The following is a 461,373-nucleotide window of genomic DNA, read 5'->3' on the forward strand; positions in this document are numbered from 1 at the left end:
TGAGTATAAATATATTGAGAAATCTCTTTTTCTGTCTGGACAATTTGTTTTTCTAAAGAATGAATATCATTGATATATTCTAGTATCTCTGAGTGTTCTTTTGAACTGTACATTTTAGTTAAACTCCCTAACTGTTCAGTTAAGTCTAATAATGTATACATTTTTCCTTTAACTGTTTGATAATATGCATCTTCACCAACAGCAGACGAAGTTGATTTTAAAGGGATCTTTATATGAATGTTAGAAATTAAATTATTTAATTCATTTTTTAATAGTTTTTTTTCTACTGCTAGCATATATATGTTATTTTTTTTATCACCAAAGTTATTAGTATAAGAGACTATTTTACTTGGAGGATTAAATTGGTGAAGGTGATTGTTTAATTCTAAATTAACAAACTTTTGGAGTGTTTTTGCTCTAAGGAATTCATCATGAAACTGAGTTGTTAATTCTTCAATGTTATCATGAGTTTTTTTCTCTTGAGCTAATGTCCTATTTTCAATAATATAATTGGCTAAATCTTCTTTTACACTCAATATGTCTTTTTCTAACTGGGAACGATTAATTAAATATGTAGACTGGTCGTAATATAAACCCGCTTCTTTTTTTATTTCTACATTGATACGCGCTTCAAGTTTATTGAATAATTTTTCTAATTCATTATCAATGCCTTTTTGGTATTTATGTTGTCTATCAGGAGTAAGTTCTAATAATTTATCAATCGGGAGTATGTGATTATCCAATGTTTTTTGAGCATTAATTTTTATTTTTTGTAAGTTACTAATTGACTGGTTTAATTCAGTTAATAATTTAAATTCTTTATTGTTTTGGTAGTCGCTCTCCTGATAGTTAAGGTAAAAGTCTTTATCTTGTTCAAAGTGGTTATGAATATCATCTAAGTATTCAAAGTTTTTGATTTTATCAAAACTATCATGTGAATATTGAATTTCTGTATATTGGGTGTTTAATTTTGTTGTGCATTTTATTAACTTATCGACTGTATGATTACTTGTTGAATGCATTATGCTATTGTTATTAAGTGCTTTTAGCAGCTGTTCTATGTTGCTTTTACTTTTCTTGGCATCGGTATATAAATCATTCATATGACCTTCTGCATAGAATGTTTTTTCCATGAGTAAAAACCTATTTTGCACATTTTCAGTCATTTTCTGTGTGTATTGCTGAGACAATTGATGGCTATCGTTTAGATTAGAATTAAACTGATCAAGTTCTGTGCCTATAGCATTTTGAATAATCGGATTCTTGTGATAAGAAATGTTATCAGGTAAGATAAATTTCTCTCTCATATTACTCAGCAGATTTAATAAGTCTGCTTTATATTGCTCAATTAAGTCGAAGGTATTAAGTTTAATAGATGACGAGGTTATAGGTAATGTATAATAATTTTCCATTTTTGTGTGTTTACTATGTAACTTTTGTAATACTTCAAAATTTTTTGTCTGCTTGTCAGCTTGTTCGATAAGATTAAGTTCTAACTCTTGTAATTTGTACCATTCATCAGATTTACCCATCTTAAATATATCTTTTAAATTATCAATTTTAGCTAACAAATTATTAAATATTTTTTTGTTGTGTTCTGATTTTTTGCTTATGTGCTTATATACCCCTTCTAGGTAAACGACATTTATTGATGGTTTCTTTCTAATTGACAAGGTTGCTGAATAGTCTATTTCTTTAAATATGTTTTGGTTTTTTATACTTCCTAATGATGCCCGATTTTTATTAAATGTAGAACTCATAGTAAACACTCCGTGTTAATGGTTATTGAAATTTGCATATATACAGATGCCAATAAAATATAATCTAACAATAAGAAGTAGACTAATTTTTATTTTATATAAAAATGCGATTAGTATAATTTAAATTATTAGCAATGAAATTTTTAGCAATCTCATAAGTGGAGGGAATGATATTGTTTTATTTAGATATAAAAATGATAATTGTAGATAGGTTAAGGCGCTAAAGAAAGTTAGCGCCTTTATAATTCAATTATTGGTTAATTAGACTAAAATCCCACTCTTTTAGTGCGTTGATTGAGTCTTTGTCTTGGTATTTTGCGCCAAGTTCAAGGTAATCATGGGCTTTTTGGATATCGTCTTTACTTTTGGTACCGACCCAGCCGTTATAATACATATAAGCAAGTTTGTATTTTGCCATCGCATGGTGAGTACCTTGTTCGAGGTCTGTCATATCGTAATATTTTGCTGCGCGGACATAATCTTTTGGCACACCTTGGCCAAAATAGAGCATATCCCCGGCTAAATGAGCGGTGTTACTGTCATTCTGTTGTGCGCCTAAATCAAAATAATAAAGCGCTTTCGGAAAGTCTTTTTCTATACCGCGCTCATTATCTTTACGATAAAGATTACCTAAAATATTATAAGCGCGAGGATAGCCATTTTTCCCTGCTAACTCATAATAATAGATCATCTTTTGGGTATCTTCAGGCACTCGTTCACCGCGTGCATAAGCGATACCTAATGAGAAGGCTGACATTTTGTCGCCTGCCTCAGCTTCGATGCGCTGCTTTTCAATTTGCTCGGCGAAACGACCATATTTCTCATAGGCTTTTTCATCGGCAACTTGTTTTTCAATTGCTTGTTTATCTTGGGCTGAAAGTGTATCCATTAGCTCAATAGAACTTGGTTTTTTATCAAGTTGTAATGCATAGTAATAGGCTTGCTTGGCATCGCCTTTTTCTACATAAGCCTGATAAATTGCATCAAGTGCGTGAGTTGGGTGGTAATTTAACGAAATTTGATACCATTCGATGGCTTTGTTAATATTTTTATCAATATCACAATCGCCTTTTAAATAGAGGGTTCCCATCTCTTTGGAAAGACTTTCTGGATAATGAATATAGTGTTTGTCGGTATTTTTCTGGAAATTGCTTTTTTCAATCCATTCCTTCAAATACCGGCTTGCTTTATCCATATCCACATTATCGCTGTTTCCACAATATTGGCCAGGATAGTAGATTTGATAGAGTTTCTCCGTTGCGGCTAAATCACCTTTATCGTAAGCTTGTTGTAAATAAGTTAAGGCTTTAGCGTTATCACTATTTACGTAATAGTAATACAGATTAATTAAAGCTTTGGTACGAGTGTTTTCTTCACTTAGCAGCAGCGCTAAATATTTTTGTTCGTCTTTAGGGCGATTAAGCTCTCTTTTTTTATCTTTAATTCCATCTCGATACAAATCCACCAATGCATCGAAGGCATTATTAGAAACCTTATCATCAGCTGATTTCATACCCTCTTGTAGATATTGAATGGCTAAATCATATTCAGGAGAGCCAGAGAGAATTTTGTTATCATATAAATACGTTCTGGCTAGTTGAACTTTAGAGAACAAATCACCTTTTGCTGCACCTTCAACGTAATTCTGGCGTTTTTCTTGGTTATCCTTAGTAACCGAATCAAGCGGCTGATATGCGGCTAAGTTGCCCGCTTCAATACTTTTCTTATACCAATCTTGCGCCGCGAGATCTCTACCGCGTGAACTATACCAATCCCCGAGTTTAATATAAGCAGAGGTATCGCCTTTTTTGGCAGGAACAACGAGAGTTTCATAGACTTCAATATAATCATCAACCCGTTTTGGATTCGAATGTTTACGTAAATAAACGATGGCCTCATCCCAGTCAGGTTCCATTACCCAAGCGTTTTTTTCTTCATTTAGCACGCCCATATATCGCATCTCACTATAGAGAGCGATTGCTTGGTCATTGCCTTCATCACTCGCTTGTTTCAGGTATTCAACCGCTTTCAGGCGATCTTCTTTGACACCTTGGCCATAGAAATAAGCTCGACCCACTTTGTATTTTGCTGAAGGACTTTCATTGAGCATTTTCATGCCAATGTCATAATCATCCATATATTTGATGAATTCATTGCCCCAGCTTCCTGCTTTAAGGTAATACTCACGTGCTTTTTGTCGATTAGGCTCAACAAGCTGGCTGCCATTTAAATACTGATGTGCCAGTTTACGGGTATAGTCTTTACTGCCAATCGCTGCTAATTGGTCGTAATAACCTAAGATTTTTGCTTTATTTGCATTGAGATATTGATCCTGTTGGTAATAATCAATGAGTTCTTCAAGTGCACTTTCTTGATTGAATTTTGCACTTTTCTCTAAATATTCAAGCCATTTTTTCTGGTCGACTTTTTGCCCATAGTTACCATATTTATATGCATTGGCGAGTGTACGTAACGCATCTGGGTCATTCTGTTTCACTTTTTCTTGAATATTGGCAAACGAAGCTTTGGATTTTTCAATTTCTCTTTTACGTGATTTTAAGAAGCTAAAATCAGGATCAGAAATCTGATTGTAATAGGAGAGGGCGGTGTCATAATTGGTATCTTCGCCGTAGTTACCTTCCTGGTATATTTCCCCTAATTCATATAAGCAGCGGTTATTTTTGAGTGCCGCACATTTTTTATATTGAGGGACTAAATCTTTTGCGGTAAGCCCAGTAATTTGCTGGAAGCGAGATTTGTAATACGCCTTATCATTGTGATAAGTAACGCCATCAAGGTTTTGCGCAATATATAAATAAGCAGATGCACTACCCAATTCTGCAGCTTTTAAAATATAATCGTACAATGGTTTTATTTCAGCATCACTTAAGGTATCAATATTAGTTAATTGAGTGAGCTTGTTTATCCCATATAAATAGGTGATATCAGCATCTTTATTAATCAGTAGTTCAATTAATTTCTGAGCCTCAGTATGGTTTTCATATAAAGCCATTTTGACTAATAACGCTTTTGTGTCAGCGCGATTTAAACCTGTTTTTAATAAAATATCTTTAGCGATTTGTAACTGACTTGGAAGTAATTCGGCTTGTGCTTGAGGTGAATGGAGCACATTGACTATCAGGTTAGCTATTTTATTGGTTTCTGTTGGCCGGTATTTTAATAATGCAGCAGCATAATAAACCTGGCTATTATAATTTTGTTTGATTGATTTTTCATATAAATCAAAGGCCTGATCACTATTTTTCTCTGCATCTTCTTTTAGTAAATAGTCAGCATACAAATAAGCTAAGGCGTAATTTTCGCGTTTAATGACATCGTTTTTGAGGATATCGACAATCGTTTTCTCATCGATAAGTGCTTTAATATCATAGCGATAATATACTTGAACTAATAAGCGATCGGCCGTTGATGGGTAACCGTTTTCATTAAGGTTGTCTATGAGTAATTTAGCGGCTTTCTGCACATCCTGCTTAGTACCAAAAGCATTAATATAATAACGCGCTAATTGCATCTGAGCATCATAAGTGGGGTCTATGCGATTTGCTTTTTCTAAAGCAGCGAAGGCTTTTTCTGGCGAAAATAATGGGCTACCTTTAGCACTATAAACTTCACTTGCTACCACTAAAGCATCTGCGGAGTTCGGGTATTTTTCCATTAAAATAGGAGTGTATTTGGCGACAATACCACTCAGTTTTTTGTTTGGAAAATCGTAACTGGAGATTGCTCTCTGGTTGATGGTAACAAGTGCGTTTAAGTCGCCAAGATCTGCGGCAGCGGTGAGATATTTTTCAGCTAAAGCGTCATTTCGCTTAACATCGCTAAATGTACGGCCAGAATACACGTTATAGGCTTGATACATCGCGGGAGGGTATTGGCCATCAGCGGCATCAGTTAAATCCTGAATGCGGTCGGTGTCAGCTTTGTAATTTAAATATAATGCCTTAGGGTGTTTAGCTTCCACAAGCGGTCGCAGGTAAACCATCGCACGGTTTTTATTTCTCCGCACGCCATCGCCGGTCATATATTTTTGGTACAAAGCATAGATGGCGTTCTCATCACCACGGCTCGCACATTCTTCTAAATTAGTGATGACTTTTTGTTTTTCTTCTTCTGTTTGTGAACCATACAATGATAAAGCCCCTGGCTCTAATTCACTCGCGTCAGAAATGTATTCTAATGCAGAGGAAAAAGAGAGGCGTTCATATTTTTTGGCTAACAGCGGATTTGGTGGTACGCCGTTACCACCTTCTTCATATATCGACGCGAGTAACATCGCGGGTAAGGGAAAGTCGTTGCTGACAAGCGGTGTTAATATTTCAACGGCTTTCTTACTGTCATTTTCAAAGTCATGAGCGATATAGCCCAAAGCAAATTTTGCCAGTTTTGAACCTTGTTCAGAAGCCAACGTAAAATATTGGCGAGAAAGTTCGATATTTTGTGGAACTTGTTCGTATTTATCAGCTAAATAAATACCCCCAACCATTTCTTGTGCTTCTTTAACACCGAGGTCAGCCGCTTTAGTTAAAGAAGTTAAACCGTTTTCATCAGTAGAAGTGTCTTCTATTAGGTGTTTATAACGGAAAAAGCCAAGGTTATATAACGCATTTTTATTGTTAGCTTCCGCCGCTTTAATTAGCCAGTTTTGGGCTGCCACATCATCAGTTTTTGTGCCAATACCCTCTTTATACATCATGGCTAAGGCAAAAGCGGATTGTGAGTCTTTATCTGCGTTTTTTTGGAATTGTTCAAATGCAGCTTGAGATTCACCTTGTTGATATAAGTCGTAGCCTAATTGTGAGGGAGAGGATGAGTTGGTGGTATTGACGAAATAAATGCCAATGGCTACAGCAATTATTATCAATATGAACAACCCAACTTTGAACGGCTTAGTCATTGTCATTCCTTATTATGGTGGTTACTTGCCACGATCCATTTAGGTTTATCGCATTATCACGGCTTATTGAGTGGAGTTAATACTCCTAAAGGGGTATTTGATTTTGCTTAAGTCTAATTGGAATTCCAGAAGATTCAATCGGATTATCCTCTATCTGAAAAACGGTAATTCGATAAATCATATCAATGGTGGGCGAATTAAAGGTGATTTGAGAGGGATTTAAAATGTCACAAAGTATTAATGGTAAGGAATATGAAGGGAAATAAACGAAGGGACGGCGAGGATTTCAAACATAGCCCCACAAAGTGGGGCATATGAGTGACGACATTGCATTTATTGCTTTTGTAATTCTATTCTACTGGCAAGAATCTTCTTGAACCACCTTTTTTTCACGGCGGAATAATTCTGTCAGTGGTGTACGTAATTGTTGCGCTAACATTACCCCGAGTAATACCACACCACCACCGATTAAATGGTAGCTTTCAAGTTCTTCACCCAAGGCGAAAATAGCGATAATGGCAGTGAAAACGGGAGCTAGGTTCATAAAAATAGAGGTTGTATTCGCACCAAGGCGCATAACACCTTGGATCCACAATGCAGGAGCAACAATGGAGGCGGCAATCCCCGCAAATACCACTAAACCGATATTTTGGCTGTTCAGAGAGACATCTTCAGCTAGCAAGAAATTAGGGAGTAGCATGATAACGCCAAAGAAAACCTGAACGTATAGCGAGTCCCAGCTAGATAATTGGATTGACCAACGCTTAGTCAGAACACCGTACAGGGCGTATGCAGCGGACGCAACCAACATCATGGCTTCCCCTTGACCTAAGCCTTGAGAAAATAACGCACTTGGGCTTCCTTGGCTCACTAACCATACTAATCCACATAATGAAAGAATTGAGCCTAATATAATCCCCACAGTAGGAATAACGCGTAGCACAAAGATACTAATAATTACTGTTAGTAATGGGATCATTGAATTCATAATTCCCATAAAGGTCGCACTTACACTGTGAGCCGCATAATAAGCTAAACTTTGGTATAGCATCATCCCTAGCGCGCCTAAAATGGCGAGTTGCCACCAATGTTTCATAACCGTTTTAAAGTTTCGGAGCACCGAACGTAATACGAAAGGAGTCATGACAAGAAATGCCAACGCCCAACGGTAAAATGAGATTGCCGCAGGGTCAATGGCAGTGGATGCCGCTTTGTTAACAATGGCATTAATTGACCATAATAAAACCGCAATCAGCGGAAAAAGAAGATTCTTCATTAAAACATTCTCCCATATTGAATGGGCGCTAGTATACATCTGTCCGATTTTTTATATATACTGATAACCAGACAACCGATAACGCTTTTCAGACAGGAACCATGGAAAACTTAAAATCAGACATTTGGCAAATCAGTGAATGTAATATCGCAGAGCCTGAATTGGTGGCTTTTCGGCACGAGCAAACCGCTGCCCTCACTGAGTATAAATCCCATTCACACCCTTTTGGGCAAATGCTGTATGTGGTCTGTGGCATTATGGAAATGGAGGTGGCTGGTCAACATTATCTAGCGCCGCCAGAGTTTTGCATTTGGATCCCAGCGAACATTCCCCATGCTAGCTTTAATAAAGAAAGTGTCAAATTTCGGATCATCGATTTTTCTCATGAATATAACCAAGTGCTTGCCCAGCGGCCTTGTGTGATTAAGCTTAGCCCTATATTTCAATCAATTATGACGGATATGTACCAACGCGGTATTGTTCAGCCTGAAACAGAGCAAGACTTACGTTTGGCTCATGTGCTGATTGACCAATTTCCATTGTCCCCTTGCCAAGATACTTATTTGCCTATTTCAAAAGACAAATTTCTTGCCCCAATCTTATTAGAGTTACAAAGCGACCCAGCCGATAACACGACGTTAGCACAATGGGCAAAACGCTATTATACATCGGAACGCACGTTATCAAGACGCTGCCAGCAAGAATTAGGTATGTCGTTTAGTGAATGGCGTCAACGCTTGCGATACTTACATGCCGTTGCCGGGTTAGAAAAGGGGAAAAGTGTCCATGAAGTCGCATTGGATGTTGGGTATAGCTCGGCATCCGCCTTTATTGCGATGTTCCAGCAGATATCAGGTGTCACACCAGACCGTTTTCGAGCGAAAGAATTTGACGTAGAAGGCAACCTCTCATAGGCATCTGTCTTAAACCGTGGCAAAATATTGTTCCACTTATCTATATAACGACACAATACAAAAAAGTTATTGATTGGGACAACAGCGTGAAAATTTTAGTCGATGAGAATATGCCATATGCTCAAACTTTATTTAGCGAGCTTGGTGAAGTGAAAGCAGTACCGGGACGTCCTATACCAGAACAAGAATTAATTGATGCAGATGCATTAATGGTGCGTTCTATCACTAAGGTTAATGAATCACTGCTTGGTAATACGCCAGTTAAATTCGTTGGAACCGCGACAGCCGGTTTTGACCATATTGATACCGAGTGGTTATCGGCGGTAAATATTGGTTTTTCATCAGCGCCGGGTTGTAATGCGATAGCGGTTGTTGAATATGTTATTTCTTCACTATTATTACTAGCGGAACGTGATAACTTTGATTTGCGTGATAAAACAGTAGGGATCATAGGTGTCGGTAATGTCGGAGGGCGTTTAGCTGCAAGGTTATCGGCTTGGGGAGTCAAAACATTACTCTGCGATCCGCCACGTGCAGCCAAGGGGGATGACGAGTCATTCGTTTCTTTTGATGATATCCTTGAACACGCTGATGTCATTACCTTTCATACTCCGCTGAATATGTCAGGGGAATATAAAACTTTCCATTTAATGGATGAAACGCATTTAGAAAAATTGCGCGATGGTACCATTTTAATTAACGCAAGTCGGGGTGAGGTGGTTGATAATAAAGCCTTATTATCCGTGCTTAACCGCGGAAAAAAACTGAGCGTTATCTTAGATGTGTGGGAGCCAGAGCCTGATTTAGATACGGCACTTTTAGCATTAGTGGATATTGGCACGCCGCATATTGCAGGCTATACGCTAGAAGGTAAAGCCCGAGGAACGACGCAAGTTTATGAAGCTTACTGCCAGTTTCTCGGCAAATCGTCACAAGTTTCTCTTTCATCATTACTGCCTAAGCCAGATATCAATCAATTGACTTTCAATGGTAAATTAACGCAAAACCAGCTCAAAAGGTTAGTACATCTCGTGTATGATGTGCGCCGAGATGATGCAATGTTAAGAGCCGTTGCAGGGGTAAAAGGTGAATTTGATAAGCTGCGCAAAAATTATCAAGAGCGTCGTGAATGGTCATCCCTTGAAATTATTTGTGATGATGAACAAACGGCATCAAAACTCAATGAGCTTGGTTTTACAGCAAGTTTAGTTTGCACAAAATAGATTAGTTAAAATGAACACCTGATTAAATAACACCGATTGGTGTTATTTAATTTTTTTATTTTTTAGAGGAATAGCCATGACTGAAGGTTGGAATATTGCAGTATTAGGCGCAACCGGTGCTGTAGGTGAAGCTATTATTTCACTGTTACAAGAAAGAGAATTCCCAGTCGGCGAATTATATTTACTTGCCAGTGAGCGTAGTGCAGGGGAGAGCGTACGCTTTAATGGTAAAAGTATTCAAGTTGAAAATGTGACCGACTTTGATTGGTCACAGGCACAAATTGCCTTTTTTGCAGCCAATGAAGGTGTCAGCCTACAATATGCCGAATTAGCGGCACAAGAAGGGTGCATTGTCATCGATACGAGTGGCGTATTTGCTCAAGAACCGGATGTGCCACTGGTTGTTCCGAATGTGAATCCGCAAGTCTTAGCCGATTACCGCAACCGTAATATTATTTCATTGGCGGACAGCTCTGTGAGTCAATTATTAACGGCAATTAAACCGCTGGTGGATGCGGCAGGGGTGGGGCGTATTACTTTAACAAATATGTTGTCGGTTTCTAGTTATGGTAAAGCCGCCGTAGACGAGTTGGCAGGGCAAAGTGCGCGTTTATTAAATGGTATCCCTGCGGAAGAAGGCCGTTTTAGTAAGCAATTAGCGTTCAATATGTTGCCATTACTGGCGGATACGGAAGGCAGTGTCGTTCACGAACGTCGTTTGGTTGAGCAAGTGCGTAAGGTGCTGCAAGATGATGGCTTGCCAGTGGCGGTGAGTTTTATTCAATCTCCTGTTTTTTATGGGAATGCGCAAGTCGTTCATTTAGAAACTTTGCGCCCAATGAGTGCAGAAGAAGCGAACGAAGAACTTGAACGTTTTGAAGATATTCAGGTCTCAGAAGAGGGTGATTATCCTACACAGGTGACTGAAGCGTCAGGTAATGACCAATTAAGCATTGGTTGTGTACGTAATGACTATGGCATACCTGAAGTTTTACAATTTTGGTCAGTGGCTGATAACGTGCGTTTCGGTGGGGCACTGATGGCGGTAGAAACAGCAGAAAAACTGGCTCAGGAGCTGTTTTACTAATGTCTGAGCCTACACAGTTGTATCGAATCGCATTAGGTATTGAATACAACGGCAGTCGTTATTTTGGTTGGCAGCGTCAGCAAGAAGTGAAAAGTGTTCAAGGTTGTTTAGAAGAAGCCTTGTCAAAAATTGCAGCGGAGCCAATTAGCGTGTTTTGCGCAGGGCGCACAGATGCAGGCGTTCATGCTACAGGGCAAGTGGTGCATTTCGAAACCTCTGCCATCCGCAAAGAAGCGGCTTGGACTATGGGGGCGAATACGCATTTGCCCCCTGATATTGCTGTCCGCTGGTGTAAACCGGTGGCCGAGGAGTTTCATGCACGCTTTAGTGCAACTGCGCGTCGATATCGCTACGTGATTTTTAATCACCGTTATCGGCCAGCAATTTTATCGAGTGGCGTAACGCACTTTCATTATCCACTCGATGAAAAAAGAATGCATGAAGCGGCACAGGCGCTATTGGGTGAACGTGATTTTACCTCATTCAGAGCAGTCCAGTGTCAGTCAAAGTCGCCATGGCGTAATGTGATGCATGTGAATGTCAGTCGCCACGGTCATTATGTGGTGGTAGACATCAAAGCCAATGCGTTTGTTCACCATATGGTGAGAAATATAGTCGGAAGTCTGTTGGAGATTGGTTGTGGCAATCAAAACATTGATTGGATGGCGCATCTTCTTGAGTTAAAAGACCGTACCAAGGCAGCTGCAACCGCAAAAGCGGAAGGGTTGTATTTAGTGAGTGTCGATTACCCAGAGAAATTTGAGTTACCTCAGAATGTGATGGGGCCGCTTTTTCTGGCAGATGAACTGATGTAAAGCGAATTTTTATTTATCTCATAATTTTTGTAAATAGCATGGATGCTATTATCAATGAGGATTTTATGGAATTTATCACTTTTATTATCGACTTTATTTTACACATCGATGTCCATCTTGCTGAACTGGTCAGAGATTATGGTACATGGGTCTATGGTATCCTATTTCTGATCCTATTTTGTGAAACAGGGTTAGTGGTCACACCATTTTTACCTGGAGATTCGTTATTATTCGTTGCGGGTGCGATTTCGTCATTAGACAGTAATGACCTGAATGTCCATTTAATGGTCGCTTTAATGATTACGGCAGCGATTATTGGTGATGCTGTAAACTACGCAATTGGGCGTATTTTTGGTGAGAAATTATTCAGAAATCCAGACTCGAAGATTTTTCGTCGTGTTTATTTAGATAAAACTCATGCTTTTTATGAAAAACATGGCGGTAAAGCGATTATACTGGCACGCTTTGTGCCGATAGTCAGAACTTTTGCACCATTCGTTGCAGGAATGGGGAAAATGTCTTATCGTCACTTTGCTTTTTATAATGTGACGGGCGCGTTTATTTGGGTATTATTATTCACTTATGCGGGTTATTTCTTTGGTGAATTACCGTTCGTACAAAAGAATTTGAAATTACTGATAGTCGCGATTATCTTTGTTTCAATTCTTCCGGGTGTTGTTGAAATTATTCGTCATCGTCGAATAGCTGCGAAAGAAAAGCGTGCGGCAGCGCAAAAAATCGATAACCACTAAGCGGTTTAGTAAGGTGGTTTAACAAGTTTTTATCTACAGTGAGATATCATTGTGGTTTAATGGCAAAAAATTACATACTGGTGATAACCAGAGTGAATCAGACAAAAAGGTCCATTAATGAGCTGGATTGAAAAAATTTTAAAGAAAGGTAACTTGACCCAATCACACAAAGCCAATATCCCTGAAGGGGTTTGGACCAAATGCGATAGCTGCGGGCAAGTATTATATGGTGCTGAATTAGAGCGTAATTTATCCGTGTGTCCAAAATGTGACCACCATATGCGAATTCACGCACGTCAGCGCTTAGAAACCTTCCTTGATGAAAACTCAACAACGGAATTGGGCAGTGAACTTGAGCCAAAAGATATTCTTAAGTTCAAAGATTCAAAAAAATATAAAGACCGTATTGCTGCTGCGCAAAAAGAAACAGGTGAAAAAGACGCGATCATCGTGATGAAAGGCACGTTGAAAGGTATGCCTGTGGTGGCTGCGGCGTTTGAGTTCGCTTTTATGGGCGGTTCAATGGCCTCTGTTGTTGGCGCGCGTTTCGTGCGTGCAGTGGAGCAAGCTCTGGAAGATAACTGCCCGTTGGTTTGTTTCTCTTCAAGTGGCGGTGCGCGTATGCAAGAAGCGCTGTTATCATTGATGCAGATGGCAAAAACCAGTGCAGCTTTGGCAAAATTGCAAGAACGTGGTTTACCTTACATCTCTGTATTGACCGACCCAACCATGGGTGGGGTGTCTGCAAGTTTAGCGATGTTAGGGGATATTAATGTGGCAGAGCCGAAAGCATTAATTGGTTTCGCAGGGCCACGCGTTATCGAACAAACTGTTCGCGAAAAGTTACCGCAAGGTTTCCAACGCAGTGAATTCTTACTTGAGAAAGGCGCGATTGATATGATAGTTCGCCGCCCTGAGATGCGTGATCGCTTAGCTGAAGTGTTAGCGATGTTAACCAATAAACCAAGCTTTAATGACACGCCTATCATCGTAGCGGAAACGGTTGAAATCGACATTAACGCCGTTGATGAACTTGATGCCCAAGAGCCAAAAAAGGATTCTGAAAAGCATAAAAAAGATGATGAGTAATCTAATCATTCCTAATGCCAAGTCTCCATTGGAGGCTTGGCTTTCTTATCTCACCGACTTACATAGTCAAAATATTGATATGGGGTTGGAGCGAGTCGGTCAAGTTGCTAGGAAGATGAACCTAACGCAACCTGCACCTAAAGTTATCACTGTCACTGGGACCAACGGAAAAGGGACAACTTGCCATACGCTAGAGTCTATTTTTATGGCATCTGGGTTAAAAGTTGGGGTTTACAGTTCACCGCACCTTATTCGTTATACCGAACGCGTTCGTATTCAAGGCCAAGAGCTCCCTGAGTCTGATTTCTGTGAAGTATTTGCCACAATTGAAGCACAACGTGCAGATATTTCGCTCACCTATTTTGAATACGGCACCTTGGCGGCGTTACAATTATTTAAGCAAGCTAAACTCGATATTGTGATTTTAGAAGTCGGTTTAGGCGGTCGGTTAGATGCGACCAATGTCGTTGATGCGGATATTGCGGCGATCACCAGTATTGCCTTAGACCATACAGATTGGTTAGGTGCAGACCGTGAACATATTGGTTATGAAAAAGCCGGTATTTTCCGCAAAGGTCACTATGGAGTGGTCGGTGAACCGGACATGCCAGCTTCAATTGCCCAAGTGGCTGAGCAGCTAGGTACACAGCTATTTCGCCGTGGTACGGATTGGCAATACAGTGAGCAAGCAAATAGCTGGTCATGGAAAAGTTCACAGCGTGAATGGCATGATTTACCGTTACCCAATGTACCTTTAGCGAACGCAGCAACAGCGCTGGGTGTGGTGAGTTGCCTATTGGAAATTGATGCTGATATTGCCCAAAAAGTGACTGAGTCCGCTATTCATCAAGGTTTGAAATCTGCTCAATTACCGGGGCGCTTCCAAATTATTGGTGAAAAACCGTTAATGATATTGGATGTAGCGCATAACCCCCATGCCGCAGGGTACTTAGTCAGTAAATTAGCGGCCTTACCGGAAACTAAAAACCGTCGCATTCTCGCGGTGGTAGGGATGCTAGGCGATAAAGATATCAAAGGGACGCTTGAGTGCTTATCACAACAAGTCACCGACTGGTACCTTGCGCCATTAACTGAGTTTAGGGGAGCAGATGTGGCCCAACTTAGTCAATATTTACCCACAGCTAACCAGTTTGAAAGCGTAGAAAAAGCGTGGCAGCAAGCTTGCGTCGATGCTAATGAGCAAGATGTGATTGTGGTGTGCGGGTCATTTCATACCGTCGCTCACGTTATGATGTTATTGGAAAATCAAGAAGGATAGTGCCGGTGGCTAGTAAATTTCAGAATCGACTTGCTGGCGCCATTGTGCTTGTTGCAGTGGGGGTCATTGTGCTTCCTGCTCTGCTTGATGGCGATAAGAAATACAATGAAAATGAATTTGCGGCCATTCCTATTATCCCTAAACCAGGTGATGAAGAAGACATTGAGGCAATAGCGCCTATTGTAAGTACGACAACAACAGCTTCTTCAGAAGGGGCTTCTGAAGCCATGTTATCAGAAGCGATTACGCAGCAGCAAAACGAACAGGTTGAAACACGGCCATCGACGACAACTCCCGCACCAAGCGTAGTTGAACCCACAAAGCCAGAACCGAAGCCTGAGCCTAAAGTTGAGCCGAAGCCACAACCGAAACCTGAACCTAAGCCCGAGCCGAAATCTCAGCCACAAGGCAAAGCATTTGTGGTGCAAGTCATCGCATTGAACAATGCGAGTAAAGTTGAGGAGATAGTCGCACAGCTCAGGTTGTCTGGTTACCAAGTTTATACTGTTCCTGCAAAACCAGTGAATAATAAACTCACGCGGATTTACGTAGGGCCTGAGGCCTCAAGGCAAAGGCTAGAAGCGGCTTTACCAGAACTGAATAGGATTACGGGAACAAAAGGGATAATTCAAAGCTATAAACCTTAAAATAGAATTTAAATAATCCCTAAAAGGTAAGGGGATTTAGTAACTTACTGCGGCGATTATGATTTTTTCTTTTCGCCGCTATTTTTTTTAATTTGATAGAAAAATGGTTACGCAAACGTTTTCGTTTTCTGTTAGAATGCACTTCGCTGATGTCGCGAGTGCGAATTTTGGAATGGAATATGGTCTGGATAGATTACACAATTATCGCCATTATTGGCTTCTCGGCATTAGTTAGCTTGATCCGTGGGTTTGTACGAGAGGCGCTCTCACTGGTTACATGGGGCTGTGCTTTTTTTGTTGCAAGTACGTTTTATCCTTATTTAGCTGACTATTTTACTCGCTTTGAGGATGTGCTGGTTAGAAATGGCATTGCTATCGCCGCACTGTTTATTGCCACTTTGATTGTTGGCGCAGTCGTAAACTATGTGATTAGCTCATTAGTACAAAAAACGGGGTTGTCAGGCACAGATCGTGTTCTGGGGATCTGCTTCGGTGCGTTGCGTGGTGTATTGATTGTTTCGGCATTGCTGTTTTTTCTCGATACCTTTACACCATTACCTCAAAGTGAGGACTGGCAGCGTTCGGAACTTATTCCGCAGTTCAGTCATATAATCAGGTGGTTTTTTGACTACCTGCAAAATGCGTCAAGTTTCCTACCGGAGAACATTTCTCCGTCTGGCTGATGAGGAAAGACTAAATGTGCGGTATTGTCGGTATCGCCGGTGTTACACCGGTAAACCAATCAATTTATGATGCTCTCACGGTGCTTCAGCATCGTGGGCAAGATGCAGCAGGTATTGCCACTATTGATGGCAAAAACAACATTCGTTTACGCAAAGCAAATGGCCTTGTTAAAGATGTGTTTGAAACACGTCATATGCTGAGATTACAGGGCTGCATGGGGTTAGGGCACGTCCGTTACCCAACGGCAGGTAGCTCAAGTGCTTCCGAGGCGCAACCTTTCTACGTAAACTCACCTTTTGGTATTACACTTGCGCATAATGGTAATCTGACAAACGCTCATGAACTCACTCGGAGTTTATTTGAAACAGCGCGCCGCCATGTTAACACCACTTCTGATTCTGAAATATTACTGAACGTATTAGCCCATGAGCTGGATAGGTTTGATCATTTCCCTCTCGAGCCAGACAATGTTTTCAGTGCTGTGTCCGCGATGCACAAAAAATTACGCGGTGCGTATGCTTGTGTGGCATTAATTATTGGCCATGGCATGTTAGCCTTCCGTGATCCTCACGGTATTCGTCCGTTAGTATTAGGGCGCCGCATTACTGAAAGTGGTGAACATGAATATATGGTCGCTTCTGAAAGTGTTGCGCTTGATACTTTAGGTTTCGAGTTTTTACGCGATGTGGCGCCTGGCGAAGCGGTATATGTGACAGAAAAAGGCCAATTATTTACACGCCAATGTTCTGATAACCCACAATTAACCCCATGTATTTTTGAGTATGTCTATTTTGCTCGCCAAGACTCTTTTATTGATAAAGTGTCTGTGTATAACGCAAGGTTACGTATGGGGCAAAAACTGGGCGCTAAAATTGCTCGCGAATGGGAAGACTTAAACATCGATGTGGTAATTCCTATTCCAGAAACATCGTGTGATATCGCCTTAGAAATCGCGCATATTCTTGATAAACCGTACCGCCAAGGTTTCGTGAAAAACCGCTATGTAGGCCGTACATTTATCATGCCGGGTCAGCAAGAACGTCGTAAATCGGTGCGCCGTAAGCTTAATGCGAACCGTGCGGAGTTTCGTGATAAAAACGTCTTACTTATTGACGACTCCATTGTACGCGGAACAACATCGGAGCAAATTGTTGAGCTTGCGCGTGAAGCCGGAGCAAAAAATGTTTACTTTGCCTCAGCGGCACCCGAAGTGCGTTTCCCAAACGTATATGGCATTGATATGCCAAATGCAAATGAATTGATTGCACACGGGCGCGAAGTGGATGAAATTCGCAAACTTATCGGCGCAGATGGGCTAATTTTCCAAGATTTAACGGATTTAGTCGACGCGGTGCGTGAAGAAAACCCTGAAATTACAGAATTTGAGTGTTCCGTGTTTGATGGCATTTATGTGACCAAAGATATCGACCAAAGTTATTTAGACTACCTAGAAAACTTACGAAAAGACGATGAGTTAAAGTTGAAGGATCAGAGTGAGGTTGAAGACCTAGAGATTTATAACGAAGGCTAAATTTTCGTCAATTTTCGTCATAGTTTGGGCTACAGCGTTGTTGGCTTCACAAATTCGCCCTAGTCACGTAGTTTTCTATGCTCCTAGGGTCTCTTTGCTAGCCGCCTAGCTGTAACCCTAACTATATAGAAAATCCACAGTGATTCTGATTTTTCCCATCTTTAATCTGTAGCCTAAAATATCAAGAAAACTATGACGTCAAATGAAGGCCTAAGTTACAGTTATATCTGATTTAAAATACATAAAAATCGAGTAAGCTAGAGGGACATTAACTGCCTATTTGGAGCGATATATGGCTGATTTCAACTCCCTCTCTGACGTGATTAAACCTTTCGCAGATAAAATCAAAGCCACGAAAAAACCGCTTGTTGAAATGACGTTAACCCCTATTGAAGACTATGTTTTATGGGATAGTCGTGTTGGGGGAATGCCGTATTTGCCACTAAATGAAAAATACCCGACGAATAGCGAAGGGATGCCACTCAAGTTGCTTGCTCAAATTAATTTTGCACAAATGCCTAAATTAGAAAATTACCCTGAAAAGGGGATTTTACAGTTTTTTATTGGTGGTGATGATTTATATGGGGCTGATTTTGAGCAGCGACAAAAACAAGAAGATTTCCGTATTATTTATTGGGAAGAGGTTATTGAAGATACTCAGCAATTAACCCAAGATTTTTCTGCGGTGATTGCTGCCCATTCTGATGACTACTATACCCCCATAGACCATCAATACAGTATTGAATATACGCCTGCGGAGCAGTACATCAGCATCGATGATTTCCAATTTGGCCAGAAAATATTAGGGGTCGACAACCTCTATGATTATGAAGAGCAATTTGAAGGGGAAGATTTTTACGATGAATGGGTTGAGCCCTACAGTGATACGTTTGAATCAGGGGCACACTGCATCGGCGGCTATCCGTTTTTCACTCAAACCGACCCAAGAGAATACGAAGAAGATATTCAACAATATGAATTGCTTCTACAAATAAATACCGATTATGAAATAGGGATCATGTGGGGAGATATGGGAGTCGGTAATTTCTTTATTCACCCAGATGACCTGAAAAAACGTGATTTTAGTCGTGTGGTGTATAATTGGGATTGCGGCTGACCCAGAAATCCTTTTTGCCTTTTAACCTGTAGCGTTGTTGGCTACAGGCTAAAATAATGAGTGAGTTATTAGTCGCCTATTTAATTAATTTTAATGCTTTCTTTGCATCTGCAACCGTGGCGTATTTCGTATATAATGCTCAATTATCGTTTGCTAGGGTGGTTAGGTAGGGAAATGAAGAAACTTATCATTGGGTTAACTGGCGCGAGTGGGGCTATTTATGGTGTCCGCTTGCTTGAAGTGTTGAAACCGCTCAAAGTTGTAGAAACCCATTTGGTGATGAGTGCGGCCGCCCGTCAAACATTAGCACTTGAAACAACTTACACGGTGAAAGACGTTCAACAGTTAGCCGACCATAACTATGACAGTCGTGATATTGCTGCAGCGATTTCTTCCGGTTCGTTCCGTACTGCTGGGATGGTGATCATGCCCTGCACCATGAAAACGTTATCAGGTATTGTTCACAGTTATACTGATACGTTGGTCACTAGGGCGGCGGACGTAGTGCTTAAAGAAGGTAAAAAATTGGTGTTAGGTGTACGCGAAACGCCATTGCACGTCGGCCATTTACGTTTGATGGTGCAAGCGGCGGAGATGGGAGCCGTGATTATGCCTCCCATGCCTGCGTTTTATCACCAGCCTGAAACTATTCAAGATATTATTGACCAAACAGTTAATCGTATTCTTGATCAGTTTGATATCGAACTGGAACAAGACCTATTTCATCGTTGGCAGGGGGCGAAATAACCCTTACTCATCAGTATGTGGAGTAAGTAAGTCAGTTAGCGCTTCTTTTAACTCGATATGTTCAAATTGAAAGCCTGCCTCTTCTAACCGTTTGGGGATCGCCTGTTGGCCACCCAATACCAGCGCTGCGGATTCCCCCATGATGGCCTTAATCACAAAAGCGGGCGTTCGTACAAATGAAGGGCGATTAATAACTTCACCTAACGTGGCGGAAAATAGGTCATTATGGACTGGATAAGGTGAGGTCATATTAAAGGGGCCAGAAAGCGTTGGGTTATCTAATAAAAAACAAATTGCACGAACCATATCGTTGATATGTATCCACGGCATGTATTGTTTCCCGTCACCAATTGGCCCACCTGCACCCATTTTAAAAATGGGGAGAATTTTGGCAAGTAAACCGCCATTCGCTGATAACACAAGGCCAGTGCGTAATAAACAAACGCGAGTTTTTTCTGACTGAGCATTAGCGGCTAAAGCTTCCCAATGCTGTGTGAGTTGGTGAGTAAATTCATCATGGGGCTGTTCGTCTTCGGTAACGACCGATTGGCCCTGATTGCCATAATAGCCGACAGCAGAGCCCGATAAAAATACCCGGGGAGGGGTTTCACTGGCTGTGATTAACTCACTAAGCTGCTGAGTTAACTTCCAACGGCTATCACACAGTAACTTTTTTTGTTCCTCTGTCCAGCGCTTATCAGCAATAGGTTCGCCTGCTAGGTTAATGACAGCATCGAAGTCATTTAAGTGGGTTTTACCATTGAGAGACGTCCAGCACTCAACAGCCTTGCAAAACTGGCTATAAACTTTTTGTGGAGAGCGGCTTAATACAGTAACCTGATGCTCAAGAGAAATCAGTTTTTGGATTAGTGGTGTTCCGATTAGCCCGGTGCCGCCTGTTATGAGTATTTTCATCGCCATCCCCGTCATATTTCAAACCGCAGCGTTGTTGCCTACGTTCTGTCACCTTAGTCTTAAGGCTGCCATCTCTTGGCGCCTAGCTGCAATTTGAACTATTTAGGGGATATCCCTGAGATCAGTAACAAACTACAGCGTTATGATTTAACTATAGCATTTGTGAACACAATTTGTATGATTTGCTTAGCCTGCCTTTAAAAAATTCGGTTTCATTATCACTGTAATAAGAAGTGCTTTTTATGATGGCAACCAATCACAAATTCAGCTAGGATCATTTTCATAGGTGCGGATCAATGCAGATTGGTATTGTCAGGCATACAATAAGAATCAGTCTAATGATATAAGCCGTTTTAGCTTAAAAATAAAAGGTTTACAGGATGGAACAACAAACCGAAGTTGTTGAATGGGTCGATATTGTTGATGAAGACAATACTGTGATTGCTCAGGCAACACGTAGCCAAATGCGAGCAGAAAACCTACGTCATCGTGCAACTTACATTGTTGTTCATGATGGAATGGGCAAAATATTGGTTCAACGACGCACAGACATTAAAGATTTTCACCCCGGTTTCCTCGATGCAACAGTTGGAGGAGTGGTTACGCAAGGTGAAAACATTCTTGATTCTGCAAAGCGTGAAGCTGAAGAAGAGCTAGGTATTGCTGGCGTTCCTTTTGCTGAACATGGCCATTTTTACTTTGAAGATGCGCATTGTCGTGTATGGGGTGGTTTGTTTAGCTGTGTGAGCCATGGTCCATTTGCTTTACAAGAATCTGAAGTTGTTGAGGTCAGTTGGTTGACCCCTAAAGAGATCAGCGCACGCTGTGACGAATTTACGCCGGATTCACTTAAAGCGCTTTCTTTATGGTTGACTCGGAATAATGAGTTAGAAAAAACCATCACTTGTGCTGAAAACTCATAGTTGATCAGATTAAAATTGTTAAAGGGCTATTTTATTTAGTCCTTTACTTTATTTCTCCCAAAATCAAATCTCTAGCAAAGTTAATTTCAAGCTAATATATAACGATTAGTTATAACAAACTTGCAAGCTAAACGATGTATTCATTTCTACACTAGATATAATGTGACAGATCTTAACATTTATCGTTTGCGATATGATGCACTGCTTGGTGTATACATGACGCTTCGAGAGAATAAAAATGACAATTGATAAACAAGATGCTTTTTTGAAACAACAACACCTTGATAACGTAACCAATAAAGCCCGTGAGATTATGGAGCGTGAAGGAATTGAAGCGTTAATCGCAACCGTGGGTGATAACTTTTATCACTTAACCGGTTTTGCGAGCTTCTTTATGTACACTTTCAGGCAAACAGGTTCGGCGATTGCGGTTATTTTTCGTGATCCTTCTATTCAATCATTGGTTATTATGAATGAATTTGAAGCGGCAAATTTGTCACTTCAAATGCCTAACGCAAGGATTAAAACATTTCCAATTTGGGTGGATGTTGATGACCCTTACAATCCTGAAAATGGCAAAGTGATGAAGGCAAGGCCAATTAATAGCCCAATAGAAACCATTTTCAATTTACTCAAAGAGGCGTTGTCAGAAGCGGGAGTTTATTGTAAACCGGTTGCAATTGAATTAAACCAAATTACACATACAGGTAAAGTATGGTTGGATAAGGTTATTCCTGAATTAAATTTGGTTGATTCTTCGCCGCTATTTAATGAATTACGCATGATTAAAAGCCCGTGGGAAATTGCTCATCTCAGAAAATCAGCACAAATTACAGAGGCTGGTATTGCTGCTGCGAGTAAATTGATCAAAGTCGGCTGTACTTCAGCGGAATTAACCGCCGCTTTTAAAGCGAAAGTGATGGAATACCCAGAGACAAATTATAGCCGCTTCAATTTAATTTCAGTGGGCAGTGATTTTTCACCGAAAATGATCCCTGATGACCAACCTGCAAAAGAAGGGGATTTAATTAAATTTGACTGTGGCGTTGATGTGGCAGGTTATGGTGCTGATATTGCACGGACATTTGTGGTTGGTAAACCGAATGAAAAAGTCGCTGCTATTTATCAAACTATCTTAAAAGGCCATCAATATATGTTAAGTCGAGTTGCGCCCGGCGTGGCATTAAGTGATGTTTTCAATGAAACAATGGCACTCATTCGTTCTTCGGGTTTGCCCCATTATAACCGTGGGCACTTAGGCCATGGGGACGGGGTGTTCGTTGGGCTGGAAGAAGCCCCTTTTGTGAGCGCTGCGACCACAGAAATATTTCGAGCTGGGATGGTAATGAGCTTAGAAACACCTTATTACGGGATTGGTGTTGGCGGTATTATGATTGAAGATATGCTGCTGATTACTGAAGACGGTGTGGAAATGTTAAGTCATTTGCCTCGTGAATTGATTTCTTTCGGGCAAGTGGAATAAGGGGCGGAATATGAAGTGGTATCATTATTTAGTTATTTTCCCAATCCTAGCGTTAACCGTGGGTATCTATTATGCCAACCAAGTAGAGCCTTTTGTTATGGGCTTGCCATTTTTAATGTTCTGGATTGTCTCATGGGTGATTGTTACAGCCTTAGTTATGTTACTAATCAATATATTAGATAATAAAAATACTAAGGAAACATCATGAGCTCCGCGCTAATTATTATTACTGTTTTCTTCCTGTTTAGTATTTATCTTGCTATTCGTGCGAAGAAAGGAAAAACGATGGACCATGAAGGGTGGTCTGTCGGTGGTCGTAGTTATGGCGCACTGTTAGTTTTCTTGCTGAGTGCGGGGGAAATATATACCACGTTTACCTTCCTTGGCGGGAGTGGCTGGGCTTATGGTAAAGGCCCTGCAATTCTATATACCTTGGCAGTCAATGCTTTTATGGGGATCTTTTTATACTGGGTGCACCCAAGGATATGGCGATTTGCAAAAGATAATGATGTCAGAACGATTTCTGAGTTATTTACCAAAAAGTATCAAAGCCCGGGGTTAGGGTTATTAATTAGCTTAATATCTATTGCTGCAATGGTGCCTTTATTTGTTTTACAGCTTAAAGGATTAGGCATTATTGTTTCTCAAGCGTCTTATGGCGCAATTCCAGCAGATATTGCCATTTGGATTGGAATTATCGCAGTGACGTTATTTGTGATGATTTCAGGTATTCATGGCTCAGCTTGGACATCAGCACTAAAAGATTTAATGATTTTAATTGTGGTGGTTTTTATCGGTATTTATATTCCACTTCATTATTACGGTAGTTTTGGGGACATGTTTAAAGCGATAGATACCGCGATGCCAAGCTTTTTAACATTCTCCGAAACGGGGCTAAATATCCCTTGGTATATTTCCACAATATTCTTATCTGTGGTTGCCTATTTCTGTTGGCCGCATTATATGGCCGCAGTGTTTACCGCAAAAGATGAAAAATCACTGAAACGTAATAGTATTCTGATTCCAGCGTACAGTTTGATTATGCTATTCGCATTTTTCGTTGGTTATGCATCCATATTGCAAATTCCACATCTTGAAGGGGCGGCAGTGGATTTATCGCTGTTTGAGATATCTAAGAGCACCTTCTCACCGATTGTGGTTGGTTTTATTGGTGCGGCAGGGATGTTAACCGCATTAGTACCTGGTTCGATGTTGTTGCTAACCACTTCTAATATGTTAGCGGGAGTTGTGCAAAAAGCGATGGGAGTAAGTGAAGAAAAACGCCAGTCTGGTGTGTATGCTCGCTTTATGGTACCTGTCGTTGCGTTGGTCAGCTTGTATTTTATTTTCCACAGTAATGATACCTTAGTGGCTATTATGTTACTCGGGGTCAATATTGTCGCGCAGTTTTTCCCTGCTTTACTGATGAGCTTTAAACAGCAAAACCCAATGACACCTGCGGGTGCTATTTGTGGAATTTCTGCGGGGGTTTTATTCCTTGCGGTAACCTATATAGAGAAAATTTCTTTAGCACAATTGTTCCCTTGGTTAGGAGAAAGTTTGAGCTTTATGAATATCGGTATTGCTGCATTTATTCTGAATATTATTGTTGCGGTAGTGGTTTCATTATTTACGCGTAAAAGATAGTTAAAAATAATCAGGCAATAAAAAAGCGCTCAGTTGAGCGCTTTTTAGCAGAAAGAGATGAATTAAGCGTTTTCGTTTTGTACTGCTTGGATAGCAGTTAACGCAACGGTATACACGATGTCATCAACTAATGCACCGCGTGACAAGTCATTGACTGGTTTACGCATACCTTGCAGCATTGGACCAATAGAGACTAAGTCAGCAGAACGTTGTACGGCTTTATACGTGGTATTACCGGTATTTAAGTCAGGGAAGATAAATACGGTCGCTTTACCTGCAACTGGTGAATTAGGTGCTTTGGACTTAGCAACATCCGCCATAACAGCCGCGTCATATTGTAATGGACCATCGATAATTAAATCAGGGCGTTTTTCTTGTGCTAAACGCGTTGCTTCACGCACTTTCTCAACATCACTACCCGCACCTGAATCGCCTGTAGAGTAAGAAATCATCGCAACACGTGGGTCGATACCGAACGCTTTAGCAGAATCCGCAGATTGGATAGCGATTTCAGATAATTGCTCTGCAGTTGGGTCTGGGTTGATAGCGCAGTCACCGTACACAAATACTTGTTCTGGTAATAACATAAAGAACACAGAAGAAACTAATGAGCTACCCGGTGCTGTTTTAATTAATTGCAACGGTGGACGGATAGTATTTGCCGTCGTATGAACAGCACCAGAAACTAGGCCATCCACTTCGCCTTTCTCTAGCATTAATGTGCCTAATACAACGTTATCTTCTAATTGCTCACGAGCAACAACCTCAGTCATTCCTTTGCTCTTACGTAATTCAACGAGGCGAGCAACGTATTCTTCGCGTACTTTAACTGGGTCAACAATTTCAATACCAGTGCCGAGTTCAATACCTTGTGCGGCAGCAACACGACGAATATCTTCTGGGTTACCTAATAGAACACAAGTTGCAATGCCGCGCTCTGCACAGATAGATGCAGCTTTAACTGTACGCGGTTCGTCGCCTTCAGGAAGAACGATTCGTTTGCCAGCTTTACGTGCTAATTCAGTTAACTGATAACGGAATGCTGGTGGTGATAGGCGGTTAGGGCGTTCTGAGTCAGCAACCAGTGATTCAATCCAATCGCTACTAATATGACGAGCCACATAGTTTTGAATTTTTTCAATACGTTCATGGTCATCAGCTGGGACTTCTAAGCTAAAGCTTTGTAGATTCAGCGATGTTTGCCATGTATTGCTTTTCACCATGAAAACAGGCAGGCCAGTTTCGAAAGCTTGTTCACACAGCTGGCGAATAGGCGCATCGATGTTGTAACCACCCGTTAGTAGAACTGCACCGATTTCAACCCCGTTCATTGCCGCTAGTGAGGCAGAAACTAATACATCAGGGCGATCCGCTGAGGTCACTAATAATGATCCTGGGCGGAAGTGTTCAAGCATGTGTGGAATGCTACGAGCGCAGAAAGTCACTGATTTAACACGACGAGTTTTGATTTCGCCTTCGTTAACAATCTCTGCACCTAAGTGTTTTGCCATGTCAATTGCACGGGTGGCAATTAAATCAAAGTTCCATGGAATGGATGCCAGCACAGGCAGATTCAGCGCAGAAAGTTGCTTAGTATCGAGGTTAGCCACAGTCGCTTTGGTTGAATCATCAAAGATTTCAGATAGGTCAGGGCGAGTACGACCTTGTTCATCAACAGGTGCATTCACCTTATTGATAATAACGCCGATGATATTTTTATTACGTTGGCCGCCAAATTCGTTACGTACTAACTCTAAACGCTCTTGCATTTGTGTGATTGAACTGTTGCCTGGTGCAGTGACGAAAACAATCTCTGCGCCTAATGTTTTGGCAATTTCATAATTTAATGATTGAGCAAATGAATGTTTACGCGTTGGCACTAAACCTTCAATTAAAATCACTTCCGCATTTTTTGTGTGGTCATGATAGCGAGCGACGATTTCTTCCATTAACACATCTTTTTTGGAAGAGGTCAGTAGCGATTCAACGTATTCCATTGTTAGTGGTTCAACAATGGTAGTAATACTTGAATGAGAGCGCAGGACTTCAGTGGTTTGGTCTTTATTGCCAGAGACGCGTGGCTGTGCGATAGGTTTGAAAACGCTTAATTGAACACCTTTTTGTTCCATTGAGCGAACGACACCTAGGCTAACGCTAGTTAAGCCAACGCTGGTGCCAGTAGGTATTAACATAATTGTACGGGACACGGGAACCTCTTTATTTCGGTTACTCTAATGACAAAACGATACCGCCAGCAGGTTGCTGGCGGTAGAAGTTACTTATGCGGTTAAACGCGCAGTATCTTGGGCGATAACCAACTCTTCATTGGTTGCGATAACCAGTGCTGGGCGGCTGTTATCGGTAGTGATTAAACCTTCTTTACCGAAGCGCGCCGCTAAGTTACGTTCGTGGTCATATTCGAAACCAAGGATAGCCAGTTTCTTCAAGGTAATTTCACGAACTTGCGCTGAGTTTTCACCAATACCACCCGTGAAGATGATAGCATCAAGGCGGCCTTCCATCAGAGCACTATATGCACCAACGTATTTCGCTAAACGATGGCAGAAAACATCCATTGCGCGAGTTGCGTCTTCTTTAGTGCCGTAGTTATCTTCAACATAGCGGCAGTCACTTGTTACGCCAGTTAAACCTAATAAACCAGACTCTTTGGTCAGCATTTTGTTGATTTGTTCAACGCTCATACCTAAAGAATCATGTAAATGGAAAATAATTGCAGGGTCGATATCACCACTACGTGTTCCCATTACCAGACCTTCTAATGGCGTTAAACCCATTGAAGTGTCAACGCATTTACCGTTAACAATAGCAGTAACAGAACCACCATTGCCTAGGTGGCAAGTGATAACATTTAGCTCATCAACAGGTTTGTTGAGTTTTTTCGCAGCTTCACGGGAAACATAGTAATGGCTTGTACCGTGCGCACCATAACGGCGAATACTATGCTCTGAATATAATTCGTATGGCAATGCATACAGATAAGCTTCCTGCGGCATGGTCTGATGGAATGCGGTATCAAAGACAGCGACATTTTTGTTGACCAGATGCGGGAAGGATTTTCTTGCTTCTTCAATACCGATGAGATGAGCAGGGTTATGCAATGGCGCGAATGGAATAGCCGCTTCGATGCCTTCAATCACTTCATCTGTGATTAATACAGAAGAGGTAAATTTCTCACCACCATGAACAATACGGTGACCGATGGAGGTGATTTGCTCTGATAGCTCAGGTTTTTCAGCAAGAATAGTGTTAACAATGAAATCCAATGCTTCGCTATGCGCTGCACCAGCACCTAAAGGCGCTTCTTTCTTAGCACCATCCATTTTCCACTTAATACGGGCTTCCGGGAGGTTAAAGCACTCAGCTAATCCAGATAAAAATTCATCGCCATTAGTTGGGTCGATGATGGCGAATTTCAGTGAGGAGCTACCGCAGTTTAGAACCAGTACCAGCTTACTTGACATGGAAATACCTATCGTTAATTGTTGTTGTGAAGCCTTTTAAAAACATGAAAAGACTCAGATATAAAAATATACCGCTAGAGCCTAGCGTATTTATGACCTGAAACATCATGATTGATATCATGTTAAAGGCGAAAAAAATTAAAGATCGTGAGATCTTCAGGGGTTGATAACGCAGGCGCTATTCTTTTCTACAGAAGGTTATAAAAGTAAACCTCTGCACCTAGTGTTGAAATAACGACCAACAACCCCAATATATAACTGTTGTCTATCTTCAGTATCGAAGATGGATAAAGCTAAAAAATAACAAATGCAACAGCAATTCTAAATGTGGCAGATTCTACTAAAATTATTTTATATTTTATACGTTTTTTTTAAAAATAGGGACTTTGATTGATTAAAATCATAAGTGACGTATAAAGTAGTGTTATAGCACAGGGTTACGTTGCTATTAGAATAGCTGATATTTAGTAAATTGACTTAACTTAAGGTAAATGTAATGAAATAATTTCGTTACCTTAAATGTGCTATCATTTTACCATGCGTAATTTATAAATTATTGCCTCAGTTTTTAAGAAGTCGATAGGAAACGTTTCATGAGTACATTGCAAAGTACACCGCCCGGTTTTTTTAAGCGCTTTAGATTAGGTAACCGCTATCTGAAGGCTTTTCCTATGGAGAAAAAACTGTCGCCGATATTCCCCGAAATTCGTATTAACAAGGCGGTACGCTTTGGTATTCGCTTTATGCCGCCCATTGCAATTTTTACATTAGCATGGCAAATCGCGTTAGGTGGGCAATTGGGGCCTGCCATTGCCACGGCACTTTTTGCCTGTAGTTTGCCAATGCAAGGCTTATGGTGGTTAGGAAAACGTGCGGCGACGCCTTTGCCATCCAGCTTGCTAAGCTGGTTTTATGAGATCCGTGATAAATTTACCGAAGCGGGAATTGCGATGGCACCAGTTGAACACCAACCCGATTATATGGCGTTGGCTGACTTGCTAAAACGTGCATTTAACCAGCTAGATCGTTCCTTTATGGAAGATATCTAAGGGATAATTTCTATTAAAAGCTAGATTTAACAATAAGTAATACAAAAATAGTGTTTAGATCAATAAAAGCGATGTTTTCACTGTATATGATTGATGTTGAATGCGAAGATAAGCCATACTTTTTTGTGGGAGAACCCTGATGGAAATGACTAACGCACAACGCTTGATCTTATCTAATCAATATAAAATGATGACCATGCTTGACCCCGATAATGCAGAACGTTATCGCCGACAACAAACCATTATTGAACGTGGTTTCGGTTTACAAATGCGTGAGTTAGACAGAGACTTTGGTCATTTAAGTGAAGATACCTGCCGTACTGTTATTGATATCATGGAAATGTACCATGCGCTGCAAGTCTCTTATAGCAACATGGCTAATAAGGAAGACATTGATGGCCGCCGTGTGCAATTTTTGGGCTTTGATGCGGCAACAGAAGCACGTTATCTGAGCTATGTCCGTTTTATGGTCAACACAGAAGGGCGTTATACCCACTTTGACAGCGGGACGCATGGGTTTAACTCACAAACGCCAATGTGGGAAAAATATAATCGTATGTTAGCGATTTGGCATGCATGTCCAAGGCAGTATCATTTATCAGCAGTGGAGATCTCCCAAATTTTAAATGCCTAATGCTCGTCATTCTTCGCGCTGTAGCTCTGTTGACTGCGTTCGGTGACTCGGGTCACATACATTTGTATGCTCTCCGAGATATCTTCTCTAGTCGCCTAGCTACAGCGTGAATATTTAGAGCATGTTTGCTTGTCATTAGTAAAGCAGCAACACGTGACACTGATATGCGAGCTATATGAGCAAGTTAAAACACATTAACACTTAGCCTACAGCAACAAGCACACAGCCCCCAGAACATCCACAAGCGACTTTGTGACCTTCTAGCGCAACAGGGATACCATTAATCTTCATTAAGCTATCGCCTTCAATGATAGTGCCGGTTTTTTTACATGAAGGACAATAAACAGAGTCGCCCACACAGGCAACTCCTTGGGTTTGCTTGGCGAGAGAAGAAGCCGTCAACACCGTGCCTCCGGTATTCGTCGTATCATTTTTTAAAATGAGTTTTCTGCCGTTCACAAGACTACGCATTGCGTTTTTTCTCCTGATCAAGCTTTGCTAAAAGCTGTTCAAGCTGATACTTAAAATCACCTGTTTTACGTAAAAAATTAGGGTGCTTTTCTGAAAAAGTTAGCAAATACTAAAAATGTCAAAAAAGTGACCTATAAACCAAATGACAAGTAAAACAGCAACAATGCTAGCTACGCCAGCAGCAGCATACAATAGAAGAGAAATAGCGAGAACACTCCCATTTAGCGCTAACGCTATCCTGCCCGATTTTTTGTTTTCATGGCGAATAAATGAAATAGCAGTCAAAATAATGCCAAACACACTGAGCGTTATACTAATTTGTTTGGATAATTCAATTTTATCTAATAAAAGCTGTCGCTGTTCATTGGCAGGATCTACAGTAGGAGCTTGATACGCTTTTCCTTTAATTGCATCGATTGTCGCTTTTTTTATACTACTTACCTTTTCATGAACAATTTGCTCTAACTTAGGTTTGGATTGGACGTATTCACGCTCAAGGCTTTGATTAACAAGTATTACAAGAATGCTAAAAGCTCCAATGATGATGGCAATTAAACTGAATCGATTATAAACCATAGACATAGTCACTAATATTCCCTATTAAATTATCCCCAATATATCGATTGGTAATTGAACATCAAACAATTGCTATTATTTTTTTATTCGTCTCGATATACTTTAATGGCTCTACTATTTTTTATAAATTTCGTTAAGTGAAAGCTCAGTATAATTATCCTTCTCAGATGCCAAATAACTTTCGTTCTTATACATTAAATTCCATACATAGATATAAAAATCCCGAGCGGTTATACCGTCAGGTAAGTCTAATTGAGGTGCTCCAGTATAGTAGCAATCCTTTAGCTCTTTTTCTGAATAGTATGCTATCGCATACTTAAAACTATCCTTGAAACGAATTTGATACTTTAAAGGCAACATATCAATATACGGCTTAAGTATTTTATCAACAATTAAATCAATACTTGAATGATTATTCAAATTCAGTTTCAATAACGCTTCATCTTCATTCGGGCCACCATCAAGTGGAGCCCAAAATCCAGATATATACCATCTACTAATCTTTATCTTTTTCATTTCATTTTATTCCAAATATGCTATACATTTTTCCTGTTTTTTTATCAAAACCAGCTCTTACTGTTGATGTTTGAAAGTATTCGCCTTCTTTTGTATAGCCTTCCGCAACGATTCTTCCCATGTCAACATCGACACGCCCATTTGTATGAATGTTAGGATCATATAATTCACCCGCTTTTTCTATTGCTTCTAACTGATCTTGTGGATTGATAAAACGTGTTGAATTAGTTGGACTACCTTGTACTCCATCGGGAGTATATCCAGTTTTTGATCTGTATTTTTGTTGTTCTAATGTTGTACCGGAACCATGCCTACGTAAGCCATGTATATTGTCGCTACCATATTCTGCTTCAAAGTCTTGTATTTTCTTCTTATACTCCTTTTCTAGACTTACATAAGCAGATTTTACATCCTTTCTTTCAACCGTCAGAATATAATCCCGAAAATCCACCGGCTCTACATCGTGTCCCGTATGGCGCCAAATAATCCCATCATCCGCAATCGGCAATGTTTCAGGCCGAGTATCAGACTCATGGATAGCAAAACCTTCCGGTTTCTCGACTCTTTGAGGCTGAGGCGAGGGGCCCGCATGAATGATGGGTTCATTTGGAATATCATCAATCCGCGCAGAGATATTAATTATCTCCCCTGATGCCGCTACGCCCATGTAAAGAGTTGTGCCGCCTGCATCAAAACGGTAAATTTCAGCTTGGGTATTGGCATTTGGCAATCCATTTGGGGATTGATATATCGGTAAGCTCAACACTTCTCGCGCTTCAGCTTCGGAAGCCAATTCACCTTTAATCACCGGCACTTGGTCATAGCCACTGTCTCGCTCAGTATGGTACGCAATCAGTTGAGATGCACTTGCCATCGCTGCCGCTGTGGTTCCCGTTGAGGCAAATCCCACTCGAATACGTGTTGGTGCAGTTCCACCTATTTCCGCGATTTCCAGCAAGTCTGGGTGTGTTAAACTATCCCCATCATAGATATTCGGTATCATACCAACCAATACGCGTGCACTGTCAAACCAAGTCGACGAACCGAATCCTTTCGATACCCCTTTGGCTATTGCATAGTCATTTTCAGACTGGAAAGCAAATCGCCTTGAGTCTTGATTGATATCCGGTGGATTAATTGCTTGTTGACCCATAGCGCCACCTGCCGCTGCCCCACCGAATCCGCCTATAGGACTCGGAGGCATAGGCGCTACGAAGGCATTGGCAGTACCAATCCCTAACAAGCTCAAAAATGAGGAAGAACGTTGGCTAGGTTGTTTCGTTGCGGCATCAATACCACAGGTATACGCGTTGTAATCACATAGCCCAAAGTTCGCCAAGTCTTCGACGGTGTCCCCCGCATCCGTATTGCCCTCACCACGCAACACCGATTTGGCAAACACCGGCTCTGCAATGCGTTTAATCGCTATCACACGGCGATGGTCATAGGGGAACAATAGGGGATAGCCCTTATCGCATTGTTGATAGTGGGTAGAACGGCTAATTTGCCCCGCCGTCATGCGGTGGACGGTAGTGGGTACATTGAGGTTAAACGCCCCTGCGCGGTTATTTTCACTCAGGAGATACCCTTGCTCACGGCAATAATCACTCAGTGACTTATCGTTGCCTTGAATCGCTGCCGGAGGCGACAGCGTTGTCAGGGCATCGGCTAAGGGTTGCGGTTCAAGGCTCAGTGTATACGGACGAGCCGTTAAGCCTTCCGCTTTAATCAGGCCTTGTGGGTCACTGCTGCCTTGCATCGTACGGCCTGTGCCTCGCTCGGCGAGCGTATACGGCACGTTGGCTAAGGGTTGTCCTTTATCATCGACCAATTGCAGTTCTAACCAAAATCGGTAGTTTTCACAGATAATGCACGATTCAACCTTCTGACTCATGACGGCTCCGTTGTCGTGGTTAACCAGCCTTGTTGCTGGGCATAGTCCGTAAATTGTGTGGCGGTACGAGTATGAATATCCCCCACGAGTGAGGGATGCAGGTGTAACCAATCCACTAAACGTCGGTGAAGTTGACCTTCCGGTGTGTCGAGTGACAGCGCTATTTCCGCATGGTTTTCCCACAGTTCACACGCCAGGTTTTCCGCTAACAGCTGGATAAATTGGGCGGAGTTTTCCCACGCAGCCTGTAAGTGTTCCCCCATGATAAACGGACGGGCTTGCAGTTCAGGAATGGGTAAAGGGTTATGCCGGGTAGGCGATTCAAAAAAAGCAGGGGCACTGGGTGTCTCCAGCATCACCTCATGAACAGGGGTCATCAGCACAGACCAATCTACCTCACGCATTTTTGGAATAAGCACATTCGCAATGCGCGTATCCATTAAACGCAGCACCACGAGCTCTTCATTCAGCTCCACCCATTGGCGGTTTTGCCAATGCCGTAACTGGTATTGCCAATCCAGCGAGCTGCGATACGCCCAACCCCATGTGTTATCACTGAAGCCTTTACGGTCAAGCAGTTGCCCCAATGGGGCATACGCACTCGGTTTTAATTGCACAAGCCACGGGCTCTGACCGATTAAATGGGCCAGTGAGGTGCCATTGTAAATAGGAAATGCCTGTTCAATCCAATCGTTGGCAAACAATAAGTCTGTCGGGTTTGGGGTGGCTAACGTATTAAGCAGTAAATAGACGGGGTCCATATTGGATGCCGTTAGCCATGTTGTCCAAGGGGTGAGTCTCATTGATTTCCCCCATTCGGTTTAATCACCCAACTACCGGTCGCTTGGGCTTGCATCACACAATAGGGTTTAATCGGATAAGGCGGTGTCGCAAACGGGTCAACGCCATCCGGCAATTGAATGTCTACCGCTTGCCCTGAGCCTCCGGCACTGTCGCCAATCGCCACATTGCCTGACGTAAACACATTGCCCGGTGTCACTCGCACAAAACTGCCGCCCACTTTTAAGGTAATTTCCGTCGCCGCATCAATCACCACTTTCCCTTGGCTGGTGATGTGGGTCTCTTGACCACTTTCACTCACCAGTGCACCGTTAATTTGTTGGTGATAACTGCCAAGCACCTGTTCAGAGATATCACCTTCTATTTGAGCCTTGTGCGTCCCTTTAATGTGAAGGTGGTCATCCCCTTGAATGTCAGTAAAACGGTGTTGGTCAATGCGCTGTTTGACATCGTGTTGAACATGGGTGTGGCTATCATGTTGAATATGCACATTCATGTCACGCTGGGCATGAATATATACTTCTTCTTGTCCTGCTTGGTCTTCGAAACGTAATTCGTTAAAACCTTCCCCTTTATGAGTGCACGTTTTAAAGGTGGTGCGTGTTTTTTGGGTCGGTAAATCTAACGGAGGGGCATTGCGACCGTTGTACATGCATCCCGTAATGACGGGGCGGTCAATGTCGCCATTCAGATAACTGATTAAAACCTGCTGCCCAATATGGGGAATACTCATAAACCCATAGCCATTTCCGCTCCAGCCATGCATTACAGGTACCCAGCAAGAAGCACTGTGGTCAGGAATGCCACGCCTGTCCCAATGGAAATAGACCGTAACCGCCCCTTGTGAGTTGGTGTAAATTTCTTCACCCGGTGGCCCGACAACGGTAGCCAGCTCATCCCCATCCGCTGTAGGTTTATAACGATAGGGCGGTCGCCACTCTTGAGTGCTGGGCACAAAGGACAGTTGGTTACTCAATTGAGTGCCTTCACCGCCACTGTTATCAGCAAGAGGTTGCACACCGTGATGGGAGACACTCACCACCTGCCACGTCGTATTCATTCGAGAGCTAGGATGGTTTGATAGGCTAAAGATGCGCCCCGGTGCTAATTCAATGCAATTCGTCGTGGCTGACCCCACTTGCCGCTGGTTTTGTGATTGCTCGTAGCGAATTTGGTTGAAGGGCTGCCCCTCGGCATCTTCTTGAAAGCGACCATAACTTTCAAACACTTCATGTTGTTGATGGACTTCGCCGGTGACTTGGTGGCTCAGTGGGTAAGAAGGGCGGAGTTGGTTGTAATCTTTATCCACACGGATATCGCTGCACAACTGCTCGGCATAGCGCCATGTGGTAGCCGTACTGTCAGTAATGTCGGTCTCTGATTGCGGATTGTAGGTGAGCGATATTCCCGCTTTCATGCCTAAATGGCGGTCACTGTAAAACAGTTGCGGGCCTTCTTCGAACCAGTAATTAATTCCCTCTTCGGCAGCAAGCCGACACCAGAATTCATACAGGGTTTCACGCTTTTGAGTGATGTACTCGCGTTTCAGATGCTCTTCGGGGTGATAAAGCTGTTTATCAAATTTGATATGAGATTCGCTCAATAGCGTCTCAAGAATGTTCGGCACCGTCATATTTTGGAAAATGCGGCTGTCCTGCTTAAGCGTCATTACCCACATTTCAGGGCGTATCACAAAGTGATACCAGGTTTTCACCCCATCCGTGTTGCCTTGCTCTGCCCCGGCTAAAATGCCTTGTACCGTGCGAAGAATTTTTCCATCTCGCTTTACAGTCAACGAAGAGGCCACACCCAGTACCGTTTGAAAATCAATCTCGGGTAACGAGCTGACCGCCTGAATCGACAGTGAAAAGAGCTGGGAAAGCCCTTCTTGCAAATCAAACTGGGTCACTTGAAATGTATTATCAGGGAGTCCACCAATCGTGCAAGTGAATACCAATCCCGTCCCCATTTCGCCATTCATAATACGCTCTAGCAGTTGACCATGGGCTTCTTGCAAGGCTTGGTCTTGTGCATAGGTTCTGCCACCCGCATACCCACCACCGTGAATAAGCGGGTTATTTTCGGGGCTACCGAGTCGTCTATTTTTCTTTGGGTCAGTCCAAGACATGGGAGTTTCCTCTACGGAAGAAAAAGCTAAAAACGCAAACGAGCCTCGAAAGGCTCGCTAAATTTGAACTTACGCTTCGAGCGGCGCACGCCAGTCATCGGCACCGGATGTGCCTGCAACGGTGTGTTCCCAATCGATTTTACGGTAAGACAGAGAGACTTCGATTAACTGCGTGAAATCCGCTTTCGCGGGGTCTTGGCAATGCGGCATTTGGCAATCGATATTCACGATAGTCGCATCCGTTAATGTGGTGGTGAAGAAATGCTCTTGCTTCCCTTCAACTGAGGTGCGGTACCATTTGAGTTCCACTTTCGGCAGCATTTCGCCAGACGCTAATGCGTTATACAGCAGCGGAACCGCTTTGTTTAACGCCACGGTAAAACGGAAGGGTTTATGTGCACGCTGGCCTGAAGGCTGGCCGGATTGTGGGTCTGTCGGTACAGTCACAACGTGAGAAAACTCTTGCACTAACATTTGGTCTTCATGACCTTGTACATAGATGTTACCCACAGAATCCGCCGTAAATGCACCGGCAGTGATGTTACCTTGGGTTTTTCCTTCAATGGAAATATAACATGGAGTTGGCATAACGATATCCTTTATCCAGAATGACAAATTGGGTTAAGTCGACATAATTATCGATTAATTTCCGTCATCTCAGCCCGTGCGCACGGTAAGATTTGAGTTAAGGATAATAAAAGCTGATGAATGGACTGTAAACCTGAGGGCCTTTTTGTATCTCCCTAGGATAAGTGACTTAGCGTAAACGGGTTGAAATATCGCTATATAACTCCAGAAAAACACTAAAAATGAATCATAGCCGAATAATCATCGAACAAAAAATAGACAAAACTGCGATAAACCCAGTAAGTTCTAATGTACATAGAAATAAACTATGTAACCAAATGTTTCAGCTTAAGAAGTTATCGCAACCACATGATTTAAAATAAATAAAATAGAGAATTTAAGCTACCCTCTACTAGCAGTGAAATTATCGGCCTAATTTTATAGTGTATTTAACTACCCACCATGAAATTACAAGTGATTAATATCAATTTATTCACTAACCAACTGTAAGTTTTACATTTTTCTTGTGTGGTACAGGAGCAATATAATGATTTCGTAAAAAAGCAAATACAACAGAAATCACCATGTCGTTCAAAAAACACAAAGATCAACAGTCCTAGCGCATTCAAATTTATGTCTTAGGCTCAATTCTTAACTATTTTTAATATTGAGGTTGCGTATGAGCGCCTATTTAGCGTTAACTAGTGGGCTAGAATCGATTCAACTTTTTATGTTATGTGAATTGCAAAATTAAAGGGGTAGATGTGAAATTAAAGGCAAAAGGGTTTCTATTTGATTTAGACGGTACGTTAGCGGATTCACTCGCAGTCGTTGAACGTTGCTGGTGCAAATTTGGTGAGCGTATTGATAAAAGTGCGGACGAAGTTATTAGCTATATTCATGGTAAACCCGCAATGACCAGTTTGCGCCATTTTTTACCCGAGGCGAGTGATGAAGAAATTATGGAATACTTCCATTGGCTAGAAAAAATGGAAAGCGAAGATGTGGAGGGCGTTGTTGCTCTACCCGGCGCTATTGCTTTGCTGACGCGTTTAAATGAAATTGGCGCACCGTGGGCAATTGTCACCTCTGGTACTGTACCAATTGCTCATGGGCGTCAACAAGCGGCAGGGTTACCAGAGCCTAAACATTGGATAACATTTGAAAAAGTGTCCAAAGGTAAGCCTGACCCAGAGCCGTTTTTACTTGGTGCCCAAGCACTTTCTTTTCCTGCAAAATCCTGTATTGCCTTTGAAGATGCACAGGCAGGCATCCATTCAGCATTAACAGCCGGTTGCCAAGTGGTGGCAGTCCATGCACCAGAAGGGATGCCTCGTCGTGATGAAATTCAAGTAATTGTGAGTTCATTGGAACAAATTTCCGTTATGGGACCTGACAATAATGGTGATTATGAACTTTTCGTGTCTAATTTGACTTAATGGTGATTTAATCAAAGAAATTCTCCGTAAAACATGCTTAACTAAATAAAATTCTTAGCAATGTTTTTTTTCGTCGAAAGGGGATATTTTGAACGGAGAATTGCTGTGGGTCTTAACCCTTCTATTGATTGCGATAGTTCTATTTACCACAAATAAAATTCGCATGGATGTGGTCGCGTTACTTGTCATTGTCGCGTTTGTGCTGAGCGATACCTTAACGCTAGAACAAGCTACCGCAGGTTTTGCTGACCCCAACGTCCTGCTAATTGCAGCATTGTTTGTTATTGGTGATGGACTTGTTCGCACAGGGATAGCCTATCAAATGGGAGACTGGCTTGTTCGCGTTGCAGGAAGCAGCGAAAGCAAAATGCTGGTTTTCTTAATGCTCACCGTCGCTGGGTTAGGGGCTTTTATGAGTTCCACAGGAGTGGTGGCTATCTTTATCCCCGTCGTATTAAGCGTTGCATCACGCATGAAAACGTCCCCTAGCCGGTTGATGATGCCATTAGGCTTCGCAGGGCTTATCAGTGGAATGATGACACTGGTGGCCACGCCACCGAATATGGTAGTGAATAGTGAGTTAGTACGAGAGGGGATCAAAGGCTTTCAATTTTTCTCTATTACCCCTATAGGCATTCTCATTTTATTAGCCGGTATTGCCTACATGTGGCTAACAAGGCGTTGGCTAGGCAGTAATGAACCCGACAAACTCCCTGAGCGTTATCGACGTACTTTCCGTGATTTAATTCGTGATTACAAATTGACGGGTAGAGCTCGCCGCCTTGCTATCCGAAAAGGTTCGCCACTCATAGGCCATACGCTTGATGAACTGCATCTTCGCTCCCGTTATGAAGCTAACGTGGTTGGGATAGAGCGTTGGCGTAAATTCCGTCGCGTGATGGTGAGTGCAACGGGGGGAACCGAGCTACGCGAGCGGGATGTTTTATTAGTCGATATATCCGTGAGTGATGACGATTTGCGCCAATTTTGTAGCGAGCAACTTCTTGAACCGATGATTTTACGGGGAGATTATTTTTCAGACCAATCACGTGATGTGGGAATGGCTGAAGTGTCGATGAACCCTGATTCCGAACTATTGGGGAAATCGTTGAGGGACATTAAATTTCGTACTCGTTATGGTTTGAACGTTGTTGGTATTCGTCGAGATGGCAAGGCACTGGATGGAAAGCTAGTTGATGAACCGCTTAGGTTAGGTGATATTTTATTAGTTATTGGTGATTGGAAATTGATCCGAATTTTATCGACTAAGCCGCGTAACTTTATTGTATTGAACCTAGCTGCTGAAGTCGAGGCCGTTGCACCCGCTGCATCTCAGGCTCCTCATGCCTTGTTTTGTTTGGCGCTAATGGTCGCGATGATGGTGACCAATGAAATTCCTAATTTTATTGCAGCACTTATTGCCTGTTTGTTAATGGGGAAATTTCGCTGTATCGATATGGAAAGCGCTTATAAGTCAATTCACTGGCCTAGTATTATCTTAATTGTTGGGATGATGCCTTTTGCGCTAGCATTGCAAGAAACAGGGGGGATTGCGCTTGCTGTCGATGCGTTAATGAAAGTCGCCGGTGGGTTAGGGCCACACGTGATGTTATTGTGCCTGTTTATTTTGTGCGCCACTATTGGCTTATTTATTTCCAATACCGCAACTGCGGTGTTAATGGCGCCGATTGCCATTGCGGCGGCGCGTCAAATGGAGGTTTCACCACTTCCTTTTGCCATGATTGTTGGGATAGCCGCATCCGCTGCCTTTATGACCCCAGTTTCATCACCAGTGAATACCTTAGTTTTAGGGCCTGGTGGGTATAAATTTGCTGATTTCCTAAAAATTGGTGTGCCGTTTACTATTATCGTAATGCTAATTAGTATTTTGGTTGTACCGGTATTATTTCCCTTTAATTAATCTTTGTTATTTATAATTTCAAAATTACCATCAATAACGAATGAAAAGCAAATCGTTATTGATGGTTTTCTATTAAAAAAACGTAAGCGTTAATATTTATTCGTTTTTTCATTTGATAGATGAAATGCTAGCTTATTTCTGACAAATCAATGTGAGGAATATATAATATGAATAAAGAAACTGCTACACCGGAAAGATATTATTTGGGTTTGGCAACATTTGAAAATTTTTGGGGGGAAGACTTAAGTTCTGTTGTCATTGAGCATTATATTAATAACCTCAGTAATAGCAGAACGAAAAAATATCCCAGTTCACAAACTTTGTCTAATATTGCAAATAAAGCAGTTATGAAAGATATTTTTGCATTTAAATATGAGCTCGGTATTAATGATTCATATGATTACTGGGTAGTTGAAATAACAACTAAAAGTGGCAAAAAATATCGTACAAAATCGAGTTTTTATTGTTCTATTACCTTTGAAGATAAAGGAAAAGTGGTTTTGGGGGTTAATGGGGACTTTAAGCGGCTGTATGTGCATTTCCCGTCATCGTCTGACTGTTCTACGGCATTTAACGAAGTATAATTAATAACTGCTTATGCAGAGTAGGAATATTTATTATTCCTACTAAAAAAATTAATTACTGATTTCATCAAGGGAAAGTTTAAAACCTGGGACAAATTTTTCCATAAAATAATCCATTTCAGGGCTTTTCCTTTCTTCTAATATTTTCTCTAGGCGTTTTTTTGCAAGTTTAAATTCACTATTACCCGCGGAAAGCTCTTCTAAACATTTTAAATAAGCGCACAATGAGTCAGCTTGTTTAACCAATGAATGTTCTTCATCAGTTTGTAAATCTTCAATAATTAGTTCACGGAAGTCATCTTGCAGTTCTTCTGGTAGCATTTCGAGTAATTTTTGCTGGGCGAACTTCTCTATTTTTTTATATTCATGAGCAATTTGCTGATTATGATATTTAATCGGAGTTGGTAAATCTCCAGTGATAACTTCGCTCGCATCATGGTACATGGCTAACATGGCTATTCGTTCTGCATTAACCTGACCGCCGAATCGACGATTTTTGATGATAGCAAGAGCATGGGCAACCATAGCCACTTGTAAGCTATGTTCCGAAACGTTTTCAGTTCGTACATTGCGCATTAAAGGCCAGCGGTGAATGAGTTTCATTCTAGCAAGGTGGGCGAAAAAGTAGCTCATAAGTCCTCTTCTGTGGTGTCTGCAAACAACTAAAATTATAACGGAAATAATGTGGTAGTGATATATTTTTATTGTTTTTTAATAAGTTACTAGTTCGTAATTATTTATTAATATTTATTTTCATATTAAGATGATCATAATAATATAATCAGGATTTGACTTTAATTTAAATGTTATTTTAATTGTGTTGAATTATAGAATCAAAAAAATATAATGAATGTTCAATTCGGAAATAAAGAGGCAATATGAAATATTTTCCATTTATATTATTGGGCTTTTTCCTGGTGGCAATTTATTTTATTTCTATTATTTGATTATCAGAATAATACAGTCTATTAATGATGACTCGATTTAGAATAAAAAAGCCTCCGGAGTAGGAGGCTTTCACTTTATGTTTGATAAAATTTTTATTGGCGATAACCTTCAAGGAAACGGCCAAATTTATTAATCGCCATTTCAAGGTCATCTGCATAAGGTAATGTGACAATTCTAAAGTGATCGGGTTCAGGCCAGTTAAATGCGGTACCTTGAACTAATAACACTTTCTCTTGTAACAATAGGTCTAAAATCATTTTCTGGTCGTCATAGATATTAAATCGTTTAATATCGATTTTTGGGAACATATACAGAGCACCTTGTGGTTTGACACATGAAACGCCCGGTATTTGGTTGATCAACTCCCATGCACGATTACGTTGCTCATATAAACGACCACCTGGTTGAATAAATTCACTGATACTTTGGTAGCCCCCGAGTGCAGTTTGAATAGCATGCTGCATTGGAACGTTAGCGCACAGGCGCATCGAGGCCAGCATTTCTAAACCTTCAATATAGCTTTTTGCATGTTTTTTCGGGCCGTTTAATACCATCCAACCTTGGCGAAAACCAGCGACGCGATAAGTTTTAGATAAACCATTAAATGTGATGGTTAATAAATCTGGGGCGAGGGCGGCAATAGAGTGATGTACAGCATCATCATAAAGAATTTTATCGTAGATCTCATCAGCATAAATAATAAGATTGTGCTGGCGAGCCAATTCGACAATTTCCATTAACAGATCTTTACTGTAGACCGCACCGGTTGGGTTATTTGGGTTTATGACCACAATACCACGCGTTCTCGGGGTGATTTTTTTGCGAATGTCTTCAATATCAGGCATCCAACCTTGTTGCTCATCACACATATAATGAACGGCTTTCCCACCTGAAAGGGAAACCGCAGCGGTCCATAATGGGTAATCAGGCGCAGGCACTAACATTTCATCACCATTATTAAGCAGCGCTTGCATGGCTTGTACGATTAATTCAGAAACGCCATTACCAATGTAGACATCTTCCACGGTCATTTCATGAATACCGCGAGCTTGGTAATGCTGCACAATCGCTTTACGGGCAGAATATAAGCCTTTTGAATCACAATAACCCTGAGAACTAGGCAGATTACGCAAGACATCAACTAGGATTTCATCTGGGGCTTCAAAACCAAATGGGGCCGGGTTACCAATATTGAGCTTGAGGACTTTGTTGCCTTCTTCTTCTAGGCGTTTAGCTTCTTTTAAGACGGGCCCACGAATGTCATAGCAAACATTATCGAGCTTACTGGATTTAGTTAGATTATTCATAGTTTTCTCATTACCCTAAGGGTTACATTGGTGGAGCCGGCGTTATTCCTTTACTCTACTCCTCCCTCAGAAGCTTTTGAAGATGCAAGGTTATTTTTGGTGTAAAAGGTTGGTTTACGCTTAAATGTAATGTTTGGTATCTTATTATATGGTTTAAGTTAGCTGTATATTCCTAAAATATAGCATTGTCTGGATTATAATTTTAACATTTATTGATGTTTTGGAGTATAAAAAGTAAAAAAGCAGAAAAACAGAGGAAAAGGAAAATTTGTATCAAAATGTAATATTAAGCATTGAATCATTAAAATAGACATGATTTTTTTGCTGTAATAGCCTTTTTTTATAATAATTAGTGTGATTTTGTTAGTAATATTGATTGTTTCGAGTCATTTTTATTAACAAAAAGTGTTGCTCAAAATTGTAACTAATTGATATATATAACTATAGGTAAATAGTGAAACGAATTTTATAATGTGCTTACATTAAAATAATTGTGATTACATTAAATATGTTACTATTTAGGCGTGTTCTAGAAAGCGCTTTGTTAGTTTGTTTTTTAGGAAAACATCCCCTTTTTATTAAAATTATTTGACTTTTGGAAGTATGCTATTTGCACACGTGCTCTATCACTTATAAATAATGAGCAGGGTGGAAAAGTAAAATAATTAGAAGTTATTGCAGATCTATGGATTAGAAATGCACTCGCTTAGTAGTCGCTATAAACTCGCTGATTCTCATGGAGGAGAGCAGAAACACCAGGTAACATAAAATTATATAAGAGAATGAACGATGATAAATTCCAATCGTCCCATCATGAACCTAGATCTTGATTTGCTACGTACTTTCGTTGCTGTCGCAGATCTTAATACATTTGCAGCTGCAGCTGCAGCCGTTTGTCGAACACAATCTGCTGTGAGCCAGCAAATGCAACGTTTAGAACAATTAGTCGGTCGTGAGCTTTTTGCTCGTCATGGACGAAATAAACTGCTTACCGCACATGGATTGCAATTACTTGGCTACGCAAGGCAAATATTGCGCGCCAATGACGATGCAACGGCATCATTAACTTATAATGACGCTGATGGTGAATTGCGCATCGGTGCATCTGATGACACCGTCGATATCCTATTACCTTTCTTGCTTAATCGTATCGCGTCTGTCTATCCAAGAATTGCAATTGAAGTACGCATTAAACGAGCTCAGTTTATTGAGTCAATGCTTGATAACCATGAGATAGATCTTGCATTAACAACGGCAAGAATTAGCCACCATCCTAAAACGGCTTTAAGAACCGTGCCTGTTTTGTGGCATAGCGCACCCGATTTTCAATTGCGTCCGAATGAGCCGATCCCATTAGTTGTTATGGATGAAACTAACCCATATCGTAAACTTTGTACTAGTGCCCTTGATGATGCAGGTTTGTCATGGCATGTTGCTTATGAAGCGGCTTCTCTGCCTGCTGTTCGTGCAGCAGTTAATGCGGAAGTAGGGGTAACTGCAAGGCCAATGGAAATGCAAAATGCAGATTTACGTATTTTGAATGAAGCTGATGGGTTACCACGTTTACCTGATATTCAGTATTGGTTATATAAAAACGCAGACGAACAAAAAGATTTTGTTCTGACGGTATTCGGTGCGATTGAAAACAAAAAAATTCCTTATGTGGCAGCCTCAGCAAGTGAGTTGATGGATAGCAACGAGGAAAGTAATTAAGTTAATCGATTCATCTGGTTGCTTTAATCGCAATATCTAATCGATTTATTGTACTGGCGGTAATTCCAATTATCTTGGGATTGCCGTTTTTTTATATCATTTTTGTTAGTTTATTACTGAATCACTTGTTTGTGATCAATGTGTTATTGGCTGTGTACAAATAAAATCAATGTGTTAATCGCAATCTAAAGAAGGCTCGTGTGGCGACTGAGATAGCTATTTTTGGTTAAATGGTTAACGCACGGGTAGGTTAAGTTGTTAGATAACAGTTTAACGGATTCGTTGGTAATAACTGAAACGATTATTTCATGCAGTGGAACTCAATTTTCAATATTGGGAAATGGTATCGAGAAATTTGTTTTTATGCATGTTTAAATAATGTCCAGTGATATCCTTAGTAGGATATCGAGTTCAAATTTATCGATTTTTTATTAATTTCCGCTCATAAAAAAAACAAATAACCACTTAATAAGTATGGTTAAATAAGAAAGACCATGAAATAATTGTGATGTAGCTGGCATAACCTGAATTTCATTGTTTGGTTAACAATTTGTTATGTTATTAACAATGTTTTTTTATTGAATAGATAAAATAGCGCTGTAATGTCAGTTAGTTACTTGAAGTAATGCGTTAAAAAGAGTTACAAAGACTTAAAGTTAAATTGAATGCTATGTAAACAAATTGAGTACTTTTTCAATAAAAGTGTGCGTTAGATCAAATAAAAAGAGCAATTTTTCATCTGTTAAGACAGGTTTTTCCTGAGATAATGGTGTAGTAAAAACGAATAATCAGTTAAACTAGTTTGCGTGTTTACTTGAGTATCATTACACTGACACGTTTTAGCAGATTATGAGTACTTTTTGTTGTTCTGTTGTTTTCGAAGTGTGAAGTTTTTGTAACAAATACGGGTTATTTTACTTAGTTTAAGTGAAATAAATTGTAATGAGAGAGGACAAACCAAACGCAGTCAACAGGCTGATTTAAGTTTGGTGATATTTTAGTTTGTGATCAATTTTGGTCTTTCTTCTCGATTAACTGGGCAATTGTGGTGCAATACTGCCGTGATGTAAAAAAGAGCAGCTAACACACCATAAGTAATGAGTAAGCAACGAGTATGTCTACATCAATCCTAGCGTTAGCCCATAACTGGGCGTTTGCGATATTCCTTATCGGCACTATCGGTCTTTGTGCTTTCATGTTGGTCGCAGGTCACTTTTTAGGTAGCCGCGCCAAAGCCAGAACAAAACATGTTCCTTATGAGTCAGGTATCGACTCGGTCGGTAGTGCACGTCTCCGCATGTCTGCTAAGTTTTACTTAGTTGCCATGTTTTTCGTTATCTTCGATGTTGAAGCCATGTTCTTATTTGCATGGTCAGTCGCCATCCGCGAAGCCGGTTGGGTAGGTTTCATCGAAGCCGCGATCTTTATTTTGGTATTGTTGGCGGGACTGTTTTACCTCGTCCGCGTTGGGGCATTGGATTGGACTCCAGTCCGTTCCCGCGGAAAAGTAAAGCATCCTAGTGAAGTTATTAAAATCAGCAATCGTCATCCGCAGTAAAAAGCGAGGCATTATACAATGGATTATACGCTCACCCGCATAGATCCGAACGGTGAGAACGACCGTTACCCACTGCAAACTCAGGAAATCGTTACCGATCCACTGGAGCAGCAAGTTGAAAACAGTGTTTACATGGGAAAACTTTCTCATGCACTTCACGATGTGGTTAATTGGGGGCGCAAAAACTCTCTATGGCCATATAACTTTGGTCTTTCATGTTGCTATGTAGAAATGGTGACTTCGTTCACGGCTGTTCATGACGTTGCCCGCTTTGGTGCAGAAGTACTGCGTGCTTCACCTCGTCAAGCCGATTTCATGGTAGTAGCAGGTACTTGTTTCACAAAAATGGCACCTGTTATTCAACGTCTGTATGACCAAATGCTTGAACCAAAATGGGTTATTTCCATGGGTTCATGTGCCAACTCTGGTGGTATGTATGACATTTACTCTGTTGTACAAGGCGTCGATAAATTTATTCCTGTGGATGTGTATATCCCAGGTTGCCCACCGCGTCCAGAAGCCTATATGCAGGCTCTGCTTCTGTTGCAAGAATCTATCGGTAAAGAGCGTCGACCGCTGTCTTGGGTTGTTGGAGACCAAGGGGTTTACCGTGCCAATATGCAATCAGAAAGAGAAAGAAAGCACGGTGAACGTATTGCAGTGACAAACCTGCGTACACCAGACGAAATTTAAGGCTTAAAGCCATACAGCGTAACAGAGCAATGTTGTTGCGAAATAATAAACCTGATCAAGCGTTATGGTGAAGAATGATGACAGATCAGATAGCGCAAGCGAGTAGTAACCAGCCAGGATGGCAGACACAGGATCACTTAAACGACCCTGTGCTTCTGGAACTGCGCAATCAATTTGGGCCGGATGCCTTTTCTGTTCAAGCAACTCGCACTGGTATGCCAGTGCTTTGGGTGCGTCGTGAACAGTTACTGGAAGTGGTCGATTTCCTAAAGAAATTACCAAAACCGTATGTCATGTTATTTGACTTACATGGGGTAGATGAACGTCAACGAATTCACCGTCAAGGTCTGCCAGAAGCAGACTTTAGTGTTTTCTACCACCTCATCTCTATCGATCGTAACCGCGATATCATGTTAAAAGTCGCTCTTAATGAGAAAGACTTAAACGTGCCGTCTATTGTTTCCCTGTTCCCGAATGCGAATTGGCATGAGCGTGAAGTGTGGGATATGTTCGGTATAACGTTCCAAGGTCACCCAAATTTACGTCGCCTTTTAATGTCACCAAGCTGGGAAGGTCACCCACTGCGTAAGGATTATCCTGCGCGTGCGACTGAGTTTGACCCTTTTGTTCTGACTAAGCAGAAACAAGATCTGGAAATGGAAGCCTTGACTTTCAAACCAGAAGAGTGGGGCATGGCACGTGGAAATGAAAACGAAGATTTCATGTTCCTAAACTTGGGGCCAAACCACCCATCCTCACACGGTGCGTTTCGTATCGTATTACAACTGGATGGTGAAGAAATTATTGACTGCGTACCTGACATTGGCTACCACCACCGTGGTGCTGAAAAAATGGGTGAACGCCAGTCATGGCATAGCTACATTCCTTACACTGACCGTATCGAGTACCTCGGCGGTTGTGTGAATGAAATGCCATATGTGTTGGCCGTTGAAAAACTGGCTGGCATTGAAGTGCCGGATCGCGTGAAAACCATTCGTGTCATGCTGTCTGAGTTATTCCGCATTAACAGCCACTTACTGTACATCAGTACCTATATCCAAGACGTTGGTGCGATGACCCCTGTCTTCTTTGCGTTTACCGACCGTCAAAAAGTCTACAACGTGATTGAAGCGATTACCGGTTTCCGTATGCACCCTGCATGGTTCCGTATCGGTGGTGTTGCGCACGACTTACCGCGTGGTTGGGAAAAACTGCTGCGTGAGTTATTAGACTGGTTGCCAAAACGTTTAGAGTCTTATGTGACTTCTGCACTGAAAAACTCCATCTTAAAAGGTCGCTCTATTGGGACAGCAATGTACTCTAAAGAAGAGGCGCTGGCATGGGGTGTAACAGGGGCTGGATTACGTGCAACAGGCGTTGATTTTGACGTGCGTAAATGGCGTCCATATTCAGGTTATGAAAACTTTGAGTTCGATATTCCTATCGCTCACAACGGTGACTGTTATGACCGTGTGATGATCAAAGTAGAAGAGATGCGCCAGAGTATTCGTATTCTTGAGCAATGCTATAAGAATATGCCAGAAGGTCCTTTCAAAGCTGACCATCCATTGACAACTCCGCCACCAAAAGAGCGCACGTTGCAGCATATCGAAACCCTGATCAACCACTTCTTACAAGTGTCTTGGGGGCCGGTGATGCCAGCAAATGAGTCATTCCAGATGGTTGAAGCGACGAAAGGTATCAACAGCTACTACTTAACCAGTGATGGCAGCACAATGAGCTACCGTACGCGTATTCGTACGCCAAGCTACGCTCACTTGCAGCAAATTCCTGCCGTGATCAGAGGTAGTTTAGTTTCAGACTTAATCGTCTATCTGGGTAGTATCGATTTTGTAATGTCGGATGTGGATCGCTAACCATGCATAATGAACATAACGAAAATGAGAAGCACAACGAGCTCAATGTCGTGAATGTGTTTGAACCGCAAGTCAATCATGGCTTTGTCTTAACAGAGAAAGAGCGTGAAGAGATTGAAGGTGAGAAACACCATTACGAAGACGCACGTGCTGCCTCAATTGAAGCACTGAAAATTGTGCAAAAAAACCGCGGTTGGGTTGAAGATGGTGCGATCCATGCTATCGCTGACGTCTTAGGCATCCCAGCCAGTGATGTTGAAGGGGTGGCGACATTCTATAGCCAAATCTTCCGCCAACCAGTGGGTCGCCACATTATTCGCTATTGCGACAGTGTTGTTTGCCATATTACAGGTTATCAGGGCTTAGAAGCTGAAATCATTAAACAGCTTAATATTCGCCCTGGTCAAACAACAGCTGATGGCCGCTTTACATTGCTGCCGACCTGTTGCCTAGGTAACTGTGACAAGGGTCCAACGATGATGATCGATGATGACACTCACAGCTACGTGCAGCCTGAAAATATTCAAAAATTACTGGAGCAGTATCCATGACAAATTCTGTTAATCCAGTGATCCGTACTGCTGAAACTCATCCTCTAACATGGCGTTTGCGTGATGACAATCAGCCTGTTTGGTTAGATGAGTATCGCAGTAAAAACGGATACAAAGGTCTTGAGCGCGCGCTCAAAGGCATGGCACCGGATGAAGTTGTGAATCTCGTAAAAGACGCTGGCCTGAAAGGGCGAGGTGGAGCGGGCTTCTCAACGGGTCTGAAATGGAGCCTGATGCCAAAAGACGAAAACATGAAACTGCGTTACTTTTTATGTAATGCGGATGAAATGGAACCGGGCACCTATAAAGACCGTTTATTGATGGAGCAACTCCCTCACTTGTTAGTTGAAGGGATGATCACGGGCGCTTATGCACTTAAGGCCTACCGTGGTTATATCTTCTTACGGGGTGAGTATGTTGAAGCCGCGCAAAACCTACGCCGTGCCATCGAAGAAGCGAAAGCGGCGGGTTTATTAGGAAAAAATATCCTCGGTTCGGGTTTCGATTTTGAACTGTTTGTCCACACCGGCGCTGGGCGTTATATCTGCGGTGAAGAAACCGCACTGATTAACTCTTTAGAAGGCCGCCGTGCTAACCCACGTTCTAAACCACCATTCCCTGCAACATCAGGTGCTTGGGGTAAGCCAACTTGCGTTAATAACGTCGAAACCATTTGTAACGTGCCTGCCATTTTAGAGCACGGAGACCAATGGTATATCGATTTAAGCGCCGGTAAGAGTAAAGACGCGGGTACTAAATTAATGGGCTTCTCTGGCCGTGTGAAAAACCCGGGTCTGTGGGAATTGCCATTTGGTACAACGGCACGTGAAGTTTTGGAAGATTACGCAGGTGGTATGCGTGATGGACTGAAATTAAAAGCATGGCAGCCGGGTGGAGCAGGGACAGACTTCCTAACCAACGACCACCTCGACTTACCAATGGATTTCGAAAATATTGCCAAAGCAGGAAGCCGTCTTGGTACTGCATTGGCGATGGCGGTTGATCATGAAATCAACATGGTTTCTTTAGTGCGTAACTTAGAAACCTTCTTTGCTCGTGAATCCTGTGGTTGGTGTACGCCGTGCCGTGATGGTTTGCCATGGAGTGTGAAAATTTTACAAGCGCTGGAAAAAGGAGAAGGGCAGCCGGGGGATATTGAAACCCTAGAGCAGCTGTGCCGTTTCTTAGGACCGGGTAAAACTTTCTGCGCTCACGCACCGGGTGCGGTCGAACCGCTACAAAGTGCCATCAAATATTTCCGTGATGAATTCGAAGCGGGTATTTCGCAAAAAGATCTGCGTAACATTGTGCAGATTGCGGGTATCCAACCCAACCTGCTGAAGCAGCGTTGGTAATTATTTAGCGATTGAGCAACCGCTAAAGAGATTTTTCACGAAGAACGTATTTTTGATTAACGCCTGCTTTATGCGGGCCTTTGGGAAGCATGCTGACTATGGCTACAATATATGTAGACGGCAAAGAATATGACGTAAACGGGTCTGAAAACCTGTTACAAGCCTGTCTTTCTCTCGGGCTAGATATTCCTTATTTTTGCTGGCATCCGGCGCTGGGAAGCGTTGGCGCTTGCCGCCAGTGTGCGGTTAAGCAGTATCAGAACGCAGATGACACACGCGGTCGCCTAGTAATGTCTTGTATGACACCCGCAACGGAAGGTACCTACATCTCAATTGATGATGAAGAAGCCAAACAATTCCGTGAAAGTGTCGTGGAATGGCTGATGACCAACCACCCTCATGACTGCCCAGTCTGTGAGGAAGGGGGGAACTGTCACCTACAAGATATGACGGTAATGACCGGTCATAACATGCGTAAATATCGTTTTACGAAACGGACTCACATTAACCAAGACCTTGGTCCATTTATTAGTCATGAAATGAACCGTTGTATTGCGTGTTATCGCTGTGTTCGTTACTACAAAGATTACGCAGATGGCACGGATTTAGGGGTTTATGGGGCACATAACTATGTGTATTTCGGTCGTACTGAAGACGGTACGCTGGAAAGTGAGTTCTCCGGTAACTTAGTTGAAGTTTGTCCAACCGGGGTATTCACCGATAAAACCCACTCTGAGCGCTATAACCGTAAATGGGATATGCAGTTTGCACCCGGTATCTGCCAACAGTGCAGTATCGGTTGTAACACTAGCCCTGGTGAGCGTTATGGTGAAATCCGTCGCATCGAAAACCGTTATAACGGCTCGGTAAACCACTATTTCCTGTGTGACCGTGGTCGCTTTGGTTATGGTTACGTCAACCGTAAAGACCGTCCTCGCCAAGCCGTACTCAATAAAAATGGCGTTAAGAACGTGATTTCGGCTATCGAAGCGATGCAAAGTGGTGCGCAAATTATCAATCAAGCGAAAAAAGTGATTGGTATCGGTTCTCCACGCGCTAGCGTTGAAAGCAACTATGCATTACGCGCATTAGTTGGAGCAGAAAACTTCTATTCCGGTATTTCTGCGGGAGAGCAGCGTCGTTTAGCATTAATGCAAAATATTCTGCAAAACGGCGGTATCTATACGCCAACACTGCGTGAAGTAGAAGGCTATGATGCGGTACTGGTACTGGGTGAAGATTTAACTCAGACAGGTGCACGTATGGCGTTATCTGTACGCCAAGCGGTGAAAGGTAAAGCTCGTGAGATGGCGGCAGCGCAAAAAGTGGCTGACTGGCAAATCGCGGCAATCATGAATATTGGTCAACACGCAAAATATCCGCTGTTTATTACCAATGTTGATGACACTCGTTTAGACGATGTGGCTGCCTTCAATTACCGTGCTCCAGTGGCTGACCAAGCGCGCTTCGGTTTTGCTATCGCCAATATGATTAATGGCGAAGCCCCTGCGGTGAATGATTTACCCGCAGACTTAAAAGCCAAAGTGGAAACCATTGCTCAGGCCTTAGCGGGTGCGAAAAAACCATTAATTATCAGTGGTAGCCATAGTGCCAGCGAGGCAATGATCCAAGCGGCCGCTAACGTGGCATTTGCACTGAAAGCGAAAGGCGCGAACGTTGGGTTATCTTACTTAGCGTCTCATGCAAATAGTTTCGGTCTGGCAATGATGAATGCACAGCCATTAGACAGCGCTTTAGCTCGCATAGAAGCGAACGAAGCGGATGTGGCTATTGTTATCGAAAACGACCTGTACCGTCACAGCAGCGTGGATGCAGTCAATAGCGCATTAGCGAAATTGAGCCACTTGATTGTAGCGGATCATCAGCAAACCGACATCATGGATAAAGCAACATTAGTTCTGCCAGCAGCAAGTTTTGCTGAAGCAGACGGTACGTTGATTAACCAAGAAGGTCGTGCACAGCGTTTCTTCCAAGTCTTCGACCCAACGTATTACGATAAAGCTATCGTGATGAACGAAAGCTGGCGCTGGATGCATTCACTACAAACTGAAGCGCAAGAGCGTGATGCGGATTGGTCTCAACTTGATCACGTTATCGCTGATTGTGTTGCCGCAATGCCACAATTCTCAGGTATGGTTGATGCCGCACCAAAAGCGTCTTTCCGTATTCGTGGTCAAAAACTGGCGCGTGAACCACATCGTTACAGTGGCCGTACAGCGATGCTAGCAAATCAATCTGTCCATGAACCTCGTCAACCGCAAGATATTGACTCTCCATTTGCTTTCTCAATGGAAGGGAACAACAGCCCAACCGCACCGCGCCAGCAAATTCCATTTGCATGGGCACCAGGTTGGAACTCACCGCAAGCATGGAATAAATTCCAAGCCGAAGTGGGGGGGCACCTGTTATTTGGTGACCCGGGTATCCGTTTGTTCAATTCAACAGAGAGCAAATTGGCTTACTTCACTGAAATTCCAGCGGCTTATCAAGCTAGCGAAGCGCAGTGGGTCGTCGCACCTTATTACCACCTGTTTGGCAGTGATGAAATGTCACAGCGTTCAGAGGTGATCCAAGAGCGTATGCCTGAGCCTTATATCATGCTGAACACGCAAGATGCTGCGGCACTGGGGCTGTCAGCGGGTGCTAAAGCTGAGTTTAGCCATGCAGGTCAAGCGTTTAACTTGACTGTTCGCCTCAGTAATCACCTGTCTACCGGTCAAATTGGCTTACCGCTAGGAATGCCAGGTATCGCACCGTCAATGGCTGGCGTGTCAGTCAATAATCTGCGGAGGGGAGCATGATGGATTGGATTTCTCCTGAAGTGATGGAAGTATTAATTTCCATCCTTAAATCTGTCGTCATTTTATTGGTTGTTGTGACTTGTGGGGCATACATGAGTCTGGGAGAGCGCCGTATTCTCGGTCTGTTCCAGAACCGTTATGGTCCAAACCGCGTTGGCCCGTTTGGGATGGGCCAGTTAATCGCCGACATGTTCAAAATGCTGTTTAAAGAAGACTGGATCCCACAGTTCGCGGATAAGAAAATCTTTACGCTAGCACCAGTTATCGCATTTTGTTCATTGTTCCTTGCATTTGCTATCGTCCCTGTTAGCCCAACATGGCACGTTGCAGACCTGAATATTGGGATTTTATTCTTCCTAATGATGGCGGGTCTGGCGGTCTACGCGGTGTTATTCGCAGGTTGGTCAAGTAATAACAAATACTCATTATTAGGTGCGATGCGTGCGTCAGCACAAACCGTGAGTTACGAAGTATTCTTAGGCCTTTCTTTAATGGGTGTGGTTGCACAAGCAGGTTCATTCAACCTGATTGATATTGTGAACTCCCAAGAAGGCATGTGGAATATTATTCCTCAATTCTTTGGTTTTGTGACTTTTGCGATAGCGGGCGTTGCGGTATGTCACCGTCACCCGTTTGACCAACCAGAAGCAGAACAAGAGATTGCGGATGGTTACCACGTTGAATACTCAGGGATGAAGTTCGGTCTGTTCTTCGTTGGTGAGTATATCGGTATCGTAACGGTTTCTGCACTGATTGTGACGCTGTTCTTTGGTGGCTGGCATGGTCCATTCCTGCCGTCATTCTTGTGGTTTGCTATCAAAACTGGCTTTTTCATGATGATGTTTATCTTGATCCGTGCCTCTTTACCGCGTCCACGTTATGACCAAGTGATGTCTTTCGGTTGGAAAATTTGCCTGCCGCTGACACTGCTTAATCTGCTGGGTACTGCAGCAGTGATTTTATACAACGCTCAGTAAGGGGTGATTGAACCATGACATTGAAAGAGTTATTGGTCGGTTTCGCCACCCAAGTACGTAGTATTTGGATGGTCGGCCTACATGCGTTCGATAAACGCGAAACGCAAATGTATCCAGAAGAGCCGGTTTATCTGCCACCCCGTTACCGTGGTCGTATCGTGTTGACGCGCGATCCAGACGGTGAAGAGCGTTGTGTTGCATGTAACTTGTGTGCGGTAGCTTGCCCTGTGGGTTGTATCTCACTGCAAAAAGCTGAACACGAAGATGGCCGCTGGTACCCTGAATTTTTCCGCGTTAACTTTTCGCGCTGTATTTTCTGTGGTCTGTGTGAAGAGGCTTGCCCTACCACGGCAATCCAATTAACACCTGATTTTGAAATGGCCGATTGGAGACGTCAGGATCTGGTTTACGAGAAAAATGACCTGTTGATTTCAGGTCCGGGTAAATATCCTGATTATAACTTTTACCGTAAATCAGGTATGGCGATTGCAGGTAAAGACAAAGGTGAAGCGGATAACGAAGCGAAACCTATCAACGTCAAAGACCTGTTGCCATAAGGAGCGATATTCATGGAATTTACATTTTATATCGCCGGTCTAGTTGCCATTTTAGCAACTTTAAGGGTGATAACGAATACAAATCCGGTGCATGCACTGTTGTATCTGGTTGTTTCTCTGCTGGCTCTGTCAATGGTGTTTTTCTCCCTCGGCGCGTATTTTGCTGGAGCGTTGGAAATCATCGTTTATGCAGGTGCCATCATGGTCCTGTTCGTGTTCGTCGTGATGATGCTCAACCTAGGACGTTCTGTTCAAGAACAAGAGCGCGCTTGGTTGACGCCGAAAAACTGGATTGGTCCTGCTGTGTTATCCGCAGTTTTATTGGCTATCTTAGTTTACGGCATCACCTCATTGTCATATCAAGAAGGCATTGAGGGCACCATCATTGGGGCGAAAGAAGTGGGTATTAGCTTGTTCGGGCCTTACGTTCTGGCTGTCGAATTGGCGTCACTGTTACTACTAGCTGGTTTAGTTGTCGCATTCCACGTTGGACGTGACCGTAAAGAAAACGGTGCTGATCTTGTCAGTATCGCGAAGGCGGAGGAGCAAAAATGATACCTCTAGAACATGGTCTGATTTTAGCGGCGATTTTATTTGTGATGGGGCTTAGCTGCCTTGTTATTCGCCGCAATCTGCTTTTCATGCTGATCGGACTGGAAATCATGATTAACTCAACTGCACTGGCATTTGTGGTTGCAGGGAGTTTTTGGGGGCAGCCAGACGGCCAAATTATGTATATATTGGCAATTACATTGGCTGCAGCGGAGGCGAGTATTGGATTGGCGTTGTTACTGCAACTCCATCGTCATCGTCAGAACCTGAATATTGATAAAGTCAGTGAGATGCGCGGATGAACCTACTCTATTTAACTATTCTGTTGCCTTTACTGGGGTCGGTGTTGTTAGCCTTCTCCCGTGGACGCTGGTCAGAAAACGTTTCGGCCATTATTGGTGCGGGGTCGGTCGGCTTAGCGGCCATCGTCGCATTCTATGCTGGCAATGAATTTTTAGCTCAAGACGCTGGTAGCGTGTTCATCCAACCTCTGTGGACTTGGATGTCTGTCGGTACCTTTAATATCCCATTCACCCTAATGTTAGATGGTCTATCTCTGACCATGTTAGGTGTGGTAACGGGTGTGGGCTTCCTTATTCATGTATACGCTTCTTGGTATATGCGTGGTGAGGAAGGTTACTCACGTTTCTTCGCTTACACTAACCTGTTTATCGCGAGTATGGTGGTCTTAGTCCTCGCTGATAATATGATGCTGATGTATCTCGGTTGGGAAGGGGTAGGGCTGTGCAGTTACCTGTTGATTGGTTTCTATTATACCAATCCAGAAAACGGTAAAGCCGCAATGAAAGCGTTCTTTGTCACGCGTATCGGTGATGTATTCCTCGCCATTGGTATGTTTATCCTGTGGAATGAGCTCGGCACATTGAATTTCAGCGAAATGGCGGTGTTAGCACCTCAGAAATTTGCTGAAGGTTCGAGTGCGATCAATTGGGCAACCTTAATGTTATTAGGTGGCGCAGTCGGTAAATCAGCACAGTTACCATTGCAAACGTGGTTGGCAGATGCGATGGCGGGTCCAACGCCAGTTTCAGCATTGATCCACGCCGCAACCATGGTAACGGCCGGTGTGTACTTAGTGGCTCGTACCCACGTTCTGTTCTTATTAGCGCCAGAAGTTTTACATCTAGTTGGCGTTGTGGGCGCAGTGACATTAGTACTGGCAGGGTTTGCTGCACTGGTTCAAACCGATATCAAGCGCGTGCTTGCTTATTCCACGATGAGCCAAATCGGTTATATGTTTTTGGCTCTCGGTGTGCAAGCTTGGGATGCTGCGATTTTCCACCTGATGACGCACGCTTTCTTTAAAGCACTGTTGTTCCTGTCAGCAGGTTCGGTCATTTTGGCATGCCACCACGAGCAAAATATCTTCAAAATGGGCGGATTGCGTAAGCAAATTCCATTTATCTACGCTGTGATGTTGATTGGCGGAAGCGCACTGGCAGCATTGCCATTGTTTACTGCTGGTTTCTACAGTAAAGATGCCATTTTGTGGGGAGCGCAGCTTGATGGACAAACTGTATTGTTGTGGGCAGGTATCCTCGGTGCATTAATGACCGCAATTTATACCTTCCGTATGATTTTCATCGTGTTCCACGGTGAAGCAAAAATCAAAGCGCATAAGGTTAAAGGCATCACTCACACATTACCACTGGGCATTTTGGCTATCCTTGCAACGTTTGTTGGTGCATTAATCCACCAACCACTCGAAGGGGTATTCCCTGCAGAAGCGGCTGGCAGTGAAGACGGTAAAGTCTTACTCGAAGCGATTTCTGGCGGGTTTGCTATCGCTGGTCTATTAATTGCGGTATTCCTCTACCTGTTTAGACGTTCAATAGTCGATGCTATCGCGAAAACTGCGGTGGGTCGTTTCTTCAGCGCATGGTGGTACCAAGCGTGGGGCTTCGACTGGCTGTATGACGTAGTCTTTGTAAAACCGTTTAAAGGTATTGCATGGCTACTGGAAAGCGATCCGATTAACTCTCTGATGAATATCCCTGCACATCTTTCACGTTGGGCAAATAAAGGGCTTGCAGTGAGTGAAAACGGCCAAATCCGTTGGTATGTTGCCTCGTTGGGGCTGGGTGCAGTGCTGATTCTTGCTCTGCTGCTTTTGGTTTAATTAAGGGACACATTGCGCCATGCTATTACCCTGGCTAATACTCATTCCCTTCATCGGAGGCCTGCTAAGCTGGCAGGCTGACCGGTTCAGTCATCGCGCACCGCGCTGGATTGCACTGGCGACGATGGGAATAACATTAATACTCTCCGTGCAATTGTGGTTAGAAGGGAATTACTCTCTTGTTAATCCACAAGGGATTCCACAATGGCAATCTGTTTTCTTTATGCCGTGGATCCCGTCACTGGGAATTGACTTTCATTTAGCTATTGACGGTTTATCACTGCTGATGGTCGTATTAACGGCTATCATGGGGGCTTTCTCGATTCTGAGCTCTTGGAGTGAAAACCAGAAGAACCAAGGTGCGTATCACTTTAACCTGCTGTGGATTATCACAGGTGTGATGGGGATTTTCACCGCGGTTGACTTGTTCTTATTCTTCTTCTTCTGGGAGATGATGCTGATCCCAATGTACTTCCTGATTGCCAATTGGGGGCACAAAGGGTCAGAAAACAGACAACATATCAAAGCCGCGACTAAGTTCTTTATCTATACGCAAGCAAGTGGCTTGATCATGTTGGTTTCCATCATTGGATTGGCACTAGCGAATTACAATACTTCAGGCGTATTAACATTCGATTATAACCAACTGTTAGGCGCAGAGCTGTCTAGTAACGTTGCGTTTATGTTGATGTTAGGCTTCTTTATCGCCTTTGCCGTTAAAATGCCATTGGTTCCTTTCCATGGTTGGATGGCAGATACCCAAGAACAGTCGCCTACAGCGGGTTCCGTGGATATCTCCGGTATCATGCTAAAAACCGCAGCATACGGCCTGTTACGCTTTACTTTGCCTCTGTTCCCTGAAGCCTCTATCCAGTTCACGCCAGTGGCGATGACGCTGGGTGTGATCAGTATCTTCTACGGTGCATGGTTGGCGTTCAAACAAACGGATATCAAACGTCTTGCAGCGTACAGTAGCTTATCCCATATGGGCTTTGTGACAGTCGCTATTTACGCGGGTTCAACCTTGGCCTACCAAGGTGCTGTAGTTCAAATGATCACCAATGGTTTGTCTGGTGCGGCACTGATTATCATTAGTGGTCAACTGTATGAACGTACGCAAACGCGTGATATGCGTATGATGGGTGGATTATGGAAACGCATTAAATGGTTACCAGGAATGTCCCTGTTCTTTGCTGCGGCAACGCTAGGAATGCCAGGTACAGGTAACTTCATTGGTGAATTTATGATCCTGTTTGGCAGCTTCAGCCAATTCACGTTAGTGACTTGTATTATGGTCTTTGGTGTGGTGTTTGCGTCTATCTACTCACTGTGGATGATGCAACAGACCTACTACGGTACACCTAAGTCTGAAAAAGAAATGAAAGGGTTAACGGCACGTGAATTTGGTGTGCTGCTGGCTCTGGCTGCTTTACTGGTTATTATCGGTTTCTACCCACAACCAATTTTAGATACCTCAATTGGTTCGATGGAAACATTGCATAACCTGTATTCTGCTTCACTTACAACATTAGGGCTGTAATTCGCCATGACAATAACTCCTCAAGAACTGATCGCAATACTACCACTGATGATCGTCGGGTTGACGGCGGTGGTTGTGATGCTGTCCATTGCGTGGCGACGCGATCACCTTACCAGTGCCGCGCTGACAGTATCTGGCTTTGTTATTGCGTTGCTTTCACTGATTTGGGTAGCCGACGGCTATCTAATGGATGTGACTTCGCTTATCCGTGTTGATGGCTTTGCGCTGTTCTATAGTGCATTAGTCCTGATTGCAGGTATCGGTACCAGCATCTTTGCCTACCACTGGCTGGAAGGTTTTGGCGACAATAGAGATGAATTCCACTTGTTAGTTGCTATCGCGGTGGCAGGTGGTGTGCTGTTATCTATGTCAAACCATATGGCGTCGATGTTTATCGGTATTGAGCTGATTTCATTGCCACTGTTTGGCTTAGTTGCCTATACCTTTGAGCGCAGTCGCACATTAGAAGCTGGGATCAAGTACATGCTGTTATCTGCAGCAGCGTCTTCATTCCTGTTATTCGGAATTGCGTTACTGTATGCGGAATCGGGTAGCTTAAGCTTCGCAGCTGTTGGTCAAAGTCTTTCTGATAACCAAATTCACGCCCCATTAGTGATGATTGGTTTCGGTATGCTCATTGTTGGTTTTGGCTTTAAACTGTCACTGTTTCCATTCCAACTGTGGACACCAGACGTTTATCAAGGTGCGCCTGCACCTGTATCAGCTTTCTTAGCAACGGGTAGTAAAATCGCTATCTTTGCCGTATTAGTGCGTATCTTTTTGGAAGCACCAATTGCCAACAGCAATACGTTAGCGATTGTGATTTCAGTGATTGCCATAGCATCTATCTTGTTTGGTAACTTACTGGCTATCACACAAAAAAGCGCAAAACGCTTGCTGGGTTACTCATCTATCTCGCATATGGGTTATTTACTCGTTGCCCTTGTTGCGTTACGTATCGACCCAGTAGCGTCACAAGTGACTATCGCAATCTACTTAGTGGGTTACTTGTTTGCAAGCTTAGGCGCATTTGGTGTTGTGAGTATCGTTTCCAGTCCTTATCGTGGTGATGACCAGGATGATTTCAGTGCATTCCGTGGGCTGTTCTGGCATAAACCCGTTCTAGCAACGGTAATGACTGTGATGATGCTGTCGCTGGCAGGTATTCCAATTACATTAGGATTTATTGGTAAATTCTATGTGATTGCATCCGCGGTGAATGCAGAGTTATGGTGGTTAACAGGAACTGTAGTGGTTGGTAGTGCAATTGGTTTATATTACTACCTAAGCTTTATGGCTAGCCTATATAGCCGCGATGCAGAACATGCAGAACGTTATACAGGCCCTGAAAAAGCAACGTTAGGGACCGTTGTTGCTGTTATTTGCGCCATTGCGGTTATTGTCTTTGGTGTATGGCCACAACCTCTTATTGATATGACATCAACAGCACTTGCTGTGATTAACTAATAGGCTAAAATTTCCTATAGTTGATAAACCGGCTACTTTTGAGTAGCCGGTTTTTTTTAATCAGGTAACTGACGCTGATATTGGTATTCCATATCATCTAAAAAAGACATTAGTACTTGGCTTGCGGTATTGATCTTTTGAATATTCACTGTTTTTTCAGACGATTTTTCATTAATAAAATGGCACCATTCCCACCAATAATTCTTAATGAGGCCTATCTGAGTAATAATTGATAATTTATGTGAATCTATAGCGGTGATTTGTTCTGATAAGAGCATGAGTTGAGAAAGCTTAAATATTGTTTTATCAATGTGATTAACTTCTTCTTTTAATTCTAAAATTTGGTTTCCTAAATCTAGCCTGACCTCGACAAGTTGCGCAAATTCTAAACCATCATCAATGACTGATAATAAATTCTTAATAAAGGCAATGGCTGATTTTAATATTTGCTTTTTATTTGTTGGCATATCAATTGAGTCAATTAACTCATCATTCAACAAATGTTTTTTTAAGAAATCAGTGATTTTAGATTTTAAGATGATATCTTCTGCTGCGGTAATAACGGAGTGTTGCTGATTGATTTCGTTTATTTTTAGCATTTTGCTATTTTTGGATGTGACTAGGAGTTCTTTTTGTTCTGAGTATTGCTGTAGTTTATGTTGGTTGCTTTCTTCCACGTGAATGAGTGATAGAGAGTCGGTGGTGTAACTGAATTTGGTAATTATTCTTTCTAGCTCTAATTTAAAATCAATTAAATCCTCAATAAAGCTTGTGACTAAAATTCCGTCAGGTATATTTGTATTTTCACTATTTAATTCACTTTTTAAAATATAATTTAATTTTATTTTTAGCTTCGGTATCGAGTTTCTGATTGTTTCATTTATATTGAAAGTCTTACTTGCAATTTTTTGTATCTTTCCGTGTATGATAAAGTCATAATGTATTATATTTTTATTAAATGCGGAAATTTCATTTGACATATGCCTTAACTGATAAATATCAATGGAGGGCAATATCGGTAAATCAAGCTTATCTTGCATATGAGTACCTTTTATTGAGGGGGGGTGTTATTTGGTTGAATTTGGTCAAATAACGTTATTAAGTGTGTAGAGTATTCTTGAATGGTATACCAGGATGTAACAATTCGTTTGAAATGAGTAATGAATTTAATAAGTTTATCAGCGTTATTGATTTTTTTGAAAACCTCGATTGATTGGGTTATTTCAGTTAGGAGGACAAGCCACATATAATCTAAATGGTCAACGGCTAACCGTGCATCTTTAAAGAAACCATCGATTTTATGGAGGTTAATTTGAATATCAAAGATAACTTTTTTGATGAGTTCTTCTTTGTTAATTTGGTCGTTAATTGATTTTATTTCTGCTAATGTTTCATTTTTTCTTGCTCGAATTTTTTCAGCTTTCGAGCCAAAAATACTACCAGTAATAATGAGACCGATGACACCACCTGCTAAGCCGGTGAAGCTGAGTTTTACAAAATGTGAATACTCTTGTTCTAATTGCTGTAGTTCCTGCTTTTTCGTTTTAAGTAATTCTTGTAAGTAGCTATCTGTAATTTCATTATCAGTAGTTTCAAGTTGATTATATAACCCTTTAATATTAAACAATAATGATTCAACGTGTTGATAATTAGATAGATACCCACCTGTAATATGTACTCTAAAATCTGAAATGATATTTTTAATATTACTTGTCTTAATGGATTGCTCCTTAATATCATCTTTAATTAATTGTAAGATATTAGTTAGTTCAGTCGCTATTTGTTGGTCATCGCTTTGATAAAATATTTCATCTAACTCACTTTCATTAATATCATTCAAACTGTCTGATACCCTTTTCAATATAGGCATATGGTTTATATATTCAATAATCTGCCCTCCTGTATGTATAATGTTTCGGCTAGCTAGAGATAGGTTGACAGATTGCTCTTTAACATGTTGCTCGACATTATCCCAGGTATTGGCATGATCTCGAATATTGATAATGGTATTAATTAATTCGTCTGTATCTATTGGTAAAGTGGTTGATGAGGTAATACCAAACCATTTTAGAATATCATTTTTTTTCCAAGGCAAAGAAAGAGAGAAGTAAACATGGCGATGTATGCTAATTAAATCGTCTAATGTAAAAATACCGACTTCGCGGGTTGAAAGAGCATCTTGATTCGTTAATAAAGCTAAGGTTGTATGGCCTATATGCTCTTTTTCAATAATTCTGTCGTAATTTTCTTTTGTATTCATTTTAAAATCCATGTTGATTAAGTTAAGGATTGAACACTAATTTGTATTAGCACTATTGTATGGTTGAGTTACCTATTTATTGTAAATGAAAATATAAATTTCATATTTGTTAACCTACTAGAAATTGACTGAAAGTTTTATACTAAAAAATGAAAAACAGAGCTAAAAAATAGCACTTTGAGCAAGTCAATACATGTTTAAAATATTATTTTTTATTATATATATTTAGAAATCATCTATAGTGATAATAAATTAAATAACGCATAACAATATGATGATAATTAAAATTTACGGCGGTTTTACTTTTGAAGGCTAAATAGAATTGTAATGGAATATAGGTTTGCAGCTTAAATATAACTATGTTTCAAAATGGAATTCTTTTTGGATAAAAATGAAGCAATTTCGAGAGGGAGGAAAGAAGAAAGGGGATAAAATCACATTTTCCATTAATTAAATGAATGGAATGACGTGTAATATATATAATAAGCTATACTATCAACAACCTGAACCTCTATTCGTGTAACAAGGTTGGTTTTGATGTGATTTCTCTTGGCTATCGTCATTTGGGGCATAAGCGATAATTATAGTGATGTACTAAAAACAATTTGTTTATTGCAGATAATCTGTTTTTAGTGCTGAACCGGTGACATAGCATTTACTGTTAGTCATCAATGTATTAAAAAATGGTTTTGCGCTATATAATAACGCGTAGTGAATTTGTGTGATGTAGCAGTGGGAATCTAAAGTGAACTATAAAAAAATTGATCAACTGATAACTGAAATTTTGGATCATTTGTCTACATTGACACTAAAAAACCAAGAGTTTATTCGTTTTGTTTGGCAATTGGATGCGCAAACCGCTTTCCCTGGTCTTTCATGGCTATCAGTGCAAGAAAGCTACCCTCAATTTTACTGGTATCAACGGACGGGAGCTGAAGAATGTAGTGCTCTTGGCATGGTGAAATCTTTTGATTCGATAGATAAGGCTCAAGCTTTTTTATCGCAATACCCTGATATACCAGAAATGCGCCTATGGGGGCTTAATGGGTGGAATGCCGTCGGGGATGGGATCCCTGACGAGATAAAACGTCAAGCAACATTTTGTTTTTTACCTCGTATTGAAATTCATCGATTACGTTCAACGATTAACGTTAGTATCAATATAGAAGGTGAAGAAGATCGCTTAAATGCCATTCATCTTTTACAGCAATTAAAACCCGCTTCTCAAGTGACATTGGCACTGAATGCGGATATTACTGCGCAAGAACATATTCCTACTCATGATGAATGGTGCCGTTTATTAAATTGTGCTATTGATGATATGAAGTCAGGGAAAATGGAAAAAGTGGTTATGGCAAGGAAAACAAAACTTACCTTGTCTAAGCCTATTGCGGTTGCTGAGTTTCTCGCACAAAGCCAGCAAGTGAATCATCATTGCTACCATTTTATGATGGCCTTTAACGCACATTCTGGTTTTATTTCTTCAACCCCCGAGCGTTTATATTTACGTCAAGATGGCCAATTAAATTCTGAGGCCTTAGCGGGAACCGTCGCTAATGACCCTGATGATGCAGTCGCAGCAGAGTACGCTAAATGGTTGATGGAAGATAAAAAAAACCAACATGAAAACTTAGTGGTTGTTGATGATATTTGTCAACAATTGCAAGGGGCGGTGACTGGGGTAGATGTGTCTTCAGCAAAAGTTATTCGTTTAAGAAAAATTCAACACCTTTATCGTTCAATTGTTGCGACGCTAATCACCCCTTCTGATAGCGATTGTTTACAACGCCTCCAACCTACCGCTGCCGTGTGTGGTTTGCCACGAAAAGTCGCTCGGCAATTTTTAGCCAAAAATGAACCTTTTTCTCGCGGCTGGTATGCAGGGACGGGTGGTTTTATGAGCTTAAATAAAAGTGAATTCGCGGTATCTCTACGTTGTGCGCAAATAGAGGGTGCACAGGTCTCATTATATTCAGGCGCTGGTATTGTCAGTGGCTCAGACCCAGAGCAAGAGTGGATAGAAATTGAAAATAAAGCGGCTGGGCTAAAGTCTTTATTTGAAAATAACGAAAAACCATAAAATAAAAATGGTTATTTTCTTTTTTATTTCAATTAGTTCATCAAAAATTGTCCTGAGATCAAGAAATTTATTTCAGCCAGTCTAAACTAATTGATAACTAATAATTTGCTGAGCATATTATGTCGAATTCTGCTTTTAACCTCCGTTGGGCTGAAGTGATTATCGAAGCACTGTCTCGCCACGGAATGAAACACATCTGTATTGCGCCTGGTTCGCGCTCAACACCCTTGACCCTTGCGGCGATTAACCATGGTAAATTGCATTGCCATACGCATTTTGATGAGCGTGGTTTAGGGCACCTAGCTCTAGGTTTAGCAAAAGCCAGTCATGAGCCTGTAGGGGTTATCGTTACCTCTGGTACAGCTGTTGCAAACCTTTACCCTTCATTAATTGAAGCCGGTTTAACAGGGGAAAAGGTGATTTTTCTTACCGCTGACAGACCGCCAGAATTGATTGATTGCGGTGCTAATCAAGCTATTCGGCAAACACATATTTTTGCGTCTCACCCCTCTCAATCATTAATGTTGCCACGGCCGACGCAAGATATTTCAGCGAAATGGTTGGTCACCGCGATTGATAATGGCATGAACCAGTTACACCATGGTGGCTTTCATATTAATTGTCCATTTGCAGAGCCACTATATGGTGAAATGGATGGGGAATATGAGTGGCAGCAAACACTTGGAGAATGGTGGAATTCTTCTCACCCGTGGTTAACTGAGCCATTAACCCATTCCGTCGCATTGGTTGCGGATTGGTATTTTTGGCGTCAGAAAAAAGGCGTTGTGATTGCAGGGCGAATGACAGCGAGTGAAGGGGAGTTAGTTGCAAAATGGGCACAGGAACTTGGATGGCCAGTACTCGGTGATGTGCTGTCTCAAACCGGACAACCTTTTCCATGTGCCGACTTATGGCTACAACATCCAGAAACTCAGTCTATTTTAAAAGATGCGGAATTAGTCGTTCAGTTTGGTTCAAGCTTAACGGGAAAACGGCTCTTACAATGGCAAGCCAATTGTGAGCCGCAAGAGTATTGGATTATCGACTCAATACCTCAGCGGTTAGACCCAGCCAATCATAAGGGAAGAAAATTAACCTGTTCAATCAAGGGTTGGCTAGATAACCATCCTGCACAGCCGAGAAGCTTGTGGTGTGAGTCGCTGCCCACTTTAGTGCAAAAAACTCAACACCATGTGCGCCAACGCTTACAAGCGCAGTTTTCAGAAGCCGCAGTTGCACACCAATTACCTGAACTGCTACCTCCACGAGGCCAACTATTTGTTGGCAACAGCTTAATTGTCCGTTTGGTAGATGCACTAGCACAACTTCCATTGGGCTATCCTGTTTATAGTAACCGGGGCGCGAGTGGTATTGATGGTTTGATTTCTACCATGGCAGGTGTTCAACGGGCAACAGCACGGCCAACATTGGCTATTGTTGGGGATATTTCTGCACTATATGACTTGAATAGTTTGGCTTTGTTGCGTGAGCCTTCAGCGCCCACCGTTCTGATCGTGGTGAATAACAATGGTGGGCAAATTTTTTCTATGTTACCTACACCAGACGAAGCAAGACAAAACTATTACTGTATGCCGCAAAATGTCAGTTTCGAGCCCGCGGCGAAAATGTTTGGTTTACAATATTGTACGCCGACAGACTGGACAACACTAAAAAATACCGTTCAACAATTTTGGCGCCGTCAACAGGGCACATTGCTGGTGGAATTGCAGGTGGCAAGTGATGAAGGCGCCCGTACGTTAAAACAACTATTGAATGAAGTTGTGGAACTGTAATGTTATCTGCCCATAGACATAATTCAGTCTCATCTGCTCCTTGGGTCATCTGGCTGCATGGCTTGTTAGGTAGTGCCGATGACTGGCTACCAGTGATTGAACAAACACGTGCTTTTCCATCGTTAGCGGTGGATTTACCAGGGCATGGCGGTTCTCACTCAGAGCCATGCCAAGGTTTTTCACATTTTGATAAACAACTCAGCGCTCTTTTACAGTATCATCAAATTAATGAATACTACTTGGTTGGCTATTCACTCGGTGCTCGGTTAGCGATGCATTTTGCCTGTCACTATCAGCCTAACGGATTATTAGGTTTAGTGATTGAGGGGGGCAATGTGGGATTAGTCAATGAACAAGAACGAGTTGCTCGGGCGGCTAATGATAAGGCATGGGCACAACGTTTTCGTTCAGAACCCATAGAAGAAGTGTTAGATGATTGGTATCAACAAGCTGTATTTGCTGATTTGTCGACCACTCAGCGCCAACATTTAATTCAGTTACGTCGGCAAAATAACCCGCACAGTATTGCTGCTATGCTAGAAAATACATCATTAGCAAAGCAACCTTTCTTGGCGGACAAATTGCATCAATTGACCTGTCCCTATCGTTATTTTTGTGGCGAAAAGGATAAAAAGTTTCGAAGCGTTTCGCAACAATATGAATTGCCGTTAACGCTAATTGAAAATGCAGGGCATAATGCGCATCGGGAAAACCCAATGGGCTTTGCAGCTGCACTACACCATTTTTTATCACACTGTGGTTAAAGGAATCTGATAATGATTTATCCAAGCGAAGAAAAATTATACGCACCAATTGAATGGCAAGATTGCTCTACAGGGTTTGAAGATATTCGCTATCATAAATCTCCGGAAGGGATTGCAAAAATTACGATTAATCGCCCAGAAGTGCGTAATGCTTTTCGTCCACAAACCGTGAAAGAAATGATCCAAGCTCTATCTGATGCACGCTATGATGACCAAGTTGGAACTATCATTTTAACGGGTGAAGGTGAAAAAGCATTTTGTGCCGGTGGTGACCAAAAAATTCGTGGCGACTACGGCGGGTATCGTGACGAAAGTGGTACTCATCACTTAAATGTATTAGATTTCCAACGTCAAATTCGTACTTGTCCAAAACCTGTGGTGGCAATGGTCGCCGGTTTCTCTATCGGTGGTGGTCATGTGTTACATATGATGTGTGACCTGACTATTGCTGCAGATAACGCAATCTTTGGCCAAACCGGTCCAAAAGTTGGCTCATTTGATGGTGGCTGGGGTGCGTCTTATATGGCACGTATTGTTGGGCAGAAAAAGGCACGTGAAATCTGGTTCCTGTGCCGCCAGTATAATGCACAAGAAGCGTTGGATATGGGGCTGGTTAATACTGTCGTTCCTTATGCTGACTTAGAAAAAGAGACTGTGCGTTGGTGTCGTGAAATGCTAGAGAACAGCCCAATGGCATTACGTTGCTTGAAAGCCGCCTTGAATGCAGACTGTGATGGTCAGGCTGGCCTGCAAGAGCTCGCAGGTAATGCCACTATGTTGTTCTATATGACAGATGAAGGGCAAGAAGGCCGTAACGCCTTTAATGAAAAACGTGCTCCAGACTTCTCTAAATATAAGCGTAATCCATAATGCGTAAAGCCCGTATTTATTCGTTCAGCCTGCCGATGGAGGCAGGCGTTATCCTTCGCTATCAGCGACTAAAAACGCGTGATGGGCTTTTAGTCTGTTTACAAGATGGGGATAATGAAGGTTGGGGAGAAATTTCGCCTCTACCTGAATTCAGTCGTGAAACATTAGAAGAAGCAACCGCAGAAACTATTAAGCGACTGAATGAATGGGTGAAAGAAGGCAAAATTTCTAATAGTTTATTACCCTCTGTGGCTTTTGGGTGCAGCTGCGCTCTAGCGGAGCTGGCAGGGGAGCTTCCTGAACAAGCGGATTACCGCAAAGCGCCTTTATGTAGTGGAGATCCTGACGATTTAATCTTAAGCCTTGATGCAATGGAAGGTGAGAAAGTCGCTAAGGTTAAAGTCGGTCTATATGAAGCGGTACGTGATGGTATGGTGGTTAACCTGTTACTAGAGGCAGTTCCAGAACTGAAACTGCGTTTGGATGCGAATCGCAGTTGGACCCGAACAAAAGCCGACGGTTTTGCTAAATATGTTAACCCAGACTACCGTAGTCGTATTGCGTTTTTAGAGGAGCCGTGTAAGACCCGTGAAGAGTCACTGCAATTTGCAGCAGATACTGGCATTAGTATTGCTTGGGATGAAAGTGTACGTGAAGAAGGCTTTATGGTAGAAGCGCAGGAAGGGGTTTCTGCGATAGTCATTAAACCGACCCTGACAGGCAGCTTGTCATATTGCCGCTATTTAGTGGAAGAATCACATCGCTTAGGGTTACAAGCTGTGATTAGCTCATCCATTGAAAGTAGTTTTGGTTTAACACAACTTGCTCGTGTAGCGCATTGGCTAACGCCAAATACCATTCCAGGCTTAGACACGGTATCACTTATTCAATCTCAATTGGTACGGCCTTGGCCACAATGTGATATTCCGCTTCAGCAGTTAGATGATTTAACGCTTGTATGGCAGAGTTAGCACAATTTAAAGATTGGCCTTGGCAACACTGGGCCAATCTTCGTCCGAACTCAATCGCTCTAGTCACAGAGTCCCAAAGTATGACTTGGGAAAGTGTAAGCCAACAAATTACTGACCTTAGAACTTACTTTTTAATGCAAGGCGTAGAGCAGGGGCAGTGTATTGTTTTACATGGGAAAAATTCAGTTGAATTATTACTGAGTCAGCTGGCACTTATTGCTTGTGGGGCTCGTGTTTTACCATTAAATCCCCGCCTCCCAGAACGGTTGTTAGCAGAATTATTACCTCATCTTAATGTTAGCTCAGTTATTGATTTTACTGATGAATCAAATCTGTTAGCAAATTATCGTAATTTAGATTATCAACTTTATTACCATTTTATTAGTGATGAAGAGGTTGCTCCGGTTATTTTTCAAGAGGTTATTCAGCAGCCCGCTACGTTGATTTTAACATCGGGATCGACAGGTCTACCTAAAGCCGCTGTTCACAGTGTCGCTGCGCACTTAAATAGTGCAGCAGGTGTTGTTAATCTGATGAATTACCAGCAAGGAGATTGTTGGTTACTATCGCTGCCGTTATTCCATGTATCTGGTCAGGGGATTGTTTGGCGCTGGCTTCTTAAAGGTGGCTCACTTGCGGTCAAAAATCTTCCTTTGGCTCAAGCATTGCATGAGGTCACTCATGCCTCTTTAGTTCCGACCCAGTTATGGCGTTTATTAAATGATAAATCAGTGACTAATATCGCATTGAAAGCCGTTTTATTGGGAGGAGCGAGTATCCCTTCAACCTTGACGGATCTGGCTCAACAGCATGGTATTGCTTGTTGGAGCGGCTATGGGATGACAGAAATGGCATCTACGGTTTGTGCGAAACGGGCAGACGGTAAAAAAGGTGTCGGTTTACCCTTAAAAGGCAAGCAAGTTCGTCTTGTGGATGATGAAATTCAAATTCAATCAGATAGTCAGGCTCTGGGTTATTGGTTTGATGGGCAACTTCACCCATTAAATTGCCTAGATAACTGGTTTAAAACTAACGATAAAGGGACTTTTATCGATGGGGAATATCAGATTATTGGTCGTCTAGACAACTTATTTATCAGTGGTGGGGAGTGCGTTCAACCCGAAGATATCGAATCAGTCATAAATTCACATCCTGATGTCAGCCAAAGTTTTATTATACCTATTGATGATGTGCAATTTGGGCAACGTCCTGTCGCGGTTATTGAAGCAAATGAGTCAGTGGATTTAAATCAGCTGGCGGATTGGTTAAAAGATAAACTCGCTCCATACCAATATCCTATGGCATTTTATTATTTAGACCCTGAATTGAAAGCAGGGGGAATAAAAGTGTCTAGGCAACAAGTGAAGAAGTGGTTGTTAGCGAGAATAAAAGAATAGGGCGAAATAGTGGCGGGGTTATCCCCACCACTTAATGACTTACACTATTTTAGTGCTTTTAACGCTTTTTCGACACCCGCACCGTATTCAGGGTGAACTTGTTTAAATAACTCGATTTGGCGCACTTGTGTGGCTTCAGTCGCGTCAATCAGTTCACCGGCAATACGTTTAAACATACGTTGGTGCTCGGCATCATCTAACAACTCATATAATGCACGTGGCTGGCTGAAATAATCTTGGTCTTCGCGGTGATCCCAATGGTCAGCAGCACCTTCAATAGATAATGGCGGTTCGCTAAAGTCCGGTTGTTCTTGGAATAATCCGGCTTCATTTGGCTCATAGGTCACATGGTTGCCACTATTACCGTCAACGCGCATTGCCCCATCACGGTGGTAATTATGGAATGGGCAACGTGGGGCGTTTACTGGGATTTGGTGATGGTTGACACCAAGACGATAACGATGAGCATCGCCATAAGAGAACAGGCGGCCTTGTAACATTCTATCTGGCGAGAAACCAATACCCGGAACCACGTTAGCAGGGCTAAAAGCCGCTTGTTCTACGTCAGCAAAATAGTTGTCTGGATTACGATTAAGTTCAAAATAACCGACATCAATTAATGGATAATCTTTGTGTGGCCATACTTTGGTTAAGTCAAATGGGTTATAAGGAACTTGAGAAGCTTCTTTTTCTGGCATAATTTGCACTTGCAAATTCCAGCGTGGGAAATCCCCTTTTTCGATGGATTCAAACAGATCTCGCTGTGAACTTTCTCTATCTTTACCCACTAACTGCTCAGCTTGTTCATCAGACAGATTTTGAATACCTTGTTGGCAACGGAAATGGAATTTGACCCAGAAACGTTCATTGTTACTGTTGATGAAACTATATGTATGGCTACCAAAACCATGCATATGACGGTAACTTTGTGGGATACCACGGTCACTAGCATCAATGGTTAACTGGTGTAAAGATTCAGGTAATTGGGAGAAAAAGGCCCATTTATGTTCCATTGTACGCAGGTTAGAGCGAGGGTCACGTTTAACTACGTGGTTTAAATCAGGGAATTTTAATGGGTCACGGAAATAGAATACAGGGGTGTTGTTACCCACCATATCCCAGTTACCTTCTTCAGTATAAAACTTTAATGCGAAGCCACGAATATCACGTTCTGCGTCGGCAGCTCCACGTTCGCCTGCAACGGTAGAGAACCGAGCGAACATTTCTGTTTTTTTCCCTACTTCAGAGAAAATTTTTGCACGAGTATAGCGGCTAATATCATGGGTTACGGTAAAGGTACCGAAAGCACCAGAACCTTTTGCGTGCATACGTCTTTCAGGGATTACTTCACGGTCAAAATGGGCAAGTTTTTCTAAAAACCAAACATCCTGTAATAACATTGGGCCACGTTTACCCGCTGTCATGACATTATTATTATTGGCGACTGGGGCGCCTGAGGCGGTAGTAAGGCCTTTCTTTTTCATCACAATGCTCCTTTGTTTGGATTAAATGACTACACAAACCTAACTAATAAGTTAATATTTTGTAAAAAATAAAAAACACGACTACAATAAACTTTTAATTCAGTATAGTTATTATGGAATTGATTATCTAATTAATATAACCAATTACTGTGATTACAAGTAAAAAATACGTATTTATCGCACTTTTTTGCACTAAAATTTTTGATGCGTGAAATTTTGTAATGAATAACGAGGGCTTTTATCGAGGCTATAGCGTAAATCTAGGTAAGAATGGCTGAAAATAGGGTGAGATTCGCGTAATATCCATAGGTAATAATATCAAGAGGATAAAATAATGCGCAAATTATTATTATTGGCAGCAGCGATGTCACCATTATTCGTAGGTACTGCACATGCAGTTTCAGTTAGTGCACAAGCAGGTGAACATTTTACTGAGCTGTCTGCAGGGTTAGGTAACCAAAATGCAGGGTTGGCATTTAACGGCTCTTGGGCTCGTAGTGACCATGATGGGCAAATGGGTAGTATTGGTGCCACATTTGGCTTACCTGTTGGGCCTTTCTCTGCATTTGTAGGGGGTAAGGGGCTATATTTATCACCTGATCACAATAGTAATGGTGCTGCATTAGCTGTTGGTGGTGGGTTAAATTGGCAGGTTATGCCTTCACTCAATATTTACGGTGAAGCTTATGGTGCTCCAGAGCAACTGACTTCAGGCAGCAAATCGTACGTCGAAGCTAAAGCCGGTGCACGTTATACGGTATTTAAGCCTTTATCTATTGATGCGGGATATCGCTTAATTGAAATGAAAGGGACACATGGTCATAGTAGCGATAAAGTTGCTGATGGCTGGTATGTAGGGGCTGGCCTTTCATTCTAACAGGGTTATCTTGTTCATAATGCCCCTAGGCGTACATTATGTGTACGCCTAGGGCGAATTTGATGATGTAAACTTAGTTGAGTATTTTTTAAAATAATTGGTTAAACTTTTAGCTGCTTATCCATAGCTATTTACTTCAGTTTTTATTGCATTACTTTAATGACGTCAGCTCATCACGGCTCAATCCGGTGCTTTTCATAATAATTTCAGGGCTAACACCGTTTATCAATAAGTTGCGAGCTAAGGTGGTTTTAGTTTTTTGAACGCCTTCTTGAAGCCCTTTTTGAAGCCCTTCCTGTTTGCCTTTTTGCAGCCCCTCGAGAAGGCCCTCTTGATGACCCTTATTATGTAAGCGTTGTGCGATATTCATAATCGTCTCCTTGTGCTTTTCTGTTTGCGCTTCTAATGTGTAGATAAATTTTTCAAAATCAGTTGAGTCTAAAGCAGAAAATAGGTAATTGATGATAGTGACCACATCATTGTCGCTATTATAGTGTTGATTGAGTGCTTGCGCCAATAAAGGAAGCACATGGTGAAACTCATCTCGCAAACGTTTATGTTTCATCGCTAATTCCATAACAGCAATTTTGCGATGATTTACTAATTCATTATCGTCTATTACAGTGATATCAACCAACGGGAATGATTGTGTATATAACGTATTTGCCAGCTTGGGCTGAGGAAAACAATCTGTCCATAACTGAGTGTAAGGGTAAGGTGAACGAGTACCGTGGTAGAAAAGAATAGGAACAACTAGAGGTAATACAGTGCTTCCTTGCTGCATATGCTGATTCATTGCTAAAAACGCATAATGCATTAAGCGCCACGCCATCAGTTTATCTGGGGTTGACTGGTGCTCGACTAATAAATAAATATAGCCTGTTCCATGTGAGGTCTGTACTGAATACAGAACATCAGATAGCCGAGAGCGAAGCTGTTTATCAATAAATGATGAGTTAGTCAGCTTTAGCGTAGTGAAATCACATAATGATTTTATGTGTTTTGGTAAGTGAATTTCAAAAAAGTCACGTGCGCTGTCTATGTTTGACATAAACCTCTTAAATGCTGCATCGTGGACAGCAGAAATATTTTTCCTTTTCATTCAACCTAATTCCTTATTTACCTCTCAATAACTGTAAAGCAAGAGGGGTAGGGTTGTCTTTTCGGAATTATTTTCTGCCAAATGACGTAATTAAAGAAATATATATTAAATTATATGCAAATAATATATATGTGGAGATAGAGTAGGAATGCTAGGGGATTATTGATTGATTGCGGATATCAAACGATGGCCACCTTGATTGGGAGTGAGGATAGTTAATTTCAGATAAACAAAAGCCGTAATTTGAAGTTATCCGAATTACGGCTTAATTTATCAATTTGTTAGCCGACGTTCGGTAAGAAGCCGGCAACAATCGAAAATTGGATAGCGATTACTGCCACACCACATGCCAACACTAAGGCTAAAATAGGTGTACCACCTTTAACTTGATACCCACCTTGAGATTCTAATTTACGTACACGTAATGTTAGCAATGCAGGAATAATCAGCGCTAAGACCGAGAGTGCAACAGCTGCATAAGTTAATGCTTGTACGAAACTACTAAAGAATAGGGCAGCCAATAATGGCGGAACAAAGGTGAGTAAGCCTGTTTGCACTCGACCGATAAAATGATTACTCCGTTTGAATAAGTCGGCGAGGTAATCAAATAAGCCTAATGCGACACCTAAGAAAGATGTGGCCAACGCTAAATCCATAAACAAGCTGACGGCGATATTAACGCGAGGTGTAGCGACAACATCGCGGATCGCGGTGAGTAACCCATTTAGACCTGATTCCTGCGCTAGTATTCCGAGAAAAGTATGTGATGGAATAGACCCTAACGTCGCAATCTGCCATAGAATATAAGCAACTAAAGGAATTGCGCTTCCGGTAATGAAAATCATACGTAATTTACGTACATCCCCATTCATATAGTTAACTAAACTTGGGACGCTGCCATGGAAACCAAAAGAGGTAAAAATAACGGGTACTGCGGCAAGGATAAGGCCTTTTTCAATTGGCATGGTGCTTAAGTTTACGGCTTCCGCGTGTGGCATCATTACAACTAACATGATGACTAAAAAAATCGTTTTTGCTGTGAATAAAATTCGGTTAATAAAATCGACGGAATGCGTACCAATACAGACAACTGCACCACCAATAATAGTAAATGCAATAATGGCAGTGTCAGTTGAAATTTTAAAGCCCCACCATGAAGACAGACTATCTGAAATTAATACGCCAGCTCCACCGATATAAGCGGTTGTTAATGCGTACATTAATAGCAGCATACTTAGCCCAGTCACTATCTGGCCAATTGGGCCAAGATATTTTTTAGCAACGGAGCCTAAGCCCATATTTGCAGGGTTATGCTGATACACTTCAACTAACAGTAATGAGGTATAGCTCATTAACATCCATAATCCAACAAGCAAACAAACGATGCCTGTGAAACCGACTCCTGCAGCGGCAAGTGGCATTGCCAACATCCCTGCACCTATTGTTGTCCCTGCAACGATTAACACACTGCCAAGCGTACGATTCTTCACAAGTTCCTCTAATTGAATTTGAATAATTAATAAGTGATGCAGATTATGCGATTGCAAGTTCTCTGTCAAATGTAAATTACAGTGAGTGTAATGTTAAGTTTACAATAATAATCAAGTAGATAGAGAGACTCAAGACAATGAGCAGAGTTAATAAAGTAAAGAAAAAATGATGATTTAAAGTGACTAAAGGTAAATTTAAATGGAGTGAGTTGTTAAAATTGGTGTGGTAGTTGATTGATTTTTATCAAAATGGTAGGTAACTGAATAGTATGTCAGTTACTTAATTAAAATTATGTGATGAGGTCAAAATAAAAGCATAAAAAATAAAACTAAATTGATTTTGAAGTTATCATAAATCAAATTAATGCTTGAAAATCATCCCGATAATATATGTAAACATATATATAAAGGATGGAACTATGGACTTTATGATTCAACTCGCCATTATCCTTGTTTGCTTATTCTATGGAGCAAAAAAAGGGGGAATGGCACTCGGGCTATTAGGTGGTGTTGGTCTAGTTATCTTAGTTTTTGGCTTTGGTTTACCGCCTGGAAAACCGCCTGTTGATGTAATGCTTGTTATCATTGCTGTTGTTGCCGCATCAGCAACGTTACAAGCATCAGGCGGCTTGGATGTCATGCTGCAAATTGCAGAACGACTACTGCGGAAAAACCCTAAGTACATTTCTATTGTGGCACCTTTTGTGACATGTATCTTAACCATTTTGTGTGGTACAGGGCATGTGGTGTATACAATTTTACCTATCATTTACGATGCGGCGATTAAAAATAATATTCGCCCTGAAAGACCAATGGCTGCGAGTAGTATTGGCGCGCAAATGGGGATTATCGCTAGCCCAGTTTCAGTTGCCGTTGTTTCATTAGTCGCAATGCTAAATGGTGTGACAATCAATGGTAAGTCACTCGAATTTTTGGATTTATTAGCAATTACTATTCCATCAACATTAATTGGTATTTTAGCTATTGGTATTTTCAGTTGGTTTAGAGGTAAAGATCTCGATAAAGACCCTGTATTCCAAGAGTTTATCTCAGTCCCTGAAAACCATGATTATGTCTATGGTGACAGTGTGACACTGCTAAATACCAAATTACCGAAAATTAATTGGGTCGCGATGTGGATTTTTTTAGCTTCCATCGCAGTTGTGGCATTACTTGGCGCATTTTCTGAACTTAGGCCGCTAATTAACGGTAAGCCACTATCCATGGTTTTAGTCATCCAGATGTTTATGTTATTAGCAGGTGCGCTAATTATCATTATTTGTAAGACTAATCCAGGACAAATTTCAAAGAATGAAGTATTCCGTTCAGGGATGATTGCGATTGTTGCAGTATATGGTATCGCATGGATGGCAGAAACCATGTTCGGTGCTCATATGGATGAAATTAAAGGAACTTTAGGTTCTTTAGTGAAAGATTTCCCTTGGGCTTATGCAGTTATCTTATTATTAGTCTCTAAGTTTGTTAACTCACAAGCAGCTGCTCTGGCTGCTGTAGTACCAATTGCACTAGGGATTGGTGTTGACCCGGCTTATATTATCGCTTCTGCGCCTGCGTGTTATGGGTATTACATTTTACCAACTTACCCGAGTGACCTTGCGGCAATTCAATTTGACCGTTCTGGAACAACGCGTATTGGTAAATTTGTTATCAACCACAGCTTCATTCTACCGGGGTTAATTGGGGTGGGTGTTTCTTGTGTATTTGGTTGGATATTTGCGGGATTATATGGTTATTTATAATCAATAAAGCAAGTGAATAAAAAGTGATTGCACAGGTAACTGATAGACAGCTGTGCAATCACCTATTTTAGATTAACCAATTTCAATATCTGAAAGTGGATGACAGCAACAAGGCAGAATTTCTCCATCTTGCACAAATGCAATAGGTTTTTGCTTATAGCCCACTTTCCCATGTAATAACGTCACTCGGCATGAACCGCAGTAGCCTTCACGGCATTGATATTCTACAGGAATACGGCTGTCTTCTAAGGCTTCCAACAAACACGAATGGACTTCAGTATGGAAGGGGACTTGAACACCCTGCGTTAACCGCAGGGTGATTTTATGGCTTGCCATGCTTATAGTTCGAAGTCGCTCAAATCGTCGGTATCGACTTGAGAGTCAATTTGGCCGACTAAATAAGAACTGACTTCAACCTCTTGAGGCGCAACTTGTACGTTGTCAGACACCAACCATGCGTTGATCCATGGAATTGGGTTTGAACGCGTTTCAAATGGCAATTTCAGACCGACAGCTTGCATGCGAATATTAGTAATATATTCAACATATTGGCATAAAATATCTTTATTTAAACCAATCATAGAGCCTTCGCTGAATAGGTAGTCAGCCCACTCTTTCTCTTGCTCTGCCGCTTGAACGAATAAGTCATAACATTCTTGCTCGCACTCTGCCGCGATTTCTGCCATTTCTGGGTCATCTTGCCCCGAACGTAACAGGTTCAACATGTGTTGTGTACCAGTTAAGTGCAGTGCTTCATCACGTGCGATCAGTTTGATGATTTTAGCATTTCCTTCCATTAGCTCGCGTTCAGCAAACGCAAATGAACAAGCGAAGCTAACATAGAAACGAATTGCTTCGAGCGCATTAACGCTCATTAGGCACAGGTACAGCTGCTTCTTCAACTGACGCAGAGAAACAGTAACTTGCTTACCGTTGCAAGTATGCGTGCCTTCACCAAACATATGATAGTAATTGGTCATTTCGATCAGGTCATCGTAAAAACCAGAAATATCTTTAGCACGTTTTAAAATTTCTTCATTTTCAACGATATCGTCAAAAATAATGGCAGGGTCATTCACAATATTACGAATAATATGTGTATACGAACGTGAGTGGATAGTTTCAGAAAACGCCCACGTTTCAACCCAAGTTTCCAGTTCAGGAATCGAAATCAGTGGCAATAATGCCACATTAGGGCTGCGGCCCTGAATAGAGTCCAGCAGCGTTTGGTATTTCAGATTACTGATAAAAATATGTTTTTCATGATCTGGTAGCGCATTATAGTCAATACGGTCTCGAGAGACATCAACCTCTTCAGGGCGCCAGAAAAACGACAGTTGTTTTTCAATCAGCTTTTCAAAAATAGGGTACTTTTGCTGATCATAACGCGCCACGTTAACAGGCTGGCCGAAAAACATCGGCTCCAGCATTTGGTCATTTTTTTTCTGTGAAAACGTTGTATATGTGTGTGACATAACAATTCCTATTAAATTTTACACGCGCCGCCTTCGCAATCGGAATCCGCTGACTCAACAACTTCTTCCAGATCGCCCTGAACATCTTCCGCCCCATCGCGAGTGTTATGATAGTAAAGTGTTTTCACACCAAACTTATAGGCGAGCAATAAATCTTTTAGCAATTGGTTCATTGGCACTTTACCGCTCTCAAAACGAGTTGGGTCATAGTTTGTGTTAGCAGAAATCGACTGGTCGATAAATTTCTGCATGATACCAACGAGTTGTAAGTAGCCACTATTTGAAGGCATTTGCCACAGTAGCTCATAAGCACCTTTCAGATTTTCGTAATCAGGCACCACTTGGCGCAAGATACCATCTTTAGAGGCTTTAATACTGATATAACCACGCGGTGGTTCAATACCATTAGTTGCGTTAGAAATCTGTGATGATGTCTCTGAAGGCATCAATGCAGACAGTGTCGAGTTACGCAGACCATGTTGTTTAATTTCTTGGCGTAACGCTTCCCAATCGTAATGTAAAGGTTCATTAGTTAACTTATCGAGCTCTTTTTTATAGGTATCGATAGGCAAAACGCCTTGTGCATAGGTTGTTTCGTTGAACCATGGGCAAGCACCTTGCTCTTTTGCTAACTCATTCGAGGCTTTTAATAGATAATACTGAATGGCTTCGAATGTTTTATGCGTTAAGTTGTTTGCACTGCCATCAGAATAACGAACACCGTGCTTCGCGAGATAATAAGCGTAGTTAATCACGCCAATACCTAATGTACGACGGCCCATTGAGCCTTGTTTAGCCGCAATGATTGGGTAATCTTGGTAATCAAGTAGCGCATCGAGTGCACGAACAGCTAATATTGCTAGCTCTTCTAATTCATCTAGACTATCAATCGCCCCTAAGTTAAATGCCGATAATGTACACAGCGCAATTTCACCATTTTCGTCATTTATATTATTTAATGGCTTAGTTGGCAGCGCAATTTCTAAACATAAGTTCGATTGACGAACAGGCGCAATCTGCGGGTCAAATGGGCTATGTGTATTACAGTGGTCAACGTTTTGAATATAAATACGGCCAGTAGACGCACGCTCTTGCATCATTAATGAAAATAGCTCAACCGCTTTAACGCTCGATTTACGAATATTTTCATCTTGCTCATATTTCACATATAGACGTTCAAATTCGTCTTGATCTGCGAAAAAGGCGTCATAAAGACCCGGAACGTCCGATGGGCTGAATAATGTAATGTCTTGGTTTTTAATCAGACGCTCATACATTAACTTGTTTAATTGCACACCGTAATCCATATGGCGAACACGGTTACCTTCAACCCCACGGTTATTCTTTAGAACCAGTAAGCTTTCTACTTCAAGGTGCCAAATAGGGTAGAACAAGGTTGCAGCGCCACCACGAACACCACCTTGCGAACAAGATTTAACCGCAGTTTGGAAGTGTTTATAGAATGGAATACAACCTGTATGGAAAGCTTCTCCACCACGAATTGGGCTGCCTAATGCACGGATACGGCCTGCATTCACCCCAATCCCTGCACGTTGTGAGACATATTTCACAATTGCGCTTGAGGTTGCATTGATAGAATCCAAGCTGTCACCACACTCAATCAGTACGCAAGAGCTGAATTGACGTGTAGGCGTACGTACCCCCGCCATAATCGGCGTAGGTAATGAAATTTTGAATGTTGAAACGGCATCATAGAAACGACGGATATAATCGAGGCGTGTTTCTTTTGGATAATGTGAAAATAGGCAAGCTGCAACTAAAATATATAAAAACTGTGCGCTTTCATAGATTTCACCCGTTACACGGTTTTGAACTAAATATTTCCCTTCAAGCTGTTTTACAGCCGCATAGGAGAAGTTCATATCACGCCAATGATCAATAAAGCTATCCATTTGCTCGAACTCTGCTTCAGAGTAGTCTTCCAGCAAATGCTTGTCATATTTCCCCATTTCAACGAGGTGTTTAACATGCTTATATAATGCAGGCGGTTCAAACTGGCCATAGGCTTTCTTGCGTAAGTTAAAAATAGCAAGACGTGCAGCTAGGTATTGGTAATCAGGTGTATCACCCGTAATTAAATCTGCTGCTGCTTTGATCATCGTTTCGTGAATGTCAGAAGTTCTGATCCCATCATAAAACTGAATCTGTGAACGTAACTCCACTTGAGAAACGGATACGTTACTTAGGCCTTCAGCAGCCCAGGTGATTACCTTGTGGATTTTATCAAGATCAATGCGTTCTTTATGTCCATCACGCTTTGTGACTAACAGACTCTGGTTCATGAGCAAGTACACCTTGGTTGAACTACAAATAGTTTAAAATAAACATAAAAAAGCTCATGGTTTAATGCCATGAGACTAGTTGTATTATGTTTTGTTGTACCACTATATGTAGTAGTTTGTTTAGAATACCATAACAAGATAATGTTAATATGTGATTTTATCAAGTGAACAAATTAGAGGGATCTTGTGGATAACTGGTTGGATAAGAAAAGTGATCATGTCGGTAAGCTGCATGGTAAAAGGCATTAATAAAAAAAATGCTTCCGACATGAGGACTAAAATAAATTTTGTAAAATGCGATCGTTTGCTGCTTTCTTAAACGTAGTGCTTGTGATTTATTCTTTTCACGACTAAATGACTATTCGTTTACCGTATGCAGCATATAGTTTACATCAACATTTGGCCCAAGCCAGAACTTGTCTGTTAATGGATTATAATGCAACCCTATGATATGTTTGTCTTTTAATGGTGTGCCGTCAATCCAATGAATTAACTCAGAAGGGCGAATAAACTTGTTTGCGTCATGAGTGCCTTTTGGGACGATTTTCATTATATATTCAGCAGCAACCACAGCCATTAGCCATGCTTTTTTATTACGGTTGATGGTTGAAAAAATTACGTGTCCACCCGGTTTGACTAATTTTGCGCAAGCCCTAACGACAGACTGAGGGTCCGGAACATGTTCAAGCATCTCCATACACGTGACAACATCATAGGCTTGAGGGTGCTTGTCTGCATGTTGTTCAACGGTTTCTTGTACATATTCAACTGGAATGCCGGACTCAAGAGAATGTAAGCGAGCAACCATTAAAGGCTCGGCACCCATATCAAGACCGGTGACTTCTGCACCTTCACGCGCCATACTTTCCGATAAAATGCCACCGCCGCAGCCAACATCAAGAATTTTTTTACCGAAAATACCGTCTACACGCTGCATAATATAACCTAAGCGTAATGGATTGATGCGGTGTAGTGGGGCAAATTCCCCTTCTAAGTCCCACCAACGTGAGGCAATGGACTCGAATTTTTCGATTTCTTGCTTATCGACGTTAAGGTAGGTTGGGGTTTGGGTGTCATTCATACAAAGAAGCTCCTATTTTTAACCTATTACCCGAAAGCCTATTAACGATAGTTATATTTAAACTGTATTTAAACTATGTTTAATAGGGGGAATAGTAGCCCGACAAGCATTGATGGCTAAAATATAAACAACAATGTAATTATTGCAGTTATTAATTGATAAACCTTCAAGTTTCGGACACATAAACTTAATTTTCCGCTATTATACATAGCTTGGAAGACAAATACCCGTCTCTTATTTTTATTAAATTGGCGAATTGTGGTATAGTTCTACTCTTTGAATCCGAAGTTATGAGGGACAGTGGTTCCATGAGCGAGATTGCCAGAGAAATCACACCAGTTAATATCGAAGAAGAGCTTAAAAGTTCGTATTTGGATTATGCAATGTCCGTTATTGTCGGCCGTGCGCTTCCAGATGTTCGAGATGGACTGAAGCCAGTACACCGCAGAGTACTGTATGCGATGAATGTATTGGGAAATGATTGGAATAAACCCTATAAAAAATCTGCCCGTATTGTTGGGGACGTCATCGGTAAATACCATCCACATGGTGATATCGCTGTTTACGAGACAATTGTTCGTCTTGCACAGCCTTTCTCAATGCGTTACATGCTGGTTGATGGTCAGGGAAACTTCGGTTCAGTTGACGGAGACTCCGCTGCGGCAATGCGTTATACGGAAATCCGTATGGCGAAAATTGCCCATGAGCTACTTGCTGACCTTGAAAAAGAAACCGTTGATTTCGTTCCAAACTATGACGGAACAGAGCAAATTCCTGAAGTCATGCCAACGAAAATTCCAAACCTTTTGGTTAATGGGTCGTCTGGTATTGCGGTTGGGATGGCAACCAATATTCCTCCTCACAATTTAGGGGAAGTGATTAATGGTTGTCTTGCTTATATAGAAGATGAAGACATCAGTATTGAAGGTTTAATGGAACACATTCCAGGGCCTGATTTCCCAACAGCGGCTATTATCAACGGCCGTCGTGGGATTATTGATGCATATCGTACAGGGCGTGGCAAGGTCTATATCCGTGCAAGCGCTGAAGTGGAAGTCGATGAGAAAAATGGTCGCGAAACCATTATTGTCAGCGAAATCCCTTATCAAGTGAATAAAGCTCGCTTGATTGAAAAAATTGCAGAGTTAGTTAAAGACAAACGTGTTGAAGGAATCAGTGCACTGCGTGACGAGTCGGATAAAGACGGTATGCGCATTGTTATTGAAGTTAAACGCGATGCTGTGGGTGAAGTTGTCCTGAACAACTTATATTCCTTGACTCAATTGCAAGTTTCTTTTGGTATCAATATGGTGGCTCTACATCAAGGGCAACCGAAAATACTGAATTTAAAAGATATCATTGCTGCTTTTGTGCGCCACCGTCGTGAAGTTGTCACTCGTCGTACGATTTTCGAATTGCGTAAAGCGCGTGACCGTGCTCATATCCTTGAAGCACTGGCAATCGCACTTGCTAATATTGACCCAATTATTGAATTGATCCGTAAAGCACCAACGCCAGCTGAAGCTAAAGCAGGGTTAATTGCACGTTCTTGGGATCTGGGTAATGTAGCGGCAATGCTAGAGCGTGCAGGTGATGACGCAGCTCGTCCTGAGTGGTTAGAACCACAGTTCGGTGTTCATGAAGGGCAATATTTCCTGACTGAGCAACAAGCTCAAGCTATTTTGGATTTACGTCTCCAAAAATTAACCGGTCTTGAGCACGAAAAACTACTGGAAGAGTACCGTGATCTTCTAGTACAAATTGAAGCTTTACTGTTTATTTTACGTAGTCCTGAACGTTTGATGGAAGTGATTCGCGAAGAGTTAGAAATTATTCGTGATACTTATAATGACCCTCGTCGTACAGAAATTACAGAAAATACCGCAGACATCAATATTGAAGATTTGATCAATCAAGAAGATGTGGTAGTGACATTATCTCACCAAGGTTATGTGAAATATCAGCCTCTGTCTGATTACGAAGCACAGCGCCGTGGTGGTAAAGGTAAATCTGCTGCACGGACAAAAGACGAAGACTTCATTGAACGCTTATTGGTCGCCAATACGCACGACACCATCTTGTGTTTCTCAAGTCGTGGGCGTTTGTATTGGATGAAAGTTTATCAGTTGCCAGAAGCGAGTCGTGGTGCTCGTGGTCGTCCAATTGTTAACTTATTACCACTTGAGCAAGATGAACGCATTACTGCTATCTTACCTGTACGTGAATATGAAGAGGGCTATAACGTCTTCATGGCAACGGCGAGTGGTACTGTGAAGAAAACACCTTTACAAGAGTTTAGCCGCCCAAGAAGTGCCGGTATTATTGCAGTGAACTTGAATGAAGGTGATGAACTGATTGGGGTTGATTTAACCGATGGTTCAAATGAAGTCATGCTGTTCTCTGCACAAGGTAAAGTTGTGCGCTTCGCTGAAGATGCAGTTCGCCCAATGGGACGTACTGCAACGGGTGTTCGTGGAATTAAATTAATGGATAACGATAAAGTCGTATCCTTGATCATTCCACGTGGTGAAGGCCATATCTTAACTGTCACAGAAAATGGTTATGGTAAACGTACTGAAGAAGCAGAATACCCAACTAAATCGCGTGCAACTCAAGGGGTTATTTCTATCAAAGTGAGTGAGCGAAACGGTAATGTTGTTGGTGCTATTCAAGTTGATGAAACTGACCAAATCATGATGATTACGGATGCCGGCACATTAGTGCGTACCCGTGTATCTGAAGTGAGCGTCGTTGGCCGTAATACGCAAGGTGTGACCTTGATTAGAACAGCTGAAGATGAAAAAGTGGTTGGTTTACAACGTGTTGCTGAAACAGATGATGATGAAAATAATGATGATGAGAATGCGATTGAAAACACTGAAGAAAACGGTGTTGATGATGCAAATATCGACGATCAAGAGTAATTATCGCGTTTAATTTAATGAACGGGTAGCATATTAGCTGCCCGTTTTAGTTTCTAGTCTAAATTTCTTAGTTTTATTACTTTTCATGTCTGTCGCTTTTTTATTATGTAATCGAGTATAATTAGCGATCATCGTATCGAATATACAGGAAAACGCTTGAGATACTTACCCTCGTTTAAAACATCACTTAGACTTTCTCGGGATTTATTTCGTATCCTCGGCTTGATGTTGTGGGGCATGGGTGCTTTTATCACTTTATTTTTCCTTTATTCGCAATTTAATGAATACAAATCTGATCTTCGCCAGCAGTTCTATTCTGGGTATGAAAACCTACAAGTCTATATACAGCAAACGGCGGCGACACTGAATTCTATTCAGTCGATGACTGATCTGTACCAAATAAAGCTGCAAGAATCGACAGAGGAAAATACTTTTACGAGTAAATTTATGGAATTGCCAAATGCCTCTAATTACTCGTTCTATAAATTAACTCCGAATACGGATTGTGATCATTTTAGGGATAAAGCTGAAAACTATTTGCAGGCTTTTGAACAACTGAATTATTTTTGGAAAGAGAGTATTGCAGCGCCTCAAGCTTTAAACCATGTCTTTTTAGTGGGTTCGAAAAGTTATTGTCTGGTGGATTATCCTATTCGTTCTACAATATCGGATATAGAAATACTAAAAAAAGTTAGCTACGAAAGTGTGCGAACTTATCAAGGTTTAAGGCTACAAGGTAAAGAGCGTAAGCTATTTACCATTACGCATGGTGCTCAGCCGGATTATGGGCAGGTTTACTTAATTCAAGCAATCAAGCACGATAATCTGCTCCCCGCATTTATTGGGTTAGAACGTTCAATTAATTTAAATCAATTTAATATACGGCGAAATAAGGCTATCGAAATATTGATAATTAACGACTATAACCAGCCTGTTTTATATTCACCTACAGATATCAATCCTAAGAGCTCTGCATTGCTCAATATTTCTGAGCCTTCATTTTTCGGTTTTAACTCAGATTACTCAAAATTAATCTTCAAAAAAAGGTTAGCACCTTCTCAAATTACGGTCATTTTCTCAATTGCGACGTCGGAAATATTAGCGAGTTTAGAAAACACCATTTTTTACGGTATCCTCCTAAATATTTTTACGGGTGGGCTGATTTTCTTTTTAATTTGGTTACTTGAAAGGAAAATGCTAGAACCCGCAGAGAACACTGCGATACGGCTTGAGGAACATGAACAATTCAACCACAAAATTGTAGCATCAGCACCGGTCGGTATCATCATTTTAAGATTAACAGATGGTGGTAATATTCTCAGTAATGAATTAGCCCATGACTATTTTCGGCTGTTAAATGATGATGATAAACAGCGAATATTGACAATTATTCGCCAAAAATCGAGCAATTATATAGATGTGGTGACAACCAACGGCACACACTTACAAATTAGCTTTGTAAACTCTCGATACCAAAATGAAGATGTCGCTATTTGTGTATTAGTTGACATTAGCATTCGTGTTCAAATGGAAAAATCGCTACAAGATGTAGCCGATGCGGCGGAACAAGCAAACCATGCTAAGTCAATGTTTTTAGCGACAGTTAGTCATGAATTAAGAACGCCGTTATATGGAATTATTGGTAATATAGAATTACTACAACGTTATGAATTACCTGAGAAAGCAACACGCTTAGTCTCAACTATGGATAATTCATCTTCACTTTTATTGCAGATTATTAGTGATATTTTAGACTTTTCGAAAATTGAATCTAAGCAATTGAAAATAGAAAGCAAATTGTTTAATTGTCGAGAGGTTTTTGCGTTTGTATTAGCAAATTACCTGCCATTAGTCACGAAGAAAAAAATATCTTTATATTCTTTTATTGAGCCTAATATACCTGATCTCATTTTGAATGACCCTGTTCGTTTACAACAAGTGATTTCTAACATTGTTAATAATAGTATTAAGTTTACAGAATCAGGTTTTGTATTGCTTTATGTATGGAAAGATGAGAATTATTTAAAGATTGAAATACGTGATTCAGGGATTGGAATGACACATGCGGTGGTCATGAAGTTGTTTGATCCATTCTTTCAAGTTTATGACCAAAATAATATGGGCCATAAAGGAACTGGTTTAGGTCTAGCTATTTGCGAAAAACTGGTTAACCTCATGGATGGTGACATTGAGGTCAGTTCCCAAATTGGACTTGGTAGTTCATTTACTATTCGAATTCCTTTATATGGTCAAGAATATCTTAAGAAAAATATTCCAGAATACCGGGCTCATTATCGGATTGCTGTTTCGTGTCGAAATGAATTTTTAATGAACTTTCTTTTGCGTTTATTAAGTCAAGAACAATTTTCTGTTGTCCGCCATAATACAACGGATAAGACACAACATTATGATCTCTTAATAACTGATTATGAGCAGGCTGAAAGGGGCATTTGTGAACATCATATCCAATTATCAAGTATTTATGCTGGTGAACTCCACCAAATAAAACAAAACCAGTGGATTTATAATACATATCAATTAGATAAATTACCTATCTTAATTGATAAAGCCATCATGAAAACGGCCGAACAATCGCTGAAAAATAGTACAGTAAATCCATCATTGGTTGCTGACCATTCGTTAAGTGAACATCATGTATTAATTGTCGATGACCACCCAATTAATAGAGCATTATTGAGTGAACAATTAGCGACTATCGGTTTTACTACAGGCACAGCGATAGATGGGCTAGATGCATTAAAATATTTAGATAATCATCATGTTGATATTGTTTTAACGGATGTAAATATGCCAAATATGGATGGCTACCAGTTGGCAAAGGAACTGCGCCGTTTAGAGTTCAATTTACCCGTTATTGCATTAACTGCTAATGCAATGGCAGAAGAAAAGCAACGCTGTATTAACGCAGGAATGAATGATTGTTTATCAAAACCGACAACAATTGCAATTTTACGTGAGACTTTGACGCGCTATTGTTGAATGTGACTAAAAAAGGACGCAAAAATAAAAACCCATAATTGGGTTTTTATTGGCGTAGTCTTATAGTTAAAATGAAATTTACTCTGAAGGCGAGTTATCAATGCTGACAGAAGAAAGGTAATTCAGTAGCGCTATATCATTTTCAACACCTAATTTCAGCATAGCTGATTTTTTCTGGCTACTGATTGTTTTTATACTGCGGTTAAGTTTCTTTGCAATTTCAGTGACCAAAAAACCTTCAGCAAACAAGCGTAGCACTTCACTTTCTTTTGGTGATAAACGTTTATCGCCATAGCCGCTTGCATTGACTTTTTCTAACAGTTTGCTCACGCTTTCTGGTGTGAATTTTTTGCCTTTCTGTAAAGCCGCTAAAGCTTTAGGTAAATCAGCTGGCGCACCTTGTTTTAACACAATTCCTTCAATATCCAGCTCTAAAATAGCGCTAAGAATGGCAGGGTTATTGTTCATAGTGAGAACAATAATTGACAGGTCAGGATAATGCCGCTTGATGTATTTGATTAAAGTAATACCATCACCATATTTGTCACCTGGCATAGATAAATCAGTAACTAGCACGTCTGCATTTAAACGTGCTAAGTTATTAATCAAAGAGGTTGAGTCCTCAAATTCCCCTACGATATTCACCCATTCAATTTGTTCAAGTGATTTTCTGATGCCGAAAAGAACGATAGGGTGATCATCGGCAACAATGACATTTAGGTTATTCATATTATTGGTTACCTTCTGGCATTAGTTTTTTGACTGAATTATCCAGCACGCTAATGCAATTTTTTATTTCCAATCCGTTTTCATCTGCTATGTAACGCTCCAAATCTTCACAAAGTTCATGAAGATAAGTAAATTCGAGCATAGCAAAAACTCCTTTTAAACGATGTGCAGTGTTTTTCAATTCGGTCAAATCCTCAACACTTTCACTATTATACAGTTTATTAATATCTATCGGTACTGTTGTGATAAACAAATCTCGATATCCGCTATTTGCCAGTGCTAATTGATAACTTGTAATTGCATTTTCAATTGATTCATTCGAGTTCTGTGAAAGCGCTTGAGTACTAACATGGTCTGGAGGCAAAATATCAGCATGCTCATGCTCTGCGTTTTCGATCAATAATGAGATAGCATCAATTAATTCATCAGCAAAATTGTAGTTAGTTTCGATATAATGAGGTTGTAATTGATTAATCCCTAAAAGAGTACCATTTACTTTAACAATATTTTCAAAACATTCCTCATTATTATCAGTTATCAAAAGATCCCAGTCGGTGTGATGGGAACTTTCACTTAAGTCCAAATATTCTGCTCCATAATTTGTTAATATGTTCCTAACAATCCGTGAGATATCTGCATTATGTATATTTAAACGTATACAAACATCTTCCAATAAAGCTGGGAAGTCTTTGACGAGCATTTCTTTAGCTGCAGGAAGCGTAATTTCATAATGAGTGCCTATTGCATCACTAGAACGAATAGAAAAAGTACCATTCATTTTTTTAACCAGTAACTTACATAAATAAAATGTAATGCCTGAACGCGTAAAGTTAGAAGCATTCAAAATTTGCCCAGTAAAAGGACTGTGTAAATTACTAAGCTCAAGATTACTGACCCCAGTTCCACTGTCTTTAATACTCAATAAAATTACATTTTTATTGGCATCATAAGATAACGCGAATGAAATTTTTCCAAAAGAGGTTGTCGCAATAGAATAATCCCAAATTAGTTGTATTAACTGTTTTAAATAATCAGGGTTTGCCATGATCAGTGAATCTGGATTGAGATTATTATGAAAATAAAGTGCTAACCCCTTGTTATTGCATTGGGATAAATTTTGTTTCAAAAACTCGCTAACAAGATTACTGATAGAAACGTTTTCAGTTTTTACTGAGCTAGCTTGAGACTCAAGCTGATTTAATAAGTTAATGTTTTTAAACCAGCGATTGATATAAAAAAGCTGACTTTCAATTTCTAAAATAAATTCGCGGTTATTTACGCTGACTATTTCGGATAATTTAGTTAATTGTTCATCCACCTTAATTAGTGAGGGTAATATCTCAGTACACATATTCTCAAATACAATCTTACGCATGTGAATATTTTTTTTGTACTCACGATTCGCTAATTCTTGACGTTTTTGGGTCAATGCTTCTTTGTCTTTGTCGATAATAATAAAGAGAACGGTATTGGGTTTTGTCATGCTATTGACAAGAATAACTTCATAGATAATATTCTCGATAGAAACTTGGATAACATCATGGTTTTCTATCGCCATTTCTTTAATGTGAATAAGATCCATAGAAGGTAATAACTGGTTAGCAATATCATTGCTCAGAATCTTTTTGTTAGTATTAAAGTCATAAACCAAAATACCGTATGAAATATGGCTGATAATATCGCTTGTCAATGATTCATTAAAACTCAGCTCTTGCAACATATTTGTATTGGGCGAAATAAGGCGCTTACGAATGAATAGCATGATCAGTAAAGCGAAGAAGATCATAATAAGCATGCCAGTCATTAGCCATAAGTTATAGCCAATAACATTAAAGATAATACTTTTTAATGAGACATGGTAATAAAGTTGATAGCTGGTGCCATCAATAGGGTGGGAGAAAATGAGGTTAGTTCCGACCCAAGTTGTATGAGGTTCATTGCTTCCTGTGCTTGCAGGGCGTGTATTAATCGTAAAAAAATCCCCATTTAAATTTGGAGGGATCAGTGAATTGATAGAAATATCAAAGGATATGACACTCGTTAGCTGCCCTGGAGAATTAAACATTAGCCGGTAAGTATAGTAAAAAAGGTTATCGGGAGAGTACTTTTGAATATTTGAAATTATTTCCCGTCGGTCTAATAATGTTGATTGAGTCAACATATCAGCACGTTTTTCTTCAGCAGTTAATGTGAGATAACTTTCTTTAAAACGTAGCTCAGGTTTAAGTATTGAATGAGTGGTCACTAAGACTAGGGTATTGTCTAAGCCATTGAGATAATACATTGAGTTATATTCATTACGGGCTCCCCAGACAATCTCCATATAATTTGCAAGTTTAGATGCTAAAACATTACTACTTTGCTTATTATTGCCAAATACAATAGCATCGATGGATTGGTTGGCACTACTTAGCCAAAAAATATCATGGCGTATTCCTGTCACGGCAAGCTGATCAGCGGATGGGGTAGAGGATTTATTATTGGCAATTTTGTAGATATGGCTTGCTTGATAACGATAATCTTCGATTTGATACGCTAACCGACTAGCCATACTGTTCAAACTAGCCTGACGGCTTTGAACCAATGCTTGATAGTAGTTAAATAGTGATAAACAAAGCATCACTATCAGCAGTAAAATAAATGCTGCGAAAATACGAAAAAGAGTGTTTGGCTTTAATAATGATTGTTTGTACATACTGTAGCAAGTCGTCCCATCGGCAAAAGTATTATTAGGTTAAAAATCATACGCCTAGAGAAAGGATAGACACCGATTTTGCACAGATATTACCATTTTTCTTGGAAAAGAGAGAGCAATTGAGTGAAGATTAGCCAAACGAAGTAAAAAATCAATTTTTTTACTTTCAGGGGTAGACAAGTTGCTGGGATTCCTCCATAATCGCGCCCCATGGAGAGATGGCCGAGCGGTCGAAGGCAGCGGTCTTGAAAACCGCCGATGGGAAACCATCCTAGAGTTCGAATCTCTATCTCTCCGCCATATTCGCCGGCTTAGCTCAGTTGGTAGAGCAACTGACTTGTAATCAGTAGGTCACCAGTTCGACTCCGGTAGCCGGCACCAAATAAGAACCCGTTACATTTAATAGATGTAACGGGTTTTTTCTTGCTTGTAATCCATATTATTTAACTACCTTTAGTCGCTGATGTGACAAACTTCTGGCTCCATCACCAAAAGAACATCAATTTTTCTTTCCATCGCTGATTGTGGTGGCTTCTTGAAAGCACCAATAAAAAGTAACGATTAAATTGACAAAAATCAGCAAAAAAATTCGCAAAATGACAAAAGTGCATATTAATAGTGAGATTAATTAAGCCATATATGTGATAATTTTATCTGTTCCTTGCAGTTTAAGTGATTATGTTGTTGGCCTAACCGATGCATAGTTTTGATGAATAGAAAACGAACTTCACAGAGCTATTTATTAATTAGCCATATTAAAAATCAAATATTGCTTAATGGCTTGGAAAGATTATTCGGCTGTTATCTACTCGAAAGGGAGATGAACTGCAAGGTATTCAGATAGTTATGGGTGAAAACCCATCTTGTTGTAGTAATCATGTTGAATTTAAAAGACTAAATATTGTCTAAAATAGCGTGCATTCTGCAAAGGCGAAGTATTGGGAGATATAATGTACGCCAAAAACCCATTTTCACTGAAATTGGTCCACCCGAAGTATGTAGTAACTTGGGTGGGAGTTTTTATCTTATTTTTATTAGTTCAATTGCCGTATAAATGGCAAATGTGGCTTGGTGCTTTTTTAGGCAGTAATTCACGGTATTTTATTAAAAGAAGAGTATCAATCATTAAGCGAAATTTAGAATTGTGTTTCCCAAATAAAAACAAAAATGAAATAGATACTTTGGTGAATGATAACTTAAAATCTTTAGGTATCGCATTATTTGAAACTGGGATAGCCTGGTTTTGGAGTGATAAAAAAGTTAAAAAATTATTTCAAGTAAAAGGAATGTCCAATTACTTAGATGCTATTGCTAAAAATAAAGGTGTGATTATTGTTGGGGTCCATTTTATGTCACTTGAACTCGGTGGCCGGATTATGGGGCTTTGTTTTCCTGTTAATGCAATGTATCGTCCTCATAACAATAAAGCGATGGAATATATTCAGACAAAAGGGCGGTGTCGTTCAGGTAAAGGAATGATTGATCGTAAAAATTTAAAATTTATGGTTCAAGAGTTAAAAAGTGGTAAATCCATATGGTTTGCACCGGACCAAGATTTTGGAAGAAAAGGCACGATATTTGCGCCGTTTTTTTCTGTCAAAAATAGTTCCACGTCAAAAGGAACCTCAATACTTGCTCAATTATCTAAATCTCCAACACTCACGGTAACATTATTGAGAAATAAGAGCGGTGCTAATTATGATTTGGTACTGGGAAAAGAAATACTAGAATACCCAAGCTCTGATGCATTACAGGATGCAACAATAATTAACTCTATCTTAGAGGTTGAAATAATGAAAGCGCCCGAGCAGTACCTTTGGGCTCATCGCCGGTTTAAAACCCGGCCTGAAGGAGAAGTGTCACTTTATAGCTAGTTTTATATTTATCTATGGCACTTTAAAATTCATAATAATAGACGAGATAAACACATGTTTTATCTCGTCTATTAACAATTTATAGCCTTGTTTAGCACAAGGTTATCGTTATAACCAGCTGTGTAGCATAAAGTATGATAATGAAAATATAAAAATTACCATTAGGTGTTGGAGCACCTTTAAAAACAAAAGAAATCTTCTTACTTGATTCATTGTTTCCTGCTTTGGCGAATATAATAAACGGCTAATTAAAACTCTTTTTTAGTGTAGTTCCACTAATAATAAAATACCAATTTCCATTAAAAAAATTAAAGAAATGTGAAATAAATTACACTTAATAAGTAAAAATAACTAAGTTAATGAGTAATTAATAAATAATAAAATATCTGGTCATTTATTACGTAAAATACGTAAAAATCGAATAGCCTTCAATAACGATGTTAATCGAAGGCTATTCTAATATAGAGTTACTTTAGAATAAACTAAAAACTTTCTTCATATTCACGAGCTTTTTTATCGTCATAGTTATGTTCCCATTTGGCAATAACAAGTGCGGCTAGCGCGTTGCCTACAACGTTAAGTGCAGTACGTGCCATATCAAGAATTCTGTCAACACCCGCAATGAATGCTAACCCTTCTAGTGGGATACCGACACTTCCTAATGTGGCAAGCAGAACAACAAATGAAACTCCAGGGACACCCGCAATGCCTTTAGATGTGATCATAAGGGTAAATACTAAGATTAGTTCTTGCCCAATGGAGAGTTCGATACCATAGAGTTGGGCAATAAAAATAGCAGCAATACTTTGGTATAATGTAGAGCCATCTAAGTTAAATGAATAGCCAATTGGAATAACAAAGCTTGTTACGGATTTAGGAGCGCCATATTTTTCCATTTTATCCATAATACGAGGAAGTACGGTTTCAGAACTGGCTGTTGAGTAAGCGAGCAATAACTCATCTTTTAATATTTTCATTAAAGTGAAAATATTTATTCGACAATAACGAGCGACTAATCCTAGTACAACTACAGCAAAAAATATAATTGCACAATGGACGAGGATAACAAGTTTTAATAAAGGAACTAATGATGAAAAGCCGAAGTTAGCGACGGTAACGGATATTAATGCGAAAACCCCGATTGGGGCATACATCATAATCATATTTGTTACACGGAACATTGTTTCAGAGAAAGTCTGTAATACATTGAGTAACGGTTGTTTCTTCTCTGATGGTAAAGAAGAGAGCCCCAAGCCAAATAATACAGCAAAAAAGATGACTGGTAGCATATCACCACTTGCCATCGCTGCGAAAATATTACTCGGAACTAAAGTTAAGATCGTATTAATGATCCCCGAAGGGTGGCTTTCGACTTCTTGAGTGGTTTTTTCATATTGAGAAATATCGACCTGCGTTAATTGCGACATATCGATACCAACACCAGGCTGGAATATATTGGCAAAAGAGATACCGACGATAATGGCAATTGTAGTGATAATTTCGAAATAAAGGATAGTTTTAAAGCCGAGAGAACCTAATTGCTTAGTATTACCAACCCCGGCTATTCCAACAATTAGAGTCGATATAACAATAGGAACAACAATCATTTTGATTAACTGAATAAATATTTTACCTGCCGGGGAAAGAATATTTAGAATCAACCAATCTTTGTACTCTGTATTATCATGTAAAAGTGCACCAGCAATAACACCTAAAATAAGAGCAACCAGTATTTGCCATCCTAGGCCAAATTTAAACAGTTTCTTTTTAGTCACTTGGTTTAATGTCATAATGAAATCTCATTTTATATTAATAATTTTTATGTATGTGTTGTTATTATCATAAATTTTATATCGAATATTCGAGAAAACTACAACTATTAACTCGATAAATTTGAGTAATTTCAATATGTAATTTATATCAATATGTTTATTATGTTAAATTTAGATAGTAAAATAGCGATGCATGTTAAATGTTATGGATTTTTGTTAATAATCAGTAGATTTTAAGGTGAAGTTGTCATTTTAATTAAATGTAAGCAATTATTTTAAATTGTTAATGATATTGCTTTTTTGTTACTTATTTTTTCGCGAATAAAACTAGATAGAGTAAAAAACAACCTCTAAAAATAATCTTTTTATTGAAAAGTCAGCAGAATATAATTTTCTGTATAACTCATTCAATTTAATAAGTTAATAAAAAAAGAATTTAATTTGAGCTAATCATTATTAGAAGAATAGGAATTATTAAAATATCAAGGTATGACTATAAATGACCACCTACTAAAGTTTATGTAATGAAATTAGTAAGGGATGAGCGAGTTAAATAAGAAAACTATTAATATTAAAGCAACTCAAAGTGCAGATTGTTTCCGTTTAAATGCAGCGAGTAATGTGCGTTCAGAAAGGTCTAAGTAATCACGTAACATATTAGAGGCATCTAAATTTTGGCCAGAGTCTAATAATCTAAGAATAGAATGGTTTTTATCAATATAGGGAGCATATAAAATTTTAGGGTCATTAAGATGACCAAAGGCCAGCCGTAATTCAGCGGATACATTACGGTATAATTTAATTAAGCGTTCGCTGTCAGATAGCTCAACAATGGCAGTATGAAATTTCATATTTGCAGTTCCTACACCCACCCAATTTTCTGTCTTTTCATGTTCACGAGCTTCTTGAACAGCATCTTTCATTTTTTGAACTGATGGATGCAAGGCATATGCATGAGTTAGTGCATCACATTCAATGAGTCGGCGAACTTGATAAATATCGATAATGGCAGCCATATCAGGCACTGAGACAAATACGCCCTTATTTGGGGCATAAGTTAATAAACCTTCCTGTGTGAGTACGCGAAAAACTTCTCGCAATGTATTTCGAGAAATATCGAGTTCCTCACTTAATGCTGCTTCAGATAAGCGTTGACCTGGTGTGATCTCCCCAACTGTTATCTTATGGCGTATAACTTCTGCAATAGTGACAGATAAAGTTTGTACAACAGGTTGTTTTTTCATAATAAAGGCTAATTTTAGTCTCAGGGGTGATAAGGCGTTATATTCCCATATTCAAGTTATAGCAGCAAGTTTCCTTTCTCTATTACTTATTCCATTCCATATATTTGCACAAGAATAGTGAAATTTAAATTTATTGCATCAATTTGGTGCAAATTGCTCGATAAACAATATGGTTTGTCAGCCAAAATTGTTAAAAAAGTGATCTCGTCTTGATTTTTAAACCAGCAATTACGATTTTTATTGATTGTTTATTCATCATTTAATACTAATTGTTCAACAATCTATTAAAAATGAATTAACAATACAGCTAACAAGTAGAACAATGGCACGATAATTGCCTTAGTGATTGTGACATCAACAACTACATTAATAATTAAAACAATAACTATTAGAGGAGTATTCATATGGCAGCTCAAGAAAGTGCACCAAGTACTGCTGAATATGTGAAAAGCCGCCGTTCATCACTGATAAGCGCAATCTTTTTAATGGCAACCTCAGCCATTGGGCCTGGGTTTATCACACAAACTGCGACTTTTACCGTGACATTAGGAGCCGCTTTTGCCTTCGGGATATTAGCGTCTATTGTGATTGACTTCATTGTGCAGCAAAACATATGGCGGGTTGTTACCCTGACTAAAATGCACTCATCCGAAATTGCGAATGCCACAATTCCTGGGAGTGGCTATTTATTAGCGATATTAGTTATTTTTGGCGGGCTAATATTTAATATTGGCAATATAGCTGGTGCAGGTTTAGGGCTTAATGCGTTAGTCGGATTAGACCCGAAATGGGGCGGTTTGATTAGTGCATTATTGGCAATTTATATTTTTTCCTCCCGTAAGGCCAGCACCTTTATCGATAGGTTAATCATTGGGTTAGGTGTAGTAATGATTGGCTTAACTTTATTTGTCGCTATCGCATCAAACCCACCTGTTGGGGAAGCATTACGTCAAAGCGTATTACCTGACACAGTTGATTTTGCCATGATAACCACCATTGTTGGGGGCACTGTCGGGGGATATATCTGTTATGCAGGTGCTCACCGTTTATTAGATAAAGGCGCTGTTGGTATTGAAAACATTAAAGTTGTTTCTAGCGCAGCCACAAAAGGTATCCTAGTTGTTGGGCTGATGCGTTATATTTTGTTTTTGGCTATCTTAGGTGTAGTCGCAAGTGGTGTGACTATTGATATTTCTGGTCATGCGGCCAACCCAGCATCTCAAGCATTTCAGGCTGCCGCAGGTAACTTTGGTTTACGTATCTTTGGTTTAATTCTATGGGCTGCGGCACTCACCAGTGTAATTGGTGCGGCTTATACCTCTATGAGCTTCTTAACGGCATTTAAGTCTTCTATCACAGAAAGGCAACGTAATGTCGCAACTATCATATTTATCGCAGTTTCTCTGGTTGTCTATTTATTCATGGGAACAGCCCCTGCGGCATTATTGGTTTTTGCTGGTGGTTTCAATGGGCTAATTTTACCTATTGGTTTAACTTTATTTGTTTATATCGGTTGGAAACGCTCAGATTTAATGTCGGGCTATCATTATCCGCGTTGGCTATTATGGTCTGGTGTCGTGACGTGTGCACTCACTTGGTATATGGGCGCAATGTCTGTCGGTACAATTTTTAATTATCTGAAATAACTCAAGGAGTGATCATGAAAAAGCAGGTTGATTTAAACAGTGACCTTGGGGAAAGTTTTGGACAATGGGAAATGGGCAATGATACCGACATTCTGCCTGTTGTTAGCAGTGCGAATATTGCTTGTGGTTTCCATGCGGGTTCACCAGAAGGGATATTAAAAACCCTTAAAGCCGCAAAAGAAAATGGGGTTGCTGTTGGTGCTCATGTGGGCTATCCCGATTTAGTGGGTTTTGGTCGACGTAATATGGATATTGCATCGAATGAATTAACCGCAGACGTAATTTACCAAATTGGTGCATTACAAGGGTTAGCAACCGCAGCAGGGACACAAGTTTTATATGTTAAACCTCATGGCGCATTGTATAACACGATTGCTCATGATAAACGCCAAGCAATGGCTGTGATTGATGCGATATTAGCCATTGATAAGCGATTGATATTAGTGGCGTTAGCTGGAGCCCCGATAATTGAGTGGGCACGAGATAGTGGGCTAAATGTAGTTGCCGAGGCCTTCGCTGATCGCGCATATAACAGCGATGGCACATTGGTATCCCGAAAATTAGCCGGTTCAGTATTACATGACCCACAGATAGTTGCAGACCGCATGTTGCAGTTGGTCATGGAAGGCGGAGTGATGTCGATTGATGGAAAATTTACACCTGTTGACGCTGGGTCGATTTGTGTTCATGGGGATAGCCCTGGCGCCCTTGAAATGGCGAAACAGGTGCGAGCCGTATTAGAACAACAAGGTATTGAAATTTATGGTTTTGCCCATAAAGGAGATCATGAATGACACAGCTAATGAAAGCATCACTGCAGGCCATCGAAGCTGCTCGCCTTGCACGGCAAGCTATCCGCGAAGGATATGACAAACCAACAGCAGGCCTTGCCCCGGGTATGACTCAAGCCAACATGATTGCGTTGCCACGTGACTGGGCATTTGACTTCTTATTATATGCTCAGCGTAACCCAAAGAGCTGCCCTGTTTTAGACGTATGTGAAGCAGGGAGCTGGCAAACTGTCCTAGCTGAAGGTGCCGATTTACGCACGGATATCCCACGTTACCGTGTGTGGGAAAAAGGACAATTAATTGATGAAATTACGGATGCGACAGCAATCTATCAACAACATCCTGATTTAGTCACTTTTTTAATTGGTTGCAGTTTTACATTCGAAACGCCAATGATTGAAGCAGGTATTGATATACGGCATATCACGGATAAATCGAATGTTCCGATGTATAAGACTAATCGTCTTTGTCGCCCAGCAGGGCGTTTACAAGGCGAATTAGTGGTTTCAATGCGACCAATACCTGCAAATCGCGTGGCTGATGCAGTGAGTATTACTGGTCGGTTTCCCGCAGTGCATGGCACTCCTGTTCATATTGGTGCGCCAGAACAATTAGGTATTGCTGACATTATGCAGCCTGACTTCGGTGATGCGGTTCGTATTGAAGAGGGCGAAATTCCCGTTTTTTGGGCTTGCGGTGTAACGCCTCAAGCGGCAGTAATGAAATCTGGGGTTCCATTCGCATTAAGCCATGCACCCGGTTACATGTTTATTACGGATGTACCTGATGCCGCATATCACATATAGAGGTGCCAATTGAGATTTTTACCCGTCAATTTAAGTGCTTTTATGGTGGAGTTGGAATGTCTTGAACAAACAATGGCATTGGCTGATTCTTTAACAGAAATGCCCATTTATGGGATTGATGAAATAACACCAGCAGCAAGGACGATTTTAATTCGTTACAACCCGTTCAGGATTGATGTAAATGAGTTGGTTGAAAAGATATCGGTTAGGGATGTGTCGAGAAGAGTTGGTAAGGCCAGTAAATTGGTCACTATCCCTGTTCATTACAATGGAGAGGATCTTTCGGATGTTGCAGCGCATTTAGGGATATCCACTGCAGAAGTGATACGTCGTCACACAGAAAATGAATTTCAGGTTGCATTTAGCGGTTTTGCTCCGGGTTTTGGTTACATGGTGTCGAAAGGCGCTAATCTGAATGTTCCAAGGCGTCAATCACCAAGAGTGCGTATCCCTGCGGGATCTGTTGCCTTAGCCGGGGAGTTTAGCAGTGTTTATCCACAAGCTAGCCCAGGGGGATGGCAGTTAATCGGTGTGACTGAGCTATTAATGTGGGATATCAATCGACCAGAACCCGCACTTGTTCAGGCAGGCATGCGGGTAAACTTTGTTGATGCAACAAAAAGCCAGATTAGCTATAGCTTGCCAACTAAAGTAAGTATTGAAAAAAATGCTGAGAATGTCAGTGCTGATTTAACCGTTTTAGCGACAGGATTACAGGTTTTATTTCAAGATTTAGGGCGTATTGGCCAATCAGCATTAGGTATTTCAGAATCTGGCAGTATGGATAAATCGGCATTGCGTAGTGCAAACCGTATTGTGGGGAATAAATCAGACTCCGCCGTTTTAGAGATAACGCAAGGTGGGTTTAAGGCACAAGTGCACAAAGACCTTATTATTGCAGTGACTGGTGCGCCTTGTTCTATTGAGGTTATTACGGAAGAACACCAACAATATCAAGTTAATACTTATCAACCGATTCATTTAGCAAAAGGCGACACCATTAAATTAAGCCGTCCGAACAAAGGTGTACGTAGTTATTTCGCTGTGCGGGGTGGTTTTAATATTGAACCTATTTTATCGAGTTGCTCGTTTGATACGCTGGCGCAAGTTGGCCCAGCCCCAATCAAGGTAGGTCAAACATTAACGGTTAGCACTGATTCGTCTCCATTAGCCGTTTCATTAAATGAGACACCTGCTTTTGATTACCCAGCAGAAAATGATGTTGTGGTTTTGGATGTGATATTGGGACCTCGAACGGATTGGTTTACAAAACAAGCCGTTGGCCAACTAACAAGGCAATTATGGCAAGTCACTGCGTCATCAAATCGAATAGGCCTGCGCTTATCTAGTGAAAAACCGTTAGAGCGCGAACAACTACAGGAGCTACCGAGTGAAGGAACTTGCATTGGGGCTATTCAAGTGCCAGCAAATGGCCAGCCCGTTTTGTTTCTCAATGATCACCCTTTAACCGGCGGTTATCCCGTCATTGGCGCGGTATGTGAATACCATTTGGATTTAGCAGGGCAAATCCCTGTGAATGCCAAAATACGTTTTAATCCACTTGGTGAATTTAAAGTATTATAAGGGAGCCATTGTGCTTATGAAAATGAATAACAACAAAAAACATAAAGTATTGATTGCTAATCGAGGCGAAATTGCAGTTCGTATTATCCGTGCATGTCGTGATTATGGTTTCCAGTCTGTTGCGGTTTATGCGGACAGTGACATTGAAGCTCTCCACGTCAAAATGGCTGATGAAGCCTACGGGCTTGGGGGAAACTCGCCAGCAGAAAGTTATTTAAATATTGAAAAGTTGATTAGTATCGCTCAGCAGTCTGGTTCAACTATGGTGCATCCGGGGTATGGTTTTTTATCTGAACGCGCTGAATTTGCGCGTGCAGTTGAAGCCGCAGGGTTAATCTGGATTGGGCCTAGCGCAAACAGCATTGATATACTAGGGGATAAGGTTCAAGCTCGCCATATTGCAATGCAAGTCGGTGCACCGCTAGTGGTTGGTACAAAAGACCCTGTGAATAGTGCACAAGAAGTACTGGAATTTGCTCATCAACATGGTTTACCTATTGCCATTAAAGCGGCATTTGGTGGTGGTGGCCGAGGGCTAAAAGTAGCTTGGCAACTCCATGAAGTTGAAGAACTTTATCATTCAGCTGTGCGTGAAGCGACCGCGGCATTTGGCCGAGGTGAATGTTTTATTGAACAATTTTTGCATAACCCTCGGCACATTGAAGCCCAAGTTATTGCAGATACGCATGGCAACGTGCTGGTGGTGGGAACACGTGATTGTTCACTACAACGGCGTAATCAAAAACTGGTTGAAGAGTCGCCAGCCCCTTTTTTATCGGAGAAGCAACAACAGCAAATTATCCAAGCCTCAACGGATATTTGCCGCAAAGCGGGCTATGTGGGAGCAGGAACCGTTGAATTTTTGCTAAGCCAAGATGGAACGCTGTCATTTTTAGAAGTGAATACGCGCTTACAGGTTGAGCACCCAGTCACAGAGGAAACCGCAGGGATTGACTTAGTGATTGAGCAGTTACGTATTGCGGAAGGTTTACCTTTAAGTATTAATGAGATGCCGACTCCTCGAGGGCATGCGTTTGAATTTCGTATTAATGCCGAAGATGCTGGGAATGGTTTTTTACCGACCCCCGGCACTATTACTGTTTTTGATGCACCAACGGGGCCGGGAGTCCGTGTTGATAGTGGCGTAACGGCAGGGACAACAATACCGGGTACCTTTGATTCATTAATGGCCAAATTAATTGTCGTGGGGAGTACACGTGACCAAGCTATTTCGCGTGCACGTCGAGCACTGGCAGAATTTAATATTGAAGGTGTTGCATCCGTATTACCATTCCATCGTGCAGTAATAGAACAAGCTGATTTTTGTGATAATTTTAGTGTACATACGCGTTGGATAGAGACTGAATTTAATGTGGAAATTCCACCAGCAAAACGGCAAATTCCATTATCGGATCCTGCGATGACTCGTACTTTTATTGAAATTGATGGGAAGCGTTGTGAGCTAGGTTTGCCCACTCAACTTTTTTCTGGTTTCTCAGTCAATAATTCAGCGGCATCCCATTCGGCCCCTCAATTAGTTGATAATCCTGATGCGGTCAACGCACCTATTTCCGGGATATTATTTAACTGGCTGATCCCTCAAGGAAATAATGTTTCTGAAGGGGATGTAATTGGTGTAATGGAAGCCATGAAAATGGAAGTGCAAATTGTTGCACACCGAACAGGAACGTTGAAGTATTGCGCTACTAAAGGGGATTTTGTTGAAGCAGAAAGCCCAATAGCTGAAATTATTTAGTTTGATGCCAATTAAGTTTGAGCTAAAGGAGTTAGCTCAAACTAACGGGAAATTCGCTCTGGCAGTGTTCTTAGAGGAAGATGAGGCGCAGGAATAGCATGTTTTTCTTCAGCGGTCATTTCATTGCTATCGCGGTAAACCTCACCACAGAGAAAGTAGAGATTCGGTCGTTTTGATTCTAGGTATTTTTTTCGGCTCATGCATTGTTCTTGTGTAAAAATAGTTTCAGTCACCGGTAATGCATCGCATGAATCCGTACCACAAGGGCTAACCCATAACGCCCAACCAATGAGTACCATATGTCCTGCCATTTACATTGCCTTCCTTAATAAGAACCAATATGAACCGCTGAAAGTGATGACTGCAAGTAACTATCTAATTCACATACGCATTATAGGTTAAATTCTAACATTGAGTTAACCAAATGTATGTATTTAGGCATGATGAATTGTTTCATTCACACTAAAAAGCAAATCGTTATAAATTAAAAAGTTGGGAATTATCATAAGTAGAAAATAAATGATTTGATAATAAATAAAGTAGTATATTGTTAAAATTACACTATCAATATTGCATGTTTTTTTGGTGTCAGATCGCAAAAAAACAAAATAATTATCTACAAACAGCCGATATTAGAGCTCAAGCCTGTCAATTAAGGCTATTTTTAACTAGGATTATGACAACCTCTAATAAGAAAACAGATAGGAATAAATCATGAATGCCATGGAAGAAGTGCTTTCATTTTGGTTTGAGGAATCGACACCAAAACAATGGTTTGAAAAAAGCGCTAAGTTTGATTTGACGATAGCACAACGGTTTGCTCATATCTGTGAACGTGCAGCTAAGGGAGAATTAGCTTATTGGCGGGCATCCATTCGTGGACGTTTAGCGGAAATTATTGTTCTAGACCAGTTTTCACGTAACTTATGGCGTGATACACCACGGTCTTTTGCTCAAGATGGGATGGCTTTAGCATTAGCGCAAGAGGCGATTAAGCAACATGATTATAACCTTCTGACGCTGTCACAGCGCAAGTTTGTTTTAATGCCATTTATGCACTCTGAATCCAGTTTTATACATTTACAGGCGGTTGAGCTATTTCGCATGCTGGGTGATGACGGTACATTAGATTTTGAAATGAGACATAAAGCGATTATTGATAAATTTGGCCGTTATCCTCACCGTAATGAAATTTTAGGTCGGCCATCAACACAAGAAGAAATTGCATTTTTACAAGAGCCAAACTCTTCTTTTTAGACTAAAACCAAATGAGCCCATATTTTGTTTAACTAGCTCATTTGGTTTAGTTTTTATTTAGCGAAATAATTCAGCCCTGACTGGCGATAATTCTAATTTCAATTGTAGTGATTTGAGGTAAATTTCAGTGATCTGTGCAAGGCTAGGGTAAAAAGTGGACTCTGTTTTGCTTTGCTGCACTAGCTCTAAATAGCGATACGCCCAAGGTAACAAATGTTGCTCAAATAGAGCAATAACAGCGCTGTCGTCCTCTTGCTCTGCTAACGCAGAAACTGCCATCATCATTAAGCCAAATTGGTCTTCAGGTTCACGGATTCCAGTATCAGTGACTAAACCTTTCGTTTGCAAAAAGTCGCGATAAGCCGCAGTTGACTCACCCATAATAGTATTATCATGCTCTAAGTACACAGAGCCCCAAGGCGGAGCAGGCATACTGCCTTGTCCTTCGAATAAGATGGAATAATCATAAGAGATATCATCAGGTTGTGTTTGTGACAACGAAGTACAAATAGCCTGAATTTTCTCTGGGTTATCCCATGTACATAACTGTGGTAGTTCACCCAAGACAGAGTAAACGTTACGTAAAGTGTCCGATTGCGGAGGGTAGTAGAAAAACGCACCAAGGATGCGGATCATTGTCGTGTCAATCATATTATTTTATCCGTCTTATTTCGCGCTAAAGCATGACATCATTATTTAATTTCCTGCTACTGTATCAATGCAGGTGGTGTTGAAGATATCTAAACAAAGAACCCCAAATGGGGTTCTTTTATGAAACACTATAACATAGTAATAACAATGCCTTACATGGTTATTTGCCACAAATTATAGAATGCAATGCGGCCAGCCAGTTCAGCTAATAATACTGCGGCGGCACAAGTTGCTAATGTCGCTTTTGGTGCGCGGTGCTTTAACGCCATACCAACGAAAGCAGCTAAAGCAATAGCTAAAACAACAACTTGGAAGCCCCAGAAGCCTGTTTGTTCACCGCTAAGAGCGGGACCTGTTTCTGCTAAAAAGGCTTGATAACCCGCACGGCTTGCAAAAATAGCAAAAGTACCAATTAAGAACGAAGCAATACCTAAGCCACGAGCACCGATTGCAATGGCGAGCGCACCGCCACCGACTAACATCGTCATCCACATTTGCAGTGTGGTATAACCGGTGTCCCAGTTAGCAATAGTGGCGATGTTGTACACTTGAGGTATTGACCAAACAAATGCAAGTCCAGAAACTACCGCGGCAATATTAGCCAGCTCACGTAATAACGTATGTTTGAAAAACAAAGTAAAAAATAACGTTGCAGCAGCGCACCCAACAAATACGCCACTTAAGAACGCTTCATTACTCATTGGCGAACGGCCTACACCCAGTAGCATATTAAAGAAGCGTAGTGGCTGGCCAACGTGTAACCCACCGATACCTAAACCTATTATCATAATAATAAAGGCCACGATATTGGCAATTTTTAGCTGATTATCGTCAATAGAACCCATTCTACGGCTAATATAAGCGAGTAAGAAAAGCCCTGCAGCGGACTGTCCTAAGACGGTGAAAAAAACGAGTGGTAATTCATGCATCTTACACCTCCGCAGGGTTTTTTAATTCGCCACTTTTATCGCCAAATGGCTTCGCATCTTTATGTGGTTTGATGACAATATTCGGGTTCGTCAGGCTTGGGTCTGGCATTGGAGCAATGCCACACTCTGTGCCGTGTAACTCACGAAGAACATTAATGTCATCAAAATCTAAAGCACGCTGCGGGCAAGATTCAACACAAACAGGTTTCATCCCTTTTGCGACGCGCTCATAGCAGCCGTCGCATTTACTCATTAGTTTCTTCTTCTCATCAAATTGTGGGGCGCCATACGGGCAGCGCAACTCACAATAACGGCAACCAACACAAATAGATTGGTCAACCACGACTAAACCATCTTCTTCTCGTTTATGCATTGCACCGGTTGGGCAACCCGCGACACATGTCGGGTTTGAACAATGGTTACATGAAATAGAAAGATAGTAACTAAAGACATTTTGCTGCCAAATACCATCTTGTTTTTGCCAACTACCGCCACCGAACTCGTAGACACGACGGAATTTTGGGCCTAAATCTAAATCTTTTTCATCCTTACAACTGACTTGGCATGTTTTACAGCCAGTGCATTTTGTGGAGTCAAAGTAAAAGCCATATTGTTTCATCATTCAACTCCTTAAGCGCGTTTAACTTCAACAAGGTTAGTATGTTGTGGGGTACCTTTAGCCAATGGCGAAGGAACATGCGATGTCAGTGTATTGATACAACCACCGACATCTAGCCCATCATTATTAAGAGTACGCCATGCACCTTGTGGAACGGCGATAACACCGGGTAATACACGCTCTGTCACTTTCACTTTAATTTGAATACGACCACGATCATTAAATATTTCAGCCATATCACCATTATTCAAGCCGCGTTGCTGGGCATCGACTGGGTTGAGCCAAAACTGATGTGGAATGGCTTCACGTAGCATAGCAACATTGTAATATGATGAATGCACATGGCCTTTATCATGAAAGCCCGTCATTAATAGCGGATGCTTTTGTTGGCTTGCTTGGGCTTCAACACCTTCTTTATTGACGCAATACTCAGGAATGGCAGGAATACGTTGGCCTTCTGGTAATTCCCAATTTTTAACACGTTCAGCTAGTTGTTCTGAATAGATTTCCACTTTACCTGACGGCGTTTTCAATGGGTTATTGATTGGGTCATCACGGAATTTCTTCAATGCAATATTTTCTGAGCTGTTCAGGAACTTACGGTCGATAATGCCCGCACCGTCGGTTTCGCTGAATTCAGGTAAATGAGGCATTTTTTCACGTGTTTTGTTATAACAGAACTCAATCCATTCAGCGTAGGTACGGCCTTCGGTGAATTGTTCTTTTACACCCATTTTTTCAGCAATTTCTGCTAACACATCGTAATTAGGGCGATTTTCCCACAGTGGCTCAATGGCATTTTGTAGGCGAACTAAATAATGATACGCACCACTTGCATAGGAGTTATTGATTAAATCGTTGGTTTCTACAGTTGTGACATCCGGTAACAATAAGTCTGCATATTTTGCGGATGGGGTATCATGGTTATCCCATACTAGAATGAATTCACATTTGGATTCATCTGCAAGTATTTCATGGGTTTTATTTAAATCGCCATGTTGGTTACCAATGACATTACTGGAGTAGCACCACATAAACTTGATATCGTTGTTTAGTTTATCGACACCTTTAATGCCACCATTCTCTGCGGTCAATTCTTTCCCGCGAACAATTGCTTCTGACCACATATAAGTCGGAATCAAGGCTTTTACTGGGTTAGGTAAAGCAAAACCTGCAACAGGATAAGCGTAGCTGTTACCCCACAGCCCAGTGTTAGTTCCTGCACGACCAATGTTCCCAGACATCAACGGTAACATCATAATAGAACGACAAGCTTGCTCGCCATTCTCTGTGCGCTGTAAGCCCCAGCCTTGTGAGATCCATGCTCTATTTGCATTACCGATTTCACGTGCAAGTTGTTTAATACGTGCGACTGAGATACCCGTTAATTTGCTCGCCCACTCAGGGGTTTTTGCGATGCCATCAGGGCCATTACCTAAAATATAATCTTTATATGATGCATTGCGTGGTGCAGAAGCAGGTAAGGTAGACTCATCCCAACCAACACAATAGTTGTTTAGGAATTCTTCGTCAGTCAGGCCTTCTTCGATCATGACATAACCGAGAGCAGCAACTAATGCAGCGTCAGTACCTGGGTAAATAGGTATCCATTCTGCGCCAAGCGTTGTGACGCTATCAGTGCGACGCGGGTCAATAATGATAACTTTTGCTTTGCTTTTATCTAACGCATTGAGGGTTTCGTAAAATTGACCGCCCCCAGACATACGCGTTTCAGCAAGGTTGTGACCAAACATGACGACTAAATCTGAGTTTTGGATTTCAGATAAATAGGATTCTTCAATACTGCCATATACGTAAGGCGTGATTTCCATTAATTGCGCATATGAATATGTGCCATAATCACCCAAGAAACCACCGGTTAAGCTTAATAAACGTTTACAAGCAGCACGACCGTGTAAGTTTGCGCCTGTTGAACCCGAGCCATATTGATAGTAAATGGCATCACTTCCATATTTATCAATAGTATACTGCAGTTTTTCGGCGATAATGGTTGTTGCCTCATCCCATGAGATCTTTTTAAATTTACCTTCACCGCGTTTACCAACTCGTACCATTGGGTATTTTAAACGGTCTGGGTTATAGGTTTTCCAGCGCACTGAACGGCCACGCAAACATGGGCGGATTTGGTGTTCACCTAACGTTGAGTCGTCATACATTGTTTCATTGGAAATGCGGCTGATAACACCGTCTTTCACATGAACTTTTAATGGACAGCGGCTACCACAGTTTACTAAGCATGCGCTATAGCTGATTTTTTCGCTGACTTCGTCAGGCATGATCGCTGGTGTTTTTGCTTGAGCAGCAAAAGGAAGAGTGATTGAGCCAGCAACAGCAGCGACACCCGCAACGGTTGCAGAGGTTTGTATAAACTCCCTCCTGCTCAGTTCTCCAAATTGAGTATTTATTTTATTTTTATGCATTGACATTGCCTATATGTAAATAACAACATTACTTTCTTGTTTTATATGTTAAAAAAAGTTTCTGTTGAGTTACATGACTTACATCAATGTTATCCCTGATAAGATAAATGTATTTATTTAATTTATAAGGATTTTTTGTTCGCTATAACATAGGTTAGTTCTATTTCTATTAACTATCGAAGTGTTAATTATTATATAACGATTGGGTCAAAAGTAAGGAAAAAGAGGGATATCTCCCTCTTTGAAATACTACTTTAGGTGTGGATGGATAAGAAAAGTTAACTAATCACTTAGTATTAATTATTTTTCTGGGGAATAGCCTATCATCCTAACATCATTTCCGGTAGGTGATTGATGTACCATCAGATTAAATTGCGGAAGGATGGAAAAGATATGGTCAAAAATGTCTGACTGTATTCTTTCATACTCCACCCATACGGTTGTATTCGTAAACGCATATATTTCGATTGGGATACCATTTGAGTCAGATTCTAGCTGTCTGACCATAATCGTCATATTTTTGTGAATATTAGGGTGTGATTTTAAATAAGCTTCAATGTAAGCCCGGAAAGTCCCTATATTTGTCAGACGACGTTGATTTAAAGGGATCGCTTTATCATCAGGTAGGCTAGAATTAAAGACTTGAATCTCAGATATTTTTTGCTCGATATAGGGCTCAAGTAAATTTGCTTTAATACAGTACGCTATTTCTTCAGATGTTAAAAAATGCACACTGCTAGCATCTAAGCGGACACTACGCTTAATTCGGCGCCCACCAGACTCTGTCATTCCTTTCCAGTTTTTGAATGAATCAGAAATAAGTGCATAGGTAGGAATAGTGGTTACTGTGTTGTCCCAATTACGGACTTTTACCGTAGTTAAACCAATATCGACCACCGCGCCATCAGCACCGTATTTAGGCATTTCTAACCAATCGCCAATGTTAACCATGTTGTTGGCTGAAAGTTGTATACCAGCAACTAACCCCATGATAGGGTCTTTGAACACTAGCATCATGACCGCTGTCATTGCACCAAGACCGCTGAGAATAATCAGAGGCGATTTGCCTATTAATAGCGCAATGATCATGATGCCAATTAGAATTGTGGCAATCAGTTTAAGACTTTGAAATATTCCTCTAAGAGGTAAATGCGCGGTTTTAGCCGCACGTTGGAGTACACCCAGTATAATATCAAGAACAGAGTAAAGGGTTAGTAAGCCAAATAATAGGCACCAAGCCTGTGAGCCGACCTTTAGAACGGCTTGTGCAGTCGAGCCTGAATGTAACCATAGCGTAGCTTGGATATTGACAACAACACCTTGTATAACAAATGCAAAGCGATTAAAAAGATTATGTTGAGTTATTAAATGAATCCAAGTTCCTGCACTTTTTTGCCCGCGCTTTTCGAGTTGAGGAAGTAATATTTTATGCAGAATTAAGTGTAATACGCAGGCGACGATTAGAATTAAACCGAGCACCATAAGTAAAGAGGCGAGGTTAGCGTAATCTTGGTTGAACTGACGTACCCAGTCTAGCAGTTGCTGCTGCATGGTTTCTCCTTCTTGAGGGTGTTAGGAACAATGGTTTATAAAAATATTCGGTTTATAAAAATATTCGATAGTTTAAAGACCTTATCATATTCACAATGAAAATTCATGGCGAACAATATTAAACTCCGTCTTAATTCTTATTGTTAGTTCTAAGTATTGTGCAGTATATGAATGCAATATTAATGACAATAAAGGTCATTATAAAGGAGCGGGTTCGTTAATTTGATTAGTTATGTAACATTTACATAACATTACATGTGATAAGGATTTTCTGATTGTGAGTCTTCATAACTAAGCATAATGTTCTACAAACTTCCTAATGTTATATTAACTTTGCAGGAATTTATTATGAGCGTATTTAAAAAGCCGAATTGTTCTGTTTTTTTGCAGTATATCTTATTACCCGTTATTGCCTGCGCTCCATTTCTCGCTAATTCATCCCCTAATGGCAATCAAGGCCAAGGGAATGGTAAAGGAAATCAACAAATTCATGGAAACAAAGGAAATCAGAATAAAGATAAATCGAATAAAGGGGATGGTAATCAACAGCTAAAATATGCCAAAGCAAGCGAATATTACGATAAGAAACGAGGTTCTAATATTAGTTTTAATGTGAGTTTTGGTAATGTAAGGCCTTTGGCCATTGAATATGGTTTGACGGGTTATCAAGGGTTGCCGCCAGGCATTGCAAAGCAAGTTGGTCGGGGTAAACCGCTTCCTCCAGGTATTGCCAAAAAAGCGTTACCTTCAGCTTTTTTAGCTCAATTACCCATTTATGTTGGGTATGAATGGAAAATCAGTGGCCAAGATCTTGTCTTGGTTGCGATAGGAACAGCGATAGTCGCAGAAATTATTGAAAATGTTTTCGAATAAAAAAAACGACCTTGATTTCAAGGTCGTTGTGCAAAATAAATGCAATTAACGCTAATGATTAGGTAACTAAAAGGTCTGATTGACTAGAAAATGATTAACTTGCTTACATAAAACGTTTAGACAGTAATTCAACAACTTCTTGCACACTGCTGATAAATTCTTTGATGCTGTTCATCGATAACTCCAAATTAAAATGTGATCCAGATCACGTGAGAGCATTTTAGCCATTAACATGTTAATGTCAAGTTAATATTAAAAATAATTTTAAATATTAAATTATTTTTTAAAAAATGTCTGGCACTTGTTTTTGACTGCAAGTTGTTACCACAAGACATGCAAAAATCCATAAATGGGCACAAAAAGTGTGAAGAATTGAAAGGTAATTTTTATAATATGGTGTATGGTTAATTAGAGGTTAGGTAATGATTTGATTGATAAAGGAATATAACTCATGATTGCTTATGTGAACGGCCAGTTTTTACCTGAAGAAGACGCATCAGTATCTATTTTTGACCGTGGGTTTCTATTTGCGGATGCAGTATATGAAGTGACAGCAATAATTAACGGTAAGCTCGTTGACTTTGATCGTCATATGGCTCGTTTACAGCGTTCTTGTGCTGAATTACAGTTATCACTACCTTATGATTTAGCAGAATTAAAACAAATTCATCTTCAATTAGTTCAGAAAAATAATATCGAAGAAGGGCTTGTTTATCTTCAGTTGACTCGTGGTAATGCACACCAACGCAGCTTTTTATATCCTGATACAAAGACGAAGCCAACATTAGTCTTATTTGCACAAAAGACGCAGATTGTTGAAAATGAAAAATCAAAATATGGAATAAAAGTCGTCACTGTAGATGATATTCGTTGGCAGCGTTGTGATATTAAAACAGTTGCTTTATTAGCAGCTTCGATGGCAAAAGAATACGCTAAACAGCAAGGTGCAGACGACGCTATATTTGTTAAAAACGGCTATATTACAGAAGGAAGTTCCAGTAATTGTTTTATTATTAACCAACAAAACCAAATACAAACACGGGGGTTAAATAATGAAATATTGTCAGGTATTACTCGCCAAGCGATATTACAACTTGCTAGGGAACAACAAATAGACATTGTTGAAAAGCCATTTAGTATTGATGAAATGTTAGAAGCCAAGGAAGTCTTTATTACCTCGGCGACAACATTAGTTTGGCCAGTTATTATGGCGAATAACCAATTCATTGGGGAAGGTAAGCCGGGGAAACTAGCTATCCGGCTACGAGAGATATACTTGCAAAAATTAAAATAATCACATGAGATATCTAAATGTTATTTTAATTGAATAAATTCTTTAACTGAAGAAATGGTTACCATGCCATCCAATGCCTGAATACTTTGCTGGTGGAGTTCTGGCGTTGGAGCGGCACATAAATCCTCAAGTACTGTAACAAAATACCCTAAATCATGAGCCTGTCTCGCAGTGCTTTGAATGGCCTTTACGGTACTAACTCCGCCAATAAACAACTCGGTAATATCATTATCGGTAAGCCATTTATGGAAATGATTTCCTGCAAATGCAGAAACCCCTTTTTTAATCATTACTGGGTCACGAAATGCCACTTCAAGGTCATGAGCCCAATGACACCCAGTGCCACTTAATTTTAAGGCTCCAAGTTTTTTGGCTTGCTGAAACATAGGGGAACCAGCTGGCACATCGTGATAATTGTCTGAAAACCCAACCTTAACCCAAATCACTGGAATATGATGGTTTCTTGCATATTGTGCCGCTTGATTAGCTTTTTCAACAATTTTTCGCGAGCAAGTTTGCTGGTAACTTGAATTAGATAAGCCATTTTTACCAATTATCTCTTCAATGAGATCAATAATTACTAATGCTTTGGACATTATTGCCTCTTTTAGGTGTAAGTATATTAACGTATAACGGCGTATACTATCTGGAAAAAAGCGTGAATGCTGTTAACTCAATAACATAATTAGATTTAGGGTAAATCAATAATAAAACCAATACCTTGATTGTCTAATCCATCAGTAACTCTAATTACAGCACCGATTTTATTGGCTAAATTCTGGGCGATAGATAAACCTAAACCGCTTCCGGTTTCCATTGTTCCAGGTACTCGATAAAAGCGAGAAAATATAAGCTGGCGACTGTCTTCTGGAATTCCTCGGCCGTTATCTTGAACAGAAATAGTCCCACCAAATGGGGTAAGGTCTTTTAAAATGACCTTGATTTTCCCTTTTTCAGGGCAATATTTAATCGCATTTTCAAGCAGATTAGTAAAAATATTACTTAATGCGAGTTTATCTGTGAGGATATAAAAAGATTTTGGGCTTTGGAGTTCGACATCAATATCTTTGTTAATGGCGTAAGGTATGTGTGAAGATATTAAATGGCTGATTAATGCAGGCAGGTCAATTTGTTCTTTATTTAACAAGAAATCTTCAGTTTCTAAACGAGCTAAGTCAATTAATTGATGTGATAGAGAGGCCGCACGATTTAAAGTTTCTTGCATATCATTAATAATTTCGCCTTTTTCTTTTGGATTATCAATTTGCATTAACAAATGCAATTGAGCAATAACAGCCGCAATCGGCGTCCGTAATTCATGTGCGGCGTCTGCCATGAAGCGCTTTTCACGTTGATTCGCAGCATCAACACGAGACATAAGGTTATTTATTGCAGCAATAATAGGCCGAATTTCTTTATATTGCTCTTTTGTTTCTATAGGGGTTAAATTACCCGGCTGACGGCTGGAAATGAGTTTTGCTGATTGTCTTAAAGGCCGCAAACTAAAATAAGCGGTAATTAAAATTGCTAGCAACATAATACCTAAAATGAAAGCGAGGGGGATGGCTGTCCCTTCAGCTGGATTACCTAATAAGGATTTACGATCACTATAAGATTCAGCAATGACAACCTCAAAGGTTTTTTGATCATTCCATGCAGAAGTAAAGTGCCAGTCTTTATGTAATGCAGCGAGCTCAGAAACGGATTTAAGGGAGGGAACATGTAATTTGTCGCTGTTTCGGTAATAGACATTCCCTTGTTTATCTCTGACAACCATAAAAGGCCGATAACTAATATTATCGCCACTTTCCATTGCGCTAGAATAAAGTTCTTGTAGGTTATCGGCTATTTTATTGAAATATTGAGGTTTATCAGCAACCACATCAAGTGTTTTAGCAAACCCTTGAGTGACGATATTCTGTTGTGCATTTAACTCATCATGAATTGATGGCCAATAAAAAAACTGGAGCCAGCCAACTAATAATAACCAAAGAAAAATAACGGAACTGATTTGTAGCCCGAATGTATAAATAAAAAATGATTTAACTTTCACTTAGTGGCACTTCTTTTTTTAATAGATAACCAATGCCACGGATAGTAATTATACGGTCTTTACCTATCTTTCGGCGTAAATTATGAATATGAACCTCTAAAGAGTTACTTTCTACATCATCCAATCCGAATAGACGCTGCTCTAAATCCGTTTTTCTGACAACATTATCTGCATTTTTTATTAATTCATAGAGTAATAGGTATTCTTTCCCGGATAGCAGTAGCAATTGCTCATTAAGGGTTACTTGATGATTAAGTGGATTTAATTGCAGGTTACCCAATTGCCATATTTCAGATGAAAACCCAGCCATACGGCGACTAACGGCTTTCACTCGGGAAATAAGTTCAGGCATAGCAAATGGTTTTGTTAAAAAGTCATCAGCACCTGAATCTAAACTAGAAACTAAGTTATCCATTTGGTTTCTTGCCGTGAGAATGATTATTGGAATAGTTTCGCCCATATTACGCCAAGCTATGAGCTCGTCATGACCATCGCCATCAGGTAAGCCCAAATCTAAGAGCATTAGGTCAAAATTGCGAGATGCGAGTTGTAACTTTGCATCAGCAAGTAGCCTTACCCAACAAGGATTAAAACCTGCAAGCTCCAGCCCACGACATAGTGCTTTTCCCAATTGAAGATCATCTTCGACTAATAGGATATTCATATTATCACCTCTACTAGCCAGTATAAGCAGGCAGTGAGCGTCAGACAATATGAACAGTTCAAGTTTGAAGCGTATTTAAGCATATCTTAAGGTTGGTTTAACCCATCTTTAAGGTACAAAAAAATAGACTGTTTATTATCGTTTTATCATTCAAGCAATAAGAGCATTGATAATGAAACACGCATTTTATGAGGTGCCATTGTTTATAGTCGCAATCGCGCTTGCTTTAATCTTTATTGGAAAAGATTTTAATAATACGTCCACAGTTAGTTTATCACCCCTAAAACTAAATGAAATTTCTACTTGTGCAAATATTACTAACTGTATTTCGCAGGTTAGAACAACTAATGAAGAGAATGAAAAGTTGAATCCAGTGAAACAAATTAAAACCTTTCTTAGGCATAAAATCTATTAATTAAAAATGAGTAAAATTTAGATATAAGAAATTTAAAACAACTAGCTGCTTTAATAATCAGTGTGTTACCTTGCAGTTGTTCTCTGGTTGATGAAAGTACTTTTGTTGTTTGGAGGGGGGGAGTCAATATTGCGCCAGTTTATGAAGGTGTAAAAAGCCTCACGTATTAGTAAAAAAGGAATGTCATTGGGTAAAACATTCCTTTTAAGTATTTGGTTAATCCTCTGTTGTCTCTTCTGGGACCCAACCATCATCCATCCATATTTCTTCCAGTATTTCTTCAATACGAGTTTTATCCTCCGCTATTTTTGTTCCTGAAATATTAACGCGTTGTTGTGAGCTAAACCCAACCCGAGTTACCATATCAGGATATTGGTTCTGAAGTTTGCGTAAAATCTCAGTTTCAAGAGCTTGTAAAACCACTGAACTGGGTTTTTGCGGAGCGTTTTTATCAAATAATACTTCGATACGTAACATGATAGCCTCTAGTGAAGACTGTATTAATATACAGTATTTTTAGAGCTATTAGACAAAAAAGTCAATATAGAGCTGCAAATATTTTTATCAGTAAATTAAGTGAAAAAATAATATCAATATAAAACAAAAAGTTAATCTTATGAGCGCTTGATAAAATAATTGTCAGAAAATTAAAAATAGGTATTCTATAAAATATATTTGATTAAGGTGAGTTTCGATTAAATGTTACATGCTTTAAGAATTAAAAGTGAAGATAGCCAAGCGATAGCAATGATTAACCAGTTATATGACACCGCTTTTCCGTTATATGAACAAAGAAGCTATCAGGGAAGAAAGGCAATATTGAATCATAGCGATTATTATTTGCTCAATTTCAAAGAAAATGACATTTTCATTGGCTTTATTGGTTGTTGGAAAATCGAAGGTTATTATTATATTGAACATTTTGCCATTTCCCCCGTATTAAGAGGGCAAGGTTATGGGCAAAAGGTACTAAAACAGTTTTGTCATGATGTAGGCAAAGTGATTCTAGAAATAGATCCTATTATTGATGAAATCAGCCAAAAACGTTGGTCTTTTTATCAGCATTGTGGTTTTCAACAAAATGAATACGTCCATGCTCATCCAAGTTATTACCCAGAAAATAAGCCGCATGAGCTTAGGGTGCTAAGTTATCCAGAAGAGATTGCTCAAGAAACGTATCAGCAATTTAATCACATCTTACAAACAGTTGTGATGGATAAAACGCTATTATAATTCTTCATATCGATGGTGTTAATCAGGTATATAGCAATAGATAAGTTCGGGATCATTATCATCTAAATTTTCAATGTAGCCACTAGGAACAAAGCCAGCTTTTATTAAAAGCTGTTGAGTGGCTGTATTTGATTGATTTGTAGAAGTAAAAATCTTTTGGGGTTTACTCTGCATTTTTAGTTTATTAATTAAAATGAGGCCAAGGCCTTGTCGACGATGGTTTTTATTTACCATTAATAGCTCTATAAAGGCATGGGAATAGAAATGATAATGTAGAACGCCATAAGCCAATATTTCGTTGTTGGATTCCAGTACATAACATATTCCTTGCTCGCTCCATTGGGTAATGTCTTTATAGCGTTCTGCGGTCGCAATAGTATCTATGGAAAATATAGCATTTATATCAATTGGTGTTGCTACTCTAAAGTTAGTTTTCATTATTAATCAGTTATTTGTCAATGCTAAATGTATTAATTCAAAAATATTACAGTATAGGATGGTTTAAATAAAAGGTTAATATGAAAACTTAAAATAAGTTCATTACAATTATTGTTTTTTAACCTATTGAATTAAAGCAATTTTAATCTTATGGCAGTTAACTAAAAATCTACCATAAAGCTCGCTCTTTGCTATCATTGAGTCGTTGTTAATCTATACAGTGGTAATTCTTATCAAATTTAAGAAATATAGAATATGATTAGCCTAATTTTCTTATTATTGGGGAATAAACCATGTCTCAAAATATTTATGATGACCCTGATTTTTTTGCAGGATATGCAACATTGCCTCGCTCAGTCGAAGGGCTAAGTGGTGCACCAGAGTGGGATGCAATACAACGGTTATTACCAGATTTAAATGGGAAATCTATTATAGATTTAGGTTGTGGTTATGGCTGGTTTTGTCGGTGGGCAAGTGCTCAAGGGGCAACACAGGTAACAGGCGTTGACCTCTCAGAAAAAATGTTAACAAAGGCGATTTCAATGACAGATGATTCCGCTATAACATACTTACGTGCTGATATGGAAAAGTTGAGCTTACCTACTGAACAGTATGATTTGATCTATAGCTCGCTGGCTCTACATTATGTGGTCGATATTTATTCTCTATTAACTAAGTTATATCAAGCTCTAAATCAAGGTGGGAGGGTGATTTTTTCTGCAGAACATCCAATATACACCGCACCACTTATTCAAGAATGGTGTATAGATAAGTATGGTAATAAAGCCTGGCCGGTTAATCAGTACCAGCAAGAAGGCAATAGAATTAGCCATTGGTTTGCTGATGGTGTCGTAAAGCAACACAGAAAATTATCCACTTGGATTAACTTATTAATTTCTGCTGGGTTTGAAATAATTGAACTGGACGAGTGGGGGCCATCGTGCGAGCAAATTATAGAAAATCCGACATTAGATGAGGAAAAAGAGAGACCAATGATATTTATTATTAGTGCTCAAAAGCCATAATTAAAACCTTATGTTTTGGTAAAGTTTAATACACATCACAAGGCGATTTATTATGGTTCAATGAATCGTTAAAGACTGTTGTTGGCATAATGCACACAATGGCTTATGACTAGTTATTATGAGAAATATAGTCGTGGGTAGTAATTGACAGGTATGTGTAATGATTGTTTGTTAGTAAGAGTAGTAATAGCGGATATAAAATGAAAAGAGAAATGTTGTCACCTGCCTACACGACAAATTTTGATGAATTAGCAGTGGTTAAAGTTAGAAAATAAGTTGGATTTTTACCCGACTTTTGCCCACCTAAAATTTCATGCACAAAAAAACCAACCATAACAGGTTGGTTTTTCTATAAAAAGTTGGTCGGCATGATAGGATTTGAACCTACGACCCCCGACACCCCATGACGGTGCGCTACCAAGCTGCGCTACATGCCGAACTTTGATTAATACTACTCAATTTGCTTCTAAAAGCAATAGACTTATGATGCGACTGGTTGATATTTAAGCACTAATTTTCATTAAAACGCTTTAATTCAGTAAAGATTTTCAACAACTCAGCCAAATCAGGCTTTTCATTTCGCTCTATGGCACCTTGTTTATCATAGATATTAAACTGGCCATTTTGATCCATGTAGAGGGTGGCATTATCTGTGGTAATGACAACATCGTCGTTGTCACCCGTGATCACCCATGGGTAAGTACGTTTAACACTAAATAAATCTTCACCTTGGCTGTAATCATCAGGTGGATTACTGACATGTAATAAACGCTGCATCAGTGTTGTCATCACATCTTGATGGCTTGTTAGCTTATCTATCTGCTGTGCAGGTGTGTTTGGCCAATAAATAAACAGTGGTACCTGCATATTATCACGGTTGAAGCGTTTACCATCTAACCATTCGTTTTCTGCTTTTCCTTGGTTATTGTAATTTGCCGTCACAATAACAATGGTATTTTGCAAGCGATTATCACGCTGTAATGCGGCCATTACGCGATTGATTTGTTCATTCGTTTTTGCACTTCCAGGTGTTCCTTTAATATTCAGGAAAGAGAACCAAGGCGAGCCGTTCTTAAGGTTATCTAGCCAGTTATTCCACTGTGTAACGGTTAAGTTGTCATTATCTGCAGTTTTTGCAGGTAATGAGTAATCAGCTAAAATAGCTTGTCTGAATAATGGAGAATTAAAGCCATCTGTTGAGAATAAACCAAACTGATACCCTTGATGTTGTAAGGCTTCAATTAGCGCTGATGGATGGCGGCCATTGAGAATATTATCGAAATAAGTCGATGAAATACCATAGAATAGGCCAAATAGCGCAGTATCGTTACGTAGCCCAGCCGTGTAGTGATTCGTAAACTGCGTACTGATTTCTTTAAATTCGTTTAACGCCCCCATAGAATCTTGTTGAGATTTATTCCCTAGATCATCAATGACCAACAATAATAAGTTGTAATCAGCGCCTTGGTCATAATAACTTAAAGGTTTCAATGGGTAGTTTAATTTAAGTGCCGTTGGGCTACCTTGTTGGAATACACGATTTTGATGTTCGGTTAAGTCTAATAGGCCATACCTATCAAGTAGCTTGCGAGCTGTCATGGGTTGCGACAATGGATAATTGTAGCGTTGCATGGTGATAGGGCGATAAAAATTAGCATCGGCCCATGCATACATCAGGTGTGACATAATAAAAGTCACAATAAAAATAGCCGCCAGAGGTTTGCCGAATGTTTGGCGGTTTAAACTACGTAGTTTTTGCCAACTCCAAGTCGCAAATAACATTTCAACAAGAAAGATAATGGGAATACTGATAAACATCAGTTGCCACTCACGAGCCATTTCCCCCTTAGTTGGGTTGATGACCAAGTCCCAAACTTGCGGTGTTAAATGCAAACCGAATTGACTAAAAACACGGATATCAAAGATTAATAGTGTTATTCCTGCCGTTGCAAGGGCAACACAAAGTAGCCTCAGCAACCGCTGAGACATAACAATAAAGGTCAGTGGAAAAATAATTAGCAAGTAAGTCGCAAAGACCACAAAACTAAAGTGACCTAACCAACTGACGAAAGCATAAATTCGGCCAGTTAAGGTATCTGGCCAATCAAAAATAAACAGATAGCTGCTACTTAACACGAGGCTAAGCAGTATATTGAATAGTGCAAACCAGTGCCCCCAACCAATCATGTTAGAGACTTTGTCACGGTAGCGCAGGTGGGTGACCATACTGTTTATTTCATTAATCAATTAGTGTGATTGATCTTCTTTAACAGAAGAAAGTAATGCATTTGCGAATGATTCTGCAATCATTTTACGTTGCGCAGGCGCAACCGACGTATTCAGCAGATTCGTTACCATATTACCTAACACCATGAGGGAAAGGTCAACAGGGGTGTGATTTTTTTCTAACACACTCACGAGGTCAGAAAGTAAACCTTCAACTTTTTCATCACTATAGCGAGATGATTGTGGCATAAATTGAGACATCCTAAATTAATGAAAGCTACATATCATAGCGTATCACAGTTGGTTTTTCTTCTTTCTTCGCAACAAATTTTTGTTTAAATGGGAATAATGTTAATTCAGATTCGTAAAGTGCGTATTAGTTCAGCGCAATCAGGCTAAAAATAGAACAAATGATGGTTTCTGTTGCAGATGAATAATATCAATGTTTGAATACGCGCAACATTATTTTCGTTATAACGAAGGAGCCAACAATGAGTCTGGAAATTAACCAGATAGCTTTACACCAGCTAATTAAAAGAGATGAGCAGACACTAGAGGTGATGTTGCGGGATTCTTTATTGACAGCAGATGGTGTCGTACAAGACATGATGGCAGAATTGCACCGCGTCTATAGTGCTAAAAGTAAAGCATTTGGTGAATTTAACGAAGAAAGTGAACTTGCTGATGCGTTAAAGTTATTGCGTAAGGGCGAAGAAGAATTTTTAGGTTTCAGCCGTGCGATGACGGTTCGCTTGAAAGATGAATTAGCCAAATATCCTTTTGCGGAAGGGGGCGTGGTTCTCTTTTGTCAATACCGTTACCTCGCGGTCGAATACTTATTAATTGCGGTGCTCAATAGTTGTGACAGCATGTTTGTCACAGAATCATTGGACTTAGGCACGACACATTATTTAGATATTCCTCATGCAGATATTGTCGCACGTATTGATTTAACCGAATGGGAGACCAATCCTGAGTCAAAACGCTATTTAACTTTCTTAAAAGGTAGAGTAGGGCGGAAAGTTTCTGATTTCTTTATGGATTTTCTGGCTGCATCTGAAGGGTTAAACGCAAAAGTTCAGAATAAAGGCTTGGTTCAGGCACTTGATGATTTTTGTGACAATGCACAAATGGACAAAAATACGCGCCAAGCTTATCGCCAGCAAGTACATAGTTATTGCACAGAACAATTACAGTCTGGAGAGGAAATTGAGCTGCAGGCGTTGGCAAAAGAGCTGCCAATGGTTGAAGAACAAAGCTTTGACGATTTCGCTCGCCAAAATGATTATCAACTCGAAGAAAGTTTCCCTGCCGATAGAGGAACGTTAAAGCAATTAACGAAGTTTTCGGGGAGTGGTGGCGGGATCACGATTAGCTTTGATGCGATGCTCATGGGGGAGCGTATCTTTTGGGACCCTGTCACTGATACGTTAACCATTCGTGGCACACCACCTAATTTGCGTGATCAATTACAACGCCGTGGTACTAAATAGGTTGTGGTGTTGAAGAGGTAGAAATAAATAACGCCGCAATTGCGGCGTTATTTACTCGGCGTCCCGAAAATTTCTAAAGCTCGGCTGTGGGCTTTAATTAAGCGCGCAGGAAGTCAATGTGCGTCACTTTTGGCTTAAATGGGTGACGTTGAACAGCCTGAACTTTTACTTTTGTTTCTTTACCATCGATAACCAGATTCAGAACTTCGTAAAATTCTGCTTTGCTTTCTTGGTTGATGATTTCATCGTGGTTAAGAGTTACAGAGATAGCTTCTTGGTTGCCACCGTAAACGATAGCTGGAAGCTGGTTATCTCTGCGCAGGCGGCGGCTCGCACCCTTACCCTGCTCTTTACGTTCAATTGCATTGATAGTTAACATTACTATTTCTCTATAAAAAGAAAATATAAATTCCTGCTACAGGCGACCCAGCAGCAGGTTCGAGATTTGGCCTAGGATAATCCATTCAGAGAACAAGATATCGGAAGGCGGGCGGCATTTTAACGAAAAATCGGCCATCCAGCAATCATTATGATCATTTTCGCGTTATGACAGGGGAGCAGCAACGCGAAAACGCCCTTGATAATCGAAGATTTTCTCTCGAATTTCCCAAAAGCGTTCTTTTTTGCGCGCGACAATAAATTGGGGATATCGTAATAAAGATTGTTGCACTAATATATCATTTGCATTATTCCACTTAAACGGAACACCTGGGGCACGCTGATGCTCACGTAAAAAACGATATTCGAACACGCGTTTTTGTGCGGGTGTGGCTAGGCGAAAACGTTCTGAAACACAGGTTCCATCTTCATCATAATAATTGATTTTAATCCATTCACCTTTGTTATCACTCCCTGTAATGAATTGCATACCACCACAACGAATAATTAACGCATCTTTGAGTTTTAAGGCGGCTTTTAGCATATCGTCAGGGTCGGTAAGCACTTCTTGGCATTTTTGACAGCGACGAGCCGCTATATCATTTTCTGCACCACAGTGTGGACATTGTTTAAAGCGAAAACGAAATTCACATTGTTTTTTCTGCTTATTTTCATCTTCTTCCCAGCCTTGGCAGCGCCGGCCGTAATGTTCAATAATTTGCCCATCAGAGGTACATTTTCCCCAAAAAATATTCGCAAATTGGCATAATGGGCAAAAAACTTGCACAGGCACACTGGTTGAATTTGGTTGACTTGACCCCACTTCAGGCCGAAATAAATCGTGTGGATTACCTGCGTAATCTAAGATTAAACAGCGTGTTTTTCCCTCATAAAGGCGTAATCCTCGGCCAACAATTTGTTGGTATAAGCTGACTGACTCTGTTGGCCGCAAAATAGCAATCACGTCGACATGAGGTGCATCAAACCCTGTTGTTAATACTGAAACGTTAACGAGATAATGTAATTCTTTATTTTTAAATTGCTTAATAATTGCTTGCCTATCAATTGCTGGGGTTTCAGCCGTCACTAATGCCGCACTATTCTTCGGTAGATAACTCAGAATTTCTTTGGCATGCTCGACCGTCGCAGCAAAGATCATGCAGCCTTGTAACGGTGTTGCATATTCAATAACTTGCTCAATAATTTTAGGCGTAATGCGTTGTTGTTTTTTTAATGACAAATTAAGTTCTTGTTCGTTAAAAATACCCGATGATGTTAGTGAAACTTGGCTAAAATCATATTGTAAAACAGGCATGTCTAAGCGTTCAGGTGGAACTAAGAATTTGTTTTTAATCATATAGTGTAGGGGGAGTTCATAAATACACTCTCGGAAAAAACAATTTTCATCACCACGTACCATGCCATGGTAATGGTATTGGTAAATCCAGCCACTGTTGAGGCGGTAAGGGGTGGCTGTTAATCCTAAAATACGTAATGAAGGGTTATTAGCTTGTAAAACTTGAATAATTTGTTGGTATTGGCTCTTATCATTCAAACTTATACGGTGACACTCATCAATAATTACTAGGGAAAAATGTGCGTCAAATGCCTTAAGATTGCGAGCAACAGATTGCACACTACCGAAAACCACTTTGCTTTGAGATTCTTTGCGGTTCAGGCCAGCGGCAAATATATCGGCTTGTAGGCCATATGCGAGGTACTTAGCATGGTTCTGCTCAACTAATTCTTTCACATGGGCTAATACCAACACTCGCCCGCGAGCAAGCCGAGCCAATTCGGCAATCACTAAGCTTTTACCTGCTCCTGTTGGTAAGACAATCACGGCAGGGGCAGTCTGCTTGCGGAAATAATCAACCGTCGCATTGACAGCTTCTTGTTGGTAAGGGCGTAATACAAAAGGCATATTATTCAGTATTATGTAATTAAATCAGGTGAATGACGTTAAATTTAATTTAAAACGATGACTCTGTCTAAAGATGTAAGTTGCTGCGGTGAAACTATCACTTCACAGGGGTTATTGTTATAATGAATTATGTGATAGCAATCACAACAACCTTTCACTCTATATTCTGACAGTTGAGCGTTATTGTACGCTTCGCTGGCATTCCATCAAGTTAAGAGAATCTATGCGACTGGATAAATTTTTGTCCCAGCAATTAGGGATAAGCCGAAGTTTGGTAGCGCGAGAATTGCGCGCAGGGCTCGTAACGGTTGATGATGAAATCGTTAAGTCAGGGGCCTTTCAAGTTACGATTGATCATGAAGTCGCTTATGATGGTAATGTCCTCGTGCAAGTTACTGGGCCGCGTTATTTTATGTTACATAAGCCACAAGGCTATATTTGCTCAACAGATGACCCAACACATCCAACAATTCTTTTTTTTATTGATGAGCCTCTCGCACAAAAACTGCATTCAGCAGGGCGTTTAGATATCGACACAACGGGTCTTGTCTTATTAACTGATGATGGTCAGTGGTCACATCGCATTACTTCACCGAAGCATCATTGTGAAAAAACATACCGAGTTCAATTGAGTGACGATATCGCCAATGATGTTGCCGAGCAGTTTGCTCAGGGCGTTATGCTTAACGGGGAAAAACACCTAACTAAACCAGCAAAACTGGAAATTATCAGCCCTAGAGATGTCAGGTTGACGATTAGTGAAGGGCGTTATCATCAAGTGAAACGCATGTTTGCTGCGGTGGGGAACCATGTTTGTGGGTTACATCGTGAACGCGTTGGTGAAATTTGGCTCGATGAGACTCTTGAGCCCGGAGAATACCGTCCACTGACGGAAGAAGAGATCAACAGTATTAACGTACCACGTAAATAAATAGCAGGAGTTTAAAGAGTGCAACAGCAGCGTTCATCCTATTTGGGGCTGATACTAATTCTAGGTTTATTATCGATGTTAATGCCGTTGGCCATCGACATGTACCTGCCAAGCTTTCCGACGATGATGCATTATTTTAATGTAGATGAAGGGCGCATTCAAATGACGCTCAATAGCTACATTTTTGGTTTTGCTATAGGGCAATTATTTTATGGGCCGATGGCAGATAGCATTGGTCGTAAACCTGTTATCTTGGGTGGAGTCGTTGTTTTTGCAATTGCTTCAGCGGCTTGTGCTATCACTGAATCGATTGACTCACTGATTTGGTTGCGTTTTTTACATGGTTTTGCCGCGGCAGCTGCAAGTGTTGTGATTAATGCACTTATGCGGGATATGTTTACCCGTGATGAATTCTCAAGAAGTATGTCTTTTGTTGTCTTAGTGATGACAATCGCACCGTTATTAGCCCCTATTTTAGGGGGAGAGCTAATGCGCTGGTTCTCATGGCATGCAATTTTTTGGAGTATCGCTATTGCTGCGGTTATCGCTGTTATTTTAGTGAGCTGTTTTGTGCGGGAAACACTCCCCGTTGCCAAAAGGCAAAAATTTCATGTTGGAACAACATTAAGGCAATTTGCGACTTTATTTAGAGCAAAACAAGTATTGTTCTATATATTAGCGAGCTCATTTTCCTTTGCAGGGATGTTTTCGTTCTTAAATGCAGGCGCTTTTGTGTATATCGATTTAAATGGGGTATCTCCACAGAATTTCGGCTACTATTTTGGTATCAATATCATCTTCCTGTTTATTATGACGACCATTAATAGCCGTTATGTAAGGCATTTCGGCGCGGAGAAAATGCTTTACTTTGGTATTATTATCCAATTTGTGATGGGCGTGTGGTTGCTTGTTACAACGGCATTTGCATTAGATTTTTGGACATTGGTTATCGGTGTTGCAATCTATGTTAGTGGAATAGCGATGATCACTTCTAACGCAATGGCAGTGATCTTGGATAATTATCCACATATTGCAGGAACCGTTTCTTCATTGGCAGGAACAATAAGGTTTTCAATTGGCGCACTCGTTGGAACTTTGTTATCACTAATACCTGCTCAGAGCGCATGGCCAATGGTCGGCTCTATGGTTGCTTGCGTGGCGCTCTCGATGTTATTTGTTTTACTAGCCAAAAAAACAAAATAAATCATATGTTTTCAAGTTTCATGGATGAAACTGAGAACACTCAATTCTCTTCTTCATTATTTATAACGGACTAATCAAAGTTTGTTCTAGTTACTTTCCCATATAATTCATTTATCTATTAGAGATAAAAGTGATTGCTCGATAAAATCGAGTGATAACGCAGTGGTATTAATGATCTTTAGTGAAAAATGATCTAAATCAATTATCATTACAGCCGAATTTGTTAAATTTATGTTTTGTGATTTGATATGCATTGCAACATTATTCATTAATAAAAATTTGGATTTACTTCAAAAATAAACTGTTCTTTACTATTTTCTTTTCACAAATGTAAAAAAAAGTTAAGTGTTTTATGCAAGATGTTAGGATGTAGCGATCAAAATTAGTTTATATTTTAATATATTTGCTATTAAAATGAATATGCAATGATTTATGTCACAAAAATTTAACGACATTTTGTTTTTTTAATGTTATATTTAAGATTCGATATTTAACATTCATGTTACTTTTTGGATAACTTAAAGTTCGGTTTGAACGATGAATGAGTGGCTTAAGCCTATGTTAGGTCAAGTAAGAAATTAAATATCAATACTTGGCAAAATACTAAAATGTATCAATAGGATATCTTTGTGGAAAAATTAGGTCTTTCGGTGGTGCACAGGCTACCGCAAAGCTACCGCTGGTTATCAGGCAAAATAGGTACGGATGTTGAAGTTGTTCCTATGAATGATGCCGATAGCGATAAGCTTGTGGGGCTGAAATTACTTAGCCATGACTGTGCGACAGATTGTATTGCAATGCAACAATTGTCTGAATCATTATCAGATATGCAGATTGCCAACGCGATCTTAGAGTGGCAAAAAGAAATTTGCCTATTTATTCATGCTAATGATGAGTTGGCAGCTATGTGCCGTTTAAAAGCCTCTGGCGTTGCTATTGCAGAACTTTCTTCTGGTTTTTATAGTGCTTAGTTTTGAGTATATTTAATATTTTATTAGTTGTTATAGTGGCTTGATTATTTATTATTATTTTAGTTACAGGTTTTATTCGGTTACGTGTTTAAAGCTTGTTTTTGAATGAGTATTATCGCGAGGTGGGCTTGGTGTTTTAGTTGTTTTTTATCTAAAAATCAAATAGCTATCACTAAGTTTAGTCAAAAAATTCCCAATAAAAAAGCTTCCATCAAATGGAAGCTTTTTTATTGGGAAGGGATATAGGATATTATAAAAACTTATGAGCCATTAATAATGCGCCTGCTGGCATAATATCTTTTGCTCCAGTATGAGTTAGTCATTTCAGAAACGATAACACCACTACTGGTTGATGCATGGACAAATTTTTGGTCACCAATATAAATGCCAACATGCTTCATAGTACGGCCTGTTTTAAATAAAACAATATCACCGACTTTTAGATTATTACGTTTTACGCTTTTGCCGGAGGATTCTTGTTCAGAGGTCGTACGAGGGAGTTCAACACCAAATTGTTCAAGAAATGTTCTCTGTACGAAACTTGAGCAATCAACACCTTTCTTTGTTGTGCCACCAAGACGATAAGCTACGCCTTTCCAGCTTGCGTATTGATCCATTATTTTAGATTTGGTATCAACACTTTGTACTAACTCTTCGAATTCATCTTGAGATGCCATCGTCAGCGAGTCACCCGCAGAACCATTTAGCATACGAGTATCTGATTTAGCAGTATATTGTGTGTTTTTAGCTGACTTTGGGTTGGTACATGCTGTGAGCGTTACGGCGATTGCAATTGCCGGAACAATGCGCCAAGCATAGCGCTTAAGTTTTTCAGAGGTTAGCATTCTTATATATATCCCTTACCATTTTTCTTTTTAGTACTTTATTGTGTAAAAAGACACAAAAAAACTAAACTTATCCCTGTGAAAAACGCATTATAGATGGCAAAACTGTGTTTTTCGCAGAAAGTGTTTATCGTAGTACCACTAAACTTCGAGTGTACTAGTCATATTTAGTGACTTATTGAGTATAGGAGATATATCAATATTTACTAAATTTACTAAGACATTCTTTACATTTTTTTGTTTAGAAGATTCAGCATCGTAGTAGTACCAAATCAAACCTTTAAGAGCATACATAAACAAAAGCAAAATGGCGAGTTAATAGGGGTGAAATTTACAAAACATTAGATAAAAGTGCCTATTTGCCATTGGTTTATGTGACAATTGTCTACAATGAAGGATATTACTTATAAAGATGGTATTTTTAACTAGTAAAATATGAACTAAATCACACTTTTCTATGTGTTATTTCAGTGAATTTGCATAATTAAGGAGTTTTCAAACTAGAAGTGTAAAGAAGTTTAAGTTTTTATTTAGAGGGAGTGTGTTTGTACTCAAATAAACAGCTTAATTTTTGTTAAGAAAGTCCATTAGAATAAAAAACGCTCAGAAAATAATTTAAAAAATAAAAGCACTGTATGTATATCAGTATTTTTTGGTTGTATTTATTAGCAATTCTCCACAATATTAATATCGACTAGTGAGTAGCATTCTACCATAACCATTCATAACCAATGTATTGTTAGAGCAACTCTAATAATACGTCAATATAACTAGATATTTAATGGTGACAGCAAAATAGGGGGCGAGGAATGTGTCTATATCTTAAGATTATAGTCACGATAAAGTCGTTGTTCGAAATCAGCAAACCGGCGATTTAGGGTGGAACGAGCAATTCTAGTTGAGAAATAATCAATGGGGATTAGGTTAGATGAGCCAAGGTTATCTATAATAATAAATTGACCATAAGGTTTATAGCCTAGTTGATAAACGATGTTATAAGTTTTGAGCGCCATCGTGGTAATAGCCTCTTTGTATATGTTCTTTTTAAATTGCTCATAAGCAATTTTCATGTTTCTTTTATGTTTCAAAAAAACTTGTTTATTTTTTAGATAATAATCTAAAGTATTTGAAACATTTCCTGTCTTATCTTTGATTAATTGGAATACGTACCCTAGCCCCCGATCAGTTTGCTGGGTGCCATAGTAATGAGAAATCGTTTTTACGGTAAGATTCCTTTTATACAAGCGTTTATAATAGCGAACCTCTCTTAATGTTTCTTTATCATCTCGCCCACTTAAATGAACTTTTACGCATAGGTGATTATACTCAGGATGCTGATAACAAGCACGTTGCCTGCCTGATGCGATCAAGTTTTCAGAAGGTAATAAAATTTTTTTATCTAAGTTCATATTCATGATAATAAACACTTTTTTTAACAAGTTTAAGGTGTTTGATATATAGATATACCTAAAATGGCATAGCGACGATTTTTATAAATTAATTGACCAATGCTAATAGATTATATTTATAAAGTGTTGCATTTTGTGTGGTTAATTAAGTGTGAGGCAAGTCATATATTTTGTTTTGATAAATAATAAAACAAAAAATAAAAAACTACGGCTATAAATGAAATTATTAATATCCCTTTGGAATTAGTATGTCGTCCTCAGGCAATTCAGCCAAATAAATACTTTAACTGTAAATAAATTACAGGAAGTGACGATAACATAATTTTAAACGGGAATTTCGTTATGAATAGCTCAGTAAAAAAAATGGTAATGGCTTTTTTAGCAGTAACAGCATTGAACTCAAGCTTTTCAGTATTTGCATCTGAAAACAGTGAGGTAAAACGCAGCAATACAGGCGTTATTCGATTTACTGGAGCTATTGTAGCAGCGCCTTGTATTGTCGAAGCCAATGCGAATAAAGTAGAAACCAAATGCTGGAATGATAGTGGTAAATTGGAAACCGCATCTGCAGATATTCGTAAACTAAAGAATCAAGAAATGTTGCTTCCGAATCAAAAAGGTACTCAACAATTCAACTGGATTAATAAAGATAAAACCCTAGGTATTTACACAATAAAATACGATTAATTTTGAGACGAACACAAATTGAATATAGCAAACTAAGATGAGAAGGTATGCAATGTTTAATTTTAATGACATATGCCTATGAACAATAAATTCATAGGCATATAAAGGCTTATTTCTTTCAAATCAAAAGCAGAAATTAATCACAACGGCCCATATAACGACGCTCAGCGATATGAATACGAATTTTTTCACCGGTTGTTAAATATTCAGGAACTTGAACTGTTAACCCTGTAGCCATCGTTGCAGGCTTAGTTCGTGCGCTAGCCGAAGCCCCTTTAATTGCTGGGGTTGTCTCAATAATGACCATATCAACCGTTTGCGGTAACTCTAAAGCAAGAACTTGCCCATCCATTGTTAACACTTGCATTCCTGGTAACCCTTCTTCAGGAATGAAAAGTAATTCTTCTTCAATATCGGCTTTTTTGAAAAGGTAGGGAGTATAGTCTTCATTGTCCATAAAGACATATTCATCACCATCAATATAAGAAAAGCTCACTCCACGACGGGTTAGGGAAATTGTTTCTAAAATATCATCGCCTTTGAAACGCTCTTCAACTTTCTGGCCCGTTTTGATATCAGTAAAGCGCATTTTATATAATGTACTCGCTCCACGAGCACTAGGTGCTTGAATATCAATGTCTTTTACAAGTAATAATTTGCCATTGTAGTTAATTGCTAAACCACGTTTGATTTCGTTGGCCTTGGCCATAAATAACCTTCTTTAGGGTTGTCAAAAAGAGTGCGACAAAATTACTCGCAGATAAAGAATTAGGCAAGATGCTGAAGTCAATTTTCAGTGAAAAATTTTTAGGTGACATATCAGTGTGGATATAACCAGAGGGCGATATCCACACTGAAAGGGTTAATAAATAGGTAGTAAGCCAGATAGTGACAATAAATGAGCAACCGCATTAATTAATCCAAAGAGGATCACAAAGCCAATAATAAAGCTCCCACCTGGTGCTTTGTAGCTGTTGTTAGGGTAACGTTTACGACTTGCTTTCGCCATCAGCGCAGGGACAATGACTGCCCAAATAGTAGCTGCCAACCCTGCAAAACCAATCGCATAAATAAACCCATTAGGAAAAATCAGTGCGAGTATTGTTGGTGGTAAAAAAGTGACTAAGACAGATTTAAGGCGCCCAAATTTGCTATCTGCAAATTTGAAAAAATCAGCAATAAAATCAAATAACCCTAAAGACACGCCTAAGAAAGAACTCGCTAGAGCCATATAAGAAAACAGGTTCAAAAATTGAGATATAAAGCTGCTCTGGGTAGAAATATTCATTTGAGCCAGTAATGCATCAATATTGTTGCCATTTTCTCTGATTTCAATAAATGACGTTCTTGGAATATTTCCTTGGATCGCATACTGCCACAAAATATAGATAACAACGGTAATGGTAGCCCCATAAACTAGGCTCTTAACAACACTACGGCTATCTTTATTATAATATTTAACTAATCCAGGAACATTACCGTGATAACCAAATGAGGTTAATAAATAGGGTAATGCGGCTAAGGCATAAGGAAGATATTGGCTTTCACCATGCTCAGTTTGGTTGAATAGGATAGCTGGTGATGCGGTTGAAATCATTCCACCGATTGACATAATAAAGGTGATGACCATCCCGCCAATTAAAATGGTACTTAACCTATCGACAGCACGAGTAGAAAGCCACACAAAAAAAGCCACAATAAATGCAAAAATAAAGCCTGCACCCGCTTGTGGTATTTGTATTTTTTCTGACAAATTCGCGGTGATGATAGAGCTTCCTGCAGAAATATAGGCATAAGTAAGAATATAAAGCACAAAAGTAACGGATAAACTGTTAATAGAATTCCATGTCGTGCCTAATAAGTCTTTGACCATAGTATGGAAACTGGCGCCAGCTGGGTAATTCATATTGGCTTCTAAAATCATTAACCCAGAAAGTAACATGCAAATAAAGGTATAAATTAACAGTATGACAGAGCCTGTGAACCATACGCCGGAGGTCACCATAGGAATTGAAAACATACCCGCACCCACCGCAGTACCGGCAATGATCATCGCACCTCCTAATATAGAAGGATTTTTTTGTTGTGTTGTTCCATCAATAGCCATGGTGGCTCCTAAATATATCGTTTCACTGTACTAGCTAAATGATACGGTAAGTGCGCAGTATTGTAAATATAGTAAATAGAATAAAATAGGGAAAAATGAGTAATTAGAAAGGGATGGATGATAAACGTACAAAAAGAGGATATTTGTACGTTTACACTTGATTAGGCTTTGTGGTGATAGAAACGTTGTGTAAGCCAGAGGTCAACAGCATTGCGGCTAGCTTCAAAATGAGGCTCTGGGAGCTTATCAGGTGAAACCCACATTAAGTTTTCACATTTATCTGCTTCCATAATTCGAGGTTCAACCTCACCGTTATATTCTACATGCATACAAATAGAAACGGTATGTTTACCTTCTTGTTGATAAGTCTGTAAATTATTGCTGATACCAAAAACAGTCGGAGCTTGGATATCAATACCAATTTCTTCTTTTATTTCGCGAATGGCACAATCTTCAAAGGACTCACCAGGGTCCACATGTCCCCCGAAAATGGACCAATAGGGCGCATGTTTACTACTGCGTTTGCCCATCAAAATTTGTCCCTGTTTATTAGTGATTAGAACACCAACACCGGCGACGACATGAGTATGCTGAGACATATATTCTCCTTATTATTTTATTTTTCAGCGCGCTGATCCTGACATAATCTTGTAGAAAAACAAGCAGGAAAAAGTACAAATATCACTGAAAACAATATGCTTTAATGTTATAACTATAATTAAATTTAAAGACACGATAATCATGATAAGGGAGATTAGTGGTTATGACTCGCCGGGTTGCTACAATTACATTAAATCCTGCTTACGACCTTGTGGGCTTATGCTCTACTATCGAAGTTGGTGAAGTCAATTTAGTCAAAACCGCTAGCCTCAACGCGGGTGGTAAAGGTGTCAATGTCGCAAAAGTGCTCCGTGACTTAGGTATTGATATCACTGTTAGTGGTTTTATGGGAAAGGATAACCAAGAAGAGTTTCAACATTTTTTCAGTGAAAATGGCATGGCGAACCGTTTTAGTATGGTGCCAGGGCGTACACGGATTAACGTGAAACTCACGGAAAATAATGGGGAGTCAACGGATTTCAACTTTTCAGGCTTTGAGGTCAGTAAAGACGATTGGAACCGTTTCTCCACAGAGTCACTTAATTGGTTAGGCCATTTCGATATGGTCGTTGTCAGCGGAAGTTTACCAAGTGGTATTGACCCAGAAGAATTCACTCGTTGGATGACTCGCCTTCGCCAATTATGTCCATGTATTATTTTCGATAGTAGCCGAGAAGCCTTAAAGGCAGGTTTGAAAGCGTCACCATGGCTAGTAAAACCTAATCGTCATGAGTTAGAAAGTTGGGTTGGCCGAAAACTGCCAGATTTACAAGATGTTGTAGCCGCAGCGCATGAGTTAAGAGACAAAGGAATTTCTCATGTTGTTATTTCATTAGGAGAAGAAGGGGCTCTGTGGGTTAATGCTTCGGGTTCTTGGCTGGCGAAACCGCCACATTGTGAAGTGATAAGCACGGTTGGGGCTGGTGACTCGATGGTAGCAGGGCTAGCTTATGGGTTACTCAATGGTGAGTCCAGCGAGCATACGTTACGTATGGCGACCGCAATTTCTGCACTATCCGTTTCTCAGCCAGATGTCGGTTTAAAAAATAGAAACAAATTAGCGGATATGATGGCAAAAATTGAAATGAAATCGTTATAGTTAATGAATTTCAAACAACCCCCACATGATAATGCGGGGGTTGTTATATTAGAAAGCCAATAATTAGCTACTTTGCTGTGCTTTCAACCATGCAATTTCTTGCGGCCAAATATCGGGATTAATGGTTTCTAAAATCAAGGGGATACCATCGAAACGGCTATCTTGCATAATATACGTGAATGGAACAAAACCAATATTCCCTTCACCTAAACTATGGTGGCGGTCAACACGACTGGCAAATTCACTTTTAGCATCATTAAGGTGCATTCCCTTTAGAAACTCAAAACCAACAATATCTGCAAATTGGCTAAATGTGTTGTCACAATCTTCGGCTGTGCGTAAGTCATAACCTGCGGCAAATGCGTGGCAAGTATCAATACAAACGCCTACACGGCTTTTATCTTTCACCCGTTCAATAATTTTTGCAAGATGCGTAAAGTCAAAGCCTAAGTTAGTGCCTTGTCCCGCCGTGTTTTCAATTACAGCGGTCACGCCTTCGGTCTCAGCAAGCGCAATATTAATAGATTCAGCAATGCGAGCTAAACAATCGTCAATCTCAATTTTCTTTAAATGACTACCGGGGTGAAAGTTAAGTAAATCAATACCTAATTGTTCACAACGCTGCATTTCATCGATAAAAGCGACACGAGATTTCTCTAGAGCCTCAAATTCGGGGTGACCTAAATTGATCAAATAGCTGTCATGAGGAAGGATTTGGTGTTTACCGTACCCATATTTTTTGCAGTTATCTTTAAATTTCTTAATTACGTCTTCGCTTAGTGGCGCAGCTTTCCATTGGCGCTGATTTTTTGTGAACAACGCAAAAGCGGTTGCATTGATTTCATGTGCGCGAATAACAGCTTGGTCAACCCCACCAGAGGCGCTGACATGTGCTCCAATATATTTCATTTTTGACTCCTTTTTGTTGGAGTATGCCATTAATAAGCAAATAAATGAAATCAACAAAAAAGCCACCCATTGAGGTGGCTAAAAGTGAGGAGAATATATGCTAAAAAATGCTTTGAATCAGTATGTTAATTAAGAGCCCACCGACAATCAACCAAACAAACAGGATAAGTGCCATCAGTAATGGCTTAATACCCGCTTGGCGAATAGCACTAACATGGGTAGTTAACCCTAAAGCAACCATTGCCATAGCCAGTAAAATCGTATCCAAGGCTATGATTTGTTGTACGAATACATGGGGCAGTAAATTGAGTGAATTGAAACCTGCGACAACAATAAAAAATACGGCGAACCAAGGAATCGTAATTTTACTTTTCTGAGTGTTTGTTGTTTGGTTTGCGGCTGTTTTACGGCTTAAGAAAGCCGATAAAATAATCAAAAAAGGCGCAAGCATCATTACACGGATCATTTTGGCGATGACAGAGGCATTTTCTGCGTCAGTACCAATAGTGTGGCCTGCTGCAACAACCTGTGCAACTTCATGTACTGTTGAACCGATATAAATCCCAAAAGTTTCTTCTGTTGCAGGAAACCAGCCAAAGTGCGCATTTAACTGGTAAATCCAAGGATAAACAAAAATACAAATAGTCCCAAAGATAACAACCGTTGATACGGCAACTGCAACTTTACTTGCAGAAGCTTTCACCACGGGTTCAGTAGCCATGACTGCGGCTGCGCCACAAATGCTACTACCTGCACCAATCAATAACGTGGTTTCTTCATCAAGACCGAACACTTTTTTACCTAGCCAATATGCTAATAAAAAAGTTGAGGTTAATGTTAAGGCATCAATGATAACCCCTGTAGCACCTACATCCGTAATTTGTTGGAAAGTAAGGCGAAAACCATACAAAATTATACCCGCACGGAGAAAATAGTGCTTAGCAAATTTAATGCCGGCATCACAAGATTGACTGGCTACGGGGTAAAAAGTATTCCCTACAATAATTCCTAATAAGATTGCGAGGGTTAATGCACCTAAGCCGATATCCATAAACCAAGGTTGGTCACCTAGGTAAATTGCAATAGCAGTCAGAATACCAGCTAAAATAATACCGGGTATCAGTTTTAATATAGGATTTAGGTTATTCCGCTCAAGGGTGCTGGTGTCACTTTTATTCATGATAATGCTCTTTATTACCGCTTATAAGATTTAGTAATAAGGATATAACAAAATCAATAATAATTTAAATTGATTGTCTTCATATAATCTACCACTAAAATAGATTAGAAAGTTTCTTCTGGAATATTGCAAATAAATCGTTAATATTAACATTATTATTACAAATACTAAAAATCACGTTGGGGCTTACCTTTATGCGAATTACACTTAGGCAACTTGAGGTTTTTACGGAAGTATTAAAGAGTGGCTCCACGACGCAAGCATCTCAGTTATTAGCGCTTTCACAATCTGCAGTCAGTGCGTCGCTAACGGATTTAGAAGGTCAATTAGGCGTTCAATTATTTGACCGTGTGGGTAAACGACTTGTTACTAATGAGCACGGAAGACTTTTATATCCAAAAGCGTTAGCGTTATTAGAGCAAGGGTTAGAAGTTGAGCAACTCTTTAAAAAAGAGATGGGCGCCGTGCGTCTTGCTGCCAGTACAACGATTGGTAATTATATTTTACCCGAAGTCTTAGCGGGGTATCGTCATGACCACCCTGATATTCCTTTAGAGCTTTTTATTAGTAATACAGAAGAAATTATTAAGGCAGTCATGGAATTTAGGGCGGATGTTGGGTTAATTGAAGGTGTTTGTCATAGCCCTGAATTAATTTCTAAAGCATGGTTAAAAGATGAGCTCGTTATTTTTGTTTCCCCCCAAAACCCATTAGCGAATAAAAAAGTCTCTTTAAAAGATTTGCGTGACGCGCCTTGGATTTTGCGTGAAAGGGGGTCAGGTACACGGGATGTCCTTGACCAACTATTATTTGCACATCTTCCGGGCTTTCATATTTTGATGGAGCTAGGAAATTCAGAAGCTATCAAGCATGCAGTTCGTTACGGGATAGGTATAAGCTGTTTATCACGTCGAGTGATCGAAGAACAATTAGAAAATGGCTCTCTAGTCGAATTAAAAATAGACGACCTTCATTTAGAAAGAACGCTATATTTGATTTATCACCGTCAAAAGCATATTTCGAGTGCGATTACTAATCTTCTGTCTTACTGTAATTAAAAATCCTCGTCATCTTTTAACCTGTCGCGTTGTTGGCTGCAATCGACGACCCAAGTCACATACTAATGTATGCTCCTTGGATAGTCTCAATTGCCGCCTAGCGACACGCTAAAAGCTATAGAGGATTGCAGTGAATGTGTTGCACTTTTGGTAGGCTATCGCGTTGTTGGCTGCAATCGACGACCCAAGTCACAGACTAATGTATGCTCCTTGGATAGTCTCAATTGCCGCCTAGCGACACGCTAAAAGCTATAGAGGATTGCAGTGAATGTGTTGTACTTTTGATAGGCTATCGCGTTGTTGGCTGCAATCGACGACCCAAGTCACAGACTAATGTATGCTCCTTGGATAGTCTCAATTGCCGCCTAGCGACACGCTAAAAGCTATAGAGGATTGCAGTGAATGTGTTGCACTTTTGGTAGGCTATCGCGTTGTTGGCTGCACTTTTTATGTGCCTTGAACAGTCACATTTGCCGCTACAGACACGATAAAGAGAATAAAACGTCGTCCTCTTATTAAGAGGGTATACTGAATTTTTTGAGATAACGCGTTTTACTTATAATTTTGTATGAATTATGAAGGTATCTTATAACAGTGAAGAGTTGCTTAGTTCTCACAGTCTATTTTGCTAGAATCCATGCGATATTAGCTGAATAATAAAATACAGGGAACAAATGTCAGAACAACATACCAATACTATCTCGCAGGGCGGCCCACAAAGACTACGCCGTGAGTTAAAGGCGCGCCATCTTGCGATGATTGCTATCGGTGGATCTATCGGTACCGGTTTATTCGTTGCATCCGGTGCAACGGTTGCACAAGCAGGCCCCGGTGGAGCACTCCTTTCTTATGCTATCATTGGCTTAATGGTCTATTTTTTAATGACCAGTTTAGGTGAATTAGCCGCTTATATGCCTGTCTCAGGCTCATTTGCAACCTATGGTGCAAAATATGTCGATGAAGGTTTTGGTTTCGCACTAGGGTGGAACTACTGGTACAACTGGGCTGTAACAATTGCAGTTGACTTAGTTGCTGCTCAATTGGTGATGACCTATTGGTTCCCAGATACCCCAGGTTGGATTTGGAGCGCTATTTTCCTTGCGATTATTTTCTTACTGAATTTCATCTCTGTGAAAGGGTTTGGTGAGGCGGAATACTGGTTCTCATTAATAAAAGTCACCACAGTCGTTATTTTTATTGTTGTTGGCGTATTAATGATTTTTGGCATCATGAGCGGTGCGGAAAATGCCGGGTGGCATAACTGGGAAATTGGTGATGCACCTTTTGCGGGTGGTTTTTCAGCAATGATTGGCGTGGCAATGATAGTTGGGTTCTCATTCCAAGGAACTGAATTAATCGGTATTGCTGCGGGGGAATCGAAAGATCCTGCCAAAAATATTCCCAAAGCAGTACGCAAAGTATTTTGGCGGATATTGTTATTCTATATCTTTGCAATCTTAATTATTAGTTTGATCATTCCTTATACTGATCCAAGCTTACTGCGTAATGATGTAAAAGATATTAGTGTGAGTCCATTCACTTTAGTATTTGAAAATGCAGGTTTATTATCTGCTGCTGCGGTGATGAATGCGGTTATCTTAACGGCAGTATTATCGGCAGGTAACTCGGGTATGTACGCATCAACGCGTATGTTGTATACCTTAGCGCGTGAAGGTAAAGCACCACGTATTTTCGCTCGTTTATCTAAAGGTGGCGTACCTCGTTATGCGTTGTTAGCAACGACGGTTATTGCGGGCTTATGTTTCTTGAGTTCCATGTTTGGAAACCAGACGGTGTACTTGTGGCTATTAAATACATCGGGGATGACAGGGTTTATTGCTTGGTTAGGTATTGCAATTAGCCATTATCGTTTCCGTAGAGGCTATATTGCACAAGGGAAAGATCTTAATGACTTACCTTACCGTTCAGGTTTCTTCCCAATTGGTCCTATTTTTGCCTTTATTTTGTGTTTAACAATTACATTAGGCCAAAACTACCAAGCCTTTTTAGAAGATAAAATTGATTGGGTAGGGGTTACGGCAACTTATATTGGAATTCCGCTGTTTTTAGCAATTTGGTTTGGTTATAAGATAGTGAAGAAAACAACGTTTATTCGCTATAAAGATATGAGCTTTCCAAGTTACCGAGAAAATTTAGATAAATAATATTCTTAGAATATCTATCATAAAAAACAGCACTCTTTATAGGGTGCTGTTTTTTTATATATAGCGCAACAAACCTGCATTTTGGCGGTAAAATAGGCTGAATGTTTGGCTTTACGATAATGGTCACAGAATTCCATTGATGAAAGTCATGATTAAACTAATAATCGTATTGATAAGTATTCTTATTTGCTTTATTGTTACCGCATAAAAAAAAGGTAAGTCAATGAGGTTAATAGTGGAGCTTAATACTATGTCGTCGGTAGCCAAGAAGTCTGTAGCTAGGTCGGTAGTAAAAGGAATAGGTTTAGCGTTATTAGCAAGTGCCAGTATGAGCGCTTGGGCTGCAACAGTGACTGATATTGCAGGCCGTACTGTTGAGGTTCCTGATAATGTTAATCGCATTTTATTAGGTGAAGGGCGCCTGTTTAGTGCGATAGCTCTGCTGGAAGGTGATAAACCTATTGACCGAATTGTCGGTTGGCAAGGTGACCTTCGAAAACTAGACCCTCAAACCTACGCTGTTTATAAAGCTAAATTCCCTGAAATTGACAATATTCCACTGATTGGTAATACCAGCGCAGATAGCGTCAGTTCAGAAAAAGTATTAACCCTAAACCCTGATATTGCGATTTTTGGTTTGTCAGGCCATGGGCCGGGTAAAAACAGTGAATTAGTTAACCAGCTTGAGAAAGCCGGCGTGCCTGTTGTATTTGTGGATTTCCGTGATAAACCACTGGAAAACACATTACCAAGTATGCGTTTACTTGGTAAAGCGTTGAACCGCGAACAGGCAGCAAATAAATATGTCGATTTTTATGAAAGAAACCAAAAATTAGTCACTGATATTACTTCTAAAATACCAGAAGATAAAAAACCAAGTGTTTTTATTGAATTACGTGCTGGTGCTTTTGAAGATTGCTGTGGTACCGCTGGCGATGGAAATATGGGGAACTTTATTGATTTAGCTGGTGGTAAAAATATTGCTAAAGGCGTTTTGCCGGGCGCGCTTGGTACGATGAACTTAGAGAAAATCATTGCTGCGGACCCAAATATTTACATTGCATCTGGAGCAAAAGCACCGGGAAGTAAAGATGCAGGCGTTCAATTAGGGGCGCAAAGTTCATTAGCTGATGCGAAAGAAAGCCTGAAAAAAATAACTGAACGTAAAGGAATTAGCTCGCTATCAGCTATAAAAGATAAGCAAGATTATGCTATCTGGCACAATTACTATAACTCTCCATACAATGTGATTGCGACACAAGTTTTCGCCAAATGGTTTTACCCAGAACGATTTACCGATCTTGAACCGCAAAAAACACTGGATGAATTACATAGAGAGTTTCTCGCTATCGAACCAACAGGTGTATATTGGGTCAGCGAAAAGTAATGAAAATGGGTAAGAATTGATGAGTATCACGAGCGAGCCAATAGTTGCGGCTGAAAAAGCAGCGATTCAGGCTGACAACAATGTAAAACAACATTATCAAAATATGTTGCGTCGTCGATTGACATGGATAGCTGTTATCGTCGCTGCGATTTTATTATCACTGGTTATTGATTTCACCTTAGGTCCTTCAGGGTTATCCCTTGAACGCTTATGGCAAACCTTAATGACCCCAGAAGCAGTTGATGCAGGAACTCGAGTCATTGTTTGGGATATCCGTCTGCCATATGCATTGATGGCCGTGGTGATTGGTATGTCATTAGGACTTGCTGGTGCTGAGATGCAAACGATCCTTAATAACCCGTTAGCGAGCCCATTTACACTAGGGGTATCTAATGCGGCGGCTTTTGGTGCCGCATTGGCGATTGTTTCAGGGATTGCAATTCCAGGCGTGCCTGACCAATGGGTAATATCAGCCAATGCCTTTATTTTTGCATTATTAGCAGCCTTGATGTTAGACGCGGTAACTCGCTGGACGCGTGTAGCAACCTCAGGTGTCGTATTGTTCGGTATTGCACTTGTGTTTACCTTTAATGCATTGGTTTCCATGATGCAATTCATCGCAACAGAAGATACCTTGCAGGGTTTAGTCTTTTGGACGATGGGCAGTTTATCAAAAGCGACTTGGGTGAAACTTGGGGTGATGGCATTAGTTTTCGCACTTATTTTCCCAATTGCCATGATGAGTTCATGGAAGCTAACGGCTTTAAGGTTGGGTGAGGATAGGGCGATCAGTTTCGGTATTGATGTGCGCCGTTTAAGGCTAACAACATTATTACGTATTAGTATTTTATCGGCTTTAGCGGTGGCGTTTGTGGGGCCTATCGCCTTTATTGGTTTAGTCGCACCGCATATTGCAAGGTTGATTTTTGGTGAAGATCACCGTTTTTATCTGCCAGCAAGTGCATTAATTGGGGCGTTAATCTTATCAATGGCCTCAATAGCGTCGAAGAATATTATTCCGGGTGTGATTATTCCTGTTGGGATTGTGACATCGTTAGTGGGTGTGCCGTTCTTCTTAAGCATTATTTTACGCCATAGAGGGAACGTATCATGAGTGGCCTGATTATTAACCAATTTAATGCAGGTTACCCTAAACGCCCCGTAATTGAGAACCTATCGACGGATATCTTGCCTCGTGGCAAGATCACGGTATTGCTTGGGCCAAATGGTAGTGGCAAATCCACATTGTTGCGTTCGTTGGCAGGGTTAAATAAGGCAACAGGGCAGCTATTACTGGATGGCCAGGACTTAAGCCAACAGAGTTTTGCCCAGCGAGCACAAAATGTGGTGTATTTACCGCAAACGTTACCTGCTGGTGTGCACCTGTATGTTCTCGAGTCTGTTATTGTTGCTCAACGTGCTTCAGGCGGTTTGAGCAATGAGAATAGTAAAGACGAAGTGATGGGGTTATTACGTCAATTGGGTATTGAACATTTGGCGTTAAGTTATTTAGACCAACTTTCAGGTGGTCAAAAACAATTAGTGGGTTTGGCACAATCTTTAATTCGTCAACCCAACTTATTGTTATTAGATGAACCTTTAAGTGCACTGGATTTAAATTACCAATATCATGTGATGGATTTAGTCGCGAAAGAAACGAAACGTCGAAATATAATCACGGTTGTGGTGGTTCATGATATTAACATTGCTCTCAAACACGCAGAACATGTATTAATGCTGAAGCAAGGTAATTTAATTGCTCAAGGTGAACCTGCTGAGGTAATTACCCCTGAAAGCCTTGCTGAGGTCTATGGTGTACGCGGTCGTATCGAACGTTGTTCGCAAGGTGTTCCGCAAGTCCTAATAGATGGGCTGGTTGATAAATTAGCAAGTTAATATCGTAATAGAATAATGTGCTTGCAGCACTCGGCAAGCACATTAAATAAAATGAGAGGATGTAATATTAAAAAAAACAAATTAAATATTAATTAATAGTAATTACCCACAGGAAATTTAATTGAATTATATAATGGTTTTTTACCATGGATTTCCTATGGGTATTTAAATACCCCAATAATAAAAAATATTTTTTGATTCAATGAAATCAATGTGAGCAAATCAATTCATATATAAAACAAAATATCTCTTGGAGAGTTGGGAATGGTTGTTTTTAATAAAAGAAAAGTGGCAATTAGCATAATTGCGGCTATTGCTGCGGCACCTGCATTTGCTGATGACAGTAAAGATAAAATCTATGTAACAACAGCATCAGGTTATCAACAGAAAATTGAAGATGCACCTGCGTCTATTTCTGTAGTAACTCGCGAACAACTCGAAACTAAAGCTTATCGTGATGTGACTGACGCATTAAAAGATGTACCGGGTGTTTTAGTCACTGGAGGCGGCAGTAGCTCAGACATCAGCATCCGTGGTATGGATGCTAAATACACCATGATTTTAATCGACGGTAAACGCGTTGATACACGCAGCACTCGCCCAAATAGTGATGGTTCTGGTATTGAACAAGGTTGGTTACCACCATTACCCGCCATTGAGCGTATTGAAGTAGTACGTGGCCCAATGTCATCGCTGTACGGTTCAGATGCGATGGGAGGGGTTATCAATATTATCACTCGTCGTGTTCAACAAGAGTGGACGACCAGTTTACGTGCAGACGCAACAATTACGGAACGTAAAAATTCAGGTAATACAGGGCAAGGCAGCTTTTACACCTCAGGTCCATTAATTGATGGTCTACTGGGTGTGAAACTACAAGGACAATATTCACATCGTGGTGAAGATAAAATCATTAATGGTTTTAACCGTCAAATCATGGCGAGTGGTGGAGCAACGGTATCGTTGACTCCAGATGACAAAAATACCTTCGACGCAGAATTTAAACGTGATAACCAACATCGTGATGACCGTGAGGGTTATACCAGCAAAAGAGGCGACGGTAGCGGTTTTAGCAAATATGAGTTGACTCATATGGCATTAACCCATACGGGTATTTATGATATTGCATCAACAGATACCTATATTCAATACGATGAGACAAAAAACCCAGGCCGTAAAATGACGGCAGAAGACCTTGTTTTCCGTAATCAAAGTGTCTTTTTATTGGGGGATCATAGTTTAAGCCTTGGTGGTCAATATCGTAAAGAGAAGTTGAAAGACGAAGGTAATAAATTTAAACAGTATAATCAGCTTGAACGATATAGCTGGGCGTTATTTGCAGAAGATGAATGGTTAATGACCAATGATTTTGCGTTAACCGGTGGTATTCGTATGGATAAAGACGAAAACTACGGTTCACACTGGACTCCACGTTTATATGGTGTGTGGCATGCTGATGAACAGTGGACAATTAAAGGTGGGGTAACTACAGGTTATAAAGCACCAAGCTTGCGTGAATCGTCCGCAAACTGGGGACAAGCAACAGGCGGTAGTGCAGGAAATGCCGTTATTTATGGTAATCCTGATTTAAAACCAGAGAAAAGTATTACTGAAGAAATTGGTGTTATTTGGAACAATCAGGATAATATTACTGCTGGGATAACTATCTATCACACTGACTTTAAAGATAAAATTACTGAAGTTAGGCGTTGTGAAGAAAATAGTAGCACAGTAAGAGCATGTACAGTAGCTCAAGATGGTGAAGGTGACAAGCCTAACAAACCGTATCGTTTCATCAGCGATAAAGCGAACGTTGATAAAGCAAGAATGCGAGGTGTTGAACTAACGTTCAACTGGCGTATTGTGGATGACTTAAGCTTTGCAGCTAACTACACCTATACTGATACTGAACAAAAAAGTGGTGTAAATAAAGGTAAGCCATTAAATAAACAGCCTAAACATATGGCTAACTCCACTCTGACATGGCAAACTACTGAAGATTTAGAAACATGGACGCGTATGAATTTCCGTGGTAAAACCTCTGAATACCAAGGTCGTGGACAAAAAATGTCAAGTGGTACAGCATCTTATGCTTTATTTGATTTAGGTGCGAGTTATCAGCTTAACAAAAACGCGAACATTGTTGGTGGTGTCTATAACGTCTTAGATCGCCGAATCGATAATGCGACTTACGGTGCCGAATTAGAAGGCCGTCGCTACAATATCGGTATCAACTACAACTTCTAATCGAATAATTAATCTCGATTAATCCAAACCCTTTGGCTTCCACCAAAGGGTTTTTTGCTGATTAAAACGCGATAAAAACGCTCAGAAAAAAAAGATATAAGCAGATAGGGGAAAAAGTCAGAAATAATCAAAATTTCTCATGGAAAATAGGGTGATTTGTTAACAATTTAACTTGCTATTTGTGGTTATGGCGTGCAAAATGCGCGAACTAAAAAATAACTGATGCTTAATCAAATGAAGCATCGGTTTTTTTGTTTTTAGGAACGTTCATTCTAGCGGGGCCGGACATAGAGCCGGAGAGATAATTTTAATATTTACGTGTAGCAAACATTTTACGCTACCGATTTGAGGAATGCTTTTATGGCTTACTTTTTCGCATTCGCAGCAGGGCCAGGCGCTGGCGGCTGCCGTATCGATGACTACGGGGCTCTCGGTGGCTTCGCTCACACGCCTTTCTCCCTCTCTTCGTTTTTCTCTGCCTATAGGCAGATGCAAAGTCTTCCCAGTAACTGTCGATTAAGCCGAAGTAGTATGCAATCGAAAGTTATGGGAGGGCTTAGACGTGCAAAATAACACACCAATTCCATTAGACATCGGTCACAATCAAACGGGTGCGAATAACCGCGTACAACTTGCAAAAACCTTAACATTGGTGCAAGTGGTCATGATCGGTATTGCGTATATCCAGCCAATGACGATATTTGATACCTTCGGAATGGTGTCAGATAAAACTGGTGGACATGTTCCAACTTCATACATTATTGCACTTGCTGCGATACTGTTTACTGCTCTGAGCTATGGTAAATTGGTGAAACGTTTCCCATCAGCCGGTTCAGCGTACACTTATGCCCAAAAATCAATGAGCCCACATATTGGCTTCTTGGTGGGTTGGACATCCTTGTTGTCCTATATTTTTATGCCAATGATCAACATCTTATTGGCTAAAATTTATTTACAAGATATCTTCCCTAATGTTGAGCCAGCGATTTTTGTTGTGGGATTAGTCATATTAATGACAGCAGCAAACTTACGCGGTATCAACGTGATAGCGAATTTAAGTACTGTGATTGCGATTATCCAAATTGGGGTAATGGCGGTCTTTACGGGCTTAGTGATTCACGGCGTTTCAAATGGTGAAGGTTCAGGTGAGATTTGGACATTTAACCCATTTGCTAATGAAAAAACCGAAGTGATCCCGCTTATTGCTGGGGCAACAATCCTTTGTTTCTCATTCTTAGGTTTCGACGGATTAAGCTCACTGTCAGAAGAAACACCTAATGCAGGCAAAGTGATCCCACGTGCTATTTTCTTAACCGCGTTAATCGGTGGAATTATTTTTATTACTGTTTCTTTCTTCTTACAGCAGTATTTCCCTGATGTTTCACGTTTTAAGAATATTAATGAAACACAGCCAGATATTATGCGTTTTGTTGCTGGTGCATTCTTCCAGTCAATCATTCTGGTTTTCTCATGTGTTACGGTATTAGCGTCAGGTATGGCGGCTCACGCAGGTAGCGCACGTTTAATGTACGTTATGGGGCGTGATGGGGTATTCCCAGAAAAAGTGTTTGGTTATGTAAGCCCAACATGGCGTACTCCGGCATACAACGTATTAATGGTTGGTTTCTTGGCATTAGGCGCTATCTGGTTTGAAATGGATTTTGCAACCGCGTTAATTAACTTTGGTGCGTTAATCGCGTTTACTTTTGTTAATATTTCGGTTATCAGCCAATTCTTTATTCGTGAACGCCGTATGACAGGGTTCAAAAATATCCTGAATTACTTGATTTTGCCTGTTATTGGTACACTGACAGTGTGTGTGTTATGGCTGAATATCGAAGAAGACTCAATGGTTTACGGGTTGGTTTGGACGGCAGTTGGTTTGGTCTATATGGCTGTACTGACACGTATGTTTAAGCGGCCTATGCCGCAAATGAGCGACGTTTAACAATATTCTTCATATTTCGCGCTGTAGCTGCGTTGCGTTCTCAAAACGACATGGGTCACATACTTATGTATGCTCCCCATGATCGTTTTGCTCGGCGCCTTGCTACAACAAGAACTATTTTGAATATGTCCAGAATTAGATTCAAAAATAGCGCCTTGAGGCGCTATTTTTTTACCCGTTAAGAATTATTTAAGATAAAGCGTGTAGCCTATTAACATCATAATATTATGTGATATTGTTGTTACAACACATAATGCAGAACTATGATAATCACGAATTCGATTAATAAGGCACACAAATGAATGATGCAAAGAAACCTGAGAATCAACGGTTATTACTGACGCTTAGGAATATTGTTGGCAAAAAAAATATTTTAACAGAGCCACATAAAACAGAACGTTATCGTAAAGGCTTCCGCTCTGGTATGGGGGATGCAATCGCGGTTGTATTTCCAACAACATTGCTCGAACAGTGGTATGTTTTCAAGGCGTGTGTTGAAGCAGACAAAATTGTCCTGATGCAAGCGGCTAATACAGGGTTAACCGAAGGGTCGACACCGAGTGGCTATGACTATGATCGCGATATCGTCATTATTAGTACGTTGAAATTAAACCAAATTCAAGTTTTACCGGAATTCAACCAAGTCGTTGCGATGCCGGGGAGTACTTTGTACGACTTGGAGAAAATCTTAAAACCATTAGGGCGTGAACCGCACTCTTTGATTGGCTCTTCTTGTATTGGAGCTTCAGTTGTGGGTGGTATTTGTAATAGTTCTGGCGGTTCATTAGTGCGTAGAGGCCCCGCCTATACTGAGCTTGCTCTTTATGGCCGAGTCAGTGACGATGGAAAAGTGGAGCTTGTCAATCACCTAGGTATTGATTTAGGTAACACACCAGAAGAAATCCTGACGAATTTACAAAATCGTGGCTATAGTAGTGAAGACGTACAAGTTAGCGATAAACTCGCTTCTGACCATGAGTATGCAGAACGCGTTCGTGATGTCGATGCAGATACACCATCACGCTTTAACGCGGATGAACGTCGTCTATTTGAAGCGTCAGGGTGCGCAGGAAAATTAGCCGTGTTTGCGGTTCGTTTAGATACCTTCCCAGCCGATAAAAAAACACAGGTATTTTATATCGGTTCAAATAACCCTGACGTTTTGGAAGATATACGCCGTTATATTTTAAGTGAATTTAAAAACCTGCCAGTTGCAGGTGAATATATGCACCGTGGTTGCTTCGATATAGCAGAAGTTTATGGTAAAGATACCTTTTTAATGATTGATAAATTTGGCACTGACAAAATGCCAATGTTTTTCACTATTAAAGGGCGTATTGATGCAGTATTAAATAAAGTCCCATTCCTGCCATCAAATCTGATTGACCGTACTATGCAGGTTCTCAGTAAATTATGGCCTTCCCATTTACCACCGCGTATGAAAGAGTTTCGTGATCGTTATGAACACCATTTAATGTTAAAAATGGCCGGAGATGGCATTGATGAGGCTAAAGTTTGGCTAAAATCTTATTTTGCAAGCGCCGATGGCGGCTATTTTGAATGTACACCAGAAGAGGGGGCAAAAGCATTTTTACACCGCTTTGCCGCTGCTGGCTCCGCTGTTCGTTATCACGCTGTTCATAATAAAGATGTGGAAGATGTATTACCTCTCGACATTGCTTTACGTCGCAATGATAGAAATTGGTTTGAAACATTACCACCAGAAATTGAAAAGCTATTAGTTCATAAATTATACTGCGGTCATTTTATGTGCCATGTTATGCACCAAGACTATGTCTTGAAAAAAGGCGTTGACCCGAAAGAACTAAAAGAAAAAATGTTAGCTTTATTAGATGAAAGGGGGGCTCAATATCCTGCGGAACATAACGTAGGGCATTTATATAAAGCCCCAGAACAATTAAAATCATTTTATAAACAATCTGACCCAACAAATACAATGAACCCCGGTTTAGGTAAAACAACTAAACGCAAAAATTGGGAAGGGGATTGTGGCTGCGCTCATACTCATGATCATTAATGAACGCGTCATATAAATAACAAAAGGCAGGTATTGGGAAACGTTTCAATATCTGCCTTTTTTATTACTAAATTAACTGGCGAGATCTCTCGCATAGCTAATCAATGCTTTTAATTGTTGGCAACGCTTTTCATCATGTTGATGCTCTACAAGTAATAGCTGTATTTGTTGCATATATTCTGTTAAACGCTCTTCACTAAAGTAGTCTCTACGGTGCTGTAACCAGCGTTGCTGCTCATCATAAGACAAGGTGGCAGGGTAGTTACGTGCTTTATAGCGAAAGAAGAGCTCTTTCATGCGCTTATCTTCAAAACTGAGTTCCAATGCAGGCAAGTTCTGTGGCGATGTTTCACGAATAATATCCATGGTTGAGCGGTCAGAAGGACTAAAGAATCCATTATAAATTTGTGTATCGACATCATCCGACTCTGTAAATACTTGTGGTTCGCTAAATAACTCAATTAATTTATTACGAATTTCAGGGTTCTTGCGTAAAGTTTCCAGATTACGCATACACAAGTCACGGTCAACACCGGTTCGTTCCGCATCTTCAGGGCGCAGTGTTTTTTCTGGTGCTAAAATAGGGCACTTATTAATGTGAACGAGTTTTACAGGAACGGGAGAAGCGCCTGCCAATTCAGCTTTAGGTGTATATAATCGGGTACGCAATTGTTGAACATCTAACTCAACTAATGGTGAGATATCAGCAGATAAATCACACATAATAACGGCATTTTTGTTGTCAGGGTGCCAAGCAAGAGGAGCGACTAAGCTGACATAAGAACGTAATGCACCAAACATACCAGACACATGAACTAGTGGTGTTATTTCTACAATATCAATAAGTTGACTTATTTTGTTTTTATTTCTTAATTGATAAAAATAATCAAACATTCTGGGTTGAGCGGCTTTCAACAGTTTGGCCATGTTAATGGTGGCTAAAACGTCAGACATTGCATCGTGAGCATTTTCATGAGCAACACCATTCGCTTTAGTTAAATGTTCTAAACGCATACTCGGCAGGCCATCTTCATTCTCTGGCCATTGAAGACCTTCAGGGCGAAGCGCAAAACAGGCACGCAAAGTGTCGAGTAAATCCCAACGTGAATTTCCTTGCTGCCAACTATAGGCATACGGGTCATAAAAATTTCGATAAAAAATATTACGGGTAACTTCATCATCGAAACGAATATTGTTGTAACCCATAATGCAGGTATTGGGGACACTAAAAGCCGCATGAATTCGTTTAGCAAACTCGGCTTCATTAACGCCTTGAGATAATGCGACCTGTGGGGTGATCCCAGTGATCATGACGGCTTCAGGTTGCGGCAAATAGTCATCAGCTGGAGCGCAATAAAAAACCTCTGGCTCTTCAATGATATTAAAATGAAGGTCGGTGCGGACGCCTGCAAATTGCGCTGGCCGATCAAGAGCAGGGCGCTTACCAAAAGTTTCATAGTCATGAATAAAGAATGAGGGTTGTTGGTTATGGTTGTGCAATGTAACTTACCGTTTCTTTTTGTTAGGTAACTATTTGTTACTTATGGATTGTTGCTTGATTTTAGTGCTGTCTTTCTCTGTTGTGTCCATTTATGTACTTTACTGTTTGATATAGTCCATGCCATTATGAGTACAGATTAAGTACATAATTACACTAACATGAGTACAAAATAAAAAATGGCTCTCAGTGATACCAAGCTACGCGCTATACATAATAAACCATATGATGGCAAATCGGAAATAACAGATATCGACGGACTTAGTGTTCGGGTGTCGCCAAAGGGGGTTATTACCTTTCAATGTAGATATAGATTGAATGGCAAGCAAAATAGAATAGGGATCGGGAGATACCCAGCTATTAGCTTAAGGGATGCCAGAACAAGAGCGGCAGAAATAAAAATTGCTGTAGATGGTGGCATTGATCCGTCCAATCTTAAAGTTGAAAGTAGCAAGAAAGTAACAGTTTATGATTGTATACAGTACTGGGAAGATACTTATGTTAACAAGTCTCTACGTCAAAAAACTCAGGAACTCTACAGGTCTACTGTAATTAAGAACATGAAAAATGCTTTTTCTGGTCGTGACGTTTCTGAAATTTCATCAAGAGAGTGGATGTTATTATTTAGCAAGGAAGAGGATATAAACCCAAGAAGAGCTAGACAGCTATTTACACAATTGAAATCAGCCATTAACTGGTGTATTAGGCGTCAGTTTATTGATGATTGCAATTTAATGAAGATAAGTCCTAGAGATGTTGGTGAGAAGGCTAGAATTGGTTCAAGAGTGCTGACGTATACGGAACTCGCTGCAATTTGGAAGGCAATAGAAAGAAGTAGGGCGGCAACATCAAATAAACTATTACATCAAATGATAATGCTTTGGGGGTGTAGGATATCAGAGTTAAGGCTATCTACCATTTCAGAGTTCGATCTAAATGAAAAAGTATGGTCTGTCCCAGAGCAACACAGCAAAACAGGAAAGATTATTAGGAGGCCTATATTTCCATCTATTGAGCCACTATTAGATAAAGCACTGATCACATATGGTGAAATATTATTCCCCGGACAGAACATTAATAAACCCATGACTATCGCCGCTGCTAATAGATATGTAAAAAGGCTAAATGGTTCAATGGGGATTGATGATTGGCGCGCGCACGACTTTAGAAGAACAATCGCTACGCGCTTATCTGAAGAGGGGGTAGCCCCGCATGTAATTGAGAAAATGCTAGGGCATGAAATGGCAGGTATCATGGCTGTGTATAATAAACACGACTGGATTAGTGAACAAAAAGATGCGTACGAAATACATGCAGATAAATTATTCTGGCACATTAAGAACCCTGCTGACTAGCACCGCCATTTTGTAGCCATTTTTCATAATCACTACGCAGATAAGCCTTTGGCCTTAATTTTACCGGCTTGGGAAAATTTCTGCGTTTTTCATAATCCCACAACGTTTGCCTAGAACGAATACTTAGCTCTGTCATAACTTCTTTTGTTGTAATTAAATCTGAATTAGCCATGTTTTTCTTCCTTATGTAACTTTTCTACATAAACACTCAACCATATATTTACGGTCGTTTTCTTTAATTGGTCTGGCGATAGCCAAGTGGTAAATTTATTTAGGTACTTGCTTAGAATTGATTTTCGTTTTACATCATTAAGCGGTTTGTTCTTTTCTAATTCTTGCTTGCAATCCCTTGCTACTTTTCTGCGTCCATTCTCCATTTCCTGTGGTGTCATAGGCCACCTATGCTATTTAATTATTTCCGATAACCTTTTACTGATATATTTCCGTTTTTCTTTCTGACTATCCACGCCTGCATATTTCCAAGCATATATGCATAATCTTTTTCATTTCGCATTAAAAAATCAGATAGGCAATTGCCAGTGAATCGTATTAACTCACTATCATATTTATTTTTAACCGTTGTTGTTATTCTCATTCTCCGCATCCTTCATTAATAAATAAACTTCCATAGCAATTCGATAATAATTATCACCGTTAATTTCTATGCAATGGTTGTTAAATTGACGAGCTGACCAAGAATTATTAACTCGAACCATGCTGATACCACTCTCAATAATAATCGGCATTGCGTCGGCTGGGTCATTGCAGGGGGCGAACTCTCCTAGCCTGAAGTTGCCATGGTGATTTTTACCTTTCACAATTGCAGCGCGGCGACTCAATCCGTTTGTGTAGCTACCATCGCCGTAATAACATGCAAATCCAGTGGAAATAGCTACTAATTTATTAATTTCGAAGTCAGATAGTTCGGTGTATTTATTCATTTATTACCATCCTGTGATTTCTATTTCGTCATAATCAATAAACCATGACTCAATTTCATCGATTCGAATTCCCATATCATCTAGCGAAGGATATCCATCAATTCCCTTATCTTTAGACCAATCGAATTGTTCGGTAACCCATTCCTCATCCTTGAAGTTATTAAATGCCACCTGTTGGAAACATTCCGCGCAGAACATTGCAAATCCAGCCTTTTCATGGCTTCCGTATTTTTTAGCTCTATACTCTGCGTAACAATAGAATTTATTAATTTGTTCGCACTGAGTTTTAAATTTATCTTCATCGATAACAGTGATAACCATTTCTAAATCCTTTTGCCACGCACCAGAACTTATTTTAATTTTTCTCATCTGAATATCTCTCCGCACTTAATCTCAACATCCCGCACTTGCATTATCTGCATAGCACGGCTCTCGCATTCTTGCTGTGTGTATATTTGCTCAGATACAGGCACAGCAGAACCCTGTATTAGCATGAGTAATACATATCTGATTATTTGCATGGTTATTTATCTAAGTTATTTGAGCTTTTATTTAGCCCAATCAGGTTTTCCATTTCCAATATATGCATCATAAACAGTTCCTTTGCATTTTACGCAAGGCTTAGTTATTACATCGCCTTTACCGCTGGTAATATTTCCGCATTTACAGCATCGTTGCCAATATTGCATTTCATGCTCATGCTGACCTTGAATTTTAAATCCAGCTAATTCAAGTGCGCTTTTTATAATTTTAATTACCATTTTTTATTTTCACTCCGTTGCTGATTAATATTATTTTTATCTCTGAAATAGCATCGTTAAATCCATCGATAAATTCTTCATGGTTGCATGCTAGTAAGTTAGTGCCTATATCTGGCAATTCAACCTCCAAACTCTCGCGTGATGCTTGCCATACTTCGAATAACGCACCATATAGCAGCAATATCGTATCTTCATTATAGCTTTTTTTATTACATTCTTTTTTAAACCACACTTCAAATTGCTGCCTTGATTTATCCATGCTTACTCCTGAGTTTTAGGTATAAAAAACCCTGCTAGTGCAGGGGTAGTTTTGATAAGTTATCTTTTATTTCTTCTTGCCTTTCTAAAAATGAATCACAAGCATTATTTAAATTAATTACTGTGCTATACAAACTATCTACTTTATATTCACTTGTTATTTTTTCAATAAGAAGCGTTGAGTCGTATAGTATGTCATATGCGTCAATCATAAACTCACTAAACAAATCGATTAAGAGTTTGTTATTTGGTAATGTAGTTAAATCTTTATATATGGCTTCTAATTCTTTAGGTGATATTTCAATTATGGAAAATGGTTCATAAGGATTCTTCCATATAAGATCAAGCCTTTTGTCTCTTGTCACGACAAGTAAAAAATTATTTGTTATATGGAATTTAATATCTAAATATTCTCCGTTATTGATAATGTTTTTACATAGAGATTTCAATTGCTCCGTTATATGTGTGTTTATTTTAATTTGATGATTTAATCTAGTGCTAATCGATTTTAAGTTTATTTTATTTGAGCGTTTTTCTTTTTTGTCTAAATCTGCTTTACCTAGCCAATAAACAACAATGGTGGCTACTATACCAAAAGTAGATGTGAAACTAAAAAATGTACTCCATTTATTATTGTTATCAATATTCCAATAAAAGAAAATTGCGTAAGTTATAGCAAAAAAAATAGCAACTCCCAAAGCTATGTATAACAACCAACTTCTCTTCATAACCCCTCCTTATTTAAAGCAGGAATCATACTCACATCCATGTGACTAATCCACTGTCAAAATGCCTCCTTAATTCACACTTATTTGTTTTAATGCCTCACGAACTGCATTTAAGCGCGATTCCATTCTTAGATATTTAGGGTTGGGAATAGAAGGCCAATCGTTATACCAAGCATCATCGCCAAACAAACTAAGCAACTTACTTCCTATATAGCAATTGCAACAATCACTCTTAACATCATCGGATGATTCAATTAAATCCCAATACTCCCTTGCTTCGTATTGGTCTATTTCATCATCTTTGCGCAGTTCGATAACTTGCTTTTTAGCATATTCAGCATTTGCATCGTTATCATCATCTATCTCAGAGTTTAAATTAGAATCTAGCTTACCTATCCAGTAGTGGTTATTAATCCTATGAATAAACTCAACTAGTGAGCTGCCCATAGAGCCCCAAAAACAAGACCATGAATCGCCACTTTCGCTAATAGTAACTCTGCCATTTTTGTTATCACCGTAATCTTCAAGGTAAACATGAATGGGGTCGTGACGCTCTATGCCTGCTATCACCAGTTTAGTCACTTGAGATTGTTCAACCTTCATATTCATTCCTATTATTGCATCTATTTAATCGATATGATTAAAATAATTCATCATTGTTTTTAATTTATGACCTATAGTTAATTTGAACTTTCTAATTATTTTTGTAGTCCTCGCCGATTCTCCCTGTGTCGGCATTTTTTTATCTACTTCCTTGCTAAATTCCATGGCTTAACTATGCTTAAATTGCTTACACAGATAAATTATAAGTTTCATTCCTGCACGTCCCCTTGCCGTCAGCTCCGTGGCGGCTTTTTTATTCATTGCATCCTTGCGAGTTAAATTAGAATTGCTTTCCGCCTTCCTTTGCGCGGTTTTCACGTTGATGGTCTGCTCGATGCTTGTTGTATTCGAGCTTTTCAGTAATAGCGCTTTCAATGTCATAGCCAAATGCTTCGGCATAATCCAAAATACGAATAACAGCATCAGCAAGTTCAACTTCTGCCATTTTGCGATGCGGTAAATGGTCATCCATTAAGTCCTTGCGCTCACCTTCCATTGCTTCGCTAATTTCCGAGTGAATAAGGCAAAGTAATGTTCCTTTTTCGCGTGGATTATCCCACCATCCAGCCTTTACATTTTGCTGATGAATTTGTTGCTGTAGTTGCTTAATGTTCATATCTATCTCCTGTTTGCATCCTTGCACTGAGTCCTTAATTACTTTTTACAATTTAATTTTGATTGCTTATTTAGTTTTTGTTAGCTTTCAAGTTATTAGAATGGAATGTCATCATCAAAATCCATAGGAGGTTCAGTTTGGTTACTATATTGTTGATTTGGGGAGGATGTACTCTTATTTCCTGTTTGATTGCCGTTGTTATTGCTATTGCCATTTCCTAGCATTTGCATCGTACCGCCGATATTTACTACCACTTCCGTTGTGTATCGGTCTTGGCCGCTCTGGTCTTGCCATCTGCGAGTTTGAAGCTGGCCTTCGATATAGACTTGTGAACCTTTTTTCAGATATTCGCCTGCAACTTCAGCCAACTTGCCGAAAATTATCACTCGATGCCATTCGGTTTTTTCGCGCATCTCACCTGATTGTTTATCACGCCATGTTTCCGATGTGGCTAGTGTGAGATTTGCTACTGCGCCACCGTTAGGTATATAGCGAATTTCAGGATCATTACCTAAGTGACCAATGAGAATTACCTTGTTTACGCCTTTACTAGCCATTTACGCCGCCTTTTTAAGTTCGTTGATTCTAATGCCTGTTAATCTATGGCATTCATCCTGAAGTTGCTTATTGCCTTCCAGTGCGCCCCACGTTTCCCTATATTTAGTCATGATTTCGTCTTCATTGGTCGCCTTTAATAGATAGGCTGTAAAAACATCAAGTGGGGTCTCAGCTTCCTGCTGTTGGTTCACTTGCTGTTTATGTTCATTTCGTGGCGCATTAGATGAAGGCAGTGCCCATGCTGGTAGTGTAGGGATTTCCCACCAAAATATAGTTCCATCCTTGGTTTTGGCTCTAACCCATCCATTTTGATCTTTGGGCTTTTCAGTAACGCATTTGGTAAATGACTCTTCTAGTTGATACAGGTATCTACCAATGCCCCACTGAACTGCCGCGCGTTTCATTGAGCCAGACATACCGCCTTTTACCGCTTCCACTGCGGTATTTTCAGCGCCATCCCATTTAGTGATCCATTCGTTATCAATTTTTATTGATATTCCACACATGACGCCTTTATCTGGTGCTGGGGTGAATTCATTTTTCCAGCCTTGTTTTCCGCAAACTTCATCCAATCGCTTTTGAATAGCTCGATTTGTCACATATGCGAGAACCATTGCCCAGCAAGCACCTTTGTTTGTTTTTCCTGATTGCTGAACTCTCCATTCAATATCGTTAGGGCTGAATGGCTCATCTAGTTTGTCTAAGTCCATATTTACCTCTCAAGCCAGTAATTAATGCTAAACTCAACATCAGGGTCTAAATCAGGTTGGCCTAGCAGCCAAGTTAAATACCCTGCGTTTTCTTTCTTTACTTCGGTAAATGTCATCCCTTTGTACTTACCGAAACGCAACTTGCTTAATAGTGATGGCTGATTAGTTATTTCTAACATTTCCTTATCTGACCATCCCGAATCATCCTTGATCCGCTTAAATAATGACGCTGTAACAATGCAGTCATATAGCGCTCTGTGAGCGTGTAACCCCTCTGGCACATGAACATCCAGTTTCAGTGCGTATCGAAGATATTGATTGCTGTGACTTTCTAACTCAGGCCATAAACGCCTCGCTAGTTTTAAAGTGCAGATAAAAGGCACGCCCATTTCTGGCATCATTCGTTTATCGAACTCGGCATTATGTGCAACCAGATAATCAGCGCCTTTGTAGTTAGCGATAACTTCATCAATAATCGGAGAGTTAACTACCATCTCATCGGTGATGTGGTGAATGACCATTGCGCTTATTGAGATTGGTTTCTGAGGATTTACAAAGTGGGATTGCTGCGAGTTATAATCAATTTCTGAGTTGTTTAAATCAATGCTTGCTATTTCAACAATTCCGCTGTCAAAGTCGCAAGTTTCGGTATCTATTGTTCTGTATTTAGTCACCAACTTTTCTACCCCCCATTGGCAATTCTGGAATATTTAAATAAGGGTCAAAGTTATCTTTGAATAAATGCCTTGCGTATCGCTCCAAGTCAGCCTGTCTTCGTTGCGCTTGAATGTGTTCAGGTAGAGGGGGGTAGAATTGAGACATTTCTAAATTTTGACTTTTAACTAGTGCGGCGAGAGCTAATTCTAGTGTTGAAATCCTTTCAACTGGCTTCAAGCCTATAACCTCCAAATTAACCCCGCTTTCTGCTAATGAATCCCTTATCCTTCGCCTTTCGATATCTTCATCAATCATTGGTAAAGCATATTTCAGGGCAGCATCCTTGCTTTTATGACTAGGGAATGCAGGTATTAAATACTTACCCATATTCACCTCTCATCCACCTACTAGGAGTCGACTCTTGAGGAATACCTAGTGAGAAATTAGTCTCCCATTGCTCCTCTTCCTCGCGTTCCCTGCGTCGCCTTTCGGCATCCTGCCTTTGCTTGAGTTCATACTCTGAAATTCTCATGCTGCGTCCTTAATGAATAATATCCAGTGAGTTTTGTCGTTCTTGCCCACACGCTGAACTATCGTTGGTTTCTGGTCAGTAAGGGCTAACACTTGCTTTGTGGGAATCTGAGTTTCGTTCCACTTGAAAGCCAAAGTTCCGTTTGGCCGCAGCACTCGAAATGCTTCACTAAACCCCTTGGCTAAATCCTCTTTCCAAGATTCTTTATTTAATCGACCGTACTTTTTAAACATCCAACCGTTGTGGCCAGCGCGAATTAAGTGAGGCGGGTCGAATACAACTTGGTGAAATGAGTTATCAGAGAAGGGGAGGTTTTTAAAATCAGCGATAATATCTGGTGTTATGTTTAGCTTCCTGCCATCACATAGAATGTGTTTTTCTACCCTTATATCGCTGTAAATTGCTCTGTTGTCTTGCCTGTCAAACCAAAACATGCGACTACCGCAACACATATCTAGAATAGGGCGCATGGCTATCTCCTTACGTGAATGCGTACACTCCACGAGTATCAACCTGACGTAAAATGCGATTTGTTTTTTCGCATTGCTGTTTAAATTTCCAATCAGCAAACAATAATTCGACTTGTTGCTCAGTCATTTCAGACTCGCGAAGTAGGGTGAATACCTGCTGTTTTGCGTGTTTCTGCTTTGCGTTCATGTTGTACTCCGTATGCTGTTTTTAATGTTTCGTTTGCTTCGCTCCATCCGTTCTCATCCTTGAGATAAAGAGCACGCCATGCTTGTTGTTGAGCTATGCAAAGTTTGTGTTTATCAATATTCATGCTTACCTCTGGATGTGCGAAACTCTCACTTATAGATTGATAGCGATTGTTATTGAAAGTGTTCTGGTGTTGGTGCGGTGGGTTACTGCTTTGCTGGTTCTGGTAGGTCTTGCCAGTGAGTTGCTGCCACCTCCTGACCATATCTATTAAATCTATTTCCTTTTAATCTGCTCGCTTCAACAACATGTCCATATATTGTTGTGATAAGGACTCGCTTATTAGCTAAGGGCAATTGCTCATCACATCGAATCCAGCCGTTATTATCATTTGCCATTTCCTATGTTCCTTATGTGCGTATTCCTCACTATTAATAGCGATATGAAATGTGTTGTGGTGGGTTACTGCTGACCGAGGGCTTAAGGCTTACCTAGAGCTTTTGCGATTGCTAATTTTGCTGCTTTGTACTCTGGAAGATAGTCGTCCTTTTCCTTGCTATAAAATAACTCCACTTGTGCTACAAGAGTTATTAATGATTCAAGGAGTTCAGGTGCGGCAGATATTAAGTAAGCATTTGACATGGCTTCTAACACCTGACTTTCTTCATTTACAGTATGAGCCAGCATGGCAACCATCGTTGTTCTATCACCTACAACAGGACAGCCATTAGGACCCATCGTTGCGAGCCTCCATGGTGCTGGCGTTCCTTTAAATCCCATATCACCCCCTAGCCTTTAACATTGCATCTGCCATGCGGTAGTAGAATGCGGCAATTTTTTCTAAATGCTCATCCGTGCATTCATGAGAAAAGAATCCATTTTCTTCTTGTTGTGCAGCAAAATCACCTTGCATAGCCTTAGCAGCGAAATAGTCTCGCAATGTCGCATCACTCGCCATTTCTACGCGAATAGATGCATATTCATATTGTTCTGTCATACTCCCTCCGTTATTAACAAGTAACTAAATAACCTTGGCTTTTAAGGTATTTGATTATATTTTCTTCACTAATGGCTGTTCTGAGTATTTCATTTTGATATTCCTCTGGAATTGAAATATCAGCCACATCGGTGACCTTTACCTCCATTATTCCAACCCCTGAACTGCAATCAGCAGATGAGCACAAAATCGTAATATCCATCTCTATCTCCTATCTATTAATCACCAAGCCATTCAAGGTATTGCATCTCTTGAATAACTTGCTCGTCTGTTGGCTCTCGATTCTCTTTATTGCACTCCTTGCAATTTGTAGCTGCCACTGGTTGACCCATGCAGCCACATTCACGACCAGAGCAACAGGTAATAAACTCAATGCCATCTTGGCAATATTTATTGCTACATTTCATTGCAGCTCCTATCTATTAATCAACTCACCACAGCCCACCTTGATGGACTGTAATTAGTTAACTGTGCTCGTTTTTCTGCTGCTCAAGCTCTCTTGCTATCATTGCAGTTGTGCGTATCGCCCATTTATCGATAATTAATCCATCCTCCATCACTAGAACCATTTCCTCTGGCCTAACCATACATTCAGCATCAAGTTTGCAGCCTTTGCATTTTTTGAACTGGCTACACCATTTGCTAGTGTCAATAGTCGTATTCATACGGATAGTCCTGATATTGACTCATGTCATCGTCTGGATGCTCGTCGAATTCTTCGATATCGTATTCCATATTCACCCCCTTGCTGTGACTGAACTGTCACTCATAATCGGCTTGCGTAGCCGTGGTTGCTTGTGTTGTACATCGGGTATGTCTTTTATCCCGATAATTAAGCTTGCCAGTACATCGGTTTCATCTACTGGTTTGAATATCGAATCCCATATTTCTTCCACTGAGCGGCTTGGCGTTTTTATCTCTTCACGTTTACGAGCTAGAAATGCAGCCCTGCGCTCATATCTACGTTGAGAGTAATTACTTCTTTCAATGACTTTTATAGTTGTCATATTTGCCTCCTAAGTGATCTTTGGTGGTGATGCCGAATGCCTCCGGTAGCTGTCTTTCGCCCACAAGGCGACTGCTTGTCTTTTCGACCATCACCCCAAAAACCACTCAGTGGTGATTCAAGAATGCCTGAATCATGTTTGTCTATTTTTTAAAGAGCATGGCTTGCTAATGAATCCGGCTTGCCTTTGATGTGATTGATAATACTAAAGGTATTAATTATGGTCAATACTAATGATATTAAAATAAATACCAAAAGTATTATTTGATTGAATTTAAACGGAATTTATTTTTAAAAATTATTTATCTTGCGAGGAAAATCACGCGATGTGACGAAACCTATGCTAAATTGTCGTAAAACTCAGGAGGATTTATGAATTTAGATGACGAGAAAGTTGTAAAAGTGGTAATGGAAGTTGGCGGGGCGGTATTCAGACTGCTAGATAATACCGACACCATCACCAAAGAAATGATTATTGATGAACTTGAGCGATACCGCAAAGAGGTAACGAACACATTACACAAAGGCGCTTTACGTGATGCCGCTCAAGTGGTTAGAAGTATGGGGAAGATTGGATAGGGCACAAAAAAGCCCTCGCTGGGAGGGCTGTGGGGGTTATTTCTCTGATTTTTTTACTAATACAGCTAGAGATAGTGGCATTCTAAAGCTGCTTATACCTATATTGTTTGCATTCATTGTCATGCGGCGTCTAAAATCAAGGTAAGTTATACTTGCGCACAATTCTGTTTTTTCATCTTCATTCATTGATGAATACTGTTTCTCGTCGATAATCTCAAATTCATAATCAACAGAAAGGCTAAATTTAAATTCGTGGTCAACCGAGTCAAAATCAGGGTCATCCTCTTGATCTGTCAGTTTTCCAATGACCTTGGATGAAAATGTTAGCTTGCAATTCTTTAGCTCTTCATCTTCCTCCAATGCATTATGCAACTTAAACTTAGCCGCTATTTTTGTGACATCTATATCTGGCCTTGTGAAGTCCATGCTGTTAGATGTTACTGTTATGGATTTTAATGCGACTGCTGACACTATGCTCATTGAAATGACTCCGAATAAAAGCCAACTACTTGAATATCACTTTCTCTATCTAACATATCGCTATCTCTAGCAAAATTTGCATCTAATGACGAAACCCAAGAGTTCCCGCTTTTCGCATTAGCCTTGTCTTTATAATGGGCTGCTCTACTTTGAGCTTTGATTATTTCCTTCATCTGAGAAAATTGATTATAGATATCATTTTTTAACTCATTTTGCGCATTATAGCTTGTTATGCATGTTGCTAAATATGAATTCAAACTCACGCCTTCATTATCTGCAGCTTTAATGCATTTAGCATGAATTGATTTTGGTAGCCGTAAGGTCACTCTTCCGCTGACATTTTCAATTTTAGAGTCATCGTTTGGCTCTGGGAAAATCATCCCGTTCTCAGTAAAGGCTTCATATGCGGTTGCTATAGAGTCAATTGCTAACTCTCTTGCAAAATCAGCGGTATCTGCATACTCTCTAATGTCAGGAAGCTCTGTAACACTAGCTACATATACCACTTCGTGATCTTCAATGGTTTTTTTTACTGATATAGTATATTTTTCTGGGTCAAAGACTTTATTTGTCATTGGCTTCAATTTCCTCAAGTTCATCCTTGTACTGATTTAGTATGCGTAGCGTGTTTGTTATGTACGCATGCTTCATCTCTCTATTCGGTTTATGTCCACAATCTACCGAATGAGTTTTATAATCAGACATAGAGCTAAGTTGTGGATGGGTAAAAATTCGGTGACCTACCGTTTTCCCTTCCTTATGCTTAAACCCCAAGGATTCTAAGTACAACAACAGTCCTTTGCTGCCATTACAAGATATGGACTTTTTTCTCTTAATTAAATCATCTATTACATCTTGTGTTCTAGACATATTATATGACATCACCTGTAGTGTCATTATCAATTTTGTGTGGTTGATTACTATTATTGAATAAACCACACCCTAAAACGTGTCGTCAGACCACTAAACTAATTTCATCATCATCTGAACAGCTACGCCGATGATCTTACAGTTTCCATTGATTGGCGTTATAGGCCACGCAGGGTTTAAGCCCTTTAAGAATTTCTGACCGCCATCAATAACTAGTTTTTTGAATGTGGCTTCGTTTGAATCAGTCAGTTTCGCTATTACCAAGCTGTTGTTTATTGGCTCTCTGCCTGTGTCCACTAAGACCAGTGAACCCTCTGGCACACTTTGCCCTGATGAAGCTGTCATTGAGTCGCCTTCAACTCTCAGCCAAAATGCAGCACCTTGTACATGTACTTCTGACTCATACCACTCATCAATCTGATCTAGCGTGTAAGGCTCACACGCTTCGTTCCATGACCCAGCTTGCACCCAGCTAATTACAGGATATTTAGGTGCAGGTCTATATGGTCTAGGATTAGACACGTTGGGCGAGAGTGCATTAGTGATCATCTCAGCTTCTTTAGCCAAAGTTGGGCTAAAGTCACCAATAGGGACTTGAAGCACATTGGAAAAAACTGAAGCAATCTGAACATTAAGCGGGTTTCTACCATTCAGATAATGGCCTACACCGCCTTGGCTAATATCTAGCATGTCAGCAATCTGCTGTTGCGTTATTCCCAATGACCTTTTCTTGGACTCATACAAAGCTTTCAGTCGATTTGCATCTTCAAGCTGTTCTGTCGTCAATTTGTTCTTATTGCTCATAGCGCTAATTCTAATACCAAAGCTATTAAAAGTGTTAATACCATATGTATTGACCTTTATTAATACTTTCAGTATTATTTGTGTGTGGAATAAAAAGGAGATTTACCATGGAAAGAATTCCTTTATCTGAATTTGTAAAAGAGAACAGTCAGGAAAAGGCAGCATCACTAATTGGGGTTCACCAAACAGCAATTAGTAAAGCCCTTCGTGAGGGTAGAAATATTTTATTAACTGAAACTGAGAATGGAATTAAGGCCATAGAAATTAAACCATTCCCAAGTAGTAAAAAATAAGAATCAACCGCTCTTTAAACAACTTAAACCGCTCTAGGCACTCTTGGAGCAACCAATTAACTCACAGGATCGTGAGCAACGGACTAACTACGTCAAAAGGAATTTAACAAATGGACACAACAAAAAATATCAAAATCACATGTAAACCAGAAACACTCGAAACCTATTTCTTTCAAATGATGTTTAAAGATGGAAATGACGGGTTCGCTAAAGCAATGGGTATTCACCCGAGTTCAGCTAGTAGAGAGAAGAGTCGCATATTCAGCTTGGCTTGTAAGGCTATAGCTCGTTATGGCTTACCTACTGAAGCTGTATCAATGCCTGAGAGGTCTAGAAGCGTAGTGATTGAAGGTGACTATGCAGAACGGTTAATTCAGGCACTGGAAAGAAAAGGGAAGGTAAAAAGAAATGCCTCAAATCTGGCACAAGATGAGGCTCAAATTGAACTACTTTAAGGAATCAATAATTGCAGGAGTGATTATACATGAGAAACAAATTTAATTACAGCGCTGTGCATAAAAACGTCATGCGTGATCGGGCTAATCGCTCGGTCACTGAGCAGGGAGCTAAATTGCTCAGGTCAGCATTGGAAGATGCCCTAAAAAGACAAACTCACAAAGAAGAGGTAACTGGAGGGAAACAGCATGAGTAACGTGTCATATGCGCTGCAAAAACGCTTTGAGCAGCCTGTTAAGTCAGGCAAGGGGTTTGCCTTCATGCACAGGAAAATTCAAGACTGTGACTTTTACAGGAAGGATTCTGAGGCTGTCCATCTCTGGCTACATTTCATTATGACTGCAAGCCATCAACCAGAGGTTGTTGATACTGATGTTGGTCAAATTGCTATTGGTCGAGGTCAGATGATGAGAAGCCGACCGCAGTTAACGGAAGAAACTGGAATATCAGATAATAAAATCAGGTCTCTTTTGAGAAGTTTTACCAACAGAGGAATGATTTCGGTAGAAGTTAAAAGTAAGAAAATTAGCATCATTACAGTGCTGAAATACGACGAATATCAAGGTAAAAATTGTCCGGAAATTGTCCGAGAGTTGTCCGATGCAAATCCAGTGATGCCAACGCCTAACATCGGTACCTGTCCGGAAGATGTCCGAGAAACCACCTTATACAATAATATTAAAAACAATAATACATCTAAAGATGTATTTGGTGGACTTTCTGACGAAAGCCACGATGACCAACCAATCAAAATTAAATCTAAAAAATCTCAATCAGTACCCTATCAAGCAATGATTGATGCCTATCACGAAATACTTCCTGAAATGGCAAAAATACAAGTTGTTCGTGGTACCCGAAAGAACAAGCTCAGACTGTTCTGGCAAAAATGCAATTCAGAATACATGCAGCAGCATAACAGACCATTCACGCTGGATAACTGGCGCGGCTATCTTGGCTACATCGCTAAAAATTGCCGATGGATGATGGAGCAGAGACCAAACGGAAAGGGCGGCTTCTGGGCGGCTAAGAATTTAGATTATTTGATCACTGATGCGTGTTATGTGTCAGTCAAGGAGGACAGGGCTAATGATCGCAAGTAATTACCAAGTACCACACAGCATAGAGACCGAGCAGAGCGTTATCGGATCCCTACTGATTGACCCAAACAGTGACAATGCTCAGCGTGTATTTTCCGTGTTGAAGCCAGAGGATTTCTACGGCACCCATCACAAGATTATCTTTGAGCAAATGCGGTCAATGGCTAGCAAGCATCAACCGATTGATATCTTAACCGTGTCTGACAGCTTGAAGTCAACTGGCAGCGAAGGAGCTACTGGCGGATTAGGTTATCTGGCTGAAATTGCAAAGAACACCCCAAGCGCTGCAAACGTGATCCACTACTCGAAGAAAATCAAAGAGTATGCGAGTGAGCGTTACGCAATTGAGAAAATCAACGAAGCCACGCGATTACTGATTGAGCCAAGCACTCTAAGCTTTGGTGAAAAAATGGAGTTCGTGCAGAAGCTTGTAACTGACGCAAGCGAAAACGGTGTTACTGGTCGAAAGTCTGGCTTGAAAAATATGGCTGAGCTATTGCCTGAGTGGTTCGAAGGCGTAGAAAACATGTTTAACAATCCCGATCAGTTTGTAGGACTCAAGACAGGCATTAAGCCACTTGATGACATGCTGGCACCTAAATTTGTCGTACGTGGATCCCTGTTCGTTATCGGTGCGCGTCCAAAGATGGGTAAGACAACTGTTCTAACTGAAATGGCGAAGAACGTTTCCGATGACGGTCTAGCAGTGGCCTTGTTCAGCATGGAAATGTCCAATGAGCAATTGGTTGAGCGGATGGTAAGCCAGAAGTCAGGATTAAACTCTGACATGTTCTACGGAGGCACTGAGGATGATTTCGAATGGGCGCTACTTGGCAAGGCTATCAGTGACCTGAGCGAAAAGCCTAACATTTGGGTCGATGATACAGCAGGAATGACACTTGAACACATTCAGTCAGAGTGCCGGAAGTTGAAGCGCAAGGTTGGGAAAATCGGGTTTATCGGCGTGGATTATTTAACGCTGATGAAAGCTGGCAAAGCAGACCGTAACGATATTGCCTACGGTGAAATTACCAAAGGACTCAAGCAGCTAGCAAAAGAGCTTGATACTACTGTGGTGTTACTCACACAGCTAAACCGCAAACTGGAAGATAGAACCAATAAGCGACCTATGCCAAGTGACAGCCGTGACACTGGTCAAATCGAGCAGGACTGCGATTACTGGATGGCAATACACAAAGAGTCGGTTTACAACGACAAAGCCGACAAGACGCTTACAGAGCTTATTGTGAGACTTAACCGTCACGGAAAATCAGGCACGGCATTTGTAGACCAGAAAGGACTTTGTTTATTCGACACCGACCAAACTCACGCAATGGCTCGAGCTGATATGGCAACCGCCAACCGCAACACACCAAATCATAAGGACTTCTAGATGAAACCCATTAAAACTAACGATTCCCAAAGAGGCACTATTTCTAGACATCCAGCTTTTGGAATTTTAAAGATGTCAGTGACTCAATCTAATGGAACTACTCTTTTTGGATCAAACCTATCACACCAACACTACATGCACTTTCAGTTGGCAATTGGCGAGGAAACCAGAAGAAGTGAATCGGAGGTGTATTATTCGAAAACATACGAAAAATGCTCTCAGCCAGTTATAGCTGACTTCTCAATGACGATGAGCCAGTTTGTTAATTTAATAACTACACCAAATACTGGCACTGGCGTTCCGTGCACATTGAACTACTACAACACAGGCGACATGGTCAACGCTCCGAAAATCGACATATCCGAAGCTGAAGATATTACGTCACGCATAAAAAATGACGTCAAGCAGTCAGCGAAAAATGAAGCCAAGGTATTTAATGACGCACTAAACCAATTGGGTGAACTTGTAGCCAAAGGGAAGGCAGGGAAGAAAGAGCTAACCGAACTATATAACACCCTACAAAACAGAGTTAATAACTTGCCTGAAAATTTAGCCTTCTCTGTAACTCTGGCGGAAGAGGCCGTAGATAAAATGGTCACTCAAGGGAAAACTGAAATTGAAGCCACAATCATGAATGCAATAAAGCAATTAGGCGTTCAGTCTCTTTCTGAAGGGAAGCAAATAACCCTTAAAGCAACCGATGATTAAGCGAGGTGTTGAGTGATGAAAGGAACAACGTTAACAGAGCTGAATGAGTTCTATATTCGAAAACTGGATGTAGAGGATAAAGCCGATGACATGAAAACAGCATTTCGCATGGCTTTATTTTTGGATAAGTCAGCATGGAAGATAGAAATAGACCCACATGTTATCTGTAGGTCTGATGGCAGTGTATTCGAAGTTGAAATGGATAAGGAATCGGCAGAGCGATTAGCCAATCAGCTAAACGAGCTAACAGGAAATTCCAGCCAACGGGAGGCATCTAATGCAGGGAGCTAATCAAACTGATGGCATTAAGTTAGAAGTTATTTACATGGGTAAAGAAAATGACATTTTTGTGATTTTTCTTAAAGGGCCTGCGCCACTAAGTGCATTACAGGACATCGAAACCAACCTATTGCAAGATGCCGAAGAGTATGACCTGTTTACCGAACATGGAACATATCAAATCAGCGTAACGAGAGATAGGGGTGAATATGATAGCTGTGGTCGATGTGAAATTGCACCATATTGGGATTTCGATATTCAATCATTTGAGCCAATGCCAGAGGGTGAATGATGAATGAGCTCAATAAAGTGCCTACATGCACTGCCGTTGATAATAGAATTAAATTCTGTGACGCAAGTTACGTAGTAAATAACCATGAAAGATGTGTGAACTGTGAGATAAGAATTGAGCGAGAAAAAGGCATCAAAGAAGCAATCGCAGCATGGAACAGGAGAGCTAACAGTGACTAAATCGCAAAGAGAAAAACTAAGGATGTTATTCGGTGGAAAGTGCGCCTACTGTGGTTGTGAGCTTGGAGAAAAATGGCACGCCGACCACGTTGAGCCTGTTATTAGAGTGAATGGTTTAATGGTTCATAAAGATAGGGATACAGAAGAAAATCTAGTCCCAGCATGCCATGCTTGCAATCTACATAAACATAGCCACCCACTTGAAAACTATCGAAGAATAATTGACGACGGAAGGAATGAATTTTTACGCTCAGGAAAAGGAAAAGCATTAGTGAGAATGGGGCTAGTTGAAATGAAGCCTGACCCAATTGTTTTCTATTTTGAACGTTATCAGAAGGTTAGCTAACAGTGAGTGATAAGGTAATAGTAGATTTTTACTATCTAGCCCATCGCCAGTTGCCACGATTATTCTCGCTTAATATCTACATCGATAATCAACATGATGCGATTATTTATCCAGTTAAACCAACAAAGAAACAAATACGGCACTTTAAGAAGAAATACATCCCTAAGCTTAAATCGGCTCAAAAAAGGCAAGAGAATAGGAGGCTAATTGACGGATGACATCTGTCTCCACAAATCCAATCTCAAAGGCATTTTCAAAACCCTCTCAGAAGTAACAGAAACTGGTAAGCGATACCGAATCAAAATCACCGAATGGCGTGAACTCAGAACAATACCAATGAACAAAACATGGCGTATGTGGATAGAAACCACAGGCGATTGGCTGCGTGCGCGTGGCGTTGTCATTGATATTAAAAATGGCGCTGGTGAGGTTGTTCTATCAAAACCAATCACCAATGAAGAAACGCATGAGTATTTTGTTGGTCACTGGCTAGGTCGTGATGAAAACGGAGAGCGTGAGAAAACCCGCAAGATGGATAAAGCACGGATGCTCTACATGATGGAGAAACACGAAGCATGGTGTATTGAAAAAGGCATTTCAATCATCATCCCAAACGACAGCGAATACATGAAACTCAAGGAGCAGCAAGAGAGATGACACATGATGAACTATGCGAGATAGCCGTTAAATTTCTTCGCAGAAATGGCTTTGAAATCGTGTTCGATGACAAGCTGAAATCTGTTAACTGCTCAGGTGAACAGCCCGACGCGATTGGATTTAGGAGTAGCGTGAGTTGTTTAATTGAAGCGAAAGTGAGTCGTTCTGATTTTCTAGCTGACAAGAAGAAGCGGTTTAGGATAAACCCAGAACTCGGCATGGGCGACTGGCGTTTTTTCATATCACCACCTGACATTATCAGTATTGACGATTTACCGAAAGGATGGGGGTTGCTTCACGTAGTAGGAAAGACAGTGAAGAAGGTTCATAAATGGCCTAGCAACTGTCTGTGGATTAGTGAGAAGCCGTTTAAATCAGACAAGCAAGCCGAGTGCAATCATTTGTATAGTGCGTTACGGAGAATGAATAAATGACACCAGAAGAAAAACTAAAGCAACTAGATGAACGCTTAGATGAATTGCACAGGGTAATTGATTATCTGAACGAATCGCGCAGGGAGTTAATAAATCGTCACAATCTAAACAAGGAGAAGTTATGACTCAGCAAGGCAAGAATGCGATTGAAATAATCAAAGCGGTTAGAGAGCTTGAATATTTCACCACAAAACAAGCGCAAAACATAACAGGGATACCTTACTCAACGGCAAGTTACATTATCAGCCTAATGCGTAAATTTGCGGCCGTGTCAGTTGTAGGGAAAAGCAAAGGTACATTGAAATACAAAATATCACCTGATGCTGTGCAGATTGTTAAGCGTGAATTTACCGAAGTTTTCAAGCCAGCTCCTAAAAAAATAGACGATGAAATAGTAGGTCGTGGAATGGTCTATGTCGAAAAGGCTAATGTGCAAGGTATGGGTAGCACATTCTTAAAACGCATGGATTCTTTATTGAGTGAGGTAAGAGCATGAAGAAGCAATTATTCTTTGGTCTCATTGTTGGCCTAATAGTTACTGCTATTTGTATTTTTGTGGAGGCTGTTAAATATGGCTAACCCAAGGCGACGGCGCTGCAAAATATGCAGAGAGTGGTTTCATCCCAAGTACGAAAATATAGAGTGGTGCAGTCCGGAACATGGAGCAGAATTAGCAATCAAGCGACGAAGTAAGGAGAGAGAAAAACTAGAAGCCAAACTCAAGAAAGAACAGAAGCAAAAAGAAGTAAAAGCCCGCGATAAACTCAAAGCCCGCAAGTTAGCAGTAAAACCCCGCAGTTATTGGATTAAACAAGCACAACAAGCCGTCAACGCATATATCAGAGAAAGAGACCGTGATTTGCCATGCATATCATGCGGAACGTTTCAATCTGCTCAGTGGGATGCTGGTCATTATCGGACTACCGCTGCGGCTCCACAACTGAGATTCGATGAGCGAAACATCCATCGGCAATGCGTTGTTTGTAATCAGCATAAGTCGGGGAATCTAGTTCCATATCGCGTAGAGCTTATTAATCGAATAGGACAGAAAGCCGTTGAGTCTATCGAGTGTGACCATGAGCGCCACAAGTGGACTATTGATGAATGCAAAACCATCAAAGAGGTCTTTAGGAAGAAATTGAAGGAGCTGAAAGATGCAGGCTGAAATCACGACCATTCCAGAATTACTCATCAAAACGCATGGAAATATGGCAGAAGTTTCTAGATATCTAGGATGCTATCGAGCGACGGTAAAAAAATACTCGAAAGATGTTAACGCTGAAGGTCATGTAGTTATCAATGGTCGCCTAATGACGATATATAAAACAAGAGTGAATGGCACGTCCAGTCTCGCCAAAGAATTAGATAGTGCCGTTTCTATTGTTAAATGTATTAAACCCGAAGCTGATTGCAAAAGCTCGCAAATTAACACGAGGTGAACAATGCGCGATATTCAACTTGTGTTGGAACGATGGGGAGGGTGGGCTGCTGAGGGTAAAAGCAAGGTAGGATACTCATCAACAGCCGCTGGGTTTAGTGGTCTTTTCCCTGAAAGCGAAAGAGTTAGATTATCTTGCTGTGATGATGATGGGATAGCTATTGATGCAGCCATTGGGAAGCTAATTTCTGTAGGGAGAAAGGATGAGTTTGATTTAATAGATAAGCATTACATAAAAGATATATCTAAATCAGCCATTGCAAGAGACATGAAGTGCTCTGAGGGGAAAATCAGGCAAAAGCTAATGATAGCGGAGACCTTCATTGATGCTTGTCTAATCATGGCTAATGTCACACTAGAAATGGATGAATGGTGCAAGAAAACATCATTTGACAGCTAAACTATTTTCGTAACGAGTTTTAGCTGCTAATGTGATAAGAGTGACAACAACGTCAGCAGCTTATATAGCCTCACTTCGGTGGGGCTTTTCTATAATGAAAACTCTATTTGCTAGCTTCTACCTTGCACATAGCGGCATTAAAGCGAGTAGGGTTCTCATTGTGGAGAATGCCAAGGCTGATTGGCTACGATGAAAAAGCAGTGTAACGAGTCATTTCCGTATTTGCGGACTGCATGACACGCAGGAGTTCAGCGCCTGCATCCACAATCAATTCAAGAGGTCGCTCAGCGGCCTTTTTCGTATACGCCGCCACAGAATTCTAATCACACACACTTAATTGACGCATAGAGATTGTGCGCGGCTATTTATTAACTTTAATCAGCCCCAAGCTAAGGGGGAGGTATGAAGAAAATGCCTTATAAAGACCCCTTCAGTTATAGCTGGGCGAGAGAGTTATTAATTGTAATCATGACGCTATTAGGCTCTATTGCCAGTTATGCATACAAAATCATCAATGGTGAAAAGTTTAGCCTCTGGATGTTCATTGCTCAGGCTTTGGTATCTGTATTTGCTGGCTCATTCGTTTTTCTTGCTGCGTCATATTTTCAATGGGCTCCTGAATACGCAGGCGGTATAGCTGGCATTGCTGGCTGGTCTGGTGCGGAGTTCGTAAAAACAATTGAGCGTAAATTTAAAAGGAAACTAGGCGATGAGTAATCAGCAGCGAAAAATAGCACGCGGTGAGCGAAACAATAACCCAGGCAATATACGTCATGGTTCAAAGTGGAAAGGGCTGTCAGCAACACAAACAGATAAAGACTTCTGTCAGTTCATCTCTCCCGAATATGGCATTAGGGCAATCTTTGTTTTGATGCGAACTTATGAAAAGAAATATGGTTTATGCTCAGTCCGTCAGATTATCAATCGTTATGCACCACCAAATGAAAACAACACTGAAGGCTATATTCAACGCGCAGCAAAAGCACTCAGAGTTAGTCCTGAAGATTGTCTGACTGTGAACGATAAAAAGGTGGCTATCGAGTTATCGAAAGCAATTATCGCAATCGAGCTTGGGTATGCCGTTCCTTACTCTGATGCTACGTTCGAAAAAGCGTGGAGCTTGTTGTGAGTTGGGCTGAAAAAGCGCTAATTGTTATCTTGGCTTCAATGGTAGGCGTTATTTACTTTTTAAGCGACTCGATAAACAGTAAAAACGAGAAAATTAAACAGCTTAATAATGACCTATCAATGCAAGTGGCCATCACTATTGACTACGAAAAGCGCATTAACTCCCTACACGAACTCGACACTAAGCACACAACGGAACTTACAAATGCAAAAGCTGAAATTGACCAGTTGCGTGTTGCTGCTGAGCGTAATCCTGAGCGGGTGTACATCAGAGCCAGTTGTCCGAAAGGCGAAACCAATTTCACCTCCGGCGTGGATGATGGAGCAACCGCCAGACCTACTGACTCCGCTATCGGAAATTATTGGTTACTCAGACAACGAATCGCAGAGTCCAAACAAATGATACTTGGTTTGCAAGATTACATTAGAACGGAGTGCTCACAATGACCTACTCTGAGTTAATTGAAGGCGCTTATTTGGAGATAGCCAAGAAAGCAATACGGGAAATTGAACAACAAAGAAATGCCCCAGATATCGGGGCGAAGCGAGAATAATAGTTCATGAATGTAACGCAACTATACGTTAATCATGAATGACCACAACCTTAAAAAGGTAGTAATCTCAAACGGATATTACAAATATGAGCCTCCAATTAGGGGGCTTTTTAATGGCAAAAAAATAGCCCCTGGTGTTGAGGCTTAAAAGTGTAGGAATATATATGAAGTTAATAACTTAGCGATGTAATAACCATACCCCTCTTAATGTTACGTTACGAAAGTAAAGTTAAAAGAAAGTTACATTTATTCAAGTTTTGTAATCAGTAGTACGCATTTCACTCTGTGCATAGCACGCACATCTAAAACACCAAGAGCCTACAGAAAGTGATCCTGAGAACTGCCGTTATAGCTGGCGAGCTCTCTTGGGGCGGCTTTTCTGTGCTAACAGGTTCACTTTCTATAGGAAGAAACGTAATGATTAAAATCGTACCCATGAAGTATGACGAAACTCTGATCCCGTTTAATGGCGATTGTTGGGTTAATGCCACAGCAGCAGCTAGGCACTTTGGAAAACTAACCAAAGACTGGTTAAGGGTCTCATCAACTAAAGAGTATATCTATGAGGTTGGCAAAGAGCTTGATATTGAAGCGTATAATTCTAAAGAGGAGATTTCTCCCCTTTTAGTTCGAGTAGAAAAAGGACGACATGGCGGTACTTGGATCCATCCTGAATTAGTAATTGAGTTCGCAAGATGGTTATCACCAAAATTTGCTCGCGCTTGTGACCGGCACATTAAAAACATGTTGATGTCACAGAGTATGACATTGACCGAAGATCAGGTTATTGGGTTACTAACATATAAAGAGGCCACTGAATGGGAAAAGCGATTTCAAGAACCCTATTACAGAGCGCTATCAAAGATGTCAGGGACTCCTTATTTTGGTCATGTTGGCGGTTGTCCGTTATTGTTCGCTGGTATCACAGCTAAATGGGTTTATGGCGTTGCATTGCCTGATTATGTCTATGAATCTGTCAAAGAAAATAAAGGCGACAGAGAAAAAATCCATCAGTACCTGAAAGGTGATGCCTTGCATGCGGTAGAACAGCAAATGGTTGCAGTGACAAACATTGCTAATAGCTCTGTTGACTACAAAGACTTTGATGCTCGTTGTATGGCTGCTTTTGATGTTAAAGGGCAAATGCAATTGCTTTACCCTTCAGCGCATGGAGAGCAATATGCAGCAAGATTACAGTAAGCAAGTAGAAATCGTTTCATTAGTAGTCAGCGAGTTATTTTTGATTAGGCAGGTCGCCATGCATAAGCGGCCTGTTTTTCGTTCATCGCTAGGGGATATTAAGTTTAGCGTTGAGTCGTTGGCCAACTTCTTAACATCATACTATCGGGAAGATTATAAAAGCGACCTTGAATTAAGTATGCTGTTCTTCAATATGCTGAAAAGAGAATACCTACCAGATCCGACAGTGCTAGTTTCTTGGTGCATGAGTGAAGAGCTAACCAATGAGGCAATACATAAAATATCGGGCTTGCTTGAAGACTTCGCGGAAATGGAGTTTTCAAATCAAATTGCATAGGCCACTCAGCGGCCTTTTTTATTGGCAACAAAAAAGCCGCCAAGGAACTAGGCGGCAAAGCTTGGAGTAGTACTATGAAAGATGCCATGTAGGAGGCAGTAATGCTTGGAATTGCTTATGGCTTTACAAGAATACAAATCAAATGCGTAACAATCAAGTAACCATTTGTTTCTAAATGGTAATATCCTCTAACAGCGAGTAAATCATGACTGAATTAGAATCACATCAAAAAATCCGCTTAGGCTTACTTAAGCTAACAGGCAATAACACCGCAGCAACCGCAAAGGCAATTAAGCTCATCAAGGATGACCAGCTTGAATATGAGCTATTTGTACAATTGTGGAATAGCAATAACGGCAACTTTGATAACGGCAGCGTCGATACGCTAACGAAAGTCGATTCCGTCTATCAACGAGTGCAGGAAACAAAGAAAACGTTATTCAACGATGAAGTAGCAGAATAACCAATCACAAAGCCAGTTCATGCGGACTGGTTTTCTAATTTGTTATGAGGATATGTATATGGCTAAAAGACCAGATTGGGAGGCCATCGAGTCGGCTTACCGAGCTGGCGTGATGTCACTTCGAGAAATAGCTTCACAGCATGGAATCACGCATGGAGCTATAAATAAAAAAGCAAAAAAAGAAGGCTGGGAAAGAAACCTCAAAGAAAAAATCAACCAAAAAGCTGAAGCGTTGGTATCCAAGAGAGAGGTATCCACTAAGGTATCCACCGAAAAGGCTATTTCCGAGCGGATACTAATTGAGGCTAATGCTGAGGTTATTGCCAATGTTCGCATGGAACATAGGGGTGATATTCGCAGGGCAAGAGAGTTGACCAATAATTTATTTGATGAGCTATCGGCTGAATGTGCCGATGTGCCAGCTTTAAGAAAACTTGGCGAGTTAATGTTTAGTCCTGATGATAACGGACGCGATAAACTCAATGAAATTTATCATTCAATCATATCTCTCCCTGAGCGCGTTAAGTCAGCCAAAGCATTAAGTGAAACACTCAAAAACTTGGTTGGGCTTGAGCGTCAAGCATACGGCCTTGATGATGTTCAGCCGAATAAGACAGCTAGTCAGCTATCAGAACTAATGGACGACTTATCTAAGGAATAATCATGAAGCCAGAACATCTTGCATTATTGAGAGATAAGCTCTGGCGATTGAATCATCTTTACTGGATCACCAACAAAGAAGGTAAGCCAGTTCGATTTAAAATGACGCCTGAGCAGCTTGAATATTTTGAAGGGATGCACACGCGAAACATTATCTTAAAAGCTCGTCAGCTTGGTTTCACGACTGAGGTTTGCATTATCCAATTGGATGCGGCGTTATTTGAGGCGGCTAAATGTGCATTGATAGCCCATACGCTTAATGATGCTAAGCGGCTATTCAGGGAAAAGATAAAGTATGCCTATGAAAAGCTACCCGATGAAATTAAAGCGGCAAATCCAGCGAGTAATGATGCGGCTGGTGAACTGGTTTTTAGTAAAGGTGGGTCGCTTTATATCAGCACGTCATTTCGTGGCGGTACACTCCGATATTTACATGTATCTGAGTTCGGCAAGATATGCGCTAAGTATCCAGAGAAAGCCCGTGAGATTGTCACTGGGGCGTTTGAGGCAGTATCAAGCGATTGTTTTACGACGATTGAAAGCACAGCGGAAGGTCGAGCAGGTTATTTCTATGATTACTGCCAGTCGGCTGAGAAAGCGCAAATTCAGAGTAAGACTCTCTCTAACCTCGACTGGAAATTCTTTTTCTTCTCGTGGTGGAAGAATCCCGAATACGCCATCGACCCTGTTGAGCAATTACCACAGCGGTTAGTTGATTACTTCGATGAGATAGCCAGTAAGCACGGCGTTAAATTAAACGAGCGCCAGAAAGCATGGTACTACGCCAAAGAGAAAACACTTGGCGACGATATGAAGAGAGAGTACCCATCAATACCTTCTGAGGCATTCCAGCAATCGGTTGAAGGTGCTTATTACGCTAAGCAATTCCGATTCCTATATGAAAATAAACGCATTGGCGCACTCCCTGATAATTCACACTTACCTGTGCATACGTATTGGGATATTGGCGTGGGCGATTCAACATCAATCTGGTTTATTCGTGAGGTTGGTGAGGAATTTCACGTTATCGACCATTACTCAAACAGTGGTGAGGGTCTACGGCACTATATGAAAGTGCTGAAAGATAAAGGTTATACCTACGATAGTCATAATGGACCACATGATATTGAGAATAGGGAATTCGGCTCTGATGCTAAATCACGGAAAGAATTAGCGCGTGAAGGGTATGAAATTGACGGACAGGTTTACTCAATTCGATTTAATGTCGTGCCGAGAGTGTCTATTGATGAGGGTATTGAGGCTGTACGTGAAATTCTCACTTACTGTGCTTTTGATGAGCATAAATGCAGCGAAGGAATCGCACACCTTGAAGCCTATCGTAAAGAGTGGGACGACAAGAAAGGGTGCTGGAAAGATAAGCCACTTCATGACTATACATCACATGATGCTGATGGATTCCGTTATTTTGCTGTAAGTAGACGGAACGTTAAACGACTAACCGAGAAACTAGAATTCAACTGGAACTAATATGAATACAAACGTTGATTATAAACATCCAGCGTACAGCGAGTTTTTGCCTGAGTGGGACATGATCGGCGATTGTGTTGATGGCGAACGAGTTGTAAAAAGCAAAAAAGAAAAATACTTACCACATCCTGCGGATAAAAAGGATGCCGACGACAAAGATAACTCACGTTACAAGAGTTATCTGGCGAGAGCTTCATTCCTTAATGCTACGGGGAGAACATTAAGTGGCCTACTCGGTATAGCATTTGGCAAGCCAGTAAAGATTAGCGTAAGCGGAGGCGTTGAATATTTAGAAACCGATATTGACGGTCAAGGTCAGCCATTAACGCAAATGATAAGAGATGCTTTATCGCAAAACTTACAGCGTGGACGTGCGGGTCTATTAAGCGACTTTAGCGGTTCAGGTATTCAATCTGAAGCCAATAAAGGTCGCCCATATATTCGATTGTTTACAGCAAAAGAAATCATTAACTGGCGAGTGACTAACGGGAAAACATCACTCGTTGTTCTTCAATATCAAGAGCCTGTTGATACCGAAGATTTTGAGCTGAAAATGCAGAAGAATTGGATTGAATTACGGCTTATTGATGATGTGGCGCATTCACGCCGTTGGCATGAAGATGGCGATATAAAAGTAACAGACTGGATTGTATTGAGTGATGCTACTGGGGAGCCCTTGAGTGAATTACCATGGTCATGGATTGGCTCTATGAACAATGACCATACCCCTGACGCCCCACCGCTTGCTGATATAGCTTACTTAAATATCAAGCATTACCAAGCCGAAGCAGATATTGCAGAGTCAGCTCACACGGTTGGTCAGCCAATGATTGCTTTAACTGGTCTAGATAATACTTGGGTGCAAGATCATCTCAAAGATGGGTTTAATGTAGGTTCACGTAAAGGCGTATTACTTCCTGTCGGTGGCGATATGAAGTTCGCCCAGCCAGAAGATAGGAATATCCAAATCACACTAGCAGAGCGCAGAGAGAAGCAAATGGCAATGCTAGGGGCTAAGTTAGTTGAGCGCGGTACATCGGCTAGAACAGCCACACAGGCTCAGGATGAGGCACAAACAGATAACTCTGTGCTTTCATTGTGTGCTGGCAATGTGGAGCAGGCATTTAACCGAGCGCTTGGATTCTGCATTCAGTTTGCAGGAAGTGGGGAGGCGACTATTGAGCTAAATAAAGTTTACGACATTGCTCAATTAGATTCTCAAGCAATTACAGCCTTACTTGCTGCTTTACAGTCTGGTACTATGCGAATGATTGATTTTGTGAAGTACCTGCAAAGCATCAATATCATCCCGCAAGATGAAAAAGCTGAGGATGTTATCGAGGAAATAGAGCTATCGCGAGCTAGCTCAATGATGTAGAGGTGAATATGCAATCACAATTGATGTTAGACAACTCAATGATGATCCAAATTCTCCTAGAGCGTCTCAAGGCTGGCATCGTTGATAGTGATGAAATGCAGAGAGAGTTAAGGGCTACGGTCGCAAAGGCATTGGCTAATTTCTCAGGACAGATAACATCGAGGTCAAAACTAAATGCCATTATTGCTGAGTTAAAACGAGAGTTATCGCCAGTTCTTACCAGTTATTCTGAGTATTTATTGCAATCGGTTATAGATATTGGTGTTGAATCAAGCCAACTTGAAGTTGATAGCTTATCGCAGATAGTGACAAATGAAGTTAGCAAGCCTAGTGCGGATAAAGTTGAAAGATCTATCTTAAGTGTACCGCTAATATTAACAGCTTGGGGAGGTTCTTTATTCCTCAAAAAATTCATATCCTCTTGGGTGAATAGTTCCATCCAACAAGTAGAGAATCAAGCTGTTTTGGCTATGGCTGCACAAAGCAATATTCAAACTCTACAGGCGACTATTAACGGGGCTGCAATTGATAGGTCGCAGGTTACAACATCAACAATATCTCGCATCACTTATAACTACCGAACAATTGCAAATACTGCTATTCAGCATGCACATACTTGCGCGGCTCAGGAGTTTTATAAGGAGAATGACGATTTAATCAAAGAGGAAGAATTCAGCGCCATATTGGACAATAAAACCTCATCTACGTGCAGGGCTTTATCTGGTAATAGATATCCGGTTGGTGTTGGTCCAATGCCGCCATTGCACCCTAACTGCCGAAGTCAGCGATTACCAATTCTTAATGATAGTTTTGCGGATTTGATAATCACTAGGCCAGTTGGCAGGTCTGAATGGGGGGAAGAAAATTATTATGAGTGGTTAACTCGCCAGCCTGCAAAGCGCCAAGATTTAATACTTGGGCCAACTAGAGGAAAGCTATTTCGTGATGGTGGCCTGTCGCCTGAGCGATTTGCACAATTACAGCTACACAAAAACTTTAAACCGATGACACTCAAGGATATGCAAAAGCTTGCACCTGAAGCATTTGAGCGAGCCGGAATTGAATTGAAATAACACAGACCCGCCACTGAGCGGGTTTTTTATTATCTGCGGTCAGAGGCCGCGCCATCTAAACCAGAGGTTTGACGATGTTTAAATATTTATTATCGAAAGAAGAATTTGACGCATTAACCGATGAGCAAAAGGCTTTTTACAAAGAATCTGGCGGTAATTACCAGCTTCAAATTGAAGGCATGCCTGATATTCCAGATGTGTCAGGGCTTCAGAAGAAGGTTGATGAGTTGCTTTCTGAGAAAAAATCAGAGCAAGAGAAGCGCCGACAAGCTGAAGAGGCTGCAAAGAAGGCAGCGGAAGAACAGGCTCGCAAAAATGGTGACATCGAATCATTAGAAAAAAGTTGGGCTGAAAAGCTAAAAGCACGTGAAAGCGAGCTATTAGCACAATTACAGGAAAAAGACACAAGCCTACACACACTTTTGGTTGATAACGTTGCACAGACATTGGCCACAAAATTGGCTGGTGATGCTGCTCCGTTAATCATGCCACACATTAAATCTCGCTTATCAGTAGAAGAAGGAAAAACGCGAGTCGTTGATTCGGCTGGTCATCCGTCCGCATTCACTATTGATGATCTAGAAAAAGAGTTTCGTAGTAACCAGTTATTTGCACCAGTAATTATCGGTAGCAAAGCCACCGGAACCGGAGGTGAAGGCGGTAAAGGGAAGTCACCAGCCGGAGGCAGTGATAAACCCAAAAGCGCTAATCCATTAATTGATAGCGCACGTGAAATCATTGCTAATATCCAAGAGGATTAATTTATATGTCTTTATACATTTTTCAAAAACAAGTATCGCTGGCAGCAACCGAGCTAGTCGCTCAGGCGGTTCGTCAGTTCAATGAAGCATCTGGCGGTGCTTTAGTTCTCGGTGATGGTGACCATATTGGTGACTATATTGAACAAACATCATGGCAATTACTTGGTGGACTGGCTCAACGTCGTAACGCTTACGGCTCAGGTAATTTGACTCCACAAGAGTTAGGTCAAATTCTTGACCGTATGATTAAAGTCGATGGTCGTATTGGCCCAGTATCTGTTACTCCAACCATGATGAAGCGTTTAGGTAAAGATGTTACCGAGGCGTCTGCTGTAGTGGCTGCACAATCAGCTGAGGCAATGCTTCAAGATTACTTAAATACTGCTGGTGCGGCATTGAAAGCAGCTATCTCTGGTAATACGAATGCAATCACTGTTGGCGGTGATACACCATCATTGCGCGGCTTAAACAAGGCAACTCGCCCGTTTGGTGATGCATATTCACGAATTGTTGCTTGGCTGATGGATGGTGCGACGTTCAATGACTTTATGGACGAAACTCTCACTAATGCTAACAACCTGTTCCAGATTGGTAATGTTGCGATCAAGCAGGATAATTTAGGTCGTCGATTTGTTATCTCTGATATTCCTGCTTTATCTGATGCAGACAAACAGCATTCATTAGGTCTGGTTACTGGTGCTGCTGCTATTCAAACATCACCGCTTATCATGAAGGCTCAAGATGTATTAGGCCAAGAGAATATCAAGGCGTTAATGCAAGGCGAGTATGACTTTACGATCGGTCTCCGTGGTTACCAGTGGAGCAAGGACAGCATTAAATCACCAACAAACGCGCAAATTGAAACTGTAGCTAACTGGAAACAGATTGCGACAGATATCAAAGATACTGCGGGTGTCATGGTGTCGTTCGGTAAAGACTCAACTGGCGGTTAATTTATCATAGGGGCTTCGGTCCCTTTAATATTCAGGCGGTCTCATGGCTGTAGACATAACAATCGAACAGGTTCAGGAGTTGCTTGATTCAATGGGCTTTGAGGCTCCTGATTTTATTATTGAGTCATTTATCACTATTGCAAATGGGATAGATGACTGTCTTGACGCTTCAAACTATCCAGAAAGCACGGCTAGGCTCATCAAGCTTTATGCTGTTGTTTTGATGCTGTCATCCGCCGATGTGAGAAAAACAACATCCGAACACGCACCATCAGGCGCTTCTCGCTCATATCAATACTTTGATGATGGAAGAAAACAGCTTGCTAAACTGCTATCAAACTTAGATACAGCTGGTTGCACTGATTCATTGCCAATCAATAGGCCGCAAAATCTAGTTCAGTTTGACGTATTTAGGAGTTGATATGGCGAAAATGTCTCGCTGGTCATACAAGAGTGTTGCGACTGTTTACCCGGTAAGTTATGGCGGCAGATTTGGCGATGAAATTATTTTCGGTGTTCCATACCTCATTGACTGTAACTGGGTAGCAACGAACGAAAAGGCGATGGACGCAAACGGTGGTGAGTTTATTTCACGCTTGGTATTCAACACAGAATCATTCCACAAAGGTAAGCCTGTAAGGTTGCCTGAAGTTGGTGATTACATCGCTCAGAATGACACTCGCTCAATTCTAGACCCGAGGGAAGTTGAAGGTAATAGCTCAAAAATTAAAGCTGTTGATGGTTTTGACACTCGAATGTTTAGGCAAGACCCTGATTACAAAATAAGGACTTGATATGGCAACGAGAGTTAGAGGTATTAATGAAGCTCGGGCTGCCTTATCTAGGGTAGTTGGTGACATTACAGCCAATAAAGCGACAAGGGCTATGCACAGGGCGCTAGATATTGGAGGTAGGCAAGCAGCCATCTACACGCCAATCGATACGAAGACGTTAATCAACTCAAGCTATCGGTCGGTTAGAGTGAATGGAACGATATTAACTGGGCGCGTTGGCTATAGCGCTAGTTATGCTGTTTATGTTCATGACCCTAGAGTTGTGCAAAAGTTTAAGCGCCCAACAGCCAAGAAGCTTTTCCTTGATTCTGGTTTTGAAGAAACAAGAGAAATGATTGACGCTGCGATAATGGAGGAAATGAGATTGTGATTATTGATGATTTCCTTGACTACTTAGAGCGAGATGGCTTAACAAATGACTTTACTGTGCAGAGGTTGCAGTGGGAAGAGAAGGCTAATACCAAAACTCAACAGTATTTAGTCATTCAACCTAATGATGGCTCTGGGCGATTTGGTGAGTTAAGCGCTGATGACTATGTGGATGTAATTCTAGTATCAGAGCAAAGCAACCCAATTCCAGCATTAACTCGCGCTGATGAAATACTCAAGTATGTCGCAGCAAACCCCAGTGACTGTAATCTCAACTCAGTTTTTAACATGGGCGGGTTGCCGTCAGGAATTGTAACCACAGAAAACCGAACGATATTCAGACTCTCATTCCGCTGCTTATCATAAACAAACAAATCTCAAACTAGGTCGCCAATGTGCGGCCTTTTTTATTTATAAGAGAGGCAACATGCAAGGTTGTACTACTAGCTCAGACATCATGACTGGGCGATTGAAAACTGTCGAGTTGGCATATGGTTGCCCTGACCAATTCCCGACTGACGAAGAGTTAAAACTAAATGGCTTGCCAACATCGGTAACGTGGGATTTAGCGCCTGAAACGCTGGTTTCTGATGCTGATAATGGCGGTATTTCTTCCACTATGATTTCAAACCTTGACCCGACTTACTCGATTGAAGGTGAAGTGCGTCTTCATGACCGTTCTGATGAGTTTGGTATTCAGCAATTTATTAAATACGTTGTTGATGAGATTAAGGCACGCCGTCAGCCTACCGTGTGGATGCGTTTGCACTGGGGTGATTACTATCACATTGGCTACATGAACGTCACTGGGTTAAGCGACGGTGGCGGGGTGAAAGAAATTGTAACTTACAGCTTAGAGTTAAAACTGGCTGATGGTACGACTTTCCAAGTTATCGAAGATGACAACGCCATCCCTGTGACGAATGTTGCGGTGTCACCTAAAACTGCATCCGTTGAAGTAGGTAAGACAACGCAGCTATCGGCAACAGTGACGCCTAGCAACGCAACTAATAAAGCGATTGTGTGGAAAAGCTCTGATGCAGGTAAGGCAACTGTTACACCAAACGGCCTTGTTACTGGTATCGCTGCTGGCAAAGTTACCATCACGGCAACTACCGCTGATGGTGGCCTGACAGATACGTCAGAAGTGACCGTAACAGCTCCTTAATATTACAAAGGGTACTTACGAGTGCCCTTGATAATACTAGGAGTATCTTATGACACCGAAAATAGAATATGGCGAGTTCGCTGTTCAAACACCTAATAACGAGTACATTTTTAGCCCGTCATTTAATGCAATGACGAATATCGGTAGCCCATCAGAAATAGTTGACACCTTCACGGTTTTATCTGGCTCTGTCGTTAGTGATGCCATTTCATTGTTGGCGGCATATTCGCTTAACGGTGGTTCAAATAGCAATTGGCTGTTGAAATATTTGAAAAAAAGCACATCTCGCAAATTGTTATCATCAGCAATGATAGTGATGCAAGCCTGTTGTAATAAGGACTGCGACGAATTAATAGGTCAGTGGCGTGCGGGTAAAAACGGCACAACATACCGTATGGGTAAAATGCCAATATCTGACATTATCGTGCTAGCTAGAGAGTTGATGATCCATGGCGTAATTGGCAAGGTGAAAATCAGGAAGCTGCAACGCAATGAAAGTGATAAAGAGTTCACTGATTCATTTAATGCTGTCGAATATATCAATGCATCCCGTGTTCACTTTGAAATGAACCGTGACGAAGCTGAAAAACTCACAATGTCAGAGTTTTTGATGATGCTTAAAGCTAAGTATCCAGAGGAAAAAGGCTTCACCAAAGAAGAATATGACACCGCTGTTGATGATTATTTCGAGCGTAAAAAACGTCGAATTGCACAAGCAAAAGCGAACAAGGGGTAATTATGTATTTACAATTAATCTATAAAGATGATTCTGCTCGTGGTAAATACGGAGCAAAAGAGGAATTTATTAAAATTAATCGAGCTATACATAGCGATGGGTTTGAATATGGCTTAGAAAATGAAAAATCAATTGGCGAATGTATTTTAGTTGAGCGAATTATGGAAGATGGAAAAATCAGTGAGGTTTTCATGGCACTTGATGAGCATGTGATTTTTAGGGTTTTAACTGAGTCTGGCGCTATTTTGAAAGAATATAAAAAATAACGCCAAGAGACTCTACTTCTTAATCCCTAATTTTTCCTTAACGACTTCCATCTCTCGTTCAAGCTGGAATATGCGCTCAGCCGCATCAGAAATCGTTAAAACTTCAACATGAGAATTACGCAGTATCCAATATTCGATAGCTGCGACCATTTCCTGATTGGCTGACCGATTATTAAATTCAGCTAATTCTTGAATTCTATCTTTTAAATCAGTCGGTAATCTGAGGTTAACCTGCGGATGCTTATATTTTCTTTCCATGCCACCTATCCTCAAAAACTCTCATTCTAGATAGGTGTTTTTTAGGTATCAATGCGTACCAAGTAGGTATCATTGTATATGTATACAGTGGTTTGGCGCTATGGCTGCATTCTACGAGTTATTTTTATGTAGATGTGGATTGTGGTAATCTCGCGGGGCGCGAATTATACGAGCGTCAATGTAAAATACAAGCAAAACTGTTGACTTAATGTAACTTAACTTACATTATAACCAGAGGTAATACACACCGTATACCTATATGAAGTTGATAACTCATTGGTTTATAACGAGGTTAATATGGGTCACGCACTGCAAAAGCCTAATCGCTTGAATATACCTGCTCGTGACAAAAGTAAAATTGCAGCGCCAAAAGCTGCCATGAGCGAGCAATGTTCTCACGATAATCAAGTCAAGAATGCTTTTGATTTTGGTTTCGCTCGCTATGAAAAAGCCATGGAAAAACTAGCTAAGGTATAGTGAGTGATAAGCATCACAGGGGAGTTTGTCGAAGGGATTAACTATCTATCTATTGATGACTTAATAAACATCAATAGAACATTGATAGAGCTGCAAACTCCCAATGAGCCTATCGAAGTATTGAACTTCAATAACCTTAGCTCATCCCAATCAAGACCAAGCCAAGTGAAATATTATGAGCAGACAGATGACATGTTTGTTCTTACTGCTGTATTAATTGAAAGTCTGATACAAAACCACCCTTTTGCCAATGCGAACAAACGAACTGCCATGATGGCTGGATACGTTTTTTTATTGCTTAATGGCTATGAGCTAACAGCTCCAGAGGATGAAGTGGTAGAAATGGCTCGCGGATTAGCCACTAAAGAATATTCACTTGATGAGCTAGACAGTTGGCTGTGTAATTGGTCAAGAGATTTTGATTCAAGGCAACTTTGTAAAGAGCGAATAGGTATCGAATATTGCTCTATATTCAGATTCAAATTAGACTAACCCACTCCGGTGGGTTTTTTATTGCCTGAATCTAGCCCGTCCTTGGGCTGGGTGGTTAGGCTAACAGCTTGCCTGATTTAGTTCCTTGCAAACTCATAAGATTGGCGTAAATAACACCGTTCATTTCTGCCAGTCTGCGTGTAACTTCGTATTCTAAGTTAGGGTTAAGTTTCTCAATCGCAGGTGCTAGCGTGGTTCTCCATTCTTCTCTAATCGCTTTAAGGTGATTAAAGGCCACGTTAGTATTTGACAGTAGCGTCTTTGTATCTTTCCTACTGGCAATATCAAGCTGCATGATTGTAGCTCTCAGGTGATTGCGTAATGCTCTTAGCTGAATTTGAGCAGCCGACACATCAACACCTGCCGATTGCAATTTATTTAGCAGAACACCTACAGGGTTCGGATATTCAGGCGCAGTTTTCAACATGCAACGAGGATAAGCGTCTGCATGAGATAGCGCCTCTTTCTTGCTAATGTTTTCTTCTTCAAACAGCCAATCGAACCCATCAAAGAATGACATTGGCATTGCAAGGCTTTCAAGTCCAACCTGTGGTAACTGCTGTTTAGGTATGTACTCACCTTCAAGCGCATCAAGAAATGAAATGGCTTGCGGTATCTGCTCAGGTAGTAGCTCGTTGATATGTTCAACCCCGAACTCTTTGTGAACATGCTTCCAGATATCAGGATAAATATTACCGACACCAGTAGCAATTAAACGCTCGGCTGTTTGACGTAGCGGAGTAAGTTCTTTTGCTGTTGATTGACGGATGCTTATTTTTTGTTGAGCATCTTCTTTCTTAGCAAAATAGAAATCCTCTAAGGCTTCGAATACATCCCATGCGTTATCGGTGTCTAGCATTTTGGCATGACGTGCTGCGCCTCGTTCTGTCCAAAGGGTTAAATGCTTGGCATTTTTAGCACAAGCAACTAAGTTACTTTTAGTAACCTTGTTCTTAAAATCCTTTAGAACTGAACCAGTTAACTTAAAGTAATGCTTACCTTCGATGAACCTTTTTGCATTCCTTGAGAAGTTGGTTTTAATATTTCCAACAACGGTATCGTACAAAGAGGCAATTGTTTCTGTGGTTACAACTGGCACGCCGTTATGAGTGATAACTGGCATTGTTTTTATAGAATTGCTGATGTTGCTGACATTTGATACATTAGTCATAGTTCGTTTCCTCTCGATTCGAGCTAAATTAGAAGCCCTGACTATCGCAAGTAGTTGGGGCTTCGCTGTTTTAAGCACTCAATAAACCATCTTGTATGAGCGTTCGCTTTAATCTCTGAACCATCTCTGAATTCAGGGATCTTCCTTCTTTTTTTGCAATAAGCTTCAAAATTTCTTTGATTTCAGGGTCGATTCTTAACCCTAATGGGGAAACTTCTCTCATCCTCATTTTTTTGCTCTCCGTGTAGCTAAGGTGTAGCCATAAAGCTACCAACTTAAAAGTATTTAGTCAATAGTATTTTAGCTACACTGTGATGCTAAATGTTGCAGAGGGTAGCTATAATGAAAGGCATGAGAGGCTTAACGCCAATGGGCGTTAGAATACCTGATGATTTAAAAGAAAAAATTCAAAAGAGAGCGCTTAAGAATGGTCGCTCTATGAACTCGGAAATAATAATGATCCTACAGGAAGCTGTAGACGAAGAAAGAAAACCTAAGAACATAGACGAACTAGCCAACTTAGAATCAGATAAGTTCAAAGAGCTATTCATGGAAACCGTCAAGAAGATGTATGAGGGTAAATCATGACTACAAAAGCTTTTGATTTAAATATAGAGAAGATATTAGAGAACTGGGAGGTTAGGCATGCAGTACGAGAAATTATCGCTAATGCCTTGGATGAGCAAGCACTGACTGGAACTGAAGACGTCCAAATATTGAAATCTGACAATAGTTGGATTATCAGGGATTTTGGTAGAGGCATTACTTATACCCACTTAACCCAAAATGAGAATCAAGAGAAACTTAATGCTCAAAATGTTATTGGTCGATTCGGTATAGGCCTGAAGGATGCTTTGGCAACATTTGAGAGACATGGTGTTGAATGTTTAATAAAGTCAAAGCATGGCATCATAAAAACAACAAAAATGACCAAGCAAGGATTTGGCGATATAACCACGCTGCATGCGATCATTGAGGAGCCTCTAGATACTGATTTCGTTGGTACAGAGGTTAAGTTAAGTAACATTGATGACAATGAAGTAGAAGAAGCTAAATTGCTTTTCCTTAATTTCACTGGCGCCAAGGTCATAGACACCACTGGATATGGTCAGGTTATTGAGAATATTGATGGTGAAGGAAAAATTTATATAAATGGTGTGCTAGTTGCTAGAGAAGAAAACTTTTTGTTTTCATACAATATCACACGCCTAAATGCTCAACTAAAAAAATCAATTAACAGGGAAAGAACTAATGTTGGTCGTAGTGCTTACACAGACACAGTAAAAAGAATTCTGTTATCGTCGAAAAACGAAACCGTAATCGATAAGCTTGCTGATGATATGTCTGGCTATGAGTATGGAACAATGCATGATGAGTTATCATGGATTGACGTACAAGAGCATGCCGTATCGATTTTGAACTCATCAGGAAATGTGATGTTTGTTACGTCAGAAGAGGGGATGTTGCATGGTTCACTGATTGATGAGGCTAGAACAAATGGCGTTCGAATAGTAACTATTCCTCATAATTTAAGAGCGCGAATTGCAGACTCTCAAGATATAGATGGGAATGCAATTAACGATATCGATAATTTCAAACAAGCATATAACGATAGCTTTATATTTAAATTTATCAATGAGTCCGATCTCTCTGGAGAGGAACGAGGTATTTATCAATTTAAAGATGAAATAGTCAGAGTATTTGGTGGCCTACCTAGCTACGTTGTTGATATAAAACTATCTGATACCATGCGACTCGATGATATGACAATGAGAGAAACGTTGGGGTGCTGGGACCCTAATTCAAATTGCATTGTAATGTCACGAAAAACATTAAAATCACTTTCTATGTTTAGTGGAACTCTTGTCCATGAATTAGTGCATGCAAAAACAGGCCTACCAGATGTGAATAGAGAATTTGAAACCGAGTTAACCAATGAAATAGGTAATGCTTATTGCTTATTATTGGCAAATAGCCAAAGAAATGACATTAATAGCATTAGCATGACAAAAAGTAAAAAACCTTGGTATAAATTCTGGTGATGGTTAGGTTTTGATAAATTGCTGTAAGCATTAATTTATTAGGAGTTTTCCATGAGTAAATACAAGAGTAAAGTAGATAAAATACAAAGTCTTAGCGATGATGAGATAATAAAGCTTCACTTTGATCTTCAAGAAGAAATAAAGAAACAATATAAGAACAGAGAGAAGAAAGATTGCCTTGATAAAGCTATAGAGCTATGTGATATGGCGATTTCAATATCTGGACTAGTTATGCGTTCAATGAAAAACAAACATGAAAGAGAGTGCGACGAATATCGCACTATATTTGGAAAGCCATCGCCAGCTAGTGATTTTTACTATCCTAGCCATTATGCATTCAATCAAATGTGCGTTATTTTGAGGAAAAATGGCAACCAACAGAGGCTTGGTGAGATAACTAGAAAGATCAGCGCCGAGGGTTGGGGTTCTGGTAGTAATAAACAATAAGCATCAGAATTGCTTCAATTTGCACTGGTTAGTATTTATAGTTGCCAAAAATAGTAGAAAGGTACTAAGAATGAAAAAAGCATTGGTTGGCTTGTTTATTTTAATAGTAGGTTTTAACGCATATTCTAATCAGGTAATCGAACGAGATTTAACTGATAATGAGAAACAAGAGATAGAAAAGACAGTAAAGGAAAAACTTAAAGACCCATACACCGCAGATTTCAAACACAATAAATTAATTTATGAAGGGAAGTCTGGGGTGTATTGCGGCATGGTTAACTCAAAGAATTCCTATGGTGCATATGCTGGATTTACACCATTCAATGTTTTTATCGTTGACACATTAAATGATAAAGGTGAGCGTGTATTTGTCGTAGCTCCAATAACAGTGAGTGACGCAACGGATAGCTTAAGTGTTGAGTCGGTTAATAAATTTTGCCGACAGAAAGGTTATAAGTACTAAAAACGAACCCATTTTATGCATAGGCCCTGTCAAATTGACGGGGCTTTCTTTTTTATAGAGGAAAATAATTATGTCAGAAAGCCAATCAGCAGGTGGTATCCATTACGATGTAAGCATGGACATTAAAGAGTTGCTTGTGGGTGAGAAGCAAGTTAACAAAGTAATGGATAATGTGGAGAAAAGTACAGATAAAGCCACCGACTCTTTAAATAGACTAGATAAAACCGCATCTCAAGTGGCTACAGCCATGAAGATGCCAGAAATAAATAAGCTATCTCGTGACATGGCTCAATTATCTGGAAAGATAGGGGCCAATTCAGCGGCAACTGATAAAGCCATGCAGTCACATAATAGATTTACAGGGGTGCTGAGTACCGTATCTAGTCAATTAGGTGCTGGATATGTTGGTAATGTAGGTAGTGCCACTGCATCACTAATCAACCATACGAAAGCTGCAATAGAGGCAACTCAGGCTGAGCTAGCAAATGCTGAAGCCAATAAGAAACAAGCTGAGTCCTATCAGGCATCAGCGGCGCAAATGGTATTAAATGCCAAAGAAGAAAAGGCGGCGGCCCAATCAGCAATTGAAGCGGCTAAGGAAAAAGTAGCGGCAGCGGATAGTTTAACTGTTTCATTGGAAAAACAATATGGACAGTTACAACAACAAGTTAAAATTCAAAGAGAATTATTAAAAGACGCCGAGGCAACATACCAAATAGCACCTAAAGCAGAAAACTATCAAGCTGTAGTTACTGCAAGAAATAAAATGATGGCTACAGAAAAGAAAATGCAAGCCATCGGAAATCAAATCGATAAAGAACAAGCAGCAGCTTCATTAGCCTTACAAAAAGCTAAAGAGGCAGAAATAGCTGCAAGCGCAAAAGTTGCAGCAGCTACCGCATTAGAACAAAAAGCAAAAGCAACATTAACTGCTACCAATGAAGCTGTTGCAGCTGCCACGGCAAAGGCAACGCTCGCGACTCAAGCTCAAGCAATGGCAATGAATGGCCTTCGTGGTGTAATGGCATTATTAGGTGGGCCGGCAGGATTATTTCTTCTAGCGGCAGCAGGAGTTTATGCTTTATATGAAGCAATGACTGACGACACTGCATTAAAAGAATATAACGCTAAAATAGATGAGATGATCAAGAAAATAGACTCATTAACATCTAAACAGGCAGAGGTTGTCTCTAGGGAGCTTGGCATCAGAATCGCCAAAACAAAAGAGGAATTAGCAAAAAGTGTAGAAGAAGCTAAAAATTTAGAAAACTCCCTTGAGAGGATGAGTAAAAAAGAGCCAAACTTTAACATTAGTAAGTCAATAGAATGGGCCACTAATGAATTAGGCAAAGTCAATTTGCTAATAGAGGAAGGCACAAAAAAAATAAGAGAACAAGAAGCTCAGCAGCGAAAATCTAATCAGGTGTTTAAGGATAGAAAAGGTATTGAGTCTGAGCGTGTAGAAGCAATTAATATTTTTAATGAAGCAACAAAAAATACAATTGAATCAAATAAGTTACTCGCTAAAACTATTGCTCTAGGGTCACCAGAAGCAGCAAAAATGGAAATGGCATTAGATGCCTTGGAGAAAAGGCTAATAGATTCGGGAGTTCAAGCTAGCGAGGCTGAAATTCAGGTTTCTAACTATAGGAATGCGTTAGAGGCAGAGAGGAATAATAAGTTTGAGTTAATGCTTCAGGGGATTGAGGAAAATGTCCAAGCTTTAAAAATAGAGATGGAAGAAGGTAAGGACGCAGCAATTGAATATCTTGCGACCGTACAAATGGCTAAGGCTGGCATTAGCGACGATGGCATGCTTGACCGACTTATTTCTGGACTAAGAGAGCAAAGAGATCTCCAAAAACAGATATCGGACAGAGGTAAGAAAGGCAGCGGTGGGGGCAAGAAGGATAAAGCGGCTGAAGAAATCAAGCGCCAACAAACTGAACTAGCATCATTACAAAAACGCTTTGACCTATTAAGTTCTGGTGTTGGTGATGTAAATAAAGAAATGGCTGTATTTGAAGCCGTTCAGAAGCTTGGTGAAAAAGCGACTCAAGGTCAGAAAGATGCTGTAGCAAAGGAAGCTGCTGAAATATACGACCTGACCCAAAAGGTTAATGATTTTACTAGAGCGCAAGAAGCTACTCCAGAATTAAAGCTGGCCCGTGAATTCGGAGAAGAAGCTAAAACTATTCGCCGCATGTTTGATGAAGGATTCATCGATAAAGAAACTTTTACGCGATTAGGCCGAGAGGCAACTCAGGCATTCGAGCAAGGCATGACTGATATTAAGGTCAATGCATCAGTAAACATCACGGCAGAAAACCGCGCAAAGTTTGACCCTATCCAAGCGTTAGCCAATGAAAACGCGCGTAAGCTCACAATGATGAAAGAGTATTACGACCAAGAGCAAAAGCTTCTCAGCGATTCATACGCCAAGCAGCAAATTACCCATGAGCAATTTACAGTAGCTAAGCAAGCAACCGATATGCAATATCACATGCTACTCACAGCAATGGATAAACAATATCAGGAGCAGCAAACAGCTGCGCAATGGGAACTAATGCGTAATCAGTCACTGAGCTATGAAATGATGGCTTCAGCGGTTGATTCATTCGCTGGTAATGCTTCAAACGTTATCACAGGATTAATGACAGGCACTATGTCAGCGGCTGATGCTATGCGCTCGCTGGGTAATACGATTCTAAACAGTGTCGTTAACTCAATCGTGCAGGTTGGCGTTGAGATGCTAAAGAATTTCATTTTAGCCCAAACGGTTGGAGTAGCCTCACAGGCTGCAAATACTGCCGCTGCAACGGCTGGAGGTGCTGCCGCACTGGCAGCATGGACGCCTGCTGCTATTGCCGCATCGATTGCCACAGGTGGCGCTGCATCAGCGACAGGTCTTACGGCATTCAAAACATCGCTAGCGGTTGGACAATCAATGTCTATGGGTTCATTCGCTGGACTAGCAGGAGCTAGATATTCAGGCGGACCAGTAAATGCAGGTGAAATGTACCGAGTTGGCGAGCATGGAAAGCCTGAAATATATCGAGCAAGCTCAGGTAAGCAATACATGATACCGGGTGACAATGGGCGAGTTATATCGAATAAGGACATGCAGGGCAGTGGTAATGGAATCACCTTGAACATTGAGTTCAACGACTACTCATCTGGCAAGCATCAATTTGAGGCTCAGGCATCACAAAACGGTGATACGTTGACAGTTCAGGCATTCTTAACTGATATGCAAGAAAAGGGACCCATGCACCGCTCAATCACTCAAAACACCACAGCAACTACAAGACTATAAGTGAGGCAGCACATGAAAGTATCAATCGAAGTAAATGGGAAAACAATTTGGTATCGCGACGAAGAAAAGCTGGAAGGCATGATGTCAACAGGTTACATAAAGGACGGGACACAGGAAAAGATTATCGCCGCCCTTGAAAGTGCATTATTTCAAGCTAAAGGACAAATGCAATTAGCTGATAATGTTGATTGAATATCTTATGTTTGCGCTATGTCCAGCTGGTAAAGCAAGAACAACATTCCAGTAACCGCTATGCGGAACTCGAATATTAGCTGGAAATCTTTTATAAAACCCTCCGTGATATTTAAATTCTCTGCCATTTCTATAATTGTTTAGTTGATTATCATCCATCACTAACACATTGATTTGATGGCTACATTGAACTGATACTACATCATTTCCATTTATATAATCTCGGCTATGCACAGCCATAGTTATTTCCTTATGCTGAGGGATATCAGCCATACCCTCAGTGTAATTTCTTAGGGCTGAACATTAAACATAACCGAAATTTATATATTGTGAACGCTGATGATTGATTAGTTATTAAAATGATGACTTATCTCACAAGCTTTTTAACTGGAGAAATATGAGTGAAATAATCGACTACCCTGAATGGTTCCCGTTACCACAAAAAGCGGATAAGAACATGACGTTTGATACTGGGTTTCGAACGGACCAACCTCAAGTTGGAGCGCCGATATTCCAGAAACTAACGGATGACATTAAAACGATTTGGAATGTTAAGTGGATATTCCAGCTAGGTGAAGAAAGGGCTTTTCAGCAATGGTTGAGGAGCCCTAATTATCTGGACAACTGCACTAAGTGGTTCAGGATGCCGATTAATCTTGGTGGTTCTGGGCTGCAACCGCAGGAACTTCACTTTGTTAGTTATCCAGTGCAAACGTCGATTAATGGCAGCGTAGTAACTTGGACGGGCTCAGTTATCTGCCGCAAGCTATTTAATGAAGATGACGAATTTGGCGATTTAATCGTTGAAATACCGCCTAGAGATTGGGGCCTACTCGATATCGTTGTCACTGAGCTATTACCACGGTGTAAGGGGGGAGAATGAAGTTAAGAGAGTACCGAGCGCAACGACCGATGCGCACATTCTACGAGACCATCCAGTTCTACCATCCCTCATTCGGAAACATTCATTTAGTCAGCTTGCAGATAGAGCCTAAGGTATTTGGCGGCGTCGAGTATCAGCCGTGCAACTTTGAAATGGCAGATAGCCAGCAAAGTAAAACGCCAATTATCGATGCTTCGGTTAAGTTTAGCCGAGTCGCACAGGACTTTAAGCAGCAACTAAAGTTATGGCGGTCAAATACTAGAATGAAGCCGATTATCGCCACGTTCAGGCTATTTGACTCGGCTGATAAAGATAACCCGATAAGCGAATGGTCGCTGTACGTGAAAGACTGCTCACTTGATGCGGAGTCGGTCACTGTCACGCTGTCAATGAATAACCCGCTGAATAAGAACGTTGGGCGTATTTACACAATGGAAGAATTCACAGGCTTGGAGACGGTCTAATGACGAAATTAGAGTTTATTAATCGGATGATTGGCAAGCCGTGGAAGAATCGGGCGTGTACGTTTGAAGCATGTGATTGTTGGGCGCTGGTTGTACTTTACTATAGGTATGTACTAGGTACGGAAATTCATCATGACGCTGGCTACGAATCGGATCATGATTTTGTAACCTGCTATGAGAATGAAGTCGAATTCTGGCAACGTACCGAGCACCCAGTAGATGATGGGATATTCATTGGTTATCGCGGCTCTCAGCCAGCCCACATCGGATTAATTATCGATGGCAATGCATTTCATAGTCGCGGAGAGAATGGGGCTGTAAGAATGGATAGGCTCATTGTGCTTGAGAAGAAATTCACGAAATTGGAGTTTATGAAATATGCCGATAGTTGAGATTCAACGAATAGCGGGAACACCTAAAGAAAGAGTCGATTTAAAAGTCGGCTCTTTTTTTTATAGCGATTTTCTAGTGCATCAGCAGTTGCATACCGATGTGGTAATTATCGTTAACGGACGTGAACTGCAAGAAGATGACGAGTTAGATTTCGAGATAACACCGACTCACTTTATTCAAGTATTCGACCAGCCAAAGGGTGTTATAGGCGATATCCTGAATCCAGTGTTTAACCTTGTCACGAAAGTGTTCTCGTTTCTTGCACCAAAAACACCGTCATTTTCCGCGGCTGAGTCGAATGTCAAAGATAGCCCAAATAACCGCCTTACAGGACAAACAAACGTTGCCAGAGCATACCAAGCAAGACCAGAAATTCACGGTCAAGTAAGGGCGTTTCCTGACTTAATTCAGCAGTCTATGTTTGAGTATAACAACAACCTCAAAACGGTTACTGAATGGCTAAACATCGGCATCGGTGAGTATAAAACGGAAAGTATCCGATTTGCCGAATCTGATTTCACAGCGATGGCAGGGGCCAGCTACAAGATATACAAGCCAAAAGAAGTTATCCCACTGATTAACGAAGGTTTCGAGTTTCCTGATATCGACGGGCAAGAGTTACCAGGGCCTAACGAAAGTAAAGATATTCCGCAGCAAACAGCAACAGCAAACGAAGTAGTTTCAGGAGAGATAAAAGGCGGCGAGGCTGCGATAAAAATCGTTAAACAAGATGAGTTTGAGTACTTCTACGAACTCACAAAACCGCGCTCTATCTCAATGACTGTGAATGTGAGCTATGACACGCCGCAGGGAACAGTGAATGCGGATGTGAAAATTGATGCTCAATTAGTTGATGCAAAAGAGAGTGACGATGGCTCATTAATTAACCCTGTTGAGTATTACGAATTCTTCTTTACTAACCTAAGTGGAACTGATTTAGCGCAACTTCCACCTAATGCAGCAGTGAATACGACGAAATTCATTCTCTATGACAACCAGTTTTTAACAGTGGGCCCGTTCTTCTCTCCAGTTGATGGTGACCAAATGTGGATTCATCTACAGGCGCAACTTGGTGGCGGTGATAACTGCAATGCAACTGTCGAAATCTGGAAGATAAACACGGATAACGAGGAAATAGCTGGCACTCGTCAAAGCTTCAATACTGCGCTAAGCGCTAACAATGGCGCACGAGTTTATTACAAAACAGACAAGGTAACGCTTAACTCAGGGCGAGGACGTTACGCTGTGCAACTTACTCGTCGCAATAACAGCAGCGACCAGAGCATCATGAAAATCGAAAACGCTCACATTGTCAGAGTTCGTGAGAATGTCGTTTTTGAGAATGACACGATTGTTAATGTGTCAGTGAGGGCTACTGAAGCGCCAACGGGAGCAAGAGAGCGCAAATACAATCTGCTGGCTACTCGCATGGTTATTTCGTATGACCGAGTATCAAAGCAAGTTGATTATACGCTCAGGCCATCACGGAGTTTTGCTGATGCAGTGCTGCACACATGGTTAATTACTGCTGGCGAAAGTGAGAGGAACATCGATATTGATGGGTTATATCGAATTTACGATAGTTTGCCTGATGAACGATTGGGCTATTTCGATTACACCTTTGATGATGAAGATATCTCACTAGGCCAACGCATCGAAACTATCTGTAATGCCGCGAGAGTAACCGCTTATTTCGACAATGCCGTGCTGACATTCTCACGGGAGCAGTCCAGCGAATTCCCAATGACCACATTCAACCGTTCCAACATCACAGGCAACGATATGAAGATATCGTATGACATGTCGATGCCTAGCGGATATGACGGGATTGAGTTGGAGTATGTCGAGCCGGTTCGCAACAAGAAAGACTATATCCGCTTTCGAGTTGATGAAAACGGTATCACGGAAGGGTTATCCCGCACACCAAATAAGATAGTTTTGCAAGGCTGTAGAAATCGCTATCAGGCACTAGATAGGGCGTTGTTAGAGGCCAATCGACTTATTCATCAGCGAACAAGTATCAGCCTGACAACCCTTGCAGATGGTGGGAATGTGTACCCATCAGACATGGTACTGATAGCGGATACTTACGATTCAAACCAGCAAGCAGGTTACATCACTGAGCGAAAAGGAGAGGTATTCACAACCAGTGAGAAAATCAAATTTGATGAAGAAATGTGGGTATATCTCACCGATTCGATGGGATACACAACACAGAAGTTTAAAGCGGAGCCTAGGCCAGATACTGATTTCGGCTTTATCGCAAGCGTACCAGAAGATATCGAGCTCAATTTCTATGATGGGTACCAGAAGCAATCACCTTCTAGATATGTGATAGCAACATCAGTTGAACTCGAAAACATCAAGTGGGTGATAACTGATAAACGCCCACTCGGTGGTGAGCGCTACACCATTACCGCAACAGAATATTTCGACGCAAAGCCAGACTATAACGCATAACAGCAATCATTAACCAACAAGCCAGCCATTAGAGCTGGCTTTTTTATTGGAAAAAATAAGCATGAGACAAAATGTAAAGCCAACACAAGAGCCAGTTCCAAGTAGTGACATCAAAAACCTTTTCTTTAACTCAGGATTATTAGATATATGGGCAACGTCACTAGAGCGTAAATACATTGACCGATTTGGTGACTGCCATCTTACTGCGTCGGGAATGGAGTGGTTATTCAAGGAGCTAGTCGAGAAATTCAAAGTCGACATGAATACCGCGATTGTCGCAGCTGGTTACATTACCATCGACAGCTTTCAACAAGGTGCTGATTTACCGAATAATGAAATCACACTACGCAATCATATACTGCGCGATGAAACAACAGGTGAATACTACCGCTGGGATGGTGATTTGCCAAAAACAGTACCAGCAGGTTCAACTCCGCAATCAACTGGAGGCATTGGAAAAGGTGCTTGGGTTAGCGTTGGGGATGCTAGCTTGCGGAGTGAGCTAGGGAATGGAATAAAAACGATATCAACAATTTCAGAATTAGAAAATTATTTCCCAGAAAAATCAAATAAACTAGTTTATGTTAACGCCTATCACAGCAGAAATAGATATAAGGCTGGTGAGTTAGATGGTGGGGGTCAGTTTGTCTATGATAGAGAAATGCCTCGCTCAAAGCACGACGGAGGGAATATTATCAGTCCTACAGTGCCGTGGTCGGCTAATGTATCGTACTTAAAAGGGTTTGGTGAAAGCGCTCCGTTACTCAATGGTTGCTGGGTAAGACAGACAAGTGATGTTTATGCGGGTAATTATGGTGTTATCACTGGAAGTCGTGATGACGGTAAATACAACGCAGCAATAATCAACGAGATACAGTCAAAGTTAGACAAATCAGACAGATTAATATTGCCGAAAGGAGAGGTATATATCGGCTCACATTTAGATTTTGGAAAATCAAAAAGTATCTTTGGTTATAACCCCATTATTTCTCCAGCTTACGAACTGTCATGGACGTATACCAATTTGATCATTGATCATGCTGAAAATGCTATCAGTTATGGTACATCATGTCGATTTTATGGACTTTTAGTTACCCAAGCTGACGCAAGTACCTACTATAAAACAGCGGCATTTGTGGCTAAGTCTGATGACTATGACGGCGGTGCAAGATCACAGTTCAATTGTATTTCGACGTGGCATTTCAAAGTGGGTATTTATGCCAATCGCTGGTCATGTGTATTTAATGCAATTGCATCAACAGTAAAATATACAGACCCGACCAAATACACACCTACATGTTCTATTCTGTTAGCTGGTCCTGTTAATAACTGTGAAGTGAGAAATTGTCGGCTAGAGAACACAACAGTGGGAGGGTCAACTGGTATTGTAATAAGGGAAGAAATTACAGACAGTAATCCTGATGAATTTGGTGTAATACCGACAGATACAGCCGCCCAAAATGACGACACAGGGGGGCTTAATTCATTGCGTACAGGCGGTGCGATGCTGCGTATTGAAAATAACGATCTCACTGAGTGCTACAGCGGAATCAAAATAATTAAAACAGTTAAAACAGTCATCACTGGTAATTATTTTGAGAATAATACACGCGATATTACGATAGACGGGGGCGCTGGAAAATCCTTTGGTCGAGTTGATGTTCTTGAAAATAATGCATCAAAACGTATTGCCAGTCAGCGTTATGTCATTGTTGAATCTGGCTCTGGGATTATTAACTTATCGGGAAATAACGTTACTGGAGCAAATAATCACACGACCGACGGTGAAGTCATTATAGCTAGTGATGATGATGATGCAGTTATTATCAATAGCGAAAACAATTCATCAACAAGGGGTAGGTGGTTTGCAAGCACTACGGCAGTGAGAAGGAGTAGAATATCTTCAAGCAGAACAGGTGTTATTTCTTTTACTGTTGATTTATCAAAAGGGAATCAATGGTTTTTCTTTAGTTTGCCAAATATCGGTGAAGTTTTATTTACGCACGCAAGTCAGATAAGAGGTAACTTTATCACGCCAAATGGAGCTACATTTAGTGTAGGGTATCAAGCAGGGGGGAATAGTTTTGCTGAAGCATTCGTCAAAAAATGTCCAGTAAAAAATATTTCATATCAAGAGTCGGTGGGAAATGAGTACTGGGATCGACAGCATATTAGCAAGGAGGGAATCGCAGGAAACTACGAGCTAGTTGTAAATGCAAGTGGCGCTTCTGGTCTTTGTGTTATTGCATTGCAATATTCTGTAGTTGCTATTTAGAATTACTTGATGTGACGAGCTGTGCCGAAATTGTGACACAAAAATGAGATGGGATTTAGTATGAGTACAAAATTGAGTACATAGTTATTTTAACTATTTATTCTACCTGTTATTTATTAGTAGGTTGCATTGTAATTATCATAGTCATGAATAAAAAAAGTAGGTTGTTTTTTATTATCTTGCAACGTTTTCACCATTTCGATGGTTATATAGTAGATTGATAGTGGTTAATTTATTGGTATTCACTATACATTGTTGATTAATGATACCTTATCTACTGTGAAAGCTAAACCAAGGCTATCTGATATTGAACTGGCGCGATTGATAGTAGTTTAATTTGATAACTCGATAGAATATTTTACCCAGCAGGAGGTCGTTATCTTAAGTTATAAGTATTGTGATAAGCGTCACATATATTAATTGTTAACGTTAACATTAGTGATTAACATCACAATTAATAGGTGATTTTGTGGTTTGTAATTAATGTTAACCTTAACATTTCATCAGGATAATTTTTGTTAGGTGATGAAATATGAATCGTGGTTCAAGAAAGTATTATGCCTCTTTGAGTGCATTATTGTTTTTTTTCTTTTTCACCTGGTCATCAACATTTTCTGTCGTTGCAATCTGGCTGCGTAAATATGTTGGTTTAGATGGCGCAGATACTGGGGTTATTTTCTCTTGTATTTCGATTGTGGCGCTTTGCGCGCAACCACTTTATGGATTCATGCAGGATAAATTAGGGTTACGAAAAAATTTACTATTATTTATTGCAGTATTACTGATTGCATCAGGGCCATTTTTTATGGTTTTTGGGACGTTGCTAAAATGGAATGTATTTTTAGGCAGTGCAATTGGTGGCTTATTTATTGGTATGACCTTTCACGCAGGGATTGGGGTGCTTGAGTCTTATACAGAGAGGGTCAGCCGATTACGTAATTTTGAATATGGTAAAGCGAGGATGTGGGGCTCATTGGGTTGGGCGACAGCTACCTTTTTTGCCGGGCGTAACATTAACGTGAACCCTGATTACAATTTTATTATGGCAACTGTTTCAGGCCTATTATTTTTAGTTATTCTATTGAAATTAAAAACGGCAAATACGGATGCTTATAATAGCCTTGAACATGGTAAACCTTCTACGATAACCGTGAAAGACGCTCTACAATTGTTTGTACAACCTCAATTTTGGGCTTTAATATTATTTGTATTAGGAACCTGTATATACAGTGTATATGATCAGCAATTTATGGTGTATTTTGCTCATCAATTTCAGAATGAACAATTAGGTAATGAGATGTACGGTTATCTAAACTCATTGCAGGTTTTCTTGGAAGCAGGGGGGATGTTTTTAGCACCATTTATCGTCAATCGGATAGGTGCTAAAAATGGGTTATTATTTGCGAGTTCAGTGATGGCGTTACGCATTATTGGTTCAGGCTTAGTTGATGGTGCAATTATGATATCGATAATGAAATTACTGCATGCCGTTGAACTCCCGATTCTTTTAGTCGCGATTTTTAAATATAACAGCCTTCATTTTGATAAACGTTTGTCATCGACACTTTATTTGGTTGGCTTTAGCTGCATGAGCTCTGTAGTTGCAAGTATTTTATCGCCATTAGCTGGCTGGGGATACGATCAAATTGGTTTTGCTCATACTTATCTCGTCATGGGGGGATTTGTGATTATTACGACAATATTATCTGCATTTTGTCTCAGAGGTGACGGGACAGGTAATCAAGAAATCGGAAGTAAAGATCAGAGAAATAAGTTTGATAAAGATCACTCTGATAATTTGGTCGTTAAAGTATAAAGTGAAATCAAGTTTCAGCGGAATAATTTGATAAATATGCGAAACGGGCTTGTAACACGATAGGATTAGAATGTATTGTGTTAATAGATAATGCGTTTTGAATATTGACTAGAGGGTTTTAAACATGGACAACGCTAACAAGCCGTCTTTCCAAAATGTTCTGGAATTTGTGCGTATGTTTCGTCGCAAAAATAAAATTCGTCGTGAAATCACCGACAATGAGAAAAAAATTCGTGATAACCAGAAGCGTGTTTTGCTACTGGATAACTTGAGTGAATATATAAAACCAGGCATGTCGATTGAGGATATTCAGGCAATTATTGCGAACATGCGTAGCGATTATGATGATCGTGTTGATGATTATATTATCAAGAACGCTGAGCTTTCCAAAGAGCGCCGTGAAATATCTAAAAAACTCAAAGAAATGGGTGAATTGCCTCGCATCGATGTAAAATAATCAACTTATAAAGCCGAGATAATCTCGGCTTTATTGTTTTTGAGTTATTATCATGAAGGTTTGTTGTTATAAATTTAGTTTATTAACTTGTTTGATTAATGCAGTTGCTAATCTTTCCATTTCATTTTCTGCAATAAATCCCATCGTCACTGCGGCAGCAATAAGCTGACCTTCGCCATTAAATACAGGACAAGCAATAGATTGCGCTCCGGGAATACCTTCTGTTGGTTGGTAACGGATAGCATAACCTTGTTGGGTCACTTTATTAATTTCGTCTTGTGAATAGGAATTAGAGCCAAATTGGCCATCAAATGCTGAATAAACCAGCCCTGCCGCACTTTTTACGACAGGCAATGGCGTGTTAGGTAAAAAGTCAATTTCAATATTTTTAAAGCTACGATTATATTTAACCAAAGAAAGTGCTTTCCCTAAGCGGGTGGCAACACCTGTTGAGACATTTTGTTCATCACGAAATTGAATCAAAGCATTATTAATAGTGTCGATATAAGAGTCTTCAGGTTTAACAAAATTGGCTAAGAAGGTTAAATTTCGGCCTAAGCCATAACGGCTAGTTTGAATGTCTTGATACAGCATTTGTGTACGGCATAGTGAAACAAGATATTTATGTAGCCGACTTTTTGATATCTCACAGCCTTTTGAAATATCCGCTGCGCGCGCAATACCTCCATTCTGAGCAATATAATTTAAAATGCTTACGGCTATATCAACAGAATTAACACCTTGCAGAGTAGACATACATAAACCACCTAAATTTAACAAGTTTGGGTATTTTACCATGAGTTGCCTTGTGCTGCTAACGACCCGACGTGACAAACAAATAATCCGAAAGCGGTAGTACGTTATTACCTATAAATAGATAGAATTATTGATGCTACTCAAGTTCACTTTTGGTGAATAGAGTATATATATAGTGAACTTTAAAAAGCAATGTCGAGGTTTACTATAATGAAAACTATAAATTCACTACGTTTGAAACGCCGAACTCTGCTCAAAGGGCTTGGTGTTGTGGGGTTGGCGAGTATTGCTCCCTGTTCTTATACACAAGAAAACAGCAATCAACCCTTACCTAAGGTGCGACTAAAATTGTCGGACTACAAAACATTTCGGTCAACTTGTGCAATGGAGTGTTTACATTGCAACCTAACTGCATATACCTATCAAGGTAAGCTGATGAAAATACAGGCGACTGAAGGGTTTAATGTCAAATGTTGCTTGCGAGGTATGAGCCGGACTAAATGGGTCTATCATGAGCAACGCATCAAAACCCCATTACTGCGAGTCGGCGAAAAAGGTAAAGCGGAATTCAAACCGATAAGCTGGGATGAAGCGCTGGATCTTATCGAAAAAAATATCAGAGAAACCATTGATAAATATGGTAATGAAGGGTTATTTATTTCCACGCATGCAGGGAATATGGACTCTATCAAGAATGATATGGGAAAAGCCTTTTTTGATTATTTAGGCGGAGCAACGAAACAGGCGGGTTCATTGTGTTGTTCAGCGGTAACAGCAGCGATGATCCCAATGCTAGGTTTAAGGTATGCAGATACCCGAGATACGATAGCCGACAGCCGCTATATCTTGTGTTGGGGAAATAACCCTGCTGTTACCATGCAAGCCTATTTTAAAAATTATAACCAAGCGAGAAGAAATGGTGCTCGACTAGTGGTTATTGACCCGCGCTATAGTGAAACCGCGGCAAAAGCAGACGAGTGGGTCCCGATTATTCCAGGGACGGATACGGCTTTGGCATTGGGAATGATCAAAATCATTATTGAAGAAAACCGAATAGACGAAAACTTCCTTAGAACACATACAGGCGCTGTTTATTTAGTTGACACCAATCAGAAACAAGTTAGGCAAAATAATGACGATAAGGACAGTTATTTAGTTTTCGACATATTAAGCAAACAATTAGTTCGTCATGATTCATCGGGTATTAAACCGGCACTATTCCAACATGAACTTCCTGAAGATTTGGGGTATACCACGGTTTTTGAGCAAATTTATCAACAAGCTAAACCATGGGATGTTGCTCGAGTCAGTGAAGAAACGGATATTCCAGCGGAAACTATCGTACGTCTTGCTCGAGATTACTCATCAATAACACCTTCAATGATTGTGCAAAATATGTCAGGAGCACAGCGAACTGAGCACGGTGCTTATGTTGCAGGAAGTCAATTCTACCTTGCATTACTCACTGGTAATATCGGTAAACGAGGGGCGGGGGTTTGTGATGCCGGTGGAGCTCGGCAAATGGCTAACTTTAGTCCAATCGTTCCTCCTGCTCCGAATGTGAAAAATATTCCACCTATTCCGGTGGCGAAAGTTGGCGATTTTATCGTCAATGAAAAGCCGCATCCGATTAATTTTTGGTGGATTATGACAATGGGGGTTATGACCCAATTACCGAATACTAACAAGGTTCGGGAGGCTCTGAAGAAAGTTCCATTTGTGGTAGTGGCTGATAATCTCATGAGCTCAACAGCGTCATATGCAGATTTAGTCCTACCTGTTACAACGATTTTTGAAGATACAAGTTTGATGGCGGGGGTACGTAGCCAATATGTTCAATTAATGGAACAAGCCGTCGAACCTGTTGGTGAAGCAAAACCCGATTATTGGATTTTCGCCCGGCTAGCAGAGCGTTTCGGCTTTGGAGATGTATTCAATAAGCCAATAGAACACTACATTGATGCCTGTTTAGTCGGTTCAGGCATCACTCGTCAAATGTTAGAAAAAGGCCCAGTACGTCCCGTAGAAGGAGACTGGATTCCTTTCAAAGACGGTATTTTTAGAACATCGACTAAAAAAGCGCACTTGTTTGTTGAAGATTGGCAAAAGAAAAACTTTTCGCCTGTCGTCGCTTACTATCAAGTGACTGAATCTGTTAAAGGTTCACCTGAATTAGCCAAAAAGTATCCATTAATGGCGGTTCAGCGCAAGTTAGCGCGAAGTGTGCATTCAAGTCATGGAATGAATGAATGGATTCTGGAAGTACAACGAAACCAACCGAATGTTTTAATTCACCCCGAAGATGCTAAATCTAGAGGCATTAAAAATGGGGAATGGGCAATCACCTTTAATGACCGAGGAGAACACAGAGCCATTGCTGTTGTGACAACGCATATTAAAAAAGGCGTGATTTCACTGGATAACGGCTGGTGGGAGCAGCAGGGGGGAAGCAGCAGTCATGTCACGAATGACCAAGTTGAACATTTGGGAACAGGGCACTGCTGTAATAGTACGTTAGTTGATGTCAGAAGGGAGGCGTAATCATGGTTAAGCAATATGGTTTTTTGATAAATACAAAAGATTGCTATGGTTGCCGTACTTGTTCAATGGCCTGTAAATCCGAAAATGTCACCCCACCAGGGGTTTTGTGGCGTCGAGTTCGCGAATTTAATGATGACTCACCGAATGCCCAAGCATTTATTACGATGTCTTGTAATCATTGTGATGATCCTCAATGTTTGAAAGTCTGCCCTGCTGACACCTATACCAAACGGGCGGATGGCATAGTCGTTCAAGACCATGAAAAATGTATCGGTTGCCAGATGTGTATCATGGCTTGCCCATATCATGCTCCTGTTTTTGATCCTGCCGAAGGGAAAACGAGCAAGTGTAATATGTGCGCAGAACGGTTAGATGAAGGGCTACTACCAAGGTGTGTGGAGTCTTGCCCGACGGGCGCTATTGAGTTTGGTGATATTACCGAGCTACGTAAAAAGCACACGACAAATTGGGCGGTACTGGAGCAGCGCTATAATATGCCCGATCACACAATTAGTAATCCAAATATTGTGATTATTGGGATGGAGGACTAATCATGGATATTAAACATATGGAACTCCCTCTGGTATTTTTTACAGTGATGAGCCAGTGGGGGATCGGGGCAGTTCTCGCATTAACTATTTACCAAATGAAAGCCAGTCAAGAGTCCCTATTATCAGGGCCTGTATTGCGTCGAGCAGTGCTATTGATATGGTTGATTGAAGTTATTGGCTCATCGATGTCAATGGGGCATTTAGGTGTGCCTCTTGAAGCATACCGTTCCGTTTTGGGGTTAAGCCATTCATGGTTAAGCCGCGAGGCCGTGACATTTGTATTATTAAATGGCGTTGTCACGTTATGGGCTCTATCTTGCTGGTTGCAACCCACAGTAAACATGCGCAACACGATATTAGGCTGGGTAAGTGGGATTGGAGGATTAGCCGCTATACTTGTCACGGCACAAGTCTATTATCAAATGGTCGCTCACCCATTATGGCATACTCCGGCAACACAAATCGCATTTATAGGCAGTGCAATTGTCCTTGGTTTTAGTCTAGTGGCCTTATTTGTTATTGGGCAAGGAAAGCCATTACCATCGTCAATTAAAGTCGGTGTGCTTATAGGCGTTGCATTGGTATTAATCGCGCAAATCATTCGCCTGCAATTACCTGCAAGCCAAGGTGGAAGCTATTTGCTGTGGTGGCAAGTTGTGATGAGTATGCTATTGCCTTGCATTGTGGCGATGAAAGGATATAAGAAACCGCCATCGGCGATTTTAATTGCCTTAGTGATATTAGCCATATTTAGCGGTGAATTAGCGGGTCGTGCCTTGTTTTATGGAGCGGTTATGATCCAAGCTCCTTGGTTCTAAAAATCCTCGTCATATTTCGGCCTGTCGCGTTGTTGGCGTCGCACACTCGCCCTAGTCACATACTTATGTATGCTCCTAGGGCCTCGTTTAGCTTGCCGCCTAGCGACAGACCGAACTATTTAGAGGATTATGTAGGTTTTTTTGTCGATATCAGAATTCGGCCTGTAGTGTTGTGTATGGGTTCTAGTTATATGCTTGGGGGTACGTTTAGCTAATGTGCTTATTCAAAAGCACCATTCATCAGTTTGATAATAGGGTCCGAACGCTTATAGCTGTTGATTAGAGGAACTAGGCGTTTGAAATGTTCGCTGGCACAGTGAATATCGAGCGCTTCTTGATTCGGCCACTCCTCGATAAAAATAAAGTGCCCAGGATCTTTTTGGTCAACGTAAAGGTCATAACTGATACACAATGGTTCTTGTTTAGTTGCAGCGACCAATTCACGGTATAGCGGCATAACAATCTCAATCGCTTCGCTTTGAATAAAATCTTCCGCAATGACTTTTAACATATATTTCCCTTTTCTTTATAAAATAACTGTGTATAAACACAGCAATACAAACACAAATTCGTTGAGAGCTCAATGTAAAAAACTGGCGAGATGATGAGTTTTTTTTAATTAAAAAATTTATTATTCATGAAATGTATTGTAATAAAAAAGCCTTGATAGTTTCCTATCAAGGCTTCTGTGTTTTAAAACTATTTAGTTTTAGTGACTAGATGGTTTTGCCATTGCAGAGGTTGCTACGTTTGAAGCAACATGACCACCTGCGCCGCCTTTACCTTCAAAGGTTGAGGCTTCACGCTGATACTCAGTGATCTCAAATGGTGCAGCAGCACTTGCAGGTGCGGGCGCTTTTGTCATTGGAGAATAAGCATGACGTTTATGTAAGCTGACCGCTGGGCTGCTTGCTACCGTTGCTGGTTCAGCTACGGCAACAGGTTCGATAACTTCCTCGACACTGACTACCTCGGCTGATGCCGTGACAGAAACTTGAGGAAGTTGTATTTCTTCAACGACTTCATTGACAATAACAGGCGTTGTTTGTTCGTCCGCAATAGAAACGCTTTCAACTACTTCTGTTTGAGCTATTTCAACCTGTGGCTCAATAACTTCAGCCACTATTTCTACAGTCTCTTTTACAGCTTCGACGGTTTCAATTTCTTGCGAAACATCAGTTTTCTCTTCGACAACAACTGGAGTTGGTTCGACAATGCGTTCAACAACTGTTGCTTCGTTAACTAATGGGGTTTCTTCTACATTAACCATTTCTGTAGCGGTGTCTTGTACCTCGTGTTTAACCTCTTCAGCCACGACTGGAGAGACAATTACGTGGCTTTGTGACGCGGTAACATTTGAGGTTTCAGCTACAGAAGCTTCATTAACACTTTGTTGTTCAAGCATTTCTTCATTGGTGATGATTGCCATGCTTTCTTGTTGAGGCTGAGCAATCGGGTAATGAATAAATACTTTGCCAGACGCAAGCTCTGGTGAGGCAACGGCAGCGATTAATGGCATTGGTGATTTAGTTAAATGGCGCTCATCACGGTAGCGACGACGACGTTGACCACTGACACGCAAGTGACGAGGTGAACGACGAGAACGGCGTGGAATGATGGTGTCTTGTTTTTCTTCACCATCAACTTGAGCCACGGCTTCTTGACGCTCTTCAGTTTGTACTTCACCTTCAGTTTGGTTCACAGATACCGTTGGTGCAGGTAATGCTGCAACTGGCTCAGTGGTTACTTCAGGTGCCGTTTCAACAGGAGTAATGATTTGCTCGCTATCAGTAACACGGATTTTTTGTGCTAATTGGCGACGTTGACGACGTGGGGCAACCGGACGTTGTTCTTCTTCCTTTTCCACCGCATCTTCGACATGACTTTGCTGAGCATCTTGTTGAGTTTTGGCCACTTGCTGTTGACGTTTTTCGTCTTGGCGACGACGACGCTCAGCACGTTGTTCGCGACGTTGCTGCTGGTTGTCACGATTGTTAGACTCAGTTGCTTGCTCATCTTGCTGGCTCGTATTTTTATTATTACGGCCTTTATTACGAGTGTTCGCATCATCCGATGACGTATTACGGTTATTGCGATTATCACGGTTGTCACGATTATCGCGTGTTTCATTTTCATCGCGATCACGACGATTATTATTACGGCGATTATTATTGCGACGATCATTGTTACGGCGGCGGTCATTATTATTGCGGTTTTTCGGCGCTGGTTTCTCAACCACTTTTTCTTCTTCACCAAATAGGTTCTTGAAGAAAGCCGCAATTTTGCTGAACAAACCTGGGGATGCAGGTTCAGTTGCCACTGATTTTACTGGTGCTTTTGTTGCAGTTTCTTTTGGCTTCACTGTAGACATGTCTACAGGCTCTTGCAGTGCAAAAGCTGAAATTGCAGGTTGCTCAGGGATTTTGCGCTCAGCGGTAGTCTCGTCACTTTGTGTCAAAGTGACGGTTTCGTGATATTGAGCTAAGTTATAGCTTAAAGTATTTACCTCTTCACCTTTACGAATGCGGATCACATGGAAGTGAGGCGTTTGCATTTGGTCATTAGGGACAATCACAACGCGAACATGGCTTTGGCGTTGTTCGATATCACTAACGGCTTTACGCTTTTCATTCAATAGGTAAGATGCAATTTGTACAGGAACAATGGCATGCACTTCGTGAGTATTTTCTTTCAGTGCCTCTTCTTCGATAAGGCGAAGAACAGACAGGGAAAGTGATTCGTTATCACGAATGGTTCCCGTTCCTGAACAGCGAGGACACACGTGATGGCTGGATTCACCTAACGATGGGCTCAAGCGCTGACGTGACATTTCTAATAAACCAAAACGAGAGATGCGTGCAATTTGAATGCGAGCACGGTCTTGGCGTACAGCTTCACGTAAGCGGTTTTCTACTTCACGTTGATGCCTAACTGGCGTCATATCGATAAAATCGATAACAATCAAACCACCTAGGTCACGTAGACGTAATTGACGTGCAATTTCATCAGCCGCTTCTAAGTTAGTATTGAACGCAGTTTCTTCGATATCGCCACCACGTGTTGAACGTGAGGAGTTGATATCGATAGCGGTCAGAGCTTCAGTGGTATCAATAACTAATGCACCACCTGATGGCAAACGAACTTCGCGTTGGAACGCAGATTCGATTTGTGATTCAATTTGGTAGTGGCTAAAAAGTGGAACATCGCCACTATAGTGTTTGATTTTGCTTGCAAAATCACCACGACCGATAGCTTCGATATGGTTGCGTGCCATTTCGACAACTTTCGGGTTATCTATTAGGATCTCACCGATATCTGGGCGTAGATAATCACGGAATGCACGAACAATAACGTTACTTTCTTGGTGGATTAAGAAAGGTGCAGGGCGGTTTTCAGCGGCTTTTTGAATCGCTTCCCAGTGACGTAAACGGTAAAGCAAATCTTGTTGCAGTGATTCTGCAGATTTACCCACACCCGCGGTGCGAACGATTAAGCCCATGCCATCTGGAATTTGTAAAGAAGACAGCGCTTCTTTTAGCTCAGTGCGGTCTTCGCCTTCGATACGACGTGAAATGCCTCCCGCACGTGGGTTATTTGGCATTAAAACGAGGTAACTTCCTGCCAAGCTAATGAAGGTGGTTAATGCGGCACCTTTATTTCCACGCTCTTCTTTATCCACTTGAACGATAACTTCTTGGCCTTCTTTTAACACATCTTTAATGTTAGGACGGCCTTGGGAGTGATAGTTGCTTGGGAAGTATTCACGAGCGATTTCTTTGATAGGAAGGAAACCGTGTCTTTCAGCGCCATAGTCAACAAAAGCAGCTTCAAGACTAGGTTCGATACGAGTGATTTTACCTTTGTAAATATTGGCCTTTTTTTGCTCATGACCGGGACTTTCAATATCCAAATCATAGAGACGTTGCCCGTCAACAAGGGCAACACGCAACTCTTCCTGTTGAGTTGCGTTTATTAGCATTCTTTTCATGTTATTACTTACTCATTATTTTCTTTTAAATAAAGAGCAGCGAAAGAAAGAGCTACTGTAAACCGATGGCCTCGTGATTTTTACAAAACCGTCTGCCTCGCGGCAGTCGTTCGTATAGAGACGCGCAGTATTCGGTGAACCTGATTTTTAGATTAAAAATTCAGCGTTCTTAATCAGGATGCCGTATGTTATTAAAGAAAACGGAAGTTCCTAACCCAATAAGCCAAAATTCGTTGCTCGCTAATTTATTTGATGTTGCTAAATGTCTTACGCCATTGCTGCACTGTTACGCCATCAAATAAGAAATCCTATAAAACGTTAACTTTCGTTTTTTAAACATCTTAGCAACTTCATATTATTCCATTGCCATAGGCATTATAGCAAGTCGATACGGAAGTTATATGGAAATTTTATTTAGAAATAGGATAAATCATGCAGAAAATAACCAAATTAAAAAAAAAGATAAAAAATTTTGTGGAGTCGGTATGATAGGGAAAGCGAATAAGAGCATATTTTAATCAATTAGAGTTAACGCATTCCCGAATGAATACACAAAATCAAGTTCAATTTATTGACATCAGCGATGACGAAGCTGGGCAACGTATCGATAACTTTTTGCTCACTAAACTTAAAGGTGTACCAAAAAGTATGATTTATCGCATTATCCGCAAAGGGGAAGTGCGTGTTAACAAGGGGCGGATAAAGCCTGAGTATAAATTAGTCGAAGGGGACCAAGTCCGCGTTCCTCCCGTTAGGGTTGCTGAACGGGAAACTGCGCAGGTTTCAGCTAAACTGGATAAGGTCGCTGCATTAGCAAATTGCATTTTATTTGAAGATGACGTTCTCTTAGTTCTGAATAAACCATCTGGCACAGCCGTTCATGGTGGAAGTGGTTTAAGCTTTGGTGTTATCGAAGGCCTGAGAGCTTTGCGACCCGAAGCGCGTTTCCTTGAATTGGTTCATCGTCTTGATAGAGACACATCAGGTATTTTATTGGTGGCCAAAAAACGCTCAGCACTCCGAGCGCTACATGAACAACTGCGTTTGAAACAAATGCAAAAAGATTATTTAGCACTCGTAAGAGGTAATTGGCAGTCCCACATGAAAGTTGTTCAAGCTCCTTTACTGAAAAATATTCTACAAAGTGGTGAACGTGTCGTGAAAGTGAGCAGCGAAGGGAAGCCATCAGAGACACGCTTTAAAGTGGAAGAGCGTTTTGATAATGCAACTTTAATAAAAGCGAGCCCTGTCACAGGGCGTACGCATCAGATTCGTGTGCATACTCTCTATGCAGGGCATCCTATTGCATTTGATGACCGTTATGGTGATAAGCAATTTGATAGCCAACTGGCCGGAACAGGTTTAAACCGCTTATTTTTGCATGCGAGCGCACTGAAATTTACACACCCTAAAACGGGTGAAGAGATGCGTTTGCAAGCTCCATTAGATAACCAATTGAATCACTGCCTAAAAATATTACGTAGTCGTAAAGCAGAAAAGTAGGTCATTTAATTAACTGGCAGGTATTTCCTGCCAGTTAACTGATTAATTATCAAACAATGGGCTAACTTGGTGTTGTCGTAACATTTCAAGTAATAGAATAAGTGGAAGCCCCACTAACGTATTGGGGTCACGCCCTTCCAAACGTTCAAATAAGCTAATCCCTAATCCCTCTGATTTAAAACTTCCAGCACATTGATAAGGCTCATCTTTAAGTAAGTAATTAGTTATTTCGGCGTCAGATAGTGATCTAAAATGAACGTGAAACAATTCACACTCGACATTAAACTTACCTGTTTCAGTATCGAGTAAACATAGGCCAGTATAAAAAGTGACCTTATTGCCTGACGCAGATTTAAGCTGTTGAAAGGCATTATCAAAATTATGCGGTTTGCCCATAATTTTATTTCCAATTACACAGACTTGGTCAGAACCAATAATCAGGTGCTGAGGGTATTTAGCAAAGAGTGCGTTGGCCTTTTCATGAGATAAACGCATGACTAAAGCCTGAGCGGACTCATTCAATATGGGCGATTCATCAATATTGGGAGCCACTGCTAAAAAAGGCAATCCCAGTTTTTTTAGTAGGGCTTGCCGGTATGGTGAAGTTGACGCCAAAATAATCGATTTCATGATTTTTCTCGAAACTCGTAGCCAAAAGGGTTAACTCATTTTAAACTATAAAACGTAAAACCTACGGTTTTTTGGTGAAAAGGCGAGTTTACCCCGCCTTTTTCTTTGACTATAGCTCATTACAAAGTTAATATGCGCGCCTTATGCAAAAGGTAAAATTACCCCTGACTATCGATGCGCAGCGTGCAGCTCAGAAAAACCTCGACTATGTTGGGAGTTATACATCTGAGCAAGTTACACGAATTGCCGAATCAGTAGTCAGTGTAGATAGTGATGTAGAAACCGAATTATCATTTAAAATTGATAATCAGCGTTTGACTGTCATCGAGGGGAAATCCCAAGTGGATGTCACCTTACAATGCCAACGTTGCAGAACTGATTTCAAACATCATGTCTACGTATCGTATTGTTTTAGTCCTGTCGTCAATGACGAAAAGGCCGAAGCATTACCGGAGCTCTATGAACCGATTCAAATTGATGAATTTGGTGAAATAGATTTGCTGGGAATGATAGAAGATGAAATAATTCTATCCTTACCAGTGGTTCCGGTTCATGATTCTGAACACTGTGAAGTGTCCGAAGCGGACATGGTGTATGGTGAACTGCCTCCTGAGGCAGAAAAACCAAACCCATTTGCCGTATTAGCCAGTTTAAAGAAAAGTACTTAAGGAGTAAGGTCAATGGCCGTACAACAGAATAAACCAACTCGTTCAAAACGCGGTATGCGTCGTTCACATGATGCACTGACTGCTACCCTAGTTTCTGTAGATAAAACTTCCGGTGAAACTCACCTGCGTCACCATGTGACTGCAGATGGTTACTACCGTGGCCGTAAGGTTATCAACAAGTAATTTGTTGTTACCTTGGCTAATCTAACCATCGCGTTAGATGCTATGGGCGGGGATGTTGGTCCCCGCGTCACGGTGCCTGCTGCATTGCAGGCACTGGCATCTAATCCAGCACTCAAATTACTGCTTGTCGGTCAACCCGAAGCCATTCAACCTTTGCTTGCACAACAAAGTGCTGAGCTAATTTCGCGCGTCGAAATTATTCCTGCTGACGGCATTATCGCAAACGATGCAAAACCATCAAACGCGATAAGGCAAAGCAAAGGAACGTCGATGCGAGTGGCTTTAGAGTTAGTGAAGACAGGGCAGGCACAAGCGTGCGTGAGTGCGGGGAATACGGGTGCGCTGATGGGCTTAGCGAAATTAATGCTAAAGTCTATAGAGGGGATTGAGCGCCCAGCGCTAATGACAATCCTACCTAATCAGCAAAAAAGTCAAACAGTAGTGCTAGATTTAGGCGCTAATGTTAACTGTAGTAGTGATATGCTAGTCCAATTTGCCGTAATGGGTTCCGTGATGGCTGAAGAAGTGGTTAACATTTCTAAACCGAGAGTTGCGTTACTGAATATTGGCGAAGAAGAGAGTAAAGGGTTGGATAATATCCGCGAAGCCGCCTCAATATTAAAAGAAACGACATCAATTAACTACATTGGTTATGTAGAAGGTAACGAGTTACTGACAGGTAAAACCGATGTGTTAGTGTGTGACGGCTTCGCAGGTAATGTCTCATTGAAGACAATGGAAGGTGTAATACGCGTCATCCTTTCATTGATAAAATCGACCGGCGATCAACATAAAAAAAGCAGTTGGTTTATGCAACTGGCGAAAAAATGGTTAAAAAAACGTTTAATGAAACGTTTTGGGGACATGAACCCCGACCAGTATAATGGTGCGACTCTGTTAGGATTAAAAGGTATTGTCATCAAGAGTCACGGTGCAGCGAATGAAGGCGCTTTTAAAGCGGCTATTGACCGCGCAGTACAAGCTGTTGAAAAACAAGTCCCAGAAAGAATAACAGCGCGACTAAATATTGTTTTACCCAGGAGTGATCAATAACCTATGGCTATGTACAGTAAAATCTTAGGAACAGGCAGCTACTTACCAGCACAAGTACGTACCAATGCTGATCTGGAAAAAATGGTTGATACTTCTGATGAGTGGATTGTGACACGCACTGGCATACATGAAAGAAGAATTGCTAACGAAGAAGAAAGTGTTTCAGTGATGGGTTTTCATGCGGCCAAAAATGCGCTGGACATGGCACAAGTCGATGCAACAGACATTGGTTTAATTATCGTCGCAACCACATCAGCAACTCACGCTTTCCCTAGTGCAGCTTGCCAAATCCAACAAATGCTTGGTATTCAAGATTGTGCGGCATTTGATGTCGCAGCTGCATGTGCAGGTTTTACTTATGCGATTAGTATTGCTGATCAATTCGTTAAAACGGGCATGACTAAAAAAGCATTAGTTATTGGTGCAGATGCATTATCTAAAACATTAGATCCCGAAGACCGTGGCACAATTATTTTATTTGGCGATGCGGCAGGGGCTGTGGTTATTGGCGAATCTGAAGAGCCGGGTATCATTTCGACGCATTTACATGCAGATGGCCGTTATGGTGATTTACTCACATTACCTAATCGTAGCCGTTGCTCTGAAGACCCTGCCTATTTGACCATGACAGGTAATGAAGTCTTTAAAGTTGCAGTGCGTGAATTAGCGCATATTGTTGATGAAACATTAGCACAGAGCGGCATTGCCAAAGAAGAACTTGATTGGCTAGTTCCACATCAAGCAAATTTAAGAATTATTTCTGCGACGGCGAAAAAATTAGATATGACGATGGATAAAGTTGTTGTCACATTAGACCGTCACGGTAATACTTCTGCAGCATCAGTTCCTACAGCGTTGGATGAAGCGGTGCGTGATGGCCGTATTCAGCGTGGTCAACTTGTGCTTTTAGAAGCCTTTGGTGGTGGTTTCACTTGGGGCTCTGCATTGGTTCGTTTTTAATTAACTGAGAAAATAGACATGACACAATTTGCTATGGTATTTCCCGGACAGGGTTCTCAGTCTTTAGGTATGTTAGCGGCACTAGCTGAAGAAAATCAGCTGGTTGAGCAAACATTCGCTGAAGCATCGGAAGCATTGGGTTACGATCTCTGGGCGTTAGTACAAAATGGGCCAGAAGAAGAATTAAACAAAACATGGCAAACACAGCCTGCGTTATTGGCAGCTTCTGTGGCTATTTTCCGTGTTTGGAAAGACAAAAATGGCGCAATGCCAATGATGATGGCAGGTCACAGCCTTGGTGAGTATTCTGCTTTAGTTTGTGCGGGTGTTATCGACTTCAAACAAGCGATTAAACTGGTTGAATTGCGCGGAAAACTCATGCAAGAAGCCGTTCCTGAAGGAACTGGTGCGATGTATGCCATTATTGGTTTAGATAATGAATCAATTGAAAAAGCTTGCCAAGAAGCCGCTCAAGGCCAAGTGGTTTCACCAGTTAATTTTAATTCACCAGGCCAAGTCGTCATTGCGGGTGAAAAAGCGGCAGTCGAACGTGCGGGTATCGCATGTAAAGAAGCGGGTGCAAAACGCGCATTACCATTATCTGTTAGCGTCCCTTCTCATTGTGCATTAATGAAGCCAGCTGCTGATAAATTAGCCGAAGCGTTAGAAAAAATTGATTTTTGTGAGCCAGACTATCCAGTTATTAACAATGTTGATGTTAAAATTGAGAAATCGGCACAAAATATTCGTGATGCTTTAGTCCGTCAACTGTATAATCCAGTACGCTGGACGGAAACAGTAGAATTAATGGCAGATCAAGGTGTTGAACATCTTATTGAAGTAGGTCCAGGGAAAGTATTAACTGGTCTTACCAAGCGAATTGTCTCTAATTTAACTGCCGTCGCAGTCAATGATCCTGTATCATTAAGCACTGCTTTAGAAAATAGCTGAGGACGACATGAGCTTTGAAGGAAAAATTGCACTGGTAACAGGCGCGAGTCGTGGAATTGGTAAAGCGATTGCTTTAACATTAATTGCTCGTGGTGCTACTGTTATCGGGACAGCAACCAGCGAAAAAGGCGCAGAAGCCATTACCGCTTATCTTGATGGCAGAGGTAAAGGTTTAGCATTAAACGTGACTGATGCAGCATCAATCGAAGAAACTTTGACCAAAATCCGCGAAGAATTTGGTGAAATTGATATTTTGATTAATAATGCAGGTATCACTCGTGATAACCTATTGATGCGTATGAAAGAAGATGAATGGCAAGATATTATTGACACCAATCTTTCATCCGTTTACCGTTTGTCTAAATCCGTTTTGCGTGCCATGATGAAAAAACGTTGTGGACGTATTATTTCAATTGCATCCGTTGTCGGTGTGATGGGAAATGCGGGGCAAACTAACTATGCAGCAGCGAAAGCAGGGTTAATTGGTTTTAGCAAATCATTGGCTCGTGAAGTCGCTTCTCGTGGTATTACTGTCAACGTCGTTGCACCTGGTTTTATCGAAACTGATATGACTAAAGCATTGACAGATGAACAGCGTGCAGGCATTTTATCTCAGGTTCCTGCGGATAGACTGGGTGATGCACAAGAAATTGCCAGTGCTGTAGCGTTTTTAGCTTCTGATGAAGCTGCTTACATCACAGGTGAAACATTGCATGTCAATGGTGGCATGTACATGATCTAAAGAAATGATGGAACTATTTGCATTTTTAATGTTATCTAACGCTAAATAATGCAAAATAATAGTTCCAACAGCCGGGATTGGGTTGTATCTTTTCCTGTATTTCATAAACTACGAAAACCATCGCGAAAGCGAGTTTTGATAGGAATTTTAATAGTATGAGCACTATCGAAGAACGCGTTAAGAAAATCATCGTTGAACAACTGGGTGTTAAAGAGGAAGAAGTTGTAAATACAGCTTCATTTGTTGATGACTTGGGCGCTGATTCTCTTGACACAGTTGAGCTAGTTATGGCTCTGGAAGAAGAGTTCGATTGCGAAATCCCTGACGAAGAAGCTGAAAAGATCACAACAGTACAGGCTGCGATTGACTACGTCGAGAACGCATCTAAATAATTGTACGAAAACTTATCTAGGCGATCACTCGATCGCCTATGTTCCTTTTGTAACTTTTCCCTCCTTGGAGGAAATACGTGTCTAAGCGTCGTGTAGTCGTAACCGGACTGGGCATGTTATCTCCTGTCGGCAACACAGTTGAGTCATCATGGAAAGCTGTTTGTGACGGACAGAGTGGTATCAGCCTAATCGATCATTTTGATACTACTAACCACGCAACTAAATTTGCTGGCTTAGTAAAAGATTTCAATTACGAAGAATTTGGCATCTCTCGTAAAGATGCAAAGAAAATGGATCCATTCATCCAATATGGTATCGCTGCTGGCTTTCAAGCCTTTAAAGATGCTGGATTGGAAGTAACAGAAGCCAATGCTACTCGAATTGGTGCAGCGATTGGTTCTGGTATTGGTGGGTTAGGCTTAATTCAGGACAACTGTGAGTCATTACTGCACGGTGGGCCTCGTAAGGTAAGTCCATTCTTCGTACCATCGACCATCATTAATATGGTGGCTGGTCATTTAAGCATTATGTACGGTTTCCGTGGTCCAAGTATTTCAATTGCAACTGCCTGTACATCAGGTGTGCATAATATTGGTCATGCAGCTCGTATGATTGCTTATGGTGACGCCGATGTAATGGTTGCAGGCGGCGCTGAAAAAGCGACTACACCACTTGGTGTGGCTGGTTTCGGTGCAGCGCGTGCATTATCGACTCGCAACGATGACCCGCAAGCGGCAAGTCGCCCATGGGATAAAGACCGTGATGGTTTTGTTCTGGGAGATGGCGCAGGTATCATTATTCTTGAAGAATATGAACATGCGAAAGCACGCGGTGCAAAAATTTATGCTGAAATTGCAGGTTTTGGGATGAGCAGTGATGCTTACCATATGACATCACCACCTGAAAATGGTGCGGGTGCAGCACTTGCAATGGAAAATGCACTAAATGACGCAGGAATCAAAGCGAGTGACGTGGGGTATATCAATGCTCACGGTACTTCAACTCCTGCAGGCGATTTAGCAGAAGCGCAAGCAGTCGTTAATGTATTTGGTGAGGGCACAGATGTATTAGTCAGCTCAACTAAATCAATGACTGGGCACTTACTTGGTGCTGCAGGTGCTATTGAGTCAATCTTCACTATTTTGGCATTGTGCGATCAAATTGTTCCACCTACCATTAATTTGGATAACCCAGATGAAGCGTGCAAACTGGATTTTGTTCCAGGTGAAGCACGTAAAGTGGATAACATGGAGTATGCTCTGTGTAACTCGTTTGGTTTTGGTGGCACCAACGGTTCATTAATTTTCCGTCGTTATCACGGCGAATAATTAATCTATTACCGTTAGTCATTAGCCCTAGTCACGTATTGTGGCTGGGGCTTTATTTTGCCCAGTTCTTTGCACAGTTCTTCGCTTTAGTTTATGATAATCCCACTTGATTACTGTCTGATTTATCAGCTTTTATTATAAGTATTATCAATGTCATATTGGGTTAATGGGCAGCTTTGCCAGCAAATAAGTGTTACTGATCGCGCAGTCTCTTTTGGGGACGGCTGCTTTACGACCATACATGGCGTTAATCAGCAAGCTAAAATGTTAAATGAGCATATTGCTCGGTTAAAGCACGATAGCCAAAGATTGAAAATTGCTCAGCCAGATTGGGAATGGTTGGCAGAGCATCTAAAGCAGGTTTGTGCAGAACAGACTCAAGACGAATTTGTGGTCAAAGTGATTATTAGTCGCGGTGCTGGTGGTAGAGGATATAGCTCTAAAGGTTTTACCTCGCCGACGGTGATAGTCAGCGTTTCTCCTTTCCCGAATAATTATGTCCAATTACAGTGCAAAGGGGCTAACCTCGTTCTCAGCCAAATTCTATTGGCTCGTAACCCATTGCTAGCAGGGATGAAACACCTCAACCGCTTAGAACAAGTCCTTATTAAGCAAGAGGTTGATGAACTTAATGCAGATGAAGCTATTGTGCTAGACACCGACGGTATTATTGTTGAATGCTGTAGTGCTAATGTTTTCTGGCGAATTGGTCAAACAGTGTATACCCCAGTTTTATCTCATAGTGGTGTGAATGGATTAATGAGACAAAAGATAATATCACTGTTACAAGATAGCCAGTACCATCTTCAACAGGTGGAACGCTTTGCTAACGTCTTAACTCATTGTGATGAAGTGGTTATTTGTAATGCGCTGATGCCAGTTTTACCGGTACAAAGTATTCAAATGGATAAACAACTTCCACCATTACAATTTGCGTCTCGTGAGCTGTTTGAGTATCTATTTTTGCGTTGCAAAATTTAGTTTTTATAAATGAATTAATTGTTACCAACACACGCATTGAAATGGTCAATAAATGAAATTAGCCAAAAAAATTATTCTAATTGCCGTTACCTTGGCTGCTATTGTCGCAGTCGCGGTCTATTGGCAATATCGTCAAGTACTGGACTATGCCAAAACGCCTATCAATATCACACAAGAAAAAATCTTCACAGTACCTGCGGGAACTGGGCGTGTCGTATTTGAAGGGTTACTTATAGAAGATAACATTCTTGAAAAAGGGAATGAATTTCAATGGTTACTCAAACTACGGCCTGAACTGGCTCAGCTAAAAGCAGGAACTTACCGCCTGCAACCGGGTATGAATGTGGAACAACTACTACAATTAATTGTAAGTGGTAAAGAAGCACAATTTTCGATCCGTTTTATTGAAGGTAACCGTTTAAGTGATTGGGGTAATATTTTACGTGATGCTCCTTACTTAGAGCATAAAACTACCAACTTAACCCCGACAGAACTGCATGCCCTGATTGGGTTTAACGGAGAAGGGACTTTAGAAGGGTGGCTATATCCTGATACCTATTTATACACAGCGGGGACAACAGACGCTGAAATTTTAAAACGTGCTTATAAACGTATGCAAAACAGCCTTGATGAAGAGTGGAAAGGGCGTGATAGAGATTTACCCTATAAGAATGCCTATGAAATGCTTATTATGGCTTCGATTATTGAAAAAGAAACCGGTATTGATAGTGAAAGAGCCCAGGTTGCATCCGTATTTGTTAACCGTTTAAAGAAAAATATGCGTCTACAAACCGACCCAACCGTCATCTATGGGTTAGGTGAAAAGTATCGTGGTAAAATTTATCGTAGTGATTTAGATAATTACACACCATACAATACTTATAAGATTGATGGTTTGCCACCAACACCGATTGCAATGCCGAGCCTTGCATCGTTAAAGGCTGCCGCACATCCGGCTAAAACGGATTACATATTCTTTGTCGCAGATGGTAAAGGTGGGCATACTTTTAGTCGTAATCTAAACGACCACAATCGTGCCGTTAAAGTTTACCGCCAATTTGAACAGCAAAACTGATAAAAATGAAAAACCAATTTATTGTTATTGAAGGACTCGAAGGCGCTGGTAAAACAACTGCAATCAATACGGTTGTGGAAACGTTGAACCAAGCAGGGATCACAGATATTGTCTTTACCCGCGAGCCTGGTGGAACGCCATTGGCAGAGAAACTCCGTGAGCTGATAAAGCAAGGTATTGCAGGTGATAAAGTCACGGATAAGGCTGAATTGCTGATGTTATATGCAGCCCGTGTACAACTGGTTGATACGGTGATCCAACCTGCATTAGCGGCCGGCAAATGGGTGGTCGGTGACCGTCATGATTTATCTTCCCAAGCTTATCAGGGGGGGGGGCGTGAAATTGATCGTCATTTGATGCAATCATTACGTGACTTAGTGTTGGGCGATTTCAAACCTTCATTAACCTTATACCTTGATTTACCTCCTGAATTAGGTTTACAACGTGCAAGGTCACGGGGTGAGTTAGATAGAATTGAAAAAGAATCGTTAGCCTTTTTCGAAAGAACACGCAGCCGTTATCTTGAGCTGGCTGCGGGTGATGAAACGATACTCACTATTGATGCCAGCCAAAATATTGAGCAAGTACAGCAAGATATTCGCCAAACGTTGACGCAATGGTTAGTGCGTGCTTGATAAACCACATAAGGTATTAATCCCATGAATTGGTATCCTTGGTTAAATGAACCTTACCGACAAATCATTACTGCGTACCAAAGCGGTCGAGGCCACCACGCGTTACTGCTTCACTCAATACCGGGAAATGGGGCACAAGCACTATGCTATGGAATTAGTCGTTGGCTTATTTGCCAAGAAAGAGACGGGCTAAAAAGCTGTGGGCAATGCCACAGCTGTCGTTTGATGCTCGCGGGTAATCATCCTGACTATCATATTATTGAAGTAGAAAAAGGGAAGTCTACTGTTAGTGTTGATGCGGTTAGAAAATTGATTGAAACCTTGAGTCGCCATGCTCAACAAGGCGGCAACAAAGTGGTGTATATTCCACAGGTTGAAGCATTGACAGATGCAGCAGCTAATGCGTTATTGAAAACATTGGAAGAGCCAGCAAAGGATACTTACTTTTTACTTGGAAGTGATAAACAAGAGAATTTGCTTGCGACCATTCGCAGCCGTTGCCTAAGTCATTTCTTACCTGCTCCCGATCCACAAATAGCACTTTACTGGTTGCAAAAGCAAAAGCCGGGTATTGCTGTTGAGAATGCGATAACGGCATTAAAAATATGCCAAGGTGCGCCACTTTCTGCGCTAGCCTTATTGGATGAACAACGCTGGCAAAAACGTAATGCACTATGCCATAGTTTAGGCCATGCATTGCAAACGGGGGACATGTTGAGTTTGCTGCCTAGTTTGAATATTGATGAAGCGCCTGATGCCTTAAATTGGCTACTTAGCTTATTGGCGGATGCTATTAAAATTCAACAAGGGGCTGGGGCTTTTTGCATCAACCAAGATCAGCAATCTCAAGTTCTGCAATTAGCTGGTGCTATGAATCGAACACAGTTAATAAATATGTATGATAAGTGGTTATATTGCCGCCATCAATTACTGACAGTTCCTGCACTGAATCAGGAACTGATTCTGACAAATCAATTATTACAATGGGAAGCTTCGTTGTCTCTCCCTACATTTTAAAAAGAGTTAAATATGTTTGTTGTTGATTCACACTGTCATCTCGACTGTTTAGATTATGAAAAATTACATACGAATGTCGACGATGTTATCGCAAAGGCTTCGGCCCGTGATGTCCGCTTCATGTTAGCTGTTGCTACAACGTTGCACGGTTTTGAAAGCATGAAAAAAATGATTGGTATGCGTGACAATATTGCTTTTTCATGTGGTATTCATCCTCTCAATTTAGACGAAGGATATGATTTCGCACGACTCGCACAATTAGCAGCAGGAAATGAGGTTGTTGCGCTAGGAGAAACTGGGCTGGATTACTATTATCAGCAAGAAAATGCCGCGTTGCAGCAAGAGTCTTTTCGTCAGCACATTCGCATAGGTCGTGAAGTCAATAAACCCGTCATTGTGCATACTCGTGCGGCACGAGAAGACACCTTATCTATTCTACGCGAAGAAAATGTGATGGACTGTGGCGGGGTATTACACTGCTTTACTGAAGATAAAGATACGGCTGTTGAACTACTCGATTTAGGTATGTATATCTCATTTTCAGGGATCGTCACATTTCGTAACGCAGAGCAAATTAGAGAAGCCGCCCGTGTTGTTCCTTTAGACCGAATTTTAGTCGAAACTGACTCGCCATATTTGGCTCCTGTTCCTCATCGTGGGAGGGAAAACCAACCCGCGTACGTCCGGGATGTTATTGAGTATATGGCGGTGCTAAAGGGGGTTAGTGTTGAGCAACTCGCTGAAATCACGACACAAAACTTCAATCGTTTGTTTCATTTAAATGTTGGCACAAATAACGTATAAATTAGTTCACTAGAACGATTAAATGACTAAGGAAATTGAAATGGCAGAAGAAACGATTTTCAGTAAAATTATCCGTCGCGAGATCCCAGCAGACGTGGTTTACCAAGATGAACTTGTCACCGCATTTCGTGACATTTCGCCACAAGCACCTTCTCATATTCTTATTATTCCTAATAAATTAATTCCAACTGTCAATGATGTTACTGTGGATGACGAACTTGCATTAGGTCGTTTGTTTACTGTTGCAGCGAAAATAGCCAAAGAAGAAGGTATTGCAGAAAATGGCTACCGTTTAATCATGAACTGCAATGAACATTCAGGGCAAGAAGTGTTTCATATCCACATGCATCTAGTGGGTGGTCGCCCATTAGGGCCGCTATTGGCGAAATAATAAGGGATCGGCAATGAACCGTATTGCATTACTTGCTTTGGTAACTGTGTTGCTAAGTGGTTGCATATTTAAGAAAACACAAGGGCTGGTTTTTAATGAGCAACAGCGCATCATTATGGAGCCCGCAGTACTTGCACAAGGGGTCATTGTCGAAAACCCAGTGATAGGTAGTGAAAATCATCAAACTATCGCTACTATTAACATGAGTAATTCACAGCCTAAAGTGGTGAATATTGCTTATCGTTTATACTGGTATGATAAGCAAGGATTAAACGTAGAAACATCGAATACCTTGTATCAGCAAATCGCAGCAAATTCTGATGTGAAAGTTCGTGCTGTGACTTCTTCTCCACGTGCAACAAATGTACGTGTTCATGTATTTTTATCGCCAAAGGCCGGAGAATAATAATGAAACGCATCTTAATGGTTGCTGCCGCGACATTAATTTTGGCTGGGTGCCCTTCATATCCACCTCAACAACCAGGTACACAACCCCCAATTGTGCCAGTAGAGCCGGAAAAACAACCAGAAGTGACTCCGCCACCCGTTGATGTTGTTCCAACTCCACCAAAGCAACAAACAACAGATTGGTCCGCTTCCATTACACCTTTAGTTAACCAAATGGCCAGTGCGGATGGGGTCGAAAACGGAAAAGTACTGTTAGTTGATTCAGTGAAAAATAACACGAATGGTTCAATACCGGTGCAAACTGTAACATCAGTTATGACAACCGCGGTTGAGAACACCAATCGTTTTAAAGTGGTTCCCGCCAGTGTGGTGAGTTCCGCACGTAAAACACTCGGTTTATCACAAGAAGACAGCTTAGTCACCCGTAGCAAAGCGATAGGGTTAGGCCGCTATGTCCAAGCGGAGTATGTGATTTACAGCGTGATGTCAGGTTCAAATAAAGAAAGAAGCCTTGAAATGCAGTTGATGGATGTGCAAACGGGTGAAATTGTTTGGACTGGAAAGCACAATATTGAGTAACCAGCAGTCACTTTTTCGACTGTTAGTGACACATTTTCCTACAATCTCTGTACGTGATTGGAAAATATCCTCACTAACAGGGCTGTCGGGGGGAAGTTATTTGGTGGAATATTTTCTACCTGCTCGCGAAGTGAAGCTGATAGCGCGTGCAGATGGAAATGCACAAACTGCTTTGTATGTTGACCGAAAGAAAGAAGCGCGGATATTGCAGCAATTACGCGCTTATTCATTTACACCTCAAGTGATTGGTCGGAATTCACAATGGTTATTATTAGGGTGGTGTGAAGGGCAACACCCTGATAACAATACTTTTTTGTTGCCCAGTTACCAGTGTGAGCTTGCAAATATAGTCACACAATTACATTGTGCTCCACTGCTGGGGTATCATTTACAACTCCGCAATGAAATATCTCATTACGGCTATTTAATTGATAAAAAACGGTTATCACCTCGCTGGAAAAAACTCCATCGCCATTTTATCTCTGCCTCTTTCCCAAAAATGCTGAAACTCGCGCCTGCCCATATGGATATTCATGCAAAGAATATTATATGCACATCAACAGGGCAGCTAATGCTATTGGATTGGGAGTATGCGGCAAATACAGATATCGCATTCTCTTTAGAAACCTATTTCCAATTTAATGGTCTGACAGACATTCAGCGAGATTTTTTCTTGAGGCAATATTGTGATGTTCACGGTGCTTATCGAGACAAACAGCAATTGGCGAAAAGCTGTCAATCATGGGCACCTTGGGTAAAATATATGACATTAATGTGGTATGAAGTGCAGTGGAATGAAAGCCAGTCAATTGACTTTTTGGTACACTCACAATTATTACGGCAATATTTTGGTTTAATAGGTTGATAGCCAAAGGCTATCAGAAAACAGTATCGGATTAAGACAATTAGTTTAATAAGTGAGGCATGTTATGGGCCCTATAATGCTAGATGTTCAGGGTTATGAATTGGACAACGAAGAGCGCGAAATATTAGCTCACCCATCCGTGGGGGGGTTAATACTGTTTACCCGTAACTTTCATGACGCAGCCCAATTACGAGAGCTTGTCCGCCAAATTCGTGATGCATCAAGACACCGGTTGTTGATAGCTGTTGACCAAGAAGGTGGTCGAGTACAACGTTTCCGTGATGGTTTCACCGCATTGCCTTCTGCTCAGGCATTTGCAGCACTCAATAGTGAAATCGATGGTGCTAAACTTGCTGAAGAGGCGGGTTGGTTAATGGCATCAGAGATGATAGCTATGGATATTGATATTAGTTTTGCACCTGTTTTGGATCTTGGCCATCAAAGTATTGCGATAGGCGAACGCTCATTCCACGAAGATCCAGAAATTGCGATGGTCATGGCAGAACGTTTTATTAAAGGTATGCGCAGTGCGGGTATGAAAACGACAGGGAAACACTTTCCTGGTCATGGTGCAGTGAAAGCTGATTCACATAAAGAAACACCACGGGATGACCGCTCCTTGGAGAAAATTCGTGGTAAAGATATGTTGATTTTTAAAGACTTTATACAACGAGAGCTACTCGATGCAGTTATGCCTGCTCATGTTATTTATACCCAAGCTGATGATCGCCCTGCGAGCGGTTCACCATTTTGGTTAAAATCAGTATTGCGAGAGCAACTTGGTTTTCATGGTGTCATTTTCTCTGATGATTTATCGATGGAAGGCGCTGCGGTGATGGGAAGTTATCCTGAGAGAGCCCAAGCATCGTTGAATGCGGGATGCGACATGATTTTAGTCTGTAATAATCGTGAAGGTGCAGTCAGCGTCTTAGATAACTTACCGAAACAATATGATAGCCAAGCTTCTAAGCTATATCATAGCGGCCGACAATATAGTTTAACAGAGTTGCAAGCAGTTGAGCGTTGGAAAAATAGCCATCGTCAACTCGTTGATTTGCATGAGCGCTGGCAAGAACATCGCTAATAATTTCTAGTACATCTGAAAGGCCAGTAATTTATTACTGGCTTTTTTGCATAAGTACGCAAAAAAGACAAATTGCTTTGCATGAATAAAATAATAAAATTATGACTTGTGGTAAAAGTTACCCGTAACTTTCTTGTTTTTTACAGTTAATCCAAATGTTCTTTTCGACTATATTTGATAAAAATGAACTAATACTTATTTCACTATTAAAAATAATTAGAAGGTTTTTATTAATCTCATTAGTGTTATGTTTCATTTTTGAAAAAATAAAATAGAAATATTGATTGTTTTATTTGTTGGTAATTATATTTTGAGTTTAATTGAAACAAATAACCATATATTTGCATTATGTCTGGGTTTTTATGTGGTTAGGATGCTAGGTATAGCTATGTTAATTTTAATAATGAAAGCAATCATCTTAAAAAGTTAAGATGATTTTAACTAAATGAAAAATAGAATGATTCAATTAGTGCTTAATAACTATTGGTGCCTATCATTTGCTCAAGTGTTACTTAATTTAAATTTGCCTACAGAGAATAATACTTTCTCTTATGAGGGGGCTATAGAACGATCATGAGTAAATATACATCAACAAATACTACGCATTCATATGAAAGTTTCTATTGGGTGAAATTTTATACATATAGCCAATATGTATAAAGCTATTACAAATACCTATTTAAGTGGATGAGTTAACAAATAAATGAATTGCCGATAAAATTCTATTCAAAATAATGAGTTACATATTAAATTTACCTTAAAATAAAATGTGACATGCATCACTATTAAAAAGTAGCTTATTGCAACTGATGTGGCGTGTTGTGACAGCGATCGTTTTAATTGACATAAAATTACGATAGCATTCGTATTATGAAAGATTTATGACAATTTAGAGTGATAAGTAATCAATTAAAAAGATAGCAATTTAATGGTTGCATTTTAAGTTAAATATTCAAATTTATTTGAGATGATTATTTCTCAGGGATGTTTTTTGCTCTAAAAAATTATATAGGAAATAAAGTGAAATTTTTTTCTTAATAAATAATACAGTGTCGATAAATACAGTGCCGTAGTGTGAGGTTTAAGCTAGATAAACACCAAATATGAGTAAGTGGCGCTATCGAATCAATAATGTATTTTTGAATTCTTATAAGGAATATTTCTATTCATAGTAATAAGTAAACACAAATACAGGAAAATACTGTATTGAATTTTATATTTAAAATGACTTATGTGTTTGAAATGGATGTATCTGTTTGTCTTTAAGTTAAATTGTTTTATTAAGCTAAAAATAAAAATGGTGTTTTGTTGTTCATGGAAACATGGCACAGCATAAAATTAATTCAAATAATCATTAACTAGGTTAATTCCAATGAAAGTTAAAAATATTGCGTTATTAATGCTTTCTCCTTGCTATTTAGCGGTAGCAATGGCAAATGCCAGCAACTGGGAAGATTCTATCAAGGAAAACTCATTCATTGCGGATTCGGAGCTAGAGCTGTCAACCCGCAACATGTGGAAATACTTAAAAACAGAAAACCGTTTTGATAAAAACGAAAACCGTTATCGAAAACAAGTTGCGAATGCTTGGGGACAAAACTTTCAAGCAGATTTCAAATCAGGTTATTTTGCTGATGTAATTGGCTTTGATGCCTCTTATTACGGCGGTATCAAACTGGGGGCAAGTAAAGACTTCGCCTCCCGTGCAATTTTATATAATGATGATGGCCATGCGAAAGGGTACAACAAAATTGGTCAACGTTATGCAAAAGTAAAACTGGACCTTGAGCCAGTAAAATTTAATGCGAAAGCAGGTTGGTTTACGCTGAAAAATACGGGTATTTTCACGAATTCACAGCGTTTATCATTGAACAGTTATAGCGGTTACTACACTAATACTGCGATCAGTGATTGGAGTTTGGATTTATTATATCTCGATAAGAAAGTCATGCGTCGCGATAGCCCAAATATTGATGCGATGTATTTCACTGATGCTAATGGTGTTCGACACAATGTTAATCATGTCATTACAGGTGGTATTAACTACAATACTAAACCATTGAAAGTATACTATTTCTATGGTCAAGCAGATGATTTATTCCGTCAACAAGGTTTAGAAGCAAAATATAAACTGACTTCAGATGTGACACTCGGTACACAAATCTATAACCATGAATACGGTAGTGATGGTAAACGTACTGAAACCGATAAACAAAAAGGGAAGCGTAATTTTGACAAACGTGCATGGCACTACGCAGGAACGGCAGAATGGCGTATTCCTGAGTCACCTTGGACGTTAAGCACAGGTTTAACTCATACCCAAGCGAAAAAAGCGAATGGCGTAGGTCAGTTTGCGCGTAACCCAATTGGTAACACTCGTGGCCGTTTTAACTCCCCAGCCTATGCAGATATCGACTACGTACGCGATGGTGAAACCATGGTTGCAATGGCCGCAGAGTATCGTATTAGTAAAGAACTCTCTGTTGGTGCGCGTACTAACTATTCAGAATTTAAATATGAAGGTGAAAGATTAAAACAAGGTCAATTTGGTCTATTCAGCTATTGGAAACCAACTGAAAACCTTTCTGTTTCGTTAAGTGGCGGTCTGGGCTGGCACCACCGTCAGGAGAACGACTACACGACGCCAAAATTATATGATGGTCACTCACGTCGTGCACACTCGTTATCTGGATCAATGACAACGACTTATCGTTTTAAAATGTAGTCGATAGTTGAAAAGGATTAAAAAAGGTAAAATAAATGAAACATAAAATTGGATTACTCACACTGCTCATTTCTGGTGCACTTTTAGCGGGTTGTGCTCCCAAAAATACAGATACCGTAAAAGTACAAGTCATTGGTATTAATGATTTCCATGGGGCTTTACAAGCCCCAGGTGATGGTAAATTAGGTGGTATTGAGTCAATTGCCACGCTGGTTAATCAATTAAGAGCGCAAAATGATAAAACTATCGTTGTTGGCGCGGGTGATTTAGTCGGGGCAAGCCCATTACTGTCATCGATGTTTTATGATGAACCTACCATTGAAGCCTTAAGTGCGATTGGTATGGAAACCAGTGCAGTTGGTAACCATGAGTTTGATAAAGGTAAAGAAGAGCTGCTGAGAAAACAAAACGGCGGCTGTCACCCAACAGCAGGTTGTGTGGGTAAAGATTCCTTTGATGGTGCTAATTTTAACTACTTAGCGGCCAACGTTATTGTGAAAGAAACAGGAGAAACTCTGTTCCCATCTTACTTTATTAAAGAGTTTGATGGCATTCCAATGGCATTTATTGGTTTAACGTTAGAAGGTACGCCAGCTATCGTGACACCAAGTGGAACCGCAGGGTTAGAATTCAAAAATGAAGTCGAAACTATTAATAACCAAGTGAAATTATTAAAAGCACAAGGTATTAACAGTATCGGTGTTCTGATCCATGAAGGCGCAACACAACAAGTTGATACCAAAGTTAAAGATATTAACCGTTGTGATAATATCAAAGGCCCAATCGTTGATATCGTTAAACAATTAGATGCGAATGTAGACTTTGTTGTCAGCGGTCATACACACCAAGCTTACAATTGTGAAATCAATGGGATGACAGTAATTTCAGCCCAGTCTAACGGGACTTTATTATCTCAATTGAATATTGAGATTGATAGAAATACGAAAGATATTGTTAGTATCAATGCAAAGAATATCCCTGTTGAAACGAGCCGTTATGAGAAAAACCCTGAGTTAACCACGTTCGTACAAAAATACGAAAAAATTGCCTTGCCTATTTCGCAACAAGTGATGGGCTCTTTAACAGCAAATGTGGATAAAAAATTATTGCCTGCAGGAGATTCAACTCTAGGTAAGATTATTGCTGATGGGCAATTATATGCAGCTTCCAGCAAAGAAGCGGGCGGTGCGCAAATTGCGTTTATGAACAGTGGCGGTATTCGTGCTGATATGAAAGCAGGGGAATTAACTTACGGTGATATTTTCACTGTCCAGCCATTCTCTAACGTGGTTGTTACGCAATCGCTAACAGGTGCACAAATTAAACAAGCGCTTGAGCAGCAGTGGGACCGTGCTCGTCCACAAGTTATGCCAGTTTCTAAAGGTTTTTACTACGAGTGGGATGACAGCCGCCCAGTGGGTGATAAAGTTATTCAAAAATCAATGAAATTAAACGGTAAGCCGTTAGACATGAATAAAAGCTATCGTGTTGCTGCGAATGAATTCTTAGCAACGGGTGGTAGCCGTTTCTCTGCCTTCAACCAAGGTAAAGACCGTGTTTATAGCCTGCCAGATAACGAAGCGTTAATGCAGTACTTTAAAGATAACTCACCAGTTTCCGTTCCAACGGATGTGCGTATCAAGAAAATTAAATAATAAAATTTAATATTCCATTAAAAGCTCTGAGGGTGTTTATCATCCTCAGAGTTTTTTTTGTGCTTAATTTCCGGCATGGGGTAACGATGAGAAGGGGGGATTGATTGTGTTTACTAAATAAAAAATGATAAAGTAATAATTCTCATTATCATTATGATTTTGTGAATTTAAACAATTGATTGATATAACGGCTAAAAAGCTGACTCGATTCGTTTGGGGAAAAAAATGATTTGACGAATGTGATCGTAGTCATAATAATCAACTAAATTGATGTGAATCAATATTTGGTATTACCAATAGACCAGTCATGATATTCTAATAGGGTTAGTGTGAGTTGTGGCTAATTATTGTTATATAAGGTTTTTTTATGAGAAACCTTAAATAACATTAATATATTTTGTTTCGAGGGATTTATGACCTTATCTCAACCCAAAATCATCGTTGTCGGCGGTGGGGCTGGTGGATTAGAACTGGCAACACGTTTAGGCCGTAAGTTAGGCCGTAAAAAACGCGCACAAATTACCTTGGTTGACCGCAACCCAAGCCATTTATGGAAACCACTATTACATGAAGTGGCGACAGGTTCGTTAGATGATGGCGTCGATGCGATAAGCTATTTGGCCCATGCTCGCCATAATGCATTTAATTTCCAATTAGGTTCACTCACGAATATTGACCGTGAAAATAAAAAAGTGGTTCTCGGTGAACTTTATGACAAACATGGTGAATTATTGGTCCCTTTGCGTGAACTAGAATACGATATTTTAGTGATGGCGTTAGGAAGTACGTCGAATGATTTTGGTACACCAGGTGTTAAAGAACACTGCATTTTCTTAGATAACCCACACCAAGCGCACCGTTTTCACGACGAAATGCTAAATCTGTTTTTACGTTACTCAGTTCGTGATAACGCAGAGGAGAGCGTTAATATTGCCATTGTTGGTGGCGGTGCAACGGGCGTTGAGTTATCAGCGGAACTCTATAACGCAGTAGAGCAACTGACCAGTTATGGCTTTAAAGGGCTAGACACAGATGCATTGAATGTCACACTAGTTGAAGCGGGTGAACGTATCCTGCCGGCTTTACCGCCGAGAATTTCAAGTGCCGCACATCAAGAACTTAATAAACTCGGCGTGAATGTATTGACGAAAACTATGGTAACCAGTGCTGATGCAGATGGTTTGAATACGAAAGAAGATGGTAAAATTCATGCGGATCTCATGGTTTGGGCTGCAGGGATTAAAGCACCTGATTTCATGAAAGATATCGCTGGGTTAGAAACAAATCGTATCAACCAATTGGTGGTAAAACCAACGTTACAAACGTCTCGTGACGATATGATTTTTGCCATTGGCGATTGCGCTTCTTGCGCTAAGCCAGAAGGGGGATTTGTGCCACCAAGGGCTCAATCAGCTCACCAAATGGCCAGCCTTTGTTATGACAATATTGTCGCTTTAATGAAAGATAAACCTTTAAAAGAATATGTTTATAAAGACCATGGCTCATTAGTTTCACTGTCTCGCTTTAGTACAGTTGGCAGCTTGATGGGGAATTTAATGCGTGGGGATATGATGGTAGAAGGGCGTATCGCTCGTTTTGTGTATATTTCTTTATACCGTATGCACCAAATCGCATTACACGGTTACATTAAAACGGGGCTAATGATGCTTGTTGGCAGTATTAACAGAATTATTCGTCCAAAGTTAAAATTGCACTAGTCAACGACTAGCTACTTGTTTAATTTGGTTTTATTAGCACTATGCACCTGTATATTCGTATAACAGGTGCATTATTTTTTATTATTTATAATGATAAATAATAATGTTAAAAAATATATTAACTCAATCTGTCAAGGTTTATCTATGTTAAATATTGCGTAGAAAAACTATTTAGATCAAATTTAATAGGTTAATTATCGATTATATTGTCACTATTACTTATATAAATATATATTTTATTTTAATGAAACTTAAACCTAGAAATTAATATAAAATAAATGATCCGAATATTAACTTATCTTAAGTTTTAAATAATTAAGATGTAAATCCATTTATATAACGATAACAGCCAACCATAACAGGCTCTTCTATTATCCTATTGATTTAAAACAGTAATATTTTTGATTGTAATCAATAGGTGAAGTTGCACTAATGGTAAAGTTTATTTTTCTAAAACAGTTATAATAAACATATGTTTTCATGATAATTTAAGATAATTCTAAAAAACAACACTATTAGTAGGTAATTATCGAATTATTTTGAGTAGTGGTTACAATAGGCACGGCATATTTTAATAAGGGTTAACACGATGAAGCTAAAATTTAAGTTGTTATTAGCAACTGTAGTGATGCTCCTTATTGTATTGCTCGTGAATTCATTCAGCCAAGAGCCGGAAACTAAATTGGCTACGGTATTATCGGTTGAGCCGATCAAAGCGAATCGCCTTGTTGAGTACGAAAATTGTACAGTAACAGGGGTTTTAGGCACCTTTAATCAGCAATCTCTTTCTCGTTTTCACCCTGCACAAAGCGAATGCAAAATGATTTTTATGATTGAAGCATTACAAGGGAAAAGCTTTCCATCTCTATTTGATATGCAAAATCAAACCTGTGTTAACACACAAAAAATGGAATTAGTGATTGTTGGATATGACGTTGTGTATCAAATTGGTAAAACAGTTGGAAAAGTCAGAACATCCTATGAACCATCAATGTTTATTCCTTTAGATGATAAAGGGCGTTTGGTGCTCACTTCATCCAATTCAGTATGTGAAACCATGCGCAGTGATATAAAAGAATTATTACCCTTTTATTGTTTACAGCAAAATGAATTACCAATCACAAAAAACTCATCAGCAGTCTTAGAACTGCAACCGAATAAAAATACATTTGGCTTTATGGAATAATTTTTTCTATAAATATTATAGAGATAAAAGGCTACAAGAGTAGCCTTTTATCATTTTAGAGCATCAAACTTAGCTAATTTGATGCTCTTCAAACCCAATGAGTAATTGTTTAATAAACTCTAGTCGAGAAACTCTTTCTGTTAAATCATGGAAAAATTTTAGTCTAACAGGGCCATCTAACCGATAAGTTTGTGGCTGGTTTTGTAATAAGCTTATTAAGAAACTTGGGTCGACTTTATTTTTATCACTAAACTCAATAAAGCCACCTTTTTCATGAGCTTCAATACGTTTAATACCAAGAGCTTGAGCTTGTAATCGAATAGCTGCGTTCGCTAATAGGAATTTACCTGCGTCAGGTAAACTACCAAAGCGGTCGATCAGTTCTGTACGCAATTCGTCGAGCTCCGGACGGTTTTTTGCACTGGCTATTCGTTTATAGAAAGACAAGCGAATATTCACGTCGTGAATATAGTCGTCTGGCAACAGAACAGGCATACGCAACTCAACTTCTGTTTGTTGGCTAGTTAAATCTTCTAATGAAGGCTCACGCCCCTCTTTAAGCGCATCGACAGCACTTTCTAATAGCTCCATGTACAGGGTAAAACCAATAGTGGTCATTTGCCCACTTTGGTCTTTACCAAGTAATTCACCCGCACCACGAATTTCTAAATCGTGAGTTGCTAAAGCAAAACCAGCTCCTAAGTCTTCCAATGATGAAATGGCTTCAAGGCGTTTATGTGCATCGGTGGTCATAGCTTTGGGATGCGGGGTGAGTAAGTAAGCGTATGCTTGATGGTGAGAGCGACCAACTCGTCCACGTAGTTGATGGAGTTGAGCTAATCCGAAATGATCCGCGCGTTCAATGATAATGGTATTCGCTGTTGGTATATCAATACCAGTTTCAATAATTGTGGTGCATATCAATACATTAAAACGTTGATGATGGAAATCTGTCATTACGCGTTCTAACTCGCGCTCGCGCATTTGGCCATGCCCAACAACAAAACGTGCTTCAGGGACTAACTCTTCAAGGCGGGTCTTTGCCTTTTCAATATTTTCAACATCATTGTAAAGGTAATAAACTTGGCCGCCACGTAAGGTTTCCCGTAAAATTGCCTCACGGACAACTAAGTCATCATATTGGCGCACAAAGGTTTTTACAGCCAAACGACGTGCTGGTGGTGTGGCGATAATAGATAAGTCACGCATACCACTCATGGCCATGTTAAGAGTACGAGGAATAGGTGTGGCGGTCAGCGTTAAGATATCAACGTCTGCACGCATAGCCTTTATTCGTTCTTTATGGCGGACACCAAAGCGGTGCTCTTCATCGACGACGAGCAAACCTAAATCTTTCCATACTAAGTCACTTTGTAGCAACTTATGGGTACCAATTAGAATATCAACTTTGCCTTCCGCGGTCTGGGTAATAATTTGTTGTTGCTCTTTCGCTGTTTTAAAGCGTGATAACATTTCTATGCGGACAGGCCAGTTAGCAAACCTATCTTTAAAATTATCATAGTGCTGTTGTGCAAGTAGTGTCGTGGGGACTAAAACGGCAACTTGTTTGTTATTATTAATCGCAAGGAATGCGGCTCGCATTGCCACTTCGGTTTTACCAAAGCCCACATCACCACACACGAGTCGGTCCATTGCTAATGGTTGGCACATATCACTGAGAACAGCATTGATGGCGACTTCTTGGTCAGGCGTCGTTTCGAATGGAAAGCCTTGACAAAATTCTTGGTATTGTTGTTTATCATGCTTGAATGCAAAGCCAGCCTTAGCGGCTCGTTGTGCATAAATATCAAGAAGTTCAGCAGCAACATCGCGTACTTTTTCTGCGGCTTTCTGGCGTGCACGACCCCAGCTATCACTACCTAATTTATGCAATGGGGCGTTTTCATCAGCGCCACCTGCATAACGGCTAATTAAATGGAGTGAAGAAACAGGAACATACAGTTTATCATCACCGGCATAGGTTAAAATTAAATATTCCGCTTTAATACCGCCCGCTTCTAAGGTAATTAAACCTTGGTAACGGCCTACACCATGCTCAATATGTACCACAGGTTGCCCAGGGCGTAATTCAGCTAAGTTGCGAATGAGGGTGTCAGTATTAATGGTGCGGCGGTTATCTGCCCGGCGACGAACAACACGCTCCCCAAGCAGGTCACTTTCGCAAATTAATGCCCTATGGATATCGGATTGAATAAAGCCGTGTTCAGCGGCACCAATGGTGATGGCAAATCTGCTGTCAGTAGGGCTAGTATAGCTTTGAATAATTTCAGGGCGAATTTTTAAACGGGCTAATAGCTCGGTAACGGTTTCACGTCGGCCTTCACTTTCCACAGAAAAGACGATGGTTCCATCAAATTGTTCAGTAAACTGACGCAATTTTTCAAGCGGCGTTTTGCTTTGCCCTTGTGTGCTGATATCCGGTAATGGCAGGTAATCTAAATTAGTATTTGCCGCTTTTTTGGGTAAAGATTCGAGGGATAACTGAATACGCGGCCATTTTTTTAATGATTGATTAAGTTGTTCAACAGTTAACCATAGCTCAGAAGGGGGGAGTAATGGGCGCATTGGGTCAACACCACGGTTTTCATACCGTTGTTGAGTATCAACCTGAAAGCGTTCAGCTGCTTCTTGTAAGCTCTGCGAAACAATTAAACTTGATGGCGGTAAATATTCAAATAAAGATGGCAGTGGCTGAGCAAAAAATAAAGGCTGCCAATATTCGATACCCGTCGGTAAGGTGTTTTTACTGACTTGTTGGTAAATATGCTCTGGATCACGGCGAACTTCAAAGCGCTCGCGCCATTGGCTACGGAAACGTTCAATAGCGTCTTTATCGGTCGGGAATTCATGAGCTGGGAGTAAATTGATTTGCTCTACTTCTTCGAGTGTTCTTTGTGAGTCAACGTCAAACGTTCGTAAGCTATCAATTTCATCATCGAAGAAATCAATACGAAACGGCAACGAGCTACCCATGGGAAATAAATCGAGTAAAGCGCCCCGTGTGGCATATTCACCATGCTCTAAGACTTGCTCTACATGGCGGTAGCCAGCGTTATCGAGCTCATTACGTAAGTTATCACGGGAAAGTTTGTCACCTTTTGCCATCACTAAGGCATGACTGGTTAAAAAGTCAGCAGGACAGACTTTTTGCATCAATGTATTGACGGGAAGAATTAATGCGCCTTTTTGCAAACTGGGCAAACGGTACAGTGTCGATAAACGATGAGAAATAATTTCCTGATGGGGGGAGAAATTGTCATATGGCAATGTTTCCCAGTCAGAAAGAGTCTCTATAGGGTGTTGTGTAAACTGTTGAATTTCATCTCTTAAACGTAATGCATTTTGCATATCACGTGTCACGATGATCACAGGCCCTTGGTGACGTTGTATTATTTCTCCACATTCAAGTGCACCAGCCGCCCCGATAAGGCAACCTAAATGGCGAACATCGCCACTACGACTAGGGAGTTCATAACGAAATTTTGACAACATAGAAATCTTCGGTATCTCACAGCGATTAGTAAGCAGTTAAACAAGAGTTAGCCCAAACATAGCCAATTTTTGTACGAAAAATAGTTAAGTTAATCAACAAATAGTTAAACTACAAAATTTATAACAAAACAATCAGTTTTAACTCGTAATTCGTCTGAAAGTCAGACAAAAAGGCACTTAAAGCAGAAAAAAAACCATCGGGTGGTTCCATTCATCAATCGTACCCTTTATTATCGCTGAACACTTCGCTTTGGCAACAGGGGCATCATAGATTTCATGCACCAATCTGTCTCATTATTTATAGGCCTACGCTATTTACGTGGGCGTGCTGCGGATAAATTTGGGCGTTTCGTATCCAGTTTATCTGCTATTGGTATCACACTAGGGGTTGCGGCATTGATAACCGTCACCTCAGTGATGAATGGGTTCGAGCGATCGTTACAAGATAGCATACTTGCTTATATGCCGCAGGCAATTTTAACCTCTGCCTCTGGAAATATAGACCCAGCAAAATATCCAATATCCGATCTACAACATTTAAAGGGTGTCAGCCAGATCGCACCTATTGTGCAATCTGATGTGGTATTACAAAGCCGAACCAATGTTGGCGTGGGCGTTATGGGGGGAATCGACCCCGAAGAATCTTCGTTGTTATTGGATAAACTGGTTGTCGGGCAACGCAATGACCTCAAAGAAGGCAGTTATAATGTTTTTCTCGGGAATAAACTTGCAGAAACGCTCGGGGTAAAACGTGGTGATGAGGTTCGCTTAATTATTCCAGGCGTGAGTCAGTTAACACCGATGGGGCGCATTCCAAGTCAGCGCCTATTTACTGTGGCTGGTATTTTCCAAACAAATGGGGAAGCGGATACGAGTGAACTGGTCGTGGCACAACAAGATGCCGCACGTATGCTTCGTTATCCCGCAGGCCACATTACTGGGTGGCGCTTATATTTAGATGAGCCTTTACAAGTTGACGTTCTAAGTCAGCAAGCGTTACCAGATGGCTTAGTATGGAAAGACTGGCGGGAGCGTAAAGGGGAGTTTTTCCAAGCCGTTCGCATGGAAAAAAATATGATGGGCTTATTGCTTAGCTTAATTATCGCAGTGGCGGCATTTAATATTATTACCTCGCTATCACTGTTAGTGATGGAAAAGCAAGGTGAAGTGGCTATTTTAAAAACCCTAGGCCTCAAACGTTGGCGTATTTTAATGATATTTATGATCCAAGGCGCTGGAGCGGGGGTGATTGGCTCACTCATTGGCACGATATTAGGCACGATACTTTCTAGTCAACTGAATGTCATTATGCCGCTGATCGGTTTATTACCCAAAGGCGTCTCTTTACCTATTGTGCTTGATTACTCTGGTATTTTAATTATTGCACTAAGTGCAATGCTGATTTCTCTGCTGGCAACGCTTTATCCTTCTTGGCGTGCAGCAGCGGTTCAACCTGCTGAGGCTTTACGTTATGAATAAACAACCACTTCTGGTCTGTGAAAAATTAAGCAAAACATATCAAGAAGGGACATTGTCGACGCAAGTGTTGAAAAATGTCAGTTTTTCCATGGGGCGTGGGGAAATGATGGCCATCGTGGGAAGTTCTGGTTCAGGTAAAAGTACCTTATTGCATTTATTGGGTGGCCTAGATACCCCTTCAGAAGGGAATGTTATCTTTCGTGGACAGCATATAAATCAATTAACCTCAGATGAGCGTGCTGCTATTCGTAATAAAGATCTCGGTTTTATTTATCAATTCCATCACCTTTTACCGGATTTTACTGCCCTTGAAAATGTGGCAATGCCTTTATTAATTGGGGGGATTGCGAAAGAAACTGCGTTTTCTAAAGCAACTGAAATGTTAGAGGCAGTTGGGTTAGCACATCGGGCAGGGCATCGGCCTTCTGAATTATCAGGGGGAGAGCGCCAGCGTGTTGCTATTGCAAGGGCGTTAGTGAATGAGCCAGCACTGGTTTTGGCAGATGAGCCGACAGGTAACCTTGATTTACGTAATGCAGATGCCATTTTTGAGTTGTTGGGTGAATTAAACCGAACACAGCGAACCGCATTTTTAGTCGTCACCCATGATATGACTCTGGCTCGGCGCTTATCCCGCCAATTGGAAATGCGAGATGGGCATTTGCAACAGGAAATTACCTTGGGGGCTCGGTAATGTCTAAATTGCCTCTTTCACTAGTCACGGCGCTGCGTTTCAGCCGTGGTCGACGCCGAACAGGGATGGTTTCGTTAGTCTCGATAGTTTCAACGTTGGGGATTGTTCTTGGGGTCGCGGTGCTAATTATCGGTTTAAGCGCAATGAATGGCTTTGAACGCGAATTAAATAACCGTGTGTTATCTGTTGTTCCCCATGGGCAAATTTTTGCTGTTAAGCCACCGTATAAAAATTTGGAGTTTGCTGAGCAAGTTATCCGTAAAACGCCCGGTGTAGAAGGTGTTAGCCCTTACATCAATTTTACGGGGTTACTTGAACGTGGTGCAAATTTAAAAGCAATTCAAGTCATGGGGGTTTCACGAGAAACTCAGCCACAAGTCAGTGCGTTACCTCAGTTCATTCTCAATGATGCTTGGCAACATTTTGATGCAGGCAAACAATCAATTATTTTAGGCCAAGGTGTGGCGGATGCATTGAATGTGAAGGTTGGGGACTGGGTCACAATCATGATCCCAAATACCGATGCTAGCTTGAAAATTCAACAGCCTAAGCGTATTCGTGTACAGGTGACGGGTATTTTTAAACTTAGTGGTTTGCTCGATCACCAGTTAGCGCTCGTTCCACTCGCAGATGCACAGGAATATCTCGACTATGGGGATGGTGTGACAGGGTTTGAAATCAAAGCAACAGACCCATTTATTGCCGATCAAGTCGTTTATGATGCAGGCTTGAAAACAATGCATCATGTCGTCGTAAAAAGTTGGATAGGCGATTATGGCTATATGTATAATGATATTCAAATGGTTAGAAGTATCATGTACTTAGCTATGATATTGGTGATTGGCGTTGCGTGTTTTAATATTGTTTCTACCCTTGTTATGGCAGTTAAAGATAAAAGTAGTGATATCGCTGTATTGCGCACCTTAGGGGCAAAAGATAGGCAAATTCGTGCTATTTTCTTATGGTATGGTTTGTTGGGCGGCCTTGTTGGTTCATTGATTGGCGTTGTGCTTGGGGTCGTCATATCATTAAATCTAACACCCATGATTAAGGTGGTAGAGGCTATTGTTGGCCATCCAATTTTATCGGGTGATGTTTATTTTATTGACTTTTTACCTTCTGAATTGCATGTCATGGATGTGGTTTATGTTTTAATTACAACCATTGTATTGAGCTTACTAGCTAGTTGGTATCCTGCTCGTAGGGCAAGCAAATTAGACCCTGCACGTATTCTTAGCGGGCAGTAGCTATTAGTAGGGTTATAGGGTTAGAGAGCCAATGGTTTTTAGGAGACGATACTAAAAACTTATTGGCTCTTCCTATGATTACTGCGCAGCTAAAAACATCTGCTTATAACTACGAGTTTCCACCATTTCTTCTGTAAACCCATATTGCTTAGCGGTCGCCATCAATTCTTGATATAGAGCTTCAAGTAAATCCTGCTCATCTGTCATAATGGCAAATTCAGCAAACCAGCCGATCCCACTAAGGTGGTCAATTGTAATGTGGATGTCATTCAGGAAATAAATGCTTCTTATTTTAGTTGTGGTTAAGTAGCAATGATATCCCAGTGTCGTTAACATGTTTTGTACATGGCGGCAGTCATCAATATTAATGGCTTTGCATTCAGAAGCTCCAGGCCCTTTAACTATCCATAATTTTATGCCTGATGGCACCATTTCACGTACACACATACTGACGCCATTGTCAGCTAGTGGTAGATGCGGGTTTTCATAGAAACAATCTGTTTCTGTATTATTTTCCGTAAAGGGTTCAGCCAAGTCGGCTTTTATTTTATGCAGAAAAGTATCCGGGTCCGGTAAATGAAATTTAATTTCAGCTTCATATTTACCGACAAAGTGTTGGCTCATGTAAAGTTCCTTGGTACTAACCTTCAGGATAATGATGGTAACACAAAGCGAAAATCGACGAGGGAGATAAAGATGAGGTTAGCGAATAAGTAAGTGCCTAGGTGTTTAAATTAGGCACTTTTAGCATACATTCTACTGGTTATTTTTTTGTCATTTTATCTAGATAACCCATAACGAATGCAGATAATACAAAGGTTAAATGGATAACGACATACCACATCAACTTGTCATTTGAGACACTTTTCAAGTCCATGAAGATTTTTAATAGGTGAATGGAGGAAATAGCAACAATGGAAGCTGCGACTTTATTTTTTAATGATGAAGCATCCATTTTACCTAGCCAGCCTAGTTTTTCACTGCTGTCAGGGATATCCATTTGGGAGACAAAGTTCTCATAACCAGAAAACATCACCATCACCAATAACCCACCGACTAATGCCATATCAATCAATGATAATAGCGTTAAAATTAAGTCAGCTTCAGGAATTGAAAGGATATTTGGCAAAATATGGTATAGCTCTTGAAAGAACTTAATGGTTAAAGCCAATAGTGTCAGTGAAAGCCCAAAATAAATAGGCGCTAAAATCCAACGTGAAGCATACATCGCTCTTTCAAAAAACTTTTCCATGAAACCCCTTTTAGTGGTGAATTAGCAACACAGTAAAATCTGCGAGGCGTATTTTAACTGCACGGGGAGTGAACGAGAAAGGTTTTTTTATTGTTTTACAGTTACGAACGTTTTATGGCGAATTTATGAAATATTAGTGTCATTTTTATGAATAAAAAGTGACAAAATCGATACCTTCGATATTTTTATTTGCATTCAGCGAGATGATGCGTTTTAGTATGTTAACATTTAGATAATGTCATCAGTTGTGGTAAGGAAATAGTTAGTATGCCAATAAAGTATATACTTGGAGCTTGATTATTTTAAAAATTCCAAACAATCAGCGTTTATAAGTTTGTGTCGTAATGACATGATAAAAACAATTAATATTTAACATGATATAAGTTTATTGGTTATATGGATGAAAGGAAGCTTTGATGTTGCGATTTCGTTATAGGTTGAAAAAAGCTCGTAAGAATAAATGTATACGCCGCCAGCGACTTCGTAACCGGTCTTTTTATATAGATAATAGATTGGGTAATATGAAAAATGTCAATATTGTCGTTTTAACAGGAGCAGGTATTTCAGCCGAATCTGGGATCCAAACATTCCGTTCTGCGGATGGTTTATGGGAAGAGCATCGCGTTGAAGATGTGGCAACGCCTGAAGGTTTCGAACGTAACCCTAAATTAGTACAACGTTTTTATAATGAGCGACGTCGGCAGTTACAGCAAGAAAATATTAAACCTAATGCTGCTCACTATGCACTTGCACAGCTTGAAGAAATTTTTGGTGACCGCTTTTTGTTAATTACACAAAATATAGACAATTTACATGAAAGAGCGGGAAGCCAGCGGGTTATCCATATGCATGGTGAACTATTAAAAGTTCGCTGTAATTGGTCAAATCAAGTATTGGAGTGGAAAGGGGATTTATCGGTCGATGACCGCTGTCATTGTTGCCAATTCCCTCAGCCACTGAGGCCCCATATTGTTTGGTTTGGTGAAATGCCAATTGGAATGGATTATATTTATCAATCCCTTGAATCTGCGACCATTTTTATCTCTATTGGAACCTCTGGCCATGTGTACCCTGCTGCAGGCTTTGTTCATGAAGCTAAATTACATGGGGCACATACGGTCGAACTGAATTTAGAGCCTAGCCAAGTGGAAAGTGAGTTCGATGAAAAACACTATGGTTTAGCCAGCAAAGTCGTTGTTGAATATATCAATAAGCTTATTACTGAGTTACAGGTTAAAAATACCGCGCAATAAGCTTTCAATACATAACATTATAAGGGGAAACGTATTGTTTCCTCTTATAGGTTAGACGTTTGTATCCATCATGGCTGGCATCGTAATCTCTTTGACGCAGGTTGCATTGCTCGTATTGGCGATAAAACGCACGGCATTGACAACGTCTTGTAATGGGATCAATTGCCCATGACTTTTTTCAATGACTTCGTCAACGGGGGTAGTGAGTGGATACTCAGTCGCTAAATAACCTAAATTTATAACCGATATTGCTATTTTATCTTCCCGTAATGTTTCTCTTAACGATTGAGCTATTCCCCTGATGGCATATTTGGTAGCAGAAAAGGTGACTTCCTTGCCATTATGATTATCTAAACCCCATGTGGAACCAATCAATATAATCTTGCTATTTTTCGCTAAACGCAAATTGGGTAACAGTGCTTTTAAGTTCAATAAACAGGCGCTGATATTAGTCTGAACCATATTCAGCAGCTCTATGTCATCAGTCGATTCAAATTGATACTCTTCACTAAAAGCGAGTTTCTCCCATATACCCACATTATAAATTAAGGTATGAATAGGTTGACTCTGAATAACAGACTTAATGGAATTCGCGCTATTAATGTCATTTAAATCAGCAGGGATCCACGTAAAATTAGTTTGCTCAAAAGGAGGTTTTGAGCGAGAAACACCGTAAATATGGTCTGTATTTTCAGGGAATCCTTCGACTAATGCCTTACCTAATCCTTTGCTAACACCATAAATTAAACATGTTTTTGACATGAATTTTCCTATAAACGAGTAAAATTTTGTTTTGTTTATTATTAGCTAGTAAATAAAATAATAAGGCTTCATATATAGCATACTATTTCAATTTAATGATTGATGATTAGTGTAGTGGATGAATGATATTTAACCAAATGGTGTGCTTTTAGGTAACAAATAAATAATAATCGAATAATTAATACAATTTGATTATTACCCTTATTTATTATAGGTATTGATTGCTGCCGTAATAGCCAACCTGTAAAAGATAGGCTAAAAAATAAATTTCATTAAAGATTTATCATAAAAAATAGTGAGCATTAACAGGAAAGCTGATTTGAGACAATAATTGAATCTGTGATCTTTCCCATAATATAGGCATTGATATTTTAGGGGGAAGGGTATGGACAAACTCTTAGAGCGGTTTTTTGAATATACCGCTTTCGATACACAATCAAAGCTAAACGCAAAAACAGTACCCAGCAGTGCAGGACAGTTAAAGTTCGCTCGTGCATTAGTTAATGAACTGAATGAGTTAGGTTTTGAAAAAATAACGCTAAGCGATCAAGGTTGCGTGATGGCTTATTTACCGTCAAACGTTGATTGGGATGTTCCTACTATTGGTTTTATTTCACATTTAGACACAGCGCCTGATTTTTCAGGTAAGAATGTGAGTCCACAAGTCCTCGAAAATTATCGAGGAGGGGATATTGCGTTAGGTATTGGTGATGAAGTGCTATCCCCTGTGATGTTTCCGGTACTCCATGAAATGATTGGTAAAACGCTGATCATGACAGATGGTAAAACTTTATTGGGTGCCGATGATAAAGCGGGTATTGCAGAAATAATCACAGCCCTCGTACGCTTAAGGGAAAAAAATATTCCTCATGGTAAAATCTGTCTTGCATTTACCCCTGATGAAGAGATAGGACGCGGGGCTCGCCATATCGATTTTAAACAATTTGATGCATTGTGGGCCTATACCGTCGATGGTGGTGGAGTTGGTGAATTAGAGTATGAAAATTTTAATGCGGCCAATGTTTCCATTAAAATTGTTGGCAATAACACTCATCCCGGTACAGCCAAAGGGGTGATGGTTAATGCATTAGGGCTAGCGAACCGTATTCATTCGATGTTACCTCCTGATGAAACACCTGAAAATACAGAAGGGTATGAAGGGTTTTATCATTTAACATCGTTAAAAGGTACAGTTGAAAAGGCCGAGTTGAATTATATTATTCGTGATTTTGACTTAGCAGGCTTTGAAGCTAGGAAGAAAAATATAATTCGAATTGCTGAAAAAGTTGGCGAAGGGCTGCACCCAAGCTGTTATATCGAACTGACACTTGATGATACCTATTATAACATGCATAAAGAGGTCATGAAGTACCCACATGTTATTGAATTAGCGAAACAAGCAATGCTTGATTGTGGTATTGAGCCAGTTATTCAACCTGTCCGTGGTGGTACCGACGGTGCACAGCTTTCACATCGCGGTTTACCATGTCCAAATATTTTCACAGGTGGTTATAATTTCCATAGTAAACATGAATTTATAACACAAGAAGGTATGGAGCAGGCTGTTAGTGTGATTATGCGTATTGCGGAGCTAACGGCCATTCACGCACGGCAATCGTGATATTTTATGAGAAGTAAGAGAGGTTGTTGACAAAGTGGGATAAAAGCGTGGTTTTTCCCACTTTGTGTTATCAGCCGAAAATCAATAAATTGATTTTCCTAATTTATTTTCAAAACCTATTCGACTTGTCGCCAAACATAATATGTTTGTCAGCACTCTTACTGTTGTTATTGAAATAATACAGAAATACCACTAAGTGCCAGTAAAACTCCCATGACTAAATTAAACCGCTTTAATGTCTTAGGTTGTTTTAGCCTTTCTCTTAATTTACTACCAAACATAGCCCAGATAGCAACACATGGCCAATTGATGGCTGCAAATATGACAGCGACTTGCAACATTGATAAATAAGGTGAAATTGTATTGGTATACATCGCCATTCCAGAGACTGCCATCATCCAGGCTTTAGGATTTATCCATTGAAATAATGCTGCTTCTAAGAAAGTTAGTGGTTTAATTTCTTGGTTATTTGTCTGTGCAATTGAATGGCTAATAGTGGTTTTCCATGCAAGCCAGAACAAATAAATAATTCCAAAATATTTTAATATCGAATAAACCATAGGGGATGATTGAATCAATGCGCCCACCCCTAGCCCTACTGCCACTAACATAATAAGAAAACCAATTGATACTCCAAATGAATGAGGTAATGTTTTTCTAAATCCAAAATTAATACCTGAAGCAAGTAACATAATATTATTTGGGCCTGGAGTTATGGATGTCACAAAGGAAAACAATGATAAAGCCAAAAGAGTTTCTATGTTCATGTTGTTATCATCTTTAAAAGGGACAATTAACGCTGTGCGTGACTGGCGACGGTGAAGTCAAAACAGTTTAAAATTGAATCAAATAATGTGCTTTATCTTTGCGTGCTTACGGGCAAGAAGGGGACATATTGCGAGTAGGTGCTAGCGGGATATAATATATATTAAAATAAATAATTTAGTTATTAATAATGATGTGTTAATTGTAGTCAGCGGTTTTCAATTGATGGTCAGGAGGGCGCTGCCATATCATACTAATAATATTATTTTTAATAAAAGACCCATAATGAATGGGCCTTTTTCACAAATATAAATTTAATATTATCAGTACCGATTAATCATCAAAATACCAATAACCATTATTAACGAGCGCAGTAAGCAGTGCGATGAAATTAACATCATCAATGGCATCAGCTAAATTTTCGCTATTAACGGCATCATAGCGGCATAAACTATCAGCGGCCTCATAACACTCAGTTTCCAAGCATTCACCATTAACAAAAAATTGGTCGCCAACGCGTAATGCTCTGAGACCATTTAATTTGTATAAGGTTTCTTGCTGAGTTTTTAGCAAATCATAGATTTCTTCTTGCTCATAAGGCGGTTCAGGTGGCGCAATGTCTAACTCGTGGCGTGATTGGGAGATAAACTCACCTAACCATTTGCGAAAGAGCTCAGGGTCATTAATGAGTGATTCCATCATCTCACGCAGCTTAATTTGTTCACCTTGCAAGATCTCCGCGGGGTTATCACGGAATGATAAATCAGGGTCACTATAGCGGTAGCTGCCTAAATCGTTAGAAATTAAGTGATCGGCAAAGCTACTGATTAATTCACGAGTATTTGGTGCACGAAAGCCAACCGAGTAATTTAATGAAGGTTCAATGGCGTAGCCTTCATGTGGGAACCCAGGTGGAATGTACAAAATATCGCCGGGTTCCATTTCTTCGTCGATGATGGCATCGAAAGGTTGTACTTGCAGTAAGTCAGGGTGCGGGCAATGTTGTTTCATTGGGATTTTTTCGCCCACGCGCCAACGACGGCGGCCTTCACCTTGAATAATAAATACATCGTATTGGTCGAGGTGAGGACCTACACCACCGCCGGGGACCGAGTAGGAGATCATTAAATCGTCCATTCGCCAGTCTGAAAGTACACGGAATGGTTTCATCAACGCAGAGCTTGGGTGATGCCAATGGTCAACAGCCTGAACTAAAATAGACCAATTTTCTTCACCGAGATGGTCATAGCTTTCAAATGGGCCATGGCCAACTTGCCAAATCCCTTCTTTATGGCTAACTAAACGGCTATCAACCTCATCTTCCATCGCCAAACCTGCAAGTTCGTCAGGCGAGATAGGGTCAATAAAATTTGCAAACCCATTTTTGATAAGCAGTGGGCGCTTCTGCCAGTGACTGTCGAGGAAACTTTGCCAGTCGAGATTTAGTTTGTAATCCATCTTATTGTCCCTTGGAGCTGCTAAATATAGCTAATCAGTTTATTGCAATATACCCGGTCTCAATTCTACAAAATGACCTATATGTGTAATGGTATGATGTTAAATAAACTTTATGAGAAACATATAGTAAAGGTTTATCTTGAGAGTAAACCAATCAGTTACCCTAAATTACTTTTCATAAAACACTTCACAAATAGTATACCGGAAATGGTTTGTAAAATAGGGGGTAAACGGACACATATCACAGATTAACTATCTTCAATCATAGATTGCTGCCTAAATGTGACGGATAAACGCGCTCCGCCAAGAGGGCTGTCACTAATTATGATTTCCCCGTCATATTGGTCGATAATATCCACTGCAATAGATAAGCCTAAACCTTGACCTGGGCGAAGGGTGTCTGCGCGTTGCCCTCGAACGAAGATCAAACTACGTTTGCTTTCAGGCACCCCTGGGCCGTCATCATCGACAACTAATGTTAAGCTATCAGCACCTACAACAGCACTAACTTCAACAAATTCAAGGCAATACTTACACGCATTTTCCATGATATTACCCATCACTTCCATAAAATCATTGGGTTGACCCAGCCATGTTGTTTCAGGAGAAACATTAACCGTTATAGAAACCCCTTTGTGCTGATAAACTTTATGTAGGGCACTTGCAAGGCTATCTAGTATTGATGGGACAGATGAAATTTCACGTAGCATCATGTTTTCATCACCTTGCGTTGATGCGCGGTGTAAATAATAACCCACCTGTTGAGAAATACGGCCAATTTGTTCAAGCATGATAGGCTCTGCTTGTTCAATGTTCATTTGTTTGCCTGAACGAAGTAGCCGCAATGTTGACTGTAAAACAGCTAAAGGTGTCTTTAAACTGTGTGTTAAATCAGAAAGTGTGGTGCGATATTTACTGTAGCGTTTTCGTTCATTCGTTAACAAAATATTAAGGTTGCGTACTAGGCCGCGAAGCTCATACGGTGGGTTCTCATCCAGAGTATCCCGTTCACCTTTTTCTAGGCTACTGAGTTGTGATACTAATGATTTAATTGGCCGTAGACTCCAATAAGCAGCTAGCCATAATAACGGGATGACTAAGATTAAATTAGCCAGCAAAACATAACCAAACCACTCCCAAACTAACCCGGTATTTTGTAAGTCTTGTGGTAGAGTATCTACAACGACTATGGTGAGTGGGGGCAGGTTTTCACTTGCTGCATATTGGTTGACGGACACGGAATGAGTCAGCGGTTCGTCATCGTTATCCATGTCATCTAACTTTGTATTGAATTCGGGGTTATCGTCTAGGAGTTGGCGGGTTTCACGAATATCCGTATCAATTTCATATAAGCCCTCTTTTTTTAGCCAATCATTACGGATCAGCCGTTCAACGCTAGGCACATCACGTTGGCGCCATAGCACAAGCCCTTGTTCATCATAAATAATAACCAAAGTTGGGTTATTCAAAGTAAAATTTGGTGGGACTCGGATGTCAATTTTATTATTTTGCCATTGGGCTAGGCTATAAATTAAGTTACTTTGGCTACGTAATAAGGTGTAAGTCGTTTTATCAAAACTAATTAAATACCCCAAAATCGCAACAATACCATAGGATAAAGTGAGCGCTAAGATTACCGCTGATGTTGCACAAAGAAAACGTGCTCGTAGCGAAAGGGGTTTGAACTTAAATTTACTTAGCCACATATTAGCCATTCACATCAAAACGATAGCCTTGACCGCGTACAGTAACAATTACATCATCACTATGGAATTGTTGAATTTTTTTGCGTAATCGGCCCATTAAAACATCGATAGTATGACTTTCTCTAAGTTCGGCATCTGGATAAAGCTGGCGCATTAACGAGTCTTTGCTAACCACTTTTCCATTATTGCGGAGCAGTGTTTCAATAATGGTGTATTCAAAAGCCGTTAATTTGACGGTTTCACCATTAACTGTAAATTCTTTACGTGAGAGGTCAATAACGAAATTACCTAATTCGAGAACTTGTGAAGCGAGACCGCTATTTCTGCGCATTAAAGCTTGCATACGGGCGACCAGCTCTTCTAGCTGGAAAGGTTTCGTCACGTAGTCATCTGCACCACTGTTTAGCGCTTGTACTTTTTCTTGCCAACTCTCCCGAGCTGTCAATACTAAAAGTGGAATATTGACGTGCTCGCCACGCCAGCGTTTTATCATGGAAAGCCCGTCTTCATCAGGTAAGCCCAAATCGACAACCGCGATATCTGGACAACTTTCGTGTAAAAAATAGTCAGCTTCTTTTGCGTCTTCAGCGGAGTCAACCTGATGACCCAGATCTTTAAGCTGTACGGTTAAATGGTGGCGAAGTAACGCATTGTCTTCGACAATAAGAATACGCATCGGAAACCCTCACATTGAAAAGAGATAGCTACAACTGATTCAAATAGTAGCACTAGTAACGCTATGGTAAAAAGAGTTCTGAATAACGACAAGAGATTAAGTAAATATAAATCAAACGAACCGGAAAAATAGTTTATTTTCACTAAGGCGCTGATATGAGGTGTTGATTGTGTAAATATGTGAAGAAATATAGTTGATAAAAAAATGAATATGACCTAGTTATATTTTTGTCTGCAAATAAAATTTAGAGTTCTTAATAATCAATACATTAATTCTTTTTAGGGACACGTTGAATATAACGTAAAGAGATGAATTGAACAATTAATGCGCAGATAATTGCTATGGTATAGGCAGCGAACAAATTAAATTTAGGTAACACGAGGCTTAAACTATAGAAGAAAACCGCAAAGCTGAATAGCCCCGCGACGAGTCCTCTCATAACTCGCTGAGCTGTTTGCGCGTTTATCATAATATATGAAAATACAGCTAATATTGACGCCATAAAAGGATATGAGGCTAAAACACCACTTGCTCCTGCACCAATAAATGGCGCAATTAAAGTCACCCCCACCACCAGCACGGCAATTAATAACATTCTCGCTGGTAAATCCCATCTGGGAGGAGATAGTTTTTTAAAATTCACGGGTACATTAGGTATAAAAATCATTGCTATCATCATAATTAGGATATCAATGATGAATAACATTGATTGAGAAAGCTGACTGACTTGTAAAATATAAGCGGTCACACTAAATGTGAGTGTCGCTATAATGAGAGCTTTGCAGCAGCCATATGCAACTAAAAAATAAAACACGACCGCAAAACAAGCCTGCGCAGCCGTTGCTGATAATGAGCCTAAAGTTGCTTGCGTGGCAAATTCTGTGCCATATTCGAGAGCAAGGAAAAAAGAGATAGGGCCAGAGGTCAACGGTAAGCCGACAATAAGGCCGCCAATTGATTCACCCCATCGGCGAGCAGCAAGGCTTGCTGTTAGTAATAAAAGTGGCGTGATAACGACTTTGAAAACGAATAGTTCCATTATCTATAGCCGCCTTAGTTTATAATACATATATAGGTAATAAATAGTTCGGATAGTGCAACTAACCAATTAATAATATAACGATATGTTAAAGTAAGAACTGATTTAGCGGTGTGATATTAGTATCACTAATACGAGAAAAAATCGAAAAAATTAAGTAAAAAGGGCGACTTAGAAGCCGCCCTTTTTGAAAATATTGAGACTATTTTAGTTCGTCAATGAAAGTGACAGCGTAACCGATGTAGTTAGCCGGCGTCATTTCTTTTAAACGCGCTTTTTCGTGTTCTGGCAAATCTAAACCATCAATAAATTGTTTCATCCCTTCAGCGTTAACGCGTTTGCCACGGGTCAATTCTTTGAGTTTTTCATATGGCTTTTCAATACCATAGCGGCGCATTACAGTTTGAATAGGCTCAGCTAATACTTCCCAGTTTTGGTCTAATTCATCCAGTAAATGCTGTTCATTAACTTCTAATTTGTTTAAGCCTTTCATGGTTGACTGATAAGCAATCAATGCATAACCTAGGCCGACACCGAGATTACGTAATACAGTCGAGTCCGTTAAGTCACGCTGCCAGCGAGAAACAGGGAGCTTGCTCGCTAAATGACCTAAGACGGCATTTGCTAACCCTAAGTTACCTTCAGAGTTTTCAAAATCAATCGGGTTCACTTTGTGTGGCATGGTAGAAGAGCCAATTTCACCAGCGATTGTTTTTTGTTTGAAGTGATTTAATGCGATGTAGCCCCAAATATCACGGTCGAAATCTAACACGATAGTGTTAAAACGAGCGACACAATCAAATAACTCAGCAATATAATCATGAGGTTCAATTTGCGTGGTGAATGGGTTCCATTGGATGCCTAAAGACGTAACGAAGGTTTCGCTAAATTCGTGCCAGTTAACTTCAGGGTAAGCGACCATGTGTGCATTATAGTTACCAACTGCGCCATTGATTTTACCTAAAATTTCAACTTGTTGCAGCTGACGGAATTGGCGTTCCAAACGATAAGCAACGTTGGCAAACTCTTTACCAATGGTGGAAGGCGTTGCAGGTTGGCCGTGAGTACGCGATAGCAACGGCAAATTGCGGTACTCATGAGCCATTGTTTTGATTTTATCAATAATTTGACGCCATTGTGGCAGTAATACTTCTTCGCGAGCAGTTTTCAGCATTAATGCGTGCGAAAGGTTATTAATATCTTCTGAAGTACAAGCGAAGTGGATAAATTCAGAAACTGCATGAAGAGCAGGGATGTTGGCTACTTTTTCTTTTAGGAAATATTCTACAGCTTTCACATCATGGTTGGTTGTGCGTTCAATTTCTTTGATACGCATTGCGTCTTTTTCACAGAAGTTCGCGACAATTTCATCTAAGTAAGCGATTGCGTCAGCGTCAAATGAAGGAACTTCTTTGATTTGAGCGGTTGCAGCCAGTTTTTGTAGCCAGCGAACTTCAACTTGTACGCGAAATTTCAGTAAACCAAACTCACTAAAAATAGTGCGTAACGCGCTGACTTTATCACCGTAACGGCCGTCAATCGGGGATACAGCGGTCAGTGAGGATAATTCCATTGGTAGCAACTCCAGATTTAAAGGTGAGACAAAATATCTTTCGCCTGATTAGCCAGACGATTGCGAGAGAACATGAGTTGGATACGACTTCCACCAACTTGTTGCCAAAGCACTGCGCAGCGAATACCTGCGAGCAAAGTGGCTCTAACTTTTGCTTGAACGAGTGTATTTTTGAGAATGTCTGGGGAACCAGTGACTTGAATTCGAGGCCCAGCAGGGCTGACCACGTCGACGTAAATACCCGCAAGTGCGTTAAACACACCTTCAGAGAGCGGTTCAAAATAGTCAGCTTGGCGCTCAAATTGCTCAATACGTTGACCAAGTTGGTTCATCGCTTCTTGATTTTTATTAAGACGGCGCTCAAGTACCATAATACTTAACATATAACGTGTCATTTCAGCGGATAAACCACTGTTACCGCCTGTTAACATGCCTAACATGGCATTGAGACCAGTCTTTAAATTTTCGGCATCATTACCAAATACATCCAAAGTTGATTTTGGATTCATATTGGTGAGGCAATTGACCATGGTTTCAGTGTCTTTCTCGAGACAAACACCTTCATGTGCGAGTTTTTGAACCATCGCGCTTGCTTGGCAGATACCCGCTAAAGCAAGCGTAATGTCGTAATAGTTTTTTGCCACATTTACTCCTGAATACGGGCTTCAATAATACCGCCACCGAGACAGACTTCATCGATATAAAATACGGCGGATTGACCTGGAGTGACAGCCGCGACTGGGTAGTCAAATGCAACTTCAATGCGATCATCACTTAATGGGGTTATCGTACAAGGGATATCCGCTTGACGATAACGTGTTTTTACTACACAACGTAGTGGTTCAGTCATTGTTTTACGGTCAACCCAATGTAATTGCTGAGCAATTAACCCAACAGACATTAACCTAGGGTGTTCATGGCCTTGAGCAACGATAAGAATATTATTTTCAACGTCTTTATCGACAACATACCAAGGTTCTTCAGAGCCCTCTTTTGTACCACCGATACCTAAACCTTTACGCTGACCTAAGGTGTGGTACATCAAACCTTCATGTTGACCAATTGTTTCGCCATCGACAGTGACGATAGGGCCGGGTTGAGCAGGTAAGTAGCGGCCTAAAAAGTCGCGAAACTTACGCTCACCAATGAAACAAATCCCTGTAGAGTCCTTTTTTTTCGCAGTAACTAAGCCAATTTCTTCGGCAATACGGCGTACTTCAGGTTTTTCGAGCTCACCAACTGGAAAAAGGCTTTTAGCGACTTGCTCGTGACTCAGGGTATATAAAAAATAACTTTGGTCTTTGTTGCCATCTAAGCCACGTAATAATTGGCTTTTACCATCGATATCACGGCGACGCACATAATGACCAGTGGCAATGTAATCTGCGCCTAAATCTTCAGCTGCAAATTCTAAGAAAGCTTTAAATTTGATTTCTTTGTTGCAGAGAATATCTGGGTTCGGTGTGCGACCAGCTTTATATTCAGTTAAAAAATGTTCGAAGACATTGTCCCAATATTCAGCAGCGAAATTAATGGTATGAAGTTCAATACCCAGTTTGTCACACACGGCTTGCGCATCGGCAAGGTCAGCCGCAGCTGAGCAATATTCTGTGTCGTCATCTTCTTCCCAATTCTTCATAAACAGACCAGCAACCTGATACCCTTGTTGCTGTAACAAGTAAGCGGATACAGAGGAGTCAACACCACCGGACATACCGACGATGACTTTTTTTTGGCTGTTATCTGACATGGTACTATTATTTGACATGGAAATATCTCACTGCGGAAAAATCAAGCCCCATACTTTAGCATGTTGTTCCCGCATTACACCAGAGTTAGAGGGGAATATTATTGCTTGGTGAAATCTTCACCAAGCAGAAGTTTAGTGCTTAGCGATAATGATCGCCGTAAGCTGTTAAGATGTCGAGAGGATAATGTTTTCCTGTGAGAAAACAGCGTAAACTTTCAGCCACTAATGGTGAACGCAGGCAGTTGCTATCTAAAATTTCTTGGGCGGTCAGCCAGTGGCATTCGCTAATATCACTGTCTTGTGGCTGTGTTTCACAAATGGATTCAAGTTCTACGGCGAACAAAAAGCGGATAAACTGGGTTTTATCTGGGGCAATCCATTGGTGAATTTTAATTAATTGTGTTGGTGTGGCTTTGATTCCAGTTTCTTCTAGTAATTCACGTTCGGCGGCTTGCAAAATCGTCTCATCAGCTTCTAAGTGCCCAGCGGGTTGATTCCAAGTGGGTTTGTCATTTATCCACTCTTCCACGACTAAAAATTTGCCTTGAGCATGCACAACAGTTGCTACAGTCACATTAGGTTTAAACAACAGTTATCTCCTTCCATTCGCCAACTGAAAGATTTCCCAAATTAAATTCACCAATCTGATAGCGAATTAGCCTAAGTGTTGGAAAACCTATATTTGCCGTCATACGACGGACTTGCCGATTACGTCCTTCATATAAGGTGATTTTTAACCAACTGGTCGGGATATTTTTACGTTCCCGTATAGGCGGGTTTCTTTGCCATAGCCATTCTGGTTCATCAACTAGTTCGATCCCTGCGGGGAGCGTTGGACCATCATTTAATGTTAACCCTCGCCGAAATTTTAGCAATGCATCTTCGCTGGGAATACCCTCTACTTGAGCATAGTATATTTTCCCTGTTTTTTTCTGTGGTTGCGTTAAACGGGCCTGTAGTTTTCCATCATTAGTTAAAATTAATAGACCTTCACTATCCCTATCAAGGCGTCCTGCTGCGTATACGTCGGTGATTGGAATATATTTTTTTAATGTATCGCGGCCTTGTTCATCAGTAAATTGAGGTAAAACATCAAAGGGTTTGTTAAATAAAATGATTTTAGTTGATGTTTGCGAACTAACCGAAATCCGCTTAGTTCTATGCTTTAACGCAGTAGAGGTTGGCGAGTAACGATTTTTTTTTGGAACTGATTTTTTGTTCGGTCTGTTCATGGTCATTCAATGAGAATTTATTGGTTTTAATTTATGGCGGTTTATCCTATCTAGTGTAGGAGATTTAGCGGTTTGATCCTAGAACGTATTTTTCATGGCGATGTAATATTTAATTAACAACTTTAAAAACATTTAAATCAATAAAAACAATTTTTCATTTAAAAATAAGTACATATGAGTTTATTTGGATGACGATAGTGTGAGCGGAACGTATTTTTAATTTGAGTTAACTTGCTAGTATTATTTGTTGTTAGGAAAATATTTTAACAAAAGTTAAGTCATTCGCTCAAATGCGTCGTTGACAACTTTTCATCGTGGTTTGATTTATTTCTAATAATGGAATGCTTAAATTAATTTATTGATTTAACAGTGTTTATAAATAGTTATTTGATTAACTTACAAGATAAAACAGTACGTTAAATGCGATCGGCATTGAAGCTTAGATGAGTAATCATTGGCGTTCGACGCAGATTGAAGTAGTATTGACACGTCTCTTACAAAAAATTAACAAGCAAAATACGCAAGTGAAAGGAGAGGTTAATGGAAAGCAAAGTAGTAGTTCCGGCAGAAGGCGCTAAAATTACCATTGATGCAAAAGGCAAACTAAACGTTCCGAACAACCCAATTATCCCTTATATCGAAGGTGACGGCATTGGTATCGATGTTACACCAGCAATGTTAAAAGTGGTTGATGCGGCAGTTAAAAAAGCCTACAACGGTGAGCGCAAAATTTCTTGGATGGAAGTTTACACCGGTGAAAAATCTACACAAATTTATGGTAAAGATGTTTGGTTACCAGAAGAAACCCTCGATTTAATCCGTGATTACCGTGTTTCAATTAAAGGTCCTTTAACAACTCCTGTTGGTGGTGGTATTCGTTCCTTGAACGTTGCACTACGTCAACAACTTGACCTGTATATCTGTTTACGTCCTGTTCGCTACTACAAAGGCACGCCAAGCCCAGTTAAACAACCTGAATTGACGGATATGGTTATTTTCCGTGAAAACTCTGAAGATATCTATGCGGGTATTGAGTGGAAAGCGGGTAGTGCAGAAGCAGACAAAGTTATTAAATTCCTGAAAGATGAAATGGGTGTGACTAAAATCCGTTTCCCACAAGACTGTGGTATTGGTATTAAACCTTGTTCAGAAGAAGGCACAAAGCGTTTAGTTCGTGCAGCAATTGAATATGCTATTGATAACGGCCGTGATTCAGTGACTTTAGTTCATAAAGGTAACATTATGAAATTCACTGAAGGTGCATTTAAAGATTGGGGATACCAATTAGCACAAGAGGAATTCGGCGGTGAATTATTAGATGGCGGCCCATGGGTTAAAATTAAAAACCCTAAAACAGGCAAAGATATCATTGTTAAAGATGTTATTGCAGATGCTTTCTTACAACAAATCCTGCTGCGCCCAGCTGAATATGATGTTATCGCGTGTATGAACCTAAATGGTGACTACATTTCTGATGCATTAGCAGCACAAGTCGGTGGTATCGGTATTGCACCAGGTGCGAATATTGGTTCTGAATGCGCATTATTTGAAGCAACGCATGGTACTGCACCTAAATATGCAGGCCAAGACAAAGTTAACCCAGGCTCTATCATCCTTTCTGCTGAGATGATGCTGCGCCACATGGGTTGGACTGAAGCGGCTGACCTAATCGTTAAAGGTATGGAAGGCGCAATCGAAGCTAAGACTGTAACCTATGACTTCGAACGTCAATTAGAAGGCGCTAAATTACTGAAATGTAGCGAATTCGGTGACGCAATCATTAAACACATGTAATTTATTACTTAGTGTGATTAATAACGGGAGCCTAAAAACTCCCGTTTTATTTTGCCTAGAAAAATTCTTCTGCAAAACCCCTGCAAAACTCTTCTGCAAAACAGGCTACAAAACAATCGTTATTTTATAGCTAAAACCTGCCAATTTTTTCCTCGGTCATCATGATATTTATCAGCCATCGCTTGGCTCTTATGGCCAAGAAGTTTCTGGATATTGATACCTTGTTCTCGATAGAGTCTTTCCGATAAAGAACGTTGTTCATGAAATGAAGGTGCTGATCTTTCTGGCCATGTTAACCCGCATTTATTCTGTTGAAATTGCACCAGGTAAACCGGCATTACAGATTGAAATGACGGATAAAAAGCCGAGTGCATCGTTTAAAACACCGTCTTATGACAATGTTAAGCCAGAATCGGTTATTCCGAGTGTAACGTCTGAGACATATCAGGGGATTGTTGATTTTGGTGGCGATCATGCGCCAATTTATATTTCAATATCGAAGAATCCAACGACTGCACAAGAAAAACAACTGATTGAGGAAGCTAACCGAGATTGGCGTGCTTTATATCCAGCTGAAGCTGCAGAATTAGATTGGAAGCAAGTAGCGAGTTATCACAAGCAGATGTAGATGCTCAGACACTCAGACAGCAAAAAGAGAACTCGATAAAACTAAAAGCTCTCCGGAAGGCGGTGCTTTAACTGATGTGAGTAAAAATCCTTTACAAATTAAACAGTCAAGTCAGGTAATTTCTAGCGTATTTGGTATTGAATATATTGAAAAAATTGATAATCAAAAAGCATTGTCATATTTACTCAATCGTAATCCTGAAGATTATGTTATTAACATTTTGAGTATTGCTAGCGTATATGGATATGAGACTGATGATGGTAGCGAACCTGAAGTTCTAATTGATGATCCGGAAATTTATGAGTCTATTGTAGAGCGTTTCACATTAGCAAAAGAGCGACTTTTAGACGCTGAAAAAGCAATTAAAGAAGCAGAGAGAAAGCTGGGCATAGCTTTAGAGAAAAAGAAAAAAGCCGAAGCTAAAGAAAAGAAAGCGAAGCGTAAAAAGCCTGGCACTGCTACAGGAAAAGGCAAAAAAGTTAGCGATAAATGGCTTAATGATGCCAGTAAAGAAAATGGTGCTCCTATTCCTGAGCAAGTAGCTAATAAATTACGAGGTAAGAAATTCAACAGTTTTGATGAGTTCAGGAAGGCCATCTGGGATGAGATATCAAAATTTCTAGAATTGATTAAAAACCTTAGTAAGAATAATAAAACTCTTGTTTCTAAAGGATACTCGCCTTTTGCTAGGAAAAAAGATCAAGTTGGTGGTAGAAAGGTACATGAGTTGCACCATGACAACCCAATTAGTGAAGAGGGAGAAGTCTATAACATGGACAATTTAAGAGTTACGACCCCGAAAAGACATATTGATATCCATAGAGGTAAATAAGAATGGAACTAAAAAATAATATTACTGATTATACAGAATCTGAATTTTTAAAGTTATTAACAATTATTTGTAATGCAGATACAGCAAGTGAGGAAGAACAAATTAAGTTTGTGACTCACTTTGAAAAAGTAACAGAGCATCCAAGCGGAAGTGATCTTATTTACTACCCAGAGGATGGAGCCGATGATTCTCCAGTCGGAATTTTAAAAACAGTCAAAGAATGGCGGGCTAAAAATGGCAAGCCTAGTTTCAAAAAAGGCTAAGAACTACTGCTAATGGAATAGCTGAACATAAAGCATCAATGATTTAAGGATGAATCATTGATGCTTATCCTCTTGCCATTTCAGGTTATGGATTTGCTTAACATCAAAAATAAAGCGGCCGTATTTAATGATATTCAACTGATGGAGTCAAAAGCTTTAGAATTGATCCATAAAAAATAGAGCGAAAGCTGAACCACTATGTTCAAGACGCTTATAGACTCTTATAAACGCTTATAAATGTCTATATGATATACAACTGGGGTTGTTAAGTTAGCTTAAACACTTTAATATGATCGCAGCTATCTTAAGCATATTGCTTAATTACCCGTCAAAATGTCATTAATCTAAACTAACAAGGGGGCTATATGAGAACTGAACATACCAGATCTGTACAAACAATTAGCCATGCAACAGAACTTGTTAATACATTTTTTGATGATAATACTGAAAAGTTTTTCTCTGTTCGTCGCCTTAGTATGAGAAAGGATCCGAATAGACAGTTGTTTATTGTTACTATCGAAAATGATAACAAAAGCGATGAATATGAAATTGTTCCTTTTGCTGAGTTATCATATCGCCAAAAAAAGATTAATATAGTCGTTGACCCTAGCACGCAATATCCAGAACTAAATCAAAGCATAACTGATGTGATTGAAAAAATTAAATCTTCAATTCTTGGTTACATGTCAAATTATCAGAAGTTGTCTGTCCATTAATAAGATAGTGAGAATGGAATGGCTCCAAACTTTACCAGTAGTTACTCAAAGGATCTGAATAGAAAGCCAGAATGTGAAAGAGAAGATGAGATAGAGTCTTTCCATTATCTTACTGTTGAGGGCGATTTACTAAAAATTACGGAATACGCTCTTACTGGCAGCGAGTTTCATTATTACTCTAAAATTGTCGCATTAGGTTGTACTACTGAAGGTTTTTATGCAGACCATGCTGAGTTTTTGAGAAGTCACCGATTTTCTGATGAACATATCATTGGTGAGCTGCTTGAGTTAGGAATGCACGCGGAAGAAGATGATACTTTAATTGGGCGTGTTGCTTATAATGACTTCACTTTTTTTGATGGTTCAGCGATAAAGACAGGCAAGCAAATTAGGGGCGTGGCTATTCTTGATGATTATCAGGCTGGTGGCGTAGCTCGTAATGTTTATAAGTGCTTGTTACTGAAGCATGAATATATAGTATGTGATAACTTACAAACTATAGGTGGTGGTTCGTTGTGGGTGTCTGGCATGACCAGTATTGGTGAAGTAAGGATCTATGATACCATCCAAAAAAAATTCATTGATGTGCTATCAAAGGCTGGCTGTGGGTACAACGGTATAATCCCGTGGAGTGCAGAAGGCTTATCTCAAGCGGATATCGCTAAATGGGAGCCTAGGAAGTTATCAATGGACTCATGTCACCATATAGTAAACATTATCAGCAAAGATAGAATTTACAATATTGACTAATGTATTAACAGCTAAACCCACTTCGTTGGGTTTTTTATTGCCTAAGTAGAGGGGCCTCACCCAGAGACCTTATTTCTTCGGGCATGGCCATGCACTAATAAATGAATCCACTACTTGATGACTTGCTTGCTTGTTACGAGCTTCAGGTGAATTCTTTAGGTGTTTGGCCGCAACATCCATAGCTTGGTTCAAAGTAACACTACGTGGTGGGCAGAAAAGAATGCCTGAACCAAGGTCAAATGTTCCTGCAATATAGCCCGAGTACATACCCGATTTAACAACATCGTTAGCATCTAACAGAGTGTCATTCATTAGACGCTCCCTTGCTTGACTATATTCATGCACAGAATTCCCATCCCAAAGGTAATTTTGAGCAAAAAGTGGCATAGGGATTAGTAGGAGAAGTAAAAGTTTTTTCATTAGAAGTCTCAGAGAATAATTAATATTTTAGTGTTTTGGTAGGGCGCAAAATATCATATTTTCTTATACTTTAAAAATGACAAGTCTAGCTGCCTAATTCAGCGGTTTTTATTGCCTGAAGCTTGCATCTATCCTAGAATTTACGTACTTAACTTAAATGTGGTGATGTATGAAAAAGGGATTGGTGGTATTGCTTTTAGGTCTAGCTTCGTTTAGCTCATTTGTCAGCATTGCGAGTGTTGGCGCTAATGAACGGCCTGAAATTACAGAAGATGATGTAGTGCCAGATATGGCGGCAAGTATTAATCGACAGAAAGCACTTCTATGTGGTGCGTTTGAAAAACATGGCAACATACGTACTTGTAAGCGTTTAGTTGATAACATGGTTGCTTTGGCTTATTCCCAAGGCGAAGTTAGCATGGGCTGTAAGTTAAAAGCAGATGACCCGAAGTATAAGGAAATACCAAATATTGAAGAATACTGCGATAAAGCTAAAAGTCTAATTAGCAACCTAAGCCCTAATGATTAACCTGCTTCGGCAGTTTTTTTGTTATGAGCATCGATTAAGGATATATCCAAGACTCGGGTTTATCATAAATACCACATTCATCATCCATTACTTTAGCATGTAGTTTTTTGGCGATTTCTAGCATTTTTATATAGAGGGCAGTATCAGGCCATTTGGTATAAATCCTACCTTCGTACCAGTCAAGCCAAGGTTCTTCGTAGGTGCTATTACCGAACCATAAAGCGTTAAACTCACCGTTAATAGCATTTATTTTTAGCTCTGGGTCTTGTTCAACAAGAGCTAGCCACTCATCGCTACTGATTGGATTGCTTTCACTATCAAACCAGCATTCAGCGCGAGTAATATGAAATTCTACACCCATACAGTCATCCTTATTAAATTAGTGAAAATAAAATATCACTTAAATACATAATCTGAAAGTGTGCTTTGCTTCAATTTGCATCCTCGCTAGGCTAACATTACTGAAACTAATTGATGGGATGGTGAGATGAAAGGATACGTAGTTGCTAGTTTGCTAATGATGACGTGCTTTGGTTCTGTTGCTGAAAATAATAAAGATACCGCTCCATTCGGGTTTAAATGGCAAACATCGGTAGATGAAGTCAAAGAAAGTATTTCTGGCAATTACATCATTGTTAGTGAGGAAGTTAGTTGCCCAATAAGCAAGTTAAAGCTAATTAAGGCTAATGAAGAACACACAGGCAGTTGGGTGTATGAATTAGGGTTCTTTACTCCAAGGTCAGGCGATAATTTCATAGGATTGAACGAGGTTAGCTATAGCAAATCATCAAAAGATAAAAAAGCTATTGATGAGGATTTTAAAAATGTACGGGCTGAGCTCACAAGCCGCTATAAAGAAAAAGCCAACGAGAACAACACGCCAGATGAAATGTCATTCACCTATAATAGTCCTTATGTAACTGGTTTACTTGCATACGAGGATGGCTATGCAGGTTGGCAGGTAACCACGATTGTACTAAACACACCGACTTTAGATAGAAAAGAGTGGGCCGAGGTGTACGATAAAGCAAAATCTGAGTGCTTTAAGCAGTAAGATAAATAGTTAGTGTTAATTTCTGTCTAGCCCGTCCTTGGGCTAATTTCATTGCATTACCCAGCGATCATTGACCCAACTGGCAGGGCTGTCTTCAATATTTACAACCCAATCAGTTGAAGGTAGCAACGAAGTTAACTGTGAAAGTGCGTCAAGCCAATACTCAATTGATTCCATCAGTATACCCCAGCAGTGATACCAGGGATATTATCAATGCAGCAATGCGTGGGTTAAATACTATTTGGCGTGACGGTTACCGGTATTATAAAGCAGGCATCATACTATCTGATTTTACCGATTCAGATATTACTCAGTTTGATATGTTTTCAACACAAAAACCATTTCGTAATAATGATGAGTTAATGAAAACATTAGATGCCATTAATAAGAGCGGGCAGGGTAAAGTGTGGTTTGCTAGTAAGGGCGGCGATAGCGGATACAAAATGAAAAGAGAAATGTTATCGCCTGCTTACACAACAAACTTTGATGAATTGCCAGTGGTTAAAAGCTAAGAAATGGGCTGAGCGTTTTAAATGTATTGCTGAATAAATAAAAGAAAGCAGGGAGAAGAGCTGTGAAACACAAACAATATGGACTTTGCTTTTTGGCCTGACACAACTAGGACACAGAGCCAAATTGAATATAATTTTCTGCTCTGCCTTAACAATAGACATAGCTTGTATCCTTTGTAATCCAGTTTATAGGGAGCAGAACAATACATTTGTTCAATGCAAAGAAGAAGCCCCGGTATTTCCAAAAAATACCGGGAGTCTGTTGTTACCTGGCGATGAGTGCAAACACACCCCAGCCAAAGTATTCCCGCGTGTAAGTCACGTGACGTTTCGGCGAGACCGTTAGCTCGGCCCTGACTTCTGCGGCGAAGTCGTCGTCAGGGTTAGCTTCCAACCAGCGGCGCATGGTCAGCCATTTCGCGGCCTCATACCGGTCCCAGCCTTCTTGGTCTGCCAGTACCATTTCCACCACGTCATAGCCGAGGCCGTCGAAAGCGCGGATAAGTTCAGGTAACGTCAGGAAATCAGCTATTGCGTTAACGCCACAGGCCTGAGCTATCTCTTCCGCTGCTGGTAGCTGACGCCAGTAGGGTTCGCCGATAAGCATGAATCCGCCCGGCTTCAAGCTCTGAGCCAGCAGCCCGACGGTCCCAGCAAACCCACCAGCAATCCATGTCGCCCCGATGCAGGCGACAACGTCGAATTTCTCCTCTGCAACATGCCCAGCGGCGTCGTTATGTATGAACTGAACCCGGCTGCTGACGCCGAGTTCTTCCGCGCGGCGTTTAGCCTGTTCGCTGAACAACTGGCTCATGTCGATACCGACACCGGTAATGGCGTGATCCCGGGCCCAGGTACAAAGCATTTCCCCCGAGCCACTGCCGAGGTCAAGAATGCGAGCATCCGGCTTCATGCGTAGTACACGGCCCAGCGTGGCGTACTTCTCTTCGGTGAACGGGTTGTGGATGCGATGTTCGCTTTCACTTATGGTAAAAATACGTGGGATATCCAATGCTGAATTCCTTTTATTGTGTTGAGTATTAAGAGGAAGTTCCTCTAAGTTTTTTGGCTTTTTCAGCCAGCAGAGCAAATAGCTTCCCTTCAAATGTCTCGCTGACTGGCCAGTCGTGGCTTTCAGGAGGAGGAAGCAGGGTAAATCCGACATTATCGAGCAAGCTACGTACTCGTCATCACGCCAGGCCGTCATCTGGCTGCCGAAACGGGTGGTATGACCGTTTGCTTCAGTCATTCCCTGACGTTTAACTTCTTCGAAAGTATGGACTTCAGTGAGTAGCCGATCATCAGGCTCCAGCCGTAGTGCGCAGCGGCTGATGATGGTGCACGCATCCGTCAGTTCTCCAAACGTCATCATGATGAAATCGAGCGTCCTATCAAGGGGATTGATATCCATTATGCTCTCCTTAGCGGTTATCAAGCTGTGCACGAACAATATTCAGCCCGGTGGTGTTGATGCGGTACGGCTGACCGTTGACGGACTTGATAAGTTTTTTGGCTTTGAGTTTGTTGAAAGTGGAGAGGGTGCAGTCGGTGAGCAACAGCCCTTCACGGGTGTAGCATTCAACGGCGGTGATGCGACCAGACGCATCGCGGACGTGCGCGATACGACCACCTTTAGCGAGAACGTGTAAGATACGTTGTTCCTGACGGGATAAATTCATACTGGAAAACCTGTTTAATCATCATGTGCAAAACTCGCAAACACACTGCGGTGTTCGCATTCGATTTCAGCGCATTGATAATCAGTTCGGCCTGAAAAGGTCGATAAACTGATTATCGGATGATTACATTCTCCAGCATCAAAGCCTCGGGTTGAGTTGAAAGGTATTTACAAGGTTAATGTTAACACACAATTTAAATATGGGTATGTACAGTACAATAAAGTGTGATTTACTTCATCAAATTCCTTTTTAACTTTGGCATGCTCCCCCGTTCATTCACATAGAATGCTGTTAGCAATGTCTGTTCCTCGAACAGAGCAGCACCATGAGTTCTGTTTATGGTTAGTTTAGTGCCAGAAGATGAATCCTAAGTTTTACTCAACTTAATGGCTTAGTTTCAAGTCTAAGAATAAAGAAAATTATGGGAGGAAGGTTAAAAGGCTAGCAGGAGCAAGCCTTCTAACGCGGGAGATATTGTTTAATTTCTCAGATAAACATTTAAAAATACGTTTATATGTATATTAAATATTTTAGATATGATTATTAGATGATCTGCATAAATTGAAGCATTTCCACTTTCATATTCGTTATAATGGCTGTCTGTAATATTTAGACTATCCGCCATTTCATGAGCTGATATTTTTTTATTTACTCTAATGTTTTTAATATATTCACCAAGGTTCTTATTTCTTTGTGTGGTTTTTTTCATTATTATCTTTCTATCTATTATATTGGTGTTAGCGCAGTATTTTATTTAAATTTATTTACAGATAAAGGTATTGATTTCTACGTGGCAATGAATTTGAATATAAACGCAATCCTAAATTAATAATTTCGCCATCACTCTCTAGTTCTTTTAATAAAGAAACAAAGAAGGATTCGACACTAATATTTAATTTTATTAAAAATAGTAAAATTAGGCTGAATGATATAGTATTAATACCATTTTCGTAGCGTGAAACCTGTTGTTGGCTGACATGAAGTAATTTGCTTATGTCTTCTCCGGTTAGGTCATTTTCAATGCGTTTTTGTCGTAAATAATTTCCAATTAAGATGTTTACTTTGCTATTTAAAATAGCACGATCCATATTAACCTCTATAGTGAGTAAGAATTTTCTGAGATAAAAATTAGTCAAATAATAATATTAAGTACAATCGTTTATAACGCTTGATGGAATATTTTTCATCGGTATAAACGATTGATACGAAAAAATCAATCGTTTGATTTTATTTTTGTTTAGGCTTAATTTCATGATAAATAACAATTAATTTGATATTTCTTGTTTTTAAAATATTGCAAGACAAATGAAGCGGCAATTGCAAATACACGCAATAAGAGTATTTGTGGTTTCATTTTTTATGGTATCTTGAATATTAATTCCAATGATTAAATTATGCTTATTGTTTAGTATTTTATTTATTTTGTATTTACATTCGATTTTTCTTATTTAATTTATACATATAATAATATTATTATTTACAACGTTGTATCATTTTTGAAATAAAATATTATCAATTGAAATATTTTGTTACAAAATAACTGGTTTAATAGTGATAAAACAATCTAGAAAATTTTCTTATGTGCTGATTTTATCGTAAATAATAATGTGCTTATATTAAATCTAGCCGCAATTATTTAGAGTATCGGCAGTGATTTTATATACTTGAGGAGATTAATTATGGAGGTTAAATTTTCACTTTATGTTTCAGTATGAAACTATTTCTTGAGGGATACAATGGTGGAATTCATACAGCTATACTGCTTTTTAGTAATATATAACGTATAACTATATGCAGATACTGTGTAACCCGAAGTCACGCTTTTTGAAAAAAAAGGTAGTGAACTAGAAGAAATGCAATAGTGAGGATGGCTGATATGGCTGATATGGGTGAAGCTCATTAATGAACTGGAGTGATAACATGAACCGAAGTGAATTGGTTGATTATATTCAGCATAATTATGGCGTGGATCCTGAGACCCCTTGGGGGAAGTTCCCTGAGTATATTGTTTTTAGGAGAAGAAATAACGCAAAATGGTTTGCAGTTATTATGCGCATTTCATCAAATAAATTAGATACAAATAAAAATGAAGAGATGGTTAATATCGTCAACCTTAAAGCTGCCCCTGAACTCATTGGCTCATTGCGGTTAAAAGACGATATTTATCCTGCATATCATATGAATAAAGAGCATTGGATTACGATAAAGCTACCAGGGAGCCTTACCGATAGTGAACTCAAAGAGTTAATCGAAGATAGTTATAAGTTAACAGCATAACAGTTTATTATCTTGCTAGATTACCCCATCCTTAGGAAAAGTTTCTATACTAGCTAGTTAAGCTTTTTAGCAATGATAAATAATCGAGGAAATGGCATTAAAACATAGCCATTATCTTGTTTTGGGTAAGTTTTTGTTAATAATTCATGATAACGTGCGAGAAATTGCTCTTTTTGCTTTTCATTTAAGTTTTCAAGGTAAGGCCTTAACCCTGTTGCTCTTAACCAATCAATGATTGAACCAATAGATGGCATGACATGGTAATAAGTTGTTTGCCATATATCAACAGAGCAGGTAGTAGCTGAAAGCAAATCATAATATTCAGTTATTGATAAAAGTGCTGTTCTATATACCGCAGAAATGGATTGCTCATTGGCTACTTTGCGCATTAAAGCATGCGTGGGTTCATTCCAATTATTTGGCATCTGAATGGCTAAAATACCGCCACTTTGTAGTTGGTTAACTAGGTGAGGAAATAATACCTTGTGATCAGGTAACCATTGTAAGGATGCATTGGCAAATATAAGGTCCTGCTTGGTTTCAGGAACCCAGGTTGCGATGTTCGCTTCTGTAAACTGGCAATCAGGAAGATTCTTTCTCGCTTCAACTAACATAGCGGGAGAATTATCAACTCCCATTATTCTTGCTAATGGATACATTTCACGAAGTATCTGAGTTGAATTACCGGGCCCACAACCTAAATCAGTTAAATTACATGCGTTAGAGACATGAATATGACTGAGTAAGTCGTATGATGGACGAGTTCTTTCCCGCTTAAATTGTAGGTACAAGTCTGGGTTCCAATCTTGCATGTGTGAGCCTCATTGTATTATTAGATAATTAAATCATAACCTATGGCTGAGCATATTGTATTTCTGGCTAAATATGAATTATTTGCGTACCCATCAGAACAGCTTGACCACCAACTTCTACCTGAATAATATTTTTTGTTTGCGAGTTAATTGTTACTTGAATTAATGACGGGCATCCCATTGCACGACCTTGTTCAAACAAAAAATGAGTTTCATTTGGTAAAACATAATTGACCAAATAGCAGCCAAGGGCTCCGCTAGCACTGCCTGTTGCTGATTCTTCATTTATTCCGTAGAGCGGTGCGAAATTTCGACAATGTGCTGTGGTCGAAGAGTTATGGTTTAGCTCAAATACATGAAAACCGATAGCTTTGAATTCACGACTTAGCCTTGCTATTGCCTCATAATTAGGCTGTAGCAAATCTAAATGACCAGTTTTAACTGGAATAATAATGTCGGGTAACCCTGTTGAAACTATCATGATAGGTAAGCCTGTTTCAGCAATAACTTCGTTAGTTATGCCAAGGGCTGTTGCTACTTCATTGATACTGGGCCCATTGCGTAAGGTTGGTAGTGTTTGCTCCATAACGATGTTATTTGGGCTAACAGACACGCTCAGAATACCTGCTTTGGTTTTTTGAGTGTAAAGCCCATCAGTAAGTTGCTTAAGTGAAGCTAAAGTAGAAAACACAGCTAATGTGGCATGACCACAAAAATCAACTTCACCTTCAGCAGTATAGAAATCTACTATAAAATCAGTTTCTTCGCCGTTATAGACAAATGCAGTTTCTGAAAATCCGACCTGCCGCGCAATAGCAATTTTTTGTGAAGTGCTGAGTTTTGGCGGGTTGAGGACAACACCTGCTGGGTTACCACCAGAATTATTTTGTGTGAAAGAATTGACAAGGTATACCAGGATAGCTTGCTCAACTGAATCGGTATTTTTATTTTGCATGGGGATCTTATTGATTGGTTAAAATTTAACAAGAAGTATAGACAATATATTAGCATTAACTCATTGTATAATAGAATAAATATAAAAAATCTATTGAGATAACATGATAGCGATGCAGAACTCAATATTATAAAGAGTTAAGTTGAAGTTGATTGAATATTTGATATAAGTTGGGTGATTTATTTTGATGCAGGTGAAAATAATTGAAATATATGCTGCATAAAATTATGCGGAAGAAATATACAAAACCCTTCAATACCCAGATGAATAGTAAAAAATTTTATTTATATGGCAATAAAACTTATTATTACCTAAGCTAGGTAATAAGTCTCAACCATTAGAGCAATGTTCAAAGCTATGTTTAAGTTGTTTAATAGCATATTTTTCTATGTCTCTTAAACTCATATTCATGGTATCCAACCCTTTGATATCCATTTTAAGTGTATGAGTGGAGTTGTCGTCACCGATCAAAGTTATATGCAAGCCTGTAACTTTTGTATTTTCTTCTAATATATTTACTTGAGTTAGATTAAATCGCATAAAAGTACCTTTTATGTAAATTATAATTATTAATTAATTTACTCTAATTGCATGTTTATTTCCTTTACAAATAGTTAAAAATTGTAACTGTCATTGTTCTTAAAATTATCATAATAAATATATAAATTTCTCACGATTTATTACTTAAGTTTAAGTTATGGAGACGTCATCACCTATAGTATCCATGATAGATACCTATTCCGTTGAATAATCGTCCGATTTATTCAATAAGATCTAGTGGGTAGCAAAATGAGGAAAATATCACAGGTTATTGAAGGGCGTTGTTTCTAAGGTATGCCATCATTTAGCAAAAAAAGCCCCTGCAAGCAGGGGTATCTAATGGAAATGTATATTTATAGTTATTGTTATAAGGTGCCTGTTGTTTATATAGGCTATCAGATAATACCAGTGATTAAGGATTAATCCAAATCAGAGTAAGCATAAAATTAAAATAAATGTTTTACAGGGGGGGGTGCGTTTGAAATTACTAAGCAACTAATTGTTTTTTAATATTAATTTCTTTTTTTAGAACCTAATTCCAAGTGAGTGTAACTACATGATATCTAATGCTTATGATTAACTTATTGAGAATAATACATAAATCAAACTAAAGTTGGCGAGATGAATGTAAGGTTTTGACTGAATACAAAAACATAATAAGAGTAAAAACGAGTATTATTTTATAGATTATCTCACGGACAAATGGGAAATTATTGAAGTATAGTAAAGGAATATAATTAAAAAGATAATTAAATCGGTTTTGACTTGAAATATAAAATATTACTCCCATAACAGTTATAAATAATCTTTTTAATGTAAGGGATAAAAGATGACTAATGCACAGTGGGTAATACAAGCATTAAATGCGGTATTGGGTGAGAATATTGGTTCATTGCCTGTGGCTAAACAGTATTTTTCGGATAAATATATTCAAGTTGTTGATGGAAAACAAATTGATTTTAATGAATTTATTACACATTTGCAGGTATTGAAAGAAGCCACTGAGTCGATTGTTATTACTATTAAATCTATCGCAGAGGGGGATGGATGTGTTCATACTCAACATCTGGCAAAAGCCACTAAAAAAGATGGTTCAGTAAGTGAATTTGAGGTATTTGCTTGTTTTCAAATAGAAGATGGAAAAATTACCCGTTGCGAAGAATTAACAAGAATGGTTAAAGGTAATAATACTGATGAAGATTTAGGCTCAAGAACCTAAATCTTTATTGCTTGTACAATACTGAATACTACTATTGTAGGTAAAACCTATATTAAAACAAGGCTTTACCTTACTTCTATTCTATCTTATATTAACTTGGGTAAATTAACTGTAATCCAGTACCAACTTCTTGTACTGGTGCATATTTTGCCAAATGTATTTTTGCGTTGAGATCTGTACAGTGGAATGGGTGTATAAATTTTATATCCTGCTGGTTAAAGTAATTACCTGTTTTTTCCAAAATTTCTTTTGATGCTTGCTGTAAATGAAACCCACCTATGACAGTGACAATATTATTTATGCCAGTTACATGCTTTGCATATTCAGTAATATTACAAATTCCAGAATGAGAGCAACCCGTTATTACAATTAGGCCTTCAGACGTTTTAATTGCAAGTGCTGAGTCATCAAACACATAGTCATCAATGATATTATGATTGAAGTCGAGTGTAGTACCAATTGGCTCTTTTCCCTCAAAACTATTGAGTCTAGGAATTTGGCCTAAAAAAATTATATTTTCAGAAAGATAGTATGGTTTTGTCGCTTCTATACAATGAAAATAAGAAGCTAAAATGTCTTTAGATGTATTTGTCCCGATGACTTTAGATTGAAATTTTTTGGGAATTAGCGCATCCGGATGGTATATCAGGTGTTTAGTTTCAGGTGCTTCAATGTTACGGCGGTCAAAGTGTTGAATTAGGTGACCTAAGCCCCATGTATGATCATTGTGGCCGTGAGAAAGCACCAGGTCAGTAATATCGGCAAGATCAATATGTAAAATATTCGCATTATCAATAAATATATCTGAATAACCTGTATCGAATAATATTTTTTTATCATCAGCTTCGATATAGTAGCAAACACCGGGTTCACCACAAAAATAACTATCAATCAGGGTATTATTATCTACAAGAACAGTAATTTTTATTGTCATCATGAGCTCATGTTTAATAGAAGTAATCGTAATCTGTTGTATCAGATAAACAGTAACAAATTACTAAATGGCGATAAAATATAATTATAAAAAATGAGGAAATGAGAGGAATATGAGAAAATTATAAAAAAGGTCGGAGGCGACTATCGAGAGTCAACCTCCTAAATAAATTGCGATATAAGCTTATACATTGCTAGGCAAATTTTTTTACTTCTTTACTTCTTGTTGAATTTCATCACCTGTTTCATGGGGATTGGTTGGCTCTGTATGAAAAATAGACATAATATCTTCTAATAGATCTGATTGAGCTTCTAAAGCTTTTAAGGATGATTGCAACTCACGAGTCATAGCTGCATTCGCTTGAGTGGTGTTATCTAATTCATTGATTGCTAGATGTATTTGACTCACCCCATGGGTTTGTTCATTTGAGGCAAGCGCAACACTTTGGATCATTTCATTGATATTAGATGTGTCTTGTGCAATTGAAACGATATTGTCATTTGCATCCGCTGCTAATTGGAAACAGTGGTTAATCTTATCATTTGAATTATTAATCAATAGCTTGATTTCTTTGGATGCTTGAGTACAACTAATTGATAATTCGCGCACTTCATTTGCGACGACCGCAAACCCTTTGCCATGTTCACCCACTCTGGCAGCTTCTACAGCGGCATTCAATGCTAATAAATTAGTTTGAAAAGCAATATTATCAATGGTTGAAGTGATTTTACTGATTTCTTTTGAAAAATCGACGATATCATCCATATTTTCTACAACATCAGAAATAAGTTCATTGCTTTTTTCAATGGTTACACTTGTCTCTGACATCAATTGGCACGATTGGTTGGTGTGAGCTGTATTTAATTTAAAAGATGAATCAAGTTCTTCGACACTGGCTGCGGTTTCGACAATTGCCGCGGCTTGTTGATCTGCTCGAATAGAAAGGTCGTGATTCATCTGGGTGATATCTCCAAGCTCAACTTTTATATGATGAGTGTTGTCATAGATATTTTTAACGATATCAATCAGCTTACTTTGCATATTAGATACATGCTGTTTAAGTAATTTAATTTCATATAAACCTTTGTTATCAAAGGTATGATATAGAACGCCATGGCTAACTTTCTCAATACCATCAATAACTTGGTTTAGTGGGCGAATAAAGAAAAGCTGTAGAATAAATCGAATAAATAGAGTCACGAGGATAACGATTGAGATAGTAACGATTAAGCCAATCAAACTTTGCTTATACAATTGCTCACTTGCAAGAGCAATATCATGATAATTACTATTTAACTGTTGATGATAATTAACGTAGTTTTTCTCAAATGTATCTTGAAACCCTTGAGTAGGTTGGTTTAAAAAGTCATATGTTTTTCCTTGAACTAAAAATACAGAAAGTTCATTCAATGCAGCATATAACGCTCTATATGATTTTTCTAGTTCAGCAAATTCATCACCGTTTTTATAGATTGAGGTGGATGTGAATGCATCCCAATAGTTTCCTGTTTCTGTTATTTTTTTATGATAAAACTCGATGAGGCTATCTATGTCAGTGTTTGATGTTTTCATCTTGTTGATAACCAATAAATGACGAGAGCTAGCGCGATTCAATGTGTTTCGTGCTTGTAATAAAGATTGCCACGTATTATTCAGTTGTGTTTGTTCATTATAAATAGTGTCGAGTTTGGATAATGTCTCTTGATATTGCTTTAAAGAACTAAAGAAAAACCAACAGGTTGAAAGAAGAAGGACGATAAGCAGGCCTGAAATAAACCAGACTAGAGTTGTCGTTTTAAAACCAGAAAAAGAGAATTTAGCTGAACTAAAATTAATTTTTTTTAAATTACCAGACATCATTGATTATTTCCTTTCATACCATCGAGTAGTATGTTTGCACGCATACTAAGTACGACTTCTAAACATAACGTGATTAACCATGAGCAAATCGAAGTTGTCCAATAGCTAAAAAGTTATATGTAGTCACGCGGAAGCATCAGGCGTAGGGACTAAATGAATGTATCGGCACTAACTCTGGATACTTTATATCCAACAATTTGACTTAGCTCATAAAATTGAAAGTAATTAAGGGGTTTTACTGATCGAGAGAGAATGGGAGGAAATAATTGTTGTACATTGCTACTTAGAATACAGTTAATTTACGAATTATTTGTGATAATAATAGTCAACCTTTAAAACTTTGGCTTTGAGTGCGGTATGCTTTCTTTATTCTTTAAATGCCTTTTAGGCGCTTTAGCTGTATTGATTATTGCACTATTTTCGCGTAGTAAAATTTACTATATTGCAGGTTTAGTTCCATTATTTCCTACATTTGCATTAATTGCACATGTTATCGTTGTACAAGAACAAGGCACAGAAGCACTAAGAAAAACGGCACTGTTTGGGCTGTGGTCACTCATCCCTTATGCAATGTATTTATTAACGGTATATTTGCTAGCAACGAAAATGACGGCTTGGGGAAGTTTAAGTATTGCAACTGTTATTTGGATAATAACAGCAGCAATATTGGTTTATATATGGCAACTCACTCAATAAATAACATAGGGAGAAATAATTAACTGTAAATAATGATAAAACTAAACTATCACGATAAGCTGATAGCTTAAGCCTTATGGGCTATAGTCGCAAAAATCTAAGTATTAACTATAATGATAAGCAGTGTTTTCCATTGAGTTGTACAGTTAAAATGTTATTAAGAACCTTGGTATTATTATTAGTTGCTGGTTGCGCGTATATTGCAGGAATTATGACTGAAATTAAACTTGATCCTGAGTTAGATACTGAAGGTCGAGTGAAAAGTTCTGTCGAAGATTTTCTTGCTTACCCCTCAGCTGCAAATTATAAAAATGTTCAATACTATGTATTGACCAAAAGTGAAGAGGGGGATGAAACTGGCTATTATTGTGGCGAAGTCTTTGGTTTTGAAAATGAATTACCCCATGGCTATAAAAGGTTTATCGTTAGACTCCATAAAAATAGAGCTGGCAAGGTAATGATATCCATTCCTTTTGTAGAAAAAACAGATGATATTATTCCCGCAGAGCAATTTGAATCTGTGTGGGACAGGTATTGTAAAAGAAGCTAATTTAATATAGCTCGTTGAGTGACAAACAAAACGAGCACCAATAATATTAATTTGTTTTAACTGCCATCGTTGCTAGGAATGTGGGCAGATAATTATCAACGACAAATCGTGGATTAGGTTGCCAGTCTTCTTTAAAGCCAGTGATATAAAAGCCTACCTTTATTTGCCCCCCAATAAGATCTGTTAATGAGTGACCGAACACAAAAGCTTCTCGCCTTGCTTGCTTTTGCGCTATTTGCTCTATTGATAGGGTAGATAGCTCGGAGTACGGCATAGTATGACTTGGTTTTATTAAACCTTGCTCATCATATCGCTTATCACGTTCTCCAATGAAAACAACTGGATTAAAAAAACTGGATAACAGTCGTCCATTTGGTTTTAAAACACGGTAGCATTCTTGCCAGACTGGGTTAACATCTGGAATATACAGGTTAGAAATAGGGTGAAATATAATATCAAATGATTCATTCGCAAACATGTGTAATGAGCGCATATCACCTTGAACAATCTCTAATGTTAAATTATCCCTTTCTGCCACCATTTTGTCTTGCTCAAGCTGTTTTTGAGAAAAGTCAAAAACAGTCACATTCGCCCCTGCGGCAGCGAGTACTGGAGCTTGTTGTCCTCCAGCAGAGGCTAAGCAGAGAATTTTTTTATCTTTTACATCACCTAACCAAGCGTCATCAACAGGAGTTGGAGTTAGATGAACCTGCCACTTTCCTTTTTTAGCTTCATTGATAGTTTTGGAATCAACGGGGGTTGACCAAGCAAGTTGCGATTCTGCTTGTTTATCCCATGCTTTTTGGTTGGCACTCATGAAATCTGTCATAAAAAGACCCTCTGCATACAATAATTTGTCACAGTGTAGCAAAAAATGAGCAAATTGAAATAAAAATGTACCAGCTAGTACATAATTAATTTCCTACCATTAAATGATATGGGGTGCCATTAAATTCAAAATTAGTGACATTACTCATTCCTATCTTCTTATGTGCAAAAAGGGACCTAAGATTATCTGCATTGATAAATGCAATAGGCTTTCCTTGGTTATACGAACAAACGTTATCAAAAAGGCTCTTTAGAATATTTTTTCCTCTATAATTTCTATCAATACAAACAGGGCCATAGAACCAATTATTCTGTATAATTTCCGTATGCTGTTTAATGATCAAATGTGCTATAGCGGGTAGGGATGAAGAATGAGGATCAAAGCTAAATACGACTGCGATAATTTTATTTCCATCTCTGGCTATAACAGTAGTTAGACTCCCTGAAAACATAGCGTTGACTTTAGCTTGAGGATATTCACCGAGTAACCCACCTTGTTGGGATTCAGAATTAGATTGCAATAATTGAGCCACAGCAGGACAATCTGATTGTGTCATTAATTCATATTTAATATTCATTATTCCCTCGTAATGATTGCTAAATACGTTTAAATTTATGATATGAAGAGTAGCGGGATTTGTGGGAGCACATTGTAATGTGTTACTTCTAACCCCATAATATCGGTTATTTATTCTTTGTCTATTGAATCAGTATGTTAACTAAATTTTATCCAGTATTTTTACTTGTTATTTCAAATGTATTTATGATGTTTGCTTGGTATGGACATTTAAAATTTACAACAAAGCCACTGTATGTTGTTATTTTCTTTAGCTGGTTAATTGCATTGGTTGAATACTGTTTTGCGGTGCCAGCTAATCGGTTAGGGCATCAGTACTACAGTGCAGCTGAATTAAAAACAATGCAAGAGGTGATAACACTCTGTGTTTTTGTTCTTTTTTCGGTGTTGTATTTAGGTGAAAGTTTTACCATTAATCATTTAATAGGTTTTATTCTCATTTTTGCGGGGGCCTTTTTTATATTTAAGGGGCCATTTTAACAAAAAGAGCAGTTTGAGCTGCTCTTTTTGGATTTGACTTAGTTTATACCCATCCTTTTTCATGGAATTGTTTCAGTATTACAACAAATTGCTGCATTTCCTCGGGGGTTCCTAGCGTTAATCTATTCCAGCCAACCGCTGGTGGAAATTCACGACCTACCATGACATGAGCATCAGCCATACGTTGTTGATAGGTTTTTACGTCCCCTTTAACTTTATGGAAAATAAAATTAGCCTGTGATGGAGCATATTCCAGCCCGATTTCGTTTAATGCTTTTTCTACGATTTTTCTCGATATATCGTTGGATTTTAGGCTGTATTGAATAAATGATTTATCCTTTAGTGATGCAATCGCAGCAACCGCACCTGCTGTATTAGTATTATCAATAGATAAAAACGTATCTACAGCAGCAATAATTTCGGGAGTTGCGACCCCATAGCCGACTCTTAAGCCTGCTAAGGCAAAAATTTTAGAGAAGGTACGTGTGACAATCAGGTTGTTTTGACCTTTTTTGACTAATTCAATAGCACTTGTAAAGTTCGGGTCTTCAACAAACTCAGCGTAAGCTTCATCAACGATAAAAAATGTGTTGTCAGAGTCTTTACTCAGCCACTTATCAAGCTGGCTATAAGGCGTGATCATTGCCGTCGGATTATTTGGGTTACAAATATAGACCATTGATAAACCATCAAAGTCATTAGCGGCTTGTTCCATTTTTGCTAAGTCAAATGATAAATCGGTTTTTAAAGGAATTTTCGTTATCGTCACCCCTAATGGTAGGGAGTATAGCTCTGCATAATTGAATGTTGGGTCAGGTGTGACGAGCTGAATATTGATACCCCGTTTCTTCGCTTTATTTGCCAACATCGCGACAGTGGCTTGAATGGTTTCAGATGAACCATTGCCTATACTAATGTTCTCATCGGATAAACTGTAGAGCTCACCAATATTCTTCTGTAATTCAGCACGAGCATCATCAGGGTAGCGGAATGCATTAGGTAATGCCTTAATGATAGCTTCTTTAGCCTTTTCGGACATCCCTAATGAGTTTTCATTGAAATTCAATAGTAATGGGTGTTTTTCACTCGGTAAGACAATGTTACTATTTTGTGCAACCGCATGATTAAACAATGAATTAAGCGCAAGCCCACCAGCCACTAATGAGCTGGATTTAAGAAATGAACGACGATCCATAGTTATTCCCTGAAATTATTATTTTTGAATGTATTAGATTACTCATAATTATCTCAAAGTAAATAATTATATAGATAAAATGACTTTTTATTCACTTTATTGTTTGGGTTAACTATTTCAAATCATTGCATAGGAAATTCAACCTTATCTATTTAATTGATATTAAAAGATAAAATTTTTTAACTCGGGAGTGACTAGAATAATAAGTAATTGTGCTATGAATTAAATTCGTTATATAATAATTTATATGATGATTATTTGGCTATATAATAGGAACAATAATGAAGCTATACATGTTTTATGTGGGTGGTAACGCAGGTAAATCTAATATTGAAGTGCATGATGTTCAGTTTGTGGCAGCAGAGCAACCTACAGATGCTTGGCCGACATTAAGAGAAAATTGGTTTGGTGATAAAGACAAGATCCATATTGATGGCTATGCAGTGATTAATTGGGCAGATGGGTTTGAAATAGAATTACGAAAAGAACCCTCAACAAGTGAATATCGCCTTTATTTTGTTAATGTAGGTGGATATATTCCAAGCAACCTTGCGGAATTACACGAGTTTGATTTATTCGTTGCTAAAACTGCACATGAGGCTAAACAAAAAGCACTTCAGGCTCTATTAACAAATAGTCAGCAACAACATAAAGATAATTTGAAAGATGTGGATGATTGCTTATTACTACAACAAGTTGGTGATTTTTATATACATCTAACTGAAAATAAAAATGGAAATCACTTTATTCCTCAGTGGCAAGGTTACCAGCCAATCGGAATATAAAATAATACCAAGGGTAGTGTTATTCTACCCTTGGTAAAAATTACTGACCTTGTACAGGGGTATTAGGCGTAATTTCTACAACTGCAACTTTAACCATATATTGTTTACCATTTTCTCCTTTAGGAGCATCTGCAGCAATTTTTTTCAGTGTTTCATCTGGCTGAGCTGTTTGAATTGATGTTGAATACTGCATCATACCACTGTGACGATTTGCATAATTAGAGTGACGATAATTATCACAAGGTCTATCATTATATTGGTGTTGGTTTTGGTACCCACCACGGTGCCATGAACCATTCCCATCCCCTGGGTAAGCAAATGTTGAAAAACTGATAGCGATTAAACTTGCACTAAGAATTAATGGCTTTAATATATTCATGTGATATCTCCTTTAGAATATTTATTAATTATCATTCTGCCATTCTAATTATGTAATTCAATTACATTTACTTATCTAAATGAATAAACCATAATTCAATCACTTTATATTCATTATTTCTTCACAATGAAAATAGTTTGTTAATGAAATGAGAGTGAGGTTAAATTATAATTCTCTGTTGATTTTGTTTTATTGTTTTTCATTGAAAAACTTAGCGAGTTTACTGATTGATATAATTGATGCAACGGCAATATCTTTATTATAATCATCACATAATACTAACAGTCTATCGATGGCGGCTTCTTGTTCAATTGAACAAATATAATCACCTAATGCATTTATTGCAGCTATTTTAACATCATTGTTATTGCCATGAGTTAAGTTAACGAGATTTTTAACGATCTTTTCTTTCATAAAAATAGATTAAATTAGCCTAATAGTATAGAGGTTAGTATAAAACTAGCTAACAAAATAAAAAATGTTTTTTTTATTAATGTTAAGTTAATAGATATAAATTGAATCAATAGTGATAGGAAGGTTTTAGAATAGTTTTCAATATTAAATTTCGAGTTTTATGAGAAAATAGCAATTGGTTAGAGGGAATATCAAATAGTAGAGCCAAAAGCTCAAATTGTTTATTCAAACTGATATAATCCATTTATACTAGTTCGATTTATCATAAAGTAGAAAGGGTGATGCGTTGAAGCGTATAAAAACAAAATTACTGATTGTACTGCTATTGGCTTTAGGAGTATTTGCATACCATTCTTATACGAGTATTGGTGATTCAGATGTTAAAAATGAAGCACAAAGCTTGGTGGAAAAGAAATTCGGCAACTCATCAGCAGTTGAGTTTAGTGATGTTGAAATAGTACAAAAAAATGAGTTTAAGGAAGGGGAGAGTTATCGAGTTTGTGGCTTATACCATTTATCTTCCCAAGACGACGCTCTGCCATTTGTTGCGAATGTGATTGTTAAGGAAGGGAGTTTTTCTGAACATGGGCAGCTGATTATTAGTGAAACACCGGAGTTACAATTTTCTATTGAACAGTTGTGTGTTAAAAAACAAGCTAATTGATAAAAAAGCGCTCAAAGTAAAAGTTGAGCGCTTTTTTGTTTCCTAGAAAAATTAAATGATTAAGATTTATTCAAAAGAAGTTCAGTTTGAATTTTACAAGCTGAAACAGAATCATTTAATGATTTATTGAAGTCAGCTTCATTAGCAAATTTAGATTTATTGCTACGTACGGTATCAATCGCTGAAGTTAGATTTTTGCGGAGGTCTGACTCAACAGTGGCTAATTGCTTGAGATCGACATTTTCACTTTTCAGTTTAGCAATGGTTTCTTGGGTTAATTCACTGCTAGTTTTGTCAGTGCTGTATGCTTCACTTAGTGCTTGACCTGTGATTTCACAATAATCGTTGGCTATCTCACTAATATTTAATGGGGCATTATCAGCCATAACAAGGGCTGGGGCCAGGCAAAAAGCCAGTAATAAACGCTTCATAGTCATACCTCTATTTTGCACACAATGAATAATAACTCTATCTGGTATTAGAGAAATACTATAGCAGATTAGACCTAAAACGGGGGATGTCGAATGGGTTTTAGCATGATTTCATAAAAAAGAGCCAGTATAAATACTGGCCGCTATAATTAGCAAAAGCAATGTAAATGAAAATTACGTTATATACATTACCATATAACGGTGTGAGGTAAAGCGATTTCCACTTATTTTGGTGAAAGTTAAGATTAAGTATGATCTTGATCAGAGTTTGGATAAATATTGGAAGAGCGTTATTGAAATATAGGAGAGTTAAAACAACCAGCTAGCGATCATGCAGACCACTGCTGGTTCTATTCATAACCTCACAGAGAGCTTATTGTTTTAACCAATGACCATGTTTTAATACATCTTCGACAAGTTCATGTAAAACAATATGTGCTTCGTTATCATCATGAAAGCCTTTAGTTTGAAAGGTTGTTGGGCCATTATCATGAGTAATCAATAGATAACTACCAGGGTAGACTTCTAAAACGCGAGCTTTCAGTTCTGCAATGAAGGATTCATATGATTTTTCAGGGAGCTGAGAAAGTGGGTCATCAGATAACTTAATATTAATTTCCATGCGTTAACCTCTTGTTTATAAATTTAATTAAGCTCAGTTTATTGTTAAGTGAAAGTATAAGCAATAATCTAATTATGATGATTGCAATTTGATTTATTTTGGTGCTGTGAATTAACGTTATTCATTGAGTCAATATTCCAAATAGCAAGTGAGTTAAATATAGTTAATATGATAAATGTTTTAGTTAGAGGATAAGCTAATTAAAATTGACGATGTGAAATAAATAATAGGCTTTTATTTGTTTAAGTGACTATTTGATTAAAATAAATACTATAATTCAATCATTTGATTGGTTTTTTGTTAAATAATAAATGATTTTATCATGCTTATATTTTTCAATATGTTACATGTCTTTTTTTGTAAATGTCTAACTTGTTTTTATTAAAACGTAATGTAGTTAATGATTGTTCAAGCGAAAATCAATTTACATTAAAGATAAAAAAATATAATTTCTGATAATCATATTAAGATGATTTGGCTTTTGTAAGCTGAACTCCTTTTTCTGGAGTTATATTTTAAATGTGAGGTTTTGATTTTCGATTAATTATTTATTAATCGTTCTAATAAAAAAGGAGTGTAATTTGATAGAATTTATAAACTCATTAACTAATTTTATTTGGGGTTCTTTACTTATTTATTTATTACTGGGTGCCGGCCTGTATTTTACTCTTCGGTCAGGGTTTATTCAAATTAGGCATTTTGGCCATATGTTTAGTGTCTTAAAAAATAGTAAACAGTCCGATAGTGCGGGTATCTCATCTTTTCAGGCATTATGTACAAGTTTAGCCGCTAGGGTCGGCACAGGAAATTTAACCGGAGTTGCAATTGCGCTAACAGCAGGTGGGCCAGGTGCTATTTTTTGGATGTGGGTCGTCGCTGTACTCGGAATGGCTACGTCTTTTATTGAGTGTACTCTCGCACAGTTATACAAAACCAAAGATGATAAAGGAAACTATCGAGGTGGGCCTTCATATTATATGCAAAAAGGCTTAAACCAACGCTGGATGGGCGTATTATTTTCCATTTTCCTGATTATTGCCTTTGGTTTAGTATTTAATGCAGTACAAGCTAATTCTATTGCTCAAGCAACCGCAGTCGCCTTTGATTTCAATCCAATTTATGTTGGCATTGGCTTAGTTTTATTAAGCGGAGTTATTATTTTTGGTGGATTGAAATCCATTGCGAAAGTTGCTGAATTAGTTGTTCCAGTTATGGCGTTAGCTTATTTGCTATTAGCTTTTTGGGTTGTTGGGCACCATATTGAACGATTACCTGAAGTTTTTATGCTGATAATTCGAAATGCATTTGGCCTGCAAGAGGCTGCGGGTGGGGCTGTCGGTTATGGTGTTGCCCAGGCAATGACACAAGGAATTCAACGGGGGTTATTCTCTAACGAAGCTGGGATGGGGTCTGCACCAAATGCAGCGGCATCTGCGGCACCTTATCCACCACATCCTGCGTCACAAGGGTATGTACAGATGCTCGGTGTATTTATGGACACCATCGTTATTTGCAGTGCGACCGCCATTATTATTTTATCATCTGGCGTTCTAGAAAGTGGAATGGATAACATTAATGGGATTGAATTGACACAGCTTGCTCTTTCTTCTGCTGTCGGTAGCTGGGGAAGTACGTTCATTGCAATTGCTATCTTCTTTTTTGCATTTACATCAATCATTGCTAATTATGCTTATGCCGAAAGTAATATGATTTTTCTCGAGAATAATCATACAGCTGGGTTATTTATTTTTCGTTTAGCTGCGTTGGGTATGGTGATGTTTGGTGCGCTCGCTGAAATGCCATTTATTTGGAAACTCGCAGACTTATCGATGGGCTTAATGGCTATAACTAATCTAATTGCGATCCTTTTATTATCGGGTATCGCTTTCAAACTTGCTAAAGATTATAACCAGCAGTTAGTTGCCGGCAAAATACCGACTTTTGATATCAATCAACACCCTGAATTAAAGAAACAGTTTGAGGAAGGGATATGGGAAAAAGAAGAAGTTGATAAGTGGGTTGAGAAAGAAACATCTCGCTAATACAAAACATTTTAAGCATAAAATTCTTAGGTGATAGCCTGAGAATTTTTTTTATGAAATATTATCAATGCGTAATAAGAATAAGCGCTTGCATTATAATTATTTGAGCTATAAGGTTTTTTAAGGTGATAAAATAAATGTATTATTACAATAAATACCAATTTCGAAACTAAATAGCTGAGAAAATTATGAAATTGAATCAGTATGCCGCAACGCTGTATGGGGTTATATCAATCTTGTTGTGGAGCACAATGGTAGGGCTGATCCGTAGTGTAAGTGAAAACTTTGGGCCAGTGGGTGGTGCTGCATTAGTGTATACAGTCGGTTCGCTTGTATTAGTACTCGTTATGGGGATACCAAAAATAACGAAATATCCTAAACGCTATTTGCTTTGGGGAACGGTGTTATTTGTTAGCTATGAAATCTGTTTTGTTTTGGCGTTAGGATTAGCTAATAACCGGCAACAAGCTATTGAACTTGGTATGGTGAATTATTTGTGGCCAAGTTTTACTATCGCACTTGCTGTGTTTTTTAACCGCCAGCGTTTCACTTTATTATTAGGATTAGGGTTGGTTTTAGCTTTTATGGGGTTGATCTGGGTAATTTCAGGCAATCAGCCATTGTCGGTGCAAACTATTTTGGCAAATATACAAAGTAACCCACTTTGTTATTTTTTAGCTTTTATTGGAGCCATTGTTTGGTCATTTTATAGTAATGTTACCAAGCGTATTTCTGGTGGTCACAATGGCATGGTATTATTTTTCATCATGACTTCTATTGGGTTATGGATTTTGTATTTTTTTAGTACGCCAACAGCGTTTATTATCAATAGCGAAAGCCTGTTGTTATTACTCGTTGCCTCTATTGCGACTGGTGGGGCGAATGCATTATGGACATTTGCGGTTATCAAGGGCAATGTGGCTTTTCTAGGGACGCTTTCTTATTTCACTCCAGTTATATCGACAGCATTCGCGTCTATGTTGTTAAGTACTGCATTAACGTTAAGTTTTTGGCAAGGTGTGTTAATGGTGACAATGGGGTCGGTGATTTGCTTTTTAGCGACTAGGCAAAAACCAATATACGGTTAAAAATGGCAGCGCATACTGGTTAAGCGCTGCAACAGAAAATATATTGAAGTGAAATTTTTGCGGGCTTATACATTAATAAATTTATTAATGGCGACGGCAACACCATCTTCATCATTGGTTGTGGTGACAAATTTAACCATTTGGCGAATTGGCTCTAAAGCATTGCCCATTGCGACAGAAACACTGGCGTATTGCAGCATTTGGATATCATTGTTTTGGTCTCCAATACTCATGACTTTATCCGGTGTAATGCCTAGTTTTTCACAGATACATTGTAACGCAGCGCCTTTACTTGAGGTTTTATTTGATATCTCAAGGAAATATGGGCTTGTTCGAGTTAAAGAGTAATTATCAAAGACATTCTCTGGAATATAGCTGATACCGATATCTAATTTTTCTGGATGGTCAATTATCATAAGCTTAGTAAATTCCAGAGAAGAGTCCATTTCATTAACGGGGCAATAGATAAGCGGAGTGTGGGTTAGATAAGCATCTGCCACCGTATAGTGACTAATATGGCGGTTTGCCGTGAACATGCTGTTATCCGCAAGAGCATGCATGTGGACCCCGACATTTCTAGCCAGTTCCTCAAAATATTGGAAGTCAGCGAAATCTAACAAATTTTCTGCCAGATGACTGCCATCATTGGCTTGGTGAATGACACTACCATTATTACTAATACAGTAGTTATCCGCTGTATTTAAATCTAATTCCCGCAGGTAGGGGGATATACCCGAAAATGGCCTACCGGAGGCTAAAATAATATGGACACCTTTTTGCTTGGCTTGAGTGATGGCCTCTTTTACTACGGGAGATATTTGGTGTTGGGAGTTAAGTAATGTGCCATCTAAATCAATGGCGACCAGTTTGATTGACATCCAATGCCTCCTAAAATTCGTGCTTTCTGCCAATACCTTACTCCAATTATTCGGAATGTAAATTATACAAATAGTTATAATTTTTACGCGTACTAGAATAATGGGTATTTGATGTGAAATTGAACAGAATATAACGCAGGAACTCTGTTCAATAGTCAAAGGTTGAAATGACAATGTTTTATAGCATTAGTGTGTGAATCAATAGATTAATGCGGCTAAAATATTCTCACTCATAATTATGAATCAAATGAAGCGGTTGCTTAACATCTAATTGGATTTGGTCATTCTGTCTAAAATCAAATGGCGTAATGCCATATTCCTTACGAAACATATAGGTAAAGTGGGACTGTGACCCAAAACCAAAATCCAGTGCGATATCGAAAATAGACTGGTTGCTGTTGCGCAGTAAGTTAACCGCACCAGCAAGACGGCGTTGGCGGATGTATTTACCCAGTGAAATCCCTGTGACTTCTTTAAAGATTTTTTGCATATGCCAAAGTGAATAGCCTGAATAAGCCGCGAGCTCTTCTAAGTGGATCACGCGCCCTAAGTGTTCTTCTATCCATTTACTCAAAGCATAAACAAGTGCTAAGTGGTTATCTTGTGGCATCTCAAATGTTTTCTAGTTTTACGGTAGCAGAAGTATACACAACTTCATTTCATCATGACAAAGGCTGCTTGTGCGGTATTTCCTATTTTTAGGATAAAAAAAGCACAATCAGAATAAGTTAATGGTCAATAGCACCTAAAATGAGCGAAATTTTTGTAAAAAGAGGTCAATTGCATATTTTCCTCAAATTTAAGGCTCGAAATTAGAGTACCATTTATTTTATAAACGCATTACGTGCAATGCCATAAGTGATATCAATCATAAAATGGCAGTACCTTAGTATTGTAATCATTTGAAAAATAAAATCATCATAGAAATATGAAGGAACTATCGGTGTTTGGTCGTAAATTAATTATTGTTATAAGTGCAATCTTGGCCTGTATTTTTCTCTATCTTTTAGCGATGGATAGCCTGTGCGACCAAGGTGGAGAGGACTTTATTTTTGGTATTTGTCGTGTAACTGACTTGTTACCATTTTGAATTTGCTTTTTAATGCACAATCCATGATATTGAGTTGGGGTAACTATCCTGCGGTATCATTTTGTTATGTGATGAAAAAAAATAACTAATAGCACCAGCTTCTGGTTCGTAGAATAGGGTAAAAACAGCGCCAGAAGAATGTAGTGTTAATAAGAAAATTCAAATAAACTTGTGTCATTATCATTAGTTTGGGCGATAAAAAGCAAGTAAGAGGACGAAAGGGTAAAGTTATGGCGCAACAGCAACAGACGCTAAAGCGGGGATTAAAAAATAGGCATATCCAATTGATTGCTTTGGGAGGCGCTGTTGGTACAGGGTTATTCCTCGGAATAGCAACAACCATACAAATGGCAGGGCCATCAGTTTTACTGGGCTATGCATTGTGTGGGTTTATTGCTTTTCTTATCATGCGCCAGTTGGGAGAAATGATTGTTCAGGAACCTGTCGCGGGTTCATTTAGCCACTTTGCATTTAAGTATTGGGGTGGTTTTGCGGGCTTCCTCTCCGGGTGGAATTACTGGGTTATGTTTATCCTTGTTGGGATGACAGAACTGACGGCCGCAGGTAAATATATGCAACACTGGTGGCCTGAACTCCCGATATGGGTTTCTGCCGCGGTGTTTTTTATTGCGGTAAATGCCGTTAACTTGGTTAATGTTCGCTCTTATGGGGAAACTGAATTCTGGTTTGCATTGATTAAAGTTATTGCTGTCGTAGCTATGATTATTTTTGGTTGCTACTTACTACTTAGCGGTCATGGTGGCTCACAAGCGAAAGTGAGTAACTTATGGGAGTATGGCGGTTTCTTTGCTAATGGTTTTAATGGGCTAATAATGGCTTTGGCTATTATTATGTTTTCATTTGGGGGCTTAGAGCTAGTCGGTATTACGGCCGCAGAGGCAGAAGACCCAGATAAAAGCATTCCAAAAGCGATAAACCAAGTTGTGTACCGTATCTTGATTTTTTATATTGGTTCGTTAGCTGTATTGTTAGCGTTGTACCCTTGGGTTGACCTTGATGGCAAAACAAGCCCATTTGTATTAATTTTCCACGAATTAGGGGATTTACTGGTTGCTAATTCGTTGAACGTTGTCATTTTGATCGCTGCGTTGTCTGTTTATAACAGCGGGGCTTATGCGACAAGCCGTATGTTGTATGGTTTGGCACAACAAAGTAATGCACCTAAATTTCTTGCAAGAGTGAATAAAGGTGGCGTTCCAGTCATGGCATTATTAGTTTCAGGTATTGCGACTTCTGGCGGGATTTTAATTAACTTTGTGATGGAAGGTAAAGCTTTCGAATTATTAATGTCATTGGTTGTGACGACGTTAGTTCTGAACTGGATTATGATTTGTGTTTCAAATTTGAAGTTCAGAGCGGCAATGAACAAACAAGGTGTTGAAACGAAATTTAAAAGCATTTGGTATCCATTTGGGAACTATCTATGCTTAGCATTTTTGCTGTTAATTTTAGGGATTATCCTGACAATGGACGGCTTGCGCATCTCGGTATTAATTATGCCATTATGGATAGCGGTTCTATGGGTTGGGTACCAGTTCTCAGGGGCTAAAAAGCAAGATTTAGCTAAAAGCCAACAGCTGAGCTAAATTTGATTTTCTGATAATAAAAAGGTCGGTGGGAATATCCCACCGGCCTTTTTATACAGTAATGAAGTACTTAAATTACCATTGCCAACGTAACCAAGCGAATAATACGTTACCGTTATTATAAGTTCCCGGAATATAAGTGGCTTGTAGCGAAAGTTTGTCATATTCCACTGATACCAGAGGAAGCGGTGCTGGGATCGGAATATAGTACATATCCTTGCGGGCAGTAACACTTAGAGTGAAGCCAGCTCCCATGCGAAAACCATCAATGTCCCCGGGGATCCACATTTTTTGGAATGCATAACCACCAATTGGTTCCCAATCATTATGTGAATCTTTAAATGCCATTGCATAGATAGCATGCCAGTCATTGTCTTCATCATAACGATATTTACCAAAGCCCAGACCCCAAGGGCGCTCGTTATATTCATCTGTTTTTTTCTTGTCGTACATTGCACGGTTGTGCCAAGTCACAGCGGGAACGTATAGCTCATATTTGTCTGAGTCCCATGTGGTACTGACATTACTTTTAAATGTATCCCATAAATTTGCTGATTGCTCTTGTGCAACGGCAGGCGATGATATGTAGGTTGAGGCGCTCATGAGTAGCGATGCACCTACGGCCAACTGTATGTTTTTATAAACTCTCATTGTAAATCCAGTTCTGTATCGCAGATATAAAAATGATGATTAGCTCGCTAATGATTATCAGATTAGCATTATTATTATAATTTTGAGCGAAATTATTTTAATTAAGATGTACAGAATATAACAGTATTTATTACATAGTTAAGGATAATAATTGGCTGGTCATGGTAGAACCGTTTAATTTTGCCTGTTTTTAAGTAGGATAACCGATAGATAAATTGGATGTTAACTTATCAGATTGGTTATTGAATAGGCTAATTCTCCTAAAAATAACCAATAATAATAGATAAGGTATTTCATTTTCTTATTAATAAAGCCGTTATTTGATAAGAAAAAATGAAAGAGAATTTTTTAATCAAGAATAAGAGAAAACATTGTGTCACTCATTATTGTTGTATTTAACGTTTTGTAATAAAAAGATATTTTTAACAATTTAGGTGATTACGACTAGTAATGTTGATAGAGCAGACATTTATGAAAAATAGCGTGCAAACAAATCTAAAAAGTATGATGCACGTCAAATAATGACTTGTCTCAATGGGATGAAATGAGTGTTATAGGCGGCAGGTATAAGCTGCTGCATGTCAACACGGGTAGGAGCGAGTACTTAAAGGTTTATAGCATATACATTGCTGTGCGTAACCTTGGCTTCTAACTAACAAAGGAACATCACCATGATGAAACGCCAAGAACCACTGACTGAATATCAAGCAAAATGCTTGGCTATCGCTACAGACAAAATATTATCACCAAAACAAAAAGCCAATTTTTTAGCGATAGAGGCCGATAGCAATATTCCTTACCTTGCGATGAGCCAACCCCTAGCGGATGCGTTAAATGAACGTGTTATTTGTGATATGTATGAAGGAAATGCACCGTATAAGCCACGTTATGTATTGCCTGATTATGTAAAATACCTCAAGCAAGGTTCAAAATACTTAGAGTTAGCCCCTGCTGAGGACTTTGATGATGCCCTTAATCATCTGATGATTTTGTACCACCACGTCCCTTCGGTAACCAATTTCCCTGTGTTTTTAGGGTATTTAGATAAAGTCCTCATGCCATATGTGGGTGAGTTGACAGAAGAACAACTGTATCCAAAACTAAAAAGATTCTGGGTGCAGTTAGACCGAACTCTACCTGATGCTTTTATGCATGCCAATATTGGGCCTGATGACAACGTTATTTGCCGTTTGATTTTACGTATTGATGCAGAACTGAAACAAGTCGCACCTAACCTGACATTTGTCTATCACCCACAACGCACACCAGAGTCGCTTTTCTTACAAGCGATTGAGAATATTTGTGAATGTAGTAAGCCACATATTGCAAATGATATTGTTCATAGTGCGGCATTCGATAAACAAGGTTACGGTATTGTCAGTTGTTATAATGCATTACCTGTTGCGGGTGGCGGAAGCACTTTAGTTCGTATTAATTTGCGCGAAGTTGCGTTACGCAGTCAAAATTCAGCTGATTTTTTAAATGTGCAATTGAAAAAGTATTGTGAGTTACAAATGGAACTCATTGAAACACGTAGCGCATTTTTATATGAGGAATCTAATTTCTTCCAAACCAGTTTTCTTGTTCAAGAGGGGTTAATTGAGCCAGAACGCTTTGCACCGATGTTTGGTATTTATGGTTTAGCAGAGGCCGTGAATATCTTGATGGAAAAAGATGGCGTGAAAGGCCAGTACCAAGCGAATTCACCAGCTTTACCATTGTCTTATCAAATTAGCGAACAATTGGCAGACTTTGTTGAAACAACACCGGTTAAATATGGCTATAAAAACCGAGCTATGCTTCATGCGCAATCTGGGATTAGCTCAGACATAGGAACGACGCCGGGGGCTCGTATTCCATATGGTGAAGAACCCGATCCTGTGTCGCATATTCAAGCCGTTGCACCTCATCACAAACACTATTTATCTGGGATCAGTGACATTTTAACCATCGATGAAACGATTAAACAAAACCCGCAAGCATTAATGCAATTGTGCAAAGGGGCGTTTAGTTGTGGGATGCGCGAATTTACCGCAAACGTGGCAAGTAATGATTTAGTCCGTGTCACTGGCTATATGGTGCGTTTGTCAGATATCGAAAAATACAAAGAACAAGGTTCTAGAAGCAATACTACCTGGTTAGGTGAAGAAGCGACTAAGAACTGTAAAATTACAGCCCGTCAGCAGCGAGTCATCAGCAATGAGCAATCGATGCGCTACGCTGAATAAGGTTATTCCTTTTTCCTGCGTAGATGGGCCGGGCAATCGACATGTTATCTTTTTGCAAGGTTGCAATTTACGTTGTTTGAATTGCCATAATCCATATACCATGGCGCTCTGTGACCATTGTGGGGACTGCGTTTTAACCTGTCCTCACAATGGGTTATCATTTGTTGATGGTAAGGTTATATGGGATAGCGATGCCTGCCAGCTCTGTGACACTTGTTTACAAACGTGCACTAAGAATTCAAGCCCAATGACAGTGTCGTTAAGTGTTAATGATGCTATCAATGACTTGAAAAAAAATGTTGTCTTTCTGAATGGTATAACCATTAGTGGCGGGGAAGCAACAACACAATTACCTTTTATTATTGGATTATTTAAAGCGATTAAAGACACACCGGAACTGAAACATTTAACCTGCTTTATTGACAGTAATGGCCATCTTGCTTCTGCGGGGTGGAGTAAGGTAATTGAGTATACTGATGGCGTAATGATTGACTTAAAATCATGGAGCGATGAGTGTGCCTTAAGATTAACTGGGAAAGATAACCAACGTGTATTTCAATCAATTCAATTTCTGGCACAAGCGGGAAAATTGTATGAATTGCGTTTATTATATATTCCTCAGCAAACAGATTATCTAGAACATATTGATAAACTGGCTGATTTCTTAAATCAACTTCCTGCAAATACACGAATAAAAGTTAATGCTTTTCAGCAACATGGCGTAAAAAATGAAGCGGCTAACTGGCCTGCGGCAACCCAAACGGAAGTAGAGACATTTGTCCAGCTATTAAAACAGCGAGGTGTCGGTAATATTCATTTGCCTAATGTGTACTTATAAGTCACGTTAATTTTTCCTGTGTAATATATTTCCCCTTTTTATCTAAGTCATTAAAATTCATTCACTAACCGCTGGTATTTGTTAAATGATATGAGACAATCAAGGCGGTTTTATTGTTTGATTTAAAATGATTTCAGTAAACCTCGCTTATCAATCTATTCAAATGCTTTAGCCGAAAAGGGGAATCACTCATGAGGATCAATGCGTTAACCATAGCCGGAACAGACCCATCGGGTGGGGCGGGTATTCAGGCGGATTTAAAAACTTTCTCTGCGTTAGAGGCTTATGGTACGAGTGTGATGACGGCATTGGTGGCTCAAAATACCCGAGGCGTGCAATCCGTCCAAGACTTACCCCCTGAATTTGTGGCGGCACAATTAGACTCTGTTCTCAGTGATGTGCGAATTGATAGCGCAAAAATCGGCATGTTATTTAATCAAAGTAATATCGCAGTTGTGGCGAAGGCGCTGAAGCAATATCCAATTCCGTATGTGGTATTGGATACTGTAATGGTGGCTAAAAGTGGCGACCCGTTACTATTACCCGATGCGGTTGATGCACTGCGCCAACAATTATTGCCCCTCGTTTCTATAATTACACCGAATCTCCCTGAAGCCGCGGTATTACTAGACGAAAAAGTTGCACAAACAGAAAGCCAAATGTTGACTCAGGGGTATAAATTACTTGAAAAAGGTTGTCAAGCGGTGTTGATGAAAGGCGGGCACCTAAGTGATGCTGAAAGCCCTGATTGGTTAATCACACCTGAAGGTGAATGGCGCTTTACCTCTATTCGCGTAAATACTAAAAATACCCATGGTACTGGGTGTACTTTGTCAGCGGCTTTGGCTGCTCTGCGCCCTCGTTGCTCTGATTGGCAAGAAGCGGTTACGCAGGCTAAAGCCTATTTACAAGCTGCGTTAGAGCAAGCGGACAGTTTAGAAGTTGGCAAGGGGATTGGCCCAGTACACCACTTCCATGCATGGTGGTAGCCTGTAATGATTGAAAGCCCGAACACTAGGGCTTTCTCGTTATATTTTAAGCTAATAAGTTACATTGAGGCGGCAACCGGCACTGAATAGCATTCGGCTGCACTGCGAACGTAAAGGTATCTCCCGATAATGGCTCACCATCAAGGTTTAAGATCATATCGTGAGGAGATGAAATTTTTACCCATGATAATTGCCTTTCGACCAAGTGCTCGTTTTTATCGTCTGAAAATAGGTTTGCTAAAAATGCGGGTATGACATCCCTTGCAGGAATAATCAGTAAATTTAATGCGCCATCATTAATCAGTGCTTGCGGTGTCAGTTGTTGTCCTCCGCCCGCTTGGCGGCCGTTTCCGACAGCGATGACCAACGTTTCACCTTCCCAACTAAAGTTTTCACCCTCAATGCGGCAAATATCCGTTTTCAGCGTATCAGGGCGCAATAAGCCATTTATCACGTAAGCGGCACCGCCCAATGCTGATTTCAGTGCTTCAGGCGTTTCGGTGGTAATACGCGTCCCAAAGCCGCCAGTCGCCATATTGAGAAAATAATATTGTTTATTGACTTGCGCAATATCAATGGGAACTGCTTTACCTTTTAATGAGAGAGCAAGGGCGGCTTCAATATCCAGTGGAATATTCGCGCTGGTGGCAAAATCATTTGCCGTTCCCATCGGGAGAATTCCTAAAGTAGGGCGAGAGTCACTCGGGAACTTCATCAAGGTACTGGCAACCGCATTTACTGTGCCGTCACCTCCTGCGGCAATGATGGTATCAACGCCGTGTTTTATTGCCTGAGAAATAAAATAATAAGTATCATCCAATTCCCACGGAATACGGACTTGAATTTGATGGCCTTCATTACGTAAGTGAGTAATGGCCTTTCGCAGCTCAGCGTGATTGGCTTGTTTACCATTAAGGATAATCATGGCTGACTGATATTGATTCATATATACCCATCCATTCGGCTTAACATATGGCAAATATTCGTTAAAATGAGTATAAATGGATTTATAAGATATTGATGAGCTTATTTTAGATTTTTTACAGTAATAGCGTTAACAAGAGAAATGAAATAGAAATTGCAGATAAAAGAAATGGCTAGCTCAAGGGAGATTGAGCCAGCCAAGGAGGTGGTTCCTAGTCTTATTTTATGACTTTCTAGTTCTTCGTTTTCAAGAGTGACTATACGATATTGAATAGCCAATTGATGTGATCTGTTGCATAAAATTGGATATTCAGTGCACTTTTCAATGTAAATGTCAATAACGCGAATGATTCTCATATAAGAAAAAGCATATAAAGTGAAATAATATCATATTATAGATAAAAAAAAGCCAAAATATCAAAACGTTAAACGATGAGATTTTGGCTTTTAGCGAACAAACTATTTAAAAAACACGGAGTGGCGGTTAGCCTGCAATTTGCTTTTCTGCCTGAGTTTGGTGAGGTGCGCGGGTCGTTGTTCCTGCTAAGTTACGGATTAACAAACCAAAATTAACATCGACATCCTCAGGGATTGGCAGGTAAACCACATGGCCGTTACCGGGTGCAACATCAATCGCTTCACCTTTGCGGTTTGCTAATGAGTCCAAAGTAAAGACAATATTACCCGCCGGGGTCATCATCTCTAAGCTATCCCCAACGCTAAATTTATTTTTTACATCAACCTCAGCCATACCATTGACACGTTTACCTGTGAATTCACCCACAAATTGCTGAGTTTCAGAAACAGAATAGCCATATTCATAGGTTTGGTAGGCATCGTGAGTGTGGCGACGCAAGAAACCTTCAGTGTAACCACGGTGTGCTAACCCTTCTAAAGTAGATAACAACGTTGGGTCAAAGGGTTTTCCTGCGACAGCATCGTCAATCGCACGTCTATAGACTTGTGCAGTACGAGCACAGTAATAAAACGATTTTGTGCGGCCTTCAATTTTTAATGAGTGAACACCCATTTTTGTTAGGTTTTCAACGTGTTCGATTGCACGTAAATCTTTAGAGTTCATGATATAAGTGCCATGTTCGTCTTCAAAGGCCGTCATATATTCGCCTGGACGTTTAGCTTCTTCTATCATAAAGACTTTATCTGTTGGCGCGCCCGCACCTAGGGTTGGTGCCACATTTTGTACAGGGATAGGTTCATGCACATGGACAATATTACCCACATCATCTTCTTTACCTTCTTGTACGTTATATTCCCAGCGGCAAGCATTGGTGCAAGTCCCTTGATTTGGGTCGCGTTTATTAATATAACCGGAAAGTAAACAACGGCCGGAATAGGCCATACAAAGGGCACCATGGACAAAGACTTCAAGCTCGATTTCCGGTACTTGTTGACGAATTTCAGCAATTTCTTCGAGGGATAATTCGCGAGATAAGATCACTCGTGTTAAGCCCATTTGTTTCCAGAACTTCACCGATGCCCAGTTAACTGCATTGGCCTGCACAGATAAATGAATATCCATCTCAGGAAACGCTTCACGAACCATCATAATAAGGCCAGGGTCAGACATGATCAGAGCATCTGGGCCCATTTCAATGACGGGGGTTAAATCACGAATAAAGGTTTTTAATTTCGCATTATGAGGGGCAATATTCACCACCACATAAAACTTTTTACCCAACTCATGGGCTTCCTGAATGCCTTTAGCTAAGTTTTCGTGATTAAATTCGTTATTTCGTACGCGTAAGCTGTAACGAGGCTGTCCTGCATAAACGGCGTCTGCGCCATACGCGAAGGCGTAGCGCATATTTTTTAATGAACCGGCAGGAGACAAAAGCTCTGGTGTAAACATGGTTATTCTCTATCTGATGTCAAGTCAGCACTCACTCATACGAGAGAGTGTTTTTAAGGGATGAGAATTTTACTCCTATTTGATAAAAAAACCAAATATCCCACAAGAATAGTATGTCTATTGATTACTTAATATTCATCCCAACGGTAGCCGAGGCCATATATTGAACGAATAAAGGTTTTTTCGTTATCGAGGGACTCTAATTTACGGCGTAAATTTTTGACGTGACTATCAATTGTACGGTCCGTTACTACGCGGTGGTCGTCATATAAGATATCCAGTAACTGGTCGCGAGAAAACACCATACCTGCATTATCAGACATAAACTTGAGTAGCCGAAATTCAGCGGGCGTGAGTTCAAGTAACTGTGAGCCATAGCGTACTTGAAATGCATTTTCATCAATAATAAGCTTGGTTTGATTATTGCTATTAGTTTGGCTATTACTAGTTGTCATATTTGGCTGGCAACGGCGTAAAATCGTTTTGACTCGAGCCACGACTTCTCGCGGGCTAAAAGGCTTACAAATATAGTCGTCAGCCCCAATTTCTAACCCTAATAAACGGTCAATTTCTTCGGTTTTTGCTGTCACCATAATAATGGGAACATCACTGAATTTTCGTAGTTCACGACATACTGAAATGCCGTCCATACCGGGTAACATTAAATCTAATAAAATGAGTGCAGGTTGATGTTGTTTAACATAGTCGATTACTTGGTCACCCCGTGCAATTAATGCGGGTTGATAATTTGCAGCTTGTAAGTAATCGAACAGCAGTTGGCCTAGCTTGGGTTCATCTTCCACAACCAAAATAGGGGTATTGCTCTGTTCAGTCATGTTCATAAACCTTTGTCTTTTAATTGAATCGGTAAATTAATGGTAATTTTGACACCACCTAATGGTGACGGTGCTGCGGAAATTGTCCCATGGTGAGCCTCAACAATATTATAGCAAATGGCCAACCCTAAACCTGAACCGCCACTGGCGCGATTACGAGAACCTTCAGCACGGTAAAAACGTTCAAATAAATGTTGGCATTGCTCAGCAGACAGCCCCGGGGCGCTATCTTGCCAAATTATACTGAGCTGGTTGTGGTCTTGTGTGACTTGAATGGCAATTTTACCTTGTGGGTCCGTATAGCGTAAGCTGTTTTCCATTAAGTTATAGAATAACTGAGTGATGCGGTCAGGGTCTGCAAACACGTTGCCTTGTGCAATAAATTGCCGTTCAACTGAAAGTTGTTGGTCTTCTAACCGCCAGCGAGCTTGGCCTATCGCCATTTCAATTAAAGGAATGATATCGGTAAGTTGCATACGATAGACCAATGAGCCTCTATCCGATAACGAGAGCTGGTGGAGGTCATTAACCAGCTTAATTAAAGTTTGGGTTTCATTCAGTAGGGAATTGATTGTTTCGGGAGTGGCTTGCCGGACGCCATCTTGCACCGCTTCTAATTCGCCTCGCAGAACTGACAACGGCGTGCGGAGCTCATGGGAAATATCCGCCATATAATCACGCCGCATTTGTTCGTTTTTTTCAAGGGTAGAGGCCAGATGGTTAAAATCTTTAGCCAGTTGCCCAAGTTCATCGCGGCCAGACTCAGGAACCCGCGTGGCAAAGTCTCCATTGGCGAGCCGGTTAGTGCCTTCGAGTAACCGCTTGATGGGTTTCAAAAAACTACGGGCAAGGAACAATGTGGCAATCAGAGCCACAAATAAAGACAGCCCAGCGATGATCCAACTGGTATACATTTGTTTGGTATCAAAACGGCGGTCAAGGGCGCTGCTGATTCCCGTTTCATAGCTGGCAACGAGCCAACCGACGGTTTCACCATTGCTAGTAACAATAGGCTCACGGAGAACTTTGCTCGGTAGGGGCGTGTCTTGCCCGAAAATTAGCCGGTCTTGTGTATCATAAACCCAAAAAATGGTTCGCCAGCGCTGTCGCATCGGGCCACGATGTTGTTGATGTTCTACAGAGCGCAGAATGCGAAAGAAAATGCGATCATTACCAATCAAAAACCGCCAATTGCCCATTTCTTCATATTGTTCCGCAAGGGCGGAAGAAACCTGCTCAACGCGTTGTTGGTCATTTTCTTTAATATAGTCAATAAAGCCATGTTGAAAACTCATGCGCACGCCTTGGTGCATAATTAGCACTAGCAATAAGCATGTCGCAAAAATAGCTAAAAAAAGCCGAGTACTAACGCTATTTAACCTAAGCTTCATGGTTATTCTCCACAATCTTATGCGTTAATGACTTTTTGCGCTGCCAACGTTGCCTTAAGCTATCAAAACTTAAATACACAACAGGAGTGGTAAATAAAGTCAGCAATTGGCTCATTATTAAGCCACCGACAATGGTGATCCCGAGAGGTTGACGTAGTTCTGCTCCATCACCACTACCTAACATTAACGGTAACGCACCAAAAATGGCGGCGAGTGTCGTCATTAAAATAGGGCGAAAACGTAATAAACTGGCACGGAAAATGGCTTCTTGAGCGGTTAAACCCGCTGTTCTTTGTGCTTGAATAGCAAAATCCACCATAATAATGGCGTTCTTCTTGACGATCCCAATTAATAGCATGATGCCGATTAAAGCGATTAAACTAAATGGTGTGTCAAATAACTCAAGGGCTAATAATGCACCGACACCAGCAGAAGGCAAAGTTGATAAAATTGTCAGTGGGTGGATATAACTTTCATATAGAATCCCAAGAACTAAATAGACAGTCACAATAGCGGCTAAAATCAAAAATAATTGTGACTTCAAAGTTTCTTGGAATATTTGTGCCGTTCCTGCAAAAGACCCTCGCACTGTAGATGGCACGCCAAGCGCAGTCATGGTTTTTTCTATTTCGACGATGGCATCATTTAAGGTATAACCGTCAGCGACATTAAATGCGATAGTGGATGAAGCTGATAGCCCCTGGTGGTTCACGCTTAATGGCGCATTCGCCGGCTGCCAACGAGCAAAATAAGACAGCGGGATAGCATCGCCATCTTTATTGATAACAAACATTTTGTCGAGGGAACTGACATCTTGCGTATATTCAGGAGCAACTTCCATCACTACTTTATATTGGTTCATCGCTTCATAAATGGTGGAAACTTGGCGTTGGCCAAATGCGTTGTTAAGCAAACTGTTAGCTTCACGGACATCGATACCTAGCTGGGCCATTAAGTCCCTATCGTAGGTGATCGCCATTTCTGCACCTTTGTCTTCCTTATCTGAGTTCACATCTGTCAGCTGTGGCAATTCACCGAGTGCTTTACGAATGGCGGGTTCCCAGTCACGCAATGCAGAAAGCTCATCCGCAAGCAGCGTAAACTGATAGCTGGCATTGGCTTGTCGACCTCCCACACGAATATCTTGTACTGGCATCATGAACAGGTTAGCCCCTGGCTCATTGGCTAATTTCATGCGTAACCGATTAATGACTTCAGCTGAACTTTCAGTACGTTCACCCAGTGGTTTTAATGAGATATACATAAAACCGCTGTTTACCCGGCTACCGCCAGTAAAACCGGTGACATTATCCGTCGCTGGGTCGGCTTTAACTTGCTGCATAAAACGGGTCATTTTTTCTTTCATTGACTGGAATGAAATACTTTGGTCTGCGCGAACAAAGCCCAGCACACGGCCGGTATCTTGTTCAGGAAAGAAAGTTTTCGGAACGGTAATATACAGATAAACGTTTAAGCCGATTGTGGCAAATAGCACCGCGAGAACACTACGGCGATGTTCGAGTACCCATTTTAAAGCGATGCCATAACTTTCTTGCAAGCGCAGCAACACACGTCCAAACCCGCGATGTTTGGCTTTGACGTTGCGAGGGCGTTTCTTCAGTAAGTAAGCACACATCATAGGGGTGAGCGTTAATGAGATCACCAAAGAAATACCGATAGCGGTTGCAAGGGTAATGGCAAATTCGCGGAATAAACGGCCGACCAGTCCATCCATAAGCAGTAGCGGAATAAAAACAGCCACTAAGGAAATACTCATGGAAACGACGGTAAAGCCGACTTCATGCACGCCTTTAACCGCCGCAATAAACGGTTTTTTACCATTTTCGATATGACGCGAGATATTTTCTAATACGACAATGGCATCATCAACCACAAAGCCCGTCGCAACCGTTAATGCCATCAATGACAAGTTATTTAAACTAAAGCCACATAAATACATGGCCGTAAAAGTCCCAATCAATGAGACAGGGACAGCAACGGCAGGGATCAAAGTAGCGCGACCTGAACGTAAGAACAGCAGCACCACGAGGATCACCAAGGCAACGGCAATCAGTAGAGCACGTTCCACTTCGGCTAGAGACGCACGGATGGTCGGTGTTCTGTCTTGTGCCACTTTTAAATCAATAGCGGCAGGGATCATGTCATTGAATTCAGGCAATTCAGCACGAATACGGTTCACTGTTTCAATAATATTGGCGCCAGCTTCACGACGAATGACAATCAAAATAGCCGGTTTACCGTCTGCCATACCGGCAGCGCGTACGTTTTCAATGGAATCTTTAACATTGGCGACATCGCTGAGCTTTACAGCATTGCCTTGGCTGTAATGAACAATAATTGGTCGATAATCGGCTGCTTTTTTTAACTCATCATTAGTCTGTACTTGATAACGTTTTTCGTCATCATTGATATAGCCTTGCGGTTGGCGAACGTTAGCACTACTAATGGCTGAGCGCACGGCATCAAGGGAAACCCCTTGGTTAAATAGGGCGGTTGGGTTGAGCTCAACCCGTACGGCAGGGAGCGAGCCGCCACCAACTGAAACTTCACTAACCCCTTCAATTTGCGCAATTCGCTGGGCTAAACGGGTAGATGCAATATCATAAATTTCGCCAGTACCCATGGTCTCTGAGGTCATGGTTAAAATCATAATTGGCGCATCAGACGGATTAGACTTGTAATAACGTGGACGGCTTGGCATACCGCTGGGCAGCAGGTTTTGTGCCGCATTAATCGCAGCTTGCACTTCCCGAGCCGCGTTATTAATGTCTTTGTCGAGATTAAACTCAAGGGTAATAGTGGTTCGCCCAAGCGCACTGCTTGAGGTCATTTCGCTGATCCCAGCAATACTGCCTAAAGAGCGTTCAAGAGGTGTCGCAACGGAGGACGCCATGGTTTCGGGTGACGCCCCGGGAAGTGACGCTGTCACGTTAATCACAGGGTAATCTACTTGAGGCAACGGAGAAACCGGTAAAAATAGAAAGCTCAGGGCACCACACAAAGTAATCGCAACGCTAATCAGCGTCGTTGCTACCGGGCGGCTAATAAATAGAGCAAAGAAACGCTTCATTATGACACCTGTGCCTTCTTCGCTTGGCGACGGTCTTTAAAATAATGAGAAAGACGGTCGAACAATAAGTAAATAACCGGTGTGGTAAATAAGGTAAGGATTTGGCTCATAATTAAGCCACCAACCATACAAATTCCTAATGGTTGGCGTAATTCTGCACCGACACCTGTACTTAGCATTAATGGCAAGGCTCCTAGTAATGCCGCCATGGTGGTCATTAAAATTGGGCGAAAACGCAGTAGGCAAGCTTGGTAGATGGCATCATAAGGGGACATTCCCTGTTCACGCTCTGCAGCAAGGGCAAAGTCAATCATCATAATGGCGTTCTTTTTCACGATACCAATTAATAAGATGATGCCGATGACTGCAATAACATCAAGGTCTTTTCCTGCCATCATTAAAGCAAGTAATGCGCCAACCCCCGCAGTCGGTAAGGTGGATAAAATCGTAATCGGGTGGATAAAGCTCTCATATAAAATGCCTAATACGATATACATCGCCACAATTGCGGCTGCAATTAACCAGATAGTGCTGCTTAGTGCAGCTTCAAAGGCTAAAGTCGCCCCTTGGAATTGTGTGGTAATGGATTTTGGCATCGCAATTTGTGATTCGGCCAATTTCACGGCATTGACGGCTGACTCAAGCGAAGCGCCATCCGCCACATTAAACGAGAATGTCACCGCGGGAAATTGGTCGAGGTGATTAATTGCTAATGGCCCATTACCTTCTTGAATATTTACCAAGGTGCTTAGTGGCACAATGGCTCCATCAGTGCCTTTTAGACGAATATCATTCAGCGCATCCATACCATCACGGGTTTGTGTGTCATGTTCTAATATCACACGATATTGATTTGACTGTGTGTATATGGTTGAAACCATTCGCTGCCCAAATGCATTATATAAAGCGTTATCAATGGCTGACATTGTGATACCAAAACGGCTTGCGGTATCACGGTTAACATTCACATAAGCGACTAGCCCTTTATTTTGCCAATCACTACTGACATCCGTGAGTTCAGGTTGTTGTTCTAGGGCTTCTAACAAGCGTGGAACCCAAGTGGTTAATTCCTCTAGTGAACCTGCCTGTAACGTAAATTGATACTGTGTGCGTGCAACTTGCGTATCGATGGTGAGATCTTGCATAGGCTGCAAATATAAATTCACCCCGGCAATGTTATCCACGGATTGCTGTAGACGGTCAATAATCGCCACCACTCTATCTTCACGCTCATCAAGGGGCTTTAAGGTAATTTGGAGACGCGCGTTGTTTAATGTTGGGTTGCTACCATCAACCCCCACATAAGTGGTGACATTATCAACCGCAGGGTCTGCCAATAATTTTGACGCAACTTCCTGTTGCTTTTGCGCCATGGCCGCAAAAGAAATAGATTGACGGCTTTCAATTGACCCTTGAATAATTCCACTGTCTTGCAAAGGGAAAAAACCTTTTGGGATCCACATATACAGCAAAACAGTCAGCACCATGGTGCCTAGCGCCACAGAAAGCGTTAACCATTGGTGATTAAGAATACGTTTTAACCAAATTGCGTATCCAGCAACCATACGGTCAAAGAAACGCTCACACGCTAGTTCAAAACGGTTATGTTTATGTTGCGACTCTGGTTTTAATAAACGCGCACACATCATTGGCGTTAACGTCAAAGAGACGACAGCGGAGATCAAAATAGCCACGGCTAGGGTAATGGCAAATTCGCGGAATAACCGGCCGACAATATCCCCCATAAATAACAGCGGGATTAATACTGCAACTAAAGAAAAGGTGAGGGAGATAATGGTAAACCCGATTTCCCCCGCCCCTTTGAGTGCAGCGACCAGAGGCTTATCGCCTTTTTCTAAGTAGCGGGAAATATTTTCAATCACCACTATCGCATCATCGACCACAAAACCTGTGGCGATGGTTAATGCCATTAGGGTGAGGTTATTGACAGAAAAACCACAAAAATACATGACTGCAAAGGTACCAACGAGGGACAGCGGTACCGCAATGCCCGGTATTAAGGTGGCAATTCCATTGCGTAAAAACAAATAAATCACCATCACCACGAGGGCGATGGCTAACATTAACTCAAACTGTACATCATTAACGGACGCTCGAATAGTACTGGTTCTATCGGTTAAAATATCGACATTAACCGATTTAGGTAAGCTTTCAATTAATTCGGGTAACAGCGTACGAATGGTATCTGTGGTTTCAATGACGTTAGCACCGGGCTGCCGCTGCACATTGATCACAATCGCCTGTTCATTATTTGCCCATGCCCCTAAATAGGCATTTTCGGCACCTTGTGCAATCGTTGCAATGTCGCCTAAACGTACAGGCGCACCATTTTGGAAGGCCACAATAAGCTGACGATAGTCGTCAAGTGACTTCATTTGGTCGTTAGCAGAAAGCGTCACTGCTCGCGTTGGCCCATCGAAACTCCCTTTTGCGGAGTTGACGTTAGCATTGTTGATGGCTAGGCGGATGGTTTCGCTATCCAGCCCTTTGGCTGCCATGGCTTGTGGGTTTAAATTCACGCGAACAGCAGGGCGTTGACCACCGGCTAAGGTGACTAAACCCACTCCATTAACTTGGGATATTTTCTGGGCAATTCGCGTTTCAATAATATCCTGTACCTGCGTTAATGGCATCGCATCAGAGGTGACCGCTAAGGTGAGTACAGGCGGGTCAGCAGGGTTTACCTTATTATAAATCGGAGGATAGGGTAAATCCGAAGGCAGTAAACTACTGGCGGAATTAATCGCTGCTTGGACTTCTTGTTCGGCAACCTCTAGAGGCAACGTTAATTGGAACATCAGTGTTATAACTGATGCTCCTCCTGAACTTTGCGATGACATCTGTTTAAGACCCGACATTTGCCCAAACTGGGTTTCCAAAGGCGCAGTCACTGCAGAGGTCATCACATCGGGGCTGGCTCCCGGGTAAAGGGTAACAACTTGAATCGTCGGATAATCGACTTCGGGCAGGGCTGAAACAGGTAAGAAGCGATAGCCGATGATCCCTGCAAGTAATATAGCCACCATGAATAATGTGGTAGCCACAGGGCGCAAAATAAATAAACGAGAAGGCCCACCGCCTTTTAACATTTCAGGCTGCATTACGCTTTCTCCGCGCTATTGGCTTTACCTTTGCGGGGCTCTTTTTTGGCGATGCTTTCAGCGGTAACGACTTCGACAGTTGTGCCATCGGTGAGTTTATCAACACCATCGGTGATGACTTTGGTATTTGCTGCGAGCCCACTTTCAATAACGACTTGTTGGCTATCTTGCATCCCCACGGTCACATTGTGTTTGCTGACTTTATTATCATCACTCAATACCCAAACATAGTGACCTTCGTTGCCCATTTGCAGTGCAGCGGTTGGGATCACCACGGCATTTTGCAGCGTTTCAACTTGCATTTTTACGTTAACAAATTGATTAGGGAAAAGTTTTTCTTCTTCATTGGTAAAGCGCGCTTTTATTTTAAGAGTGCCGGTCGCAGCATCAATTTGGTTATCAGTACTGAGTAGCTCACCGCTTGCGATTAGCGCGATATTGTTTCTGTCCCAAGCTTCAATCAATACTTTTTCACCGGAAGATTGTGCTTGCTGGATCGCGGGAATATCACCTTCAGGTAAAGCAAACAAGACATCTGCGGGTTGAGTTTGTGTGATAACAACAAGAGGGGTTGAGGTTCCTGAAGAGATAAAGTTTCCGACATCAACTTGTTTTAAACCAACCCGCCCTGAGATGGGGGCAGTAATTTTACTGTAGGTTAATTGCAGTTTGGCATTATCAACAGCCGCTTGGTCGACTTTAATACTGCCTTGTGCCTGTAATACTGCCGCTTTTTGGTTATCTAGCTCTTGTTGCGAAATCACTTTAGTGCCAGCAAGCTTTTGATAACGCGCTAAATCTAATTGCGCATTAGCTAACGTTGCTTTGTCTTTAGCTAATTGCCCCTCAGCTTGTGATAGCTGAACTTCAAATGGGCGAGGGTCAATCTGTGCCAATAAATCTCCCTTATTGACATATTGCCCTTCGGTAAAATACAGCTGCATTAACTGGCCTTCAACACGGCTGGTTACAGTGACAACATTTGCCGCTTGCACTGTGCCTAAGCCTGATAAAAATCGTGGAACGACTTTTTGTTCAGCAACGGCAAACTGCACAGGGGCTAACACACGTGGTGGGCGGCCCATCGCGCTTCGCTGTGAGTTTGGTTTTGCTACGGTACCAGTAGATTGTGTATCTGATTGTTTTTCTTGATGATAAAAGTACCAAGAAACGCCAGCTACCGCAATAATGGCAATAAAAATGGCAGAGCGAATAAAAGGTTTACGTTGTTTTTGTTTATTCATTTTGGGTAATTCGCTTAACTCAAAAAAAGTGGATGAGATCCGTCAGGCTGTATACTAAAAAACTAACAAAAAAGAGTCAGTTAGACATATTAGTAGTTTAACGTGATAGGTACAAAGAAAAATGGAGGAAATATGAATAAGTGTCAATTTCTGTACTTGTATACTTCAGTGCTTGTAAAGGGGGAGAGCGGGGGAATAATTTTGTATCAATTAAGATTGCCCCCCGAGTAAATAGGGGGCAATCGATTTTATAAACTAGAAGCTTTTAAGACCGCAGATTTTTCGTTTGAAGACTCTGAATTGACAGTCCAACCTTTCCAAGATAGAGGAATGAAGGCTACAGCAACCGCTAATAATGAGACGCCAGCGACATAATAGGCAGGTGCCATGTGAGATTGCTGCAACCAAGCACCAGTTAATATTGGTGTTAAACCACCAAAAATTGCATAAGCCACATTGTAAGCGAATGACAGGCCAGAATAGCGAATTTCAGGTGGAAATGCGCGTGTACTGATAATTGGAGTGGTTGCAATCGCGCCAACAAAGAAGCCCATCAAGCCATAGTTAAAAATCAACGTACTCGCCGCAATATCACTGGATAATGATGAATAAAAGTAAATTGCCGTTACGGCTAATCCACCCCATGATAAAGTCATTGAGGTACGAGTTCCGGTTTTATCGCCTAACCAGCCCCAGAAGATACAGCCTAATGTTAAGGTCAATGTCGCCGCGCAGTTAGCTTGCAATGCCACATTCCTATCAATGTTATAGATCCCTTTTAACACCACATCTGGTGTCATCAAAATGGTGACAACGATAGCGGTTGATAATGACCACGTCAGTGCCGCAGTGATCATACAAGCTTGTTTATGAGACTTAATCACGGTTTTGACGGGTAATTCTTGTGACAAGGCCTTTTTGGCTGCCAGCTCTTTGAATATCGGGGTTTCTTGTAAAAAACGACGTAAATACACAGAGATAAACCCAAAAACACCACCAAGAATAAATGGAATACGCCAAGCAAAATCATGAATTTCAGTTGTGGTATAAGAGCGCTCAATGATAATTGCGACGATAGAGCCTAATAAAATACCACCGGTGATCCCAGAAGTCAGTGTACCGACACCTAAACCATAACGTTGTTTTGGTGTATGTTCTGCAATAAATACCCATGCACCTGGCATTTCACCACCAATCGCGGCACCTTGCATAATACGCATTAACAGCAGTAATAATGGAGCAGCAGCGCCAATGGTTTCATAAGTAGGTAAGAAACCAATAACAAACGTTGGGAATGCCATTAAGAAAATACTGAGGGTAAACATTTTCTTGCGGCCAATTTTATCCCCGAAGTGAGCCATGATAATGCCACCAAGAGGGCGAGCAAGGTAACCTGCTGCAAATAGACCCAGTGTTGCCATTAGCGCGAGAAATTCGTTATCCCCTGGGAAAAATAGTTGGGAAATAATTTTTGCGTAAAAAACAAAGATAACGAAGTCATAAAACTCAAGAGTTCCCCCTAAAGAGGATAAGCCTAATGTTTTATAGTCTTCTTTGCCCAAAGGTCTCGCAGAGGGCTGGCTGGCGGTTTGCGGTGTCATTATAGTTTCCTTCTAACTACCTGTAATACTAAATTGCATAAATTCAAAATAATAAGCATTGACTCATAATAATGAGCTAATCATTTTTATTGGTGCAGATAAGAGGTATAAAACGTTGGATGGGTATAACTTAGTTTAATACACAGTATCTTTCTTGCATGAGTATATTTATAGCAGGAAATTCTATATTCTGTAAACCTCAACCCTAAAAACAAGAATGACATTCCAATTAGTTTTGATTTGTTAGCGTATTGATTTGGTGTGATGATAAATAACCTTATATGATGTTAATAATATGAATTTTGCAGAATATCGTATATTTAAATTAGTGAGTTATAGCGTTAATTATATTTAATTTAATAAATTCTTACTGAATTATGGTAAGTAAATATTACCTAGATATTATTCGTTATAATTAACTTTATTAATCTAGATAAACTAAATAACTATAAAATCATTTAATTAATAGATAAATAAAAGGGTTGTTTGCGGGATTTTGGTTTTTTAGCTGGGCTTTGCTGTCGGAGGGAGTGTTTTGTAAATTGCACGCGCCTAATCTAAGAGTAGGACGCGTGCAAAGCGAATTTAAACGAGGAATAGAGTGGCTAAGCCAAGGAAAATAAAGAAACCGCCTGTATCTGTGATAGCGGTGATCATCACGCTAGAACCGATAGCAGGGTCCTTGCCCAGTTTTAGCATAATGAGTGGAATAACCACGCCCATAATAGCCGCCATCAGTAGGTTCAAGATCATCGCTAATGTCATGACTGCACCCATAGCGATATCGCCATAAAGGAAGTAAGTGACGACACCCATAATTCCTCCCCATACAACCCCATTAATAAAGGCGACACCAAGCTCCCTTAACATTAAGAAAGAGAAACTATTGTTTTGTATCTGGTGCAGGGCAATGGCACGAACAATCATGGTAATGGTTTGGTTTCCCGTATTACCGCCAATTCCTGCCACAATAGGCATTAATGTGGCAAGGGCGACTAATTGGGAAATCGTATCTTCAAAAACCCCAATAACACGAGAAGCCACAAAAGCGGTACATAGGTTAATGGCTAGCCATGTCCAACGGGTTTTAACGGCTTGGCCGACAGGGGCGAAAACGTCTTCTTCAGGGCTTAACCCCCCCATACGACGAATACTGTTATCGTTTTCTTCACTAATGTTATCAACGATATCTTCAACCGTCAGGCGGCCCATTAGTAGGCCGTTGTTATCAACAACAGCCGCAGAAATTAAGTCATAACGTTCGAACGCACTCGCTGCGTCTTCGCCTTTTTCATCAGGCAAGAAGGTCACTGTGTCAGTCTTCATGACATCGGCCACTATTTTTTCAGGGGATTGCGTTAAAATAGTGGTTAGAGGTAATTCACCTTGTAAATAATTACTGTTATCGACAACGAAAATTTTGTCGGTCGCTTCTGGGATCTTGCCCCGTTGGCGTAAATAACGTTGAACCGTTTTTAGCGTCACATTTGGGCGTACGGTGACGAATTCAAAATCCATCATTTGACCGACGCTATCTTTCGCATATTGTAAAACTTCGCGAATACGGCTACGCAGACTAGGTTCTAAATAGGTGAGGAGCCGACGCATGGTGTCACGAGGTAAATGCTCAGCAATATAGGCTTGTTCGTCAACATGCAAGTTGGCAACGGCGCGCAGTAGTTCTCTGTCAGACATATCCTTAATTAGGCTATCCCAAACAGAAACCGAGGCCTCAACTAACACTTCACCACGTTCGTTATTATCAACAAGACGCCATAACGCGAGACGCTCATCATAAGGGAGCATTTCTAAGATATCGGCGATATCCGCAGTGTGTAAATCAAGTAGCAATTCTTTTACAAGACTAATTTTTTCACTAATTGCTTTGTCATCAATACTGACGTGTTGATCATTTTCAACAAGCGCATGGACGAACTCTTCGTCATCTAAAAATAGCGTCAGGATTTGCTGGCGAATATGTGCCAGTTTTTGAGAGTGCGGGTTGACTGTTGGCGCCGCATCGGTTGAGAAAGCAGATTGTGACATTTTAATCCTTAAAGCAATAGCAGCGCAAAAGCGCTTTTTATGAATTCGTCTGCGAGCGGACGAAATTTATTATCATTATTGTCGCCTATTTAAATAATATATCAAATAGTTGAGTCAAATAAGCGGTGATTTTCAAGTCATCAATGATGAATAATAAGAACAAATCACTACAATAATGGCCGCAAATTACTCATTTTCTGCGCAAATAGTTAACGACCAACCGGGAACATCTTCCCAATAGCCACTTTCCTTTTCTAAATCTAATAACATCAATGCATTTTGCACGAGATATTCAGATGGTAAATAGATAGTCCAGTGCCCATCATCCGTTTCTATCCGTAACGAAGAAGGGATTGTTGTAGATTGGCGTTGATTATTTAACAAAATGGCTAGCCGCAAAATTTGGATAAGCGGCATAAATTGTTTTCTTTTAAATAAATTAAATTTAGGGATATCGTCATACTTAATAGCCCGACGATGATTACGTACTAGTGTGGCAAGCAATAACTGCTGTTCTTGGTTGAAACCCGGTAAGTTAGTGTTTTGCAAAATATAAGCAGAATGGCGGTGCATACCACTATGATTAATACTTAAGCCAACTTCATGGAGCATAACCGCCCATATTAAAATGGATTCTAACTGTGGATTGAGTTGTTTAGGGTTTTGCTGCCCCCATTGGAAATAGAGTTCTTCCATCGTTTTTAATACACGTTTCGCTTGCTCTCTATCAATATTATAATGCTCAGCAAGGCTTAATGCAGTACGTTGACGGATATCTTGGTGGCGGAAGCGGCCTTCCATTTCATATAAAACACCTTCACGTAATGCACCGTCAGATAAACGTAACTCTTTAATTTCTAATGAATCAAAGACGGCAAGCAAAATGGCTAAACCTGGGACAAATACGTGCTTACGTTCATTAGAGAGGCCGAGTATATTTAGTGCGCTAAATGACTTATATTTCAACGCCATTTGCTTGATTTCGATAAGGCGTTCACGGGTGATAACACCGTCTTTATAGCCTAATTCTTGTATTACACTATTGGCAGCTTTGATGGTGCCCGAGGCACCCATCGCGACGTCCCAAGTTTGTTTCTTAAATAAAATCGCAGTGCTTTCTAATTTTAAGCAAGCCCCTAGGTAGGCGCGATTAAAAAATTCAGGGTTGATTTCTTCATTTGGGAAGTAAGTGCGAGCAAAGCTCACACAACCCATACGGCGGCTTTCAATCAAAAGCGGTTCAAACTTCTCACCAATGACTAACTCAGTTGAACCACCACCGATATCAAGTACTAATTTGCGGCCTTTCTCGGGTTGGGTGTGTTCAACGCCCATAAAAATCAATCGAGCCTCTTCTTGGCCTGAAATGATTTCAATAGGATAGGGCATGATTTCTTTTGCGCGTTGCAAAAATAATTTCACATTCGTTGCGACACGTAATGAGTGTGTGCCAACAATACACACGTTCTCAGGGGAAAATCCTTGTAACCGTTCGGCAAACAACGCGAGGCAGGCAAGGCCCCGTTCCATGGCTTCTTCACTTAATTCATTGGTATCACTTAAGCCATCGGCAAGGTGAACACGTTTTTTCAAACGAGTGAGAACTTGCAATGCACCGTTGACAATACGAGCAATGACCATATGAAAACTATTGGAGCCTAAATCTATAGCCGCAATTTCTTGTGGTCTCGGTGTTGAGGCGTTGGTTATTGGCATATTTTTAAGCTCTTGTATCAGGTGTTTCGATTGATTTTAAATAATCATACACAGCAAGCTGGGCTTGGATTTTTCGTTTATTTCCGCGGGGAACATAATGATTACTTAAATCTTTGTCAACATAACGTGCTTTTACGGTATCGCTAAATTGCAGCTCTAAAATATCCAATACCCGTTGTTTTAAATGCGGGTCGACTAAACTAACGGCAACTTCAATGCGGTAGTCAATATTGCGCGTCATCCAGTCAGCGGAGGAAATAAAGACTTTTTCGTCACCCGCATTGGTGAAAACATAGACACGGTCATGCTCAAGAAAACGGTCAACAATGCTGGTTACTTGAATATTTTCACTATAGCCGACTTGACCCGCCACTAAAGAGCACATTCCTCTGACTAATAAACGAATTTTGACACCTGCATTGGAGGCATCATACAGTTTGTCGGTCAATTCTTTGTCGACTAGATTATTAATTTTTAATGTGATGCCACTTGGCCGTTCAGCGAGTGCATTTTCGATTTCTTGGTCAATTAAGGCCATTAAACGAATCCGTGTATTTTGTGGAGACACCATTAAATTATCGAAAGTCACTGGGCGATAGGGGTTTTCAATAAAACTAAATACCCGACGAACTTCGTTGGTGATCAGCTCATTTGCTGTGAGTAGCGAGTAATCGGTATAAAGCCGAGCGGTTTTTTCATTAAAATTACCCGTACCAATGTGAGCGTAGCGAACGATTTGCCCTTCTTCCATACGCGAGATAATAAACAATTTCGCGTGGATTTTAAGCCCTGGCGCGGAGAAAATAACATGCACGCCAGCTTCGGTTAACCGTTTTGCCCAATGAATATTGGCGGCTTCATCGAATCGAGCTTGTAACTCAACGACCACTGTGACTTTTTTTCCATTATGGGCAGCATGAATGACGGAATCGATAATGCGTGAGTCTTTCGCAACACGGTAAATATTAATTTTTATCGACAATACATTCGGGTCAAAAGACGCTTGGCGCAATAATTCTAAAGTATGTTCAAAGGTATAGTAGGGATAATATAACAGCACATCGCGTTCGCGAATGGCATCGAAACCGTTACGGAAATTATCAAACCAGCGGTGACGCAGCCTTGGTAATGGCTTGTTTAATAGGTTTTTATTTCCTTCATTAGGGAAATTAATAAAGTCTTTAAAATTGTGGTAGCGGCCACCGGCAATCACGGAGTCATCGCTGGATAGCCCCAGTTTTTCACGTAAAAGAGCAACCATTTCGTCAGGCATATCACGCTGATAGACAAAACGGACGGGTTCTGCGGTTAAACGTTGTTTTAATGTAGATGACATTATTTCGAGCAAGCTAGATTCCATCTCTGTTGCGATGTCATACTCTGCATCACGCGTCATTTTCATCGAATAAGCATTAAGCTTATCGTAATCAAAGAAGCCTTTAAAAATTTCATCCAGTGTATAGCGAAGGATATTATCAATTAGGATCATTGACTTGCGACGCTTTGGCATTTCCGGCGGTAAGTTAACAAACCGAGGCACTTTATCGGATGGAATTTCCAATAGCGCATACTGAATGTGATTGCCATTGATGATTTCAACGGCAAGGTACGTGTAGTCATCTTTTAGAAACTCAACCAGATTGGTGTCAGGATTAATTAATATTGGCGTAATATGCTGGCGCAGGTTCTGCCGGAAATATTGACGTAACCAAATCTGTTGGCGAGGCGAAATTTGACGTTCGTTAATCAAGAATATTTGATTGCGTGCCATTTCTAATAGCAAATCATTATAGAGAATATCGAACTCTTGTTCTTGTTTGGCAACTCTTGACTGAATTCTCTTTAACAAGTGGCGAGCACCGCTTGCCGAACCCCGTTCTTCATTAATTAAAATACGGCGTTTAACGTCGGCGAAGCGGACTTTATAAAACTCGTCTAAATTATTGGAATAAATACCCAAAAAACGCATTCGCTCAATAAGAGGGTTACGCTTGTCGGCTGCTTCTTGTAAAACACGCTCGTTAAAAGACAGCCAGCTTAACTCTTTTTCATGATAGAGACGTTCTTGGGACATTCTAACTCCATATTAGACTCTTGTTACTTTGTGGCTATGATACCAGCCAGTTAGCTAAATGTGTTGTTTAATTGCTTTATCTTGGGTAATAACACTTTCTGGATTAGCAGATTGCTGTTTCATCGTAAAATATTGCTGCTGAAAAATACACATACGGATAGCGGTGTGATAACGGCCATTGACAAAGAACTCGTCGATCAGTTCGCCTTCAGTATGGAAGCCTAGTTTATTATAAATATGGATAGCTTTGACATTTTCTTTATCAACAATAAGATAAAGTTTATATAAGTTTAGTACAGAAAACGCGTAGTCCATTGCTAATTGCGCAGCGCGACTCGCATAGCCATGCCCTTGATGGCTCGGTGCAATGATAATCTGAAATTCAGAGCGTCGGTGAATATAATCAATCTCTACCAATTCGACTAGGCCTACTTTCTCACTGTCATTTTCAACGATAAAGCGGCGTTCAGACTGGTCATGAATATGTTTATCGTAAAGATCGCTTAATTCAACAAAAGCTTCGTAAGGTTCTTCAAACCAATAACGCATAACACTGGCATTATTATCAAGCTGGTGAATGAATGCTAAATCTTCACGTTCAAGTGGGCGCAACCTAAACGGATGAACTTGCCCGGTTGTCATAAAAATACCTCTATTTAGTTAGGAAAAATGTGTTGTTCTTCGATTACAAGGATAACATTTATTTACGATAAAATAATGACACAGCACAGAGAGATGATCACCTTGTTGAAAAATAATTCATTTTACTTAGGGGGACGCTGTTTAACTCAATACTGTTCTATGTTATTTCCATGTGAAATACGACGAAAAAAGGGTGGATATCCACCCTTAAATCTCTATTTATCGATGTCACGAAAGTTACTCGTTAGCATAACCTTGTTGCGGTAAAATTTGGTTATCTAACACAGCGTTACCTTTTTGCATTGTTAATCGGCCACTGATAAACCATTCAACGACTAATGGGTAAATCGCATGTTCTTGAGCTTTAACCCGCTCGATAATATCTTCTTCGCTATCTTGTTCAAAGATAGGCACTTTGGCCTGTAAAATAACCGGCCCGCCATCCAGCTCTTCGGTAACGAAATGCACCGATGTGCCATGCTCTTTATCCCCATTTTCCAGCGCCTTCCGGTGTGTATGTAAACCGGGGTATTTAGGTAACAAAGAAGGGTGGATATTGAGTAATTTTCCAGCAAAGTGGTTGACGAATTGGGCTGATAAGATACGCATAAAACCCGCTAATACGACTAAATCAGGCTGGAATTGGTCAACCTGCGCGAGTAATGCAGCATCATATGCTTGGCGGTCAGTATATTGTTTCGCATCTAAATAACAGGCTGGGATCCCAGCCTGTTGTGCTCGAACAAGCCCATAAGCATTGGCTTGGTTGCTGATAACAGCAACAATTTGAGCGCCAATTGCCCCAGAGCGACAGCTATCAATTAATGATTGCAAATTACTGCCACTGCCAGAAATGAGGACAACTATTTTTTTCATTAGCGGATCACAACCTGCTCTTCACCCGCAGGTAATGCACCAATTGTACCGATTTGCCATGCGTTTTCACCAAGCTTGTTCAGCAGAGCAAGTGCATTTTCGACTTCTTGCTGTGGCAGAGCAATAATAATCCCCACACCACAATTGAAGGTACGGTACATTTCATGGGTACTAACATCACCAGCTTGCTGTAGCCAATTAAAGACTGCGGGCCATTGCCAGCTGCTGCCGTCAATAATCGCTTGTGTGTTGTCAGGTAGTACGCGAGGAATATTTTCCCAGAAACCCCCACCGGTTATGTGTGCAATGGCGTGGATATCGCTATTTGCGATCAGCTCTAATACATTTTTAACGTAAATGCGTGTTGGTTCCAATAAGTGATCAGCTAAAGGTTTTCCATCTAATAGCGTTTCTTCAGGGTTGGTTTGACTGACTTCAAGGATTTTGCGAACCAGCGAATAACCATTTGAATGAGGGCCGCTAGAGGCTAAAGCAATTAAGGCATCCCCAGCACTCACTTTGCTGCCATCGATGATTTCTGAGCGCTCAACAACACCCACACAGAAACCCGCCACATCGTAGTCTTCACCATGGTACATACCAGGCATTTCAGCGGTTTCACCGCCAACTAATGCGCAACCAGATTGTTTACAGCCTTCTGCGATACCTGTAATCACGCTAGTAGCGGTATCCACATCCAGTTTACCGGTTGCATAATAATCAAGGAAGAACAGAGGTTCTGCGCCTTGAACAATCAGGTCATTGACACACATAGCGACGAGGTCAATCCCAATGGAGTCATGACGTTTTAAATCCATTGCTAGGCGTAATTTGGTACCGACACCATCAGTGCCTGAAACTAAAACAGGTTCACGGTATTTTTGCGGTAGGGAACATAATGCACCGAATCCCCCAAGCCCACCCATAACTTCTGGGCGGCGGGTTTCTTTTACGACACCTTTAATACGTTCAACCAAGGCGTTACCCGCATCAATATCAACACCGGCATCTTTATAGCTGAGAGAGGTTTTATCAGTCACTACGGCCCCCAAGGCAATTACATTTTTGAGAAAAATAACATCATTGACATTATTCTAACAGGCTAGGCAAACGTTTGCGATAGCTTTGTGTTGGAAATTTTTTTAGTACTCGTGATCCAAAAAAGGTGATTGCTAAGAAGCCGTACAGCAAAATAATAAGTGATTTTATTTAAATCAAATTTGCGGTTTAGCCAATTTCAACTTAACTGAGATAAGGTATAATTCTAAAAAAATTGTGTTAATCGTTGTTGTTTTGACCAAAATCAAGCGTTATCTAGTGGCAACCAAAGCTAAAAGAGGTATAATCCGGCGATTTTTTTGTCCGCCGCCGTCTTAAATAGTAGGAGAAACCCATGAAGATCGTTGAGGTAAAACACCCTCTCGTTAAACATAAACTCGGCCTGATGCGAGATCATGATATAAGCACAAAACGCTTTCGTGAACTGGCCTCAGAGGTTGGTAGCCTACTGACTTATGAAGCAACTGCTGACCTTGAAACTGAAAAAGTGACTATCGATGGTTGGTGTGGTCCTGTAGAAATAGAACAAATTAAAGGTAAGAAAATCACTGTAGTACCAATCCTCCGTGCAGGTATTGGTATGATGAATGGTGTATTAGATAGTATTCCAAGTGCACGTATCAGTGTGGTAGGTGTTTATCGTGATGAAGAAACACTGCAGCCTGTCCCTTATTTCCAAAAACTCGCATCTAACATTGAAGAACGTATGGCATTAGTGGTTGACCCAATGTTAGCGACGGGTGGCTCAATGATTGCCACTATTGATTTATTAAAAAATGCGGGTTGTACCTCGATTAAAATCTTAGTCCTTGTTGCAGCGCCAGAAGGTTTAAAAGCGTTAGAAGCTGCGCATCCAGATGTTGAATTATATACCGCTTCAATTGATGAGTATTTAAATGAAGAGGGGTATATCGTTCCGGGTCTCGGTGACGCGGGCGACAAGATATTTGGTACTAAATAATGATAAGCCGACTGAGAAGTCGGCTTTTTTTTGATTAATTGTAGAGACTCACTGCTTATTCAGTGATTAGCCATTTCGCTAAAAGAGGATAAAGTCACATGACTCGTCGCACCATCAGTGTTGAAGAAAGACCACCATTATTACAAACTATCCCACTGAGCCTTCAACACCTGTTTGCTATGTTTGGCGCAACCGTTATCGTACCGATTCTGTTTGGTGTAAACCCCGCGACAATTTTGCTGTTTAATGGAATAGGAACGCTGCTGTACTTATTTATTTGTAAAGGGCAAATTCCGGCTTATTTAGGTTCAAGTTTTGCATTCATTTCCCCTGTGTTGATTTTATTACCATTAGGTTATGAATTGGCACTTGGCGGCTTTATCATTTGTGGCGTGTTGTTCTGTATAGTTGCGCTGATTGTTAAAGTTGCAGGAAGAGGGTGGATCAACGTCATGTTCCCCCCAGCGGCAATGGGGGCAATCGTAGCTGTAATTGGTTTAGAGCTTGCTCAAACCGCTGCAGGTATGGCAGGGCTATTACCTAAAGATGGCGCAGTGGTTGATTCGAACACGTTAATTATTTCCCTGACCACATTATCAGTCACTATTCTCTGCGCGGTCGTTTTCCGTGGGTTTTTATCTATAATCCCAATTTTGATTGGTTTTTTAGCGGGTTATGCATTGTCCTATTTTATGGGGATTGTAGACTTTACACCCGTTATTGAAGCGCCATGGTTTGCTATCCCAACATTTTATACACCACGCTTCGAATGGTTTGCTATTTTAACCATTTTACCTGCGGCCTTAGTGGTTATCGCTGAGCACGTAGGGCACTTAGTGGTCACGGCGAATATTGTTGAGCGTGACTTAATGAAATCGCCAGGTTTGCATCGCTCAATGTTTGCGAATGGGTTCTCGACGGTGATTTCAGGTTTCTTTGGCTCAACACCGAATACGACTTATGGTGAAAATATTGGGGTAATGGCAATTACCAAGGTATACAGCACATGGGTGATTGGCGGAGCTGCAATTATTGCTATTTTATTATCTTGTGTTGGTAAATTAGCTGCTGCTATCCAATTAGTGCCGGTTCCTGTCATGGGCGGGGTTTCACTCTTATTATACGGGGTAATTGGTGCATCAGGTATTCGTGTGTTGATTGATTCAAAAGTTGATTATAACAAGCCACAGAATTTGATTTTAACCTCAGTGATTTTAATTATTGGTGTTAGTGGTGCGGTTATCCATATCGGTCAAGCGGAACTTAAAGGTATGGCACTGGCGACGATTGTCGGGATCTTTATGGCACTATTGTTCCGTTTTATAACATTTGTTAGGCCTGAAAAGCAATTTGTAACATCTGAAGTGCAAGAGCTTGATAGCAATAAAAAATAAGCCATGTGATTTTCCCTATTGCCGTTCGGTTGATCGAGCGGCATTTGCTCACCGTTCTTATTCATCTATCCGTGTTTTTTATGGTAAACTGCTAGATGAAAATTGATTTGTACAGCCAGAGGCGCTTCTGAACACACCATCACAGCTTTCATTACCACTATATCTGCCAGATGATGAAACCTTTGCAAGCTTTTATGCAGGGGAAAATGGGGCGTTGCTGTCTGCTATTCAGTCTGCTATTAATCAACCACACGGTAGTTATATCTATTATTGGTCGCGAGAAGGTGGTGGAAAAAGCCATTTATTACATGCGGCTTGTGCTGAACTGTCTGAACAAGGCATTGCAGTAGGCTATGTCCCTTTAGATAAACGTGCATATTTTGTCCCTGAAGTACTAGACGGTATGGAACATTTATCACTCGTTTGTATTGATAATATTCAGTGCATCGCGGGTGATGAAGAGTGGGAAATGGCGATTTTCAATTTATATAATCGTATTTTGGAAATTGGCCGAACTTGTTTATTAATCACTGGGGATAGGCCACCTCGGCAAATCGAACTGAAATTACCTGATTTAGCGTCTCGCCTTGATTGGGGACAAATTTATAAACTGCATCCACTGAGTGACGAAGATAAAATTTGGGCACTGCAATTACGTGCTCGTATTCGTGGTTTCGAATTACCGGAAGATGTGTGCCGTTTCGTATTAAAACGCTTAGATAGAAAAATGGGAACCTTGTTTGATATCTTAAACAAACTTGACCACGCATCCATCGTTGCTCAGCGCAAATTAACGATCCCTTTCGTAAAAGATATTCTAAAACTCTAGTAGACTAAACGAGTTGGCAGCCGCATAGCTGCCAAAATAGTGACTATAAGATTTCACAGACTTGCTCAGGCGGACGGCCTAAGCGTGCTTTATCACCATTAACAACGATAGGGCGTTCAATCAACTTAGGGTTCTCATGCATCGCTTTAATGAGTTGGTCCTGAGTTAAGCTGTCATCGTTTAAATTCAATTCCTTATACAGCTCTTCTTTGGTGCGCATTAATTGACGAGCATCTTTAAAGCCTAACATTTTAAGGAGTTTTTTGATTTCAGCTACCGTTGGGGGTGTTTTTAAATACTCGACCACCGTGGGAGTGATACCCTTATCAGTTAAAAGGGCTAGGGTTTCACGACTTTTAGAACAACGTGGGTTGTGGTAAATCTTAATCGAATTCGTCATTATTTTAACTCCTTACGGTTTTGCATTTTTGTCACGTAATTGTAGTTTTCTAAGCGCATCAATGCGAGCGTCATAACGCTGTTGTTCATAGCTGCCTAAACGGCTTTGACGGCTAGCATCGCTGAGATAATTAATCGCAGTGTCATAATTACCCCGTAATGCCATTCCTTCTGCGTAAGCGGCGAGTTCTTCTGTACGTTTACCTTGCTTTGCAGACGCTTCAGCCAGTAAATCCCAGCCAATCGGGTCATCAGGGTAATCAAACGTATATTTATTCAACAAGGTTGTAGCTTCTTTATATTGATGATTATTAATTAATGCGTTGGCAAGGTTAACAATGAAAACAGTATTTTTCGGTGTTTTTTTCAATGCGTTTTGTAAACGCGAAACTGCTCTAGCAACTTGATTTTGTTCGATATCGACATCCGTCATACTATCAATAAACCAAGGGTTATCAGGTTGTTTCGCTAATAGCTCTGTCAGGATTTTACCTGCTTCTGCATATTTTTTGTCCTGAGAAAGAAGTAACGCTTTACCATATTGTGCCGCAATTTGCTCTTGTGCAGAACCTTTCCCGTAATTTTCAATAATTTGGTCTAAGGCATGTTTTTGCTCGGTGCTATACATGGCCAAAATACGAACGCGAGCTAACATAAAATCTAGTGATGATGGCACACTCACTTTAGGATATTGATTAGAGCGGTTTCTTGCATCCGCTAAACGGCTATCCGGTAAGGGGTGCGTTAATAGGATTTCAGGGGGCTTCGACATATAACGAGTTTGGTCTGACATCGTTTGCATAAAATCAGCCATGGCGTGTGGGTCAAAGCCAGAGCGCCTTAATGTCTGCAAGCCAATACGGTCAGCTTCTTGTTCATTGGCTTGGGTAAAGCTGATCATACCTTGTTGAACCCCAGCCATTGTTCCTGTTAAAGCGGCAAAACCGGCTTGAGGATTCGCCATCACTAACAGTAAAGAACCAATGGTCCCTGCAATCGCGAGAGGAGTGGTGCTTTTCTGGTCTTCCATCATTCGCGCAAGGTGTCTTTGCGTGACGTGAGATATTTCGTGAGCCATGACTGATGCGAGCTGGCTTTCATTTTGGCTGTACCGAAATAATGCGGAATGCAGCACGACATTACCCCCAAAATAGGCATATGCGTTAATATTGGGGTTATTGACTAAATAGAACTTAAACGGTGTTTTAACTGAGTCGGCATTTTTTACTAAGCGCATGCCAAGTTTGTTAACATACTGAGTTAACAGTGGGTCATAAATAAGAGGGGTACTGGCTCGTATTTGGCGTGTGATTGCGTCTCCCATAATAATTTCTTGGTTGATGCTAAGAGTGCCTCCCGCCGTCGTTCCTATATCGGGTAAGGTATCTTCAATTGCGCTATAAGCAGGTAAAACTGCACCGTTCATTAGCGCAGCGATCATGAAAGCCAATAATGGATATTTTAAAGTTTTCTTCATGAAACGTGAGTATCCCATACAACATTTAAATTTAGGGTAAGTACCGACTTTATTTCGGGTATGTTTAAGTAAGGCACCTAAAAACGCGAAAAGTTTAAAACACATGATAGCAAAAGCTATCGTAAAATCTGTTCTTCGGTATAATTTTCGTTACTTTAGGAACTGTCCTTTGCACTAATTCCCCCAGGAGCAATAAATGCTGGAATTGTTTTTACAGTGGTATCGTCGGCGTTTTGCTGATCCACAAGCCATAGCCCTCTTTACATTACTCGTATCGGGGTTTGTGATCATCTTCTTTTTCAGCAGTATACTGGCTCCATTGCTGGCGGCAATTGCTTTAGCTTATTTACTTGAATGGCCAACCAATTTATTACAGCGTATAGGGTTATCTCGTTCAGTTGCTGTCGGTATTATTTTGACCTTATTCGCTGGAATAAGTGCCATGGTTATTTTAATTATTGCGCCGACGGCATGGCAGCAAGGGATTAATTTGATGGCCGATCTACCAAATATGGTTAACCGTTTCAATGAATTCGCACAGAAATTACCAGAGCAATACCCCGCATTAGTGGATGTTGGCATTATTGATATGATGGCAGATAACCTTCGTAGCCGCATGTCGGGTATTGCGGACTCAGTGGTTAAAGCGTCAGTTGCATCATTAATTGGTATTTTTACTTTGGCGGTTTACTTAGTTCTAGTGCCTTTGATGACATTTTTTCTTTTAAAAGATAAAGAACGTATCAGCAAAAGCTTTCTTAAGTTATTACCCAAAAATCGTTTGTTAGTGGGCAAAGTTTGGGTCGAAATGAATGAACAAATCACCAACTACTTACGAGGGAAAGTAACAGAAATGGTGATTGTTGGGGTGGCGACCTATTTATGTTTTGCTTATTTTGACTTGCGCTATTCCGTATTGTTATCGGTTCTTGTCGGAGTAGCGGTATTAATCCCTTATATTGGTGCGGTAGCGGCCACGATCCCAGTGGTTATTGTTGCGCTCTTTCAGTTCGGTATCGGCAGTGAATTTTGGTACCTAATGTTGGTTTACTTAGTGATCCAAGGTTTGGATAGCAACGTTGTTGTGCCTTTATTGTTTTCTGAAGCGGTAAATTTGCATCCACTAGTGATTATTTTATCTGTTGTGATATTTGGTGGGTTATGGGGCTTTTGGGGCGTATTTTTTGCAATCCCATTAGCAACACTGATTAAAGCGGTCATTCACGTATGGCCGGAAGAGCCAACGGAATCACAAAACTAGGTTAGGAATAGTGCTGTATGGGGGCATACAGCACTAAGATGTGGCGATTAAGCGTGTGTATTAATGTAATCAAGCACGATTTCGTGGTGGTTACTGGTTTTAAAATTGTCAAAGACGTGTTCTATTTTCCCAGTAGGGTCAACGAGGAAGCTAATACGATGAATCCCATCATAGGTTTTCCCCATGAATTGTTTTTCACCCCAAACCCCAAATTGCTCACATACTTGGTGGTCTTCATCTGATAATAAAGTGAAGTTCAACATCTCTTTTTCAGCGAAACGAGACAGTTTCTCTGGTTTGTCTGTGCTAATACCTAATACTTCGACACCTTTCGCTTTAAGTGTATCCATTTCATCACGTAGACCACACGCTTGAACAGTACAACCAGGGGTCATCGCTTTAGGATAAAAGTAAACTAATACGCGCTGACCCTGATAATCAGAAAGATTGATGAGCTCACCATCTTGGTCAGGAAGGCTAAATTGAGGCGCCTTATCACCGGCTTTCAATGGGTTCATTACATATATCTCCGTTAACTTTGCATGTTGGGGTTGTTAACAATACTTATGTTGCCTTTAGCATTTAGCATTGTACACAGTTGTTGAAATTTATTTTTTATGATTATGCCATTATCGTCCAACGGGTCGTGTGCAGTAATCTGAATCTCCAGTTGAGCGGGCATATCATTATTGGCTGGTTGTGTTTTAGAAACAAGCTCTGCGATATTACACTGCGAGGTTGTGAATAAATTTGTGAATTGCTCGACAATACGGGGTGCATCGTCAACAACAACATTCACTGTTACTGTCGATGGGTAATAGGTTGTTTGAACACTCTGGGTTCTTTTCATTACGATGAGCAAATCAAGCTCGGCACCCTTAGGTGGCAATGTCGCCTCTAAAAGGGTGATAGCATTCCAACTGCCTGAAAGCATCATAATGAAGGTAAATTCCTTGCCAAACATCGCTAAGCGACTATCTTCAATATTACAATCACACTCGCTGACTAGCCGTGTAATAGTATTCACAATGCCCGGACGATCTGTTCCCAGCGCAGTAATGACAAGAAATTGCTGTTCAGTCTTAGGCAAAGTCTATTCCTTAGTATTTTAATTATGTCAGTTAAACATTTGATTAGAATATAGCAGTAAAATTCTAGCACTAAAAACTGACTGACTATGAAGGTAAGGAAACCATAAAAAAGACAATCTGCCAAGAGGGGAAATAGACTCTTGCGAGAAATATCAGTGAATTATTACTTCTATTTAAGTTAATGTGCTCGGCATTAACAAAATTCATTAAATTCTTGCTGTTGGGTGGTTTTCTTCTTTGAAATGAAAAAGTAACATGGTAGTTCAATTATTGAGGGGGTATCGCTATGGCTAATGGAAACGCAAACTATAAAGATTTTTTAACGGGAAGCATTGTTGCAGTTATCACACCAATGGATTCGGCGGGGCGTTTAGATAAAGCCAGCTTAAAAAAATTGGTGGATTATCATGTTGAAAGCGGAACAACTGCGATTGTTTCTGTTGGTACAACTGGCGAATCAGCAACCTTAACGCACAAAGAACATGTGGATGTCGTGAAAGCGACACTTGAATTAGCGGATGGCCGTATTCCTATTATTGCAGGAGCAGGCGCAAATGCGACAGCTGAAGCTATTTCGCTGACAAATGAGTTTGAAAACAGTGGTGTAGTTGCTTGCCTGACGGTAACACCTTATTATAATAGACCTTCTCAGGAAGGGTTATATCAACACTTTAAAGCAATTTCAGAAAACACGAGCTTGCCACAGATTCTTTATAATGTACCATCACGGACTGGCTGTGATATGTTGCCTGAAACCGTTGGGCGTTTAGCAAAACTGGCGAATATTGTTGCAATTAAAGAAGCAACAGGGAACTTAGCTAGGGTTCATCAAATCAAAGAACTGGTTGATGATAATTTTGTACTGTTAACAGGTGATGACGCAACAGCACTTGATTTCATGCAACTGGGTGGTCAAGGCGTTATTTCAGTCACATCCAACGTTGCGGCACCACAGATGGTAAAAATGTGTGACTTAGCGCTTGCAGGCAAATATACTGAGGCGCGTGAATTAAATAAAAAACTGATGGGGCTTCATCTTCAGTTATTTGTTGAACCAAATCCAATTCCAGCGAAATGGGGCTGTCATCGCTTAGGCCTGATTGCAGATGGTACATTACGGTTGCCAATGACACCGTTAACCACCTCGGGCCAGCAAAAAGTTGAGGAAGCCTTGAAACTCGCTGGGTTACTGTAAAATTTAGGGAATTTTAATGGCAACATTATTGCAAAAATCGAAGGTTATGAAGGTTGCTGGCCTGTCACTTGTCGTGTTACTGGCAGCCTGCTCCAGCGATCAGCGCTATAAACGTCAGGTCAGTGGTGATGAGGAATATCTCAATGCTGCGCCATTGAAAGTGTTGAATGTGCCACAAGGGCTGACATTACCAGAACAAAATGGTGAGTATGATATCCCTAAAGCCACATCAACAGGGGCAATAGGGAAAGCGTTAGACATTCGTCCGCCAGTACTGACAATTTCGCAATTAGCGGGTTCTCGTACAGAGGATAGCGCTCAAGCAAGTCGTTTGTTGCTAGAAAATACACCTGAAAATAGTGCACTTTGGTCACAAGTTACGATGATCTTAGAGCAAAGAGGTATTCCAGTTTCATCTAAAGATGATGGTTCTCGCTCAATTGAAACCGATTGGATCAAATGGGATCGTGCAGATGAAAACGTACCGATTGAGAGTCGCCATAAAGTAACAGTGCAACCAGAAAATGGTATGATGGCGTTAACGGTAACCAGCTTAGGCTTACGTCAAGGTGGTGAGACCATTACCGATGTTGTCGAAACTCAACGTTATAACAAACTGTTATTGAATGAATTAACCGATAACTTATATACGTTGCGTGATACTTCAAACAAAAATAGCATCCAAAATGCTTATGGTATCATTGATGTTCAAACAGGTAGTGATGATACTGGCTTACCTTTAGTTGTTGTTCGTGCGCCATTTGATGCAGTATGGGAACGCTTACCACACACCTTAGAAAGTGTTGGCATGAAAGTGGGTGACCGTACACGTTCAAGTGGTTCTGTGATGGTGACTTATAAAGGTTTAAGCAGTTCAGAATGGCAGGCGTTGGGCATTGATGACCCAACTGTGCCAGAAGCGGATTATAAAGTGCAGGTCGGTGATTTAAATAACCGTAGTACACTGCAATTTATCACCACCAAAGGTGTTCCTTTAACACAAAAACAAAATGATGAAATGGTTGCTGCACTGAAAGCGGCGTTTAGTAAAGCACCAGCCAAAAAGCAATAATTCAACATTTTTAGATGACGAATTAAACCGTAGCTTAAATACAAGCTGCGGTTTTTTTTATTTAAATTGGATGGGTTTGTATTGGGGTAAAGATATTAAGCTTCATACGCATAGGCTGGTGGTTATCAGCTCTGTATTTTGTTTATTTAATGCTTATCGTAACCTATATGCTTAGTTAATTATTAATTAGCATTCCATCAGTTTCAATTTTCCTTCTCTGGAAGGCTAATTTTATCTTTCATGTTTTCACTTAAAACAAATGGACAAAAAATCAGTATTTATGGTTAAGTAATCGTTTGCGTCCGCTCCGGAATTTTATTATCATGATTAGCAGTCAATTATAAAATATTGAATATCAGCTAGTTAGCGTTTTACATGGTGAATTTCAGTAACTGACTGAAACAGAGCAGAAAATTAACAATGAATAGGCCATTTGAATGGTTTTTGTTCTTCTGTTACTTATCTGAATCTGCTGTGCAGGTTGATTTTTGTTTAGTTTAATCACATCCCTGGAGTGTGTAAGATGCAAAAGAAAGCTGAGTTGTATCGTGGTAAGGCAAAAACAGTCTATACCACAGAGGATCCTGATCTACTGGTTCTGGAGTTCCGTAATGATACATCAGCACTCGATGGTGAGCGTATCGAGCAGTTTGACCGTAAAGGTATGGTAAATAACAAGTTTAACCATTTCATTATGAGCAAATTAGAAGCAGCCGGTATTCCAACGCAAATGGAAGCATTATTGTCTGACACAGAAGCTCTAGTGAAAAAGTTAGATATGGTGCCGGTTGAGTGTGTGATCCGCAACCGTGCAGCGGGTTCACTGGTAAAACGCTTAGGTGTTGAAGAAGGCATGGTGTTAAACCCGCCTTTATTTGACTTATTCTTAAAGGACGATGCCAAGCACGACCCGATGGTGAATGAATCGTACTGTGAGACTTTTGGTTGGGTGAGTAAAGAAAATTTGGCTAAAATGCGTGAGCTAAGCTACAAAGCCAATGAAGTGCTCAGTAAAATTTTTGCAGATGCAGGGTTAATTTTAGTCGATTTTAAACTGGAGTTCGGCTTGTATAAAGGCCAGGTTGTCTTAGGTGATGAGTTTTCCCCAGACGGTAGCCGTTTATGGGACAAAGAAACACTGAATAAAATGGATAAAGACCGTTTTCGTCAGAGCCTTGGTGGTCTAATTGAAGCTTACGAAGAGGTCGCCCGCCGTATTGGCGTGCAGTTAGATTAATTAATTTCCTATAATTTGAATGAGATTTTAGCCTGCATTGCAGGCTATTTTTTTATTTTTTAGTTATTAATCGGGCGCGACTGTTGGTTAATAAAATGTGTGATCCATGATGAAAGAGTGGTATCAGTAGTATTTATTTGTAGTTGCTGACTAAGTGATATCAATGTCGGTGCAGGAAGTGGGCTTTCAACTTGTAACTCTGGATGACCTAATACTTCCAGTGGTTGACCATCAGCGATTAGATTACCATTTGATAGATGTATTACACGTTGAAAATGGCGGGCGACAAAATCAAGATCGTGGCTAATCGAAACGACAGTTACCCCTTTTTCGCGTTGTAGTGTCAGCCAGTCTTCGAATTTTCGCATCCAAAAGGCATCAAAGTCACGGCTTGGTTCATCAAGTAGCAATAGTTTAGGTGAAACAGCCTCTAAGCAGGCAACAGCAACCATCCTGCGTTGGCCTGCATGTAAATCTAAAGGGTGTTTATCCGCCACATCGGATAAGTGACAAATTTCAAGTGCTTGCTGTACTCGCGCTTGAATATCACGTTTATGATGTTTTTGGCGTTTTAAACCAAAAGCAATTTCATCACGTACACAACTATGAAAAATTTGTTTCTCAGCTTCTTGGAATAAGATCCCAATATGGTTAGCTCTTTGTGGGGAGGAAAGAAGATTAAGCGGCAGGCTATCAAGCCGAATATCACCTTGTGTTGGGCGCAATAACCCCGCTAAAAGGCGCAATAGCGTTGATTTACCTGCACCATTATCCCCAACTACAGCGACCCATTCACCAGGGTGAATAGATAGAGATAAAGATTGTATGTTATCAATAGTTGAACTTGGCCAACGATAACTCAGGTTTTCAAGCTGTAACATATCGCTCCTTAAACATCTGTAGCAATTGTGCTTCATCGTGGGGAATATTTCCTTGCCAATACTCTAATTTGAGCAGTTCACCTACCGCGCGCCAAGCATCTGGCATATTGATTGTTTCAATGGCATCAAGAAAAACATCATTTAAACCGCCTGTTGCGACCATTTTCCCAGCCTCTAAAAAGGTTTTACCCGTATTCAGCAAAAGGAATGAGTCACAGAAACTGATGGCTGGTAATAAGTTGCGCTCAAAAAAAATAATGCTACAGCCGGTTTGTTCTGTATAGCGTTGTAATTGCGTTAAGATGCGTTGTGTTGCACTCGGTGTGAGCCGACTAAAGGCTTCATCAAGTAACAGGAGTTTGGGTTGCATCGCTAATGCGCTTGCTAACACCACTCGTTGCGCTTCACCGCCTGACAAGGTTGCAGGATGGCGCGTTCGCAGTGCCCCACAAAACGTCAGTTCAATGGCAAGCTCAACTCGCTCACTAATTTCGTCGGGTGTTAAACCGAGGTTCTCAGGCCCGAACGCAATTTCCTGTTCAACGGTAAACGCACAGCCTGAAAGTTGTAATTGGGGGGATTGCTGAACTAGTTGGCGTGATATAGACACCTGAACCACGGAGTTGTCAGCTAAGGGCGCTTGTAATACCTCTGCGGTTCCTTCGATTTTCCCCTGAATGAGGTCATTGTGCCAACCGGCGAGTATTTGCGCTAATGTGCTTTTTCCGCTGCCGTTACCGCCAAATATGCATAGCCATTGGCCTGCGTTTAGCTGAAGATCAATCGGCCCTAATAGGGACTGCTCCGCACCTTGTGGAATGAAGCGCATTTGTTGTAGATTCACCACCACAGAGAGAGACCACCTTCAATGAAAATTAACAGAACTAACCCATATCTAAGTAGGGCTTGGAGTGAGCTATCTCTAGGCGGGTTTAATGTGGTGCGTTTGGCACAATAACGAAAACCACGCATATCTAACGCGGCTCCACGAATACTTAGTTCACTTAACGTATTACTGGCAAGTGGAAATAATAGGGCAGGTAACGATATAACACGTTGCCAAAAGCGCCCATCAAGAGGAACGCCTCTCGCTAATTGGGCTTCACGGATAGTGTTCAATTGCTGGCGAAATTGTTCTGCAAGTAATAACGGGCCCGCGAGTAGGTATGCAAAACTTGCAGGTAAACGGCTTGCAAACAAAGCACGAATAAAACGTTCAGTCGGTACATATTGCAACCAAAGCTGAGAAGCGCTAATAATCGTTAATAACTTAAACCACAATGCCAACGCAAATTCAGGGCGGCTATTTTTTAATGTGGCTCCGGTTAATAGCTGAGCTAGCCAGCCACCATGAATTAACCAAAGCCCTGCCGCCATGGGAAGCATAATCCACGCAACTATTTTCCATCGGTGGCGTGCGGGCCGCCAAAATAATAAAACACCAAATGTGCTGCAACCTAGCAGAATTAATGGCCAGCTCAATGGTAAGAAAAGCGAGCTTACACTGAGCCAAAACCAAATTGTCAGCGAGGTAAATGGATGCATTTAACGGACCTTAGCCATATTTGGATAATTACGTTGGACACGTTCTGGTAATTGTCGAACCAATAACCAAGCAATAATGGCTGATGCGACTTTATCTGCAATATTGGCGCCTAATACTGTAATTGCCACCGATTCTAATAAGTTATCGCCAACAGCATGAAAATACGCGACAAAAAAGTCAGCGCCGCTACCGGTTGTTCCTGCAAACAAGTAAGTACGAATGGGAACAGCAACGATCATCAACGCAAAAGTAATGACAACACCGGATAAAATCACTCTTGGTAAGGTGCGAAAACCACCTGCGCGAGCTAATAACCCCGCACTCAGACCAATCATCATCGCGACAGGGGCGAAAGCCGCTGCAATTGGGCCGCTGAGTAAACCCCATAATAGATTTGTTAATAATCCACTCAATAGCGCAACCCAAGGGCCTGCTAATAATGCACAAATTAATGTTCCTATAGAATCTAGGAATATCGGCAGTTTTAACATTGAGCTTAATTGGCCAATAACCATATTAATAGCAATAGAAAAAACAATTAAAGTCAGTGTACGACTAGAAATAATCGACGTTTTACTCATGACAAAGTCATTCCTTACAGTAATGGAATAATAAAATTAGCGAGAAGTGATGATAAGCTCTTCATAACCAGACAAAGGGCAAGGTTCACGAGTGAAATTAACTTTTTCAAGTTCCCCAATAATCAGCTCTAATGTTGTTCTAACAGTACAACCCGGCATCATATGGCCACCGAGAACTTTCCCTTCTTCATCAGAGACAGACAAATGCAGGTGTTCGCCGTTAGCATCTAAAGTGCCAATTAATGAAACAATTTCGAATTTGCCTGTTGTGTGAAACGTGTTCTCTTGTCCTGCAAAACGCAGTGCGACATGAGTTAAGCTGCCGACGCTACTGGCAATAAATGCAGCTTGTAGGCTGTGTTGCTCAATTTTTCGTTTTAATGCTAAAAGCGCATCTTCTCCAGGCACTAAGCGGATAGCAATAAAACGAGCGTTTGAAAAGGGGGATAAAGATTGGTTCATATTGTTAATCCTAATCATTGTGCTTGCGCAGAGCGTCGCACAACCATGTAAATCATTAAAATTATAAATAATGCTAAGTTATGATTTTTCTGTATTAATTATTGGTGATTATTATACGTAATTGAGATGGATTGTCTGGTTGTAAAGGTATTTAGGACTATCTTCAGCAAAAGGCACCACAAGTTGGTTTTTATGATGATAAATATAAAAAAATGCAGAAATAAAAAAATAAACAGTGATGAATATTCCGAATATTTAGCTTAAGTTTTGGTGGCGATGGGAGTTATCTGTATTGCCATGTTAATTTTATGTACAATTCGGCTTGTCACCGTGAAATATGCTAAGAAGACCTCTTTTGAAAAGTATTAAATAGATAATAAAGAACAGCTAAAATGTCGCACTTGAGTTAATAAATTGTGCGGAAATAGTAAGGTTTTTTATTAATGAAAATATCGTTACCGTAAAAATAAAAAGAGTTGGCGTTAATATTTGCTTCTTTGATGATGAGCCAATAACATGTTTTTAAATCAGTCTATTTGCTGCTAATAAATTATAATTATGCGTTTTACAGGGATAAATCTATGAGTCATGTTGATCCAACATTAATCATTTTACTGGTATTAGCCGGGTTAGGTATCATTAGTCATAATATGACAGTCACTCTTGCGATGTTATTTTTATTGGTGGTCAGAATAACACCATTGAATAATTATTTTCCATGGGTTGAAAAATATGGCTTAACCATTGGGATACTTATCTTAACTATCGGTGTTATGGCGCCAATTGCGAGCGGTAAAATAACGGCAAATGAAGTATTGAGCTCATTTTTGAATTGGAAATCGATTCTTGCAATTGTCATCGGGATCGCCGTTTCTTGGTTAGGTAGCCGAGGTGTCACATTAATGTCCCATCAACCTTCTACTGTTGCAGGCTTACTTGTTGGAACTGTTATTGGTGTTGCTTTATTCCGTGGTGTTCCTGTAGGGCCTTTAATTGCTGCCGGGATCTTGTCACTATTAATTGGTAAATCATAGTATTACGATGGTGAAATTGCTTCCTGTTATTATCGAACAGCTACATATGGTTGGCATGCGTCGTCTTATGGTTCTTTCTGGTGACAGTGCGTGGGTGGAACAGCAACTCAACGAATTTCAGACAGCCATTGATGGCGACTGGTTAACCATTTCAGCGAATTTGCTACAAGGGGTTTCCCCAGAAAATGCACATCTATTATTGGGCCGTGAATTTTTACATGGCATCTTTGATGCGCGTAAAGGTTTTCATAGTGAAGCCCTAGCCATGCTTGCTGGCACGTTAAAAGCAGGGAGCTTGTTAGTTTTATGTACTGCACCTCAAACTGAGTGGGCGACAAATGCTGATCTAGACAGCCTACGTTGGAATGAACAATTGGGTCTAATTCCGACACCGAATTTTGTTCACCATTTGCAACGGACTTTCCAAACATCTTCCGATATTTTATTTTATAAACAAGGAGATGAGCCTGATTTTTCATTACTAAATAACAAACCATTATGGCAAGCACCGACAGGCCAGCCAACAGAACAGCAGCAACAAATAATTAGCCAATTATTAAAAGCAAAACATGGCATTTGGGGCTTGATAGCCCCGAGAGGGCGCGGAAAATCTGCAATAGCTGGGATGTTAATAAAACAATTTATGGGAGAGAGTTGGTGTTGTGCTCCCGCCAAAGTGGCGACGGAAGTTTTAAGTCGGCACGCAGGACAAAAGATTAATTTTTGGTCCCCTGATAACTTATTAGCGTACTGCCGCAGCAATGAAAAAATAACAGCAGATTGGCTAGTCATCGATGAAGCTTCTGCTATTCCTAATTATATATTACGTGAGCTGGTGGGGTATTTTCCCCGAGTTTTATTAACTACGACAGTCGATGGTTATGAAGGAACAGGGCGTGGATTTACGCTAAAGTTCTGTGCAAGTTTAGCTCATTTCACTTTACTGCAACTTGATAACCCAATGCGCTATGCGGCTAATGATCCCTTAGAATTGTGGGTCAATGAGGCTTTATTGCTGCAAGAACCCACCACTCAAACGGTTCTTGCTGGAAATACTGAATATAAAGCGTTAACTCAGGCATCATTAGCGGAAAATAATGAGCAATTAAAAGCGTTTTATGGCTTATTGATGAGTGCACATTATCGAACGTCACCATTAGATTTACGACGACTATTGGATGCCCAGCAACAACATTTTATGGTGGCAAAAGCCGAGTCTGATGATTGTACCTATTTAGGTGCATTATGGATGGTAGATGAAGGACAGTTAACCGAATCATTGAGCTGGCAAATATGGGCTGGGCTTCGTCGACCAAGAGGAAATTTAGTTGTCCAATCTTTAGCAGCTCATAGTTATTTCCCCATTGCGGCACAATGGCTATCTCGCCGAGTGATGCGTATTGCCGTTGATGCGAACCACCGTAGGCGCCAAATTGGTTTAACACTGCTAGCAAAACAAAAAGCGTTCGCCACAGAGCAAGGCTTGGACTTTATATCTGTTAGTTTTGGGCTAACACCAGACTTAGTGGCTTTTTGGCAAAAAGCAGGTTTTAGGCTGATACGAATAGGTTCGCATAAAGAAGCCAGTAGTGGCTGTTTTACCGCGATGGCTATTTTACCTATTTCAAACCGTGCATACCAACTTTGTGAACAAGGCGAATCCCGATTAAAACGTGACCTATATTGGCGCAGTGATTTACAAGAGTTTGCGTTCGAAACGGATCCACAGCAGCAACTAGTGACAGATGATTGGATAGAACTGATCGGTTTTAGTGAGTTTAAGCGCCCAATTTCGGCGAGTACAAGTGCAATTATGCGTTTATTGAGGGAAGAAACAAACGGGCTTTCGCTTCTCAGACGGCATTTGGTGTCATGTGAACCCATCGCACAGATTTGCGCAGATGTTGGTATAACAGGGCAAAAGCAATGGCTACAACGAGTAAGAGAAGAGGTTGGTATACAGGTAAAACAATACCAACCCACGCTGTTAGCGGAGATAAAGCAAAAAGTTATTTCTTCTTGTCTTTAGGCCAATCGTCTTCATCATCCCAAAGGTGGTTATTATCTTGATGTGGGGGAATTTCTGGCTTGTCATCTAAAAACTTTTTGGGGTCCAATTTCATCATTTCTTTGACTGAGTTCCAGATAAGCCCAACCAATAGGAGCAAGATTATCCACCAGTAGTCTGTCAACCATTGCATATTCACCTTCCATTCGTCATTCTTTGAGCTGTCTGTGCGTTGATATCGCTCAGTTACCCTAGTCACATACTTTTGTATGCTCCTAGGGATGCCTTCTCTCATCGCCTTCATACAACTCAAATAATTTAGAATGGAACCGAGTGAGCCATTCTTTTGAGCTGTCTGTGCGTTGATATCGTTCAGTTACCCTAGTACATACTAGTGTATGCCTCTATTGTGTTTTTTTGCATCTTTTCATCGAAACTAAATGATATAAAGAAAAATAAATATCTATCATTGAAACCTCAAAGATTCCTGAGAAAGAAAGCTATGGGAACAATAATCATTCCAATCGGCAAAAGCGACTTTTCATTAAGCGTGTTTACCATTAGAGTATACCATTGATATTATTATGAGTTACCACAGATTTTATGCGGCTTTTACCATTTGATTTATTTATTAGGGAGGGGGAGTAATTTTGAAAAAATTGTTCCTCATAGTTATTGGATGGTTAGCTGTTGCGCTGGCTTTTGCTGGCGTTATTCTTCCTGTTTTGCCGACTACGCCTTTCTTGTTATTAGCGGCATGGTGTTTTTCTCGTTCATCTCCACGCTTTCACCATTGGTTATTATATCGCTCTTGGTTTGGGGGATATATCCGTCACTGGCAAAAGCATAAAGGACTACCGAAAGGGGCAAAACCAAAAGCAATTGTATTGATAATACTCACTTTTTCACTATCAATCTGGGTTGTTAGCTATTTATGGTTAAAAATTGGTTTATTGGCACTGTTGTGTTGGCTGCTTATTTTTATGTATCGGCTTCCAGTTGTTGATGAACAAATTGCCACGAAAAAGAAAAAAGCCCCATAAATTATGTAGCGTAATCTATGAGGCGTGGTAGAAGTTGCTCTGTTAGCTTAGAAATTATTCAGGAGCTTTAATATAGCGTTCGAATACATAATCTAAGTTACTGTTTAGCCAGTTTTTTCCGCAAATATCCTCTTGTAGGAGAACTTGTTTAATGACTTCTGGCGTTAAAAGCTGTTCAGCTTCATGGGATAAAGGCCAGTAGCTAATATGCCAAGGTTCATAGGCAACCCCTGCATTTTTTGCAGTGAAAGGGCGATAAAAATCAAATGTCGCCATGTTATCCGTTAGCCAGTGGTTCAGTTCAGCAAAATAGCCGTCAGTTTCATATTCCCAAGGCTCTAACTGTAACGTTTGCCCTGAAGGAATACGTAATGGGTCATAAACATCTATTTCGGTTCCCCAATGGTGGCGGCTTGCACCGGGTAATGCTGACCAATGTAAAATAGCTTCACAAAGCTCGCCTTCAGAAAGCGTTGTAATATCTAAAGGTTGGCTTTGTGCATCAAGAACAGGGCGGAGACCGGTAAATTTTTCATTCCAAATTAACTGTTGACGTGAAAAATCACGAAATGCACTTGCCGATTGTAACTTGAACCCTGACTTTACAGCCGCTTGTTGCATGGCTAAAAATGCTTTGGTGGCATTGAACTGTAGGCGATGAGAACCGCCAAGTGTCACTAAATGGTCAGTTGAGCGGCCTGTTAACATGGCAATAGTGATCATAATAACAATAACTCCATGACCCGTTCATAAATTAAGGCCAGCTGTTGCAAGTCTTTGACGCTAACGCATTCGTCAACTTTATGTATGGTGGCATTCAGTGGGCCGAGCTCAATAACTTGAGTCCCCATTTGGGCGATAAAACGGCCATCGGAGGTTCCACCGCTTGTGGATAACTCTGCATTAAGACCAGTTAATTCATGAATTGCTTGCAAAGTTGCAGTGACAAGTTCTTGTTTTTCAGTTAAAAATGGTTGCCCAGATAATGACCACTTTATTTTATATGTTAAGCCATGGCGTTCTAGCATGCTAGTGACCCTGTCACGTATTTGTGTGTCGGTCAATTCTGTGCTAAAACGAAAATTAAATTGAATAAATAACTCACCAGGGATCACATTACTTGCCCCAGTACCTGCATGGATATTGGCAATTTGCATGGTGGTGGCAGGGAAGAACTCATTGCCGTTATCCCAGATAGTTGAAGTGAGCTCTTGTAAAAAAGCGGTTGAGCGGTGCACCGGGTTGTCCGCTAAATGGGGATAAGCAACGTGTCCTTGTGTACCCAAAATAGTTAAATTCGCTGTAATAGAGCCTCTTCGACCATTCTTTATGATGTCGCCTAATTGTGATTGGCTTGACGGCTCACCGACTAAACAGTAATCAACGCGTTCATTACGTGCCATCAATGTTTCGACCACTTTGACCGTGCCATCTAGCGCATCGGCTTCTTCATCTGATGTGATTAAAAAGGCCAAACGCCCTTGATGTTGAGGGTGCTTTTTGACAAAGCGCTCTGCGGCGACAACCATTGCTGCGACTGAGCCTTTCATATCAGCAGCACCGCGGCCATACAAATGTTGATTGATAATTGTCGGGTTAAAAGGGGGTGTTTGCCAATTTTCACTATTGCCTGCTGGTACGACATCGGTATGGCCTGCAAATGCGAGCGTTGGACCTTGAGTACCTCGATGTGCCCAAAAATTTAATGTGTTACCAAAATGCATTGGTTCAACGGTAAAACCGAGTTGGTTTAAACGCTCAGTCAGTATCGCTTGGCATCCTTGGTCATCAGGGCTGATAGAAGGGCGTGAGATCAGTTCTTTGGCAAGTTGAATAACTGGGCAATCCATCATAACCGCCTGATTATCGAATGAAGTTTTGGTAGTCATTTGCGCTAAACCCAACTAAGTAACGGTTGTCTGGAGAAACAAGTACGGGTCTTTTGACCATGGCGGGCTCTGCAATTAGCACTTTTTTCGCGCTATTTGAGTCAACCACTGCATTTTTTTCATCATCAGTCAGTTTACGCCAAGTTGTTCCTCGTTTATTTACTAACACTTCCCAATCAATATGTTCCATAAAGGTAGAAAGTAATTCATCGCTAATACCATCAACACGATAATCATGAAACTGATAGTTAACTCCATTGTCTTCTAAGTAACGGCGTGCTTTTTTAATGGTGTCACAGTTTTTAATTCCGTACATGATATAAGGAGAGTTAGATGTATTGGGCATATGATTTTCCTCAAAAAACTAGCGATAATCCATACATAATGAGGCAAAAATCGCTTAGGATCTAGCCCAAATGTGAGAAATATATAATAAACTTATAATTAAATTATTCGTAATTTAGCTTTGTTAATTAATATAATTAGAAAAAATTATCTTGAACGCATATAAATTAAGCTAGCTTCAAGACGAGAGCGAACACGTAATTTTTTAAGAATATTTCTAATGTGAACTTTAACCGTTTCTTCAGAAATAAAAAGTAAATTAGATATTTCACGGTTTTTTAAACCCACAGCCATTTCATGTAAAATTTCAGATTCTCGCCGTGTCAGTGATGAGAGTGGGTCATTATAATTATGACGAGAAATAAGATGCTGATATATTTTTTCACTGAAAACTAATTGCCCTCTAGAGGCTTTCTTCATACTATAAAATAACATGTCAAGCTCACTGCTTTTTAATAAATACCCTTGTGCTCCTGCATCAATAGCGCCATATATATCTGTTTTAATTGTTGAAGCAGATAACACTAATAAGTAGCTATTATTGCAGTGCTTACGAAGTAATCGTATCGTTTCAAATGTTTTAATACCTTGAATATTGGTATCTATAATAATTAGATTAGGCTGTAGCTGCCTTGCAATGCTTAAGGCCTCGTAACAACAAGAGGACTCTGCTGTGACAATAAAGTGCGTATCGGTATTTATGAGCTGGCGCAATCCCAAGCGTATAAGAGGGTGCTCATCAACAATCATTACGGTATATTTAGACATAGAGGGTTCCTTTTTCATGTCTTAAAATTCAAGGTCTAGTTTGATACTTTCCATAAAATAGACAGTTTAATTTTGATATATTTATTATATTTAATTGGAGTATTAATAATTGTAAAATCAGTATGGGGAATTCTTAATGTTACTTCTTTGCTTAATATATTATATCCCTCGCTAATAACAATAAGATACTTGTTGATAATACATTAAAATTAGAAAATTCATATCTAATATTTAAATCAATATTAAACGGAGAAGGTATTTAAGATAGGGTTCATAATGTGATTAATTTTTTATATATATTAACCTCATAAAACTAATAATAAATTATTTTTAGTTAATATCTTAAAAATTAGAGAAGTGTTTCGATATAGTAAAATATAATCAATGTGATTACGTTTTACTCTAACGGTGACCTAACTCTATTGTAACTGAAAGATTTTTCTGGAAATTGCCAGTATGATCATGATTTGCTAGAGAGATGTGTTTATACTGTTATCGCTCTTACCTTACTTATTTTGAAAGGACTTGACGATGGATGACAAATTAAAACAAAGTGCTCTTGATTTTCATGAGTTTCCACATCCTGGGAAAATTACGGTTACCCCAACTAAACCACTAACAACCCAGAGAGATCTCGCATTAGCATACTCACCAGGTGTTGCAGTGCCATGTCTTGAAATTGCAGATGACCCACTTAAAGCTTATCGTTACACCGCTAAAGGTAACCTTGTCGGGGTCGTGTCTAATGGTACGGCTGTCCTTGGGTTAGGTAATATCGGTGCTTTAGCTGGTAAGCCTGTCATGGAAGGAAAAGGTGTACTATTTAAAAAGTTTTCTGGTGTTGATGTCTTTGATATTGAAGTTGATGAAACAGACCCAGACAAGTTAGTTGATATCATTGCGTCTCTTGAGCCGACTTTTGGCGGTATTAATTTAGAAGATATCAAAGCACCAGAATGCTTTTATATTGAACAAAAACTTCGTGAGCGGATGAAAATCCCTGTATTCCATGATGACCAACACGGTACCGCAATCATCTGTACTGCCGCTGTTATCAATGGCTTACGTATTGTTAAAAAAGATATTGGTGATGTGCGCCTGGTGGTTTCTGGCGCAGGGGCGGCATCAATCGCTTGTATGAATTTATTAGTCGCGTTGGGGTTGAAACGCGAACATATCACCGTTTGTGATTCAAAAGGGGTGATTTACAAAGGCCGTGACGAACGCATGGATGTCACCAAAGCCGCGTATGCAATTGAAGATAACGGCCAACGTACTTTGGCTGATGCGATTCCTAATGCAGATATTTTCTTAGGCTGTTCAGGTCCACGTCTTTTAACGCCAGAAATGGTGAAAACCATGGCAAAAGATCCTCTAATCTTAGCATTGGCTAATCCTGAACCCGAAATTTTACCACCTTTGGCAAAAGAAGTTCGCCCTGATGCCATCATCTGTACTGGTCGTTCTGATTACCCAAATCAGGTTAATAACGTATTATGTTTCCCATTCATTTTCCGTGGTGCGCTAGATGTTGGCGCAACAACGATTAATGAAGAAATGAAACTGGCTTGTGTATATGCCATTGCAGATCTTGCATTGGCTGAGCAAAGTGAAGAAGTGGCTTCTGCGTATGGCAACCAAGATTTATTCTTTGGCCCTGAATATATTATTCCGAAACCATTTGACCCGCGTTTGATTGTGAAAATTGCGCCAGCAGTGGCAAAAGCAGCTATGGATTCAGGGGTAGCAACGCGTCCAATTGAAGACTTTGATGCCTATATCGAAAAATTAAATCAATTTGTTTATAAAACAAATTTATTCATGAAACCTATTTTCTCTCAAGCTAAGACGGCGAAAAAACGCATTGTATTAGCAGAAGGGGAAGAAGAGCGTGTATTGCATGCGACTCAAGAACTAGTGTCTTTAGGTTTAGCTTTCCCAATTTTAGTTGGGCGCCCAAGTGTGATTGAAATGCGTATTCAAAAACTCGGCCTACATATTGAGTTAGGTAAAGATTTTGAAGTGGTTAATAACGAAAACGACCCGCGTTATAAAGAATATTGGCAAGAATACTACCAAATCATGAAACGTCGTGGTATTTCCCAAGAAATGGCGCGCCGTGCGGTGATTAATAACCCAACCTTAATTGGTGGGATCATGGTGTTGCGTGGCGAAGCCGACGGGATGATTTGTGGAACGGTGGGCAGTTATGGCGAACACTATGAAGTTGTTAAAGATTTATTTGGTTTCCGCGAGGGTGTTCATGCAGCAGGTGCAATGAATGCATTGTTATTACCAACGGGTAATACGTTTATCGCAGACACTTATGTCAATGAAGACCCTTCACCGGAAGAGCTAACTGAAATCACGTTAATGGCAGCGGATACGGTAAGACGCTTTGGTATTGAGCCAAAAGTGGCTCTGTTATCGCGTTCTAGCTTTGGTTCTTCAGATTGCGCATCTGCACAAAAAATGCGTGATACGCTAACGATGATCAAAGCACGTGACCCACATTTGGAAATTGATGGTGAAATGCATGCGGATGCCGCATTAATTGAATCTATCCGTAAAGATGTGATGCCTGATAGTCCATTAAAAGGTTCAGCAAATTTATTAATTATGCCAAATATGGAAGCAGCACGTATTAGTTATAATTTACTGCGTGTCACAAGCTCTGATGGTGTGACTGTCGGGCCAGTGTTAATGGGGGTTGCGAAACCTGTGCATATATTAACACCAATTGCTTCGGTACGTCGTATCGTGAATATGGTGGCATTGGCAGTGGTTGAAGCACAAACAAATCCACTTTAAGGGTTAATATTAATTAATTTGTGTTAAAGGCTTCTATGGTTTCATAGGAGCCTTTTTGTTGAAAATGATTCTCATTATCTGTATCTTGTGAGCTTGACTACATAAGATGGAAAGCATAATGATTTCAATTAGATTGACCTCTCGAATAGCCACTTTAATGGTTGGGTTATTTTTTCTTATTGGTTGTACACAAAAAATTGAGCCAACAAACGTACAATTGGATAGCCAGCTAACAGCAAGCGACCAAATTATTGACTTAGCAACAGGTAAGTCTTTAACACCTCAGCAATTAGTTGAGCAGCTTGCTCAATCTCCACGTGTGATTGTTGGAGAAAAGCATGATAACCACTATCACCACCAAATTGAGCAATGGCTTGTACAGGAAATGCCAAAAATACGGCCTCAAGGTGCGGTTTTACTCGAAATGCTGACACCGTCACAGCAAAAAGGTGTGAGTCGAGTACAGGCACAGATGCAGAGTAATCCTTATATTCGTGACGAAAAGTTACAGTCCGCCATAAAATGGAACAGTGGTTGGCCTTGGGAACAGTATGGGGCTTTAATCCGTCATTTACTAAGCTCACCTTATCCATTACTTTCTGCAAACCTAAATAAAGAAGAGGTGCTTTCCGCCTACGCTAACCCATCATCAATAATGGGGCAGTATTCGACTCAGCCTATTGTTCAAGAACTCATCAGTAAAACGATTGAAAGCTCTCATGGTGGGGAACTTACAGCGGAACAAGTGGTAAAAATGACCTTTATACAGCAGTTGCGTGACCGCCGTATGGCAGAGTCGTTATTAAATGCACCTACACCCGCGCTCTTATTTGCAGGTGGCTACCATGCAACAAGAGCTATTGGGGTACCTTTACATGTGCAAGACCTCGCACCTGACGAATCAGTCAAAGTGTTAATTATTTCAGAGAGAGGGGAAGAAATAGACCATTTACATGCTGATTTTGTTTGGTATACCCCTAAATGATGACTAAATAATAGCAACCTAATGATTTCAAAAAAGTTAATTTTGTGAAGTATTCTTTATTTTCATTAAGAAATGATTTCCATTTTCATTTGTTATTAATTATCATTTGCGTTTATGTGAAGATACATAAGTACATAAGATAAAAATGAGTATAACAACATTTGAAAATGAGTATTTAAAGCGAACGACGAAGATGAGTGGGTGGTTCGCATTGGCAATTGCTCTTCATGTCGCTGTGGTTGGGGGCTATATATGGGTAACTTATAATCAACAATGGGAAGAGCTATTGCCTCTACCATCAGTGGTTATGGAAATTTCGATAGAGTCGCAAGCCGAACAATTGACAGAAGTTAACATTGGTCAATTACAAGAGTTAGCGGTGGCAAGTCAGGCACATGAGGCTCCATCAGAAGAGAAAATTATCCCACCATTAGCCATCAATGAGCAGGCAGAAGTGCAAGTGGCTAAGACGGTGAGTACAAAACGAATAGCTGAAGTAAAAAAACAAAAGCGTGAAAAGCAGGTGGTTGAACAAAAACAAGCGACTGATTCAAAAGCCAATGATGCCCCTGTCACCAGTGATGCAGCAGCGCCATTACAGACTCAGAAAATTGCCGCAGAATTTAATAGCCAGTCACAATCGATAGAGAACGCGAAAAGGCTGTGGGAAGCACAAGTATTGGGTAAATTAAATAAATACAAGCGTTTCCCTGAAGATGCCGTAAGGCGAGGGCGAGTTGGTCAATCAGCAGTAACATTTACGGTTGACCCACAAGGTTTTTTACTTGATAGCGAGCTGGTGAGTTCATCTGGAACGCGATCGTTGGATAGAGAAGCCTTGCAGGTTTTATCAAGAGCGGCACCTTTACCTGAACCACCTACTGAAATTTTAATCAATGGGCGGGTAACAGTCAGGATCCCTATTGATTTTACTCTTAATGAAAAATAGATTGGATGAATTATGCGTAATAAACTTACTGAGTTTTGTCTTATTACATTACTTGGTTTATATGCAGCAACCAGTGCTGCGGAGGATAGAATGTCAGCACCAATAGCCAAAAAACAACCACATACAATGACTACTCACGGAGATGTCCGTGTTGATAACTATTATTGGTTAAGAGATGACCAACGTGAGTCTCCAGAAATTATCGAATATCTAACGCAAGAAAATGACTATACAAAGCAACAATTAGAGAAAGGTGAGTCGTTAAAAAAAGAGATTTACGATGAACTCTTTTCGCGTATGAAGCAGGACGATGAGTCAGTTCCCTATAATTATAATGGTTATACTTACCGCTCACGAGTGGTTGCGGGAAAAAATTATTCTATCTATGAAAGACGCCCGGTAAATAGCCAGGGTGAATGGGTTGTATTAGTTGATGGTAATGAACGTGCCGAAGGCACAGAATATTATCGTATGGGCGCGTTAGCTATTTCGCCAGATAATACCACGCTTGCCATTGCCGAAGATCACCAAGGGCGTAATGAATTTGCAGTGTCATTTCGAAAAATTGATGAGAGCGAGTGGCAAGAGAATGTATTAACCAATACATCAGGGAATATTGTTTGGGCTAATGATAACCAAACGCTATTCTATGTGAATAAAGACAAGCAAACATTGCTTCCTTATCAAGTGGTTAGGCACCAATACGGTACACAGCAAACTCAAGACAAACTGGTGTATGAAGAAAAGGATGATACTTTTTACGTTAGTTTAGCGAAATCGACGTCAAAAGATTTTATTTTAATAGGTATCACGAGTACTGAAACTTCTGAATATCGGTTAATTGATGCAAATCAGCCACAAAATGACGCTAAAATCTTAAAACCACGTCAAGTTGGGGTTGAGTACTATCCTGATCATTTCAATGGTAAATTCTATATTCGTTCTAATCACCAGCACCCATTGTTTGGTTTATATATTGCAGACAATATTTCAGCGCCGTGGGTAAGCTTTATTACACCACGTGATGGGGTTGATCTTGAAGGTTTTGCGTTATTTAATAACTGGTTAGTGGTAGAAGAGCGCCAAAACGGCTTAGTAAATATTCGCCAAATCAGTTGGTTAACGCATAAAGAAAACCAAGTGAGCTTTGATGACCCAACTTACATGGCGTGGATTGGGAATAACCCTGAGCCTGATACGGACACATTACGCTACGGCTACTCATCAATGACCACACCGTCTTCAGTATATGAAATTAATATGCTGACTCAAGAAAAACAGCTTTTAAAACAAGAAGAAGTTAAAGATTTTAATAAGCAAAATTACCAAAGTGAGCGTATTTGGGTCACTGCACAAGATGGGATAAAAGTCCCTGTTTCCTTAGTTTACCGTAAAGATCTTTTCAAACATGGTCAAAATCCATTGTTAGTCTATGGTTATGGCGCTTATGGATATGGCATAGACCCTTCTTTTAGTTCATCTCGTTTGTCTTTATTGGATCGCGGTTTTGTTTACGCGATTGCACATATTCGTGGTGGTGGTGACTTAGGTAAAAATTGGTATATACAAGGCAAAACAATCCACAAAATGAATACATTTACTGACTTTATTGATGCAACCAAAGGGTTATTATCAGAAGGTTATGGTAAAGCAGGGCATGTGTATGCCATGGGGGGCAGTGCGGGTGGCTTATTAATGGGAGCGGTGGTGAATATGGCGCCTGACTTATACGAGGGTGTTGTTTCCGCTGTTCCATTTGTAGATGTGGTAACCACAATGTTAGACCCATCAATTCCTCTAACTACTGGGGAATACGACGAGTGGGGTAACCCTGAAAATGAAGAGGATTACTGGCGAATTAAAGCGTATAGCCCTTATGACAATATCAAAGCACAACATTACCCACATATTTTAGTGACGACAGGGTTACATGATTCCCAAGTTCAATACTGGGAACCTGCAAAATGGGTGGCTAAATTGCGAGATATTAAACAAGGTAATTCATTATTATTATTAGAAACGAATATGAATGCGGGCCATGGCGGTAAATCAGGGCGTTTTAATGCACTCGATGATATTGCCCAAGAATATAGCTTTATTCTTATGCTTGAAAATAAAGACAAATATTTTCCATATTTAAAATAATAATTAACCTATAAAATTTAGGTGATTTCAGGCCAGCAACAAGATTAATCACATTGTTGCTGAGCCTTTTCACAGGCACTATTTGGCCTGTGCTAGCGGTGTGAGCGTATGACACTCAGTACGTTTACAGGAATGGTTTAATGAATAATAAAACAATAATTATGGTAGCTGGTATTATTGCCACTAGCTACCAAGGGATCGCTTTGGCTGAAAATACACAGCAGCAAAATAAGCAGAAAGAAGGTGTGGTTAATTTTAGCCAATTAAAAGTTTCAGGTGCGCAGAAACAAACCCCACTAGTCAAAGCATTAGAAAAACCAGGTGCTTATAGTGCGGTTGGTACAGAAAATAAATTGCAGTCGATGGATAAAATTATTCGCACCATGCCCGGTACCTATACTCAAATGGATGCCAGCCAAGGTACGGTTAACGTCAATATTCGTGGACTGAGTGGTTTTGGTCGCGTGAATATGATGGTTGATGGTATTACGCAAAGTTATTATGGTATCTCACCGAGCAAATATACCCACGGTATGCAGCCGAGTAATGATTTTGGCTCATTAATTGATCCAAACTTTATTGTCTCAGTGGAAGTGGAGAAAGGGCAGTTGAATGGCAGTAATAGCATTAATGCTTTAGCCGGAAGTGCGAATTTCCGCACTATCGGAATTGATGACGTCATTTTTAACGACAATTTATACGGACTGCGTAGTAAAGCTAACTGGGGGGATAATGGTCTCGGTTATAACGGGATGGTTGCTGTTGCGGGTAAAACACAATTACAGGATGATGGTTACTTTGGTGGTTTAATTGCAGTTAGTGGGCATAATATCCCCGGCAGCTATAAAAACGGCGATGGTTTTAATAGTGATGAATTTGCCACAGATCCCTCATTCAAACAAAAGCCACAATCTCAATTGGCAAAGTTGAAATATAAACCTAATGATCGCCATGAATTGGAATTCAGTGGGCGTTTTTTGCAAAATAAACTTACCAGCAGAAAGATTAATAGTGAGGACTATTATCTAAAATATAAATACACTCCATTAAATGAATTAATTGACGTAGAAATACTGGCAAGCCATGGCAATAATGAACAAAAATTTCAAGGTGATCCTATTGGTGGAGCCTTTAAAAATGCCATATCTAAAAATAAATCTGATAGTATAAATTTATCCAATACTAGCCATTTTTCTTATGGAGATGTGGATTATAAATGGCAAGTAGGTTCGAAATTAATGAAAACCAAATACAGTAAGGAAGCACAATCGGTTGAAGACCCAAATACCCAGATAAACAATCCATTTTCACCAAGTGGAACACAAGATATTGCCAGCGTATATACTCAGTTTGAAGCGAAATACGATATCTATACAGCGATATTTGACCTTAATTACCTCAATTATAGCGTGAAAGGTTATAAGCCTGCGTGTGATGAAACCGAAAAATGTTTCCCCCAAGAAGCCAGTAATCTGAACATTAAAGATAGTGGGATTAACCCAGGTATATTGTTATCCGCTCAAATCATTCCTGAATTCCAGCCCTTTGTTAGTTACGCACATTCCATGCGTGCACCGAATTCACAAGAAGCTTTTTTCTCCTCAAATGGTGGCCAGACGATGAATCCATTTCTTAAGGGTGAAAAATCAAAAACTTGGCAGGTTGGGTTTAATAGCTTAAAACCTGATTTAGTGGTAGATGGTGACCAATTCAATCTGAAAGCATTGTGGTTTCATACCCAAGTTAAAGATTATATCACGAGTAAAGCTTTTGTACTTTGTCGTTCCAATCCACAGGATGAATTTGATTGGTGTTTAGTGAATGATGATGTATGGGATAAAGAGAATCCACCAATGTTTCAGCGAGCAGAAATGTATGTGAATGACCATCGAGATGTAAATTTACGAGGGTATGAATTGCAAGCCAACTACGATGCAGGTGTATTTTATTCAATGGTTTCATATACCAAAGAGTCAGGAAAACAGCCGGTTTCTATTAATAGCACCTCCTTATTTAGTGCAGGGGATTTCACTCAATTACCTGACTATTACCTAACATTAGACTCAGGCGTACGCTTCTTTGATGAAAAACTGACACTCGGTTCAACGATCACATGGACTGGCCCCTCCAAACGGATTAGCCCAGTTCCAGATAGCGACCAAAATGGTGATGCTATGACGGAGAAATATGAGAAACAACCAACTATTGTTGATGTATATGCAGATTATGAAATTAATAAAAACGTTAAGTTGATGATGACAGTTAACAATGTGACGAATAAAAACTATACCGACGCACTAAACCGAGCAAATTCGGGTGCAATTATGCAAGAGAGAGGACGGAATAATGAAACGGGTAGAGGGCGTACTTATATGATTGGTGGGCAGGTACGTTTCTAACCAGTATATAAATTTACAACCACTTATCCCGTTATTTTAATCGAGATAAGTGGTTAAAATAATCACTTCGATACTCTTTTGGTTTTAACTTTCTCAATGTGGGTAATTTGGCTTTCAACCCAGCCATCATTAAGGCGTGTTTTCAGTGGTTGCCCTAATTTTACTTGGCTGGTTTTTTTCAACACGGTGCCTTCTGCTGTCTCACTAATACTAAAGCCGCGAGCAAGTGTTGCCAATGGGCTGACAGCTTCCATTTTCGAACACGCGACAGCAAAACGTTGACGATAGCTATTGACCAAACTCGTGATCATATTTTGCAAATGATATTGTGTTTGTTGCAACTGACGTTGTTGTTTTTGCAACTGAGGGCGTAAATCATTTTGTAGCAAACGGCGATTAACTCTTTCGAATTTAGCCGTCGAATTTTGTAGTTGCCGAGTCATCGACTGTGCTAGCTTTTGTTGCAATAAATTAAGTTGATTATATTGCCGTGCCAAACGTAATTGCGGGTGCTGTTGTTGTAAACGGTGATGCAAACGAGCAAATCTTTGTTGTTGGCCTGCCACGTAATAATCCATTGCCATTTCAAGGTGTTGCTGTGCAGATTTTAACTGCCGCAGCATTTCTAGCTGGTTACGGCTAACAAGCTCGGCTGCCGCAGATGGGGTTGGTGCTCTTACGTCCGCTACATAGTCCGCAATCGTCACATCGGTTTCATGACCAACAGCACTAATTATAGGCAGTTGACTAGCAAAAATAGCTCTAGCAACGATTTCTTCATTAAATGCCCACAAATCTTCAAGGGAGCCCCCACCGCGACCGACAATTAACACATCACATTCTTGACGCAAATTTGCTAGCTCAATCATTCGAGCAATTTGTGCTGGTGCCATTTCGCCTTGAACGGCCGTTGGATAGATAATGATAGGCAGAGAAGGATCCCGGCGGCGTAAAATATTTAAAATATCATGTAGGGCTGCACCGGTTGCTGATGTAATGATACCGACAGATTTAGCAGGGCTAGGTAGCGGTTTTTTATGAATAATATCAAATAAGCCTTGTGCGCTTAGCGTTTGTTTTAATAGTTCAAAACGCTGTTGCAGTAAGCCCTCACCGGCTGGCTGCATACTTTCAAGGATTAATTGGTAGTCACCTCGAGGTTCATATAAAGTCACTGTCGCTCTAACCAAAACTTGCTGGCCATTTTGTGGGCGGAAAGTGACACGTGCATTCTGCCCACGGAACATTGCCGCACGTACCTGTGCTCGGTCATCTTTTAAGGTTAAGTACCAATGACCTGAACTTGGTTGTGAAAAATTGGAAATTTCAGCGGTTAACCAAATACGGCCCATTTGGTTATCAAGAAGTTCTCGAACAGTCTGGTTAAGCTTGCTAACCGAGTAAATTGCGTTATTTTGTGAAGTCGACATGTGAGCCAGATCAAATTTTAAAACAATGACTTAATCGATAGATACTAACGCAGTTATAGGAGTTATCAAGTTTTTTTTCAAAAAAACGCTGGAAGCAACCGTTTTCGGTGTGTATAATGCCGCGGCAATATTTTATACCTTTCCATAACGCTGCCTGGTGGGATATTGCCTATGTTACGCATTAAAAAAGAAGCACTTACTTTCGACGACGTTTTACTCGTTCCTGCACACTCAACCGTATTACCGAATACCGCAGATTTATCAACTCAACTGACTGCAAACATCCGCCTGAACATTCCTATGCTTTCTGCAGCCATGGATACTGTCACTGAATCTGACCTTGCTATTGCATTAGCACAAGAAGGTGGCATTGGTTTCATCCATAAAAACATGACTATTGAGCGCCAAGCGGAAGAAGTTCGCCGCGTGAAAAAGCATGAAAGTGGTGTCGTCACTGACCCTGTGACAGTAACGCCTGATACTACCATTCGTGAAGTGCAAGAAATGGCTGAGCGCAATGGTTTTGCAGGTTACCCAGTAGTTGCAAACGACAACTCATTAGTTGGTATTATTACGGGCCGCGATGTTCGTTTCGTGACGGATTTGGACCAGCCTGTTACTGCTGTGATGACGCCAAAAGAACGTTTAGTCACCGTGAAAGAAGGCGAAGCACGTGAAATTGTTTTACAAAAAATGCATGAAAAACGTGTAGAAAAAGCCTTAGTGATCGATGATAACTTTCATTTGTTAGGGATGATCACTGTTAAAGACTTCCAAAAAGCAGAACGTAAGCCAAACGCGTGTAAAGACGAGCAAGGCCGTTTGCGTGTTGGTGCTGCTGTTGGTGCTGGTGCAGGAAATGAAGAGCGTGTTGACGCACTGGTGGCTGCTGGCGTTGACGTTTTATTAATTGATTCATCACATGGTCATTCAGAAGGCGTATTACAACGTATTCGTGAAACCCGCCAAAAATACCCTGACTTACAAATCATTGGCGGTAACGTAGCAACCGCGGAAGGGGCGAAAGCGCTGGCTGATGCAGGTGTTAGCGCCGTTAAAGTCGGTATTGGCCCTGGTTCAATTTGTACAACTCGTATCGTAACTGGTGTGGGTGTACCACAAATTACAGCTATTGCAGAAGCGGCAGAAGCCCTTGAAGGTACGGGTATTCCTGTTATCGCGGATGGGGGTATTCGCTTCTCAGGTGATATCTCTAAAGCTATCGCGGCAGGCGCAGCCTGTGTGATGGTCGGCTCAATGTTCGCAGGAACTGAAGAGTCTCCGGGAGAAACTATTTTATTCCAAGGCCGTACTTACAAAGCATACCGTGGCATGGGTTCACTGGGTGCGATGTCTAAAGGTTCGTCAGATCGTTACTTCCAATCTGATAATGCAGCAGACAAATTAGTGCCAGAAGGCATTGAAGGCCGCGTAGCATACAAAGGTCGCCTAAAAGAAATCATTCATCAACAAATGGGTGGCTTACGCTCCTGTATGGGCCTGACGGGCTGTGGTACTATTGATGCATTAAGAACAAAAGCAGAATTTGTTCGCATCAGTGGAGCCGGTATCCAAGAAAGCCACGTTCATGATGTTACTATCACGAAAGAATCGCCAAACTACCGTTTGGGGCAATAATCGATAAAGTTTCTCAGGGTGGCGCATTCATTTGATTGCGTCACCGATTCTTATTTTTGACTTGAATTTTTGGAATTCTCCTCAAATGACAACAAATATCCATAAACATCGCATTCTTATTCTTGATTTCGGCTCGCAATATACACAGCTGATCGCCCGTCGTATTCGTGAAATTGGCGTTTACTGTGAACTCTGGGCGTGGGACGTTACAGAAGAACAAATTCGAGGATTTAATCCAAACGGTATTATTCTTTCTGGCGGGCCAGAAAGTACGACTGAGTCAGATAGCCCACGTGCTCCTGATTACGTATTTAATGCAGGTGTTCCTGTATTAGGTATTTGTTATGGCATGCAAACCATGTCAATGCAGTTGGGTGGTGCAGTTGAAGTCTCTGGTGAACGTGAGTTCGGTTATGCCAATGTCGAAATCACTGAGCAATGTGAATTATTCCGTGATATTCATGACTCTCTGAACGAAGCTGGCAAGCCAGTACTTGATGTCTGGATGAGCCATGGTGATAAAGTTACAGCTATCCCTGCAGAGTTTAAAACTATCGCCAGCACGCCAAGCTGCCCATATGCCATCATGGCAAATGAAGAGAAGAAATTCTACGGTGTTCAATTCCACCCAGAAGTGACTCACACTCACCAAGGCCTAAATATTTTAACGCGTTTTGTGAAAGATATTTGCCAATGTGAAGCCCTGTGGACACCAGCTGCAATTATCGAAGACACAGTAGCGCGTTTAAAAGAGCAAATTGGTGATGACCACGTACTGCTCGCATTATCGGGTGGTGTTGATTCATCGGTTACGGCATTGCTATTAAACCGTGCAATTGGTAAACGTTTAACCTGTGTGTTCGTTGATAACGGTTTATTGCGTTTAAACGAAGCAGACCAAGTAATGGAAATGTTCGCAGGTAAATTTGACCTGAACATCATCCATGCAAAAGCTGAAGATCGCTTCTTAAATGCATTAGCTGGGATCAGCGATCCAGAAGCTAAACGTAAGAAAATTGGCCACGTATTTATCGAAGTATTTGATGAAGAGTCATCTAAGCTGCCTAATATCAAATGGTTGGCTCAAGGAACAATTTACCCAGACGTTATCGAATCAGCAGCATCAGCAACCGGTAAAGCACACGTTATCAAGTCTCACCATAACGTAGGTGGTCTGCCGGATGACATGAAACTTGGTTTAGTTGAGCCATTAAAAGAATTGTTTAAAGATGAAGTCCGTAAAATTGGTCTCGAATTAGGCCTCCCGTACGATATGCTGTATCGCCACCCATTCCCAGGCCCAGGTTTAGGGGTTCGCGTGTTAGGTGAAGTGAAGAAAGAGTACTGTGACTTATTACGTCGTGCAGATGCTATCTTTATTGAAGAACTGCACAAAGCAGATTTATATCATAAAGTTAGCCAAGCATTTACCGTATTTTTACCTGTCCGCTCTGTCGGTGTTATGGGTGATGGCCGTAAATACGACTGGGTTGTTTCACTACGTGCAGTTGAAACCATCGACTTTATGACCGCTCATTGGGCGCATTTACCTTATGACTTCTTAGGCCGCGTTTCAAACCGCATCATTAATGAAGTCGATGGTATTTCCCGTGTTGTTTATGATATCAGCGGCAAACCACCTGCGACTATTGAGTGGGAATAATCCCCCAATAAGAATTAGCTGGCACTGGCTGGCAAAATAACAACTTAAGCCCATGTAAAAGTGGGCTTTTTTGTTTTTTAGTCTTTAATAGCATTCGATTTAATCGAGCACATTAGTGAACACTTAAATTTGAAGTGCCGAAAGGATTATTGCTTCCATTTTTTCAGGGGTAGTGAATGGTGCGAAGCGTTTGAGCGGTTTACCGTCACGCCCGATCAAGAATTTAGTAAAGTTCCACTTGATCCGCCCACCCATTAGACCTGGTAGCTCGTTTTTCAGGTAACGGAATATCGGGTGAGCTGAGCTCCCATTAACGTCGACTTTTTCGAATATTGGAAAGCTCACTTCGTAGTTAATAAAGCAGGTCTGCGCGATTTCCTCAGCGCTACCGGGTTCTTGTTTGCCAAACTGATTACAGGGGAAACCAAGCACCACAAAGCCCTGAGGAGCATATTTCTTGTAGAGTGATTCTAAGCCGTTGTATTGTGGTGTAAAACCACAATGACTGGCGGTATTAACGACGAGAACCACCTTATCAGCGTAGTCTTTCATAGAGATAAGTTGCCCGCCGAGACTTGTCGCTGCTAATTGATGAAAGGGGGCCATAGTAGGATCCTTAGAATAGAGCTAATCGACATAAGCCAATATCGCCGATGATTGTGTGGTAGGTCTGAAGTCTTTTACCTGGCTATCTTGGCAAATTCTAAAGGTAAAAACAACATACTGGCTGTTCTCCCATTGATTGAAATATTAGATATTAGCCCTTTGCTTTAATCCCGCTATAAACATTCGCTGGCTAAATAATGGTATCAGCCCGTGTCAAAGTGGAGGGAGCTTATGGCATCAGCAACCTCTCATGTTCCTTTGCAACTAACTCATTCAAAAAATCAGCGACAACCCTGATCCTTCGTGAGTGAGCGAGATCAGAGTGAATGACTAGCCAAATAGGTTGGTCACAGCCTATATTATCTTGTAGGCAAATCAGTCCCATCTTTTGGGCAATGAAATGCGGCAAAACAGCCATGCCAATACCCGCTTGGACTGCGCTAAATTGTGCTGACATCGTACTGGTAGTGAGCCGGCAAGCTCTTCCTCTTAGCGTTTTTTCTAACCATTGTGCTGATTGGAGGTGCTGCTGTGCTTCCGACCAACCGATAAAATCATCTTGTTCTAGAGAGCTCAATCTGTCTGGATTTGGTCTACGCTGTAAATAACTCTCTGAGGCGTAAAGGCCAAACCCCAATGTGCCTAATTTACGAATACGCACATTACCGCGTTCAGGCCGAACCATACGCAGTGCAATATCCGCATCACGCCTGTGTAAATTCACTGTCGACACCCCAGTTACAATTTCAATTGTGAGATTAGGGTTCACGTTGGTTAGTGAAGGCAGAGCAGGGATGATTAGATGATCGGCTAAGCCTTGAGCGGTAGCTAAACAAACATGGCCCATCACGCTTTCGCTTTTTCTCCGCGCGGCATTGCCAAATGCATAACCCGCCTGTTCTAAGGCTTCAGCCTGAGAAATTAATGCATTTCCTTCATCGGTAAGCTTGTAACCAAGCTGGTCTCGAGTGAATAGCCGAACATGTAATGCCTCTTCTAGGCGTTCTAAACGCCGAGATGTGGTTGCAATTCCAAGTTTCAATGCTTTAGATGCAGCACTTAGCGTGCCTTCTCGAGCAATCGCTAAAAATACTCTGACATCATCCCAATTTGAATGCTGTCTATCGTTTTGTTTTCCATTATTGGAGAATGGATTGCTTTCATTAGTCATATAAATCTCCATTTATGGAAAATATACTGAAAAACATAAAATAAACCAAGGGAGAGCGATAATGAAAAAACGTATTTTGGGTAATGGACTTGAAGTCTCGGCAATTGGACTCGGTTGTATGGGGATGAGCGAGTTCTATGGGCCGCAAGATGATCAGGCTGCCATGGTTGTGCTACAAAAAGCTATCGAACTAGGCTGTACGATGCTGGATACTGCGGATACTTATGGCAATTTTCATAACGAAGAGTTGATTGGGCATTTTCTTAAACAAGTAGGTTCTGATGTTAAAATCGCGACAAAGTGCGGTATTGTTCGCCGACCAGGTGAATATGAGAGAAGGATTGATAATAGTCCAGAATATATACGCAGCGCCTGTGAAAGCTCTCTTCGTCGATTAGGTGTTGAATGTATTGATTTGTATTATATCCATCGTCTAGATCCCTCTGCATCAATAGAGACGACAATGCACACGCTGGCGGGGTTAGTTGCTGAAGGGAAAATTGCTCACATTGGGTTGTCTGAGGTGAGTGCGGCAACCCTTAGAAGGGCACACGCAGTTTATCCTGTTACTGCAATCCAAACTGAGTATTCGCTTTGGACGCGTGATGTTGAAACGGAAATATTGCCAACTTGCCAAGAATTAGGGATTGGTTTTGTACCTTATTCCCCGTTAGGACGTGGATTCTTAACAGGGCGCTTTAATGCCGAAAGTAGGTTCGAGAGCGATGATGCACGTAATACGCTACCACGTTTCACATCAGAGAACCTTAGAGCTAATCGCACATTAGCTGACTTTATCGTGCAGATGGCAAGTAACAAGTCATGTTCACCTGCTCAAATTTCACTGGCCTGGTTGCTAGCTCAAGGAGATAACATTGTACCAATACCAGGAACGAATAAAGTTAAACACCTTGAAGATAACTTTGCTGCCGCTGATATTGACCTAACATCGGAGGATTTACTGCAAATAACACAAGCGCTAGAAAGCTTTCAACCTGTGGGTTCCCGTTATACTGCTGAAGGAATGAAAGGTGTTAATGTGTAAGGTAAGCATCATTTTGTAGAGTAATAGAGTTGCCCTGTGCTGTCATATTCTGTGAATGTTATTTGGCAACAATAATTGAGGTATCAGTTTTTTACTGGTGCCTTTTTTTATTAGTACCAAAGACGTTAGAAAAAATAGGTATACCATTATAGGAATTTATTTAGGAAAAGGGGCCTCTATGTATGGGGTTAGATACTTTTGTATCTTACAACTGCTTTATCGAGGGTAAAGCAACAGAGCTTCCCGTTCCTAGGGAATAGCTCATGAAGATGATGAGAGATATTTTTATTGTCAAAGCTTACCCGTAAAAAAGCGCCTGTAATTTACAGACGCTTTTGCTTTTCACTCAATTCTAAAATTAGAACTGATACACTAACCCTAAACCAAGTACGTTATCGGTATTCACTTTGTAGTGGTCAGTAAAATCATTATCGTTTAACAAGTTGATTTTATAGTCGATGACAGCACTTAGGTTTTTATTAAAGTCATAAGCTGAGCCGATGGCGATATAATTTACTAATTCTTTATCTCCAAAGCTGCCTAAGTTTTTACCTTTGGAATAGTTATAGCCAATTGATGGGGTTAAACCGAAGTCAAAAGAATATAGGGCAACCACTTCCAAGTTCTGAGTTTTATTTGCTACTGACTCCATATTATCATTACCAAAACGGCTCATATTAAGCGTTTGGCCATACATGACTGCGAAATAGAGATCTTCGTATTCAAATTTTCCCCCTACGTTCCAAGCTTCAGCGCGTTTACCAGTCGCACTGCTAGTTGTGGCATCTTTTTGCTTTGGTGTACGGGAAGATGAGGAGTAACCACCACCGAGGGAAATACCATAACCTAATTCATAAGCTGTAGATAAACCAAAACCATCGCCGTTATCGGTTAATTCATCACCGGATGACAGGTTTTGTTCACCATTTTTCCCCTGATACTGTAATGCAAAGCTTAAACCATCAATGTAACCAAAGGCATTATTATTGCGATAAGTGAGTAAATTACGGTTACGGCTTAGCATGTAGTTATCTTCTTGAACCATCGTATCCGCTCCCCAGAGAGGTAATACGTCTGTCCAAGCATTGGTATCATAAATAACACCATAATTGCGGCCATAATCAAGGGAGCCGTAATCTGCAAATTTTAAGCCTGCATAAGCTAAACGATTACTATTTTCTTCAGTTGATTCTGATTGGTTAGTTTTAGTTTCCCATTCAAAACGTCCAAAACCAATGAGTTGGTCGGTGATTTGTGTGTCACCTTTTAGCCCCAGTCTGACACGTGAGTCATCACCATCTTCGCCACTACGGCTTTTGGCAATATGATGGCGAACATCGATTTGCCCATACACATCAAGCTTATTACCATCTTTATTGTACATTTCAGCGGAGTTAGCAATATTAGCAATAAGTAGTGTTGGAATAATGAGTGCGAGTAATTTGTACTTCATAACATAGCCTTATGGATTGAGTGATATTTAGCAATAGTTCCTAATTGATAGTTATTATCATTTAAGCATTTTAATTCGCCAAATAAAAAATGTAACAAAATTAAATATTAGTGAAACAATACGGCTAACTTATTAAATAATAAAAATAATTTAATTTATGGTGATTTCAACCAAATGTTTTATTTTTAGAAAATCAAAATCAATGTGATGAAAGAGTCATGTTTATGTATAAATGATTTTTTATGCATAAATCGTGAATTATTACTTGTTTGAAATGCTAAGGTTGGTATTATTTAGAACCTATACAAATTTTGTCTATATCAACCCAGAACCCTAAAAATAATATCTTGGTAGAAATCACTAGATATAAGGAATAATACGTGGCTTTACGTTTGAAGTATCTGGCATTACTCCCTTTATTGGTTGCTGCGACAGCTTGTCAGCAACCAAATAATATCAAAACACCAGTAGAAACTTATGCGACACAAAACCAACCTGTGGTGGTTAATAACGCATGGATTGAAATATCACGTGGTGCATTAGATTTTAATATCAAAAAAGTACAAAACCTGCTGGGAGATAAGTCTTCTCTGTGCGCTGTTTTGAAAGGGGATGCCTATGGACATGACCTTTCTTTAGTTACGCCAATAATGATTGAAAATAATGTGCAATGTATTGGGGTAACAAATAACCAAGAGCTTAAAACCGTGAGAGACTTAGGTTTTAAAGGCCGCTTAATGCGAGTGAGAAGTGCGACAGAACAAGAAATGGCTCAGGCCACACAATATGAGACAGAAGAGTTAATTGGTAATTTAGCAATGGCGCAGCGCTTGAATGCGATTGCGAAAAAACAAAATAAAGTGATCCCCATCCACCTTGCGCTAAACTCGGCAGGGATGTCCCGTAATGGGCTAGACGTCAGTAGTGCATCTGGCTTAGATGAAGCAAAACAGATCGCGGAGTTATCACAATTAAAAATCGTGGGCATTATGTCTCATTATCCAGAAGAGGATGAAGCTCAGATCCGTAAAGACCTTGCGAAATTCAAGAAAGAGTCTCAACAAGTCTTGAATGTGACAGGGTTAAAACGTGAAGACATTACATTACATGTCGCGAATACTTATGCAACTATTACCGTACCAGAATCATGGTTGGATATGGTACGTGTAGGTGGTATTTTCTACGGTGATACCGTTGCGACAAATGACTATAAACGCGTGATGACGCTGAAATCGAACATTGCCTCTGTCAATCATTATCCGAAAGGTAATACAGTGGGTTATGATAGAACCTATACCTTGAAGCGTGATTCTGTATTAGCCAATATCCCTGTAGGTTATGCAGATGGCTATCGCCGTGTATTTAGCAATGCGGGACATGCATTAATTAATGGCCAGACAGTTCCTGTTTTAGGAAAAACATCAATGAATACGGTCATGGTTGATGTTACTGATTTAAAATACGTTAGCCCGGGAGATGAAGTTGTATTTTTTGGCAAACAAGGTCATGCTGAAATTACGGCCGAAGAGGTTGAAGACATCAGCGGTGCATTATTTACCGAAATGTCAATTTTGTGGGGTGCAACCAATAAACGTATCTTAGTTGATTAGGTTAATTTTTAATTCCGTATATTTTAACCCGCAATAATTGCGGGTTTTTTTATCCTAAATGTCTCTTCGGATTTTATCCAATATGTCGATAAAATGCGGTTTAGGGGAATGACTATCGAAACTTATAAGCTGATATGTTAGGTTGGTAGAGTCTTTTTTGAGCGGATTGACTCAGAAGGAAAATAAAAGAATTAGAAGGATATCATTTATGTATCAAGTTGATTTACATGCGCATACCATTGCCAGCACCCATGCATATAGCACTGTTAATGAATATTTTGCTGAAGCCGCAAGTCGAGGTGTGAAACTCTTTGCGATTACCGACCACGGCCCTGAAATGCAAGATGCTCCACATGAATGGCACTTTGGTAATATGCCTATCTTACCGAGAATTGTTGATGGCGTTGGTTTATTGTACGGTATTGAAGCGAATATAAAAAACAAGTTGGGTGAGACAGACTGCAATGAAAAGATTGCTCGTCATTTGGATATTATTTTAGCTGGTTTCCATGAACCGGTTCTTGAACCCCAAAGTTTAGCTGATAATACAGAAGCTATGATTGCCACGATCCGTAGCGGTAAAGTGCAAATAATTACCCATCCGGGAAATCCCAAATATCCCATTGATATTAAAGCGGTAGCACAAGCTGCGAAAGATTGTAATGTGGCTTTGGAAATGAATAACTCCTCATTCTTGCATTCAAGAGCGGGTAGTCAAAAGAATTGTTTAGAAATAGCAAAGGCTGTTAAAGAAACTGGCGGGTGGGTAGCATTAGGTTCGGACTCGCATTTTGCTGGGTATCTCGGCCGTTTTGACCGCGTAGTTGAAATGTTGGAATCAATTGATTTTCCGCAATCACAAATTTTAAATGTTACTCCACGCCGTGTATTGGATTTTTTAGAGTCCCATGGGCGTAAGCCTATCCCTGAATTTGCTGATTTTTAATAGTTATTCAGTTATTTAACATTGCGTTCTTAAAGACAGTCAATATTAGGTATAATAAAGCCACAAAAGGTGAAGTGGCTTTTAATTCAAGTTATATTGAAAGTTATAATTCAATTTCCATTTGAACACAATTTAACTCAACTTGAGCAAGAGAAGAGTAGTAGCTAGCATGCTTAATCGAAGTAAATCCATGTTTCTGATAAAAGCGTTCCGCATTCGGTGATGAATCTAATACCAATTTTTTAATATTTCGCTTTTTGGCTTCAGCTTTAATAGCATCTAATATTAAGCCCGCAGCTCCGCAGCCAGTGTACTGTGGTAAAGTAAATATGGCATCAACACTGTTAGCCTCTAGATTAAGATAGCCAGTTGCAACGGGTTCATCATTTTTATTTACCGCGACAAAGAATGGGTTATTCCTCACAATACGTATATAACTTACTGGCATTTCATCAGGTGTCCAGGCGCTGATCGTTTTTGCGTCAAAACTCGTTGTACAACCATGGCGAATGGCTTGGTTGCGTATAAACCAAAGATGTTCAGCTTCATCGGGGGTTGCTAACCTAATTTTCATCATGATACACCTGCTAATGTTTTTTTATTTCTTTCATAGAACAAAAAGTACAGTTAAAAAGCAATATATATAACAGAAAGAAAACTAATTTGAATATGGTATACTCACCCTTATTTTTAAATCAGTGACTTTTATGAATTATCAATGCCCCCTCTGCTTTACACCACTTAACTTTATGCATAACAGCTATCGCTGCGCAGAAAATCACCAGTTCGATTGTGCGAAAGAGGGTTACGTTAATTTGTTGCCCGTACAACATAAACGGTCTAAAGACCCCGGTGATAATGCTGAAATGATGCAAGCACGTAGACAATTTCTTGATGCAGGACATTACCACCCGATGCGTGAAAAGGTGGCAGAAAAAATTATTCAGTTTATTCCACCATCTAATACTAGTTTGTTAGATATTGGTTGTGGGGAAGGGTATTACACAGACTATTTCTCTCGGGAACTTGTAAAACATTTTGAAAAATATACGGTTCTGGGCTTAGATGTTTCGAAAGTGGCGGTTCGCTATGCGGCGAAACGGTATAAATCCGTTCGTTTTTGCGTCGGTACAAGCCATCGCTTGCCATTCTCAAATAACAGCTTAGGTGGAGTTGTCCGAATTTACGCACCCTGCAAAGCACAAGAATTAAGCCGTGTATTAGTTTCTAAAGGTATGTTAATTACTGTTACGCCTGCGGCAGAGCATCTGCAAGAATTAAAAGCGTTAATTTACGATGAGGTTAAGTTACATCCAACTAAAGATGAAGATTTACCAAATTTTTCGCTAATAGATAGTTGCCAATTAAATTATAAAATGGCACTGACAGGGCAAGAAGCTTATGAATTGTTGATGATGACCCCATTTGCTTGGCGTGCATCAGAACAGGTCAAAGAGAATCTGCAACAAGCTGAAGTGAAAGAATATACGGCTGATTTTTTAATTCGCGTTTATCAATCTGATGCAGAGTAAGGTTATTGCCCCCATATAAGGGGGCACAAAAACTAATGGGCATACATAAATAATTCGAGGTGCTCAAATAAAATATTAAAACCAATACCTATTAGAACCAACCCACCGATAATTTCTGCTTTTTTTCCGAGTAATGGGCCAACATAGCGGCCAATCATCATACCAATAGTTGCCATAATCATTGTCATTAAGCCGATAGTCATTGCAGTATGAACGATATCCACTTGCAAGAAAGCTAAACCTAGACCGATAGCCATTGCATCAAGGCTGGTGGCTATCGCAGAAAAGATAAGGCTTGTTGAGCTATGACTAGAAGGTTTAGAACAGCATTCTTCATCTTTTGTTTTAATACTCTGCCAGATCATTCTAGCACCTAAAACAAACAATAAACCAAATGCAATCCAATGATCCCAACGGATAACATATTGGCTAGCTAGGATCCCGATACCCCAACCAATAATCGGTGTAATGGCTTCAATAAAACCAAAAATAAAACCAGTACGGAGAATTTCTCTAAAGCGGGGTTTATGAAGTACGGCGCCTTTACAAATAGCAACAGCGAAGGCGTCCATTGATAGGGCAAGGGCTAAGATAAGGGTAGCATAGAAACTCATAATAGAACCTCGGTTGGGTGATTCCATATACACATAAATTACCCCCAACCAAAAGGCTTATTTATGTGTCTATGGTCTTGCCAACCGAATTTTGGTGTCCGCACCACGTTTGAAACCAAACGAGTATGTTGATACGGACTTTCTGGTCTTATATATGAAACCAGAACAGGCTACTCCCCAATGACGTGGAAAGAAAGATACCATATTTTATATTAAAGGCAACACTTAATTAATTGTGGATATTAAATGTTATTGAGAATTATTATCAATAAGGATATTGGCAAAAACAAGGTTAATTAAATTTATAATTAACCTTGTTTTTAGTGATAATATAAAACTTATTTACTTATGATTAATAAGGAATTCATAAATTCTTTGTAAATCATCAAGATGTGAAACTTGGATGTTAATTTTCTTTTTTTCCAAACCTATTATTAATACACCGTCTTCGGATAAGTTCATTGTTTTTATTCTGTCATATAATATAAATGCATTGGCAAAATAAAAACCATTCTGTTTAAAGAATAGCTTAGGTGTTCTTATAAACGCCAAATAGATTGACATAAAAATAGTAATCAATAATAAGTAAGTGGTTAATAAATTACCATGGCGTACAATATTTGTATAAATAACGATACAAATTAGAACAATAAAAATAATAGCATCGGCCCGATGTTTTCGTTTTAGATTAATTTTTAATAATGTTTTACCCTTTAGCAAATGCTGAATGAATTCATCATAAATTGCATAAACAAGCATGATCAAAATGATTATAGCAAGAATGGCATCATTGAAGGTCATTTGTGAACCCTTGGATAAGTGAACATAATGCAGAGCTTAAAATTAAAAAAGGGAGGCTGCAACCTCCCAATTCAAATAATGGTGGAAAATTATGGTGCTAAGAAGTTTAACCAAGCACCAAGGATACCCAAACCAAAGAAGCCGATAATAATCCACAATGCGTTAACTTTACGACGTAACAGCCACATACAGGCGAAGGTTAGCAATAGTGGTACTAAACCTGGCATGAGTTGATCAAGGATCATTTGGACGGTGGTAATATCTTCAGCACCTGTTGTTGGGTTTTTGATCCGCGACACTTCAAGTGGAATATTGACATGTGTCCATTTATTGACCAAGGCCCCCATAACAAATAAACCGAGAATTGATGCTCCTTCAGTTAGTTTTTGTAGGAAACCGCCACCAATGTCTTGAACAATATCAATCCCTTTTTTGTAGCCATATGAAACACCATAATAAAGGGTTAACAAACGGACAAGATTAAACAAAACAAAAAACAGAAGAGGGCCAAGTAAGCTACCCGTCATTGCGATACCTGCACCGAGAGCCGCAAATACTGGGCGAACAGTTCCCCAGAAAATTGGGTCACCAACACCGGCTAATGGCCCCATTAGACCGACTTTGATACCATTTATTGCACCGTCATCAATGTCTGCACCATTGGCACGTTGCTCTTCCATTGCCATTGTGACACCCAAAACAGGCGCTGCAACATACGGATGTGTATTAAAGAATTCAAGATGGCGCTTAATGGCTTGTTTTCTATCATCATTATTTTCAGGATAAAGACGACGAATAACGGGAACCATTGAATAGCAGAAGCCTAGGGCTTGCATACGCTCAAAGTTCCAAGAACCTTGCAATAGGTTAGACCGTAAGAATACGCCGCGAATATCGCTTTGTGTAAGCTTTTTAGCCGTTGGCTTAGTGATATCTACCATTATACGTTCCTCCTAGTCTAGCTCATTATCAAGGTTGTTATTGCTACTATTTCCTTGGGTAACAACAGTTTGCGATTTATTGTATTTTGGACTGAGTTGGATATATAAAATAGCCATAACAGTACCGATAACCCCAAGAGCAACCAGGTTGAAGTCAGTAAATGCCGCGGTAACAAAGCCTAAGTAGAAGAACGGCATTAAGTAGCCTGCACGCATCATATTGATAACCATCGCATAACCGACGACAACAATCATACCACCAGCAATATTCAGGCCGTCAGTAACAACTTGCGGGATAGAATCCAACATTTGTTGTACTTCTGATGTACCAACAGAAATGGCGACAATTAACGCAGGTATTGCGATACGCATGGCTTGCAGTAATAAAGCTGAGATATGGATAAAGCCAATTGCAGTTAGATTGCCATTGAGGGCGGCTTTATCAGCAGCATGTTGGAATGCAACCGTTACAGTACGAACAATAATGGTTAATACTTGTCCCGCTGCTGCGAGTGGGATGGCGATGGCAATACCTGCACCAATGCTTTGACCACCAGCAATAACGAGAATCGTTGAAATGATAGAAGCTAAAGCGGCATCAGGTGCAACGGCAGCACCGATATTCATCCACCCAAGTGCGATCATTTCTAATGTACCGCCGATGATGATACCCGTTTTCATATCTCCCAAAACAATACCTATAAGCGTACAGGCAATGAGAGGACGGTGAAATTGGAATTCATCAAGGATTGATCCCATCCCCGCGATACACGCGACGATGAAGACCATTACTATTTGAACAACGGTAAGTTCCATTGTTTAATCTCCTGTAACCAAAAGTTTTAAAATCTGTTTTGAGTAATGGATTAAAATTAATATAAAAAATGGCTATAAAAATTATTTTTTGAGCTTATTAATCAAGTCCATCATATAAACTTTGCTATCTGATGAGACTTTCCTAACTTCAAGTTCAATCTTTTTGTCGTTCAAATAATTAAATGCATCAATGTCTTCTTGGTTGATAGAAACGGCATTTGTGACCATTGTTTTGCCATCATGGTATGCCATTCCACCAATATTAACGGACTTGACGTCAACACCTTCTTCGACGATACGCTTAACATCAGTTGGATTAGTGAAAAGCAACATAACGCGCTCACCAGAGTATTTCGGGTTATTGTAAACGCGAATACATTTAGCAACATCGACAACATGTGCAGTGACACCTGGTGGTGCGACTTGTTTTAACAATGTAGAGCGAACTTGGTCTTTTGCTACGTCATCACTGACCACAATAATGCGCTTAACTTGGGTTTCTTTCGTCCAGCGTGTTGCGACTTGCCCGTGAATTAATCTGTCATCAATACGAGCAAGTGCGATCACCATATGTTCACCGGGGCCGGCTTTCACTGGTGCAGGGGCAGGAGTACTCGAGACTACAGGAGCAGGTTCAGCTTCAACTTCTTTGAATTTAAATGAACGAACACCACCACGACCCGTTTCTAGGGCGACAGTGATAAGTTCATTCATTGATGGGTTATCGTCACGGCACATGAATGTTTCAACTAACATTGGAACATTTACACCCGTGATAATGTCATAATTATCATGTTCATTAACAATGCGACTAGCCGCGTTAAATGGACTGCCTCCCCATGTATCAACAAGGAATAAGACACCCTTTGATGTATCTAAATCAGTTAGCTTTTGGGTGTACTTATCAAATAGGGTATCTGCGTTTTCCCCAGGGATAAAATCAATAAACGACACATTATCTTGTTCGCCTATTAACATTTCGGTTGTTCGAAGAAGCTGCTCTGCAGCGACTCCGTGTGTACCAATCATAATAGCTATACTCACTATTTTTCCCTCATAGATAGATAAAACAAAACATTATCTGTCGATAAAATGGACACTTAAGTTAGACTCCTTTTTATCAGTTTCCCCTGTATGATAATTTTAGCTGAATAATTACAAACGTTTTATAATAGCCATAAACTCATTTATGGCACTGTTAGTATCAATTACATTATTAGCATATCATCTTGCATTATCCTAAAAACTTGTTTCGCGTCAGAAAAATAAGAATACACCTAAAAATTGATATCGAATTGCATTTTTCTGCTATTAATTTTAATTAAATAAAATTAATAATCTGATTATTTTGTTTTTTCTGGTTCCTTTTTGTGTTATCGGTAACAAAAAAAGTAAATAAAATAGTGCCATATTGATTTTTAGAGTGAAAAGTAATCAATTTTTAGTGGAAATTAGTTATCTCTTGTTCAGCTCAAAACAATCTTTAGCACAAAATAGTATGAATTTCGTTTTGATGTGATGTGTTGAGTATAAGAAAACTGAGTTAATTCAATGAAAAAATTATGGGTAATTGATTAGGTGAATTGGAGCGTTTAGGAAGAGAAAGGTGACTAAAAAATAAAGAAAACTTTTTAATGCAGATTAAAAAAGCACCCTCAAAATACTGTTCAAAGACATAACAGTATAGGAAAGGGTGCTTAAGGCTTAAATTAATTGAGAATAAAATTAGTCACATTGTACTTTGATGGCTAGCCCGCCTCGGGATGTCTCACGATATTTCGCATTCATGTCTTTCCCGGTTTCGTACATAGTTTCAATGACTTTATCAAGTGAAACCCGTGGCTCACTTGTTCTGCGTAGGGCCATACGTGTGGCATTCACCGCTTTAACAGATGCGATTGCATTACGCTCAATACAAGGAACTTGCACTTGACCAGCAACCGGGTCACAAGTTAGACCTAAATTGTGTTCCATGCCGATTTCAGCAGCGATACAAACTTGCTCAGGGCTACCGCCAAATAATTCGGCCAGACCAGCTGCAGCCATAGAGCATGCCACACCGACCTCCCCTTGGCAGCCAACTTCAGCTCCTGAAATGGAAGCATTCATTTTGTATAAAATACCAATGGCGCCTGAAGCTAAGAAATAACGCATATACAGCTCTGGCGTTACCGGTTCTATGCAATGATTATAATACGCTAAAACGGCAGGTACGATACCACACGCACCGTTAGTCGGTGCTGTTACAACACGGCCGCCTGCTGCATTTTCCTCATTCACTGCTAAGGCATACATATTGATCAGGTCAACCACATTCATAGGGTCATTAGATAGCTTACTTGATGAAGTGACCATTCGGTTTAGTGCCGGTGCACGGCGAGGAACACGCAATGGGCCCGGCAATACACCTTCGGTGCTTAAACCACGCTCAATACAGGCTTGCATTGTCTGCCATACATCAGCGAAATAGGCTTCGATCTCTTCTTTAGAATGAAGATCTAACTCATTTTTCATCATTAAGCTAGAAATCGAAAGGCCTGATTTTTTACAATTTAGTAGTAGCTCTTCCGCAGAGTTAAACGGATAAGAGACCGGTTTGCTATCAAGAGTAGATTCGCCAAAATGCTCTGCATCGACAATGAAACCACCACCAATGGAATAATAAGTTTTGGTGTAAATTTCTTCATTACCTGCAAAAGCATGAATTGTCATGCCATTTTCATGCAATGGCAGGTTGTCTTGACGAAAATTCATGCCACCTTCATTAGGGAAGTCAACGACCTGAAGACCATTCGCTAATGATAACTTTTCTGTTTCTTCTACATTTTTGATAAAAGTTGGGATGGATTCAATGTCGACAGTGGCAGGTAAGTTACCTGCTAGCCCCATAATAATGGCGATATCAGTATGGTGCCCTTTTCCAGTAAGCGATAATGACCCATAAACATCCACAGAAATACGAGTGACGTTAGGTAATAAATTTTTGCTTACTAAATCATCGACAAATTCTTTCCCAGCTTTCATTGGACCAACGGTATGAGAGCTTGAAGGGCCTATGCCCACTTTAAACATGTCGAAAACGCTTATCACGCAGGACTCCTTAAAAAAAAGATGAAAATGTAGTGCATTATTTTAAAAGGCGCTACTTTACTGTTATTTAGTAGTGTTAACCAGTAAGTTTAAAGTATTTTTTGAAATAAGGTAGTTGCTGAAGGGTAATTGATTGTAAATAGCACAAAATGTCTGTGATGTGGCTAAAAAAGCGACAGGTAGTAGAGGTATATTTTGTCATATATGACGTGATATTTTGTCATCTTAAATAGATTTTACTGCAATAGTAACATTGTATGGTGAAAAGTTGTGTTAAACGTTAATCCAATTGCAAAGCAAGTTGGTGAATAATTGAAGCGGTTAACCCCCAAACTAAATGCCCCTTATACCAATAAAAAAAGATGCGGTTATGCCGCCCTGAACGGTTAATATCGACATATTTATGGCGTTGTAATGAAAGGGCATCAAATAAGGGAACTTCAAAGATAGCAGCGACTTCACTAGGGTTGGCTTGGTATTGAATGTTATTTGGTACCAAACCAACGATTGGCGTAACTTCATAGCCACCATAACTTTGCAAGGGGCTTAACTGACCCAGTACCGTGACTTTTTCAGGAGGGATGGCCACTTCTTCATATGCTTCACGCAGCGCGGTATTCACAAGCGTACCATCCTCCGGGTCACTTGCCCCTCCTGGAAATGCGACCTGACCTGCATGGGAGCGTAAAAAAGGAGAGCGTTGTGTGAGAAGTAATGTCGGATTGGGTTTATTGATAATGGGCAAAAGAACGGCTGCCGATTTACCCGCCTTAGGTCCAGACTGGCGGATAGCCGGCAAAGTAAACTGAAAACGATTGATAAAGTTATTCAGTTCAGTCATCGTTATTGAGCGCTCCTAATAAAGGTAAAATCAGGCTTAATTTATCAAAGGTTTCTTGGTACTCTTTGTCTGCTTGGCTATCTGCAACGATACCACCGCCAGCCCAACAATAAACCTGCTTTTTATATGTCAGTAAAGTACGAATAGTAATATTGCTGTCCATATTACCATTGAAACTAATATAGCCGATTGCTCCACAATAGCCATGTCGGCGATGGGGTTCTAATTCTTCAATTATCTCCATTGCACGCACTTTTGGTGCGCCGGTTATTGAACCCCCAGGAAAACACGCTCGTAATAAATCAGTTGCACGGTATTGGCTATCTAACTTTGCCGTGACGGTACTGACCAGATGATGCACTGCCGGGAAAGCTTCAACAGCAAATAATTCAGGAACACTGACCGTGCCCGGTTTGGCAACGCGACCAATATCATTGCGTAGCAAGTCAACAATCATCAAGTTTTCTGCGCGGTCTTTGACTGAATTAGCCAGTTTTTCAGCTTGTGCAAGATCATCTTGTTCATTATCTAGGCGCGGAAGCGTTCCTTTTATTGGGCGGGTTTGAATATCCCCATCTTGCAGAAAGATAAAACGTTCCGGTGAAATACTGATAACCGCATTTTCGGGGAGACGTATAAAAGAAGAGAAGGGAGCTCCATTGCGCTCAAGTAGCGCTAAAAACGCATTCCATTCATCTCCTTTATACTTAGCTTTAAATCTTTGTGCTAAATTAATTTGATAACAATCACCATTACGTAAATATTCATGGATGCGCGCAATATTATGATGATATGTCTCTTCAGACATATTAGATTGCCATGCCGAGGTTAATTGGAATTTGTTTTTACGGCCCTTTTTTTGACTATGTAGCCAAGCTAACCGAGCATCAACATCATCATAACTAATTAATGTAGTTGTTTTATTATGGTGATCAACGATAAGTGCCCACAAGTAGATGCCAACCGCCATGTCTGGAAATTGTAGTTCTGTGGTTGAAATTTCAGGTAATTTTTCAATGCGCCGGCCTAAATCATAACTCCAAAGGCCGAGGGCACCGCCGATGAAGGGACATTCGGTCTCTTCCTGGTATTTCGGTTGGTATTTATCAAGCAACCCTTGAAGAAGTTCAAAAGGATCTGATTCAGAAACGATAGGGGCCTGATTTTGCTCTGAGATAGTTGTTTCAAGCTGATAAGTCGTCAGTGTGGCAATAGGGTCAGCAACGATAATATCAAAGCGATTATGTGAGTGTTTTGCATTACCTGAATGCAGTAACATCGCCCATGGCTGGTGTGCCAGTGGAGTAAAATAATCAATGGCAGTGTTTGGGCTATAAGGTAATTGGATTTTTTTGATAACCATAATGATGAGTCTAAATTTCCGCAAGTGAATCAATACAGATTAACATATATTCTTATCTTAATAATCGAAGAGATGTTAAAATGTTAACTATTGATTTTAGTCTTTTATTCATGAGGTTTAAACCATGTTTTCTGGTATGCCAGCACTTAATCACCAAGAACAGCAAGAAGCAGTTGAAAAAATTCATCAATTGATGGCGGAAGGTATGAGTAGTGGTGAGGCAATTGCATTAGTTGCTCAAGAAATTAGGGAAAAGCACCAAGGTAAAGAGCAAATCCATGTTCGTTTTGATGATGAAAATTAATAATCTGTAAACATACTATTAACATCCATGCATAAACCTGATAGATTAATATTAGTTAAGTCATTCTATTTATCAATGAAGACTAGATAATAACCAGAAGATAACTGGTATCTGATAGGCTGAAATATGCCGCTAAACTAATCAAAAATCTTTACCTAGTAATAGGTATCGGAGGATGGTATGGAAGCGAATCAAAAAATTGCTGTAGTTTTAGGTACTTGTGCGCTGGTTTTTAGCTCTTTTGCGTTAAGCGAAAATAATGAAGAAGGTAAAGCAGCGCCTTTCGTCAGTTGTGGTACGTTAACTGAGCCACAAATTGCAGCACAAGTGAAAAGCGATTTTATGCATAATCGTTTACCTCGCTGGACAGATGAAAAAGCGGCTTTAGGCAAGAAAGCGGTTGCATGGGTCAATGATAGTGAAGTCACTAAAACCGAAACAGGCTACAGGGTACCGTTAGTTGTTCGTGGTGCAAAATCTGATTTACATTATTCAGTCGCGATAGACTGCCAAAATAATACAGTGACATATAATACGGCGAAATAAATTTTTTAATCTTCAGAATCAAGGGGTAACCATTAAGGTTATCCCTTTTTTGTATCATTTCTTTTGTGTCTTCGTGAGACTAGCGATTTCGTGGTTCATAAGGCATACGTGCAAAGTTTTGCGACAGTTGTCGGTAGTAGACTAATCGCTCCCTGAAATACTCCCTTAAGTGCTCGGGTTGTTCTCGCTCAACAGCTTCAGCAATGATGGCAATGTTATAGCGTTCTTTAAATGCAACACCGGAAGCTAAAAGGTCGACATTGACCTTATCCATTTCATCTTTAGGCAATAAAGCAAGATTATGGCTCATATTTGATCTCTACTGTTAAATTCATACGCCATTATTGTAACTGGATAATGAGAAAAAATCTCAATACCTTAATTGGAATAATGAAAAACAATAGTTAAATTTCTCTATTTATATATTAGTAATTAAGGGAAAAAGTAGGGAAAGATAATGAGATTGATTATTATTGTTTTTAACAAAAGTTATTAATTATCAGTAAATTGGATTTTTTTGTTTTAAGATTGTTTTAGGGTTTTAATTGTTTTAATACTGTGCATAATATACTCATGAATAATTAATCGATAAGGCATAAATATGTTAACTACAGATATGGTCAAAAAATTAAACGAACAATTAAACCTTGAATTTTATTCTGCAAATCTTTATTTGCAAATGAGCGCTTGGTGTAGTGACAAAGGCTATGAAGGTGCTGCAGCGTTCTTAAAAGCACACTCACAAGAAGAAATGGAACATATGCAGCGTTTATTTGATTACCTTAGTGACACTGGGGCATTACCCCTGTTAGGGCAAATTGCAGCGCCACCAGTTGATTTCAAATCAATTAGCGATGTATTTCATCAAACTTATGAGCATGAGCAATTAATTACTCGTGAAATTAATAAATTGGCTCATTTAGCAATGACAACACAAGATTATTCTACATTTAATTTCTTACAATGGTATGTTGCAGAGCAACACGAAGAAGAGAAATTATTTAAATCAGTACTGGATAAACTGGATATGGTGGGTGAGTCTGGTAAGGCACTATTCTTGTTAGATAAAGATTTGAAAAACATGTCAGCGGCAACACATGTTTAATCTACACGCCAGTGAGTAGATAGAAATATCGTTTTATCTCCATGTAAAACATAAAGACCTCTCTAGGCTTATGGGCATGAATCCTGCAATTCAATGTTCATAAGTCTTTTTCTTTTCATTTTGTGTGAAAACTCACAGGATAGGCCGATAAAACCTATTTTTAAGCAGTAAAATGGTTTGTTTTCCGTATAATGATTGGTAATTATTCTAAATTCACCTGCAAATTAAGAGGTTACTATGCCAATTAACCCTATTAAATCTTCATGGCGCAAACTTAGCGCTGTCGCCGTTCTATTTTTAGGCATGTCTTTCCAACAAGCATTTGCACATGCGCACTTAAAAGACCAACTTCCTGCTGAAGGTACGGCAGTAGAACAAGCCCCTGAGTCTATCTCATTAAGCTTTTCTGAAGGCATTGAAGTTAATTTCACTAAGGTCAGTATTATCGGTCCTGAAAATAAAATAGTGAAAACCGGTAAAGCAACGTTAGACCCAAGTAACGATACAAAAGTGATTGTCCCTGTGGAAGACAAGCTCGTTGCTGGGAAATATGACGTTAATTGGAGCGTCGTTTCTGTCGATGGACACAAAACAAAAGGAACGTATAGCTTTACAGTGAAATAATATGTCACTAGAAGCTTTTTATACCCTTATTCGCTTTATTCATTTTATCGCTGCAATATTGATGTGTGGAATGTCAATATTTGCAGTGGTACTTAGTCGTGAGCCATTTAATTATTTGCTCAGCCGCTATTTGAATAAAGGTATTTTCTTCTGCGCCATCGTTACCGTGTTAACAACTTTTGGTTGGATGCTTGCACAAGCAGGCCTGATGGGAGATGGTTGGCAAGATAGTATCGATTTGGATATATGGCAAGGGGTTTTAGGGACGTCATTCGGTCAAGTATGGCGTTGGGAACTTTTGTCATCTGTATTATTGTTATTGGTTTTATTTGTAAAACCAATCCAATTGCGATTGAAACTCATATTGGTTTTTTCAGTGATCCTACTTGGTTTGCATGCTTTTATTGGGCACGCGGCTATGCATGATGGCTTACTCGGAACCCTCCACCGCATCAATCAATTCATTCATCTTATTAGTTCAGCCTATTGGTTTGGCGGTTTGTGGCCATTTTTAATTTGCATTCAATTTTTACGCAATAAAAAAGAAATGGTCGAAGGGATGGATAAACACATTGTGAATACCATGATGCGTTTTTCGCGTTATGGTCATATCGCTGTTGCACTGGTTATTATTACTGGGGTCATTAGCGCAATAACGCTCTTACCTGGCTGGCCATTAAACTATTCAGGGTCAGAATACCAATCACTACTTTGGTTTAAGATCATTTTAGTGGGGGGAATGCTTCTATTGGCTATTATCAATCGCTATTACATCGTACCGATTATTAAACAAAAAGGGCGGGTCAACACCCTAATTATTAACAGTTGGGTTGAGTTACTGTTAGGGACTATGGCTATCCTTTCGGTGGCGATTTTTGCAAGCTACCAGCCAATCTAGCTAAACTTTTATATTTAATTGATAATAACGCGAAGATATCTTTAATGTTTGATAAGGCACTACCATGAAATTTAAACTCATTATTTGCACACTGTTATTGGCTGGTACCGTAAGTACTGCTTTTTCTGCACCGTTAACATCCGTGAGTAAGAAACAATTTGGAGATGATTGGCCATTTACTCGTGAGGAGGTCATGTTAGAGTGCCGTCATAATGGGGCTTTGGTCGTTATTAACCCTGCGACATTAATGCAATATCCATTAAATGATATTGCAACTGAATTGATGAATAAAAAAGAAATTAAAGCACAGCCTATTGATGTGCTGCTTAAGCCTATCGATAGCACCAAGACAGTTGTGGAAAGAATATTACCTATAAAAGAAGCCGCTGAAAAGTTGTGTGTTAGCAACTAAGCTGATAGCAAAGTAAAACCATTAGAGCATAAAGGAAGTGGTGAATTAATAAATTATCATTGTTATTCAATTAGTTGATTGATTGAAAGGTTTGAATGATTAGGTGAATAGGTTTAACCTATTAAACAAATAGTTCAATATTATAAAATCAAGAAATAAATTGTGTTAATAATATGTGAAAATATTGATAATAAACATGGTAAGAACGTGCATTGAAAGCTAATATTATAGTGTACTTTGTTACGTCTCAATGGCAATTTTAGCGCACGGCTCTGCCAGAGCCATTTCCCAAGGCCCGGTAATCGGAATCTACCAGGCCTCTTTTTTTGCCTATTATTTTGTTAGCTCTCATTTCATATCAGCTTCTCAGTTCCTACCTACTTATATGCTTAGTCAATAGCCTAAGTGTACTAACAAAATTCTTAAGCAAGTTTCATCACCCAATGGTGATTTTCTTTATCATAACGATCACGATAGAGCAGGACTGGTTTTTCATCTAAAGTTGCAGGAATACTTGTATGCTCGTCCCAGCCATCAAGCTGCATGCAAAAATCGGTATCAGAATCACATGGAATACTCACTGTGTCGCTTTTATGGGAAGCCATAACTGCATCATTAATTTCATAGGAAGATATTTTCAATTTTACAATACACATAACTGCACCTCATTCATTGATTTTAACTATGTATAAACAGCCCAATGAAATTAAGCATAGTATAAATGGAATTAATTTCCAAAATAATTTTTATGACGTATGAAGGGTTAGGGTGCTATATGTGGTTAATATGCACCCTAATAGTGGTTATTTTTTAGGAATAGAAGTTCCCCAGTCCATGTAATCTTTAGGGGGTTCCAACTTCAGGATGAAATGCTGTTCAGGCTTGGCTTCTGGGGCTAAAGGCACTGACGGCGGGGTTGCGAAGGAAATGCCACCGCGTACAAATTGTTTGAAAGTCCCACTCTTGGCGACACCACCAGTTAAACCAAATGAGAAATTAAAACCGGAAGATTGCCAAAATTCTGTATTATTGCGAATGAGATATTGGTATTCCTTGCCAATGCGTGTGGCAACATATACGCGATCGGAAAGCTCTCCCAAATATAGACCTGTAACAACACCGACTTCTAGGCCTCTGAATAAAATAGGCGTGCCAACTTGAACGGAGCCGACATCACTCGCATCAAGGTAAATAGTTAAACCGTCTAGATAACGCGAGTCTGTAATATTTGCAGCTTGTAATTCAAATTGATAACGGCTTTTATTATTACGTCCTGGCTCAGCACTAATATAGGGTTGTAATATGCTATCTAAATTATTTAAACCCGCAGGGGATAATTCAGGTGTTACAACTGCGAAACGGCTTCCTAACCGGGTAAAAGCACTGACATATTCAGGGTATAGAATGGCTTTTGCTTGTACTTCACGTTTATCAGATGACAATTTTAATGATTCAATTTGGCCAATATTGATGCCCAAATAACGGATAGGCATACCTTCTGAGAGTTTTGATGCATCAAATGTTGTTAATGTAATGATGCTTCCTATCGCTTTAGCTGAGGTTTCATTTGGATAAAGTGTGTGTTGGCGAGCGGTATTGGCAACACCTCCATCCAGGTTATCAAAGCTAATAGCACCGCTAATAGCTCGGCTCAGCGGTGCCGCTTGAACGGTTAAACCATTACCATTAAGTTGAACTTTTGCACCGCCTTCAGCCCAAAATACACTGTTTTCAGTGAGTAAATGAAGATATTCATTTGAGATATTTACATTGATCGCAAACCCAGCCTTGGTCGGTTTAATGGCAATTATTTTACCGACTGCAAATTGGCGATAAAGAACAACAGAGCCTGCCTGAATGTCTGGTAATGTTGTGGTATTGAGAGTGATAGTTGTGGGTGGTAAAGCCCCTAAAATACCCGCTTTTGCATTATCATCACTACGATATAAAGGAAAAGTTTCTGGGAGTTTTTCTTGGCTTTGTCCTGCTATCAGATGAATACCACCATCTAACCACTCTTGGGGAGTAGCTCCTTGGAATTGTAATCCATTAAGACCTAATTGGATATCCACTCGGCTATTGGCAACAAACTTGCTGTCTTCTCGAACAAGATGTTGGAACTCATCATATATCAGGATATTAAAATTTACTTTCTCAGTTGCTAAGTGACGCTGTAACACCTCGCCAATTTGAATGCCTTTATAAACAATAGGTTGACCTTTATCGACGCCATAAGTGTCATGTGCCCAAAGTGTTAGCAACAGGGGGTCTTTACCATCTTGTTCTGCGGTTTGGGCTATTTTTTTACTGTCTTGTAGGACAAATTTTTGCCCTTCTTCTGCTTGTGGGCTGTCTTGTGGTGAATCAAAAGCAATGGCGCCATTTATAACAGCAGAAAGGCTTTCCATTTTTACGCTAGCGCCAGATTTAAGGTCAAAGCTGCCTTGTAGCCCTGACACATTCCAAAACTGGCTCTCTTTACGGACCAAGTGAACATAAGGTTTTTTGACAACGGCAGAAATGGAAACCCCTTGGTTATCAGGCAAAATGGTGTAGTCTGAAATATAACCAACAGGGACTTTCCGGTAATAAATAGGCGAGTTTTCATTCAGTGAGCCTAAATCTGGAGCAGTCAGGTGAATAAGCAATTCACCTTTATCAATGTCTAGCTGCGGTGGTGTGTCTTGTGCAACAAAAGAGAACTGTTCTGTGCCTGTGCTTGGTAACATACCAATGTAATTTCCACCAACTAAAGCATCAAGACCAGAAACACCCGCTAACGATGCTTTGGGGGTCACTAACCAAAATTTAGTCCCTGAATTTAAGGCTGGCCGCATATCTTTATTCACACTAGCAGTGACAATGATGGTTTTCATATTTTTACTGATAGCAACGGATTGTACTAAACCTACTTCAACCCCTTGATACCGGATAGGCGTTCTATTGGCGACGACTCCAGGTGCGGATGTAAACTCAATAGTGATATCCGTTCCTCGTTCAGCCCAATGTTGAAACAAAAGCCAGCCTGCAATGAAAATAGCGACTAAAGGCAATAGCCAGAAAGGCGAAATTTGCCTGCGTTTGCGTAATATGGCTTCTGATATTTCTTCAGAGGGTTCATTTTGTAGGTTTTGATTTTCCATAAGAATCCCAAATTAAACGGCTATCTAACCACTCAACAGCCAAAATTGTTAAAATAACGGCTGAACCAAAATACAGTGCGGCTGGCCCCATAGTAAAAGACATGAGTTGATCACGGTTAACGAGTGTCATCATCAAGGCGATGACAAATAAATCTAGCATTGACCAACGACCAATCCACGAAACAAACCTAAGTAATTTCATACGTAAAATAGGGTCAGTATTGCTTTTTAAATGGATAGAAAACAGTAGCAATATCATAATAATAATCTTAATAAATGGAACCAGTATACTGGCGATGAATACAATAACTGCGATTGGCCAGTTACCTGAATCAATTAAAGAGACAACCCCAGAATAAATGGTGTCTTCTAAGCGCTGTCCATTGAGATAAAAAATAGAGATTGGCATTAAATTAGCAGGAAACAATAACACCATGGCAGCAATTAGTGCGGCCCAAGTTTTTTGTAAGCTATAAGGTTCCCGATAATGAATAGGGCGATGACATCGTTTGCATTTCCCATTCCAATTTGCGGGCCCAGTGTAATGGCAAGCCGTGCAAGTTAGCGAGTTATCTTGTACTTTTTTATTATTGATGGGATAAAATTTTTGCCATAACTCATCTAGGTTTATGTGGATGAGAATTAATAAACTGAGAATAGACATAGTAATAAAAGCCACTAAGCCATGCCCAATGAATACACTTGCGTAATCTTGCATTTTAATGGCGGCAATACCCAATGCTATTAGGTAAACATCTAACATAACCCATTCTTTGATGTGGCTTAACACTAAAAGAATAGGCCGGAGATTCAAATTGATATGCTGACCAATAGATAACAATAAAATTAAAATTGGTAATAATAAGGGGGCTGCAATAGCACAAAAAGCCACTATACTGGCAGTAAATGGATCCCCTTGTTGATTAATTAAGCGTATACCTTCAATGACATTTGCATTAATTTGGCTTCCTAATAAATGAATAGAAATAAGGGGTTGCCAAAAAGCAATGGGAGCAAGCATCAGTAATGTGATAGCCAGTATTGATAAACGGTTGAGTGACCAAGAACGTCCATCATTAAGTTGACTAGAACAGCGAGGACAAACAACGACTTGTCGTACGTTGGCTCGAGGGGTTAGTAGCTTCTGATTGCAATGATTACAACGTTGAAAAAGCAAATCAGTGTGGTTAATGTAGTTCATATTGACTCATTTTAGGTGGTTACCTAGATGTAATCTAGTGTAAAAAAATTTACCTCAAAGTGACAAATTGGTAACCTTAGGGCTACGCTTACAAACATTCGATTAATTGCTTGATTATTACAAGAAATAATTATGGATAAAAAGAAGTATTATCTTGAACTTTCGGACAATCTCTCTGCATTACTTGCAGGTGAGTATGATTTAATTGCAACTTTAGCAAATACCAGTGCATTATTATATGAATATTTAGAAGGGGTTAACTGGGCTGGTTTTTATCTCAGTAATGGGCAAGAATTAGTTCTGGGTCCTTTCCAAGGTAAAGTTGCGTGTGTTCGAATTCCTTTTGGTAAAGGCGTTTGTGGTACAGCTTTTAGTAATAACCAAGTTCAGCGTATAGAAGATGTTCATGCCTTCCCAGGTCATATTGCCTGTGATGCAGCAAGTAACGCTGAAATTGTGTTCCCTTTGGTAGTTAGTGGGCAAATTATCGGGGTTTTAGATATTGATAGCCCAAATATTAGCCAATTCGACCAAGAAGACGAAAAAGGGCTACAACACCTTGTAAACCAGTTGTGCCAACATCTGGCAATGTGTTCTATGCCTAAATATCACTAAATAATGGTCAGTTAAATTAATAGTAACGTGGCAATTGTCAGCAACACGATTATAATGTCGGCTTGTTCATGCCCGTGAGGTTGGCAAAATCGTTGTTATCAGGAAATTTCATGGAAAATCAACCTAAGTTGAATAGTAGTAAAGAAGTTATCGCATTTCTAGCAGAGCGTTTTCCTCGCTGTTTTATCGCTGAAGGCGAAGCACGTCCGTTAAAAGTCGGAATTTTTCAAGATATCGTAGGATGCTTAAAAGAAGAAGATGGTATTAGCAAAACGCAATTGCGTTCTGCGTTACGCATGTATACTTCTAGCTGGCGTTATCTCTACGGTGTTAAAGAGGGCGCTAAACGCGTTGACTTAAATGGTGAAGATTGTGGTGAATTAGATGCAGAACATATTGCTCATGCGCGCCAACAATTAGCCGAGGCTAAAGCTCGAGTTCAAGCACAACGTGCTGAACAAAAAGCACAAAAACGTCCAGCAGCGAAAAAAGCGAGTGAGAAAACCCCTCGTAATCAAGATGCAGCTAAAGAAAAAACGCCTCGTCGCCGTCCGTCAGATAATAAAGAACGCTCGCAAAATACATCTGCTAAAGCCCCTCGTCGTAATACACCTGCGCCAGAGCAAAATCTGAAATCAGTCACTGATATCAATACCCTTCAAATTGGTCAAACTTTGAAAGTGAAAGTCGGTACCAGTGTGATGGACGCCTCTGTGCTGGAAATTGCGAAAGATGGTGTTAGGGTTCAATTGCCAACAGGGCTGGCAATGATTGTACGCGCGGAACATTTAAAGTTCTGATACGGAGGTCAATCAGGTCATGAACAAACTTCTTAAAATTGCATTGGTGGTAAGTCTAGCGACTTTTGGCAGTGCAATAGCTAATACTCAAGCAGTGGCTCCGGTCACTGCGGCTCAGTTACCTGTCTTAAAACAGAGTGCACAGCACGGTACTGTGAGTGAAAGGGTCACCTCTCGGTTTACTCGCTCACATTATCGCCAATTCGATTTAGACAATGCGTTTTCTGGGAAGATATTTGATCGTTATCTCAATATGTTAGATTTCGGTCATAATGTTTTACTTCAATCCGATATTGACCAATACGCCAAAGATAAAGGCAAAGTGGGTCAGTGGCTTGAGGATGGCAAATTAGATACGTTCTATGACCTGTATAACCTGTCTCAGGAAAGACGTTTCGAGCGCTTTAAATATGCATTGGCTCGTTTAGAGCAACCCATCGATTTAAATGCGACTGATTCTATTGAAGTTGACCGTTCAAAATCACCATGGCCTAAAGATAAGCAAGAGCTTGATCGTCTATGGGACCAAAAAGTGCGTTATGATTGGTTGAATTTAAAACTATCAGGTAAAGATGATAAAGAAATCAAAGAGAAACTGACAAAACGCTATAATTTTGCGTTGCGGCGTTTAACGCAAGCGCAAAGTGAAGACGTTTTTCAATTGATAGTTAACTCTTTCGCTCGTGAAATCGATCCACACACAAGTTATCTGTCGCCTCGTAATACTGAACAATTTAATTCAGAAATGAGCTTATCATTAGAAGGAATTGGTGCGGTATTACAGCAAGATGACGAAAATACGGTTATTAACTCATTAGTTGCTGGGGGGCCAGCTGCTAAAAGTAAAGAGCTAAAAGTCGGCGATAAAATTATCGGTGTTGGCCAAACGGGTAAACCTATTGTTGATGTGGTTGGCTGGCGCCTTGATGATGTGGTTGCTTTAATTAAAGGCCCGAAAGGAAGTAAAGTTCGGTTAGAAGTCGTTTCTGATACTAAAGGGGCGAAACCTCATATTGTCACCATAGTTCGGGAGCAGATCCGACTGGAAGACCGAGCGGTCAAACTGACGATTAAACAGCAAGGTAAAGATAAAGTTGCTGTTTTAGATATTCCTGGTTTTTATGTTGGTTTAACCAATGATGTTAAAACTCAATTGCAAAACTTGGCTAAAGATAATGTTTCCGCATTGGTTATTGATTTACGCGGTAATGGTGGTGGAGCATTAACCGAAGCGGTCTCTTTATCAGGTTTGTTTATTCCGAAAGGGCCAATTGTTCAAGTTCGTGATAACAACGGTCAAGTTCGCCAAGATATTGATGATGACGATGTTATTTATTATAAGGGGCCTCTTGTTGTTTTAGTCGACCGCTTTAGTGCATCCGCATCTGAGATTTTTGCTGCAGCAATGCAAGATTATGGCAGAGCGATGATTGTTGGGGAACCGACCTTTGGTAAAGGAACTGTTCAGCAGCACCGTAGTTTGAGCCGTGTTTACGATCAAATGCTAAAACCAGAATGGCCTTCATTAGGTTCTGTCCAATATACCATTCAGAAGTTTTACCGAGTTAATGGTGGTAGCACACAACGTGAAGGTGTAACCCCTGATGTGATAATGCCTACAGGCCAAGACCCAGCTGAAACTGGAGAAAGCTTTGAGGACAATGCATTACCATGGGATAGTATTCCACCGGCAAAATATACACCTGTTGGTAATGTGTCTTCTGATTTATCACCAATAAAAACTCAGCATTTGGCACGTATTAGCAAAGACCCTGAATTCAACTATATTGATGAAGATATTGCTCGCTATAAAGTAAACAAAGAGAGTAAGAATCTTATTTCGCTCAACTATGCAGAGCGCCAAAAAGAAGATTCAGAACTTGAAGCGACAAAATTGAAACGTATAAATGAACGTAATACTCGGGAAGGTAAACCACTATTGAAATCAATTGATGATTTGCCTAAAGATTACGAAGGGCCAGACCCATACCTCGATGAAACGGTGAAAATGGCGATCGACTTAGCTAATCAACATACTAAGCTATTATCAAATAATAAATAATATTCTCTTAGTGTTTAACAGAATTAAGCCAGCGAAAGCTGGCTTAATTTTTTGAGTTTCTTTAACGCTATCTTAATCCGCTTAGAAAATAGAAAATCAAATGTTAATTTATTATTAATTTTGGTGTTTTTAGTCAGCGACTATTAAATTAGTGAAGTTTTATTCTTTATTTATTTTATTTCCCCAAATGACTGACTGAAATTGATGATTAATTATAGGTTTCTTTACCTTTACTTAATTTATCCTAAACTTTTGGTATAGCTTTCCTTAACAACGAGACAATACCATGCGTAAATTATTTGTAGGATTAATGGCAGTTAGTGTAATGATGATTGCATCTATAAATACAGCGAATGCAAGAAATTACCCATGTTCTGGAAGTAAAGGGGGAATAGATCGCTGTGAAGATGGTAAATTTATTTGTAATGATGGTTCAACAAGTCGCTCAGAGCAAGTGTGTACCATAGAATTAAAAAATGATATTAACAGCAAAGCGAAAGCGGCTGGTACTTCGATTGGTGCAGGTGTTGCTAAGCAATCAAGTAAACCATCGGTTTCTGACTCAATAAAGAGCACGAGTGATAAAGCAAGCAAAGCTAGTGATAAAGCATCAGATACAGCTAAGACAGTAAAAGAAAAAGCCGCTAAAACGACAGATAAAGAATCAGCAAAAGCGGTGAAAGAAAAAGCTAGCAAAACGACAGATAAAGAATCAGCAAAAGCGGTGAAAGAAAAAGCTAGCAAAGCGACAGATAAAGAGCCAGCAAAAGCGGTGAAAGAGAAAGCTAGCAAAGCGGCAGATAAAGAGCCAGCAAAAGCGGTGAAAGAAAAAGCTAGCAAAGCGGCAGACAAAGAATCGGCAAAAGCGGTAAAAGAAAAAGCATCTAAAGCCAAAGATAAAGAATCAGCTAAGACAATAAAAGAGAAATCAACAAAATCGACTAAAGAGAAAACTAATTAGCGCGAGAACTAAACAACAGACAGCGATAGAACAGAATAGTGCCACTTAATGTGGCATTATTTTTTAATAGAGTGGAAGTAAAAGTAAATATTCATTCATTTGGCAAACAATGTGAGTGATAATATAGATAAATACACTAAATTGTTTTTGGTGATTGGCTAACTAGCTTTATCGTTTCAATTACAAATAGCTTTGAATTTAAATGGTTACAAAATGAGCCTTTAAAAACAAATGGTTAAATTCTTACTAAAGAAGTTATCATTTATTTAGAGCATAATGATGAGTTTTGAACGCAGCTATGTAAAGTTATGTTATTTTTTAGGGTTTTCGCGTTAATGCACTTGAAAAAGTGTGAAAAAACCTTATTTATAAAGTAAATTCTACGTATATTTGTTTTTACCAAGGAATACATAAAAAATGATGAGAATTGCTTTATTCTTACTCACAAACTTAGCGGTTATGTTTGTGTTTGGGATAATCCTAAGCTTAACTGGGATCAGAGGTAGTAGTGTCCAAGGCCTCATGATCATGGCTGGCCTATTTGGTTTTGGTGGTGCTTTCATTTCACTATTGATGTCCAAATGGATGGCTTTAAAATCAGTGGGTGGTGAGGTTATTGAAACTCCACGTAACCAAACAGAACAGTGGTTAGTATCAACTGTTGAGCGCCAAGCAAAACAAGTTGGAATTCAGATGCCACAAGTGGCTATTTATCATGCTCCAGATATTAACGCGTTTGCAACAGGGGCTCGCCGTGATGCTTCGCTTGTTGCAGTAAGTACTGGGCTATTAGAGAATATGAGCCGTGATGAGGCGGAAGCTGTTATCGCTCATGAAATTAGCCATATCGCGAATGGTGACATGGTGACGATGACCTTATTACAAGGTGTGGTGAACACGTTCGTCATCTTTATTTCACGTATTATCGCACAGGTTGCGGCAGGCTTTATGTCCAACAGTGATAACGAAAGTGAAAGTAGTAATGGTAACCCAATGGTTTATTTTGCTGTTTCCATGGTACTTGAAATCGTCTTCGGTATTTTGGCAAGCATCATTACTATGTGGTTCTCTCGTTATCGTGAGTTCCATGCGGACGCAGGTTCTGCAAAATTAGTTGGCCGTGAAAAGATGATAGCTGCATTGCAACGGTTGAAAACGAGCTATGAGCCACAAGAAGAAGGCCGTTTGATGGCGTTTTGCATCAATGGTCGTGGTAAAGCATTCAGTGAATTATTTTTATCACACCCACCATTAGACAAACGTATTGAAGCATTGCGCTCAGGTGAATATTTAAAATAGCCTAAATAATAGTCTAAAGTTAGCTTTAAATAGACAACGATTTTAGTATCTGCCCAGTAATAATTTAATTACTGGGCATTTTTTATCTATACAATATGATAAATATGCTCCCTCAAAATACCCATTCATAGCTAACAAACTCAATTCTAATTCTGACTCGCAATAAATTGTATTAATAACTGTAATCGATAAATCACAAGTGAGCTTACTCACAATCTTTTATTTTAAATGATGAATTACTGAAAATTTGTTCGCTTTTATTTTACTTTTAATCTTTATTAGATTGATAAGGAATTGTTATGAATTCGATTGTTTTGTTAATTAATATGAATTAATTGGGGGTAGGATGGATTTGATAACTACGTGGTTAAGTGAACTAAATGGAGTGGTTTGGGGAGTACCAATGCTGGTTGGGATCTTAGGCGTTGGTATTTATATGCAAATCCGGCTTGCATTTTTACCGATAAGAAAAATTGGGACAGGTTTTAAGTTATTGTTTCAAAAGAATGAATCACGGGGTGAGGGACAAATATCGCCTTTTAATGCATTAATGACAGCGTTATCGGCAACGATTGGTACAGGGAATATTGCCGGAGTTGCAACCGCAGTGGTCATGGGAGGGCCGGGAGCGTTATTCTGGATGTGGATGACGGCATTGGTAGGAATGGCAACAAAATATTCTGAGGCGGTGTTAGCTGTTCGTTTTCGTGAAGTCGATAAATATGGCCAATATATTGGTGGCCCAATGTACTACATTAAAAATGGATTAGGCCCTAAATGGATTTGGCTGGGAACACTGTTTGCCTTTTTCGGTGCATGTGCCAGTTTTGGTATCGGCAATACGGTACAAGCGAACTCAGTGGCAGATGTGCTAGAAAGTAACTTTGGCGTGCATAAATGGTTGACCGCAGGGGCTTTAGTTTTATTAGTTGGTGCGGTATTGATTGGTGGGCTGCGACGTATTTCTGATGTTGCAGGAAAACTTGTCCCATTTATGACTGTTGCCTATTTTGGCGCGGGGGTCATTGTGCTTGGTATTTATTTTACTGAGATCCCTGCGGCACTTTCTCTGGTTGTTACCTCGGCTTTTAACCCTGTTGCTGCTCAAGGTGGGTTTGCGGGGGCTGCTGTATGGGCTGCAATACGCTTTGGGGTTGCACGAGGCGTATTTTCCAATGAAGCAGGTTTGGGGAGTGCGCCTATCGCTCATGCCGCTGCAAAAACACAAAACCCTATTCGCCAAGGACTCATTGCGATGTTAGGGACATTTATTGACACTATCATTGTGTGCTCTGTCACAGGGTTAACTATCATTATTACTGGTGGTTGGCTGACCAGTGAAACAGGCGCGACATTAACCGCATCATCATTCCAAACGGCAATTCCCGGTGGAAATTATATTGTTGCTATCGCATTAGCCGTGTTTGCATTTACCACTATTCTGGGTTGGAGCTTTTATGGCGAAAAATGTGTGCAATATTTATTTGGGTTGCGAGCAATAAAGCCGTACAGAGTTTTATGGCTGATTGCTTTACCTATCGGCGCAACACAATCACTTGATTTTGTTTGGTTGTTGGCGGATACACTAAATGCCATGATGGCGATCCCTAATTTGATTGCCTTGTTACTTTTAAGCCCTGTTGTTTATCGGTTAACACGTGACCATATAAAAGATGTGAACGCAGACAGCATTGATATGGCAAAACAGTTGTACGACAATAAATCATAATCTATTGATAATAAGCTTCATTTTAATAGTGAAGCTTATTATTTCATCAATATCTCTCCTCTCATTCATCAGGCCTATCGATGGGCAATATATAAATCATCTATTTTTATAGGTAAAATTACGGTATGGCGTTAAATGCGCTATGCTTAGAAGAGAAGTTGTATACCATGCGTATTTTATAAATTAAACAAGGGGATAGAATGGATATTCTGGAGAAAACGTTATTGTTTGGTAATGATTTTTTGACAACGACAAATCCCGCTAGGTTAGTTCCGTTTAAATTTGAGATCTACCGTTCTGAGCAAGGTTTTTACCATCGGATTTATAAGCAAGTTGGTATGTCTGGCGCTAACTTTGGGCAAACGTTTGAAGTGTGGGCTTTTGAAGAACAGAAAAGTTGGGATAAGCAAACTGACGATACAACAGTTGATGAATATATTCAGCATTGCCAAGATATTTATAAACGGAATAATACATAAGTTGTAGAAAAAAAAAGCCCCCTTCATAGGGTTCTGAAGGGGGAGCTAAATGAATAAAGAATGGTTTAATTCATGAACAAAGATAGATGATTTTCATGATTAAAACTTAGTTATTTGTGCAGTTTAAACCACTTTATAGCATGTATATCCTTAAAATAGCATTTATCGCTAAATAATCTATTGGCGATACGCTGTTTTTATCTGTTCTAACGTATTTTTATAGGTTTCTGCCTGTTTTTCGTCTTCCATTTGTGCAACTTCACGTTGCATCTTGACCAAAATCTTACCTGCATCAGCTTGGCCGATAGCTTTTAGCATATGCGTTAATAAGTTTTTTAGGCAAGTAACTTCATCTGCTAAGGTATTAACGTTAGGTTCAGTAGGAAAATGGTTTTTCATTAAAGCGGTCCTTTAAGCATAAAAAATAATAGTGAGATTGTAGCATAGAAAGTAATGTGATGTATTTTCAGATAACTGAATGTAATAAATATTCAGATAAATGACTTAAATTTGAACGAATAATGAAACAGAATAGTCGAGAGAATAAAAATAAGCAGACATGATATTGTTCTTGCCAATTAGGCAAAGAGGAGCCTTTATGAGTAATGAAAAAATGTGATACAATTCACATAAAAAGAGTTATTAGCAACCTAGCTTGCTTAGTGACAACTCAATCCTGTATGAAATACCAATATCCTTTCGCAGCAATTTTTACGCACAATTAAACCGTTGTGTATGTTATTTGTGGGAAAGTAAAGGCTAAGAGAAATATGACGCAAGTTTCTAGAAAAACAGCTTGGATCCGTGTAATAGCATTAGCGGTCGCTGCATTTGTTTTTAACACAACAGAGTTTGTGCCTGTAGCATTACTCAGTGATATTGCAAAAAGCTTTGATATGACGGTCGCACATACTGGATTGATGATAACAATCTACGCGTGGGTTGTGGCTTTGATGTCGTTACCTTTAATGCTATTAACCAGTAAAATAGAGCGTCGCAAATTATTAGCTTTTTTATTCGTTATTTTTGTTATTAGCCACATTATTTCAGGGTTTGCGTGGAGTTTTGATATTCTAATAGCAGGGCGTATTGGCGTTGCATTATCCCATGCGGTATTTTGGTCAATTACTGCATCTTTAGCTATTCGGGTTGCTCCTGCAGGTAAAAAAGCCCAAGCTCTTGGGTTATTAGCAACGGGGACCGCTTTAGCGACAGTATTAGGGCTTCCCCTTGGTCGAGTGGTTGGGCAGTTTTTAGGCTGGCGGGCGACGTTTTTAGGTATTGGTATCATTGCATTATTTACTATGGTTGTGTTGATCCGTTTTTTACCTCGTTTACCAAGTGAACATTCTGGTTCGTTAAAAAGTGTTCCTATGCTATTCCAACGGCCTGCACTCGTAGGAATGTTCGCATTAACTGTTTTAGCTGTTACCGCACATTTTACAGCTTACAGCTATATTGAACCTTTTGTTCGAGAGGTTGCATTGCAAAGCCAAAATTTTGCTACTTTACTACTACTGATTTTTGGTGGTGCCGGTATTTTCGGAAGCGTAATATTTAGTCGTTACAGCAGCAAGTTTTCATTATCATTTTTACCTGCAGCAATCGCATTTATGACGATTTGTTTATTATTGCTGATGCCATTAGGTAGAGATGTTTGGTCTTTGGTTATGTTATCAGTGTTCTGGGGAATGGCGATGATGTGCATTGGCTTAGGGATGCAAGTTAAGGTGATTGATTTATCTCCAGATGCTACTGACTTGGCAATGTCAATTTTCTCTGGAATTTTTAATATTGGTATTGGCGCTGGTGCGCTGTTAGGTAACCAAGTTATTGTTCATTTGGGGATGACTCAAATTGGTTATATTGGTGGTGCGATCGGTCTGATAGCCTTTGCTTTATGTGTTTATCTATTCAAGCGCTATAGAGAATCTCTTACTGATAGAATAGACGTAGCTTCAAATCATTAACTCGTCTTAGCACCATGAAGAAGATATAAAAGCTCTGGGTTATTTTCAGGATAGACAGAGCTTTTTTGTTGTATATAGGAAAATAATAAGTTTCATTATTACTAATTCTAATAATAAGGAAAGGCGATGAAGGGTTTGGGTTTTTTGTTGATGTCTATTATTGCAGAAGTCATTGCGACGACAACATTGAAAGCATCTGATGGTTTTAGTCGTTTTTGGCCGTCTTTGATTGTTATTGTTGGCTATGCTGTCTCTTTTTGGGGGCTTTCGCAGGTAGTAAAAACAATGCCATTGGGTATTGCTTATGCAATTTGGTCAGGTTTAGGGATCGTGTTGGTTTCCGTCGCTGCAATTTATATTTACAACCAAAAACTCGATTTACCTGCAATTATTGGTATGCTATTAATTATTATTGGTGTTTTAGTCATCAATTTATTTTCAAAAAGCGGCGGGCACTAAACAGTTGGTGCAAAATGTTCAGGTAGCATGATAGGAGAAGCAGGGAATGAGGCATAGGGTTAATCATTTTTTTCAGCCAATAATAGCAATGTCACTTATTGGCGTTATATCTGTCATGTTATCTGCGTGTGGTAGTTCAAATGTGGATAAATCGGTGGAACATTCTGCGAGTCAGTATGCTCAACAAGTGGTCAATTTAGGCCCCGGTGCACAAGAAGCTTGTATGTCAGCGGGTGGGTTGCCCGCACTCACATTAGAATTAAATGGGTCACAAACTGCAGTATGCCAATTTGCGAATGGTAAACGTTGTGCTGTTGACATTATACAATCTGGCTCTTGTATATAACTCTTCTTTTTATGAAGTTAATTAATTTTCTTTTAATGGAAAGTTAATTAACTTCATGCATTTATTATAACTGAATGTTAAATTAATATTCATCATTTCTTTTTTTAATTATATTCTAATTGCTCATTTATAAATCATCTAATTATGAACATCTATTTAAGTGTTTATTTTAATTATTGATATTTAACGGCGAAGTTACTAATATTAAATAATAAAGAAAAGTTTAAATAATTATAAAAGCATATATAAAGACATTTCCATTTATTAAAGAGTAATGCCTAATGAAAAAGAAAATTGAAGAGTATGATGGCCCCGCTGCGGGTTGGGGGGCTGTAAAAGCAGTTGCAGAAGCTTTACGTGGCCAAATGAAAGTAGGACACGATATCATTGCAATGTTTGAAATGAATAAGGTGGATGGCTTTGATTGCCCTGGTTGTGCGTGGCCTGACCCTGTCCATACAGCATCATTTGATATTTGTGAAAATGGCGCAAAAGCAATTGCTTGGGAAGCAACATCTAAAAAAACAACCCCGGAATTTTTTTCTAAATATACTGTAACAGAATTACTCGAATGGGATGACTTTCATTTAGAAGATGAAGGGCGTTTAACTCACCCCATGAAATATAATTCACAAACAGATAAATATGAACCTATCGAATGGGAAGAAGCCTTTCAACAAATAGGTACGCGTTTACAAAGTTATTCAGACCCAAATACCGTTGAATTTTATACCTCCGGCCGGACTTCAAATGAAGCCGCATTTTTATATCAATTACTGGCTCGTGAATATGGAACAAATAATTTTCCAGACTGTTCAAATATGTGCCATGAGCCAACGAGTGTTGGTCTTGCTAACTCTATTGGTGTCGGTAAGGCGACGGTATTATTAGACGACTTTGATAAAGCAGATTTAGTGATTTGTATAGGTCATAACCCTGGGACTAACCACCCGAGGATGTTGAGCTCATTGCGTGAAGTTTCTAAACGCGGCGCAAAGATCATTGCAATAAACCCTTTAAGAGAGCGTGGTCTTGAGCGCTTTACCTATCCGCAAGACGTGGTAGAAATGCTCACGTTAGAGTCTACTCCTTTAGCTGGACACTATTATAAAGTTCGTGTTGGTGGAGACACTGCGTTACTTAAAGGTGTGATGAAGTTATTGATTGAAAAACACCAAGCTGCAGTCGATGCAGGAAAAGAGCCTATTCTTGATACTGAATTTATATCAACTCATACACAGGGTTATGAAGCTTTAAAAAATGACTTACTGACAACGAGTTGGAAAGATATTTTAAGGGTTTCTGGCTTACCGCGTGAGTCTATCGAAGAGATTGCGGATCTTTATATTGAGGCAAAAAGTACCATTATTTGTTATGGCATGGGGATCACTCAGCACGAGCATGGTACGCAAAACGTTCAGCAACTCGTTAATTTATTACTACTGAAAGGTAATATTGGTCGGGAAGGTGCGGGAATTTGCCCTCTGCGTGGTCATTCGAATGTTCAGGGTGATAGAACCGTTGGTATTACGGAAAAACCGTCAAAAAGCTTTTTAGACAAAATTGAACAACGATTTGGTTTTAAACCACCAAGCGAATTTGGTCATGCAGCCGTCGCGAGCATGCAAGCCATTTCTGAAGGAAAAGCGAAGGCTTTAATCTGCATGGGCGGAAACTTAGCAGTTGCCATGCCAGATAAAGACGCTTGTTTTGCAGGTATGAAAAAGCTTGATTTAGCGGTGCACACAGCAACTAAACTAAATCGCTCCCATTTATTAACCGCTAAGCAGACATTTTTATTACCTGTATTAGGTCGCAGTGAAATAGACAGGCAAAGCAGTGGTGTGCAATGTGTGACCGTAGAAGACTCAATGTCGATGGTTCACGCTTCAAAAGGTTTACTTAAACCGTGTAGCCCTTATCTTAAATCTGAGTGTGCGATTATTGCAGGGATAGCTAAAGCGACAATACCGCAGAGTAAAGTTGAATGGGATGACTTTATCGGCAATTACGATTTAATTCGTGACGCAATGGAAGCGGTATTACCTGGTTTTGATGATTATAATGCACGCATTAAAATACCCGGAGGATTCCATCTGACTAATGCGGCTTCTGAGCGTCGTTGGTTAACGCAATCAGGCAAAGCTAACTTTGTACCGACAGAAGGTGTTATTGAAGACCCGAACTCAGCAGTTAACAGTGAACTCATTTTGGCAACATTACGTAGCCATGACCAATATAATACTACAATTTATGGATTAAATGACCGATATCGCGGTGTGTTTGGGCAACGAGATGTTGTTTTCATCAGTGGTGCAGAAGCCCAAAAACAGAAGTTACAAGCGGGAGATAAAGTTAATCTCATCGCATTAGACCGCGAGCAGAAACCAACAAAACGCCGTTTAGATAACCTCACTGTGGTGATCTATGATATGGCAGACCGAAGTGTTGCAACTTATTTCCCTGAAGCCAATAATTTAATTTCATTAGATAATTTCGACCCGCAATGTGGTATTCCTGCGTATAAAAATATCCCTGTGAAATTAGAGAGAGTCATTCAATAGATAGATGTTATTGTTTAGGAACCCCAAATGTTGAATTTAACATTTGGGGTTTTAAAGATTATTTTTTGGCTGGGAAGAATTGGCTGATGATAACAATGATTGCAACTAAGAGATAAGCAGCGAAGATACCAATTAACCATTGTGGCATATCAAGCCCTAAGAATGCCCATTGCCTAACGGCACAGTCACCTGTTGCTTCAAACACTGCAGGGACCCACTCTTGTAATGGTAACCAATCAGGGAAATTAACGAAAAAATCGCAAGAAGCAAATGGAGAAGGATAAAGTTGTAGCATGGTATGTTCCCATGCAAGGTCTAAGCCACGCCAAGCAGAGTAAACCCAAATAAGAATTGCTACCCAGCGTATTACCATATTCCGTGGTGCTATTGCCCCAATTAAGCCAGCAACCATAATGCCAAGTAATGCAACACGTTCATAGACACACATAACACAGGGTTGTAGCTTCATCACATGTTGAAAATATAAGGCCGCACACTCGAGCATAAAGGCAATAAAGGCCATGAGTAGCCAGGCGCCTCTCCCTTGCGAGCAGTAGTTAAAAAATCTGAACATACTTAGTATCCTAATTGAGTAATGCGCACATTTTGCCTCTATCAGCTCGATAAAAAAAGCAATTAAAGTGAAATAATGCAATTTCAGATAAGGCTTTACCTAACATTACAATTAGCCATATTGGTATATGGCTAATTGTTTTAAAGTATAGTTACTGGGCGAATGTAATCAAACCGATACTTTCCATCCAATGAGTGATTGGTACTAGCCAGAGCTCTACCCCTAATAACCCGACAATAGTCATTACGATGGTATATGGAAGAGCCATCCAAACCATACGACCGTAGGATAAACGGATTAGTGGAGATAACGCTGAGGTTAATAAGAATAAGAAAGCAGCTTGCCCATTAGGTGTTGCAACAGAAGGCAGGTTAGTACCTGTATTAATTGCTACGGCTAAGAATTGGTATTGTTCCATTGATACCAAACCTTCATTCGCTGCTTTTAAGGCTTCAGTAATGTAAACAGTCCCTACGAATACGTTATCTGATACGGCAGAGAGTAGGCCATTAAATAGATAGAATAATGATAATTGTGACGACTCAGAGGATTGCAGCACAAACTGAATAAATGGGGTGAATAGTTGTTGGTCAATGATTACGGCTACAATACTAAAGAAGACAGTTAATAATGCGGTAAAGGGTAACGCTTCCTCGAAGGCTTTCCCCAACGCATGTTCTTCTGTGATACCACAAAATGCGGTCGTTAGCACGATAACAGAAAGACCAATAAGGCCAACTTCCGCTAAATGGAAAGCAAGAGCAACGATTAACCACACGCCAATTAAGCCCTGAACGACTAACTGTGCAAGATCTCTTTTGGTACGTTTAGCCGTCAGTTTTTTATCGTGCTCAGTCAAAATTTGACGTACAGAGTCAGGAAGCTCAGCACCGTAACCAAATAGCTTGAACTTTTCAACAACAAAACAGACAACCAAGCCACAAATAAAAACAGGTATGGTCACAGGAGCCATACGAATATAAAAAGTAATGAAGTCCCAATTAACATGCTTTGCAATGATAAGGTTTTGTGGTTCACCAACCATGGTCATGACACCACCAAGCGCGGTACCAATACCGGCATGCATCATTAAGCTACGTAAAAATGCCCTAAATTGCTCAAGGGTTTGCTTTTGTTCCGCACTATTAATGAAACCATCATTTTGTAGGTCAGTGTTGCTGGGCTGGTTAGAGGCATATTGGTGATAGATAGAATAAAAGCCAATTGAGACGCTAATGACGACGGCAATAACGGTTAATGCGTCTAAAAATGCGGATAAAAATGCACTTGCCATACAAAAAGCAAGGGAAAGAATGCGTTTAGAGCGCACGTTTATCAACAGTTTGGTGAAAACAAATAACAGTAATTGCTTCATGAAGTAGATACCAGCTACCATAAAAATCAGTAACAGGATAACTTCAAGGTTATTGCTAATTTCATGTGAAATTTGGGCAGGGGTGGTCATACCAATAATAACGGCTTCTATGGCTAAAAGACCACCTGGCTGCAATGGGTAACATTTAAGAGCCATTGCTAATGTGAATATGAATTCAACAACTAATAGCCAGCCTGCGACGAAGGGGCTGATGAAGTAAAAGATAATAGGGTTAACTATTAAAAATACAATAATTGCTAATTTGTACCAATCAGGCGAATTTCCCAGGAAATTTTTCAAAAAAGCAGTTTTTAAACTAAAATCCATTATGATTCGTTATCCTCTTTTATGCGGATGTCGTGTATTGTGCTATACATACTACTCTTATCTTTTGCGGATTTTAAGCTTATTTGCTAATTGAGAGCTTATGAATTATATGGAAATTCTATGATTTGCCTCACTCTTTATTTTTAGTCTAACTATATCAGACGATGACAATCTGGTATGATTTGCCCAATATCCGTCTAAATGTTTGGAATAATAAAAATATGGTTATTAAAGCTCAAAGTCCGGCTGGTTTCGCGGAAGAGTATATTATTGAGAGCATATGGAACAACCGCTTTCCACCAGGTTCAATTTTACCCGCAGAGCGTGAGCTTTCGGAATTAATTGGTGTGACACGAACAACCTTACGTGAGGTGTTACAGCGCTTGGCTCGGGACGGTTGGCTAACCATTCAGCATGGTAAACCAACTAAAGTGAATAACTATTGGGAAACGTCTGGTCTAAATATTTTGGAGACATTGGCTAGGCTAGATCACGATAGGGTGCCCCAGCTAATCGATAATTTATTGGCAGTACGTACCAATATCGCTGCTATTTTTATCCGTACAGCCTTTCGAAATAACCCCGAGAAATCAATAGAAGTATTAGCTGAGCGGGAAAAAGTTGAAGATAATTCAGATGCATTTAGTGATTTGGATTATAACATTTTCCGTGGTCTTGCATTTGCATCCGGTAACCCGATCTATGGCTTGATTATTAACGGCTTAAAAGGGCTTTATACCCGTGTTGGTCGCTATTATTTTTCGAACCCAGAAGCTAGGCGTTTAGCGTTAAATTTCTATCAACAATTAAGCCATCTTTGTCGTGAACAAGCCTATGACCGTATTATGGATTGTGTGCGTAATTATGGAAAAGAAAGTGGAATAATTTGGCATAGTATGCAAAGCAATATGCCTTCAGATTTAGCTCAAAGTCGCTAATTAATTAGCGGTGATACACTTAAGGCCAGCATGTTGCATTGAATCTGCATGCTGGTTTTTTTATCGTTAATGATTGACAGTTTTTAGTCACATAGCCACCGAATACGAAAATGAAGCGAAAAAACCAATTTTTGTTGGTTTTTTTGAAATTTAATGCTGACAAAACCCCTCGAATTGGTTTAATAAAATAAACATATTTTATTGGGCGCATCACTTGAATCGATAGAAAACTCTGAATTAACAAAATAGATAAATTGCCATTATTTTATCCAATTGAATTATAAGAATTTAAATTTATGCTTAAATTTTAGTCTAGTATTTAATATCGACATGTAAAACAAATGTGATGAAATTTAAATTTTTTAACTTTATTGTTAAAAGTGTTAATCCACCACATTGGCAAATAATTTCTAGAATATTATCCTAAAATAAATGATGCATATTTTTATTTTGCGGGGAAGCTATGAAAATTCTAGTGTTAGGTGCGGGAGTGATCGGTGTAACAACAGCATGGTATTTAGCACAAGAAGGGCACGAAGTGCTGGTGGTGGATAGACAACATGATGTAGCAGAGGAAACAAGCGCAGCAAATGCAGGGCAAGTATCCCCTGGCTATGCAACCCCATGGGGGGCTCCTGGTATCCCCCTTAAAGCCGTGAAATGGATGTTTGAAAAACATGCGCCCTTGGCAATACGTCCAGATGGTACGTTATTTCAACTGCGTTGGATGTGGCAGATGCTAAAAAACTGCGATATCCAACATTATGCGATGAATAAAAGCCGTATGGTGCGCATTGCAGAATACAGCCGTGATTGTATTCGCCAATTAAGAGTGGATACAGGCATTGAATATGAAGCTCGTCAAGGTGGCACCTTACAGCTTTTTCGTACGGCAGAGCAGTTTGATAATGCAGCGAATGATATTGCGGTCTTACGGCAAGAAGGTGTTCCATACGAATTATTGACGTCTAATGAATTAGTTAAAGCGGAACCTGCGTTAGAGTTTGTCAAGCACAAGCTTACAGGGGGGTTGCGATTACCCAATGATGAAACAGGGGATTGCCAGCAGTTCACCAAAAAACTGGCTAAAATGGCGCAAAATGCGGGAGTCCAATTCAAATTTGGTAGCCGGATTGAACAGATTTTAACCGAAGGTAACAAAGTTAGCGGCGTTAAAATAGATGGTGAAATTTTGCAAGCGGACCGATATGTAGTAGCGATGGGCTCTTATTCCACCTCAATGCTACAACGTCTGGTTCAAATTCCGGTTTACCCACTCAAAGGCTATTCATTGACGATGCCAATTATTGATGAACAGCGTGCCCCAATGTCTACTATCTTGGATGAAACATACAAAATTGCAGTAACGCGGTTTGACAAGCGTATTCGTGTCGGTGGAATGGCTGAAGTCGTTGGGTTTAATTTGAATATCCTGAAAAAACGCTGCGAAACATTAAAAATGGTGGTACAAGATTTATATCAAGGCGGTGGTGATATTGCACAAGCGCAATTTTGGACGGGGCTGCGCCCAATGACACCGGATGGTACCCCAATAGTTGGGCCGACTGCATACAGTAATTTATATTTAAATACAGGGCATGGGACGCTGGGCTGGACAATGGCTTGTGGTGCAGGAAAACTGCTAGCAGATTTAATTTCAGGGAACACACCAGAGATAGCGTCTGATGATTTATCGGTATTTAGGTACCTTGATGGCTTTAATACCAAACTGGTTACTCATGGTGATTTAACTCCAGCACGTTAAGCGTTTGATGTTTTGGCATCATTGTAATTTTAGAATTAATTAAATGTACTAAGGAATTAAAATGCCGCGCCCTATAAGTGCTGTTATTCATCTACAAAATTTACAACATAATTTGGCTATTGTACGGCAACATGTTGGAAACTCGAAAATTTGGTCAGTCATGAAAGCAGACGGTTATGGTCACGGTATCAAGCAGATTTGGCCTGCATTAAAAGAAACGGATGGTTTTGGGGTATTGGATTTTGATGAGGCCATTTTATTGCGAAAAGAAGGGTGGAAAGGGCCAATTCTGTTGTTAGAAGGTTTCTTCCAGCCACAAGACTTACAATTGATTGACCAGTATAATTTAACAACCAGCGTTCATAGTGAGTGGCAATTGTTTGCTATTGAAAATGCACAATTATCATCACCTATTTCAGTCTATATAAAACTAAATAGCGGCATGAATCGATTAGGTTTTTCACCGAGCGAATACGAAAGTGTGGTACAACGGTTATCTAAAATGCCGAATGTACGCAGTTTAACGTTAATGAGTCACTTTGCTAATTCAGATACCAAAACGGGCATTACTGAACCTTTTCAACAAATCCAGCAATTTGAACACTTATCTTTAGAAACCTGCATCGCAAATTCAGGGGCAACACTGTGGCATAAACACACACAATATGATTGGATTCGTACAGGTATTTTACTGTATGGCGCTTCTCCAAGTGGAAAGTCTACTGATATATCTGGGTTGGGCTTGAAGGCGGCGATGACCTTACAGTCAGAAGTGATCGCTATCCATGAAATTCCAGCAGGTCAATCAATTGGTTATGGTAGCCGGTTTACATCGACTAAACCTATGTGTATTGCGACAGTAGCGTGTGGTTATGCAGATGGCTACCCTAGACATGCTGCCAATGGAACGCCTGTATGGTGCAAAGGAAAGCGTTGTGCGCTACTGGGGGCTGTTTCAATGGATATGCTGACAATTGATATCAGTGACTGTGGCGATGTTAAGCTTGGTGAGCGAGTGGAGTTATGGGGGCAAAACTTACCGGTTGATGAGGTTGCACAAGCTGCGGGGACAATTGGTTATGAGCTACTTTGTGCGCTAGCAAAAAGAGTTCCTGTTTCTTATGAAAATAAAGTAGAATAAATATTAATCAGTCACGCTAAAAACAGTTAAAATTTAGCTTTAAATGTGATTTCGATTAAGCATATTGGGATTATAGCTATATTGTTATAACATATAGCTGTGATCTATTTCTCATTATTTTTAGGTTGAATATATGTCAAAAGCAATTAAATTAACGACACTTGCGGTGGCTTTGAGTGTGTTATCTGGGGCCGCCTTTGCAGGAACTTGGTCAGTTGGTGGTTCAGTATTAGCTCAGTCAACACCTTATAAAGGGATTAAGAGCCGTGACTATGTCACGCCAGTGCCTATTGTTAATTATGATAGTGAGAATTTCTATTTTCATACATTAGCAGCTGGTTATTATTTATGGAATGATACACAAGACCAGTTATCATTGGATGCTTATTATTACCCACAATTTTTTAAACCTAAAGACAATGATGATAAAGCAATGCGTGAATTAGACCGTCGCCGTGATACGGTGATGACTGGTCTGACTTATCGTCATAAAGCTGATTGGGGTACACTAAGAACGAATATTTCTGGTGATATCTTAGGTATCAGTAATGGTATTCGTGGTGAGTTTGCCTACCTGTATGGTTTTGAAGGTGATAAATGGTCAATCACTCCAGGCCTTGGTATTAAATGGGATAGTAAGAACCAAAACCGTTATGAATATGGCGTGTCTTCAAAAGAATCACGTAATAGCGGTTTAAAACGTTATAATCCAGGTTCAAGTTGGACACCATACATTGAAGTGACAGGAAATTACCGCTTTGATGAAAATTGGACTGTATTCGCAATGGGCCGTGTTGACCGCCTACCAAGTGAAGTGAAAGATAGCCCAATGGTAAATAAAGATGTTTCCGCCATTATGTGGACAGGTGTCACTTACACATTCTAAGTTTGTGATAGAAAATTAAATTAATTAGCCCCTGATATTCTTACAATTATCAGGGGCTAATTTTATCTATCTAGTTATCTATCTAGAAAATTTATATTCTTAGAATGGATAATTAATCTTGCGGCTTATTATCGCGACTGACCATCACTAAAGAAAGACGAGCAGGGTGTTGTGCTTCACTTTTCATCGGGACGTTGATCCTTGCCGTTTCTACACAAACCATTTGTTTGTACCCATTATTTGGCATGTCATCCATGCTACATGATAATTCTGCCCAAGGGTTCCAACAGACAACATCACTATTATGGTAATGGTGAATTTCTATTGTACGTGCCCAGCCATCATCACGTAATAAGCTGTATTCTTCCGGTTCTGAATAAATACGATCGGTGTGCTTATTAAATTTGAGTGGCTCATTCACATAAGCTTCTTTATCTGCGACTTTATCGAAGTAGTGGCCGCCTAACCCATAGACGGTGGCTTTTTGGATATCACTGATATTGAAATAACTATGCAATGCGGCAGTCGTTTCGAAATCTCCATAACTTTCTAATTCAAGTTCACATGTTTCCCCAAGTTTCATACGTAAGATCAGGGTGAACTCATGGGGCCATAATTTACGGGTATAGTCGGTATCCGTTAACGTGAAGGTTAAAATAACACCATCTTCATGTTCATTATGTGCGGTGAATTGCCAAGGTAAAATTCGTGCAAAACCATGACTAGGACTGGCAACAGGACCGAACCAAGGCCAACAAATAGGAATACCACCGCGAATAGCAACGCCTTCTTTAAAGGCACTTTCTGAACTTAGCCATAAGCAAGGTTTTTGCCCCGCGGGTTGCCAATCAATAAGTTGAGCGCCTTGTAAACTGACAGCACCACGTACTTTGGGATGTGAAATAACAATAAGTGGGAGCTCATCGAGTTGGCGTTGAGTAATGTAAGCAGAGACTTGTTTAATGACTGGTAGTGCAAAAAGTTTGTCGTGCATGGTATTAGGCCTGTGTTCATTCACTTAAATTATTTAGAAGTTCCTGTGTGGCATACTTAAAGCCGCAGTGAATCGTATTCGTTCTAAAATAAGTCATGTTTATAGCGTATCCAATAGAAGATCAACCATAAGCGATATTGTAGAAAATATGAAGTGTTAATTTGTTATTGGATACGATACAAAAGAGCCGCCAAATTGGCGGCTCAGTTAGACAGATTACATTACAGCTCTTATTTAGAGATGTGAGCGATCAGGTCTAAAACTTTGTTAGAGTAACCCGTTTCGTTGTCATACCAAGAAACTAATTTAACAAAGTTGTCGTTCAGTGCGATACCTGCTTTAGCATCAAATACTGAAGTCAGTTTTTCACCGTTGAAGTCAGTTGATACAACGTCATCTTCAGTGTAACCCAGAACGCCTTTCAGTTCGCCTGCAGCTGCTTCTTTGATAGCATCACAGATTTGAGCATAAGTTGCTGGTTTTTCTAAACGAACAGTTAAATCAACAACTGATACGTTAGGAGTAGGTACACGGAAAGACATACCAGTCAGTTTACCGTTCAGCTCAGGGATAACTTTACCTACGGCTTTAGCAGCACCGGTTGATGAAGGGATGATGTTTTGAGCAGCACCACGACCACCACGCCAGTCTTTATGTGAAGGACCATCAACAGTTTTTTGTGTTGCAGTTGTTGCGTGAACTGTTGTCATCAGACCTTCAACGATACCGAACTTGTCATTGATAACTTTAGCCAGTGGAGCTAAGCAGTTAGTTGTACAAGATGCGTTAGAAACGATTTCTTGACCTGCGTAAGCTTTGTGGTTAACGCCCATAACGAACATAGGAGTATCATCTTTAGAAGGGCCAGTCAGAACAACTTTCTTAGCGCCAGCTTGGATGTGTTTACGTGCAGTTTCATCAGTTAAGAAGATACCTGTTGCTTCAGCAACGACGTCAACACCGACTTCGTTCCATTTCAGGTTTGCAGGATCTTTTTCTGCTGTTACACGGATTTTTTTGCCGTTTACAACTAGGTGACCATCTTTAACTTCAACAGTACCGTTGAAACGACCATGAGTTGAGTCGTATTTCAGCATGTATGCCATGTATTCTGCATCGAGCAGGTCGTTGATAGCAACGATTTCGATGTCAGAACGCTCTTGTGCAGCACGGAAAACGATACGGCCAATACGACCAAAACCATTAATACCTACTTTGATAGTCATAGTATTTCCACCAGCTATTTATTCGTGAATTAAGTTGTAGTTAAAGTTACCAAAACCTTGCCAGCCGTCAAGCGGAATCGTGTCAATTATTGAAAAAAATCAATTCTGATACCACCAATTGCTTATTTGTCAGCCACTTCAGCGGCAAATACAGCCGCACGTATTATCGGGATTGTACGGCATAATGAAACCATCTATCAGTGATATATGTGATACGGTTCACAAATCAAAACGGAAAGTAAGATGCTTCTTAGTTTAGAATAGTTTTACAGAAAATGTTGTTAATTTTTTGTTGATTGAAATTGATGTATGATAACCATCAACCACTTTAGTTATTTAAATATTTAGGTATGACATGTCAAGTAAAGATAAACAACCTATTGATATTTCAGAATTAAATGAGATGCAGCGTTACGTTACACAGCAAGCGGGTACCGAGCCGCCATTTAGTGGCCAATTATTGCATAACCGTAAAGAAGGTGTGTACGAGTGCTTATGCTGTGGTTCACCTTTATTTATGTCTGAGACCAAATTTGATGCAGGTTGTGGGTGGCCAAGTTTTTACCAACCCGTCAATGAAGAGGCAATCAAATACATTGAGGATTTCTCTCATGGGATGCACCGCATTGAAGTTCGCTGTCAACACTGTAATGCGCATTTAGGGCATGTGTTTCCAGATGGTCCTCAGCCTACTGGTCAGCGTTACTGCATTAATTCAGCATCATTAAGCTTTATTGATGACGATAGCGGTGAAAAGACGCGTGGATAAATAGCTGAAGCGTGCTGAAGCCATTTTTTTTAGAATGACAAAAACGATTCAGCTATTGGCTGAAATCAAGAATAATAAAATAATGAGTGAATTATGTATTTGAAGGAGCTTTACCGTGAGCGTTGAAGTCAGTCCTGAGCAACTTGAACAATTATTAGCAGTGATGACCCCTGAAATTTATGAACGCCTTGTGACCGCTGTTGAGCTCGGTAAATGGCCAGATGGTGTGATGTTAACGCCAGAACAAAAAGAACATAGCTTACAAATGGTATTATTGTGGCAGTCACGGCATAACCATGACCCTGAGCATATGACGGTAGGGACTAATGGTGAAATTACGATGAAGAGCAAGCAAGAGCTAAAAACGTTGTTTCAAGGTGAGATGTTAGCAACATTAAAACCGCAAAATAATGATGAATAGCTTGTTTATTCAATATGATGCTGCATAGTGACAGTGTCACTAAAACAAGTTTTCTCAATTACTAGATTTTCAATTATTACATGAGAAAACTTGTCCATAAAACATGTCCTAATGCAGGTCGGTTAATGTAATTAACCTCGCACCTTGATTTTGCATTTCGACTAAAGCTTCTTGGCTGTCATTGGCCCCGAGATTGACGCCTCTACACCCATCGACTAAAACATCTACGGTATAACCTAATTTTAACGCATCTAACACAGTAAATTTGACACAGTAATCCGTCGCAATTCCCATAATAATTAAATGCGAAATATGGTGTTCTTGTAGCCACGTATGTAGGCGCGTTTGGCTAATTTTATCATTATCAAAAAAGGCACTATAGCTATCAACCTGGGGGTTTTCCCCTTTGGTAAAAATTGCACTAATAAGCGATTGATTTAAATTTTTGTGTAATTCAGCGCCATGTTCACCTTGTACGCAATGAATAGGCCACCAAACTTGTGTAATACCATTTAGCTCACCGACTTCGCCAATTTGAGTATTTGAATTGGCCGCGAAACTAAGGTGTGTCGCAGGGTGCCAATCTTGGCTTGCAATGATGTCTATTTGTTTTTGTTGGCAAATATCCATCGCTTTATTAGCAACATCAATAACATGTTCGCTTTCATTTACTGCTAATGTGCCACCCGTGCAGAAATCGTTTTGTAAATCGACTAACAGTAATGCTGCTTTCATTATGTCCTCAGTATGTTATCTGTTATTCATCAGCATAGCTCAACTCGCCGCGTAAATTATTCTGCATTAACTCACGGATTAAAGCAGGGGTATAATTTTGACTCAGTAAGTAGTGCAATTTACTTAAGGCGGCTTCAAAAGTCATGTCATATCCACTTATCACACCCGCTTCTGCAAGTGCGTGTCCTGTGGCGTAGCCTTCCATATTAACACGGCCAGAAATACATTGTGTCAGGTTCACCACAATAATCCCTCGGTTCGTTGCTTCACGGAGTATGCGCAGTAATTCAGGCTGCTGAGGGGCATTACCGACACCGTAAGAGCGCAATATCAGCGCTTTAACGGGTTGTTGGAGAATGTTGCGTACAATTTCAATTGATAGCCCTGGATAAAGTGTCACAACGCCGATAGGTTGAGGTGTAATTCGGTGACTTTTAAATTCACCTATACCAATAGGCGCAGGGCACGTATTAAATGAGCGAATATGAATGCCAGCTTCCATTAATGGCGAACAGTTAGGTGAACTGAAAGCATCAAAGCCATCTGCATGGGCCTTAACAGTGCGGTTACCGCGATATAATTTATTATTGAAAAATAATCCCACTTCATTAATGGGGTAGTTTGCTGCTAAATATAATGCATTTAGTAGATTAGTTTGCCCATCAGAACGTAATGCTTCTAAAGGGATTTGTGACCCTGTCACTATTACGGGTTTTTTCAAGTTTTCAAACATGAAAGATAACGCTGAGGCAGTGAAAGCCATCGTGTCAGTGCCATGTAATATGACAAACCCATCATAAAGTGGATAGTTCTCACGTATATCATCAGCGATAAGTTGCCAGTCTTCAGGAGTGATATCAGATGAATCAATTAAAGGCTGATGTTCACGGATCGTAAACTCAGGCATTTCAGGGCGGTGAAACTCGGGCATCTGAGCTAACTGAGCTTGCAAATGACCGGAAACAGGAATATATCCCTGTGGTGAATGGCGCATGCCAATTGTTCCACCAGTGTAAACAACATAAATTGATTTCTTCTGCATCTTATTACCTAATTTATCCAACTTATCGAAGGAGATTGATTATCAGGATTTTGACGTATTTGTTAGCGTATTACTATCGTTAACTTGCGAATAGTTAGATTGATATGAGGTTATTGATGGGTTTGTGAGAGAAATCCCCTTCATTGAATCTGAAGGGGATTTAGCGATTAGTTAATTTCCGCGCAATTTAAACAAAAAGCATAGCGGTTTTGTGGGTCATTCATTTTTAAGAAAAATTGCGCTTGTTGGCGGATATCCGTCGCGACTGCTGGTGGTAAAAATACGTGTAGCACATCCGGCATGGCGGCTTGAACGTTTGTCGTTAATTCAAGTAACAATTGATCCATAAAGGTCAACTCAGGCTTCATCCAATCTAACTTAACGTCAGTGAGTTTAGCGAGCTCAGCAGCTTTATCTACGGCATTATCAAAATCACCTAGTTGGTCTACAAGACCATTTTTAAGCGCGTCTTGCCCAATCCATACACGGCCTTGAGCGATTTGGTCTATCTCTGCCGGTGTTTTATGGCGAGATTTAGCCACTAAGCCAATAAATGTCTCATAGCCATTCTCAATGGTAATTTGCATCATGTCAGCGAATTGTGGGCTGATCCCTTTAGTCAAAGAAATATCGGCTAATGGCGACGTTGATACGCCATCAGTATATACCCCTATAGAATCTAAAGATTTTTCAAAGGTATTAATTACGCCAAATATACCAATCGAACCAGTCAGCGTGTTTGGACTGGCAATGATATAGTCCGCTGGAGTTGAGACCCAATACCCCCCAGATGCAGCCATTCCCCCCATAGATACAACAACAGGTTTACCTGCAGCATGAGCAGAAGCCAGTTCACTGCGGATCAAATCAGAAGCGCTTACGCTACCACCTGGACTGTTAACGCGCAAAACTATCGCTTTAATATTATCATCAAGGCGAGCGTCACGAATTTGTGCTGCGATGGTATCGCCTCCTGCAATCCCAGCCGTTTGTGGGCCATCCATGATAGCACCTTGAACGACAATCACGGCGATATTGCCACTTTGATTAGCATTGGTATCTGCTATTTTAGTGGAATAATCATAGATACTAATATTATTGAATTGTTTATCTTCTTTATTCCAGCCAAAGTGTTTACTGAGTAAATCTTCAACTTGTTCGTTAGTATAAAGTTTATCAACCAATTTTTGTTTTAACGCGTATTGTGCGCTATCGCCTTTGACTGAGCGTAATTTCTCTAAAATAGCATCAGCCCCAGGAAAAATTTGTGTGCTGGTCGTATTACGGTTTTTGGCGATTTCTGTGAGGTAATTGTTCCAAAGAGCATCCAGCCACTGTTTATTGGCTAAACGTGCTTCAGGGGACATCTCATCACGCATTAATGGCTCAACCGCTGATTTATAGGTACCAACACGGAAAATATGGCTACTAACTTTAAGTTTTTCTAACAGTGACTTGTAGTAGAGTCCATTCGTTGCAAAACCATATACCCCAACCGCACCTTGCGGTGTGAGGTAAATTTCATCAGCGTAACTGGCGAGGTAGTATTGCGACTGATTATAACTGTTACCAATGGCGTAAACCTGTTTCCCTGAACTTTTAAATTCATTGATTGCTTTACCGATATAAGCTAGAGAGGGCTGATCGGCTCCAGCTAAATCATCTAGGCGTAACACCATCCCTGTAATGCGATCATCATTTGCAGCGGTACGGATGGTATCAACGATGTCGAATAGTGAATTTTCTTGCATTCGGCTGTTTGAGGTACCAAGTAATTCACGGCTCATACGACCAAATGGGTCCGGAGTAGAGACTTGGTCTACGATAACCCCCTGTAAATCCACATACAAAGCACCAAAATAATTTTTTTCGGGTTGAGCCTCTGTTTGATAAAGAGCAATCGACCCAATAACAACAAAAAATAATACTAAGAAAATGGCGTTGAAAACGAATTCCCTAATAAAGTTCAGTGCTCGCCAGCTAATTCTAAAAATGGTAGCGATGATGTCCCATAGTTGACGCATGTTTTCTCCTATCCTGCATATTCTGCACCACAAGGGTGTTGGCTTCATTTGTTTGCCGTTGACTTATGGCACAAACTATTTTTGGATATTACATAAATAGTTCTTTCTACAGTTGGGTTACTTCAGCCTGTAGCACGAATTAACAACAATATACTCAAAAGCAAATCTGTTACCCGATCACCACATCGAACACTTGATATCTTAGTTGTATCAATACAATTAGTTGCAATAGCGGGCTATTTTTATGCATAACAAAATTATGATACGCAAGGTACAATGCTTCAATGATATTTTTCACATGTGACAAATGATACAATTCAATGAATTTATAACGTAATTTTACCTAACGAATAACTGTTATTGTTGTATTAGTGTAAGCGATTTTCCTTTAAGCTTAAACAATAGATAGCGTGGGTATAATTATCTAATTGAATGATTATCATATCAGTTTACTCTTAAACGGAGACAAATATGGATGCTTTGACCCTTTTGTTGAACCGCCGTTCAGCTTCAAGACTTACAACACCAGCACCGCAAGGCGAAGAACTCGACAATATACTTGCTGCGGGGATGAGAGCACCTGATCACGGTGCTTTGAAGCCGTGGCATTTTGTTGTTATGCAAAATGAGGGGATTAAACGCTTCAGTGAGCTATTGGAAAAAGCGGCAATTGAAGGGCAATTAGGCGCAGAGGTACAAGAAAAAGCCCGTAATGCCCCTTTTCGTGCCCCATTAATTATTACTGTGATCGCTAAATTAAAAGATCATCCGAAAATACCACAATGGGAACAATTAGTTGCTGCGAGCTGTACGGTACAAGCAATGCAGATGGCAGCAGTAGCTCAAGGTTTTGGCGGTATATGGCGCTCAGGTTCATGGACAGAAGATGCTGTGGTTCGTGCTGGATTAGGTTGTGGAGATAATGACCGCATTGTTGGGTTCCTTTATTTAGGAACTCCAGAGCTTAAAGCGCCAGTAAAAGTACAAGCTCCTGATATGACAGGCTATGTATCTCACTTCTAAAGAGAATAATAATGACTGAAAAAATTAGATTAACTCAATATAGTCATGGTGCTGGTTGCGGTTGTAAAATTGCACCGAAAGTATTAGAGCAAATTCTGCACACAGAGCAAGCAAAATTTCATGATCCACATTTGTTAGTTGGTAATGAAACTAAAGATGATGCGGCTGTTTATGATTTAGGTAATGGAATAGGCATCATCAGCACAACAGACTTTTTCATGCCGATCGTTGACTCCCCATTTGAATTTGGTCGTATTGCAGCAACCAACGCGATTAGCGATATTTTTGCAATGGGTGGTAAGCCAATTATGGCCATTGCTATTTTAGGCTGGCCAATTGCGAAGTTACCACCGGAAGTGGCTCGTGAGGTGATTGAAGGTGGACGAGCAGCTTGTGCTGATGCTGGTATCTCGTTAGCTGGTGGCCATTCTATTGATGCACCTGAGCCTATTTTTGGTTTGGCGGTTACGGGTGTTGTGAATACGGAGTATGTGAAGAAAAATAGTGCCGCAACAGCGGGGTGCGAATTGTTCTTGACGAAACCGCTTGGAATTGGTGTTTTGACAACAGCAGAGAAAAAAGGGGTGCTTGCGCCGGAACATCAACACTTAGCGGCAGAAACCATGTGCCAAATGAATAAGCTAGGTGCGGTGGTTGCGCCTTTAGATGGTGTGACGGCAATGACTGACGTGACTGGTTTCGGTTTATTAGGTCATTTAAGTGAGATTTGCGAAGGGTCTAAAGTTCGTGCTGAAATCTCCTTTAGTAAAGTTCCTAAATTAGCCAATGTCGAAAAATATATTGAAGCAGGTTGTGTTCCTGGGGGAACCACTCGTAACTTTGACAGTTATGGGCACCTTATTGGCCCTATGAGTGATATGCAGCGTCAACTACTGTGTGATCCTCAAACTTCTGGCGGCTTACTTATTGCAGTAAAACCTTCCGAAGTCTCTAAAATTAAAGAGATTGCACAGCAGCAAGGTGTTTTGTTACAGTCTATCGGTAAATTATTACCCCATCAGGATAATGTTCCTTTAGTTGAAGTGATAGATTAATTTATGCGTTTGTTTATTGCGGAAAAACCGAGCCTTGCAAGGGCCATTGCAGATGTATTACCAAAGCCCCATAAACGAGGTGATGGTTTTATTCAATGTGGTGATGGCCAAACTGTAACATGGTGTATTGGCCATCTTTTAGAGCAGGCGGAACCCGATGCTTATGAACCTCGGTATGCACGATGGAATCTTCAGGATTTGCCAATTATCCCTGATAAGTGGCAATTGAAGCCCCGTCCCGCAGTAACTAAACAATTAAGAACTATTGAAACATTGCTGAAGCAAGCCTCAATAGTTGTCCATGCAGGAGACCCCGATAGAGAAGGTCAATTGCTGGTGGACGAAGTGCTTGACTTTTTAAAGCTCGACCCTGAAAAACGCAAAGAAGTAAAACGTTGTTTAATCAATGACCTTAACCCACAAGCCGTTGAGCGGGCAATTGAGCGTTTGAGAGAAAATCGTGAGTTTATTCCTCTTTGTGTCTCTGCTTTAGCAAGAGCACGGGCAGATTGGTTGTATGGCATCAATATGACCCGTGCTTATACGTTATTAGGGCAACGAGGAGGCTATCAGGGCGTTCTTTCTGTAGGGCGGGTTCAAACTCCGGTATTGGGGTTAGTTGTTAGGCGCGACGAAGAAATAGAAAACTTTGTACCTAAAGACTATTTTGAGGTTAAAGCTCATATTGTTACGCCAAAGGATGAGCGCTTTGTAGCGATATGGCAGCCAAGCGACTCCTGTATTGACTATCAGGATGAAGAAGGGCGTTTATTCCATCGGCCGCTTGCAGAGCATGTGGTATCGCGTATTGAGGGCAAACCTGCCATAGTGACGCAATATCAGGACAAGCGCGAATCAGAAATTGCACCGTTGCCTTTCTCTTTATCTTCTTTGCAGATTGAAGCTGCCAAAAAATATGCGTTGAGCGCTCAAGAAGTATTGGACATTTGCCAACGTTTATATGAAACACATAAGTTGATTACTTATCCACGTTCAGATAGCCGTTATTTACCGGATGAACATTTTGCAGGGAGACACAGTGTCTTGAATGCAATTGCGGTGCATCAACCAGACCTCACTGAATTTGAATTGCCTGAGCTGGATAAAAAGAACCGGTGTTGGGATGATAAAAAAGTCGATGCTCACCATGCCATTATCCCAACAGCAAAAACGGCAGCAGTAAAGTTAACTGAGAATGAAAGTAAAATTTACCAATTGATTGCGCGTCAATATATTATTCAGTTTATGCCCGATGCGGTTTACCGTAAGTGTACAATTGATCTAGAAATTGAAAAGGGTAAATTTATTGCAAAAGCTCGATTTCTTGCTGAAGCAGGTTGGCGAGTCGTATTGGGCAATAAAGAGCGCGATGCTGAAAACGATGGTATGCCACTGCCAGTTGTGAGTAAGAATGATGAGTTGTTATGTGAAAAAGGGGAAGTGGTTGAACGGCAAACGCAGCCTCCACGTCCTTTTACGGATGCAACGTTATTATCAGCAATGACTGGGATCGCTCGTTTTGTACAAGATAAAGCATTAAAAAAAGTATTGCGAGAAACGGATGGGCTTGGTACAGAAGCGACTAGAGCCGGTATCATTGACTTACTATTCAAACGCCAATTTCTCTACAAAAAAGGGCGTTATATTCATTCCTCGCCTGCGGGAAGGGCTCTAATTCATGTTTTACCCGATATGGCAACATTACCAGATATGACAGCCCATTGGGAGTCAGTATTAACCCAAATTAGTGAAAAACAATCACGTTATGATGATTTTATGCATCCACTAAGCCAAACGCTAATGCAATTAATTCACCATGCACGTCAGTTTACAAATTTGAGGGCATTTCGAGAACTCCCCGCTCCATCAGTAAAAACGGGAAAAAAACAAGTAAAAGCGGGTAAGAAAACAAAAAAGAAACAGGATTAGTTGAGTCTGGTAAATCAATAAAAGGCGCTTAAGGCGCCTTTTTGCATTATGACAAGTAAGAAAGTTTACTTTGAGAGGTCAAATTCAGACCATACAGGTGCGTGGTCTGATGGCTTTTCCATCTCGCGGATTTCGTAATCAATACCCGTTGCAATACAACGCTCAGCGAGTTTATTGGAGGCCAGTAATAAATCGATACGTAGGCCACGGTTATCATCGAAGCCTTTCGAACGGTAGTCAAACCATGAGTAGCAATCAGAAACATCGGGGTTTTTTGCACGATATGTATCGACTAAACCCCAGCCTAATAATTTAGCTAACCACTCACGCTCTTCGGGTAAAAAAGAGCATTTTCCGGTTTTTAACCAACGTTTACGGTTTGCATCACCGATACCAATATCAAGATCGGTTGGGCTGATATTCATGTCACCCATAATGAGCAACTGTGACTCTGCCGTTTGTGTTGATGTGATGTAATTTTGTAAATCTTGATAAAATTTTTCTTTTGCCGGAAATTTTGTTGGGTGGTCACGGCTTTCTCCTTGAGGAAAATAACCATTTACAACCGTCAATGGGCCGCGATCTGTTTGGATATCAGCCATGATAATGCGACGCTGTGCATCGTCATCGTCAGTTGGAAAACCTTTACGGACAGCAAGAGGCTCATTTTTAGTTAATAGAGCAACGCCATAATGCGCTTTTTGACCGTGATAAAAAACATGATAGCCGAGCTGACTAACTTCTTCATAAGGAAACATATCATCATGGACTTTGGTTTCTTGTAAGCCAATAACCTCAGGTTGATGTTTTTCGATGATTGCAGCGAGTTGGTGAGGGCGAGCTCGAAGGCCATTAATATTGAACGATATGAATTTCATGGTTTTTTATCACCTAGTTTTATGATTATTATGCTTATTCTACCAGATGGTAGCAATACTGTAACCCCGCGGAGTATGTTTCAACGGTTAGATTGTTTTAAAGACGATAATGGCTATGATAAAAATGCTCATGGCTTAACTTATTCTTGGTATAGTATCAAAATTCAGTGGTTAATATAAAAATAATAATAAATTTAATTAATCAAAAAATATTATGGCTAATTAAATTTATTATGGGTGCTAGAGTTTAGTTTTCTATTAAAGCTAAATTAATAATATCATTATTAACTAGTTTTAATTTCATTTAAAGTCAATTGGTTATTTATATTTTAATGTGATTTAATAGTGGGGGAATAAAAAATAATCAATCGAAACAATATAATATATTGCTTTGTAATGATGGAAATTATAAAAATACTTTTATGAAATATTGTTAATCATTCAATAAAAAATCAAGTTTGATTTTTTATTTTGTGAATTAATTTCTGGGTTAATCAATATAATTATTAATGAGAAAGTTAAGTATGTTGATTAATATTTTAATAAACTGAATGGGGTCATAGATATGTTCTTTTCAAGAAAATTAGAGGCGTTTATGGCGGTTGTTGAGAATGGCTCGTTAAGCAAGGCTGCAAGAGTGATGAACCGTACGACACCTCCCATCGCGAAGTCAATCAAAGACTTTGAGACAAGCCTAGGAAAACGGCTTTTTAAACGAGAAAAATTTGGAATGACATTAACTAAGGATGGCCAAGAACTTTATAACGATCTAAGAGATCTTTATTTACAGGAGAAAGAAATAACAAAAAAACATTTTTCTGGTTATATAATAAATGAGGCTAATATTTATTATGATTGGGGTAAGGAAAGCCATTTAATTAATTTATATCAATCAGCACATCAAAATAATGTGCAAGTAAATATATTAAGGTTTAATTATGATGAAGTAGATGAAATTGTCGATTATGATGGTAATACACTTATTCTTAGCTCTGAACAAGTTGTCAGTGAGCGATTTTCATTACAAAAAATAATAGAAAACTCACCATTAGGTATCTATTGTAGGAAAGAACTTTATGAAAAATTCCATTATGACCTTGTTACACTATTACAAAAAAGTACATGGCTATGTGATCCCGCATTTTATAAAAGTTCATTAATGAGCGATTTATTAGCAAAAATTGAAACGGTTGATAATAAAACGAGTGTGAGACAAATGGATAATATTGGTTGTTGCCAAAGTTTCATTCAAGATGGTGATTTTATAGGCATAATAGACCATTATCCAGAAGAAGAATTGATTGATAAATCATTGATCTATATACCATTAAATAAAATTTTGGGGAAAAGTGTGTGTTATATCTATAAATCAAAGTCACACTCAAGTGTGTTAAATCGTTTTATGGGAGTTGTAGATAAACTAGGAGGTGAAATCAATTAAATGGTGGTGGGAGAAGGATTCGAACCTTCGAAGTCTGTGACGGCAGATTTACAGTCTGCTCCCTTTGGCCGCTTGGGTATCCCACCAGATTTTGAGTTGCTGTAATCATTGACAGCGGGCGGCATCATATCAAATGACGCGCCGCTGTAAAGCATTAATTTTCAATAAAATGGTTGTTTGCTGTTTTTTTATTCTTAATGCGTGTTAAATCAACAAAGTGTTGTTAAATAAGCCGCTATATTATTGGCTTATAAAATAATGGTGCGATTACCATATACAAATACACGTTGAGCTAAGACCCAATAGAGAGCATGGCTTAGTACATTTTTTTCAACATCACGCCCTGCACGCATCATATCATCGGCTGTGAATGTATGGTCTACATTAATCACATTCTGTGTAATGATTGGTCCTTCATCAAGGTTATCATTAACAAAGTGCGCAGTAGCCCCAATAATTTTTACGCCACGCTCATAAGCTTGGTGATAAGGGCGGGCACCAATAAATGCAGGTAAAAACGAGTGGTGAATATTGATAATTTGGTTTGGATAATGCTGCACAAATGCAGGCGTTAATACACGCATATATTTAGCTAAGACAACATAATCAGGCTGATATTGGTCAATCTGCGCTGTCATTTTTTCGTCATGTTGTTCGCGTGTTAGGCCTTCATGGCTAATATGGTGGAATGGAATGCCAAATTGTTCGACTAAGTTTTTTAGCGTGTCGTGGTTTCCAATAACTGCTGCAATTTCAACATCTAAGCCATCATAAGCACTCTTCATGAGCAGGTCGCCCAAACAATGTGCTTCTTTTGTAACCATAACGACAATACGACGACGACCCGCTGTGTTTAATTCACGTTGAGACCCAACTGGTAATGCATCATCGAGGTCAGCTAATAATGTTTCATCGTTGAAAATTCCCTCTAACTCAGTTCTCATAAAGAAACGGCCAGTGTGATGATCAACAAACTCATTATTTTGTACAATGTTGAGTTGGTGCTTATAGCAAATATTGGTGATTTTCGCGATTAATCCTTTCGCGTCAGGGCAAATTGTCCTGAGAATTTTTTTCTGTACAATTTTGTGTTGCATGAAACAGCCTAATCCTTAACTAACAAAGCGATATGAAAAAATGACGGATTGAGTATCAAATGTGTCTCATTAGACAGGCATTAAATAAAGGGTAATTAGTCTGGATGACCACACTTTTTATATTTTTGACCAGAGCCGCAGGGGCATAAATCATTACGACCGACTTTGGGGGTAATGCCGTCTATATAATACCAACACGAATCCATCTTAATAAAACGCGAACGTTCATGAATAAGCTGCTTATGATCAGCTTTTTCATCAATAAAGCAAGCCGAAAATTCGACATAAGCTTCATTGGGATTTTTAGCATAAGAAGAACTAATAACACGAAGACCAAACCAGTGTGTTTTCGGAAAACTATTGACTATTTCTTGATGCCATTCTTGAGCATGGCAATCTGGGTGCCATGTTTTAATAAGATAATCGACGTCTTGGTGTACATAAGCACTATACCTTGAACGCATAAGTTGCTCTGGTGTCTGTGGAATAGCTTTCCCTTGTAAAAAAGGAGCGCAGCATTGCTCAAATTGTGCTTCGTTGCCACAGTAACACCTATCTTCTACTTGTGATTTCATAACACTCTCTATAAAAATAAGTATAAGATTGAAAAGTCACTATACTTAAATGATGGCGAATAAATGATTTTATCGTATGAATAATTGTATTGTTAATTAAACCAGGCTTTTGCAGTAGGTATCTTATGAAAAATAGAAAAATACTCATAATAGAAGACGAAATCACCTTCTGTACAATTTTAAAAAACTACCTAGAAACGCTGGGTATTGAGATCTATACCGCAGATAATGGTCAATTAGCAATAGAGATGTTAACAATAGACCGTATCAAACCTGATATCATTCTATGTGACTTAAATATGCCTGTCATGAATGGTGAAGCGTTTATGAAAGCGTTAGTTGCGCGTAATATTGATATTCCTGTCATTGTGATTACAGCAACAACAGATTTCACTCAGTTAGATAGAATGTTTCGCTTAGGTGCAAAGGATGCTTTGTTAAAGCCAATAAAAAATTTAGATGAAGTTAAAGTGACAATCCTTTCTGCGTTGTATCCTGAGCAAAATAGCCTAACAGAGCTGTTAGGAGAGGAAATCCCTCAGATTTCGACACTAATGCAAAACGATACTCAAGAACTGTTAGCGGTATTGAAACAGTTACAACCACCAGTACATCAAATTATAAATAATTACCGAATTAACTATCGCCAACTTAATGAGGCTAACCGTTTTGGATTATTATTAGACCTAGCGCCCATTTCAGACAGCCAAATAGGTTTTTACTGTATTGATACTGAGCGCTCTCCTCAAGAAGGCATTATGGCTGCTTTTTTGATTAGAGTCGTGTTCAATGATCTCTTGAAAAGTGCGGTAAGCCACCCAGAAAAAAAATTACCCAATATTGATAGAATTATTAACCAAATAAATTATTTACTGGAGGATTCGGGGTTTAGTGGCCAGTTTCCGCTATTATTGGGGTATTTTAATACACGGAATAAAGCGATTATTATGGCGAGTGCAGGTTTAGAAGCGGATATAACGACAGAAAATACGCATGTTAAGTTATCTAGAAGCCTTCCTTTAGGAGCGTTGAAATTTTACCAATCTAATCATTTAGAGGTAAAAGGAAATGCTTGGCAGTGTTTAATTCGCAATAATAGCCAGAAAATAAAACTAATGTTTAACCCCGAAACATAGTTATTACCTAAAATGTATACTCTTTTAATCTGAATAACTCTATTCGGACTCGTCGCTATTTATTCATGAACATTTCCTGATATACTTCTGCGCACTTAAAATGCCTCTTGTTACTTTAGTAAAATTCGAGAGGCTAAGATGATATCTGGAGTGATAAAAATGACACAGCGCAAGGTGCGTAAAGCGGTAATCCCAGTTGCGGGCTTAGGGACTCGTATGCTTCCTGCAACAAAGGCAATCCCAAAAGAAATGTTACCAATAGTTGATAAGCCACTTATTCAATATGTTGTTAATGAGTGTATCGCTGCTGGGATCAATGAAATTGTTTTAGTGACACATTCATCAAAAAATTCCATTGAAAACCACTTTGACACAAGCTTTGAGTTAGAGGCTATCTTGGAAGCGCGTGTTAAGCGCCAGTTATTGGATGAGGTTCAATCTATTTGCCCAAGCCACGTAACGATTATGCAAACACGACAAGGAATAGCAAAAGGATTAGGTCATGCAATTTTGTGTGCTAAACCTTTAGTCGGTGAAGAGCCTTTTGCGGTTATTTTACCCGATGTCATTTTAGACCGTTACAGTACAGATTTAACCAAATTTAACTTGCGTGAAATGCTAGAACAATATGAGTCAACAGGCGCAAGTCAAATTTTAGTTGAACCAGTCCCTGAAGAAGATGTATCTAACTATGGTATTGTGGATTGTAATGGAGAAATGTTAGAACCTGGAGATAGTAAAAGAATTATTCGTATGGTTGAAAAACCAAAACGTGAAGAAGCTCCATCTAATTTATCTATTGTTGGCCGTTATGTTTTATCTGAAAAGATTTGGGATGCATTAGCCAAAACAGCGCCAGGTGCTGGGTATGAAATACAATTAACCGATGCTATTGCATTAATGATGGAAAATAATGAGCCAGTAGAGGCCTACCACTTATGTGGTAAAAGTCATGACTGTGGAAATAAATTAGGTTATATGAAAGCGTTCGTTGAATATGGAATGCAGCATGATGCACTGGGAGATGAGTTTACCCAGTGGCTGAAGAAATTATCAGTATCATTGAATTCAGCAAAATAAAATTCCGCAATAAATTTTATTAAAGGCTAACTTAATTTGTTAGCCTTTTTTTATACGTAGATAAATAAATTATTAACAAAAATACCAAGTATAAAGAGAAACACTCTGACTTGAGCTGTTCAGTCTGTACACGTTATAAGTGGTGAGAGTACAAAAATTAGCATACAACTTCATTACATAAATAGAATCACTGAAAAATATTTAAGTTTATCTAATTAAGCTTACATATCTTTACTGCTATGCTTTTATTTATCATGATTATTTGGTAGATGGCGTAATACGTCGTAACAGCTTAAAACAGAACAGTTAATTGAAGTAGGGAGCGGCAGTTATGCGGTTTTAGTGCTAAAGACTGTAGCTATAATAGATAAGGGCTTTTTCTTAGTGCAGGTTAATATAAATAATATATAAAGGATTAAATAAAAACACCCTTATAAAAGGGTGTTTAAAATACATGTTGAGGCTATTAGATTAAGAAATCATCCAAAGATTTGCCTTGTTCTTCAATGGCAACCTTGATTACTGCTGGAGTACGGCCTTGGCCTGTCCAAGTTTTGGTTTCGCCATTTTCATCAACATATTTATATTTAGCTGGACGTGCAGCGCGTTTAGCACGAGTGCTAGTGCTTTTACCTGAATCCATTGTTTGCAGAAGGTCATTTAAATCTACGCCTTGCTCAAGGATCATTTCACGAACTTTTTCCAATTTACGGTTACGTTCTTCTAATTCCGCGCGAGCTTGGCTTTCTTCATCACGACGTTCTTCAACAACGACGGTTAATTTTTCCAGCATTTCTTCTAAAGATTCTAAAGTTACTTCGCGAGCTTGAGCACGAAGAGTACGGATGTTATTTAACGCTTTTAATGATTCGCTCATTTTCCTGGTCTCAAATTATTTGTTGGCATGTGTACAGTAATAATAGAATGCTATTTTAAATTCTGCAATAGCTAAATTACATCCTTAGTTTAAAAGTAATCTTTAACGAATGCAATTTTTTTACAAAAGAAAAATAAACTTTTCGTAGATATATATATAGCTATTATCAATAACTGAACTAAACGAAAAATAGGAATAAGCTAAAATCTTAGTGATTAAATAATTCAAAAAAGAAGAGGAGGGTCTCATTTTACTTTTACTCGGAATGAATTGAAGGGATAGACTCGCTTAAATTTTCTTTTTTTGATGATGTTTTTTAGCGGAATGTGCTTTAGTTGAAACTGTTTATAGTTAATATCAAATTGGTTTTTTTGCCCGCAAGCTAAGCAATATTTGCAATAAGGTATAAGCAATAAGGTATAAACTGAACTGGGAAAAGTTCAATTTTCAATAAGTAAACAGCATCTACACCATTATTGTTAATCCTAAAGCTAGTTTTATGGTAAAATTATTACGTATATTAATTTTGAGGGAACAGCCAAATGGCTCAGCTTTACTTTTATTATTCAGCTATGAATGCGGGAAAATCAACGTCATTATTGCAATCATCGTATAACTATAATGAAAGAGGGATGCGTACGGTTATTTTTACAGCAGAGATAGATAACCGTTTTGAACAAGGAAAAGTCTCATCGCGCATAGGCTTATCAGCGGAAGCGTTATTATACTCAACAACAACAAATATGGCTGAACTGATAAAAAAAGAAAATAGTGAACAAAAAGTCCATTGTGTTCTTATTGATGAATGCCAATTCCTAACAAAAAAACAAGTTGAAGAATTATGTGACATAGTTGATAACGAGGATATTCCAGTTTTATGCTATGGGTTGCGTACCGATTTTGCAGGGCAATTATTTGAGGGCAGCCAATACTTGCTTGCTTGGGCTGATAAATTAGTTGAGCTAAAAACAGTTTGTTATTGCGGACGTAAGGCGAGTAAGGTATTGCGTATAGGAAGTGATGGGGTGCCTGTATATGAAGGCCTACAAGTCGATATAGGCGGTAATGAAAAGTATATCTCTGTTTGTCGTAAACACTATTCAGAAGCAATAAAACAGGCTCAGTTGATGAATGAAGGTGTTATACCTAAGAAACCACTCCATTTTAGGTAAACAGAAATAATCTAGTGTAGAGAATAAAACAGGATTCAGTTATCGGATATTATGGCTATTAATGATATAACTCAGTGAGTTATATCATTTTATATGATATTGATTTCTACATTTTTATAGCAATTGATTTTAAATAACGAAACAAAAGGCACTGCAATTATTGCAGTGCCTTTATTTTTAAATTATGTGCTAAACATTATTTCTTAGTGTTTTTCTTTTCTGCTTCTTTTTTTACGGTTGATTTTTTCTGAGGGGCTTTTTTTTCCTCTTTTTCAATCACAAGCGCGTCTTGGTGCTCAACAAATTCGCGACCATAATAAGAATCCAGTAATAGCTGTTTAATTTCAGAAATTAAAGGATAACGAGGGTTAGCTCCTGTACATTGGTCATCAAACGCATCTTCAGAAAGTTTATCTACGCGAGCTAAGAAGTCAGCTTCAGTAACACCAGTCTCACGAATAGATTTAGGAATACCTAAATCGGCTTTCATTTCCTCCAACCATGTGAGTAATTTTTCAATTTTCGCAGCAGTACGATCTCCGACGTTAGTGAGTCCCAAATGATCCGCAATTTCTGCATATTGGCGGCGCGCATGAGGGCGGTCGTACTGGCTAAATGCAGTTTGTTTTGTTGGGTTATCATTAGCATTGAAACGGATAACGTTACAAATTAATAGAGCATTAGCGAGACCATGAGGAATATGGAATTCTGAGCCAAGTTTGTGTGCCATTGAATGACATACACCTAGGAATGCGTTTGCAAATGCAATACCGGCAAGTGTCGCACCGTTGTGTACGCGTTCTCTGGCTACAGGGTTTTTAGCACCTTCATGGTAACTTGCTGGTAAATAATCTTTTAATAAGCTTAGTGCTTTAAGTGCTTGACCATCAGTAAACTCGTTAGCTAAAACAGAAACATAAGCTTCTAACGCATGGGTGACAGCATCTAAACCACCGAAAGCAGTTAAAGATTTAGGCATATTCATGACTAAGTTGGCATCAACAATGGCCATATTTGGCGTTAATGCATAATCTGCTAATGGATATTTTTGGCCCGTTTTATCATCAGTCACTACAGCAAATGGGGTGACCTCAGAACCTGTACCTGAAGTTGTTGTGATAGCAACTAATTTAGCCTTAACGCCCATTTTAGGGAAGCGGTGGATACGTTTACGTATATCCATGAAACGTAATGCTAATTCCTCAAAATGAGTCTCTGGGTGTTCATACATGACCCACATGATTTTAGCCGCATCCATTGGTGAACCACCACCTAATGCAATGATCACATCAGGTTGGAATGCTTGCATTTGCGCTGCACCTTTACGGACAACAGTTAATGTTGGGTCTGCCTCAACTTCAAAGAAAACGTCAGTTTCAATGTGATGTTTTTTGAGAACGTTAACCACTTCATCAACATAACCATTATTGAACAGATAGCCATCGGTTACGATAAAGGCGCGTTTTGCACCATCAGTTGCAATCTCTTCAAGGGCGATAGGTAGACAACCACGGCGGAAGTAGATTGAGTTCGGAAGTTTATGCCACAACATATTTTCAGCTCTCTTCGCCACAGTTTTGGTATTGATTAGGTGTTTTGGACCCACGTTTTCAGAGATGGAGTTACCACCCCAAGAACCACAACCTAGAGTAAGAGAAGGGGCTAATTTAAAGTTATAAAGGTCTCCGATACCACCTTGAGATGCTGGCGTATTGATTAAAATACGCGCTGTTTTCATTTTTTGGCCAAAATAGTTAACGCGTTCGTGTTGGTTATCTTGGTCAGTGTATAAACAAGAGGTATGGCCGATCCCGCCCATTTCGACAAGTTGTTCTGCTTTGGCAACCGCGTCTTCAAAGTTTTTACCACGGTACATCGCTAATAATGGTGAAAGTTTTTCATGTGCGAACGGTTCTGACTCATCGATGCTTTTTACTTCACCAATTAATATTTTAGTGGTTTTTGGCACAGTAATACCGGCCATTTCAGCAATTTTATAAGCAGGTTGGCCAACAATAGCGGCATTTAAGTTACCATTTTTTAAAATGATATCTTGAACCGCTTTAAGCTCTTTTCCTTGTAGCAGGTAACCACCATGACTTGAAAAACGCTCGCGAACTTGATTGTAGATTTCATCAACGACTACAACGGATTGTTCAGATGCACAAATAACTCCGTTATCGAATGTTTTTGACATCAAGATAGACGCGACAGCACGCTTAATATCTGCGGTTTCATCAATAACGACAGGGGTGTTACCAGCACCAACACCAATTGCAGGTTTTCCAGAACTATAAGCAGCTTTGACCATGCCTGGTCCACCGGTCGCTAAAATCAGGTTAATATCAGGGTGGTGCATTAAAGCGTTGGATAGCTCAACAGAAGGGGAATCAATCCAACCAATAATATCTTTCGGTGCACCAGCGGCAATTGCAGCATCAAGCACAATTTGTGCCGCGCGGTTGGTAGCAATTTTAGCGCGAGGATGAGGGGAGAATATAATAGCATTGCGCGTTTTTAAGCTAATAAGTGATTTAAAAATCGCGGTTGAAGTTGGGTTAGTTGTTGGCACAATACCACAGATAATACCAATCGGCTCAGCAATGGTGATTGTCCCAAATGTTGGGTCTTCAGATAGCGTGCCGCAGGTTTTTTCATCTTTATAAGCATTGTAGATATACTCTGAAGCGAAGTGGTTTTTAATCACTTTATCTTCAACAATACCCATTCCAGATTCTTCGACAGCAAGTTTTGCTAGAGGGATACGTGCATCAGCAGCAGCGAGAGCCGCGGCTCTAAAGATTTCATCAACTTTTTCTTGGGAAAAAGTAGCGAATTCACGTTGAGCTTTTTTGACACGAGCAACGAGTTCATTGAGTTCGGTAACGTTAGTTACGGACATATAGATTACTCCTGATAAATGTTAAACTTTTTAAGCCAATGAGCAATGCATCGATAGAACAAGGAAATGCTTAAAGATAAAAGTATAGATGTTATCTATAATAACGCTGCTCATGATCGCCTATTGGCTTAAAAACCTTATTCCGTACTGAGTTAATATCCTAATTAGCTCTGTCTATCAGTTAAGAGTAGATTAACAAAACGGTAATTAAATAAAGTGATCTAGGTCACGAAAATGTCAAGCTGACTCCTTTCAGCACGTGTATTTATGCACAAGTTGAATAAATGTTGTTCATCTATTACTTAATTTAATATTATCAAAACAACTTGTGCAGATAATTTATGTATATCTAACTAAATACTAAGCAAATTTAGCAAGTTAAAGAAAATATTGTTTTGCTCAAGGAAATTAATGACATCGGTGGTAAAATTATAAAAGATATCAATAAATCTCTAAAGAGAACTGCTTAAGGAAATGAATGGGTGAGTAGCGCATTACTTGATTTATCGGGATATATTAAATTTTTTATTGGTTTGTTTGCACTCGTAAACCCAGTTGGCATATTGCCTGTGTTTATTAGTATGACAAACTATCAAAGTAATGCGGGGAGAAATAAAACCAATACTATTGCAAATACATCAGTTGCTATCATTTTATGTACATCATTATTAATTGGTGACTCAATATTGCAATTGTTTGGTATCTCAATTGATTCTTTCCGTATTGCTGGTGGGATCTTGATCGTCACAATAGCGATGTCAATGATCAGCGGTAAAATTGGGGAAGACAAACAAAATAAACAAGAAAAAACAGAAACTGCGGTTAGAGATAGCATTGGTGTTGTGCCTTTGGCTTTACCCCTAATGGCAGGGCCTGGTGCAATAAGTTCTTGTATTGTTTGGTCATCTCGCTGGCATGGGTGGCAAAACTTTTTAGGCTTAGCGTTGACGAGTATCGCATTTGCCTTTTGTTGTTGGTTATTATTCCGCTCAGCGTCTTTATTGGTTCGTTACTTAGGTCAAACAGGGATCAACGTAGTAACGCGTATCATGGGTCTATTACTGATGTCATTGGGTATAGAGTTTATTGTGACAGGTGTTAAGGCCATATTCCCGGGCTTATTGTAATCTAATCTCTTTTCTTTTAATGGCTGCAAACTATATCTATTTGCAGCCATACCTGCCGCTAATTACCTCATATTACACACATCAATTTTGCTATACAGATAGCACATTTCTCTTTCTTAAATGGCTTAATAAAACTTTAGCTATTAATAATCACACATAAAAAAAATGATACCTGTAATTATATGTGGCATTTTTTGCTAAAACAGGGATAAAAAGTAAGGAATTGTGAGCTACGTAAATTTATTCACTATTCTAATTGGTGTTTGTTAATGATATGTTTGGAAATGAGCTTGGAGGTTATTTTATGGTGGATAGCCAAATTGATTTTAGTGTATTGAAATATAAGAAAAATTAAAATTTCACGTCGATTTTTTTAAAATTTACTTAAAATTTTTAACTGATCAATGTTAATTAATTGTTTTAATTGTTTGAGTTCATGAAGTGGATTGCCCATAAGGAAATAGCGGTACCAGGGCTTAAATATCAGCGTAAAGATGGCTGCAAATGAGGTTATAGCGCTATTGATGAATCATGAGGGATAGAATGTTCAAATCAACACTTGGTTTTGGTGTACTTTCTTTATTAGTTGTTACATTACAGGCTAGCGCCACGGAAAAAGTAAAACAGGTTATTACAATTAACAATGGCTCAGAAGTGACATCACTAGACCCCCACAAAGTGGAAGGGGTTCCAGAAGGCAATGTGATATTAAATTTATTAGAAGGTTTAGTGTATACCGATATAGACGGTAAAGCAGTTCCTGGGGTTGCTAAAAGTTGGAGTAATGAAAATTTCACTACGTGGACTTTTACTTTGCGGGAAGATGCAAAGTGGAGTGATGGGACTCCTGTAACCGCTGAAGATTTTGTGTATAGCTGGCAACGTTTATCTGACCCAAATACTGGCTCCCCATACTCCAGTTATTTACAAAATGCGTATATTTTAAATGCAGATGCGATTTTAGCGGGAAAAATGCCGGCAACAGCGCTGGGTGTGAAAGCACTTGACCCGCAACATTTACAAGTTACGTTGAGCCACCCAGTGCCTTATTTCGTTGATATGCTTTCTCATACGTCTATGAAGCCCGTGAATAAGTCAGCAATTCAACGACATGGTGATAAATGGACCCAACCCAAGAATTTTATTGGAAATGGGGCATACGTATTGGATAACTGGGTAGTAAATGAACGTATTGTTATCAAACGAAATCCATTTTATTGGGATAACCAAAATAGCCGTATTGAGCAAGCGACCTTTTTAGCGATTAGCTCCGAAGTGAGTGATATTAACCGTTACCGTAGTGGTGAAATTGATATTTCTAACTCTGCAATCCCACCTGTTTTATATAAAAAAATGCAGCAAGAGAGGCCGAATGAATTGTATGTTCGGCCTTATTTGTGCACGTTCTATTATGAGATAAATAATCAAAAAGCCCCGTTTAATGATCCAAGAGTGCGTGAAGCAATAAAGTTAGGATTAGATAGAGAAACAATAACCAATAAAATTATCGCTCAAGGGCAAAAAGTCGCTTATGGCTTTACGCCAAGTTTTATTAATAATGGTAATTTTACCTTACCGGAATGGGCAAATTTATCAGCAGAACAACGTTATCAACGTGCTAAAGATTTGCTTGCTGAGGCCGGATATACTAAAGAAAACCCATTGAAATTTGCTTTACTGTACAACACATCAGATCAAAATAAGCAGCAAGCTATTGTTGCGGCGTCCATGTGGCAGAAAAATATTGGTGCGCAAGTGACGCTGCAAAACCAAGAATGGAAAACATCATTACAAAGCCGCCATGAAGGAAATTATGATGTTGCCAGAGCAACGTGGTGTGCCGATTACAACGAGCCAACCGCATTTTTGAACATGATGCTGTCTCAAAATAGTAATAATACCACTTTTTATAATAATCCAGCGTTTGATGCCTTGCTTGAGCAAGCGCTAACAGCACCGGACTCTTCATCTCGCCATACAATTTACCAGCAAGCGGAAGCCTTGCTAGACAATGATTCGGCTATTGTTCCTGTTTATTATCGCGTCAGTGCTCGAATGATAAAACCGAGTGTTCGTGGATTTAAAGGTAATGACCCTCTTGATTATACGGATATTAAACGGTTATATATAAGTGAACCTAATTAATAATATCTAAATAATTATAAAAAGTGTTCATCTACTGGGTGAACATGTATCAACACACAATCATAATAATTATGTATGGGAGTAACCGATAAGATGAGTAAGTTAATCAATAAATCGATTATTGCGCTTAGTGTAACGGCTGGGCTGGCAATGGGCTCTATAGCAACAAGTTTTGCAGCAACGGTTCCTGCGGGCGTTGAACTGGCTGAAAAGCAAGTGATGGTTCGCAACAACGGTTCTGAGCCGCAATCGTTAGACCCTCATAAAATAGAAGGGGTACCGGAATCTGCTTTAGCAAGAGACCTTTTCGAAGGGATCACAATAGTGGGGCCTGATGGCGAAATTTTACCTGGCTCGGCAACAAGCTGGAAAAATAAAGATTTTACAGAATGGACATTTAAAATTCGCGATGGCGCGAAATGGTCTAATGGTGACCCTGTCACGGCAGAAGATTTTGTGTATAGTTGGCGACGATTGGCTGACCCTGATACTGCATCGCCTTATGCAAGCTATTTACAATATGCCCATATTAGTAATATTGACGATGTTATCGCTGGGAAGAAAAAACCTGAAGAACTTGGTATTAAAGCTCTTGATGACAAAACTTTAGTTATTACACTGAGTGAAGCCGTTCCTTATATTCCTAAATTATTAGCTCACTCATCCATGTCGCCAGTCAATAAAAAAGTCATTGAGCAACATGGTGCTAAGTGGACGCAACCACAAAACTTTGTAGGTAATGGAGCATATAAATTAAAGGATTGGACGGTAAACGAACGTATTGTATTAGAGCGTAGCCCAAGCTATTGGGATAATGCGAATACCATTATTGACCAAGTGACTTTTTTACCGATTTCTTCAGAAGTCACTGATGTAAACCGCTACCGCAGTGGCGAAATTGATATGACATACAGTAACTTACCTATTGAGCAGTTCAAAAGTTTACAACAAAACATGCCAAATGAGTTACGTGTGAACCCATATCTATGTATTTATTATTATGAAATTAATAATGAAAAACCGCCATTTAATGACCCTCGTGTTCGTGAAGCATTAAAACTATCTATGGATAGAGATACGATTACGTATAAAGTCAAAGCCCAAGGGGATATTCCTGCGTATGGATTCACTCCACCATTTACCAGTGGAATGAAAACAGAAAAACCGGATTGGTATGCGAATATGACCCAAGAGCAGCGTAACGAAAAAGCGAAACAGCTGCTAGAAGAGGCGGGATATAACAAAGCCAACCCTCTAAAATTCAATTTATTGTATAATACTTCAGACTTACATAAGCGTATTGCCATCGCCGCTTCTTCTATGTGGAAGAAAAATATTGGCGCAGAAGTGAAACTAGAAAATCAAGAATGGAAAACATTCTTAGATAGCCGACATCAAGGTAACTATGATGTGGCCCGCGCAGGCTGGTGTGCGGATTATAACGAACCTTCATCTTTCCTCAATATGTTACTTTCCTACAGCAGTAATAATACTGTTCATTATAAAAATACAGATTTTGATGCAGTGATGAAAAAAACATTGCAAGTCAAAACGGATGATGAACGTGCTGAACTCTATCAACAAGCCGAAAAATTACTCGATAAAGACTCAGGTATTGTTCCTCTTTACTACTATGTTAATACGCGTTTAGTGAAACCTTATGTGGGGGGGTATAGTGGCAAAGACCCATTAGATAACCTGCATACTAAAGATCTGTACATTATTAAACACTAATATAGTTGTTCTGGCTCCATTTATTGGAGCCAGATGTTCGCCTATTTAGGCAATAGAAGTAGGAAAGAGCGATGTTGAAATTTATTATTCGTCGGTTGTTAGAAGCCATTCCGACTCTTTTGGTTCTGATTACCATTTCATTTTTTATGATGCGATTAGCCCCAGGGAGCCCGTTTACGGGTGAACGGAAATTGCCACCGGAAGTGATGGCAAATATTGAAGCTAAATATCATTTAAATGATCCCATGTATAAGCAGTATTTTAATTATTTAATTCAGCTTTCCAAAGGTGACTTTGGCCCATCATTTAAATACAAGGACTACAGTGTTAATGATTTAGTGGCTAAAGCATTTCCTGTTTCTGCAAAATTAGGGGCAACGGCATTCATTGTTGCTGTTCTATTTGGGGTCTCTGCAGGGGTGATAGCCGCACTCAACCAAAATACCAAATGGGACTTTACAGTCATGGGGTTTGCCATGACGGGGGTTGTTATCCCAAGCTTTGTTGTGGCACCTTTATTGGTGCTGATTTTTGCCATTCATTTGAAATGGTTCCCTGGTGGTGGGTGGGATGGTGGAAACCTAAAACACATGGTGCTACCAATGGTTGCACTTTCACTTGCTTATATTGCAAGTATTTCCCGTATTACACGCGGTTCGATGATCGAAATTATGCATTCTAATTTTATTCGTACTGCACGTGCTAAAGGGTTACCACTAAGAACTATCATTTTACGCCATGCGCTTAAACCAGCGTTGCTTCCTGTGCTTTCCTATATGGGTCCCGCTTTTGTGGGGATTATTACTGGCTCGATGGTAATTGAAACTATTTTTGGGTTACCGGGGATCGGTCAGCTCTTTGTTAACGGCGCACTTAATCGTGATTACTCACTGGTATTGAGTTTAACAATTTTAGTTGGGGTACTGACAATTACGTTTAATGCGATTGTCGATGTTTTGTACGCAGTTATTGACCCTAAAATTCGTTATTAAGTCGGAGAAACACGATGCTATCGAACCAAAAAAATAGTGAAGCTCTGGCAAACTTTTCAGAGCAGCTAGATATTGAAGGGCGCAGTTTATGGCAAGATGCAAGGCGCCGTTTTATGCACAACCGTGCGGCAATATTTAGCTTATGCGTATTGTTGTTAATTACTCTATTTGTGATTTTTGCTCCTATGATGTCGCCTTTTTTGTACGACGACACCGATTGGGAAATGATGTCAATGCCACCGGATATGGCAACCGGGCATTATTTTGGTACGGATGCTTCAGGCCGAGACCTATTAGTGCGTGTCGCGATAGGTGGGCGAATTTCCTTAATGGTGGGAGTTGCCGCAGCCTTAGTCGCAGTCGTGGTAGGCACTTTATACGGTTCATTAGCGGGTTATGTGGGTGGAAAAGTGGATTCCATCATGATGCGTATATTAGAAATTTTAAATTCCTTCCCATTTATGTTTTTTGTGATCCTCCTTGTCACGTTGTTTGGGACCAATATTTTACTGATATTTGTGGCGATAGGAATGGTGTCTTGGTTGGATATGGCGCGTATTGTTCGCGGACAAACACTCGGATTAAAGCGTAAGGAATTTATTGAGGCAGCGCTTGTTTGTGGTGTTAGTACGCGGCAGATTATTCTACGTCATATTGTACCTAACGTTTTAGGTGTAGTAGTCGTTTACGCGTCATTATTAGTTCCAAGTATGATTTTGTTTGAATCATTCTTAAGCTTTTTAGGTTTAGGCACACAAGAGCCGTTAAGTAGTTGGGGGGCGTTATTAAGTGATGGGGCGAACTCAATGGAAGTGACGCCGTGGTTGCTACTGATACCAGCCGGTTTCTTAGTCATTACGCTATTTTGTTTTAACTTCATCGGTGACGGGCTACGAGATGCGCTCGACCCGAAAGATCGCTAGAGGGAATAATATGTTAAATAACTCAATGAAAAGCCCTCTGTTATCCGTGAAAGATCTCAGTGTGACATTTGCAACTCAAGATGGTGAGGTTACCGCCGTAAACAAATTGAACTTTGAATTAAGTGCGGGGGAAACGCTTGGCATAGTTGGTGAATCAGGCTCAGGAAAATCACAAACTGCTTTCGCACTCATGGGCTTACTCGCCAAAAATGGCAGAATTAATGGCTCTGCCATGTTTAATGGCCGTGAGATTTTGAATTTAAGAGAAAAAGAATTAAACCGTATGCGAGCGGAAGAGATTTCAATGATTTTTCAAGACCCAATGACATCATTGAACCCTTATTTGAAAATTGGTACACAGCTGTCGGAAGTTCTCATGTTACATAAAGGCATGAGTAAAAGAGAAGCTTTCGAAGAATCAGTTCGTATGTTAGATGCCGTTAAAATGCCTGAAGCACGTAAGCGTATGAATATGTATCCACATGAGTTTTCAGGAGGAATGAGACAACGCGTCATGATTGCAATGGCCCTGTTATGCCAACCAAAGCTGTTAATTGCTGACGAACCCACGACAGCACTTGATGTGACTGTACAAGCGCAAATCATGACGTTGCTCAATGAGTTAAAACAAGAGTTTGATACTGCAATCATTTTGATCACCCACGACCTTGGGGTCGTCGCAGGGGTATGTGATAAAGTCCTAGTGATGTATGCAGGACGCACGATGGAGTACGGTACTGCGAAGGATATCTTTTATCATCCATCTCATCCATATTCACTTGGCTTGTTAGCTGCTGTTCCGCGCCTCGATGGTGATGACGAAAGTTTAGCTACCATTCCCGGCAATCCGCCTAATTTATTACGTTTACCCAAAGGCTGCCCATTTTCACCTCGTTGCCAATATGCAGTTCAGCAATGTGTTGACCAAGAACCTGCATTAACCACATTTGGTCAAACGCGGTTACGTGCCTGCTTTAAGCCACTGGAGGAATTGGTATGAGTACCCATGAAAATAGGCCAGTTTTACTCGAAGTGAATGACCTTAAAGTCCATTTTGAGATTCGAGATAAAAAACAGTGGTTTTGGCAACCAAACAAAAGTCTTAAAGCGGTAGATGGCGTAACACTTCGTTTATATGAAGGTGAAACATTAGGTGTAGTCGGGGAATCAGGGTGCGGTAAATCCACTTTTGCTCGAGCACTTATTGGGTTAGTTAAAGCAACGGATGGTACAGTAAGTTGGCTGGGGCAGAATTTATTAGGTAAAACTGATAAAGAGTGGCGCAGTGTTCGCAGTGATATTCAAATGATTTTCCAAGATCCACTGGCTTCGCTTAATCCGCGAATGACCATCGGTGACATTATCGCTGAGCCATTAAAAACCTATCATCCTAAAATGCCACCATCACAAATCACAGAAAAAGTGAAAAAAATGATGATGCGGGTTGGCTTATTACCAAATTTGATTAACCGCTACCCCCATGAGTTTTCGGGAGGGCAATGCCAGCGTATTGGTATCGCAAGAGCATTGATTTTAGAACCTAAACTCGTGATTTGCGATGAGCCAGTTTCTGCATTAGACGTGTCAATTCAAGCACAAGTTGTTAATTTATTGCAAGAATTACAACGTGAAATGAAATTATCGCTAATCTTTATCGCGCACGATTTGGCGGTTGTTAAGCATATTTCTGACCGTGTCTTAGTGATGTACTTGGGGCATGCCGTAGAGCTTGGTACCTATGATGAGGTATACAATAATCCCTTACATCCTTATACACGCGCATTGATGTCAGCAGTGCCCGTTCCTGATCCCGATAAAGAAAAAAATAAGGTAATAGAACTTTTAGAGGGTGAATTGCCATCACCCATTAACCCACCTTCAGGTTGCGTATTTAGAACCCGTTGCCCATTAGCGGATGAAGAGTGTGCAAAAACAAGGCCATTATTAGAAGGGAGTTTCAAACATGCGGTGTCTTGTTTGAAAATTGACCCATTGTGATTGTTTTCTCATGATGGGCGAAAGGGAATGGTGTCTAGGGGGCTTCTACTTTAATTAATCCAAAAGGGACGAAAAAGGGACGAAATGTCCCTTTTAATCAACTATTTCTTCCAAAAAATATGGTGAAACGGTTTAGAAGGGTGGCGGCTAATTAATACGCGAGCAAAAATATCGTCTAATTCGGCGTCAGGGCTTTGAGCTAACCCAATAACCACTTCACTTAATTGGTTTAAATTAAGCTCTTCAGTAATCATCTCTTGCCAATTAAGGGTAACAGGAACAATTTCTGCGGCACCTAACTCTTCAAACTGCAAAGCAAAAATTAATTGGTCAGCGGGCTCTAAATTATCCATTGCCCCTTCAAGAAAAAGGTCATAAGCCATTTCAATGATGTCATCTTCATCGATTAAAGGTGTATTTTGTATTTCAGTCATGACCTTTCCTAATTAACTTAATTTATAACAATGGGCTAAAGAAGTAGCAAATGCGTTCAACGACACGGTTCCAGAACGGACGTTGTTCCCATTCTTCAATTTCTAAACGAGTTGAACGCGCAATATAATCATACTGAACTAGCGTGAGATCGCTACCAAAACTTTTATCATCAATGACCACTGTTATTTCAAAATTGAGCCATAAACTGCGCATATCAAGATTTACTGAACCAACAAGGCTAAGCTCGCCATCAACCAAAACACTCTTCGTGTGTAATAAACCATCTTCAAATTGATAAATCTTAACACCAGCAGCTAATAATTCACTGTAAAATGAGCGGCTTGCCCAGCGAACAAGGAATGAGTCATTCTGCCTTGGCATAATAATACTGACGTCGACACCTCGCATTGCTGCTGTACAAATTGCATGCAAAAGGTCATCACTAGGCACAAAATAAGGGGTGGTCATGATCAGTTGTTTGCGCGCAGAGAACATCGCGGTCATCAGTGACTGTTGAATCAACTCATCAGGGAAGCCCGGTCCTGAGGCGATAATTTGTGTTGTATGCCCATTCGCTTGTTCAAAAGGCATAATATTACTGTCAGGCGGTGGTGGGAGTACGCGTTGGCCGGTTTCCATTTCCCAGTCAAAAGCATACACGATACCTAATGTGGTACTCACAGGGCCTTCCATACGTACTAAAATGTCAACCCATTCACCAACCCCTGAATCTTGTTTAAAATAACGAGGGTCAACCATATTCATACTGCCTGTATATGAAATATAGTTATCGATAACCACTATTTTACGATGTTGACGTAAATCCATTCGACGCAAGAAGAAACGCATCAAATTAACTTTTAATGATTCTACAAACTCAATACCTGCAGCACGCATTTTTTCGGGGTAATCGCTACGGAAAAAATGCCAACTTCCCGCGGAGTCCACCATAATCCGGCACTTAACACCGCGTTTAGCGGCATTAAGTAAGGCTTCGGTAACACCGTCGACTAAACCACCCGGTTGCCAAATATAGAAGACCATTTCAATCGAGTGCTGGGCATTGTTGATGTCGTTGACTATCGCTTTTAATGAGTCTTCACAGGTAGTTAAAAGTTGAATTCTATTACCTTTAACACCAGCAATACCCTGGCGCTTTTCAACTAACTGAAATAATGGTTCAGCGACGGGGCTATTATCAGTGGCGAAGATATATTTTGAAGTTCGTAAGTTTTCTAACCATGTCGCGACGGAAGGCCACATATCATGAGCTTTATCGACTCGACGTTTACCGAGGTGAAGTTCACCGAAGGCGACATAGGCAATAATCCCGACTAATGGCAGAATATAAATGATCAGGAGCCATGTCATGGCTGAGGTGACCGGCCTTCTTTTGACTAAAATGCGGACTGTAATTGCTGCAATAATTAGCCAATATAGGAAGAACAGAAGCCAACTCATAAGTGTATAGACGGTTGCCATAACGGGTCAGATGCCTCACTGATAAGAAAAAGGTTCAAAAAAAGATAGTTTAGCTAAAAAAACTGTTAGTAAAATATCAACTTAATAGAATTTAGCAAAATTCTGCAGTAAAAGCTTCGTGAAATAGAGTAATTTGTTAGGAAAAATAGTTTTGTTAATTGATTTTATCATCATGAAATTAAAAGCAGTGCACCGAAATGACATAAAAAGTTCCTCTTGGTTCTTTTTTTCAAAGGAATATAATATTTTTTTCTAATAATTTTTAGACGATAAAAGGACACAATTAAATGAGACGTAGTAGGCATGAAGTAGGGCGTTGGCGTATGTTAAGACAATCCCTACGTCGCCGTAGACGCTGGCTAGAAGGGCATTCAAGGCGAAACATGCGCATCTATGCAATGCGTAAAATTGACATTTACCATCGTCGGCATTCCCTGCTTTTTACCCAATGGATTGAGTAAGGTTATTACAGCGTACACTCACATTTTTCACTTTGTATGACAAACCTTATTGAATATGATTGCTATTTGCATTTAAACTATCAGTCATATTCTTTTTTGGTAGACAGGTGTAGGGTAGAAATTGCATATGCGTTGGATGCGTTGGACTTTAATTATCGTCGTTTCATTATCTATTCATGCGGGTCTTGCAATGGCATGGATTTTTAATCAACCTAACTTGGTCAGAGACCCTGAACCATTGACGATTTCTATGATTGCTTTTGCCGCCCCTGAACCTGCTTCTGAGCCCGTTGAGCAGGTTGAAACACCGGTAGAGCCAGAACCAGAGCCCGTTATAGAACCTGAACCCGAACCGGTAGTTGAACCTGTTATTGCATTACCTAAGAAGAAACCTGAGGTAAAGAAAAAGCCTAAGCCAAAACAGGAAGAAAAGAAAAAAATTAAAGAAGATGTTAAGCCAGTTGAAAAGCAATTGGCGATGAATAATCTTAAATCAGACGTTACTGCGCCGAAAACGAATAACAGTCCAATTAAAACTGCAAACAATACAGGGGCAAGTAATAGTCAATCGACTAAGAAAGGCGGCCCGAGGGCTCTGCATAAACAAGCTCCTTCCTATCCTGAACGCGCGCGTCGCTTAGGTAAAGAAGGATATGTGAAAGTTCGTTATGATATTGATGATGGTGGACGAGTGACAAATATTGAATTTGTCGAAGCCTCACCTAAAGGTTTATTCGAGCGGGATGTTAAACGTGCAATGAACCGTTGGACTTTTGAAAAGCAACCTGCAAAAGGCTACGTGACTGAAATTTATTTCAAATTAGATGGCACTGTTAGCCAAGTCTAATGGTTAACATTAGGTTGTATAAAAAAGCACCACAGCAATGATGGTGCTTTTTAGTTTTTACATAATGAGTGGAGCTAAAAACTTATGCTTCGTTAGTTTTTTGATCTGAACTCGCTAACTGAAAATGTTGTTTTTCTTTGGGTAATGAACGTGAGGTACTATCATCATTAACTGCGACATAAGTAAATACCGCATCAGTAGCACGGTAACGTTGCCCAACAGGCTCCGTTGCGACTTTTTTTACCCAAACTTCAATATTAATGGTAATTGAGCTTTTTCCTGTTTTTAAGCAACGTGCATAGCAGCAAACAACATCACCAACAGCAACGGGCTTTTGAAACTTAATGCCATTAACTGCCACAGTAACAACTCGTCCGAGCGCTATTTCTTTTGCTAAGATAGCCCCACCAATGTCCATTTGTGACATTAACCAGCCACCAAAAATATCACCATTCGCATTAGTATCTGCGGGCATGGCTAATGTACGTAAAACCAACTCACCGTTCGGCAATTGCATATCTGACTCTTATTAAAAGGGTTATTACTTTTGATTTTGCATTTATAACAAATTACATATGCAATAGTAAACCTGAACCATACAGTTATTGATTGATAATAGCTATTTGATTGAATTGCTGCAAAAATAAGACAAATATGGTACCCATTATTAATAAACGGCGTCTAATTCTTGGTAAAAAGATCAACTTTTGCAAAGAAAAAGCAAGAAGTGTTTTTTATATTTAGTCAATTGATTGAATTGGCTATACTCAATAATATAAATTTTATTGATTAATTTAGAGGTATGAAATGAGATTGTTACTGGCAATATTATTACCTTGGTTGCAATTTTTTACGATAGGGCGCCCCTTTGCTGGGGTCATTTGCTTAATTCTACAGATCACGTTAATTGGTTGGCTACCCGCTGCCATATGGTCGGTATACGCATTATCACAGTACAATACAGATAAAAAAATTGAAAAAGCATTTGGTGACAAGCGCTATTAATAAGAAAAAAAACCTGCTAATCGATAGACAATTAGCAGGTTTTTAACTCTAATTTTTAATTATTCTTCGTGTTTTTCTGCAGGCTCTTTAACCATATTTTTAAAAATATAGACCACACTCAGTACTGTAAATATTAATGTTCCCGCTGTCAGACCAAAGACTTTGAAATTTACCCAAATATCTTGCGCCATCCAGAAAGCAACATAAATGTTCAGTAATGCGCAGAAAATAAAGAATATTGCCCATGCACTATTGAGTTTGTTCCAATAACTATCTGCTAATTTTATTTCTTGATTACTGCCTAACATGCGCTGAATTAGGGGCTTTTCAGTAAACCATTGGCTAAAGAGTAATGCGCCAGCAAACGCAGCATAGATGATAGTGACTTTCCATTTAATAAATGCATCACTGTGGAAAATAAGGGTTAACGCAGCAAAACTCATCACAATTGCACAGGTGATTTTTGCAACTTTCTCAACTTTTTTATAAATAAGGTAGGTTGCTAATAACGCTAAAGGAGTGGTAACCATTAACGCGCCACTCGCATAGAAAATATCGTATCTTTTATAGACTATAAAAAAGATTACCAAAGGAATAAAATCAATAAGTTGTTTCATAACAGTGAATACAGCGCCTCAACGTAAAGATAATGGAGTAGTTTAACCGATTTTGGCTTTAATTGTTAAAAGTTTGCACCTTTTTACCAATAAACATGTTTTGTTACCAATCATATTTGCACTATTTTACGATTATTTGACTTACTTCTAGATAAACTTTATTAGTTCGGATATAAGTAATACATAAAATAATTTAACTTGCTAATTTATAGGTACTTTTCTCCCATGATAAAGGCAAAGCTATTTGTCTGGATGCCAGGTTTAAAAACGCTATTTAACTATCAACGTACAGACTTAGGTCCTGATATTAAAGCGGGTTTGTCTGTCGCTGCAGTTGCTTTGCCAGTGGCTATTGCCTATGCCGAATTAATGGGGGTGAATGCCATTGTCGGATTATACTCATGTATTTTACCGATGTTTTTCTATGCGTTATTTGGGACGTCGAAACAATTGATTATCGGGCCTGATGCCGCAACATGTGCTGTAATTGCAGCCGCAGTCGCACCACTCGCAATGGGGGATGAAACCGTTCGTTGGCAACTGATTATTGTCATGAGTTTTATGACTGGGGTTTGGTGTTTGATTGCAGCAAGGTTTCGTTTAGGTACCTTTGCTGATTTTTTATCGAGGCCGATATTGCAAGGTTTACTAAATGGGGTAGCTCTTACGATTATAGTCAGCCAAATCAGTAAAATATTTGGTATTACGACTTTACCTTCAGGGTTTATTGAACGCTTAATAGCGTTTCCATTAGCGCTAATGGAAACACATATTCCGACATTATTAGTGGCTATTGCAACATTGGTAATCACCTTAGTGATTAAGCGAGTAAGGAGTAAGTGGCCGTCCCTATTAATTGCAATGGTTTTGGCTACAGCAGCCAGTATTCTATTTAATCTTGAGCAATATGGCATTAGCACGGTTGGGGATTTAGGTGAAGGACTTCCTTATATACCTATGCCAGATTTTCCACCAGGGTTACTCAGAGATCTTGTCATTCCATCATTAAACTTAGCAGTGATTAGCTTTGTAAGCTTTATGATGACAGCGCGAAGTTTTGCAAGCAAAAATGGCTATACCGTGGATGCAGACCAAGAATTAAGAGCGTTAGGGATGGCAAATATTGCTTCTGCTTTTGGTCAAGGTTTTGCAGTGAGCGCTGCGAGCAGCCGTACAGCAGTTAATGATATGATGGGAGGGAAAACACAGTTGGTTTCCCTCGTTGCCGCGCTGACCATCTTAGCTGTTTTACTTTTTTCTATGAATTTATTGGAATATATCCCCATGCCTGCTTTAGGGATGGTTTTAATTATTTCAACTTATTCTTTGCTTAGTTTCCGCAGTATTTTATCAATGCGTAAACGCAATAGAGAAGCTTTTTTCTTATGTGTTTTTACTTTATGCGCAGTGTTGGTAGTTGGTTTGATTAGTGGTGTAGGCTTAGCCGTTTTATTAGGTTTATTACAGTTTATCCGAATTATATTTAGGCCAACAGATCAATTATTAGGCGTTGATGAGCATGGTATGTTGCACTCGATGACATCAGAAAATGATATTCAAGAAGTTGATGGTGTCCTAATTTATCGTTTCAATTCTCCGCTTACCTATTTTAATGTGAATTACTTTAAAGAGCGGCTAAATAAACATTTAGATAATCAACGTAAAAGACCCGCTTGGGTGATTGTTGATGCTGCTGTCAGCTTTACGCATAATGATGTGAGCGTATTTTCCACATTGAATGATATTGTGACATCTTTGAAGGCGAAAGGGGTGACTTTGGTATTAGCTGGGCGTAGAACTTCTCTTAATCGTTGGTTAGAACAAAATAAAATCAACCGTTCAGATGATGATTTATTAGTGGTACCGGATATTTATTTTGCGATCCGTTTAATTCAAAGTAAGCAGCAAATTCAAATGAAATGTGTGGAAGAAAGAAAGACACAAGAGAGCGGGAAGGACCCAGGCTCATTAGAATATGATTGCGAAAATCGAATTAGACCAACGAATATTAGCTCAGATAAAGTTTAAAAATAACGTAAATAAAAAGGTATCAAATGATACCTTTTTATCAGCGAGATCAATTTTTTGTGATTAGCATATATAAACGATAAAAGTAAATTAAAGCAAATGCGGCTACAACATTATTGAGTAAAAAGGAGATACCATTAATCGCAATATGATTCATATTAAGGTTACCCAATAGAACACTGATAAGCATTTGAACGGCCATCCAAATTAAAATCATCGGTAAAGCGACACGCCAATTTGCATAAGCCAATTTCCAGCTTTTTCCCATCGCACTAAATGGGTTGGTGTTTTCAGTCATTAAAATTGCTGGCGCTAAGGAAAAACCAATGGCTAGCACGATACCAGGTAGAACCATAATTGTGATGCCTAATTGGATAAGCAGCGAGCAAACGACCAACAGAAGAAACATAGAAGGCGCTTTGTTCAGTGATGATGTTATCGCTTGAAGCCCTGTCATATCTTCGCCACGAGACATCCCTGAGATATAGGATAATGTGCCACAAATAAGGAACAAACTGCCAAGAGTGACTGAGAGAATCAATCCAAAAGAAACGCGCAAAATACTACTTTTATCTTCTTCAGATAGATTTAGAATCCAGTCTTGTAACCCCGAATTACCAGATTCAATCATTTTACTTTGTGCTTGAGCAAGAACACCTATCATCTGTTCACTAGGGATCATCATCGCATAGATGACAAGGCTTACCACGGTGGCTAAGAGCACAATGGTGAGGAGGCCACTCAATTGGTTTTTAAAGAAATTGATACTATCACTGATGAGTGAGTTGGCCGAAATGGACATGACACTGCTCCTATCTACAAACGGGATCAAAATTTTAATCTAATTGTAACTGAGTATCACGCCTAGAGGTAGAGAAAGATAAGAAAATTCGGGAGGTTAAGAAAAATATATTGCTCATGATGATCGAATGTAATTAACCCAAGAAATGAATTTATATAAATTGTATTTTTTATGCATGTTTAAGTTTTGAAATAAATATCTATATTTAGAAATCAAATTTTTATTTTGTTAGTTACTTTATAAAAATTGATTTAAATCAAAAATAAAAAACAATAAATGAAATAATAAATCCATATTTATTGGTTTACCTATAAATTAGTAAAAGATGTGATCTTGATTTGAACATCAATTTAAATAATACGGTATATTTTCCTAAAATAAAAACATAGGAATGGGATTGATAATGAAAAAACTCACTGCGCTTGTATTAGCTGCTGCAACTTTAGCTCCAGCAGTTTCTATTGCTCATGAAGCTGGCGACTTTATTTTCCGTACAGGTACTGCAACGGTACGTCCAAATGCGGGTTCTGAAAATGTATTAGGTTTAGGTTCATTTGATGTTAATAACAATACTCAATTAGGTTTAACGTTTGGGTATATGATCACTGATAATATCGGAGTGGAATTATTAGCAGCAACTCCGTTTGAACATAAAGTTGGCGTAGGGCCTTTAGGTACAATTGCAACTGTTAAACATTTACCACCAACTTTAATGGCGCAATATTATTTTGGTAGTAAAGAAGATAAATTACGTCCTTATTTAGGTGCTGGTGTTAACTACACCTTCTTCTTTGATGAGAAATTTAACTCAACAGGGAAAACTAACGGTTTATCAGATCTTGATTTATCAAGCTCTTGGGGCTTTGCGGCGCAAGCAGGTATGGACTACATGCTGACTGATAACTGGATGTTAAACGCCTCTGTTTGGTGGATGAATATTGAAACAGATGTGAAATTTAAAGCGGGTAATGACACACACAAAATCGATACTCGTTTAGACCCATTTGTATTTATGTTCGGTGCGGGTTACCGTTTCTAAGAATTTGATAGGATGCAATACAGGTAATACCTGAATTCTGAAGGACTAGAGAGAAGTAGGAAATCCGAGAATATTCGTATTCTCGGATTTTTCAATTACCATTAAGCTTGAACATATATTTAACAAATGGTCATCATAAAGAAACAAATCATGATAATGATATTTATAATATATTAATTAGTGTTATAGAGTGATAATAAAGTAAAGGTACTTATTGATTATCTTTATTTAGGGTAATTAATAAAAAAATAAAAATATTAAGACTAATTACCTTGAAATAAAAAAGCCGAATACAGTGGCGTATTCAGCTTTAAGATATTATTCAAATTTACAATATTAAATTACCAAAACCATTGCACGTTTAACCCAGCATTGACGCTACTGGTTTCATATTCATCCGGCTTATAAAGTGGGGCACCTAAGAATAAGTCATAACTAAATATATTAACATTACCTCTCATGCCTATAGCCATTCCTAATAATTGGTCATCAGAATAGAGACCTAACGGATAAACACCGCCGAATACACGTCCATAGTCAAGAGCATAGTATGGATAGATGGAGAAGCCAGGAATATAAAAGTTAAACTCATTGCGTAAGTAAAAACCTTTGTCACCTATTAGGGAAAATTCTTCGTCAAAACCACGAACCGTCCAACGGTTACCTAACGAAAATTGATCTTGAATGGTTAAGCGGTCTCGTGAGTATTGTATAAACAGTTGTGGATTATAACTCATAATAAAATTGTCAAAGGCGAAGGGGAACATTCCTGAAATATCGGCAGTATAAACACGGCTCATTTTGCTGACATCACCATATTTCATATCCCAGCTTTCTTCGGCACCAAACCAAGGTACATTACGTTGGTAATATATTGAAGCATCGATAGTTGAATTATTGATGTTTTGACGGTGGCTAACACCGAGCTTAAGGCTGGTAAGGTCACGTTGTTGGGAAAGTAGGGCGACATCCTCTAATTTATATTTTGATTTTCTTTTAATTAATTGAATTGATGCAGTGTCTTTGAACGTTTGCCCACGCAAGAAAACATTACTCGCCGTAGCATTATAATATTTACTATCACCATAATACTTATAGCTAAATACGGAGTCATTAATAGTTTGTTTATAGTCGCTTTTGCTTGCATACAATGAAAAAAGCCAGTAGTTGTAGGGTACGGCATAATAAATTGCAGTATTACTGGTGCTGTAGCGGGCTTGGTTTTTTAAATTTTTTCCTGCTGAAACATATATTGTGTCGTTTAAGCTCGTTAAATTGTTAGCATACAAAGTCACTCCGACTTGATCTTTACCCGTTTGGCGGCTTCCTGAGTTATTGTAATATCCACCTACGTTAAAGTGAGATGATTTTTCTCTTTGTATGGAAATATCAGATGTGGAAAACTCTTTACCCGGTGCTAGCTCTATATTCACTTTAGCACCAGGTATCCGCTCAAGGTTCTCTAAGCCTTGTTCGATGTCACGAATATTCAGAATATCCCCTTCTTTAGCAGGCATAATCGCACCTAATGTAATATAGGTGTCGCTACCTTCTGCAAGTTTTACATTCGCAACTTTACCTGGAATAATCTGAAGCGTTAAAATACCCTCACTGATGTTTTGTTCTGGAATATTAACTCGTGTTGTGACATAGCCTGATTTAATTATTTTATCTTGTAAGCCCTTTGCTAAAGTTTCAACGCCATTAATACCAATGCATACACCAACAACTTGGTTTGCATAAGCTTCTAGAGGTCGCATAGAAGGGAGTTTAGGCTCAGAGAGTAAGATAACCTGTTTCATTTGAAAACAATCTTTCTCATCATCAAAAACTAAAATATTATTTGAACGCTCTCTAGTTTTACCTAAGGCATCTTTAGCTTCTAATTGAGTCTGTTGTTGGCGAGAACGATCTTGGCTAGCTTGGTTATTAATTTGTTGGTCAATAATTTGTGCGGTATTAGCTGATGCAGCTAAAGGCAAAGAAGTTAAAGTTGATAATAAAAAAATAAATCGAAAATTCATGTGCACCACATTAATTTTAATAAAGATTAAAGTTATTTTTATGATATAAAGACTAATAAATTGCCGATGTGATTATTTATTAATTAAATACATCAGAATTTTCTTGTTTAATCTCCATCAGTCCTTTGTTTTGAAATGAGTACATGTATATCCCTATAATAAACCTATTGCTAATTTTCTTATTTTACATAATTTAATTATGCGTTAAATTTATAATAAATAAAAATTAATTAAATTGATTGAGTTAGTGTAAATGCTTTTTGGGATTACTACTGAAAATATAACTAATATAATTTAATCTTTGGTGGTTTGATTAATTCTTAATGAAATCAATGTCTAGTAAATACACTAAATTAGATTAAATAAGTTTTTTTACTTAGAGTTAAACTATTTTGTCTTGCTTTAAAAATAAGTAAACATTAGAAAGCTTTAAGGTTTGTCAATGATATTAAAATAATGGTGTATACTATTTTAATATCACTCCGTATTGGCGTAATAAAATAAGGAGGCTAGTAGCCTCCTTATTTGACCTAATTAATAATAATAAGGTGTATTTAAAACAATCATTGAACCTAGGATTTGTCCAGTAGGGCTATTGTAAATTATAGGACTTGTAATCGTAGTTTTGTTCATTGAACTTAAGCGTCCAGTGTTATTATCTACGCGAGTAAAGGCATCAATGTTTAAATCTTTGCCAGCATGAATTGAACCTGATTTGGTATTATCTAGCTTATTAAGATCTAAATTGACATCATTAGCACCTTGAATTTTTCCGCTACGGTTATCAAGGTCATTTCTTAGTGTAATATTAATATCGCCTTTATTTCCAGCCTTTTCCTGTGCATCTGAAACAATCACACCAGAGTTGTTATTTATGCCATTTGCTTTGATAGTAATAGAACCATCTTTGGTATAAATACCACCCGTTTGGCCGGAAACACCGTATTTGCTAGCATAAGCATTAAAACCGCTAGCATAGCTGTTATCTACAGTTGTTGCATTAACTACGACATTAGAATCAGCAGAAATTAAACCTCTGAGGTTGTTTAAGTAAGTTGCTTTAATGTCTATATTATTTCCTTTGATAAAACCATATTGGTTGTTAAGGGAATACACATCAAACTTGGACTTACCTGCACCAGAAATTAGTGAACCTTGGTTATTAACAACATGAGCATTAATATTTAAGGCTTTTCCACTATCAATTGAAGAATAACCATTATTTACTAGGTTACTTCCCAAGGTGATATTGATTGGGCCATTGTTAGATTTAATCAATGAGTTACTATTTTGTAACGTAATAGTATCTATATCGATTCTTCTTTTTGCTGAAATTTGAGAGTTATTATTATTAGTGACAGTATTACGAGCATTTATTGTAATATCACGACCTAATAATGTTGAGTTATCGTTTGCTAGGGTGGTTGTTTCTATAGTTAAACTACCATTACCACCTGCTCGAATTCCTCGTTCGTCTGCATTAACAACATTACTACGTAAGGTATAGTTATTATCAATCTTGCCTGTTGCACGGATTGCAATATTTCCACTATTAGTTTTGATTGAACCATTAGTATTAACAACATTTGCAGTTGAGATATTCATGTCTTTTTGAGCATGGACAATACCATTTCGGTTATCAATACTCGAAGCTGAAGCGAGTTTGAGATTACCGCCATTAGACTTAATCTGTCCATTCACATTACTTAGAACTAATCTTTGAGAATCAATATCAACATCGCCATTAGCTATAATAGTGGAATTATTATATAACCCATTGGTTTTTATATTGATGTTTCCATTGGCATTTACTTTTCCGCGTTGGTTATACACTAAGCCAGTTGAATCAATATTAACTCCACCGATTCCGGCAGCTAGGTTTCCGTTATTGGAAACACCAGTTCCACTTTCAGTTGAAATTAAGGTAATTTTGTCAGCATACATACCACCCATGGCGGCTACATCGACACCAATTCGAGTTGCATTTCCAACGCCTTGAACTTTAGTCACGAAATTACCTTTGGCATCGACAAAGTTATTACCTGCGACGACATTAATTTCTTTAGCGTGGATATCACCTTGGATCACCGCAGAACGAGCGATGATATCCGTCGGGGAGTCTGATTTTAAGCGGCTATTAATAATAATTTGGCCTTTTTCAACGTTATAGCCAAGAACTTCACCGCCAGCAACAATTGGTTTACCCGTTGTTAGAGTTACTCGGTCTGTGTTGATAAAACCACAATTATTACATGTGATACCAGATGCGTTAGCAACGATAACTTGTGCTTTATCACCTGCAACTTCAATCATTCCGCCTAGGGTACTTGCCTTATATGAATTAACTTCATTCAAAATGACTTTTGCAGGGCCATTACCATTATTTAAATTTAGGTTTCCATTGATTTGTCCGCCTAAACTGGTATTCGTATTTGTTGCGCTATTATTTAAAATAACCCCTTTTTGGTCAACATCAAATTGGCTATAAATGTTATGTGAGACACCTTTGTCACTAGCTCCTTTAATATGAACGATAGTCGGGCCATTACTTTGATTTATTACACCAGCACCATTTGTATTAACAACGGCGCCGTGAGCAACAGATATTGACCCTAAAATAACAGATACACTTAAAAAGAGTGGTTTGATTTTCATCATAGGATGAGTGGTAGGCTGTTTCATAAATATCCCTAAAATAGACTATAGATAAAATTAAAAATAGCTAAATAAAATTCCATTAAAGCATGAAGATTATCCGTGATATTTGTTTTTATTAAAATTTAATTGTACTTAAGTTGAATCATACGGGTGCAAATAGCTTAAAATAATTATATTCTGATATAAATGGTGTTTTATATTTAGTGACTGATTATTGTTAGTAAAATCAATAGATAAGGTTTACTCTGCTGTGGATTTGATAGGGGGATTTACCAGTGTGTAAATACGTAAGTATTATTTTTTATATTAATGGATTCGATTAGTAAATATTATGATTATTAAATTTTAGATATTTAATCAATAGCTAATTAATAGTTAATTGATATCTATTATATTTAAATTGGTTTGAAATTTAATTATAGAAGGCTAGGTAAAGTTTATTTAAGACTATTTTTTATAATTTTAAGTAACCAAGCCATTAATTTTAAATATGACTTGATTACTATTTATTCCTTATCTATTTTTGTGTTGCTGCTTTCATTTTTGCAACGAATTCAGTTAATGATTTAAGCATAACGTCAGGGCGATGTAGGTTATTTTCAATAATTTTAACCACAGCTGAACCTGAAATTGCGCCTGCAGCACCATTTTTAATCGCTTCTTCGACTTGCTCAGGTTCTGATATTCCAAAACCTTGTAGGGCGGGAGCCGCTTTATATTGGTTTAATTGACTCAATAAGTGAGTCAATGGCATTTCTGCTCTTTTTTCAGTACCTGTCACGCCTGCACGAGATAATAAATAAGTATAACCTTGGCTATATTTCCCGATCTGTTGCAGTAGCTCATCATTAGCATTTGGTGGGCAAATAAAAATGGGTGCAATATTGTGAGCTAGCGCCGCTTCGCGAAATGGTTTTGATTCAGACATAGGGACATCTGCAACTAATACAGAATCAATACCTGCTTTTTCGCAGCGAATATAAAAATTTTCAATACCATTCGTAAAAACTAAATTTGCATAGACTAATAAGCCAATAGGAATAGTAGGGTGTTTTTCTCGAATACGACGGAGTAGTTCGAAACAAATTGTTGGGGTAATTTCACTTTTAAATGCACGCAAATTTGCATTTTGGATAGTTGGGCCATCTGCCAGTGGATCAGAAAATGGAATACCAATCTCTAATGCATCAGCACCACCAGCAATCAAAGCATCGACAATTTTTAATGATAACTCAGCATCTGGGTCACCTAAAGTGACAAATGGAACAAATGCGCCTTGGTTATTCTGAGCTAAACGTTCAAAAAGTTGGGTGTAGCGTTCCATTAGATTTCTCCTTTGCTGGCTAAAATATCATGTACCGTAAAAATATCTTTATCACCACGGCCAGACAAATTGACGATTAATAACTGTTCTTTATTAGGTTCTTGCTCTGCCATTTTTAATGCATAAGCGAGTGCATGAGATGATTCTAATGCAGGAATAATTCCTTCCTTACGTGATAATAATTTAAAAGCATTTAAGGCTTCATCATCGGTAATGGAAACATATTCAGCACGACCAATACTGTTTAAATGGGCATGCTGAGGGCCGACGGAAGGGAAATCTAATCCTGCAGAGATAGAATAGGATTCTTCAATTTGACCTTCATTGGTTTGCATCATTGGCGATTTCATACCGAAATAAATCCCGACACGGCCATGTTTTAACGGGGCACCATGTTGGCCGGATTCAATACCTAATCCAGCAGGTTCCACACCGATTAGTTTCACATCTTCTTCTGGAATAAAAGAGGCAAATAAGCCGATTGCATTTGAACCACCACCAATACAGGCAACGACAGCATCAGGTAAACGGCCTTCTTTTTCGAGAATTTGTTGTTTTGCTTCATCACCAATCATACGTTGGAACTCACGTACAATTGTTGGGTAAGGGTGTGGCCCCGCCGCGGTTCCTAATAAATAATGAGCTTTATCATAGCTGCCAGACCAGTCCCTTAATGCTTCATTACAGGCATCTTTCAATGTGGCTGAACCGCTGTAAACTGGAATAACTTCAGCGCCCATTAATTTCATTCGAAATACATTGGGAGACTGGCGTTCTACATCTTTGGCGCCCATATAAATACGGCATTTCATGTTCAGTAATGCACAAGCCAGTGCTGTCGCAACGCCGTGCTGCCCAGCCCCTGTTTCTGCAATTATTTCAGTTTTTCCCATTCGCTTAGCAAGTAGTGCTTGGCCTAATACTTGGTTAGTCTTATGGGCACCGCCGTGCAGTAAATCTTCCCGCTTTAAATATAATTTTGTTTTTGTACCTGCAGTTAAATTTTTACATAACGTTAGCGCAGTAGGGCGACCTGCATAGTTTTTTAGTAAGTCGTGAAACTCACGAATAAATTCATCATCATTCTGTGCGTCGATAAACGCGTCTTCTAATTGGTTTAATGCAGGAATAAGAATTTCTGGGACATATTGCCCACCAAACTCGCCAAAATACGGATCTAATTTGCTCATTATTTATTGTCCATTTTATCAGTTACATTAATTGGTGTTGGAGTCTTTCATTTCTTTGTGTATTGATGAGCCGTTGATTTGGCTAACAACGTTGACAACACCAAATTTATTTTTTGTTGACTTTTTATACCCGGTTCAATTTCAACCCCTGAATTAAAGTCTAATCCGTTGCACAGTAACTTAGCTGCGTCTAAGCAGTTATCAGGGGTAAGCCCCCCCGCTATCATTAATTTCTGTGTTGTGGACGAGGGGATTGCTGACCAATCGAAGGTTTTGCCAGTACCACCAGAGCCATTATCCAGCAATAACACATCAATACCTTGTGTGTCGTAGTCATTTAGAGTTGTTCGTGACATATCAAGCGCCTTCCAAACTTCACAGTAGTTTGGTAAAAATGTTTTTAACGTATTGATATAAGAAGTATCTTCTTCACCATGTAATTGTACCGCAGATAATGCAAGTTGCTTGGCGATATGGGCAACAAAATCCGCGGACTGATTGCGGAAAACACCGACATATTTTAAAGGCGCTGCATGGATGATATTCTGCGCTTGTGACAATGTCACTTTTCTAGGGGAAGTTTCAGCAAAAATTAATCCACCATAGTGTGCTCCCGCTTCAAATGCGGCTTTTGCATCTTGCTCGCGGGTTAAACCACAGACTTTATGTTCTCCCACTAACAAGTTTCGAATGGCTTTATCTAGGTCAGCTTGCTCCATTAAGGCGCTACCGATTAAAAAACCATTCGCAAATTGTTTCAGCGACTGAATATGTTGGTGTTGATGAATACCTGACTCACTGATCACAATGGTACCCTGCGCTAAGCGGGGTGCGAGTTCACGAGTTCGGTTTAAATCAATAGAAAGGTCACGTAAATCACGGTTATTGATACCAACAACCTTGGCTTGTAACCGAATTGCTCTCTCTAATTCTTCCTCATTACTGACTTCCGTTAATATTCCCATATTAAGTTGATGAGCGACTTCTGCTAACGCTTTATATTCATCATCATTTAAGACAGATAACATGAGTAAAATGGCATCCGCTTGGTAGTAACGTGCAAGGTAGATTTGGTATGGGTCAATGATAAAATCTTTGCATAACACGGGTTGTTTTACGGTATTACTGACAATCGTTAAGTAATCCATATTCCCTTGAAAATATTTTTCATCAGTAAGAACGGAAATCGCGGATGCGTAGTGCGCATAAGTTTTAGCTATCACAGCGGGATCGAAGTCAGCACGAATCAACCCCTTTGAAGGCGATGCTTTTTTGCACTCTAAAATAAATACAGGGCGTTTTGCGCTTAGTGTGTTATAGAAACTACGCTGGCTAGGTTGAATACCAGCAATAAAGCTTTCTAATGGCTGCTTGGCTTTGCGTTCGATTAAATAATCAACTTTATCATCAACAATTTTTTGTAAGACTGTCGCTTTCATTTTATTGGTTCCTTGCCGCGAGTGCTGTGACGCGGTCAAATGCTTTACCGCTACGAATAATTGCGAGTGCGTGTTCGCTGTTTTGTTTTAAGTCTTCATGGCCATTAATACGCATCAACATGGCGACATTGGCCGCTACAGCAGCTTCGTGAGCAGCTTGCCCATGGCCTTGAAGCAAGTTACTAAGTAATAAGCGGTTTTCATCTGGTGTTCCGCCTTCTAAGTCACGTAATTGATACGGTGCTAGCCCAAAATCATCTGCAGTTAATTGGTAATGTTGTACTTTGCCATCTTTTAACTCAGCGACTTGAGTTACTGCATGTAATGAAACCTCATCCATCCCTCCACTGTGTACCACAGCTGCACGGGTGAAACCAAGCATCTGTAATGTTTCAGACACCGGTTTTACTAATGATTCTTGGTAAACTCCTATAAGGGCAATTGGCGGACGAGCCGGATTGATTAATGGCCCCAATACATTAAATAACGTTCGGGTTTTCAATTGAGTGCGTACAGGGGCCGCATGGCGGAACCCACTATGGTATTGCGGTGCAAATAAAAAACAAACACCAAGCTCATCTAATGCGTCACGAGCGCTTTGCGCACTGAGATCAAGAGCGATACCAAAGGCAGCCAGTAAATCTGAAGAACCTGAACGGCTCGAAACACTACGATTACCATGCTTGGCTATTTTAATACCACATTCAGCAGCAACAAAGGCACTTGCCGTTGAAATATTAATACTATTTGCACCATCTCCCCCTGTACCAACGATATCACTGAATAGGTAGTCAGGGCGGGGAAAGGGTTGTGCATTTTCTAAACAAGCTAGAGCGGCACCCGCAATTTCTTGTGGTTGTTCGCCACGCATTTTCATACTGATTAACACAGCGGCTAACTGAGGTTCTGTTAATTCACCTTGAATAATGGCATTAAACAAGTACTGGCTTTCTTGTTGAGTTAGCGGCTGCGCTTTAAATAATTTATTATAAATATTTTGCATAATTGGCTCTTTAGTATTCCGTTAGTGCGAATGAGTGGATTCGATTGCATTGGGAGTAGAAAGAGCCCATGCCACGGTGTTTTCTAACAACTGTTTACCTTGGGTTGTTAAAATGGATTCTGGGTGAAATTGGAATCCACAAACTCTATCGCTATCATTACGTACAGCCATGACCATGCCATTTGACTGAGCACAAATGGTCAAGCTCTCCGGAATTTGGCTACCAACAAGAGAGTGGTAGCGAGCCACTGATATTGGGTTTTCAAGATGGTTAAACATGGCTAATCCATCATGTGTGGCTATTGAGGATTTACCATGCAAAATTTCACCTGCAGCAGAGACAGTTCCACCATAGGCCTCAACAATAGCTTGGTGACCTAAGCAAATACCGATAACAGGAATTTTGCCTTTTACGCGCATCAATATTTCTGGCATTGAACCTGCTTCACTAGGTTTTCCTGGACCGGGTGATAAGACTAAAATAGGTGAAACCATTTGATTTAATACAGATAAAATATGTTCTGCACTGACGGTGTTGCGATAAATAACCACCTGATGTCCACCCGCACGTAGTTGGTCTACCAGGTTATAAGTAAAGGAGTCAACGTTATCGAGCAGTAAAATATTCGCCATTAGAATAACTCCTTAACTTGGTGTGCTTGGGCAATTGCACGGATCACCGCACGTGCTTTATTACGGGTTTCATCGGCTTCAGCTTGAGGTATGGAGTCTAGAACGACACCACCTCCCGCTTGTACAGTGGCAATGCCATTTTCTACGTAGGCGGAGCGAATAACGATGCAAGTATCAAAATCACCATTTCCTTGAAAATATCCCACAGCCCCCCCGTATGATCCTCGGCGCTCTTGTTCATATTGCGCAATCAGCTGCATTGCTTTTACTTTTGGTGCACCCGTTAACGTTCCCATATTCATACAGGCTTGATATGCATGAAAAACATCTAAATCTTGGCGTAATGTTCCCACGACATGAGAAACCAAATGCATCACGAAAGAATAGCGGTCAACCTTAGTTAGGTTAGCAACGTAACGGCTACCCGCTTCACAAATACGCGCTAAATCGTTACGTGCTAAGTCAACGAGCATGATGTGTTCAGCAAGCTCTTTCTCATCAGAACGCATGGAAAGCTCAATTCGGCTATCTAAATCAAGGTCTAATTCACCTTGGGCATTTCGTCCACGAGGGCGAGTTCCGGCGATTGGATAAATTTCCACTTTGCGATTTGCTGTCGCATATTTGAGTGCGCTTTCGGGTGAAGCCCCAAAGAGTGTGAATGCGTCATCTTGCATGTAGAACATATAAGGGCTTGGGTTTTGTGCTTTGAGTTTTTGGTACGCAATTAAGGGATGTGAGCATGGCATCGTAAATTTACGAGAAGGCACAACCTGAAAAATATCCCCACGGTATATGGCTTCTTTTAATGAGGTGACAATTTCCCCATATTCTGGGTCATTTTTGTTTACCGAGACGGCAAAGTCAGGCGCAGTTGCTAAAGGAAGCGCTGGCAAGAACGGCCGGCACGAAGCGATAATTTGAGCGTGACGCTGCGTAACAGTTTCGACATCTTGCTCATTTTGCGTAAATAGGCAACTTTTTAGACGTGCAGCCTGATTTTGATGGTCGATCACTAAATAATGCTCAGCAACAAAAAAACAGTAATCAGGGCAGTGATTAACGGTATTTACCTTGGGTAAATCTTCAAAACTCGCGACTAAATCATAAGCAAACAACCCACCAACAAACAGATTTTCAGGTTTTGTGGAATAGGCTTGTGCAAGAGCGGGTAGTGCACGTAAAACGTCTAAGCTAGATGCAGCCTTCAGGCGGCTGTCTTCGTCTAAATCTTGTCCAGGCTGGCTGAACGTTACCGTCAAACTATTTTCTTGCATGCTATGATGCATGATTAAATCTGTTAATTGAGCTAACAGTTTAGGTAATAAGGCCTGGCCATTTGGCGTCAACGCTTCTATTTCAACTTGTTGGCCAAAAGCACGAATACGTAGCGCGCTGTTGACAATCAATAAGCTTTGCAAGTTGGCTTTATTATTAATTTCAGCGGATTCCAACAGCATTGTTGATGGAACTTGATGACACAAATGATTAAATAATAATGTTGGGTCAGGCTGATAATTAATTGGGCTATCCAGATACTTAAAATGTGCTAATGTGGTGTTTTGTTCGTTCATTATGTTGCCTTACGCTAATTTTTGACATAAAAAAACCCGCCTAGGAAGGGCGGGTTTGGCACTGAAACATACAATAACTATGCGCGTGCGGCTTCCGCCCAATTTGGGAAGTCACGCCACCAACGATTTGATAAGTTTAATAAAGTCATTGTATGCCTCACTGGATAAACTGATTATTTTTAGCTTTAGCCGTCTTGCGTACTAGTTAACTGGATCGCGCTATTTATGTCAAGGACTTTATTAATTTATTAGGAAAAATAGTTTTTCATGGAAATAGGAGAAGATATCAATATGTCGACAGCCTCGCCGCCATTAGTGACTCGCTATGACTTACATAGCCATACAAATGCTTCGGATGGTGACCTCACTCCTGCTGAGTTAATCGAACGTGCGGTTGAAAAAGGGGTTAATATTTTAGCGATTACCGACCACGATACCTGTGAAGGTGTATTAGAGGCTCGCCGCTATCTTGCTGAACATGAGCGGCCAATTGAGCTAGTCAATGGCGTTGAAATTTCGACACTTTGGGAGAATATTGAAATACATATAGTGGGCTTAAATTTTTCGCCTTCACATCCCGCGATGGTTCAATTGTTAAAAACACAATCAGAGCATCGTTTAGAGCGTGGTATTGAGATGGGCAGGCGGTTACAAAAAGCAGGCATTGACGATGCATGGGAAAATGCACAACGTATTTCTGGCGGTGGGCAGGTAACGCGGGCACATTTTGCACAATATATAGTGAAAATAGGTAAAGAAAAAACGATTAATAATGTATTTAAACGTTTTTTATCGAAAGGGAAAACAGGGTATGTGCCTGCGAAGTGGTGCACAATTCAAGACTCAATTGACGCAATCCATGCCGCAGGGGGAATGGCGGTATTAGCGCATCCGTCTAAATATCAATTATCCAATAAATGGTTAAAACGGTTGGTTGCGTATTTTAAACAGTGCGGTGGTGATGCTATGGAGGTTTCTCACTGCCAGCAACCGCCAAATGAAAAGCAATATTTAGCAGAATTGGCCAATAATGCTAATTTGTATACATCCGTTGGTTCAGATTTTCATCGGCCTTGCTCTTGGATAGAGCTTGGCAGAAATTTATGGTTGCCCGATGATGACAAGGCTGTTTGGACACTTTGGGATACAGTAAAAACAGCTAATTAATTGATGTATTAATAATGCAGTGTAAAATAATTATTATAAGTGATGATTTATTAATGAGTAAGTCATCTTATGGAATTCAAAGATAGTAGCATTTATAGGTATTTTTGCCGGGTGATGCTGTCGATACCCAAAAATTAGAGGTATGTATGAGCCAGTTTTTTTATATCCATCCGGACAATCCTCAGGCAAGACTTATTAGCCAGAGTGTTGAAATTTTAAATAAAGGCGGAGTGATTGTTTATCCTACAGATTCAGGATATGCCATTGGATGCCGTTTAGAAGAAAAAGATGCTTTACAACGTATCTGTCGGATTCGTCAGCTTGATGCTAACCATAATTTCACATTAATGTGCAGAGATCTCTCTGAGCTATCGAATTATGCGCATGTTGATAATACTGTCTTCCGTTTAATTAAAAATAATACACCAGGTAATTACACCTTTATTTTGCGGGCAACGAAAGAAGTTCCACGGCGTTTAATGAATGAAAAACGTAAAACTATTGGTTTACGTGTACCGTCGAACCCGATAGCTCGAGATTTACTCGAAGCTGTTGGTGAACCGTTGATGTCAACTAGTTTGATTATGCCAGGTGATGATTTCACTCAATCAGACCCTGAGGAAATCCGCGATTTACTCGATAAACAAGTCGATTTGGTGATACATGGTGGTTATATTGGGCAAAAACCAACAACTGTGATTGACTTTACTGATGATACGCCTGTTGTGGCGCGAGTCGGAACAGGGGATCCAACGCCTTTTGAGTAGGTATAAATATATCGAAGCTTAAGGTTCAGTACTGAACTAACTAAAATTGTATTGAATGTGCAATATACAGATAAGTAATAGGGGTTCAGGACAAACCTGTGTATAATGCGCGGGTTTTCAAATTCATTATTGTTTGGCGCGGCAAAAATAGCGCGCCAAAAAGATATTTGACGCCTGTGAAGGCGACAGCAGAGGGTTACATGAGCGTAAAACCGCAAAAAACTGAAAAATTACAGAAAATCCTTGCTCGTTCAGGGCATGGTTCTCGTCGAGAAATCGAAACATTCCTGCAAGCGGGTCGTATTAGTGTTGATGGCAAAATTGCGACACTAGGGGACCGTGTTGAAGTCACACCAGCAACAAAAATTCGTTTAGATGGTCGTTTATTAGCAATCAAAGAGCCTGAAAAGGAAATCTGTCGTGTAATGGCTTACTACAAGCCAGAAGGTGAGTTATGCACACGTCATGATCCTGAAGGGCGCCCAACTGTTTTTAACCGTTTACCACGGTTAACAGGGGCGCGGTGGATTGCTGTTGGCCGTTTAGATGTTAACACTAGTGGTTTATTGTTATTCACAACAGACGGTGAGCTCGCTAATCGTTTAATGCACCCTAGCCGTGAAGTTGAACGTGAATATGCAGTGCGTGTGTTTGGTGAAATTAACGATGCAAAAATTCGTCAATTAACACAAGGTGTACAGTTGGAAGATGGCCCAGCCTCTTTTAAAACGGTTTCTTACCGTGGCGGAGAAGGGATGAACCAATGGTTTAATGTCACCTTAACAGAAGGACGTAACCGCGAAGTTCGTCGCCTTTGGGAATCTGTTGGTGTACAAGTCAGCCGTTTAATCCGTGTGCGTTATGGTGATATCGACTTACCTAAAGGTTTACCACGTGGAGGATGGACGGAACTTGGTTTAGAGCAAACCAACTATCTCCGTGAGCTGGTGGAACTGCCGGTGGAAACGGAAAGTAAGGTTGCGGTTGAGCGCGATCAACGTCGCATTAAAGCAAACCAAATTCGCCGTGCAGTAAAACGCCATACACAAGTTGCATCGCGTCCGGCATCAAAACGTCAATCATCAAGACCAACGGCGAAACGTCGTACTCGCATCTAAACTTGCTATTCTTTATTCAGTATAAAAAACGCAGAGCGTAATTCCTCTGCGTTTTTTTATGCGGTCACGCCAATAATCATCCACTCCAGTAATCACCAATCTTATAAATTCATCTTTCAGTAATAGTTATATGCCACATAGATAATTAGAAAATTAATGGTCTAGTTCACATTATTATGAAACCTATTAATAATAGATAATGTTTATGAGATGTTTGTCTCATTTTAATGTAATAAAAAGTCTTAGTATGCCCATTCTTATGAGATGTAACTCACAAAATGTTGGGTTGCTAACTGATAATAAAGATAAATTTACAGATAAACCTATTACTTACCCAGTTTATCCAGATAAATAAAGAATGGTTTAAGTGGATAAACCTGAATAAGGACAAAATATGAAAAAAATAACACTGACTTTGAGTGCGATTGCATTGGCATTGAGTTTTACGGCAACCTCTCAAGCAAAAATTCCAATGCCAGAAACCGTAAGCCCCGGCGTTACCGTTGTTGAACTTGCTCAACAACAGCCTATTCATTGGGTTTCCATCGAACAAATTAAACAAAGCCTAGAAGGGAAAGCACCTATGGCTGTTGGGTTTGATATCGATGATACGGTGTTATTTTCAAGTCCAGGTTTTTACCGTGGTAAATTAGAGTTCTCACCTAACGATTTTAGCTACCTCAAAAATCAACAATTTTGGGAAAAAATGAATAATGAGTGGGACAAATTCAGTATGCCAAAACAAGTGGGTATTGATTTAGTCAAAATGCACTTAGAGCGCGGTGACACTGTTTATTTCATTACTGGCCGTACGAAAACAAAAACGGAAACAGTGACGAAATATGTTCAAGAAGGTTTAGCGATACCTGCGGATAAAATGCAACCTGTTATTTTTGCGGGTGATGAACCAGGGCAAAATAATAAAGTGAGCTGGATGCGTGATCACAAACTTACCATATATTATGGTGATGCTGATGCCGATATCGCAGCAGCACATGAGTTAGGTATTCGCGGTGTTCGTATTTTACGTGCGGCAAACTCATCTTACCAACCATTACCAAAAGCAGGTCGCTTTGGTGAAGAGGTTGTGATTAATTCAGAATATTAATTCAACAAATACAACGCAAAAAAGGAGGTTATTTAACCTCCTTTTTAATCGATGTAATATATTAGTTTGTCACAACTGCATCAATAATCACACGGTTACCCGTGATACTTCCAGCCGTTCCATTACTTACTATAGGGCTGGTGACTTTAGTCGTGTTAGTAGAACGTAAAGCACCATATTGGTTGTTAATACGATTTTTTGAATCAATGGTGAGATTTTTCCCTGCGGCCACTGTTCCTGAATAGTTTTCTAATGTGCCAACATCCAGTTTCTGGCTATTAGCGCTTTTGATTTCTCCATAATTATTATTGAGTGTTGCTTTGAGCTTAACGTCAATATCATTACGTGCAGCGGTATTATTTTCTACATTTGCAGCAATAGAACCATAGGTATTATGTAACGTATCACCTTTAACTTTAATAGTTCCATTATTGGTTTGTAGGCCACCATTTTGGTTTGTTAGTCCAAATTTAGTATTAATGAGTTTAAAGTCACTACTGTAACTGTTGTTCAAATAACTGGTTTCAATATCGAGATTATTTTCTGCATTAATTAACCCTGCTTGGTTATCAATACTATAGGCTTTAATCGTAAGATTTTGTCCTTTGATATAGCCAGAACGGTTGTTCATTGAATTAGCATTAATAACGGATTTGCCGTTATTCGAAACAATCGCTCCGGTGTTATTGAGCTGGTTAGCATTGATATTCATCAAGCGACCACTATGAATGGTTGACGTTCCCGCATTAGTGAGTGATACCGACGCATCTAAATTCATCTGGCCATCAATGGCATTTATTTCAGAATTAGTTTGCGTTAAGTACATCGTACTGATGTCTGCATGGCGTTGTGCAGTAATTTTGCTATTTGATGTGTTATCAATTGCGGATTGCGTGCTGATTTTGCTATCTCGCCCTGCAGTAATATTGGAGTTTTCATTCACAACACGAACGGCATTAATCGTTATATCACGCCCAGCATTGAATCCTTTTACTGGATCATTTGGATTGGCGAGATTGTCCCTGTTGTAAATTGTACTCATGGAATGAATGTCGATATTACCTTTAGTAGACTGAACGATACCATTATCATTTACAAATGAATCAGAGAGTGTATTAACATTCTGCAGAGCGATTATCGAACCACGATTGTTGCTTAGTGTACCTAATGTACTTAGATTAATATCATTGTTATAGGATGTGATATCACCATTATCATTATTAATTACACCCGTTCCTGCAACGGTAATATTGACGTTTTTATTACCCGCAATGCGACCGTTATTGGTAAGGCTTGCTGCTTTAATATCAATATCACCCGCTGCGTTCATATTACCATTGGTATTATTCACCGTTCCTGCGGTATCAATAGAAATTGCGCCATTATAGGTACCAATATCCCCTAAATTACTGACACCAACGCCAGTTTCAGTGGCTATTAATGAGATTTTATTGGCATACATACCGCCAATCGACGAAACATCAATCCCAACAGTGGGTTTTGTTCCAATTGCAGCGGCTGTACCCGTCACATCCCCAGCCGAATTGACGTGATTACTTCCAGCTATCACATTGATGCGCTGTGTATCAATAATGCCATTAATGGCCACCGAACGTGCAATTAAATCTGTCGGAGAATTGGTATCTAATCTCCCATTGATGGCAATTTTACCTTGCTGCACATTATAGTTAGCAATGGAGCCATCATTTGCTAGCTCTACTTTACCGGTTGTCAGTGTTGTACGATTGGTGTTGATAAAGCCACAGTTGTTACATGTAACACCGGAAGCATTAGCAACGATTACTTGCGCTTTGCCGCCTGCAACCTCAATCATGCCATTTAATGTGGTTGCCGCATTTGAATTTATTTCGTTTAAGATAACTTTAGCTCGCCCGCCGGCAACATTGGTATTGCCACCAATTTTGCCGCCAATGAGCGTATTAGAATTTTTTGCACTGTTATTTAAAATAACACCTTTTTGGTCAACATCGAATTGGCTATAGGTATTATGGGAAACACCAGCCTGGCTTGGTTTATTAATATAAACGACAGTCGGCCCATTACCTTGATTTAATATACCAGCCCCATTAGTTGGTGTAATTGACGCTTGGGCAACAGTAGAGGTTCCAACGATCATTGAAACACATAAAAAGAGTGGGTTAAATTTCAATTTGGTGAAATTCAAATGAGAATTTGAAACATTTTTCATATATATCCCTTAAATAAAATAGAAAAATCTAAGATAACTAACAATCCATTATTGCAGTTTAATTATGCTTAAATAGAAAACTAAATAAAATTAATAATGTTAACATGGGTAAATATATCGTTATTCATTGATAACTAACTAAAACTGAATAAAAGCGGAGTAATATCTATTTTTATAGATTAGTTTGTTTTTTATCAATAGGTTGTGTTTACGCATTTTTAGCCTGTTAGGAGGATTTTACTCACGTAGCAATACGTAATCATTTTAATTAAAGAGGAGGTTTTCAACAAATAGCATTAATTATTTTTATATTTATTCTTTATCGTTATAAAATAATTGTGATACTTGATGAACAAAAGTTAGCAAAAAAATTCATACTACCAAAAAATATTTTCCAATATGGAGTTCACACTAAATTAGTGTTACCAATGAAAAGTATTAAATAACTTTTTTATAGGTTAACTGATGGCTTAGTTAGAAAAATAGCTAGTGAAATAGATTAGAAGTGCAATAATAAAAAATAACGCCTTATTATTGCACTTTGTTATCGGATGATTACCAATCAATCCCTTTTTGAGCTTTAATCCCAATATCAAATGCATGTTTCACTGGGCGCATTTCTGTTACTGTATCAGCTAATTCGATTAAATCTCGGTGGCAACCTCTGCCAGTGATCACAACAGATTGATTGGCAGGGCGGCTTTGTAATGCTTGGATCACTTCTGCTAATTCGAGATAATGGTAACTTACCATGTAGGTGAGTTCATCTAAAATGACTAAATCGTACTGTGGGTCACTTAATAATTGTTTGGCGTATTGCCAAGTTTCTATACAGGCGAGGGTGTCTGTCTCTTTGTTTTGAGTTTCCCAAGTGAACCCTGTGGACATAACATAGAAGGGAACGCCTTGGGGTTCTAACAGCTCACGTTCACCATTATCCCAGCCACCTTTAATAAATTGAACAACAGCGGCTTTTTTACCATGGCCTACTGCACGGCAAACAGTACCAAATGCCGCTGTCGTTTTGCCTTTTCCATTTCCAGTAAAGACAATAACGATACCCCGTTCAATTTGAGCGGCTTCAATTCGTGCATCCACTTTTTCTTTTAAACGTTGTTGACGTTCTTCGTGTCGGCTTTGAGACATCATTTTTACTCCGCAGCACCGGGCTTGCGTCCGGGTTGTGCATCATAGCTACTTCCTGTTTTACGCAGGCTATCATCACCCATCAAATAGATATAAATAGGCATGATATCAGCAGGAGTTTTCAATTTAAGTGGATCTTCGTCAGGGAATGCGCTTGCTCGCATAGAGGTTCGAGTTCCACCTGGATTAATACAATTTACACGAAGATTACTGTGCTTATACTCTTCGGATAGAATTTGCATTAAACCTTCTGTCGCAAATTTAGAGACAGAATAAGCTCCCCAACCGGCTCGACCTTGTTTACCTACACTTGAACTGGTAAAAACTAACGAGGCATTAGGCGCTTTAAGTAATAGAGGGAGCAAAGCTTGAGTTAGCATGAATGTGGCATTAACATTTATTTGCATCACATCATGCCATAGGTCACTGGGTTGCTCAGAGATAGGGGCTACTACACCAAGTATTCCCGCGTTGTGTAAAACGCCATCTAAATAAGGCGTTATTGATGCAACTTGCGAAGCGAGTGTATGGCAGTCATCAATTGTTGCGGTTAATAAGTCTAATATAAAGCAAGGTGGATTCTTTCCATCTAAAGCCGCTATTTCATCACTAACTGATTGTAATTTATGCAGTGTTCTACCAACAAGAATAAGGGATGCACCATAGCGCGCATAAGTGAGAGCGGCTTCACGGCCAATGCCATCACCGGCACCTGTCACGAGAATAGTTTTACCTTTCAATAGGTCTTGTCTAGGCTGATATTGGAGCATATTCTTTCCTACTATTGTGATTAGCATGTATGGTTATCATCGCACTGATTGTGATAATTGGCTAATCTAACATAGTATTAACAAGGTTTGTCGTGCCAACTCTGTTTTTTTCTGGTTGTTTGCGCGTAATCGTGAGATTATTTTTGTATTGAAGATAAATATCAAAAGGATCAGATTGTGGAGTATTTCTCATTGTATGGGCTATTTTTAGCAAAAGTCGTTACGATTTTGGTAGCGGTGGTTTTGCTGGCTGTTTTTGTGTTTGGCGTAGGTATGCGCAGACAAGGAGCAAAAGGTGCTTTGAAAATCACAGATTTAGGTGAAAGCTATCGTGAGCGTCAGCGCCAAATGCAGCAGATAAAAATGAATGAATCAGAACATAAGGCATGGCTAAAAGCATTTAAAAAACAGCAAAAAGCAAAATCAAAAAGTGAGAAAACTGGGGCTAAATTAGGCCAAACAGGGGTTAAAAAGCCTTGCTTATATGTCTTAGACTTCAAAGGTAGTATGGATGCACGTGAAGTTGCCTCTTTACGTGAAGAGATCAGTGCAATTCTCGCTGTTGCAGACCAACAGGATGAGGTTTTGTTAAGACTTGAAAGCCCTGGTGGGATGGTTCATGGTTATGGCTTAGCGGCTTCACAATTACTAAGAATCAAAGAAAAAAATATCCCACTGACTATTGCGGTAGATAAAGTCGCTGCGAGTGGTGGATATATGATGGCGTGCATCGCAGATAAAATTATCGCAGCGCCATTTGCCATTATTGGTTCGATTGGTGTTGTCGCTCAAATTCCAAATATTCATCGGTTATTAAAAAAGCATGATGTTGATGTTGAACTTCACACCGCTGGCGAATATAAACGTACATTGACCATGTTAGGTGAGAACACGGAGCAAGGTCGTAAGAAATTTGTTGAAGATTTAAATTCAACACATGAATTGTTTAAACAATTTGTTCATCAAAATCGCCCATCTTTAGATATTTCTGCAGTTGCAACAGGGGAGTATTGGTATGGTTCACAGGCGCTTGATAAAGGGCTTGTGGATAATATTGGTGTGAGTGATGATTTTATTATTAATGCGATTGATACTAAGGAAATAGTTAGTATCCGTTATGTATTAAGTAAAAAAATGATGGATAAGTTTATGGGAAGCGCGGCAAAGAGCGTGGATAATTTATTATTGCGCTGGTGGCAGCGTGGGCAAAAACCACTCTTGTAATTTCGAATTTTGCCTAGCGAATAAGCGTTTTTAAATCTACTATTAATTTACCGGCTTTTTAGCCGGTAAATTATATACAAAGAGCAAACGTGTTAATTAGTTATTATCACTCAATTGGTATTGTTCTGATAGTACATGAGCAAGGTGTTTGTACATATTAAAAGCAGCGGTACTCTTTAAGGTAGGGATATTGTTCTCATCTAAGAAGAACTCCCCTTTAAATACCAATGTACCTCGATGCTGCTCTACAGTATCAACAAACATACCATGAATATAATCATCATGTTTCTTTATGATATCATTAGCTTTTTCAAGTAACTCTTTTTTTGTGATGAACGGTAAATTGTCTTGCATAACTTGGCTTCCTTGAAAAAATAATTGGTTGCTTCTAGCATTTTATCAGGTAGAGTGTGTGGTTTTCAATTGTGACTAAACATCTTTATATGGTTAAAATCAGTCGACTAGAAGACACTTTGTGCCTTTTAGAATAACGTGATTGAGTTTATAAGTTTTGTTTCAACACAAATAATTGTTTAAAAATATATTGATATATTGTGATTGTGTCGCAATATAAAAAAGAGATTCTCATTTTGCGCATTTTAATGTAGAAATGCGCCATTGTTGATATTTAGGTAAAGGTAAATATGGGTAAAGCTCTTGTTATAGTGGAGTCCCCGGCAAAGGCCAAAACGATTAATAAGTATCTTGGCAGTGGCTACGTTGTAAAAAGCAGCGTTGGCCACATTCGTGATCTGCCGAAAAGCGGCTCTGGTTCACAAACCGGCTCACAAAAGAGTACAGGCTCATCTACCGACAAAACAAAGAAAGTGAAAAAAGATCCGCGTGATGCATTAGTTAAGCGCATGGGGATTGACCCTTACCATGGTTGGAAAGCGAATTATCAAATTCTACCAGGTAAAGAAAAAGTGGTCTCTGAACTTAAATCACTGGCGGAGGATGCTGATCACATCTACCTCGCAACGGACTTGGACCGAGAAGGGGAAGCTATTGCGTGGCATTTGCGTGAAGTGATTGGTGGAGACGATTCTCGTTTTAGTCGTATTGTATTTAATGAGATCACCAAAAATGCGATCACTCAGGCATTTGATAGCCCTGGGGAATTAAATATAGATAGAGTTAACGCACAACAAGCGCGTCGTTTTATGGACCGAGTTGTGGGTTACATGGTTTCTCCACTGTTGTGGAAAAAAGTGGCTCGTGGCTTATCTGCTGGTCGTGTTCAATCAGTTGCAGTGAAACTGATAGTTGAACGTGAACGGGAAATTAAAGCCTTCGTTCCTGAAGAATATTGGGAACTGCATGCCGACTTAGCCGATAAAGATATCGCTAATTTGCGTATGGAAGTCACTTCACAAGGTGGTAAGGCATTTAAGCCAGTCAATAAAGCGCAAACAGAGGCGGCGGTTAAATTACTGGAAAATGCCCGTTTTGCGGTTACTGACCGTGAAGATAGGCCGACATCCAGTAAACCGAGCGCACCGTATATCACGTCAACGCTACAACAAGCTGCTAGTACCCGTTTAGGTTTCGGCGTGAAAAAAACCATGATGATGGCTCAGCGTCTTTATGAGGCGGGTTACATCACTTATATGCGTACTGACTCAACAAACTTGAGTCAAGATGCACTCGACATGGTTCGTGGCTATATTAATGATAATTTTGGCGCGAAATACCTGCCAAAAGATGCCAATGTGTATAGTAGCAAAGACAATTCGCAAGAGGCACACGAAGCCATTCGCCCTTCTAGTGTCGATGTTTTACCTGAGTCACTAAAAGACATGGAGAACGACGCGAAAAGGTTGTATCAATTGATTTGGAATCAGTTTGTGGCTTGTCAAATGACACCTGCGAAATATGATTCAACAACCTTAACAGTCAAAGCAGGGGATTTTGAACTAAAAGCCAAAGGGCGTACTCTGCGCTTCGATGGTTGGACGAAAGTCATGCCTGCACTGCGTAAAAATGATGAAGACAAAACGCTGCCACCAATACAAGTCGGTGCGGAGTTGTCTTTGGTTGAACTATTGCCTAGCCAGCACTTTACCAAGCCGCCAGCACGTTTTAGTGAAGCGTCTTTAGTTAAAGAATTAGAAAAGCGTGGTATTGGCCGTCCTTCAACGTATGCAGCGATTATTTCGACGATCCAAGACAGAGGTTATGTCAAAGTTGAAAACCGTCGTTTCTATGCAGAAAAAATGGGTGAAATCGTCACAGACCGCTTAGAGGAAAACTTTAACGATCTGATGAACTATGATTTTACTGCACGTATGGAAGACCAACTGGACCATGTTGCAAACCATGATGCCGAATGGAAAGCCGTATTAGATGAATTCTTCTCTGATTTTAGTAAGCAGCTCGATGTTGCTGAAAAAGAACCAGAGGAAGGGGGAATGCGCACCAACCCAATGGTAATTACCTCAATTACCTGCCCTGATTGTGAACGCCATATGGGCATTCGTACCGCATCAACTGGGGTATTTTTAGGTTGTTCTGGTTATGCATTACCACCCAAGGAGCGTTGTAAAA

General features: G+C 39.9%; 439 protein-coding genes, 4 tRNA genes, 3 pseudogenes, 1 riboswitch and 1 other annotated feature (2 of these 448 running past the window's edge). Of the genes and pseudogenes, 248 read left to right on the top strand and 198 right to left on the bottom strand.

The window, feature by feature from the left end:
- From M1F17_RS08205 to M1F17_RS08215, 3 genes are all read right to left on the bottom strand, one after another.
- A protein-coding gene (locus M1F17_RS08205) for a hypothetical protein (RefSeq protein ID WP_164455495.1) crosses the window boundary here: on the bottom strand, positions 1–1,760 show its 5' portion. It extends 277 nt beyond the left edge of the window; only the first 1,760 of its 2,037 coding nucleotides appear in the window; its start codon is at positions 1,758–1,760; the stop codon falls past the left edge of the window.
- A gap of 250 nt (positions 1,761–2,010) precedes the next feature.
- The gene (locus M1F17_RS08210) at positions 2,011–6,675 is read right to left on the bottom strand and encodes a sel1 repeat family protein (protein WP_318837355.1); all 4,665 of its coding nucleotides are present in this window, start codon (positions 6,673–6,675) and stop codon (positions 2,011–2,013) included.
- 355 nt (positions 6,676–7,030) lie between these two features.
- Positions 7,031–7,951, bottom strand: coding sequence for a DMT family transporter (locus tag M1F17_RS08215; RefSeq protein WP_144141286.1), 921 nt, complete (start codon positions 7,949–7,951; stop codon positions 7,031–7,033).
- 101 nt (positions 7,952–8,052) lie between these two features.
- Between M1F17_RS08215 and M1F17_RS08220 the strand changes: the two genes are divergently transcribed.
- The 12 genes from M1F17_RS08220 (at position 8,053) to M1F17_RS08275 (ending at position 19,836) form a co-directional block, all read left to right on the top strand.
- A complete protein-coding gene (locus M1F17_RS08220; protein WP_004257268.1) occupies positions 8,053–8,865 on the top strand; it encodes a helix-turn-helix transcriptional regulator in 813 nt (270 codons plus the stop codon).
- An 86-nt stretch (positions 8,866–8,951) separates the two neighbouring features.
- On the top strand, positions 8,952–10,088 hold the full coding sequence (pdxB, locus tag M1F17_RS08225) for a 4-phosphoerythronate dehydrogenase PdxB (protein ID WP_164455496.1): 1,137 nt from the start codon (positions 8,952–8,954) through the stop codon (positions 10,086–10,088).
- 76 nt (positions 10,089–10,164) lie between these two features.
- Complete coding sequence (locus M1F17_RS08230; protein ID WP_094962681.1) at positions 10,165–11,175, top strand: aspartate-semialdehyde dehydrogenase; 1,011 nt, start codon at positions 10,165–10,167, stop codon at positions 11,173–11,175.
- Entirely contained in the window at positions 11,175–11,990 is an 816-nt protein-coding gene (gene truA / locus M1F17_RS08235; RefSeq protein ID WP_094962680.1) for a tRNA pseudouridine(38-40) synthase TruA, read from the top strand. Before M1F17_RS08230 ends, truA begins: the two co-directional genes overlap by 1 nt.
- Positions 11,991–12,055: 65 nt before the next feature.
- Complete coding sequence (locus M1F17_RS08240) at positions 12,056–12,742, top strand: DedA family protein (protein ID WP_094962679.1); 687 nt, start codon at positions 12,056–12,058, stop codon at positions 12,740–12,742.
- 117 nt (positions 12,743–12,859) lie between these two features.
- Positions 12,860–13,831 (top strand): acetyl-CoA carboxylase, carboxyltransferase subunit beta, encoded by a 972-nt coding sequence (accD, locus tag M1F17_RS08245; RefSeq protein ID WP_004257287.1) that lies wholly within the window; start codon positions 12,860–12,862, stop codon positions 13,829–13,831.
- A complete protein-coding gene (folC, locus tag M1F17_RS08250; RefSeq protein WP_094962678.1) occupies positions 13,821–15,110 on the top strand; it encodes a bifunctional tetrahydrofolate synthase/dihydrofolate synthase in 1,290 nt (429 codons plus the stop codon). The genes accD and folC overlap by 11 nt, the downstream gene beginning before the upstream one ends.
- A 5-nt stretch (positions 15,111–15,115) precedes the next feature.
- Positions 15,116–15,757, top strand: a complete 642-nt coding sequence (gene dedD, locus M1F17_RS08255) for a cell division protein DedD (protein ID WP_036957975.1) — start codon at positions 15,116–15,118, stop codon at positions 15,755–15,757.
- A 179-nt stretch (positions 15,758–15,936) separates the two neighbouring features.
- Positions 15,937–16,440, top strand: coding sequence for a colicin V production protein (cvpA, locus tag M1F17_RS08260; RefSeq protein ID WP_004257304.1), 504 nt, complete (start codon positions 15,937–15,939; stop codon positions 16,438–16,440).
- Between the two features lie 14 nt (positions 16,441–16,454).
- Positions 16,455–17,972: an amidophosphoribosyltransferase gene (gene purF, locus M1F17_RS08265; protein WP_004257307.1), complete on the top strand. Its 1,518-nt coding sequence runs from the start codon at positions 16,455–16,457 to the stop codon at positions 17,970–17,972.
- 292 nt (positions 17,973–18,264) lie between these two features.
- Positions 18,265–19,089, top strand: coding sequence for a YwqG family protein (locus tag M1F17_RS08270; protein ID WP_206277490.1), 825 nt, complete (start codon positions 18,265–18,267; stop codon positions 19,087–19,089).
- Between the two features lie 174 nt (positions 19,090–19,263).
- A complete protein-coding gene (locus M1F17_RS08275) occupies positions 19,264–19,836 on the top strand; it encodes a UbiX family flavin prenyltransferase (RefSeq protein WP_164455498.1) in 573 nt (190 codons plus the stop codon).
- Positions 19,837–19,839: 3 nt separating this feature from the next.
- On the opposite strand, the gene M1F17_RS08280 is transcribed toward M1F17_RS08275, so the two are convergent.
- Positions 19,840–20,751 carry a TIGR01777 family oxidoreductase gene (locus M1F17_RS08280; protein ID WP_036958181.1) on the bottom strand — a complete coding sequence of 304 codons (912 nt, stop codon included), beginning with the start codon at positions 20,749–20,751 and terminating at the stop codon, positions 19,840–19,842.
- A gap of 380 nt (positions 20,752–21,131) precedes the next feature.
- Here M1F17_RS08280 and yfcD point away from each other — a divergent pair, with 380 nt between their 5' ends.
- From yfcD to M1F17_RS08300, 4 genes are all read left to right on the top strand, one after another.
- Entirely contained in the window at positions 21,132–21,674 is a 543-nt protein-coding gene (yfcD, locus tag M1F17_RS08285; RefSeq protein WP_318837356.1) for an NUDIX hydrolase YfcD, read from the top strand.
- Positions 21,675–21,912: 238 nt separating this feature from the next.
- Entirely contained in the window at positions 21,913–23,157 is a 1,245-nt protein-coding gene (locus tag M1F17_RS08290; protein ID WP_164455500.1) for a M24 family metallopeptidase, read from the top strand.
- A gap of 10 nt (positions 23,158–23,167) precedes the next feature.
- Entirely contained in the window at positions 23,168–23,365 is a 198-nt protein-coding gene (locus M1F17_RS08295; protein WP_004257337.1) for a DUF3311 domain-containing protein, read from the top strand.
- Entirely contained in the window at positions 23,362–24,804 is a 1,443-nt protein-coding gene (locus tag M1F17_RS08300) for a sodium:solute symporter family protein (RefSeq protein ID WP_096864934.1), read from the top strand. Before M1F17_RS08295 ends, M1F17_RS08300 begins: the two co-directional genes overlap by 4 nt.
- A 62-nt stretch (positions 24,805–24,866) precedes the next feature.
- Here M1F17_RS08300 and pta read toward each other — a convergent pair whose 3' ends face one another.
- Both pta and ackA read right to left on the bottom strand, forming a co-directional pair.
- Positions 24,867–26,996 carry a phosphate acetyltransferase gene (gene pta / locus M1F17_RS08305; protein ID WP_153673987.1) on the bottom strand — a complete coding sequence of 710 codons (2,130 nt, stop codon included), beginning with the start codon at positions 26,994–26,996 and terminating at the stop codon, positions 24,867–24,869.
- Between the two features lie 87 nt (positions 26,997–27,083).
- Complete coding sequence (gene ackA / locus M1F17_RS08310; RefSeq protein ID WP_004257349.1) at positions 27,084–28,286, bottom strand: acetate kinase; 1,203 nt, start codon at positions 28,284–28,286, stop codon at positions 27,084–27,086.
- A 593-nt stretch (positions 28,287–28,879) separates the two neighbouring features.
- Here ackA and yfbV point away from each other — a divergent pair.
- A complete protein-coding gene (yfbV, locus tag M1F17_RS08315) occupies positions 28,880–29,335 on the top strand; it encodes a terminus macrodomain insulation protein YfbV (RefSeq protein ID WP_004257353.1) in 456 nt (151 codons plus the stop codon).
- A gap of 139 nt (positions 29,336–29,474) precedes the next feature.
- Complete coding sequence (locus M1F17_RS08320; protein ID WP_004257356.1) at positions 29,475–29,969, top strand: YfbU family protein; 495 nt, start codon at positions 29,475–29,477, stop codon at positions 29,967–29,969.
- A 201-nt stretch (positions 29,970–30,170) separates the two neighbouring features.
- Here the strand turns inward: M1F17_RS08320 and M1F17_RS08325 are convergent, their stop codons facing one another.
- The 7 genes from M1F17_RS08325 to M1F17_RS08355 all read right to left on the bottom strand — a co-directional run bounded on the left by M1F17_RS08325 (position 30,171) and on the right by M1F17_RS08355 (position 36,943).
- Complete coding sequence (locus M1F17_RS08325) at positions 30,171–30,440, bottom strand: PAAR domain-containing protein (protein WP_164455502.1); 270 nt, start codon at positions 30,438–30,440, stop codon at positions 30,171–30,173.
- Between the two features lie 99 nt (positions 30,441–30,539).
- Positions 30,540–31,022, bottom strand: a complete 483-nt coding sequence (locus M1F17_RS08330; protein WP_036957978.1) for a hypothetical protein — start codon at positions 31,020–31,022, stop codon at positions 30,540–30,542.
- A gap of 108 nt (positions 31,023–31,130) precedes the next feature.
- The gene (locus M1F17_RS08335) at positions 31,131–31,532 is read right to left on the bottom strand and encodes a hypothetical protein (protein WP_004257363.1); all 402 of its coding nucleotides are present in this window, start codon (positions 31,530–31,532) and stop codon (positions 31,131–31,133) included.
- Position 31,533: 1 nt separating this feature from the next.
- The gene (locus tag M1F17_RS08340; RefSeq protein WP_206277489.1) at positions 31,534–33,426 is read right to left on the bottom strand and encodes a hypothetical protein; all 1,893 of its coding nucleotides are present in this window, start codon (positions 33,424–33,426) and stop codon (positions 31,534–31,536) included.
- Positions 33,423–34,229, bottom strand: a complete 807-nt coding sequence (locus M1F17_RS08345) for a DUF4123 domain-containing protein (protein ID WP_318837357.1) — start codon at positions 34,227–34,229, stop codon at positions 33,423–33,425. Before M1F17_RS08345 ends, M1F17_RS08340 begins: the two co-directional genes overlap by 4 nt.
- Positions 34,226–36,355, bottom strand: coding sequence for a type VI secretion system Vgr family protein (locus tag M1F17_RS08350; protein ID WP_206277487.1), 2,130 nt, complete (start codon positions 36,353–36,355; stop codon positions 34,226–34,228). The genes M1F17_RS08345 and M1F17_RS08350 overlap by 4 nt, the downstream gene beginning before the upstream one ends.
- A gap of 69 nt (positions 36,356–36,424) precedes the next feature.
- Positions 36,425–36,943: an Hcp family type VI secretion system effector gene (locus M1F17_RS08355; protein WP_004246976.1), complete on the bottom strand. Its 519-nt coding sequence runs from the start codon at positions 36,941–36,943 to the stop codon at positions 36,425–36,427.
- A 743-nt stretch (positions 36,944–37,686) separates the two neighbouring features.
- Here M1F17_RS08355 and M1F17_RS08360 point away from each other — a divergent pair.
- The 3 genes from M1F17_RS08360 (at position 37,687) to M1F17_RS08370 (ending at position 40,866) form a co-directional block, all read left to right on the top strand.
- Positions 37,687–38,361 carry a sugar phosphatase gene (locus M1F17_RS08360; RefSeq protein WP_318837358.1) on the top strand — a complete coding sequence of 225 codons (675 nt, stop codon included), beginning with the start codon at positions 37,687–37,689 and terminating at the stop codon, positions 38,359–38,361.
- Between the two features lie 88 nt (positions 38,362–38,449).
- Entirely contained in the window at positions 38,450–40,282 is a 1,833-nt protein-coding gene (locus M1F17_RS08365) for an SLC13 family permease (RefSeq protein ID WP_004259790.1), read from the top strand.
- A gap of 167 nt (positions 40,283–40,449) precedes the next feature.
- Positions 40,450–40,866 carry a hypothetical protein gene (locus tag M1F17_RS08370; protein WP_228677068.1) on the top strand — a complete coding sequence of 139 codons (417 nt, stop codon included), beginning with the start codon at positions 40,450–40,452 and terminating at the stop codon, positions 40,864–40,866.
- Positions 40,867–40,917: 51 nt separating this feature from the next.
- Here the strand turns inward: M1F17_RS08370 and yfbR are convergent, their stop codons facing one another.
- Together yfbR and M1F17_RS08380 are read right to left on the bottom strand one after the other, a co-directional pair.
- Positions 40,918–41,499, bottom strand: coding sequence for a 5'-deoxynucleotidase (yfbR, locus tag M1F17_RS08375; RefSeq protein WP_004259798.1), 582 nt, complete (start codon positions 41,497–41,499; stop codon positions 40,918–40,920).
- Between the two features lie 407 nt (positions 41,500–41,906).
- Entirely contained in the window at positions 41,907–43,121 is a 1,215-nt protein-coding gene (locus M1F17_RS08380) for a pyridoxal phosphate-dependent aminotransferase (protein ID WP_004259802.1), read from the bottom strand.
- Positions 43,122–43,910: 789 nt separating this feature from the next.
- Between M1F17_RS08380 and M1F17_RS08385 the strand changes: the two genes are divergently transcribed.
- From M1F17_RS08385 to nuoN, 14 genes are all read left to right on the top strand, one after another.
- On the top strand, positions 43,911–44,834 hold the full coding sequence (locus M1F17_RS08385; protein ID WP_036958083.1) for a LysR family transcriptional regulator: 924 nt from the start codon (positions 43,911–43,913) through the stop codon (positions 44,832–44,834).
- A gap of 1,114 nt (positions 44,835–45,948) precedes the next feature.
- A complete protein-coding gene (locus M1F17_RS08390; RefSeq protein WP_004259806.1) occupies positions 45,949–46,392 on the top strand; it encodes an NADH-quinone oxidoreductase subunit A in 444 nt (147 codons plus the stop codon).
- Positions 46,393–46,410: 18 nt separating this feature from the next.
- Positions 46,411–47,085, top strand: a complete 675-nt coding sequence (locus M1F17_RS08395) for a NuoB/complex I 20 kDa subunit family protein (protein WP_004912254.1) — start codon at positions 46,411–46,413, stop codon at positions 47,083–47,085.
- Between the two features lie 74 nt (positions 47,086–47,159).
- A complete protein-coding gene (gene nuoC / locus M1F17_RS08400) occupies positions 47,160–48,962 on the top strand; it encodes an NADH-quinone oxidoreductase subunit C/D (RefSeq protein ID WP_004259810.1) in 1,803 nt (600 codons plus the stop codon).
- A 2-nt stretch (positions 48,963–48,964) separates the two neighbouring features.
- Positions 48,965–49,513: an NADH-quinone oxidoreductase subunit NuoE gene (nuoE, locus tag M1F17_RS08405; protein ID WP_036958085.1), complete on the top strand. Its 549-nt coding sequence runs from the start codon at positions 48,965–48,967 to the stop codon at positions 49,511–49,513.
- The gene (gene nuoF, locus M1F17_RS08410; protein ID WP_004259820.1) at positions 49,510–50,868 is read left to right on the top strand and encodes an NADH-quinone oxidoreductase subunit NuoF; all 1,359 of its coding nucleotides are present in this window, start codon (positions 49,510–49,512) and stop codon (positions 50,866–50,868) included. The genes nuoE and nuoF overlap by 4 nt, the downstream gene beginning before the upstream one ends.
- A gap of 98 nt (positions 50,869–50,966) precedes the next feature.
- Positions 50,967–53,690, top strand: a complete 2,724-nt coding sequence (gene nuoG / locus M1F17_RS08415) for an NADH-quinone oxidoreductase subunit NuoG (RefSeq protein WP_094962343.1) — start codon at positions 50,967–50,969, stop codon at positions 53,688–53,690.
- The gene (gene nuoH / locus M1F17_RS08420; protein WP_004912244.1) at positions 53,690–54,667 is read left to right on the top strand and encodes an NADH-quinone oxidoreductase subunit NuoH; all 978 of its coding nucleotides are present in this window, start codon (positions 53,690–53,692) and stop codon (positions 54,665–54,667) included. The genes nuoG and nuoH overlap by 1 nt, the downstream gene beginning before the upstream one ends.
- A gap of 14 nt (positions 54,668–54,681) precedes the next feature.
- The gene (nuoI, locus tag M1F17_RS08425; protein ID WP_004259834.1) at positions 54,682–55,224 is read left to right on the top strand and encodes an NADH-quinone oxidoreductase subunit NuoI; all 543 of its coding nucleotides are present in this window, start codon (positions 54,682–54,684) and stop codon (positions 55,222–55,224) included.
- 12 nt (positions 55,225–55,236) lie between these two features.
- Positions 55,237–55,779 (top strand): NADH-quinone oxidoreductase subunit J, encoded by a 543-nt coding sequence (gene nuoJ, locus M1F17_RS08430; RefSeq protein WP_004259837.1) that lies wholly within the window; start codon positions 55,237–55,239, stop codon positions 55,777–55,779.
- The gene (nuoK, locus tag M1F17_RS08435; RefSeq protein ID WP_004259841.1) at positions 55,776–56,078 is read left to right on the top strand and encodes an NADH-quinone oxidoreductase subunit NuoK; all 303 of its coding nucleotides are present in this window, start codon (positions 55,776–55,778) and stop codon (positions 56,076–56,078) included. Before nuoJ ends, nuoK begins: the two co-directional genes overlap by 4 nt.
- Positions 56,075–57,916 carry an NADH-quinone oxidoreductase subunit L gene (gene nuoL, locus M1F17_RS08440; protein WP_004259845.1) on the top strand — a complete coding sequence of 614 codons (1,842 nt, stop codon included), beginning with the start codon at positions 56,075–56,077 and terminating at the stop codon, positions 57,914–57,916. Before nuoK ends, nuoL begins: the two co-directional genes overlap by 4 nt.
- A 19-nt stretch (positions 57,917–57,935) precedes the next feature.
- On the top strand, positions 57,936–59,456 hold the full coding sequence (nuoM, locus tag M1F17_RS08445; RefSeq protein WP_094962295.1) for an NADH-quinone oxidoreductase subunit M: 1,521 nt from the start codon (positions 57,936–57,938) through the stop codon (positions 59,454–59,456).
- 6 nt (positions 59,457–59,462) lie between these two features.
- Entirely contained in the window at positions 59,463–60,923 is a 1,461-nt protein-coding gene (gene nuoN, locus M1F17_RS08450) for an NADH-quinone oxidoreductase subunit NuoN (RefSeq protein ID WP_094962296.1), read from the top strand.
- A 56-nt stretch (positions 60,924–60,979) separates the two neighbouring features.
- Here the strand turns inward: nuoN and M1F17_RS08455 are convergent, their stop codons facing one another.
- On the bottom strand, positions 60,980–61,963 hold the full coding sequence (locus M1F17_RS08455) for an alpha-xenorhabdolysin family binary toxin subunit B (RefSeq protein WP_144140816.1): 984 nt from the start codon (positions 61,961–61,963) through the stop codon (positions 60,980–60,982).
- Positions 61,964–61,974: 11 nt separating this feature from the next.
- On the bottom strand, positions 61,975–63,183 hold the full coding sequence (locus tag M1F17_RS08460) for an alpha-xenorhabdolysin family binary toxin subunit A (RefSeq protein WP_167732486.1): 1,209 nt from the start codon (positions 63,181–63,183) through the stop codon (positions 61,975–61,977).
- Between the two features lie 745 nt (positions 63,184–63,928).
- Here M1F17_RS08460 and M1F17_RS08465 point away from each other — a divergent pair.
- The 6 genes from M1F17_RS08465 to menE all read left to right on the top strand — a co-directional run bounded on the left by M1F17_RS08465 (position 63,929) and on the right by menE (position 71,058).
- Positions 63,929–65,263: an isochorismate synthase gene (locus M1F17_RS08465; protein WP_144140818.1), complete on the top strand. Its 1,335-nt coding sequence runs from the start codon at positions 63,929–63,931 to the stop codon at positions 65,261–65,263.
- A gap of 119 nt (positions 65,264–65,382) precedes the next feature.
- Positions 65,383–67,056 carry a 2-succinyl-5-enolpyruvyl-6-hydroxy-3-cyclohexene-1-carboxylic-acid synthase gene (gene menD / locus M1F17_RS08470; protein WP_164455517.1) on the top strand — a complete coding sequence of 558 codons (1,674 nt, stop codon included), beginning with the start codon at positions 65,383–65,385 and terminating at the stop codon, positions 67,054–67,056.
- The gene (menH, locus tag M1F17_RS08475; RefSeq protein ID WP_272514694.1) at positions 67,056–67,820 is read left to right on the top strand and encodes a 2-succinyl-6-hydroxy-2,4-cyclohexadiene-1-carboxylate synthase; all 765 of its coding nucleotides are present in this window, start codon (positions 67,056–67,058) and stop codon (positions 67,818–67,820) included. Before menD ends, menH begins: the two co-directional genes overlap by 1 nt.
- 12 nt (positions 67,821–67,832) lie before the next feature.
- Positions 67,833–68,690 (top strand): 1,4-dihydroxy-2-naphthoyl-CoA synthase, encoded by an 858-nt coding sequence (menB, locus tag M1F17_RS08480; protein ID WP_004259866.1) that lies wholly within the window; start codon positions 67,833–67,835, stop codon positions 68,688–68,690.
- The gene (menC, locus tag M1F17_RS08485; RefSeq protein WP_004259867.1) at positions 68,690–69,661 is read left to right on the top strand and encodes an o-succinylbenzoate synthase; all 972 of its coding nucleotides are present in this window, start codon (positions 68,690–68,692) and stop codon (positions 69,659–69,661) included. Before menB ends, menC begins: the two co-directional genes overlap by 1 nt.
- Positions 69,649–71,058, top strand: coding sequence for an o-succinylbenzoate--CoA ligase (menE, locus tag M1F17_RS08490; RefSeq protein WP_318837359.1), 1,410 nt, complete (start codon positions 69,649–69,651; stop codon positions 71,056–71,058). Before menC ends, menE begins: the two co-directional genes overlap by 13 nt.
- Before the next feature lie 44 nt (positions 71,059–71,102).
- On the opposite strand, the gene M1F17_RS08495 is transcribed toward menE, so the two are convergent.
- Positions 71,103–72,542, bottom strand: a complete 1,440-nt coding sequence (locus M1F17_RS08495; RefSeq protein ID WP_004259872.1) for a catalase — start codon at positions 72,540–72,542, stop codon at positions 71,103–71,105.
- A gap of 334 nt (positions 72,543–72,876) precedes the next feature.
- On the opposite strand from M1F17_RS08495, the gene M1F17_RS08500 reads away from it, so the two are divergent.
- A complete protein-coding gene (locus M1F17_RS08500) occupies positions 72,877–73,419 on the top strand; it encodes a YfaZ family outer membrane protein (RefSeq protein ID WP_094962305.1) in 543 nt (180 codons plus the stop codon).
- Positions 73,420–73,570: 151 nt separating this feature from the next.
- Here M1F17_RS08500 and M1F17_RS08505 read toward each other — a convergent pair whose 3' ends face one another.
- Both M1F17_RS08505 and tyrP read right to left on the bottom strand, forming a co-directional pair.
- A complete protein-coding gene (locus tag M1F17_RS08505; RefSeq protein ID WP_004259881.1) occupies positions 73,571–74,521 on the bottom strand; it encodes an Rpn family recombination-promoting nuclease/putative transposase in 951 nt (316 codons plus the stop codon).
- Between the two features lie 281 nt (positions 74,522–74,802).
- Entirely contained in the window at positions 74,803–75,951 is a 1,149-nt protein-coding gene (gene tyrP / locus M1F17_RS08510) for a tyrosine transporter TyrP (protein ID WP_231135994.1), read from the bottom strand.
- 479 nt (positions 75,952–76,430) lie between these two features.
- Between tyrP and M1F17_RS08515 the strand changes: the two genes are divergently transcribed.
- Positions 76,431–77,771: an anaerobic C4-dicarboxylate transporter gene (locus M1F17_RS08515; RefSeq protein ID WP_004259891.1), complete on the top strand. Its 1,341-nt coding sequence runs from the start codon at positions 76,431–76,433 to the stop codon at positions 77,769–77,771.
- Positions 77,772–77,843: 72 nt separating this feature from the next.
- On the opposite strand, the gene yfaE is transcribed toward M1F17_RS08515, so the two are convergent.
- The 4 genes from yfaE to ubiG form a co-directional block, all read right to left on the bottom strand.
- Positions 77,844–78,107 (bottom strand): class I ribonucleotide reductase maintenance protein YfaE, encoded by a 264-nt coding sequence (gene yfaE, locus M1F17_RS08520; RefSeq protein ID WP_004259896.1) that lies wholly within the window; start codon positions 78,105–78,107, stop codon positions 77,844–77,846.
- A gap of 2 nt (positions 78,108–78,109) precedes the next feature.
- Positions 78,110–79,246, bottom strand: coding sequence for a class Ia ribonucleoside-diphosphate reductase subunit beta (gene nrdB, locus M1F17_RS08525; RefSeq protein WP_004259897.1), 1,137 nt, complete (start codon positions 79,244–79,246; stop codon positions 78,110–78,112).
- 11 nt (positions 79,247–79,257) lie between these two features.
- Positions 79,258–81,549 carry a class 1a ribonucleoside-diphosphate reductase subunit alpha gene (nrdA, locus tag M1F17_RS08530; RefSeq protein WP_004259904.1) on the bottom strand — a complete coding sequence of 764 codons (2,292 nt, stop codon included), beginning with the start codon at positions 81,547–81,549 and terminating at the stop codon, positions 79,258–79,260.
- A 358-nt stretch (positions 81,550–81,907) separates the two neighbouring features.
- On the bottom strand, positions 81,908–82,630 hold the full coding sequence (gene ubiG / locus M1F17_RS08535; protein ID WP_094962306.1) for a bifunctional 2-polyprenyl-6-hydroxyphenol methylase/3-demethylubiquinol 3-O-methyltransferase UbiG: 723 nt from the start codon (positions 82,628–82,630) through the stop codon (positions 81,908–81,910).
- Positions 82,631–82,938: 308 nt separating this feature from the next.
- On the opposite strand from ubiG, the gene gyrA reads away from it, so the two are divergent.
- The gene (gene gyrA, locus M1F17_RS08540; RefSeq protein WP_201276746.1) at positions 82,939–85,554 is read left to right on the top strand and encodes a DNA topoisomerase (ATP-hydrolyzing) subunit A; all 2,616 of its coding nucleotides are present in this window, start codon (positions 82,939–82,941) and stop codon (positions 85,552–85,554) included.
- A gap of 213 nt (positions 85,555–85,767) precedes the next feature.
- Positions 85,768–88,554: a two-component system sensor histidine kinase RcsC gene (gene rcsC, locus M1F17_RS08545; protein ID WP_231665152.1), complete on the top strand. Its 2,787-nt coding sequence runs from the start codon at positions 85,768–85,770 to the stop codon at positions 88,552–88,554.
- 78 nt (positions 88,555–88,632) lie between these two features.
- On the opposite strand, the gene rcsB is transcribed toward rcsC, so the two are convergent.
- Both rcsB and rcsD read right to left on the bottom strand, forming a co-directional pair.
- On the bottom strand, positions 88,633–89,283 hold the full coding sequence (gene rcsB, locus M1F17_RS08550; protein WP_004259923.1) for a response regulator transcription factor RcsB: 651 nt from the start codon (positions 89,281–89,283) through the stop codon (positions 88,633–88,635).
- Between the two features lies 1 nt (position 89,284).
- Positions 89,285–91,978, bottom strand: a complete 2,694-nt coding sequence (gene rcsD, locus M1F17_RS08555) for a phosphotransferase RcsD (RefSeq protein ID WP_318837360.1) — start codon at positions 91,976–91,978, stop codon at positions 89,285–89,287.
- 212 nt (positions 91,979–92,190) lie between these two features.
- Here rcsD and M1F17_RS08560 point away from each other — a divergent pair.
- From M1F17_RS08560 to lpxL, 3 genes are all read left to right on the top strand, one after another.
- A tRNA-Ser gene (locus tag M1F17_RS08560) sits at positions 92,191–92,278 on the top strand.
- 5 nt (positions 92,279–92,283) lie between these two features.
- Positions 92,284–92,359, top strand: a tRNA-Thr gene (locus M1F17_RS08565).
- A 569-nt stretch (positions 92,360–92,928) separates the two neighbouring features.
- Positions 92,929–93,852 (top strand): LpxL/LpxP family Kdo(2)-lipid IV(A) lauroyl/palmitoleoyl acyltransferase, encoded by a 924-nt coding sequence (gene lpxL / locus M1F17_RS08570; protein ID WP_004259939.1) that lies wholly within the window; start codon positions 92,929–92,931, stop codon positions 93,850–93,852.
- 482 nt (positions 93,853–94,334) lie between these two features.
- Here lpxL and gltP read toward each other — a convergent pair whose 3' ends face one another.
- Both gltP and M1F17_RS08580 read right to left on the bottom strand, forming a co-directional pair.
- Positions 94,335–95,642, bottom strand: coding sequence for a glutamate/aspartate:proton symporter GltP (gene gltP, locus M1F17_RS08575; protein WP_004259943.1), 1,308 nt, complete (start codon positions 95,640–95,642; stop codon positions 94,335–94,337).
- A gap of 563 nt (positions 95,643–96,205) precedes the next feature.
- On the bottom strand, positions 96,206–96,868 hold the full coding sequence (locus tag M1F17_RS08580; protein ID WP_094962311.1) for a GntR family transcriptional regulator: 663 nt from the start codon (positions 96,866–96,868) through the stop codon (positions 96,206–96,208).
- A 404-nt stretch (positions 96,869–97,272) separates the two neighbouring features.
- On the opposite strand from M1F17_RS08580, the gene M1F17_RS08585 reads away from it, so the two are divergent.
- From M1F17_RS08585 to M1F17_RS08605, 5 genes are read left to right on the top strand one after another with little or no spacing between them, the layout of a single operon-like run.
- Positions 97,273–98,514, top strand: coding sequence for an NRAMP family divalent metal transporter (locus M1F17_RS08585; protein WP_144140219.1), 1,242 nt, complete (start codon positions 97,273–97,275; stop codon positions 98,512–98,514).
- A 14-nt stretch (positions 98,515–98,528) separates the two neighbouring features.
- A complete protein-coding gene (locus M1F17_RS08590; RefSeq protein WP_144140217.1) occupies positions 98,529–99,308 on the top strand; it encodes a LamB/YcsF family protein in 780 nt (259 codons plus the stop codon).
- Positions 99,305–100,111 (top strand): putative hydro-lyase, encoded by an 807-nt coding sequence (locus M1F17_RS08595; RefSeq protein WP_164455525.1) that lies wholly within the window; start codon positions 99,305–99,307, stop codon positions 100,109–100,111. The genes M1F17_RS08590 and M1F17_RS08595 overlap by 4 nt, the downstream gene beginning before the upstream one ends.
- A 9-nt stretch (positions 100,112–100,120) precedes the next feature.
- The gene (locus M1F17_RS08600) at positions 100,121–101,695 is read left to right on the top strand and encodes a 5-oxoprolinase/urea amidolyase family protein (protein ID WP_180312595.1); all 1,575 of its coding nucleotides are present in this window, start codon (positions 100,121–100,123) and stop codon (positions 101,693–101,695) included.
- Between the two features lie 16 nt (positions 101,696–101,711).
- Positions 101,712–103,451, top strand: a complete 1,740-nt coding sequence (locus M1F17_RS08605; protein ID WP_180312596.1) for an acetyl/propionyl/methylcrotonyl-CoA carboxylase subunit alpha — start codon at positions 101,712–101,714, stop codon at positions 103,449–103,451.
- Between the two features lie 41 nt (positions 103,452–103,492).
- On the opposite strand, the gene M1F17_RS08610 is transcribed toward M1F17_RS08605, so the two are convergent.
- Complete coding sequence (locus tag M1F17_RS08610) at positions 103,493–103,762, bottom strand: hypothetical protein (RefSeq protein ID WP_004259979.1); 270 nt, start codon at positions 103,760–103,762, stop codon at positions 103,493–103,495.
- A gap of 403 nt (positions 103,763–104,165) precedes the next feature.
- Between M1F17_RS08610 and M1F17_RS08615 the strand changes: the two genes are divergently transcribed.
- Positions 104,166–104,708, top strand: a complete 543-nt coding sequence (locus M1F17_RS08615) for a DUF924 family protein (RefSeq protein ID WP_004259983.1) — start codon at positions 104,166–104,168, stop codon at positions 104,706–104,708.
- A 57-nt stretch (positions 104,709–104,765) separates the two neighbouring features.
- Here the strand turns inward: M1F17_RS08615 and M1F17_RS08620 are convergent, their stop codons facing one another.
- The 5 genes from M1F17_RS08620 to M1F17_RS08640 form a co-directional block, all read right to left on the bottom strand.
- Complete coding sequence (locus M1F17_RS08620; protein ID WP_094962316.1) at positions 104,766–105,359, bottom strand: molecular chaperone; 594 nt, start codon at positions 105,357–105,359, stop codon at positions 104,766–104,768.
- Between the two features lie 152 nt (positions 105,360–105,511).
- Positions 105,512–106,288 carry a dimethyl sulfoxide reductase anchor subunit family protein gene (locus M1F17_RS08625; protein WP_094962317.1) on the bottom strand — a complete coding sequence of 259 codons (777 nt, stop codon included), beginning with the start codon at positions 106,286–106,288 and terminating at the stop codon, positions 105,512–105,514.
- 1 nt (position 106,289) lies between these two features.
- Positions 106,290–106,907 (bottom strand): DMSO/selenate family reductase complex B subunit, encoded by a 618-nt coding sequence (locus tag M1F17_RS08630; RefSeq protein ID WP_036958092.1) that lies wholly within the window; start codon positions 106,905–106,907, stop codon positions 106,290–106,292.
- An 11-nt stretch (positions 106,908–106,918) separates the two neighbouring features.
- Positions 106,919–109,348, bottom strand: a complete 2,430-nt coding sequence (locus M1F17_RS08635; RefSeq protein ID WP_094962318.1) for a DMSO/selenate family reductase complex A subunit — start codon at positions 109,346–109,348, stop codon at positions 106,919–106,921.
- A 300-nt stretch (positions 109,349–109,648) separates the two neighbouring features.
- Positions 109,649–110,899, bottom strand: coding sequence for a mechanosensitive ion channel family protein (locus M1F17_RS08640; RefSeq protein ID WP_094962319.1), 1,251 nt, complete (start codon positions 110,897–110,899; stop codon positions 109,649–109,651).
- Positions 110,900–111,247: 348 nt separating this feature from the next.
- Here M1F17_RS08640 and M1F17_RS08645 point away from each other — a divergent pair, with 348 nt between their 5' ends.
- Both M1F17_RS08645 and M1F17_RS08650 read left to right on the top strand, forming a co-directional pair.
- Positions 111,248–111,772 (top strand): anti-virulence regulator CigR family protein, encoded by a 525-nt coding sequence (locus M1F17_RS08645; protein WP_167732475.1) that lies wholly within the window; start codon positions 111,248–111,250, stop codon positions 111,770–111,772.
- Between the two features lie 451 nt (positions 111,773–112,223).
- Positions 112,224–113,066: a D-amino-acid transaminase gene (locus tag M1F17_RS08650; protein ID WP_094962321.1), complete on the top strand. Its 843-nt coding sequence runs from the start codon at positions 112,224–112,226 to the stop codon at positions 113,064–113,066.
- A gap of 20 nt (positions 113,067–113,086) precedes the next feature.
- Here the strand turns inward: M1F17_RS08650 and M1F17_RS08655 are convergent, their stop codons facing one another.
- From M1F17_RS08655 to M1F17_RS08670, 4 genes are all read right to left on the bottom strand, one after another.
- Positions 113,087–113,662 (bottom strand): cysteine hydrolase family protein, encoded by a 576-nt coding sequence (locus tag M1F17_RS08655; protein WP_094962322.1) that lies wholly within the window; start codon positions 113,660–113,662, stop codon positions 113,087–113,089.
- A gap of 95 nt (positions 113,663–113,757) precedes the next feature.
- Positions 113,758–115,119: a HAMP domain-containing sensor histidine kinase gene (locus M1F17_RS08660; RefSeq protein ID WP_318837361.1), complete on the bottom strand. Its 1,362-nt coding sequence runs from the start codon at positions 115,117–115,119 to the stop codon at positions 113,758–113,760.
- Complete coding sequence (locus M1F17_RS08665) at positions 115,109–115,783, bottom strand: response regulator (protein WP_004260024.1); 675 nt, start codon at positions 115,781–115,783, stop codon at positions 115,109–115,111. Before M1F17_RS08665 ends, M1F17_RS08660 begins: the two co-directional genes overlap by 11 nt.
- 631 nt (positions 115,784–116,414) lie before the next feature.
- The gene (locus M1F17_RS08670; RefSeq protein WP_004260032.1) at positions 116,415–116,675 is read right to left on the bottom strand and encodes a DinI-like family protein; all 261 of its coding nucleotides are present in this window, start codon (positions 116,673–116,675) and stop codon (positions 116,415–116,417) included.
- A 222-nt stretch (positions 116,676–116,897) separates the two neighbouring features.
- On the opposite strand from M1F17_RS08670, the gene M1F17_RS08675 reads away from it, so the two are divergent.
- On the top strand, positions 116,898–117,431 hold the full coding sequence (locus tag M1F17_RS08675; RefSeq protein ID WP_094962324.1) for a GNAT family N-acetyltransferase: 534 nt from the start codon (positions 116,898–116,900) through the stop codon (positions 117,429–117,431).
- A gap of 18 nt (positions 117,432–117,449) precedes the next feature.
- On the opposite strand, the gene M1F17_RS08680 is transcribed toward M1F17_RS08675, so the two are convergent.
- Positions 117,450–117,869, bottom strand: coding sequence for a GNAT family N-acetyltransferase (locus M1F17_RS08680; RefSeq protein ID WP_004260038.1), 420 nt, complete (start codon positions 117,867–117,869; stop codon positions 117,450–117,452).
- Between the two features lie 293 nt (positions 117,870–118,162).
- Here M1F17_RS08680 and M1F17_RS08685 point away from each other — a divergent pair, with 293 nt between their 5' ends.
- Complete coding sequence (locus M1F17_RS08685) at positions 118,163–118,894, top strand: class I SAM-dependent methyltransferase (protein ID WP_094962325.1); 732 nt, start codon at positions 118,163–118,165, stop codon at positions 118,892–118,894.
- Positions 118,895–119,106: 212 nt separating this feature from the next.
- Entirely contained in the window at positions 119,107–119,169 is a 63-nt protein-coding gene (locus M1F17_RS08690; RefSeq protein WP_231135993.1) for a DUF4113 domain-containing protein, read from the top strand.
- An 85-nt stretch (positions 119,170–119,254) separates the two neighbouring features.
- Here M1F17_RS08690 and M1F17_RS08695 read toward each other — a convergent pair.
- The 3 genes from M1F17_RS08695 to M1F17_RS08705 form a co-directional block, all read right to left on the bottom strand.
- Positions 119,255–119,331: transfer RNA gene (locus M1F17_RS08695), tRNA-Pro, on the bottom strand.
- Positions 119,332–119,404: 73 nt separating this feature from the next.
- Complete coding sequence (gene yejM, locus M1F17_RS08700; RefSeq protein ID WP_110591854.1) at positions 119,405–121,120, bottom strand: LPS biosynthesis-modulating metalloenzyme YejM; 1,716 nt, start codon at positions 121,118–121,120, stop codon at positions 119,405–119,407.
- A gap of 21 nt (positions 121,121–121,141) precedes the next feature.
- The gene (locus M1F17_RS08705) at positions 121,142–121,369 is read right to left on the bottom strand and encodes a YejL family protein (protein ID WP_004911940.1); all 228 of its coding nucleotides are present in this window, start codon (positions 121,367–121,369) and stop codon (positions 121,142–121,144) included.
- Positions 121,370–121,611: 242 nt separating this feature from the next.
- Between M1F17_RS08705 and yejK the strand changes: the two genes are divergently transcribed.
- Positions 121,612–122,613 (top strand): nucleoid-associated protein YejK, encoded by a 1,002-nt coding sequence (gene yejK, locus M1F17_RS08710; protein WP_004260056.1) that lies wholly within the window; start codon positions 121,612–121,614, stop codon positions 122,611–122,613.
- 97 nt (positions 122,614–122,710) lie between these two features.
- Here yejK and rplY read toward each other — a convergent pair whose 3' ends face one another.
- Together rplY and M1F17_RS08720 are read right to left on the bottom strand one after the other, a co-directional pair.
- A complete protein-coding gene (rplY, locus tag M1F17_RS08715) occupies positions 122,711–122,992 on the bottom strand; it encodes a 50S ribosomal protein L25 (RefSeq protein ID WP_004260060.1) in 282 nt (93 codons plus the stop codon).
- A 165-nt stretch (positions 122,993–123,157) separates the two neighbouring features.
- Positions 123,158–124,915, bottom strand: a complete 1,758-nt coding sequence (locus M1F17_RS08720) for a DEAD/DEAH box helicase (RefSeq protein ID WP_094960407.1) — start codon at positions 124,913–124,915, stop codon at positions 123,158–123,160.
- A 223-nt stretch (positions 124,916–125,138) separates the two neighbouring features.
- Between M1F17_RS08720 and rsuA the strand changes: the two genes are divergently transcribed.
- The 3 genes from rsuA to M1F17_RS08735 all read left to right on the top strand — a co-directional run bounded on the left by rsuA (position 125,139) and on the right by M1F17_RS08735 (position 128,020).
- Positions 125,139–125,846 carry a 16S rRNA pseudouridine(516) synthase RsuA gene (gene rsuA / locus M1F17_RS08725; RefSeq protein WP_094960408.1) on the top strand — a complete coding sequence of 236 codons (708 nt, stop codon included), beginning with the start codon at positions 125,139–125,141 and terminating at the stop codon, positions 125,844–125,846.
- Positions 125,847–125,921: 75 nt separating this feature from the next.
- On the top strand, positions 125,922–127,049 hold the full coding sequence (locus tag M1F17_RS08730) for a Bcr/CflA family multidrug efflux MFS transporter (protein ID WP_231665137.1): 1,128 nt from the start codon (positions 125,922–125,924) through the stop codon (positions 127,047–127,049).
- Between the two features lie 629 nt (positions 127,050–127,678).
- Positions 127,679–128,020 (top strand): hypothetical protein, encoded by a 342-nt coding sequence (locus M1F17_RS08735; protein ID WP_004260080.1) that lies wholly within the window; start codon positions 127,679–127,681, stop codon positions 128,018–128,020.
- Between the two features lie 260 nt (positions 128,021–128,280).
- Here M1F17_RS08735 and mepS read toward each other — a convergent pair whose 3' ends face one another.
- Both mepS and M1F17_RS08745 read right to left on the bottom strand, forming a co-directional pair.
- Positions 128,281–128,865, bottom strand: coding sequence for a bifunctional murein DD-endopeptidase/murein LD-carboxypeptidase (mepS, locus tag M1F17_RS08740; RefSeq protein ID WP_004253117.1), 585 nt, complete (start codon positions 128,863–128,865; stop codon positions 128,281–128,283).
- An 815-nt stretch (positions 128,866–129,680) separates the two neighbouring features.
- Positions 129,681–130,280, bottom strand: coding sequence for a YrbL family protein (locus tag M1F17_RS08745; RefSeq protein WP_094960616.1), 600 nt, complete (start codon positions 130,278–130,280; stop codon positions 129,681–129,683).
- Positions 130,281–130,616: 336 nt separating this feature from the next.
- On the opposite strand from M1F17_RS08745, the gene M1F17_RS08750 reads away from it, so the two are divergent.
- The gene (locus tag M1F17_RS08750) at positions 130,617–130,961 is read left to right on the top strand and encodes a hypothetical protein (protein ID WP_004253122.1); all 345 of its coding nucleotides are present in this window, start codon (positions 130,617–130,619) and stop codon (positions 130,959–130,961) included.
- 136 nt (positions 130,962–131,097) lie between these two features.
- On the opposite strand, the gene yeiP is transcribed toward M1F17_RS08750, so the two are convergent.
- From yeiP to M1F17_RS08765, 3 genes are all read right to left on the bottom strand, one after another.
- Positions 131,098–131,670 carry an elongation factor P-like protein YeiP gene (gene yeiP / locus M1F17_RS08755; protein WP_004253124.1) on the bottom strand — a complete coding sequence of 191 codons (573 nt, stop codon included), beginning with the start codon at positions 131,668–131,670 and terminating at the stop codon, positions 131,098–131,100.
- A gap of 153 nt (positions 131,671–131,823) precedes the next feature.
- On the bottom strand, positions 131,824–133,068 hold the full coding sequence (gene mtr, locus M1F17_RS08760) for a tryptophan permease (RefSeq protein ID WP_144140207.1): 1,245 nt from the start codon (positions 133,066–133,068) through the stop codon (positions 131,824–131,826).
- A 161-nt stretch (positions 133,069–133,229) separates the two neighbouring features.
- Complete coding sequence (locus tag M1F17_RS08765; RefSeq protein ID WP_096863847.1) at positions 133,230–133,667, bottom strand: nucleotide triphosphate diphosphatase NUDT15; 438 nt, start codon at positions 133,665–133,667, stop codon at positions 133,230–133,232.
- A gap of 164 nt (positions 133,668–133,831) precedes the next feature.
- On the opposite strand from M1F17_RS08765, the gene fruK reads away from it, so the two are divergent.
- Positions 133,832–134,767: a 1-phosphofructokinase gene (gene fruK / locus M1F17_RS08770; protein WP_094960617.1), complete on the top strand. Its 936-nt coding sequence runs from the start codon at positions 133,832–133,834 to the stop codon at positions 134,765–134,767.
- Between the two features lie 63 nt (positions 134,768–134,830).
- On the opposite strand, the gene nfo is transcribed toward fruK, so the two are convergent.
- Together nfo and M1F17_RS08780 are read right to left on the bottom strand one after the other, a co-directional pair.
- Complete coding sequence (gene nfo, locus M1F17_RS08775; protein ID WP_036957604.1) at positions 134,831–135,676, bottom strand: deoxyribonuclease IV; 846 nt, start codon at positions 135,674–135,676, stop codon at positions 134,831–134,833.
- A gap of 100 nt (positions 135,677–135,776) precedes the next feature.
- The gene (locus tag M1F17_RS08780) at positions 135,777–136,856 is read right to left on the bottom strand and encodes a YeiH family protein (protein ID WP_004253142.1); all 1,080 of its coding nucleotides are present in this window, start codon (positions 136,854–136,856) and stop codon (positions 135,777–135,779) included.
- A 194-nt stretch (positions 136,857–137,050) separates the two neighbouring features.
- On the opposite strand from M1F17_RS08780, the gene yieE reads away from it, so the two are divergent.
- From yieE to dld, 9 genes are all read left to right on the top strand, one after another.
- The gene (yieE, locus tag M1F17_RS08785) at positions 137,051–137,914 is read left to right on the top strand and encodes a DNA-binding transcriptional regulator YeiE (protein WP_004253145.1); all 864 of its coding nucleotides are present in this window, start codon (positions 137,051–137,053) and stop codon (positions 137,912–137,914) included.
- Positions 137,915–138,588: 674 nt separating this feature from the next.
- Complete coding sequence (locus M1F17_RS08790) at positions 138,589–140,079, top strand: amino acid permease (RefSeq protein ID WP_004253146.1); 1,491 nt, start codon at positions 138,589–138,591, stop codon at positions 140,077–140,079.
- A 250-nt stretch (positions 140,080–140,329) separates the two neighbouring features.
- Entirely contained in the window at positions 140,330–141,466 is a 1,137-nt protein-coding gene (locus M1F17_RS08795) for an ABC transporter substrate-binding protein (protein ID WP_172974367.1), read from the top strand.
- Between the two features lie 19 nt (positions 141,467–141,485).
- Positions 141,486–142,580 carry a FecCD family ABC transporter permease gene (locus M1F17_RS08800; RefSeq protein ID WP_094960414.1) on the top strand — a complete coding sequence of 365 codons (1,095 nt, stop codon included), beginning with the start codon at positions 141,486–141,488 and terminating at the stop codon, positions 142,578–142,580.
- Positions 142,574–143,362 carry an ABC transporter ATP-binding protein gene (locus M1F17_RS08805; protein WP_180312664.1) on the top strand — a complete coding sequence of 263 codons (789 nt, stop codon included), beginning with the start codon at positions 142,574–142,576 and terminating at the stop codon, positions 143,360–143,362. Before M1F17_RS08800 ends, M1F17_RS08805 begins: the two co-directional genes overlap by 7 nt.
- Positions 143,363–143,626: 264 nt before the next feature.
- Complete coding sequence (locus M1F17_RS08810) at positions 143,627–145,609, top strand: ligand-gated channel protein (protein ID WP_318837362.1); 1,983 nt, start codon at positions 143,627–143,629, stop codon at positions 145,607–145,609.
- A gap of 360 nt (positions 145,610–145,969) precedes the next feature.
- Positions 145,970–146,182, top strand: coding sequence for a hypothetical protein (locus M1F17_RS08815; protein WP_004253162.1), 213 nt, complete (start codon positions 145,970–145,972; stop codon positions 146,180–146,182).
- Complete coding sequence (locus tag M1F17_RS08820) at positions 146,172–147,557, top strand: APC family permease (RefSeq protein ID WP_004253165.1); 1,386 nt, start codon at positions 146,172–146,174, stop codon at positions 147,555–147,557. The genes M1F17_RS08815 and M1F17_RS08820 overlap by 11 nt, the downstream gene beginning before the upstream one ends.
- Positions 147,558–147,855: 298 nt before the next feature.
- Positions 147,856–149,595 (top strand): D-lactate dehydrogenase, encoded by a 1,740-nt coding sequence (gene dld / locus M1F17_RS08825; RefSeq protein ID WP_004253168.1) that lies wholly within the window; start codon positions 147,856–147,858, stop codon positions 149,593–149,595.
- 72 nt (positions 149,596–149,667) lie between these two features.
- Here dld and sbcB read toward each other — a convergent pair whose 3' ends face one another.
- Complete coding sequence (gene sbcB, locus M1F17_RS08830; protein ID WP_318837363.1) at positions 149,668–151,095, bottom strand: exodeoxyribonuclease I; 1,428 nt, start codon at positions 151,093–151,095, stop codon at positions 149,668–149,670.
- Between the two features lie 177 nt (positions 151,096–151,272).
- Between sbcB and M1F17_RS08835 the strand changes: the two genes are divergently transcribed.
- The gene (locus tag M1F17_RS08835) at positions 151,273–152,448 is read left to right on the top strand and encodes a site-specific integrase (protein ID WP_318837364.1); all 1,176 of its coding nucleotides are present in this window, start codon (positions 151,273–151,275) and stop codon (positions 152,446–152,448) included.
- On the opposite strand, the gene M1F17_RS08840 is transcribed toward M1F17_RS08835, so the two are convergent.
- From M1F17_RS08840 to M1F17_RS08945, 22 genes are all read right to left on the bottom strand, one after another.
- Positions 152,429–152,620 carry an AlpA family phage regulatory protein gene (locus M1F17_RS08840; protein WP_318837365.1) on the bottom strand — a complete coding sequence of 64 codons (192 nt, stop codon included), beginning with the start codon at positions 152,618–152,620 and terminating at the stop codon, positions 152,429–152,431. The two genes, M1F17_RS08835 and M1F17_RS08840, sit on opposite strands and share 20 nt — an antisense overlap.
- A complete protein-coding gene (locus M1F17_RS08845) occupies positions 152,613–152,840 on the bottom strand; it encodes a hypothetical protein (protein WP_318837366.1) in 228 nt (75 codons plus the stop codon). The genes M1F17_RS08840 and M1F17_RS08845 overlap by 8 nt, the downstream gene beginning before the upstream one ends.
- Positions 152,841–153,020: 180 nt before the next feature.
- Positions 153,021–153,389, bottom strand: a complete 369-nt coding sequence (locus tag M1F17_RS08850) for a phage protein NinX family protein (RefSeq protein WP_318837367.1) — start codon at positions 153,387–153,389, stop codon at positions 153,021–153,023.
- A 3-nt stretch (positions 153,390–153,392) separates the two neighbouring features.
- Entirely contained in the window at positions 153,393–153,758 is a 366-nt protein-coding gene (locus M1F17_RS08855) for a DUF2528 family protein (protein WP_318837368.1), read from the bottom strand.
- Positions 153,759–153,937: 179 nt separating this feature from the next.
- Entirely contained in the window at positions 153,938–154,150 is a 213-nt protein-coding gene (locus M1F17_RS08860; RefSeq protein WP_285219830.1) for a hypothetical protein, read from the bottom strand.
- The gene (locus M1F17_RS08865; protein ID WP_272670213.1) at positions 154,140–154,409 is read right to left on the bottom strand and encodes a hypothetical protein; all 270 of its coding nucleotides are present in this window, start codon (positions 154,407–154,409) and stop codon (positions 154,140–154,142) included. Before M1F17_RS08865 ends, M1F17_RS08860 begins: the two co-directional genes overlap by 11 nt.
- A 34-nt stretch (positions 154,410–154,443) precedes the next feature.
- Complete coding sequence (locus tag M1F17_RS08870; protein ID WP_318837369.1) at positions 154,444–155,136, bottom strand: hypothetical protein; 693 nt, start codon at positions 155,134–155,136, stop codon at positions 154,444–154,446.
- 69 nt (positions 155,137–155,205) lie between these two features.
- The gene (locus M1F17_RS08875; RefSeq protein ID WP_136134463.1) at positions 155,206–155,739 is read right to left on the bottom strand and encodes a hypothetical protein; all 534 of its coding nucleotides are present in this window, start codon (positions 155,737–155,739) and stop codon (positions 155,206–155,208) included.
- A gap of 280 nt (positions 155,740–156,019) precedes the next feature.
- Entirely contained in the window at positions 156,020–156,355 is a 336-nt protein-coding gene (locus M1F17_RS08880; protein WP_318837370.1) for a hypothetical protein, read from the bottom strand.
- A gap of 95 nt (positions 156,356–156,450) precedes the next feature.
- On the bottom strand, positions 156,451–156,912 hold the full coding sequence (locus M1F17_RS08885; RefSeq protein ID WP_318837371.1) for a single-stranded DNA-binding protein: 462 nt from the start codon (positions 156,910–156,912) through the stop codon (positions 156,451–156,453).
- On the bottom strand, positions 156,913–157,623 hold the full coding sequence (locus tag M1F17_RS08890; RefSeq protein WP_164529041.1) for a Rad52/Rad22 family DNA repair protein: 711 nt from the start codon (positions 157,621–157,623) through the stop codon (positions 156,913–156,915).
- A 2-nt stretch (positions 157,624–157,625) separates the two neighbouring features.
- Positions 157,626–158,300, bottom strand: coding sequence for an exodeoxyribonuclease X (gene exoX, locus M1F17_RS08895; protein WP_318837372.1), 675 nt, complete (start codon positions 158,298–158,300; stop codon positions 157,626–157,628).
- Positions 158,290–158,667, bottom strand: a complete 378-nt coding sequence (locus tag M1F17_RS08900) for a hypothetical protein (RefSeq protein WP_318837373.1) — start codon at positions 158,665–158,667, stop codon at positions 158,290–158,292. The genes exoX and M1F17_RS08900 overlap by 11 nt, the downstream gene beginning before the upstream one ends.
- A gap of 141 nt (positions 158,668–158,808) precedes the next feature.
- Positions 158,809–159,282: a class I SAM-dependent methyltransferase gene (locus M1F17_RS08905; protein ID WP_318837374.1), complete on the bottom strand. Its 474-nt coding sequence runs from the start codon at positions 159,280–159,282 to the stop codon at positions 158,809–158,811.
- 10 nt (positions 159,283–159,292) lie between these two features.
- The gene (locus tag M1F17_RS08910) at positions 159,293–159,469 is read right to left on the bottom strand and encodes a hypothetical protein (protein WP_318837375.1); all 177 of its coding nucleotides are present in this window, start codon (positions 159,467–159,469) and stop codon (positions 159,293–159,295) included.
- A gap of 206 nt (positions 159,470–159,675) precedes the next feature.
- Positions 159,676–159,867: a DUF551 domain-containing protein gene (locus M1F17_RS08915; protein WP_144141902.1), complete on the bottom strand. Its 192-nt coding sequence runs from the start codon at positions 159,865–159,867 to the stop codon at positions 159,676–159,678.
- Between the two features lie 82 nt (positions 159,868–159,949).
- The gene (locus tag M1F17_RS08920) at positions 159,950–160,249 is read right to left on the bottom strand and encodes a hypothetical protein (RefSeq protein WP_318837376.1); all 300 of its coding nucleotides are present in this window, start codon (positions 160,247–160,249) and stop codon (positions 159,950–159,952) included.
- Between the two features lies 1 nt (position 160,250).
- Entirely contained in the window at positions 160,251–160,466 is a 216-nt protein-coding gene (locus M1F17_RS08925) for a hypothetical protein (protein ID WP_318837377.1), read from the bottom strand.
- A 13-nt stretch (positions 160,467–160,479) separates the two neighbouring features.
- Positions 160,480–160,668, bottom strand: coding sequence for a hypothetical protein (locus tag M1F17_RS08930; RefSeq protein ID WP_318837378.1), 189 nt, complete (start codon positions 160,666–160,668; stop codon positions 160,480–160,482).
- 16 nt (positions 160,669–160,684) lie between these two features.
- The gene (locus M1F17_RS08935) at positions 160,685–160,873 is read right to left on the bottom strand and encodes a hypothetical protein (protein ID WP_063073722.1); all 189 of its coding nucleotides are present in this window, start codon (positions 160,871–160,873) and stop codon (positions 160,685–160,687) included.
- A 57-nt stretch (positions 160,874–160,930) separates the two neighbouring features.
- Complete coding sequence (locus tag M1F17_RS08940) at positions 160,931–161,131, bottom strand: antirestriction Ral family protein (RefSeq protein WP_094963050.1); 201 nt, start codon at positions 161,129–161,131, stop codon at positions 160,931–160,933.
- 72 nt (positions 161,132–161,203) lie between these two features.
- Positions 161,204–161,473, bottom strand: a complete 270-nt coding sequence (locus M1F17_RS08945) for a hypothetical protein (protein WP_318837379.1) — start codon at positions 161,471–161,473, stop codon at positions 161,204–161,206.
- 371 nt (positions 161,474–161,844) lie between these two features.
- On the opposite strand from M1F17_RS08945, the gene M1F17_RS08950 reads away from it, so the two are divergent.
- Entirely contained in the window at positions 161,845–162,051 is a 207-nt protein-coding gene (locus M1F17_RS08950) for a hypothetical protein (RefSeq protein WP_154632320.1), read from the top strand.
- Between the two features lie 36 nt (positions 162,052–162,087).
- Here M1F17_RS08950 and M1F17_RS08955 read toward each other — a convergent pair whose 3' ends face one another.
- The 4 genes from M1F17_RS08955 to M1F17_RS08970 form a co-directional block, all read right to left on the bottom strand.
- On the bottom strand, positions 162,088–162,531 hold the full coding sequence (locus M1F17_RS08955; RefSeq protein ID WP_262960974.1) for a hypothetical protein: 444 nt from the start codon (positions 162,529–162,531) through the stop codon (positions 162,088–162,090).
- Positions 162,528–163,106: a toxin-antitoxin system HicB family antitoxin gene (locus M1F17_RS08960; protein ID WP_318837380.1), complete on the bottom strand. Its 579-nt coding sequence runs from the start codon at positions 163,104–163,106 to the stop codon at positions 162,528–162,530. Before M1F17_RS08960 ends, M1F17_RS08955 begins: the two co-directional genes overlap by 4 nt.
- The gene (locus M1F17_RS08965; RefSeq protein ID WP_213914649.1) at positions 163,096–163,401 is read right to left on the bottom strand and encodes a hypothetical protein; all 306 of its coding nucleotides are present in this window, start codon (positions 163,399–163,401) and stop codon (positions 163,096–163,098) included. Before M1F17_RS08965 ends, M1F17_RS08960 begins: the two co-directional genes overlap by 11 nt.
- Positions 163,402–163,494: 93 nt before the next feature.
- Complete coding sequence (locus tag M1F17_RS08970) at positions 163,495–164,205, bottom strand: LexA family protein (RefSeq protein ID WP_318837381.1); 711 nt, start codon at positions 164,203–164,205, stop codon at positions 163,495–163,497.
- Between the two features lie 107 nt (positions 164,206–164,312).
- Between M1F17_RS08970 and M1F17_RS08975 the strand changes: the two genes are divergently transcribed.
- From M1F17_RS08975 to M1F17_RS09140, 34 genes are all read left to right on the top strand, one after another.
- Positions 164,313–164,498, top strand: coding sequence for a Cro/CI family transcriptional regulator (locus M1F17_RS08975; RefSeq protein WP_042847907.1), 186 nt, complete (start codon positions 164,313–164,315; stop codon positions 164,496–164,498).
- Positions 164,499–164,608: 110 nt separating this feature from the next.
- Positions 164,609–164,953, top strand: coding sequence for a hypothetical protein (locus M1F17_RS08980; protein WP_318837382.1), 345 nt, complete (start codon positions 164,609–164,611; stop codon positions 164,951–164,953).
- A 29-nt stretch (positions 164,954–164,982) separates the two neighbouring features.
- Positions 164,983–165,150, top strand: a complete 168-nt coding sequence (locus tag M1F17_RS08985; protein WP_318837383.1) for a hypothetical protein — start codon at positions 164,983–164,985, stop codon at positions 165,148–165,150.
- Positions 165,143–166,054 carry a DNA replication protein gene (locus tag M1F17_RS08990; RefSeq protein ID WP_318837384.1) on the top strand — a complete coding sequence of 304 codons (912 nt, stop codon included), beginning with the start codon at positions 165,143–165,145 and terminating at the stop codon, positions 166,052–166,054. Before M1F17_RS08985 ends, M1F17_RS08990 begins: the two co-directional genes overlap by 8 nt.
- Positions 166,041–167,444 (top strand): replicative DNA helicase, encoded by a 1,404-nt coding sequence (locus M1F17_RS08995; protein ID WP_318837385.1) that lies wholly within the window; start codon positions 166,041–166,043, stop codon positions 167,442–167,444. The genes M1F17_RS08990 and M1F17_RS08995 overlap by 14 nt, the downstream gene beginning before the upstream one ends.
- A complete protein-coding gene (locus tag M1F17_RS09000; RefSeq protein WP_318837386.1) occupies positions 167,445–168,152 on the top strand; it encodes a hypothetical protein in 708 nt (235 codons plus the stop codon).
- 15 nt (positions 168,153–168,167) lie between these two features.
- Entirely contained in the window at positions 168,168–168,443 is a 276-nt protein-coding gene (locus tag M1F17_RS09005; protein ID WP_318837387.1) for a hypothetical protein, read from the top strand.
- A complete protein-coding gene (locus tag M1F17_RS09010) occupies positions 168,430–168,723 on the top strand; it encodes a hypothetical protein (protein ID WP_318837388.1) in 294 nt (97 codons plus the stop codon). The genes M1F17_RS09005 and M1F17_RS09010 overlap by 14 nt, the downstream gene beginning before the upstream one ends.
- 201 nt (positions 168,724–168,924) lie before the next feature.
- A complete protein-coding gene (locus M1F17_RS09015; RefSeq protein ID WP_318837431.1) occupies positions 168,925–169,248 on the top strand; it encodes an HNH endonuclease signature motif containing protein in 324 nt (107 codons plus the stop codon).
- 207 nt (positions 169,249–169,455) lie between these two features.
- Complete coding sequence (locus M1F17_RS09020) at positions 169,456–169,905, top strand: hypothetical protein (protein ID WP_318837389.1); 450 nt, start codon at positions 169,456–169,458, stop codon at positions 169,903–169,905.
- The gene (locus tag M1F17_RS09025) at positions 169,902–170,339 is read left to right on the top strand and encodes a hypothetical protein (protein WP_318837390.1); all 438 of its coding nucleotides are present in this window, start codon (positions 169,902–169,904) and stop codon (positions 170,337–170,339) included. The genes M1F17_RS09020 and M1F17_RS09025 overlap by 4 nt, the downstream gene beginning before the upstream one ends.
- A 121-nt stretch (positions 170,340–170,460) precedes the next feature.
- A complete protein-coding gene (locus M1F17_RS09030) occupies positions 170,461–170,835 on the top strand; it encodes a hypothetical protein (RefSeq protein ID WP_318837391.1) in 375 nt (124 codons plus the stop codon).
- Positions 170,836–170,910: 75 nt separating this feature from the next.
- Complete coding sequence (locus M1F17_RS09035; RefSeq protein WP_240105876.1) at positions 170,911–171,504, top strand: recombination protein NinG; 594 nt, start codon at positions 170,911–170,913, stop codon at positions 171,502–171,504.
- Entirely contained in the window at positions 171,494–171,778 is a 285-nt protein-coding gene (locus M1F17_RS09040) for a hypothetical protein (RefSeq protein ID WP_318837392.1), read from the top strand. The genes M1F17_RS09035 and M1F17_RS09040 overlap by 11 nt, the downstream gene beginning before the upstream one ends.
- A 3-nt stretch (positions 171,779–171,781) precedes the next feature.
- Positions 171,782–172,177 (top strand): antiterminator Q family protein, encoded by a 396-nt coding sequence (locus M1F17_RS09045; RefSeq protein WP_226693946.1) that lies wholly within the window; start codon positions 171,782–171,784, stop codon positions 172,175–172,177.
- 402 nt (positions 172,178–172,579) lie between these two features.
- On the top strand, positions 172,580–172,894 hold the full coding sequence (locus tag M1F17_RS09050) for a phage holin family protein (protein WP_226619035.1): 315 nt from the start codon (positions 172,580–172,582) through the stop codon (positions 172,892–172,894).
- On the top strand, positions 172,887–173,306 hold the full coding sequence (locus M1F17_RS09055; protein WP_125892551.1) for a structural protein: 420 nt from the start codon (positions 172,887–172,889) through the stop codon (positions 173,304–173,306). Before M1F17_RS09050 ends, M1F17_RS09055 begins: the two co-directional genes overlap by 8 nt.
- Positions 173,303–173,752: a lysis protein gene (locus M1F17_RS09060; protein WP_318837393.1), complete on the top strand. Its 450-nt coding sequence runs from the start codon at positions 173,303–173,305 to the stop codon at positions 173,750–173,752. Before M1F17_RS09055 ends, M1F17_RS09060 begins: the two co-directional genes overlap by 4 nt.
- Before the next feature lie 524 nt (positions 173,753–174,276).
- Positions 174,277–175,059, top strand: a complete 783-nt coding sequence (locus M1F17_RS09065; protein WP_318837394.1) for a KilA-N domain-containing protein — start codon at positions 174,277–174,279, stop codon at positions 175,057–175,059.
- Positions 175,040–175,396, top strand: coding sequence for a hypothetical protein (locus tag M1F17_RS09070; protein WP_318837395.1), 357 nt, complete (start codon positions 175,040–175,042; stop codon positions 175,394–175,396). Before M1F17_RS09065 ends, M1F17_RS09070 begins: the two co-directional genes overlap by 20 nt.
- Before the next feature lie 205 nt (positions 175,397–175,601).
- Entirely contained in the window at positions 175,602–175,859 is a 258-nt protein-coding gene (locus tag M1F17_RS09075; RefSeq protein WP_318837396.1) for a DUF2560 family protein, read from the top strand.
- Positions 175,860–175,917: 58 nt separating this feature from the next.
- Positions 175,918–176,520, top strand: coding sequence for a hypothetical protein (locus tag M1F17_RS09080; protein ID WP_213942621.1), 603 nt, complete (start codon positions 175,918–175,920; stop codon positions 176,518–176,520).
- A gap of 2 nt (positions 176,521–176,522) precedes the next feature.
- Positions 176,523–178,007, top strand: coding sequence for a terminase (locus tag M1F17_RS09085; RefSeq protein ID WP_318837397.1), 1,485 nt, complete (start codon positions 176,523–176,525; stop codon positions 178,005–178,007).
- A gap of 1 nt (position 178,008) precedes the next feature.
- The gene (locus tag M1F17_RS09090) at positions 178,009–179,385 is read left to right on the top strand and encodes a DUF4055 domain-containing protein (protein WP_318837398.1); all 1,377 of its coding nucleotides are present in this window, start codon (positions 178,009–178,011) and stop codon (positions 179,383–179,385) included.
- Positions 179,386–179,393: 8 nt separating this feature from the next.
- On the top strand, positions 179,394–180,458 hold the full coding sequence (locus M1F17_RS09095; RefSeq protein WP_272693984.1) for a minor capsid protein: 1,065 nt from the start codon (positions 179,394–179,396) through the stop codon (positions 180,456–180,458).
- A 74-nt stretch (positions 180,459–180,532) separates the two neighbouring features.
- The gene (locus tag M1F17_RS09100; RefSeq protein WP_129467063.1) at positions 180,533–181,219 is read left to right on the top strand and encodes a hypothetical protein; all 687 of its coding nucleotides are present in this window, start codon (positions 180,533–180,535) and stop codon (positions 181,217–181,219) included.
- A 5-nt stretch (positions 181,220–181,224) separates the two neighbouring features.
- On the top strand, positions 181,225–182,172 hold the full coding sequence (locus tag M1F17_RS09105; RefSeq protein WP_105881124.1) for a major capsid protein: 948 nt from the start codon (positions 181,225–181,227) through the stop codon (positions 182,170–182,172).
- Positions 182,173–182,215: 43 nt separating this feature from the next.
- The gene (locus M1F17_RS09110; RefSeq protein WP_110732155.1) at positions 182,216–182,593 is read left to right on the top strand and encodes a hypothetical protein; all 378 of its coding nucleotides are present in this window, start codon (positions 182,216–182,218) and stop codon (positions 182,591–182,593) included.
- Between the two features lies 1 nt (position 182,594).
- On the top strand, positions 182,595–182,966 hold the full coding sequence (locus M1F17_RS09115; RefSeq protein WP_262960992.1) for a hypothetical protein: 372 nt from the start codon (positions 182,595–182,597) through the stop codon (positions 182,964–182,966).
- Position 182,967: 1 nt separating this feature from the next.
- Positions 182,968–183,336 carry an HK97 gp10 family phage protein gene (locus M1F17_RS09120; RefSeq protein WP_262960993.1) on the top strand — a complete coding sequence of 123 codons (369 nt, stop codon included), beginning with the start codon at positions 182,968–182,970 and terminating at the stop codon, positions 183,334–183,336.
- A complete protein-coding gene (locus M1F17_RS09125) occupies positions 183,333–183,701 on the top strand; it encodes a hypothetical protein (protein ID WP_318837399.1) in 369 nt (122 codons plus the stop codon). Before M1F17_RS09120 ends, M1F17_RS09125 begins: the two co-directional genes overlap by 4 nt.
- Positions 183,702–183,762: 61 nt before the next feature.
- Positions 183,763–184,503: an Ig-like domain-containing protein gene (locus M1F17_RS09130; protein WP_125892578.1), complete on the top strand. Its 741-nt coding sequence runs from the start codon at positions 183,763–183,765 to the stop codon at positions 184,501–184,503.
- A 49-nt stretch (positions 184,504–184,552) separates the two neighbouring features.
- The gene (locus M1F17_RS09135; RefSeq protein ID WP_318837400.1) at positions 184,553–185,239 is read left to right on the top strand and encodes a DUF6246 family protein; all 687 of its coding nucleotides are present in this window, start codon (positions 184,553–184,555) and stop codon (positions 185,237–185,239) included.
- Between the two features lie 2 nt (positions 185,240–185,241).
- A complete protein-coding gene (locus M1F17_RS09140) occupies positions 185,242–185,505 on the top strand; it encodes a hypothetical protein (RefSeq protein ID WP_239407227.1) in 264 nt (87 codons plus the stop codon).
- A 12-nt stretch (positions 185,506–185,517) separates the two neighbouring features.
- Here the strand turns inward: M1F17_RS09140 and M1F17_RS09145 are convergent, their stop codons facing one another.
- Entirely contained in the window at positions 185,518–185,763 is a 246-nt protein-coding gene (locus tag M1F17_RS09145; RefSeq protein WP_006661960.1) for an Arc family DNA-binding protein, read from the bottom strand.
- Positions 185,764–186,060: 297 nt separating this feature from the next.
- Between M1F17_RS09145 and M1F17_RS09150 the strand changes: the two genes are divergently transcribed.
- Both M1F17_RS09150 and M1F17_RS09155 read left to right on the top strand, forming a co-directional pair.
- Positions 186,061–186,240 (top strand): hypothetical protein, encoded by a 180-nt coding sequence (locus M1F17_RS09150; RefSeq protein WP_042847844.1) that lies wholly within the window; start codon positions 186,061–186,063, stop codon positions 186,238–186,240.
- A 12-nt stretch (positions 186,241–186,252) separates the two neighbouring features.
- Complete coding sequence (locus tag M1F17_RS09155; RefSeq protein WP_042848061.1) at positions 186,253–186,732, top strand: type II toxin-antitoxin system death-on-curing family toxin; 480 nt, start codon at positions 186,253–186,255, stop codon at positions 186,730–186,732.
- A gap of 55 nt (positions 186,733–186,787) precedes the next feature.
- Here the strand turns inward: M1F17_RS09155 and M1F17_RS09160 are convergent, their stop codons facing one another.
- The gene (locus tag M1F17_RS09160) at positions 186,788–187,903 is read right to left on the bottom strand and encodes an ORF6N domain-containing protein (RefSeq protein ID WP_318837401.1); all 1,116 of its coding nucleotides are present in this window, start codon (positions 187,901–187,903) and stop codon (positions 186,788–186,790) included.
- A gap of 70 nt (positions 187,904–187,973) precedes the next feature.
- The gene (locus M1F17_RS22570; protein WP_081335999.1) at positions 187,974–188,132 is read right to left on the bottom strand and encodes an Arc family DNA-binding protein; all 159 of its coding nucleotides are present in this window, start codon (positions 188,130–188,132) and stop codon (positions 187,974–187,976) included.
- Between the two features lie 113 nt (positions 188,133–188,245).
- Between M1F17_RS22570 and M1F17_RS09165 the strand changes: the two genes are divergently transcribed.
- The 6 genes from M1F17_RS09165 (at position 188,246) to M1F17_RS09190 (ending at position 194,363) form a co-directional block, all read left to right on the top strand.
- A complete protein-coding gene (locus tag M1F17_RS09165; protein WP_047256773.1) occupies positions 188,246–188,491 on the top strand; it encodes an Arc family DNA-binding protein in 246 nt (81 codons plus the stop codon).
- Entirely contained in the window at positions 188,488–189,945 is a 1,458-nt protein-coding gene (locus M1F17_RS09170; protein WP_318837402.1) for an ATP-binding protein, read from the top strand. The genes M1F17_RS09165 and M1F17_RS09170 overlap by 4 nt, the downstream gene beginning before the upstream one ends.
- 51 nt (positions 189,946–189,996) lie before the next feature.
- Positions 189,997–190,392, top strand: a complete 396-nt coding sequence (locus M1F17_RS09175) for a hypothetical protein (RefSeq protein ID WP_318837403.1) — start codon at positions 189,997–189,999, stop codon at positions 190,390–190,392.
- Between the two features lie 70 nt (positions 190,393–190,462).
- A complete protein-coding gene (locus M1F17_RS09180) occupies positions 190,463–190,855 on the top strand; it encodes a hypothetical protein (protein ID WP_272661108.1) in 393 nt (130 codons plus the stop codon).
- Between the two features lie 70 nt (positions 190,856–190,925).
- On the top strand, positions 190,926–194,171 hold the full coding sequence (locus M1F17_RS09185; RefSeq protein ID WP_318837404.1) for a hypothetical protein: 3,246 nt from the start codon (positions 190,926–190,928) through the stop codon (positions 194,169–194,171).
- A gap of 12 nt (positions 194,172–194,183) precedes the next feature.
- Positions 194,184–194,363: an Rrf2 family transcriptional regulator gene (locus M1F17_RS09190; protein ID WP_210789348.1), complete on the top strand. Its 180-nt coding sequence runs from the start codon at positions 194,184–194,186 to the stop codon at positions 194,361–194,363.
- Here the strand turns inward: M1F17_RS09190 and M1F17_RS09195 are convergent.
- Complete coding sequence (locus M1F17_RS09195) at positions 194,343–194,603, bottom strand: DUF1883 domain-containing protein (RefSeq protein WP_262961003.1); 261 nt, start codon at positions 194,601–194,603, stop codon at positions 194,343–194,345. The genes M1F17_RS09190 and M1F17_RS09195 overlap by 21 nt on opposite strands.
- Before the next feature lie 157 nt (positions 194,604–194,760).
- Between M1F17_RS09195 and M1F17_RS09200 the strand changes: the two genes are divergently transcribed.
- The 7 genes from M1F17_RS09200 to tmaR all read left to right on the top strand — a co-directional run bounded on the left by M1F17_RS09200 (position 194,761) and on the right by tmaR (position 203,111).
- A complete protein-coding gene (locus M1F17_RS09200) occupies positions 194,761–195,246 on the top strand; it encodes a hypothetical protein (protein WP_318837405.1) in 486 nt (161 codons plus the stop codon).
- A 152-nt stretch (positions 195,247–195,398) separates the two neighbouring features.
- Positions 195,399–195,710 carry a hypothetical protein gene (locus M1F17_RS09205; protein ID WP_318837406.1) on the top strand — a complete coding sequence of 104 codons (312 nt, stop codon included), beginning with the start codon at positions 195,399–195,401 and terminating at the stop codon, positions 195,708–195,710.
- Positions 195,710–196,102, top strand: coding sequence for an NlpC/P60 family protein (locus M1F17_RS09210; protein WP_166685858.1), 393 nt, complete (start codon positions 195,710–195,712; stop codon positions 196,100–196,102). The genes M1F17_RS09205 and M1F17_RS09210 overlap by 1 nt, the downstream gene beginning before the upstream one ends.
- Positions 196,089–198,563, top strand: coding sequence for a host specificity factor TipJ family phage tail protein (locus M1F17_RS09215; protein ID WP_318837407.1), 2,475 nt, complete (start codon positions 196,089–196,091; stop codon positions 198,561–198,563). The genes M1F17_RS09210 and M1F17_RS09215 overlap by 14 nt, the downstream gene beginning before the upstream one ends.
- A gap of 61 nt (positions 198,564–198,624) precedes the next feature.
- Complete coding sequence (locus M1F17_RS09220; RefSeq protein WP_318837408.1) at positions 198,625–200,838, top strand: hypothetical protein; 2,214 nt, start codon at positions 198,625–198,627, stop codon at positions 200,836–200,838.
- Positions 200,839–201,370: 532 nt separating this feature from the next.
- Positions 201,371–202,654, top strand: coding sequence for an MFS transporter (locus tag M1F17_RS09225; RefSeq protein WP_004253175.1), 1,284 nt, complete (start codon positions 201,371–201,373; stop codon positions 202,652–202,654).
- Between the two features lie 124 nt (positions 202,655–202,778).
- Positions 202,779–203,111 carry a PTS system regulator TmaR gene (tmaR, locus tag M1F17_RS09230; protein ID WP_004253179.1) on the top strand — a complete coding sequence of 111 codons (333 nt, stop codon included), beginning with the start codon at positions 202,779–202,781 and terminating at the stop codon, positions 203,109–203,111.
- A gap of 66 nt (positions 203,112–203,177) precedes the next feature.
- Here tmaR and M1F17_RS09235 read toward each other — a convergent pair whose 3' ends face one another.
- Positions 203,178–203,867 carry a helix-turn-helix domain-containing protein gene (locus M1F17_RS09235; protein WP_318837409.1) on the bottom strand — a complete coding sequence of 230 codons (690 nt, stop codon included), beginning with the start codon at positions 203,865–203,867 and terminating at the stop codon, positions 203,178–203,180.
- Between the two features lie 210 nt (positions 203,868–204,077).
- Between M1F17_RS09235 and M1F17_RS09240 the strand changes: the two genes are divergently transcribed.
- From M1F17_RS09240 to M1F17_RS09250, 3 genes are read left to right on the top strand one after another with little or no spacing between them, the layout of a single operon-like run.
- Positions 204,078–206,408, top strand: coding sequence for a molybdopterin-dependent oxidoreductase (locus M1F17_RS09240; protein WP_164455538.1), 2,331 nt, complete (start codon positions 204,078–204,080; stop codon positions 206,406–206,408).
- Between the two features lie 2 nt (positions 206,409–206,410).
- Positions 206,411–206,959 (top strand): 4Fe-4S dicluster domain-containing protein, encoded by a 549-nt coding sequence (locus M1F17_RS09245; protein ID WP_172412196.1) that lies wholly within the window; start codon positions 206,411–206,413, stop codon positions 206,957–206,959.
- A 2-nt stretch (positions 206,960–206,961) separates the two neighbouring features.
- Positions 206,962–207,777 carry a dimethyl sulfoxide reductase anchor subunit family protein gene (locus tag M1F17_RS09250; protein WP_112307904.1) on the top strand — a complete coding sequence of 272 codons (816 nt, stop codon included), beginning with the start codon at positions 206,962–206,964 and terminating at the stop codon, positions 207,775–207,777.
- A 220-nt stretch (positions 207,778–207,997) separates the two neighbouring features.
- On the opposite strand, the gene M1F17_RS09255 is transcribed toward M1F17_RS09250, so the two are convergent.
- Complete coding sequence (locus tag M1F17_RS09255; RefSeq protein WP_004253191.1) at positions 207,998–208,288, bottom strand: putative quinol monooxygenase; 291 nt, start codon at positions 208,286–208,288, stop codon at positions 207,998–208,000.
- 198 nt (positions 208,289–208,486) lie between these two features.
- Positions 208,487–211,765, bottom strand: a complete 3,279-nt coding sequence (gene rne, locus M1F17_RS09260; RefSeq protein ID WP_166184462.1) for a ribonuclease E — start codon at positions 211,763–211,765, stop codon at positions 208,487–208,489.
- A gap of 543 nt (positions 211,766–212,308) precedes the next feature.
- Here rne and rluC point away from each other — a divergent pair.
- Positions 212,309–213,268 (top strand): 23S rRNA pseudouridine(955/2504/2580) synthase RluC, encoded by a 960-nt coding sequence (gene rluC / locus M1F17_RS09265; protein ID WP_112308293.1) that lies wholly within the window; start codon positions 212,309–212,311, stop codon positions 213,266–213,268.
- Positions 213,269–213,310: 42 nt separating this feature from the next.
- Here the strand turns inward: rluC and M1F17_RS09270 are convergent, their stop codons facing one another.
- On the bottom strand, positions 213,311–213,898 hold the full coding sequence (locus M1F17_RS09270) for a Maf family protein (RefSeq protein WP_094960423.1): 588 nt from the start codon (positions 213,896–213,898) through the stop codon (positions 213,311–213,313).
- 143 nt (positions 213,899–214,041) lie between these two features.
- On the opposite strand from M1F17_RS09270, the gene yceD reads away from it, so the two are divergent.
- The 22 genes from yceD to umoD all read left to right on the top strand — a co-directional run bounded on the left by yceD (position 214,042) and on the right by umoD (position 235,298).
- Positions 214,042–214,566: a 23S rRNA accumulation protein YceD gene (gene yceD, locus M1F17_RS09275; RefSeq protein ID WP_004253206.1), complete on the top strand. Its 525-nt coding sequence runs from the start codon at positions 214,042–214,044 to the stop codon at positions 214,564–214,566.
- 12 nt (positions 214,567–214,578) lie between these two features.
- Positions 214,579–214,749 carry a 50S ribosomal protein L32 gene (rpmF, locus tag M1F17_RS09280; RefSeq protein ID WP_004253223.1) on the top strand — a complete coding sequence of 57 codons (171 nt, stop codon included), beginning with the start codon at positions 214,579–214,581 and terminating at the stop codon, positions 214,747–214,749.
- 12 nt (positions 214,750–214,761) lie between these two features.
- Positions 214,762–215,802, top strand: coding sequence for a phosphate acyltransferase PlsX (plsX, locus tag M1F17_RS09285; protein WP_094960424.1), 1,041 nt, complete (start codon positions 214,762–214,764; stop codon positions 215,800–215,802).
- A gap of 9 nt (positions 215,803–215,811) precedes the next feature.
- Entirely contained in the window at positions 215,812–216,762 is a 951-nt protein-coding gene (locus tag M1F17_RS09290; protein WP_094960620.1) for a beta-ketoacyl-ACP synthase III, read from the top strand.
- Positions 216,763–216,780: 18 nt separating this feature from the next.
- On the top strand, positions 216,781–217,713 hold the full coding sequence (gene fabD, locus M1F17_RS09295; RefSeq protein WP_094960425.1) for an ACP S-malonyltransferase: 933 nt from the start codon (positions 216,781–216,783) through the stop codon (positions 217,711–217,713).
- Between the two features lie 7 nt (positions 217,714–217,720).
- Complete coding sequence (gene fabG, locus M1F17_RS09300) at positions 217,721–218,455, top strand: 3-oxoacyl-ACP reductase FabG (protein WP_094960426.1); 735 nt, start codon at positions 217,721–217,723, stop codon at positions 218,453–218,455.
- A 155-nt stretch (positions 218,456–218,610) separates the two neighbouring features.
- Positions 218,611–218,847 (top strand): acyl carrier protein, encoded by a 237-nt coding sequence (gene acpP, locus M1F17_RS09305; RefSeq protein WP_004253236.1) that lies wholly within the window; start codon positions 218,611–218,613, stop codon positions 218,845–218,847.
- A 77-nt stretch (positions 218,848–218,924) separates the two neighbouring features.
- Positions 218,925–220,175: a beta-ketoacyl-ACP synthase II gene (fabF, locus tag M1F17_RS09310; RefSeq protein ID WP_071585850.1), complete on the top strand. Its 1,251-nt coding sequence runs from the start codon at positions 218,925–218,927 to the stop codon at positions 220,173–220,175.
- A gap of 150 nt (positions 220,176–220,325) precedes the next feature.
- On the top strand, positions 220,326–221,156 hold the full coding sequence (gene pabC, locus M1F17_RS09315) for an aminodeoxychorismate lyase (protein ID WP_144140197.1): 831 nt from the start codon (positions 220,326–220,328) through the stop codon (positions 221,154–221,156).
- Between the two features lie 52 nt (positions 221,157–221,208).
- A complete protein-coding gene (gene mltG / locus M1F17_RS09320; RefSeq protein ID WP_094960428.1) occupies positions 221,209–222,231 on the top strand; it encodes an endolytic transglycosylase MltG in 1,023 nt (340 codons plus the stop codon).
- Between the two features lie 5 nt (positions 222,232–222,236).
- Positions 222,237–222,866, top strand: a complete 630-nt coding sequence (tmk, locus tag M1F17_RS09325; RefSeq protein WP_094960429.1) for a dTMP kinase — start codon at positions 222,237–222,239, stop codon at positions 222,864–222,866.
- Between the two features lie 24 nt (positions 222,867–222,890).
- Positions 222,891–223,883 (top strand): DNA polymerase III subunit delta', encoded by a 993-nt coding sequence (holB, locus tag M1F17_RS09330; protein WP_094960430.1) that lies wholly within the window; start codon positions 222,891–222,893, stop codon positions 223,881–223,883.
- A 12-nt stretch (positions 223,884–223,895) separates the two neighbouring features.
- The gene (locus M1F17_RS09335) at positions 223,896–224,687 is read left to right on the top strand and encodes a metal-dependent hydrolase (RefSeq protein ID WP_004253269.1); all 792 of its coding nucleotides are present in this window, start codon (positions 223,896–223,898) and stop codon (positions 224,685–224,687) included.
- A 40-nt stretch (positions 224,688–224,727) separates the two neighbouring features.
- Positions 224,728–225,078, top strand: a complete 351-nt coding sequence (gene hinT, locus M1F17_RS09340; RefSeq protein WP_036957623.1) for a purine nucleoside phosphoramidase — start codon at positions 224,728–224,730, stop codon at positions 225,076–225,078.
- A 13-nt stretch (positions 225,079–225,091) separates the two neighbouring features.
- Positions 225,092–225,484: a YcfL family protein gene (locus tag M1F17_RS09345; protein ID WP_094960431.1), complete on the top strand. Its 393-nt coding sequence runs from the start codon at positions 225,092–225,094 to the stop codon at positions 225,482–225,484.
- A 2-nt stretch (positions 225,485–225,486) separates the two neighbouring features.
- Positions 225,487–226,065, top strand: coding sequence for a penicillin-binding protein activator LpoB (gene lpoB, locus M1F17_RS09350; RefSeq protein WP_004253278.1), 579 nt, complete (start codon positions 225,487–225,489; stop codon positions 226,063–226,065).
- Positions 226,058–226,930, top strand: coding sequence for a phosphotransferase (locus M1F17_RS09355; RefSeq protein WP_094960432.1), 873 nt, complete (start codon positions 226,058–226,060; stop codon positions 226,928–226,930). The genes lpoB and M1F17_RS09355 overlap by 8 nt, the downstream gene beginning before the upstream one ends.
- A 64-nt stretch (positions 226,931–226,994) precedes the next feature.
- Positions 226,995–228,014, top strand: coding sequence for a beta-N-acetylhexosaminidase (nagZ, locus tag M1F17_RS09360; protein ID WP_094960434.1), 1,020 nt, complete (start codon positions 226,995–226,997; stop codon positions 228,012–228,014).
- A gap of 1,372 nt (positions 228,015–229,386) precedes the next feature.
- Positions 229,387–230,739, top strand: coding sequence for an OprD family outer membrane porin (locus M1F17_RS09365; protein WP_004253295.1), 1,353 nt, complete (start codon positions 229,387–229,389; stop codon positions 230,737–230,739).
- Positions 230,740–230,774: 35 nt separating this feature from the next.
- A complete protein-coding gene (locus M1F17_RS09370) occupies positions 230,775–232,394 on the top strand; it encodes a bifunctional metallophosphatase/5'-nucleotidase (RefSeq protein ID WP_094960435.1) in 1,620 nt (539 codons plus the stop codon).
- A gap of 413 nt (positions 232,395–232,807) precedes the next feature.
- The gene (locus M1F17_RS09375) at positions 232,808–234,112 is read left to right on the top strand and encodes an NAD(P)/FAD-dependent oxidoreductase (RefSeq protein WP_004253300.1); all 1,305 of its coding nucleotides are present in this window, start codon (positions 232,808–232,810) and stop codon (positions 234,110–234,112) included.
- A gap of 589 nt (positions 234,113–234,701) precedes the next feature.
- Positions 234,702–235,298: a UmoD family flagellar biogenesis regulator gene (gene umoD / locus M1F17_RS09380; protein WP_004253302.1), complete on the top strand. Its 597-nt coding sequence runs from the start codon at positions 234,702–234,704 to the stop codon at positions 235,296–235,298.
- A 69-nt stretch (positions 235,299–235,367) separates the two neighbouring features.
- Here the strand turns inward: umoD and mfd are convergent, their stop codons facing one another.
- Positions 235,368–238,811, bottom strand: a complete 3,444-nt coding sequence (gene mfd / locus M1F17_RS09385; protein WP_318837410.1) for a transcription-repair coupling factor — start codon at positions 238,809–238,811, stop codon at positions 235,368–235,370.
- 276 nt (positions 238,812–239,087) lie between these two features.
- Between mfd and lolC the strand changes: the two genes are divergently transcribed.
- The 3 genes from lolC to lolE are packed head-to-tail and all read left to right on the top strand — an operon-like array spanning position 239,088 to position 242,231.
- The gene (lolC, locus tag M1F17_RS09390) at positions 239,088–240,290 is read left to right on the top strand and encodes a lipoprotein-releasing ABC transporter permease subunit LolC (RefSeq protein WP_004253308.1); all 1,203 of its coding nucleotides are present in this window, start codon (positions 239,088–239,090) and stop codon (positions 240,288–240,290) included.
- Entirely contained in the window at positions 240,283–240,984 is a 702-nt protein-coding gene (gene lolD / locus M1F17_RS09395) for a lipoprotein-releasing ABC transporter ATP-binding protein LolD (RefSeq protein WP_096863868.1), read from the top strand. The genes lolC and lolD overlap by 8 nt, the downstream gene beginning before the upstream one ends.
- Positions 240,984–242,231 carry a lipoprotein-releasing ABC transporter permease subunit LolE gene (lolE, locus tag M1F17_RS09400; RefSeq protein ID WP_004253316.1) on the top strand — a complete coding sequence of 416 codons (1,248 nt, stop codon included), beginning with the start codon at positions 240,984–240,986 and terminating at the stop codon, positions 242,229–242,231. The genes lolD and lolE overlap by 1 nt, the downstream gene beginning before the upstream one ends.
- A 78-nt stretch (positions 242,232–242,309) precedes the next feature.
- Here lolE and M1F17_RS09405 read toward each other — a convergent pair whose 3' ends face one another.
- Both M1F17_RS09405 and M1F17_RS09410 read right to left on the bottom strand, forming a co-directional pair.
- Positions 242,310–242,855: a class IV adenylate cyclase gene (locus M1F17_RS09405; RefSeq protein ID WP_140172518.1), complete on the bottom strand. Its 546-nt coding sequence runs from the start codon at positions 242,853–242,855 to the stop codon at positions 242,310–242,312.
- A gap of 139 nt (positions 242,856–242,994) precedes the next feature.
- Positions 242,995–243,483, bottom strand: coding sequence for a TIGR00645 family protein (locus M1F17_RS09410; protein ID WP_094960443.1), 489 nt, complete (start codon positions 243,481–243,483; stop codon positions 242,995–242,997).
- 419 nt (positions 243,484–243,902) lie between these two features.
- Between M1F17_RS09410 and cobB the strand changes: the two genes are divergently transcribed.
- Complete coding sequence (gene cobB, locus M1F17_RS09415) at positions 243,903–244,736, top strand: Sir2 family NAD+-dependent deacetylase (RefSeq protein WP_036958103.1); 834 nt, start codon at positions 243,903–243,905, stop codon at positions 244,734–244,736.
- Positions 244,737–244,787: 51 nt separating this feature from the next.
- Here cobB and M1F17_RS09420 read toward each other — a convergent pair whose 3' ends face one another.
- Positions 244,788–245,498, bottom strand: a complete 711-nt coding sequence (locus M1F17_RS09420) for an SDR family oxidoreductase (RefSeq protein WP_004253328.1) — start codon at positions 245,496–245,498, stop codon at positions 244,788–244,790.
- A 385-nt stretch (positions 245,499–245,883) separates the two neighbouring features.
- On the opposite strand from M1F17_RS09420, the gene pepT reads away from it, so the two are divergent.
- Positions 245,884–247,119: a peptidase T gene (gene pepT / locus M1F17_RS09425; protein WP_144140193.1), complete on the top strand. Its 1,236-nt coding sequence runs from the start codon at positions 245,884–245,886 to the stop codon at positions 247,117–247,119.
- A 167-nt stretch (positions 247,120–247,286) separates the two neighbouring features.
- Here pepT and M1F17_RS09430 read toward each other — a convergent pair whose 3' ends face one another.
- The 10 genes from M1F17_RS09430 to rluE form a co-directional block, all read right to left on the bottom strand.
- Positions 247,287–247,886 (bottom strand): LysE family translocator, encoded by a 600-nt coding sequence (locus M1F17_RS09430; protein WP_004253335.1) that lies wholly within the window; start codon positions 247,884–247,886, stop codon positions 247,287–247,289.
- Between the two features lie 331 nt (positions 247,887–248,217).
- Positions 248,218–249,342 carry a cupin domain-containing protein gene (locus M1F17_RS09435; protein WP_164455547.1) on the bottom strand — a complete coding sequence of 375 codons (1,125 nt, stop codon included), beginning with the start codon at positions 249,340–249,342 and terminating at the stop codon, positions 248,218–248,220.
- Positions 249,343–249,590: 248 nt separating this feature from the next.
- Positions 249,591–251,048 carry a two-component system sensor histidine kinase PhoQ gene (gene phoQ / locus M1F17_RS09440; RefSeq protein WP_172412197.1) on the bottom strand — a complete coding sequence of 486 codons (1,458 nt, stop codon included), beginning with the start codon at positions 251,046–251,048 and terminating at the stop codon, positions 249,591–249,593.
- Between the two features lies 1 nt (position 251,049).
- Positions 251,050–251,724 carry a two-component system response regulator PhoP gene (gene phoP, locus M1F17_RS09445; RefSeq protein ID WP_004253350.1) on the bottom strand — a complete coding sequence of 225 codons (675 nt, stop codon included), beginning with the start codon at positions 251,722–251,724 and terminating at the stop codon, positions 251,050–251,052.
- A gap of 268 nt (positions 251,725–251,992) precedes the next feature.
- On the bottom strand, positions 251,993–252,763 hold the full coding sequence (locus M1F17_RS09450; RefSeq protein ID WP_318837411.1) for a hypothetical protein: 771 nt from the start codon (positions 252,761–252,763) through the stop codon (positions 251,993–251,995).
- 202 nt (positions 252,764–252,965) lie between these two features.
- Positions 252,966–254,336, bottom strand: a complete 1,371-nt coding sequence (gene purB, locus M1F17_RS09455; RefSeq protein ID WP_180312627.1) for an adenylosuccinate lyase — start codon at positions 254,334–254,336, stop codon at positions 252,966–252,968.
- A 17-nt stretch (positions 254,337–254,353) separates the two neighbouring features.
- Positions 254,354–254,980: a high frequency lysogenization protein HflD gene (hflD, locus tag M1F17_RS09460; protein ID WP_004253359.1), complete on the bottom strand. Its 627-nt coding sequence runs from the start codon at positions 254,978–254,980 to the stop codon at positions 254,354–254,356.
- Between the two features lie 2 nt (positions 254,981–254,982).
- On the bottom strand, positions 254,983–256,086 hold the full coding sequence (mnmA, locus tag M1F17_RS09465; protein ID WP_140172584.1) for a tRNA 2-thiouridine(34) synthase MnmA: 1,104 nt from the start codon (positions 256,084–256,086) through the stop codon (positions 254,983–254,985).
- Between the two features lie 139 nt (positions 256,087–256,225).
- On the bottom strand, positions 256,226–256,675 hold the full coding sequence (locus M1F17_RS09470) for an NUDIX hydrolase (protein WP_180312628.1): 450 nt from the start codon (positions 256,673–256,675) through the stop codon (positions 256,226–256,228).
- The gene (gene rluE, locus M1F17_RS09475) at positions 256,668–257,318 is read right to left on the bottom strand and encodes a 23S rRNA pseudouridine(2457) synthase RluE (protein ID WP_094960447.1); all 651 of its coding nucleotides are present in this window, start codon (positions 257,316–257,318) and stop codon (positions 256,668–256,670) included. Before rluE ends, M1F17_RS09470 begins: the two co-directional genes overlap by 8 nt.
- A gap of 540 nt (positions 257,319–257,858) precedes the next feature.
- Here rluE and icd point away from each other — a divergent pair.
- On the top strand, positions 257,859–259,112 hold the full coding sequence (gene icd, locus M1F17_RS09480; RefSeq protein WP_004253371.1) for an NADP-dependent isocitrate dehydrogenase: 1,254 nt from the start codon (positions 257,859–257,861) through the stop codon (positions 259,110–259,112).
- 119 nt (positions 259,113–259,231) lie between these two features.
- Here icd and M1F17_RS09485 read toward each other — a convergent pair.
- Positions 259,232–259,423, bottom strand: a pseudogene (locus M1F17_RS09485) (integrase); the annotation flags it as partial.
- A gap of 38 nt (positions 259,424–259,461) precedes the next feature.
- Between M1F17_RS09485 and M1F17_RS09490 the strand changes: the two are divergent.
- The 5 genes from M1F17_RS09490 (at position 259,462) to M1F17_RS09510 (ending at position 262,301) form a co-directional block, all read left to right on the top strand.
- The gene (locus tag M1F17_RS09490) at positions 259,462–259,740 is read left to right on the top strand and encodes a colicin-like bacteriocin tRNase domain-containing protein (protein WP_231135987.1); all 279 of its coding nucleotides are present in this window, start codon (positions 259,462–259,464) and stop codon (positions 259,738–259,740) included.
- A 76-nt stretch (positions 259,741–259,816) separates the two neighbouring features.
- Entirely contained in the window at positions 259,817–260,572 is a 756-nt protein-coding gene (locus tag M1F17_RS09495; RefSeq protein ID WP_318837412.1) for an HNH endonuclease, read from the top strand.
- Positions 260,573–260,574: 2 nt separating this feature from the next.
- Positions 260,575–260,835 carry a bacteriocin immunity protein gene (locus tag M1F17_RS09500; protein ID WP_094960452.1) on the top strand — a complete coding sequence of 87 codons (261 nt, stop codon included), beginning with the start codon at positions 260,575–260,577 and terminating at the stop codon, positions 260,833–260,835.
- A gap of 365 nt (positions 260,836–261,200) precedes the next feature.
- Positions 261,201–261,551, top strand: a complete 351-nt coding sequence (locus M1F17_RS09505; RefSeq protein WP_004253374.1) for a hypothetical protein — start codon at positions 261,201–261,203, stop codon at positions 261,549–261,551.
- An 18-nt stretch (positions 261,552–261,569) separates the two neighbouring features.
- Entirely contained in the window at positions 261,570–262,301 is a 732-nt protein-coding gene (locus M1F17_RS09510; RefSeq protein WP_094960453.1) for a hypothetical protein, read from the top strand.
- 69 nt (positions 262,302–262,370) lie between these two features.
- On the opposite strand, the gene M1F17_RS09515 is transcribed toward M1F17_RS09510, so the two are convergent.
- Complete coding sequence (locus M1F17_RS09515; protein WP_036957627.1) at positions 262,371–262,613, bottom strand: Rap1a/Tai family immunity protein; 243 nt, start codon at positions 262,611–262,613, stop codon at positions 262,371–262,373.
- A 277-nt stretch (positions 262,614–262,890) separates the two neighbouring features.
- Between M1F17_RS09515 and M1F17_RS09520 the strand changes: the two genes are divergently transcribed.
- On the top strand, positions 262,891–263,250 hold the full coding sequence (locus tag M1F17_RS09520) for a hypothetical protein (RefSeq protein ID WP_318837413.1): 360 nt from the start codon (positions 262,891–262,893) through the stop codon (positions 263,248–263,250).
- 34 nt (positions 263,251–263,284) lie between these two features.
- Here M1F17_RS09520 and M1F17_RS09525 read toward each other — a convergent pair whose 3' ends face one another.
- Positions 263,285–263,611: a hypothetical protein gene (locus M1F17_RS09525; protein WP_094960455.1), complete on the bottom strand. Its 327-nt coding sequence runs from the start codon at positions 263,609–263,611 to the stop codon at positions 263,285–263,287.
- A gap of 126 nt (positions 263,612–263,737) precedes the next feature.
- Between M1F17_RS09525 and M1F17_RS09530 the strand changes: the two genes are divergently transcribed.
- Both M1F17_RS09530 and M1F17_RS09535 read left to right on the top strand, forming a co-directional pair.
- Positions 263,738–264,304 (top strand): hypothetical protein, encoded by a 567-nt coding sequence (locus M1F17_RS09530; RefSeq protein ID WP_094960456.1) that lies wholly within the window; start codon positions 263,738–263,740, stop codon positions 264,302–264,304.
- A 140-nt stretch (positions 264,305–264,444) separates the two neighbouring features.
- Positions 264,445–264,816: a DUF4113 domain-containing protein gene (locus M1F17_RS09535; protein WP_226616959.1), complete on the top strand. Its 372-nt coding sequence runs from the start codon at positions 264,445–264,447 to the stop codon at positions 264,814–264,816.
- Positions 264,817–265,081: 265 nt separating this feature from the next.
- Here M1F17_RS09535 and M1F17_RS09540 read toward each other — a convergent pair.
- The 4 genes and pseudogenes from M1F17_RS09540 to M1F17_RS09555 all read right to left on the bottom strand — a co-directional run.
- Positions 265,082–266,197 (bottom strand): annotated as a pseudogene (locus M1F17_RS09540) (SAM-dependent methyltransferase); the annotation flags it as partial.
- 40 nt (positions 266,198–266,237) lie between these two features.
- Positions 266,238–266,495 (bottom strand): YjhX family toxin, encoded by a 258-nt coding sequence (locus M1F17_RS09545; RefSeq protein ID WP_318837414.1) that lies wholly within the window; start codon positions 266,493–266,495, stop codon positions 266,238–266,240.
- A 478-nt stretch (positions 266,496–266,973) separates the two neighbouring features.
- Positions 266,974–267,204, bottom strand: a complete 231-nt coding sequence (locus M1F17_RS09550; protein WP_094960458.1) for a helix-turn-helix domain-containing protein — start codon at positions 267,202–267,204, stop codon at positions 266,974–266,976.
- A gap of 55 nt (positions 267,205–267,259) precedes the next feature.
- Positions 267,260–267,583 carry a helix-turn-helix domain-containing protein gene (locus M1F17_RS09555; protein WP_004253408.1) on the bottom strand — a complete coding sequence of 108 codons (324 nt, stop codon included), beginning with the start codon at positions 267,581–267,583 and terminating at the stop codon, positions 267,260–267,262.
- A gap of 832 nt (positions 267,584–268,415) precedes the next feature.
- On the opposite strand from M1F17_RS09555, the gene M1F17_RS09560 reads away from it, so the two are divergent.
- On the top strand, positions 268,416–268,772 hold the full coding sequence (locus M1F17_RS09560; protein WP_164455553.1) for an MmcQ/YjbR family DNA-binding protein: 357 nt from the start codon (positions 268,416–268,418) through the stop codon (positions 268,770–268,772).
- Between the two features lie 53 nt (positions 268,773–268,825).
- Here the strand turns inward: M1F17_RS09560 and tam are convergent, their stop codons facing one another.
- The 3 genes from tam to M1F17_RS09575 form a co-directional block, all read right to left on the bottom strand.
- On the bottom strand, positions 268,826–269,584 hold the full coding sequence (tam, locus tag M1F17_RS09565) for a trans-aconitate 2-methyltransferase (RefSeq protein ID WP_094960460.1): 759 nt from the start codon (positions 269,582–269,584) through the stop codon (positions 268,826–268,828).
- Positions 269,585–269,651: 67 nt separating this feature from the next.
- A complete protein-coding gene (locus M1F17_RS09570; protein WP_004253418.1) occupies positions 269,652–270,539 on the bottom strand; it encodes a PhzF family phenazine biosynthesis protein in 888 nt (295 codons plus the stop codon).
- A 330-nt stretch (positions 270,540–270,869) separates the two neighbouring features.
- Positions 270,870–271,079 carry a hypothetical protein gene (locus M1F17_RS09575; protein WP_094960461.1) on the bottom strand — a complete coding sequence of 70 codons (210 nt, stop codon included), beginning with the start codon at positions 271,077–271,079 and terminating at the stop codon, positions 270,870–270,872.
- 829 nt (positions 271,080–271,908) lie between these two features.
- Here M1F17_RS09575 and M1F17_RS09580 point away from each other — a divergent pair.
- Positions 271,909–272,298, top strand: a complete 390-nt coding sequence (locus M1F17_RS09580; protein ID WP_110591815.1) for a nuclear transport factor 2 family protein — start codon at positions 271,909–271,911, stop codon at positions 272,296–272,298.
- A gap of 91 nt (positions 272,299–272,389) precedes the next feature.
- Here M1F17_RS09580 and M1F17_RS09585 read toward each other — a convergent pair whose 3' ends face one another.
- Both M1F17_RS09585 and M1F17_RS09590 read right to left on the bottom strand, forming a co-directional pair.
- Entirely contained in the window at positions 272,390–273,232 is an 843-nt protein-coding gene (locus tag M1F17_RS09585; RefSeq protein ID WP_318837415.1) for an MBL fold metallo-hydrolase, read from the bottom strand.
- Between the two features lie 207 nt (positions 273,233–273,439).
- Entirely contained in the window at positions 273,440–275,092 is a 1,653-nt protein-coding gene (locus M1F17_RS09590) for a methyl-accepting chemotaxis protein (RefSeq protein ID WP_136135171.1), read from the bottom strand.
- 357 nt (positions 275,093–275,449) lie between these two features.
- Between M1F17_RS09590 and M1F17_RS09595 the strand changes: the two genes are divergently transcribed.
- Both M1F17_RS09595 and M1F17_RS09600 read left to right on the top strand, forming a co-directional pair.
- Complete coding sequence (locus M1F17_RS09595) at positions 275,450–275,788, top strand: GlpM family protein (RefSeq protein ID WP_004253427.1); 339 nt, start codon at positions 275,450–275,452, stop codon at positions 275,786–275,788.
- 211 nt (positions 275,789–275,999) lie between these two features.
- The gene (locus M1F17_RS09600; protein ID WP_226616956.1) at positions 276,000–276,338 is read left to right on the top strand and encodes a hypothetical protein; all 339 of its coding nucleotides are present in this window, start codon (positions 276,000–276,002) and stop codon (positions 276,336–276,338) included.
- 46 nt (positions 276,339–276,384) lie between these two features.
- Here the strand turns inward: M1F17_RS09600 and M1F17_RS09605 are convergent, their stop codons facing one another.
- Complete coding sequence (locus M1F17_RS09605) at positions 276,385–277,167, bottom strand: class I SAM-dependent methyltransferase (RefSeq protein WP_153673356.1); 783 nt, start codon at positions 277,165–277,167, stop codon at positions 276,385–276,387.
- A gap of 85 nt (positions 277,168–277,252) precedes the next feature.
- The gene (locus tag M1F17_RS09610; protein WP_094960465.1) at positions 277,253–277,744 is read right to left on the bottom strand and encodes an N-acetyltransferase; all 492 of its coding nucleotides are present in this window, start codon (positions 277,742–277,744) and stop codon (positions 277,253–277,255) included.
- Positions 277,745–277,878: 134 nt separating this feature from the next.
- Between M1F17_RS09610 and M1F17_RS09615 the strand changes: the two genes are divergently transcribed.
- On the top strand, positions 277,879–278,223 hold the full coding sequence (locus M1F17_RS09615) for a DMT family protein (RefSeq protein ID WP_094960466.1): 345 nt from the start codon (positions 277,879–277,881) through the stop codon (positions 278,221–278,223).
- A 43-nt stretch (positions 278,224–278,266) separates the two neighbouring features.
- Here the strand turns inward: M1F17_RS09615 and M1F17_RS09620 are convergent, their stop codons facing one another.
- Positions 278,267–279,418, bottom strand: a complete 1,152-nt coding sequence (locus M1F17_RS09620) for a pyridoxal phosphate-dependent aminotransferase (protein ID WP_094960467.1) — start codon at positions 279,416–279,418, stop codon at positions 278,267–278,269.
- Positions 279,419–279,699: 281 nt separating this feature from the next.
- On the opposite strand from M1F17_RS09620, the gene M1F17_RS09625 reads away from it, so the two are divergent.
- Positions 279,700–280,203, top strand: coding sequence for a DUF1543 domain-containing protein (locus M1F17_RS09625; RefSeq protein ID WP_004253444.1), 504 nt, complete (start codon positions 279,700–279,702; stop codon positions 280,201–280,203).
- 40 nt (positions 280,204–280,243) lie between these two features.
- On the opposite strand, the gene M1F17_RS09630 is transcribed toward M1F17_RS09625, so the two are convergent.
- Both M1F17_RS09630 and M1F17_RS09635 read right to left on the bottom strand, forming a co-directional pair.
- Positions 280,244–280,582 (bottom strand): hypothetical protein, encoded by a 339-nt coding sequence (locus tag M1F17_RS09630; protein WP_318837416.1) that lies wholly within the window; start codon positions 280,580–280,582, stop codon positions 280,244–280,246.
- A gap of 189 nt (positions 280,583–280,771) precedes the next feature.
- Positions 280,772–280,996, bottom strand: coding sequence for a hypothetical protein (locus M1F17_RS09635; RefSeq protein WP_094960468.1), 225 nt, complete (start codon positions 280,994–280,996; stop codon positions 280,772–280,774).
- A gap of 286 nt (positions 280,997–281,282) precedes the next feature.
- Between M1F17_RS09635 and M1F17_RS09640 the strand changes: the two genes are divergently transcribed.
- The gene (locus M1F17_RS09640; protein ID WP_094960469.1) at positions 281,283–281,660 is read left to right on the top strand and encodes a hypothetical protein; all 378 of its coding nucleotides are present in this window, start codon (positions 281,283–281,285) and stop codon (positions 281,658–281,660) included.
- 59 nt (positions 281,661–281,719) lie between these two features.
- Here the strand turns inward: M1F17_RS09640 and M1F17_RS09645 are convergent, their stop codons facing one another.
- The gene (locus M1F17_RS09645) at positions 281,720–282,091 is read right to left on the bottom strand and encodes a hypothetical protein (protein WP_036957640.1); all 372 of its coding nucleotides are present in this window, start codon (positions 282,089–282,091) and stop codon (positions 281,720–281,722) included.
- A gap of 373 nt (positions 282,092–282,464) precedes the next feature.
- Entirely contained in the window at positions 282,465–282,713 is a 249-nt protein-coding gene (locus tag M1F17_RS09650) for a DinI-like family protein (RefSeq protein ID WP_004253462.1), read from the bottom strand.
- Between the two features lie 581 nt (positions 282,714–283,294).
- Here M1F17_RS09650 and M1F17_RS09655 point away from each other — a divergent pair.
- Positions 283,295–284,755, top strand: coding sequence for an alanine/glycine:cation symporter family protein (locus M1F17_RS09655; protein WP_094960470.1), 1,461 nt, complete (start codon positions 283,295–283,297; stop codon positions 284,753–284,755).
- Between the two features lie 188 nt (positions 284,756–284,943).
- Positions 284,944–285,843 carry an aromatic amino acid DMT transporter YddG gene (yddG, locus tag M1F17_RS09660; RefSeq protein WP_318837417.1) on the top strand — a complete coding sequence of 300 codons (900 nt, stop codon included), beginning with the start codon at positions 284,944–284,946 and terminating at the stop codon, positions 285,841–285,843.
- 65 nt (positions 285,844–285,908) lie between these two features.
- Here the strand turns inward: yddG and yidA are convergent, their stop codons facing one another.
- Positions 285,909–286,721 carry a sugar-phosphatase gene (yidA, locus tag M1F17_RS09665; RefSeq protein WP_318837418.1) on the bottom strand — a complete coding sequence of 271 codons (813 nt, stop codon included), beginning with the start codon at positions 286,719–286,721 and terminating at the stop codon, positions 285,909–285,911.
- A 226-nt stretch (positions 286,722–286,947) separates the two neighbouring features.
- Positions 286,948–287,331 carry a helix-turn-helix domain-containing protein gene (locus tag M1F17_RS09670; protein WP_004253477.1) on the bottom strand — a complete coding sequence of 128 codons (384 nt, stop codon included), beginning with the start codon at positions 287,329–287,331 and terminating at the stop codon, positions 286,948–286,950.
- A gap of 333 nt (positions 287,332–287,664) precedes the next feature.
- Here M1F17_RS09670 and mgrB point away from each other — a divergent pair, with 333 nt between their 5' ends.
- Both mgrB and M1F17_RS09680 read left to right on the top strand, forming a co-directional pair.
- Complete coding sequence (gene mgrB, locus M1F17_RS09675; RefSeq protein WP_004253482.1) at positions 287,665–287,811, top strand: PhoP/PhoQ regulator MgrB; 147 nt, start codon at positions 287,665–287,667, stop codon at positions 287,809–287,811.
- Between the two features lie 230 nt (positions 287,812–288,041).
- Entirely contained in the window at positions 288,042–289,418 is a 1,377-nt protein-coding gene (locus M1F17_RS09680; RefSeq protein ID WP_206277387.1) for an amino acid permease, read from the top strand.
- 75 nt (positions 289,419–289,493) lie between these two features.
- Here M1F17_RS09680 and pagP read toward each other — a convergent pair whose 3' ends face one another.
- On the bottom strand, positions 289,494–290,069 hold the full coding sequence (gene pagP / locus M1F17_RS09685) for a lipid IV(A) palmitoyltransferase PagP (RefSeq protein WP_413242987.1): 576 nt from the start codon (positions 290,067–290,069) through the stop codon (positions 289,494–289,496).
- A 671-nt stretch (positions 290,070–290,740) separates the two neighbouring features.
- Here pagP and M1F17_RS09690 point away from each other — a divergent pair.
- The 3 genes from M1F17_RS09690 (at position 290,741) to thiD (ending at position 294,124) form a co-directional block, all read left to right on the top strand.
- A complete protein-coding gene (locus M1F17_RS09690) occupies positions 290,741–292,297 on the top strand; it encodes a YjjI family glycine radical enzyme (protein WP_112308354.1) in 1,557 nt (518 codons plus the stop codon).
- Positions 292,269–293,135 carry a YjjW family glycine radical enzyme activase gene (locus tag M1F17_RS09695; protein WP_153673358.1) on the top strand — a complete coding sequence of 289 codons (867 nt, stop codon included), beginning with the start codon at positions 292,269–292,271 and terminating at the stop codon, positions 293,133–293,135. The genes M1F17_RS09690 and M1F17_RS09695 overlap by 29 nt, the downstream gene beginning before the upstream one ends.
- Before the next feature lie 191 nt (positions 293,136–293,326).
- Entirely contained in the window at positions 293,327–294,124 is a 798-nt protein-coding gene (gene thiD / locus M1F17_RS09700; protein ID WP_004253495.1) for a bifunctional hydroxymethylpyrimidine kinase/phosphomethylpyrimidine kinase, read from the top strand.
- Between the two features lie 46 nt (positions 294,125–294,170).
- Here the strand turns inward: thiD and yegS are convergent, their stop codons facing one another.
- The 14 genes and pseudogenes from yegS to purM all read right to left on the bottom strand — a co-directional run bounded on the left by yegS (position 294,171) and on the right by purM (position 316,597).
- The gene (gene yegS / locus M1F17_RS09705; protein ID WP_004253508.1) at positions 294,171–295,070 is read right to left on the bottom strand and encodes a lipid kinase YegS; all 900 of its coding nucleotides are present in this window, start codon (positions 295,068–295,070) and stop codon (positions 294,171–294,173) included.
- A 462-nt stretch (positions 295,071–295,532) separates the two neighbouring features.
- Positions 295,533–296,918, bottom strand: a complete 1,386-nt coding sequence (gene yegQ, locus M1F17_RS09710) for a tRNA 5-hydroxyuridine modification protein YegQ (protein ID WP_004253511.1) — start codon at positions 296,916–296,918, stop codon at positions 295,533–295,535.
- Positions 296,919–297,046: 128 nt separating this feature from the next.
- The gene (baeR, locus tag M1F17_RS09715) at positions 297,047–297,754 is read right to left on the bottom strand and encodes a two-component system response regulator BaeR (RefSeq protein ID WP_172767103.1); all 708 of its coding nucleotides are present in this window, start codon (positions 297,752–297,754) and stop codon (positions 297,047–297,049) included.
- A 2-nt stretch (positions 297,755–297,756) separates the two neighbouring features.
- Positions 297,757–299,145 (bottom strand): two-component system sensor histidine kinase BaeS, encoded by a 1,389-nt coding sequence (gene baeS, locus M1F17_RS09720; RefSeq protein ID WP_004253515.1) that lies wholly within the window; start codon positions 299,143–299,145, stop codon positions 297,757–297,759.
- A complete protein-coding gene (gene mdtC, locus M1F17_RS09725; RefSeq protein WP_112308356.1) occupies positions 299,135–302,236 on the bottom strand; it encodes a multidrug efflux RND transporter permease subunit MdtC in 3,102 nt (1,033 codons plus the stop codon). The genes baeS and mdtC overlap by 11 nt, the downstream gene beginning before the upstream one ends.
- On the bottom strand, positions 302,236–305,358 hold the full coding sequence (locus M1F17_RS09730; protein ID WP_004253520.1) for an MdtB/MuxB family multidrug efflux RND transporter permease subunit: 3,123 nt from the start codon (positions 305,356–305,358) through the stop codon (positions 302,236–302,238). Before M1F17_RS09730 ends, mdtC begins: the two co-directional genes overlap by 1 nt.
- The gene (locus tag M1F17_RS09735; protein ID WP_094960479.1) at positions 305,358–306,602 is read right to left on the bottom strand and encodes an MdtA/MuxA family multidrug efflux RND transporter periplasmic adaptor subunit; all 1,245 of its coding nucleotides are present in this window, start codon (positions 306,600–306,602) and stop codon (positions 305,358–305,360) included. Before M1F17_RS09735 ends, M1F17_RS09730 begins: the two co-directional genes overlap by 1 nt.
- A 248-nt stretch (positions 306,603–306,850) precedes the next feature.
- Entirely contained in the window at positions 306,851–308,203 is a 1,353-nt protein-coding gene (locus M1F17_RS09740) for an MFS transporter (protein WP_094960480.1), read from the bottom strand.
- A 585-nt stretch (positions 308,204–308,788) separates the two neighbouring features.
- Positions 308,789–310,060: pseudogene (gene mgtE / locus M1F17_RS09745) on the bottom strand (magnesium transporter); the annotation flags it as partial.
- A gap of 375 nt (positions 310,061–310,435) precedes the next feature.
- Positions 310,436–311,965, bottom strand: a complete 1,530-nt coding sequence (locus M1F17_RS09750; protein WP_112308359.1) for an exopolyphosphatase — start codon at positions 311,963–311,965, stop codon at positions 310,436–310,438.
- Between the two features lie 4 nt (positions 311,966–311,969).
- Positions 311,970–314,039: a polyphosphate kinase 1 gene (ppk1, locus tag M1F17_RS09755; RefSeq protein WP_004253537.1), complete on the bottom strand. Its 2,070-nt coding sequence runs from the start codon at positions 314,037–314,039 to the stop codon at positions 311,970–311,972.
- A gap of 54 nt (positions 314,040–314,093) precedes the next feature.
- Entirely contained in the window at positions 314,094–314,681 is a 588-nt protein-coding gene (gene speG / locus M1F17_RS09760; RefSeq protein ID WP_004253538.1) for a spermidine N1-acetyltransferase, read from the bottom strand.
- A 237-nt stretch (positions 314,682–314,918) separates the two neighbouring features.
- Positions 314,919–315,557 carry a phosphoribosylglycinamide formyltransferase gene (purN, locus tag M1F17_RS09765; protein WP_096863895.1) on the bottom strand — a complete coding sequence of 213 codons (639 nt, stop codon included), beginning with the start codon at positions 315,555–315,557 and terminating at the stop codon, positions 314,919–314,921.
- Positions 315,557–316,597: a phosphoribosylformylglycinamidine cyclo-ligase gene (purM, locus tag M1F17_RS09770; protein WP_094960484.1), complete on the bottom strand. Its 1,041-nt coding sequence runs from the start codon at positions 316,595–316,597 to the stop codon at positions 315,557–315,559. The genes purN and purM overlap by 1 nt, the downstream gene beginning before the upstream one ends.
- Before the next feature lie 353 nt (positions 316,598–316,950).
- Here purM and upp point away from each other — a divergent pair, with 353 nt between their 5' ends.
- The 3 genes from upp (at position 316,951) to hda (ending at position 319,800) form a co-directional block, all read left to right on the top strand.
- The gene (upp, locus tag M1F17_RS09775; RefSeq protein ID WP_004253541.1) at positions 316,951–317,577 is read left to right on the top strand and encodes a uracil phosphoribosyltransferase; all 627 of its coding nucleotides are present in this window, start codon (positions 316,951–316,953) and stop codon (positions 317,575–317,577) included.
- A gap of 98 nt (positions 317,578–317,675) precedes the next feature.
- Positions 317,676–318,971 carry a uracil permease gene (gene uraA / locus M1F17_RS09780; RefSeq protein WP_004253542.1) on the top strand — a complete coding sequence of 432 codons (1,296 nt, stop codon included), beginning with the start codon at positions 317,676–317,678 and terminating at the stop codon, positions 318,969–318,971.
- A 127-nt stretch (positions 318,972–319,098) separates the two neighbouring features.
- Positions 319,099–319,800, top strand: coding sequence for a DnaA inactivator Hda (gene hda, locus M1F17_RS09785; RefSeq protein ID WP_036957653.1), 702 nt, complete (start codon positions 319,099–319,101; stop codon positions 319,798–319,800).
- Between the two features lie 43 nt (positions 319,801–319,843).
- On the opposite strand, the gene arsC is transcribed toward hda, so the two are convergent.
- Together arsC and M1F17_RS09795 are read right to left on the bottom strand one after the other, a co-directional pair.
- A complete protein-coding gene (arsC, locus tag M1F17_RS09790; RefSeq protein ID WP_187710363.1) occupies positions 319,844–320,200 on the bottom strand; it encodes an arsenate reductase (glutaredoxin) in 357 nt (118 codons plus the stop codon).
- Positions 320,201–320,212: 12 nt separating this feature from the next.
- The gene (locus M1F17_RS09795) at positions 320,213–321,676 is read right to left on the bottom strand and encodes a tetratricopeptide repeat protein (protein ID WP_036958108.1); all 1,464 of its coding nucleotides are present in this window, start codon (positions 321,674–321,676) and stop codon (positions 320,213–320,215) included.
- Between the two features lie 196 nt (positions 321,677–321,872).
- Here M1F17_RS09795 and M1F17_RS09800 point away from each other — a divergent pair, with 196 nt between their 5' ends.
- The gene (locus tag M1F17_RS09800; RefSeq protein ID WP_004253547.1) at positions 321,873–322,937 is read left to right on the top strand and encodes an AI-2E family transporter; all 1,065 of its coding nucleotides are present in this window, start codon (positions 321,873–321,875) and stop codon (positions 322,935–322,937) included.
- Positions 322,938–322,984: 47 nt separating this feature from the next.
- Here M1F17_RS09800 and bcp read toward each other — a convergent pair whose 3' ends face one another.
- Together bcp and M1F17_RS09810 are read right to left on the bottom strand one after the other, a co-directional pair.
- Entirely contained in the window at positions 322,985–323,455 is a 471-nt protein-coding gene (gene bcp, locus M1F17_RS09805; RefSeq protein ID WP_004253548.1) for a thioredoxin-dependent thiol peroxidase, read from the bottom strand.
- Positions 323,456–323,469: 14 nt separating this feature from the next.
- Positions 323,470–324,027, bottom strand: a complete 558-nt coding sequence (locus M1F17_RS09810; protein ID WP_004253549.1) for a glycine cleavage system transcriptional repressor — start codon at positions 324,025–324,027, stop codon at positions 323,470–323,472.
- A 287-nt stretch (positions 324,028–324,314) separates the two neighbouring features.
- On the opposite strand from M1F17_RS09810, the gene dapA reads away from it, so the two are divergent.
- From dapA to purC, 3 genes are all read left to right on the top strand, one after another.
- On the top strand, positions 324,315–325,223 hold the full coding sequence (gene dapA, locus M1F17_RS09815) for a 4-hydroxy-tetrahydrodipicolinate synthase (RefSeq protein WP_004253550.1): 909 nt from the start codon (positions 324,315–324,317) through the stop codon (positions 325,221–325,223).
- 16 nt (positions 325,224–325,239) lie between these two features.
- Complete coding sequence (gene bamC / locus M1F17_RS09820; RefSeq protein WP_094960486.1) at positions 325,240–326,295, top strand: outer membrane protein assembly factor BamC; 1,056 nt, start codon at positions 325,240–325,242, stop codon at positions 326,293–326,295.
- Positions 326,296–326,818: 523 nt separating this feature from the next.
- A complete protein-coding gene (purC, locus tag M1F17_RS09825) occupies positions 326,819–327,532 on the top strand; it encodes a phosphoribosylaminoimidazolesuccinocarboxamide synthase (RefSeq protein ID WP_004911363.1) in 714 nt (237 codons plus the stop codon).
- Between the two features lie 59 nt (positions 327,533–327,591).
- Here the strand turns inward: purC and M1F17_RS09830 are convergent, their stop codons facing one another.
- The 5 genes from M1F17_RS09830 to M1F17_RS09850 are packed head-to-tail and all read right to left on the bottom strand — an operon-like array spanning position 327,592 to position 331,002.
- Positions 327,592–328,413 (bottom strand): energy-coupling factor ABC transporter ATP-binding protein, encoded by an 822-nt coding sequence (locus M1F17_RS09830; RefSeq protein ID WP_047757096.1) that lies wholly within the window; start codon positions 328,411–328,413, stop codon positions 327,592–327,594.
- Positions 328,400–329,263 (bottom strand): energy-coupling factor ABC transporter ATP-binding protein, encoded by an 864-nt coding sequence (locus M1F17_RS09835; protein WP_144140698.1) that lies wholly within the window; start codon positions 329,261–329,263, stop codon positions 328,400–328,402. The genes M1F17_RS09830 and M1F17_RS09835 overlap by 14 nt, the downstream gene beginning before the upstream one ends.
- Positions 329,254–329,958, bottom strand: coding sequence for an energy-coupling factor transporter transmembrane component T (locus tag M1F17_RS09840; RefSeq protein WP_112307957.1), 705 nt, complete (start codon positions 329,956–329,958; stop codon positions 329,254–329,256). Before M1F17_RS09840 ends, M1F17_RS09835 begins: the two co-directional genes overlap by 10 nt.
- Positions 329,959–330,540: a membrane protein gene (locus M1F17_RS09845; RefSeq protein ID WP_036957659.1), complete on the bottom strand. Its 582-nt coding sequence runs from the start codon at positions 330,538–330,540 to the stop codon at positions 329,959–329,961.
- 36 nt (positions 330,541–330,576) lie between these two features.
- Positions 330,577–331,002 (bottom strand): PPC domain-containing DNA-binding protein, encoded by a 426-nt coding sequence (locus M1F17_RS09850; protein WP_036957661.1) that lies wholly within the window; start codon positions 331,000–331,002, stop codon positions 330,577–330,579.
- A 581-nt stretch (positions 331,003–331,583) separates the two neighbouring features.
- Here M1F17_RS09850 and M1F17_RS09855 point away from each other — a divergent pair.
- Both M1F17_RS09855 and M1F17_RS09860 read left to right on the top strand, forming a co-directional pair.
- Positions 331,584–332,036 (top strand): DUF441 domain-containing protein, encoded by a 453-nt coding sequence (locus M1F17_RS09855; protein ID WP_004253572.1) that lies wholly within the window; start codon positions 331,584–331,586, stop codon positions 332,034–332,036.
- Between the two features lie 7 nt (positions 332,037–332,043).
- Positions 332,044–334,065: a tRNA(Met) cytidine acetyltransferase TmcA gene (locus M1F17_RS09860; protein WP_318837421.1), complete on the top strand. Its 2,022-nt coding sequence runs from the start codon at positions 332,044–332,046 to the stop codon at positions 334,063–334,065.
- Here M1F17_RS09860 and M1F17_RS09865 read toward each other — a convergent pair.
- Positions 334,046–334,237, bottom strand: a complete 192-nt coding sequence (locus M1F17_RS09865) for a YpfN family protein (protein ID WP_144140692.1) — start codon at positions 334,235–334,237, stop codon at positions 334,046–334,048. The genes M1F17_RS09860 and M1F17_RS09865 overlap by 20 nt on opposite strands.
- A 457-nt stretch (positions 334,238–334,694) precedes the next feature.
- Here M1F17_RS09865 and M1F17_RS09870 point away from each other — a divergent pair, with 457 nt between their 5' ends.
- Positions 334,695–335,087, top strand: a complete 393-nt coding sequence (locus M1F17_RS09870; protein WP_094960491.1) for a DUF454 family protein — start codon at positions 334,695–334,697, stop codon at positions 335,085–335,087.
- A 54-nt stretch (positions 335,088–335,141) separates the two neighbouring features.
- On the opposite strand, the gene M1F17_RS09875 is transcribed toward M1F17_RS09870, so the two are convergent.
- The 4 genes from M1F17_RS09875 to M1F17_RS09890 form a co-directional block, all read right to left on the bottom strand.
- Positions 335,142–335,810: a M15 family metallopeptidase gene (locus M1F17_RS09875; RefSeq protein WP_096863901.1), complete on the bottom strand. Its 669-nt coding sequence runs from the start codon at positions 335,808–335,810 to the stop codon at positions 335,142–335,144.
- Entirely contained in the window at positions 335,807–336,937 is a 1,131-nt protein-coding gene (gene dapE / locus M1F17_RS09880; protein ID WP_144140710.1) for a succinyl-diaminopimelate desuccinylase, read from the bottom strand. The genes M1F17_RS09875 and dapE overlap by 4 nt, the downstream gene beginning before the upstream one ends.
- 13 nt (positions 336,938–336,950) lie before the next feature.
- A complete protein-coding gene (locus M1F17_RS09885; RefSeq protein WP_036957666.1) occupies positions 336,951–337,322 on the bottom strand; it encodes an ArsC family reductase in 372 nt (123 codons plus the stop codon).
- Between the two features lie 146 nt (positions 337,323–337,468).
- Positions 337,469–338,089 carry a LuxR C-terminal-related transcriptional regulator gene (locus M1F17_RS09890; RefSeq protein WP_036957668.1) on the bottom strand — a complete coding sequence of 207 codons (621 nt, stop codon included), beginning with the start codon at positions 338,087–338,089 and terminating at the stop codon, positions 337,469–337,471.
- Positions 338,090–338,620: 531 nt separating this feature from the next.
- Here M1F17_RS09890 and maeB point away from each other — a divergent pair.
- From maeB to M1F17_RS09915, 5 genes are all read left to right on the top strand, one after another.
- The gene (gene maeB, locus M1F17_RS09895) at positions 338,621–340,900 is read left to right on the top strand and encodes an NADP-dependent oxaloacetate-decarboxylating malate dehydrogenase (protein WP_004253593.1); all 2,280 of its coding nucleotides are present in this window, start codon (positions 338,621–338,623) and stop codon (positions 340,898–340,900) included.
- Positions 340,901–341,018: 118 nt separating this feature from the next.
- A complete protein-coding gene (locus M1F17_RS09900) occupies positions 341,019–341,885 on the top strand; it encodes a ChaN family lipoprotein (protein ID WP_226616954.1) in 867 nt (288 codons plus the stop codon).
- A gap of 145 nt (positions 341,886–342,030) precedes the next feature.
- A complete protein-coding gene (locus tag M1F17_RS09905) occupies positions 342,031–342,834 on the top strand; it encodes an energy transducer TonB (protein WP_144140690.1) in 804 nt (267 codons plus the stop codon).
- A gap of 12 nt (positions 342,835–342,846) precedes the next feature.
- Positions 342,847–344,979, top strand: a complete 2,133-nt coding sequence (locus M1F17_RS09910; protein ID WP_144396006.1) for a S9 family peptidase — start codon at positions 342,847–342,849, stop codon at positions 344,977–344,979.
- A gap of 140 nt (positions 344,980–345,119) precedes the next feature.
- A complete protein-coding gene (locus M1F17_RS09915; protein WP_144140686.1) occupies positions 345,120–347,378 on the top strand; it encodes a TonB-dependent receptor domain-containing protein in 2,259 nt (752 codons plus the stop codon).
- A gap of 62 nt (positions 347,379–347,440) precedes the next feature.
- Here M1F17_RS09915 and xseA read toward each other — a convergent pair whose 3' ends face one another.
- Entirely contained in the window at positions 347,441–348,808 is a 1,368-nt protein-coding gene (gene xseA, locus M1F17_RS09920) for an exodeoxyribonuclease VII large subunit (RefSeq protein WP_144140684.1), read from the bottom strand.
- 171 nt (positions 348,809–348,979) lie between these two features.
- On the opposite strand from xseA, the gene guaB reads away from it, so the two are divergent.
- Both guaB and guaA read left to right on the top strand, forming a co-directional pair.
- Complete coding sequence (gene guaB, locus M1F17_RS09925) at positions 348,980–350,446, top strand: IMP dehydrogenase (protein ID WP_004253607.1); 1,467 nt, start codon at positions 348,980–348,982, stop codon at positions 350,444–350,446.
- A gap of 85 nt (positions 350,447–350,531) precedes the next feature.
- A complete protein-coding gene (guaA, locus tag M1F17_RS09930; protein WP_144140682.1) occupies positions 350,532–352,109 on the top strand; it encodes a glutamine-hydrolyzing GMP synthase in 1,578 nt (525 codons plus the stop codon).
- Positions 352,110–352,232: 123 nt separating this feature from the next.
- Here guaA and M1F17_RS09935 read toward each other — a convergent pair whose 3' ends face one another.
- Positions 352,233–352,715, bottom strand: a complete 483-nt coding sequence (locus M1F17_RS09935; protein WP_004253803.1) for a glutathione peroxidase — start codon at positions 352,713–352,715, stop codon at positions 352,233–352,235.
- 229 nt (positions 352,716–352,944) lie between these two features.
- Complete coding sequence (locus tag M1F17_RS09940) at positions 352,945–353,886, bottom strand: LysR family transcriptional regulator (protein ID WP_206277649.1); 942 nt, start codon at positions 353,884–353,886, stop codon at positions 352,945–352,947.
- A 61-nt stretch (positions 353,887–353,947) separates the two neighbouring features.
- On the opposite strand from M1F17_RS09940, the gene M1F17_RS09945 reads away from it, so the two are divergent.
- Positions 353,948–354,931 (top strand): aldo/keto reductase, encoded by a 984-nt coding sequence (locus tag M1F17_RS09945; RefSeq protein ID WP_004253824.1) that lies wholly within the window; start codon positions 353,948–353,950, stop codon positions 354,929–354,931.
- Positions 354,932–355,289: 358 nt separating this feature from the next.
- Here M1F17_RS09945 and M1F17_RS09950 read toward each other — a convergent pair whose 3' ends face one another.
- Entirely contained in the window at positions 355,290–356,384 is a 1,095-nt protein-coding gene (locus M1F17_RS09950; RefSeq protein WP_206277650.1) for a porin, read from the bottom strand.
- 380 nt (positions 356,385–356,764) lie between these two features.
- Here M1F17_RS09950 and alr (M1F17_RS09955) point away from each other — a divergent pair, with 380 nt between their 5' ends.
- Together alr (M1F17_RS09955) and M1F17_RS09960 are read left to right on the top strand one after the other, a co-directional pair.
- Positions 356,765–357,994, top strand: coding sequence for an alanine racemase (gene alr, locus M1F17_RS09955; RefSeq protein ID WP_206277651.1), 1,230 nt, complete (start codon positions 356,765–356,767; stop codon positions 357,992–357,994).
- 208 nt (positions 357,995–358,202) lie between these two features.
- Positions 358,203–358,940: a phosphatase gene (locus M1F17_RS09960; protein WP_004253839.1), complete on the top strand. Its 738-nt coding sequence runs from the start codon at positions 358,203–358,205 to the stop codon at positions 358,938–358,940.
- Positions 358,941–359,043: 103 nt separating this feature from the next.
- Here the strand turns inward: M1F17_RS09960 and M1F17_RS09965 are convergent, their stop codons facing one another.
- A complete protein-coding gene (locus tag M1F17_RS09965; protein ID WP_164456317.1) occupies positions 359,044–359,514 on the bottom strand; it encodes a GNAT family N-acetyltransferase in 471 nt (156 codons plus the stop codon).
- 133 nt (positions 359,515–359,647) lie between these two features.
- Between M1F17_RS09965 and rlmA the strand changes: the two genes are divergently transcribed.
- Entirely contained in the window at positions 359,648–360,472 is an 825-nt protein-coding gene (gene rlmA, locus M1F17_RS09970) for a 23S rRNA (guanine(745)-N(1))-methyltransferase (protein WP_196725425.1), read from the top strand.
- Between the two features lie 32 nt (positions 360,473–360,504).
- On the opposite strand, the gene mntP is transcribed toward rlmA, so the two are convergent.
- The 8 genes from mntP to pabB form a co-directional block, all read right to left on the bottom strand.
- Positions 360,505–361,086 (bottom strand): manganese efflux pump MntP, encoded by a 582-nt coding sequence (gene mntP, locus M1F17_RS09975; protein WP_004911288.1) that lies wholly within the window; start codon positions 361,084–361,086, stop codon positions 360,505–360,507.
- A 47-nt stretch (positions 361,087–361,133) separates the two neighbouring features.
- Positions 361,134–361,277: riboswitch (yybP-ykoY riboswitch) on the bottom strand.
- 151 nt (positions 361,278–361,428) lie between these two features.
- Positions 361,429–361,887 (bottom strand): DUF986 family protein, encoded by a 459-nt coding sequence (locus tag M1F17_RS09980; protein ID WP_004253844.1) that lies wholly within the window; start codon positions 361,885–361,887, stop codon positions 361,429–361,431.
- Between the two features lie 89 nt (positions 361,888–361,976).
- Positions 361,977–362,828: a PTS mannose transporter subunit IID gene (locus M1F17_RS09985; protein ID WP_004253848.1), complete on the bottom strand. Its 852-nt coding sequence runs from the start codon at positions 362,826–362,828 to the stop codon at positions 361,977–361,979.
- A 12-nt stretch (positions 362,829–362,840) separates the two neighbouring features.
- Entirely contained in the window at positions 362,841–363,644 is an 804-nt protein-coding gene (locus M1F17_RS09990; RefSeq protein ID WP_004253851.1) for a PTS mannose/fructose/sorbose transporter subunit IIC, read from the bottom strand.
- A gap of 81 nt (positions 363,645–363,725) precedes the next feature.
- Entirely contained in the window at positions 363,726–364,688 is a 963-nt protein-coding gene (gene manX / locus M1F17_RS09995) for a PTS mannose transporter subunit IIAB (RefSeq protein ID WP_318837422.1), read from the bottom strand.
- A gap of 681 nt (positions 364,689–365,369) precedes the next feature.
- The gene (locus M1F17_RS10000; protein ID WP_036957685.1) at positions 365,370–366,734 is read right to left on the bottom strand and encodes an L-serine ammonia-lyase; all 1,365 of its coding nucleotides are present in this window, start codon (positions 366,732–366,734) and stop codon (positions 365,370–365,372) included.
- Positions 366,735–367,014: 280 nt separating this feature from the next.
- The gene (locus tag M1F17_RS10005; RefSeq protein ID WP_318837423.1) at positions 367,015–367,575 is read right to left on the bottom strand and encodes a CoA pyrophosphatase; all 561 of its coding nucleotides are present in this window, start codon (positions 367,573–367,575) and stop codon (positions 367,015–367,017) included.
- On the bottom strand, positions 367,568–368,938 hold the full coding sequence (pabB, locus tag M1F17_RS10010; RefSeq protein WP_262960331.1) for an aminodeoxychorismate synthase component 1: 1,371 nt from the start codon (positions 368,936–368,938) through the stop codon (positions 367,568–367,570). Before pabB ends, M1F17_RS10005 begins: the two co-directional genes overlap by 8 nt.
- A gap of 124 nt (positions 368,939–369,062) precedes the next feature.
- Here pabB and M1F17_RS10015 point away from each other — a divergent pair, with 124 nt between their 5' ends.
- Positions 369,063–369,242 (top strand): YoaH family protein, encoded by a 180-nt coding sequence (locus tag M1F17_RS10015; protein ID WP_004253877.1) that lies wholly within the window; start codon positions 369,063–369,065, stop codon positions 369,240–369,242.
- A gap of 180 nt (positions 369,243–369,422) precedes the next feature.
- Entirely contained in the window at positions 369,423–369,788 is a 366-nt protein-coding gene (gene yebF, locus M1F17_RS10020; RefSeq protein WP_318837424.1) for a protein YebF, read from the top strand.
- 79 nt (positions 369,789–369,867) lie between these two features.
- Here yebF and M1F17_RS10025 read toward each other — a convergent pair whose 3' ends face one another.
- Positions 369,868–370,098 carry a DNA polymerase III subunit theta gene (locus tag M1F17_RS10025; RefSeq protein ID WP_004253885.1) on the bottom strand — a complete coding sequence of 77 codons (231 nt, stop codon included), beginning with the start codon at positions 370,096–370,098 and terminating at the stop codon, positions 369,868–369,870.
- 291 nt (positions 370,099–370,389) lie between these two features.
- Here M1F17_RS10025 and ftnA point away from each other — a divergent pair, with 291 nt between their 5' ends.
- The 4 genes from ftnA (at position 370,390) to M1F17_RS10045 (ending at position 372,827) form a co-directional block, all read left to right on the top strand.
- The gene (ftnA, locus tag M1F17_RS10030; RefSeq protein WP_004253892.1) at positions 370,390–370,893 is read left to right on the top strand and encodes a non-heme ferritin; all 504 of its coding nucleotides are present in this window, start codon (positions 370,390–370,392) and stop codon (positions 370,891–370,893) included.
- Positions 370,894–371,130: 237 nt separating this feature from the next.
- On the top strand, positions 371,131–371,517 hold the full coding sequence (copC, locus tag M1F17_RS10035; protein ID WP_144141403.1) for a copper homeostasis periplasmic binding protein CopC: 387 nt from the start codon (positions 371,131–371,133) through the stop codon (positions 371,515–371,517).
- 1 nt (position 371,518) lies between these two features.
- Positions 371,519–372,415: a copper homeostasis membrane protein CopD gene (copD, locus tag M1F17_RS10040; protein ID WP_094960505.1), complete on the top strand. Its 897-nt coding sequence runs from the start codon at positions 371,519–371,521 to the stop codon at positions 372,413–372,415.
- Positions 372,416–372,479: 64 nt separating this feature from the next.
- Positions 372,480–372,827: a YebY family protein gene (locus M1F17_RS10045; RefSeq protein ID WP_004253900.1), complete on the top strand. Its 348-nt coding sequence runs from the start codon at positions 372,480–372,482 to the stop codon at positions 372,825–372,827.
- 422 nt (positions 372,828–373,249) lie between these two features.
- Here M1F17_RS10045 and M1F17_RS10050 read toward each other — a convergent pair whose 3' ends face one another.
- The 3 genes from M1F17_RS10050 to yebS all read right to left on the bottom strand — a co-directional run bounded on the left by M1F17_RS10050 (position 373,250) and on the right by yebS (position 377,171).
- Positions 373,250–373,483 carry a DUF1480 family protein gene (locus M1F17_RS10050; protein ID WP_004253902.1) on the bottom strand — a complete coding sequence of 78 codons (234 nt, stop codon included), beginning with the start codon at positions 373,481–373,483 and terminating at the stop codon, positions 373,250–373,252.
- A gap of 147 nt (positions 373,484–373,630) precedes the next feature.
- Positions 373,631–375,970, bottom strand: a complete 2,340-nt coding sequence (locus M1F17_RS10055; protein WP_318837425.1) for a PqiB family protein — start codon at positions 375,968–375,970, stop codon at positions 373,631–373,633.
- Positions 375,945–377,171 carry a membrane integrity lipid transport subunit YebS gene (gene yebS / locus M1F17_RS10060; protein ID WP_272670057.1) on the bottom strand — a complete coding sequence of 409 codons (1,227 nt, stop codon included), beginning with the start codon at positions 377,169–377,171 and terminating at the stop codon, positions 375,945–375,947. The genes M1F17_RS10055 and yebS overlap by 26 nt, the downstream gene beginning before the upstream one ends.
- A 132-nt stretch (positions 377,172–377,303) precedes the next feature.
- Here yebS and M1F17_RS10065 point away from each other — a divergent pair, with 132 nt between their 5' ends.
- The 7 genes from M1F17_RS10065 (at position 377,304) to M1F17_RS10095 (ending at position 385,116) form a co-directional block, all read left to right on the top strand.
- On the top strand, positions 377,304–377,786 hold the full coding sequence (locus tag M1F17_RS10065; protein ID WP_004253911.1) for a GAF domain-containing protein: 483 nt from the start codon (positions 377,304–377,306) through the stop codon (positions 377,784–377,786).
- Positions 377,787–377,896: 110 nt separating this feature from the next.
- Complete coding sequence (gene proQ / locus M1F17_RS10070) at positions 377,897–378,586, top strand: RNA chaperone ProQ (RefSeq protein ID WP_036957687.1); 690 nt, start codon at positions 377,897–377,899, stop codon at positions 378,584–378,586.
- A gap of 19 nt (positions 378,587–378,605) precedes the next feature.
- The gene (gene prc, locus M1F17_RS10075; RefSeq protein ID WP_004253916.1) at positions 378,606–380,648 is read left to right on the top strand and encodes a carboxy terminal-processing peptidase; all 2,043 of its coding nucleotides are present in this window, start codon (positions 378,606–378,608) and stop codon (positions 380,646–380,648) included.
- A gap of 286 nt (positions 380,649–380,934) precedes the next feature.
- A complete protein-coding gene (locus M1F17_RS10080) occupies positions 380,935–381,609 on the top strand; it encodes a cell envelope biogenesis protein TolA (RefSeq protein WP_318837426.1) in 675 nt (224 codons plus the stop codon).
- Positions 381,610–382,026: 417 nt separating this feature from the next.
- On the top strand, positions 382,027–382,908 hold the full coding sequence (htpX, locus tag M1F17_RS10085) for a protease HtpX (RefSeq protein WP_004253918.1): 882 nt from the start codon (positions 382,027–382,029) through the stop codon (positions 382,906–382,908).
- A gap of 346 nt (positions 382,909–383,254) precedes the next feature.
- Positions 383,255–384,637, top strand: a complete 1,383-nt coding sequence (locus tag M1F17_RS10090; protein WP_094960510.1) for an alanine/glycine:cation symporter family protein — start codon at positions 383,255–383,257, stop codon at positions 384,635–384,637.
- A 200-nt stretch (positions 384,638–384,837) separates the two neighbouring features.
- A complete protein-coding gene (locus tag M1F17_RS10095) occupies positions 384,838–385,116 on the top strand; it encodes a hypothetical protein (protein ID WP_004253921.1) in 279 nt (92 codons plus the stop codon).
- Between the two features lie 177 nt (positions 385,117–385,293).
- On the opposite strand, the gene M1F17_RS10100 is transcribed toward M1F17_RS10095, so the two are convergent.
- Positions 385,294–385,515: a DUF2594 family protein gene (locus M1F17_RS10100; protein ID WP_004253922.1), complete on the bottom strand. Its 222-nt coding sequence runs from the start codon at positions 385,513–385,515 to the stop codon at positions 385,294–385,296.
- A 371-nt stretch (positions 385,516–385,886) separates the two neighbouring features.
- On the opposite strand from M1F17_RS10100, the gene M1F17_RS10105 reads away from it, so the two are divergent.
- The 4 genes from M1F17_RS10105 to M1F17_RS10120 all read left to right on the top strand — a co-directional run bounded on the left by M1F17_RS10105 (position 385,887) and on the right by M1F17_RS10120 (position 390,455).
- The gene (locus tag M1F17_RS10105) at positions 385,887–387,086 is read left to right on the top strand and encodes a sugar transporter (protein WP_094960511.1); all 1,200 of its coding nucleotides are present in this window, start codon (positions 385,887–385,889) and stop codon (positions 387,084–387,086) included.
- A gap of 126 nt (positions 387,087–387,212) precedes the next feature.
- A complete protein-coding gene (locus tag M1F17_RS10110; protein WP_004254027.1) occupies positions 387,213–387,545 on the top strand; it encodes a DMT family transporter in 333 nt (110 codons plus the stop codon).
- Positions 387,546–387,591: 46 nt separating this feature from the next.
- A complete protein-coding gene (locus M1F17_RS10115; protein ID WP_004254028.1) occupies positions 387,592–387,891 on the top strand; it encodes a DUF333 domain-containing protein in 300 nt (99 codons plus the stop codon).
- 281 nt (positions 387,892–388,172) lie between these two features.
- Positions 388,173–390,455, top strand: a complete 2,283-nt coding sequence (locus M1F17_RS10120) for an FdhF/YdeP family oxidoreductase (RefSeq protein ID WP_318836955.1) — start codon at positions 388,173–388,175, stop codon at positions 390,453–390,455.
- A gap of 58 nt (positions 390,456–390,513) precedes the next feature.
- On the opposite strand, the gene dsbB is transcribed toward M1F17_RS10120, so the two are convergent.
- The gene (gene dsbB, locus M1F17_RS10125; protein ID WP_004254030.1) at positions 390,514–391,029 is read right to left on the bottom strand and encodes a disulfide bond formation protein DsbB; all 516 of its coding nucleotides are present in this window, start codon (positions 391,027–391,029) and stop codon (positions 390,514–390,516) included.
- 151 nt (positions 391,030–391,180) lie between these two features.
- Positions 391,181–392,731 (bottom strand): sodium/proton antiporter NhaB, encoded by a 1,551-nt coding sequence (gene nhaB, locus M1F17_RS10130; RefSeq protein WP_094960512.1) that lies wholly within the window; start codon positions 392,729–392,731, stop codon positions 391,181–391,183.
- A gap of 221 nt (positions 392,732–392,952) precedes the next feature.
- Here nhaB and fadR point away from each other — a divergent pair, with 221 nt between their 5' ends.
- From fadR to M1F17_RS10150, 4 genes are all read left to right on the top strand, one after another.
- Complete coding sequence (gene fadR, locus M1F17_RS10135; protein ID WP_094960513.1) at positions 392,953–393,669, top strand: fatty acid metabolism transcriptional regulator FadR; 717 nt, start codon at positions 392,953–392,955, stop codon at positions 393,667–393,669.
- Between the two features lie 463 nt (positions 393,670–394,132).
- Complete coding sequence (locus M1F17_RS10140) at positions 394,133–395,434, top strand: D-amino acid dehydrogenase (protein ID WP_094960514.1); 1,302 nt, start codon at positions 394,133–394,135, stop codon at positions 395,432–395,434.
- 61 nt (positions 395,435–395,495) lie between these two features.
- A complete protein-coding gene (alr, locus tag M1F17_RS10145) occupies positions 395,496–396,575 on the top strand; it encodes an alanine racemase (RefSeq protein WP_318836956.1) in 1,080 nt (359 codons plus the stop codon).
- A 133-nt stretch (positions 396,576–396,708) separates the two neighbouring features.
- Complete coding sequence (locus M1F17_RS10150; protein WP_004254041.1) at positions 396,709–397,461, top strand: MipA/OmpV family protein; 753 nt, start codon at positions 396,709–396,711, stop codon at positions 397,459–397,461.
- A 112-nt stretch (positions 397,462–397,573) separates the two neighbouring features.
- On the opposite strand, the gene M1F17_RS10155 is transcribed toward M1F17_RS10150, so the two are convergent.
- On the bottom strand, positions 397,574–398,455 hold the full coding sequence (locus M1F17_RS10155; protein ID WP_004254046.1) for a D-hexose-6-phosphate mutarotase: 882 nt from the start codon (positions 398,453–398,455) through the stop codon (positions 397,574–397,576).
- 230 nt (positions 398,456–398,685) lie between these two features.
- The gene (gapA, locus tag M1F17_RS10160; RefSeq protein WP_004254049.1) at positions 398,686–399,681 is read right to left on the bottom strand and encodes a glyceraldehyde-3-phosphate dehydrogenase; all 996 of its coding nucleotides are present in this window, start codon (positions 399,679–399,681) and stop codon (positions 398,686–398,688) included.
- 355 nt (positions 399,682–400,036) lie between these two features.
- On the opposite strand from gapA, the gene msrB reads away from it, so the two are divergent.
- The gene (msrB, locus tag M1F17_RS10165) at positions 400,037–400,450 is read left to right on the top strand and encodes a peptide-methionine (R)-S-oxide reductase MsrB (protein WP_004254053.1); all 414 of its coding nucleotides are present in this window, start codon (positions 400,037–400,039) and stop codon (positions 400,448–400,450) included.
- Positions 400,451–400,565: 115 nt separating this feature from the next.
- Positions 400,566–400,871, top strand: a complete 306-nt coding sequence (locus M1F17_RS10170) for a YeaC family protein (RefSeq protein WP_004254056.1) — start codon at positions 400,566–400,568, stop codon at positions 400,869–400,871.
- 108 nt (positions 400,872–400,979) lie between these two features.
- Here M1F17_RS10170 and pncA read toward each other — a convergent pair whose 3' ends face one another.
- The 3 genes from pncA to sppA form a co-directional block, all read right to left on the bottom strand.
- Positions 400,980–401,606, bottom strand: a complete 627-nt coding sequence (gene pncA, locus M1F17_RS10175) for a bifunctional nicotinamidase/pyrazinamidase (RefSeq protein WP_004254059.1) — start codon at positions 401,604–401,606, stop codon at positions 400,980–400,982.
- 22 nt (positions 401,607–401,628) lie between these two features.
- Entirely contained in the window at positions 401,629–402,648 is a 1,020-nt protein-coding gene (gene ansA, locus M1F17_RS10180; protein ID WP_004254063.1) for an asparaginase, read from the bottom strand.
- 167 nt (positions 402,649–402,815) lie between these two features.
- Positions 402,816–404,672 (bottom strand): signal peptide peptidase SppA, encoded by a 1,857-nt coding sequence (gene sppA / locus M1F17_RS10185; RefSeq protein WP_196724939.1) that lies wholly within the window; start codon positions 404,670–404,672, stop codon positions 402,816–402,818.
- Positions 404,673–405,143: 471 nt separating this feature from the next.
- Here sppA and M1F17_RS10190 point away from each other — a divergent pair, with 471 nt between their 5' ends.
- Genes M1F17_RS10190 through M1F17_RS10200 form a run of 3 tightly spaced genes read left to right on the top strand, consistent with a single transcriptional unit; the run spans position 405,144 to position 408,679 of the window.
- A complete protein-coding gene (locus tag M1F17_RS10190) occupies positions 405,144–405,695 on the top strand; it encodes an NAD(P)H nitroreductase (protein ID WP_004254072.1) in 552 nt (183 codons plus the stop codon).
- Positions 405,696–405,706: 11 nt separating this feature from the next.
- Positions 405,707–406,750 (top strand): selenide, water dikinase SelD, encoded by a 1,044-nt coding sequence (gene selD, locus M1F17_RS10195; RefSeq protein WP_004254077.1) that lies wholly within the window; start codon positions 405,707–405,709, stop codon positions 406,748–406,750.
- A 3-nt stretch (positions 406,751–406,753) separates the two neighbouring features.
- Positions 406,754–408,679, top strand: coding sequence for a DNA topoisomerase III (locus M1F17_RS10200; RefSeq protein ID WP_318836957.1), 1,926 nt, complete (start codon positions 406,754–406,756; stop codon positions 408,677–408,679).
- A 65-nt stretch (positions 408,680–408,744) separates the two neighbouring features.
- Here M1F17_RS10200 and xthA read toward each other — a convergent pair whose 3' ends face one another.
- A complete protein-coding gene (xthA, locus tag M1F17_RS10205) occupies positions 408,745–409,557 on the bottom strand; it encodes an exodeoxyribonuclease III (protein ID WP_318836958.1) in 813 nt (270 codons plus the stop codon).
- Positions 409,558–410,122: 565 nt separating this feature from the next.
- On the opposite strand from xthA, the gene M1F17_RS10210 reads away from it, so the two are divergent.
- The gene (locus M1F17_RS10210) at positions 410,123–410,998 is read left to right on the top strand and encodes a LysR family transcriptional regulator (protein WP_094960519.1); all 876 of its coding nucleotides are present in this window, start codon (positions 410,123–410,125) and stop codon (positions 410,996–410,998) included.
- Between the two features lies 1 nt (position 410,999).
- Here the strand turns inward: M1F17_RS10210 and M1F17_RS10215 are convergent.
- From M1F17_RS10215 to M1F17_RS10225, 3 genes are all read right to left on the bottom strand, one after another.
- Positions 411,000–411,084 (bottom strand) — tRNA-Tyr (locus M1F17_RS10215).
- Between the two features lie 162 nt (positions 411,085–411,246).
- On the bottom strand, positions 411,247–412,095 hold the full coding sequence (purU, locus tag M1F17_RS10220) for a formyltetrahydrofolate deformylase (RefSeq protein ID WP_004254090.1): 849 nt from the start codon (positions 412,093–412,095) through the stop codon (positions 411,247–411,249).
- A 95-nt stretch (positions 412,096–412,190) separates the two neighbouring features.
- On the bottom strand, positions 412,191–412,670 hold the full coding sequence (locus M1F17_RS10225; protein WP_004254092.1) for a YchJ family protein: 480 nt from the start codon (positions 412,668–412,670) through the stop codon (positions 412,191–412,193).
- Positions 412,671–412,795: 125 nt separating this feature from the next.
- Between M1F17_RS10225 and rssB the strand changes: the two genes are divergently transcribed.
- Positions 412,796–413,806 carry a two-component system response regulator RssB gene (gene rssB / locus M1F17_RS10230; protein ID WP_094960520.1) on the top strand — a complete coding sequence of 337 codons (1,011 nt, stop codon included), beginning with the start codon at positions 412,796–412,798 and terminating at the stop codon, positions 413,804–413,806.
- Positions 413,807–413,965: 159 nt separating this feature from the next.
- Positions 413,966–414,886: a UTP--glucose-1-phosphate uridylyltransferase GalU gene (gene galU, locus M1F17_RS10235; RefSeq protein WP_181487916.1), complete on the top strand. Its 921-nt coding sequence runs from the start codon at positions 413,966–413,968 to the stop codon at positions 414,884–414,886.
- Positions 414,887–415,352: 466 nt separating this feature from the next.
- Here the strand turns inward: galU and hns are convergent, their stop codons facing one another.
- The gene (hns, locus tag M1F17_RS10240) at positions 415,353–415,763 is read right to left on the bottom strand and encodes a histone-like nucleoid-structuring protein H-NS (protein WP_004254106.1); all 411 of its coding nucleotides are present in this window, start codon (positions 415,761–415,763) and stop codon (positions 415,353–415,355) included.
- A gap of 542 nt (positions 415,764–416,305) precedes the next feature.
- Here hns and M1F17_RS10245 point away from each other — a divergent pair.
- Positions 416,306–416,935, top strand: a complete 630-nt coding sequence (locus M1F17_RS10245) for a thymidine kinase (RefSeq protein ID WP_004254108.1) — start codon at positions 416,306–416,308, stop codon at positions 416,933–416,935.
- 196 nt (positions 416,936–417,131) lie between these two features.
- Here M1F17_RS10245 and adhE read toward each other — a convergent pair whose 3' ends face one another.
- Complete coding sequence (gene adhE, locus M1F17_RS10250; protein WP_004254110.1) at positions 417,132–419,837, bottom strand: bifunctional acetaldehyde-CoA/alcohol dehydrogenase; 2,706 nt, start codon at positions 419,835–419,837, stop codon at positions 417,132–417,134.
- A gap of 482 nt (positions 419,838–420,319) precedes the next feature.
- Here adhE and M1F17_RS10255 point away from each other — a divergent pair, with 482 nt between their 5' ends.
- The 7 genes from M1F17_RS10255 (at position 420,320) to oppF (ending at position 428,756) form a co-directional block, all read left to right on the top strand.
- Entirely contained in the window at positions 420,320–420,964 is a 645-nt protein-coding gene (locus M1F17_RS10255; protein ID WP_004254112.1) for a YchE family NAAT transporter, read from the top strand.
- A gap of 531 nt (positions 420,965–421,495) precedes the next feature.
- Positions 421,496–423,109 carry an ABC transporter substrate-binding protein gene (locus M1F17_RS10260; protein ID WP_144141294.1) on the top strand — a complete coding sequence of 538 codons (1,614 nt, stop codon included), beginning with the start codon at positions 421,496–421,498 and terminating at the stop codon, positions 423,107–423,109.
- 93 nt (positions 423,110–423,202) lie between these two features.
- A complete protein-coding gene (gene oppA, locus M1F17_RS10265; protein ID WP_318836959.1) occupies positions 423,203–424,843 on the top strand; it encodes an oligopeptide ABC transporter substrate-binding protein OppA in 1,641 nt (546 codons plus the stop codon).
- A gap of 71 nt (positions 424,844–424,914) precedes the next feature.
- Complete coding sequence (gene oppB, locus M1F17_RS10270) at positions 424,915–425,835, top strand: oligopeptide ABC transporter permease OppB (protein ID WP_094960523.1); 921 nt, start codon at positions 424,915–424,917, stop codon at positions 425,833–425,835.
- 14 nt (positions 425,836–425,849) lie between these two features.
- Positions 425,850–426,758, top strand: coding sequence for an oligopeptide ABC transporter permease OppC (gene oppC / locus M1F17_RS10275; RefSeq protein ID WP_004254117.1), 909 nt, complete (start codon positions 425,850–425,852; stop codon positions 426,756–426,758).
- 10 nt (positions 426,759–426,768) lie between these two features.
- Positions 426,769–427,758, top strand: coding sequence for an ABC transporter ATP-binding protein (locus tag M1F17_RS10280; RefSeq protein WP_036957694.1), 990 nt, complete (start codon positions 426,769–426,771; stop codon positions 427,756–427,758).
- Positions 427,755–428,756: a murein tripeptide/oligopeptide ABC transporter ATP binding protein OppF gene (oppF, locus tag M1F17_RS10285; RefSeq protein ID WP_004254119.1), complete on the top strand. Its 1,002-nt coding sequence runs from the start codon at positions 427,755–427,757 to the stop codon at positions 428,754–428,756. The genes M1F17_RS10280 and oppF overlap by 4 nt, the downstream gene beginning before the upstream one ends.
- Positions 428,757–428,857: 101 nt before the next feature.
- Here oppF and M1F17_RS10290 read toward each other — a convergent pair whose 3' ends face one another.
- The gene (locus M1F17_RS10290) at positions 428,858–429,190 is read right to left on the bottom strand and encodes an HI1450 family dsDNA-mimic protein (RefSeq protein ID WP_004254123.1); all 333 of its coding nucleotides are present in this window, start codon (positions 429,188–429,190) and stop codon (positions 428,858–428,860) included.
- Positions 429,191–429,212: 22 nt separating this feature from the next.
- Positions 429,213–430,673 (bottom strand): cardiolipin synthase, encoded by a 1,461-nt coding sequence (cls, locus tag M1F17_RS10295; protein WP_318836960.1) that lies wholly within the window; start codon positions 430,671–430,673, stop codon positions 429,213–429,215.
- Positions 430,674–430,960: 287 nt separating this feature from the next.
- Here cls and M1F17_RS10300 point away from each other — a divergent pair, with 287 nt between their 5' ends.
- A complete protein-coding gene (locus tag M1F17_RS10300) occupies positions 430,961–431,134 on the top strand; it encodes a YciY family protein (protein ID WP_004254127.1) in 174 nt (57 codons plus the stop codon).
- Positions 431,135–431,261: 127 nt separating this feature from the next.
- On the top strand, positions 431,262–431,981 hold the full coding sequence (locus M1F17_RS10305) for a TonB family protein (RefSeq protein WP_036957695.1): 720 nt from the start codon (positions 431,262–431,264) through the stop codon (positions 431,979–431,981).
- Positions 431,982–432,063: 82 nt separating this feature from the next.
- Here M1F17_RS10305 and yciA read toward each other — a convergent pair whose 3' ends face one another.
- Complete coding sequence (gene yciA, locus M1F17_RS10310; protein ID WP_004254136.1) at positions 432,064–432,498, bottom strand: acyl-CoA thioester hydrolase YciA; 435 nt, start codon at positions 432,496–432,498, stop codon at positions 432,064–432,066.
- A gap of 290 nt (positions 432,499–432,788) precedes the next feature.
- On the opposite strand from yciA, the gene M1F17_RS10315 reads away from it, so the two are divergent.
- On the top strand, positions 432,789–432,986 hold the full coding sequence (locus tag M1F17_RS10315) for a YqaE/Pmp3 family membrane protein (RefSeq protein ID WP_004254139.1): 198 nt from the start codon (positions 432,789–432,791) through the stop codon (positions 432,984–432,986).
- 59 nt (positions 432,987–433,045) lie between these two features.
- On the opposite strand, the gene M1F17_RS10320 is transcribed toward M1F17_RS10315, so the two are convergent.
- A complete protein-coding gene (locus tag M1F17_RS10320; protein WP_004254142.1) occupies positions 433,046–433,603 on the bottom strand; it encodes a septation protein A in 558 nt (185 codons plus the stop codon).
- 225 nt (positions 433,604–433,828) lie between these two features.
- Here M1F17_RS10320 and M1F17_RS10325 point away from each other — a divergent pair, with 225 nt between their 5' ends.
- A complete protein-coding gene (locus M1F17_RS10325; RefSeq protein WP_318836961.1) occupies positions 433,829–435,631 on the top strand; it encodes a SulP family inorganic anion transporter in 1,803 nt (600 codons plus the stop codon).
- Positions 435,632–435,680: 49 nt separating this feature from the next.
- Here the strand turns inward: M1F17_RS10325 and M1F17_RS10330 are convergent, their stop codons facing one another.
- Positions 435,681–436,433, bottom strand: coding sequence for a YciC family protein (locus M1F17_RS10330; RefSeq protein ID WP_096863786.1), 753 nt, complete (start codon positions 436,431–436,433; stop codon positions 435,681–435,683).
- Between the two features lie 403 nt (positions 436,434–436,836).
- Here M1F17_RS10330 and ompW point away from each other — a divergent pair, with 403 nt between their 5' ends.
- Positions 436,837–437,472 carry an outer membrane protein OmpW gene (gene ompW, locus M1F17_RS10335; RefSeq protein WP_004911104.1) on the top strand — a complete coding sequence of 212 codons (636 nt, stop codon included), beginning with the start codon at positions 436,837–436,839 and terminating at the stop codon, positions 437,470–437,472.
- A 341-nt stretch (positions 437,473–437,813) separates the two neighbouring features.
- Here ompW and M1F17_RS10340 read toward each other — a convergent pair whose 3' ends face one another.
- From M1F17_RS10340 to M1F17_RS10375, 8 genes are all read right to left on the bottom strand, one after another.
- A complete protein-coding gene (locus tag M1F17_RS10340) occupies positions 437,814–439,496 on the bottom strand; it encodes a ShlB/FhaC/HecB family hemolysin secretion/activation protein (protein WP_004254154.1) in 1,683 nt (560 codons plus the stop codon).
- A gap of 534 nt (positions 439,497–440,030) precedes the next feature.
- Positions 440,031–442,178 (bottom strand): filamentous hemagglutinin N-terminal domain-containing protein, encoded by a 2,148-nt coding sequence (locus tag M1F17_RS10345; protein WP_112307130.1) that lies wholly within the window; start codon positions 442,176–442,178, stop codon positions 440,031–440,033.
- A 493-nt stretch (positions 442,179–442,671) separates the two neighbouring features.
- Positions 442,672–443,478, bottom strand: coding sequence for a tryptophan synthase subunit alpha (gene trpA / locus M1F17_RS10350; RefSeq protein WP_318836962.1), 807 nt, complete (start codon positions 443,476–443,478; stop codon positions 442,672–442,674).
- Positions 443,478–444,668, bottom strand: a complete 1,191-nt coding sequence (gene trpB, locus M1F17_RS10355) for a tryptophan synthase subunit beta (RefSeq protein ID WP_094960531.1) — start codon at positions 444,666–444,668, stop codon at positions 443,478–443,480. Before trpB ends, trpA begins: the two co-directional genes overlap by 1 nt.
- 47 nt (positions 444,669–444,715) lie before the next feature.
- Positions 444,716–446,107: a bifunctional indole-3-glycerol-phosphate synthase TrpC/phosphoribosylanthranilate isomerase TrpF gene (trpCF, locus tag M1F17_RS10360; protein ID WP_318836963.1), complete on the bottom strand. Its 1,392-nt coding sequence runs from the start codon at positions 446,105–446,107 to the stop codon at positions 444,716–444,718.
- 1 nt (position 446,108) lies between these two features.
- Positions 446,109–447,110 (bottom strand): anthranilate phosphoribosyltransferase, encoded by a 1,002-nt coding sequence (trpD, locus tag M1F17_RS10365; RefSeq protein ID WP_318836964.1) that lies wholly within the window; start codon positions 447,108–447,110, stop codon positions 446,109–446,111.
- 21 nt (positions 447,111–447,131) lie between these two features.
- Entirely contained in the window at positions 447,132–447,743 is a 612-nt protein-coding gene (locus M1F17_RS10370) for a glutamine amidotransferase-related protein (RefSeq protein ID WP_004254165.1), read from the bottom strand.
- The gene (locus tag M1F17_RS10375) at positions 447,743–449,317 is read right to left on the bottom strand and encodes an anthranilate synthase component 1 (RefSeq protein ID WP_004254166.1); all 1,575 of its coding nucleotides are present in this window, start codon (positions 449,315–449,317) and stop codon (positions 447,743–447,745) included. The genes M1F17_RS10370 and M1F17_RS10375 overlap by 1 nt, the downstream gene beginning before the upstream one ends.
- Before the next feature lie 26 nt (positions 449,318–449,343).
- Positions 449,344–449,445, bottom strand: a sequence feature (Trp leader region).
- Positions 449,446–449,584: 139 nt separating this feature from the next.
- On the opposite strand from M1F17_RS10375, the gene rnm reads away from it, so the two are divergent.
- The 4 genes from rnm (at position 449,585) to aphA (ending at position 453,477) form a co-directional block, all read left to right on the top strand.
- A complete protein-coding gene (rnm, locus tag M1F17_RS10380; RefSeq protein ID WP_318836965.1) occupies positions 449,585–450,484 on the top strand; it encodes an RNase RNM in 900 nt (299 codons plus the stop codon).
- Between the two features lie 146 nt (positions 450,485–450,630).
- Positions 450,631–451,251 (top strand): L-threonylcarbamoyladenylate synthase, encoded by a 621-nt coding sequence (locus M1F17_RS10385; protein ID WP_036957701.1) that lies wholly within the window; start codon positions 450,631–450,633, stop codon positions 451,249–451,251.
- Between the two features lie 200 nt (positions 451,252–451,451).
- Positions 451,452–452,369, top strand: a complete 918-nt coding sequence (gene rluB, locus M1F17_RS10390) for a 23S rRNA pseudouridine(2605) synthase RluB (RefSeq protein ID WP_036958116.1) — start codon at positions 451,452–451,454, stop codon at positions 452,367–452,369.
- Positions 452,370–452,763: 394 nt separating this feature from the next.
- On the top strand, positions 452,764–453,477 hold the full coding sequence (gene aphA / locus M1F17_RS10395; RefSeq protein ID WP_004254174.1) for an acid phosphatase AphA: 714 nt from the start codon (positions 452,764–452,766) through the stop codon (positions 453,475–453,477).
- 61 nt (positions 453,478–453,538) lie between these two features.
- On the opposite strand, the gene M1F17_RS10400 is transcribed toward aphA, so the two are convergent.
- From M1F17_RS10400 to M1F17_RS10410, 3 genes are all read right to left on the bottom strand, one after another.
- Entirely contained in the window at positions 453,539–455,686 is a 2,148-nt protein-coding gene (locus tag M1F17_RS10400; RefSeq protein WP_144141487.1) for a filamentous hemagglutinin N-terminal domain-containing protein, read from the bottom strand.
- 555 nt (positions 455,687–456,241) lie between these two features.
- Positions 456,242–456,832 carry a cob(I)yrinic acid a,c-diamide adenosyltransferase gene (cobO, locus tag M1F17_RS10405; protein ID WP_112307152.1) on the bottom strand — a complete coding sequence of 197 codons (591 nt, stop codon included), beginning with the start codon at positions 456,830–456,832 and terminating at the stop codon, positions 456,242–456,244.
- Positions 456,833–456,837: 5 nt separating this feature from the next.
- Positions 456,838–457,602 (bottom strand): YciK family oxidoreductase, encoded by a 765-nt coding sequence (locus M1F17_RS10410; protein ID WP_036957702.1) that lies wholly within the window; start codon positions 457,600–457,602, stop codon positions 456,838–456,840.
- Positions 457,603–457,779: 177 nt separating this feature from the next.
- Between M1F17_RS10410 and sohB the strand changes: the two genes are divergently transcribed.
- A complete protein-coding gene (sohB, locus tag M1F17_RS10415) occupies positions 457,780–458,826 on the top strand; it encodes a protease SohB (protein WP_004254182.1) in 1,047 nt (348 codons plus the stop codon).
- Positions 458,827–458,922: 96 nt separating this feature from the next.
- Here the strand turns inward: sohB and M1F17_RS10420 are convergent, their stop codons facing one another.
- On the bottom strand, positions 458,923–459,180 hold the full coding sequence (locus M1F17_RS10420; RefSeq protein ID WP_094960535.1) for a DUF2498 family protein: 258 nt from the start codon (positions 459,178–459,180) through the stop codon (positions 458,923–458,925).
- A gap of 290 nt (positions 459,181–459,470) precedes the next feature.
- Here M1F17_RS10420 and topA point away from each other — a divergent pair, with 290 nt between their 5' ends.
- Positions 459,471–461,373, top strand: the 5' portion of a protein-coding gene (gene topA / locus M1F17_RS10425) for a type I DNA topoisomerase (RefSeq protein ID WP_318836966.1). It continues 704 nt past the right edge of the window; only the first 1,903 of its 2,607 coding nucleotides appear in the window; its start codon is at positions 459,471–459,473; the stop codon falls past the right edge of the window.

Origin of the sequence: Providencia sp. PROV073, assembly GCF_033688125.1 — a bacterium.
Classification (GTDB): domain Bacteria; phylum Pseudomonadota; class Gammaproteobacteria; order Enterobacterales; family Enterobacteriaceae; genus Providencia; species Providencia hangzhouensis.

Bases quoted from the DNA above. Each gene is read 5' to 3' on its own strand.
- M1F17_RS08705 (WP_004911940.1), bottom strand. From the start codon at position 121,369: ATGCCACAATCATCTCGCTATAGTGATGAAAAAGTTGAAGGTTTACTT.
- trpB (WP_094960531.1), bottom strand. From the start codon at position 444,668: ATGAGCAAATTAGATCCGTATTTTGGCGAGTTTGGTGGGCAATATGTC.
- M1F17_RS10385 (WP_036957701.1), top strand. From the start codon at position 450,631: ATGAGCCAGTTTTTTTATATCCATCCGGACAATCCTCAGGCAAGACTT.
- M1F17_RS09200 (WP_318837405.1), top strand. From the start codon at position 194,761: ATGAGTGAAATAATCGACTACCCTGAATGGTTCCCGTTACCACAAAAA.
- accD (WP_004257287.1), top strand. From the start codon at position 12,860: ATGAGCTGGATTGAAAAAATTTTAAAGAAAGGTAACTTGACCCAATCA.
- M1F17_RS08460 (WP_167732486.1), bottom strand. From the start codon at position 63,183: ATGAATACAAAAGAAAATTACGACAGAATTATTGAAAAAGAGCATATA.
- mnmA (WP_140172584.1), bottom strand. From the start codon at position 256,086: ATGTCAGATAACAGCCAAAAAAAAGTCATCGTCGGTATGTCCGGTGGT.
- M1F17_RS09605 (WP_153673356.1), bottom strand. From the start codon at position 277,167: ATGACAGATTTCATGAGTGCCAACCAAAAAGCATGGGATAAACAAGCA.
- rcsD (WP_318837360.1), bottom strand. From the start codon at position 91,978: ATGTACAAACAATCATTATTAAAGCCAAACACTCTTTTTCGTATTTTC.
- M1F17_RS09070 (WP_318837395.1), top strand. From the start codon at position 175,040: ATGCAGCAAGATTACAGTAAGCAAGTAGAAATCGTTTCATTAGTAGTC.
- oppC (WP_004254117.1), top strand. From the start codon at position 425,850: ATGCTATCGAACCAAAAAAATAGTGAAGCTCTGGCAAACTTTTCAGAG.
- M1F17_RS10015 (WP_004253877.1), top strand. From the start codon at position 369,063: ATGTTTTCTGGTATGCCAGCACTTAATCACCAAGAACAGCAAGAAGCA.
- M1F17_RS10245 (WP_004254108.1), top strand. From the start codon at position 416,306: ATGGCTCAGCTTTACTTTTATTATTCAGCTATGAATGCGGGAAAATCA.
- M1F17_RS10290 (WP_004254123.1), bottom strand. From the start codon at position 429,190: ATGACTGAAATACAAAATACACCTTTAATCGATGAAGATGACATCATT.
- umoD (WP_004253302.1), top strand. From the start codon at position 234,702: ATGAAGCTAAAATTTAAGTTGTTATTAGCAACTGTAGTGATGCTCCTT.
- M1F17_RS10420 (WP_094960535.1), bottom strand. From the start codon at position 459,180: ATGCAAGACAATTTACCGTTCATCACAAAAAAAGAGTTACTTGAAAAA.
- M1F17_RS09135 (WP_318837400.1), top strand. From the start codon at position 184,553: ATGACACCGAAAATAGAATATGGCGAGTTCGCTGTTCAAACACCTAAT.
- M1F17_RS08905 (WP_318837374.1), bottom strand. From the start codon at position 159,282: ATGCGCCCTATTCTAGATATGTGTTGCGGTAGTCGCATGTTTTGGTTT.
- M1F17_RS08880 (WP_318837370.1), bottom strand. From the start codon at position 156,355: ATGAACATTAAGCAACTACAGCAACAAATTCATCAGCAAAATGTAAAG.
- M1F17_RS09625 (WP_004253444.1), top strand. From the start codon at position 279,700: ATGAAGCTATACATGTTTTATGTGGGTGGTAACGCAGGTAAATCTAAT.
- M1F17_RS09115 (WP_262960992.1), top strand. From the start codon at position 182,595: ATGGCGAAAATGTCTCGCTGGTCATACAAGAGTGTTGCGACTGTTTAC.
- rpmF (WP_004253223.1), top strand. From the start codon at position 214,579: ATGGCCGTACAACAGAATAAACCAACTCGTTCAAAACGCGGTATGCGT.
- M1F17_RS10155 (WP_004254046.1), bottom strand. From the start codon at position 398,455: ATGCACGACAAACTTTTTGCACTACCAGTCATTAAACAAGTCTCTGCT.
- phoQ (WP_172412197.1), bottom strand. From the start codon at position 251,048: ATGTGGCTAAGTAAATTTAAGTTCAAACCCCTTTCGCTACGAGCACGT.
- M1F17_RS10320 (WP_004254142.1), bottom strand. From the start codon at position 433,603: ATGAAACAACTTATTGATTTTATTCCTTTGGTAATCTTTTTTATAGTC.
- M1F17_RS09130 (WP_125892578.1), top strand. From the start codon at position 183,763: ATGCAAGGTTGTACTACTAGCTCAGACATCATGACTGGGCGATTGAAA.
- arsC (WP_187710363.1), bottom strand. From the start codon at position 320,200: ATGACGAATTCGATTAAGATTTACCACAACCCACGTTGTTCTAAAAGT.
- rsuA (WP_094960408.1), top strand. From the start codon at position 125,139: ATGCGACTGGATAAATTTTTGTCCCAGCAATTAGGGATAAGCCGAAGT.
- rlmA (WP_196725425.1), top strand. From the start codon at position 359,648: ATGAATTATCAATGCCCCCTCTGCTTTACACCACTTAACTTTATGCAT.
- M1F17_RS09730 (WP_004253520.1), bottom strand. From the start codon at position 305,358: ATGCAGCCTGAAATGTTAAAAGGCGGTGGGCCTTCTCGTTTATTTATT.
- M1F17_RS08295 (WP_004257337.1), top strand. From the start codon at position 23,168: ATGAAGTGGTATCATTATTTAGTTATTTTCCCAATCCTAGCGTTAACC.
- M1F17_RS08855 (WP_318837368.1), bottom strand. From the start codon at position 153,758: ATGAGAAAAATTAAAATAAGTTCTGGTGCGTGGCAAAAGGATTTAGAA.
- lolD (WP_096863868.1), top strand. From the start codon at position 240,283: ATGAATAAACAACCACTTCTGGTCTGTGAAAAATTAAGCAAAACATAT.
- fruK (WP_094960617.1), top strand. From the start codon at position 133,832: ATGACTCGCCGGGTTGCTACAATTACATTAAATCCTGCTTACGACCTT.
- M1F17_RS08800 (WP_094960414.1), top strand. From the start codon at position 141,486: ATGAGTATCACGAGCGAGCCAATAGTTGCGGCTGAAAAAGCAGCGATT.
- M1F17_RS09860 (WP_318837421.1), top strand. From the start codon at position 332,044: ATGGTGAAATTGCTTCCTGTTATTATCGAACAGCTACATATGGTTGGC.
- M1F17_RS09680 (WP_206277387.1), top strand. From the start codon at position 288,042: ATGGCGCAACAGCAACAGACGCTAAAGCGGGGATTAAAAAATAGGCAT.
- purN (WP_096863895.1), bottom strand. From the start codon at position 315,557: ATGAAAAAAATAGTTGTCCTCATTTCTGGCAGTGGCAGTAATTTGCAA.
- nuoN (WP_094962296.1), top strand. From the start codon at position 59,463: ATGACAATAACTCCTCAAGAACTGATCGCAATACTACCACTGATGATC.
- M1F17_RS08990 (WP_318837384.1), top strand. From the start codon at position 165,143: ATGAGTAACGTGTCATATGCGCTGCAAAAACGCTTTGAGCAGCCTGTT.
- pepT (WP_144140193.1), top strand. From the start codon at position 245,884: ATGGACAAACTCTTAGAGCGGTTTTTTGAATATACCGCTTTCGATACA.
- nrdB (WP_004259897.1), bottom strand. From the start codon at position 79,246: ATGTCACACACATATACAACGTTTTCACAGAAAAAAAATGACCAAATG.
- yceD (WP_004253206.1), top strand. From the start codon at position 214,042: ATGCAAAAGGTAAAATTACCCCTGACTATCGATGCGCAGCGTGCAGCT.
- M1F17_RS09255 (WP_004253191.1), bottom strand. From the start codon at position 208,288: ATGTTAAAAGTCATTGCGGAAGATTTTATTCAAAGCGAAGCGATTGAG.
- M1F17_RS09240 (WP_164455538.1), top strand. From the start codon at position 204,078: ATGAAAACTATAAATTCACTACGTTTGAAACGCCGAACTCTGCTCAAA.
- M1F17_RS10055 (WP_318837425.1), bottom strand. From the start codon at position 375,970: ATGGAAAATCAAAACCTACAAAATGAACCCTCTGAAGAAATATCAGAA.
- M1F17_RS09950 (WP_206277650.1), bottom strand. From the start codon at position 356,384: ATGAAGTACAAATTACTCGCACTCATTATTCCAACACTACTTATTGCT.
- M1F17_RS09025 (WP_318837390.1), top strand. From the start codon at position 169,902: ATGACACATGATGAACTATGCGAGATAGCCGTTAAATTTCTTCGCAGA.
- M1F17_RS09100 (WP_129467063.1), top strand. From the start codon at position 180,533: ATGTTTAAATATTTATTATCGAAAGAAGAATTTGACGCATTAACCGAT.
- M1F17_RS09740 (WP_094960480.1), bottom strand. From the start codon at position 308,203: ATGACACCGCAAACCGCCAGCCAGCCCTCTGCGAGACCTTTGGGCAAA.
- M1F17_RS09140 (WP_239407227.1), top strand. From the start codon at position 185,242: ATGTATTTACAATTAATCTATAAAGATGATTCTGCTCGTGGTAAATAC.
- M1F17_RS08790 (WP_004253146.1), top strand. From the start codon at position 138,589: ATGTCAGAACAACATACCAATACTATCTCGCAGGGCGGCCCACAAAGA.
- upp (WP_004253541.1), top strand. From the start codon at position 316,951: ATGAAGATCGTTGAGGTAAAACACCCTCTCGTTAAACATAAACTCGGC.
- yddG (WP_318837417.1), top strand. From the start codon at position 284,944: ATGAAATTGAATCAGTATGCCGCAACGCTGTATGGGGTTATATCAATC.
- M1F17_RS08890 (WP_164529041.1), bottom strand. From the start codon at position 157,623: ATGGACTTAGACAAACTAGATGAGCCATTCAGCCCTAACGATATTGAA.
- M1F17_RS09045 (WP_226693946.1), top strand. From the start codon at position 171,782: ATGCGCGATATTCAACTTGTGTTGGAACGATGGGGAGGGTGGGCTGCT.
- M1F17_RS08685 (WP_094962325.1), top strand. From the start codon at position 118,163: ATGTCTCAAAATATTTATGATGACCCTGATTTTTTTGCAGGATATGCA.
- M1F17_RS10090 (WP_094960510.1), top strand. From the start codon at position 383,255: ATGGATTTGATAACTACGTGGTTAAGTGAACTAAATGGAGTGGTTTGG.
- M1F17_RS09010 (WP_318837388.1), top strand. From the start codon at position 168,430: ATGCAGGGAGCTAATCAAACTGATGGCATTAAGTTAGAAGTTATTTAC.
- yegQ (WP_004253511.1), bottom strand. From the start codon at position 296,918: ATGTTTACACCAGAGCTTTTGTCTCCTGCCGGTTCATTAAAAAATATG.
- rluE (WP_094960447.1), bottom strand. From the start codon at position 257,318: ATGAACAGACCGAACAAAAAATCAGTTCCAAAAAAAAATCGTTACTCG.
- M1F17_RS10190 (WP_004254072.1), top strand. From the start codon at position 405,144: ATGGATGCTTTGACCCTTTTGTTGAACCGCCGTTCAGCTTCAAGACTT.
- lpoB (WP_004253278.1), top strand. From the start codon at position 225,487: ATGAAACGCATCTTAATGGTTGCTGCCGCGACATTAATTTTGGCTGGG.
- lolE (WP_004253316.1), top strand. From the start codon at position 240,984: ATGTCTAAATTGCCTCTTTCACTAGTCACGGCGCTGCGTTTCAGCCGT.
- oppB (WP_094960523.1), top strand. From the start codon at position 424,915: ATGTTGAAATTTATTATTCGTCGGTTGTTAGAAGCCATTCCGACTCTT.
- M1F17_RS08335 (WP_004257363.1), bottom strand. From the start codon at position 31,532: ATGAAAAAGATAAAGATTAGTAGATGGTATATATCTGGATTTTGGGCT.
- M1F17_RS08730 (WP_231665137.1), top strand. From the start codon at position 125,922: ATGTTAATGCCGTTGGCCATCGACATGTACCTGCCAAGCTTTCCGACG.
- M1F17_RS08610 (WP_004259979.1), bottom strand. From the start codon at position 103,762: ATGGCAGGACATATGGTACTCATTGGTTGGGCGTTATGGGTTAGCCCT.
- M1F17_RS10210 (WP_094960519.1), top strand. From the start codon at position 410,123: ATGTTCTTTTCAAGAAAATTAGAGGCGTTTATGGCGGTTGTTGAGAAT.
- M1F17_RS09595 (WP_004253427.1), top strand. From the start codon at position 275,450: ATGCTTTCTTTATTCTTTAAATGCCTTTTAGGCGCTTTAGCTGTATTG.
- yfbV (WP_004257353.1), top strand. From the start codon at position 28,880: ATGAGTACATTGCAAAGTACACCGCCCGGTTTTTTTAAGCGCTTTAGA.
- M1F17_RS08885 (WP_318837371.1), bottom strand. From the start codon at position 156,912: ATGGCTAGTAAAGGCGTAAACAAGGTAATTCTCATTGGTCACTTAGGT.
- speG (WP_004253538.1), bottom strand. From the start codon at position 314,681: ATGACAACCGGGCAAGTTCATCCGTTTAGGTTGCGCCCACTTGAACGT.
- M1F17_RS10330 (WP_096863786.1), bottom strand. From the start codon at position 436,433: ATGTCCATTTCGGCCAACTCACTCATCAGTGATAGTATCAATTTCTTT.
- M1F17_RS08615 (WP_004259983.1), top strand. From the start codon at position 104,166: ATGAATGCCATGGAAGAAGTGCTTTCATTTTGGTTTGAGGAATCGACA.
- M1F17_RS09160 (WP_318837401.1), bottom strand. From the start codon at position 187,903: ATGACTAATGTATCAAATGTCAGCAACATCAGCAATTCTATAAAAACA.
- M1F17_RS10315 (WP_004254139.1), top strand. From the start codon at position 432,789: ATGAGATTGTTACTGGCAATATTATTACCTTGGTTGCAATTTTTTACG.
- M1F17_RS09990 (WP_004253851.1), bottom strand. From the start codon at position 363,644: ATGGAACTTACCGTTGTTCAAATAGTAATGGTCTTCATCGTCGCGTGT.
- M1F17_RS10225 (WP_004254092.1), bottom strand. From the start codon at position 412,670: ATGAAATCACAAGTAGAAGATAGGTGTTACTGTGGCAACGAAGCACAA.
- mtr (WP_144140207.1), bottom strand. From the start codon at position 133,068: ATGGCTATTGATGGAACAACACAACAAAAAAATCCTTCTATATTAGGA.
- gltP (WP_004259943.1), bottom strand. From the start codon at position 95,642: ATGACATTAAACCAAGTGACTAAAAAGAAACTGTTTAAATTTGGCCTA.
- M1F17_RS09245 (WP_172412196.1), top strand. From the start codon at position 206,411: ATGGTTAAGCAATATGGTTTTTTGATAAATACAAAAGATTGCTATGGT.
- M1F17_RS08280 (WP_036958181.1), bottom strand. From the start codon at position 20,751: ATGAAAATACTCATAACAGGCGGCACCGGGCTAATCGGAACACCACTA.
- xseA (WP_144140684.1), bottom strand. From the start codon at position 348,808: ATGTCGACTTCACAAAATAACGCAATTTACTCGGTTAGCAAGCTTAAC.
- msrB (WP_004254053.1), top strand. From the start codon at position 400,037: ATGTCAAGTAAAGATAAACAACCTATTGATATTTCAGAATTAAATGAG.
- maeB (WP_004253593.1), top strand. From the start codon at position 338,621: ATGGATGACAAATTAAAACAAAGTGCTCTTGATTTTCATGAGTTTCCA.
- M1F17_RS10340 (WP_004254154.1), bottom strand. From the start codon at position 439,496: ATGAATTTTCGATTTATTTTTTTATTATCAACTTTAACTTCTTTGCCT.
- gapA (WP_004254049.1), bottom strand. From the start codon at position 399,681: ATGACTATCAAAGTAGGTATTAATGGTTTTGGTCGTATTGGCCGTATC.
- menC (WP_004259867.1), top strand. From the start codon at position 68,690: ATGCGTAAAGCCCGTATTTATTCGTTCAGCCTGCCGATGGAGGCAGGC.
- tmaR (WP_004253179.1), top strand. From the start codon at position 202,779: ATGGACAACGCTAACAAGCCGTCTTTCCAAAATGTTCTGGAATTTGTG.
- M1F17_RS08390 (WP_004259806.1), top strand. From the start codon at position 45,949: ATGTCTACATCAATCCTAGCGTTAGCCCATAACTGGGCGTTTGCGATA.
- M1F17_RS08515 (WP_004259891.1), top strand. From the start codon at position 76,431: ATGGACTTTATGATTCAACTCGCCATTATCCTTGTTTGCTTATTCTAT.
- M1F17_RS08665 (WP_004260024.1), bottom strand. From the start codon at position 115,783: ATGAATATCCTATTAGTCGAAGATGATCTTCAATTGGGAAAAGCACTA.
- M1F17_RS10045 (WP_004253900.1), top strand. From the start codon at position 372,480: ATGAAATTTAAACTCATTATTTGCACACTGTTATTGGCTGGTACCGTA.
- M1F17_RS10105 (WP_094960511.1), top strand. From the start codon at position 385,887: ATGACGCAAGTTTCTAGAAAAACAGCTTGGATCCGTGTAATAGCATTA.
- fadR (WP_094960513.1), top strand. From the start codon at position 392,953: ATGGTTATTAAAGCTCAAAGTCCGGCTGGTTTCGCGGAAGAGTATATT.
- M1F17_RS09215 (WP_318837407.1), top strand. From the start codon at position 196,089: ATGCCGATAGTTGAGATTCAACGAATAGCGGGAACACCTAAAGAAAGA.
- M1F17_RS08940 (WP_094963050.1), bottom strand. From the start codon at position 161,131: ATGAATACGACTATTGACACTAGCAAATGGTGTAGCCAGTTCAAAAAA.
- M1F17_RS10140 (WP_094960514.1), top strand. From the start codon at position 394,133: ATGAAAATTCTAGTGTTAGGTGCGGGAGTGATCGGTGTAACAACAGCA.
- ansA (WP_004254063.1), bottom strand. From the start codon at position 402,648: ATGCAGAAGAAATCAATTTATGTTGTTTACACTGGTGGAACAATTGGC.
- M1F17_RS09940 (WP_206277649.1), bottom strand. From the start codon at position 353,886: ATGACTAATGAAAGCAATCCATTCTCCAATAATGGAAAACAAAACGAT.
- M1F17_RS09235 (WP_318837409.1), bottom strand. From the start codon at position 203,867: ATGTCTACTCTGCAAGGTGTTAATTCTGTTGATATAGCCGTAAGCATT.
- nuoK (WP_004259841.1), top strand. From the start codon at position 55,776: ATGATACCTCTAGAACATGGTCTGATTTTAGCGGCGATTTTATTTGTG.
- bamC (WP_094960486.1), top strand. From the start codon at position 325,240: ATGGCAACATTATTGCAAAAATCGAAGGTTATGAAGGTTGCTGGCCTG.
- M1F17_RS09120 (WP_262960993.1), top strand. From the start codon at position 182,968: ATGGCAACGAGAGTTAGAGGTATTAATGAAGCTCGGGCTGCCTTATCT.
- M1F17_RS08605 (WP_180312596.1), top strand. From the start codon at position 101,712: ATGAAAATGAATAACAACAAAAAACATAAAGTATTGATTGCTAATCGA.
- icd (WP_004253371.1), top strand. From the start codon at position 257,859: ATGGAAAGCAAAGTAGTAGTTCCGGCAGAAGGCGCTAAAATTACCATT.
- M1F17_RS08210 (WP_318837355.1), bottom strand. From the start codon at position 6,675: ATGACTAAGCCGTTCAAAGTTGGGTTGTTCATATTGATAATAATTGCT.
- M1F17_RS08935 (WP_063073722.1), bottom strand. From the start codon at position 160,873: ATGAAATGTAGCAATAAATATTGCCAAGATGGCATTGAGTTTATTACC.
- yidA (WP_318837418.1), bottom strand. From the start codon at position 286,721: ATGTCAATCAAACTGGTCGCCATTGATTTAGATGGCACATTACTTAAC.
- M1F17_RS09005 (WP_318837387.1), top strand. From the start codon at position 168,168: ATGAAAGGAACAACGTTAACAGAGCTGAATGAGTTCTATATTCGAAAA.
- ftnA (WP_004253892.1), top strand. From the start codon at position 370,390: ATGTTAACTACAGATATGGTCAAAAAATTAAACGAACAATTAAACCTT.
- M1F17_RS10110 (WP_004254027.1), top strand. From the start codon at position 387,213: ATGAAGGGTTTGGGTTTTTTGTTGATGTCTATTATTGCAGAAGTCATT.
- M1F17_RS08340 (WP_206277489.1), bottom strand. From the start codon at position 33,426: ATGAGTCAGAAGGTTGAATCGTGCATTATCTGTGAAAACTACCGATTT.
- rnm (WP_318836965.1), top strand. From the start codon at position 449,585: ATGGAAATAGGAGAAGATATCAATATGTCGACAGCCTCGCCGCCATTA.
- purB (WP_180312627.1), bottom strand. From the start codon at position 254,336: ATGGAATTATCCTCACTGACCGCTGTATCCCCGATTGACGGCCGTTAC.
- M1F17_RS08975 (WP_042847907.1), top strand. From the start codon at position 164,313: ATGGAAAGAATTCCTTTATCTGAATTTGTAAAAGAGAACAGTCAGGAA.
- M1F17_RS09410 (WP_094960443.1), bottom strand. From the start codon at position 243,483: ATGGAAAAGTTTTTTGAAAGAGCGATGTATGCTTCACGTTGGATTTTA.
- M1F17_RS08320 (WP_004257356.1), top strand. From the start codon at position 29,475: ATGGAAATGACTAACGCACAACGCTTGATCTTATCTAATCAATATAAA.
- ubiG (WP_094962306.1), bottom strand. From the start codon at position 82,630: ATGAATGACACCCAAACCCCAACCTACCTTAACGTCGATAAGCAAGAA.
- M1F17_RS08910 (WP_318837375.1), bottom strand. From the start codon at position 159,469: ATGAACGCAAAGCAGAAACACGCAAAACAGCAGGTATTCACCCTACTT.
- M1F17_RS10305 (WP_036957695.1), top strand. From the start codon at position 431,262: ATGCGTTGGATGCGTTGGACTTTAATTATCGTCGTTTCATTATCTATT.
- oppA (WP_318836959.1), top strand. From the start codon at position 423,203: ATGAGTAAGTTAATCAATAAATCGATTATTGCGCTTAGTGTAACGGCT.
- M1F17_RS08595 (WP_164455525.1), top strand. From the start codon at position 99,305: ATGACACAGCTAATGAAAGCATCACTGCAGGCCATCGAAGCTGCTCGC.
- M1F17_RS08630 (WP_036958092.1), bottom strand. From the start codon at position 106,907: ATGAAACAATATGGCTTTTACTTTGACTCCACAAAATGCACTGGCTGT.
- nuoH (WP_004912244.1), top strand. From the start codon at position 53,690: ATGGATTGGATTTCTCCTGAAGTGATGGAAGTATTAATTTCCATCCTT.
- M1F17_RS09500 (WP_094960452.1), top strand. From the start codon at position 260,575: ATGGAACTAAAAAATAATATTACTGATTATACAGAATCTGAATTTTTA.
- M1F17_RS09985 (WP_004253848.1), bottom strand. From the start codon at position 362,828: ATGGTAGATATCACTAAGCCAACGGCTAAAAAGCTTACACAAAGCGAT.
- dapE (WP_144140710.1), bottom strand. From the start codon at position 336,937: ATGGATTGCCCAGTTATTCAACTTGCCAAAGAACTGATCTCACGCCCT.
- M1F17_RS10300 (WP_004254127.1), top strand. From the start codon at position 430,961: ATGAGACGTAGTAGGCATGAAGTAGGGCGTTGGCGTATGTTAAGACAA.
- M1F17_RS08675 (WP_094962324.1), top strand. From the start codon at position 116,898: ATGTTACATGCTTTAAGAATTAAAAGTGAAGATAGCCAAGCGATAGCA.
- mfd (WP_318837410.1), bottom strand. From the start codon at position 238,811: ATGTTGTCAAAATTTCGTTATGAACTCCCTAGTCGTAGTGGCGATGTT.
- yieE (WP_004253145.1), top strand. From the start codon at position 137,051: ATGCGAATTACACTTAGGCAACTTGAGGTTTTTACGGAAGTATTAAAG.
- M1F17_RS09735 (WP_094960479.1), bottom strand. From the start codon at position 306,602: ATGAATAAACAAAAACAACGTAAACCTTTTATTCGCTCTGCCATTTTT.
- M1F17_RS09180 (WP_272661108.1), top strand. From the start codon at position 190,463: ATGAAAAAAGCATTGGTTGGCTTGTTTATTTTAATAGTAGGTTTTAAC.
- M1F17_RS09095 (WP_272693984.1), top strand. From the start codon at position 179,394: ATGCAATCACAATTGATGTTAGACAACTCAATGATGATCCAAATTCTC.
- menE (WP_318837359.1), top strand. From the start codon at position 69,649: ATGGCAGAGTTAGCACAATTTAAAGATTGGCCTTGGCAACACTGGGCC.
- rluC (WP_112308293.1), top strand. From the start codon at position 212,309: ATGAATACACAAAATCAAGTTCAATTTATTGACATCAGCGATGACGAA.
- M1F17_RS09910 (WP_144396006.1), top strand. From the start codon at position 342,847: ATGCGTAATAAACTTACTGAGTTTTGTCTTATTACATTACTTGGTTTA.
- mepS (WP_004253117.1), bottom strand. From the start codon at position 128,865: ATGCTAACCTCTGAAAAACTTAAGCGCTATGCTTGGCGCATTGTTCCG.
- ackA (WP_004257349.1), bottom strand. From the start codon at position 28,286: ATGTCAAGTAAGCTGGTACTGGTTCTAAACTGCGGTAGCTCCTCACTG.
- M1F17_RS09105 (WP_105881124.1), top strand. From the start codon at position 181,225: ATGTCTTTATACATTTTTCAAAAACAAGTATCGCTGGCAGCAACCGAG.
- hns (WP_004254106.1), bottom strand. From the start codon at position 415,763: ATGAGCGAATCATTAAAAGCGTTAAATAACATCCGTACTCTTCGTGCT.
- rcsB (WP_004259923.1), bottom strand. From the start codon at position 89,283: ATGAATAACCTAAATGTCATTGTTGCCGATGATCACCCTATCGTTCTT.
- M1F17_RS09170 (WP_318837402.1), top strand. From the start codon at position 188,488: ATGACTACAAAAGCTTTTGATTTAAATATAGAGAAGATATTAGAGAAC.
- oppF (WP_004254119.1), top strand. From the start codon at position 427,755: ATGAGTACCCATGAAAATAGGCCAGTTTTACTCGAAGTGAATGACCTT.
- prc (WP_004253916.1), top strand. From the start codon at position 378,606: ATGAACAAACTTCTTAAAATTGCATTGGTGGTAAGTCTAGCGACTTTT.
- yfaE (WP_004259896.1), bottom strand. From the start codon at position 78,107: ATGGCAAGCCATAAAATCACCCTGCGGTTAACGCAGGGTGTTCAAGTC.
- M1F17_RS08300 (WP_096864934.1), top strand. From the start codon at position 23,362: ATGAGCTCCGCGCTAATTATTATTACTGTTTTCTTCCTGTTTAGTATT.
- M1F17_RS09225 (WP_004253175.1), top strand. From the start codon at position 201,371: ATGAATCGTGGTTCAAGAAAGTATTATGCCTCTTTGAGTGCATTATTG.
- M1F17_RS09545 (WP_318837414.1), bottom strand. From the start codon at position 266,495: ATGAATTTATCCCGTCAGGAACAACGTATCTTACACGTTCTCGCTAAA.
- nhaB (WP_094960512.1), bottom strand. From the start codon at position 392,731: ATGGATTTTAGTTTAAAAACTGCTTTTTTGAAAAATTTCCTGGGAAAT.
- M1F17_RS09650 (WP_004253462.1), bottom strand. From the start codon at position 282,713: ATGGAAATTAATATTAAGTTATCTGATGACCCACTTTCTCAGCTCCCT.
- rluB (WP_036958116.1), top strand. From the start codon at position 451,452: ATGAGCGTAAAACCGCAAAAAACTGAAAAATTACAGAAAATCCTTGCT.
- M1F17_RS10095 (WP_004253921.1), top strand. From the start codon at position 384,838: ATGGATATTCTGGAGAAAACGTTATTGTTTGGTAATGATTTTTTGACA.
- M1F17_RS09600 (WP_226616956.1), top strand. From the start codon at position 276,000: ATGACTGAAATTAAACTTGATCCTGAGTTAGATACTGAAGGTCGAGTG.
- M1F17_RS09520 (WP_318837413.1), top strand. From the start codon at position 262,891: ATGAAAAAGGGATTGGTGGTATTGCTTTTAGGTCTAGCTTCGTTTAGC.
- M1F17_RS09075 (WP_318837396.1), top strand. From the start codon at position 175,602: ATGACTGAATTAGAATCACATCAAAAAATCCGCTTAGGCTTACTTAAG.
- M1F17_RS09040 (WP_318837392.1), top strand. From the start codon at position 171,494: ATGCAGGCTGAAATCACGACCATTCCAGAATTACTCATCAAAACGCAT.
- rne (WP_166184462.1), bottom strand. From the start codon at position 211,765: ATGAAAAGAATGCTAATAAACGCAACTCAACAGGAAGAGTTGCGTGTT.
- M1F17_RS08980 (WP_318837382.1), top strand. From the start codon at position 164,609: ATGGACACAACAAAAAATATCAAAATCACATGTAAACCAGAAACACTC.
- trpCF (WP_318836963.1), bottom strand. From the start codon at position 446,107: ATGAAAGCGACAGTCTTACAAAAAATTGTTGATGATAAAGTTGATTAT.
- M1F17_RS09630 (WP_318837416.1), bottom strand. From the start codon at position 280,582: ATGAATATATTAAAGCCATTAATTCTTAGTGCAAGTTTAATCGCTATC.
- holB (WP_094960430.1), top strand. From the start codon at position 222,891: ATGAATTGGTATCCTTGGTTAAATGAACCTTACCGACAAATCATTACT.
- M1F17_RS08750 (WP_004253122.1), top strand. From the start codon at position 130,617: ATGAATAGCTCAGTAAAAAAAATGGTAATGGCTTTTTTAGCAGTAACA.
- M1F17_RS10080 (WP_318837426.1), top strand. From the start codon at position 380,935: ATGCGTAAATTATTTGTAGGATTAATGGCAGTTAGTGTAATGATGATT.
- M1F17_RS08765 (WP_096863847.1), bottom strand. From the start codon at position 133,667: ATGTCTCAGCATACTCATGTCGTCGCCGGTGTTGGTGTTCTAATCACT.
- M1F17_RS08955 (WP_262960974.1), bottom strand. From the start codon at position 162,531: ATGAGCATAGTGTCAGCAGTCGCATTAAAATCCATAACAGTAACATCT.
- menD (WP_164455517.1), top strand. From the start codon at position 65,383: ATGTCGAATTCTGCTTTTAACCTCCGTTGGGCTGAAGTGATTATCGAA.
- nuoE (WP_036958085.1), top strand. From the start codon at position 48,965: ATGCATAATGAACATAACGAAAATGAGAAGCACAACGAGCTCAATGTC.
- M1F17_RS09575 (WP_094960461.1), bottom strand. From the start codon at position 271,079: ATGCGATTTAATCTAACTCAAGTAAATATATTAGAAGAAAATACAAAA.
- tam (WP_094960460.1), bottom strand. From the start codon at position 269,584: ATGCAAGATTGGAACCCAGACTTGTACCTACAATTTAAGCGGGAAAGA.
- M1F17_RS09635 (WP_094960468.1), bottom strand. From the start codon at position 280,996: ATGAAAGAAAAGATCGTTAAAAATCTCGTTAACTTAACTCATGGCAAT.
- lolC (WP_004253308.1), top strand. From the start codon at position 239,088: ATGCACCAATCTGTCTCATTATTTATAGGCCTACGCTATTTACGTGGG.
- nuoF (WP_004259820.1), top strand. From the start codon at position 49,510: ATGACAAATTCTGTTAATCCAGTGATCCGTACTGCTGAAACTCATCCT.
- trpD (WP_318836964.1), bottom strand. From the start codon at position 447,110: ATGCAAAATATTTATAATAAATTATTTAAAGCGCAGCCGCTAACTCAA.
- M1F17_RS08870 (WP_318837369.1), bottom strand. From the start codon at position 155,136: ATGAAGAGAAGTTGGTTGTTATACATAGCTTTGGGAGTTGCTATTTTT.
- guaB (WP_004253607.1), top strand. From the start codon at position 348,980: ATGTTACGCATTAAAAAAGAAGCACTTACTTTCGACGACGTTTTACTC.
- M1F17_RS08215 (WP_144141286.1), bottom strand. From the start codon at position 7,951: ATGAAGAATCTTCTTTTTCCGCTGATTGCGGTTTTATTATGGTCAATT.
- M1F17_RS09850 (WP_036957661.1), bottom strand. From the start codon at position 331,002: ATGAACCAATCTTTATCCCCCTTTTCAAACGCTCGTTTTATTGCTATC.
- M1F17_RS09750 (WP_112308359.1), bottom strand. From the start codon at position 311,965: ATGCCAATAACCAACGCCTCAACACCGAGACCACAAGAAATTGCGGCT.
- menH (WP_272514694.1), top strand. From the start codon at position 67,056: ATGTTATCTGCCCATAGACATAATTCAGTCTCATCTGCTCCTTGGGTC.
- guaA (WP_144140682.1), top strand. From the start codon at position 350,532: ATGACAACAAATATCCATAAACATCGCATTCTTATTCTTGATTTCGGC.
- pagP (WP_413242987.1), bottom strand. From the start codon at position 290,069: ATGAGAGTTTATAAAAACATACAGTTGGCCGTAGGTGCATCGCTACTC.
- M1F17_RS09690 (WP_112308354.1), top strand. From the start codon at position 290,741: ATGATGAAACGCCAAGAACCACTGACTGAATATCAAGCAAAATGCTTG.
- bcp (WP_004253548.1), bottom strand. From the start codon at position 323,455: ATGAACCCATTGAAAGCCGGTGATAAGGCGCCTCAATTTAGCCTTCCT.
- ppk1 (WP_004253537.1), bottom strand. From the start codon at position 314,039: ATGTCCCAAGAACGTCTCTATCATGAAAAAGAGTTAAGCTGGCTGTCT.
- M1F17_RS09370 (WP_094960435.1), top strand. From the start codon at position 230,775: ATGAAACATAAAATTGGATTACTCACACTGCTCATTTCTGGTGCACTT.
- M1F17_RS09065 (WP_318837394.1), top strand. From the start codon at position 174,277: ATGATTAAAATCGTACCCATGAAGTATGACGAAACTCTGATCCCGTTT.
- M1F17_RS09165 (WP_047256773.1), top strand. From the start codon at position 188,246: ATGAAAGGCATGAGAGGCTTAACGCCAATGGGCGTTAGAATACCTGAT.
- M1F17_RS09515 (WP_036957627.1), bottom strand. From the start codon at position 262,613: ATGAATGACACTCTGTTAGATGCTAACGATGTTGTTAAATCGGGTATG.
- yejM (WP_110591854.1), bottom strand. From the start codon at position 121,120: ATGGTCACCCACCTGCGCTACCGTGACAAAGTCTCTAACATGATTGGT.
- M1F17_RS09830 (WP_047757096.1), bottom strand. From the start codon at position 328,413: ATGTTACAGCTTGAAAACCTGAGTTATCGTTGGCCAAGTTCAACTATT.
- trpA (WP_318836962.1), bottom strand. From the start codon at position 443,478: ATGGAACGCTACACCCAACTTTTTGAACGTTTAGCTCAGAATAACCAA.
- M1F17_RS09505 (WP_004253374.1), top strand. From the start codon at position 261,201: ATGAGAACTGAACATACCAGATCTGTACAAACAATTAGCCATGCAACA.
- M1F17_RS08325 (WP_164455502.1), bottom strand. From the start codon at position 30,440: ATGCGTAGTCTTGTGAACGGCAGAAAACTCATTTTAAAAAATGATACG.
- M1F17_RS08950 (WP_154632320.1), top strand. From the start codon at position 161,845: ATGAATTTAGATGACGAGAAAGTTGTAAAAGTGGTAATGGAAGTTGGC.
- M1F17_RS08900 (WP_318837373.1), bottom strand. From the start codon at position 158,667: ATGGGTAAGTATTTAATACCTGCATTCCCTAGTCATAAAAGCAAGGAT.
- dsbB (WP_004254030.1), bottom strand. From the start codon at position 391,029: ATGTTCAGATTTTTTAACTACTGCTCGCAAGGGAGAGGCGCCTGGCTA.
- M1F17_RS09795 (WP_036958108.1), bottom strand. From the start codon at position 321,676: ATGAAGAAAACTTTAAAATATCCATTATTGGCTTTCATGATCGCTGCG.
- pncA (WP_004254059.1), bottom strand. From the start codon at position 401,606: ATGAAAGCAGCATTACTGTTAGTCGATTTACAAAACGATTTCTGCACG.
- M1F17_RS09435 (WP_164455547.1), bottom strand. From the start codon at position 249,342: ATGGATTACAAACTAAATCTCGACTGGCAAAGTTTCCTCGACAGTCAC.
- M1F17_RS08240 (WP_094962679.1), top strand. From the start codon at position 12,056: ATGGAATTTATCACTTTTATTATCGACTTTATTTTACACATCGATGTC.
- galU (WP_181487916.1), top strand. From the start codon at position 413,966: ATGACACAGCGCAAGGTGCGTAAAGCGGTAATCCCAGTTGCGGGCTTA.
- M1F17_RS08505 (WP_004259881.1), bottom strand. From the start codon at position 74,521: ATGAAAAGGAAAAATATTTCTGCTGTCCACGATGCAGCATTTAAGAGG.
- M1F17_RS10005 (WP_318837423.1), bottom strand. From the start codon at position 367,575: ATGACTGAACTGAATAACTTTATCAATCGTTTTCAGTTTACTTTGCCG.
- M1F17_RS08645 (WP_167732475.1), top strand. From the start codon at position 111,248: ATGAGCGTATTTAAAAAGCCGAATTGTTCTGTTTTTTTGCAGTATATC.
- M1F17_RS10100 (WP_004253922.1), bottom strand. From the start codon at position 385,515: ATGAAAAACCATTTTCCTACTGAACCTAACGTTAATACCTTAGCAGAT.
- M1F17_RS09555 (WP_004253408.1), bottom strand. From the start codon at position 267,583: ATGGATCGTGCTATTTTAAATAGCAAAGTAAACATCTTAATTGGAAAT.
- M1F17_RS09050 (WP_226619035.1), top strand. From the start codon at position 172,580: ATGAAGAAAATGCCTTATAAAGACCCCTTCAGTTATAGCTGGGCGAGA.
- M1F17_RS08945 (WP_318837379.1), bottom strand. From the start codon at position 161,473: ATGACAACTATAAAAGTCATTGAAAGAAGTAATTACTCTCAACGTAGA.
- pabC (WP_144140197.1), top strand. From the start codon at position 220,326: ATGTCATATTGGGTTAATGGGCAGCTTTGCCAGCAAATAAGTGTTACT.
- htpX (WP_004253918.1), top strand. From the start codon at position 382,027: ATGATGAGAATTGCTTTATTCTTACTCACAAACTTAGCGGTTATGTTT.
- M1F17_RS08355 (WP_004246976.1), bottom strand. From the start codon at position 36,943: ATGCCAACTCCATGTTATATTTCCATTGAAGGAAAAACCCAAGGTAAC.
- baeR (WP_172767103.1), bottom strand. From the start codon at position 297,754: ATGACTGAACAGAGCAATACCCCTATTTTGGTTGTGGAAGATGAACCC.
- M1F17_RS09450 (WP_318837411.1), bottom strand. From the start codon at position 252,763: ATGGAACTATTCGTTTTCAAAGTCGTTATCACGCCACTTTTATTACTA.
- M1F17_RS09185 (WP_318837404.1), top strand. From the start codon at position 190,926: ATGTCAGAAAGCCAATCAGCAGGTGGTATCCATTACGATGTAAGCATG.
- M1F17_RS08380 (WP_004259802.1), bottom strand. From the start codon at position 43,121: ATGAATAATCTAACTAAATCCAGTAAGCTCGATAATGTTTGCTATGAC.
- cvpA (WP_004257304.1), top strand. From the start codon at position 15,937: ATGGTCTGGATAGATTACACAATTATCGCCATTATTGGCTTCTCGGCA.
- M1F17_RS08330 (WP_036957978.1), bottom strand. From the start codon at position 31,022: ATGTCTATGGTTTATAATCGATTCAGTTTAATTGCCATCATCATTGGA.
- M1F17_RS09210 (WP_166685858.1), top strand. From the start codon at position 195,710: ATGACGAAATTAGAGTTTATTAATCGGATGATTGGCAAGCCGTGGAAG.
- M1F17_RS08385 (WP_036958083.1), top strand. From the start codon at position 43,911: ATGATAAATTCCAATCGTCCCATCATGAACCTAGATCTTGATTTGCTA.
- yfcD (WP_318837356.1), top strand. From the start codon at position 21,132: ATGGAACAACAAACCGAAGTTGTTGAATGGGTCGATATTGTTGATGAA.
- M1F17_RS09430 (WP_004253335.1), bottom strand. From the start codon at position 247,886: ATGAACATAGAAACTCTTTTGGCTTTATCATTGTTTTCCTTTGTGACA.
- M1F17_RS09980 (WP_004253844.1), bottom strand. From the start codon at position 361,887: ATGACCTTCAATGATGCCATTCTTGCTATAATCATTTTGATCATGCTT.
- M1F17_RS08680 (WP_004260038.1), bottom strand. From the start codon at position 117,869: ATGAAAACTAACTTTAGAGTAGCAACACCAATTGATATAAATGCTATA.
- M1F17_RS09290 (WP_094960620.1), top strand. From the start codon at position 215,812: ATGTACAGTAAAATCTTAGGAACAGGCAGCTACTTACCAGCACAAGTA.
- dld (WP_004253168.1), top strand. From the start codon at position 147,856: ATGAATGATGCAAAGAAACCTGAGAATCAACGGTTATTACTGACGCTT.
- tyrP (WP_231135994.1), bottom strand. From the start codon at position 75,951: ATGTTGGCAATGCCACTTGCCGCTGCAGGAGTCGGTTTCACAGGCATC.
- M1F17_RS09150 (WP_042847844.1), top strand. From the start codon at position 186,061: ATGGGTCACGCACTGCAAAAGCCTAATCGCTTGAATATACCTGCTCGT.
- M1F17_RS09615 (WP_094960466.1), top strand. From the start codon at position 277,879: ATGTTAACTAAATTTTATCCAGTATTTTTACTTGTTATTTCAAATGTA.
- M1F17_RS09080 (WP_213942621.1), top strand. From the start codon at position 175,918: ATGGCTAAAAGACCAGATTGGGAGGCCATCGAGTCGGCTTACCGAGCT.
- purF (WP_004257307.1), top strand. From the start codon at position 16,455: ATGTGCGGTATTGTCGGTATCGCCGGTGTTACACCGGTAAACCAATCA.
- M1F17_RS08350 (WP_206277487.1), bottom strand. From the start codon at position 36,355: ATGTCTTGGACTGACCCAAAGAAAAATAGACGACTCGGTAGCCCCGAA.
- nuoJ (WP_004259837.1), top strand. From the start codon at position 55,237: ATGGAATTTACATTTTATATCGCCGGTCTAGTTGCCATTTTAGCAACT.
- M1F17_RS09560 (WP_164455553.1), top strand. From the start codon at position 268,416: ATGAACCGAAGTGAATTGGTTGATTATATTCAGCATAATTATGGCGTG.
- M1F17_RS09550 (WP_094960458.1), bottom strand. From the start codon at position 267,204: ATGAAAAAAACCACACAAAGAAATAAGAACCTTGGTGAATATATTAAA.
- M1F17_RS09490 (WP_231135987.1), top strand. From the start codon at position 259,462: ATGACGGATAAAAAGCCGAGTGCATCGTTTAAAACACCGTCTTATGAC.
- M1F17_RS09845 (WP_036957659.1), bottom strand. From the start codon at position 330,540: ATGAGTAAAACGTCGATTATTTCTAGTCGTACACTGACTTTAATTGTT.
- hinT (WP_036957623.1), top strand. From the start codon at position 224,728: ATGGCAGAAGAAACGATTTTCAGTAAAATTATCCGTCGCGAGATCCCA.
- M1F17_RS09865 (WP_144140692.1), bottom strand. From the start codon at position 334,237: ATGCAATGGTTGACAGACTACTGGTGGATAATCTTGCTCCTATTGGTT.
- M1F17_RS10065 (WP_004253911.1), top strand. From the start codon at position 377,304: ATGGATAAAAAGAAGTATTATCTTGAACTTTCGGACAATCTCTCTGCA.
- M1F17_RS09585 (WP_318837415.1), bottom strand. From the start codon at position 273,232: ATGACAATAAAAATTACTGTTCTTGTAGATAATAATACCCTGATTGAT.
- nfo (WP_036957604.1), bottom strand. From the start codon at position 135,676: ATGAAATATATTGGAGCACATGTCAGCGCCTCTGGTGGGGTTGACCAA.
- M1F17_RS10375 (WP_004254166.1), bottom strand. From the start codon at position 449,317: ATGAACGAACAAAACACCACATTAGCACATTTTAAGTATCTGGATAGC.
- M1F17_RS09000 (WP_318837386.1), top strand. From the start codon at position 167,445: ATGAAACCCATTAAAACTAACGATTCCCAAAGAGGCACTATTTCTAGA.
- M1F17_RS10260 (WP_144141294.1), top strand. From the start codon at position 421,496: ATGAGGGATAGAATGTTCAAATCAACACTTGGTTTTGGTGTACTTTCT.
- M1F17_RS08500 (WP_094962305.1), top strand. From the start codon at position 72,877: ATGCGCAAATTATTATTATTGGCAGCAGCGATGTCACCATTATTCGTA.
- M1F17_RS08930 (WP_318837378.1), bottom strand. From the start codon at position 160,668: ATGGATATTACGATTTTGTGCTCATCTGCTGATTGCAGTTCAGGGGTT.
- gyrA (WP_201276746.1), top strand. From the start codon at position 82,939: ATGAGCGAGATTGCCAGAGAAATCACACCAGTTAATATCGAAGAAGAG.
- tmk (WP_094960429.1), top strand. From the start codon at position 222,237: ATGAAAAACCAATTTATTGTTATTGAAGGACTCGAAGGCGCTGGTAAA.
- M1F17_RS09900 (WP_226616954.1), top strand. From the start codon at position 341,019: ATGATTTCAATTAGATTGACCTCTCGAATAGCCACTTTAATGGTTGGG.
- xthA (WP_318836958.1), bottom strand. From the start codon at position 409,557: ATGAAATTCATATCGTTCAATATTAATGGCCTTCGAGCTCGCCCTCAC.
- M1F17_RS08655 (WP_094962322.1), bottom strand. From the start codon at position 113,662: ATGTCCAAAGCATTAGTAATTATTGATCTCATTGAAGAGATAATTGGT.
- copD (WP_094960505.1), top strand. From the start codon at position 371,519: ATGTCACTAGAAGCTTTTTATACCCTTATTCGCTTTATTCATTTTATC.
- M1F17_RS09090 (WP_318837398.1), top strand. From the start codon at position 178,009: ATGAATACAAACGTTGATTATAAACATCCAGCGTACAGCGAGTTTTTG.
- M1F17_RS08925 (WP_318837377.1), bottom strand. From the start codon at position 160,466: ATGACAGAACAATATGAATATGCATCTATTCGCGTAGAAATGGCGAGT.
- M1F17_RS10150 (WP_004254041.1), top strand. From the start codon at position 396,709: ATGTCAAAAGCAATTAAATTAACGACACTTGCGGTGGCTTTGAGTGTG.
- proQ (WP_036957687.1), top strand. From the start codon at position 377,897: ATGGAAAATCAACCTAAGTTGAATAGTAGTAAAGAAGTTATCGCATTT.
- M1F17_RS08345 (WP_318837357.1), bottom strand. From the start codon at position 34,229: ATGAGACTCACCCCTTGGACAACATGGCTAACGGCATCCAATATGGAC.
- purC (WP_004911363.1), top strand. From the start codon at position 326,819: ATGCAAAAGAAAGCTGAGTTGTATCGTGGTAAGGCAAAAACAGTCTAT.
- lpxL (WP_004259939.1), top strand. From the start codon at position 92,929: ATGTACGCCAAAAACCCATTTTCACTGAAATTGGTCCACCCGAAGTAT.
- M1F17_RS08670 (WP_004260032.1), bottom strand. From the start codon at position 116,675: ATGTTACGTATCGAAGTATTATTTGATAAAAACGCTCCGCAAAAACCC.
- M1F17_RS09365 (WP_004253295.1), top strand. From the start codon at position 229,387: ATGAAAGTTAAAAATATTGCGTTATTAATGCTTTCTCCTTGCTATTTA.
- M1F17_RS08970 (WP_318837381.1), bottom strand. From the start codon at position 164,205: ATGAGCAATAAGAACAAATTGACGACAGAACAGCTTGAAGATGCAAAT.
- pta (WP_153673987.1), bottom strand. From the start codon at position 26,996: ATGTTAATACCTACTGGCACCAGCGTTGGCTTAACTAGCGTTAGCCTA.
- rssB (WP_094960520.1), top strand. From the start codon at position 412,796: ATGAAAAATAGAAAAATACTCATAATAGAAGACGAAATCACCTTCTGT.
- yegS (WP_004253508.1), bottom strand. From the start codon at position 295,070: ATGAATCAATATCAGTCAGCCATGATTATCCTTAATGGTAAACAAGCC.
- M1F17_RS09030 (WP_318837391.1), top strand. From the start codon at position 170,461: ATGACTCAGCAAGGCAAGAATGCGATTGAAATAATCAAAGCGGTTAGA.
- uraA (WP_004253542.1), top strand. From the start codon at position 317,676: ATGACTCGTCGCACCATCAGTGTTGAAGAAAGACCACCATTATTACAA.
- M1F17_RS09525 (WP_094960455.1), bottom strand. From the start codon at position 263,611: ATGGGTGTAGAATTTCATATTACTCGCGCTGAATGCTGGTTTGATAGT.
- M1F17_RS08650 (WP_094962321.1), top strand. From the start codon at position 112,224: ATGATTGCTTATGTGAACGGCCAGTTTTTACCTGAAGAAGACGCATCA.
- M1F17_RS08625 (WP_094962317.1), bottom strand. From the start codon at position 106,288: ATGCATGAATTACCACTCGTTTTTTTCACCGTCTTAGGACAGTCCGCT.
- M1F17_RS08495 (WP_004259872.1), bottom strand. From the start codon at position 72,542: ATGAAAAAGAAAGGCCTTACTACCGCCTCAGGCGCCCCAGTCGCCAAT.
- M1F17_RS08860 (WP_285219830.1), bottom strand. From the start codon at position 154,150: ATGGTAATTAAAATTATAAAAAGCGCACTTGAATTAGCTGGATTTAAA.
- M1F17_RS22570 (WP_081335999.1), bottom strand. From the start codon at position 188,132: ATGAGGATGAGAGAAGTTTCCCCATTAGGGTTAAGAATCGACCCTGAA.
- M1F17_RS08815 (WP_004253162.1), top strand. From the start codon at position 145,970: ATGGCTTACTTTTTCGCATTCGCAGCAGGGCCAGGCGCTGGCGGCTGC.
- M1F17_RS10370 (WP_004254165.1), bottom strand. From the start codon at position 447,743: ATGGCGAATATTTTACTGCTCGATAACGTTGACTCCTTTACTTATAAC.
- M1F17_RS09190 (WP_210789348.1), top strand. From the start codon at position 194,184: ATGAAAGTATCAATCGAAGTAAATGGGAAAACAATTTGGTATCGCGAC.
- nuoC (WP_004259810.1), top strand. From the start codon at position 47,160: ATGATGACAGATCAGATAGCGCAAGCGAGTAGTAACCAGCCAGGATGG.
- M1F17_RS09270 (WP_094960423.1), bottom strand. From the start codon at position 213,898: ATGAAATCGATTATTTTGGCGTCAACTTCACCATACCGGCAAGCCCTA.
- M1F17_RS10025 (WP_004253885.1), bottom strand. From the start codon at position 370,098: ATGAGCCATAATCTTGCTTTATTGCCTAAAGATGAAATGGATAAGGTC.
- M1F17_RS09800 (WP_004253547.1), top strand. From the start codon at position 321,873: ATGCTGGAATTGTTTTTACAGTGGTATCGTCGGCGTTTTGCTGATCCA.
- aphA (WP_004254174.1), top strand. From the start codon at position 452,764: ATGAAAAAAATAACACTGACTTTGAGTGCGATTGCATTGGCATTGAGT.
- M1F17_RS09885 (WP_036957666.1), bottom strand. From the start codon at position 337,322: ATGCCCAATACATCTAACTCTCCTTATATCATGTACGGAATTAAAAAC.
- M1F17_RS09055 (WP_125892551.1), top strand. From the start codon at position 172,887: ATGAGTAATCAGCAGCGAAAAATAGCACGCGGTGAGCGAAACAATAAC.
- M1F17_RS10280 (WP_036957694.1), top strand. From the start codon at position 426,769: ATGTTAAATAACTCAATGAAAAGCCCTCTGTTATCCGTGAAAGATCTC.
- cls (WP_318836960.1), bottom strand. From the start codon at position 430,673: ATGGCAACCGTCTATACACTTATGAGTTGGCTTCTGTTCTTCCTATAT.
- M1F17_RS08640 (WP_094962319.1), bottom strand. From the start codon at position 110,899: ATGCAGCAGCAACTGCTAGACTGGGTACGTCAGTTCAACCAAGATTAC.
- M1F17_RS08915 (WP_144141902.1), bottom strand. From the start codon at position 159,867: ATGGCAAATGATAATAACGGCTGGATTCGATGTGATGAGCAATTGCCC.
- acpP (WP_004253236.1), top strand. From the start codon at position 218,611: ATGAGCACTATCGAAGAACGCGTTAAGAAAATCATCGTTGAACAACTG.
- rplY (WP_004260060.1), bottom strand. From the start codon at position 122,992: ATGTTAACTATCAATGCAATTGAACGTAAAGAGCAGGGTAAGGGTGCG.
- M1F17_RS09035 (WP_240105876.1), top strand. From the start codon at position 170,911: ATGGCTAACCCAAGGCGACGGCGCTGCAAAATATGCAGAGAGTGGTTT.
- nuoL (WP_004259845.1), top strand. From the start codon at position 56,075: ATGAACCTACTCTATTTAACTATTCTGTTGCCTTTACTGGGGTCGGTG.
- M1F17_RS10325 (WP_318836961.1), top strand. From the start codon at position 433,829: ATGATAAAGGCAAAGCTATTTGTCTGGATGCCAGGTTTAAAAACGCTA.
- yejK (WP_004260056.1), top strand. From the start codon at position 121,612: ATGAGTCTGGAAATTAACCAGATAGCTTTACACCAGCTAATTAAAAGA.
- M1F17_RS08960 (WP_318837380.1), bottom strand. From the start codon at position 163,106: ATGACAAATAAAGTCTTTGACCCAGAAAAATATACTATATCAGTAAAA.
- M1F17_RS09530 (WP_094960456.1), top strand. From the start codon at position 263,738: ATGAAAGGATACGTAGTTGCTAGTTTGCTAATGATGACGTGCTTTGGT.
- nuoG (WP_094962343.1), top strand. From the start codon at position 50,967: ATGGCTACAATATATGTAGACGGCAAAGAATATGACGTAAACGGGTCT.
- M1F17_RS08995 (WP_318837385.1), top strand. From the start codon at position 166,041: ATGATCGCAAGTAATTACCAAGTACCACACAGCATAGAGACCGAGCAG.
- M1F17_RS08590 (WP_144140217.1), top strand. From the start codon at position 98,529: ATGAAAAAGCAGGTTGATTTAAACAGTGACCTTGGGGAAAGTTTTGGA.
- M1F17_RS09945 (WP_004253824.1), top strand. From the start codon at position 353,948: ATGAAAAAACGTATTTTGGGTAATGGACTTGAAGTCTCGGCAATTGGA.
- yebS (WP_272670057.1), bottom strand. From the start codon at position 377,171: ATGAACTACATTAACCACACTGATTTGCTTTTTCAACGTTGTAATCAT.
- cobO (WP_112307152.1), bottom strand. From the start codon at position 456,832: ATGTCTCAAAGCCGACACGAAGAACGTCAACAACGTTTAAAAGAAAAA.
- M1F17_RS08395 (WP_004912254.1), top strand. From the start codon at position 46,411: ATGGATTATACGCTCACCCGCATAGATCCGAACGGTGAGAACGACCGT.
- M1F17_RS09855 (WP_004253572.1), top strand. From the start codon at position 331,584: ATGAGTCATGTTGATCCAACATTAATCATTTTACTGGTATTAGCCGGG.
- M1F17_RS09695 (WP_153673358.1), top strand. From the start codon at position 292,269: ATGAGCAATCGATGCGCTACGCTGAATAAGGTTATTCCTTTTTCCTGC.
- M1F17_RS10120 (WP_318836955.1), top strand. From the start codon at position 388,173: ATGAAAAAGAAAATTGAAGAGTATGATGGCCCCGCTGCGGGTTGGGGG.
- fabD (WP_094960425.1), top strand. From the start codon at position 216,781: ATGACACAATTTGCTATGGTATTTCCCGGACAGGGTTCTCAGTCTTTA.
- M1F17_RS08875 (WP_136134463.1), bottom strand. From the start codon at position 155,739: ATGAAGGTTGAACAATCTCAAGTGACTAAACTGGTGATAGCAGGCATA.
- M1F17_RS09250 (WP_112307904.1), top strand. From the start codon at position 206,962: ATGGATATTAAACATATGGAACTCCCTCTGGTATTTTTTACAGTGATG.
- M1F17_RS08985 (WP_318837383.1), top strand. From the start codon at position 164,983: ATGAGAAACAAATTTAATTACAGCGCTGTGCATAAAAACGTCATGCGT.
- pabB (WP_262960331.1), bottom strand. From the start codon at position 368,938: ATGGTTATCAAAAAAATCCAATTACCTTATAGCCCAAACACTGCCATT.
- nuoM (WP_094962295.1), top strand. From the start codon at position 57,936: ATGCTATTACCCTGGCTAATACTCATTCCCTTCATCGGAGGCCTGCTA.
- M1F17_RS09670 (WP_004253477.1), bottom strand. From the start codon at position 287,331: ATGCCACAAGATAACCACTTAGCACTTGTTTATGCTTTGAGTAAATGG.
- M1F17_RS09960 (WP_004253839.1), top strand. From the start codon at position 358,203: ATGTATCAAGTTGATTTACATGCGCATACCATTGCCAGCACCCATGCA.
- M1F17_RS09580 (WP_110591815.1), top strand. From the start codon at position 271,909: ATGACTAATGCACAGTGGGTAATACAAGCATTAAATGCGGTATTGGGT.
- nuoI (WP_004259834.1), top strand. From the start codon at position 54,682: ATGACATTGAAAGAGTTATTGGTCGGTTTCGCCACCCAAGTACGTAGT.
- M1F17_RS10200 (WP_318836957.1), top strand. From the start codon at position 406,754: ATGCGTTTGTTTATTGCGGAAAAACCGAGCCTTGCAAGGGCCATTGCA.
- nrdA (WP_004259904.1), bottom strand. From the start codon at position 81,549: ATGAACCAGAGTCTGTTAGTCACAAAGCGTGATGGACATAAAGAACGC.
- M1F17_RS09890 (WP_036957668.1), bottom strand. From the start codon at position 338,089: ATGTCTAAATATACCGTAATGATTGTTGATGAGCACCCTCTTATACGC.
- dapA (WP_004253550.1), top strand. From the start codon at position 324,315: ATGGCTAATGGAAACGCAAACTATAAAGATTTTTTAACGGGAAGCATT.
- alr (WP_318836956.1), top strand. From the start codon at position 395,496: ATGCCGCGCCCTATAAGTGCTGTTATTCATCTACAAAATTTACAACAT.
- M1F17_RS09935 (WP_004253803.1), bottom strand. From the start codon at position 352,715: ATGGCCCCCTTTCATCAATTAGCAGCGACAAGTCTCGGCGGGCAACTT.
- yeiP (WP_004253124.1), bottom strand. From the start codon at position 131,670: ATGGCCAAGGCCAACGAAATCAAACGTGGTTTAGCAATTAACTACAAT.
- M1F17_RS09915 (WP_144140686.1), top strand. From the start codon at position 345,120: ATGAATAATAAAACAATAATTATGGTAGCTGGTATTATTGCCACTAGC.
- menB (WP_004259866.1), top strand. From the start codon at position 67,833: ATGATTTATCCAAGCGAAGAAAAATTATACGCACCAATTGAATGGCAA.
- M1F17_RS08840 (WP_318837365.1), bottom strand. From the start codon at position 152,620: ATGGCTAATTCAGATTTAATTACAACAAAAGAAGTTATGACAGAGCTA.
- yciA (WP_004254136.1), bottom strand. From the start codon at position 432,498: ATGCAATTGCCGAACGGTGAGTTGGTTTTACGTACATTAGCCATGCCC.
- nagZ (WP_094960434.1), top strand. From the start codon at position 226,995: ATGGGCCCTATAATGCTAGATGTTCAGGGTTATGAATTGGACAACGAA.
- sppA (WP_196724939.1), bottom strand. From the start codon at position 404,672: ATGCGTCAACTATGGGACATCATCGCTACCATTTTTAGAATTAGCTGG.
- M1F17_RS08230 (WP_094962681.1), top strand. From the start codon at position 10,165: ATGACTGAAGGTTGGAATATTGCAGTATTAGGCGCAACCGGTGCTGTA.
- M1F17_RS08745 (WP_094960616.1), bottom strand. From the start codon at position 130,280: ATGAATATGAACTTAGATAAAAAAATTTTATTACCTTCTGAAAACTTG.
- M1F17_RS08620 (WP_094962316.1), bottom strand. From the start codon at position 105,359: ATGATTGACACGACAATGATCCGCATCCTTGGTGCGTTTTTCTACTAC.
- M1F17_RS09510 (WP_094960453.1), top strand. From the start codon at position 261,570: ATGGCTCCAAACTTTACCAGTAGTTACTCAAAGGATCTGAATAGAAAG.
- M1F17_RS10050 (WP_004253902.1), bottom strand. From the start codon at position 373,483: ATGTGTATTGTAAAATTGAAAATATCTTCCTATGAAATTAATGATGCA.
- M1F17_RS08270 (WP_206277490.1), top strand. From the start codon at position 18,265: ATGGCTGATTTCAACTCCCTCTCTGACGTGATTAAACCTTTCGCAGAT.
- M1F17_RS09375 (WP_004253300.1), top strand. From the start codon at position 232,808: ATGACCTTATCTCAACCCAAAATCATCGTTGTCGGCGGTGGGGCTGGT.
- M1F17_RS08795 (WP_172974367.1), top strand. From the start codon at position 140,330: ATGTCGTCGGTAGCCAAGAAGTCTGTAGCTAGGTCGGTAGTAAAAGGA.
- M1F17_RS09965 (WP_164456317.1), bottom strand. From the start codon at position 359,514: ATGAAAATTAGGTTAGCAACCCCCGATGAAGCTGAACATCTTTGGTTT.
- M1F17_RS08850 (WP_318837367.1), bottom strand. From the start codon at position 153,389: ATGAATAAATACACCGAACTATCTGACTTCGAAATTAATAAATTAGTA.
- M1F17_RS08585 (WP_144140219.1), top strand. From the start codon at position 97,273: ATGGCAGCTCAAGAAAGTGCACCAAGTACTGCTGAATATGTGAAAAGC.
- M1F17_RS09195 (WP_262961003.1), bottom strand. From the start codon at position 194,603: ATGGCTGTGCATAGCCGAGATTATATAAATGGAAATGATGTAGTATCA.
- M1F17_RS09015 (WP_318837431.1), top strand. From the start codon at position 168,925: ATGTTATTCGGTGGAAAGTGCGCCTACTGTGGTTGTGAGCTTGGAGAA.
- M1F17_RS09570 (WP_004253418.1), bottom strand. From the start codon at position 270,539: ATGCAAAATAAAAATACCGATTCAGTTGAGCAAGCTATCCTGGTATAC.
- M1F17_RS08810 (WP_318837362.1), top strand. From the start codon at position 143,627: ATGGTTGTTTTTAATAAAAGAAAAGTGGCAATTAGCATAATTGCGGCT.
- M1F17_RS10400 (WP_144141487.1), bottom strand. From the start codon at position 455,686: ATGAAAAATGTTTCAAATTCTCATTTGAATTTCACCAAATTGAAATTT.
- M1F17_RS08835 (WP_318837364.1), top strand. From the start codon at position 151,273: ATGGCTCTCAGTGATACCAAGCTACGCGCTATACATAATAAACCATAT.
- M1F17_RS08580 (WP_094962311.1), bottom strand. From the start codon at position 96,868: ATGAAAAAACAACCTGTTGTACAAACTTTATCTGTCACTATTGCAGAA.
- M1F17_RS08720 (WP_094960407.1), bottom strand. From the start codon at position 124,915: ATGCCTTTTGTATTACGCCCTTACCAACAAGAAGCTGTCAATGCGACG.
- yebF (WP_318837424.1), top strand. From the start codon at position 369,423: ATGGAAGCGAATCAAAAAATTGCTGTAGTTTTAGGTACTTGTGCGCTG.
- copC (WP_144141403.1), top strand. From the start codon at position 371,131: ATGCCAATTAACCCTATTAAATCTTCATGGCGCAAACTTAGCGCTGTC.
- M1F17_RS09335 (WP_004253269.1), top strand. From the start codon at position 223,896: ATGTTTGTTGTTGATTCACACTGTCATCTCGACTGTTTAGATTATGAA.
- M1F17_RS10115 (WP_004254028.1), top strand. From the start codon at position 387,592: ATGAGGCATAGGGTTAATCATTTTTTTCAGCCAATAATAGCAATGTCA.
- M1F17_RS09420 (WP_004253328.1), bottom strand. From the start codon at position 245,498: ATGTCAAAAACATGTTTAATTTATGGTGTTAGCAAAGGATTAGGTAAG.
- M1F17_RS09175 (WP_318837403.1), top strand. From the start codon at position 189,997: ATGAGTAAATACAAGAGTAAAGTAGATAAAATACAAAGTCTTAGCGAT.
- yfbR (WP_004259798.1), bottom strand. From the start codon at position 41,499: ATGAGCTACTTTTTCGCCCACCTTGCTAGAATGAAACTCATTCACCGC.
- M1F17_RS08455 (WP_144140816.1), bottom strand. From the start codon at position 61,963: ATGCAAGATAAGCTTGATTTACCGATATTGCCCTCCATTGATATTTAT.
- M1F17_RS08845 (WP_318837366.1), bottom strand. From the start codon at position 152,840: ATGACACCACAGGAAATGGAGAATGGACGCAGAAAAGTAGCAAGGGAT.
- M1F17_RS09905 (WP_144140690.1), top strand. From the start codon at position 342,031: ATGAGTATAACAACATTTGAAAATGAGTATTTAAAGCGAACGACGAAG.
- M1F17_RS09875 (WP_096863901.1), bottom strand. From the start codon at position 335,810: ATGATCACTATTGCCATGTTAACAGGCCGCTCAACTGACCATTTAGTG.
- M1F17_RS09085 (WP_318837397.1), top strand. From the start codon at position 176,523: ATGAAGCCAGAACATCTTGCATTATTGAGAGATAAGCTCTGGCGATTG.
- M1F17_RS09110 (WP_110732155.1), top strand. From the start codon at position 182,216: ATGGCTGTAGACATAACAATCGAACAGGTTCAGGAGTTGCTTGATTCA.
- M1F17_RS08865 (WP_272670213.1), bottom strand. From the start codon at position 154,409: ATGGATAAATCAAGGCAGCAATTTGAAGTGTGGTTTAAAAAAGAATGT.
- M1F17_RS09220 (WP_318837408.1), top strand. From the start codon at position 198,625: ATGAGACAAAATGTAAAGCCAACACAAGAGCCAGTTCCAAGTAGTGAC.
- folC (WP_094962678.1), top strand. From the start codon at position 13,821: ATGATGAGTAATCTAATCATTCCTAATGCCAAGTCTCCATTGGAGGCT.
- ompW (WP_004911104.1), top strand. From the start codon at position 436,837: ATGAAAAAACTCACTGCGCTTGTATTAGCTGCTGCAACTTTAGCTCCA.
- baeS (WP_004253515.1), bottom strand. From the start codon at position 299,145: ATGAAGCTTAGGTTAAATAGCGTTAGTACTCGGCTTTTTTTAGCTATT.
- M1F17_RS08370 (WP_228677068.1), top strand. From the start codon at position 40,450: ATGAATAAAGAAACTGCTACACCGGAAAGATATTATTTGGGTTTGGCA.
- mltG (WP_094960428.1), top strand. From the start codon at position 221,209: ATGAAATTAGCCAAAAAAATTATTCTAATTGCCGTTACCTTGGCTGCT.
- M1F17_RS09145 (WP_006661960.1), bottom strand. From the start codon at position 185,763: ATGGAAAGAAAATATAAGCATCCGCAGGTTAACCTCAGATTACCGACT.
- adhE (WP_004254110.1), bottom strand. From the start codon at position 419,837: ATGTCCGTAACTAACGTTACCGAACTCAATGAACTCGTTGCTCGTGTC.
- mntP (WP_004911288.1), bottom strand. From the start codon at position 361,086: ATGAGTTTCTATGCTACCCTTATCTTAGCCCTTGCCCTATCAATGGAC.
- M1F17_RS09205 (WP_318837406.1), top strand. From the start codon at position 195,399: ATGGCAGATAGCCAGCAAAGTAAAACGCCAATTATCGATGCTTCGGTT.
- M1F17_RS09345 (WP_094960431.1), top strand. From the start codon at position 225,092: ATGAACCGTATTGCATTACTTGCTTTGGTAACTGTGTTGCTAAGTGGT.
- M1F17_RS08635 (WP_094962318.1), bottom strand. From the start codon at position 109,348: ATGCATAAAAATAAAATAAATACTCAATTTGGAGAACTGAGCAGGAGG.
- M1F17_RS08290 (WP_164455500.1), top strand. From the start codon at position 21,913: ATGACAATTGATAAACAAGATGCTTTTTTGAAACAACAACACCTTGAT.
- M1F17_RS10345 (WP_112307130.1), bottom strand. From the start codon at position 442,178: ATGAAACAGCCTACCACTCATCCTATGATGAAAATCAAACCACTCTTT.
- fabG (WP_094960426.1), top strand. From the start codon at position 217,721: ATGAGCTTTGAAGGAAAAATTGCACTGGTAACAGGCGCGAGTCGTGGA.
- M1F17_RS08965 (WP_213914649.1), bottom strand. From the start codon at position 163,401: ATGTCTAGAACACAAGATGTAATAGATGATTTAATTAAGAGAAAAAAG.
- mdtC (WP_112308356.1), bottom strand. From the start codon at position 302,236: ATGAAGCGTTTCTTTGCTCTATTTATTAGCCGCCCGGTAGCAACGACG.
- phoP (WP_004253350.1), bottom strand. From the start codon at position 251,724: ATGCGTATTCTTATTGTCGAAGACAATGCGTTACTTCGCCACCATTTA.
- M1F17_RS09610 (WP_094960465.1), bottom strand. From the start codon at position 277,744: ATGAATATTAAATATGAATTAATGACACAATCAGATTGTCCTGCTGTG.
- selD (WP_004254077.1), top strand. From the start codon at position 405,707: ATGACTGAAAAAATTAGATTAACTCAATATAGTCATGGTGCTGGTTGC.
- M1F17_RS08220 (WP_004257268.1), top strand. From the start codon at position 8,053: ATGGAAAACTTAAAATCAGACATTTGGCAAATCAGTGAATGTAATATC.
- truA (WP_094962680.1), top strand. From the start codon at position 11,175: ATGTCTGAGCCTACACAGTTGTATCGAATCGCATTAGGTATTGAATAC.
- thiD (WP_004253495.1), top strand. From the start codon at position 293,327: ATGAGGATCAATGCGTTAACCATAGCCGGAACAGACCCATCGGGTGGG.
- M1F17_RS08920 (WP_318837376.1), bottom strand. From the start codon at position 160,249: ATGGGATTTAAAGGAACGCCAGCACCATGGAGGCTCGCAACGATGGGT.
- purU (WP_004254090.1), bottom strand. From the start codon at position 412,095: ATGCAACACAAAATTGTACAGAAAAAAATTCTCAGGACAATTTGCCCT.
- M1F17_RS10410 (WP_036957702.1), bottom strand. From the start codon at position 457,602: ATGCTCCAATATCAGCCTAGACAAGACCTATTGAAAGGTAAAACTATT.
- M1F17_RS09620 (WP_094960467.1), bottom strand. From the start codon at position 279,418: ATGGATCGTCGTTCATTTCTTAAATCCAGCTCATTAGTGGCTGGTGGG.
- M1F17_RS09590 (WP_136135171.1), bottom strand. From the start codon at position 275,092: ATGATGTCTGGTAATTTAAAAAAAATTAATTTTAGTTCAGCTAAATTC.
- M1F17_RS09840 (WP_112307957.1), bottom strand. From the start codon at position 329,958: ATGCATCCATTTACCTCGCTGACAATTTGGTTTTGGCTCAGTGTAAGC.
- M1F17_RS08780 (WP_004253142.1), bottom strand. From the start codon at position 136,856: ATGAATAAAAGTGACACCAGCACCCTTGAGCGGAATAACCTAAATCCT.
- M1F17_RS09405 (WP_140172518.1), bottom strand. From the start codon at position 242,855: ATGAGCCAACACTTTGTCGGTAAATATGAAGCTGAAATTAAATTTCAT.
- M1F17_RS08275 (WP_164455498.1), top strand. From the start codon at position 19,264: ATGAAGAAACTTATCATTGGGTTAACTGGCGCGAGTGGGGCTATTTAT.
- M1F17_RS09645 (WP_036957640.1), bottom strand. From the start codon at position 282,091: ATGAAGCGTTTATTACTGGCTTTTTGCCTGGCCCCAGCCCTTGTTATG.